Origin of the sequence: Streptomyces sp. SCSIO ZS0520, assembly GCF_025643355.1 — a bacterium.
Taxonomy (GTDB): Bacteria; Actinomycetota; Actinomycetes; order Streptomycetales; family Streptomycetaceae; genus Streptomyces; species Streptomyces physcomitrii.
The window spans coordinates 5,964,419-6,415,108 of sequence record NZ_CP092644.1 but is presented as its reverse complement, the minus strand read 5'-3'; the positions used below and the strand labels follow the sequence as shown (position 1 = coordinate 6,415,108).

Here is a 450,690-nt window from a genome sequence, read left to right as displayed (position 1 = left end):
GCCCCCGGCGGGCCCGCGCCCCGCCGCCCCCGCGCGCACCTCCGCGCGCAGGGGCCCGGTCGCGGCGGCCTCCCCCGCTCAGCCGGTGCGGGTCCGTATCTCCGGGGCGTCCTCGCCGCCCCCTTCCGCACCCGGCGCCCGCGGGGTCTCCTCCCCCTGGGTCCGCGGCCGGGGCAGGGTCGGTTCCGGGACCAGGAGGCGTTCGACGATGCCGAGGAACATCTCCACGTCCCGGCGCAGATCGTCCGCGTCCCGCTGCCCGGCCGCGCCCTTTATGCCCGCCTCGGCGCGCGCCCTGCGCTGCGCCCCGGAGGCGAACAGGGCGCACCACTCGGTGAGTTCGGGGGCGATGTCCGGGAGGACCTCCCAGGCGCTGCGGATGCGTTCACGGCGGCGCGGCGAGCTCTCGGGCCGCCCCCGGGCGGCGAGCACCGCGGCGGCGGTGCGCAGGGCGGCGAGGTGGGCGGTGGCGTACTGCTCGTTCGAGGTGGGCAGGAGCGCGGCTTCGTCGAGGCCCTCGCGGGCCTGGGCGAGCAGGTCGAGCGCGGCCGGTGGCGCCGCGGCCCTGCGCAGCACCGGGTGGACGTCGGATGCCCTGCCGGTCGGCACGTGTGCGCCGGGACGGGCCCGGCGCGCGGCGGCACTGGATGAGGCGGCCATGACGAACCTCCTGTCGTCCGTGAGTGCGCATGTACGGCACTGGTACGGAACCGGACCGCTCGGTCGCGGCTCGTCATCCCGTATGCCCACATCGTGACGTACACCACTGACAATCCGGCGCGACCTGCGGTGATGCCCTCTCCGCCCGGCCCGCGCCCCGGAGTTGGGCCGGTGCGGCTTTACCTCGCGGAGGGGCGTGGCTATTTTTGAACTGACCGGTCAGTACAAAAACTGGCCGGGGCAGCCGACATGCCGCAGAAGGCAGAAGGACAGAAGGGGAGACAGGTGGACGGGCCCCAGGCCGCGATACCGGCCGCGAGCACCGACGGCGCCGCCGTCACGACCGAGGACCTCGGCCTGCGGGGCCCGAGAGGCTGGGCCTTCCGCGGGGTCACCCTGGACGCACCGGCCGGTTCCCTGATCGCCCTCGAAGGGCCCTCCGGCTCGGGCCGGACCTGTCTGCTCCTGGCCCTCACCGGCCGGATGCGCACCACCGAGGGCACCGCCCGGATCGCCGGGCTGCGGCTGCCGAAGCAGCTGGCCGCGCTGCGCCGGATCAGCGCGCTGGGCCACACCCCCGGCGTCGCCGAGCTCGAACCCGCGCTCACCGTCGCCGAGCACCTGCGCGAACGGGCCCTGCTCCAGCGCCGGTTCGGCGGCTCGCTGCGCGGACTGCTGCGCCCCCGGAGCGAGCGCAGGGCCGAGGCGCGGCAGCGTGTCGACGAGGCGCTGGCCGCCGCGGGACTCGACCCCGCGACGCTGCCCAAGGGCCTGCGTACCGCCGTCCGCGACCTGGAGCGCACCGAGGCGCTGCGGCTGTCGATCGCGCTCGCGCTGATCGGCCGCCCGCGGCTGCTCGGCGTCGACGACACCGATCTGAAGCTCTCGGACGCCGAGCGCGCGGAGATCTGGGAGCTGCTCGCCGCCCTCGCCGGCCAGGGGCTCACCGTCCTCGCCGTGTGCAGCGAGGCACCCGCGGGCGCCCTGGTCGTCTCCACCGCCCCGCGGCAGGAGAGCGGCGGATCCACGGCCCCCGAGGGCGGTACGCAGGCGGACGCGCGGCCCGAAGACGAGACCGGCACCATCGGCACCACCGGGAAGGAGAACGGGGATGCGCTCGCCGAGACTGGCCGCGCTTGAGTTCAAGCGGTTCGCCAGGGGGCGGCTGCCGAGGGCCGCGCTGGTCGCGCTCCTGCTGCTGCCCCTGCTCTACGGCGCGCTGTACCTGTGGTCCTTCTGGGATCCGTACAGCCGCCTCGACCGCATCCCGGTGGCCCTGGTCAACGAGGACAAGGGGGCCGTCGACGACGGGAAGAAGGTGGCCGCCGGTGCCGATCTGGTCGACGGCCTGCACGGCAGCGACACCTTCGACTGGCGGGAGGTCAGCGCCGAGGAGGCCGCGTCGGGTGTCGCGAGCGGGAAGTACTACCTGTCGCTGACCATGCCCGCGGACTTCAGCAAGCGGATCGCCTCCAGTTCCGGCGACCGCCCCGAGACCAGTCCGCTGCGCGTGGAGACCAACGACTCCAACAACTACATCGTCGGGCAGATCTCCCGGACGGTCTTCTCCGAGGTCCGCTCGGCGGCCTCCAGCAAGGCCTCGCGCACCTTCTTCGACCGGATCTTCATCGCCTTCTCCGATCTGCACGACCAGACCGCGAAGGCGGCCAAGGGCGCCTCCCAGCTCGAAGGCGGCATCGGCCAGGCCAAGGGCGGCTCCAAGCAGCTCGTCGACGGGCTGAAGGAGGCGAAGACCGGCAGCGGGAAGCTCAACGGCGGGATGACCAAGCTGGACAAGGGGTCCGGGGACCTCGCCTCCGGGGCGACCCAGGTCGCGGACGGCACCCAGCAGCTCGCCGACAAGGTCAACGGGGTGAACACCAAGCTGGCCCCCTTCCTGCGGGACAACAAGAAGGCGATCGCGCACACCGCGCAGCTCGTCGCCGACTCCACCGGCGTCATCCGCGAGCACCTCGACACCTTCGTCGAGGTCGCCCCGGCCGCCGCCGAGGGCACCCGCAAGGCCGCCGACACCCTGGACGAGATCTACACCCGCCGCTGCGAGCGGGCCGCCGTCGCCGATCCGGCCTGCGCGGACCTGAAGAAGGCCAGGGACGCCGCGGAGAAGGCGGCGAAGCTGACCGCGGACGTCGACGAGGTCCTGAAGGACTACGACTACGACGTCGGCAAGCTGGACAAGCAGCTCGCCACCCTGCAGAAGCAGTCCGCGGCCCTCGCCAAGGCCGCCCCGCACCTGGACAAGGACCTGAGGAAGGCCGTCGCCCAGGTCAACAAGCTCAACTCCGGTGCCCACCAGGTCGCGGGCGGCGCCGGGAAGCTGCACACCGGCCTCGGCACCGCGCACCGGGGTGCCAGGAAGCTGGACTCCGGGCTCACCCGGCTGGAGAAGGGCGCGGACAAGCTGCACGGCGGCATGTTCAAGCTGGCCGACGGCTCGCACCGGCTCGCGGGCGGACTGGAGGACGGCGTCGAGCAGATACCCGACTACGGGGACAAGGACCGCGACCAGCGCACCGGCGTCATGTCCGACCCCGTGCAACTCGCCTCCCAGGCCCTGCACAAGGCGCCGAACTACGGCACCGGATTCGCCCCGTACTTCATCCCGCTGGCCCTGTGGGTGGGCGCGATGGTGGCGTACATGCTGATCACCCCGCTGAACCAGCGGGCGCTCGCGGCGGGCGCCTCGGCCTGGCGGATCACCCTGGCCGGCTGGCTGCCGGTGGCGGCGCTCGGCGTCGCGCAGGCCGCGGCGCTGATGGCGGTGCTGCACTGGGCCCCGGGCATGGGCCTGGAGGTGGAGCGGGCCGCGGGCACGGCCGCTTTCCTGGTCCTCGTGGTGGGCTGCTACGCGGCGATCGTGCAGTGGCTCAACGCCCGCTTCGGGGCGGCCGGGAGGATCCTCGTCCTCGCGCTGCTCATGCTCCAGCTGACCTCGGCGGGCGGTACCTATCCGGTGGAGACCAGCCCCGGCTTCTTCAACTGGATCCACCCCTTCCTGCCGATGAGCTACATCGTCGAGGCACTCCGGCGGCTGATCACCGGCGGCGGCCTCGCCCCGGTGTGGACCGGCTCGGTGGTCCTGCTCGCCTTCCTGCTCGGCGCGCTCGCGCTGACCGCGCTCTCGGCCCGGCGCAAGCAGGTGTGGACCTTCGACCGTCTCCACCCGGAGCTGAGCCTGTGACAATCAGTGCCATGGCGAGCAGCAGCAGTGGACGACGCGGGGCGACCCGGCAGAAGGTCTTCGAGGCGGCGGTGGCCCTCATCGCCGAACAGGGCTTCTCCGCGACCACGGTCGACGAGATCGCGGAACGGGCGGGCGTCGCGAAGGGCACCGTCTACTACAACTTCGCGAGCAAGTCGGTCCTCTTCGAGGAGCTGCTGCGCCATGGCGTCGCCCTGCTCACCGCCTCCCTGAGCGGGGCGGCCGAGGAGTCGGCGCGCGCGGGCGGCAGCCAGGTCGACGCCCTCGACGCGATGATCGGGGCCGGACTCGGCTTCATCGAGCGCTATCCGGCGATCACCACGATGTACGTCAGCGAGCTGTGGCGGGCGAACAACGACTGGACCGGCGTCCTGCGGGTGGTCCGCCAGGACGCGGTCGCGGTGGTGGAGAAGGTGCTCGCCGCGGGAGTGGCGAGCGGGGAGTTCAGCGGCGAGATGGATGTGCCGCTGACCGCCTCGGCCATGATCGGGATGGTCCTGGTGGTCGCCCTGGACTGGCGCACCTTCCAGCCGGACCGCAGCCTCGCCGACGTCCACGCCGCCCTCTCGCTGCTCCTCCAGGGCCGGGTCGCCACCCGGCGCTGATGCGGCCCCGCCGCACGGAACCCGCGAAGCACCGGCGAGGCACCGGTGATTCTGGGCGGAGGCGGCTCGGGACGGAGACCCGCCCAGGCCGGAGACGGCCCAGGCCAGAGACCGCTCAAGTCAGAGACCGCTCAGGCCGGAGACCGCTCGGGCCGGACACCGCTGCGTACCGCGAGCGGACGTGCGTACCGCGAGCGGACGTGCGTACCGCGAGCGGACGTGCGTACCGCGAGCGGACGAGCACAGCGCCGGCCCGGTGCTGATGCACCGGGCCGGCGCCCCCGTTGCCTGCCCCCGAATCCCCCGCGCTCCGTGGTCCGCGGAGCCGGTCAGCCGGGCCGGCCCGTTCCGCCGCCCCGTGTCGGCGGTCCGGTGCCGTGCCCCGCTGTGTCCCCCACTCTGGCCCGCCGCCGCGTCCGTTCCTATCCGTTCGGATACTCAACTGCCCTTCTGGGTACGGATACTCAGTCCCCGCACGGGTGCCGCTGCCGGTGCCGCGCTGGTTACCATCGGCCGGTGTCCGTACTCCCGCTTGTCTTCACCAGCGGCTGGGCGAGCGGGATCAACGCCTACGCCGTCGTCCTGCTGCTCGGCCTCTTCGGCGCGACCGGGGTGAGCGACGAGGTCCCCGAGGCGCTGCAGCGGCCCGAGGTCCTGTGCGCCGCCGCCGTGCTCTTCCTCTGCGAGGCCGTCGCCGACAAGATCCCGTACGTCGACTCGGTCTGGGACGTGGCGCACACCGTGATCCGGCCGGTCTCCGGTGCCGTGGTGGGCGCCCTGCTCGCCGGGCAGAGCGGCTCGCTCCCGGATCTGGCGGCCGGGGCGCTCGGCGGCTCCACCGCGCTGGTCAGCCATCTGGTGAAGGCGGGCACGCGGATGGCGGTGAACACCTCCCCGGAGCCCGCCAGCAATATCGTCCTCTCGCTCCTGGAGGACCTCGGGGTGGCGGGCCTGCTCGCCTTCGCCCTCTTCCACCCGGAACTGGCGGCGGCGCTCGCGGCCCTGCTGCTGCTCACCGGAATCGGCCTGGTGTTCCTGCTGTTCTCCCGGATCCGGCGCTTCTGGCGGCGCCGGGCCGAACGGCGCGCGGCCCGGGCCGCGGGGGTCGGCCGGCCCGCGCCCTGGTGAGCGGGCGCGGCGGGTGAGCCCGAGGGGTGACCCGGTGGGTGAGCGCGGTGCGCGGCCCTGCCGCCCGGTCCGGTACGGACCCGGTTCCGGGGCCCCGCTACAGTCCCTGGCATGGCACGGATTGCGGTGATCGGCGCGGGCATGGGCGCCATGGCGGCGGCCGCCCGGCTCGCCGTGGCGGGCCACGGTGTGGTGGTGTACGAGCGGGGCGCCACCCACGGCGGAGCCCTCGGGCACCGCACCCGGGACGGCTTCGCCTTCGACACCGGCCCGGTGCTGCTCACCCTCCCCGCGGTCTACCGCGACCTCTTCGTCAAGACCGGCAGGAAGTCCCTGGAGGACCGTCTCGGCCTGACCCAGGTCGAGCCCGCGGTACGCCATCTCTTCGGCGACGGCACCCGCGTGGACCTGCCCAACGCCTCGCGGGCCGGGGTCGGCCGGGCCCTGGACGCGGCGCTCGGCGCGGGCAGCGGGGAGCGCTGGGCCGCCTTCGTGAACCGGGCCAGGGAGGCCTGGGACCGCAGCCGCAGGCCGCTCCTGGAGGAGCCGCTATGGCCCAACTGGCAGGTGCTCGCCGAGCGGGAGCCCTATCCGGCCGTGCCCCGGCGCAGACTGCTGCGCCGCGAGCTGACCGCCACCACCCTCGCGGAGATCGCCGCGCTCGAACTCGGCGGCGAACCACGGCTGCGGGCCCTCCTGGAGCAGTACGCGCTGGCCGCCGGGCTCGATCCGCGCACGGCACCGGCGAGCGCCGCCGTCCTGCCGTACATGGAGCAGACCTTCGGCCTCTGGTCCGTCGAGGGCGGCATGCGCGCCCTGGCGGACGCCCTGTACGAGCGGTGCCGGGAACGCCGCGTCCGCTTCCGCTTCGGCACCCCGGTGCGCCGGGTCGTCATCCGCGGCGGCCGCGCCGTCGGGGTGGCCGTGGACGCCGGGGCGGAGGATGCCGGGGCGGAGGGCACCGCTGCCGCGCAGGCGGAGGCGGGCGGCGGCCCGGCCACCACCGTGGTCGGGGAAGGCGGCCATGTCGTCGAGGAAGGCAGCCTTGTCGTCGAGGAAGCCGACTATGTGGTCGCGGGGGTCGCCCCGGACGTACTGGACTCGCTCCTCGACGGCGTCCCGGCCCGCGAGGAGACCGGGGTCCCCGCCCAGCGCACCGCCCTGAGCAGGGTGACCCTGCTGCTCGCCCTGCGGGGCGCCCGGCCCCCGGAGGCCGCCTGCCGGACCGTGGTGCACACCCCGGACCGGGAGGGCGAGTTGGCGGCGCTGTTCGGCGCGGAGCCCGGGCTGCCGGAGCGGCCGACGGTGACCGTGCACCGGCTGCCGGACCCCTCGCTCGTGCCGGACCCGGACCATGAGGCGGTCACGGTCACGGCGACCGTCCCGGCGACGACCGGCGGGACGGCGACAGGCGGGGAGGCGACAGGCGGGGCGGCCGACGACGACGCCGTATCCGCCCCCTCCCCCGGCCCCTTCGCCTCCTTCGCGGACCGGATGACCGCCGCCGCCCGGCGCGAGATCCCGGACCTCGACGGGCGCCTGCTGTGGCGCGAGGTGCGCACCCCCCGGGAGGTCGAGGCCGCCACCGGTACGGCCGGGGTGCCGGCCCCGGCCCTCGCGGCGGGCGGCGGCCGATGGCTGCACCCCGCCAACAGCACCGCCGTCGCGGGCCTGTTCACCGTCGGCGGCTGGTCGCACCCCGGCGGCGGGCTGGCGCACGCGGGGATGTCGGGTGCGCTGGTCGCCGGGCTGATCGTGGAGGGCCCGGACTTCCGCGGCTCGCAGTGACGGCGGTCCCCCAACGGGGCGGTGCGCGGCCGGAGTTGCGCCCGTCGCCGCGCCGATCCGCTCAGACCGCGCCGAGGTCCGCGCCGAGCCAGTGCTCCGGCCGCATCCGGATCACCACCTGCTCGCCCAGGGTGCCCTGCGCGAAGCCGAGGTAGCGCTCCAGCGCCGGGCCGGAGAGGTAGCGCGAGGCGATCTCGCGGTGGGTGTCCTCGGTGCCCGGGGTCATCTCGGCCACCGGGCCCTCGACGGAGACGTACCGCACCGTGGGCCGCACGTCCTCGACCAGGAGGCTGAACCGGCCCGCCGCCTTGATCAGTTGGGCCTTGCGGGAGTCGGCGCCGGTGACGACCCAGGGCTGACCGCCGGGCTCGTAGCCGAACCAGACGGGGACGAGCAGGGGGCCGCGGTCCGCGCCCGCGGTGACGCCGAGCGCGGCGACGCGGGGCTCGGCCAGGAACTGTTCACGTTCTTCTCGGGAGAGTGCCATGCCGCCCGACTGTAGGCAGCGGCACTGACAGGACCCCGCGACGCCCCGCGCCACCGGGCCGCGCGACTCGGACGGCCCTCGCCTCAGCGGCGGTACGTCCGCGGAGCACCGTTCGCGCCCCGGCGGCGGTACGTCGGCAGTGAGCCGCGGGCGCCTCGGGGGCGGCCCGGGCGCGCGGTCTCAGTACCGGTACTGCTGGCCTTCGTACCCCTCGTACCCGCCCTCGGAGGGATACGCGGCGGGCTGCTCCGGTGGCAGGGCGCCGCCGTAGGGGTCGGTCTCGTCGGCCTCGCGCTGCTGGGGCACCCACACCCCGCCGGGCGGAGTGTCCCCGGGGCCCGCCCAGCCGCCACCGGCCCCCGGGTACGTCCCCTGCCCGCCGTAGGAGTCGTAGGATCCCGGGTCCTGGGAGTAGGGATCCCGGTATCCGGCGTACCCGCCGTCCTGCGGGTAGGGCTGGTCGTAGCCCGGGGCGGGCTCGCCCCCGTATCCGGGCGCCGAGGCGGCCGCATAGGCCTCCTCGCTGTAGACGCCGTAGTTCCCGGTGTCGTCGGGCATCGGCTGCGGCCGGTAGACGGGCGGCGGCGGATGCGCGTAGGAGGACGCCTCCTGGCCGAAGGCCGAGAACTCGGGCTGCTCCTCGGGAACTTGGGCGGAGTACGGCGGGTAGGGGGCGTAGCCGCCGGACGGCTCCTGGCCGTAGCCGCCGTCCTGCGGGCCGCCCTGCTCGGGGTAGGGCTGGTCCGGGTATCCGTGCTCGGGGTATCCGCGGTCCGGGTATCCCGGGTCCTGGTAGTCACCGTCCTGGTAGTCACCGTCCTGGTAGTCACGGTCCCGGTAGTCACGGTCCCGGTATCCGGAGTCCTGGTATCCGGAGTCCTGGTACGGCCGCTCCGGGTATCCGTGCTCCCGGTACTGCTGCTCCCGGTACTGCTGATCCGGGTACTGCTGGTCCGGGTACTGCTGCTCCTGATACCCGGGGCCTGCCTGGTACGCCCCCGCGGGCTCCGGGTACCCGGCACCGTCGTACCCCGGGTTCCCGTACCCCGCCCCGGCGTAGCCCGGTTCCGCGTACTCCCCGCTGCGGTAACCCGTGTCCTGGTACCCGCTCTGCTGGTAGGCCGGGGCGCCCGGCTCGTCCTCGGCGTAGGCGGGGCGCTCCGGGGGGAGCGGGTAGCCGGAGGCCGCGTAGCCGGGGTCGGTGAAGCCGGGGGTGTAGGCGGTGTCCTGGGCGGGTCCGGCGGGGGCCTGGTCCGGGTAGGGCGGGGCGGGCGGCGTGCGGTTCTCCTCGCGCTCGTCCTGCTCACCGGGGCCGCCCTGGTCCTGACCGGGGTGGTCCGGGTCGCCGGTGCCGTAACCGTAGGGGTCCTCGGCGTGACGCGCGTAGTCCCCGGAGCCGCCCGGACCCGCCGGGGCCTCGGCGGGCTCGACTCCGGAGACCGAGAGCGTGGGGTCGTGGCGGCCCTCGCCGACGGTGCGGCGGCGCTTGCTGGCACCCGGCCGTCCGCCGAGGGCCCAGCCGGTGGAGAAGCCGCGCCGGAAGGAGAGGGTGACGAAGACCTGGCCGGTGGCGAAGCCGAGGGCGCCGAGCACGATGACGAAGATCGAGGGGATCAGCACCCCGAGCACGACACCGAGGAAGCCCGCGAAGGCCAGCATCCGCCAGCGCAGCCGCGCCTTGTACTGGAGCAGCACCTCGCCGAGCAGCCACAGCGCGACGATCGCGAACGCTATGTAGAGGACCGTCCAGCCCATGTACGCCCCTCTCGTACGGCCGCGGCCCTGACGGATACGGCCGGCCTAGGCCGGTGTGTGATGCAGACCAAGATTCTCGTAGATCTCGAGCGTCGCGGTGGAGTTGTTCAGCGTGATGAAGTGCAGCCCGGGCACACCCTCGGCGAGCAGCCTCGCGCAGAACTCCGTCGCGAAGTCGATGCCAATGGAGCGTACAGCCGCCGGGTCGTCCTTGGCGGCGAGGATGCGCTCTTTCAGCTCGGCGGGGATCGAGGCGTTGCTCAGCTGGGGCAGCCGCTCCAGCATGCGCACGCTGGTCACCGGCATGACCTCGGGGATGATCGGGGTGTCGCAGGCCGCCGCGGCGACCTGGTCGCGCAGCCGCAGATAGGACTCCGGCCGGAAGAACATCTGCGTGATCGCGTAGTCCGCGCCCGCCCGGCACTTGTCCACGAAGTGGCGTATGTCGCTCTCCTCGCGGGTGGAGCGCGGGTGCATCTCCGGGAAGGCGGCGACGCCGACGCAGAAGTCCCCGGACTCCTTGATCAGTTCGACCAGTTCGGCGGCGTAGGTCAGCCCCTCGGGGTGCGCGACCCACTCGGCCGTCGGATCGCCCGGCGGGTCGCCGCGCACCGCGAGCATGTTGCGGATCCCGGCGTCGGCGTACTGCCCGATGATGTTGCGCAGCTGGGCCACGGAGTGGTCGACGGCGGTGAGGTGGGCGATGGGCGTCAGGGTGGTGTCGGCGACGATCTGCTCGGTCGCCTTCACCGTGCCGTCCCGGGTGGAGCCGCCCGCGCCGTAGGTCACCGAGACGAAGCTCGGGGCCACCGCCTCGACCCTGCGCAGCGCGTTCCACAGGTTCCGCTCGCCCTTCTCGGTCTTGGGCGCGTGGAATTCGAAGGAGTACGTGGTCGCCTGCGCGGCGAGCATCTCGCGCACCGTCCGCGCGCGATCAGTCCTGGTGGAAGCAGTGCCGAGGGCCATACCCGAAGGTTAGTCAGCGAACGGTGCTCCCCCAACCAGAGGGCCCGGATTCGACCGGTTTCGGCGCATCGCTGTCCACGTACCGGACACGGGGGTCACGGTGCGGTCCCCCCGCCGCGCCCGTTCGCGGGGCGGGCGGGGACGGTCTCCGAGGTGGGCGGCGCCGCCCTCAGACCTCGCGCAGCCGCCGGGCGAACTCCGCCGCCGCGGCGCCCGGGTCCGACGCCTCGGTGAGCGCGCGGACCACGACGACCCGGCGGGCCCCCGCGTCGAGCACCTGGTCCAGCGTGCCGAGGTCGATCCCGCCGATCGCGAACCAGGGGCGGGCGGTGCCCAGGCCCGCCGCGTACCGGACCAGGTCGAGGCCGGGGGCGTGCCGTCCGGGCTTGGTCGGGGTGGGCCAGCAGGGCCCGGTGCAGAAGTAGTCGGCGCCGGGCTGGGAGGCCGCCGCGGCGGCTTCGGGCCCGGCGTGGGTGGAGCGGCCGATGAGGGGCCGCTCGCCGAGGATCGCGCGGGCGGCCGGGACCGGCAGATCGCCCTGGCCGAGATGGAGGACGTCGGCTCCGGCGGCGTGCGCCACATCGGCGCGGTCGTTCACCGCGAGCAGCCTGCCGTGCCGGCGGCAGGCCTCGGCGAAGACGGCGAGGTGGTCCAGCTCCTCGGCGGCCTCCAGGCCCTTCTGCCGCAGCTGCACGATGTCGACGCCGCCCGCGAGGACGGCGTCCAGGAACTCGGGGAGATCGCCCTGCCGGGTGCGGGCGTCCACGCACAGGTACAGGCGGGCCGCCGCGAGCTGTTCGCGCGGCGTGGTCCTCGGCATGGAGCGGTGTCCCCCCGGGCTGCGGTGTCCGGACCCGGAAGCCGGGCCCGGACACCGGTGGTGGTGTCAGGTCAGACGGCGAGCGCCTGTGCCCGGCGCTTCACCTCGGTGCCCCGATTCTCGCTCAGGGCCTGCGCCGGGGTTCCCGGCAGGGTGTCGTCAGGGGTGAAGAGCCACTCCAGCATCTCCTCGTCGGTGAAGCCGTCGTCCCGCAGCAGCGTCAGGGTGCCGGTGAGGCCCTTGACGACCCTGTCGCCGTCGATGAAGGCGGCCGGGACGTGCAGTGCCCGGTTCTCACCACGGCGTACGGCGATCAGCTGGCCCTCCTTGACCAGCTGCCGTACGCGTGTCACCTCGACGCCGAGCTGCTCGGCGATGTCGGGGAGGGTGAGCCAGGCGGGGACGAGAGCATCGATCTTCGCGTCAATCTCAGTCACGAGGACAAGCGTGCCATCCGGGACCGACAGTCGGAAGCCGGGCCGCCCCGCGGCAGGTCGCGGGGGCGGCTTCCCGCAGCTCGGCCGGGGGCTCGGACGGCCGCGCCCCGGCACGTCGCCGCGACCGGTGACCGGGGTCCCGGGCCGTGCGGAGCACCCGCTCCCGGCCACCGCGCGCCGGGGTTCAGAGCAGGGCGGACCTGAGCGGTGCCGCCGGGTCCGCGAGGCGCTCGGGGTCGACGGTGGCGCCCGCCTCGATCATCTTGCGGCCCTGGGCGACATCGCGCGGGCGGCCGACGGCGAGCACCGCCACCAGCCGGTCGGCCTGGAGCCAGCACACCGACCAGGCGGCGCCGTCCGGCTCGCCCCGCCAGACCAGGGTGTCCGCGGCGCCGTGGTCCCCCGCGTACTGCACGAACCGGCCGAACTGCTCGGACCAGAAGTAGGGCACCGGGTCGTAGGCGGCCGGTTCCTCGCCGAGGAGGTTGGCGGCGAGGGTGCGCGGGCCCTGCAGGGCGTTGTCCCAGTGGTGGACCAGCATCCGGCGGCCGTAGCGGCGGGAGGGGAAGGAGGCGCAGTCGCCGACCGCCCAGACGCCGGGCGCGGAGGTGCGCAGGTGCTCGTCGGCGAGGACCGCGCCGTCCTCGCCGAGGGCGATGCCGCTGTCGCGCAGCCAGCGGGTGGCGGGCCGGGCGCCGATCCCGACGACCACGGCGTCCGCGGTGAGCCGGGTACCGTCCTGGAGGCGCACCGCGCCCTCCTCGACGGCGGCGACCCGCGCCGAGGTGCGCAGTTCGGCACCGGCGTCCGCGTACCAGGCGGCCATCGGGGCGGCCACCTCGCGCGGCAGCGCGCCCGCGAGCGGGACCTCGGCCGCCTCGACGACGGTCACCTCGCAGCCCGCCTCCCGGGCGGCGGTGGCGAACTCGGCGCCGATCCAGCCCGCGCCGACGACCACGATCCGGTGCTGCCGCTCCAGTACCGGGCGCAGGCGCTCCGCGTCGTCGAGGGTGCGCAGCAGGTGGACGCCCGCGATGCCGGAGGTGCCGGGCAGGCTGACCGGCTCGGCGCCGGTGGCGAGCACCAGGCGGTCGTAGACGAGCGGGCCCGACTCGGTGTCCAGGGTGCGTACTTCGGGCCGCAGGGCGGTGACCTCGCAGCCGAGCAGCAGCTCGATGCCGAGCGCCTCGAAGTCGACCTCGAAGGCGGAGCCCTCCGCCTTGCCGAGCAGGATCGCCTTGGACAGCGGCGGCCGGTCGTAGGGCTGGTGCGGTTCGGCGCCGAGCAGGGTGACGCGGCCGGGCCAGCCCTGTTCGCGCAGGGCGACGGCGGTCTGCACCCCGGCCATCCCGGCCCCGGCGATGACGACCCGCTCCGGCTGTCCCTGGTCCCGCCCCGGCTGCTCAGGCCGTGTCTGCTCGGTCATCCGCTCACTCTAGACACCCGGCACAGGGCCGGTAAGAGGAACGATCATCGCGTGACCGGCGCCACGCCGCCCTCCCCCGCGAGCTCCTCCACCACGCTGGTCCCGGCGCCCTGCCGCGACTCCCACTCCCAGCTCTCGGTCAGGCGCAGCCGCCCGTCGGGCAGTTCGCTCAGGCGCGAGACGCAGTGCCCGCTCGCCGTTTCCCCGTCCCGGGTGAGCTGCACATAGCGGAAGTCGAGGCGGTCGCCCGCCCGGGTGCCGACGAGCCGCCCGTGCACGATGTCGCCGCCCTCGTACTCGGCCCAGATCCGCCCGTCCTGCTCGTGGTACGTGAAGCGGGTGCCCGTACCCACCTGGCCCGGGGCCTGGTCGGCGAGCGGGGCGAAGCGGACGTGGTCGAGCGAGCGGGTCATCGGCGGCTCCCTTGCGCAGACGGGCCGGAGCCGGTCCGGGCGCGTGTCCGGACCCGGAGGGCTCCGCGTTAGGCTGACCAACGTAGAGCACTCGCGGGAGCCCGTCGCAGCGGGCTGAGAGGGAGGCTGAGCGGCCTCCGACCGTAGGAACCTGATCCGGGTCATGCCGGCGAAGGGAGGAGCTGAGCGATGGTGCGAGCACCGGCGGGCGGTCCCGCGGCGGACGTCCTGGTGATCGGCGGCGGGATCATCGGCCTGGTCACGGCCTGGCGGGCCGCCCAGCGCGGACTGCGGGTCGCGGTGGCCGACCCCGAACCGGGCGGCGGGGCGGCCCAGGTGGCGGCCGGAATGCTGGCGGCGGTCACCGAACTCCACTACGGCGAGCAGACCCTGCTCGGCCTCAACCTCGCCTCCGCGGCCCGCTATCCCGACTTCGCGCGGGAGCTGACCGAGGCCACCGGGCAGGATCTCGGCTACCGCGCCTCGGGCACCCTGGCCGTCGCCCTGGACGCCGACGACCGGGCCCATCTGCGCGAACTGCACGCCCTCCAGGAGCAGTCGGGCCTGTCCTCGCAGTGGCTCAGCGGCCGCGAGTGCCGCCGCCTGGAGCCGATGCTGGCGCCCGGGGTGCGCGGCGGGCTGCGCGTCGACGGGGACCACCAGGTCGACCCGCGCCGCCTGGCCGCCGCCCTGCTGCGGGCCTGCGGGGACGCCGGGGTGGCCTTCCACCGGCAGGGGGCGCGGCGGCTGACCGTCGTCCGCGAGCGGGCCACCGGACTCGTCCTCGACGACGGCACCGCGCTCGCCGCGGACCGGGTGGTGCTCGCCGCGGGCAGCCGCAGCGGCCGCCTGGACGGCGTGCCCGAGGAGGTGCGCCCGCCGGTGCGCCCGGTCAAGGGCCAGGTGCTGCGGCTGACGGTGCCCCGGGCGCGCGCGCCCTTCCTCAGCCGGACGGTGCGCGCCGTGGTCCGCGGCAGCCAGGTCTATCTGGTCCCGCGCGAGAGCGGCGAGCTGGTGGTGGGCGCCACCAGCGAGGAGCAGGGCTGGGACACCACGGTCACCGCGGGCGGGGTGTACGAACTGCTGCGGGACGCCCATGAGTTGGTGCCCGGGCTGACCGAACTGCCGCTCACCGAGACCCGCGCGGGACTGCGCCCCGCCTCCCCGGACAACGCCCCGCTGCTCGGCCCCACCGCACTGCCGGGGCTCCTGCTCGCCACCGGCCACCACCGCAACGGCGTCCTGCTCACCCCGGTCACCGGCGACGTCCTGGCGCATGCCCTTGTCACCGGTGAACTGCCGGAGGAGGCACGCGCGTTCAGCCCCCAGCGATTCCGCACGGCACTCACGGAGCAGCCCGTATGAACGAGCCCGCACACCCCGAGCCGACACACCCGGACCACCCGGACCACCCGGAACCGACCGTACATACCGACCGGACCGGCGACCTCACCCCGGCCGCGCTCCCCGGCGAGCCCGCGCCCGCACGCCCCGCCGGGCCCCCGCGTCTGAGCGTCACCGTCAACGGCGCCCGCCGGGACCTCGACCCGGCCACCAGCCTCGGCGGCCTCGTCGCCGCGCTGACCACGGCGCCCTCGGGGGTGGCCGCCGCGCTCAACGAGACGGTGGTGCCGCGCGGCGAGTGGGCGGCCACCTCGCTGCGCGAGGGCGACCGCGTTGAGGTGCTCACCGCCGTCCAGGGAGGCTGAGCATGAGCGAGAACGTCCTGACCCCCGCCGCCGAACCCGCCGACGCCCCCGGCTGCGAGGACCCGCTGCGGATCGGCTCCCTGAGCCTCGGCTCCCGGCTGATCATGGGCACCGGCGGCGCGCCCTCGCTCGATGTCCTCGAACGCTCGCTGACCGCCTCCGGCACCGAGTTGACCACGGTGGCGATGCGCCGGGTCAGCGCCGAGGCGCACGGCTCGGTGCTCTCCGTGCTCGCCCGGCTCGGCATCCGCGTACTGCCGAACACCGCGGGCTGCTACACGGCGGGCGAGGCCGTGCTGACCGCCCGGCTCGCCCGGGAGGCGCTCGGCACCGACCTGGTCAAGCTGGAGGTCATCGCCGACGAGCGGACCCTGCTCCCGGACCCGGTGGAGACCCTGGACGCCGCCGAGGCGCTGGTCGACGACGGCTTCACCGTCCTCCCCTACACCAACGACGACCCGGTGCTCGCCCGCCGCCTGGAGGAGGCGGGCTGCGCCGCGATCATGCCGCTCGGCTCCCCCATCGGCTCCGGGCTCGGCATCCGCAATCCGCACAACTTCCAGCTGATCGTGGAGCAGGCCCGGGTGCCGGTGATCCTCGACGCGGGCGCCGGTACGGCCTCGGACGCGGCGCAGGCGATGGAGCTGGGCTGCGCCGGGGTGATGCTCGCCTCGGCGGTGACCCGGGCCCGGGAGCCGGTGCTGATGGCGGAGGCGATGCGGCACGCGGTGCGCGCCGGGCGCCTCGCCCACCGGGCCGGGCGGATCCCGCGCCGCCACTTCGCCGAAGCCTCCTCCCCGGCCGAGGGCCTGGCCCGGCTCGACCCGGAGCGCCCGGCCTTCTGAGCGCCGCCGGGCAGGCCCCGGACGGGCCCCGGGGGCTGTCACAGCTCGGCTGCAGTACGGTCCCGGGCTCCCGGTGGCAGCGCCGGGCGTCAGTGGCTCCTCGTACACTCACCTGCGTGGACACGACCCTTCAGGACCCTCTCGTCGGGCAGGTGCTCGACGGCCGCTACCGCGTGGACGCGCGCATCGCGACGGGCGGGATGGCCACGGTGTACCGGGCCGTGGACACCCGGCTCGACCGGGTGCTCGCGCTCAAGGTGATGCATCCCTCGCTCGCCGCCGACGCCGCCTTCGTGGAGCGCTTCATCCGCGAGGCCAAGTCGGTCGCCCGGCTCGCGCACCCCAATGTGGTGGCGGTCTTCGACCAGGGCGCGGACGGCGCCCATGTCTATCTCGCGATGGAGTACGTGGCCGGGTGCACCCTGCGCGACGTCCTCCGGGAGCGCGGCGCGCTGACCCCGCGGGCCGCCCTGGACATCCTGGAGCCGGTGCTCGCGGCCCTCGGCGCGGCGCACCGGGCGGGCTTCGTGCACCGGGACATGAAGCCGGAGAACGTCCTCATCGGGGACGACGGCCGGGTCAAGGTCGCCGACTTCGGCCTGGTGCGCGCGGTCGACACGGTGACCACCTCCACCGACACCGTGCTCGGCACCGTCTCCTACCTCGCCCCCGAGCAGATCGACAGCGGCACGGCCGAACCCCGCGTGGACGTCTACGCCTGCGGGGTGCTGCTCTACGAGATGCTGACCGGCGCCAAACCGCACGGCGGCGACACCCCGGCCCAGGTCCTCTACCGGCACCTCAACGAGGACATGCCGCTGCCCTCGGCCGCCGTGCCGGGGCTCGCGCCCGGGCTCGACCGGCTGGTCACCGGCGCCACCGAGCGCGATCCGGCGGCCCGGCCGCAGGACGCGCGGGAGTTGCTCGCCCAGGTGCGGGAGGTGCGTTCCGCCCTCGGCGCCGCGCAGTTGGACGCCCGGCCGCCGCAGGCGCACGGCGAGCGGCACGACGGCGCCGAGGACCGCACCAGCGTGATCCCCCGGGCCGCCGGAAGCACCGGACCGCGGCCGGACCCGGCCGCCGAGGACCGCCTGAACCGGACCAGCCGGCTGCGCCTGCCGCCGCCTCCACCCGGGGCCCCGGCCCACGCGGCGGCCGATCCCCGCAGGCGCCGGGTGTTCCTGCTGGTGGCGGCCGCCGTGGCGCTCGCGGTGACCCTGGTCGCGGGCTTCTGGTACATCAACTCCGGGCAGTTCACGGAGGTCCCGCCGCTGCTCACCAAGACCCAGGCGCAGGCCGAGGACCGGCTCTCGGACGCCGGGCTCGACGTCGGCGACATCCGGCGGGAGTACAGCGACACCGACAAGCGGGGCACCGTGATGGCGACCCGTCCCGCCCCCGGCGAGCGCATCCGCGGCAACGCCGAGGTGGGCCTGACCATCTCGCTCGGCCCGAAGAACGTGAAGGTCCCCGACCTCACCGGTATGACCCTCGGCGAGGCCAAGGAGCGGCTGAAGCGGGTGAACCTCGCCCCGGGCATGGTCACCCGCGCCTTCGACGAGGACGTGGCCCAGGGCCGGGTCCTCGCCACCGAGCCGGAGCGGGGCGCCACCCGCCGCGCGGGCTCGGCGATCGCGCTGACGGTCAGCCGGGGCGCCCCCGTCGAGGTGCCCGATGTCACCGGGGAGTCCGTGGCGGACGCCAAGGAGGAGCTGGCCGAGGAGGGCCTCAAGGTCGAGATCGCCCCGAACCGCGTCAACTCCGCCTTCGACAAGGGCCATATCGCCGACCAGAACCCGCCCTCCGGCAAGGAGGCGGCCACCGGGGACACCATCACCCTGACCGTCTCCAAGGGCCCGGTGATGGTGCGGGTGCCGGACGTCGAGGGCATGAAGGTCGGCGCCGCCCGGGAGAAGCTCTCCGGCCTCGGCTTCGTGGTCCATGTCGACCGCGGCATCCTCGGCATCTTCAAGGACAAGGTCAGCGACCAGTCGGTGGACCCGGGTGAACAGGCCCCGAAGGGCAGCGAGATCACCATCGAGGTGGACTGAGGGGTCCGGGCCGGAGCGGCCGCGGGGCTGCTCCCGCGCGGGCCGGTCGTACGGGAGGGCGGTCGCGCCGCCCTCCCGGCCCGGAAGGTGCCCGTACGGAGGCCGGTCGTCCACGGAAGCCGGTCGTACGAGGCGCTGCGGTACCGACGGCGGTTACCGCCCGCCGAGCCGCCCGTGCCACCCTGGACGCCGTGACCTCACCTCTTCCCAGCCGCCCGGTCGGCGGACACGTCCCCGTGGCGGGCGGGCTCGCCAAGCGGGGCCTCGGCTACGCGCGCGAGATCGGCGCCGAGACCGTGCAGGTCTTCGTCGCCAACCCGCGGGGGTGGGCGACGCCGCCGGGCGACCCGCGGCAGGACGCCCTCTTCCGGGAGACCTGCGCCGAGCAGCGGATCCCCGCCTATGTCCACGCGCCCTATCTGATCAACTTCGGCTCCGCGACCGCGGAGACGGCGGAGCGCTCCGTCGCCTCCCTGCGGCACTCGCTGCGCCGGGGCCGGGCGATCGGCGCCCGCGGGGTGGTCGTGCACACCGGCTCGGCGACCGGCGGCCGGGACCGGGCCACCGCGCTGCGCCAGGTACGCGAGCGGCTGCTGCCGCTGCTCGACGAGCTGGACCACGAGGACGACCCGTACCTCCTGATCGAGTCGACCGCGGGGCAGGGCGCCTCGCTCTGCTCCCGCGCCGAGGACTTCGGCCCGTACTTCGCGGCGCTGGACGCCCACCCGAAGCTCGGGGTCTGCCTGGACACCTGCCACTTCTTCGCGGCGGGCCACGACCTCACGAGCGCGCAGGGCGTACGGGACTCACTGGACGCGCTGCTCGCCGTGACCGGTGAGGACCGGCTGAAGCTGATCCACGCCAATGACTCCAAGGACGTGGTCGGCGCCCACAAGGACCGGCACGAGAACATCGGGCGCGGCCACATCGGCGAGGACGGCTTCCGCGCCCTGCTCGCCCACCCCGCGACCGCGCGGGTCCCGCTGATCATCGAGACGCCGGGCGGCACCCCGGGCCACGCCGCCGACGTGGAACTCCTGAAGAAGCTCCGCGAGGGCTGAGCGGGCGGGCGCGCTCCCTACAACTCCGGCCCGTCGCCCGGCTCTTCCTGGTAGGAGTAGCGCTGCTCCCGCCAGGGGTCGCCGAGGTTGTGGTAGCCGCGCTCCTCCCAGAAGCCGCGGCGGTCGGCGGTCATGTACTCGATGCCGCGGACCCACTTGGGGCCCTTCCAGGCATAGAGGTGCGGCACGATCAGGCGCAGCGGGAAACCGTGCTCCGCGGTGAGCAGTTCGCCGTCCTTGTGGGTGGCGAAGACGGTCCGCGCGGAGGCGAAGTCCGCGAGCCGCAGATTGGCGCTGTAGCCGTACTCGGCCCAGACCATCACATGGCTCACCTCGGGCGCGGGCGGCGCGAGGTCGTACAGCGTCCGCGCGAGCACCCCGCCCCATTCGGCGCCGAGCATGCTGAACTTCGTGACGCAGTGCAGATCCGCCTCGACGGTCGCGTACGGCAGGGCGGTGAACTCCTCGTGCGTCCAGCGGTACTTCTCGCCGCTCTTCGTCGCGCCGAAGACGCCGAACTCCCAGCGTTCCGGGCGGAACTTGGGGACGGGGCCGTAGTGGGTGACCGGCCAGCCGCGCTGGAGCCGCTGTCCCGGCGGGAGCTCCGGCTGCCCTGCCTGCCGAGATTCGCCCTGCGCCGGATGCCCCATGCCTTCCATCCTGACAGACCTGCCGGGGTCGCCGTGACCAGGTCTGTGGCGATTCGGGCAACTCAGACTAAGCCTGCACTTACTGGACGGCCCTCCCGCGCCGGTGCGAGGATGCCGCCACATCCGCCGAGCCATGGGAGAAGGAGCCTCACCGATGCAGGGCGACCCCGAGGTCATCGAGTTCCTCAACGAGCAGCTGACCGCCGAGCTGACCGCGATCAACCAGTATTTCCTGCACGCCAAGATGCAGGAGAACTTCGGCTGGACGAAGCTCGCCAAGTACACGCGGGCCGAATCCTTCGACGAGATGAAGCACGCGGAGATCCTGACCGACCGCATCCTCTTCCTCGAGGGCCTGCCCAACTACCAGCGGCTCTTCCACGTCCGGGTCGGCCAGACGGTCACCGAGATGTTCCAGGCCGACCGCGAGGTCGAGGTGGAGGCGATCGACCGGCTGCGCCGCGGCATCGAGGTCATGCGCACCAAGGGCGACATCACCTCGGCCAACATCTTCGAGGACATCCTCAAGGACGAGGAACACCACATCGACTACCTCGACACCCAGCTCGAACTGATCGAGAAGCTCGGCGAGGCCCTCTACATCGCCCAGCTGATCGAGCAGCCGGACAGCTGAGGGATCGTTTCGGGGACTGCTCCCGGCGGATCGGAAGCGAAGGCCTCGGGGCGGCCGCGGCGGCTCAGGCGGCCTCGTCCAGGGCCTCGGCGAGCGCGGGCTCGGCGGCCAGGACGGCGGCGGTGTTCCTCCGCTCCCGCATCTCGCCGCGCGGCTGGGCCTCCCGGCCGAGGAGCGCCTGGATGCGGCGTACGCAGGAGCCGCAGTCGGTGCCGGCCTTGCAGGCGGAGGCGATCTGGCGGGGAGTGCAGGCGCCGTCCTGTGCGTGCTGCTTCACCTGCGCTTCGGTCACTCCGAAGCAGTTGCAGACGAACACGCGGCTCACCTCCCCGGGATCCCACGGGAACCCTCGGACCAATGGATACGCCGTCCCGACAGGCCCGGCTTATCGGTGAGGCTAACCTAACCTTACCCACTGGTCCAGCGCAGCGAACAGTCCTCCCGACGCCGATGGGGCGCGGATCACAGATCCGCGCCCCATCCGTCTGCCGTCGGCGGGAACCGGCGAGCGCCGGCCCCGCACCGCCCTCAGTGGTCCCGGTACATCTCCGCGACCAGGAAGGCCAGGTCCAGCGACTGGCGCCGGTTCAGGCGCGGGTCGCAGGCCGTCTCGTACCGCTGGTGGAGGTCGTCGACGAAGATCTCGTCGCCGCCGCCCACGCACTCGGTGACGTCGTCGCCGGTCAGCTCGACATGGATGCCGCCCGGGTGGGTGCCCAGCTCCTTGTGGACCTGGAAGAAGCCCTTGACCTCGTCGAGCACGTCGTCGAAGCGGCGGGTCTTGTGGCCGGAGGCCGCCTCGAAGGTGTTGCCGTGCATCGGGTCGGTCACCCAGGCGACGACCGCGCCGGAGGCGGTGACCTTCTCCACCAGCTCGGGCAGCCGGTCGCGCACCTTGTCGGCGCCCATCCGCACGATGAAGGTCAGCCGCCCGGGCTCGCGGTCCGGGTCGAGGCGCTCGACGTACTGCAGCGCCTCCTCGGTGGTGGTGTTCGGGCCGAGCTTGATGCCGATCGGGTTGCGGACCTTGGAGGCGAACTCGATGTGCGCCCCGTCCAGCTGGCGGGTCCGCTCGCCGATCCAGACCATGTGGCCGGAGACGTCGTAGAGCTGCCCGGTGCGGGAGTCGACGCGGGTGAGGGCGGATTCGTAGTCGAGCAGCAGAGCCTCGTGGGAGGCGTAGAACTCGACCGTCTTGAACTCCTCGGGCTCCGCGCCGCAGGCCCGCATGAAGTTGAGCGCCTGGTCGATCTCCCGGGCCAGCTGCTCGTACCGCTGGCCGGAGGGCGAGGACTTCACGAAGTCCTGGTTCCAGGCGTGCACCTGGCGCAGGTCGGCGTATCCGCCGGTGGTGAAGGCGCGCACCAGGTTCAGCGTGGAGGCCGAGGCGTGGTACATCCGCTTGAGGCGCTCGGGGTCGGGGACCCGCGCCTGTTCGGTGAAGTCGAAGCCGTTGACCGAGTCGCCCCGGTAGGTGGGCAGGGTGACCCCGTCCCGGGTCTCGGTCGACTTGGAGCGCGGCTTCGAGTACTGGCCCGCGATCCGGCCGACCTTCACGACCGGCACCGAGGCGGCGTACGTCAGCACGGCGCCCATCTGCAGCAGCGTCTTCAGCTTGTTGCGGATGTGGTCCGCCGAGACGGCGTTGAAGGCCTCGGCGCAGTCGCCGCCCTGGAGCAGGAACGCCTCGCCCCTGGCGACGGCTCCCAACCGGGCGCGCAGCTGGTCGCACTCGCCCGCGAAGACGAGCGGCGGATACGATTCGAGGTCCGCGACGACATCGCGCAGAGCCTCGGCATCGGGGTACTCGGGCTGCTGCGCCGCGGGCAGGTCACGCCAGGTGTTGCCACCGGTTGCGGTGGTCTTAGCATTCACGGTCACCTCCCCCACATTACGGGGTCGCGGGCCCCGGTCCGGCCGCTGCTCACCTGTTGAGAAACGCGGCGGACATCTCGCCTCCGCCGGCGCCCGCCGCGGCCCGCCGCCGCCCGCGCTCCGCCGCCCCGGGAGCGGAGCGGGCCGTCCCGCGGTGTTCGCGGCGCGGCACGGTCCGGGCCAGGACGGGGTGGGCGCGCGAGATCGGCCCGGAGGCGAGCCGTCCGGCGAGGCTCTCGACCCGGGCGACCGTGGTGAGGCTCACACGGCGTGCCTCGCGGTCCACGTACAGCGAGGCGCGCGCGGACAGGCCCCGGCGGTCGACCACCGGCCCGCCCCGCGCCCGTCGGGTAAGGTGCCGCCCATGTTCGCGCACTCGACCCGCTCCTGGTGGTGGACCGCTCATCCGGCGGCCCGCTGACTGCGCGTACCCAGCGAACGAAGGCCGCCCGAGGGGCGGCCTTCGGTGTTTCCCGGGCCGTTCCCTCTCCCCGTGCGCAGGCCGCGCACCGAACGGAAGAGACGACCGTGGAACCCTCCCGCACCCCCTTCGCCCTGTCCGGGCTCGCCGTGGGCGGCGAGCCCTTCGCGCTGCTGCACCGGCGCACCCCGGGCCGCCCCGCCGACACCGTGGAGGTGCTGCGCGGCCCGGTGCACGAGGCGGAGCGCCTGGCCGAGCTGCCGGTGGGCGCGCTGCCCACGCTGGCCCTGGTCCCCTTCCGCCAGCTCCGCGAACGCGGCTTCGCGGTGCGCGACGACGGCACCCCGCTGGCCGTGCTCACCGCCGAGGAGTACACGCACCTGCCGCTCGACGAGGCGCTGCGGCAGCTGCCCGGGCACCAAGTGCGCCTGGAGGGCGGGGAGTTCGACGTACCGGACGAGGAGTACGCGCGCCTGGTCGAGGAGGTCCTGGAGCGGGAGATCGGCAGCGGCGAGGGCGCCGACTTCGTCATCCGGCGCACCTTCCGGGGACAGATCCCCGGCTTCGGCCCGGCCGACGCGCTCGCCCTCTTCCGGCGGCTCCTGGCGGGCGAGCGCGGCGCGTACTGGACGTATGTGGTGTACACCGGCGCCCGGCACGGCGGGCGGACCCTGGTCGGCGCCAGCCCCGAGGTGCATGTGCGGATGTCCGGCGGCACCGTCACCATGAACCCGATCAGCGGCACCTACCGCTATCCGGCGGACGGCCCGAGCGCCGAGGGCCTGCTCGCCTTCCTCGCGGACGGCAAGGAGCGGGAGGAGCTGTCGATGGTGGTCGACGAGGAGCTGAAGATGATGTGCGCGGTCGGCGACCGCGGCGGCGTGGTGATCGGCCCCCGGCTCAAGGAGATGGCCCATCTCGCGCACACCGAGTACGAGTTGCGCGGGCGCAGCACGCTGGATGTGCGCGAGGTGCTGCGCGAGACGATGTTCGCGGCCACCGTCACCGGCTCCCCCGTGCAGAACGCCTGCCGGGTGATCGAGCGCTACGAACCGCTGGACGCCGACGGCATCGGACGCGGCTACTACGCGGGCGCGCTCGCCCTGCTCGGCCGGGACGCGGGCGGCGCCCAGACCCTGGACTCCCCCATCCTGATCCGCACCGCCGACATCGACGCCGCGGGCCGGGTGCGGGTACCGGTCGGCGCCACCCTGGTACGGGGCTCCGATCCGCTGGGCGAGGTGGCCGAGACCCGGGCCAAGGCGGCCGGGGTGCTCGCCGCCCTCGGGGTGGGCCCGCGCCGGGCGGCCGGGCACCGCGCCCCCGCGCTCGCCGGGGACCCGCGGGTGCGGGCCGCCCTGGACGCCCGCCGGGAGCACCTCGCGCCGTTCTGGCTGCGGATGCAGGAGCCCGGCACCGCGCTCGGCGGCCACGCCCTGGTCGTCGACGCCGAGGACACCTTCACCGCGATGCTCGCCCACCTGCTGCGCTCCTCGGGCCTGGAGGTCACCGTGCGCCGCTACGACGAGCCGGGGCTGCGCGAGGCGGCGCTCGCCCACCCGGGGCCGCTGGTGCTCGGCCCGGGTCCCGGCGACCCCGCCGACCCGCGGGATCCGAGGATGCGCTTCCTGCGGGCGCTGACCGCCGAGGCGCTGGCGGAGCACCGGGGGCACGGGGTGCTCGGGGTCTGCCTCGGCCACGAGCTGATCGCGGCGGAACTCGGCCTGGACCTGGTCCGCAAGGAGGTGCCGCACCAGGGCGCGCAGACCGCGATCGGCCTCTTCGGGCGGCGGCGGACCGTCGGCTTCTACAACAGCTTCACCGCCCGCTGCGACGAGGCCTGCGCGGCGGAGCTGGCCGCGCACGGCGTCGAGGTGAGCCGCGAGCCGGGCAGCGGCGAGGTGCACGCGCTGCGCGGCCCGGGCTTCGCCTCCGTGCAGTTCCATCCCGAGTCGGTGCTCACCCTGGAAGGACCGCTCCTGGTACGGGAGTTGCTCGCCGGTCTCGGCAGTCAGCCGAAGAAGACCCCGGCCTCGGCGTAGCGGGCCGGGTCGACGGTCTTCAGGGTGGCGACCGCCTCCGCGAGGGGGACCCGCACGATGTCGGTGCCGCGCAGGGCGACCATCTTCCCGAAGTCGCCCTCGCGCACCGCGTCCACCGCGTGCAGCCCGAAGCGGGTGGCCAGCCAGCGGTCGAAGGCGCTCGGGGTGCCGCCGCGCTGGACGTGCCCGAGGACCGTGGTGCGGGCCTCGTGCCCGGTGCGCCGCTCGATCTCGTGCGCCAGCCAGTCGCCGACCCCGGAGAGCCGCACATGCCCGAAGGAGTCCCGCGAGGAGTCCTTGAGGACCACCTCGCCGTCCCGGGGCACCGCGCCCTCGGCGGTGACCACGATCGGCGCGTAGGAGGCCTCGAAGCGGGAGGTCACCCAGGCGCAGACCTGGTCGACGTCGAAGGGCTGCTCGGGGACGAGGATGACGTTGGCGCCGCCCGCGAGGCCCGAGTGCAGGGCGATCCAGCCCGCGTGGCGGCCCATCACCTCGACCACCAGGACCCGCATATGGGACTCGGCGGTGGTGTGCAGCCGGTCGATGGCCTCGGTGGCGATCTGCACCGCGGTGTCGAAGCCGAAGGTGTAGTCGGTGGCGGAGAGGTCGTTGTCGATGGTCTTGGGCACGCCGACGCACGGGATGCCGTACTCCTCGTGCAGCCGGGCCGCGACGCCGAGGGTGTCCTCGCCGCCGATCGCGATCAGCGGGCCCACCTCGTTCTTCGCGAGGGTCTCCTTGATCCGCCGGACGCCGTCGGGCTCCTTGAGGGGGTTGGTGCGCGAGGAGCCGAGGATGGTGCCGCCGCGCGGCAGGATGCCCCGCACCGCGGGGATGTCCAGCTTCACGGTGCGTCCGTCGAGGGTGCCCCGCCAGCCGTCGCGGAACCCCGTGAACTCGTAGCCGTGGCTCTGCACGCCCTTGCGGACGACGGCCCGGATGACGGCGTTGAGGCCGGGGCAGTCGCCGCCCCCGGTGAGCACTCCGATGCGTGTGACCGACATGGCCCACGTCCTTTCGCCCTGGTGGTCTCCCTGGTTGCGCCTGCGCGGTACCGGTCCTGACCGGTCCTGCCGCCTCTCTGTTCCTCGGTACGGGTCCTGCGGTTCCCCGGCACGGGTCCTGACCGCCTGCCGGTGCCCGCCAAGCTATGCGGCCTGGCGTCCGGCGGCCCGGACCGCCGCGTCTGTCTTCTTCCCCGTCCTGGGCCCGGTAGCGACACTCCGGGCGGGACCGCTCTCACCCGTTCGGGTCAGCCCCGCGCGCCGCCGCCACCGTCGCCCGTACCCCCGGGACAAGGGCGTGACCGGCGCAAACGCACCGTGACCGGGGTGCCGCGGGCCGAATCCCGATTCGCTGGGAACCCCGAGGGGGCGCGCAATAGGAGTTGTGCGCGCCTCTCCTGCCGGCGCGTGCGGAAGGAGAGAGACGCCATGAATGCACCTCTGGGTGACAGCCCTCAGGATCTGGCCGGCCTGAACGTCGTCGACGCGGACGGCGGCAAGGTCGGATCTGTCCAGCAGGTCTACCGGGACGACGCCACCAATGCCCCGGAGTGGATCACCGTGCGCACCGGCCTGTTCGGGATGAAGGAGACCTTCGTGCCGCTGGCGGGCGCCCGCCGCGCGGACGACGCCCTCCAGGTCCCGTACACCAAGGACCAGATCAAGGACGCGCCGCGGATGGACGCCGACGGGCACCTCGACCCCGCCGAGGAGGAGGAGCTCTATGCCCACTACGGGCTGACCAGGCGCGGCAACGCGGGCATGGGCCGCGGGGAGAGCGCCGCCGCGGCCGGTGGCGCCGCGGGCGCGGCCGGTACGGCGGCCGCGGCGGGCGGTGGCCGGCACGCCCGCCATGAGGAGACCACGACGGAGAAGCCGATGGCCGGTATGGGCACCGGTCAGCGCGACATGGCCATGTCGCGTGGCGCCCAGGACCCCTCCCGCGAGAGCCGCACGCAGAGCGAGCAGGTGCCGGACATCGTCCTCAACGAGGAACGGGTCAACATCGGCACCGAGGAGCACGAGAGCGGCCGCGCGCACCTGCGCAAGACCGTGGTCACCGAGAACGTCAGCCGCACCGTGCCGATCAGCCACGAGGAGGTGCGGATGACGCGCGAGAAGATCAGCGACGAGGACCGCGCCCGGATGGGCCGCGGCGAATCGCAGATCGGTGAGGCGGGCAAGGACTACGAGATCGTGCTGCACGAGGAGCGCGCCGTCGTCAGCAAGGAGACGGTGCCGGTGGAGCGCGTGCACCTGGAGACCCGGCGGGTGACCGAGCAGCAGGAGGTCAACGCCGAGGTCCGCAAGGAGCAGTTGGAGTTCGACGACGGCACCGGCGAGCGCAAGGGCCGTCGCAAGGGCGCACCCGGGCCGGACAGTGGCGCCGGGCCCGGTCGGTGAGCCGGGGGCCCGAGGCCCGTTGACGGAGCGCGACGTCTGCCCGCGGGGATTCCGCGGGCGGACGTCGCGCTCGTCTGCGGGTGCGCGGGCGGGGGCGGGGCGCGGTGCGCGGGCGCGGTAGCGGGCGGCCGGGTAGGCGGTCGCCGGGCCCTCAGTCCGTGACCAAGCCCTACTCAGTCCGCGTCCCGGCCAGACTCAGCCCGCGTCCGAGCCCTGCTCAATCCGTGTCGAGACCCTGCTCGATCGCGTACCGCACGAGTTCCACCCGGTTGTGCAGCTGGAGCTTGCCGAGGGTGTTCTGGACGTGGTTCTGCACGGTGCGGTGCGAGATCACCAGGCGTTCGGCGATCTGCTTGTAGCCGAGGCCCTTGGCGACCAGGCGCAGCACCTCCGTCTCGCGCTCGGTCAGCCGGGGCGCGGCGGGCTCGTCCGGGGCGGCGGGCGCGGGCTCGGCGGCCAGCCTGCGGTACTCGCCGAGGACGAGACCGGCGAGCCCGGGGGTGAAGACGGGATCGCCCACCGCCGTCCTGCGCACCGCGTCCACCAGTTCCTCGGTGGAGGCCGACTTCAGCAGATAGCCGGTGGCGCCGGACTTCACCGCCTCCAGTACGTCCGCGTGCTCCCCGCTGGCGGACAGCACCAGGACCCGCAGCCGGGGGTCCGCGCCGACCACCTCGCGGCAGACCTGGGCCCCGGGCTTGGCGGGCAGGTTGAGGTCGAGGACGAGCACCTCGGGCCGCGCGGCACGGGCCCGGCGGACCGCCTGCTCCCCGTCGCCCGCGGTGGCGACCACCTCGAAACCGGCCTCCCCGAGGTCCCGGGCGACGGCGTCCCGCCACATCGGGTGGTCGTCCACCACCATCACCCGCACCGGCCCCCGGCCGCCCGCCTGCCCCTCGGCGGCCCCGGCCGCCTCCTGCTCGCTCATCTGCGTCCCTTCCCCCGGTCCGCGCGCGGGACCCGTAGTTCCACTTCCGTGCCCTGGCCGGGTACGGAGACCAGTTCGGCGGTGCCGCCGAGGTCCCGCAGCCGCCCCTTGATCGACTGCGCCACACCGAGGCGCCCCTCGCCCTCCGCCTGGGCGAGGCGGCCCTCCGGGATGCCGGGTCCGTCGTCGCGGACGGTGACGAGCACCGCCTCGTCCTCGTCCTCGACCAGGATCCAGGCGCGGGCCTCCTCGCCCGCGTGCCGCCGCACGTTGTCCAGGGCGGCGCCGACGGCGGCGGCGAGTTCCCGGGCGGCGGCCGGGGGCAGCGGCACCGGGGCGCCGGGCTCCGAGAGGGTCACCCGGGCGCCCGCGTGCGGGGCGAGCAGCGGGCGCAGGTCGCACGGCTGCCCGGGGTCCGCGTCCCGGCCGGGCTCGTCCGGCTCCTCGACCAGGCGGACCAGGGCGCCCTCGGCCGCGTCCTCGCTGACCCGGGAGGCGGGCACCAGGCCGCCCGCGACCAGGGAGCGCAGCGCCACCTCCTGCTCACCGGCCAGCCGGCCGAGCTCCGCGGCCTCGCCGCCGAGCGCGTTGCCGCGCCGCTGCACCATCGCGAGGACCTGGAGCACGCCGTCGTGGATGTCCCGGGCGAGGCGCTCCCGCTCCCGGGTGGCGGCCTCGATCTCCAGCGCCCTGGCGAGGGTGCGCTCGGAGGCGCGGGCCACCTCGACCACGTAGCCGATGGCGATCGCCGCCACGAAGACGAGCAGGACGTTGTGCAGGGTGTCCTGTTTGAGGGCGCCGCGCTGGATCACGTTGGCGACGCCGACCAGGGCCGCGGCGCCCGCGGCCCAGCGCCAGCCGCCCTTGAGCGCGAAGGCGAGGACGGCGCCCGCGGTCCAGATCGAGGGCAGGGTGGGCCCGCCCTCGACGATGCGGTCGTGGGCGACGGCGAGCGGGGTCAGCAGGATGCCGGTGAGCGCGACGGCGAGGTCGCAGAGGAGGAAGCGGCCGGTGCAGGCGGCCGCGCCGGAGACCTTGCGCAGGGTGGCGAAGGTCCACAGGGCGAGCACCGCGTAGTAGGCGACGGCGACGCCGGGCCGGATGTACCGGTCGTAGTCGGCGACGAAGAGGCCGACGGCGTACGCCATGGTGAGCGGCCGGTAGAAGGTCAGGGCACGCCACAGCGGCAGCTCGACCGACATCCGCATGACCCTCTCGCGCCGCGCCATCCGCTCTCCCCGCTTCTCCCCCGTGGCCCGCCGGGCTCAGGAACCGCCCTTGCGCGCCTTGGCCTCCTCGGCGAGGCGGCGCTTCGCGGCGGTCGCGTACATGTCCACGTACTCCTGGCCGGAGAGCTTCATGATCTCGTACATCACCTCGTCGGTCACCGCGCGCAGGACGAAGCGGTCCTGCTCCATGCCCTGGTAGCGGCTGAAGTCGAGGGGCCTGCCGATCCGGATGCCCGGACGCATCAGCTTGGGGACGACCTTGCCCGGGGGCTGGATCTTCTCCGTGTCGATCATCGCGACCGGGATCACCGGCACCCCGGCGGCCAGCGCGAGGCGGGCGAGGCCGCCGGTCTTGCCGCGGTAGAGGCGGCCGTCGGGCGAGCGGGTGCCCTCCGGGTAGATCCCGAACAGCTCCCCGCGCTCCAGTACGTCGAGTCCGCTCTGGATCGCCGCCTGGCCCGCGCCGCGCGCCCCGGAGCGGTCCACCGGCAGCTGGCCCGCGCCCTTGAAGAAGGCGGCCGTCATCCGGCCCTTGAGCCCGGGGGTGGTGAAGTACTCGGCCTTCGCGATGAAGGTGACCTTGCGGTCGAGCACCGCGGGCAGGAAGAAGGAGTCGGAGAAGGAGAGGTGGTTGCTGGCGAGGATCGCCGGGCCCGTCTCGGGGATGTGCTCCAGGCCCTCGGCCCAGGGGCGGAAGGCAAGCTTCAGCGGACCTCCGACGGTGAACTTCATCGCGCCGTACATCAACGTCCGCTGCCTCCTGGTGTGTGGTCGCACCGACATTACTGACATTCGCTCCACCGTGTCGCGCGGGGTCCTCCCGGCCCGCCCCGCAGCGGCTCCGGGCCGCCCGCGGCCGCCGGGGGCTCTGCGGATCTGGTCGGGTGTCGGTCCGCTCGCGTACGGTGAAGTACGCCGTGTCCACGGGACCCGCCGCCGGGCGCGAAAGCCGTGCCTCAGCAAGTGCCTTCCGACAGCCGTACGCCCCGACCGCCCGCTCCCGACACTCCCGTACGCCCTGATCCCGCAGTCGACGATCACCTACACGAAGTGGAGAGCCGCCGTGCCGGTGCTTCCTGGAGCCGAGCCCTACCGCCACGACGGCGGCGAGACCGGAGTGCTGGTCTGCCACGGATTCACCGGGACCCCGCAGTCGATGCGCCCCTGGGCCGAGTATCTCGCGGCCCAGGGACTGACCGTCTCGCTGCCGCTGCTGCCCGGGCACGGCACCCGCTGGGAGGACATGGCGGTCACCGGCTGGCAGGACTGGTACGCCGAGGTGGACCGGGAGCTGACGGCCCTCACCGAGCGCTGTGCGCGGGTCTTCGTCTGCGGGCTCTCCATGGGCGGCGCGCTGGCGCTGCGGCTCGCCGCGCTGCACGGCGAGGCGGTCAGCGGCGTCGCGGTGGTCAACCCGCTGAACCGCATCCACGGGCTCGCCGCGCACGGGCTGCCGGTGCTGCGGCATCTGGTGCCCACCACCAAGGGCCTGGTCGGCGACATCGTCAAGCCGGGCGCCACCGAGGTCGGCTACGACCGGGTCCCGCTGCACGCCGCGTACTCCCTGCGCCGTTTCACCCAGCGCCTGGACGGGGAACTCCCGCAGGTGACCCAGCCGTTGCTGCTGATGCACAGCACCGTCGACCACGTGGTGTCACCCGCCGACTCGGCGCGCATCCTCAGCCGGGTCTCCTCCACCGATGTCACCGAGATCCTGCTGGAACACAGCTACCACGTGGCGACGTTGGACCATGACGCGGACCGGATCTTCGAGGAGAGCTACGCCTTCTTCGCCCGGCTCGCTCCCAGTCTCGGCAAGGAAGGGACGGCCACCGGTGGCTGAGCACGAGGCGGACCGCGGCGAGGGACGCGAGCCCGAGGACGGCGCGGAGCAGGCGGCGCCCGCCCCGGACGCGGTGCCCGCCTTCGACGAGGACGCCGTCTGGGCGCAGATCGTCGCGGGCTACGGGGAGGAGCCGCCGGACCCGCCGGGCGCCAAGCCCTTCCGTTCGGTGGAGGACCTGGCCCTGCTCGAACCCCCGGGCGGCGAGGACGAGGACGGCGGCACCCGGACCGCGCCCCGGACCGCCGAGGGCGGCGAGCCGGGCGGCGCCGCGGAGGGCACCGGCGCGGCCGACGCCCCGGAGAAGCCGGACAAGTTCAGCAAGCCGCCGGGCGGCCAGGGCGCGGCGGACCGCCCGCTCGGCAGCTCGGTCGTCTTCCCCCCGGCCGCGGGCCCGCGCGACCACAGCCCCCCGGAGCCCGGCGGGAAGGAACTCGACGACGACGAGGGCCACTTCGTCCCGCCGGAGCCGCCGCCGCTGCCGGACGCCGACCCCACCGCCAAGTTCGCCTGGCTGGGCGCGCTCGGCGGACCGCTGCTGCTCCTGCTCGCGGTGCTGCTCGGCTGGGAGATGACCTGGTGGCTCACGGCCCTGTCCGTCGGCGGCTTCCTCGGCGGCATCGCCACCCTGGTCGTCCGCATGAAGGACGGCGACGAGGACGACGAGGACCCGGGGCGCGGGGCGGTCGTCTGAGCCGGGCGGTCGTCTGAGCTCGGCGGTCATCTGAGCCGGACGGTCGCGTCATCCGGGCGGTCCCGTGAACCGGGCGGTCGATCCGGGCGGTCGCATGGACCGGACGGTCGCGTGAACCGGGCGGTCGTCTGAGCCGGACAGTCGCGTCATCCGGACAGTCGCGTCATCCGGGCGGCCGCGTGAACCGGGCGGCCGATCCGGGCGGCGCGTGATCCGGGTGGTCGTCCGATCCGTGCGGCGCGCGAACCGAGCGGTCCCTCCGCGATCCGGGCGGCGTGTGAACCGAGCGCGGTCCTCCGCCCCGGCCGGTCGCGGGCCTCAGATGCGCGTCCAGCGCCCGCCGCCCGGCCGCTCCGCCGGGATGCGGAGCGCCGCGAGCACCGGCAGGTGGTCCGTCGCGGCGCGCAGATCCGCCTCGCTCACGCCGGGGTGCCCGAGCGGTACCCCGCAGCCGAGCACCTCGACGCCCTCGTTGACGAAGAGCGCGTCGATACGGCGCCGGGGCGCCTCGGCGGAGAAGGTGTGCTCCCCGCCCCAGGGCCGCTCCGCCCGGCAGTCGCGCAGCGCGGAGGCGAGCAGAGCGAAAGTCCGGCCGTCGGGGCGGTCGTTGAGGTCACCGCCCGCGAGCAGGTGCGGGGCGCCGAGGCGGTCCAGCTGGGCGAGCAGCCTGCCGCCCTGGCGGTACCGCTCCTCCTCGTCCAGGGAGAGATGGCAGCTCAGTACGCCGAGGCGGGCGCCGCCGAAGCGCACCACCGCGGTGGCGAAGCCGCGCCGGTGCAGCCCCGGGGTGAGTTCGAGGAGGACGTCCTCGGTGCGTTCGACGGTCGCGCGCAGCGAGCAGAGCAGCGCGGGCCCGGCCGCGGGACCGCCGCCGCCGAGGATCACCAGATCGGTGGCGGCGGCGAGCCGGGCCAGCTTCTTGCGCCAGCGGAAGAAGCGCGGCGACTCCTGGAGCAGGACCAGGTCCGGGGCGCAGGCCCGGATGACCCGGGTGAGCGCCTCGAAGTCGTCGTAGAGCGAACGGACGTTGTAGCTGAGCACCCGGACGACGGCCGAACCGTCCTTCTCGGTACGGGAGTCGGGCAGCGTACTGGTCGGCATGCCGATCAAGATAACGCCGCCGGTGCTCAGCCCTGGCGCGCGAGGTCCGCCGCGCCCACCAGGCCCGCCTTGCCGCCGAGTTGGGCGGCGACGACCTTGGCGTGCGGACGCCACTGGGCGCCGATCAGCCAGCGCCGGAAGGACTTGCGGATCGGGTCGAGCACCAGGTCGCCCTCGTCGGAGACGCCGCCGCCGATGATGAAGGCCGAGGGGTCGAAGAGCGAGGCGAGGTCGGCGAGCCCGGCCCCGGCCCAGCGGGCCAGCTCGCGGAAGGAGTCGACGGCGACCGGATCGCCCTCCCGGGCGGCGGCGCTGACGTGCTTGCCCTCGATGCCCTCGGCGGTGCCGTCGCCGAGCGCGAGCAGGACCTCGGCGTTCTCGGGGGTGGCCAGGGCGCGCTGGCGGGCGTAGCGGACCAGGGCGCGCCCGGAGGCGTACTGCTCCCAGCAGCCCTGGCTGCCGCAGCCGCACAGGAGTCCGTCGGGGACGACCCGGATGTGGCCGAACTCGGCGGCGACCCCGAAGCGCCCGCGGCGGAGCTTGTTGCCGATGATGATGCCGCCGCCGAGGCCGGTGCCGAGGGTGATGCAGATGACGTCCTCGTGGCCCTGGCCGGCGCCGAAGCGGTACTCGCCCCAGGCGGCGGCGTTGGCGTCGTTCTCCACGACCACCGGCAGGCCCACCCGCTGCTCGATCTTGTCCTTGAGCGGCTCGTGCCGCCAGTGGATGTTCGGCGCGAAGAGGACGGTGGCCCGCTTGTCGTCCACGTATCCCGCGGCCCCGATGCCCACGGCCTCGATCTGGTGGCCCTTGCCCGCGCCGGTCACCGCGGCGCTGATCGCCTCGACGATGCCCTCGGCGGTGGGCGGGGTGGGAACCGTGTGCGTCTCGAGGATCTTCCCCGACTCGTCGACCACACCGGCCGCGATCTTCGTGCCGCCGATGTCTACGCCGATGGTGAGTCCCATGTGTCCCTCAGTCAGATTGAGCCGCGTAACCGCGCGCTCCCGATGGCCGTCCGGCGCTTCGGGGGGAGGCGGCAGGCACGGGGAGAGTCCGCTCGCCCGCGCGCGCCCTGAGCCCGGTACGGCGTCGGACCGGTGTCGTCGGGGCAAACGCTACCCCACACCCGGCTCAGTCCAGATCGATGTGCTCGCCCGGTCCGGCACCCTCGGGCCCGGTGCCCTTCTCCCGGGGCGCTTCGCCCGCATCCGGGGGTGCTTCGCCCTCCTCGCCGAGGCCGGTGCTCTTCTCCCGGGTCCAGCGGCCCTCCTGCCCGACGACGGCGGAGCGGTAGGCGGCGAGCAGTTCGGAACCGGCGGCGGCGAGATGGTCGAAGACCTGCGGATTGCGCTCGACCACCGGCCGGGCGGCCGCCTTGGCCTGCTCCACCATCTGCCGCAGGGCCTGTCCCGCGGCCTGCTCGGCCGCGCTCTGGCCGACCGCGCCGAGCAGCGGCCCGCGCAGTTCGGACAGCTTCTCGCCCACCGCGTCGACCAGTTTGAAGAGTTCCTCGGAGGCCGAGCCGGGGGCCTGCCCCGCGCGGGTACGCCGACGGGCCTTCTCGGCGGCGAGGTCCTCGGCGCAGGCGGTGGCCCAGGCGTCGGTGTCGGTCGCCTTCGCCGGTTCCTCCGTGGGCTCGGATGCGGGGCGTTCGGTGGGATCACTCATGACGGGCAGGCTCTTCCCTCGTCCACCCGGACCCTCATGGCGGGCCCCGGGTTCGTACCTTCGACGGTACCTGACCGCGGGGCCCGGATCACCGGCCGGAACGGGCCGCGCACCGGGCGCGCACCGCCCTCGGCACCAGGGGCGCCACCGGTCTCAGCGACCGGGGCGCGACTCCGGGGTGCGTCTCCGGCGGCGCGGCCCACCGCCCGGCCCCCGCCGCATACCCCGGCTGCCTCACTGCTCCTGCGGCCACAGCGACGGGTCGGGCGCGAAGCGCAGTTCGAGGACCGCGTCCCGCAGGGCGGCGCCCGCCACCCGGCAGCGCCGCAGGGCCGAGGGCAGCGGCACGATCCGCCGGAACGGGCCCGCGGTGAGCACGAGTTCGGCGCCCCGGCGCACCAGGTCCAGCTCCTCGCGGGAGGCGCCGGGCAGCGGGATGCGCCAGAGCAGCAGCCCGTCCGCGGCGAGGCGGTCCACCACCGGCCACTGCGGTACGGGGGCGCCCCCGGCGGGCGGTACCTGCCGGAGCGCCGCGAGGTCGTCGGTGCCGTGCGGATCGCGGCCCAGGTGCGGCACCTCGCTCAGCGGCACCTGCGCCGCCCCGGCCCCGGCGGAAGGCGTCCCGGCCCCGGGGACGGCCGAACCCGCCCCGAGCCCGGCGTCGGCGGAGCCCGCCCCGGCCCCCGCGGACCCCTCCCCGGCACGGGCCGCGCGCAGCCCCCCGCCCCGCCACTCGGCGAGGGTCTTGCGCTGCTGTGCCGCCAGTTCCTGCGCCCAGTGCCCCTCGGCGTTCTCGGGCAGTACGCGGTTGGCGGCGAGGCCCGCGAGGTCGAGTCGGTGCAGGGCGAGCCCGGTCAGGGCGGTGCGTACCGCCTCGGCCCCGGCCGGGCCGGGCTCCGCGACCAGCAGGACCCGGCTGTCGGCGCTCTCCACCAGGCCCTGGACGGCGGCGAGTTCGGCGTCCCAGCGGGCGGCGGCCTCGTACAGCGCCTCGGTCGGGACGGGCACCCCCGCGAGCCTGCCGAGCACCGGCCGCAGCGCCCGCGCCGCCTGCCGCTCGGGCGGCAGCAGCCTGGCCAGGTACCGGCGCAGCTGCCCCGGGAGCGCGAGCAGCCCGATCGCCTCGGCCACCGGGGGGAGGTCGACGACCAGCAGCTCGTACGGGAAGGCGGAACCCGTCGCGGATTCGGGTACGGGAGCGGCCCCCTCACCGGGAGTCCCCGCCTCGGCGGGAGCGGCGCCTGCGGAAGCGGTGCCGGTGGAAGCGGTGCCGACCGGAGCCGCGCCCCGCGGCCGGGGGCCGACCGCCGCCGTGTGCAGGGCCCTGAGCAGGGAGAGTTCGCGGGAGCCGGGGAGCGGGAGGAGTTCCTCGGCCTCCAGTCGGCCCGCGCCGAGCAGGTCGAGGGCGCCGGTGAACCGGTCCTGGAGGGTGAGCAGTTCGCGGCGGAAGTCCTCGGCGGGGTCGGCCCGCAGCGCGCTGAGGTTCGCCTCGACCTCGGCCGCCGCGGCGCCGGTGCGGATGCCGAGCGCGGTGCCGAGGCTGTCCACCGGGTCTGCGGAGAGCACCAGGGTGCGGCTCCCCCGCCGGGCCGCGGCGAGGGCGGTGGCCGCGGCGAGGGTGGTCCGCCCGCTGCCGCCGGGTCCGGTGACGAAGAGGGTGCGCATGGGACCAAACGGTACGTCAGGGGCGTGGGGCCCCGATGCCGGGAGCGGCTCGCCCCGGTCGCGGGATGGCTCAACTCCCTTGCCGTACGCGGCGGATGAGCCACCGGCGGGGCCGTGGAGCCAAGCCGGGGGCGGGCCGACCATGTTTCCGGGGCCCGGGTGCCCCGGCCCGGGAGTGGCGTGAAGTGATCGCTGCCGTTCCCCCGCGGACCGTCACCGCCTCGGCGTGGACCGTCACCGCCCGCCGCGGGTGCCGCCGCCGGGCAGCCGTCCGCCGCCGGTCGGCCGCGGACCGCGGCTGCCGCCCCGCGCAGACCTGCGGCTACTTGCCCGCGCCGGACTCCACGCGCTTCTTCAGCCCGGCGAGCGCGCGGTCGGTGATGACCTTCTCGGCCTTGCGCTTGATCATGCCGAGCATGGGGATCTTGACGTCCACGGTCAGCTGGTAGGTGACCTCGGTGCCGGATCCCGCGGGTTCCAGCAGGTAGGAGCCGTCCAGCGAGCGCAGCATCTGCGACTTGACCAGGGTCCAGCTGACCTGGTGCTCACCGGTCCAGGTGTAGGCGAGGGTCTGGTCGTCCTTGATGGCGCCGGCGTCCATGACGAGGCGGACCTGCTCCGCGCGGCCCGCGTCGTCGGTGGCGAGGACCTCGGCCTCCTTGACCTCGCCGGTCCAGTCCGGATAGCGGGCGAAGTCGGCGATCACTCCCATCACGTCGGCAGGTGCCGCCTCGATCGTGATGCTCGAGCTGGTGTGTTCCGCCATCTCCGTGGCTCCTTGGGGTGCTCCGCTGCGGGGTCATTGCATGCAGCCGAAGGCTACCCCCCGCGAGGAGCTCACCATTCCAGGGCCCAGGGCCTGCCGGAACGCGCGAAGTGCCCGACGTTCACGCACTCGGTGGCGCCGATGCGCATCCGCTGGGCGAGCGGCTGGTGGACATGGCCGAAAAGCGCGTACCGCGGGCGGGTGCGGTGGATGGCGTCGAGCAGGGCGCCGCTGCCCCGCTCGAAGCGGCGGGCGACCGTGTCGTAGAGGAGTTCGGGGACGTCCGGCGGGATGTGGGTGCAGAGCACGTCGACCTCGCCGACCGCCTCGATCTTGGCGGCGTACTCCTCGTCGCTGATCTCGTAGGGCGTACGCATCGGGCTGCGCAGTCCGCCGCCGACGAAGCCGAAGACCCGGCCGCCGATCTCGACCCGCTCGCCGTCCAGGACCCGGGTGCCCTCGCCCGCGTACTCGGGCCAGAGGCCGGGGATGTCGACATTGCCGTAGGTGGCGTACGTCGGATCGGGGAAGGCGGCGAAGAGTTCGGTGTACTGCTTGCGGACGGCCTCCTCGATGGCGGCGGCCCGGTCGGCGCCGAGGCGGCCCCAGAGCCCGGCGCCGAATTCGCGGGCCTCCGCGAAGCGGCGGGCGGTGCGCAGTTCGACGATGCGGTCGGCGTTCTCCTCGCCGAAGAGGTCGGGGAAGATGCCGCGCGAGTGGTCGGCGTAGTCGAGGAAGAGCACGAGGTCGCCGAGGCAGACCAGCGCGTCGGCGCCTTCTCCGGCGCGGGCGAGGTCGCGCGCGTTGCCGTGCACGTCGCTGACCACATGGACGCGCGTGCGTGCGGGGCGCGCGCGCTCGGCCGGTGCGCCCTGGGGATCCGCCGTGGTGCCTGCCATGCCGGTCAGCCTAAGCCGCCCGCCCGCCGACTGGGTAGGGGCGCCCGACCTGCGGTTCCTTCCTGCCTCACCACGCCGTGGACTACCCTTCCGATGGCACCGTCATGCCGTGTGATGCACCGAACATCTGGCCTGGGGCTCTACCCGCGGGTCCATACCGGTGGGTAACGTCCGGGCAGTCCAGCAGTGCCCGGTTTCCACCGAGGATTCCGGGTGCGCCCGAGCCCATGGACGGCACCGTCGCATCACACAACGTCGTGGCGCCGGCGCTTGTGAGGAGCAGCAGTCTTGCGCGAGTTCAGCCTTCCGGCCCTGTACGAGGTCCCCTCGGACGGCAATCTGACCGACATCGTCCGCCGCAATGCGACGCGGCACCCGGATGTCGCCGTGATCGCGCGCAAGACCGCGGGGAACTGGCAGGACGTCACGGCCGCCGACTTCCTGCGCGAGGTCAACACCGCGGCCAAGGGCCTGATCGCGGCGGGCGTGCAGCCCGGCGACCGGGTGGGCCTGATGTCCCGCACCCGCTACGAGTGGACCCTCCTGGACTTCGCGATCTGGAGCGCGGGCGCGGTCACCGTGCCGGTGTACGAGACCAGTTCGCCGGAGCAGGTGCAGTGGGTGCTCGGCGACTCCGGAGTGGTGGCCTGCCTGGTCGAGCTGGACGTGCACGCGGCGGCCGTGGAGTCGGTGCGCGAGCGGCTGCCGGAGCTCAAGCACGTCTGGGGGATCGAGAACGGCGCCCTGGAGGAGCTGGCCCGGCTCGGCGCGGACGTGGACGACTCCGTGGTCGAGGAGCGCGGTTCGCTCGCCAAGGCCGACGACCCGGCCACCCTCGTCTACACCTCGGGCACCACCGGGCGCCCCAAGGGCTGTGTGCTCACCCACCGCAACTTCTTCGCGGAGTGCGGCAACATCGTGGAGCGGCTGCGGCCCCTCTTCCGTACCGGCGACTGCTCGGTGCTGCTCTTCCTGCCGCTGGCCCATGTCTTCGGCCGGATGGTGCAGATGGCCCCGATGATGGCGCCGATCAAGCTGGGCTGCGTACCGGACATCAAGAACCTCACCGAGGAACTGGCCTCCTTCCGGCCGACGTTGATCCTCGGGGTGCCGCGGGTCTTCGAGAAGGTCTACAACTCGGCCCGGGCCAAGGCGCAGGCCGAGGGCAAGGGCAGGATCTTCGACCGGGCCGCGGACACCGCGATCGCCTACTCCAGGGCGCTCGACACCCCCTCGGGGCCCGCCCTAGGGCTGCGCCTGAAGCACCGGCTCTTCGACCGGCTCGTCTACAGCAAGCTGCGGGCGGTGCTCGGCGGCCGCGGCGAGTACGCGATCTCCGGCGGCGCCCCGCTGGGCGAGCGGCTCGGGCACTTCTTCCGCGGCATCGGCTTCACCGTCCTGGAGGGCTACGGCCTGACCGAGTCCTGCGCGGCGACCGCCTTCAACCCCTGGGACCGGCAGAAGATCGGCACGGTCGGGCAGCCGCTGCCGGGCTCGGTGGTGCGGATCGCGGACGACGGCGAGGTGCTGCTGCACGGCGAGCACCTCTTCCGGGAGTACTGGAACAACGAGTCCGCGAGCGCCGAGGCGCTGGCCGACGGCTGGTTCCACACCGGGGACGTGGGCACCCTCGACGAGGACGGCTATCTGCGGATCACCGGCCGCAAGAAGGAGATCATCGTCACCGCGGGCGGCAAGAACGTCGCCCCCGCCGTGATCGAGGACCGCATCCGCGCCCACGCCCTGGTCGCCGAGTGCATGGTGGTCGGCGACGGCCGCCCCTTCGTGGGCGCCCTGGTCACCCTCGACGAGGAGTTCCTCGCCCGCTGGGCCGCCGACCACGGCAGGCCCGCGGACGCGAGCCCCGAGTCGCTGCGCGAGGACCCGGAGCTGCTGCTCGCCGTGCAGAGCGCGATCGACGACGGCAACGCCGCGGTCTCCAAGGCCGAGTCGGTACGCAAATTCCGGGTCCTCGGCGTGCAGTTCACCGAGGAGAGCGGCCATCTGACGCCCTCGCTGAAGCTCAAGCGCAATGTGGTGGCCAAGGACTTCGCGGGCGAGATCGACGCGCTGTACGAGCGCTGAGCCGAAGCGGAGGGAGCGCCGGAACGGGCCCGAGTCCGACGACGACTCCGAGTTCCAGGCCCGAGGGGCGGCGCCCGCCTCCGTACGGGAGGAGCAGCGCCCGCCCCCGTAGGGGAAACCGGTCTCAGAGCAGCTGCCGGAGCCGGTCCGCGAGCAGGTCCCAGCGCCACTTCTCCTCGACCCACTCCCGGCCGCGGCGGCCCATCCGCTCCCGCAGCTCGGGATCGGCGAGCAGCATGCCCACCCGCTCGGCGGTCTCCTCGACGCTGCCGCCGCGGACCACCCAGCCGGTCTCCCCGTCGCGTACGGCGTCGGGGGCGCCGCCCGAGTCGCCCGCGACGACGGGCAGTCCGGTCGCGGAGGCCTCCAGGTAGACGATGCCGAGCCCCTCGACGTCGAGTCCGCCGCGGCGGGTGCGGCAGGGCATCGCGAAGACATCGCCCGCGCCGTAGTGGGCGGGCAGTTCGGCCCAGGGCACCGCGCCGGTGAAGTGCACCGAGGCGGCCACCCCCGTCCGCTCGGCGAGCCGCCGCAGCTCCTTCTCGTAGGGGCCGCCGCCGACCACGAGCAGCACGGCCTCGGGGTGTCCGGCCAAGACCCGGGGCATCGCGCGGATCAGGGTGTCCTGCCCCTTGCGGGGGACCAGGCGGGAGACGCAGACCACCACGGGACGCTCGCTGAGCCCGAGCCGGGCCCGTACCTCCGCGCCGCCGGAGCCCGGGTGGAAGGTCTTCTCGTCGACGCCCGGCGGCAGATGCGCCATCCGCGCCGCCGCCTCGGGGCCGACCGCCCCGGCGATCCGGGAGCGGGTGTACTCGCCGAGGTAGGTGAGGGTGTCGGTGCCCGCCCCGACGCGGCGCAGAAGGCCGCGGGAGACGGGGAGTTGGGCCCAGGCGGCCTCGTGCCCGTGGGTGGTGGCGACCAGGCGGCGGGCACCGGCCCTCCGCAGCGCGGGCGCCATCAGGCCGAGCGGTGCCGCCGCGCCGAACCAGACCGAGGTGCAGCCGTGCGCCCGCAGCAGCTCGGCGGCCCGCCGGGTCACCCGGGGGGTCGGCAGCAGCATGGTGGTGCGGTCCCGGATCACCGGGAAGGGCTGCTCGGCGTCGAAGGCGGCGGTGGCCTCGGCGCCCTCCCGGCCGCGCTTCCAGGTGGAGGCGTAGACGACCAGCCGCTCCGGGTCCAGGCGCAGCGCCATGTTGTGCAGGAAGGCTTGGATCCCGCCAGGGCGGGGAGGGAAGTCGTTGGTCACGATCAGCGTCTTGTGCATCGCGGCCGACAGTACCGAAGAGTCCGCCGCGCGGGCACACGGTGGCCGTCGTCCCGCGGTGCCCTGCATGATGGCTGCTCAGAGCCGTGCGAGGGCTGACCTCCCGCCCGGCACGGACCGTACAGCTGCACAGCACGGAACCGGGCGAGGGTGCCCGGCGGACGACGGCCGGTTGGCCGGAACGGAACGGGGATGCACATGCGCGGCGCGCCGCCGAGCGGGATCCGCACCCACACGGCGATGGCCCTCTGCTGGGCGGGGACCCGGACCCTGCTCCTGCTCTGGGTGTTCAAGGTCGTGGTGATGCCGGGCCCCGATGTGACCAGCGACGTCTCGGTGATCTACCAGGGCTGGTACGAGACGCTGGGCGACGGGCACTTCCCCGAGGGCGATGTGGCCTGGCAGTACCCCCCGGCCGCCGCGCTCGCCATCCTCTCCCCCGCGCTGCTGCCCTTCCTCGGCTACGCAGAGGCCTTCTTCGTCCTCGCCCTGCTGACCGACGCCGTGGTCACCGCGCTCCTGGTGCGCGCCGGCCGCGGGCCCGGCCGGAGCCCGCGCGGTGCCTGGGTCTGGGTCGCCGGAGTACCGCTGCTCGGCCCGACCGCGTACGCCCGCTACGACCTGATGGTGACCGCGCTCGCGGTGGCGGCGCTGCTGGCGGGCGCCCGGCGTCCGGCCCCGCTCGGGGTCTTCGCCGCGCTGGGCGCCCTGGTGAAGGTCTGGCCCGCGCTGACGCTGCTCGGCACCGAGCGGGGCCGGGTGACCCGTACCTCCTGGCTGACCGCCGCCGCCACCGGGCTCGGGCTGCTGCCGGCCTTCGCCCTCGCCATGCCCGGCTCCCTGGACTTCCTCGGCGCGCAGCGCGAGAGGGGCACCGAGGTGGAGTCGCTGGGCGCCCTGGTCTTCCATGTGGCCCGGCACTACGGCTGGTCCGGGCGGATCGAACTGCACTACGGGTCCATGGAGTTCCTCGGCCCGCACGTCGGGCTGGTCAGCACGCTGGCGCAGGTGCTCTCGCTGCTCGCCCTCGGCTGGCTGGTGCTGTGGCGGCTGCGGGCGCGGCACTGGTCGGCGACGACCCTCCCGGACGCGGCCTTCGTCGCCGTCCTGCTCTTCACCACCACGAGCCGGGTGATCAGCCCCCAGTACATGATCTGGCTGGTCGGCCTGGCCGCGGTCTGCCTGCTGCACCGGGCGAGCCGGATGGGGGTGCCCGCGCTGCTCGTGCTCGCGGCGACCCTGGTGACGATGCTGGAGTTCCCGATGTGGTTCGTCCACGTGGTGAGCAGCGACGCCCGCGGGCTCACCCTGATGTTCCTGCGCAACGGCCTGCTCGTGCTCGCCTCGGTGCTCGCGGCCCGGGTGCTGTGGCGGCAGACGGTGACCGGGCCCCGGGACGGCGGGCACCGCGGCCTGCCCCGGCAGACGGCACGCGGCACGGAACACACCGCGCCGTCCTGACCCGGGCGTCCACACCAGGGCTAACACCACGGCCGATACCTCGGATGCTTCACAGGCCGTCAGACCTCAACTGAGCACCGCGAGCCTATATTTCTGCGCACTCCCTTGCCTTCTCACGCAGGAACGAGCATCTTGATGCCCATTCATCGGACCTCTCGGCCCTCTGGAGAAGCCATGCGCCGCCGTACCGTGGCCCTGCTCGCCGCGGCCTGTCTCGCCTGGGGAGGTCTCGCCCCGGCCACCACCGCCTCGGCGGGAGCCGCCGACCGGGCCGAGCCCGCCGCCCCCGCGAAGCAGGTCGTCCCCGTCTCCCCCACCGACACCCGCGGGCAACTCCTGGAGAAGGCCGCGGAGCTGACCCCGAGCGCCCGCCAACTCGCCTGGCAGCGCGAGGAGTTGACGGGCTTCGTGCACTTCGGCCCGAACACCTGGTCCGGCCGGGACACCGGCCTCGGCACCGAGGACCCCGACCTGCTCCAGCCGTCGGAGCTCGACACCGACCAGTGGGTCTCGACCTTCAAGAAGGCCGGGTTCAAGAAGATCATCCTCACCGCCAAGCACCACGACGGGATGCTCCTCTTCCCCTCCGCCTACTCCTCCTACGGCGTGGCCGCCAGCAGCTGGCAGTCCGGCAAGGGCGACATCGTGAAGTCCTTCACCGACTCGGCCCGCAAGTACGGCATCAAGGTCGGCCTCTACCTCTCCCCCGCCGACCTGCACGAGAACCAGCCCGGCGGCAGCTTCGGCAACGGCAGCCCGAAGAAGACCAGCCGCATCCCCACCGAGGGCGGGAGCGGCCGGAGCTTCACCTTCCAGGCGGACGACTACAACCGCTACTACATGAACACCCTCTACGAACTGCTCACCGAGTACGGCAAGGTCAGCGAGGTCTGGTTCGACGGCTTCGACCCGACCGGCGGCAAGCAGGACTACAACTTCCCCGACTGGTTCGAGATCGTGCGCACCCTGCAGCCGGGGGCGAGCGTCTTCGGCGGCCCCGATCTGCGCTGGGTCGGCAACGAGGACGGCTACGCCCGCGCCTCCGAGTGGAGCGTGGTGCCCAGCAAGGGCGGCGCCGACCCGGACGGTCAGCGCGAGCCCACCTTCGGCTTCACCGGGGACGACATCGCGGGCGAGGACCGGCTGACCACCGACTCCGACCACCTGGCCTGGTTCCCGGCCGAGTGCGACGCCCGGCTCCAGCCGACCTGGTTCGCGCACCCGGGTCAGCGGCCCAAGTCCCTTGCCGCCCTGGAGGACATGTACTTCGGCTCGGTCGGCCGCAACTGCCAGCTGCTGCTCAATGTCGGCCCCGGCCAGGACGGCAGGTTCGCGCCGAGCGAGGTCCGGCGGCTCACCGAGTTCGGCGACCGCATCCGGGAGATCTTCGACGAGAACCTGGCCGAGGGCGCCCGGGCCGCCGACGCCGAGGGCACCGGCCACACCCGGGGCAACACCCCGGCCCGGGTCCTGGACGCGGACGACTCCACCGCCTGGCAGCCCACCGCGAAGAACGGGGCGCTCACCCTCGACCTGCGCGGACCCCGGCGCTTCGACACCGTGCTGCTCCAGGAGAGCCTCCGGGTCGGCCAGCGGGTCTCCGCCTTCGCCGTGGACACCTGGAACGGCGAGGAGTGGCGGCAGGCGGCCACGGCCACCACCATCGGCTACAAGCGGCTGCTCCGCCTCGACGCCCCGGTCACCGCCGAGAAGGTCCGGCTGCGGCTGCTCGACTCCCGCGCCAAGCCCGCGGCGATCGCCACCCTCGCCCTCTACGACAGCGGCGCCCGCCCTACTCCCCGCCCAGCTCCTGGCGCAGATAGCGCTGCCACTGCCGGGTGAACTCCCCCTCCCGGACCCCGAGTACGGAGTCCAGGGCCGCGGCGACGGCGCCCTCGCGTCCGGCGTGGGCGCCCACCGCCCGGTAGACGTCCCGCAGCTCGGCCAGGCCCCAGCGTTCGGCGATCAAGCGGCAGGCGAGCCAGCCGCCCTCGTAGGCCTCGGCGAGCGCGCCCGCCTCCCGGCCGAAGCCGAAGTCCGCGTCGGCGGGCAGCGCCCGGGGCAGGCGGCCCTCGCGTACCGCGCGGGTGAGTTCGGGGGCGGCCTCCGGGGCGGAGCGGCCGGTGCCGCGGTAGCCCGCCCAGTCGGCGAAGCCCTCGGAGAGCCAGAGCGGGGTCGAGGCGGTGGTCCGGGTGCGGGTCGCCACATGGGTGGTCTCGTGGGTCATCACCACCTGCCTGCCCACCTCGCCGAGCAGCCCGAAGGCCTCCGGATTGACGATCACCCGGTCCGCGGGCGCCCGCCCGGTGCCGCCGACCTCCCCGGTGGTCACCGCCGCGATGCCCCGGTACGCCGAGGGGTCCGCCCCGAGCAGCCCGGCCATGTCCGCCAGCGAACGCGGCACCAGCACCACCACCCGCTGCCGCCAGCCGGAACCCCAGGCCCGGGTCACCCGGGGCACCGCCGCGTCCGCGAGCCGGGCGAACTCCCGCAGCCGCGCCCCGGACTGGCCCACCCCGAGCACCAGCGAGCGCGTACCCCGCACCGCGTCCACCGCGCCCTGCTCCCAGAACTGCCGGGCCGGACCGGCGGAGCGCTCCCCGGTGACGTACCAGCGTCCCCCGTGCCGCCGCAGGTCCAGGGTGCGGGTGGCGGTCAGCGGGGCCCGGTCGTAGCCGCGCAGCCGGTAGCCGAGCTCGGCGCGGGCGCGGGCCCGTCCCGAGCCGGTGCTCTCCAGGCGGGTGAGGCGGTACGTCCAGGAGGTCAGCGGGACCTCGGCGAGGTTGCCGAACTCGGGGTCCTCGCGGGCGGGGCCCTCCTCGGTGCCGCGGTAGGCCCGCTCGTCGCGGTCGAGCAGCGCCCGGGCGCGTACGTCGAGCAGCTGCTGCACCGCCCGCTCCTCGGAGCCGCCCCGCGCCGGGGCCCCGCACCCCGCGAGCAGCGCCAGGCACAGCGCCGCGGCCCCCGCACCGTACCGTCGACCAGCCATTCTCCAGATCGTACGGGGCAGTGGGGGCCGCCTCAGACCCGTGTGACCGAGGAGATGGGCATCATGCCGACCGGGTCGTAGCGGACCGGGGCGCCCGGGTACGGGGCGTGGATGACCCGGCCGCCGCCCGCGTAGAGGCCGATATGGCTGGCGTCGGCGCGGTAGACGACGAGGTCGCCGGGGCGGGCCTCGGACAGCGGGATCCGGCGCCCGGCACCCGCCTGGGCCTGGGAGGTGCGCGGCAGGCCCACCCCGGCGCGGGCGTAGGACCACTGGACCAGGCCCGAACAGTCGAAGCGGGAGGGGCCGTTGGCGCCCCAGACGTAGGGGCTGCCGAGCGCGGTGCGGGCGGTGGCGAGCGCGGCCGCCGCGTGCGGGGAGGCGGCGGCGCCGGTCAGCGGCAGTCCCGGGTCCGGGCGGCCGGAGCGGGAGGCCCGGGCGTCGAGGGCGCGTTCGCCTTCGGGCAGCGCGGCGAGCAGGGTCTTGGCGCGGGCCAGCCGCTGCCGCACGGTGTCCTTGTGCCGGGCCAGGGTGCGGCGGCTGCGCTCCAGTTCGCCGAGGAGGGCGTCCGCCTCGCGCCGCTCCTGGTCGAGGGTGCGCCGGGCGTGGCGCAGTCCGCGCAGCCGCTGCTCGCCGACCACGCCCATCCGGTCGAGCGTGGTGGCCTGGTCGAGATAGCCGTCCGGGTCGGCGCTGAGCAGCAGCATCAGCGCGGGGTCGAGGCCGCCGGAGCGGTACTGGGCCCCGGCGATAGGGGCGAGCGCCTCGCGCAGCGCGTTGACCTGGTCCTGGGTGCGGGCCATCCGGTCCTGGGTGCGCGCGAGCGCGGTACGCAGCGCCTTGGCCTTCTCCCCGGCGCCGTTGTACGCCTGGGTGGCGCGCTCGGCCTCCGTGTAGAGCCGCCGCACCTCGGCCCGGGCCCGGTCCGGGCTGTCCGGCGGTGCGGCGCCCGCGGGCGCGGCGGCCAGCGTGGTGGCGGCCGTCGCGAAGGCGGCGGACAGGACGGTGACGCGGGCGCCCTGCCCGGTGAGGGCGCGGGGGGAGGCGGGGGAACGGCGATGTGAGCCCATGGTGCCGGCTCTCCCTTCCGTGAGGTCCCCGGTGCTGCCGGGTGCTGTGCGAGGAACGCGGCCGAACAGTAGCCGCGGCACAGCGTGACGACCAACGCCCTTACCGGGTACGGAGGGTGAGATTCCGACGCCGCCGCAGGTCACGGGAGGGGCGCCCGCGGCGGGCGGTCCGCGCGATTCGCTCATTCGGGCGCCCGGCGACGGAGCGCGGCACCGGGGCGGGGGCACGGCCACGCCCCGGAAAGCACGAAGTCCGGCCGCGGGGGCCGGACTCGGGCGGTCGCCCGGCGGGTACCTGCCGGGCGGTGGAGCGGAAATTCAGATGCGCACGCCGAACTGGTACGGCATGTTGTTGATCGACTCGTAGCGCACATTGGCGCCGGTGCGCGGGGCGTGCAGCACCTGGCCGTTGCCCGCGTAGAAGCCGACGTGGTGCAGGTCGCTGTAGAAGATGACCAGGTCGCCGACCTGGAGGTCGCTCTGCGAGGAGATCCGGGTGCCCGCGTTGGCCTGCGCCTGCGAGGTGCGCGGGATGGAGACACCGGCCTGGCTGAAGGCCCAGGAGGTGAGGCCCGAGCAGTCGAAGGAGCTGGGGCCGGTGGCGCCGTAGACGTACGGCGAGCCGATCTTGCTCTGCGCGGCGGAGAAGGCCTGGCCCGCGAAGCCGGACGGCGGCTTGCCGGGGTTGCCGATGACGTCGCGGGCGCTGTCGCGGTTGGCGCGCGCCTCCTCGGCGGCGAGGGACGCCTTCTCCTTCGCCGTCAGCGTGTTGAGCAGCTTCTGGGCGTCGCCGAGCTTCTTCTGGACCTCTTTCTTCTTCTTGCCGAGCTGCTCACGCGTCTCGGCGAGATCCTTGAGCTTGTCGGAGGCCTCCTTGCGCTGCTGGGCCAGCGAGCGCTGCTTCTCCTGGATCTTCTTCAGGGAGTCCACCTGCTGACCGCTGAGCTGGTCGAGGGTGGAGGCCTTGTCGAGGTAGCTGTCCGGGTCGGAGGCGAGGAACAGCTGCACGGAGGGGTCGATGCCGCCCGAGCGGTACTGGGCGCTGGCCATCGAACCGAGGCCGTCCCGCAGGTCGTTCAGCTCGTCCTGGCCGCGCGCGACCTTGTCCTGGAGATTGTCGATCTCCTTGTTGAGCTTCTGCTGCTTCTCCTTGGCACCGTTGTACTTCTCGGTGGCCTGCTCGGCCTCCTCGTACAACTTGTCGACCTTCTGCTTGACCTGGTCCTTATTAGACTTCGGCGCGGCCTGCGCGCCGCCCTGGGAGGTCAGCGCCACGGCTGCGGCGGCGGTCGCGGTGAGCACGGTCACACGGGTGCGGCTCGTCTGCTTCGGTCGACGGTGGGACGCCACGGAGGCGAGCTCCTTCTTCCTCGAGCCGCCTACCGGGGACGGTCGGCGGTGCCCCCTCGCCAAATCACCCCTTGTGAGTGATCACCCGAGCGAAGGTTCGGCCCGACCCTAGTGACCTTCCTGTGATCAGTTCAAATCCTCACGGGAAAAAAATCGGTCACAGACAGCATTCTTTGCCCACAACTCACCAGCAGTGAGGCCCGATTGACTTTACGTCGCGCCGAGAAGCCGCCAATCGGGGCATCCGGCCCAGAGGTTGCGCTTGGGACAGATGTTTCCTAGGGGCGTCGGAGGGTACGGGGCGCAGACCCTGAGGAAGGGGTACGAACCGGGCGCGAGGCAGGGCCGTACGAGCGCGGAATCCGGTCCACCGGGGCGGCGGAGGGACGGGAAGTCCGCTCGCGCGACAGGGAGTTGCGGACGGCGTTCGCCACTGGCCTTCGCGGCCGGCGGTCCAGGGCCGCCGCTCAGGCCCGTGAGAGGCGCTTCAGGAGCACCGCGGAGGCGACCGGCCGCGCCCCCGCCTTGGCCACCCCGTCGGCCACCTCGCGGTCGGTGGAGACCACCACCACGGGGCGGCCCGGCGGTTCGGCGCGCACCAGCTGGCGGATCAGCTCGTCGGCCGTGACCCCGGGCTTCGAGAAGAGGACGCGGACCCCGCGCGGCGGTGCGAGCAGGACCGGGGCGGCCAGTTCGGCCCCGTCGAAGACGCAGGTGACCTCGGCGCCGGTCTGGGCGGCGAGCTGCGAGAGGGTGCCGAGCAGGCGCAGCCGCTGCTTGTCGAGGGGCATCTGCGGATAGCCGGTCTTGGTGACGTTGTAGCCGTCGACCACCAGATGGGCCTGCGGCAGCGCCAGCAACTGGTCCAGGATCGCCGGGTCGTTCTCGGACAGGGCACGGGCGGCGATGTCCTTCGGCGTCATCCGGCCGGGCTCGACGGCGTCCACGGTCTCCGCGGGCCGCACCGAGACCGGGGGCAGGGCGAGTTCCCGCCTGAGGCCCTGCGCGGCGTCGAGCACGGTGTCCAGGAGCAGGCGCATCCGCATGTCCTCCATGCTGCGGCCCTCGCGCGCCGCCCGCCGTGCGGCCTCCAGGGCGGCCTCCGCCTCGCCGAGCCGGGACTTGAGCCGCCGGGACTCGCTCTCCGCGGCCGTCAGCTGGGCCTGCCCCTCGGCGCGCTCCGCCTCGAACTCCGCCTCGGCCTTGCGCAGCGCCGCCTCGCCCCGCTTCACATCGCTGAGCGCGGCCCGCAGCTTGCGGTGCAGCGACTCCGACTCCCGCCGGGCGCTGTCGAGTTCGCCGCGCAGCCGCTCGGTCTCGGCCTTGGTCTGGCCGCGGGCGGCGGCCAGCTCCGCGCGCAGCCGCTCCACCTCGGCCCTGGCCTGCTCGTCGGCGCGCTCGGCGTCCGCGCGCTGGGCCTCCTCGCCCGCGGCGGCGACCAGCTTGGCCCAGTCGGCGGGCCGCAGCACATAGGCGGCCGCGGCGACGTCGAGCGGATCGGCGGCGGGCGGCGGGGTCCCGGAGTCCAGGGCGGCGGCCAGCTCCGGTTCGGCGGCGCGCAGCCGCTCGGCGATCCGCTGCCGGAAGACGGTGTCGCTCTCCACGGCGGCGGCCATCGCGTTGCCCGCGAACTTGGCCCGCCGGTTCGGCGTGAAACGCGCGTACTGCCGCAGCTGCGCGGGCAGTTCGGCGGGCGTCAGGGTGCCGAAGCCGTCCGAGACGAGCTGCACCACCCGGCGCCGCACCCCTTCGGGCAGCGGGCGGTCGAGCATCTCAGCGGCGCCGTCGGCCGGCTCCCCGCCTGCGCTCTCCACCATGCGTCACCCCAAAGGTGCGGGGGCGCGGCCCCGTCAGGAGCCGGCGCCCGGCCTGTCCACGAGTTCGATCCGGTCCACCGCGTTGCACCAGCGGCAGCGGACCGAGTCGATGGTCTCACTGACCACCTCGCGCTCCTCCACCGTGGGCTCACCGGCCAGGTCGAGGTGCACGTACTCCACCACCTTCGAGGACCGCGTGACATCGAAGCGCGTGAGGTTGCCGCACATCGTGCAGCGCCAGCGGGTGGTGGCGGTGGCCAGGGGGACCGTCATCGTGCCTGTCGCTTCCTACGAGTCTTTCCGGACGGCGCGGTCTTCTCCATGGTGCCCCTGCCCGGTGGTGCGTGGCCCCCAAGCCTACGGCCTGCGGCTCGACCGGCGCCCTGCCGTCCACGGCGGCGAGGCGCTCTGCGCGCTTCCCGCCCGGTACGTCATGATCTGTCCATGATCGATCGAGGCAGCGGCCGCGGGGACACGGATGACGGGGGCAGGGGCCGGGGGGTGAGCCGCCTCGGCCGGGCCGTGCCGCACAGCGGCGCCCCGGTGACCCACGGGCTCATCGCCCTGTGCTGCCTGGCCTTCCTGTGCAGCCCGATCGCGGGCCTGTACCCCGGCTACGGCACCGGCGAGCGGCTCGCCACCGCGCAGGAGTCCTTCTTCGCCCGCTGGGGCGTGGTCCCCGCGGAGCTCTTCGCCCCCACCGCCCGGGCCCTGGCCACCCCCGTGACCGCCCTCTTCGTGCACGGCAGCTGGCTGCACCTGCTGGGCAACATGCTCTTCCTGTACGTCTTCGGCGCGATGACCGAGGCCCGGCTGGGCAGGCTGCACTTCCTCGGCTTCTACCTCGGCTCGGGCGCGCTCGCCCTCTTCGGCTACGCCCTCGCCCACTCGGGTTCCGGGCAGCCCCTGGTCGGCGCCTCCGGGGCGATCTCCGCCGTACTCGGCGCCTTCCTCTACCTCTTCCCCCGGGCCCGGGTCACCAGCCTCTTCCCCTTCCTCCTCTTCCTGCCGCTGCGCTTCCCGGCCTGGGTGGTGCTGCCCTTCTGGGTCACCCTCCAGTGGCTGGCGCTCGGCCGGGGCGGCCAGGGCCCCGGGGTCGCCTATCTGGCCCATCTGATCGGCTTCTCGGTCGGCTTCGCCTACGCCTGGCTGCGCTGTCACGGCCGCCCCGCACCCGAGGCGGAGGCGGGGGCGAAGGGGCGGCTGCCCGGTACCGCTCCTCTAGAGTGAGAGCCGCCCCCGCCCGGTCACCCCAGGGAGAACTGCCACCGTGATCACCGCGATCGTGCTCATCAAGACCAGCGTGGACCGGATCCCGGAGATCGCCGAGTCGATCGCCGCGCTGGACAGCGTCAGCGAGGTCTTCTCGGTCACCGGCACCTATGACCTGATCGCCATGGTCCGCGTCCGCTCGCACAACGACCTCGCGGACGTCATCCCCGGCCGGATCAGCAAGATCCCCGGCGTCGAGGGCACCGACACCCACGTCGCCTTCCGCACCTACTCCCAGCACGACCTGGAAGCGGCCTTCGCCATCGGCCTGGACTCCTGAGCCCGGCCGCAGCCGTACGGGCCCGGCCGCAGCCGTACGGGCCCGGCCGCGCCCTCAGGCCTCCGCCGTCGCCGCCGCGCCCCGGTCCCCCGCGCCCCGGTCCGGCACGCAACGGCCGTCCTCCGTGCGGTAGTTCCAGCGGGCGCCGTCGCGGACCAGTTCCCGTACCGCGTCCACGAAGCGGTCCACGTGCTCGTCGGGGGTGCCCGCGCCGAAGCTCACCCGGACCGCGTTCAGGGCGCGTTCGCCGGGGGCCGCCTCGGGGGCGCCGCACTCGCCGGGGGCCTCGTCCTCGGCGCCGAGCAGGGTGCGCAGCAGGGGGTGGGCGCAGAAGAGGCCGTCGCGTACGCCGATGCCGTACTCGGCGGAGAGGGCGGCGGCGAAGTGGGAGCTGTTCCAGCCCTCGACGACGAAGGAGAGCACGCCCACCCGGGGCGCCGCCTCACCGAAGAGGGAGAGCACGCGCACCTCGGGGACGTCCGCGAGCCCGGTGCGGACCTTGTCGATCAGGTGGTTCTCGCGGGCCACCAGGGTCGCGAAGCCCGCCTCGGTGAGCGCCTTGCAGGCGGAGGCGATGGCGTAGGCGCCGATGACATTGGGCGAGCCGGCCTCGTGCCGGGCCGCGGTCAGATGCCACTCCACCTCGACGCCGCCGTCGGCGCGGCGGGCGACCTTGCGGGAGGCGCCGCCGCCCGCGAGGTAGGGCTCGGCCGCGCGCAGCCAGTCGGCGCGGCCGGCGAGCACCCCGGAACCGAAGGGGGCGTACAGCTTGTGCCCGGAGAAGGCCACCCAGTCGACGTCCAGGGCGGCCACGTCCACCGGGTGGTGCGGGGCGAGCTGGGCGGCGTCGAGGACGATCCGGGCGTTGGACTCGTGGGCGACGGCGGCCAGTTCGCGTACCGGCCACAGTTCACCGGTGACATTGGAGGCGCCGGTGACGCAGACCAGGGCCGGAGTCCGGTCGGGCCGGGCGGCGAGGGCCTCGCGCAGGGTGGCGACGGCCTGCTCCGGGGAGCGCGGGGCGTCGAGGTAGTGGACGGTGTGCGCGGTCCAGGGCAGCAGCGAGGCGTGGTGCTCGGTCTCGAAGACGTAGACGTGGCAGCCCTCGGGCAGGGCGGCGGCGAGCAGGTTGAGCGAGTCGGTGGTGGAGCGGGTGAAGACCAGCTGGTCGTCCGGGCGGCAGCCGAGGAACTCGGTGACGGTGGCCCGCGCCTGCTCGAAGAGCTCGGTGGACAGCTGGGAGAGGTATCCGGCGCCCCGGTGCACGCTGCCGTAGTACGGGGCGTAGGCGGCCACATCGTCCCAGACGCGCTGGAGGGCGGGGGCGCTGGCGGCGTAGTCGAGGGCGGCGTAGCCGACGTTTCCGCCGGTGACCAGCGGGACGGTGACCTCGCTGCCGAGGACGGGCAGGGGCTCGCCGACGGAGGTGACCGGGGCGGTGGTGTCGGCGGCGTCGAAGGCGGGGCAGGCGGCGGTGACGGTGTCGGCGGACATGGCGAACTCCCTTGTGAGGCAGGCGAGATCACCGCGCGGGCGAAGATCGCGGCGGCGCGGTGCGAAGGCAGAAGGAGGAGGGGCGGGCCGGGCTGCGGCGGGCACGGGGCCTGATTCCTGGATCTGGGAAAAGGGGGTGTGCACCCGGAGGAAGTCCGGACGACCCCTAGATCATTCGCTTGCTCACGAGAAGCTCTCCTCGACGACCAGGACCCCTGGAAGCGAGGGGTCCGCGCTTGCCGCAGACCTTGCTGTCTGCTGCCTGGTCTTCACCCGGGGCACCCCGCCACGGACGGAGGGTTGCCGGACAGCGGGCCGGGGCCTGTTCGCTGTCACTCATGACCTGCCGAAAAGTATGGTCATCGCCCAGAAAGAACGCAAGTCCGTCCGGATCCCGGGCTCCTGAGACCTCGACCACACCGGTACGGGGCGGGCCTAAGCGGGCGCAGGCCCGGGGGCGGCCCTAAGCGGGCGCGCGTACGGAGGCAGGTGGAGGCAGGCGTGCGTACGGAAGCGGGCGCGCCCCGGGGAGAACCCGGACCGCGCCCGCCGCCGTGCCGCTCGCCGCTCAGGCGTTGCTGACCCGCACCCAGCGCTCCAGGACCCGGCGGGCCGCTCCGGAGTCGATGGACTCGGCGGCGCGGTCGAGACCGCCGCGGATCTGCTCGGTCAGCGGCGCCGTGCTCGGTGAGAGCGCCGCGAGGGCCGCCGCCGAGTTGAGCAGGACGGCATCGCGGACCGGGCCGCGTTCGCCGTCCATCAGGCGCCGGGCCACCTCGGCGTTGTAGGAGGCGTCGGCCCCGCGCAGCGCCTCGACCGGCACCAGCTCGATGCCGACCTCGCGCGGGTCGAAGGACTCCTCGGCGACCGCGCCGTCCCGGACCACCCAGACCCGGGAGGTCGCCGTGGTGGTGAGCTCGTCGAGACCGTCGTCGCCGCGGAAGACCAGCGCGGAGGAGCCGCGGGCGGCCAGCACCCCGGCCATGATCGGCGCCATCCGCGCGTCCGCGACGCCGGTGGCCTGCGCCTTCACCCGGGCCGGATTGGTCAGCGGGCCGAGGAAGTTGAAGGTGGTGCGGATGCCGAGCTCCTTGCGGGCCGCGCCCGCGTGCCGCAGGCCGGGGTGGAATCTGACCGCGAAGCAGAAGGTGATCCCGGCCTCCTCGGCGACCTCGGCGACCCGCTCGGGGCTCAGCTCCAGATTGACGCCGAGCTTCTCCAGTACGTCGGAGGCGCCGCTCGCGGAGGAGGAGGCGCGGTTGCCGTGCTTGACGACCTTCGCCCCGGTGCCGGCCACCACGATCGAGGACATGGTGGAGATGTTGACGGTGTTGGAGCCGTCGCCGCCGGTGCCGACGATGTCCACGGTGGGCCCGGGCACCTCGATGGTCCTGGCGTGCTCGTACATGCCGCGGACCATGCCGGAGAGTTCCTCCACGGTCTCGCCCTTGGCCCGCAGCGCGACGGAGAAGCCGGCGATCTGCGCGTCGGTGGCCTCGCCGCGCATGATCCGGTCCATCGCCCAGGCGGTGGCGTCCGCGCTCTGGTCCTGCCCGTAGAGCAGGGAGTTCAGTACCTCGGGCCAGGAGCGGCCCGCCGTGTCGGTGCCTCCAGCGGGGGTCACAGCGCTCATCTGCCGCTCCTGGGTGTGGGTGGGACCGCGAAATCCGGACGGAGAAGGTCCGGGCCCCACCCTATCCAGCCCGGGGTACGCCGAAGGGCCCCGTCCGTGTCCTGGACGGGGCCCTTCGGGCGTGGCGGGAGGGGATCAGTGGTGGCCGTGGCCGCTGGTGATCTCCTCGTACTCCTGCACGGTCGGCTTGGGGATCTGGTTGCCTTCCGCGTAGTAACCGCGGGAGAGCTTGGCCCGCAGCTTCTCGCCCCGGGTGAGCTTCTTCGCGACGCCGTTGTCGTCGGTCGGCGGGGCGATCGCGGCCGGCTCGTACTGCTCGTGCGCCGTGAGCTTGTGCAGCGCCTCCCGGTCGAGGGGCTCGTGCACCTCGATGAACTCACCGTGCGGCAGGCGCTTGATGATGCCGGACTCGCGTCCGTGCAGCACCTTGTCCCGGTCCCGGCGCTGGAGGCCGAGGCAGATCCGCTTGGTGACCAGGAAGGCGATGACCGGGGCCGCGAAGAACCCGATCCGCACGAACCAGGTGATCGCGTTGATCGACAGATGCAGATGGGTGGCGAAGAGGTCGTTGCCGCCGCCCACGAGCAGCACCATGTAGAGCGTGATCCAGGCGACGCCGAGACCGGTACGGGTCGGGGCGTTGCGCGGGCGGTCCAGGATGTGGTGCTCGCGCTTGTCGCCGGTGATCCAGGCCTCGATGAAGGGATAGACCCCGATCGAGACGAGGACCAGCGGGAAGATCAGCAGCGGGATCAGCACGCCCAGGACGAGCGTGTGGCCCCAGAAGTTGACCTCCCAGCCGGGCATCACCCGGATCAGTCCCTCGGAGAAGCCCATGTACCAGTCGGGCTGGGCACCGGTGGACACCTGGTCGGGGCGGTACGGGCCGATCGCCCAGATCGGGTTGATCGTGGCGATCGCGGCGACGACGGAGATGACGCCGAAGACCAGGAAGAAGAAGCCGCCCGCCTTGGCGGTGTACACCGGCAGGAACGGCATACCGACCACGTTCTTGTTGGTCCGTCCGGGACCGGCCCACTGGGTGTGCTTGTGGTAGAAGACCAGGAACAGGTGGGCCGCGAGCAGGCCCAGCATGATGCCCGGCAGCAGCAGGATGTGGACCGAGTAGAACCGGGCCACGAAGTCCCCGCCGGGGAACTCCCCGCCGAAGAGGAAGAACGACAGGTACGTGCCGACGACCGGCACGGCCAGGATCGCGCCCTCCATGAAGCGGACACCGGTACCGGAGAGCAGGTCGTCCGGCAGCGAGTAGCCGGTGAAGCCGGTGAACATGCCCAGGATGAACAGCAGCCAGCCGAACAGCCAGTTGACCTCGCGCGGCTTGCGGAAGGCGCCGGTGAAGAACACCCGCATCATGTGCACGAACATGCCCGCGAGGAAGACCAGGGCCGCCCAGTGGTGGATCTGCCGGATGAGCAGACCGCCGCGGACGTCGAAGCTGATGTGCATCGTCGAGTTGAAGGCCTCGGACATCAGCTGGCCCTGCATCGGGACGTAGCTGCCGGTGTACTCCACCTCGTTCATCGAGGGGTGGAAGAACAGCGTCAGGTACACACCCGTGAGGATGATGATGACGAAGCTGTACAGGACGATCTCGCCCAGCATGAAGGACCAGTGGTCCGGGAAGATCTTGCGCATATTGGCGCGGGCGAGGCTGTAGATGCCCAGCCGTCCGTCCGTCCAGTCGGCGAAGCGCTCGCCTCCGGAGGCCTTGCCGCGGCTCTTGCCGCCGCTCGGCTCCGGCTTCTCGGTCGTATCAATACTCATCCGCGCTCCCAGAATGCAGGACCGACAGGCTCCGCGAAGTCGCCAAGGGCCTCGAGGTACCCCTCATCATTCACGCCGATCCGCAGTTGCGGAAGAGCGTGTCCGGCCGGGCCGAAGATGACGCGGGCTCCGTCGGCAAGGTCGAAGGTGGACTGGTGGCACGGGCAGAGCGCGTGGTGCGTCTGCTGTTCGTACAGGGAGATCGGGCATCCCACGTGGGTGCAGATCTTCGAGTAGGCCACGATCCCCTCGTGTGACCAGTCCAGTTCGCGCTTGTCCTTGATGTTTTCCGGCTGGAGCCGGACGATCATCAGCGCCGCCTTGGCGATCTCCTTCTGGAAATCGTGGTCGTGCTCCTCCAGGCCCTCGGGCTTGGCGAAGGTCAGCGACCCGACGACGACGTCGGAGGGGCGCAGCGGCTCGTTGGTGTTCATGTTGACGAGCAGCTTGCCCTTTTTCCAGGCGGTGTGCCGGAGGCTGGTCCCGGGCAGCGGACCGAGGTCGCGCAGCAGGACGACGCCGCTGAGCGGCACCAGGGTCAGCGCGCCGAGCATGGTGTTCCGGATGAGCTTGCGGCGGCCGAGCCCCGACTCCTTGGCGCCCTGCACCCAGTCCGCCTTGACCTTGGCGGTGACCTCCGGGGAGGCGCCGATGTCGTGGCGGTCGTCCGGGATCTCCACGTCCGACATCAGCGTCCGGGCCCAGTGCACGGCCCCGGCCCCGATGCAGAACAGCGCGATGCCGAGCGTCATGCCCAGCGAGAAGTTCATCGCGCTGATGTGGCCGAGCGGCCAGACGTAGATGCTCTTGTCCTGCGGCACGGACACGTAGGCGGCGATGAAGCCGACCGTGGCGACCATGGAGAGGGCGAAGAGGAAGGCCACCGCGCGCTCGGACCGCTTGGCGGCGGCCTCGTCGATGTCCTGGACACGGTGCTCGTGCGGCGGCAGGCCCGGGTCCGCGAACGGGTTCTCCGGGCGTTTGACCGCTTCCGCACCGTGCTCGCGCTGTTCGCTCGGCAGGTGCTCTTCTGGGGTCTCTTCGTGGGTACTCATGACTTCTTGGCCTTTGCGGTCCGGGCGGCGATCCAGACGGCGACGGCGATCAGGGTGCCGAGCCCGAAGACCCAGCCGAACAGCCCCTCGCTGACCGGCCCGAGGCCGCCCAGTTCCAGACCGCCGGGGTGCTCCGTGTCATCACCGTTGACCGCGTTGACGTACGCGATGATGTCCTTCTTGTTCTTCTCCGGCATCGTCGAGTCCGGGAAGGACGGCATGTTCTGCGGGCCCGTCTGCATGGCCTCGTAGAGGTGCTTGGGCGAGACGCCGTTCAGGTCGGGGGCGTACTTGCCGTGGGTGAGGGCGCCACCCTTGCCGGTGAAGTTGTGGCACTGCGCGCAGTTGGTGCGGAACAGCTCACCGCCCTTGCCGATGTCGGCGCCGGACGGGTCGTACTGCTTCTTCGTCGGCACGGCCGGGCCGGCACCGAGCGAGGACACGTAGGCCGCGAGCTGGTCGATCTCGGCCTGCGAGTAGATGTTCTTCTTCTTGGGCACCTGGGCGCCCGGCTGCTGGGCGGGCATCCGGCCGGTGCCGACCTGGAAGTCGACCGCGGCGGCGCCCACGCCGACCAGGCTCGGCCCGTCGGTGGTCCCCTGTCCGCCGGTGCCGTGGCAGCTTGCGCAGCCCACCGAGTAGAGCTTCTTGCCCTCCTCGATGGTCAGGGACTGCGCGGACTCTTCGGCCTTGGCCTTGTCCGCGGGCGCGAACGCGGCGTACAGCCCCCCGGTGGCCGCCAGCGCGAGAAGTAGGACGACGACCGCCGCCAGCGGATGGCGTCGTCGTGCGGAGAGCTTTTTCACGGATTACCCCGGTGTCAGGATCTTCTGCGTCGATGCTTCTGGAATGGGCCGGTTCGTCGGGAACGACCCGGTTACTTGATCAGGTAGATCGTGGCGAAGAGGCCGATCCAGACCACATCGACGAAGTGCCAGTAGTAGGACACGACAATGGCCGCGGTCGCCTGATCGTGGGTGAACCTCCTGGCCGCGTACGTCCGGCCCAGGACCAGCAGGAAGGCGATGAGTCCGCCCGTCACGTGCAGTCCGTGGAAGCCGGTGGTCAGGTAGAACACCGAGCCGTAGGCGTCGGAGGACAGCGAGATGCCGTCCTTCTTGACCAGCTCGGTGTACTCGAAGATCTGCCCGCCGATGAAGATCGCGCCCATCACGAAGGTGACGACGAACCACATCCGCAGCTTCTTCACATCACCGCGCTCGGCGGCGAAGACGCCGAGCTGGCAGGTGAGCGAGGAGAGCACCAGGATGGTGGTGTTCGTCGCGGAGAACGGCACATTCAGTGCATGCGCCATCTCCTTCCAGTGATCCGGCCCGGTGACCGATCGGGAGGTGAAGTACATCGCGAAGAGGGCCGCGAAGAACATCAGCTCGGAACTCAGCCAGATGATGGTTCCGACGCTGGTGAGGTTCGGCCGGTTGACCGACGGGTGCGCGTGCCCGGTATCTACTGTCGTTGCTGTCGCCACGCCGACATTATGTCGGTCGCTTATCCCGCCCTCACCCCCGGGGGTGCCGTTCGGAGTGTTGGGGCCCCCCGCCGGGCCCCGACCGGTGCTCACGCGGTGCCCGCGACCGCTGTTGACGGGGTGTCGGAAGGGGTAGCATCCGCGCCAGCGGCTCTGACCGTCGCCGGCTCGACGGAGAGCAGGGCGAAGCCGAAATGCGTGGAGGAACACATGCAGCAGACCGCCACGGTGCTGGTCTACAGCGACAACTCGACCACCCGCGAGCAGATCCGCCTGGCGACCGGCCGCAGGCCCGCGGCGGACGTCCCGCAGGTCGAGTTCGTCGAGTGCGCCACCCTCCCCGCCGTCCTGGCCGAGCTGGAGCGCGGCGGCATCGACGTCTGCGTCCTGGACGGCGAGGCGGTGCCCGCCGGAGGCATGGGCGTCTGCCGCCAGATCAAGGACGAGGTGTACGACTGCCCGCCGGTGCTGCTGACCATCGGCCGCCCGCAGGACGCCTGGCTCGCCACCTGGAGCCGGGCCGAGGCCGCGGTGACGCTGCCGGTGGAGCCGGTGGAGTTCGCCGCCGCCCTCGCGGGCCTGCTGCGCGCCCGGCTCTCCGTGGGCACCTGAGCCCCCTCCCCACGACGAGGGCCCGCACCGGTGTGCGGGCCCTCAGGCGTGTCCGGGGGCGCCCGGAGCGAAGGGCCCCGGGCGCCCCCGTGCGGGCCGCTCAGACCTGCGGGCGCAGCCGGGAGGCGGCGACCCGCTCCGGTCCGGCCTGCTCCCCGCTGTCAGCCTTCAGCGCCGTTCCCTGCCGCCACTTGGCCCAGCTGAGGTTCCAGTCGCCGTAGCCGTTGTCGAAGGGCGCCATCATCTCGCCGCCGCTGTTGACCACCTTGACGAGGTCGCCCTCGCGCACGGTGTTGAAGAACCACTCGGCGTTCTCGGTGCTCATGCCGGTGCAGCCGTGGCTGACGTTGGCCGCGCCCTGCGAGCCGACCGACCAGGGGGCGGCGTGCACGTACTCGCCGCTGAGGGTGACCCGGGTCGCCCAGTGCACCGGCAGGTCGTAGGAGTCGGCGCTGCCCGCGGCTATGCCCACGGTGCTGCTGCGCATACGTACGAAGGCTTCCTTGGCGAGCACGACCTTGATCCCGTTGCGGGTGTCGAAGCCGGGCTTGCCGGTGGTGACCGGCAGCTCCTTGACCACCCGGCCGTTGCGGAGGACCTTCATGGTGTGCGTCGCGGCGTCCGTGATCGCCTCCACCCGGTCCCCGGTGGTGAGTTTGAGGCCCTTGGCGGCGCCGCCCCAGACGCCGTCCTGGATCTTCACCCCGGCGAGGGTGGAGTGCACATTGACGGTGGCATGGGCGGGCCAGTAGTTCTGCGGCCGGTAGTGCAGGGTCTTGCTGTCGACCCAGTACCAGGAGCCGCTGACCGCGGGGCTGGAGTCCACCCGCAGCCCGCGTTCGACCTTGGCGCGGGCCTCGCGGCTCTTGACGGGGCGGCTGAGTTCGGCGGTGACCGGCTGCCCGACGCCGTACTGGCCGGACTTGGGGCCGAAGGCGACCTTCAGGCGCCCCCGGCTCTTGTCGGCCTTCGCGGCGCGGAAGCTGAGCACCTTCTGGCCGGGCTTGCCGTCGCCGTTCTCGGTGCGGACGTGGACCGTGTACCGGTCGCCGGGGCTGAGTGCCGCGGAGCTGTGCCAGCGGTGGCCGTCCTCGGACAGCTCCCCCGCGACCTGGCGGCCCGCGGCGTCGGTGGCGGTCACATCGGTGATCCGGCCGCCGTCCTTGGCGCTGATCTCCAGCGGCTTGTCGGGGTCCGCCTTCTCGCCGGTGGGACCGCCGAAGGAGATCTGGTCCCCGGCGTCGTAGGGGTTGCCCGAGAGCGCGGAGTCGTCGGTACCGCCGCAGGCGGTGAGGCCGGCGCCGAGGGCGGCCACCAGCAGGGTGCTGCTCAATACCGTGGGTATGTGCGCTGTGTGCCTCATGGCGGTCACGCTAGGCAGGACCGGGCCGCTCGGCGCGGCCGGTGATCCGTCCGGGTGGTCCTGCTGCGGCAGACGAAGGAGCCCGGACCTCCTCGCGGAGTGTCCGGGCCCGTTCGCGTACCTCGGTGCTACTGCGTCTGGTTCTCGCCGCGGTAGTACTCGAACACCCAGCCCCAGATGCCGACCAGGATGATCGGGGCGGAGAAGTACATGATCCACCAGCCGACGGCCACGCCCATGAAGGCGAGGGCGCCGCCGATGCCGAGCGCCAGCGGCTGCCAGCTGTGCGGGCTGAAGAAGCCCACCTCGCCGGCCTCGTCCGCGACATCGGCCTCGTCGTTGTCCTGCGCCATCGCGTCCACCCGGCGGGCGGTGAAGGCCAGGTAGTACCCGACCATCACGCACAGGCCGAAGGCGAGGAAGAGCGCCGTGGTGCCGGCCGGCTCCTTCGACCACACGCCGTAGACCACGGCCATGATCAGGACGAAGAGGCTGAGCCAGAGGAACATCTTGCCCTGGATCTTCACTTGCCGGCCTCCTTGCCACCGGTGACCGCACCGGCGGCCACTCCGGCGTTCTCCAGCTGGTCCTGCGCGGCGACCTCCGGGTGGTGCAGGTCGAAGGCCGGGGATTCACTGCGGATCCGGGGCAGGGTGAGGAAGTTGTGCCGCGGGGGCGGGCACGAGGTGGCCCACTCCAGGGAGCGGCCGTAGCCCCAGGGGTCGTCGACCTCGATCTTCTTGCCGTACTTGGCGGTCTTCCAGACGTTGTAGAGGAACGGCAGGATCGACAGGCCGAGGACGAAGGAGCTGATCGTCGAGATCGTGTTGAGGGCGGTGAAGCCGTCGGCCGCGAGGTAGTCCGCGTACCGGCGGGGCATGCCCTCCGCGCCGAGCCAGTGCTGCACCAGGAAGGTGCCGTGGAAGCCCACGAACAGCGTCCAGAAGGTGATCTTGCCGAGGCGCTCGTCGAGCATCTTGCCGGTCCACTTGGGCCACCAGAAGTGGAAGCCGGAGAACATGGCGAAGACGACGGTTCCGAAGACCACGTAGTGGAAGTGCGCCACCACGAAGTACGAGTCGGAGACGTGGAAGTCCATCGGGGGCGAGGCCAGGATGACGCCGGTCAGACCACCGAAGGTGAAGGTGATCAGGAAGCCGACGGCCCAGAGCATCGGTGTCTCGAAGGACAGCGAGCCCTTCCACATGGTGCCGATCCAGTTGAAGAACTTCACACCGGTCGGTACCGCGATCAGGAAGGTCATGAAGGAGAAGAACGGCAGCAGCACACCGCCGGTGACGTACATGTGGTGCGCCCACACCGTCACGGACAGGCCCGCGATGGCGATGGTCGCGCCGATCAGGCCGCCGTAGCCGAACATCGGCTTGCGGCTGAAGACCGGGATGACCTCGGAGATGATCCCGAAGAACGGCAAGGCGATGATGTACACCTCTGGATGGCCGAAGAACCAGAAGAGGTGTTGCCAGAGCAAGGCCCCGCCGTTGGCCGCGTCGAAGACATGCGCCCCGAACTTGCGGTCCGCCTCCAGGGCGAAGAGCGCGGCGGCGAGCACCGGGAAGGCGAGCAGTACGAGCACACCGGTCAGCAGCACGTTCCACACGAAGATCGGCATGCGGAACATGGTCATGCCCGGGGCGCGCATGCAGATGATCGTGGTGATGAAGTTGACCGAGCCGAGGATGGTGCCGAAGCCGGAGAGGGCCAGGCCCATGATCCACATGTCGGCGCCCACACCCGGCGAGCGGACCGCGTCGGAGAGCGGCGAGTACGCGAACCAGCCGAAGTCGGCCGCGCCCTGCGGGGTGAGGAAGCCGCCCACCGCGATGAGCGAGCCGAAGAGGTAGAGCCAGTAGGCGAACATGTTCAGCCGCGGGAACGCCACGTCGGGCGCGCCGATCTGCAGCGGCATGATCCAGTTCGCGAACCCGGCGAACAGCGGCGTCGCGAACATCAGCAGCATGATCGTGCCGTGCATCGTGAACGCCTGGTTGAACTGCTCGTTCGACATGATCTGCGTACCCGGGCGGGCGAGTTCGGCGCGCATGAAGAGCGCCATGACGCCGCCGATGCAGAAGAAGGCGAACGAGGTGACCAGGTAGAGCGTACCGATGGTCTTGTGGTCCGTCGTGGTCAGCCACTTGATCACGACGTTGCCGGGCTGTTTGCGCCGGACGGGCAGCTCGTTCTCGTACGAGTCCTCGGCTGCGTCGGCACCCTGGGGTTCGTTGAGGATGCTCACAGGTTGTTCGTCTCCCGGTTCTTCTCATGGCCCGTCTGCTCGATGCCGGCCGGGACGAACCCGCGCTTGCCCGACTCCTGCAGCTCCTTGAGGTGCTGCTGGTAGCGCTCGGGAGAGACGACCTTCACGTTGAAGAGCATGCGGGAGTGGTCGACGCCGCAGAGTTCGGCGCACTTGCCGAGGAAGGTGCCCTCCTTGTTGGGGGTCACCTCGAAGGAGTTGGTGTGGCCCGGGATGACGTCCTGCTTCATCAGGAAGGGCACCACCCAGAAGGAGTGGATGACGTCCCGCGAGGTGAGGACGAAGCGGACCTTCTCGCCCTTGGGGAGCCACAGCGTCGGACCCGGGTTGTTCGTCTGCGGGTTCCGGTCGCCGGGGACGCCGATGTCGTAGACGCCCTCCGCCCCGGCCGGGAAGTCCTCGGCGAAGCGGTCCGGCACGGCGGCGAGTTCGCCTGCCTTGCGGGCGTCGCCGGTGGCCTTGTTGCCGTCCACGTCCTCCACGTAGTTGAAGCCCCAGCTCCACTGGAAGCCGACCACGTTGACCGTGTGGGCGGGCTTGTCGTCCAGTTCGAGGAGCTTGGACTCGTCACGCGCGGTGAAGTAGAAGAGCACCGAGACGATGATGATGGGGACCACGGTGTACATCGCCTCGAGCGGCACGTTGTACCGGGTCTGCGGTGGCACCTCGACCTTGGTGCGGCTGCGCCGGTGGAAGACGACGCTCCACAGGATCAGGCCCCACACCAGGACACCGGTGGCGAGCGCGGCCGCCCAGGAGCCCTGCCACAGGGACAGGATCCGCGGCGCCTCTTCGGTGACCGGGGTGGGCATACCGAGGCGAGGGAAGTCCTCCCAGTTGTACGAGCAACCGGAGGCTGTGGCCAGGATCAGCCCCGCAGTCAGGCCCTGCAGCAGCTTCCGCCGCATCGGGCGCCGCGACATGGGGGTACCGCCCACGCCCTTCAGGCGATGGGGGAGGTCGGAGCCGTTGGGACTCACGTAGCGCCTTCCCGAGAGTCTCGCCCGCGCGTGCTGCGGCCTTCGCTCTGGTCGGTCGCCGTCCCGCCGCGGGCAGGGGTTTGGATGTTTATGCGGACCAAACCCTACTGGACGCAATTTGGGGTCGCGCGGGGAGGGTGCCCAACGCGCCGCCGCACTCCCCGAAGGGGTGGAATGCCCCACTCCAGCCCCCATCTGACGGGCCCTCGGGGCCTCGCGCCCGCCCCGGGAGCCCTCGCGCGCGCCCGCGGCGGACCGCCCGCGACCCCCCGGAGTTAGCGTGTGGACGTGTCCTACTTCGACGCCGCCTCCTCGGCCCCGCTGCACCCCGTCGCCCGCCAGGCCCTGCACGCCTCCCTGGACGAGGGCTGGGCGGACCCGGCCCGCCTGTACCGGGAGGGCCGCCGGGCCCGGCTGCTGCTCGACGCGGCGCGCGAGGCGGCGGCCGAGGCGGTGGGCTGCCGCCCCGACGAGCTGTCCTTCACCACCTCAGGCACCCGGGCCGTGCACACCGGGATCGCGGGGGCGCTCGCCGGGCGCAGGCGTACCGGAAGCCACCTGATCGTGTCGGCGGTCGAACACTCTTCGGTGCTGCACAGCGCCGAGGCGCACGAGCGCGCGGGCCACCCGGTGACCGAGGTCCCGGTCGGGCGCGGCGGCGCGGTCGACCCCGGGGAGTACGCCCGCGCCCTGCGCCCGGACACCGCGCTCGCCTGCCTGCAGTCGGCCAACCACGAGGTGGGCACCGTCCAGCCGGTCGCCGAGGTGGCCGGGGTCTGCCGGCGGGCCGGGGTGCCGCTCCTGGTGGACGCGGCCCAGTCGCTGCCCTGGGGCCCGCTGGTGCCCGAGGTGCCCGACTGGTCGCTCTTCACGGCCAGTTCGCACAAGTGGGGCGGGCCCGCCGGGGTCGGCCTGCTCGCGGTCCGCAAGGGGGTGCGCTTCGCGCCGGTGGGCCCGGTGGACGAGCGGGAGTCGGGCCGCGCCGCGGGCTTCGAGAACATCCCGGCGATCGTGGCGGCGGCGGCCTCGCTGCGGGCCGTGCACGCCGAGGCGGCGGCCGAGGCGACCCGGCTGCGGGAGCTGACCGCGCTGATCCGGGCACGGGTGCCGGAGCTGGTCCCGGATGTGGAGGTGACCGGCGACCCCGAGCTGCGGCTGCCGCACCTGGTCACCTTCTCCTGCCTCTACGCGGACGGCGAGAGCCTGCTGCACGCCCTGGACCGGGCGGGCTTCTCGGTCTCCTCCGGCTCCTCCTGTACGAGTTCGACGCTCACCCCGAGCCATGTGCTCACGGCCATGGGCGTACTGAGCGAAGGCAATGTCCGCGTCTCGCTCCCGGCGGGCACCGCGCGCGAGGAGGTGGAGTCCTTCCTCGGCGTGCTGCCCGGGGCGGTGGCCGAGGTCCGCCGGAAGCTGGACGCCCCCGTCGGCGGGGCCCCCGCGGCGGCGCCCCCCGCCGAGGGCCTGGTGGTCGACTCCCTCGGCAAGCGCTGCCCGCTGCCGGTGATCGAGCTGGCCAAGGCGATCGGCGGGGTCCCGGTGGGCGGCACGGTCACGGTGCTCGCCGACGACGAGGCGGCCCGTCTGGACATCCCCGCCTGGTGCGCGATGCGCGGCCAGGAGTACGTGGGCGAGGAGCCGGCCGGGCGCGGCAGCGCGTACACGGTGCGCCGGATCTCCTGAGGCGCGGTGCCCGTACGCGCCTCCGGCCGCCGTCCCGTCACGTACGGGGCGGCGGCCGGAGGTGTGGGCGGCGGGACTCAGGCCAGATGGGCCTGGACCTCCGCGGCGGCCTCGTGGCCGTAGGCCTTGGTGAAGCGGTCCATGAAGTGGGCGCGGCGCAGCTGGTACTCCTGGGTGCCCAGGGTCTCGATGACCAGGGTGGCCAGCATGCAGCCGATCTGGGCGGCGCGCTCCAGGCCGACGCCCCAGGAGAGGCCGGAGAGGAACCCGGCGCGGAAGGCGTCGCCGACACCGGTGGGGTCGACCTTCGCCTCCTCCTCGGGGACGCCGACCTCCAGGGAGGGCTCGCCGACCCGGTCGATGCGCACGCCCGCCGCGCCGAGGGTGGTGACCCGGTGCCCGACGCGGCCGAGGATCTCCGCCTCGGTCCAGCCGGTCTTGTTCTCGATGAGGCCCTTCTCGTACTCGTTGGAGAAGAGGTAGGCGGCGCCGTCGAGGAGGGTGCGGATCTCCTCGCCGTTCATCCGGGCGATCTGCTGGGAGAAGTCGGCCGCGAAGGGGATGGCGCGGGTGCGGCACTCCTCGGTGTGCCGGAGCATCGCCTCCGGGTCGTCGGCGCCGATCAGGACGAGGTCGAGGCCGCCCACCCGGTCGGCGACGGCCTTCAGCTCGATGAGGCGGGCCTCGCTCATCGCCCCCGTGTAGAAGGAGCCGATCTGGTTGTGGTCGGTGTCCGTGGTGCAGACGAAGCGGGCGGTGTGCAGCACCTCGGAGATCCGTACGGAGGCGGTGTCCACCCCGTGCCGGTCCAGCCACGCGCGGTACTCGTCGAAGTCGGAGCCGGCCGCGCCCACCAGGATCGGGGCGGTGCCGAGCTGGCCCATGCCGAAGGCGATGTTGGCGCCGACGCCGCCCCGGCGCACCTCCAGGTTGTCGACGAGGAAGGAGAGGGAGACCGTGTGCAGCTGATCGGCGACGAGCTGGTCGCTGAATCGGCCGGGGAAGGTCATCAGGTGGTCGGTGGCGATGGAGCCGGTGACTGCAATACGCACGGCTGGAACGCTCCTGGGCGAAGAGGAAGGGTCCCCTTACGCTACCGGTTCCGCCCCGCACCGGCCGACCCGCCGAAACTACCCGATAGTAGGGCTTTCTTCGCCTGTGATCCCGCGCTTACCGTTCGGATATGACGAACCCCGATTCCCGTGAATCCGCCCCGCAGGACCTGGAGTGCGGCTTCGACGTCCTGCGCGGCGACTGCGCCAGCATGGCATCCCGCTGGTCCTCCCCCACCACGGCGTACGCCGAGAACCGCCCCGAGCGGAAGCCGGGCCCCGGGGCGAAGGCGGGCATCCGCGCCATCGTGGTGCCCGAGCGCTCCGCGCACCTGGTCGACGGCATGTCCCAGTACGGCGACTGAGGGACCGGGGCGCGGACATCCGGAGTTTTCTTCGTCCCGTCCGGAAACGGAGGGAACCGCTCGCGGACCTCTCACGTCACACTGCTGTCCGCCACGGAGGAACGTGGTGGTGAACGCAGGCGATAGGAGCGATGCGGTGAACACCGAGGAGAACCGGAACGAAGCGACGAGCGCGCCGAAGCGACGCACGGGGCTGGTTGCCGCTTCGGTGGCAGCGGCCGTCCTCCTGGCCGGCGGCGGCGGGATCTACCTCGCCTCCGCCGCCTCCGACGACGACAGCAAGAGCTCGGCCGGCAAGGAGAGCAGCGACAAGCTGCCGCCGCTGGCCCTGAGCGGCCAGGCGAAGGCGCCGGGCGGCGAGGACCGTGACGGCGGCCCCGGCATCGCGCCGGGCGAGCCGAACCCGAACGGCACCGTCTACCGCGCTTCCGGCGAGCTGCCCGAGGGCCCCGACTCCGCACCCGTCTACCGCACCGAGGGCAAGGTCAGCGCCGAGGACGTGACGCGGCTCGGGAAGGCCCTTGGCCTGGAGGGCACCCCGCATCTGGCGGGCAGCACCTGGCGTATCGGCGGCAGCGACGGCAGCAGCCCGCGGCTGCAGGTCGCGGTCGAGGCACCCGGCAGCTGGACCTTCCACAAGTACGCGCCTCCCGGTGGCGACAACTGCCCCAAGGGCAAGATGTGCGCGAGCAACACCGAGCCCGAGGGCGATGTGGTGCCCAACGAGGAGCTGGCGAAGAAGAAGGCCGCGCCCGTCCTGAAGGCGATCGGGGTGGACGACGCCAAGCTGGAGGCCAGCCAGCTGGTCGGCAACTCCCGTGTGGTGAAGGCGAATCCGGAGATCGGCGGACTGCCCACCGAGGGCTGGACCACCTCCGTGAACATCGCCTTCGACGGCACGGTGACCGCGGGCAACGGCTTCCTGAAGTCCCCCGAGAAGGGCGACTCGTACCCGGTCCTGAGCGCGAAGCGGACCCTGGACGAGCTGAACCGGACCGGCGGCACGCTGCGCTCGGCCCCCGGCTGCGCGGACCCGGTCCCGCTGGGCAAGGACACGAAGGACGCCAAGCCCGCGCCCTCCGGGAGCAAGGACTGCGACAAGCCCGCGAAGCCGGAGCCCGCGACGGTGAAGAGTGCCGTCTTCGGCCTCTCCGCCCAGCAGGAGAAGGGCCGCCAGATCCTCGTACCGTCCTGGCTCTACCAGGTGCGTCCGGCCGGGGCGACCAGTGAGCAGCGGGTGGTGCACCCGGCGGTCGACCCGCGGTTCCTGACGCAGCCGAAGAACGAGGGTCCGGCCCGGCCCGGCCACGACTCCTCGGGTCCGGTCGCGCCGCTGAAGGAGGCCAAGGTGGACAAGTTCTCCACCGACGGCAAGAAGCTGACCCTGCACTTCTACGGCAGCGTCTGCAAGACGTACTCCGCCACGGCGAAGGAGACCGGCGGCAAGGTGACCGTGAAGGTGACCGAGCCTGCCGCCAAGCCCGGCAAGGTGTGCGTGCAGATGGCCAAGAAGACCGACGTGAGCGTGCAGCTCGACAAGCCGCTCGGCGACCGTGAGGTGGTCACGCAGCACGGTTCCCTGGTGAAGGAGAAGTAGGACCTCGGGACGCGCGCGCTCTGTGGGGGAGCGCCAGGGTCCCGGAATCTCCGGCCGCCCTTGTGGGGAGGGCATCCGGAGACACAGAAGGCGGCGGCTCCCGCGAGGGGGCCGCCGCCTTCTGTCATGCCCGGTCGGGGCGGGCCGCTCGGGCCCGCCCCCGGGGCGTCAGCTGAAGGAGTCGCCGCAGGCGCAGGAGCCGGTGGCGTTGGGGTTGTCGATGGTGAAGCCCTGCTTCTCGATGGTGTCGACGAAGTCGACCGAGGCGCCGCCGAGGTAGGGGGCGCTCATCCGGTCGGTGACGACCTTGACGCCGCCGAAGTCCTTCACGACATCGCCGTCCAGGGAGCGCTCGTCGAAGAAGAGCTGGTACCGCAGGCCGGAGCAGCCACCGGGCTGGACAGCGACGCGCAGCGCCAGGTCCTCGCGGCCTTCCTGGTCGAGCAGGGCCTTGACCTTGGCCGCGGCGGCGTCGGTCAGGATGATGCCGTCGGTGACGGTGGTGGTCTCGTCCGATACGGACATCTACATCTCTCCCGGGTTGGTACGGAGACTGCTTGCCGACGGTGACAACCGCCGGGGTCGCGGATTCATTCCGCGCCGAGCGTGTACGCCAGGTTCCCCTGGTCCACCCATGCTCGCACACCGGCCGGGCGGGGTCACGGGACCGCGGTCGGGGGCCCCGGGGAGCGCCCCGGCCGGCCGCGGGTCCGGCGCCCGGGAACAGCCGCCGCGGATTGCGTCACATTGACATGACCGCCATCGTCAAACTGACGTGAAGCGGGTTATGATAGATAACGTCAATTCGACGAAAAGACTCCTTCGTGCAGCCGCACGAGCCGGAAACGGCCTCGCAGGAGAGCCGCTGAGTCCGCGAGAAGATTCCCGCGAGAAGAAAGGGTGCGTGCCGTGACCACCGCCCCAACCCGCCAGGAGCTCGACGTCCAGCCGACACCCCTCGCCCTGCTGCTGCTCGGCCGCGAGGCCGACGCCAGGAGCGAGCGCGGTGTCGACTGCCCGGGCGACCTGCCCGCCCCCTCCGACCCGGATCTCGTGGCCCGCGCCCGCGCCGCCAAGGAGAAGCTCGGCGACAAGGTCTTCGTGCTCGGCCACCACTACCAGCGCGACGAGGTCATCCAGTTCGCCGACGTGACCGGCGACTCCTTCAAGCTGGCCCGGGACGCCGCGGCCAAGCCGGAGGCCGAGTACATCGTCTTCTGCGGTGTCCACTTCATGGCGGAGTCCGCGGACATCCTCACCGGCGACGAGCAGCGGGTGGTCCTGCCCGACCTCGCGGCCGGCTGCTCGATGGCCGACATGGCCACGGCCGAGCAGGTCGCCGAGTGCTGGGACGTGCTCACCGAGGCCGGGATCGCCGAACAGGTCGTCCCCGTCTCGTACATGAACTCCTCCGCCGACATCAAGGCCTTCACCGGCAAGCACGGCGGCACCATCTGCACCTCCTCCAACGCCGAACGCGCCCTGGCCTGGGCCTTCCAGCAGGGCGAGAAGGTCCTCTTCCTGCCCGACCAGCACCTCGGCCGCAACACCGCGGTACGCGACATGGGCATGTCCCTGGACGACTGCGTGGTCTACAACCCGCACAAGCCGGGCGGCGGGCTCACCACCGAGCAGCTGCGCGCCGCGAAGATGATCCTCTGGCGCGGCCACTGCTCGGTGCACGGCCGCTTCTCGCTGGACTCGGTCGAGGACGTCCGCGCCCGCATACCCGGCGTCAACGTCCTGGTGCACCCCGAGTGCAAACACGAGGTCGTGTCCGCCGCCGACCACGTGGGCTCGACCGAGTACATCATCAAGACCCTGGAAGCCGCCCCCGCCGGTTCGAAGTGGGCGATCGGCACCGAACTCAACTTGGTCCGCCGCCTGGCGAACCGTTTCGCACCCGAGGGCAAGGAGGTCGTCTTCCTCGACAAGACGGTCTGCTTCTGCTCCACCATGAACCGCATCGACCTCCCCCACCTGGTGTGGACCCTGGAATCCCTCGCCGAGGGCACCCTCGTCAACCGCATCCAGGTCGACAAGGAGACAGAGAGCTTCGCCAAGCTGGCCCTGGAACGGATGCTGGCACTGCCGTAGCACTCGAAGCACGGGCAGGCGGAGGGGCGTCCGGGTGGATGGGCGCCCCTTCGGCGTACGTACGGATGCTTCACCCGGGGCCGGCGGCCACGGCCGGACAGGGCAGTTCGGGGGCTGCCCGGTTCGGAGAGCAGGTGACCACGGCCACCGAGTGGAAGACCGCGCCCCGCAGATAGTGGCCGAGCGATACGTCGCCGCCCCACCGCAAACGCTCGACGGCGGCCTGCACCAGAAGCACCAGCCGGATCGCCTCCCGGTCCTGGCCGGAGGCGAACCGAGGGGCGAACTCGGTCAGTCGGCGGCCCAGCCACTCCCCCGCCTCTGCGGGGTCCTCCCATGTCCCCCGGATCACCGAGGGCGGCTTCATGAGCCAGTGCGCCGTCTGGATCGGAGGGACCTCGGAGGCCGGGAAGACGGCCACGGCCTCCCGGTACCGCTCATGGATGTCCCTCTCACTGGTCGCCGAAGGCGCTTGGCCAGGAGGCCTTCGGATGCTCTCCCGGTCGAACTCCCTCTTCTCCCCGAGCCATGCGTAACCGTGATGGTGCTGCTGCACGTGCCGCTCCGTTTCGGAAAGCGCGACGGCCCCGCCCGACGCGTAGGGCGGGGCCGTCAGTTGAGGTGGAGCGGTGCGTCAGGCCGAGAGACCGAAGCGGGCCGGGTCGATACCGGCAGCGGCCAGCTCCGCCGTGGTGAAGCGCAGCGACAGCGCATCAGGGCGCTTGCTGTCACCCACGGCCCAGGCGTCCGGACCGATCCTCGCGAGGGTCACACACGATTCACCGTCGGGATGCGTGTTGCCGCCGCAGGCCTTCGAGAACTCGATTCCCTCGACGGGGAGTTCATACAGGTCGACCATTGCCCTGCCCTTCCTTGTCACGGAGGCTTGTGCGGCAATCATCGACAGGAGAGGAACCCGACTCTAGCCGGTTTCCTGTTCACGCAAATAGTCGTCCCGAATGGATTCGACCAGGGCACGCATGGCGTCGCCGGAAACAGCGGATTCCCGGAAGCGCTCGAACTTCGATACGTAGAGGGCGACATCCCTGGGGTCGGTCACCACGATCTCGGCATGAACCGTTTCGACGGCAACCAGGCGATTGTCTTTGACGGAGAACGAGTGGCCAGGGAAATCTGTCTGCGTCGCGGAGAGTGAGACCACGCGGATATCCACCGCCGGAAGGCGCGAAAGAGATATCACGCGGTCCAACTGTCCCGCCATGACCAGCGGTGGGACCACGCGCCACCGGAGCACCGGTTCCGTGATGACGAACCGGAAGCTCTTTTCTTCGGAATACAGGACACTCTGACGGGCCAGCCTTGCCCCGATAGTGCGCTCCAACTGGGCCTCCGACAGATCCTTTCGGGAGAATACCGCACGCACATATTCAGGCGTTTGCAACAGTCCCGGAATCAGCGATGGCTGGAAGAGGCGCAGCAAAGTCGTCTGGGACTCCAATGCCCCTACCTGTTGCTGCTTTCGACTGTAACCAAGCCGCCGAACAAGCCGCCAAGCGGTGACCTCCGTCGCCGCTTCTCGGGCGGCAGACATGTATGCGGCTTTTGCTTCATCCGATATGCCCAGCACCGTGAGGATGCAGTCGACGTCAGTGACACTCGGCGTCACGTTACCGTTCTCGATCTTCGAGAGCTTGGACCGGGACATGGCAGCGCCACGGGCAACTGCTTTACCCTCCATACCGGAAGACTCACGCAGTTCCCGCAGCGCTGCCCCGAGACCAGCCTTGTTCACTCGCCGTACTCTGCCCACCATTCAGCGAACGGCACAGCCTGAGCCAGGGCCTTGTCCCGGTACGCGAGGAATGTCGAAACCTTCTCCTCACTCAGGAGGTCAGCACCGAGGAACTTGCCCTTGCCGTCATAGTTCATGGCGGCGATGACCTGCTCGTCGAAGAGCCAGAAGTCCGGAGCCTCAGGGATCGGGTTGGCCTGCTCCGTGGTGTCGAGGATGAAGAACTCCTCCCCTGCCTTCACGTTCCGCAGGTATCCCCAGCCCAGCTCGAACCGCAGATAGTCATTGAGTGGGCGGCTCAGGATGTGCACGCGATACATACGCTTGCCCGAACGAACCGCGTCTCCGACGGTCGTCACCCAGTCCGCAGTTTTGAAGTCTTCCGGTTGCGGCTTCCCTTCGAGGAACGCCTCAAAGGCACCCTGGCCACCCGACTTGCTGTAGTCGTCCAATGTTTCGAGCCGGAAAGCTTCCCGCTCGAATCCATTGAAGCAATCGTCCAGTGTTTTAGGCGATGTGGTCACGCGCGGCCTTTCGGATGAGCTCTACGGAAATCTCTACCAGAGTTTCGTGCGACGGGATCTCCAGCCCATGGGCAGAAATCCGGCTGCCCTGAACGGCCAGCGTGCCTCGATCTGTGGCGTAGATGGTCGGGCATGAGCCGTCTTGGCATTCGCCTACCAGTCTGGTCAGCTTCACAGCGCCGCCCCTCTCGTGAGTGTCGTGATCAATACTTCCGGATGGGGACCGAGAGTGACAAGAGCATCTCGTTTCCGTTACTGGAAACCGCCCCGCCGTCCGGAAAACACCCCGGCCCGCCCCCGCACTCAGCAGGGACGGGCCGGAGCTCATCCACATGATCAGACGGAGGCTCAGACCTGAGCCGACGCGGCCTCCTTCGGGTCCTCCGGTTCCTTGGGGGCCTCCGCGGTCTCCGCCCCGGCTGCACCCCCCGCCTTCCTCGCCCGCTTTGCCGCGCGCTTCTTCGCCCGGCGTTCCTTGCGGAGTTCGACCATGGTGTAGAGCGTCGGGACGAGGAGGAGGGTCAGGAGGGTGGAGCTGAGGAGGCCGCCGATGACGACGACGGCGAGGGGCTGGGCGATGAAGCCGCCCTCGCCGGTGATGCCGAGGGCCATCGGGAGCAGCGCGAAGATGGTCGCGAGTGCCGTCATGAGGATGGGGCGCAGGCGGTGGCGGCCGCCCTCGACGACGGCGTCGACGGTGCTGTAACCCCTCGCCCGGTACTGGTTGATGAGGTCGATCAGCACGATCGCGTTGGTGACCACGATGCCGATGAGCATCAGCATGCCGATCATCGCCGGGACGCCCATCGGGGTACCGGTGGCGATCAGCAGCCCGATCGCGCCGGTGGACGCGAAGGGGATGGAGACCAGCAGGATCAGCGGCTGCACCAGCGAGCGGAAGGTCGCGACCAGGAGCATGAAGACGATCGCGATGGCCGCGAGCATGGCCAGGCCCAGCTGTCCGAAGGCCTCGTCCTGGTCCTCGGAGACGCCGCCGATGGAGGCGGTGGCGCCCTCGGGGAGCTTCAGTTCGTTGATCTTCGTGTTGAGGTCCTGGCTGACCGCGCCGGTGTTGTCGCCGGTCGGGCGGGCGGTGATGGTGGCCGCGCGCTGGCCGTCGATGCGGGTCATGGAGACCGGGCCGTCGACCAGCTTCACCTCGGCGATGTCGCCGAGCCGGACGCTGCCGAGCGGGAGCTTCTTCAGCTCGGCCATGGTCCGGGCGGGCTTGGCCGAGCGGACCACCACATCGCGTTCGGTCTCGTCCAGGACCGCCTTGCCGTGCGGGACCCCGCGTACCGACTGGGCGACCGCCTGGCCGAGGGCGGCCTCGTGGTAACCGGCGGCCGCGGCCTTGCTGTTGGGCTTGACCGAGATGCGCGGGACGGACTGCGCGAGGTCGCTGGAGACGTCGGTGACGTCGTCGAGGCCGGCGACCGCCTTGCGCACCTGCTCCGCGGACCGGGCGAGCACCCGGGCGTCGGCGGCCTTGACCACGACGCTCAGGTCCTGGGCGCCGAAGCCGTCGCCCGGGGTGAGGGTGGTGGTGCCGATGCCCTTGAGCCTCTTCAGCCCGGCCTCGATGTCGTCCTGGACGTCGTCGTAGTGGGCGTCGTCGGCGAGGGTGACCTGGTAGGAGGCCTGGTTGGTGTCCGTACCGCCGCCGAAGGCCGCGAGGAAGCCGGAGGAGCCGACCGTGACCTGGTAGTCCTCGACGCCGTCGGTCTCCTCGAGGAGCTTCTCCACCTTCCGCGCCTGGGCGTCGGTGGCGGCGAGGCTGGTGCCGGGGTCGAGCTTCTGCTTGACGGTGAGGACCCCCTGCTCGCCCTGGTCGAAGAAGTTGGTCTTGAGCAGTCCGGACATGCCGAAGGTGCCGACCAGGACGAGGACCGCGAGGAGCACGCTGGTCAGGCGGCGCCGGGTGGCGAAGCGCAGCACCGGTACGTAGAGGCGCTGGAGCCTGCTGCGGGCCTCCTTCTCCTCGGCGAGGCGGCGGGCCTCCTCGGCGCTGACGCCCTGGACCGCCTTCGGAGGCCGCAGGAACCAGTACGAGAGGACCGGGACCACCGTCAGCGAGACCAGGAGGGAGGCGAGCAGGGCCGCGGTGACCGTCAGCGAGAAGGAGCCGAAGAGGGCGCCGACCATGCCGCCGACCAGACCGATCGGCAGGAAGACGGCGACGGTGGTGAGGGTGGAGGAGGTGACCGCGCCCGCGACCTCCTTGACCGCGCCGATGATGGCGTCCTCGCGCTTCTCGCCGTAGCCGAGGTGGCGCTTGATGTTCTCCAGGACCACGATCGAGTCGTCGACGACGCGGCCGATGGCGATGGTGAGCGCGCCGAGGGTGAGCATGTTCAGGGAGAGGTCGCGGGTCCACAGGACGAGCAGGGCGAGCACCACGGAGAGCGGGATGGAGACCGCGGTGACCAGGGTGGAGCGGACCGAGGCCAGGAAGACCAGGATCACCAGGACCGCGAAGACCAGGCCGAGCGCGCCCTCGGTGGTCAGTCCCTCGATGGACTCGGCGACGGCCGGGCCCTGGTCGCTGACCACGGTCAGCTCGGCGCCGGCCCCGAGGTCCTGGCGCAGCGCGTCGAGCTTGTCCTGGACGGCGTCCGAGATGGCGACGGCGCTGCCGTCCCGGTCCATGGTGAGCGAGAGGGCGAGGCTGGGCTCGCCGTTGGTGCGGGTCAGCGAATCGGCCCTGGCGGGCTCCTCCTCGACACTCGCGACGTCCCCGAGGCGTACGGGCTTCTTGACGCCCTCGCCGGTGATCATCAGGTCCTGGATCTGCCGCACCGAGGTGTAGCCGCCGCCGACCTGGACGGTGCGGTTGGCGCCGCCCTCGTCGAAGGAGCCGGCGGGCACGGTGGCGCCGCCCGCCTCCAGGGCGGGGCCGATCTGGGCGGCGCCGAGGCCCTTGGCGGCGAGCTTCTTCTCGTCGGGGGTGACGGTGACCTGGAGGTCGCGTACGCCGTCGACGGTGACCTGGGCGACGCCGTCGATGTCCTTCAACTCGGGGACGACGAGGCGTTCGAGCTGGTCGGCGAGGGTCTGCTGGTCCTTGTCCGAGCTGGCGGCGAGGACCACGGTCGGGATGTCGTCGGTGGAGCCGGCGACCACCTCCGGGTCGACCTCGGAGGGCAGCGTCGCGCGGGAGCGGTTGACGGCCTGCTGGACGTCGGCGACGAGCTGCTTCGCGTCGGTGCCGTAGTCGAACTGGGCCATGATCAGGGCGTTGCCCTCGCTGGCCGTCGAGGTGACGCCGGTGATGCCGTCGACCGAGTCGAGGTTGTCCTCGATCGGTTCGACCACCTGCTTTTCGACCACGTCCGGAGAGGCGCCCTCGTAGGGGGCGAGGACCGAGACCATCGGCAGTTCGATGGAGGGCAGCAGCTGCTGCTTGAGTTGCGGGATCGCGATGGCCCCGAAGACGATCGCGATGATCGACATCAGGCCTATGAGGGCGCGTTGGGCGAGGCTGAACCGGGACAGCCAGGACATGGGACGGGTCTCTCTTCTGTGGCGTGCGCGGCAGGAGAGGGCACAGCTGCGTGCCCGTCTATACCTTGCTGCACGGATACGTCCGCATCCCTAGGCTCAGGGGCCCATCTCCGGGCGGCCGGATACTGCGGCCGGAGTAGGCGGGGGTGGAGGTCAGTCCACCCTCGGACGTACCAGCCCGGACTCGTAGGCGATGACGACGAGTCCGGCGCGGTCCCGGGCGCCGAGCTTGGCCATCGCGCGGTTGACGTGCGTCTTCACGGTGAGCGGGCTGACCTGGAGCCGCTCGGCGATCTCGTCGTTGGAGTGGCCGCCCGCGACCTGGACGAGGACCTCGCGCTCGCGGCCGGTCAGGGCGGCGAGGCGTTCGGCGTGCACCCGCTCGCCGCCCGGTGAACTCTCGCTCTGCGCCAGGAACTTGGCGATCAGGCCCTTGGTGGCCGCCGGGGAGAGCAGCGCGTCCCCGGCCGCCGCGACGCGGATCGCGCTCAGCAGCTCCTCCGGTTCGGAGCCCTTGCCGAGGAAGCCCGCGGCGCCGGCCCGCAGCGACTGCACCACGTACTCGTCGACCTCGAAGGTCGTCAGCATCACCACCCGTACTCCGGAGAGCGCCGGGTCGGCGCTGATGGCGCGGGTGGCGGCGAGGCCGTCGGTGCCGGGCATCCGGATGTCCATCAGGACGACGTCGGCCGCGGCGGAGCGGGCGAGGGAGACCGCCTGGGCGCCGTCCGAGGCCTCGCCGACGACCTCCATGTCCGCCTCGGAGTCGACGAGCACCTTGAACGCGCTGCGCAGCAGCGCCTGGTCGTCGGCGAGGACCACCCTGATCGTCACGCGCCGCCTCCCGCGGGTGCCGGTGCCGGTTGCGCCCCGGCCGTGACCGGCAGGATCGCATGGACCCGGAAGCCGCCGCCGTAGCGGGGCCCGGCGGTGCAGCTGCCGCCGAGGGCGGAGACCCGCTCGCGCATGCCGAGCAGCCCGTGCCCGCCGCCCTCGCCGGAGTCGGTCCGCTCCCCGCGGTCCTGGGCCTCGCCGGGCCCGGTGCCGTTGTCCAGGACGGTGACCTCCAGATGGGCGCCGACCTGTATCACGCTGACCTCGGCGGCGGCCCCGGGTCCGGCGTGCTTCTGCACATTGGTCAGGGCCTCCTGGATGATCCGGTACGCGGCCAGGTCCGCCGCGGCGGGCAGCCGGGCGGCCCCGGGCTCCTCGCCGCCGAGGGGCCCGGCCCCGCCGGCCTCGGGCGAGCGGAGCACGGCCACCGGCAGCCCGGCGTGCCGGAAGGTGTCGGCGAGTTCGTCGAGCCGGTCCAGGCCCGGCGCCGGTTCGGTGGGCGCCTCCGGGTCGCCGGACTGGCGCAACAGGCCGACGGTGGCGCGGAGTTCGTTCAGCGCCGAGCGGCTCGCCTCCCGTACGTGGGCCAGCGCCTCCTTGGCCTGGTCCGGGCGGCGGTCCATCACATGGGCGGCCACCCCCGCCTGCACATTGACCAGGGCGATGTGGTGGGCGACCACGTCGTGCAGATCGCGGGCGATGCGCAGCCGCTCCTCGGCGACCCGGCGGCGAGCCTCCTCCTCGCGGGTGCGCTCGGCGCGTTCGGCGCGCTCGCGCATCGCGTCCACGAAGGCGCGGCGGCTGCGCACCGCGTCCCCGGCGGCGGCCGCCATGCCGGTCCAGCCGAAGATGCCGATGTTCTCCTGCGCGTACCAGGGCAGCGGACCGGAGAGCATCGCGGCGGCGGTGAGCACGGTCATGGTGAACAGGCCCACCCGCCAGGTGGTCGGCCGGTCGGTGCTGGCGGCGACCGTGTAGAGGGCGACCACCGCGCACATCGCGACGGGGGCGCGCGGGTCGCCGGTGACCAGTTCGACGGTGGCGACGAGGCCGGTGGCGCCGAGCACCACCATCGGGGCGCGCCGCCGGAAGACCAGGGCGAGACCGCCGATGGAGGTGAGGACCAGGCTGGAGACGTGCGGGACCCGGGTGAACCACTCGGGACCGTGCGGTCCGTGCGGGTCGGTGAAGGAGGCCACCACCACACAGGCGAGGACGGCGGCGGCCAGAGCCGCGTCGAGGGCCAGCGGATGCGCCTGGAGCCAGTGCCGGGCTCGCTGGAAAGTGCTCACCAGCCAACGGTACGGGGCCCGGCGACCGCGCGGAACGGAACCGGGGGGTGAGCTGGGCCGCCCGGGAGCACGCGGCGGCGCGCGCCCCTACCCGGAAATCCGGTGGCCGCCGACCCGGCGCGGCGGGCATGCTCGTCCGGTGCCGGAAGAACCCAAGTACCGTATCCGCGCGGCCCGTTCGGATACGACCGTGACCGTCTACCAGGCCTATCCCCCGGCCCTCGGGCTGCCCGCGGCGCGTGAGGGGCGCTTTCCCGCCGCCTGGAAGCGGGAGAGGATGACATGGATCAAGCCCTCGTTCCTGTGGATGGCCTACCGCTGCGGCTGGGGCACCAAGGAGGGCCAGGAGACGGTGCTCGCCGTGGAGATCACCCGGGAGGGCTTCGAGTGGGCCCTGCGGCACGCCTGCCTCTCCCACTACGAGCCCGCCGTCCACGCCGACCGGGCCGACTGGAAGCGGCGGTTGCGCTCCGCACCGGCGCGCGTGCAGTGGGACCCGGAGCGCGATCTGCACCTGCGCCCGCTGCCGTACCGCTCGCTCCAGCTGGGCCTCGCCGGGGAGGCCGCGCGGCGCTACGCCGACGAGTGGATCACCGGCATCCGGGATGTCACCGCGCTCCAGCGGCGGGTCCACGCGCAGGTACGCGCGGGCGAGCCGGAGCGGGCGAGGGCGCTGCTGCCCGAGGAGCCGCCGTACCCGGTGGGGGACGGCCTGCTCGCGGGGCTGGTCGCGGATGGCTGAGCGGGCGAGCGGACCCGACCGGCTCGCGACCGGGTCACGCGCCGGAGTGCGCGCCCCTCACCGCGGGGCCGCTCAGCCGGGCAGCAGCCCGTCGTCGCTGAGCATCGCCCGGACCTCCTCCAGGGTGGCCTCCGGCGAGGGCAGGATCAGCTCCGAGGGTTCCAGGGAGTCGTCGGGCAGGGGCTCGCCGAGCGCCCGTACCTCGTCCAGGAGCGCCTGGAGGGTGCGCCGGAAGCCCGGGCCGTCGCCCTGCTGCATCTCCGCGGCGAGTTCCTCGTCCAGCGTGTTGAGTTCGGCGAGGTGGCTGTCGGCCAGCCTCACCTGCCCCTCCCCCATGATCCGTACGATCATGTCGCCCTCCTCGGAGCCGAGCGGTGCCTACTGCTTGTCGAAGCGCGGGGTGTCCTGCGGCTGCTGCTGGGGCTGCTCGCTCCGCTCGCCGCCCTCGATGGCCTGCTGCGGGGCGGGGCCGCCCGCGAGCTCGGCCTTCATCCGCTGCAGCTCCAGCTCCACATCCGTACCACCGGAGAGCCGGTCCAGCTCGGCCTGGATGTCGTCCTTGGCCATCCCGGACTGGTCGTCGAGGGCTCCGGAGGCGAGCAGTTCGTCGATGGCGCCGGCGCGGGCCTGGAGCTGCGCGGTCTTGTCCTCGGCGCGCTCGATGGCCATGCCGACGTCGCCCATCTCCTCGGAGATGCCGGAGAAGGCCTCGCCGATCCGGGTCTGGGCCTGGGCCGCGGTGTAGGTGGCCTTGATGGTCTCCTTCTTCGTACGGAAGGCGTCCACCTTGGCCTGGAGGCGCTGGGCCGCGAGGGTGAGCTTCTCCTCCTCGCCCTGGAGGGTCTCGTGCTGCGTCTCCAGGTCGGTCACCTGCTGCTGGAGCGCGGCCCGGCGGGACAGCGCCTCGCGGGCCAGGTCCTCGCGGCCGAGGGCGAGCGCCTTGCGGCCCTGGTCCTCCAGCTTCCCGGACTGCTTCTGCAACTGGCTGAGCTGGAGTTCGAGCCGCTTGCGCGAGGTGGCGACGTCGGCGACGCCGCGGCGCACCTTCTGCAGCAGTTCGAGCTGCTTGTTGTACGAGTAGTCGAGGGTCTCGCGCGGGTCCTCGGCCCGGTCAAGGGCCTTGTTCGCCTTCGCGCGGAAGATCATCCCCATACGCTTCATGACACCGCTCATGGGCTTCGCGCGCCCCCTTCTGACGGACTCCGGCCTACAGCACCCAACAGAACCCACAGTACGGGTCCTGCTTCCATTACCGCACTGTCCAGGGACGGATGGACTCCTCCCCAAGGACGACTGCCCGGCCCGGCGCTCCGGCCCAGGGAGTAGGCGGGCCCCTGCACGGACCGCCCAGGGCGCCCCGGCCCGCGCCCCGCACGCACACGGCTCGCGCCGCTCGCACGCCGTCACCGGCCGGGCACCGGGAGAAGCCTTGCGGTTTGTCCGGCTCGTACGGGCATGCCGTTCTCGTGCACAGGTATCGCTGCCGGATTGTTCCCCACCGGGCGCCGGTCCATGCTCCGGCTACCCGTACCCTTGGGTTTTGTGTTCCGTAGCCGTTCCAAGGAAGAGAAGGCCCCCGCCGCCAAGGCGCCCGTGGCCGACTCCACTCAGCCCCGCGATCCGCAGGCCCCCAAGGGCAGGCCCACGCCCAAGCGCGCCGTGGCCCAGTCCCAGCGCCGCAGCGTGACCACTCCGACGACGCGCAAGGAGGCAGCGAAGCGTCAGCGCGAGGAGCGCCGTACGCAGATGGAGAAGCAGCGCCAGGCGCTCGCCACCGGCGACGAGCGGTACCTGCCCACCCGGGACAAAGGCCCGGTGCGCCGGTTCGCCCGCGACTTCGTCGACTCCCGCTTCTGCGTCGCCGAGTTCTTCCTGCCGATGGCGGTGGTCATCCTCGTCCTGAGCATGATCCGCGTCCCGCAGCTGCAGAACTCGGCGCTGCTGCTGTGGCTCGCCGTCATCGTGCTGATCGTCATCGACTCGGTCGTCCTGGTGTTCCGGCTGCGCAAGCAGCTCGCGGAGCGCTTCCCGGACAAGCCGCGCCGCGGCGCCGTGCCCTACGCCCTGATGCGTACCCTCCAGATGCGCCGGCTGCGGATGCCCAAGCCGCAGGTCAAGCGCGGAGAGCGGCCCTGAGCCAGGAGCCGGATCCGCCGGGCCCCGGTCCGAGAGGCGCCTGGCCGCCCGGCTCCGGCGGACTGCCGCAGGTGGTGCGCAGGGAACTGGTCGCCCGGCAGGTCGAGGAGCAGATTGGCCAGCGCTTCCCGCTCGGGCAGCGGCTGCGGGTCCTCGACGTCGGCATGGGCCAGGGCAGCCAGGCGCTGCGGCTGGCCCGCGCCGGGCACGCGGTCACCGGTGTCGAGACCGACTCCGGGCTGCTCACGGCCGCCCGGGAGGTCCTCGCCCGGGAGCCGGAGGGCATCCGGGACCGGGTCCGGATGCTCCAGGGGGACGGCCGGGACACCGGCGCGCACTTCCTGCCGGGCGCCTTCGACGTGGTGCTCTGCCACGGAGTGCTGATGTACGTCGAGGAGCCCGATCCGCTGCTCGCGGGCCTGGCCCGGGTCCTCGCCCCGGGCGGACTGCTCTCGCTGGTGGTCCGCAACGCCGACGCGCTCGCCCTGCGCCCCGGGCTCACCGGCGACTGGCGGGGCGCGCTCGCCGCCTTCGACTCCGTGCACTGGACCGACCCGCTCGGGGTCACGGCCCGCGCCGACCGGCTCGCCTCCCTGACCGAGAACCTCGCGGGCATCGGGGCGCCGCTGAGCACCTGGTACGGCATCCGCGTCTTCACCGGCCGGGCCTCGGGGGCGGACACCGCACCGCCGGAGGACCTGGGGACCCTGCTCGCCGCCGAGGACCGCGCGGGCCGCACCGACCCCTACCGGCAGGTGGCCGAGCTGCTGCACCTGTGCGGCGTACGGGGCTGAGGGGCGCACCGGAGCACGGGCCCCGCGCGCCGGGGCGCGACCGCCACGGGAGCACGCACGGCCGGGAGCACACACGCGCCAGGAACACGCATGGCCAGGAACCACACGCGGCCGGGGGCGGCCACCGCGCTGCTGCGCGGCGACCGCCCCCGGCCGGTGGTGTCTCGGGGCCCTCGCGGGCCTCGCGGCGCTCAGGACTCGCTCTCGTCCTCCGCCTCCGGGTCGCCCTGGTGCAGGCTCATCGGGCCGTAGACCTTGGCGCCGTCCTCGAAAAGGGTGACCTGGTCCGCGCCCCCCTCGGCCAGCTCCTTGAAGAACTCGCCGATCCACGACTCCGCGTCGCCCTGAGTGGTGAACTCCTCGGGCTCCACGGCCGGCTCGACCTCTGCCCCGTCGGACTTCTCGAACCGCCATGTCCACGCCGCCATGTCGCCTCCCGGGCCTCACACGCTGCTTCAGATCGTCCCGAAGCCTATCCGGGCGAGCACGTGCGGCGCGGACGCGGGAGGATCTTCGTGTGGAAGTGACTCTGCTCGGCACCGGCGGCCCCACCGGACTGCCCCGCCCCGGCTGCCCCTGCGCCGCCTGCGCGAGCGCGCTCGGCCCCTGGGTGCGGGCGGCGACCTCGCTGCTCGTGGACGAGGCGCTGCTGCTCGACCTGACCCCCGGGGCGGCCCTGGCCGCCGCCCGCGCCGGGCATTCGCTCGGCGGGGTGCGCCAGGTGCTGCTCTCGCACCCGCACGACGGCCCCGCGGTCGAGATCCCGGCGGGCCTGCCCCGGCCGGTACGGGTACCGGACGGCCGCGAGCTGACCCTGCTGAGCGGCCACCGGGTGCGCGCCCTCGCCCTCGACTCCCCCGGCACCGGCTACGCCGTCACCGGCCCCGACGGCCTCCGGCTGCTCTATCTGCCGCCGGGCGCCGCCCCCGCGGGCACCCTGGACGGCGGGCCCTACGCCATGGTGTGCGCCGATGTGACCGGGCGCCCGGACGCGCTGGCCCGGCTCCGCGCCGCGGGCACCCTGGGGCCCACCACCGAGGTGATCGCCGTGCACCTGGACCACGAGCTGCCGCCGGGCCAGGAGACCGCCCGGCGCCTCGCGGCGGCGGGCGCCCGCGCCGTGCCGGACGGCACCACCCTGGAGGTCGGCGCCTACGAGGAGGTGCCCGACCTGCCGCGCCGGACCCTGGTCCTCGGCGGGGCGCGCTCCGGCAAGTCGGTGGAGGCCGAGCGGCGGCTGGAGGCCTTCCCGGAGGTGGTGTACGTGGCGACCGGCGGCACCCGCGAGGGGGACACCGAGTGGGCGAGCCGGGTCGGCGCCCACCGCGAACGGCGCCCCGGCTCCTGGCGCACCGAGGAGACCTGCGAACTGCCGCCCCTGCTCGCCGAGACGGGCCCCCCGCTGCTCATCGACTGCCTCTCGCTCTGGCTCACCCACGCCATGGACGAGGCCGACGCCTGGGACGAGGCCGCCTGGGCGGGCGGCGGCGAGCGCCAACTCCAGGAGAAGGTCCGGGAGTTGGTCAAGGCGGTACGGGAGACCCGGCGCACCGTGGTGGCGGTCTCCAACGAGGTCGGCTCGGGCATCGTCCCCGCCACCGCCTCCGGCCGCCGCTACCGCGACGCCCTCGGCCGCCTCAACGCCGCCTTCGCCGCGGAGTGCGAGCACGTACTGCTCGTGGTGGCGGGGCAGGCGGTGGTGCTGCGAGGGTGAGGGTCAACTCCCCTTCAGAGACCGGGAGTTGTCGGCTCCGGTGAGTCCACCGGAGCCGCCGGGTCCGCCGCCGCATCGGGTTCGCGGCGGGCCACGATCCGGTAGCTGTTGGCGAGGCGGGGGCCGCGCAGGGCCAGGGCCAGCAGGTGGTCGAGCAGGCGGGCGGCGGCGAGCAGGGGGAGGCAGAGCGCGCCGAGCAGCGCGGGCACCCGGCGCACCGGCGCACCCGGACCGCGGCCGCCCGGCACCAACCGGGCGACGGCGGCGGTGAGTTCGCAGGGGATGTGAGCGCCCCGCGAGCCGGTGCCGAGCACCGTGAAGCCCAGCCCGGTCAACTCCGTTTCCAGCTCGGCGGAGGTGAGCAGGAGCGGGCGAACTGCCCGCGGATCACGCCCGGTTGCGGCGGCCCCTCTGCGGGCGAGCAGCCGCCCGGACCAGGACGCCGGGTTGGCGCAGTCGAGGACCAGATGCCCGCCGGGGCGCAACACGGTGCGGGCGGCGCGGAGTTCGGCGCCCGCCTCGGCGGAGTGCTGGAGCCGGTGGAACATGCTCAGCGCGTCGTAGTGGCCCGGGATGCGCGGGGCGAGGGCGCGCAGGGTGCCGGGCAGTCCGGCGTCGATCCGGCCCGCGGCGAGCGCCTCCTCGACGCCGGTGGCGCCCAGCGCGTCGAAGGCGGTGTACGGGAGCAGTTCGCGCGCCGTGCGGGGGAAGCGGGCCGCCCCCGACTCGATGTCGAGCCAGGACTCCGGTTCGGCGTACGGCAGCAGGGCGCGGGCCCGGGAGCGCAGCACGCACCCCGGCTCCAGGGCGCCGCTCGCGACCGCTGCGGCGGGCGGCCCCCCGGACCCGCGGGCGGCCCCGGATCCGCTGCCGCCGCCCCCCGCTCCCGCGACGGGACCGGCAGCGGCTGCGGAGCGCCTCGGCTCCGGCTGCCCGAAGGGCGGCGGAAGGCTGCCGAAGCGGTACGTGCACGCCGGGCACTCGGCGGTCCCGGGGTGCCGCCCGAGCAGGTCCGCCACGCGGCGCCGGACGGGAGTGCCGCACCAGGCGCAGCCGGTGTACCACCGGGCGGGCAACACCCCGCCGCGGAAAGGGAGTCGGGGGCGGAAGGGGCCTCGGGTGCGCGGAGCCGCGGGTCCCGGCTCGGGGGCGGGCGGGTTCGGCGGCATGGTTCCTCCGGGGTGCCGGGCGGTGGCCGGGCGCCGGGTGCCCGGCGGGGCCGTACCGGCCGCCGGAGTCCTCCGCGCCCGAGCACCGCGAGAATTCGCCACGAACCGGAACGTATGGGATAGCCGGGAGGCGCGCAATCACGCCATGCGGTGAACTCTTCACTCCAGGTGAACGGCGTCCGGGGCGGACCCGGGACCGTGAGTGAGCCCGCTCACGGCTGCCGGTAACCTTCCGCCAATGAGCACGCTGAATCTCGACGACTTCTCCGATCTGATCGAGCGGCCGGACGGCGGCGTGCGCCGCGACGCCGAGGAACGCCGCGCCCGCCTTGTGGTTCCGCAGGGCTCGCTCGGACGCCTCGACGAGCTGGGCGAATGGCTGGCCCCCGCCCAGGCGGCCGTCCCCGTACGCCCCCTCACCCAGCCCCGGCTGCTGCTGTTCGCGGGCGACCACGGGGTGGCCTCGCTCGGCGTCTCACGGCGGCCCGCGGGCGGCGCCGCACAGCTCGTACGGGCGGTCCTGGACGGCGAGAGCCCGGCGGCGGTGCTCGCCGCGCGGCTGGGCGTCCCGGTACGGATCGTCGACCTGGCGCTGGACTGCGAGCCGGAGTCGCTGCCCGCCGAGGTGGTGAGCCACCGGATCCGGCGCGGCAGCGGGCGGATCGACATCGAGGACGCGCTCACCGCCGAGGAGGCCGAGGCCGCCTTCCGGGCCGGGATGGCGCTGGCCGACGAGGAGGCCGACTCCGGCACCGACCTGGTCGTCCTCGGCGACATCAGCGTGGGCGGCACCACCGCCGCCGCGGTCCTCATCGCCGCCCTGTGCGGTACCGACGCCTCGGTGGTCACCGGGCGCGGCGGCGAGCCGATCGACGACCTGGCCTGGATGCGCAAGTGCGCGGCGGTACGTGACGCGCTGCGCCGGGCCCGCCCCGTCCTCGGCGACCAGCTCGAACTGCTCGCGGCCGTCGGCGGCGCCGACCTCACCGCGATGACCGGCTTCCTGCTGCAGAGCGCGGTACGGCACACCCCGGTACTCCTCGACGGCGTGGTCTCCGCGGCCTGCGCCCTGGTCGCGCAGCGGGTGGCCTTCCGCGCCCCCGACTGGTGGCTGGCCGGCCACGACAGCGGCGAGCCCGGGCAGGCCAAGGCCTTCGACCGGATGGCGGTCGAGCCCCTGGTCAACCACGGCGTCCGGGTCGGCGAGGGCACCGGCGCCCTGCTCGCCCTCCCCCTGGTCCAGGCCGCCGCCGCCCTGCTCGGCGAACTCCCGGAACGCCCCCGGCCGACCCACGCGGAGCCGGAGGCCTGAGAAGCGGCAAGACGGCGGGCGGTCGGGCGTGACTGCGCTCGGTCGACCGCCGCCGCGTCCGGCCCGTCGACCGCCGTCGGGGCCGACCTCTCACGTGCCTAGGTGTATTGACTCGCAGGGTTGTTGACGCGGCTGATCGGTGGTTGGCCGCCGAGTGCGGTGTGGCAGCGGTGGTGGTTGTAGGTGTGGAGGAAGTCTGCCAGGGCTGCTGTGCGTTCGTCGTTGGAGGTGTAGGGCCGTAGGTAGGCCCATTCGTCGGCGAGGGTGCGGTTGAAGCGTTCGACTTTGCCGTTGGTCTGCGGCCGGTAGGCGCGGGTGGGTTTGCCGCTCGCGCCGAGGTCGGCCAGGGCCCGTTTCCAGGCCAGGCCCTTGCGGTAGGCCCAGGCGTTGTCCGTCAGCACGCGTTCGATGCGGGTGATGCCGTGGTCGGCGAAGAATGCGGCGGCCCGGGTCAGGAAGGCCGCGCAGGTCGCGACCTTCTCGTCACCATGGGCTTCGGTGTAGGCGAGTCGGGAGTGATCGTCGACTGCGGAGTGGAGGTAGTCGAAGCCCATGCCGCGGATCGGCCGGCCGGCTTCGCGGCCGTGCACTTTGTGGCCGCCGCCGGGGATCCGGCCCAGTTTCTTGACGTCGACGTGGACGAGCTCGCCGGGACGTTCGCGTTCGTAGCGGCGGATCACCGTGCCGGTGGGCCGGTCCATCCAGGCGAGACGGTTCAGCCGGTGGCGGGTCAGTATCCGGTGGACGGTCGAGGCGGGCAGGCCGAGGACCGGACCGATCCGTGCGGGTCCCAGCTTGCGGGACCTGCGCAGGTCACAGACGCGGCCCTCCATCGCGGCCGGAGTGCGGTGCGGTGTTGTCAAGGGCTTGCTGGAGCGGTCGGCCAGGCCCGGCTCGCCCTCGGCTCGCCACCGCCGGAGCCATTTATGAGCGGTCGCCCGCGAGATGCCCATCTCGGCAGCGACATGAGCGACCGGGCGGCCGGACACGACACGTTCGACGAGCAGCTGCCTGCCGTGAACGGTCAGCCGGGCATTACGGTGGGACACGAAGACCTCCGTGTGGTGCGGTCCTAGACAGCTCCACCACACCGGAGGTCTTCGCCATGATCAAGCCCCGACAGCGTTAACAACGCTCGTGATCAATACACCTAGGGCGCCTTGAGCCTCGCCGCGTCTTCCCTTGCGAGCTGTGAGCCGTGAGCTGGGAGCGCCGCCGCGCCTCCCCCGTATCCAGCGCTCGCGCCTCCCCCGTCGACCCGCTCGCGTGCCCTCCCCCTCCACCGGCGCCCGCGTCTTCCCCCGCCCGCCGGATCCCCCCGCCCCGCCACTGCTCAGCGCGGCCGTCGGGCGATAGCCTCGGCCGATGGCCGAAAGTGCACCGCCGTCCGGTTCCCCGGACGAACCAGAGGGCCCCGGGGCCCGTCCCGCCTCCCCGCGTCCGTGGGATTCCGGTTCGGTACCGCAGGGCGGCCCGGCACCCGGCGAAACGGACCAACGGAACCAGCGGACCAACCCAGGCGAGGATTCCGCTTACCCGTCTTCCGGCCGGGTACCGCAGGACGCGGCCGAGCGGACCGGCACCGGCCGGGACACCCCGGCGGCCCCGGACACCGGCTCTGCCACCGCCAACACTCCTGCCTCCGGGCCGAGTTCGCCGACGCAAGGCTCCGAAGGCATCGCGGACGAGGCACGGCCCGCGCCCGCCGGTGAGGCCGCGCCGCCACCGGGACCCCACGCCGCCGACCCGGGCGGCGCCTCCGCTTCCCCTCCCCCCGAGGACACCCCCGGCGGCTCCGGCAGCTCCGCGGAGGCCGCCGTCAGCGTCGAGGACAGCCTCCGCTTCGCCTTCGGGACGCTGACCGTGCTGCCGGTCGGGGCGGTGCGCTGGGACCGGGCGGCCGCGCGCGGCGGGATGCTCTGGGCGCCGCTGGTCGGGCTCGCCGTGGGGGTGGCCGCCGCCCTGGTGAGCGGACTGCTGCTCCTGCTCGGCACCGGGGCCCTGCTTGCCGCCGTCGCGAGCGTGGCCGTACCGGCGGTGCTCACCCGGGGACTGCACCTCGACGGGCTCGCCGACACCGCCGACGGACTCGGCAGCGCCAAGCCCGCCCCCGCCGCCCTGCGCCTCATGAAGCAGTCGGACATCGGACCCTTCGGGGTGCTCACCCTGGTGCTCGTCCTCCTCGCCCAAGTCGCCGTCCTGGCACGGCTGTACGGGGACTCCTGGGCACAGGGCGCGCTCGCCGCGGCGGTCTCCGGGACGGTGGCGCGGCTGGCCATGACGCTGGCGGCGCGGGAGGGGGTGCCCGCGGCCCGGGCGGAGGGGCTGGGCGCCGTGGTGGCCTCGGTGGCGCCCGCGCGTACCGCGCTCTTCGTCGCCGGGGGCGTCTTCGTGGCCGCGGCCGGGGCCGGGGTGCTCTCCGGCGGGGGCGGTGCGCTGCGCTGCGCGCTGGCCGTGGTGGTGGGCTGCGCCGCCGCCGAACTCCTGCTGCGCCGCTGCCTGGTGCGCTTCGGCGGGGTGACCGGGGACGTCTTCGGCGGCCTCGCCGAGACCGCCGCGACCGCCTCGCTCGTGGTGCTCGCGCTCGGCTCCGCCTGAGTTCCGCGGGCCGGGACGTGATCCGCCGGGCGCCTCCCGGGGCCGGGGCGGTGCCCGGCGGCCCCGGCCACCGGCGAACACCGGCCACTTCACGGAGCGTAGGCTCCTTACCGGCACCCTTCCGGTCAGACCGGATGAGTGCGCGCGAGAACCCGACCGCAGCGACGCGGCGGGGTGCCGCGGGCACTCATCCGTCCTCCGTGCCCGGTCCCCTGTCAGGGCGGCCCGCGCACGGGCCTCGGCTCCCCGGCGGCTCCGGCCCCGGAGCCCCACCGGGGACGTTCTAGGCTTCCGGACGGGTCCGGCCGACCCCACAGCCTCGGCCAGGAACTTCACAAGGGAGATCTCACTACCGTGACTGCTCTGACTCTCAGTACCGCCGCCGCAGCAGGGCTGCGCGCGGACGCCCTCGTGGTCGGCGTCGCCAAGGGTCCCAAGGGCCCCGTGCTCGCGCCCGGCGCCGAGGCCGTCGACAAGGCGTACGACGGCAAGCTCGCCGCCACCCTGGAGACCCTCGGGGCGAGCGGCGCCGAGGGCGAGGTGACCAAGCTGCCCGCCCCCTCCGGCTTCAAGGCCCCGGTGGTCCTGGCGGTCGGGCTCGGCGCGGTGCCCGAGAAGGACGAGGACCACAGCCTGGAGTCGCTGCGCCGCGCCGCCGGGGTGGCCGCCCGGGCGCTCGCCGGGGCGAAGAAGGCCGCCTTCGCGCTGCCGCTGACCGGCGCCGAGGACATCGTCGCGGTGGGCGAGGGCGCCCTGCTCGGCGCGTACTCCTTCGACACGTACAAGGCCAGCGCCAAGGACCCGAAGACCGCGAAGGCCCCGCTCGGCGAGGTCACCCTGCTCGGTGCCAAGCCGCGCGACAAGGCGCACAAGGCGGCCGTCGAGCGCGCGCTGGCCGTCGGCGAGGAGCTGAACCGGGCCCGCGACCTGATCAACACCCCGCCGAACGACCTGAATCCGGAGGCCTTCGCCGCGCTCGCCGCGACGGCCGCCAAGGAGCACGGGCTCAAGATCCAGGTGCTCGACGAGAAGGCGCTGACCAAGGGCGGCTACGGCGGCATCCTCGGCGTCGGCGCGGGCTCCGCCTCCCCGCCCCGCCTGGTGAAGCTGTCCTACACGCACAGCAAGGCCAAGAAGCACCTCGCCTATGTCGGCAAGGGCATCACGTACGACTCGGGCGGCATCTCGCTGAAGCCGGCCGGGCACAACGAGACGATGAAGTGCGACATGAGCGGCGCCGCCGCGGTGTTCGCCGCGGTCGTCGCCGCCGCCCGCCTCGGTCTCGAGGTCAACGTCACCGGCTGGCTCGCCCTGGCCGAGAACATGCCCTCCGGCAGCGCCACCCGCCCCGGCGATGTGCTGCGGATGTACAGCGGCAAGACCGTCGAGGTCCTCAACACCGACGCCGAGGGCCGCCTGGTGCTCGCCGACGCGATCGCCAAGGCCAGCGAGGACAAGCCGGACGCGATCGTCGACGTGGCGACCCTGACCGGCGCCATGATGCTCGCGCTCGGCCTGCGCACCTTCGGGATCATGGCCAACGACGAGGCGCTGCGCACCACCGTGCACGAGCTGGCCGAGGAGGCGGGCGAGCCCTCCTGGCCGATGCCGCTGCCCGGGCACCTGCGCAAGGGCATGGACACCCAGACCGCGGACATCGCGAACATGGGCGAGCGGGCGGGCGGCGGCCTGGTCGCCGGTCTGTTCCTCCAGGAGTTCGTCGGCGAGGGCATCAGCTGGGCGCACCTGGACATCGCGGGCCCGGCCTTCAACGAGTCGGCGCCCTTCGGCTACACCCCCAAGGGCGGCACCGGCACCGCGGTGCGCACCCTGGTGGCGCTCGCCGAGCACACCGCCGCGGGCGACCTGGGCTGAGGCCTCCCGCCCCGGGGCCGGACCACCGCGTCCGGCCCCGGCGGGCGGGCACCCGGCAGTGATCCTGGCGGCCACCCCGGCAGTGATCCGGCACACACCCCGCGCACGACGAGGGGATTAAGCCCTGGACGAAATCCGCTCTGGCACGCACGCCGATGACCCGGCGGGACGCCGTACGTACCGCGTCCCGGGCCGGGCCCGCCGTCCCGGCAGTCGGCGACAAGTGCAAAGATGGGTTCTCGGCAGGACAGGGCCCCACCACAGGGCCGAAGAAGAGCGGCCGAACACCAGCCGAGCGCCCGGCACCACCCCGCGCAGTCGGGGCCCGGGGCTACGGCGCACATGCATGGAGGACGTGACGTGGCGAACGACGCCAGCACCGTTTTCGACCTAGTGATCCTCGGCGGTGGCAGCGGCGGGTACGCCGCGGCCCTGCGTGGCGCCCAGCTCGGGCTCGACGTCGCCCTCATCGAGAAGGGCAAGGTCGGCGGCACCTGCCTGCACAACGGATGCATCCCCACCAAGGCCCTGCTGCACGCCGGTGAGATCGCCGACCAGGCGCGCGAGGCGGACCAGTTCGGTGTCAAGGCCACCTTCGAGGGCATCGACATCAAGGCCGTCCACAAGTACAAGGACGATGTCATCGCGGGCCTGTACAAGGGCCTGCAGGGACTCATCGCCTCCCGCAAGGTCCACTACATCGAGGGCGAGGGACGGCTGTCCTCGCCGACCTCGGTGGACGTGGGCGGCCAGCGCATACAGGGCCGCCACGTGCTGCTCGCCACCGGCTCGGTCCCGAAGTCCCTGCCGGGCCTGGAGATCGACGGCAACCGGATCATCTCCTCGGACCACGCGCTGACCCTGGACCGGGTGCCGCAGTCCGCGATCATCCTCGGCGGCGGCGTCATCGGTGTCGAGTTCGCCTCGGCGTGGAAGTCCTTCGGCACCGAGGTCACCGTCATCGAGGGCCTCAAGCACCTGGTGCCCGCCGAGGACGAGAACAGCTCCAAGCTCCTGGAGCGCGCCTTCCGCAAGCGCGGCATCAAGTTCAACCTGGGCACCTTCTTCGAGAAGGCCGAGTACACCCAGGACGGCGTCCGCGTCACCCTCGCCGACGGCAAGACCTTCGAGGCGGAGGTGCTGCTCGTCGCCATCGGCCGCGGCCCCGTCTCCCAGGGCCTCGGCTACGAGGAGGCCGGTGTCGCCCTGGACCGCGGCTATGTCGTGGTCGACGAGTACATGCGCACCAACGTCCCGACCGTCTCGGCGGTGGGCGACCTGGTCCCCACCCTCCAGCTGGCCCACGTCGGCTTCGCCGAGGGCATCCTGGTCGCCGAGCGCCTCGCGGGCCTCACCCCGGTCCCGATCGACTACGACGGGGTGCCCCGGGTGACGTACTGCCACCCCGAGGTCGCCTCCGTCGGCATCACCGAGGCCAAGGCCAAGGAGGTCTACGGCGCGGACAAGGTCGTCGCGCTCAAGTACAGCCTCGCGGGCAACGGCCGCAGCAAGATCCTGAAGACCGCGGGCGAGATCAAGCTCGTCCAGGTCAAGGACGGCGCCGTGGTCGGCGTCCACATGGTGGGCGACCGCATGGGCGAGCAGGTCGGCGAGGCCCAGCTGATCTACAACTGGGAGGCCCTGCCCACCGAGGTGGCGCAGCTGATCCACGCCCACCCGACGCAGAATGAAGCCCTCGGTGAGGCGCACCTCGCGCTGGCCGGGAAGCCGCTGCACGCGCACGACTGATCCGGCGGCCCGGACGGCCGGCGCCGCCAGGGCCGGTCCGGACCGGACACGACGACCACAGACTTCCGCACTGAAAGAGGAGCAACCGAAACCATGGCGGTTTCCGTAACCCTTCCGGCGCTCGGCGAGAGCGTCACCGAGGGCACAGTCACCCGCTGGCTGAAGGCCGAGGGCGAGCGCGTCGAACAGGACGAGCCGTTGCTGGAGGTCTCGACCGACAAGGTCGACACCGAGATCCCCTCGCCCGCCGCGGGCACCCTGTCCTCCATCAAGGTCGCCGAGGACGAGACCGTCGAGGTCGGCGCCGAACTGGCCCTCATCGACGACGGCTCCGGCGCGCCCGCCGAGGCCCCCGCCCCGGCCGCCGAGCAGGCCCCGGAGCCCGAGCCGGAGCAGCCCGCCCAGCCCGCCGAGGCCGAGCAGCCCGCGCCCGCCGCCGAGGCCCCGGCGCAGTCGTCCTCCGGCGGCGGTTCCGCCGAGGGCACCGACGTGACCCTGCCGGCGCTCGGCGAGTCCGTCACCGAGGGCACCGTGACCCGCTGGCTGAAGCAGGTCGGCGACAGCGTCGAGGCGGACGAGCCGCTGCTCGAGGTGTCCACCGACAAGGTCGACACCGAGATCCCGGCCCCGGTCGCCGGCACCCTCCTCGAGATCACCGTGAACGAGGACGAGACCGCCGAGGTCGGCGCCAAGCTCGCGGTGATCGGTGCCGAGGGCGCCGCCCCGGCCGCCCCGAAGCAGGAGGCCCCGGCCGCTCCCGCCCCCGCGCAGGAGGCCCCGGCCGAGGAGAAGCCCGCCCCGGCTCCGGCTCCGGCCGCCGAGAAGCCCGCCCCGGCTCCCGAGAAGCCGGCTCCCGCCCCGGCCCAGCCCGCGGCTCCCGCTCCCGCCCCGGCCGCGCAGGCTCCGGCGGCTCCGGCCCCGGCGCGCTCCGCCGGTGACGAGGGCGCGTACGTCACCCCGCTGGTGCGCAAGCTCGCCGCCGAGAACGGTGTCGACCTGGGCTCGGTCAAGGGCACCGGCGTCGGTGGCCGCATCCGCAAGCAGGACGTGCTCGCCGCGGCCGAGGCCGCCAAGAGCGCCGCCCCGGCTCCGGCCGCCGCCGCCCCGTCCGCGCCGAAGACCCCGGCCCTGGAGACCTCTCCGCTGCGCGGCCAGACGGTCAAGATGACCCGGATGCGCAAGGTCATCGGCGACAACATGATGAAGGCGCTGCACGAGCAGGCCCAGCTGACCTCGGTCGTCGAGGTCGACATCACCAAGCTGATGAAGCTGCGCGGCCGGGCCAAGGACTCCTTCGCCGCCCGCGAGGGCGTCAAGCTGTCCCCGATGCCCTTCTTCGTGAAGGCCGCGGCCCAGGCGCTGAAGGCCTACCCGGTCGTCAACGCCCGGATCAACGAGTCCGAGGGCACCATCACCTACTTCGACTCCGAGAACATCGGGATCGCGGTGGACTCCGAGAAGGGCCTGATGACCCCGGTCATCAAGCGGGCCGGCGACCTCAACCTCGCCGGTATCGCCAAGGCCACCGCGGAGCTGGCGGGCAAGGTCCGCGGCAACAAGATCACCCCGGACGAGCTGTCCGGCGCGACCTTCACCATCTCCAACACCGGTTCGCGCGGCGCCCTGTTCGACACGATCATCGTGCCGCCGGGCCAGGTCGCGATCCTGGGCATCGGCGCCACCGTGCGCCGCCCGGTCGTGGTGGACCACCCCGACCTCGGCGAGACCATCGCGATCCGCGACATGACCTACGTCGCGCTCTCCTACGACCACCGTCTGGTGGACGGCGCCGACGCCGCCCGCTACCTGACGGCCGTCAAGGCGATCCTGGAAGCAGGAGAGTTCGAGGTCGAGCTGGGGCTGTGAGCCCACGGCAGCGGTGACGGGCGTGTAAGGCTCGTCTCACCTGCGCAAAGCGCCCCCGTCCGGAGTCTTCCGTACGGGGGCGCCGCCGTATTGTCTAGGAGTCACCGCAAGCATTCACCGCTCCCGGCCGCCGCCCGTCCGGGAGCGCCACTCCGAGCCGCAGCCGCGGCAGAAGGAGCAGCCGTCATGACCGCGACTGTCGTCACCTCCCTGCGCGAACAGATCCGCGAGCACATCGTCGACGGCATCGTCAGCGGGCGCTGGAAGCCGGGCGAGCGGATCGTGGAGCGCCGCATCGCGACCGAGCTGGAGGTCAGCCAGACGCCCGTACGCGAGGCGCTGCGGGAGCTGGAGTCGCTGCGGCTGATCGAGTCGGCGCCGAACAAGGGCGTACGGGTGCGCAACCTGACCGCGGCCGACCTGGAGGAGAGCTATCCGGTGCGGGCGGGCCTGGAGCAGATCGCGGCCGAGCTGGCCGCCCCGCGGCTCGCCGAGGACTGCTCCGTACTGGAACCGCATGTGGACGCCCTCTACCGCGCCGACCGGGAGAACGACGGCACCGCGCAGGTCCGGCACACCGTCGCCTTCCACCGGGAACTGGTGCGCGCCGCCCGCAACAGCGTGCTGCTGCACACCTGGGAGGGGCTGGGCATCGAGGTGTTCACGGCCCTGTCGATCCGCTGGCTGGGCACCGTGCAGCAGTCCTACGCCGAGGAGCACGAGGCCCTGGTGGACGCCTTCCGCAGCCGGGATCCGCGGATAGCCGAGCTGGTGAAGGCCCATGTCCTGGGGTGCGCTCCGCGCAGCGCCTGAGGCGCGGGGCGGGCCCCGCTCACTCCCCCGCGGCCCCGCTCATCCGTGCTCCGACCTGCGAGAACACCCGTATTTTCTGGCACTCGGTGCCCCCTTTCGCGACACTCCATGCCGACTTTCGCCCGTGGCGGCAGATTTTGCCCGGGAAACTTTGATCGATCATCGATCGGGTGCTTAGAGTCGGATCCGGCTGTCCCCGACCGGGGCGCCTTCGCCCTGTCCTGCCAAAGACCTGGGCACCCCCCACCCCCTTTCGACCGGAAGGCGGCGTCGTGACCGACACCATCCGCATCCCGCGCAGCGAGCTGGACCAGCTCCCGGACCGCGACCCGGAGGAGACCGCCGAATGGCAGGCCTCCCTGGACGCCGTCACCGAGGCGGCAGGTCCGCACCGCGCCGCGTACCTGATGCGCCGCACGCTGGAGCGTGCCGAGGGCGCCGGTCTCGCGCTGCCGAAGCTCCTGGAGACGGAGTACGTCAACACCATCCCGACCGGCGCCGAGCCCGCGATCGAGGGCGACGAGGCGCTGGAGCGCCGGATCACCGCCTGGAACCGCTGGAACGCGGCGGCCATGGTCACCCGCGGCGCGCAGTACGGCGTCGGCGGCCACATCGCCACCTTCGCCTCGGCGGCCTGGCTCTACGAGACCGGCTTCAACCACTTCTTCCGCGGCAAGGAGGGCGGCTCCGGCGACCAGCTCTACATCCAGGGCCACGCCTCCCCCGGCATCTACGCCCGCGCCTTCCTGGACGGCCGCCTCACCGAGACCCACCTCGACAACTTCCGCCGCGAGGCGGGCGGCGAGGGCCTGCCCTCCTACCCGCACCCGCGGCGGCTGCCCTGGCTGTGGGAGTTCCCCACCGTCTCCATGGGCCTCGGCCCGCTCTCCGCGATCTACCAGGCGCGCTTCAACCGCTACCTGACCAGCCGCGGCATCAAGGACGTCTCCGACTCGCACGTCTGGGCCTTCCTCGGCGACGGCGAGATGGACGAGCCGGAGTCGACCGCGGCCCTCTCGCTCGCCGCCCGCGAAGGCCTGGACAACCTGACCTTCGTCGTCAACTGCAACCTCCAGCGCCTCGACGGCCCGGTGCGCGCCAACTTCAAGATCGTGCAGGAGCTGGAGGCCCAGTTCCGCGGCGCGGGCTGGAATGTCGTCAAATCGCTCTGGGGATCCGCCTGGGACGAGCTGCTGCGCCTGGACACCACCGGCGCCCTGGTCCGCCGCCTGCGCGAGGTGCCGGACGCGCAGGTGCAGACGTACCAGACCCGGGACGCCGCCTATATCCGGCAGGACTTCTTCGGCGCCGAGCCCGCGCTCGCCGAGCTGGCGAAGCTGCTGAGCGACGACAAGATCCTGGAGTGCTTCCACTTCTCCCGCGGCGGCCACGAGCCCCGCAAGGTCTACGCGGCCTACCGCGCGGCGCTCGCCCACAAGGGCGCGCCGACCGTGATCCTCGCCCAGACGGTCAAGGGCCACACCCTCGGCACCGGCTTCGCCTCGAAGAACGCCAACCACCAGATGAAGAAGCTGACGGTGGACGAGTTCAAGACGATGCGCGACGTCCTCGAACTCCCCATCCCGGACAGCGCCTTCGCCGACGGCCGGGTCCCCTACGGCCACCCGGGCACCGAGGCGCCGGAGGTCCGCTACCTCCAGGAGCGCCGCGCCGCGCTCGGCGGCCCGGCCCCGGCCCGCCGCACCCACCCGGTGCCCGCGCTGCCCGCCCCCGCCGAGAAGACCTTCGCCGCCTTCGACAAGGGCTCCGGCAGCCAGTCGGTGGCGACCACGATGGCCCTCGTACGGCTGCTCAAGGACCTGGTCCGCGACAAGGAGTCCGGCCGCCGCTGGGTGCCGATCGTCCCGGACGAGGCCCGCACCTTCGGCATGGAGTCGCTCTTCCCCTCGCTCGGCATCTACTCGCCCAAGGGGCAGACGTACGAGCCGGTCGACCGCGACCAGCTGATGTACTACCGCGAGGCCGCCGAGGGGCAGATCCTCAACGAGGGCATCACCGAGGCCGGTTCGATGGCGGACTTCATCGCCGCCTCGACCTCGTACGCCACGCACGGCGAGCCGATGATCCCCTTCTACATCTTCTACTCGATGTTCGGCTGGCAGCGGACCGCCGACCAGATGTGGCAGCTCGGCGACCAGCTCGGCCGCGGCTTCCTCGTCGGCGCCACCGCGGGCCGCACCACCCTGACCGGCGAGGGCCTCCAGCACGCCGACGGCCACTCCCCGGTGATCGCGGCCACCAACCCGGCGGCGCTCAGCTACGACCCGGCCTTCGCCTACGAGGTCGCCGCGATCGTCAAGGACGGACTGCGCCGGATGTACGGCGAGGCCGCCCCCGGCGAGGACCGAGACGTCTTCTACTACCTCACCGTCTACAACGAGCCGCTGCCCCAGCCGGCCCGCCCCGAGGGCGTGGACGAGGGCATCCTGCGCGGCCTGTACCGCTTCAACACCGCTCAGTCGGCGGGCCTGACCGTCCCGGAGAACGCCCCCCGCATCCAGCTGCTCGGCTCGGGCACCGCGATCCACTGGGCCCTGACGGCGCAGCGGCTGCTCGCCGAGGAGTGGGGCGTGGCCGCGGACGTCTGGTCGGCGACCTCCTGGAGCGAGCTGCGCCGCGACGCCCTGGAGGCCGACGAGGCCCTGCTGCGCGGCGAGGTCCGGGTGCCCTACGTCCGGCAGGCCCTGGAGGGCGCGCCCGGTCCGGTGCTCGCGGTCAGCGACTACATGCGGCAGGTGCCGGACCAGATCGCGCAGTGGGTCGAGCAGGACTACAGCTCGCTCGGCGCGGACGGCTTCGGCCTCTCCGACACCCGGGAGGCGGCCCGCCGCCACTTCGGCGTGGACGCGGAGTCGATCGTCGCGGCGGCGCTGGCGCAGCTGGCCCGCGGCGGCGAGGTCCGCGCGAGCGCGGTGAAGGAAGCCCGCGAGCGGTACGGCCTGTAACCGCACGCCCGCGCCGGAGGGGCCGTCCCGTAGGGGGGCGGCCCCTCCGCCTGCGTGCGGCGGCCCGGCCGGGGCGGGGCCGCGGCTCAGGCGTGCTCGGGGACCTCGTCCTTGAGGGAGGAGCGGATCTGCTGCCGCAGGTCGAGGCTGTCGGCGTGCTGGTGCACGGAGACGGCGTGCTCGGTGGCGGCGCGGACCACTTCCTCCTCCTCACCGGAGATGGTGAGCGTGCATCCCGATTCACTGGGGAAGTCCCGGCAGTCCACTACTTTCCGCATGACACACCTCTTCGGCTCGACTGACCTTCCTCCCTTTTCAGGCTATACCCGCCTAATTCACATAAAGGGTGCCGTCATGTACTCCGGTCCCACCGGGCAGCTCACATGACTAGCGCGGTTCCGAGTGCGCCGCCCCCCGCCAGGGACGATGCTGGACCCGTGATGGACGAGACGGAGTTCTGGGAGATCGTGGACCGCACCCGCGAGGCCGCGGGGGGCGATCCCGAGGAGCACGCCGACCTCCTCGTCGACCGGCTGCTCGGCCTGGACCCGGACGCCGTCCTCGACTTCGCCCGCCACTTCGAGTCCCGCTACCACCGCGCCTACCGCTGGGATCTGTGGGGCGCCGCCTGGGTGCTGCTCGACGGGGTGAGCGACGACGCCTTCGACTTCTTCCGCTGCTGGCTCATCGGCCAGGGCCGGGAGGTCTTCGAGGGCGCCCTGCACGACCCGGACTCCCTCGCCGACCTCCTCGACACCTTCGACGAGGAGACCGACGGCGACGGCGAGGACCTCGGCTACGCCGCCGACGAGGCCTACGAGCAGCTCACCGGCACCGTCGCCCCCGACCTCGGACTCCCGGCCGCCCCCGAGGAGCCGGAGGGCACCGCCCTCGACTTCGAGGACGACGCGGTGCTCGCCGCCCGCTACCCGCGCCTGTGGGAGCGCTTCGGCGGCTGAGGACTCCGGCCCCGTCCCGCGACGGCGAGGCTCAGGCCCCCGGGTCCCCTTCCGCCCCCGTCTCCGTCTCCACGCCTGCGCCCTCGCCCTCTTCCTCATCCGTGTCGTAGGCGTAGAACCGGGTGTGGTCCAGCATGTCCGCCGGGGTCACGTCGCCCCAGGGCCGCATCGGTTCCTCCAGGCTGACGACATCCCGGGTGGGCCGCCGCGGCAGATAGCCGGAGCCGGGGTGCAGGCGCTGCCAGTCGGCCCAGAGCTTGTCGATGAAGCAGTGGTGCAGCCAGAAGACCGGGTCGTTCGGCGAGGCACCGGTCGCCATGTGCCCGTCCACCCACTGGTGGATTCGGTTGTGCAGATCGACCCCGCGCCAGCCCTCCAGCTGGTTGCGGAAGCCGTCCGCGCGGCTGTGCCAGGGGGACTGGTCGTAGGTGGACAGGGCCAGTACGGAGTCCAGCTCGGCCCGGGTCGGCAGCCGTACGCCGCCGGCCCCGAGCGAGCGGCGCAGGAAGTCCCGCGAGTCGACCCGGACGCTGATCCGCCACCGGCCGCCGCCGCGCGCGAAGGGGCCCGTCGTCACCTGGCCGTCGGCGGCCCGCCCGGTGCCGCCGAGGAAGTCCTCGGTCCACGGCGCCGCCTCGGGGTCCTGGTCCACCGTCCAGTCCCAGTAAGGGAGTTCGACCGCGTCGTCGATGCCCCGCAGCTCCTCCTCGAAGTCCAGGAGGAAGCGGCGGTGCCAGGGCAGGAAGGACGGGCCGCGGTGCGCCACGCGCGGCCCGTCGTCGGTGTCGCTCATCACGAACTCCTGGTGCGTGCGCACGAAGCGGTCGTAGCGGCCGCGGCGTTTGAGGGCGAGCACGGCCTCGACGAAGTCCTGCTTCTCGGCATCGGTCAGCGTCGCCTGGTTCTTGCGCATGGTGCGTCTTTCCTGTCCTCGGCGGGGGTCAAGCGAGCGGTATGAGGGCGGCGCCGTCGAGCGCGTCGACGGCGCCGCGGGCGAGGGCGCGGAGGTCGTCGTAGGTCTGGTAGTGGTTGACCACGCTGATCCAGCTCCCGTCGGCGTTCCGCATGAGGTGCAGGTCCCTGCCGTCGACGAGGACCCGCGCGCCGCCGCCGTGCCGGTCGTGGCCGTGGCCGCCGGAGCGGTGGTGCTCGCGGCCGGGCCCGTGGTGGGCCACCGGTTCCGTCCAGCCCTGGATGCGGCGGCCCCGGTACACCTCGTCGAAGCGCATCGGCCCGTCGGGCGCCGCCCGCCCGGCCGGTCCGTTCTCCGGCAGCGCGGCCAGGGCCAGCGGGGTCGCGGCGGCCAGACCGGCGAGGGCGAGGCCCGAACCGATCAGCATCCGGCGCCTGTTGGGGTGGGCGGCGTGCCGCACCGCGTGATGTCCGTCCATGTCCTGGTTCCTCATCCCTTTCGCAGACACATCGTCAGCAATGCCATGATCGAAAGGGGAACCTGAGGCTTTGATGAGGAGACGGCCCCGCGCCCGTGACACCGGTCACCCGCCCCGCCGGTGGCGGCGAGGACCCGTTCCCCGCCCGCCCCGACCGGGAAAGGGGCGGGAACTCGCCGTACGCGACGGCCTGTTGGTCGGCCCCCGCGCGGCCCGGATGCGCAAGGATGCCCTCATGCGCATCGCGGTCGCCGGCTCGTCCGGACTCATCGGCACGGCACTCGTACGTTCCCTGAACAGCGAAGGACACGAGGTGGTCCGGCTGGTCAGGCGGGAACCCAGAGCGGGCAACGAGGTCCGCTGGGACCCCGCGGCCGGGCGGCTCGAAGCGGCCGGACTGGCGGGCTGCGAGGCGGTGGTGAACCTCGCCGGTGCCGGGGTGGGCGACCACCGCTGGACGCCGGAGTACAAGCAGCGGATCCACGACAGCCGGGTGGACAGCACCGCCACCCTGGCCACGGCCCTCGCCGCGCTCTCCCCCGGCGAACGCCCCCGGGTCCTCGTCAACGGCAGCGCCATCGGCTATTACGGGGACACCGGCGCCCGCATCGTCAACGAGGACTCCCCGGCGGGCGAGGGCTTCCTGCCGGAGCTGTGCGTGGAGTGGGAGGGCGCCGCGGCACCGGCCGCGGAGGCGGGCGTACGGACCGTGTTCGCCCGCACCGGCCTGGTGGTCTCGCGCGAGGGCGGCGCCTGGCAGCGGCTGATCCCGCTCTTCCGCGCCGGGCTCGGCGGCCGGATGGGCAACGGCCGCCAGTTCTGGAGTTTCATCGCCCTGCACGACGAGGTCGCGGCCCTGCGCCATCTCATCGACGAGGAAAGCCTGTCGGGCCCGGTGAACCTCACGGCCCCGCACCCGGTGACCAACGCCGAGGCCACCCGGGCGATGAGCCGGGTCCTGCGGCGGCCCGCGCTCCTTCCCGCCCCGGCCCCGGCCCTGCGCCTCGTCCTCGGCGAGATGGCCGGCGATGTCCTGGGCGGCTCCCGCGTCCTGCCCACCCGCCTCAACGACTCCGGCTTCCGCTTCGCCTTCCCGCACATCGAGGAGGCGATCCGGGCCGCTCTGGACTGAGGCTTCCGGGGCCGGATCGCTCGACACCCGCCCTGGAGTGAAACTCTCGGGCCCGGACCGGTCTGCCGTACCGGCAAGAGGGTCCTGATCACCCGCCGGGCCGCTCGACTCGCGGGCCGGTGGCGCCGCGCTCTCCGCGTACCGCGATGCCCGTTCCCGGCAACGCGGACAACGGCCCCCGCCGGAAGGCAGGGGCCTCGCGCTCGTCCGGGAGCGGCTACCGCTCCAGCTCCTCCTGCTTCAGGGCGAGGCCCAGACCGAAGAACGTCGGCGCCCACTCCCCTACGAAGATGCCCCACCGGTCGGCGCGGTCCACTCCGGCGGACTCGCCCTTCATGGACCCCGCCCACGACAGGAACGACAGGCCGACGGAGACCACCGCCGCCGTGTAGGCGTGCTCGCTGCGCAGGCCCAACTCGTACAGTTTCTTGATCATGCGGACTCCTCGGCTGCTGCCGGAGATGTGCAGGACCCTCCCCACACTCCGCCCCGCCCGGCGGCGCGACCAGGCAGTCCCCGCCAAACGAGTGAGGGGCTTCCGGGCGGGGGCACCTGTCGCGCGGGCGGGGTCGTCTACCGCATCAGAGGCGCTGCCGAGCGGGGGCCTCGCGCGGAGCGAGCGAGGTCGAGTTCGTCCCCCCCCCCCCCCCCCCCCCCCCCCCCCCCCCCCCCCCCCCCCCCCCCCTGGCCGGATCCGATGCGCCTCGCCGCGGCCCGAATCCGACCGCCGCCGCCCGCAGTCCGACCGCCACGGCCGACGCCCGTCGCCACCGGCCGGATTTCGGCGGCCCCGGCCCGAAGCCCCGCCACCACAGGGGGGCGCGCAGCAGGATTGACACGCCCCCGCGCACCTCAGTGCGAGCCCCCTGTGCCACCGTGCCCGGTCGGTGCGCGACCCCCGGTGCGGGGCGGCTGTCCTTACCCTCATGGCCGGACCCGGGTATCGGGCTGACCAGTTGGGGGCATGAGGTTCCCACCAGCCGCCCGGCGTCAGGGAGGGGCACGTGCGAGAGCCGTCGGATCGTGCGGATGTCGTCATCGTGGGAGCCGGGATAGCCGGGCTCAGCGCCGCCCACCGGCTGACCTCCGCGGGCTTACGGGTCCGGGTCCTGGAGGCCGCTCCCGAGGTGGGCGGCCGGATGTCCACCGAACTCCTCGACGGCTTCCGGCTCGACCGGCTCGGGCAGCTGCTGTGCGCCTCGTACCCGGAGCTGCACCGCAACCCGGCGCTCGCGGAACTGGTGCTGCGCCCGTTCGCGCCGGGGGTCCTGCTGCACAGCGGCGGCCGCCACCACCGGGCCGGGGACTTCGCGGGGGTGCGCGGCGGCCGGGGCGCGCTGTCCACCGCGCGCGCCCTCGCGCCCCGGGTGCCGCGCCCGCGGCTGCCGGGGTCGGCCTTCTCGCCCGCGGGCGGGCCGCTCGGCCAGGCCCGGCTCGGCGCCGCCCTCGCCCGGCTCGCGGCGACCGGGGTCCCGGAGCTGCTCGCCCGGCCGGAGGCGCCCGCCGCCGAGGCGCTGCGGGCGCGCGGACTGCCGCCGAAGACCATCGAGGGCTTTGTGCGCCCGCTGCTCGCCGCGCTCCTCGGCGACCCGGACCTCGGCACCTCCAGCCGCGCGGCCGACCTCGCCCTGTACGCCTTCGCGCGCGGCCCGCTCTGCCTGCCCGAGGGGGGCGCCGCCGAGCTGCCCCGGCTGCTCGCCGCCGCCCTGCCGCCCGGCACCGTACGGACCTCGGTACGGGTCACCTCGGTCTCGGCGGACCGGGTCGGCACCGCCGAACACGGGCGGCTGCGCTGCCGCGGCGTCCTGGTGGCCACCGGCGCGCGCAGCGCCGCCGCGCTCCTGCCGGGGCTGCGCACGCCCGGCTTCCATCCGCTGACCGTGGTCCACCACACCGCCGAGACGGCCCCGCCGACCGGGCCCGCACTGCTGCTCGACGCGGACCGGCGGGGCCCGGTGGCGCACACCGCGGTGGTCAGCGAGGTCGACCCCAGCCGCGCCCCGGCGGGCCGCCCGCTGATCTCCTCGACCGTGCTCGGCACCCCGCCGGACCGCACCGCGAAGGGCCTCGACGCCGCGGTACGCAGGCATCTCGCCCTGCTGTACGGCACCTCCACCGCCCGCTGGGAACTCCTCGCCGTGCACCACACCCCCGACGCCGTCCCCGCGATGCCGCCGCCGCACGACCTGCGCCGGGCGGTACGGCTGCTCGCGGGGCTCTATGTCTGCGGCGACCACCGCGACACCAGCACCGTGCAGGGCGCGCTGCACTCCGGCCGCCGCGCGGCCCGGGCGATCCTCGGCGACCTCGGCGTCCGGCCGGTCGCCGCCGAGGAGCCGGTGCCCGCGATCGCCTGAACCGGCCGCGGGCACCGGGCAGTTCGGCCGCGCCACGGCGGCAGGCCAGCGCCGCGGCCGCCTCAGCCCGGAGCCGTGGGGCGCTGGCTCAGCCCGGAACCGTGGGGCCGCCTCGGCCCGGTGCCGTGGGGCCGCCTCAGCCCGGTGCCATGGCGCTGGCTCAGCCCCGAGCCCTGGGCGCGCCTCAGCCCGGTGCCGCAGCAGCCCCGACCCGGCGCCTGCCCCGCCTCAGCCCAGCGCCGCCACCCGGTCCCGGTACCCCCGTACCGGCGGCGCGTCGCGGAAGGGCTCCAGCCTGCGTTCGAACTCCCGCACGTACTCCACGGCGCGGACCGAGCGCATGTCGGCGGCCTGGTGGGCGGCCTCCGCGCCGAGGGCGCAGGCCTGGTCCAGCTCGCCGAGGCCGAGCCGGGCGGAGGCGAGGACGACCCGGCAGAAGAGGCGGCTGCGGGCGAAGCCGGGAGCGTGCAGGTCCAGGGAGCGCTCCGCGTGCAGCGCGGAGGTGCGGAACTGCTGCAGGTCCCGGTGGCAGTGCGCGAACTCGTCGGCCAGCTGGCCCTCGTCGAACATCCGCGCCCAGTACGGGACTTCGTCGCCCTGCTTGGCGGAGGACAGCGCGTGCTCGGCGCGCACCAGGCTCGCCGCGCAGGCCCGGCTCTCCCCGAGCACCCCGTGCGCCCGGGCCTCCGCCGCGTGCAGCAGGGCCTGGACCAGCGGCGGCACCGAGGACCCGATGCCCTGCTGCGCGACCCGGGCGAGCTGCACGGCCTCCCGCCCGTGGCCGAGGTAGACCGCCTGCCTGCTCATGGTGACGAGTACGTAGGCGCCGTACGCCCGGTCGCCCGCCGCCTGGGCGAGCCGCAGGGCCTGCACGAAGTACCGCTGGGCGAGGCCGTGGGCGGCGATGTCGTAGGAGGTCCAGCCCGCGAGGCGGGTGAGGTCGGCGACGGCGCCGAAGAGCCGGCGGCCGGTCTGCTCGCCGTAGCTGCCGCGCAGCATCGGCTCCGCCTCGTGCTCCAGGTAGCGCACCAGGGCCTGCCGCGCGTGGCCGCCGCCGTAGGCGTGGTCGAGGGTGCGGAAGAGCTCGCCGACGGAGCGCAGGGCGGCCACGTCACCGCTGGTGACCCGCTGGCCGGGGCCGCGCTCGGGCCCGCCGCGGGGGCGGGGCACCGGAGCCCTGCTGCCCTGCGCGGGGACCCGGGGGGTCTGCTCGCCGCGGGCCACCCGGTCGTCGGGGCGGCCGATCAGCCAGTCCCGGCTCGGCACCACGAGGCCTGCCGGGGAGAAGGCGATCTTGCGCAGCTCGGCATGGCTGCCGGAGTCCTTGCGCCACAGACCGCCGACGATCTCCACGGCCTCCTCGGGGGTGCCCGCGAACTCCAGGCCCGCGTAGACGGGGGAGCCCGCGTCCAGGCCGAGGTCCTGGGCGGTGAGGCGGCGGCCGAGGCGGCGGGTGAACACCTCGGCGATCAGGGCCGGGGTGGTGCCGCGGGGCTGCTGTCCGCGCAGCCAGCGGGTGACCGAGGTCTTGTCGTACCGCAGGTCGAGTCCGTGCTCCAGGCCGAGCTGGGCGACGCGGCGGGCCAGTCCCGCGTTGGAGAATCCGGCCTCGGCGATGAGCGCGGCGAGCCGTCGGTTCTGCGGTCGCTGCGGGGGTTGTTCCGTCATCAGCTGTGCGGTCTCCTGCCTTCCGGGCCGGGGGGTGTCACGGGTAGGGCCTGCCCGGCGGGACCGGGTCGATCCGTAGGAGGCGCGCGGCGCGACCACCGGGCCGGGAGCGGCCGCGGCACGGTCGGCACCGCGGCCTCGCGAACGGCGCGAATGTAACGCTGCGCAATTTCCGCCCCGCCGCTTTCGCCCCTTCTTCATCCGTTCGTGTGAGGATTGCCCCGAGTTCTGACGCGGCGGCCCGGGTCGTACAGTGGCGGGGGCCGCTCCTTCGTACCCGGGGCGGGCGAGGTTTCGAGGAAGAAGGCACGGCGGTGAACGAACTGCGATTCGTCCGGATGGGCTTCGGTGCCGAGTCCGTCGGCTACCCCGAGGCGCTCGCCGAGCAGCGGCGGGTGCACGCCCTGCGGGTGGCCGACGAGATACCGGACACCTGTCTACTGCTGGAGCACCCGGCCGTCTACACGGCGGGCAGGCTCACCAAGGACGACGAGCGGCCCTTCGACGGCACCCCGGTCATCGACGTGGACCGCGGCGGCAAGATCACCTGGCACGGCCCCGGCCAGCTGGTGGGCTATCCGATCACCAGGCTGCCGAACACCCGGGACGTCATCGGCCATGTGCGCCGCCTGGAGGAGGCGCTCATCCGCACCTGCACCGAGCTGGGGCTTCGGACCAGCCGGGTGGAGGGCCGCAGCGGGGTGTGGGTGCTCGGCGAGGCCCGGCCCGCCCCGGCGCCCGGACCCGGCGGCCTCGCCCTGGACCTCGCGCCCGGCCTCGACCGGCCGGTCCGCGCCACCTCCGAGTACAACCCGCGGCTCAACGGCCCGGAGTACGCCCCCTCCAACGCGGGCCAGCGCGGCGAGGACCGCAAGGTCGCCGCCATCGGGATCCGGGTGGCGCGGGGCGTGACCATGCACGGCTTCGCGCTGAACGTGAACCCGGACAACACCTTCTTCGACCGGATCGTGCCCTGCGGCATCCGCGACGCGGGCGTCACCTCGCTGGCGAACGAGCTCGGCCGCGACATCACCCTGGCCGAGGTCCTGCCGCTGGTGGAGAAGCACCTGGCCGAGGTCCTCGACCCGGCCGCGCTGCGGGCCGCCGCCGGAGCGGATCTGGCGGCCACGACCGCCCCCTGATCCCCGGGCGGCGGAATGAACCCGCGCTGGCAGAGGTTGGCCGGGTGAGAAGACCGCATAATCACGGGCGTACCCTTGGGGTGCACCGAGGAATCCAAGCCACATCAGGCCGAGCAAGGCGCCGGGAACCGGCGTGGAAGCCCACGAAGCTACAGGGAGCCGCAGTGTCCGCAGTCTCACCCGACGGACGCAAGATGCTGCGCCTGGAGGTCCGCAACAGCCAGACCCCCATCGAGCGCAAGCCCGAGTGGATCAAGACACGGGCGAAGATGGGCCCCGAGTACACCGCGATGCAGAAACTCGTGAAGAGCGAGGGCCTGCACACGGTCTGCCAGGAGGCGGGCTGCCCCAATATCTACGAGTGCTGGGAAGACCGCGAGGCGACCTTCCTGATCGGCGGCGACCAGTGCACCCGGCGCTGCGACTTCTGCCAGATCGACACCGGCAGGCCCGAGGCCCTGGACCGCGACGAACCGCGCCGGGTGGGCGAGTCCGTGGTCACCATGGACCTGAACTACGCCACCATCACCGGCGTCGCCCGCGACGACCTCGAGGACGGCGGCGCCTGGCTGTACGCGGAGACGGTGCGCCAGATCCACGCCCAGACCGCGGAGCGCGAGAGCGGCCGCACCAAGGTGGAGCTGCTGGCCCCCGACTTCAACGCGGTGCCCGAGCAGCTGGCCGAGGTCTTCTCCTCCCGCCCCGAGGTCTTCGCCCACAACGTCGAGACCGTCCCGCGCATCTTCAAGCGCATCCGCCCCGGCTTCCGCTACGAGCGCTCCCTCGACGTGATCACCAAGGCCCGCGAGTACGGCCTGGTCACCAAGTCGAACCTGATCCTCGGCATGGGCGAGGACCGCGCCGAGATCAGCGAGGCGCTGCGCCAGCTGCACGAGGCGGGCTGCGAGCTGGTCACCATCACCCAGTACCTGCGCCCGAGCGTGCGGCACCACCCCGTCGAGCGCTGGGTGAAGCCCGCGGAGTTCGTCGAGCTGAAGGACGAGGCCGAGCAGATCGGCTTCTCCGGCGTCATGTCCGGCCCGCTGGTCCGCTCCTCGTACCGCGCGGGCCGCCTCTACCAGATGGCCGTGGAGAAGCGGGGCTCGTACGTGGCCTCGCAGGCGGTCTGACCGAGAGCCGATCGCAGGGACGGACCGAAGGACGGTCGCGCGGGAAGCGACCGGCGCCCCGACCCCCGCCCCCAAGACCAACTGCCGTGCCCGGCGCGCCCGTTGAGGCCGCCGGGCACGCGCCTTCCTGGGCCGCGGCTCGTGTGAAACCGAGCACAAGAAGCTACCGCTCAGTAGTGACGCCACCCGACCGGCCGCGCGCATCGCCGCAGATGGGACGACCGCCGCCCGCTCCCCCACCCCTCCACCTGGGCGAACCGCCCGCTTTTCAGGCTTCATTGGCGTTTGACCGCCGGGTCACACACTGGTAACAACAATGAGTGACTCTGCTTCTACGTCGCGTGCACCCTCCGTCACCGCCGCGTCGGCTCATCGCCGTGTCACCCACCGCCACCACCGAGGGGATCCCCGACATGCAGGCCGCGCCCGTCCGCGCTCACGCCATCCCGACCGTCACCGACGCGCTGCGCGCCGTCGAATCGCTCCTGATGAGGGGCGGCCAGCGCACCGCCCGCCGCAACGCCTGGACCTCCGTGCTGGAGGACCGCCGCCGCGCCAAGGACCGCGTCGAGGCCCAGCGCGTCCTGGACGCCGCGGTCTCCGCCCGCACCTCCTGAGAAGCCCCGTACGGGACCCTTCGGGACCGCCCGGCCCGGTGCGGGCCGCCCGAGTGTCGTCGGCCTCTCCGGGGCCACGTAGACTCCGAGGTATGGCGAGGAAGGAACCCGCAGCGGAGGCTGCGACCCCCGGGCGGCTCAAGCAGATCGCCCAGACGTACAAGATGACCCGGAGGGCCGACTCCAAGATCGGCCTGGTCCTCGGGGCCGTGGGAATCGGCACCTTGGGTGTCTTCCTCGCGATCGGATTCCTGATCGGGCATCCCGTCTACCTGGGCATCGCGGGCCTGCTCGTGGCCCTGCTCGCGACGGCCGTGGTCTTCGGCCGCCGTGCCGAGCGCGCCGCCTTCGGGCAGATGGAGGGCCAGCCCGGCGCCGCCGCCGCGGTCCTGGACAACGTCGGCCGCGGCTGGACCACCACCCCCGCGGTGGCGATGAACCGCAACCAGGACGTCGTGCACCGCGCGGTCGGCAAGGCGGGCATCGTACTGGTCGCCGAGGGCAACCCCAACCGCCTCAAGGGCCTGCTGGCCGCCGAGAAGAAGCGGATGGCCCGCATCGTCGCGGATGTGCCGGTGCACGACATCGTGGTCGGCGAGGGCGAGGGCCAGGTCCCTCTCAAGAAGGTCCGCACCACCATGCTCAAGCTCCCGCGCACCCTCACCGGCCCCCAGGTCACCGCGACCAACGACCGCCTGCGCGCCCTCGGCGATTTGATGAGCAACATGCCACTCCCCAAGGGCCCGATGCCCAAGGGCATGCGGATGCCCCGCGGCGGAAAGATGCGCTGAGCGGAACACAGTCGGCAGCACCGCCGGGCACCCCGCCCGCGGCCCGTCAGCCACCCGCACTCGTACGCCCCTCAGGCACCCCTGAGAGAACCCGAAGACCCGAAGACCCGAAGAGCGGCCCGGAACCCCCGGGCCGCTCTCGTCTTTCCCGTTTCCCGCACTGCATCCCGTGCGTATGGTCTCGCTTACGCGGACGTACGTACCCGTAGGCCGTACCCGTAGGCGCGCGCGTCACATTCGCCAGCAGGCTGGCCGGCCGCATCGAGCTCGTCGGACCGCCAGACCGTCAAGAGGCTGGCTGCCGCGTCGCGTACGTCGGTGCATCAGCCGACCGCGGCGACTGCCCGTGCAGTGCGACGGCCGCCGCACTGCGCCAGGCAGGCTCCTCGGACGCTCAGATCCGCACCTGAACCGCCCGCGCCAACCTGTCATGCAGCCCGCGGCTGTCCCGGTCCCAGATCAGGGCCGGGACCGCGAGGCAGAGCAGGACGCTGCGGACGAGTACGCGGCCGAAGCCGAGGCGCTCGCCGTGTTCGGAGATGACGCGGAGGCGGAAGAGCCGCTTGCCGGGGGTGGAGCCGATGGTGCCGACGGTCGCCAGGCTCAGGAGGAGGAAGACGGCCAGCGCCCAGTTGCTCGTGGCCCGCTGATCACCACCCGCCAGCAGACCGTATGCGATCAGCGTGCACAGGCCCCAGTCCACCAGGAGGGCACCGAAGCGGCGCCCGAGCGGCGCCACCGAGCCCGGCCCCTCCTCGGGGAGTCCGAGCTGCTGGCCGCGGTAGCCGAAGTCGACACCCATGTCCTCGGCCGCCGCGCGGGGGCCGGACAGCCACGATCCGATCGCATGCCTCTTGTCCACCCGTCCACGGTACTGCCTCCGGTTTCGGGTGGAACCGGACGGGTGGAGAACTCCGCCCCCGCCTCCACCCGGCGCCCGCGCCGGACCCTCACCCTCCATTCCCCTATGCTGCGATTTGCCGCCTTCGCACCCCTCAGGCTGGTTAACTTGGACGAAACAAATGGGTCATGCTCGAGAAATCCCGCCTCCTTATGGTCGGGTCCCAGCGTGTGCCACCGCACTGGCCGCACCACCGAGCTACAACGCCCGCCCCGGGATTCGGGCGCGGGGTAGGAGGAGCTGGATGTTCCAGAACGCCGACGAGGCCAAGAAGTTCATCGCGGACGAGGACGTCAAGTTCGTCGACGTCCGCTTCTGCGACCTGCCGGGTGTGATGCAGCACTTCACGGTGCCCGCCGAGGCGTTCGACCCGGCCGACGAGCTGGCGTTCGACGGTTCGTCGATCCGCGGCTTCCAGGCCATCCACGAGTCCGACATGGCGCTGCGCGCGGACCTGTCGACCGCCCGGGTCGACCCCTTCCGCCGCGACAAGACGCTCAACATCAACTTCTTCATCCACGACCCGATCACGGGCGAGCAGTACAGCCGCGACCCGCGCAACATCGCCAAGAAGGCCGAGGCCTACCTCGCCTCCACCGGCATCGCCGACACCGCGTACTTCGGCCCCGAAGCCGAGTTCTACGTCTTCGACTCGGTGCGCTTCCAGACCGCGGCGAACGAGAGCTTCTACCACATCGACTCCGAGGCGGGCGCCTGGAACACCGGTGCCCTCGAGGACAACCGCGGCTACAAGGTCCGCTACAAGGGCGGGTACTTCCCGGCTCCCCCGGTCGACCACTTCGCCGACCTGCGCGCCGAGATCTCCCTGGAGCTGGACAGGTCCGGCCTGAAGGTCGAGCGCCAGCACCACGAGGTCGGCACCGCGGGCCAGGCCGAGATCAACTACAAGTTCAACACCCTGCTCGCCGCCGCCGACGACCTGATGCTCTTCAAGTACATCGTGAAGAACGTCGCCTGGCGCAACGGCAAGACCGCCACCTTCATGCCGAAGCCGATCTTCGGCGACAACGGCTCGGGCATGCACGTCCACCAGTCCCTGTGGCAGGGCGGCTCCCCGCTCTTCTACGACGAGCAGGGCTACGCGGGCCTCTCGGACACCGCCCGCTTCTACATCGGCGGCATCCTCAAGCACGCCCCCTCGCTGCTCGCCTTCACCAACCCGACGGTGAACTCGTACCACCGCCTGGTCCCGGGCTTCGAGGCGCCGGTCAACCTGGTCTACTCGCAGCGCAACCGCTCGGCCGCGATGCGTATCCCGATCACCGGCTCGAACCCGAAGGCCAAGCGCGTCGAGTTCCGCGCCCCGGACCCGTCCTCCAACCCGTACCTGGCCTTCTCCGCGCTGCTGCTCGCGGGCCTGGACGGCGTGAAGAACAAGATCGAGCCCGCCGAGCCGATCGACAAGGACCTCTACGAGCTCGCCCCCGAGGAGCACGCGGGCGTCCCCCAGGTCCCGACCTCCCTCCCGGCGGTCCTCGACGCCCTCGAAGCGGACAACGAGTACCTCCAGGCCGGCGGCGTCTTCACCTCCGACCTCATCGAAACCTGGATCGACTACAAGCGCACCAACGAAATCGCCCCGATCCAACTCCGCCCGCACCCGCACGAGTTCGAGCTGTACTTCGACATCTAGAGTGCGGGGCCGGGTGACCCGGGCGGAAGTCCCGGACACCCTGCCGTGGCATGCGAGGGTCGCTGCTCCAGAACCGGAGTGGCGGCCCTCGCCGTTTGTCGGGGCCGTGACGGAGCCTTCTACAGGGGCGGTCAGGGTGGAAGCAGGTCGCACCGGACTCGGGTCTGCCGGACAACCGGCCCAACCCGTACGGGTCTTCGTCCGTGACGGGCGAGGCGCCTGCCATGATCCCCGTCATGGGGACACATATCGCACCGGCCCAAGTGGCGGACTTCCATCAGGTTCTCGCCGATCACTCCCGCTACTGGGGCGAGCGCGACCTTCGCTCGCTGCATCTGCTGGCCCTGGTGCAGGAGTTCGGTGCCACCTGTCTGGTCGCCCGGGGCGAGGACGGGATCCGCGGGTACGTCTTCGGGTTCGTGACGCCGGACGGCACCGGGTACGTGCATCTGATCGCCACGCGGGACGACGCCCGCGGGACCGGTCTGGGGCGTCGTCTGTACAGGGCGTTCGCCGAAGCGGCGGCGGGGCAGGGTGCGCGGAGGTTGAAGGCGATCACCTCGGTCGAGAACGACGGCTCCCTCGCCTTCCATCGCAGCCTCGGCTTCGACGTCAGGATCGTCGACGACTACAACGGTCCCGGTCGCGCCATGGCCGTCTTCCACCGCGAGCTGCCGCTCGACGTCCCGCGCTCCTGACCTGACCGCCCCGCTCTCCGCGCGACAGCTCCGGACCGCCGTCGGCGCCCGGGAATCCCTTGTGCATGCCCAGTTCCGCCCATATCCTGACCGGTTCTCCGCTCGCGGCAGATCCCCGGATCCCCGGGCCGTACGAACGGCAGTCGAGGAGAGGAAACGGAGGTCTCGTCATGCGCTGGCGAAGCCGGCCGTCCGTCCGGAGGGTCCGGGTTGCGGGCGGCGGGTTCCGGGAGGAACGAGATGTCCCGTACGGACAGGACGAAGCCGTTGTGGGTGCGCTACGCCGAGCATGACCCGCGGCCGGTCCACGATCACCGGGAGGGCGACTGTGACCTGCCCCCGGCTCCGGGGCCGCAGGTGACGGACACCCGGTGCCGGTGGGAGCACCCCGGGGTGCTGGTGTTCGGGCACACCTGCTGTTCGGGGTGCGGGGAGCGCTCCTGCACCGCGGAGTGGCAGGGGATGAAGAAGAGCGCCAACCGCAAGGAGCGTTACGCGGGTCGGCGGGAGGCCCGGCGCCAGGCCTCCGGGGAGAGCAGGGACTGACCGGAGTCGATCGCCCGCAGGGCCGCCGCGCTCTCCGCGGCGCGGTCGACCACGTACAGGTGTCCGCCGGGCACCAGGCCGCAGGAGTCCGCGCCGACCTGCTCGGCCAGGGCGGTCAGGGTGCCCGGCGGACAGGCCTCGTCCTCGGTGCCGCCGAGGAGGGCGAGAGAGGCCGGTACGGGGGCCGGGTGCCAGCCGTCGCGGAGTACCGCGAGGTCGCGGCGGAAGTCGGGGAGCAGCATACGGACGGCGAAGTCGTCGGGGACGGGGAGTTCGGGGAGGATGCCCCGTTGCCGTGCGGTGTACAGGAGTTGATGGTCCGTCAGCTCCAGGAGGGTGGCGCTGGCGCCGATGGCGGGAGGCGCGCTCAGCACCACCCGGAGGTCGGGCGGCCAGTCCTCGCCGCGCAGTCGGGCCATCTCGTGCGCCACGGCGGCGCCGAGGCTGTGGCCGAGCAGCAGGCCCGGACCGCGCAAGTCCCCGTCGAGGACCCGGAGATAGTCCTCGGCGAGGGCGGTGAGGGCGAGCGGCTCCGGGTCGCCGGGGCGGGGCGGTCTGCCGTGGCCGCCTGGCGGCGGGGGCGGCTGGACGGCCACCACGCTCCAGTCCTCGCCGAGTTCGCGGGCAAGGCGGGTGAACGACCGGGCCGAGCCTCCGGCGAAGGGGACGCAGATCAGGCGGCGGGGGCCGGAGTCGCGCAGGACGAGGCGTTGCGTGCGGCCCCTCATCGCAGGCGCTCCGACTCGGTCTGGCGGATGAGGTGCCGGGAGGTCTTGCCGGTGGAGGTGGTGGGGAGTTCGGGGACGGTACGGACGGTGCCGGGGCGCTTGAAGGCGGGGAGCCCGGCGCGGGCCGCCGCGAAGACCCGTTCGGGCAGGGCGAGTTCGTCCTCCGGGGAGTCGGCGACCACGTAGGCGGCGATTCGGGTCAGTTCGTGGGCGTCGGGGACGCCGACGACGGCGCAGGCGCGTACGCCGGGGACCTTCAGGAGGATCTCCTCGATCTCGGTGGTGATGATCTTCATGCCGCCGACGTTGAGGACGCTGTCGGTGCGGCCCAGGTGGTGCCAACTCCCGTCGGGGTCACGGCGCATGACGTCCTCGGTGTACACCCAGCCGTCGCGGAAGGTCTCCGCGGTGCGCTCGGGGCGGTTCCAGTAGCGGGTGGCGACGCCGGGGCCGCGTACCCGCAGCCGTCCCGACTCGCCTGGTGGCACGGGCCGTTCGTCCTCGTCGAGGATCTCGGCCCGGAAGCCGGGGACGGGGGCGCCGCTCGCGCCGGGGCGGTAGGCGCCGGGGGCGGTGGCCAGGAAGGAGTGCAGGCACTCGGTGGAGCCGAGGGCGTTCATCAGGGGGAGGCCGAGTTCCTCGGTGAGCCGGGTGCCGAGCGCCTCGCCCAGGTGCTCGCCGGAGGAGACGGCGATCCGTACCGAGGAGAGTTGGAGGCGGTCGGCCGCGTCGGGCAGGGCGAGCAGGGCGGCGTACAGGGTCGGTACGGAGAACAGCAGGCTCGGGCGGAAGCGGGTGAGCAGCCCGGAGACGGTGAAGGGGTCGGTGCGGCCCGGGTGGAGCACGGCGCTGGCGCCCGCGGAGAGGGGGAGCAGTACGGAGTTGCCGAAGCCGTAGCCGAAGGGGAGCTTGGCGGTGGACAGGATCCGGTCGGCGGCGGTGAGGCGCAGATGCCGCGCGAGGCCCTCGGGCAGGGCGAGCAGCGCGCCGTGCAGATGGACCACGCCCTTGGGGCGGCCGGTGCTGCCGGAGGTGTACTGCATCAGGGCCGGGTCCTGTGCCGTACGGGGCGTGATCTCCCGCAACTCCTCGGCTTGCGCGGCGAGTTCGGGGAGGGCGGGGACGGCGGGGGTGCCGCCGGTGCGGCTCCACAGGGCGGCGCCGGGGAAGCGGGAGGCGGCCTCGGCGGCGAGCGCTCCCCGGGCCTCGTCGAGGAGCACGGCGCGGGCGCCGGAGTCCTCGATCACGTAGCACTGCTCGTCGAGGGTGAGGAGCGGGCTCATCGGTACCGGGACGGCGCCGATCCGCATCGCGGCCAGGATGGCGGCGACCGAGGTGACGCAGTCCGGCAGGACCACGACGAGGCGGTCGCCGGGGGCCACTCCCCCGTCGGTCAGGACGCGGGCGGTGCGGCACACCAGCGCGTGCAGGGCGCGGTAGCTGAACTCCTCCTGCTCACTCAGCAGACAGGGGGCGTCGGCGCCGGGCCCGTCCAGGTGGCGGTCGAGGTACCAGCGGACGGCGTTGTGGTCGGCGGCGCTCATGTGCCGGACTCCTGGTGTGCGGGGCGGCCGAGGAGGAGGGCGGTGGCGGTGCCCGCCGGGTCGGCGCCGACGCAGAGGGCGGTTCCGTCCAGGGGCGCGGCGCCGGGGGCGGGTGCGGCGCCGCGGCGCAGGGCCTCGACGGCCAGGGCGGCGGCCAGGGTCCCGTCGCCGCCGCCGGTGCGCCCGGTCACCCGGGCGACCTCGGTCAACGGAACGGTGGGGGCGGTGAGTTGGCGGAGGGCGGCCTCGATGGCCCGGTCGGCCGGGGCGTCGCCGGTGCCGACGAGGACGATCAGGCCGATCTCCGCCGCGGGGCGCCCGGCCTCCCGCAGCGCGGCCTCGACCGCCTCGGTGGCCGCGCGGCCCAGTTCGTCCGGGGTGAGGATGTCCTCGGCGGGGGCGGTGGCCTCGCCGGTGCCGAGGACCTGGGCGAGCGCGCGGGCGCCGGCCGTCGGGGCGGGCTCCAGTACGAGCAGGGCCGCGCCCTCGCCCTCGGGGAGGCCGTCCTCGACCGCGCGGGGTCCGGCGGCGGCGCACAGGGTGTCCGCGCCCGCCGCGAGGACCGTGTCGCAGACGCCGTCCCGCAACTGGCGCACCCCGGTCGCGACCGCGTCCAGTCCGGCGGTCGTCCCGGCGCAGAGGGTGAGGCAGGGGCCCTCCGCGCCCAGGGCGAGGGAGAGTTGGGCCGCCGCCGCGTTGTAGCCGGAGTGCGGTCCCCACACCGGGTTGACCCGGTGGCCCGGGCTGCCCGCGGCGTCGTGGATGGCGAAGTACTCGTTGCGCCCGGCCCGGATGGTGCCGAGGACCACGCCGGTGCGCTCGCCCGCGGTGCGCTCGGCCGCGGGTTCGGTGCCCGCGGTGGCGGCGGCGTGGATCAGCAGGCGGCTGTCCCGGCTCAGGGTCCGGTCGGTGCGGGCGCCGAGGAAGTCGGTCAGCGGCAGCGGCCCGGGCACATGTCCGGCGCGTACCCGGGCCGGGGCCTCGGCGGGGGCGCTGCCGGGCCCGGGCGGCAGGGCGTTGGCCACGGGGGCGGGGGCGGCGGTGGTGAAGCGCTCCCGCCCGTGCCGCAGATCGTCGTAGAGGGCGGCGACGGTGGTGCCGGAGGCGGTCACCACGCCGAGGCCGGTGACCGCGGTGCGGGCGGCGGGCGGCCGGGGATCGGCTGTGTGCACGTCAGTTCCTCAAAGGGTCGGGGTGCCGGTGGGACCTAGGTGTATTGACTCGCAGGGTTGTTGACGCGGCTGATCGGTGGTTGGCCGCCGAGTGCGGTGTGGCAGCGGTGGTGGTTGTAGGTGTGGAGGAAGTCTGCCAGGGCTGCTGTGCGTTCGTCGTTGGAGGTGTAGGGCCATTGGTAGGCCCATTCGTCGGCGAGGGTGCGGTTGAAGCGTTCGACTTTGCCGTTGGTCTGGGGCCGGTAGGCGCGGGTGAGTTTGCCGCTCGCGCCGAGGTCGGCCAGGGCCCGTTTCCAGGCCAGGCCCTTGCGGTAGGCCCAGGCGTTGTCCGTCAGCACGCGTTCGATGCGGGTGATGCCGTGGTCGGCGAAGAATGCGGCGGCCCGGGTCAGGAAGGCCGCGCAGGTCGCGACCTTCTCGTCACCATGGGCTTCGGTGTAGGCGAGTCGGGAGTGATCGTCGACTGCGGAGTGGAGGTAGTCGAAGCCCATGCCGCGGATCGGCCGGCCGGCTTCGCGGCCGTGCACTTTGTGGCCGCCGCCGGGGATCCGGCCCAGTTTCTTGACGTCGACGTGGACGAGCTCGCCGGGACGTTCGCGTTCGTAGCGGCGGATCACCGTGCCGGTGGGCCGGTCCATCCAGGCGAGACGGTTCAGCCGGTGGCGGGTCAGTATCCGGTGGACGGTCGAGGCGGGCAGGCCGAGGACCGGACCGATCCGTGCGGGTCCCAGCTTGCGGGACCTGCGCAGGTCACAGACGCGGCCCTCCATCGCGGCCGGAGTGCGGTGCGGTGTTGTCAAGGGCTTGCTGGAGCGGTCGGCCAGGCCCGGCTCGCCCTCGGCTCGCCACCGCCGGAGCCATTTATGAGCGGTCGCCCGCGAGATGCCCATCTCGGCAGCGACATGAGCGACCGGGCGGCCGGACACGACACGTTCGACGAGCAGCTGCCTGCCGTGAACGGTCAGCCGGGCATTACGGTGGGACACGAAGACCTCCGTGTGGTGCGGTCCTAGACAGCTCCACCACACCGGAGGTCTTCGCCATGATCAAGCCCCGACAGCGTTAACAACGCTCGTGATCAATACACCTAGGGCCTGTCGTCGAACTCCCCTCGTCGCCCGGAGGGCGGCGTCGCGGCGTCTGGTGCGTGCTCGCCGGGGGTACCCCCTGCTCGAAGAGCTCGGGGGAGTGCCGGGTGCAAGGCCTCGTACTGGACGTACGTGGCCTTGCGCCCGGTGCGGCGAGAGTGCGTGCCAGGCGTCGTGGCGCAGAGGGGATTTTGACGACAGGCCCTGGGCGAGCGGGTGCGGAGGTCCGTCCCGCGGCCGAGGGGTGGGCCGAACGCCGTTCGGCAGGTGCACGTCGGGGTCGGCCGGGGGCTGTCCGGCCATGCGCGTCGTCGACGCCCGGAGCCGGAGGGCGGCCGGACGGCGTCCGGCGCGCGGTCTCGCGGTGCCGGGGCGGTTCCTCGCGGGGGGTCGGTGCGGGGCGCCGTCCCGGGTACGGAGTTCGGGCCGAGCACGGCCCCACGTACGAGGTCCGGATCGAGCACCGTCCCGGGTGCGGGATCCGGGCCGAGCACAGCCCCGCGTACGAGATCCGCGCCGAGCACAGCCTCGCGTACGAGACCCACGCCAAGCACCGTCCCACGTACGAGATCCGGGCCGAGCACAGCCCCGCGTACGCGATCCGCGCCAGGCGCAGCCCCACGTACGAGACCCGCGCCGGACACAGCCCCGCGTACGAACCGCACCCCGAAACGCACCACGAACCGCACCCGCCCCCGCGCCCAGTGCGGCGGAAGCGGATGCAGGACGTCGTGTGGCGGATGGGCATGGTGTCGGGTGGGTCCTAGCTGGTGGCGAAGACGACGGTGGAGGTGTTGCCGCCGAAGCCGAAGGCGTTGCTGAGGGCGGTGTGTACCGGCTGTTCGCGGTGGGTGCCGGGGATCAGGTCGAGGTCCGCGCACTTGCCGTCGGGCTCGCGCATGGTCGGGTTGCCGGGGACCACTCCGGTACGGACCGCCTGGACGCAGACCACGGCTTCGAGGGCGCTCGCGCCGCCCTGGGCGTGGCCGAGCATGCCCTTGACGGAGGAGACGCCCGGCCGACCGCCGCGGGTGCCGAAGTACTCGGCCAGGCAGAGCGCTTCGAGGCCGTCGCTGGCCGGGGTGCCGGTGCCGTGGGCGCTGACGTAGTCCACCTGCTGCGGGGTCAACTCGGCCCGGGCCAGGCTCTCTTCCATGCAGCGGCGGATGCCCCGGCCCTCGGGGTGCGGGGCGGTCATGTGGTAGGCTTCGGCCGCGACCGACCAGCCGCGCAGTTCGGCGAGCGGGGTCGCGCCCCGGCGCCGGGCGTGGTCGAGGGATTCCAGGACGAGGACGGCGGCGCCCTCGGAGGGCAGCATGCCGCGGCGGTCCCGGTCGAAGGGGCGGGCCCGGTCGGGGGCGACCGCGCGCAGGGTGGTGAACAACTGGAAGACGGCCTCGGAGAGTTCGTCGACCCCGCCGGCCACCATCACCTCGGCCCGGCCGGAGCGGATCAGGTCGGCGGCCAGGGAGAGCGCGGTGTTCCCGGCCGCGCAGCCGGCGCCGACCACCTGCCGGGGGCCGTGCAGGGCGAATCTGCGGGCCGGCGAGGCGGCGAGCAGCTGCGGTGTGTCCCAGCTGCGGTCCTCGCCCAAGTCCCGTCCCTGGCGCCGGAGTTCCTCCAGGTGCGGGCGGGTGCCCATGACCGTGCCGAGCACGATTCCGGCCCGCCGCGGATCGGCCGCCCCGGCGAGCTCCGTCCCCGCGAGCCCCGCCTCGGCGAGGGCGCGGGCGGTGGCGTGGTGGGCGTAGCGGACCGAGCGCGGCAGGGCGGCGGCGCCGTCGAGCCCGTCCTCCGCCAGGCCCGCCGGGTCGACCTCGGCGGCCTGGTCGGTCGGGTACCCGGCGGTGGAGAAGCGGGTGACCGGTGCGGTGGCCACCACCCCGGAGGTCACCTTGGCCCAGAACTCGGGGACTTCGCAGCCGAGCGGCGAAGCCACCCCCATCCCGGTCACCACGACCCGCGGGGGCCCCTTGCTCTCAGCCGACATGGGTGAGCACCTCGCGGGCCAGCGCCTCGGCGGTGTCGCTCTCGGCGGCCTGGCCGTCGGTCAGGGAGCAGCCGAACCGGGCCTCGATGTGCGCGATGACCTCCAGCTTCTGCAGGGAGTCGCCGCCGAGTTCCTCGTAGAAGTCCGCGGTGGGCGTGACCTGGTCCAGGGGCACCGTGAGGACCTGCGCGACGATCTCGCTGACCCCGTTCAGGACGTCCGGGCGGTTCATGAGAACTCCTTGCTTCGGTGGGAGGGGGCGACCAGGGCGGTCCAGCGCCGCATGCGCTCCGGGGTGAGTCCGTCGGACCAGTGCAGCGTCCTGGAGGCGGCCAGCCAGTGGCAGACGGCGGCGGCGACGGCCCAGACGGTCGGCGCCCCGGGCACGGCCACCAGCAGGACCAGGAGGAGGAAGTAGAAGGTGTACTGGTGCATGACCTCGCGGGCGGCCTCCCGGTCCGCGGTCCGCACCGCGCGCCCGGCGACCGAGACCACGAGGACCGAGACCACCACCGCGGGGAGCAGGGTCAGCGCGGTCATCGGCAGGGCGCCGGTCAGCGCGAAGACGGTGAGCAGGGCGAAGGGCGCGCCGGTCAGTACGTAGACGGCGGTGCCGCGCCACAGGCGCATCAGGCTGAGCCAGAGGCTGGAGTAGCCGAGCCTGCGGTCGCCCTCGACGTCGGTGATGTCCTTGATGCCGGACAGGCCGAGGGTGAAGGCGGCGAGCACGGCCGCGGCCGGGAGCACCGGGGACCACAGGGTGTCCGGGTCGGCCTCGGTGGCCCAGCCGGTGAGCATCGGGTTGACCAGCGGGGTGATCAGCATCAGCGGGGCGAGGACCGGGTGGCGCTTGAGCGCGGGGCCGATGGAGTAGCCGACGGCGAGCGCGACGTCGACGAGCAGCATCACCGGCAGGGCGGCGGTGGGCCCCGTGAGGAAGAGCACCAGGCCCATGAGGAGGAAGCAGGCCCAGCTCAGCCAGGCGACCACGGCCAGCCGCCGCCAGCCGAACTCCTCGCACAGCGCGGTGCGTTCGGGGCGGTTGAGGACATCCGCCTCGCGGTCGGCGAGCCGGTTGACCGACTCCGTACCGAGGCAGCAGGCCAGCCACATCGGCACCCCGAGCAGGGCGGTGGCCGGGGTCAGGCGCTCCACGGCGGCCATGCCGACCGCGTAGCCGACCCAGTAGTACGCGGCGAAGCGGATGCTGCAACTCCGCAGCAGCAGCAGGGCGCTTCTGCGCAGGGGTAGGGGCGCACCTCGTGCGATCTCGCTCATTGCAGCCGAACCGTTCTCGAACTGTGCAGCCGGAGGGCGGGGCGGGTACGCCGAAGTGCTCGGCGTCCTGGCCTCGTTCTCCGCCGTCGGGCAGGCACTCAGTGGGCAGGGACAGGGGCGGGCCGGTGCTCCCGGCGCGGAACCGGTCCGCCCCGGGTAGGGGGCGGCGGCCGGACCGGCCGGCGAGGGCGGCTCGCTCAGGCGGCCGCGGGGAGTCTCAGGGGCGCCGGGCCGGACAGTGGTCCGTGCTCACGCGGCGCGGTACGCAGGCGTGCCCGTGGGCCGGGCCGCGGGCCGGGAGCGCGGTGATCGGCCGCGGCAGGGCGCCGCACCGGCCACCGGGTCCTCCTCCCGGCTGGGAGGCGGCATCCTTGCCCGCCTCGCGCGCCTTCGTGCATGAGTGCCGATCCTCCCCGTACGTGCTCGGCCGACACGTGACAACGGACCGATGGTACAAACCGATCCGACCGGTCGCCCAACGATTGTCCGGTTGTGGACAGGGCGGTCAGGGATACGGCCGAGTAGGGCTCATATGGCCAGTTGGGCCGCGTGCAGCGGGCGGCCGGAGCGGGCCAGCCGGGGGCCGGGGCCGTTCACCGCCGGGCGGCGGCGGGCACGGCGGCGGAGCCGTAGTCCTTGTCGGGCGGATCGTCGCCGCCGGTCAGCGAGGAGGTGGCGCCCGAGACGAGGCCCAGGGCGAGGAAGAGCACGACGAGCACCTTGGCCGCACCGCCGAGCACCAGCGGCCGGGTCCCGGAACGGGCGGTGCCGCCGTCGGGCGCGGCCGGTTCCGCCGCCCCGCCGGGCGCGGGGGCGCGCCCCTCGCCGAAGAGGCCCTTGGGGTAGGCGGGCGTGAGCATCATGACGTACGCGCTGAAGCGCATCGCGTAGCGCAGGACCGCGGCGGTGGACTGGTACAGCGGTTCCGGAAGGCGGCCGAGGACCAGGGTGATGAGCCAGAAGATCCAGCCGAGCGCGTACCAGCCGGACATCAGCAGCCCGTTGACGACGGCCGCGGGGATCATGAGGATCAACCGGAAGAACACCGCGAGCCGGTTGAGCTTGGTCGGGTGGATCTCGATCCGTACGGGATGCTCCGGCCCCCGCCAGGAGAACGGCGGATAGCGGTCGACGAGCAGCATCCCGTAGGCGCGCACCCGGGTCTCGTAGCGGAGGTAGCCGAAGAGGAAGCGCGCGATCGGGCCGGGCAGGTGCCCGAGGAAGAGGGCGCCGAACCAGCCGGCCACGGTCATCACGAAGGCGGCGATCCCGAGCACCGCGAGGACCAGGAACTGCGGGATCAGCAGGAGCCAGCGCAGCAGCACGGTCCAGCGGCGCTGCCTGCCCGGGGCGGGGATGTCCAGCTCGGGCAGGACTTCGGCGCCGCCGGGGGCCGCCTCGGGGGTGTGCCAGGTGGTGTGTGCCATGGTGCCGCTCCGATGCCGGGCGGGGCTCCCGCGCCCCGCTCCCCCACTGGGTCCGCTCCCTTTCCGTCCTCTCCACCGTGCCCCAGGATCCGTGCGGGCGCGCGTCCGCACGGATCGCTCGCGCAGCTGGCGTCGTCGTGCGGGCGGCCGCGCCCGGTGTCAGGGTGGAGAGGTGGCCGACTGGTACACGCGGACCATCCTGGACTCCGGCAAGCAGCCACTGCTGATCCTGCTGGTGGCCTTCATCGTCGCGTTCCTCTTCATCCGGCTCAGTGTGCGCATGATCCGGGCCGAGGTCTCGTGGTGGCCGGGCAACATCGAGGGCGAGGGCTTCCACCTGCACCATGTGGTCTTCGGCATCGTCTTCATGGTGATCGCCGGTTTCGGCCTGGTCTCGCCCGCGGGCACCCATCGGCCCTGGACCGAGATCCTGGCCGGGCTCTTCGGGATCGGCACCGCCCTGGTACTGGACGAGTTCGCGCTCGTCCTGCATCTGAAGGACGTCTACTGGACCGGCGAGGGGCGGCTCTCGGTGGACGCGGTGGTGGTGGGGGCCGCGCTCGGCGGGCTGCTGCTCATCGGCTCGGCGCCCTTCGGCGTGAACGACGACACCGTGGACGGCTCGGCGGTGGTCGGCTGGGACGCGGTGACCACGGTCCTGATCAACGGCACCCTCGCGCTCATCGCGCTCTCCAAGGGCAAGGTCTTCACCGGCATCATCGGCCTGTTCCTGCCGGTGCTCGCCCTGGTCGGGGCGCTGCGCCTGGCCCGCCCGGGCTCCCCGTGGGCCCGCCGCCGCTACCCGCCCGGCAGCCGCAAGGCGGCCCGCGCCGTGAAGCGCGAGACCCGCGAGAACTGGATGCGGGTGCTGCGCGTGCGGACCTACGACCTGATCGCGGGCAAGCCCTCTCCGGACCCACCTCAGGACCCGACGGAGGACGTATCGAGGGACGTATCGAAGGACGTACCGAAGGAGTGATCCGCGGCGGTGCGTCGGTCCTCAGGGGCGGTACGTCGCTCCTCGGGCGGGAGGTCGCAGGCCGCCGCCGACCTGGCCTGCGCGTCCGCACTCGGGCGGGAGAGGGCAGGCCGCCGGCCCGGGGTGCGCGGTGAGCCGAGGGTGCGGCGAGCCGTGCGCAGGCGGCCCCGGTGCTGTGCCGCTTCGACTTCGGCGGGAACGCCTGCGAGGGCGGCAGCGGCGGATCCGGCCTCAGCGCCGAACCACTGCCGCTGCAACCGCCGCTGCGACCGCCAGCCCTGCCCGGGAGAGGCTCAGGCCGCTGTCCTCAGTTCGGCCTGGCCGAACAACAGGGCGTGTCCTGCGGGGAGTTGGGCGAGTATCCGGGTGAGCAGCCCGGGGCCCGCGAGCACGGCCACGGTGCCGAGCACGGCGCCGACGTCCCAGCGCACGGTGGCGGGCGAGGCGCCGGTCCGCGCCGCGAGGTCCGTCACGAAGGCGCCGCCGGTACGCGGCTCGGGGTCCGGGACCTCGGCGGTCAGGACGCGGGCGGCCTCCACGGGCAGCCGGGCCGCGAGGTCGACGCGCTCCTCACCGGTCAACTGCCGTCCCAGACCCGCGAGTACGAGGCGGGTGACCTCCTCGGCGCGCTCCCGGGTGGGGTAGACCCCTTCGTAGCGGACTTTCTCCAGCATCTGCTCGAAGGTCATCGCGGGTATCCGGCGGACCGGTTCGGCCTGACCCTGCATCGCGGTCTCGGGGTGGCGGTACATCGCGCTCGCAGTCACCTTTCGCCCTCTGCCTCTTCTCTTGTCTCTGCTGTTCTTGTGCTTCTGTCGCCAGCTGTTCTTGTGCTTCTTGATCTCTGCTGGTGCTTCTCGGTCGCTGCTGCTCTCTGCGCTGCTCTGGTGTCCGGTGCTCTTGCCACTGCTGCTGTTCTTGCCACGCTGCGGGTGTCCGGTGTCCCCGAACTCGCCTCCGGCCGAAGGGAGTTGGTCTTCCTCTTGGCCGGGGGCCCGCCTCGCGGCCCCGGCGCGCACCGGCGTCCTGCTGCCGTGATTCCGTTTGTCCACTGCGCGCCGGTGTATGCGTCCCTCTTCCGTTTCCGTCTCCGACCGCGGAGGGGACGGAGGCGGCGGCCCGGCGCCGGAGACCCGCGCCGGGCCGCGCCCGGGGTCCCGGGGTCAGCCGGAGATCTCCTTGCGCTCCCCTCCGATGACGACCTTGCGGGGCTTGGCGCGCTCGGCGATCGGGATGCGCAGGGTCAGCACGCCCGAGGCGTAGTCGGCCTCGATGTGTTCCGTGTCCAGGGTGTCGGCGAGCGCGATCTGCCGCGAGAAGACACCGAGGGGCCGCTCGGACAGCTCCATCTGGACGTTCTCCGCCTTGGCAGCCGGGCGCCGCTCGGCCTTCACGGTCAGCATGTTGCGCTCGACGTCGATGTCGATCGCCTCGGGCGTGACCCCGGGCAGATCGAAGGCGACCACGTACTCATCGCCCTCGCGGTAGGCGTCCATCGGCATCGCGGAAGGCCGGGACCAGGTGCCGGGGCCGAGCAGCTGCTGAGTGAGACGGTCCAGCTCGCGGAAGGGATCGGTGCGCATCAACATCGCGAAAACACCTCCGAAAGTTCAGGCAGAACCTGCCAATGCGCTTTCACCTGACACTGTTGTAGCATGTCGTCCAGTGGATGACAAGCCAAGAGTCATCACATGGACGACAACCCCACACGCCGCACCACCCGCACCACCCGCCGACACCCGACAGCACCGGAGAGGAGGCCCGCTGTGGCCCCCGCCGACCCCATCCACCCCGTCGACCCACCCGGCCCCCCGCACCACCCCGGCCGAGGGCACCCGGCCTCCTTCCTCGCCGCCGCGGCAGCTCTTGAGGCCATCGACGCCGCGGTGCGCGGTGCGCAGACGGACCGGCCCGGCGAGACCTCCGCCCCGCTCACCGGTCCCGAACAGGCCCTGGCCTCGCTCCTGCTGCTGCGGGAGGTGCGCGAGGAACTGGCGGGCTGGGAGGCCGGCCTGATCGAGACCGCCCGCTCCTCCGGGGCCAGTTGGGCCGACCTCGCCCATCCCCTGGGCGTCGCCAGCCGCCAGGCCGCCGAGCGCCGCTATCTGCGCCAGCGCCCCGGGCCCGCCGGATCCACCGGCGAGCAGCGGGTGCGGGCCACCCGCGACCGCCGCGCCGCCGACCGCACCGTCAGCGTCTGGGCCCGCGACCACGCGGCCGAACTGCGGCGCCTGGCAGGGCAGATCACCGCGCTCACCGGGCTTCCGGCGGCCTCCCGCACCTCGCTCGGCGCACTGGACGCGGCCCTCGCCCACGACGACCCCGCCGCCCTGATCGCCCCGCTGGCCGCCGCCCGGCCGCATCTCGCCGCCGGGCACCCCGAGTTGGCGGCCCGCGTCGACACCCTGACCCGGCACACCGATCGGCTCCGCAAGGACAGCGAACAGCGGCGCGGTCCGGTACGGACAACCCTGCCGGACATGCCGTAGGATCGCGCCCCCTCCCACCGAAACCGGGTGCCCGGGCACAACAGCCGCAGCCGCCTCGGACCGCCGGTCCGGCAGGGGCGCGCAGACGGCAGCGGGATCGGGCGGCGCGCGGGCTCCAGAGGGCTTCCCCGCAGCTCAGGGCGCTGATAGCGCGAAGCTATACCTGTTCGGCATTGGGCAAGAGCGCCGCCATCCACAACGGTGTACTCATGGCTGACGGGCGGACCCCACCAAGGTTCTCGCCGGGTACTGAGCCGGGGAGCGGAAACGGCCCGCTCCTGGACTCAGGGCACGGCTGCCCGTCATGCGCCGTTCCGAGCGGTGAGAGTGCGCGGCTGGTGACAGCGGCCGAGTTGCTCGAACAGGCGGCGCACGTGCTGCGTGAACGTCGTTGGACTTCCGGTGAACTGCACCTTCTGGCAGTCCAGTTGACGGAATCGCTGCGCGAGGTCCACCGGATCGCGGAGAGCCGGGTGTCCCCATCCCGTGCCCCCTGCGTCCGGCCGCACGAGGCCGGTTGCGGCCCGGGCGGCGAGACCGGCGACGGTCCGCTGCTCGCGGACGCCTGCGGCTGAGTACGGCAACGGCGAGCGGTTGCGTGAACCACCCCTCATGGACCGCCACCCCCCACAAGGCCCGGGCGGGCATTCCAGGTCTCCCCCAACTCCTGGAATGCCCGCCCGGCACCGCTTTCTCCCGGAAACCGCCGCGCCCTGCGACGCGGCGGCCCCGCCTCAGCGGCTGTACCGCATCAGCGCCCGCACCATGTGGCAGGTGGTGGCCGACGGCGGATGGATGCCGATGTGCTCGGCGGTGGTGCGGATCCTCGTGTCCGGCGCCTGGTTCGGCAGGTGCACCCCGGAGTCGAGCAGCGCAATGGCCAGGCGCATCGCCTTCAGGCGCCGGTTGTGGGTGATGTACCAGTCCCGGGGGCGGCCCGGCGGGAGCGGCTTCTTCGCGAGCGGACGGTACGGCAGGTCGATCGGCAGGGGCATCTGGTCGAGAACGGCAGCCGGCACAGGCATCCTCCTGTCGTGGTCGGCAGGGCCCGGGAAACCCCGTACCCTCCCTCGAACACTGCCCCTATTCTACCGCCGCCCACTGACAATCCGGCAGTCCGCGAGGGCACCAAAAGCCCAGTACAGCAAGGGATTCGGCGCCCTGCGGCACCTGGCCGGGAGGCGACGGGCGGAACCCCGGGATATTCGAACAGGGAGGGCGGCGGACGGACGGACGGAGCACCGGGATCCCCCAACTCCCCCCGCGGTCCCGGCGCCTTGCGGCCTTGCCGAGACGCGGTGATCATCGCCGCGTACCGTGACCCCATGGAGATCTGGATCAACCCCGCCTGTTCGAAGTGCCGCAGCGCCGTCAAGCTCCTGGACGAGGAGGGCGCCTCGTACACGGTGCGGCGCTATCTGGAGGACGTGCCGAGCGAGGTGGAGATCCGGGCGGTTCTCGAGCGGCTCGGTCTCGAACCCTGGGACCTGCTGCGCACCCAGGAGGACGAGGCCCGGCAGCTCAACCTCAAGGACCGCACCGCCTGGCCCCGGGACGCCTCCGGCCGGGACCGCTGGATCGCCGCCCTGGCCGCCCACCCCCGGCTTATCCAGCGCCCGATCCTCACCGCCGACGACGGCAGCGCGGTGGTCGCCCGCTCACCGGAGGCCGTACGGGAGGCGCTGGGGCGCAAGTAGGGGCCCGGCCACGGCAGTTGAGCGCCGGGCGTCGGACCGGGGAGTGCTCGGCGGGCGCGGTAACACGGGGTTCATCCCCGGGCAACGGCCGGGAAACCGCCTGTTGACACCCTGCGGGCGTCTGCGCAGCGCCACGAGGGCTGCGGCACAGAAACCCGCGACGGAGGATGGGGCCCCGTGACGTTCAAGGCTGAGTACATCTGGATCGACGGCACCGAGCCCACGGCCAAGCTGCGCTCGAAGACGAAGATCCTCGCCGACGGGGACAGCCGCACCGAGCTGCCGGTCTGGGGCTTCGACGGCTCCAGCACCAACCAGGCCGAGGGGCACGCCTCCGACCGGGTGCTCAAGCCGGTCTTCGTCTGCCCCGACCCGATCCGCGGCGGTGCCGACCTGCTCGTGCTGTGCGAGGTCCTGAACACCGACCTGACCCCGCACTCCTCCAACACCCGGGCCGCCCTCGCCGAGGTGGCCGAGCGCTTCGCGGGGCAGGAGCCGGTGTTCGGCATCGAGCAGGAGTACACCTTCTTCGAGGGCGAGCGGCCGCTCGGCTTCCCGGTCGGCGGCTTCCCGGCGCCGCAGGGCGGCTACTACTGCGGGGTCGGCGCGGACGAGATCCACGGCCGCGCGGTCGTCGAGGCGCACCTGGAGAACTGCCTGACCGCCGGGCTCGGCATCTCCGGCATCAACGCCGAGGTCATGCCCGGCCAGTGGGAGTTCCAGGTGGGCCCGCTGGCCCCGCTGGAGGTCTCCGACCAGCTGTGGGTCGCCCGCTGGCTGCTCTACCGCACCGCCGAGGACTTCAAGGTCTCGGCCACCCTGGACCCGAAGCCGGTCAAGGGCGACTGGAACGGCGCCGGCGCGCACACCAACTTCTCCACCCGGGCGATGCGCGAGGGCTACGAGGCCGTCATCACCGCCTGCGAGTCCCTCGGCGAGGGCTCCAAGCCGCTGGACCACGTCAAGCACTACGGCGCCGGCATCGACGACCGCCTCACCGGCCTGCACGAGACCGCCCCCTGGAACGAGTACAGCTACGGCGTCTCCGACCGCGGCGCCTCGGTCCGCATCCCCTGGCAGGTCGAGCAGGACGGCAAGGGCTACATCGAGGACCGCCGCCCCAACGCCAACGTCGACCCGTACGTGGTCACCCGCCTCCTGGTGGACACCTGCTGCACGGCCCTGGAGAAGGCCGGACAGGTCTGAACCGGCCGCCGCCCAGGGCCACTTGACCGTCCCCCGGCCGCCGTCCGGGCCGGCCCGCCCGTCCCCGAGGGCGTCCGCGCGCACACTGCGCGGGCGCCCTCCGGCGTGCCCGCCGACCGGGCTCCCGGTACGCATCCGGGCCGAGCCCAGCCGCCCTCCGAAGCCCGCGCAATGGGGCCCAGCACCCATACTCTGCCCCGGCACCGCGTGCCAGGGTGGAACACATGCTCGACATCACTGCGGAGACGGAGAACTGGGCCTCGCCCGGGAGGGTTTCCGCGGAGCGCCTCCGCGAGATCGTCCGGTCGCTCGGCGGCGAGGACCGGTTCCTCGTCGTCCGCCGCCGCACGGAGGGTTCCGGCGCCTTCCTCCAGGTCTGGCACCAGCACGGCGCCCCCTTCGAGCTGGAGCACCGCACCGCCGCCGGGGCCCACCTGGGCGCCGATCTGCACGAGGCGGGGCGGGTGGCCGAGACCGTGGTGGGCTGGGCGCGCGCCGAGCCGGACTGGGACGCGGGGCTGGTCTGGGAGCCGATGGCGGTCGGCCCCGGGGTGGACGTCTCCGAGCTGCCGAAGGACGTACGGGCCGAAATCGAGGAGTACGTACGGGAGTTGCTGCGGGTGGGGTACGCCTCGCGGGATCAGCTCGCGGAGGCGGCCGAGCAGTGGCTCAGCGACGAGGACGAGCAGCCGGTCTCGGCGGCGCAGGCCCGGCAGCTGGTGGAGGCGCTCTGGCACGAGCGACACGCGCAGACCCGGCGCTGGCCCGAGGTGACCGATCCGGACCGGGTCAGCCGGGCCTTCGCGGAGCTGGACGCCGGGGGCCTGACCGCCCGGGAGAACTTCGCCTGCTGCCGCGACTGCGGACTCGGCGCCCTCGCGGAGGGGGGCGGCCCGGACCGCGGCTTCGTCTTCTTCGACCAGCAGTCGGCCGAGCACGCGGCGGCCGGGGGCGGACTCACCCTGTACTACGGGGCGTTCCGGCCGGGCTGGGCGCCGCGTGAGATAGGCCACGAGGTGGTGGCGGCGCTGGAGCGCGCGGGGCTGCGGGCGCAGTGGGACGGCGAGCTGGCCGACACCCTGCGCGTACCGGAACTGCACTGGCAGAAGCGGCCTCCGCACTGAGCGGAGCAAGGGGCGGCGCCGGGCGGTCGGCGGGCCCGGTTCCGTATCACCTGGCGAGACCGTATGTGAGAAGTCTGCTGCGAACACGTGTCGTCTGCTTCAATGGGCGCATGGCCAGCTATCAGATCACCGCGACGGGTCGCCACGACCTCGAGCCGTTCTGGCCTTCCCGTCAGCACCATGACTTCGACCGGGTGTGTTGCCGCGCGAGGAACGCGCAGGCCCTCTAAACCCGGTATCCCGGCGAACCCGGTCCCCCGGCCTTCGGCCAGCGCGCACGACACGTCCTTCGACGAATCCGGCGAATCCGACGCATACGTCGATGACCCCGACGAATCCGACGACTTCCGCGCGAAGAGAGCACATCATGGCTGACAGCCGCACTCTGTCCACCGCCGCCCGTCCCTCCACCGCCACGGCCGTGCCGCCCCGGCACCGCTTGCGTGCCGTGGACCGCGACGAGGTGGTGGACGTCTCCGAATTCCTGCCGCCCGGCGCCACCTGGCTGCCCGCGCCGCCGCACACGCTGCCCACCCTGCCGGGCCGCCCGCCGATGGTGGGCTACCTGGTGCTCGTCCCGGCCGACCAGCAGCAGCAGTTGCTGTCCGGGCAGCTCGCCGAGGCGGGTCTCCTGCAGCCCGCGCCGGTGGCCGACAAGGCGCCGCGGCCCGCTCCGGCGGCCGAGCCCGCCCCGGCGCCCGAGCGGGAGCAGAAGCCGGCCTCCCGGGGCAGCGAGGACCTCGTCCTCATCGACCCCGTGCAGCGCACGGCGGCCGTCGAGGGCGCACCGCTCGACCTGACCTACCTGGAGTTCGAGCTCCTCGCCCACCTGGTGGCCCACCCGCACCGGGTGCACACCCGCGACCAGCTGGTCACCACGGTGTGGGGGTACGGGCACGTGGGCGACGGCCGCACCGTCGACGTCCACATCGCCCGGCTGCGCCGCAAGCTCGGCGCCCGCCACCGCCAGATGATCCAGACGGTCCGCCGGGTCGGCTACAAGTACGCGCCCGCCACGCGCCGTTGAGCACGGCGGCGGCCGCCCCGGCGGGGTGGCCGCCGCCCGCGTGGTGCGGATTTCGCCTGGCGGCAGAATCCTTACCGCCCGCGGCCCGAACCGGGGCAGAGTCGGCGGCATGAGACTTCTGATTCTGGGCGGCACACAGTTCGCGGGGCGGGCGCTGGCCGAGGCGGCGCTCGCACGGTCCTGGGAGGTCACGGTCTTCCACCGCGGCCGCCACGAGGCACCGGCGGGCGTCCGCGTCCTGCACGGCGACCGCACCGCGCCCGGCGGCCTCGACGCGCTCGCGGACGGCGCCTGGGACGTGGCCGTGGACACCTGGTCGGCGGCCCCGGCCGCGGTCGACACGGCGGCGCGCGCCCTCGCGGGCCGGGTGGGGCGCTATGTCTACGTGTCGAGCTGCTCGGTCTACGCCTGGCCGCCGCCCGCCGGGTTCACCGAGGACGCCGCGCTGGTGGCGGCCGCCCCGGACGCCGAGTCCACCGACTACTCGGCCGACAAGCGCGGCGGCGAACTGGCCGCCCTCGCCGCCTTCGGCACCGGGGCCTCGCTCCTCGTGCGGGCCGGGCTGATCCTCGGCCCCTACGAGAACATCGGCCGCCTGCCGTACTGGCTGAACCGGATCGCCTCCGGCGGGCGGGTGCTCGCCCCGGGGCCGCGCGGGCTGCCGGTGCAGTACATCGACGTACGGGACCTCGCCGAGTGGATCCTGGACGCCGCGGAGCGGGGGCTCAGCGGCCCGTACAACCTGGTCGGCCCCCAAGGGCACGCCACCATCGGGGAGTTGCTCGACCACTGCCTGCGGGTCACCGGCTCGGCGGCCGAGCTGCGCTGGACCGATCCGGGGACCGTCCTCGCCGCGGGCATCGAGCCGTGGACCCAGCTGCCGGTGTGGGCGCCGCCGGACTCCGAGATCTACGACGCGCTGTTCCGGGTCGATGTCTCGGCGGCGCTCGCGGCGGGGCTGCGGGTGCGGCCGGTGGCCGAGACGGTGGCCGACACCTGGCGGTGGCTGTGCGCGGTGGGCGGCGAGGCGCCGGTGCGGCCGGACCGGCCGCCGGTCGGCCTCGACCCGGACGTCGAGCGCGAGGTGCTGGGGCAGTAGGGCGCGGCGGCCGGGGCCGACCGGCGCCCCCGCCCGGGCCCGCGCGCGGGCGCCCGGCCCCGCGCGGAGCGCCCTGCCCGCCACCACGCGCGGGCGCCCCACCCGGCCCCGCGCGCCCCTCGCCCCCGGCCGGGGGTGGTGCCAGCACCACCCCCGAGGCGGTGGCCACGGCCCGTGCGCACCCGCTCCTGGCCAGCGAGACTGTTCCTGTCCCGGTGACGGGATGCGGCGGGCAGCGGCCCGGCGCGGGCATGGGACGGACCGCCGCGGTGCGGGGCGAGTGGACGGAGCAGCGGGATGAAACTGGCGTACCGGCTGAGGGAGACGGGGGTCGCCGCGCTGCGGGGTCTCGTCCTCTCGGTGGTCTCCCTCGGCGGCTCGATCGTGCTCTTCGTGGCCTGCGTGCTCTCGCTCGCCTTCATCCCGCTGGGGATCGGCGCCTTCACTACGCCCTGGGCGGTACAGGGGCTGCGCCACTTCGCGAACTGGCGGCGGCTGTGGGCCGCCCAGTGGTGCGGGGTGCGCATCCCGGCGGGCCACCGGCCCTTCCCCGAGGATCTGCGGCCGGGTGTGATCGGGCAGCTGGAGCGCTGCCGCCTGGTGCTGCGGGACCCCGCCACCTGGCGTGAACTGCGCTGGCTGCCCTTCGACATGACGGTCGGCTTCCTCACCGCCGTCCTCACGGTGGGCCTCGCCGTCTACCCGCTTGAGGGCTTCGCCCTCGGTGCGGGCCTGTGGCGGGCCTTCACCGACGGCACCCGCACCGGCTACTGGTACGGCTTCGTGCCGATCGACGGGCAGGTCGCGGGGATCGAGGCCGCGCTGCTCGGCCTCGCCCTGCTGACCGCCGCGCTCTTCCTCTCCCCGCGCCTGCTCCTGCTGCACTTCCGGCTGACCGGCGCGGTCCTCGCCCCCGGCAAGGGCGAGTTGAGCGAGCGGGTACGGGTGCTCACCGAGACCCGGCGGGACGCGGTGGACACCTCCGCCGCCGAACTGCGCCGTATCGAGCGGGACTTGCACGACGGGGCACAGGCCAGGCTGGTCGCCGTCGGCATGGACCTCGGCACCATCGCGGCGCTGATGGACCACGACCCGGCGAAGGCCAAGCACCTCCTCCTGCAGGCCCGGCAGTCCTCCGCCGAGGCCCTCACCGAACTGCGCGACCTGGTACGCGGCATCCACCCCCCGGTGCTCGCCGAACGCGGACTCGGCGACGCGGTCCGCGCCCTGGCGCTGCGCCTCCCGGTGCCGAGCGAGGTGCACGTGGAGCTGCCGGGCCGCGCCCCCGAACCGGTCGAGTCCGCCGCCTACTTCGCGCTCAGCGAGGTCCTCACCAACGCGGTCAAGCACGCCGGGGCCGAGCGGATCTGGGTCGACCTCCGCCACGAGGGGGGCTCCCTGCGGATGTCGGTCACCGACAACGGCGGCGGCGGGGCGGTCGTCGGCGCGGGCAGCGGGCTCAGCGGGGTGGAGCGGCGGCTCGGTACATTCGACGGCGTACTCGCCGTCAGCTCCCCTGCGGGCGGTCCGACCATGGTGACGATGGAGATCCCGTGCGCGTTGTCCTAGCCGAAGACCTCTTCCTGCTGCGGGACGGCCTGGTGCGGATGCTGGAGGCCTTCGGCTTCGAGGTGGCGGCGGCCGTCGAGTCCGGACCCGAACTGACGCGGGCGCTCGCCGAGTTGAAGCCGGACGTGGCCGTGGTCGACGTACGGCTGCCGCCCTCGCACACCGACGAGGGCCTGCAGTGCGCCCTCGCCGCCCGCCGCGCCCGGCCCGGGCTGCCGGTGCTCGTCCTGTCCCAGCACGTGGAGCAGCTCTACGCGCGCGAACTGCTCGCGGACGGCAACGGCGGTGTCGGCTACCTGCTCAAGGACCGGGTCTTCGACGCCGAGCAGTTCATCGACGCGGTACGCCGGGTCGCGGACGGCGGCACCGCGATGGACCCGCAGGTCATCTCGCAGCTCCTTTCCCGCAGTTCGGCCCAGCGGCCGCTGGAGGCGCTCACCCCCCGCGAGCGCGAGGTCCTCGAACTCATGGCGGAGGGCCGCTCCAACGCGGCGATCGCGCAGAAGCTGGTGGTCACCGAGCGGGCCATCGCCAAGCACACCTCCAACATCTTCCAGAAGCTGGACCTGCCGGTCTCCGACGACGACAACCGCCGGGTGCTCGCCGTCCTCGCCTTCCTGGACCAGGAGCGCTGACCGGCCCGTCAACTGCCCTCCCCGGCAATGGAGTTGACTTGCTGTCACCTTTCGTGACGGACAGCGACAAGGTGACCCGGGCGGTTTTCGCTCGTTCTGCTGAACGTGCAGTCACAGGATGTCGCCCCCCGCCAGGAAGCAGCCGCGGTCGGCCAGCCGGTCGACGTCGAGCAGGCGCAGGCCGCCCTCGTCGAGCACTATCCGCGGCTGGTGCGGCTGGCCTATCTGGTGCTGCCGCCGGGCCTCGGCCGGGGCCGCCGGGTCCTGCTCGCGCACGGGCTCGCCCAGCGGGCGCTGCCGCGCGGCCGGGGCCGCGAGGGTGCCGCCCGGCAGGACCGGGTGCCGGACCAGCGCGGACCCAAGGGCGCCGACCCCGGCTACGCCTTCGTCCGGCTCCGGGTGCTGCGCACCGCCCTGCGGGCCGCCGCCCCGCGCCGCCGCCTGGCCCCGCCCCGGCAGCTCAGGACCCTGCCCCTGGTGTGGGGGCTGCGGCTCTTCCCGCGCTCCGGCGGGCCCGAGGAGATCGCCCTCGACCAGCAGCTCGCCCAGCTCTCCGGGCCCGCCCGGGCCGCCTTCGCGCTGCGCGGCCTGGAGGAGCTGAGCGAGGCCGAGGCCGCCGGGCTCCTCGCCGCCGCGGGGGCCGAGGAGCCGGGCCGGGCCCTCGCCGAGGCCGCCCGGGTCACCGTGCCGGGCGTCCGGGGCGCCGCCGCCGTGCTCGGCTCCCCCGGCTTCGACCCCTGCTCGCTCCAGGCCCGCCCCACCGACGTACTGCGGCGCAGGCAGCACCTCAAGGCGGTGCTCGCGGGGGCGGCGGCCCTGCTCGCCTGCGGGGCGCTGCTCGGCCTGCCCGGCGAGGGCTGGGGCCCGGACGGGCCCGCCGCGCCCCCGTACGCGAAGAACCCGGCGGCCGAGGCCGCGCTCGACCCGGCGCGGCTGCTGCGAGCCGCCCCCGGGGAGTGGCGTACCTCCTCGCGCGAGGACTTCTCGGTCTGGCCCGCCCGGGGTGGACTCCGCGCGGACCAGGGGCTGTTGCGCCGGGCGCTGGCCGTGTGGGCGCGGCCCGGCGGTTCGGTGCGGGTCTCCGCGACCCCGGGCACGCCCTCGGGGGCGCCGCCCGGACCGCCCCGCCTCCTGTTCGCCGCCGAGGTGGACGGCGCCCGGGTGGTCCTCTTCCACGACGGGCTGCGCATCGTGCGGTACGCGGAACCGGCGGACGGCAGCGGCGGCGCGGCGCTCGACTTCGCGGCCGTGGGCGGGGCCGAGGGCGGGACGGCGCTGGCCGTGGTGGCGGGCAGGTCCGACGGCAACGTCCGCTATCTGACGGCGCCTTGGGCGGACCGGGTCCGGGTGCGCGATCTGCGCACCCCGGAGGCCGCGCCCACCGTCCTGCCCCGCTCGGCCGAGGGCGTCACCGATCCGGTGCCGCAGGGCGCGGCCACCCGCGACTGCGGCTCCTGGAACGCCCTCCAGGTGCGCGACCGGGCGTCCGGTGCGGACCGCCTCCTCACCGACCTCGGCGAGCTGACCCCCGCCCGGCTGACCTACGGCCCGCCCGGCGGCCCCGCGGCGGCCGACGACGACCCCGAGGCGCTCAACTCCTGGGCGGCCGGGGCCTGTTCCCTCACCGAGGCGCGCTCGCACGGGGTGCGGACGGTCAACTCCTGGCGGTACGCGGCCCAGCAGCTGCCCGAGGCCGGGGGCACCGCGCGCTGGCTGTGCGCCCGGGCCGAGACCTGGCGCGGGACCGGCAGCCGGACCTTCGCGCAGTTCTGGGCGCCGGGCCGGGAGTCGGTGGCGGTGACCGCGAAGGCCGAGGACGCGGCGGCCTGCGGTCCGCGCCGGCCGCGGGTGCTCGCCGGGGTGCTCTGGAAGTCCGAGGCGGGCAACTGGTACCTGCTCGCCGCGGGCAGCGCGGACGTCACCTCGGTGCGCGCGGCGGGCGGGGTCACGGGCCGCGGCGCCGGCAACCTCCTCGCGCTGCCCGCCAGCCAAGGGGCGCGCGCGAAGATCACCGGCCGGCTCGCCGACGGCAGCAGCCTCGCTCCCCTCAAGTGAGCCGATTCCGGGGGGAGTTCAGCCACGGAACCTCAGCGCTGGGTCCACCACACCGTGACGTCGGCGGGGATCTCGGCGAGGCCGTCCGCGACGGCGATCTCACTGCCGTCGCTGGTCAGCAGCACCTCGCCCTCGGCGGGGACCCGTACCGGCGCGCCCGTGGTGTTGGCCGTGCAGACGAAGGCCTCCCGCGGTCCGGCGAGGCGGCGGAAGATCAGCACGCCCGCGGGTGACTCCAGCCACTGCACGGAGTCGCCCGCGCCGAGCGCCGGGTGCTCCTTGCGGAGCCTGAGGGCCGTCCGGTACAGCTCCAGGGTCGAGCCGGGCACGCCGTTCTGCGCCTGGACGCTGAACTTCCCCCAGTCCGAGGGCTGCGGCAGCCAGCCCGCCCCGGCCCCGAATCCGTACGAGGGCCCGTCCACCGTCCAGGGCAGCGGGACCCGGCAGCCGTCGCGGAAGCCCTCCTGCCCGTCCGCCCGGAAGAAGGAGGGGTCCTGGCGCGCCTCGTCGGGCAGGTCCACCACATCGGGAAGCCCCAGCTCCTCGCCCTGGTAGACGTACGCCGAGCCGGGCAGCGCCAGCATCAGGAGCGAGGCGGCCCGGGCCCGCCGGAAGCCCAGCTCCACATCGCCGGCGGTCCTCAACTGCACGCCGAGGCCTGGGGGGTTGGCGTAGCGGGTGGAGTGCCGGGTGACGTCGTGGTTGGAGAGCACCCAGGTGGTGGTGGCGCCGACCGGGCGCATCGAGCCGAGCGAGAGGTCGATGATCTCGCGCAGCTCGGCGGCGTCCCAATAGGTCGTCAGATACTGGAAGTTGAAGGCCTGGTGCATCTCGTCGGGCCGCACGTACAGGGCGGTCCGCTCGACGGAGGGCGTCCAGGCCTCGGCGACCAGGACGCGGTCCCCCGAGTACTCCTCCAGGATCCGGCGCCAGCCCCGGTAGATCTCGTGCACGCCCTCCTGGTCGAAGAAGGGCATCGGCTTGTTGCCGAGCATGGAGACCTGGTCCTTGCTGCCCACGTCGGGCAGCCCGTGCGCCTTGACGAGTCCGTGCGCGACATCGACCCGGAAGCCGTCCACGCCGATGTCCAGCCAGAACCGCAGCACGGTGCGGAACTCGTCGGCCACGGCGGGGTGTTCCCAGTTGAAGTCGGGCTGCTCGGCGGCGAAGAGGTGCAGATACCACTGCCCGTCGGGCACCCGGCTCCAGGCGGAGCCGCCGAAGACGGACTCCCAGTCGTTGGGTGGCAGTTCACCGTCGCGGCCGCGTCCGTCGCGGAACCAGTAGCGCTCCCGCATCGGGGATCCGGGCCCCTCCTCCAGGGCGCGGCGGAACCAGTCGTGCTTGTCGGAGGAGTGGTTGGGCACCAGGTCGACGATGACCCGCAGGCCCAGTTCGTGGGAGCGGCGCACCAGGGCGTCGGCGTCCCTCAGGCTGCCGAACATCGGGTCGACGGTGCGGTAGTCGGCGACGTCGTATCCGGCGTCGGCCTGCGGGGAGGCGTAGAAGGGGCTCAGCCACACGGCGTCCACCCCGAGATCGCGCAGATAGCCGAGGCGGGCGCGGATGCCTTCGAGGTCTCCCATGCCGTCGGCGTTGCTGTCGGCGAAGCTGCGCGGATAGATCTGGTAGATCACCGCGTCCCGCCACCAGCCGTGGCGGAGCGTGCTGTTCGTGGCGGACTGCGACCGGTCGGCTGAATGCTTGCTCATGACGTCCTTGAGTACGTAAGGGCGGGCAACAAGGCGATGCGGGCGCCGGGCCGGACTCTTTTCAGCCGCCGCGCCGGGGCGGGGCGGACCGGCTCTCAGGCCCCAGCATGCCGCGCCCGCCACATCGGCACCACCGGACGCCCGCCCGGCGCCCGGCACCCCGGCGGCGGGCGCGGGGCGCGGCCGCACCCGGGCGGCGGGATCCGGCTCGTCCCCAGGGTGCAGCGGATGCCCCGCAAACCCGACCAAGGGATGATCGTCCCCTGCTGGGGTTTCTGGCAGACTTTGTCCCGTGGGTGTGAGGAGTGTGGACACACTGGAAGGCCGCCGCGGCGCCTCTGCTTCACCCCCCGCGGAGCCCTCGGGCCGCGCCGGGAGAGGCCGCGCCGAGCTGCCCGGCCTGCTGCGCCGGGCCCGTGCCCCGCGCGCCCCCCGGCTGTGGTTCGAGGTCCTGCTGATCGGTGTCAGTTACTGGACGTATTCGTTCGTCCGCAACGCGGTACCCGAGCGGCGGGGCCAGGCCTTGGCCAACGCCGACTGGCTGTGGCGCCTGGAGCAGGGCCTCGGCACCGGATTCGAGCACGCCGCGAACCGGGCGGCGGACTCGGTGACCTGGCTGGTCGTGGGCATGAACTACTACTACGCGACCTTGCACTTCGTGGTCACGCTCGGTGTCCTCGTCTGGCTCTACCGGCGCCATCCGGGCCGCTACGCCGCCACCCGCCTGGTCCTGTTCTTCACCACCGCCGTGGCCCTGGTCGGTTACTACGTGTATCCGCTCGCCCCTCCCCGGCTGCTCCCCGGCGAGGGCTTCGTCGACACCGTCCTCGTGCACGACACCTGGGGTTCGATGGCCTCCGGCGATCTGAAGACGGTCTCCAACCAGTACGCGGCGATGCCCTCCATGCACATCGGCTGGTCGCTCTGGTGCGGGCTGACGATCTTCGCGCTGGCCAGGGCGCCGTGGGCGAGGATCCTCGGGCTGCTCTACCCGGTGGCCACCCTGATCGTCATCGTGGCCACCGCCAACCACTTCTGGCTGGACGCCGTCGGCGGCATCCTCTGCCTCGCCTTCGGCTTCGCCGTGGCCCGCCTCTGGTACGGGTCGCTGCCCTACGCCCTGCCGCGGCAGGTGGAGCGGGGCCGGGCGAGAACGCGGGCCACGCCGGTCCCGGGCGCCGCGGGAGCCGTGGCGGCGTCGGCCTCCACCCCGCAGCAGGGCGCCTCCACCCGGCACCCCCGGGGAGCCTCCACCCGGCGGACGAGCGGCGCGGTGGAGCCCGTACGGCGCCATGTGCCCGAGGACTGGACCGGGCGCCCGGCACCGCCCGAGGGGCCGGGCCCGTCGCCCGCGCCGGAGCGCTCGGCCGCGCCGCCGCCGGTCGGCGAGCCGCCTCAGGCCCCGTAGAACCGCTCCTCCACCACCGCGCGGGCCCGGCGGGTGATCCGGCGGTAGTCCTCCAGGAGGTCGCCGACATGCCCGGGGCCGTAGCCGAAGTAGCGGCCGACCGCGGCCAGCTCCCGGCTGTCGGAGGGGAAGGTGTCGCCGGCCCGGCCGCGGACCAGCATCACGGCGTTGCGCACCCGGGCGGCGAGCACCCAGGCCTCGTCGAGGATCTGCGCCTCCTCGGTCGCGAGGAGCCCGGCGGCGTGCGCGGCGGCCAGCGCCTCGCGGGTGCGGGTGGTGCGCAGCCCCGGCTCCTCCCAGGCGTGCTGGAGCTGGAGCAGCTGCACGGTCCACTCGACGTCGGAGAGCCCGCCCCGGCCGAGCTTGGTGTGCAGGGTGGGATCGGAGCCGCGCGGCATCCGCTCGGACTCCATCCGGGCCTTGAGCCGCCGGATCTCGCGTACCGCGTCGTCGCCGAGCCCCTCGACCGGGTAGCGCAGCGGGTCGATCAGCTCGACGAACCCGGCGGCGAGGTCCGGGTCGCCCGCGACCGGCTCGGCGCGCAGCAGCGCCTGCGCCTCCCAGACCAGGGACCAGCGGCGGTAGTAGGCCGCGTAGGAGGCGAGGGTGCGCACCAGGGGCCCGGAGCGGCCCTCCGGGCGCAGGTCGGCGTCGATCAGCAGCGGCGGGTCGGAGCTGGGCAGCTGGAGCAGCCTGCGCATCTCGGCGACGACCTGGTTCGCGGCCTGCGCGGCCTCGTGCTCGTCCACGCCCTCGCGGGGCTCGTGCACGAAGAGCACGTCCGCGTCGGAGCCGTAGCCCAGCTCGTGGCCGCCGAAGCGGCCCATGCCGATGACGGCGAAGCGGGTGGGCAGGGTTTCGCCCCAGCCCTCGCGGACCACCGCGCGCAGGGTCCCGGCGAGGGTGGCGGCGGTGATGTCGCTGACCGCGCCGCCGGTCCGGTCCATCAGGGCGCCGGGGTCGAGCGCGGCGGGGCTCTCCTCGGTGCCGTAGGAGGCGACGATGTCGGCGGCGGTGGTGCGGAAGAGTTCGCGGCGCCGCACGGCCCGGGCGGCGGCGACCGCCTGCTCGCCGTTCGCGGCGCGGGAGACGGCGGCGAGGACCTCCTGTTCGAGGGCGCCGCGCTCGCGGGGGTCGAGGGCCTCGGTGCCGAGCAGGTTGACCGCCTCGGGGGCGCGCATCAGGAGGTCGGGGGCGAGCCGCCCGGCGGAGAGCACCCGGGCGAGGTTCTCGGCCACGGTGCCCTCGTCGCGGAGCAGCCGCAGGTACCAGGGGGTCTGGCCGAGGGCGTCGGAGACCTTGCGGAAGCCGAGCAGGCCCGCGTCCGGGTCGGCGGAGTCGGCGAACCAGCCGAGCAGCACCGGCAGCAGGGTGCGCTGGATGGCGGCCTTGCGGCTGACGCCGGAGGCGAGCGCCTCCAGGTGGCGCAGGGCGGAGGCGGGGTCGGCGTAGCCGAGGGCGACCAGGCGTTCGCGGGCCGCCTCCGCGCTCAACCGGGCCTCGGTGGGCGCGAGTTGGGCGACGGCGTCGAGCAGCGGCTGGTAGAAGAGCTTCTCGTGCAGTCGGCGCACCACGGAGTTGTGGCGGCGCCAGGCGCGGTTCAGCTCGGTGATCGGCTCCCGGCGCAGGCCCAGTGAGCGCCCGATGCGGCGCAGGTCGGCGTCGTCCTCGGGCAGCAGGTGGGTGCGCCGCAACTTGTAGAGCTGGATGCGGTGTTCGAGGGTGCGCAGGAAGCGGTAGGCGTCGTCGAGCTGGGTGGCGTCGACCCGGCCCACGTATCCCCCGGCGGCGAGTGCCTGGAGCGCGTCGAGGGTGGTGCCGCTGCGCAGCGAGCGGTCCGAGCGGCCGTGCACCAACTGCAGGAGCTGGACGGCGAATTCGACGTCCCGCAGCCCGCCGGGGCCGAGCTTGAGTTCGCGGTCGAGTTCGGCGGCGGGGATGTTGTCGACGACCCGGCGGCGCATCTTCTGCACGTCGGGGACGAAGTTCTCGCGCTCCGCGGCCCCCCAGACCAGCGGGGCGAGGGTCTCGACGTACTCCGCGCCGAGCTCCGCGTCCCCGGCGACCGGGCGGGCCTTCAACAGGGCCTGGAACTCCCAGGTCTTGGCCCAGCGCTGGTAGTAGGCGAGGTGGCTGCTGAGGGTGCGGACCAGGGGGCCGTTGCGGCCCTCGGGGCGCAGATTGGCGTCGACCGGCCAGATGCTGCCCTCGACGGTGGTCTCGGAGCAGATCCGCATCAGATGCGAGGCGAGCCGGGTGGCGGCCTGCACGGCCTTGCCCTCGTCGGCGCCCTCCCGGGGCTCGCCGACGAAGATGACGTCCACGTCCGAGACGTAGTTCAGTTCGTGGCCGCCGCACTTGCCCATCGCGACGACCGCGAGCCGGCAGAGCCGGTCGTCCTCGGGGGCGGCCAGCCGCGCCATCGCGAGGGCCGCGCGCAGGGTGGCGGTGGCCAGGTCGGCGAGTTCGGCGGCGGTCTGGTCGACCTGGGTGGTGCCGCAGACGTCGCGGGCGGCGATGGAGAGCAGGCAGCGCCGGTAGGCGACGCGCAGCGCGACCGGGTCGCGGGCCTCGGCGAGCCCGCGCTCGAACTCCTCCACCCCCGGGTGGAGATCCTGCGGCTCGTAGGTGACCAGGGCCTGCCAGTCGCCGGGGTGGCGGGCGAGGTGGTCGGCGAGGGCCTCGGAGGAGCCGAGCACCCCGAGCAGCCGGTCCCGCAGCGGCTTCGCGGCGATCAGGGTGTCCAGCAGCTCCTGGCGAGCGGTGTCCTCGGGCTGCGCCTCGACGAGGCGGACGAGGCCGAGCAGCGCGAGGTCGGGGTCGGCGGCCTGGCCGAGGGCGTCCAGCATCACCGGGTCGGTGCGTACGGCGTCCATGGCCTCGTCGGCGAGGAGGCGCTCGGCCGCCGAGGGGTCGGTGAACCCGTGCCGGAGCAGTCGTGTGAACAGACTGCTCCGTCGCCCCTGCGGCACCGACATCCCACGGCCTCCTGTCCAGGCGGTTCTTCCTTCCGTGAGCTTAGAGCCTTTCGTTCGGACGGGTCCGGGGGCGGGAGCGGCCCGGCACCGATGACTTCCGCCGCCGCGCGCGGTCACCCCTGGAGAGGAAGCATGGCGCCCGGCAGGTCCGCCGCGTCATGGGCGCACGGAAGCGGGAGAGAGGGAGCACCGTATGTCCAGCAAGGAAACCGAGAGCCCCGAGGGCAGCATCGACCCCCGGTACAGCAGTCCCGGTGCCCGCGCGGCCGACTGGTCCGGGGCGAGGGAGCGGGTGGAGCGGGCGGAGCTGTTCTGGCTGTCCACGGTGCGCCCGGACGGGCGCCCGCACGTCACCCCGCTGATCGCCGTCTGGTACGAGGGCGCGCTGCACTTCAGCACCGGTGTGGAGGAGCGCAAGGCGCACAATCTCGCCGCCAACCCCGAGGTGGTGCTGACCACCGGCACCAACACCTGGGCCGAGGGCTACGACGTGGTGGTCGAGGGCACCGCGGTACGGGTGCGCGAGCCCGGGCGGCTGCGCGCGCTGGCCCGGGCCTGGGAGGAGAAGTACGGCCCCGTCTGGCACTTCGAGGTCCACGAGGACGGCGGCTTCCGGGCGCTGCACGGCATGGCCGAGGTCTACGCCGTCGCCCCGCGGACCGCGTTCGGCTTCGGCAAGGGCGAGACCTTCAGCCAGACCCGGTGGCGCTTCCCGGCGGGCTGAGGAGCGGGCGGTCCGCCTCTCCCCCGGCAGCCCCCTCGGGCATCCCCTCGGCGTCCCCTTCGGCGGAGCGGGCGCCACTCGGGCCCCCGATCCGCCGATGCGGGCAGCGGGCCGGACGGCCCCGCTCCGGGCGGGGCGCGCGCCCCATCCGGAGGCCGTCCGTCCACGCAGGTCACGGCGGGCCCCACTCGGGGCCGCGGAAAATCGGCGGGGCCGCGCGAAAACCACACCGTGAAGCCCGCATCGAGTAATAATTAAAAGGCAGACAAAAACCCTGCAATCAGGGAACCGTCACTACGCGTTGTGAACGAGTGTGGCCCTGGTCACGTTTTAAAGCGGACGCAGACCCTCACCTCTCGCAGCATTACACAGGGAATAGTGCGCCATTTCCGTTTTCTGCCCCCGGAGTATGCGGGCACGCACCGTAAGGGGCGGTTGACCGTCCGGAGCGCCGCATTTAGCTTCGGTGCCATACGGAAAACGCAGTGAGAGCGCACGAATAGGCAGGCGGAGAAATTATTCCGTACCGCTGCCGCGGCCCTTTTGGCGGGGCCCGAGTAGCGGGTCCCGCCCCGGCAGAGTCCGGAAATTCGCCTCCTCCCCCCACCTGCGAAAGGGCTCTACCGGCATGCCCGAAACGCATTTCCCCGCAAGCCAGGCCGAATGGGTCCGCACCTGCCTCGACCTGTCCCCCGAGGGGGCTGCCTTCTGGCTGGCCTCCCTGGAGGAGGTCTGCGCGGCGGCGGTGGCCCCGGCCGCGGCGGCGGTGGACGAGGAAGGGGAACCTCCGTTCGCGGCGCTGAAGGCCCTCGCGGAGATCGGCGCCTTCGGGGTGCAGATCCCGCGTGAACAGGGCGGACTCGGCTTCGGGAACGCGCTGGCCGCCCTGGTGGTGGAGCGGACCGCGCGGTCCTGCGCCTCGACCGCGGCGATCCTGATGTTCCACTACCAGGTGGTGCACCGGACCCTCGGGCACGCCCCGGCCGAGGTGCGCGAGCGGCAGCTGCCGCCGATGGCCACCGGGGAACTGCTCGCCGCGAGCGCCTGGACCGAACCGGGAGCGCGGACCAAGACCGATGTACGCACCCGGCTCACCGAGCGGGCCGGCCGGCTCACCGTGACCGGCACCAAGACCTACTGCACCGGCCTCGGCACCGCCGGGGTGATCGACGTCCTCGCCGACGCCCGCACCGAGCAGGGCCAGGGGCCCACCTTCGTACGGGTGCCCGCCGACGCGCCCGGGGTCGGCCGCGACGAGGTCTACCGGATGCTCGGCCTGCGCGGCACCAGCACCGGCACCGTGGTGCTGCGCGAGGCCGAGGTGGAGGAGTCGGCGGTGCTCGGCGGCATCGGCAGCGCCCCGGCGCTGATGCGGGCCAACCACGAGACCCCGCTCAACCCCGGGCTGCTCGCCCTCGGCATCGCCTCGGCCGCGCTCGGCACCGTCACCCGGGCCGCGCTCCCGCCGCAAGCGGAACGCGAACCGGAGGCCAAGCCGCTCTCCCAGGCCAGGACCCTGCAACTCGCCCGGAGCACGCTGGCCCTGGACGCCGCCTACGCCTACGCCGGCCATCTTCTGAGCCGGGCGGCGCGCTTTCCCGAGCAGGCGCATCTGGCGGCCAGCCAGCTGAAGGCCTCGGCGACCGGCACCGCGGAACAGGTCACCCGGGAACTCCTGCATGTCGCGGGTTCCCGCGGATTCCTGGCCGATTTCGCACTGGAACGCCATCTGCGGGACGCGCAGGCCACCGCGCTGATGGGACCGGGAAACGAACTCTGCCTGCAACGCGTCGCCGACGCACTGGCGTGACGAGAGAAAGCGGCAGCGGAAGGAAACGCATGACGACAACCAGCGAGCACCCGGCACCCCCGCACCTCAAGCCGCCGACCATCGGCGCGGGCTTCCTCTACCACTGCTCCCCGGAATTCGCCCGGCTGTACGGAGAGCTCGTCGCCTGCGGCGGACGCATCGACTTCGTCGAATACCTCGCCACCCACTTCGGCTCCGATGTGGAGTACGTCGCCGAGGTCAACGCCGGGCTCGGGAACCCGCCCTCCACGCTGCACTGCTACGAGTACATGATCGGCAGCGTGGACCGCCCCGACGCGGCCACCGTCGCCAAGCTCCAGCGGATGGTCGAGGCCGCCAACTGCCAGTACATCGGCGAGCACGTGGGCATGATGGGCACCACCGAGCAGTACTCGGGGACCTTCCTGCAGCCCTTCGGCACCGACGAGCAGACCGAGACCTTCATCCGCAATCTGCGCGAGGTCAAGGAGCAGGCTGGCTGCGCGCTCACCATCGAGAACCAGTCCCAGGTCTACAACCGGATCGGCCCGCGCTCCATCTGCGAGCAGGTGCGCGACATCGCGGTCGGCGCCGATGTCGGCATCCTGCTCAGCCTGTCGAACTTCATCATCGCCGAGCGCTTCGTCCCCATGGACCGCGAGCGTGAACTCTCCGCGATCCCGCTGGAGTACGTCTGGCAGGTGCACCTGCCGCTGGGCAACGCCGCCCAGCTCAACGACCCGGACCTCGGTCTCGACTGGCGCCGCGCCGAGCAGCGCTGGGCCAACGAGACGCTGGTGCAGCTCTTCAAGGAGCCCTCCTTCAAGCCGGTCTCGGTGGTCTTCGAGATCGAGGACGCCGGCACCCCCTCGCACGCCACCCCGGAGGAGCTGCGGGACGCCCTGGAGTGGGCGCGCGAACTCCTCGGCGAGGACACGAAGGTGGAGGTGCGCTGATGGCGCTGCGCGATGTGCAGGTCTTCCTCGCCGAGTACGTGCGCGACCGCGGGGTGCGCGAGCGCTGCCGCGAGGAGGGCGGGCTCGACGCGGTCCTCGGCCCCCGCGCCCTCACCGCCGAGGAGCGGCGGCTGATCACCACGATCGACCTGGACGACCTCAGCAAGGTCGCCGAGACGGTGCTGCGGGAGCGCTTCGACCGGCTCAGCTCGGTCTTCGCCCTGCTCTTCGAGCACCTCGCCCCGCACACCGACGTCTCCGCCCTCTACCGCCGCTTCGACGACGAGCACCGGCACGGCTGGTGGCAGCGGCGCCGCGAGATCCGGCGCTTCGAGGCCTATGTCTCGGACTTCATCGTCCGCGAGCAACTGCCGCCCTACCTCCTGGACCTGGTCCGCCTCTGCGCCTACATCACCACCGTCGCGGAGTCCCCGAAGGCGGCGGCCCCCGCCCACGCCGACCTGCCCGGGGCCGAGGCGGTGCGCGCCAACTACGCGGTGCGACTGCGCCGTCCGTACGCCGTGCTGAGCATGCGCTACGACGTGCTGCCGCTGCTCGACGAGTCGGACACCGTGCAGCTGGTCACCACGCCCACCCCGCGCCGGGTCCTGGTCCAGCGCAGCTGGCAGGAGCACAAGCGCTGCCAGGTCTTCGACCTCGGTGCGGAGCCGCTGGTCGAGGCGATCGGCGAGGAGCTGCTGACCGTGGGCGAACTCGCGGGCAGGCTCCCCCAGTTCGGCCATGCCGAGCTGTACGAGGAGGTCGCCGCCCTGCACCGGGACGGCATCGTGCACCTCGTCGTCCCCCCAGAACTCGCTGGTGACCTCGCCCTGCGGGGCGCGGTCTGACCAGTGGGAGCGCCTGCCCCGGCCCGGGCCGAGGCGGAGCGCTGCTGTCGAAGAACCGGCGATTCCCGCCGGACCGCCCAAGGAATGAGGAGAACACCATGCAGAAGCGTCGCAGCGCAGGCCCCGGCACCATCGTGGTCAAGTTCACCGGTTCCACCGGGACCGCCGCGGCTCCGGCCGCCGCCGTCACCACCGGCACCGGCCGCCGCACCAGCGGCCCCGGCACCATCGTGGTGAAGTTCACCGGCAACAACGCCTGAACCAAGGCGACTTCGGCCCGGAGCGCCACCGGGTGAGACCCTCCCGGCGGTGCCCTGAACGGCCCGAGGAGGCGGGCGGTCCGCGCCTTCAGCTCGCGGACCGCCCGTCCCGGCGGCACCGTATGCCGCCCCCGCCTGCCACCACCAGGCCATAGAGCAACAGGCCTCGCCTCAGGCGGCGTCGACACCCCCGCCCCCCCCAACTCAGCATGCCCGCAGCCCAGTCAGAGGGAGCCTCAGCCATGCCCGTCCCCGGAGCAGACGGCGGACCCGCACGGTCCAGCGTCCTGGACCTGCTGCGCGAGCGTTCCAGCGTACGGAAGTTCACCTTGGAGCCGGTGGACCCCGAGCTGCTCGACGCGGTGCTCGAAGCGGCGCTGCGGGCGCCGACCTCCTTCAACTTCCAGCCGTACTCCCTGATCGTGCTGACCGAGGAGCGCCGCAGGAAGGAGCTGGCGGACCTCCTGCGCAAGGAGTTCGTCGGCGAGTGCGCCGCCTTCGTGCTGGTCTGCGGCGACCTCTCCGCGCTGCCCCGCAAGGGCGAGACCTACGGGGTGCCGCTCGACGACCGGCTCGCCGACGCCAGCCTCTCCGCCACCATCGACGCCTCGATGGTCGGCATGTGCCTCTCACTGGCCGCGAGTTCGGTGGGCCTCGGCTCCGTCATGGTCGGCGCGGTGCGCAACGCCCCGGCGGCGGTGGCCGAGTTGTGCGCCCTGCCCCCGTCGGTGACCCCGCTCTTCGGGATCTGCCTGGGCCGCCCCGCCGAGGTGCCACCGCCGAGGCCCCGGCTCCGCAGCGACCTGGTGGTGCACCGGGAGCACTACCGCGACGCCGCCCGCGAACGCGCCGCCCTGCCGAGCGCGGCCACCCTGCGCAAGCCCGGCGGCGACCTCTCCGCGGGCGACCTCGCCGAGTGGCGCGGCCAGGTCGTCAAGGGCCTGCGCCTCTCCCGCCGCCGGGACGAGCTGCCCTGACCGGCAGCGAACTCCCGCGTCCGCAGGGGCCGTTGAACCCCGGCACACGGCGGCGCGGCAGCACCAGACCAGCCAGACGGAGACGGAGGTGGACGGACGGATGTGCCGCATCTACGGACACATGGGCGGCGGGGCCTCGCCCGAGGACCTGCGGCTGACCGGCGCCGCGCTGCGCCACGGCGGCCCCGACGGGCACTACCTCGACGAGGGCGGCGGCTGGGCGCTCGGCGCGACCCGGCTCGCCGTGATGGCCCCCGACCAGGGCGCGCAGCCCTACCGCCACGGTCCGGTGCGGGTCGTCTTCAACGGCGAGATCTACAACCACCGTGCGCTGCGGGCCCAGTTGGCCCGGGACGGCTACCGCATCGCCGACCGGTGCGACGGCGCCGTACTCCCCGCGCTCTACCACCGCTACGGGCTCTCCTTCACCGAGCACCTGGACGGCATGTACGCGCTGGCGGTCCTGGACCTGCGCGCGGAGCCGAAGCTGGTGCTCTGCGTCGACGAGAGCGGCGTCAAACCGCTCTACTACCACCGCGACCGGCAGGGCGGCCTCTCCTTCGCCTCCGAACCCGGCGCCCTCGGGATCCTGTGCGGCGCGGGCGCCCGGCTGCGGCCCGAGGCCCTGGACACCTACCTCACCACCAAGACACCGCTCGGCCCGCGCACCGTCTTCACCGACATCACGGCGATGGAGCCCGCCGAGACCCTGGTCGTCACCCCGGGCCGCCCGCCGCGCCCCTACCGCCGCCGCGCGCCCGCCGTCCCCGCGCTGCCCGCGGGGAGCCTGACCGAGGCGGCGCACGGGCTGCGGGCGCTGCTGCGCGCGGAGACCGGCCGGCTCGCGGTGGCCGACGCCCCGGTGGCCGCGGTGCTCAGCGGCGGCCTCGACTCCTCCCTGGTGACCGGACTGCTCGCCCGCGAGATCCCCGGACTGCACTGCTTCCACATCCGCTACCGGGGCTCCTGGCCCGCCGACGAGTCCGGCCACGCCCGCACCGCGGCCCGCGCCTTCGGCGCCCGGCTGCACGAGGTCGTCCTCGACCCCGCCCGGATACCCGAGGAACTCCCGCGCACCGTACGGGCCCTGGGGCAGCCCAACGCCGATCCGATCACCGTGAGCACGCTCGCCCTCTTCCGCGCGGTGCGCGAGGCCGGCTTCACCGTCGCGCTGACCGGGGACGCCGCCGACGAACTCTTCGGCGGCTACGACCGCACCCGCGCCGCCGTCACCGCCGAGGGCGACTGGGCGGGCGGGTACGTGCGCGCCCTCGCCGCGGTGCCGCCCGCGCTGCGCGCCGCGCTCTACCACCCGGAGTACCGGGCACTGCTGCGCGGCACCACCACGGCCGAGCAGGAGCTGCTGCGGCGGCTGCGCGGCCGGGACGGCGACCGCCTCGCCGCGCTCACCGAGATCGAGACCGGCCTGCGGATGCCCGCCTACCACCTGCGCCGGGTGGACCATCTGAGCATGGCCGGCGCCGTCGAGGTGCGGCCGCCGTTCTGCCAGCGCTCGGTCACCGGCGCCGCCCGGCAGCTGCCCGGCCATCTGAAGGTGCACGGCGGCATCGGCAAGCGGGTGCTCCAGGAGGCCGCCCGCGGACTGGTCCCGGAGTCCGTGCGCACCCGCATCAAACAGCCCTTCACGCTCCCCGTCGCGGCGATGCTGACACCCGGCACCCCGCTGTTCGACTATGCCCGCGAGGTGCTGGCCCCCGCCGAACTCCGCTTGTCGGCACCGGAGTTGGACCCCGCCGCGGTCGCCCGGCTGCTCGACCGGCAGGCCGCGGCGCCGGACCCGACCTCGGCGCTCGCCGTCTGGTCGCTCCTCGTCTTCGAGCTCTGGCGGCGCGAGGCGGGCCGGCCGCTGCCCGGCCGGGCACCCGCCCGCCACGGCACGGCGGCCCGCTCCGGCACGGCCGGCGCCGTACGGGCGGAGCGTGCGGCATGACCCGCGGCTGGATCGCCTACACCTCCGGCAGCCCCTGTCCCACCCTGGTCCTGCTGCGCGAGGACGGCTGGCCCGCCCGGCGGAGCGCGCTGAGCGGACTGCTCCTCGGGGTGTACGAGACTTTGTGCGCGCGGGGCGCGGGCCACGTACTGAAGATCGCCCTGGTCTCCCCGTCCACCGCCTCCGCCGTGGGCCTCGACTACCGCTTCGTGCAGGTGGTCCCGGGTGAGCGCAACCGCCTCGAGTTCGGCGGCAGTTGCGGCCACTCCATCCTCAGCGCGGTGCTCAGCGCGAGCCGCGCCGGGACGCAGGCGCCGCTGCGGGCGGGCGACCGGGTCCGGGTGCGGGTCCTCAACAACGAGGACATCGTGGTCTGCGAGGCCCTGGAGGTCGGCCCCGCGGGCGGCCACGCCACCTTCACCGTGCGCTTCCGCCGCACCTCGCCCACCCGGCTCGGCAGCACCCTGCTGCTCGGCGAACCGGTCAGCACCCTGCCGGACGGCGGCCCGCCCTTCTCCCTGGTCTCGCTGGGCAATCCGTATGTCTTCGCGGACGCCCGGGCCTTCGGTGTGCACACGGAGGCGGAGCTGTTCGGCGCCGGGGAGCCGCTGTTCCGCCGCCTGTCGGGGCTGCGCGAGGCGGTCGCCCGGCGCCTCGGCTGGACCTCGCCCTGCTTCCCGAAGATCGCCGCGCTGCTGCCCGGCGCCCAGGGCGCCCTGACCGCCCGGGCGATCTCGGTGCCCTCCTGGCACCCCTCGCTGGCACTGACCGGCGCCACCTGCCTGGCCGCCGCGAGCGCGGTGCCCGGCACGGTACCGGCCCGCCTCGGCGCGCTGCCCGGGGAGCGGTTGACGATCCGCACCCCCGGCGGGGACTCGGTGGTCCGGGTCACCGCGAGCGCCGACCGCCTCCTGGAGGTGAGCGTCTCGCCGAAGACGGTCCGCATGGTCGCGGTGCTCGACCTCCCGGACCTGGCGCCCGCCCCCGAGCCCACCCTCTCGGCACCCTGAACAGCCCTCCCCCGCAGGCGAGTTCACCCCGCCCCAGGGCTCTCCCCCCACAACCCCGAACGGAGTGGACCGTGCACACCTCCCCCGGCCACGGCGGCCCGGCCGCCCCCGCCCCGTACGACCTCCTGGTCCGCGGCGGCACCGTCGTCACCCCGCGCGGCAGCGAGCGCGCGGACATCGCCGTCCGCGCGGGCCGGATCGCCGCGCTGCTGCCGCCGTCCGGGAACGGGAGCGGCGAGGGCCCGGCGGCGCGGGCCGCGCGGGTGCTCGACGCCTCCGGGCTGCACGTGCTGCCGGGGCTGATCGACTCCCATGTGCACTTCCGCACGCCCGGGCTGACCCACAAGGAGGAGTGGAGCACCGGCTCCCGGGCGGCGGTCGCGGGCGGAGTCACCACCGTCATCGACATGCCCAATACGGTGCCGCCGCTGGTCGAACCCGCCGAACTGGCCCGCCGCCGCGCCCTGATCGAGGGCCGCAGCCTGGTGGACTACCGCTTCCACGCGGGCATCGACACCACCCGTATCGAGGCGATGCGGGAGTGGCCGCGGGGCGCCGGGAGTTCCTTCAAGGTCTTCCTCAGCGGCCACCACACCGCGCCCACCGTGGTCCGCGAGGAGGCCGATCTGCGGCGGATCTTCGCCCTCGCCGCCGAGGGCGGCGCCACCCTGCTCTTCCACTCCGAGGACGACACCGTCTTCGCCCTCCTCGACCGCTGGCAGCCCGCCCCCACCCGGTACGCGGACTACGCGCGGCACCGGCCGCGCACCGGGGCGCTGGTCGCCACCGCGAAGCTGGTGCGGCTCGCGGCGGAGTACCGGGTGGCCACCCATGTGGTGCACGTCGCCACCCGCGAGGAGGCCGACCTGCTCGCCGCGGCCGCCGCCGACGGCATCCCGGTCACCTTCGAGGTGACGGGTCATCACCTCACCTTCGTGGACGCGGACATCAGCAGGCTCGGCCCCCGGATCAGGCTCCGCCCCGCGATCCGCGACGACCCCGACCGGCGGCGGCTCTGGGAGGCGGTCCACGAGGGCGAGGCCGCCACCATCGGCAGCGACCACTCGCCGCACACCGTCGAGGAGAAGGCCCGCCCGGTGCCGGACGTGCCGCCGGGGCTGCCCGGCGTCCAGGAGCTGTTCGGCACCGTCTGGCACGGGCTGCGCAGCCGCAGGCCCGAGGAGTCACCGGACACCCTGCTGCCGCTGCTCGCCGCCCGACTCGCCCTGCGCCCGGCCCAGTTGTTCGGCCTGGCCTCCCGCAAGGGCAGCATCGAGGCGGGCAAGGACGCCGACCTCGTCCTGGTGGACGCGGCGGCGCCCTGGACGATGACCCCCGACCGGGTGCACGCCAAGTGCGGCTGGTCCGCGTACGAGGGGGCGCCGCTGCTCGGGGTGGTGCACACCACGGTGCGGCGGGGCCAGGTCGTCTACCAGGAGACGGGCGAACGGGGCGAGTTCGGGGTCCCGGACGGGCAGTGGCTGGCCGCCCCGGAGGTCCCGGCGGGGACGGCCGCGTACGGGGGCACGGCAGCGGCGGCGTACGGACGGGCGGCGGCGGGCAACGGCCACCCGGAGAAGCCGGGGCGCGGACACGCGGAGGAGCCGGGAGACGCGTGCAGCCTGCACTAAAGTCGTCCTTCCGTGCCCGCACACCCGGGGAGGTCGCCGCACGGTGACGCGTCCAGCCGGTTCACCCGTCCTCGCCTCGCGGGATGTCGCCCTGCTCTGGGGGACGACGATCTGCGACTCCGGGGCCACCTGGATCATCCGTATCGTGATCTTCGTCCAGGTCCTGGAACACCACTCGACCTCGGCGCTCGCGGTGGTCGAACTCGTCGGCGTCCTGCCCTCCCTGCTCTTCATGCCGCTGGCCGGGACGATCGCCGACCGCTACAGCGCCCGGGTCCTCTCGCTCACCGCGATGACCGCCCAGACCCTGTGCACCGGCGCCCTCTTCCTCGCCTTCGACCACGGCCCGGCCGCCATCGCCCCGGTCTACGCCCTGCTGACCCTCGCCAACTCCCTCTGGCCGCCCGCCCGGCAGACCTGGCTCTACCTGATGGTGGCCCCGCACCAGCGCACCGCCGCCAACGGCGCGATCGGCTCGGTACAGGGCCTGATGACCGTGGTCGGCGGCGCCGCGGGCGGGGTGCTCACCGCCTGGCAGCCCGGCGGAACCATCCTGGTGGCACTGGGAGTTCAGGCCGTCGCCGTACTCGCCGTCTCCTTCGTACGGACCCCGGGGCGGACATCCGCGCACCGCACCGGCACCGACGGGCACCCGGGCCCAAAGACAGCCCAGGAGACGGCAGCCGCCCAGACGACTCCGGAGCCGGCATCAACTCAGCCCGGTCACAGGCCACATGACGGCCCCTCAACTCAGCGCCCCCACCCACCGGTTGAGGCAGACCAGGCCGCCCGTCCCTCCCTCCGCCGGGAGGTGCGCGAGGGCGTCACGGTCGTGGGCCGCTATCCGCTGGCCCGCTCCCTGATCTGGGTGGGCCTCGCCTGGGGCTTCATCAGCGGCGGCTTCAACGTCCTGGTCGCGGGCCTCGCCCTGAACGTCCTGCACGGCGACAGCTCGGTACTGAGCCTGTTCTACGTGGTGGACGGCACCGCCGTGCTGGTCGGCAGCCTCCTCGCCGCCCGCATCCGCCGCACCCGGCATCTGCGCTACTACGCGCTCGCCTATGTCGGCCAAGGCGTCTTCTGGGCACTGATGTTCACCTCGGGGCACATCTGGCTCGGGGCCGCCCTCTTCGGCGCCATGCGCCTGGTCAGCGGCGTGATCATCGCCCTGGACACCACGATCCTGCTCGACACCGTCCCGGAGGCCTTCCGGGGCCGGGTCACCAGCCTGCACATGACCAGCTACAACGCCGTCTCGCAGCTCTCCCTCGCGGTGATCAGCGGACTGCTCGCCGTGGTCGGCATCGAGCCGGTCGGCATCGCCACCGGCGTCCTGTCCGCCCTCGTCGGCCTCCTGTGGTGGATGACCACCGCCCGCCACAACCGCGCCGCCTACCTGGGCGCGGCCTCCCCGCAGCCGGCGGCGAAGACCTCGCTGCCGCGCTGAGGGCTGTCCCGTAAATGATCTTTGAGTCGCTTCGGAGATGGTCAACAGGGGTGAGACCTTTGCCGACGGCGGCCTCGGCGCCGGACTCCTCCCACGCCTTGCAGTCGTTGCGGTTCCCGGCGAGTTCTTCAGGTTCGTTCGCCAGTAGGCCGCGACCAGCAAGGTCCGGTCCTCCAGCGGAAGGCTCCACGGCCGGCCCTTGCGGGCCGTGTCCGCACCCGAGCGCCGCAGAACCGTCACCAGCTTTCCGCAGGCGCGAGGGCTCAGCCCAGGTCTCGCAGCGAACACGGCCTCTGGTCGCCTACGCCGCCCGGCTCACCCGCTGGGCGACGCCTGGCGCACGGTTGGCCGGTGCCCCGGTCCGCGAGGGACCGCGGGCTGGGGCACCGGCGCCGGTGGGCGGTCGGTCAGCGTTCGAGGAGAGCGATGCGGATGGCTCGTTCGACGTGTGCGGCGGTGTTGGCGTATCCCCCACCGTTGGGGTGAACCAGGGTGACGCGCTTGTTGATGAGGCCACAGTTCAGCGCGGTGCCGGCGAGCTTGGTGGGCCAGTAGTCCTCGGCGTCGCCGCAGATCCCCTCGACCCACTTGACGCCCGCGGGCTGGCAGGCGTCGTGGCCCACGCTGGAGGAGTAGACGTCGACGTAGCGGTCGCCGAAGAACGCGGAGACTCGCTGGATGGTGCTGTTCAGCTGCTTGAGGACGTTGTAACGGAGCCAGTCGATGTCGGCGTGCTTGATCGAGCCCAGCTCGGTGAGGGAGAGGCGGTTGCAGGCACTGGCCTCGTCCGGCAGGACGGCCGGATAGCCGACGGTGATCACCTTGGCGTTGGGTGCGGCCTCGTGCACCTTGGCCAGCATGGCGATGTACTCGTCCTGGACGCGGGCGAGCTTGTCCTGGATGCTCTCCTCGCCGGCGGGCGGGTTGATGTAGTGCTCGCGGCAGGACTCGCCGGTCTTCGGGCCCAGTTCGAGGCACTTGAGGAGCATGCCGCCGAAGGGCAGGCTGTTGCCGCCGACGCCGATGGTGACGACGTCGGTCTGGTCGCTCAGCTTGGCCCGCTGGATCTGCGGGTCGACCGCGGGCCAGCCTCCGGTGGGGGGCTGGACCGGGCTGATCGGCGTCTGCTTGGCCGTGGCGATGTTGTCGATGGTGGCGTTGCCGCAGCTGACGTTGGTCAGGTGGACGGGCTTGCCCGGCGGGAACTCGTCGAGTTCCCGCTCGACAAGACCGGGGTAGGCGCCGGTGGTGCGGTCGCAGCCGTCCCGCGACTCATCACCGAGCGCGGGCTGCGGGTCCTCGACGAAGCCGCCGGCGGTGTACGAGTCGCCCAGCGCGGCCCACTGGTACTGATCAGCCGCACCAGCGGAGCCCGCGGGCACGAGAGCGGCCGCAGACAGGGCAAGCCCGACCGCCAGCGCGCGCGTGCGCAGACGGGAGACAGGGTGTCGCATCGATCCTCCAGAATCGGCAAAAGACGCCCCGGAGCTGCAGTTTGCCCCAAATCGGCAGGCGCCTTGCGCAAGATCATCCAGGCCGCCGGTCTACCGCTTGACCGAATCGGATCTATCGGACTCGATCGAGCTAAGTAATCGGATCTTCGCGCTGCCACCTGCCACCTGCCACCTGCCACCTGCCAGCAGCCGACACAGGCGCCGTATCGGCGAGCCAGCCACGCGGGCGACCAGGCGCCCGACACAGTTTGCAGATCATTTACGGGACAGCTCTTGGCCACCGGGGCCTCGCTGCGCTGCTCCTCCCATTGCTCCCTCTCCTTGTTGCGGAAGAAGTGAGCGGAAGGACTGTCGATCTGCAGTCATACGGCGATAGCAGCCATGACCTACTGCCGGCCTGCCAGCTGTCGTCAGCTTGCTCATCGTCGAGTCGCCTTCCACAGCGACAACCTTCAAAAGCTGCGGCGCTCGGGAGCAGTTGAGCGACAGTTGTTTCTCCTGCTCCCAGGTTCACTACGGCACCATTCGAAGCCCTGGACCCGTTGACGAGATCTCATGGCCCCCTACCGACACTTGCCCCGCAGCTGCCATAGGAGATAACTCACCTATGGGCTATGAGCTCATGGAATACAGGTGACGGATTCCGCTGGTCCCCGGGCGCAGGATGGATGCGCTTTCGCAAGATCTCCTAGCCAAACGAACCTTGGCCGGAATCACCCGAGGCCAAGGAGGGAGACCAAAGGCATGCAGCTCCAGCGCCGCCAGGAATCTCCCGGGAGTCCGCCGTTCACACCACGGACTCCGAGGACACTTTGGTGAGCACCTTGCTGACCGGCTTCTACAGCACCGGCAGCGACTTCCGCAGCTCGAAGGCCGTGACCTCGCTGCGGTACTCCTCCCACTCCTGCTTCTTGTTGCGGAGGAAGAAGTCGAAGACGTGCTCGCCGAGGGTTTCGGCGACGAGTTCGCTGCGTTCCATCAGGGCGATGGCCTCGCCGAGGTTCTGCGGGAGGGGTTCGATGCCCATGGCGCGGCGTTCGGCGTCGGAGAGGGCCCAGACGTCGTCGTCGGCGCCGGGGCCGAGTTCGTAGCCCTCCTCGATGCCCTTGAGGCCCGCGGCGAGCAGGACCGCGTAGGAGAGGTAGGGGTTGGCGCCCGAGTCCAGGGAGCGGACCTCGACGCGGGCCGAGCCGGTCTTGCCGGGCTTGTACATCGGGACGCGGATCAGGGCGGAGCGGTTGTTGTGGCCCCAGCAGATGTACGAGGGGGCCTCGCCGCCCGCGCCCGCGGTGCGCTCGGAGCCGCCCCAGATGCGCTTGTAGGAGTTGACCCACTGGTTGGTGACCGCGGAGGTCTCGGCCGCGTGGCGCAGCAGGCCGGCGATGAAGGAGCGGCCGACCTTGGAGAGCTGGTACTCGGAGCCGGACTCGTAGAAGGCGTTGCGGTCGCCCTCGAAGAGGGAGAGGTGGGTGTGCATGCCGGAGCCGGGGTGCTCGGAGAAGGGCTTGGGCATGAAGGTGGCCTGGACGCCCTGTTCGAGGGCGACCTGCTTCATGACCAGGCGGAAGGTCATGATGTTGTCGGCGGTGGAGAGCGCGTCGGCGTAGCGGAGGTCGATCTCCTGCTGGCCGGGGCCGCCCTCGTGGTGGGAGAACTCCACCGAGATGCCCATCGACTCCAGCATGGTGATCGCCTGGCGGCGGAAGTCCATGCCGATGTTCTGCGGGGTGTGGTCGAAGTAGCCGGAGTTGTCGGCGGGGGTGGGGCGGCTGCCGTCCAGGGGGCGGTCCTTGAGCAGGAAGAACTCGATCTCGGGGTGGGTGTAGAAGGTGAAGCCGAGGTCGGAGGTCCGCGCGAGGGCGCGCTTGAGCACATAGCGCGGGTCGGCGAAGGACGGGGAGCCGTCCGGCATCAGGATGTCGCAGAACATCCGGGCGGTGCCGGGGGCCTCGGCCCGCCAGGGCAGCACCTGGAAGGTGGCCGGGTCGGGCTTGGCGATCATGTCGGACTCGTAGACCCGGGCGAAGCCCTCGATGGCCGAGCCGTCGAAGCCGATGCCCTCGTCGAAGGCCTGCTCCAGCTCGGCCGGGGCCACCGCGACGGACTTGAGGAAGCCCAGCACGTCCGTGAACCACAGGCGTACGAACCGGATGTCGCGCTCCTCCAGGGTGCGGAGCACGAATTCCTGCTGCTTGTCCATTGTCGACTTCCACCCATCCTTGCTGGTCAGGCCGCCGCTCCGGGGCCACGGGGGCGCCTGGAGGGCACTGAAGCATCCCATCACAGAGTTTCGGCCGCGTTGCGGGCCGCCGCCCGTGCGGACCTGGGCCCGCCGGTGCACGTCCACCGCCCATAGTGCCTGCTGATACGCCTCGCGGTGAGGCCGGGCCGCCGTCCGCTGCCGCGGGCGTCGCGGCGGGGGCGCCCTTGCCCCCGCGGGCCGCTCCTCATTGTGGGTCCCGGAGCCTGTTCCCGGCGAATTTCCCGCTCGCCTGGCCGTGGGCCACCCCCTTCGCATTACGATCAGTAGACCCGCCCGTCCCGTTTCCCGAAGGACTCACCATGGGTTCCGCCCGCAACAGCAACAACACGCGCAAGGCACGGATAGAGGAGATGCGCCGCGCCGAGCAGGCGCGTGAGCGCCGCAACCGCGCCCTCACCATCACCGGTGTCGCGGTGATCGTCGCCGCGCTGATCGGCGGCGGATTCCTGCTGGTCGCGAAGTCCGGCGACGACGACTCCGGCAAGGACGACGCGAAGGCGGAGAAGATCCCCTTCACCGTGGGCAAGGACGGCGTGACCTCCTGGGACGCGAAGAAGCTCAAGCGCGACCACGTCGGCGAGAAGGTCAGCTACCCGATGAACCCGCCGGTGGGCGGCAAGCACAACCCGGTCTGGCTGAACTGCAACGGCGACGTCTACGGCAAGGAGGTCCCGAAGGAGAACGCGGTGCACGCCCTGGAGCACGGGGCCGTCTGGGTGACGTACACCAGCAAGGCGCCGAAGGCCGACCTGGCGAAGCTGGAGGCCAAGGTCAAGAAGACCCCGTACTCCCTGATGAGCCCGATCGAGGACCAGAAGGACCCGATCATGCTGAGCGCCTGGGGCAAGCAGCGCACCGTGAAGGGCGCCGACGACCCGAACGTGAACAAGTTCTTCTCCGAGTTCGTGCAGGGCAAGCAGACGCCGGAGCCGGGTGCGGCGTGCACCGGGGGCGTCTCGAAGTGAGGCGTGCGTCATGGATCGCCGCGGGGAGCGCCGCCGTGCTGCTCGCCGCGGCGGGCGGCTTCGGCGTCGCGCTCGCCGGTGACGCCGGGGACGACGGCTCCGGGACTCCGGGCGCCGAGTCGGCGGACGCGGGCTTCGCGCGCGACATGGCGGTCCACCACCAGCAGGCCGTCGAGATGTCGTACCTGGTACGGGAGGGCACCGACAACCGTGAGGTGCGCCGCCTCGCGTACGACATCGCGCAGACCCAGGCCAACCAGCGCGGCATGATGCTGGGCTGGCTCGACCTGTGGCAGCTGCCGAAGGTGTCCGCCGAGCCGCCGATGAGCTGGATGGACATGGGCGGCATGGCCTCCGGCAAGGACGGCGCGCTGATGCCGGGCATGGCCACCAACACGCAGATGGCCGCGCTGGACAAGGCCGAGGGCAAGCAGGCCGAGGTCCTCTATCTGCGGCTGATGACCGAGCACCACAAGGGCGGCGTGCACATGGCCGAGGGCTGCGTGGACCGGTGCGAGGTGGATGTCGAGAAGCGGCTCGCCCAGGGCATGGTCGAGTCGCAGCAGTCGGAGATCCAGCTGATGGCGGAGATGCTGCGGAAGCGGGGGGCGAAGGCCGAGGGCTGAGGGCTCCGGCGGTCCACCGCCGGGCGCCTCGGACCGACCCGCCGCGGGACCCCTCGGACCAGCCGCCGCCGGATCCCTCAAGCCCGCCGCCGGACCCCTCAGGCCAGCCGCGCAAGCTCCTCGCGCCGTACCGCGCCGCTCAGCGGCTCCCCCGCGAGGAAGCGCTCCACCTCGGCCGCCGCGAAGGCGCCGAGCCGCCGGGCCTCGCTGCCCTGGGCGCCCGCGATGTGCGGGGTGACCTGGACGTTGGGCAGCGCGAGCAGGGGGTGGCCGGGCGGCAGCGGCTCCGGCTCGGTGACGTCGAGGTAGGCGTCCAGGCGGCCCTCGGCGCACTCCCTGGTCAGCGCCTCGGTGTCGACCAGGCTGCCGCGGGCCGTGTTGACGAGCACCCCGCCGTCCGGGATCAGGGCGAGCATCGCGGCGTCGAGCAGCCCGCGGGTCTCCGGGAGCTCGGGGGCGTGCACGCTCACCACGGAGCTGCGGCGGCACAGCTCGGGCAGCGTGACGAGTTCGGCGCCGAGCGAGGCCGCGTCCGCCAGGGAGACGTACGGGTCGGCGAGCAGCAGGCGGTACCCGGCGGCGGAGCCGCGCAGCGCGCGCAGCACCCGGCGGCCGATGCGGGAGGCGCCGATGACGCCGATGGTGCGGGCGTCGGTGCCGGTGCGGGCGGCGAAGGCGGGCGGGCCCTCGGTGTAGCGGGCGGCGGTGCGCAGGGCGCCCTTGGCGGCGAAGGTCACCGCGGCGAGGGTGAAGTCGACGACCGGGCCCGCGTTGGCCTCGGCGGCCGAGGAGACCAGGATGCCGCGCTCCCACACGGCGTCGCCGACCAGCGCCTTCACCGAGCCCGCCGCGTGCACCACGGCGGCGAGCCGGGGCGCCGCGGCGAGCACCTCGGCGGTCAGCGGCGGGCAGCCCCAGCTGGTGAGCAGGATCTCGGTCTCGGCGAGCACCCCCGGCACGGGGAGGCTCCCGTCGCCGGAGGGCGGTACGAGGGTCACGCTGCGTGCGAGCCGGCGGCGCAGGTCACCGGGGAGCACCTGCTCGGCCACCTCCGCGTCCATCACCATCGCGGCGCACGGCCGGTACGTCACTTACGCCCCTCTCACCTGGCGTGCACGAGCCCGGACGGGTCGCGCGCGGACGCGGGCCGTGAAATCCGGGCGCCCATGGTAAACGGTTTCCCCGGCGGAGAAACCGTTTACTACGGGGTTCACGGGGTGCGCGGAGGGGTTCGGGGGGCGCCCGGGCCGGGCCGCGCGTACCGTCGGCGCACGCCCGCGCCCACGGCGCTCGGCACGCGGGCGCGAGGGCCCGGCGTGAAGACGGCCACAGCGCCCGCTCGCGACATCGCGTCGCTCTGACGATTACACTGGCCCGCGTGCCTCAACTACGCCTCGCCCTGAATCAGATCGACACCTCGGTCGGCGACCTCGCCCGCAACGCCGAGGCGATCGTCCGCTGGACCCGGCACTGCGCCGAACAGGGAGCGCACCTCGTCGCCTTCCCCGAGATGGCGCTGACCGGGTACCCCGTGGAGGATCTCGCGCTGCGCTCCTCCTTCGTCGAGGCCTCGCGCACCGCCCTGGTGGAGCTCGCCGCGCGCCTCGCCGAGGAGGGCTTCGGGCAGCTGCCGGTCCTGGTCGGCTACCTCGACCGCTCGGAGGCGGCCCAGCCCCGGTACGGGCAGCCCGCGGGCGCCCCGCAGAACGCGGCGGCGGTCCTGCACGGCGGCCGGGTGGTCCTCACCTTCGCCAAGCACCACCTGCCGAACTACGGCGTCTTCGACGAGTTCCGCTACTTCGTGCCCGGCGACACCATGCCCGTACTGCGGGTGCACGGGGTGGACGTGGCGCTCGCGATCTGCGAGGACCTGTGGCAGGACGGCGGCCGGGTGCCCGCGGCCCGCAGCGCCGGGGCCGGGCTGCTGCTGTCGATCAACGCCTCGCCGTACGAGCGCGACAAGGACGACACCCGCCTGGAGCTGGTGCGCAAGCGCGCCCAGGAGGCCGGCTGCACCACCGCCTACCTCGCCATGATCGGCGGGCAGGACGAGCTGGTCTTCGACGGCGACTCGATCGTGGTCGCCGCGGACGGCGAGGTCGTCGCGCGCGCCCCGCAGTTCTCCGAGGGCTGCGTGGTCCTCGACCTCGATCTGCCCGCCGCGAGCCCCGAGCCCCGGACCGGGGTCGTCGACGACGGGCTGCGCATCGACCGGCTGGTGCTGTCCGAGGACCCGCTGCCCGCCTACGAGGCCGAGCTGACCGGCGGCTACGCGGACCGGCTCGACGACGAGGAGGAGGTCTACTCGGCGCTGGTGGTCGGGCTGCGCGCCTACGCCGCGAAGAACGGCTTCCGCTCGGTGCTCATCGGGCTCTCCGGCGGCATCGACTCGGCGCTGACCGCCGCGCTCGCCTGCGACGCCCTCGGCGCCCAGCACGTCTACGGCGTCGCCATGCCCTCGAAGTACTCCTCCGAGCACTCCAAGGGCGACGCGGCCGAGCTGGCCCGGCGCACCGGCCTCAACTTCCGCACGATCCCGATCGAGCCGATGTTCGACGCCTATATGGAGTCGCTCGGCCTGACCGGGCTCGCCGAGGAGAACCTGCAGTCCCGGCTGCGCGGCACGCTGCTGATGGCGCTGTCCAACCAGGAGGGGCACATCGTGCTCGCCCCGGGCAACAAGTCCGAGCTGGCGGTGGGCTATTCGACGCTCTACGGCGACTCGGTGGGCGCGTACGGCCCCATCAAGGACCTCTACAAGACGGGCGTCTTCCGGCTCGCCGAGTGGCGCAACCGGGCCGCCGCCGAGCGCGGCCAGACCCCGCCGATCCCGGAGAACTCGATCACCAAGCCGCCGAGCGCCGAGCTGCGCCCGGACCAGGTGGACACCGACTCGCTGCCCGACTACCCGGTCCTGGACGCGATCCTGGACCGCTATGTCGACCACGACCAGGGCGCCGACGAGATCGTGGCCGCCGGTTTCGACCCGGAGCTCGTGACGAAGACGCTGCGGATGGTGGACGGCGCGGAGTACAAGCGGCGCCAGTACCCGCCGGGCACCAAGATCTCCGCGAAGGGCTTCGGCAAGGACCGCAGGCTGCCGATCACCAACCGGTGGCGGGAGTCGGGCTGACCGCCCGGCCACTGAGCTGGACGGCCACCGGCTGCTGAGGGGCGCGCCCTTCAGCAGCCGGTGGCCGTTTCGGTTCGGCGGGTCCGGTGGGATCCGGGCTGATCGGCCGCTGAGCGCGGGCGGCCGGCTCAGCGTCCCGCCCGCTCCCGCCGCTTCGGGGCGTACGAGGCGACCAGGCGCCCGCCGAGCACCGGGCCGGCCGCGCCCCGGCGGCGGTCGACCGCGTAGGCCGTGGCCGCCACGCCGAGTCCGGCCACCGCGAGGACCGCGCCCACCACGGCGGGCGAGGTGGTGCCGAGGCCCGCGGCGAGGGCGAGGCCGCCGATCCAGGCGCCGCCCGCGTTGGCCAGGTTGAAGGCGGCCTGGTTGGCGGAGGAGGCGAGGGAGGGCGCCGCGTGGGCCTTCTCCATCACCATCAGCTGGAGCGGGGAGGAGGTGGTGAAGGCGACCGCGCCGAGCAGGGTGACGCCGAGGGCCGCGCTCCACTCGCTGCGCATCAGCAGCGGGAAGGCCGCGAGGACCGCGGCGAGGGCGAGCAGCCCGCCGAAGAGGGTGCGGCGCATGGCCCGGTCGGCGAGCCTGCCGCCGAGCAGATTGCCGATGGTGGCGCCGACCCCGAAGAGCGCGAGCAGCAGCGTGACCGTCGAGTCGGCGAAGCCCGCGGAGTCGGTGAGCATCGGCGTGATGTAGCTGTACGCGGCGAACAGCGCGGCGAAACCGGCGACCGTGGTGCCGAGGGCCAGCCAGACCGGCAGCGAGCCGAGGGCGGCGAGTTCGCTGCGCAGCCCCGAGGACTCGCCGTGGGTGTGGTCGTGCGGGATGAGCAGCATCAGCGCGGCGATGGCGGCGACGCCGATCGCGCTGACCGCGAGGAAGGTGGCGCGCCAGCCGAGGTGCTGGCCCATCAGGGTGGCGAGGGGGACGCCGATCACATTGGCCACCGTCAGGCCGAGGAACATCAGCGAGACGGACTGCGCCTTGCGTTCGGCCGGGACGAGTCCGGTCGCCACCACCGCGCCGACGCCGAAGAAGGCACCGTGCGGCAGCCCGCTGAGGAAGCGGGCGGCGAGCAGCCACTCGCTGCCGGGGGCGAGGGCGGACAGCGCGTTGCCCGCGACGAAGAGCGCCATCAGGCCGATGAGCACCTGCCGCCGGGAGAAGCGGGCGGTGACGGCGGCGAGCAGCGGGGCGCCGATGACGACCCCGAGCGCGTACGCGGAGACGAGGTGCCCGGCGGAGGGGATGGAGATGCCCAGGTCGTCCGCGACCTCGGGCAGCAGCCCCATCATCACGAACTCGGTGGTACCGATGCCGAAGGCGCCCACGGCGAGGGCGAGCAGGGCCAAGGGCATGAAGCTGAACCTTTCGGGGTGGGACGTGCGGGGCGGGCGGGCGGCGGCGCTGCCGGGTGGTGGGGGCAGAGCGTGGACGGGTTCAGGAACCGGGTTCCGGTTCCCCTGTCCGACGGGGTGGTGCGGCGGGAGCACAGCCCAGGCGGCACGGCCATGTCATCGTTGACAAGGAGTGAACAACCGCACGCCGTACGGGTATTCCGCTTTTCCGGGAGGGACGGAGATTTTCCGGGGCGTGACATTTCCGGGAGGACCGGAGAGGCCGGTTGGGACCGGAGGGCCCGGGAGGACCGGAAAGACGATCACCCGGCGGCGCTCCGGCGGCCGTACGTCTTCGTCACGGCCGAGGGTCCCATGCTCCCCCGTCACCCGGGCCGGTGGCAAACGTGGGGGCCGGGCCGGGAGCACGTACGCGATGACGCGCTCCCGGCCCGGCCCCGACTCGGCTCGGCCCTGACTCGGTTCAGCCCCGCCCGGCCCGGCCCGGACTCAGTTCAGCCGCTCCGACTCGGTTCAACCCCGTCCCGGTGGGCTCCCCGCCTCCTGCTCTCCCACCCGCAGCAGCCGGTTCGGGGTGCCCTCCCCCGGGTCGCCGATCCGGTCCGGGGTGGCGCCCTCGGTCAGGGCGGCCGCGACCTGGGCCGGGGTGGCGTCCGGGTGGGCGGCGAGGTGGAGGGCGGCGGCGCCGACGACGTGCGGGGTCGCCATGGACGTACCGGAGAGGGTGGCGCTCGCCCCGTCGTCGGTGTTCCAGTCGGAGACGATCTCCTCGCCGGGGGCGAACAGGTCCACCGAGGGGCCGTAGTTGGAGGAGGGGCGGCGCCGGTCCGCCTTGGTGGAGGAGGCCACGGTGAGGGCCTCGGCGACCCGGGCCGGGGAGTTGGCGCCCGCGTCGGTGTTCTCGTTGCCCGCGGCGACGCCGTAGGTGATCCCGGCGGCGATCGAGGCGCGCACCGCGGCGTCCAGGGCCTCGTCGGCGCTCCCGCCGAGGCTCATATTGGCCACCGAGGGGCCCTGGTGGTGGGCGGTGATCCAGTCGATGCCCGCGATGACCTGCTCGGTGCTGCCCGCGCCGTTGTCGTCGAGGACGCGCACCGCGACCAGCTCCGCCTTCTTCGCGACCCCGTGCAGAGCGCCCGCGAGCGTCCCGGCGACATGGGTGCCGTGGCCGTTGCCGTCGTCCGCGCTCATGTCGCCGTCGACGGCGTCGTAGCCGTAGGAGGCCCGGCCCTCGAAGTCGCGGTGGCCGATGCGGATTCCGGTGTCGAGCACATAGGCGGTGACGCCCTCGCCCGCCGTGTCCGGGTAGCTGTACGCGCCGTCCGGTGCCGTCTCGCTCTGGTCGATGCGGTCCAGGCCCCAGGAGGGCGGGTCCTGCTGGGTGGCGGTGGCGTGCACCCGCTGGTTGTGGACGACCTTGTCGACGGCCGGGTCGGCGGCCAGGCGGCGGGCCTCGGACTCGCTGAGGCCGCCCGCGGAGAAGCCGTTGACCGCGGAGTCGAAGCCGCGCCGGAAGGTGCCGCCGTACCGCTCGGCGAGCGTCCTGCCCCGGTCGGCGGCCCGGATCCGTTCGTCCCCCTTGAGCAGGACCAGGTAGCTGTCCCGGAGGGCGCCCGCGGCCGGTGTCCCGTGGACGTGCCCCTCGGCCGGTGGGGAAGCGCTGGCGGGCAGGGCGAGCAGCGAGCCGGTGACGGCGGCCGCGGCGAGGGCCGCGAGCAGGGTGCGGCGCCCGGCCGGGCGCGGGTGAGCGGACATGCGCGGAGTCCTCCGGGGTGGGGGCGGAGGAGCACGGGCGAACCGGTCGACTCGCCCCGCGAGGCGCCCGGTTGGGGCTCCCGCGGCCGGTTCGGGCTCCAGTGCTACGGAACCCTGGACGAAGGGGCGGATCCGCGCAAGAGGGCCCGGTACGCACGCCGGTACGTACGGGGGCGCACCGGCACCGGGCTGTAAAGACCTCCGTGACCGCTCCAACTGCTCCCGCCGGAGCGGCCGCTGGCGCTACTCCTGCTCGCCGAGCTTGATGCCCGCCGCGACCGGGAGGTGGTCGCTGCCGGTGCCCGGCAGGGTCCAGGAGGTGGTGGGCTCCACGCCCTTGACCATGATCTGGTCGATACGGGCCATCGGGAAGGAGGCGGGCCAGCTGAAGCCGAAGCCCGCGCCCGCCGCGCCCTGGGTGGAGCGCATCTGCGAGGTGACGGCGTGCAGGGCGCGGTCGTTCATGGTGCCGTTGAGGTCGCCGAGCAGGACGACGCGGCGCTCGGGCTCGGCGCTGATCGCCTCGCCGAGCGCGTTGGCGCTCTGGTCGCGCCGGCTCGCGGTGAAGCCGCTGTCCACCTTCACGCGTACCGAGGGCAGATGGGCGGCGTAGACGGCGACCGCGCCCTCGGGGGCGGTGACCACGGTCCGCATCGCCCGGGTCCAGCCGAGCTTGATGTCCACCGACCTGGTGCCGGAGAGCGGGTACTTGCTCCACACGCCCACGGTGCCCTCGACGGCGTGGTACTTGTACGTGCCGCCCAGCGCCTTCGCGTACACCGGCCGGGCCGACTCGGTGAGTTCCTCCAGGGCGATGACGTCCGCGCCGGAGGCGGCGACATCGCGGGCGGTGTCCGCCGGGTCGGGGTTCTCGGCGTTGACGTTGTGGGTGACCAGGGTGAGGTCGGCGCCGCCGCCGGTCTTGTCCGTGAGCAGCCCGCCGAAGAGATCGCACCAGACCGCCACCGGCAGGACCAGCGCGATCAGCGCGGTGGCCGAGCGGCGCAGCAGGCCGAGCAGGAGCAGCAGCAGGACGGGGATGCCCAGCCAGGGCAGGAAGGTCTCGGTCAGACTGCCCAGGTTGCCGATGCTGTTGGGGATCTGCGCGTGCACCAGCATGATCAGGGCGAGCACCACGGCGCAGCCGGCGAGGACGAGGCCGCGGCGCCAGATCCCGGGCCTGCTCCAGTCCCCCACCAGGCGGCGGAAGCGGCCGTGGTCCTGCTCGGAACCCGAGCCGGCGTTGTCCGTTTCCGTCATATATGCCTGCGCCATCTGCTCGCCTCACCGCCTGCCGTGCACACCGTCCCCGCCTGCCCGAAACACTAGGCGATATCCGGTGCTGCTCCTGCCGTCCGACAACGGCCTTACGAGGCGGAGGACGAGCGGGCCTCCCGGCCGAGTTCCTGCCCGGCGGCGGGTGCCCGGGGCTGTGACACAAGCGACCGGAGGCTGTGACACAACCGGCACACCGGACGTCCGGGGAGAGCGCCGGCGGGCGCACGGCTCCCGGCATGCCCGGGCGGCACCCCGTGCCCACCGCCCGCACACGGTGCCGTCCGCTGTGCGGAGGATCGGCCCTGACCCGGGAGCGTGACGCGTACCGCTCCCCGAGGGGTCTGGCCCCGACCGGCATCCGGTGCCACCATGGAACCGGTCCGGGGACGCCGTCAGGGCGCCTCGAGATGACATGAAGGAGCCGTTGCGATGACGCAGCTTTCGGCTGCCCCCAAGCCCGGTGAGAAATCCGGCGCCCCCGCGCTGTACGGAGGCAAGGGCACACGACGTATCACGGTCCGCGACATCGGCCTCGCCAAGGAGCGCGGCGAGAAGTGGCCGATGCTCACCGCCTATGACGCGATGACCGCCTCCGTGCTCGACGAGGCCGGTATCCCGGTCCTGCTCGTCGGCGACTCGGCGGGCAACGTCCACCTCGGGTACGAGACCACGGTCCCCGTCACCCTCGACGAGATCGCCGTACTGTCCGCCGCCGTCGTCCGGGGCAGCAAGCGCGCCCTGGTCGTCGCCGACCTGCCCTTCGGCACCTACCAGGAGGGCCCGGTGCAGGCGCTGCGCTCGGCGACCCGCCTGATCAAGGAGGCCGGGGTCGGCGCGGTGAAGCTGGAGGGCGGCAGGCGTTCGCTGCCGCAGATCGAGCTGCTGGTGGAGTCCGGCATCCCGGTCATGGCCCACCTGGGCCTGACCCCGCAGTCGGTGAACACCATGGGCTACCGGGTCCAGGGCCGCGGCGAGGAGGCGGCCCACCGGCTGCTCCAGGACGCCAAGGCCGCCCAGGACGCGGGCGCCTTCGCGGTGGTCCTCGAACTGGTCCCGGCCGAGCTGGCCGCCGAGGTCACCCGGAGCCTGCACATCCCGACCGTCGGCATCGGCGCGGGCGCGGAGTGCGACGCCCAGGTCCTGGTGACCACGGACATGCTGGGCCTGACCGGCGGCCGGATGCCGCGCTTCGTCAAGCAGTACGCCGATCTGCGCGCCTCCGTCGGCGAGGCGGCGAAGGCCTACGCCGAGGACGTGGTCGGCGGCTCCTTCCCGGCCGCGGAGCACTCGGTGCACTGACACCCGCCGCCTGAGGGCCGCCTTCCGCGCGGACCGGGCCCGGAGGCCGAGGGTCTCACCGCCCGCGGCCCCGCGCCCCACCGCGCGGAAGGCGCGCCCCCGTACGCGCACGGGCACGACCTCGTACGCGTACGCACGCGCCCCTCGGTCCACGCGCGCGCGGGCCGAGGACTTCCGCGCCCGCGTGCGCGCACGCTCCGCACCCCCCGCGCACGCACCCTGCGCGGACCGCGGACCTTCGCGTACGCGCCCCTGAACCACTGCGGCACCACGACAGCCCGCCGTCCTTCCCCCGTCGGCGGGCTGTCGCCGTTCCCGGTTCCGGGTGCGGTAAGCGTCCCCGGGCGGGAAGTGGCGCATGTCACAAAATGAGGCCTCCGGCGTCTCCGGCGGGAAGGCCGGCGACTCTCAACTCTCCGCCGTATCGGGCGATTTCCCACCTATTCCGGCACCCGCCGACTCCCAGCGGACACCTCCCCGACCCCTCGCCGACCAGGCACCGATACTCCGGGCGCCCGCTGTAGGCGGCTTGTCGGAGGATTGTCGGTGGCGGCTGGCACCTTGGTGGCCATGACGCGAATCGACAAGAACTCCCGAGCGACGGCGAGCGGCTCCCCGCACGCCGTCTCCGTGCGGGGGCTGGTCAAGCACTACGGCGAGACCAAAGCACTGGACGGCGTCGACCTCGACGTGCGCGAGGGCACCGTCCTCGGCGTGCTCGGGCCGAACGGCGCCGGCAAGACCACTCTCGTACGCTGCCTCTCCACCCTGATCACCCCGGACTCCGGTTCCGCCGTGGTCGCCGGGTACGACGTGCTGCGCCAGCCCCGGCAGCTGCGCCGGGTCATCGGGCTCACCGGGCAGTACGCCTCGGTGGACGAGAAGCTCTCCGGGCGCGAGAACCTCTACCTCATCGGGCGCCTGCTCGACCTCTCCCGTGCCGAGGCGCGGTCGCGGGCCGAGGGCCTCCTGGAGCGGTTCTCGCTCACCGAGGCGGCCAAGCGCCCCGCGAACACCTACTCCGGCGGCATGCGGCGGCGGCTCGACCTCGCCGCCTCGATGATCGGCAGCCCCGAGGTCCTCTACCTGGACGAGCCGACCACCGGACTCGACCCGCGCACCCGCAACGAGGTGTGGGCCGAGGTCAAGCGGATGGTCACCGACGGTGTGACCGTGCTGCTCACCACCCAGTACATGGAGGAGGCCGAGCAGCTGGCGAGCGAGCTGACGGTCATCGACCGCGGCAAGGTCATCGCGGGCGGCCGCATCGACGAGCTCAAGGCGAAGGTCGGCGGACGCACCCTGCGCATCCGCCCCGCCGACCCGGCCGAGCTGACCGCCACCGCCGCGGCCCTGGACGAGGCCGGTCTGACCGGTCCCGGCAACGCCCTCGTGGACGCCGAGACCTCGACCGTCCTGGTGCCGATCCTCTCCGACGAGCAGCTCACCGCGGTCGTCGGCGCGGTCTCGGCCCGCGGTATCCCGCTGGCCGCGATCACCACCGAACTGCCCAGCCTGGACGAGGTGTTCCTCTCCCTCACCGGCCACAAGGCCAGTGCCCCGCAGGACCCCGCTCCCGCCCTCGAGGAGGCCGCCGCATGAGCGCCCAGTCGACCACCGCCGCTCCCCCCGAGGAGCCGGTGCGCACCGCCGGGCCCGGGCCCGACCCGTCCCCGGTGGCCGATCGCGGCGACGCGCGCATCGGGCTCCGGGCGCATCTGCGGCACACCGGCGCGCTGGTGCGGCGGAATCTGCTGTGGATCCGGCAGGACCCGGAGTCCATGATGGACGCCGTCCTGATGCCGATCATCTTCACCGTCCTGTTCGTCTTCGTCTTCGGCGGAGCCATCTCCGGCAAGGGCAACCAGGACGCCTACGTCAACTACGTGGTCCCCGGGCTGATGGCGATGATGGGCATGAACATCGCCATGGGTGTCGGCACCGGCTTCAACCAGGACTTCCAGACCGGGGTCATGGACCGCTTCCGCTCGCTGCCCATCGCGCGCTCCTCGGTCCTGGTGGCCAAGATCGTGGTCGAGATCGGGCGGATGATGGTCGCCACCGCGATCCTGCTCGCGGTCGGCTTCCTGCTCGGCCTCTCGATCTCGAACGTCCCCGGGATGTTCGCGGCCATCGCGCTCGCCATGGTCTTCGGCTCCGCGATCATGTGGATCTTCCTCACCATGGGTGTGGTGATGAAGAGCGCCCAGGCCATCCAGGGAATGGGGTTCCTCGTGCTGATGCCGCTGCAGTTCGGTTCCTCCATCTTCGCCCCGACGAAGGACATGCCCGACTGGCTGCAGACCTTCACCGACTACAACCCGCTGTCCTCGCTGGCCGACGCCGCGCGCGGACTGTTCAACGACGCGGGCCCGGTCGCGCACGACGTCTGGGTCACGCTCATCTGGTCCGTGGTCATCACCGCGGTGATGGCGCCGGTCGCGATCCACAAGTTCCGTACGAAGACCTGATCCGTACGGAGACCTGATTCCGGCCCCGGTGGACGGGTGCCGCACGCGCCGGCCCGCCGCCGGTTCGCCTCGGACCGGTTCGCGTCAGACCAGGGCGACGGCCTCGTCGAGGGAGAGGCCGTCGCCCTCGGCACGGGCGGCGGCGTACCGCGCCTCGCCGAGTGCCGCCCGCCCCTCGCGCTCGACCCGCTCGGCGATCTCGCGCTCCGGGGCCGTGGGCACATGCCCGCTCGGCAGATGGCGCTCGGCCGCCCCGTAGAGGCGGATGCCCTCGTAGGCCCGGCCGCCCTCCTCGTCGCGGACCAGGGCGAGGGCCGCGGTCGTCAGGTGCACGGAGACCATCTGCGGCATGATCGCCAGCGAGAGGGCGTCGCGGGAGTGCGCCAGCGCGCTCCGCACCAGGGCGAGCCCGCGCTCGTGCCTCCCGTCCAGGACCTCCAGCCAGGCCTGGGTGCCGAGCAGGAAGCCCTCGAAGGCGACGAAGCCCAGCACGCTCACCTCCTCGCGCAGCAGCCGCAGTTGCTCGCGCGCCTCCTCCCTGCGGCCGGTGCGGCCGAGCCCGATCGCCAAGAAGAGCCGGGCGACGGTCAGCGCCTCCCCGACGTGGTGGGCGCCCCGGTCCACCACCTCCCGGAGCATCCGCTCGCCGCGGGCGAAGTCGCCCGACTCCAGGTGGATATTGGCCAGCCGGGTCGTCAGCACCGCGACCTGCGTCTGGGCGCCGAGTTCCTCCGCGTGGGCCAGGGCCTGGCCGAAGTCCTCGGCGGCGCGGGCGTGTTCACCCCGGCGCTCATGGGCCTCGCCGCGCGCGGACAGCGCCTCGGCGGCTCCCCACGGGTCGCCGATCCGGCGGAAGTGGGCCAGCGACTCCTCGGCGTCCCGGCGCGCGTCGCCCGCCCAGTCGGACCGGTTGGCCAGCATATTGGCGCGCAGCAGGAGGGCGGCGGCCAGCTCCCAGTCGTAGCCGAGGCGGCGGCAGGCCGCCACCGTCTCGTCGACGACGGCCCGCATCCGCTCCACATCCCCGGTGAGCAGGATCGCGTAGATCCACATGCTGCCCGGGGCGCGGCAGGTCTGCGGCAGCCCGGGCCGGTAGACGCGGGCGACGGCCCGCAGCCGCTCCTGGGTCTCGGGGACGTTCCACCCCTCGATGTCCTGGCCCACGGAGGCCAGATGGACCAGGTGGACGCCGCGCCGGGCCTCGGCGAGGATCTCGGGGCGCATCGGCGGCGGCGCGTCGGTACAGCGCTCGGTGAGCGGTTCGGCCTCCGGCGAGCCGGGGCCGAAGGGGTCCGGGCCGAGGGCCATGACCTCCCCCGACCAGTTGCGGGCGTCCAGCCGCAGGTCCCGGATCTGCCAGTACCAGCTCAGCGAGAGCACCAGGCAGAGCGCCTCCTGCTCCTCGCGGGCGGCCACCGCGTGCCGCAGCGCAGTGCGCAGGTTCTCGTACTCCAGCTGGAGCCGGGCGACCGCTGCGCGCTGCCCGGGCCCGCGCAGCGCGGGATCGGTGGTACGGGCCAGCTCGCGGTAGTACGTGAGGTGGGCGCGCTCCACGGCGGCCCGCTCGCCCGCCTCGTCGAGCCGCTCGGCGGCGTACTCGCCGACGGTCTCCAGGAGCCGGTAGCGCATCGGGCCCTCGGGTCCCGGCGCCGCGACGACCAGTGACTTGTCCACGAGCGAGCCGAGGTTCTCCAGGGCGGCCGGTCCCGAGACCGCCTCGGCGGCGGCCAGTTCGCAGCCGCCCGCGAAGACCGACAGCCGCCGCAGGACGGTGCGTTCGGCCTCGTCGAGCAGTTCCCAGGACCAGTCGACCACCGCGCGCAGGGTCTGCTGGCGCGGCAGCACGGTCCGGCTGCCGCTGGTCAGCAGCCGGAACCGGTCGTCGAGGCGGTCCGCGATCTGGCGCGGGGTGAGCATCCGCAGCCGGGCGGCGGCGAGTTCGATGGCGAGCGGCAGGCCGTCGAGGCGCCGGCAGATCTCGGCGGCCGCCTCCTCCTCGATCCGCAGTCCGGGCCGGGCGCTCGCCCCGCGCTCGGCGAGCAGCCGCAGCGCCACCGGCTCCGGCAGCGGCTCCACCGGCCGCAGCAACTCCCCCGGTACGCCGAGGGGTTCGCGGCTGGTCGCCAGCACGGTGAGCCGCGGGCAGTGCTCCAGGAGGCCCTGGGCGAGGTCGGCGGCGCCGCCGATGACGTGCTCGCAGTTGTCCAGGAGCAGCACCATCCGGCGCGGGGCGCAGAACTCCACCAGGCGCGAGAAGGCCTCGTCCCCGTGCCGCTCGGCGAGGGCCCGCAGCTCCTGGGCGCCCGCACCGGCGAGCACCGTCTCGCGGGCGCCGAGCGCGGTGAGCACGGCGCCCGGTACGGCCGCCGGGTCCTCCACGGGGGCGAGTTCGGCGAGCCAGATCCCGTCGGGCGCCGAGTCCGCCACCGCCTCCGCCGCCTCCTGGGAGAGCCGGGTCTTGCCCGCGCCCCCGGGCCCGAGCAGCGTGACCAGGCGGGCCCGCCCGAGGTCGGCGCGGATGGCCTCGATATCGGCCTCCCGGCCGACGAAGGAGGTGAGGCGGGCACGGAGGTTGCCGGGGCGGGCGGTGGTGGGGGCGGCGGTCGCAGTCGCCTTCGGGTTCCGGGGCGGGGCGGGGGTCGGTTCGGAGAGCAACTCCGCGTGCAGCGCGCGCAGTTCGGGTCCGGGGTCGGTACCGAGCCGGTCGGCGAGTGCGCGGCGGGTGTGCTCGTAGGCGGCGAGCGCCTCGGCGGGGCGTCCGGCCTCGCGCAGGGCCCGCAGCCGCAGCGCCTGGAGCGGTTCGTCCAGGGGGTGGGCCCGGGCCAGCTCGGAGAGTTCGGGCAGGACGGACTCGGCCCGGCCGAGGGCGAGTTCGGCGGTGAGACGGGCCCGCCTGGCGTCGAGTCTCCGGCTCGCCCAGCGCGCCGACTCGGCGGCGGCATCGGGCAGGTCCGTCAGCGCCTCCCCGCCCTGCCACAGGGCCAGCGCCTCCCCGAGGGCCTCGGCGGCGCGCGCGTAGTCCTCCTCGGCCAGGGCGCGCCGCCCCTCGGCGGTCAGCCGGTCGAAGCGGTGCAGATCCACGTCCTCGGGCCCGGCGCTGAGCCGGTACCCCCCGTCGACGGAACGCACCTGCTCGGCGCCGAGCACCCGCCGCAGCCGTCCGACCAGGGCCTGCAGCGCACCCGCCGCGTCCGCGGGCGGCTCTCCCGCCCAGACCTCGTCGACCAGGACCCGCACCGGCACCGTCCGCCCGGCCCGCAGCGCGAGCACCGCGAGCAGGGCGCGCAGCCGCGGGCCGCCGACCGCGAGGGTGCTGCCGTCGGGGCGCAGGGCCTGGGTGGTGCCGAGGATGCGGTAGCGCACGGGGACATTGTCCCTGGTGGACGGGGAGCGGGGGCGCGCGGGCCGCGGCTTCCCCACAACGGCGCGCCCTGGCAGGATCGGCGGCGCCCCGGCGACCCGGCAGCCCGGGTCAACCGGGATCCCGGCCGCTGCCCGATTGGGTGAAGGCACAGCGGGCAGGAACCCGGGTCCGGAGCTGTCCGTTTGCCTGTTCGAGAGCATCGGCCCGCCCGGCGGGACGACCCGCTCACCACCCTTGTCCGTCCTGCCCGTCCCATCCGCCTTCTTGCCGTGCCCGCCCCAGCACAGGGAGTTGCCCCATGACCCTCGCCGGAATCCGTCGCAGCGACCGGAGGATCAGTCCGGTCTTCCTCGGCATCGTCGCCGTGACGGCCGTCGCCGGGTGGGCGGTGTGGGCGGGCTTCGGCGGCAGCACCGGCTTCGCCGTCTTCGTGTTCGTGACGGGCGCCTGGGTCATCTCCCTCTGCCTGCACGAGTACGCGCACGCGCGCACCGCCCTGCACAGCGGGGACATCTCGATCGGCGCGAAGGGCTATCTGACGCTCAACCCGCTGAAGTACACCCACGCCCTGCTCTCGATCGTGCTGCCGCTGCTCTTCGTGATCATGGGCGGCATCGGCCTCCCCGGCGGGGCCGTCTTCATCGAGCGCGGCCGGATCAGGGGCCGCTGGCGGCACAGCCTGATCTCCGCCGCCGGACCGCTCACCAACCTGCTCTTCGCCCTGGTCTGCACGGCGCCCTTCTGGCTGGACGCCCTCGACGGCGTCCCCGACCCCTTCCGGTACGCCCTGGGCTTCCTCGCCCTGCTCCAGGTCACAGCGGCGCTGCTCAACTCCCTGCCGGTGCCGGGACTCGACGGGTACGGGGTCATCGAGCCCTGGCTCTCCCGCGAGATACGGCGGCAGCTGGAGCCCTTCGCGCAGTTCGGCCTGATCGCCGTCTTCGGCCTGCTCTGGGTGCCGGAGATCAACGACGCCTTCTTCGATCTGGTGGACACGATCCTGCGCGCCCTCGGAGTCGAGGAATGGGACTCGTACTGGGGCCGTGAGCTGTACCGCTTCTGGCAGGGCGAGCCGGACATCCCGCAGCTGGCCGGGTAGCCGCCGGTCCGCGGGCGGGGGCGGCGCGGCGGCTCAGGCGGTCGGCGTCCGCCCGGCGTCCGCGCTCGTCGCCTCCGCCGCCGCGGCCTTCGCGCGGCGGATGTAGTACAGCGCCATGTTCGAGGTGAGCCCGGCGAGCAGCACCCATACGACGCCGAGCCAGCTGCCGCGGGCGAAGGAGACCACCGCCGCGGCGACGGCGAGGGCACAGACGACAAGGGCGTACAGCGCGAGGCGGGGCATGGGGGAAGGGCTCCTGTCGGACACGGGCGGGTGCTGCCTGCACCAGTGTCCCTCATCCCCGGTCCCTCGTCCCCGGGCTCCCCGGGGCGCCGCCGGGCACGTACGGCACGGGCGTACGGCACGGACGTACGGCGCGGGCGCACGAACCCCGGTCTCCCGGTGGCCGTACGCCCGCCCCGCCCAGCTGTACCGCAGCACACCCGCACCGCAGCGCGCCTCAGATGCCGGTGACCCTCAGATGTCGGTGACCCGCAGTCCCGCGTGGGCCTTGTAGCGGCGGTTGACCGAGATCAGGTTGGCCACCAGGGACTCGACCTGGTGGGCGTTGCGCAGGCGGCCCGCGAAGACGCCCCGCATGCCGGGGATGCGGGCGGCGAGCGCCTGGACGAGGTCGGTGTCCGCGCGGTTCTCGCCGAGGACCATCACATCGGTGTCGATCTCCTCGATGGACTCGTCCTGGAGCAGTACCGCCGAGAGGTGGTGGAAGGCCGCGGCGACCCGGGAGTCGGGCAGCAGGGCGGCGGCCTGCTCGGCGGCGCTGCCCTCCTCGGGCTTGAGCGCGAAGGCGCCCTTCTTGTCGAAGCCGAGCGGGTTGACGCAGTCGACGACGAGCTTGCCCGCCAGTTCCGCGCGCAGCGATTCGAGGGTCTTGGCGTGGCCGTCCCAGGGCACCGCGACGATCACCACATCGCTGCGGCGCGCGCACTCCGCGTTCTCCGCGCCCTCGATCCCGAGACCGAGTTCCCGGGCGGCGTGCTCGGCGCGCTCGGCCGCCCGGGAGCCGATGATCACCTTCTGACCGGCCCGGGCGAGCCGGTAGGCGAGACCCCGGCCCTGGTCGCCGGTGCCGCCGAGGACGCCGACCACCAGGCCGGACACATCCGGCAGCTCCCAGGGGTCCTTGGCCGGTGCCTTCTTCGTCTCGGACGTCGGGTGCGCGGGCTCAGCAGGAGTAGTCATGGGGCCGATTTTGTCACTGCCGGCCCCTCGGTGGTCACTGCCGGGCCCCTTGCGCTCATCCGGCCGCGTCGAGCAGCGCGGCGAGCGGGATCCGGCGGAAGGCGAGGGTCTCGTACGCGCTGGAGCGGCCCGTCTCGTAGAGCAGTCCGACGGTGTCGGCGTCGAGGAGGACGAGGTCGGAGTAGGCGGCCGGATCCTCGCCGAGGGTGAGGGCGGTGCGCCAGCTCGCGCCGGAGTCGGTGCTGGTCCGCAGGCTCATCCGGGCCCGCCGCTCGGGGTGCGCGGGACCGGCGTACAGGAGCGGGCCCGGCGCCGGGAGCTGGAGCAGGCTGCCCTGGACGACCGGCCCGGCGAGGGCGGGCTGCGGCCGGTAGGGGGCGGTGAGTCCGGTGCCGTCGGCCGAGTAGGCGTCGGCGCGGCTGCCGGGGGCCGCGGAGTCGTTGCGGGTGTTGAAGTAGACGCGCCCGTCGGGGAGTTCGGCGGCGGTGGTCTCGTTGGCGTTGATCCGGTCGGGGCGCCCGGCGAGCCCGTCCGGGTTGTTGTGGACGTAGCCGATCCGCCAGCTCTCGCCCTCGTCGTCGCTGAGCAGGCAGTGCCCGCCGTTGTACGCGCCCTCGGTGCCGTCGTCGCCGCCCACCGGGGCCAGCGAGTGGTTGGCGGGCACCAGCACCCGGCCGCTGCTCAGCTGGAGGGCGTGGCCCGGGGTGGTCGCGTACCACCGCCAGGCGGGATCCTTGGCCTCGGCGGTGATCTCGCGGGCCGCGGACCAGGTGACCCCGTCGTCGTCGCTGTACTGCACCCACACCCGCCGGGCCCGCTCCGCCGGGACCTCACCGCGCCGGATGCCCGCCTCCGAGGCCCCGGCGGCGTTGCGGACGTGGACGAGCAGCAGGCGCCCGGAGGCGAGGACCACCGGGGCCGGGTTCCCGGCGAGGTCCGCGCCGTTCTCGGCGACCACTTCAAGGGGCGCCCAGCTGCGGCCCCCGTCGTGCGAGCGCTTGAGCACCAGGTCGATGTCCCCGTGGTCGGCGCTGGAGCCGACGCGCCCCTCGCAGAAGGCGAGCACGGTGTCCTCCCCGGTCGCCACCACGGCGGGGATGCGGAAGCTCGCGTACCCCTCGGTCCCGGCGCGGAAGGGCACCGACTGCTCGCTGGTCATGGCTGCTCCGTAACTGGTGCGGCGCCCCACCGGACGGCGTCCCGGCCGGGGCGGCACCGCTCGGCGGCGCGCTCCGGCCCGAGGCACCACCGGACATGGGATGTCCCGCGACCCTAGAAACCCGCCTAGGACAAGGTCAAGGACACCCGGGGGCCGAGACGGGGACGAGGCTGCCCGGTCGCGCCGAGTCGCGCCCCGTGCATCCCCTTTCGGGTGAAGCGGGCCGAACAGCCTTCCGCCGCAAGCCGGTTGGGGGCAGGGTCCCAGCCCATGGACGCCGTACGTGTCGCGCTGCTGCGCGAGGTGCTCGCCGGAACCGAATGGCTCGGGGCCACCCGCCGCTTCGCCGGGACCCTGCGCTCCTCGGTGGTCCCGCACGGCGGCGGACTCCTCCTGGTCGGCACCCGGGAGTACGAGCCCTGGCACCTCGCGGCCCATCTGGTCGACGAGGCCGCCTGGTCCGGCACCCCCGAGCTGAGCCCCACCCTGGTCCGGCACCGGGTGCGCGACGGCGCCCCGGCCCATCTGGCGGTCGGCCTGGGCCGCCTGGAGGCCGCCCGGCGCGGCGAGACCCTCCTCGTGGTCGCCCCGGACGCCCCGGGCGCCCCGCTGCTCGAACGCGTCCAGGACGCCCGCCGCTCCGGCGCCACCGTGCTCGCCCTGGACTCCGGCGACCGCGAACTGCACGCCCTGGCCCATGAGGCGCTCGCGGTGCCGCCGACCCCCGAACTCGACCTGGACACCGTGCAGCACCTGGTCAGCGCGGCCACCGGCGAGAACTCCCTCCCGGCCCCGGTACCCCGCGGCCGACGCCACTTCCGCGACCGCCTCTCCCGCCTCGCCGACCAGCTGACGGCGCCGCCGCCGGAGCGGTGGTGAAGCCGTAGGGGGCGGTGGGAAAACCGTTTGCCCGGCCCGGTGGGCCTCGCCGACCATGGCCCCTCGTGACCTCGGAACCCCCGCCGCCCTCCCGGCCGCGCGCCCTGCTGCCCGACCTCGCGCCCTGGCGGACCTCGGCGGACTTCCGCCGCCTGTGGGTGGCCGGACTCATCACCAACTTCGGCAGCTTCCTCACCTTCGTGGCGCTGCCGGTGCAGCTGAAGGAGCTGACCGGTTCGGCGGCCGCGGTGGGCGCGATCGGCGCCGCGGAGCTGATCCCGCTGATCGTCTTCGGGCTCTACGGCGGCGCGATGGCCGACGCCATGGACAAGCGGAAGCTGATCCTGTGGACCGAGACCGGCCAGGGCGTGCTCTGCGCGGTGCTCCTGGTCAACTCGCTGCTCACCGAGCCGCTGGTGTGGCCGCTGTACCTGGTCGCCGCGGCCTCGGCCGCGCTGGTCGCGGTGCAGCGCCCGGCACTCGACTCGCTCACCCCGCGCATCGTCGCCCACGCGCACCTGCCCGCGGCCGCCGCGCTCAACTCGCTGCGCTGGCAGGTCGGCGGGGTCGCCGGGCCCGCGCTCGCCGGGGTGGTCGTCGCCTACGCCGGTCTCGGCTGGGCCTACGCCGCGGACCTGGCCACCTTCGCGGCCTCGGTCGGCCTCGCGCTCGGGCTCGCCGCCTCCCCGGCCGCGCACGAGGCGGCGCGGCCCTCGCTGCGCTCCATCGCCGAGGGCGCCCGCTACGCCTGGAGCCGCAAGGAGCTCCTCGGCACCTACGCCGTCGACCTGGTGGCCATGCTGTTCGCCTTCCCGCTCGCCGTACTGCCCTTCCTCGCCGACGAGTTGGACGCGCGGTGGTCGCTCGGCCTGATGTACGCGGCGCTGCCCGCGGGCTCCCTCCTGGTGAGCCTGACCAGCGGCTGGACCTCCCGGATCCACCGGCACGGGCTGATGGTGGTGCTCGCCGCCGGGTGCTGGGGGCTGAGCGTGGCGGTGGCGGGGCTGATGGACGACGTCTGGCTGGTGCTGCTCTTCCTCACTCTCGGCGGCTGCTGCGACATGGTCAGCGGCATCTTCCGCTCCGCGATGTGGAACCAGACCATCCCGGACGCCCTGCGCGGCCGCCTCGCGGGGATCGAGCTGCTCTCCTACTCGGCGGGCCCGCAGCTGGGCCAGGTCCGCTCCGGCGGGGTGGCCGCGCTGGCCGGGGTGCGCGCCTCGGTCTGGTCCGGCGGTCTCGCCTGCCTGGGCGCGGTGGCCCTGCTCGCCACCTGCCTGCCCCGGCTGATGCGCTACGACGTACGGACCGATCCGCACGCGGTACGGCTCAGGGAGAGCCGGACGGCGGACGGCCCCGGCGAGAAGGCCGGGGCCGCCGGGAGCGCGGGGACCGCGCCGTCCTGAGACTCAGCCGCTCTCGCCCCCGCGGCCGCCGTCCTGCCAGCGGGGGTCGTTGTCCCACTCGGCGTTGCGCTCGGCGGAGATGTCCATGGCGTGCTGGGCGGCCTCGGGGCTCGGGTAGGGGCCCATGCGGTCCTGCGCCGGGCACTCCGGGCCCTCCTCGACCTTGCCGTGCTGGAGGCAGTAGTACCACTCGCCGGGCTTGCCGGTGGTGCGCTTCTTGAACAGGGCCATCGCGGTCCCCTCACTTCACTCGCGTCCTCGGTCCGGGCGGCGGCTCGCCCCCGGACCGCGGGGCCGGCCGGTCCGCCTGCGGGCGCCCGCCCCCGTACAGCGGCCATGGTGCCCCATCCCCGGTAGTTACACTCGTCGACATGTCTGGCCAGTCACTGCTCGTACCAGGGGAGCTCTCCCCCACCCGCTCCGTCCCGGGCTCCATCGCCCGTCCCGAGTACGTGGGCAAGCCCGCGCCCACGCCCTACACCGGGCCCGAGGTCCAGGACGCCGAGACGATCGAGCGGATGCGGATCGCCGGGGGCATCGCCGCCCGGGCGATGGCCGAGGCCGCGAAGCTGATCGCGCCCGGGGTGACCACCGACGAGCTGGACCGGGTCGCGCACACCTATATGTGCGACCACGGCGCCTACCCGTCCACCCTCGGCTACCGCGGCTTCCCGAAGTCCCTGTGCACCTCGGTCAACGAGGTCATCTGCCACGGCATCCCGGACTCCACGGTGCTGCGCGACGGCGACATCGTGAACCTCGACGTCACCGCCTACATCGGCGGGGTGCACGGCGACAACAACGCCACCTACCTGGTCGGCGAGGTCGACGAGGAGAGCAGGCTGCTGGTCGAGCGCACCGAGGAGTCCCTGACCCGGGCCGTCAAGGCGGTCAAGCCGGGCCGCCAGATCAACGTCATCGGCCGGGTCATCGAGTCGTACGCGAAACGGTTCGGCTACGGAGTGGTGCGCGACTTCACCGGGCACGGCATCAACACCTCCTTCCACTCCGGCCTGATCGTGCCGCACTACGACAGCCCGCACGCCACCACGCTGATCCAGCCCGGCATGACCTTCACCATCGAGCCGATGCTGACGCTCGGTACCCACGAGTACGACATGTGGGACGACGGATGGACCGTGGTCACCAAGGACCGCAGGCGGACAGCCCAGTTCGAGCACACGCTGGTGGTCACCGAGAGCGGCGCGGAGATCCTCACGCTGCCGTGACCCGGCACCCGGCGCCCTGAGCACCACTCCTGGCAGCGGCAGAGACACGGGAGCCGCAGCGCCAAAAGACACGGGAGCCCCCGCCCGGCGGACAGCCGGGCCGGGGGCTCCGCCGCGTGCGGGCCGGCCCCGGGGCGGGGTCTACTGGCCGTCCGCCGCGGCCCTGATCGCCGCGATGTCGAGCTTGACCTGCCCGAGCATGGCCGCCATCGCGCGCTGGGCGCGGCCCGGGTCCGGGTCGGCGATCAGCTTTCCCAGCTCCTGCGGGACGACCTGCCAGGAGACCCCGAAGCGGTCCTTGAGCCAGCCGCACTGGCCGGGCTCGCCGCCGCCCGCCATCAGCGCCTCCCAGTAGTAGTCGACCTCCTCCTGGTCCTTGCAGTCGACGGTGAAGGAGACGGCCTCGTCGAAGGTGAACTCCGGGCCGCCGTTGAGGACCATGTAGGGCTGGCCGTCGAGTTCGAAGTCGACGGTGAGCACGGTGCCGGAGCGCCGCGGGCCCGCCTCTCCGTAGTAGCTGACGTCGACGATCTTCGAGTTCGGGAAGACCGAGACCCAGAAGTCGGCGGCCTCCTTGCCTTGGGTGTCGAACCAGAGGGTGGGGGTGATCCTGGGCATGGTCTGCTCCTGCTCTCGCCGGGTGCCGGTTCTCTGCCGTCCCGCCGCGGTCGGTGGGTGGGCGGGGCTCCTGCTCGTTCGGCAGTCTTTGGCCTCTTGTCCAGTAAGGACCGGGGCGCGCGCGGAAAGTCATCGGTACGGGCGCGGGTCCCCGGGGCAGGCGGGTGCGGAAAGGCCGTGCAGGGGCTTTCGGCGGGGCGTTTTCCGGCCGGGGCAATCGGGGTAGCGTGGTTCCCGACAGACCGTCGGCAAAGCTGTTGACTTAGGCAAGCCTAACCTTAGATGATGGGGCTGTTCCCGTCCCCGGGCCCTGGAGGAACTCCGTGAGCACGTCGTTCTCGACGCTCATCCGCACCGCCTCGCACGAGCAGCACACGCAGGCCGAGACCTCGTCCTTCATGAGCCACCTGCTCGGCGGACAACTCGGCGTGGAGGCCTTCCGGCGCTACACCGAGCAGCTCTGGTTCGTCTACGAGGCCCTGGAGTCCGCGGTCCCCCGCCTCGCCGAGGACCCGGTGGCCGGCCCCTTCCTCCGCCCCGAGCTGCTGCGCAAGGCCGAGCTGGAGCGCGACCTGGAGCACCTGCACGGCCCGCGGTGGCGCACCGCCGTCACCGCCCTGCCCGCGACCGCGCGGTACGCGGACCGGGTCGCCGCCTGCGCGGCCGACTGGCCCGGCGGCTATGTCGCCCACCACTACACCCGCTACCTGGGCGACCTCTCCGGCGGCCAGATCATCCGGGACAAGGCCGAGCGCACCTGGGGCTTCGCGCGCAAGGGCGACGGCGTGCGCTTCTACGTCTTCGAGCAGATCGGCAATCCGGCGGCCTTCAAGCGCGAGTACCGCGAACTGCTCGACGCGCTCCCGGCGGACGATCTGGAGAAGCAGCGCATCGTCGACGAGTGCAAGCGCGCCTTCGAGCTGAACACCGCGGTCTTCCGCGAGCTGGGCGAGGAGTTCCCGCTCAGCGCCTGAGCCGGGAGCCTGTCATCGCTCCAGCCGCACCCGGCCGCCGATCTCGACGAGACCGCCCGGCTGCGGGGCGGTGAGCAGCTGGGAGCCGCGGCCCTGGGTGATGTTGAGGGCGCGGCCGAGCTGCGCGGTCAGGAGCAGGGCCGCCGCCCCGGTGGCCTCGTCCTCCTCGATGCCGTCGCCCCGGCCGGGGAAGGCGCGCGCCCGCACCCGGCCCGCGGGCTCGTCCTCCCAGGCCCAGGCGTAGATCCACTCCCCCGCGGGCGGCACCTCGAGGGCCGCCACCTCGGCCGGTGTCCCGTACTGGCGCAGGGTGCGCGGCGGCACCCAGCCCGGCTCGGCCTCGATCCAGCTGAACTCCCCGTCGAGCCGGGCGCCCACGGCGCCCGCCTCGGTGAGGAGTTCGGGTACGTCGAGCAGCCAGGCGGCGCCGACGCAGGGATGCCCGGCGAAGGGCAGCCGGTCACCGGGGGTGTAGATGTCCAGGGCGCCGCGCTCGGGGTCGTCGACGAACACCGTCTCGCTGTAGCCGAGCCGCCCGGCCAGCTGCTGCCGCGCGGCCATCGAGGGGACCTGGCTGCCTTCGCGCACCACACCGAGCCGGTTGCCGTGACCGCCGTCGGGGGCGCAGAAGACGCGCAGCACATCGACCAGGACGGGGCGGCGGCCCGGGGCGAGCCCAAAGGAGTGGCACTGGGCGAGCAGGGAGGTGCCTTCGGGTGCGGTCATCCGGGCATTGAAGCATCGCGTGGACGGGGCCGGTGCCGGGGGTCCCCCGGTACGGCCCCGTCCACTTTTCTGTCAACGGCCTCTGCCGGTACGGCCGTTGACGCCCCGTACCGCCGCCGTGAGGCCCTCGTCCGCGGGGAGGTGGGCAGGAGCCGCGGGCGGCGGTCGAGGGGTCGGGCACGGCTCAGGCCTGGCCGGTGCCCGGGCGGCGGCGGGCCAGGAAGACCGCGCCCGCACCGGCCGCCGCGAGCACACCGGCCCCGGCGACCAGGGCCCCGGCGGGCACCGAGGAGCCGGTGGTGGCGAGCGCACCGCCCCCGCCGACCGAGCCGCCGCCCACCGAACCGCCAGCGGCCGCCGCGCCGCCGCCGGTGCCTGAGCCGCCGGAACCGCCGCTGCCGCCCGGCAGTCGGGCGTCGTCGGAGACCGCGAGGGCGACCGTCACCGGGTCCAGGACGGTGCCCGCGGGGTAGGGCGAGCCGGTGGTCTCGTTCTCGAACTGCTCGGCGCCCGCGGCGGTGAGCTTGGCGGGGATCTTGTCGAGCAGGACCACGTCGCCCTCGGGGCTCCAGTCGGCCTTGCCGAGGTCGAGGGTGGCGAACTGCACGTCCTTGTTCGTGCCCTGAGGGGTCGTCACATCGGCGACCAGGGTGCCCTTGGTGCCCTCGGCCTCGATGGCGAGGCCCCCGAAGCTCATGTCGATGCCGTGGCCCGGGTACAGGAATCGCACGCTGCCCTCGAAGGAGGCGCTCACCTTCTTGGCGTCGGAGTCGAGTTCGGCCTTGGCGTAGGGGAAGTCCCAGCCGTTGCCGTTGTCCTCGGCGCCGCCCGCCGCCTTGATCTCGCCGCCGGTGAGGATGTACGTGCGGAAGGACTGCTTCAGACCCCAGGAGAGGGTGGCGTCGAAGACCTCGCCGGCCGGGGCCGGGGCGCTGGTGGAGGGCGTGGCGGTCGGGGTGCCGGAGGGCTCGGCGGTGGGGGTGCCGCTCGGGGTGGCGGTGGGCTCCCCGGTGGGCCCGGTGGTCGGTTCGCCGGTGGGCGCGGCGGCGGGGGTCACCGTCAGCGTCGCCGGGTCGAGGGCGGTGCCCTCCTGGTAGAAGCCCTGGAAGGCGGCGGCGCCCTCCTTGGTGAGCTTGGCCGGGATGTCCTGGAAGACCATCGCGCCGCCCTCGCCCTGCCCCGGCTGGACCTCGCTCAGGTCGATTCCGGCGAGCGGGACGTCCTGGTCGGTGGCGGGCTTCTCGCCCTCCTTGCCGGTGGTGACATCGGCGGTGATCGATCCCGCGGTGCCGGTGGTGGCGAGCTTCAGGTCGGAGAGGGTGATGTCCAGGGTGCCGTTGTGGCCCCAGAAGTGGACGCCGCCCCGGAAGGCGGTGTCCACGGCGTGGGTGCCGGTGTCGTAGCTGCCGGTGCCGCCGGTGAAGGTGAACGGGCCGTTGTCCGGGGCCTGTTCGGCGCCGTCGGCCACCTCGATGCGGCCCTGGGCTATCGGCGAGAGCAGGTACTTGCGGAAGGACTCCTTGAAGCCCCAGTCCAGCGTCCCGTCCTTGAGCTCGATCGCCTTCGCGGCCGGGGCACCCTCGCCGGGCGCGGCCACCGCGGGCAGGGCGACGGAGCCGGCGGCACCGAGGGTGAGCGCGGCGGCGACCGAGGCGGCGAAGGCGGTACGGCGGCGGATGACTGCCATGATCGTGGTTCTCCTTGGGGTCGGGGTACGTACGGGGGACGGCGCGCGGGCCGCGCCGCCGGGACTACCGGGCGGGGGACGGAGGGCGCCGGGCGCGCGGGGCGCTTCAGTCCTGGGAGGTGCCGGGGGCCTCGGCGGGGTCCGCGCTTCCGCCCTCGGCCGAACTCGCCGCCGCCGTACGGCGTTTGCGTACGAGGAAGAGGGCGAGGGCGGCGAGCAGCAGCGCGGCGGCAGCGGCGAGGCCGACGGGCAGCGCGGGGAAGCCGTCGGAGGAGGACGAGGCCTTCTGGGGGGAGCCGGTGTCCTCGGCCGCGGTCTTCGGGGAGGCGCTGGGCGAGGGAGTGGCCCGGTCGGAGCCGAGGTCGGGCAGGGCCGGGAGCCGGGCACTCTTGTCGAGGGCGACGGCGAGCGAGAGCGGGTCCATGGCGGTGCCCGCGCGGTAGACGCCGCCGAAGGCCTTCGCGCCCTCGGCGGTGAGCCTCGTGGGCACCTCGGTGAGGGTGGCGAGCCCGTCCTTCGCGGCGAGTTCCCCGGCGGCGAAGGTGACGAGCGGCTGGTGCTTTCTCGCCTTGCCGGCGTCCTCGGTGTCCGCGTAGAGGGTGCCCTTGCCGTCCTCGACGCGCACCGCGAGATGACGCAGCGTCAGGTCGAGTCCGTGGCGGCCGGTGAAGCGCAGGGATCCCTCGAAGTCGGCGTCCAGGCGCGGGCCTTGGGCCTTTCCGTCCTCGGCCCGGTAGCTGCCCTTTCCGGAGGGGAAGCGGAAGAGGGCACCGCCGTCCTGGGCACCGCCGGAGAGGGTCCACCTGCCCTGGGTCACCTCGCCGGTGACGTACTCCCGGAAGGTGCGGCGCACCCCCCAGTCCACGGCGGCGTCCGCGATGCGCCCCTCGGTCTTCTTGCCGCCCGCGGTGGGCTTCGGCTCGGCGCTCGGCTTCCGGGAGGCGGCGGGGCCCGCGACGTCGACCGAGAGGCTGACCGGGTCGAGGGCGGTGCCCGCGGTGTAGTACCCGGCGAAGGCCTTGGCGCCCTGGGCGGTCAGCGTGGCGGGGACGCGCCGGAGGGCGACCGGGCTGGTGCCGCCCCGGGTGTCGATGCCGGAGAGGTCGAGCGAGGCGAAGGGGACCTGGCGGGTGGTGGTGACCTTCCCGCTGCCGCGCTCCTTGCTGACCATGTCCACCGAGAGGGTGCCACTGCCGCCCGAAATCCGCACGCTGGGGCGGGAGATGGTCAGGTCCAGCTGGTACGAGCCGTCGCCATCCCGATGCCCGGTGAAGTGCACGCCGCCCGAGAAGGCGGAGTGGAAGGTGCCGCTCCGGGGGTCGTAGCCGCCGGTGGCGGAGTGGAAGCGGAAGTCGCTGCCGCCGACCGTGGCCGCCCCCTGGACCAGGGACCAACTGCCTTGGGCGATGGGCCCGGTGACATAGCTCTGGAAGGAGGCCTTGATGCCCCAGTCCAGCCTGCCGCCGCCGACCGTGCGCTCCTCGGCGCGGGCGGTGGCCATCGGCAGCAGGGCGGCGAGCAGCGCGCTGAAGACCGCGATCACGACCGCTCGCAGCGTGTTTCTCGGCAGCATGAATCCCCCCTCCGGGCCGGACCGGGCCCCCACTGGAAAGTAAGGTTAGCCTAACCTAGGCTGACCGAGAGCGGGTCGGTACCCCGGTCCCCGGATCCGCGGACCGCTCACGCCCAACTCACGTACGGGATGGTGGATTTGCTGCGCATACCGCGACTGGCCGGGGCCTTGGCCGCCGTCCTCGCCCTCACCCTGACCGGCTGCGGCGGCTCCTCCGGGGACGGCGGTGGCGGCGCGCCCGCGGCCTCGTCCGAGGCGAAGGGGCAGCGCGCGGCGGACCGGGTTGAGCCGCTCGCCCGGACCCCGGAGCCGAAGCTGCCGGTCACCGTCGACTCGGCCGACGGCCGCGAGGTGAAGGTGACCGACACCCGCCGGATCGTCCCGCTCTCCGGCAGCCTCAGCGAGATCGTCTTCACCCTCGGCCTCGGCGAGCGGGTCGTCGCCCGCGACATCACCGCCACCTTCGACCAGGCGGAGAAGCTGCCGGTGGTCACCCGCGCGCACGATGTCTCGGCGGAGAGCGTGCTCTCCCTGAAGCCGAGCCTGGTCCTCGCCGACTCCACCTCGGGCCCGGCCGAGGCCCTGGACCAGATCCGCGACGCCGGTGTCCCGCTGGTCGTCCTCGACCCGCCGAAGGGACTCGACGACGTCGGCCCGCGTATCGAGGCGGTCGCGAGGATCCTCGGAGTCCCGGACGCGGGACGGGAGTTGACCACCCGCACCGAACGGCGGCTGGACAAGGTGCGGGCGGGCATCCCCGGCCACGCCGACCACCCCAAGGTCGCCTTCCTCTATCTGCGCGGACAGGCCTCGGTCTATCTGCTCGGCGGCGCCGAGTCCGGCGCGGGCTCCCTGCTGAAGGCGGCGGGCGCGGTGGACGCGGGCACCGCCTCGGGGCTGAGGAAGGACTTCACCGCGCTCACCAGCGAGGCCCTGGTGAAGGCGGCACCGGACGCGATTCTCGTGATGACCAAGGGACTCGAGTCGGTGGGCGGCGTGGACGGTCTGGTCAAGATCCCGGGCGTGGCCGAGACCCCGGCCGGCATGGACCGGCGGATCGTCTCCGTCGACGACGGCGTCCTGCTCAACTACGGTCCGCGCACCGACCGCGTACTCGCCTCCCTGGTCGCGCAGTTGTACCGGGGCAAGGGCGGAGAGTCGTGAGCGTCCAGCCCCGCGACACCCCGCCCGCGCCGCAGGCCGAGAAGGCCCCGGTGACCGGCAACGCCCCGGTGGCCGAGGGCATTTCGGCGGCCGAGGACGGCCCGGTCGCCGAGGACGGCCCGGTGGCGAGCGGCGCCCTGCTCAAAGAGCCCGCGCCGGACGGGACTTGGGCCCCCGTGGAGGATCCCGCGCCCGCCGCCGGAGTCCGCCGCGGCACCGTCCCCCTGCTCACCCTCGGGCTCACCCTGGCGCTGCTGCTCGCGGCCCTCGTCTCCGCGGGGACGGGCGCGTACGAGATCCCCTTCGGTGACGTACTCGGCTCCGTGCAGCACCGGTTGGGGCTCGGCGGGCGGCCGCTCGACCGGGTCGCGGAGAGCGTGCTGTGGAACGTGCGGCTGCCGCGGGTGGTGCTCGGGCTGCTCGTCGGCGCCTCGCTCGGCTGCGCCGGGGCGCTGATGCAGGGCGTGTTCGGCAATCCGCTGGCGGAGCCCGGGGTGATCGGCATCTCCTCGGGGGCGGCGGTGGGCGCGGTCGCCGCGATCACCTTCGGGCTCGACTTCCTCGGCACCTGGACGCTGCCCGCCGCCGCCTTCGTACTCGGCCTCGGAACGGTCCTGCTCGTCTACGGCCTCTCCCGGGAGGGCGGGCGGACCGAGGTGGTCACGCTCATCCTGACCGGCATCGCGGTGACCGCCTTCGCCGGGGCGCTGATCGGCCTGTTCATCTTCTTCGCGGACAACGCGCAGCTCTCCCAGATCACCTTCTGGCAGCTCGGCTCGCTCTCCGCGGCGACCTGGTCCAAGGTCCTCGCGGTACTCCCCTGCGCCGCGACCGGCCTCCTCGTCGCGCCTTTCTGCGCACGGCAGTTGGACCTCCTCGCGCTCGGCGAACGTCCCGCCCGGCACCTGGGGGTGGACGTGGAGCGGCTGCGGCTCACCCTGATCCTGGTGATCGCCCTGCTGACCTCGGCGGCGGTCTCGGTCTCCGGGGTGATCTCCTTCGTGGGGCTGCTCGTCCCGCATCTGCTGCGGATGGCGGCGGGTCCGGGGCACCGCTTCCTGGTGCCGGGCAGCGCCCTGTGCGGGGCCCTGGTCCTGGTGGTCGCCGACCTCGCGGCCCGTACCGTCGCCGAGCCCGCGGAGCTGCCGCTCGGGGTGCTGACGGCGCTGATCGGCAGCCCGTTCTTCTTCTGGCTGCTGCGCAGGACCCGTCGCAGGCAAGGAGGCTGGGCCTGATGAGACGCGCACTCTTCGCGCTGCGGGAGCGGTCGCTGCCCCCGCCGCACGCGCCGGGCGAGGTGCTCGCCGAGGCGCGGGGCCTGTCCGTCGGCCTCGGCGGGCGGCGCGTCCTCACCGCGATGGACCTGCTCGCGCGCGCCGGTGAGGTGCTCGCCCTGGTCGGGCCGAACGGCGCCGGGAAGTCCACGCTGCTCTCCGCGCTCGCCGCGGACCTGACGCCCGACGAGGGAGCGGTACTGCTCTCCGGGCGCCCCGCCGCCGACTGGCCGAGCCGTGAACTCGCCCTGCGCCGCGCGGTGTTGCCGCAGTCGGCCACCCTCTCCTTCCCCTTCCCGGTGACCGAGGTGGTCCGGATGGGCCGCGCGCCCTGGGCCGGCACCCCGCGCGAGGACGAGGACGAGCCGGCGGTACGGGAGGCCATGGCCGCCACCGAGGTGACCGCGCTCGGCGCCCGGAGCTTCCCCTCGCTGAGCGGCGGCGAGCGGGCCCGGGTGGCCCTCGCCCGGGTCCTGGCGCAGCGCACCGGGCTGCTGCTGCTCGACGAGCCGACCGCCGCGCTCGACCTGCGCCACCAGGAGCTGGTGCTGCGGATCGCCCGGGAGCGCGCCGCGGCGGGGGACGCGGTGGTCGTCGTCCTGCACGACCTCAACCTCGCGGCGGCCCACGCGGACCGGGTCGCGGTACTGCACCGCGGACGGCTCGCCGCCGAGGGCTCCCCGAAGGAGGTCCTGCGGGCGCCGCTGCTCTCGGAGGTGTACCGGCAGCCGGTGGAGGTCATCCCCCACCCCGGCACCGGCACCCTGCTCGTCCTGCCGCTGCGCGGGAGCTGAGCACCGGCCCGGCCGCCAACCGCGCCCCGGCGTCCCGATTTTGACCATCCCTTGACCGGCTCATGAGCGAACCAAGGCACAGCGCCGGGAGTTCACCACGAAAGAGAGGTGAATCACTGGCCCGGCCTGTGTCACTGAGGTAAGCCTCAGATAAGTTGTCCCGCCTCAGCCTCCCACTCTCCGGCTGACCTCGACCGAACCCTCCTGGAGTCCGCATGCGTCCCGTCCGCCTCTCCGTCGTCACCGCTGCCGCCACCGCGGCAGCTCTGGCCGCCGTCACGGGCTGCACCGAGAAAAGCGATGCCAAGGGCGGCGAGCACACCGTCGAGGTGGCCGCGAGCGACTCCGCCTGCGAGCTGTCGAAGAAGGAGTTCCCGGCCGGGCACGTCGAACTCGACGTGGAGAACAAGGGCTCCAAGGTGACCGAGGTCTACCTGCTCTTCCCCGACGACCGGATCGTGACCGAGCGCGAGAACATCGGCCCCGGCACCCGGCAGAAGGTCACCGCCGAGGTGAAGGCCGGTTCGTACACCATCGCCTGCAAGCCGGGCATGAAGGGCAAGGGCATCCGGCAGAAGGTCACCGCCACCGGCGAGGGCGCCGCCAAGCGCGACCCGCGCCTGGACAAGGCGGTCGCCGCCTACCGCACCTACGCGCAGGAGCAGGCCGACCAGACCCTGCCGAAGGTGAAGGTCTTCACCGACGCGGTGCGCGCGGGCGACCTGGACGCCGCGAAGAAGGCGTACGCCGCCTCCCGTATCGGCTGGGAGCGCACCGAGCCGGTGGCCGAGTCCTTCGGCGACATCGACCCCAAGGTGGACGTCCGCGAGGACGGCCTGGAGGAGGGCCAGGACCCGGAGAAGGACTGGACCGGCTGGCACCGCCTGGAGCGCGCGCTGTGGCAGGACAAGAAGATCGGCGCCCGGGAGAAGCAGCTCGCCACCCAGCTGGACAAGGACCTCGCCGACTGGCAGCAGCGCGTCGGCAAGGCCGTGATCACGCCCTCCTCGATGGCCAACGGCGCCAAGGAACTCCTCGACGAGGTCGCCACCGGCAAGGTCACCGGCGAGGAGGAGCGCTACTCGCACACCGACCTGGTCGACTTCAAGGCCAACGTCGAGGGCGCGGAGACCTCGTACGTGCTGCTCAAGCCGGTCGCCGCGGAGAACGACCCGGAGCTGGCGAAGGAGCTGGACAAGCAGTTCGCCGCCCTGGACACGCTGCTCGACAAGTACCGCTCGGACAAGGGCGGTGACGAGTTCACCTCCTACGACAAGGTGGGCAAGGCCGACCGCAAGGAGCTCTCGGACGCGGTCAACGCGCTCGCCGAGCCGCTCTCCAAGCTGGCCGCGGCCGTCGTCACCAAGAAGTAGCCGTCCGCACAAGGCAGTAGCGGGCGCCGCCGACCCGGCAGCGGGCGGCGGCGCCCGGGAGGCAGAAGGGCGGCACCGCCCTTCGCAGGGAGCAGGAAGAGAGCACCATGACCGGCAGCAACTCCGCCACGGGACAGGGCCCGGAGGCCGAGGAGACGGGCAACTCCGGTAAGCCGTCCCGGCGTTCGCTGCTGGGCTGGAGCGGGGCGGGCCTCGCGCTCGGTGCCGCGGCGGGCGGCGGCGCGGTGGCCCTGGTCCAGGACGGCGAAGGGGCGGCCCCGGCCGCCGAGTCGGGCGCGGCGGTGGACTTCCACGGACCGCACCAGGCCGGGATCGCCACACCCGTGCAGGACCGGCTGCACTTCGCCGCCTTCGATGTGAAGACCGAGGACCGGGCCGAGTTCGTCCGGCTGCTCAAGGACTGGACGGCCGCCGCGGCCCGGATGACCGCCGGGCACGCGGTGGGCGAGGGCGCCTTCGGCGGGCTCGCCGAGGCCCCGCCCGACGACACCGGCGAGGCGCTCGGCCTCCCGCCCTCCCGGCTGACCCTCACCCTCGGCTTCGGCCCCTCCCTCTTCGCGAAGTTCGGCCTCGCCGACCGGCGCCCGAAGGCCCTGGTGGACCTGCCGAAGTTCCCCGGCGACAACCTGGACCCGGCCCGCGGCGGCGGCGATCTGTGCGTCCAGGCCTGCGCCGACGACCCGCAGGTGGCGGTGCACGCGGTGCGCAACCTCGCCCGGATCGGCTTCGGGAAGGTCGCGGTGCGCTGGTCGCAGCTCGGCTTCGGCAAGACCTCCTCGACCACGCCGAGCGCCCAGACCCCGCGCAATCTGATGGGCTTCAAGGACGGCACCCGCAATATCGCGGGCACCGACACCGCCCGGCTCGCCGAGCACGTCTGGGCCCGGGCGGGCGACGGCACCCCCTGGATGGCCGGGGGCTCGTACCTGGTCGCGCGCCGGATCCGGATGAACATCGAGACCTGGGACCGGACTTCGCTCCAGGAGCAGGAGGACGTCTTCGGGCGGGACAAGGGCGAGGGCGCCGCGGTCGGCAAGGCGCGCGAACACGAGGAGCCCTTCCTCAAGGCGATGAAACCCGACGCGCACGTACGGCTCGCGCACCCCGACTCCAACGGCGGCGCCACCCTGCTGCGGCGCGGCTACTCCTTCACCGACGGCACGGACGGCCTCGGGCGCCTGGAGGCGGGGCTGTTCTTCCTCGCCTACCAGCGCGACGTACGGACCGGGTTCATCCCGGTGCAGCGCCGCCTGGCGCGGGCCGACGCGCTCAACGAGTACATCCAGCACGTCTCCTCCGCGGTGTTCGCGGTGCCGCCCGGGGTGAGGGACCCGGGCGACTGGTGGGGCAGGACGCTGTTCGCCGCGGACCGGCGGGACTGACAACGGATGCCGGAACAAAGGGAGTTCACGGCCCGGCGGGACGACACGAGCGGAGGCCGGCGACAGGGCCGGCGACACAGGGAGCACGCATGTTCGCCAACTATCTGATCGGCCTGCGCGAGGGTCTCGAAGCCAGCCTGGTCGTCTGCATCCTCATCGCCTACCTGGTGAAGACCGAGCGGCGGGACGCGCTGCGGCCGGTCTGGGCCGGGATCGCGGTCGCCGTGCTGCTCGCGCTCGGCTTCGGCTGCGCGCTCACCTTCGGCTCCCAGGAGCTGACCTTCGAGGCGCAGGAGGCGCTCGGCGGTTCGCTCTCCGTCGTGGCGGTGGTCCTGGTGACCTGGATGGTCTTCTGGATGCGGCGCACCGCCCGGCACCTCAAGACCGAGCTGCACGGAAAGCTGGACGCGGCCCTGCAGATGGGCACCGGCGCCCTGGTGCTGACCGCCTTCCTCGCGGTGGGCCGGGAGGGCCTGGAGACCGCGCTCTTCGTCTGGGCCTCGGTGCGCGCCTCGGGCGACGGCACCCATGCGCCGCTGCTCGGCGTGCTGCTCGGGCTGCTCAGCGCGGTGGTCCTCGGCTGGCTGTTCTACCGGGGCGCGCTCCGCATCAACCTGGCCCGCTTCTTCACCTGGACCGGCGCCATGCTGGTGGTGGTCGCCGCGGGCGTGCTCGCCTACGGCTTCCACGACCTCCAGGAGGCCCGCTTCCTCGGCGGCCTGGAGGACAAGGCCTTCGACATCAGCGAGACCCTGCCGCCGGACAGCTGGTACGGCACCCTCCTGAAGGGCGTCTTCAACTTCCAGCCCGACCCGACCGTCCTCCAGGTCACGGTGTGGACGCTGTACCTGATCCCGACGCTCGCCCTGTTCTTCGCCCCGGTAGGGTTCGGGCCCGGGAAGGGGAAGGTGACGGGAGTCGATGAGCAAGGTGCGCAGGGTGGGCCGGGTCGCGGCGGCAGCGGCGACGGTGACGGCGCTGGCCATGACGGCGAGCGCGTGCGTGACGGTGCACGGGGAACGGGAGATCATCCCGTCGGCGACTGAGGGCGAGGCCGCGGCCGCGCTGAAGGAGTTCACCGCCGCCTACAACAAGGCGGACAAGGAATTCGACCCGTCGCTGGACGCGGGATACGTCACGGGACCGCTCGGCGCGATCAACCAGGCGGGGCTGAAGGCGAAGCACAAGAACCACCCCGACGGCAACGAGCGGCACGCCCCGCTGAAGCTGACGGACGCGAAGTTCACCATCCCCAAGCAGGCGGGCTGGCCGAAGTTCTTCCTCGCCGACACCGACTCCAACCGGGACCGCGACGACAAGTCGGCCTACGACAACCGCTGGTTGCTGGTCTTCACCCGTACCGGCGCCGACGCGACCTGGAAGGGCACCTATCTCTCCCTGGTCGGTCTGGACGAGGTGCCTCAGCTGAAGAAGGACTCCGAGGGGCTCGCCGAACCGGTGGAGCCCGTGGATGTCGCCCTGCTCGCCCAGCCGCGCCAACTCAGCGGCGCCTACACGGAGTTCCTCGGCAAGAAGGGCGCCGAGGAGACCTTCGCCCCCGGCTCGCACACCACCCGCTGGCGCGAGAACCGGGCCAAGTCCGCGTCCAGGATGGGCTATTCACGCCAGTACATCGACCAGCCGATGACCGACGGCGCCTTCGCCCCGCTCGGACTGCGGACCGTGGACGGCGGCGCCCTGGTCTTCTTCTCGACCCGCCACTACGAGAAGACCACCGCCGCCAAGGGCCTGGACCTGCGGCTCACCGAGGACCAGAAGGCGATGATGACCGGCGAGGCGAAGCAGTCGGTCACCCTGGAGCGCGTCTCCAACCAGTCGGCCGTGGACCCCGCCAAGGGCGGCAACGGCAAGGTGGACATCCTCGGCCGCATCGAGGGCCTGACCGGCGCCCGCGGCGAGTAGCGGGGCGCCGCCGCGGGCCGGGAGCAGTCGCTCTCAGCGGCGCGAGGGCCAGGGCGCGGCATCCTCCGCGTACGAGTCGCCCACATGCCGGGCGCAGGCGTCGGTGAGCGATTCGAGCAGGGTCAGCGGGTCGGGCAGCGGATGCTCGGGGCCGCGCAGCCACCGCACGTCCCGCTCGCCGGGCAGCCGCGCGGGCGGCAGCAGGACATAGGAGCCCCGGCAGTGCCAGCGCAGTCCGGGGTGCTCGTCCATGGTCTCGGGGTGGCAGTCCAGGGCGCAGGGCCACCACTCGTCCTCGTCCTCGGGGGTGCCGCGGGTGGCGGTGAAGAAGAGCATGCGGTCACCGCCGGACTCGGCGACCGGGCCGACGTCGATCCCCTCGGAGAGCAGGCGCTCCAGGGCTTCGGCGCCCGCGGCGAGGGGCACGTCGAGGACGTCGTGGACCATGCCCGTCGCGGTGATGAAGTTGGCCTCGGGGTCGGCCAGGGCCCAGCGCTCGATCTGCGCCCGGTCGGTGGTCGACTGGGTCTGCCAGGCGAAGGAGACGGGGTGCTGGCCCGGGGTGGGACAGCCGATGCGCTCGCAGGAACATCTAAATCCGGCGGGATGCGCCGCGGGGGCTATCGGCATCCCGGCGGCGGCCACGGCGAGCAGCATCGCCTCGCGCTCCTCACCCGGTACCGCCTCGTCCTCCTTGGGGCGGCGGCCTCGTAGCCACTGGGAGATCCTGCTCTGCCCTCGGCGGCCGAACTCAGCGCCCATGCATCCCCTCGCCTCGTCGTGGAAGCCCACAGATACCTCCCATGGTCGCACCATCCGATGCCTGGGGTGGCCACAGTCCGCTTCCGGTCCGTACGGGAAGAAGTACACCCCGGGGAGTTGGCGCACTATGACAGGAATCGCCCGCTATCGCTGTCATCGGGGTCACATCCGTGCACCGGCCGCCGGTCCGCCGGCCGGGTCCCCACGTCAGGACCCCGGGGTGACGGCGTCCCGACAAGGAGGAGGGCCCGGAGCGGGGCGGGGTTGCCCGGCAGAGCGGCCGGGTTCTTACGATTCCCTGACAGCCCACCGCCCGCCGCGCGCACGGGAGCGGGCGGACCGGATCGCCGGGAGTCGGCAGCCGCCGGGGGTCAGCGGGGCGAGAGGCCGCCGAGGGCGTAGTCGACCAGGGTGTCCGTGTACGCGTGGGACAGCGGCCCCGACCGCTGGAGCCACCGCTGGGCGAGCGGCGAGACGAAGAGCTCCAGGGCGATACGGGGATCCACATCCCTCCGCAACTGCCCTTGCTCCTGCGCCGACTTGAGCCGCTCCACGTACAACTGGAGCTGGGGTTCGAGGAGTTGGGTCACAAAGGTATGGCCGAGCTGCTCGTCCACCACGCCCTGGGCGGCCAAGGCCCGTGCGGGCACCTCGAATCGGGGGTCGAGCATCTCGTCCACCGTGGCACGCAGCACCAGTTTGAGGTCCGCCGCCAGGTCGCCGGTGTCCGGGAAGACCCACTCCTCGCCCAGCTCCTCGGCGGCCCGCTGGGACAGATCGAGGAAGGCCTCCAGGAGCACCTCGCCCTTCGACGTCCACCAGCGGTAGATCGTCTGCTTGCCCACCCCGGCCCGCGAGGCGATCGCCTCGATCGTGGTCCGCGGATAGCCGACCTCTCCCACCAGCGCCAGCGCGGCATCGTAGATGGCGCGGCGCGAGCGCTCGCTGCGCCGGGTCGAGTCGGGCGCCGACCGGCCCGGTGCCTGGTTGCCGGGCGTGGTCCGCGGCGGGGTGGCGGGCCGGTCGGGTACGGGGGCGGAGGAAGTCGGGGACATACCGCGAATCTACCTCCCGGCCGAGCCCGACGAGACGCAGCGTCTCCGTGCGACGGAAGGCACCCTCAACCCGGCGAGACGCACCGTCTTAATTCACTGGACAGGACACCGCCGCCGCGCGCACAGTGGACGCCGTGGAGAACGAGACGATACGTCTCGCCTCCCCTGCCACCCCGCGCTCGCGGTCGTGGCCCGCAGTCCACCAGTGGAGGTGAGACCCCATGGCCCGCAAGGGAAACATGCTGGGCGTCGGAGGCACCCGCAACAAGCTCTCCCGGGGCGCCCTGCGCGGAAACGGCCGCGGCCCCGGCTTCTCCGGCCAGGACCCCCAGACCCAGAAGCGCGAACTGCTGCGGAAACTCCAGGAGCAGCGGGGCGAGGGACAGCAGACCGGCGAAGCGGAGTCGGCCCCGGAGACCGAGACGGAGACGGAAGGCGAGGTGGACGGCCCCGGCCCGGGGGCCGGTGACGGCGAGGCCGGATGAGCCCTCACTCCTCGCCCGGCTGCTCCCCCGGCGGCCAGCCGTCACCCCAGTCGATGTCGCGGGCGGCGCGGTAGAGCGGCCCCTGCCGCTTGGTCACGGTCCTGCGGCGCAGCCCCGGCTCGCGCTCGCACAGGTCGAGCAGGACCTGCCCCTTGCGGATCTGCGGCTTGCGCACCACCCGCGCCCCGACCGGGTCCACCGGGAAGCGGGTGGCCGCGACATAGCTGAACTTCTCGTCCTCGTACGCGAGGGTGCCGCCCTTGACCTGCCGGTGCAGGGAGGTGCGGCTCAGCCGTACCGAGAAGTGGCACCAGTCGGTGCCCGGCACGATCGGGCAGTCGGCGGCGTGCGGACAGGGCGCGGCGAGATGGAACCCGGCGCCGATCAGCTGCGCGCGCGCCTGGAGGATCCGCGCGTACCCCTCCGGCGTCCCCGGCTCGACGACCACCACGGCCTGCCCCGCCCCGGCCGCCGCGCGCACCGCCGACTCCCGGTCGGCGTCGGTGAGTTCGCCCAGTACATAGGAGAGGGTGACCAGCTCGGCGGGCGGGACCTCAAGGCCCGTGCCGATCCGGGCCCGCCGCCAGGTGGTCTCCGCGAGCGGCGCGAAATGCCCGGCGAGTTCGCGGCCGAGGGCGAGCGCGGGCTCCGCCCAGTCGAGGACGGTGACGGGCCGCCGCCCCTCCCAGGTGGCGTTGACCGCCCAGGTGGCGGCGCCGGTGCCGCCGCCGAGGTCGGTGTGCGAGGCGGGCCGCCATTCCGGCGCCGCCGCGGCCAGCGCCGCCAGCGCGGAGCGCACCGCCTCGAAGGTCGCGGGCATCCGGTACGCGGCGTAGGCGGCGACATCCGCCCGGTCCCGCAGCACCGGGGCGCCGGTCGGGGTCCGCCCCCGGTAGCTGGCGATGAGCCGGTCGACTGCCTGCGCCGCCTGCCGGGGCGGCAGCCCGTCGAGCAGACCGGCGAGGGCGGCGCGCAGCGCGTCGGCGGGGGCGCCGTCGGTGGCGGCGAGAGCGGCGTTCACCTGGGAGATCTTAGGGGGCCGCGCGGGGTGGGCGGTCCCCCGGTGGCGCCGGGGCCCGCCCGCGTGCCCGTACCCGCTCCGGAGCGGCGGGGCCGGCCCCGGGCGAAGTCGGCACGACACCGTTCTCCGGTGGTCCGGCGGCCTGTATGTTCCGAGGGCAGGCGCTCGACGGCCCCCGTGCACGGCGGCGCTGCCCGGTGGGCACGGCTTACGGGAGGACAGGACAGGCATGACGCAGGCCGGGGGGCTCTTCGACGGCTTCGAGGGATACCGGACGCCGCGCGAGGAGGATTTCCAGCGGGTCATGAACGAGGGCCTGGTCGTCCTCGACACCAATGTCCTGCTCGACCTCTACCGGATGAACCGCCGGATGCGCGAGGACATGCAGCGGGCGCTCACCGAGCTCGGCGAGCGCCTGTGGATACCGCACCAGGTGGTACGGGAGTTCTGGCGCAACCAGCAGCAGGAGGGCGTCCTCGGCCACCACCAGGCGAAGTCGCGGCAGGCGCGGGCGGACCTCGACAAGGCGGGCGAGAGCGTCCAACACGCCCTGAACCGCTGGTCGAAGGACGTCCATCTGACCGAAGGCTCCCCGGTGCACGCCGAGTTGGAGCAGGCCCGCGAGCGCTTCCGGCAGGCACTCGACGCCCTGAGCGGCCTCATCGACGGCCAGTCCGCCGACGACCAGGTGCCCGGCACCCCGGACACCCACACCGACCCGGTCATCACCCACCTCGAACGCCTCCTCTCCGGCAAGGTCGGCCCGCCCATGGAGCCCGCCGGGTACGCGGAGGCGGTGGCGGAGGCCAAGCGGCGGGCGGGACGCCGCCAGCCGCCGGGCTACAAGGACTACGAGCAGGACGCCAAGGACGAGGAGGGCGCCGCCGGTGACTATCTGCTGTGGCGTCAGCTCCTGACCGAGGCCCAACAGCGCGGTGGCGACGTGCTGTTCGTGACCCGGGACCTCAAGGAGGACTGGTGGCGCCTGCCGACCACGCGCACCGGCCGCCTGCCGCGCGTGGAGTTGGTCGACGAACTGCGCCGGGCGTCGGGCGGCCGGCTCTTCATGCTGGAGCCGAGCGGCTTCCTGGCCCAGGCCACCCAGGCCTTCGCCCTCCAGCACACGGTCGATGAGCGATCGGTCGCCGGGCTGCGGCAGATGGAGACCGACTGGGACGACCAGTCCGTGACGCAGGTACTCCTGGAACTGCTCCGCGCCGACGCCGGGGCGCAGTTCAAGGTGATCCTGCACGCGGGACGCAACGGCGGCCTGGTCGACCGGGACACCGTCTACCGCCTCAGCGGTTACGGACCGGAGCGCAGCCTGCGCGGCTTCACCCGCCCCGTGCACACGGCGACCCGGCGGGTCCAGGAACGGGGCGTGATACCGCAGGCACTCGACGACCTGCTCTCCGCCGTCCACGACTCCGACGACGGGCCCGCCACCGGCTTCCGCGTAGCCGACGCGGCCCATGCGGCGCTGCAGTCCCTTCCCGAGGTCCCCGCTCTCGACGCCGGGGACGGGGACTTCGCGGAGACCGGTCCCACGGGACAGACGTAATAGACGGGATAGACGGGATGGCGGGTGTCCGGCGGCGCGGTTTCCGCACTCAGCGGGAGCAGTCGCTCCGCCCCTCCCCCGGTTCCGCCCGGAAGGCGTCCAGCGCCCCCGCCCGCTCGTGATAGGGCAGCCGGGTCAGCTTGGCCACCAGAGTCCACATCCTGCGCTCGCTCTCCAAGGTGGCGGGCAGGGCGAGCCCGAGTGAGCCGGCGAGGGGTACCCGCCCGACGTTCACCAACGCCCTTACCGTGGCGGCCCATTCATCGGTGGCGGTGACCGCCGAGCGGTACCACACGGGGATCAGGGCGCCGAGCAGCACGGTCGTCAGGAGCAGCGCGGGCACATCGGGGCGGGAGGTGCCGAGGGCGGCGAGGGCGGTGGCCGCCACGGCGAGGTGACCGGTGAGCAGCGCCACGAAGAAGTCGACATTGGCCCGTGCCAGGTCGACCTGGCGGCGCACCTGTTCGGGAGCGGTGGCGGTCAGCTCATTCCACAGGACCTGGGTGTCGAGGCGGAAGCGGTCGTAGCCGTACTCCTCCAGTCTGCGGATGGCGTTGCCGAGACGGGTAGGGGCGAGTTGGGCGTCGTCCGCCGGATAGCGGTTCAGCTTCTCCCTGAGCAGTGCCCGTCGCACCGCCGAGCGGTCGCGATCCCGTCGGGCGGCCCTGGCGAGGGTGGCGTCGGCGCGCAGGGAGGCGAGTTCCGCAGCTTCGTCGGTGGTCAACTCGCCCTCCCGCGCCCGGTGTTCGAGCCGGATCAGGCCGAGGCGGCGTCGCAGGGTGTGCTTGGCCCTGCGGCGGCGGGCACAGGCCCGGGCTGCCAGGCGCTCCGGCCAGAGGAGGTACCCCTCCAGGATCCGGTAAAGGGGGTTCTGGAGGGCGTTGAGGACGAGACCGAGGAGAAGTGAGAGGCACAGCAGCAGCAGCGCCGTGGCCTTGCCGTTTCCCGGCCAGAACCGTTCGATCGGGCCGATGTGGCGCAGACTCGGGGCGACCGCGTAGAAGAAGACGCCGAGATTCAGGGCGGTGGGCAGGATCCAGCCGGTGAGCAGGGTCCAGGCGCCGCCGAGCACTCCCTTGGCGATGTCACCCATGCCTCACCACGCCCCTCGGCGGACGCCCCTCACCACTCGTCGTCCTCGTCGAAAGGGGGCCCGGGCGGGGTGTTCCCCGCGGTCCCGCCGCTCTGCGGTCGTCCGTGTGCGGCCGCCTCGCCGGGGCTCCCCGTCAGGCGACTCCCCACCGCGGACCCGCCTCCGTCCCCCTGGATGACGACGCCGTGCTGCGTACCGGTGTTCACGGTGTTGTGCACGGACCCGGGAGCGGTGTCGTCCTCCTCCGGACGAAGCTCCGTCAGCAGGGCCCGCAACTCCACCGCGGACTGCGGCGACCTGCGAAGGGCGCGCCCCAGGCGCACGTCCCACTCGTTCGCCAAGTCGACCTGCAGCAGCCGCCGTTCCTCCCCATCTGCGACCGCGAGGAGGTCTGCGCGGCTCCTGTCCAGCACCTCGCCGGCCCATTCGACCGGCTGCCCCGCCCGCTCGAAGAAGCGGGTCGTCAGCGCCCGGGCCCGGGCCCAGCCCTCCCCCGCCAGCGTCTCGACGAGAAGGACGGCCCCCGTTGCCGCCAGGGCTCTCAACTCCGCATCCACCGGGCCCCCTTGCCGCCTCATTCGTCCGTTTGCGGGGCTCTCACGGTAGTCGATACGCCACCTGACGCGCCCTCAGCCCGGTGTGCCGAAGCGAGGGTCCTCGTACATGCGGCACCGTGCGCGGGCGCGCGGCCGGACCGGCCTTGGGCCTCCGTGGGCCAGAACCGTCCCCCCTCCCTCCTCGTCCTCCACGGCAGAGGCCCGGAGGAACGGCCAAAGGGAACGGAACGGGAGACCAGTGAACCGGTCGCGCAGCGAGGTGTTCTCGGCGCTCACAGCAGCCCTCCCCCGCTGCTTCCGACGGGGCCGGGTGCTCGCCGTCCTCGCCGTGCTCACCGGCGGGCTGCTTCTGTTCCCCCGGGCCGTGCCCAACCGCGCGGGCCGCCTCGGGAGCCTCCTTGAGGCCTTGCTGCCGTGGCTCGGGCTGGTGGTCGTGGTGGTGTTCGCCCTTGCGCTGCTGCGGCGTTCGGCGCTCGCGCTGGTGGCGCTGATGCTGCCGGTGGCGGCCTGGGCGTACCAGTTCGGCGGGCTGCTGCTGCCCGCGCCGGAGCCCGGTTCCGGGGATCTGGTGGTGGTGCAGCACAACGTCAGCGACACGAACCGCGAACCGGCCGCGACCGCGCGGGAGTTGGCCCGGGCCGAGCCGGATCTGCTCGCGCTTGAGGAGCTGGTGGCCGAGGATCTGCCGGTCTACGAGAGGACGCTCGCCCGGGACTTCCCGTACCGCGCGGTGCGGGGCACGGTCGGTCTGTGGTCGCGGTATCCGCTCGCCGAGGTGCGGCGCCTGGACATCAAACCCCGCGCGGTGCGGGAGGGTTGGAGCCGGGCGCTGCGGGCCGAGGTGCGGGTGCCGGGTGGCGGAGTCGCGGTGTATGTGGCGCATCTTCCCTCGGTGCGGGTCGGGGCGGGCGGTCTCGCCTCCTCCTGGCGGGACGAGAGCGCCGGGCTGCTGGGGAAGGCGATCGGGGCCGAGCGGCAGCGGCGGGTGGTGCTGCTCGGTGACCTCAACGGCACGGTGGACGATCGCGGCCTGGACCCGCTGACCTCACAACTGGGCGTGGCGCGGCGGGGCTTCGCCTTCAGTTTCCCGGCCCGCTTCCCGGTGGCCCGGATCGACCAGGTCATGGCCCGCTCGGCGACCGTGCGCCAGATCCGCACCCTGCCCGCCACCGGCAGCGACCACCTCCCGGTCGCCGCGCGGATCCGTCTCGGCTGACGACCTCCGGGCGGCAACCTGAGGGCTGACATGCCTTCAGACGCCTCCGCAGGCACGGGAGTTACGTCCCTTCAGGCGCCCACGCAGCACGGGAGCTACGTCTCTTCAGGCGCCCCGCGCAGGAGTCACATCCCCTCAGGCGCCTTGGCGAGCAGGGGAGTTACACCACCGCCCGCGCCAACTGCGTACCGGCAGCCGCCCGTGGGCCGTTGTCCGGCGGGGTGCGGCGCGGGTGGACGGTGTTGGCGAGCAGGACGAGGAAGGTGTCGGTGGCGGGGTCGAGGACGAGGGAGGTGCCGGTGAAGCCGGTGTGTCCGGCGGCGCCGCGGCCCGCGAGTTCGCCCATGAACCAGGGCTGGTCGATGCCGAAGCCGAGGCCGGGGGCGGACAGCATCAGCTCGACGTAGTCGGGGCCGAGGATGCGGGCGGTGCCGTAGGAGCCGCCCGCGAGGAGGGTGCGGCAGAAGACGGCGAGGTCGCGGGCGGTGGAGAAGAGGCCCGCGTGGCCCGCGACGCCGCCGAGCGCCCAGGCGTTCTCGTCGTGCACCTGGCCGCGCAGCATGCCCCGGTCGGCCTTGGCCCAGGGGCGCCGCTGGTCCTCGGTGGCCGCCGCCTCGGGGCGGGGGCCGAAGCCGGTGGCGGTCATGCCGAGGGGCCGGGTGATGCCCTGGCGTACGAGCCGGTCCAGGCCCCGTCCCGTCATGCGTTCCAGGAGGTGCTGGAGCAGCAGCATGTTCAGATCGGAGTAGCGGTAGGCGCCGCCGGGCTCGCTCACCGGTTCCTCGCGGCGGAGCGCTTCGAGGCGGGCGGGGGCGTCCGGGCAGTCGTACAGCGGGAGTTCGGGGCGCAGTCCCGAGGTGTGGGTGAGGAGTTGACGTACCGTCAGCTTGTGTCGGGCGGCGGCGCGGAAGTCCGGCAGATAGGCGGAGAGGCGGGCGTCGAGGCCGAGGGTGCCGCGTTCGAGCTGCTGGACGGCGGCGAGCGAGGTGAAGAGCTTGGTCAGCGAGGCCAGGTCGAAGGGGGTCTCGGTGCGCATCGGCACCCAGGCGTCCCGGGGCAGTTCGACGGGGCGGCCCGCGCTCTCGTCCCAGGCGGCGTAGCGCGAGGCCCAGCCGGAGGCGTCCTCGGCGGCGATCACCGGGCCGCGGCCCGCGAGGACGACCGCGCCCGCGCACCAGGGGCGGGGGCCGCGGTGCAGGGCGCGGACGTCGGCGACCAGTTTCTCCACGGCCCGGGGGTCGAGCCCGGCGCGTTCGGGCCCGGCGAGGCGGAGGCGTGCGGTGCTCAGCGGGCCACCTCCTGCCGTGGTGACCGCCAGGGGCGGCACAGCCCGAGGTAGCTGCCGATGGCGGCGAGGACGCAGCCGAGCTGGACCAGGGTCATCGGCAGCGCGGTGTCCTCGCCCGCGACCCCGGCGAGCGGGGAGAGCAGCGAGCCGAAGAGGAAGGCGGAGGTGCCGAGCAGGGCGGAGGCGGAACCGGCGGAGTGCGGGGTGCGCAGCAGGGCGAGGGCGTTGGTGTTGGGGGAGGTGACGCCCATGGCGGAGACCATCACGAACAGGGCCAGGACGAAGGGCACCAGACCGGTGTCCCCGAAGGCGCCGGAGACCAGCAGGATCAGGGCGAGGGTGGCGAGCAGGCTGACGCCGAGGCCGCAGGCGAGCACCTTGTCGAGGCTGACCCGGCCCACCAGGATCTTGCCGTTCACCTGGCCCATGCCGATCAGGCCGACGGCGTTGAGGCCGAAGAGCAGGCTGAAGGTCTGCGCGGAGGCACCGTAGATCTCCTGGATGACGAAGGGCGAGGCGCTGATGTAGGTGAAGACCGCGCCGAAGGCGAATCCTCCGCAGATCATGTACCCGGTGAAGACGCGATCCGCAAGCAGGCCGCGGATGGCGCGCAGCGACTGGCCGACTCCCCCGGAGTGGCGGCGTTCGGGCGGCAGGGTCTCCGGGAGCGCCCGCCAGGCGAGCAGGGTCAGCCCGAGGCCGACCGCGGTGAGCAGGACGAAGACGCCGCGCCAGTCGGTGAGCCGCAGGACCTGGCTGCCGACCAGGGGGGCGACGATCGGCGCCGCCCCGGAGATCAGCATCAGGGTGGAGAAGAACCGGGCCATGTCCATGCCGTCGTAGAGGTCGCGGACCACCGCGCGCGCGATGACCACGCCCGCGGAACCGGCGAGCCCCTGGATCAGCCGGAAGGCGGTGAGCGAACCGGCGGTCGGCGCGAGGGCGCAGGCCGCGGTGGCGAGGACGTAGAGGACGAGGCCGGTCAGGAGCGGGCGGCGGCGGCCCCAGCGGTCGCTGAGCGGGCCGATCACCAGCTGTCCGAGCGCGAGTCCGGCGAGGCAGGCGGTGAGGGTGAGCTGGACGGTGGCGGCGGAGGTGTGCAGGGAGTCGGTGACCTCGGGCAGCGAGGGCAGGTAGAGGTCCATCGACAGCGGCGGTACGGCGCTGAGGCCGCCGAGGACGAAGGTGACGAGGAGGCTGGTGCGGCGGGCGGCCTTCGGGGCGGGGGCCGCGGGTACCGGTCCGGCCGCGGGGCCGGTTTCGGCCAGGGGTGTCCGGGGGCCCGGGACGGCGGCCGGGTCCCCGGTGTCCGGGCCCGGGGTGCCGGTGGCGGCCGCGGGGCCGGGCGGCACCCCCGCTATGTGGCCCTCGGCCGAACGCTCCCCCGTGCCCTGGTCACGTCCCCGCATCTGCCCCTCCCCGGTTCTCGCCAATGGTGCTTATCCTCTCAGTTCGACGACGGTGGTCGAGACCAGTAGCGGCGGAGGCCCCGCCGCGGGAGAGGGCTCCGAATGGAACGCGTGCGCTGGGGCGTACTGGCCACGGGCGGTATCGCCGCCCACTTCACCTCGGGCCTGCTCGACTCCCCCGGGGCGGAGGTGGTCGCGGTGGGCTCCCGCAGCGAGGAGTCGGCGCGGGCCTTCGCGGAGCGCTTCGGCATCGAGCGGGCCTACGGGGACTGGGCCTCGCTCGCCGCCGACGCGGAGGTCGATGTGGTCTACGTCGCCACCCCGCACTCGGCGCACCGGGCCGCGGCCGGGCTGTGCCTCCAGGCCGGGCGGGCGGTGCTGTGCGAGAAGGCCTTCACCCTCAACTCGCGGGAGGCCGAGGAGCTCATCGCGCTGGCGCGCTCGGGCGGCCGCTTCCTCATGGAGGGCATGTGGATGTACTGCAATCCGCTGATCCGGCGGATGCGGGAGCTGATCGCGGACGGGGCGATAGGCGAAGTCCGCACCGTCCAGGCCGACTTCGGGCTTCCCGGGCCCTTCCCCGCCTCGCACCGGCTGCGCGATCCGGCCCAGGGCGGCGGGGCGCTGCTCGACCTCGGGGTCTACCCGGTGTCCTTCGCGCACCTGGTCCTCGGCGAGCCCGAGCAGGTGGCGGCGAGCGCGGTGCTCTCCCCCGAGGGCGTCGACCTGCGGACCGCGATGCTGCTCTCCTGGGCGAGCGGCGCGCAGGCGCTGCTGCACTGCGCGGTCGACTCCGGTACCGGGGTCACCGCCTCGGTCACCGGCTCCGCCGGGCGGATCGATCTGCCCGCGGGCTTCTTCCATCCGGAGCGCTTCGTGCTGCACCGCCCGGGCCGCGAGCCCGAGGAGGTGACCTCACCGGAGGCCTCGGCCCTGCCGCGCGACAGCATGCGGCACGAGGCGGAGGAGGTGATGCGCTGCCTGCGCGCGGGCGAGCTCCAGTCGCCGCTGGTGCCCTGGGAGGGCACGCTCGCGGTGATGCGCACACTGGACGCGGTGCGCGAGCGGACCGGGGTGCGCTACCCGGCGGATCTCAGCCCCGCGCCCGCGAGTTGAGCCGACCGCTCAGGGGCGTCCGGTGGATCGGGCCCCGGCCCGCCGGACACCGCCCGGGTCGTGTCCGCGCGGTCCCGTCGTTCGCCCGCACGGCAGGCGGGACGGTGCGGACACGGCCCAGAACCCGGCCTGCGCCCCGGCCTAGGACCCGGCCGGCCGGCACTCCTGGCGGGCGCGGGGTTCGGCGGGGCGGTGCCGGAAGGTCCTGCGGTAGGCGCCGGGGGTGACGCCGAGGGCGGCGCGCAGCCGCTGGCGCAGGGTGGTGCCGGAGCCGAATCCGGCCTCGGTGGCGACCTGTTCGATGGGCAGGCAGGTGGTCTCCAGGAGCTGCCGGGCGCGGGCGATGCGCTGCTGGAGGATCCACTGCGCGGGGCTCACCCCGGTCTCGTCGCGGAACCGGCGGGTGAAGGTGCGCACGCTCATCCGCCCGTGCTGGGCGAGGTCGGGCAGGGCGAGCGGCTCACCGAGGTGGTCCAGGATCCACTGCCGGGTGGGCCCCGTGGTGGCGCCCGAGGTCTCCGGCACCGGCGCCTCCACGAACTGCGCCTGCCCGCCCTCGCGCCAGGGCGGCACCACGCAGCTGCGGCTGGCCCGGTTGGCGACCGCGCTGCCGTGGTCCTTGCGGACGATGTGCAGGCACAGGTCGAGTCCGGCGGCGCCGCCCGCCGAGGTGAGGATGTCGCCGTCGTCCACGTAGAGCACGTCGGGCAGCAGCTCGACCCGGGGGAAGAGGGCGCCGAAGCGCTGGGTGTACGCCCAGTGGGTGGTGGCCGGGCGGCCGTCGAGGAGCCCGGCGGCGGCGAGCACGAAGGAGCCGGTGCAGATGGTGACGAGCCGGGTGTCCGGGGCCGCCCGGGTCAGCTCGCGCAGCAGGGCGGGCGGCAGCGTGCCGTCGGTGAGCGCGGAGGAGCCGGTCGGGGTGGGGATGACCAGGGTGTCCGCCCAGGCCAGGCGCTCGGTGCCGTGGGTCGGGCGGATGTCGTAACCGGTGCTGGTGGACACCGGGCGGGCGCCGAGCGAGCAGGTGGCCACCTCGTACAGCGGGCGGCCCAGGGGGTCGGTCGCCGCGGGGAAGACGCGCTCGGCGATGCCCAGGTCGAAGGGGGTCACGCCGTCCAGCGCGAGGACGGCTACCCGGTGGGGGCGGACGATCTCTCCTGACATGGCCCAGTCCCTTCGTTTTTTGGCCCGCTTTTTCTGGCATGCGGGCAGGAGAATGCGGCAGTCTTCTCGGCAGAGGAAATGAGCGTGAACCTGCCGGGCGGCAGGAAAAGCACATGAGCCTTCCCGGCAATGACATTCCCGACCATCAGCGACGTCCGCTCCCGCACATCACCGCGGGACCCCCGGACGTACTCGGTGCAATCCGAACCCGGCGCCTCTACTTCACTCTTCGCGGCATGGACGCATACCTCGCTCCGCCCCCTCGGGCGGGGCGACGCACATGAGCGGAGAAAAAAACCTTCCGACCGTTTCCGGCGGTGCGGAAGGTGCTGCGGCTCACCGCACGAGACATTCCGATACCCCCGTGGCACATCCCCGTTTTCGCTTTCCCGTCCGGCGGCTCCCGGACCTTCAGGGAGCTACCCGGACCGGAACACCGACATTCTCCGCGGAGGATCACTTCACCAACGTGGCTCATTTTATGGCCAGTTCGCGTCGGCAGAACAAGGGACGCCAAGAGGAATGAGGACTTCTTCACCCATGTCCAGCTATCTGCGCACCATGAAAGAGAGCGTTTCCGGAGACCCGAATGCTGTTTTCGTCTTCCTCTGCAACTTCGAGGTGGAACGGCGCTGGGCGCAGAGCTACACCGGCCTGCCGGGCCCGCAGGTCTCCGGCAGCGACGAGACCGTGCAGCGCCTGGAGGAACTCGGCGCGCTGCTCGGCGCCGAGGGCGACTACCTGCTGCTGCGGAGCCCGCTCGATCCCGGCTTCCGCGCCTACGCCGAGGGCCTCGGGCTCGCACCGCCGACCGAACTCGTCCCGGAGAACTGCCCGGAGGGGGCGAGCACCAGCGCCGCGGTGCTCGGCTCGCCGGTGCTGCTCGACCGGCTGCGCGCACTCGGGCGGGCCGGGGCCTATCTGATGCCGATGGGCACCTCCGCCGACGAGCAGAAGATCGCCGAGACCACCGGACTGCGCCTGGCCGGGGCCGACGCGGACCGGGCGGAGAAGGTCAACAGCAAGATCTACAGCCGCCGGATCACCGAGCAGCTCGGCCTGCGCACCATCCCCGGCGCCTGCTGCGAGAGCGTCGGCGAGCTGGCCCGCGCCCTGGACACCGGGCTCGCCGCCTCCCCCGCCGTCATCGTCAAGGAGGCCTACGGGGTCTCCGGGCGCGGCCTGATCGTGCTGCGCGGCCGCACCCAGGCGGACCGGCTGCTCCGCATGGTCCGCCGCCGCGCCGAGCGCACCGGCTCGGACCGCCTCGATGTCGTCGTCGAGCACTTCCTGCCGAAGCGGGCCGATCTCAACTACCAGTTCACCGTCGGCCGGGACGGCGGCGTCCACTTCGACTTCGTCAAGGAGGCGCTCACCGAGAACGGCATCCACAAGGGCCATCTGATGCCCGCCCGGCTCGACCGTCAGCAGATCGCGGACCTGGAGAAAACCTCCCTCGCGCTCGGCCGCCGGCTGTTTGAGGACGGATTCTTCGGGGTCGTCGGAGTGGACGCCCTTCTCGGCGAGGACTCACTGGTCTATCCGGTCCTGGAGATCAACGCCCGGCTGAACATGTCGAGTTATCAGGGCCGCGCCACCGAGGCGCTGTCCCGGCCGGGCGGCATGGTCCTCGCAAAGCACTATCCGCTGCGTCTCGAACGCCCGCTGGCCTTCACGGAAATCCACGAAGCACTACAGGGTTTCCACGAAACCGATACCGAAGGCACCGGAATTCTCCTCACCTGCTTCGCCACCGTCAACGCTCAGGCCGCCTCCGCGACCGGTCCCTTCGACGGCCGCCTCTACACCCTGCTGTTCGCACCCGACCGGGAACGGCTCGGAAAACTCGACCACGACGTGACCGAACGGCTCGACGCCCTCACCACGCGGAAAGGAAACCCCCGATGAGCCAGGAAGAATACGTACCCGGAAGCCCGGGCGACGAGGCGGAAAGGAGCTTCCAGGGAATTCCCGTCTCGGCGATCGCCGAGGAGTTCGGCACCCCCGCCTACGTCTACGACTCCGCGGTGCTGCGCGAGGGCTACACGCAGCTGCGCGGGCTGCTCCCGGCGGCCGTCGACATCTTCTACTCGCTCAAGGCCAACCCCAACATCAGCATCTGCGGCGTCCTGAACCGCCTCGGCGCGGGCGCCGAGATCTCCTCCCTCGTCGAGCTGCGCACCGCCCTGCGGGCCGGGGTCTTACCGCGGGACATCATCTTCCTCGGCCCCGGCAAGACCACCGCCGAGCTCGAAGCCTGCCTGGACGCCGGGATCCACGCCGTGGTCTGCGAGTCCCTGGAGGAGCTGCGGCTGCTCGACCGGCTCGCCGCGGACCGCGGGCTCGCCGGGGTGGGCGCGATGCTGCGGGTGAACCCCGAGTTCCACACCAAGGGCTCAGGGCTCGCCATGGGCGGCAAGCCCCGCCAGTTCGGTATCGACACGGCCCTGCTGCGCGCCGCCGCCCCCACCCTGGCCGGACTGCGGGCGGTACGGGTGCGCGGACTGCACGCCTATATGGGCACCCGCTTCCTCAACCACGCGGACGTGGTGCACAACACCGCCGAGATCCTGCGCACCTCCGAGGAGCTCGCCCGGGAGCTGGGCATCACCCTGGACACCCTGGACTTCGGCGGCGGTCTCGGCATCGCCTACTTCGACAACGAGAAGGACCTCGACGTCGAGGCGCTCGCCGCCGGGCTGCGGGAGGTCGTCGAGCCCTTCGCCGCCCGCTTCCCCGACTGCCGGCTGATCATGGAGCTGGGCCGCTTCCTGACCGCGCCCGCCGGTACGTACGTCACCCGCGCCCTGTATGTGAAGGAGTCGATGGGCGAGCAGTTCGTGGTCGCGGACGGCGGCACCAACCACCACATGGCCGCGGTCGGCATCGGCAGCTTCGTCAAGCGCAACTTCCCCATCGCCTCGCTGACCCGCTACCACGCCGCCGCCACCGAGGAGTACACCCTCGCCGGACCGCTCTGCACCCCCAACGACGTCATCGGCAAGCGCGTGGCCCTGCCGCCGGTCCGGGCCGGTGACCTGATCGGCGTGGAGCGCTCCGGCGCCTACGGGCCCAGCGCCTCCCCGGTCAACTTCCTCAGCCACGGCCACCCCGCCGAGGTCCTGGTCCACGAGGGCCGCGCCCAGCTGATCCGGCGCCGCGCCACCGTCGACGACCTCCTGGAACCGCAGCGGCTCATCGACCTGTGAGGACGCCGCAGCCCTGAACTCCCGTACCGGGCAACCGAGTCGGCCCTGCCCGCACCGCACCACCCGTACCGCACCCGCCCGTTCACCGCACCCACACCACAGGAGCACCCGCATCATGCAGCGCAACGAGGCCGTCACCGCCATCGAGTCCGCCCTCACCGAGGTCCTCGAACGCGAGGTCAGCGGCACCGAGGAGAGCGCCCGGCTCTTCGAGGACCTGCACCTGGACTCCACCTCCGTACTCGAACTGCTCATGTCCCTGGAGGACCTGGTCGGCATCGAGGTGGACCCCGACGAGCTGGACGCCGACGACTTCCGCACCGTCGGCACCCTCACCGACTTCCTCCTCACCGCCAAGGGCAGCCCGGCCGGCGAGCCGCTCGCCGCGCGCGGCTGAGCGGGGCCCCGGCATGCCCCACCTCACCGCCACCCGGCACCTCGTCTCCCCGCCGCCCGGGCCGCCGCCCGAGATCCCCTACCTCGTCCGGTACCACCAGGACCTGGTCCGGCCGTTCGGGGCGGAGGTCGACCCCGCACGCTGGTCGGCGGGCCCCCAGGTCGGCTTCCCGCAGCTGGTCGACCACCTGCTCGCGGCAGCGGACGGCGAGAAGCTGGACCCCGACCTGATCGTGCTCGCCTACGCCCTGCCCGATCTGCACCCCTTCGTGACCACCGCCTCCTACCTCAACCACCGCCTCGGCAACCGGGCCCGCAGCTTCGCGGTCTCCGAACAGGGCCTGCTCGCCCCGTTCACCGCGCTGCGGATCGCCGCGGCCCACCAGCGCGGCGGACGCGGCACCCGCGCCCTGATCGCGGTCCTCGAACAGACCTCGCTGCCGGTGTACGACCCGCTGGCGCACGACAGCGGGCTCGTCGACTCCGCGGTCCTGCTGGCCGTGGACGCCGAGGGGGACGGGCACCCGCGGGTACTGCGCAGCGGCACCGAGGGCCAGCACCTCGGCGGGCTCGGCGCGGTCCTCGCGGAGGCACCGGCCGGGGCCCGGCTCCTGGTCACCGGCGCCCGCACCGAGGTGCCCGAGACCCCGGGCGTGGACGTCCACCGGGCCCGCCCCGACACGTACTGCACCGGCGTCTGGCTGGAGCTCAGCCGCCGCCTGCCCGAGTGGCGCGAGCGGTACGACACCCTGGTCCTGCACGACGCCGACCCCCGCTCGGGCGCCCGCGCCACCGCCGTACTCGACCTGACCGGCACCGGAGGACCGGCATGACCCAGGCCCCGCCCCTACGCCGGGTCCGCGAGGCGGGCGCCGCGCCGGGACCGCCGCCCGCCGTCCCGGCGCCGAGCCTCGGCACCGACCTGCTCCGGCTCGACGAGGTCGACGCCCTGCTGCGGCGGCCGTGGCTGACCCGCTTCCTGTACGCCGAGTCCGAACTCGCCCTGGCCGCGGGCCTCGGACCGGCGCGCAGGCGGGAGTTTCTCGCGGGCCGCTTCGCCGCGAAGGAGGCCGTGCTGAAGGTCCTGGACTGCGGGCTCTTCGGTCCGGTGCGGCCACGCCACATCGCGGTGGACCGCGCCGCCTCGGGCCGCCCGCTGCTCCGGCTGACCGGCAGCGCGGAGGCGCGGCGCCGTGAACTCGGCCTGGGGACACTGTCCCTGAGCATCAGTCACAAACAGGACCTGGTCTTCGCCGTCGCCCTCGCCGTCCCCGTTCCCGCCGCCCCCGTCCCCGATCCCGTTCCCGTTCCCGCAGACGGCGGTCGGCCGAAACCACCGGACTCGCGGGACCAGCAGGAGCAGCAGGACCCGCTCGATCAACTCGACCCGCTCGACCACCTCGACCACCTCGATCGGGCCGATGAACTCGATCAGCTCGATCAGTTCGATCAGTTCGATCAGCCGGAAGGGAGCACCCCCCTCGTGACCACCGCCCGCACCCCCGCCCCGCCGACTCCCCCGCCCGCCGCGCCCGCGCCCGCTCCCGCGAGCGAGTCGGACGCCACCGACGAGGCCGGGCCGAGCGTCACCCTGCGGGTGCGCATCGGTGCCGGTGAGGCGCACTACGGTGGTGAACTCGTGGCGGGAGCACGGGTGTTGGAGCTGTTCGGCGATGTGGCGACCTATCTGACCATCCGCACCGACGGCGACGAGGGGCTGCTGACCGGATACAGCAGCGTCGACTTCACCGCCCCCGTGCGCGCCGGGGACTTCCTGGAGGTCACCGGCACCGTGCGGCACCGCGGACGGCTGCGCCGCACCATCGCCTTCGAGGCGCGCAAGGTGGTCGCCGCCCGCTACGAGGAGGGCGCCAGCAGCGCCGTCGTCCTCACCGAACCCCAGGTGGTCTGCCGGGCCACCGGGACGAGCGTCGTCCCGGTGGCGAAGGCCAGGGCCGCCCGACGAGCCGGATGACCCGGCGGCCCGGCCCGCGCCCGCGCGGCGGGGGCCGGGGCGCCCGTGGTCGTCCCCGCCACCGGCCGATCAGGAAGCACTGATGGACAAGCTCGACACCACCGCACCCGACACCCCCACCGAGACCCCCGACCCCGCGACCACCGGCCCCGGCCCCGCACCGCCCGCACCCGCATCCGCCGCCAACAGCCCCCGCCCGCGCGGCACTTCACGCCTGCCCTGGGTGTGGATCGTGCTCGGGGTGTCCTTCCTCGCGCTCACCGGCGCCTCCGGCTTCCGCGCCGTACCCGGCGTCATGATGGACCCCCTGCACGCCGAGTTCGGCTGGAGCCACGCCTCCATCGCCACCGCGGCCTCCGTCAACATGGTGCTCTACGGGGCCGTCTCCCCGTTCGCCGCCTCCTGGATGGAGAAGTACGGCATCCGGCCGGTGGTCAGCACCTCCCTGCTGCTCATCGCGGTCGGCAGCGCCCTGCCCACCGCCATGGGCGCACCCTGGCAACTCACCCTGTACTGGGGCGTGTTGGTGGGCACCGGCAGCGGGGCGGTCGCGCTGGCCTTCGTCGGGACCGTCACCAACCGGTGGTTCGCCAAGCACCGCGGCCTTGTCACCGGGGTGCTGACCGCCGGGAGCACCGCGGGGCAGCTGGTCTTCATGCCGCTGCTGGCCTGGCTGGTGGAGCACACCGGCTGGCGGCTCGCCTCCTTCACGGTGGCCGCGGCCGCCATCGGGGTCATCCCGCTGGTCCTCTTCCTGCTGCGGGAGCACCCCCGGGACGTCGGCCAGCGCCCCTTCGGCGCATCCGAGGAAGAAGCGGAGGCCGATGCGGTCGGCACGGCCGAGGCGAAGGGCCCCGAAGTCGCCCCCGACCAGGCCGACTTCAACCCCCTGGGCGTCACGGGCCCCTTCCAGGTGCTGTGGCGGGCCGGGCGCGGGCGGGCCTTCTGGATGCTCTTCGGCGGCTTCGCGATCTGCGGCGCCACCACCACCGGCCTGGTGCAGACCCACTTCATCCCGGCCGCGGGCGACCACATGATGCCCCAGACCACGGCCGCCGGACTGCTCGCCATGGCGGGCATCTTCGACCTGATCGGCACCGTCGCCTCGGGCTGGCTCACCGACCGCTTCAACCCCCGGGTCCTGCTCTTCGTCTACTACGGGCTGCGCGGCGGCTCGCTGCTCGTCCTGCCCTCGCTCTTCGACCGCAGCGCGACCCCCAGCATGCTCCTCTTCGCGATCTTCTACGGGCTCGACTGGGTGGCCACCGTCCCGCCGACGCTCGCCCTGTGCCAGGAGCGCTACGGCGCCGCCTCCGCGGTCGTCTTCGGCTGGCTGTGGACCGCGCACCAGGTCGGCGCGGGCGCCGCGGCGATCCTCGCGGGCGCGGTCCGCGACGAGCTGGGCGACTACGCCTCGGCCTGGTACGGCGCCGGAGCCCTGTGCCTGCTCGCCGCCGTGATGGCGCTGGCCATCGGGCGCCGGACCCCGACTATCCCCGACCACGGCGGGCCGGGCACCGGCGCGCCGACCGCCAAGGAGACCGTGTGAACCGCATCGCCACCGTGGCAGCCGTCGCATCCTTCCTGCCCGAACGCTCGTACGCCATCGAGGAGTTGGCCGAGCCGCTCGGCCTCAAGCGCGCCCAGGTGCGGCTGCTCCGGAAGGTGCACGGGCTGCGCCGGCTGCGCCTGGATCCGGACGGCGGGCTCCTCGACCTGGTGCTGCCCGCCGCCCGCCGCCTGGTCGCCCAGGTGCCGGACCCCACCGACATCCGCTATCTGCTCTACGTGCACTCCACCCAGGAGGTCACCCCCTCCCACCTGGACGCGGCCTCGCTGATCCGGGACGCGCTCGGCCTGGAGCACGCCGCCTCCTTCGCCCTCACCCAGCAGAACTGCGCCACCGGCCTGGCCGCGATCGACCTGGCCGGACTGCTGCTCGACGACGACGGCGACCCCTACGCCCGCGCCCTCGTCGTCACCGGCGACAAGGCCTTCACCCCCGGCAACCAACTCCTCTACAACAGCGGGGCGTTGATGGGCGAGGCCGCCGCCGCCCTGCTCATCGCCCCGCAGGAGGTGCCCGGCGACCGCGTCCTCTCGTACGCCACCAGGACCATGGGCCAGTACGCCGCCGGGGTCCTGATGTCCGTCGAGCAGTCCCGGGAGTACGGGAGGGACGGGGCCCGCGCGCTCGCCGAGGTGGTGCGGGAGGCGGTGGAGGAGGCCGGGCTCACCCTCGCCGACATCCACCGGGTGATCCCGCACAACGCCCCGATGAACGAGACCGTCGCCCTGCTCGGCATCGACCCGGACATGGTCTATCTGGACCAACTCCCCGAGTACAGCCACTGCTTCGCCTCGGACGTCTTCGTCAACCACACCGAACTGCGCGCCGCCGGCGGCCTGGAGCGCGGCCGCCACTACGTGTACGTCGCCTCCGGACTCGGCGCCACCTACTCGGCGATGGTCTTCCAGCACGGCGCCGAGGCCCTGCGCCCGGCCGCGGTGGCCTGAGCCTGCGGTACCCGGAACCGCCCGAACCCGTAACCGCCCCGCGTGCCCGGCACCCCCGGCCGGGCGCGCGAAACCGGCCGCCCGCCTCCTCGGGTTCTTCGAGGAGGCGGGCGGCAGGACGCGGGGACGGACGGCCGATCACGACCGCCCGGGGGCGGACGCGTCACCGGCGAGGAGCCTCAGAGCGGCGCGAGACGGGTCCTGAGCAGGCAGAACTCATTGCCCTCGGGGTCGGCGAGGACATGCCAGGACTCCTCGCCGGTCTGGCCGACGTCGGCCCGGCGCGCACCGAGCTTCAGGAGGCGTTCCAGCTCGGCGTCCTGATCGCGGTCGGTGGCGTTGACGTCGATGTGCAGCCGGGGCTTCCCGGGCTCCGGCTCGTCCCTGCGGCTGAGGACGATCGTCGGCTGCGGGCCGCCGAAGCCCTCGCGCGGGCCGATCTCCAGGCTGCCGTCCTCCTCGCGGTCGAGCACCACGAAGTCGAGCACCTCGCACCAGAACCGCGCGAGGAGCTCGGGATCGCGGCAACCGAGGATGAGCTCACTGATGCGGCATGCCATGGACGGACCTTCTCTCACCGTGGGGACTGCCGGGGCGCCCGCGCACAGCTCTCCGGGGCTCCCAGCAGCGAGGAAACTCCCGCGACGGTACCCGGCGGGGCGAGCGGTGACGAGTGATTTCCGTCCCTCCCGGAGCCGGTCCACCGGGCAAGGGCGAGGGACCGCGCCACCGGCTGCGCGCCCCGCCCCGCGAGCGGCCGTCAACTCCGCTCGCCCATACGGAACTTGACGCCCACCGCCCCGCCCCGGCTCAGCGGATCTGCTCGGTCGGCCGTACGAGGATCTCGTTCACCGCGGCGTGGCGGGGCCGGGTCACCATGAAGACGACGGCGGCGGCCACGTCCTCCGGCTGGAGGAAGCCGTAGCCGCTCGGGCTGCCCGCGTCGGGGGCGTACTTCCGGCGGGCGGTGGTCAACTCGGTGACCACGATGCCGGGTTCGACCAGCCCGGCCCGCACGTGCTCGGGGGCGAACTCCTGCCGCAGGGCCTCGGTGAAGGCGCCGACGGCGTGCTTGGTCGCCGCGTAGACATTGCTGTACGGGCCGGGCACCCGGCGCCCGCCGACCGAGCTGACGGTCACCAGGTCGGCGACGCCCCGCTCGCCCCCGGCGGCCCGCACCAGGTGGGGCAGCGCGGCGTGGGCGGTGTTGAGCACGCCGTTGACGTTGACCTCGACCATGGTGTGCCAGTCGCTCAACTCGGCTTCCAGGGCGGGGCTCCAGACGCCGGTCCCGGCGTTGTTGACCAGGATGTCGATGCCGCCGCCGTCCTCGGCCGCCGCGTCGACCGCGGCCCGTACCGCCTCGGCGTCGGTGACATCGGCCTCGTAGGCGCGGACCCGGCCGCCCTCGCGGGCGTTGAGGGTCTCGGCGAGGCGGGTCAGCCGGTCGTGGCGGCGGGCGAGCAGGGCGACGTCCGCGCCCTCGGCGGCGAGCGCCTCCGCGGTCGCGGCGCCGATGCCGCTGGAGGCGCCGGTGACCACGGCGAGGGAACCGTTCAGCGGGGAGCCGTTCAGCATGTGCGGTGCCGATCTGTCGTAGGGCCGCGACGGCCGGGCGGCCGCCCCACGGCAAGGGTTCCACGGGCGGCGCGCACCGGGCCGGTCGCCGCGCCGGACGAATATCCGCTCCCGGCCCTGTACCCGGGGCCCCGGCTCACGCACCCTGAATCAGGGGCAACTCCCCTTTCGCAACACGGTGTTGCTCGCCGACGGCCGCCTCACCGGCCACCCCCACACCAGCAGCTCACCCCCAAGGAGCGACATGTCCGTACCCGCACGTACCAGGAAGAGGGCCGTGCTGGCCGCCGTCTCGACGGCGCTGCTCGCGGCGGCCGGTCTCGGCGCGACCGGTGCCGCCGCCGCACCGCCCGCCGGGGCCGCCGGTGAACCGACCGAGGTCAGCACCCTGTCCACCGGCTGGTCGATCCCCTGGGGCGTCTCCTGGCTGCCCGACGCCTCGGCGGCCCTGGTCACCGAACGCGACTCCTTCGGCCTCTTCTCGGTGACGCCCGACGGCACCCGCACCGAGCTGGGCACCGTCCCCGAGTCCGAGACCACCGGCGGCGAGGGCGGCCTGATGGGCGTGGCCGTCGACCCGGAGTGGGAGACCAACCACCGGGTCTACGTCATGCACACCTCCTCCGAGGGCAACCGGATCGCCCGGATGACCTGGGACGGCTCCTCGCTCGGCGGGTACACGGTGCTGCTCGACGGCATCGCCAAGAACCGCTACCACAACGGCGGCCGGCTCGCCTTCGGCCCGGACGGCTACCTCTACGCCACCACCGGCGACGCCCAGGACTCCGCCCTCGCCCAGGACGAGGACTCCCTCAACGGGAAGATCCTGCGGATGACCACGGACGGCGAGCCCGCCCCGGACAACCCCTTCGGCAACCACGTCTACAGCCTCGGCCACCGCAATCCGCAGGGCATCGCCTTCGACGCCCAAGGCAGGCTCTGGGAGGCGGAGTTGGGCGAGAACACCCATGACGAGCTGAACCTGATCAAGCCCGGCGCCAACTACGGCTGGCCGCAGTGCGAGGGCGACTGCGAGGAGCCGGGGACGACTGGCCCGAAGTACACCTGGAGCACCGCGGAGGCCTCCCCGAGCGGGATCGCCGTCGTCGACAACGCTGTCTACATGGCCTCGCTGCGCGGCGAACGGCTCTGGCGGATCCCGCTGGACGAGAACAGCGAGGAGGTCGGCGAGGCGAAGGCCTTCTACGTCGGCACCTACGGGCGGCTGCGCTCGGCCACCAAGGTGCCGGGCGCCGAGGAGCTGTGGCTGTCCACCACCAACGCGGACGGCAACGGCGGTCAGCCGCCCGGCTCGGACACCCTGCTGCGGGTCGCGATCGGCTGAACGGGGCCGAGTCGGTCCGTCCCGGGCCCGCCGCCCTGTCGGCGAGCGGGCCCGGGGCGGCCGCGGGCCTCAGCGGTACGTCAGCAACTCCCGCTCGTGCTCCAGGTGTTCGTGCGCGTTGAAGGAGACGCAGGTCATCCCGCGGCTGCCCGAGACCACCTTGGTGACCGCGGAGTTGGCCATCACCGGGTTCAGGCGTCCCCACAGCGAGTCGTCCCCGGCGAGCAGCCGGGAGACCACGGTGGCCAGCGGCCCGCCGGAGGTGACCACGAGCACGGTGCCCGGCAGCCGCGCGGCCCGGCCGAGCGCCGCCTCGACCCGGCTGCCGAAGGCCCGGAAGGATTCCGCGTACTCGCCCTCGTGGGCGCCCGCGCGCCAGCGGTCGGTGGCCTCCTCGAAGAGCGCCTGGAAGGCCCGCCCGGGGTGCTCGGCGGCGGCGAGGTGACTCGCGAGGACGGACCGGTCCCGGAACTCGGGCCGCAGCACCTCCAGTACCCCGTCACCGTCGAACTCGTCCCAGTCCGCGTCCACTTGGGTGGGCGGCAGCTGCCATCCCGCGCCGTCGAGCAGCCCCGCCACGGTCTGCTCGTGCCGCTTCATGCCGCCGCGCAGCACCGCCGCGGGGGTGATCCCCCGGCGGGCGAGGGCGGCCCCGAGCAGCCGGGACTGCTCGTGCCCGGTCTCGGAGAGCGCGTCGTAGTCGGCCGCGCCGAAGGAGGCCTGCCCGTGCCGTACGAGCAGCAGGACGCTCACCGGCCCGCCCTCTTGATGATCTTCAGGCAGCGGCGTTCCAGCATCCGGGTGGCCAGCCAGAGGTTGCGGAAGGCCGGGTTGGTGGTCTGCTTGCGGTGGTAGCGGTAGTAGATCTGCTGGCAGATGACCGCGAGCCGGAAGAGGCCGAAGACCTCGTAGAAGGCCCACTGCCGGTCGGTGACCTCAAGACCGGAGCGCTCGGTGTAGTAGCGCACCACCTCCGCGCGGGTCAGCATCCCGGGCAGATGCGTGGGCTGCCTGCGGAACTGCTGGAACAGGCGGGAGTCGTCGGCCTGCACCCAGTAGGCCAGCGCCCCGCCGAGGTCCATCAGCGGGTCGCCGAGGGTGGCCATCTCCCAGTCGAGCAGACCGGCCGGGCGGGTGGGGTCCTCCTCGCTGAGCACGACGTTGTCGAGGCGGAAGTCGTTGTGGATCAGGCAGATCCGGCGGTCGGCGGGCTGGTGGGCGTCCAGCCAGGCCATCACCTTCTCGAAGGAGCCGACGTTCCAGGTCTTCGCCTTGCGGTAGCGCCCCGACCAGCCCGCCACCTGGCGGCCCACATAGCCCTCGCCCTTGCCGAGGTCCGCGAGCCCCGCCTCGGCCGGGTCGACGGAGTGCAGGTCGACCAGGAGGTCGATGACATTGGTGCACAACCGCCGGACCTGCTCGGGGCTCAACTCCAGGCCGCGCGGCAGCTCTTTGCGCGGAATGGGCCCGGCGAGCCGCTGCATCACATAGAAGTCCGAGCCGATCACCGACTCGTCCTGGCAGAAGGCCACCATCCGCGGGACGTGCGGGAAGACCCCGGCGAGCTGCGACTGGATGCGGAACTCGCGGCCCATGTCGTGGGCGCTCCTGGCCTTCTGGCCCCGGGGCGGGCGCCGCAGGATCAGGTCCCGCTCCGGATAGCGCAGCAGATAGGTGAGGTTGGAGGCGCCGCCGCTGAACTGCCGTACCTCCGGGGTCCCTTCGAGCCCGGTGGTGTCCTCGGCGTGTGCGCGCAGCCACGCGGCCACCGCCTGGACGTCGAAGGCGTCCTCGCCGCGGACCTCACCGGCACCGGAAACCCTTGCGCGGGCCTCGGTCATACGAGCCTCCTCACCACCGACAGCGGCAGCAGCTTCATGGCCGTGGCGATCGGTACCCAGGGCCAGACGGGGACATACGCCTTGGCCTTGCGCTTCTCGATCGCGGCGACCATGGCCCTGACCCCGCTGGCGGTGTCCACCATGAACCTGGTCTTCTGCTGGACGTGGGCGTTCATCTCGGAGCGGATGTAGCCCGGGTAGACCACCGAGACGTCCACGCCCGGCACCCGCTCCGAGCGCAGCCCCTCGGCCATCGCGGCGACTCCGGCCTTGGTCGCCGCGTAGGTGGTCATCGCCTTGCGCATGCCGCGCAGCGCGGAGACCGAGGAGATCATCACCAGATGGCCGTGCCCCTGGCGGCGGAAGATCTCCATCGCGGCCTCCGACTGGGCGAGCGCGCCGACGAAGTTGGTCATCGCGGTCTGCCGGTTGGCGTCGTGGCGCCCGGTGCCGTACGCCGCGCCCTTGCCGAGCCCGGCGTTGACGATCACCCGCTCCACGGTGCCGAACTCGGCGGCGAACTCACCGAAGACGGTGAACACCGCCTCGCCGTCGGTGACATCGAGCGCCTTGAGCGCCACCGTGCGCTCCGGGTGCCGCGCGGTGATCTCCTCGCGCAGCGCCTCCAGGCGTTCGGTCCGCCGCGCGCAGAGCGCCAAGTCCCAGCCGAGCGCGGCGAACTGACGGGCCATCTCCTCCCCGAGCCCCGAACTCGCCCCGGTGATCAGTACCGTTCGCCTGCTCATCGCTCGCCCTCTGCCGCCGCGGGCGCCGACTCCCTTGCGCGGGCGGCCTGTTCACGGTCCGCCTGCTCACCGCCGCGGCGCAGCTTCTCCCCGAAGGCGAGCATCTGCCGTACGTACAGCGGCGCGAGGAAGCGCTTCGCCCGATAGGCGCGGCGGCCCGCCTTGTCGGTGAGGATCAGCGGGGTGCGCCGGTCGACGGCCTTGACCACGATCGCCGCGATCTCCTCCGCGCCCAGCCGCGACCTCTCGATCAGCTTGCGGGCGACCGACTGCATCATCGGGTCGCTGCCGCGCATCGAGGACGCCAGGTTCGTACGGAAGAAGGAGGGGCAGACCACCGAGACCGCGATCCCGAAGGGCTCCAGCTCGAAGCGGAGCGTCTCGCTGAGCGCGACCACCGCCGACTTCACCGCGTTGTACGAACTCATCGCGGGCGGATGCACCAGCCCCGCCATGGACGCGGTGTTCACGATGTGCCCGGAGCCCTGCTCCTTGAAGAGCGGGGTGAAGGTACGGCAGCCGCGGACCACGCCGAAGAGGTTGATCTCGGTGATCCAGCGCCACTCGTCGAGGTCGAGCAGTTCGATCCGCCCGCCCGCGGCCACCCCCGCGTTGTTGACCAGGAGATCGAGCCCGCCGAACTCGGTCACGACCCGCTCCCGGGCCGCGTCCCAGTCCTCCTGCGAGGTGACGTCGAGCCGCACGTACGAGGCGGAGGGCGGGAGTTGGGCGGGCGGCTCGGCGCCGATGTCGGTGACGAGGACCCGGTCGCCGCGGGCCGCGAAGGCGGCGGCGAGGGCGGCGCCGAGCCCGGAGGCACCGCCGGTGACCAGTACCCGGCGGCTCATCGCTTGGCCCCGTACTTGCCGAGCTCCAGGCGGGCGATCATGCCGCGGTGCACCTCGTCGGGGCCGTCGGCGAGCCGCAGGGCGCGGGCGTTGGTCCAGGCCGCGGCGAGCGGGAAGTCGTCGGAGAGGCCGCCGCCGCCGTGGATCTGCATGGCGAAGTCGATCACCTGCTGGGCCATGTTGGGCGCCGCCACCTTGATCTGGCTGACCTCGCTCAGCGCGTGCAGCGGACCGCCGGTGTCCAGTTTCCAGGCCGCGTGGAGGACCAGGAGGCGGGTGGAGTCGATGGCGATCCGGGCCTCGGCGACGCGTTCGCGGTTGCCGCCGAGGTTGATCAGCGGCTTGCCGAAGCCGATCCGGGAGAGCCCGCGCTCACAGGCGAGTTCGAGGGCCTTCTCGGCGAGGCCGATGAGCCGCATGCAGTGGTGCACCCGGCCCGGGCCGAGCCGCCCCTGCGCGATGGAGAAGGCCTCGCCGGGGCCGGAGATGATGTTCGCCACCGGCACCCGGACGTCGGTGAAGCTGACCTCGCCGTGCCCGTGCGGCTCGTCGTGGATGCCCATGGTCGGCAGCAGCCGCTCGATCTTGACGCCCGGGGTGTCCCGGGGCACCAGGACCATGGTGTGCCGGTGGTGCCGGTCGGCGTCCGGGTCGGTCAGGCCCATCACGATGAAGATCTTGCAGTCCGGGTGGCCGACACCGGTGGACCACCACTTGCGCCCGTTGATGACGACCTCGTCGCCCTCGACCACGGCCCGCAGCTCCATATTGGTCGCGTCCGAGGAGGCCACCCCCGGCTCGGTCATGCAGAAGGCGCTGCGGATCCGGGCGTCGAGCAGCGGGTCGAGCCACTCGTCGCGCTGGTCCTGGTTGCCGTACTTCAGGAGCACTTCCATGTTGCCGGTGTCCGGCGCGTTGCAGTTGAAGATGTGCGGGGCGAGGAAGGAGCGGCCGGTCAGCTCGGCGATCGGCGCGTAGTCGGTGTTGCTGAGCCCGGCGCCGCCGAGGGTGCCGTACTTCTCGGCGTAGGGGCCCTCGTGCCCGGCGGGCAGGAAGAGGTTCCACAGGCCCTGCGCCCGGGCCTTGGCCCGCAGCTCCTCGATCAGCGGCAGCGGCTCCCAGGGGTCGCCCGCGCCCGCCCGGCGCGCGGCCACCTCCCGGTGGTAGCCCTCCTCGACCGGGTCGATCTCCGTCTCGATGAATGTGCGCACGCGCTCGATCAGGTCGGCGGCGCGGGCTGAGGGTGCGAAGTCCATACCGTTGACGGTAGAGGGTTACTAAGCAATGCTCAATAGTATGAGCGAAGGATCACCGCCCGGAGGGTCGTCTTCCGAGGGGGCACCGGGAGCCGCCGGGGCCGCGCCGGAGGGCCCGGCCCGCAAGCCGCGCACCCGGATGACGCCCAAGGAGCGCCGCCGCCAGCTGGTCGGCATCGGGCTGCGCAAGCTCGTCGAGCGGCCGATCCACGAGCTGTCCATCGACGAGGTGGCCCAGGAGGCGGGCATCTCCCGCGGCCTGCTCTTCCACCACTTCCCGAACAAGACCGCCTTCTACGACGAGGTGGTCGCCGCCGCGGGCCGCCGCGTGATGCGCAACACCGCCCCCGACGAGGGCCTCGCCCCCGAGCCCGCCCTGGAGCAGTTCGTCCGCCGCTATCTCGCGCAGATCGCCCGCCGCCGGGACTTCTACCTCGCCCTCGTCTTCGGCCGCGGCGCCGTCGCCCTCGGCGGCGAACGCGTGGAGAGCCTGCGCACCGCCATCGCCCAGCGCACCCTGACCCTCCTCGGCCTGGACGAGTCCGCCCTCCCGGTCGCCCACGCCTGGGCCGCCTACGCCGAGGACCGCGCGCTCCAGTGGTCGGGACGGCCCGCCGGCGAACGCGCACGCACCGAGGACGAGGAAGTGACGCACTGCGTACGGGCGTTGGGGGCACTGCTGGGTCTGGAGCAGACGGACCCGGCGGACTAGCCCGGACCGCTCTCGCCCCGATGGCGGTACAAGTGCGGGTAGAGCCGGGCCAGTTCGGCTCCCAGCGCTTCCATGGTGGGGTCCACCACCTGCCAGGCGTGACCGGAGGGGTGCCCGGCGAACAGCCAGCAGGCGTCGCCCCGGTCGTCGGTCGCGGGGCACCAGGGCAGCCCGGTCAGGGTCGCGACGCTCCCGCTCTCGCCCCAACGGACCCAGATGCCCTCGCTGTTCAGGTCGTCGTCCCAGAGCATCTGCGCGTGGTCCCCGGCATGCCCCTCGCCGAGTTCGCAGAGGACGTGGCCGTCCTGCATCGGGAACCCGGGAACGGCGAACCGGGCGAGGTGCTCGGGAGCCGGCAGCAGGGCCACCGCGGTGCACTGGGCCACGGTGGGCTTCCGGCAGCAGGTCACAGGCGCTCACCTCGGCTGCGCGCGTTGGCGTAGGCGGTCCTGGCCCGTAACTCCTGCCCCCGGGTGGCCCGTTGGACCTGAGTGGGCTCGACCGTCCACTCGATCCCGCCCCCGATCGGCCGCAGCGACCACAGCCCGCACCACTCACCCCGGAACTCACCGATCCGCCCCCGCGCATCCACCAGGAGCGCGCCGAGCGCCGGAAGGCCGGGGGGATTCTGAGGCTTCTGCGGTTCCCGCGGTTCCGGGGGCACGCATTCTCCGGGCACGGCGACTCCTCTCCGTAGCAATTCGACTACCGATGGCGGTCAGCGTGGCTTAGGATCGGACGGTCTTCAACGTGTACGGCTTGCACGGAGAGTTGGTGCGGTGACTGGTGAACCGGAAAGAGCTGGACCCCGAGAAATCACCGAGCGCGCGGTTCGGACAACGACTTCGCATGTTGAGAGATGAACGAGGCTGGACGCAGGACGATCTGGCCGAGCGGATGGGGTACTCCGGAACGCACATTTCCGCCGTGGAAACTGGTCGGCGGCCTCCAACTCCCCACTTCGCGAACAGTGCTGACAGGGCGTTCGGAACCGGAGACACGTTCGAGCGCCAGGGGCGGGCGGCACGGAACAGTGCCTTGCTGGAAGGCTTCCCGGAGTTCGTCGCGCAGGAGGTGCGCGCGGCGGAGATCAGGCTCTTCGAAGTCGGCATCATCCCGGGACTGCTCCAGACACCGGAGTACGCCGAGGCCATCGCCGCAGGCGCCGTACGGCGGGGAGCGATCACGGAACAGCAGGCAGAGGAGCGGCTGACGCTGCTCGCGAAACGGCAGGCGTCCTTGGAGCGGACTCCGGCACCTCGGATCTACGCGGTTCTCGATGAGAGCTGCCTTCGGCGAACCGTGGGCGGGGCCGAAGTGATGGCGGCACAACTGGACAGGCTTGCCGCTTTCGCCGAACTGCCCTCCACCGTCATCCAGGTGGCTCCGTACGAATTGGGTGAACGGCGAGCCTTCGATCTACCGGTGCACCTGCTGACCATGCCGGACCGCTCGATCATGGCCTACGCCGAGTCCGCTCAGCGCGGCCAACTGGAGCGGGAAACCAATTCCGTGGTGCCCCTGATGACGGCCTACCATCAGTTGCAGGCCGAAGCACTCTCTCAGGCGGCCTCCGTAGACATGATCAAGCAGTTACGAAGGGGCACCCCGTGACGACCGAAACCCCCCGTTGGTTCACGTCCTCCTACAGCAGCAACGGCGGCGCCTGCGTCGAGGTCGCCACCAACCTCAGCGCGACCCACGGGCACATCCCCGTACGCGACTCCAAGAACCCGACCGGCCCCGTCCTCGACGTCCCCACCGGCGCCTTCGCCTCCTTCGTGACCGGCGTCAAGGGCGGGGAGTTCGACCTCGTCTGAGCCCGGCCGTGCAGCGATGCCAGAGCCCCGTCGCGCCTGAACTCGTAGGCGTGACGGGGCTCTTGGTGTCTCGGCGGCGGCCGGGAGCTATGCGGGCTTCAGGCCGGGGGCGCCCGCCTCGGTGACGAAGGAGGCCGCGGTGGTGACGGGGGCGCCGGGGGTGGTGACGTGGCTGACGGTGTGGAAGTCGGCGCGGGCGCGGTCGGTGTCGAGGGCGACGGTGACGTAGCCGCGGCGGCCGTTGAAGTGCTTCAGGTGCGGGTTGGCCTTCATGTACGTGTCCCAGGTGTCCGGCTTCTCGGCGCCGTCCTTGCCGCTGGCGATGGAGGTGGTGACGATCTCGGTGCCGAGGTTGCGGGAGTCCGGGTCGGCGAAGTCCTTCTTGATGTCGAAGGCGTAGCTGACGTGGACGTCGCCGGTGAGGACGAGCAGGTTCTCCACCCCGGCGGCCTCGGCGCCCGCGAGGACCCGGTCCCGGGAGGCGGAGTAGCCGTCCCAGGAGTCCATGCTCAGCTTGGCCTGGGAGTTGAGGTCGAGCCTGCGCTCGGAGAAGGTGACCTGCTGCGGGACGACGTTCCACAGCGCCCCGGAGGTGCGGAAGCCGTCGGTGAGCCAGCGCTCCTGGGTGGCGCCGGTGATGGTCCGCTTCGGGTCGGTGGACTCGGGGCCCGGTACGTGCGCGGTGTCCCCGTAGGCCTGGTCGGAGCGGTACTGGCGGGTGTCCAGGATGTCGAACTGCGCCAACTGCCCCCAGTGCAGGCGGCGGTAGAGCCGGCAGTCGATACCGCTGGGGAGCTGGGCGCGGCGCAGCGGCTGGTTCTCCCAGTAGGCGCGGTAGGCGGCGGCGCGGCGGATCAGGAAGGGGTCGACCGGCTGGTCCTTCTCCGGGATCTCGTCCGCGTAGTTGTTCTCGGTCTCGTGGTCGTCCCAGGTGACCACCCACGGGTGCGCGGCGTGCGCGGCCCGCAGGTCGGGGTCGCTCTTGTAGAGGGCGTACCGCAGCCGGTAGTCCTCAAGGGTCTCGGTCTCCTTGTCGAAGAGCGCGGGCAGCTTCCGGTCGGTGTACTTGCGGGCGCCGCCGACCGCGTCCACCGCGTACTCGTAGAGGTAGTCACCGAGGTGGAAGACGACGTCCAGGTCCTCGGCGGCCAGGTGCTTGTACGCGGTGAAGTAGCCGTCGTGGTACGCCTGGCAGGAGACCGCGGCCAGGGTGAGCGCGGCGGTCGAGGAGGCCGCCGGGGCGGTGCGGGTGCGGCCGGTCTCGCTGACCCAACTCCCGGTGCGGAAGCGGTAGTAGTAGACCCGCCCCGCCTGAAGGCCCGTCACCTCGACGTGTACGGAGTGGTGGTACTCGGGATGCGCGGTGACCGAGCCCTTGCGCGCGACCCGGCGGAACTTCTCGTCGTGCGCCAACTCCCACTGCACGGTGAGGCGCCCAGCGGGCAGCCCGCTGTCGGCCTGGAAGGGTTTGGGGGCGAGCCGGGTCCACAGCAGGACGGAGCCGGGCAGCGGGTCTCCGGAGGCGACGCCGAGCGTGAAGGGGTTGTCGGTGATCCTGCGCGCGTCGTACTCGCGTGCGCTCGCGGCACCGGCCAGCGGGATGTTGGTGGCGAAGGCGAGCGCGGCGGCGGCACCGGTGGCGGTGAGGAAGCGGCGGCGCCCGAAGTGCCGGGCGGCTTCGACGAGTTCGGAGGTGTGCGAAGGAGTCTGACGGCGTGCGGAGGTCATCTGGCTCTCCCCTGACGGTGACGGTCAGGGGAATTGCAGTGCCGCAGAACGGCCGAGGACTGTCACGTACACGACTGCCCGATGTCGGTGGGATGAGGTCCGTATGGCCGGGCAAGGGCCGCGCGCATGGACGGTGAACGCGCGGCAAACCCTTGCACCGTGAGCGAGTTGGCGGCCCGTCCCGCGCGCCCCCGGCCGGTGGGCAGGGGCGCGGGGCGGACGGATCAGGCCTGGCCCGTCTCGAAGCGGGTGATCTTGCCGTCGTCGACGAAGAAGGTCCACTTGGTGCGCATCTCGCCGTAGGTGTCGTTGCGGTAGACGGCGGTGAGGCTGCGGCCGTTCTGCGCCTCGCGGTCCACGTCCATGTGCCCGTGGCTGGCGAAGATCTCCCGGTCGCACCATTCGGCGAGGTCGCGGTCGGAGCCGTCGTCGGACATGGTGGCCCCCGGTGCGAGCGCCGCCTCGAAGGCCTCGCGGTCGTGGGCGTTCACCGCGGACACGAAGGCGCGCACGGCGGGGTCGCTGAGCCTGGTCACCTGAATCGGCATGTTCGTCTGCTTTCCCGGCACCGGGCCTGCGCGGCCCGGCGACCGTACGGAGGAGTTCCGGCCGCCGGTCCGCCGCGCGGGGCGCCGGACACAGGGCGGCAGCGGCGTCGCGGCACGCGCACCGCCGCCGGCCCGGGGCACGGGCCCCGGCGCGCTCAGCCAAACACCGGCCGCCCGGGGCCGCCACGCGAGCGGGCAGGCGGGGTACGCAGGCGGGGGCCGGCACCGGCCGCCGCAGATCCGTACGGACGTGCCGAATCATCGGCCTGTCGACACATGCACACGCCCCGGCCCGGCCACTCGATCGGACGCGAGAGCGGTCGCCGGGAGCGGGGCGGTGCGAGGGTGGAGAAGGCGTGCCCCGGGAGCGAGGCGCGTCCCCCGGAGCGAGGAGCCCCCATCGTGAGCTGCTACGACCGCAAGGATCTGGGCCTTCTGCTGCTGCGCCTGGGCGCGGGCGGCGTCCTGGCGGCGCACGGCGCGCAGAAGCTCCTCGGCTGGTTCGGCGGCGGAGGCATCGCCGGGACCAGCGCCTTCATGGAGTCCATCGGCTACCGCCCGGCCAAGGCCAGCGCGATCGCCGCGGGCACCGGGGAGATGAGCAGCGGCGTACTGCTCGCCCTCGGGCTCGCGACCCCCATGGCGGGCGGCATCGCGGTAGGCACCATGGCGGGCGCCTCGGCGGCGCACGCGCCCCAGGGCTTCTGGTCGCAGTCCGGCGGTTACGAGTACCCGGTGGCCCTGGGCCTGATCGGCGCGAGCCTGGCCGCGGCGGGCCCCGGCCGCCTCTCGCTGGACGAGGCGCTCGGCGACCGGCTCAACCGGACGTGGATGGTCCCGGTGGCGCTCGCCACCGCGCTGGCCGGAGCCGCGGCGGTGATCGGCGCACGCGAGCGGCGGCTGCGGGACGAGGAGCAGGACGGGGAGCCGGACGGGGACGAGGCCGAGGACGAGGCGGCCGGGCTGGCCTGAGCGACGGCACCACGTCAGCCCGGCTCCGCAACTCCTGCTCACCCCGCGGGAGTTCTACGCTCTCGCCATGGACCAAGGGCAGCCGCAGCACTCTCCTCCCCCGCCGCACCCCGCACCGGGAGGGCCACCCGCCGGGCCCGCCCCGGCCGCGTCCGGGCACTGGGGGACCGTCGACGCGCTGCACGCCTGGCTGGAGGAGAGCAACCGGCGGCCACCCGCGGAGACCCTGCTGCTGCGGGTCTTGAAGCTCTCCGAGGAGGTCGGCGAGGTCGCCCAGGCCGTGATCGGCGCCACCGGCCAGAACCCGCGCAAGGGGCGCTCGCACTCCTGGGCGGACGTGGAGGCGGAACTCTGCGATGTGATCATCACCGCGATGGTCGCCCTGCGCACCCTGTCCCCCGAGGCCCGGCACCTCTTCGACGCGCACCTGGCGCGGGTCGCGGAACGCTCACTCTCCGCCACCGGGCCCGCGTCCACGACCGCCCCGGCTCCCGCGCCCGCCCCGGCCACAGAAATTGCCCCGGAGGCAAATTAGTTGCCCCTCGGGCGATCCGGTGCTTCGCTCAGGAGTCATGGAACCCGCATTCTCCGCCGCAGGCGACCTGTCCGGCGTGGCCGCGCGGTTGCGTGAGCGGCGGCGTGCGGCCGGGCTCACCCTGGAGGCCGCGTCCGCCCGGGCCGAGCTCTCCCCCGCCCACCTCTCACGCCTGGAGACGGGACAGCGCCAGCCCTCGCTCCCGGTGCTGCTGAACCTCGCCCGCTCCTACGGTACGACCGTCTCCGACCTCCTCGGCGAGACCCCCGCCGAGCACAGCCCCGTACTGCGGGCCGCGGACGCCGAGGCCACCGACACCGGCGGCTGGACCTACCGGCGGGCCGGGAACCCGTCGGGCGCGCTCCAGGCACTGCGGGTGCGCGTCTCCCCGCGGGCGCAGCGCGGGCTGGTGCGGGTGCACCCCGGCGAGGAGTGGCTCTACGTGCTCTCCGGCCAACTCGCGCTGGCCGTGGGCGAACGCACCTACACCCTCGGCCCCGGCGACTCGGCGCACTTCGACTCCCTGGTGCCGCACCGCATCGCCACGGCCACCGAGGAGGCGGTCGAGATGCTCTTCGTCCACACCCTGCTGCGCAGCAACGCGACCGAGGTGTGCCTGGGCGGCACCACCCTCCGCACCCCCTGAAAGGCGGCCCCGCCATGCCCGAAGCCGAGCCCTCCCCCGCGCCCGCCGCTCCCTCCCCCGCGGCCGGCCCCGCGCCCGCCCGCCACCGGGAGGCGAAGTTCCCCCGCGCGCACGCCTTCCGGCTCTTCGTCTACCTCGCCGGAGGCCATCTCTTCGCCGCCTTCCTGTGGCTGCTCTTCGCGCTGGGCGGCAAGTGAGCCCGGGCGTACGGCCCGGTGGCGTACGGCCCAGCTGCGTACGGACGGGAACGTACGGCCCGGAGAGGTGCGGGGCGTACGAGGCGGAGGGGTACGGGAGGGGCGTATTCCCGGAGCGGCGGAAAGTGACCTTGGACTCCTCGGCCGAGAATCGGCTGTCCCCCAAGCGCCTCGGGGCATATTCTCTTCACATGTCCTCCACCTCCTCGGCCTCAGGAAAAACCCGTCCGGCAGACGTCGTGAACGAGGAGATCCGCGCCCTGTGGATGCGGGCGGAGGGCCAGTTGACGGTGGAACAGCGCCAGCAGTACCAGGAGCTGGTGACCGAGTGGGCCGAGGCCGTACGTGAGGAAATCGTAAAGGCGGCCTGAGCCCAGCCCGAGGCGCCCGGAGCAGGTGGCTACCGCCCGCTCTCCGCGCGCCAGGTCAGGACGGATTTCTTGAAGCCCTCCGCCATGTGCAGGGCGTCGAGCTCGTCCAGCGGGAACAGTCCGATCCGGCCCGACTCCTCGGCGGCCAGCGGGACTTGGTCGGCCGAGCGCACGGTGCAGCCGTAGGTCACCACCAGCGACCGCTGCCCGCGGCGCCCCTCGTGGACCCAGACCCCGCCCTGCACCAGTGGGCCCACCTCGACCAGCCAGCCCGTCGCGGCGAGGAGTTCGCTCTCCAGGGCGCGTTCGGGGCTGAGATCCGCGGGCAGCCCGCCGTCCGCGCTGCCGATCTCCAGACGCCGTCCGGGCAGTTCCCACTCACCCCGCTCATTGCCCAGGAGCAGCACCCGGCGCTCGGCGTCGATCAGGACGCCCTTCACGAAGACGGGCCAGACGGGCGGGGTGAAGGTCATGACGGCTCTCCGGGGCGGCTCGGGAAGATGATCGGTTCGCGCCCACCTTCCCCGATGACGGGGCGGAAGCCCAGGGCGCCGGGGTCCGGGTCCCGGCGAGCCCACCCGCTTGCAGGCTCCGCCGGGCACCGGGGACGGTCTCCGAGGCCGCGCTCGGCGCTTCGGGGTGAGGTTCAACGCGCTTACGAGCCGGGCGAGTTCCGCACGGCCGCGCGGACCGCGGCCGAGGCCGCCCCGGTCCGCGCGCCCCACCCCCGCGGGCCCGGGCGGACCGGCCCCGCCCGCCTCTATGCAACCCGCGTAGATGCGCGCATCATGGGGTTGCTCCGCGCGCGCCACCCCCTCCGGCCGTGGCGCGGGCGCCCTCGTACGACCCCCCGCACGGACAGTCGGCCGGAGCCTGTACGCCTAGACATGTCATGCACTTGTCAACTCCATCCCCCAAGGAGGGACAACACGATGGCTTGCGGATCGACCAGCCTCTGGGCCGGTGAGACCAGCTGGTTCTGTTGCGGAAACGCCTGGGGCCCGTGCGGCAGCGCGGGCGGCGGCGCCTGCGGCAACTGCCAGTCGAGCGCCAACCACGGCGCCTGGCCCAATGCCTCACAGGCCTGCTGGAACATCACCCGGCCCGATCTGTGCGGCGAGAACATCCCCAGACGCGGCTGCGGTGCGGTGATGAACGTCAAGCACGCCTGCTCGGGCGCGACGGTGTGCATCACCATCACCGACTGCGGACCGCGCACCAAGGAGTGGTGCGGCGAGCAGGCCTGCTGCAACGGCGCCTGCCGCGTCAACCGGGTGCTCGACCTGACCCCGGCCGCCTTCTCGGCGATCGGCAACCTCAGCTCCGGCAAGCTGCCGGTCTACATCTACGAGTGAGGAGGAGACCGCGATGAGCACACGACAGGACCGGAACAGCGGGCTCGGCCGCCGGCGCTTCCTCACCACCGCGGCGCTCAGCGGCGCCACCATCGTCGGCGCGAGCGCGCTCGGCGGACTCGACGCCGACGCGGCCTTCGCCGCGGAGCCCTCCCTCGACCCGGCGATCGCCAAGTCGAGCTTCGTGGAAGGGCGGATCACCGGCATCACCGGCAGCATCCTGGAGGTGGCCGGCTCCCAGGGCGGTCACTCGCGGGTGCAGATGACCAACGCCACCAGCGTGTGGAAGGGCCGGGCCACCACGGCGGCGGTGATCGAGATCGGCGACGGACTCTACGCGCGCGGCGTCGACATGCCCGACGGGGTGGTCGCCGCCGACGCGGTGTGGGTGAACATCGTCAACCTCGACACCCAGATCCGCGGCATCTCCAAGAACCGCATCCATCTCGCCCACGGGCAGCACGAGTTGGTCGGCAACGTCCTCGCGGACACCAGCGCCTCCTACGCGGGCCGGGGGCTCACCTCCGACCTGTCCCGGCTGCGCATCGGCCAGCACGCCCAGGTGCTCGGCGCCTGGCGCCCGTCCGACGACTCCGTGGACGTCGTCCGCATCTCCGTCGGTCACTGAACCCGGGCCGTTCCGGGGGTCCTCGGGCCCCCGGAACCGCCAAGTCCGCCACAAGGAAGTCCACTTGCGGACAGGTCACTCCTGGAGACAGCGCGGAGGCGTCGGCTGGGGACACGCTCCCTGGAGACAAGTCCGCGACGGAGACGAAGAGATGAGGCACAGATGCTGTCACTGACAACGGGCCTCGCCCCCCTGGTCCTCGCGGGCCTGCTCGGCTGGACCGGCGCGGTGAAGGCCTTCAGCAAGGGCACCGCCCGGACCGCGCCGAAGACGGCCCTGGCCCGGCTGCTGCGCAGCAGCGACCGCGCCACGACCGTGCTGCGCGCCACCGGCGGGGTCGAACTCGCCCTCGCCGGGGGCCTGTTGGCCGTACCCGCGACCCCGGCGCCCGGGGCGGCGACCGCGCTCCTCGGAGCCGGTTTCCTCGGCTACCTCGGCTACGGACGCCTGAAGGCACCGGAATCCTCCTGCGGCTGCTCGGCGGACGAGAACGTTCCCGTCACCTGGCGGTCCTTCGCCCGCGCCGGACTGGTCCTCGCCGGGGGCGTCGCGGCGGCCCTCGCGGACGCCTCCTGGTGGTCGGTGCTCGGGGACCGCCCGGCCGCGGGGCCGGTGTTCCTCGCGGTCTCGGCGCTCGTCCTGTTCGCGCTCTCGGCGGACCTGGACCGCTGGTGGCTGCTGCCGCTGCGGCGCACCCGGCTGCGGGTCTTCGGGCATCCGCTGCTCGGCGGCGCCTCGGGCGAGCAGGTGCCGGTGGCCGCGACGGTCGAACTCCTGGAGAACTCCCTCGCCTGGCAGGCCGCCGCACCGGTCGTCCGGTCCGCCCTGCTCGACCACTGGGAGGAGGAGGGCTGGCGGATCCTTCTCTACTCCGGGGTGTACGGCTCGGGTGGAGACGCCCGCCCGGTGCAGGTGGTCTTCGCCCTGGACGCCACCGCCGGACGCGACACCCCCGGCGACCCGATGGTCCGCGTCAGCTACGTCGACGCGGACAGCGGCCAGGCCCTCGCCGCCGAGGAACTGCAGACGGTGCCCCGCCGCTCGGCCCTGCCGATGGCGGGCTGAGCGGGGGCACGACACAAGGGTTCCCCCGGCTTCCGGGCCGGGGGACGGCTCCCTGGGCCTCCGGGCCGAGGGAGCGAGCGGGGCCGGACCTGCGGCGGCTGGTCCGGCCCCGTGTCATGCCGTCCGCGGCATGGGCGGGGGCAGGGCGGGTGCGTGTGTGGCGCCCCGACCCGCCGCCACCGCGACTGGGCCGTCAGCGCGACTTGCCGTCGGCGGCCTGCCGCTGGAGCGGTCCGCCGCTGGTGCGACGTGCCCATCACCGCGACCGAACCCCACTGCGACCGGCCGTCACCGCGACTGGGCCGTCACCGCGACTTCCCGTCCTCGGAAGACTCCTTGGGGTCGACTCCCGTGTACGCGGTGCTGTCCTTGCCACCGCTCGGGCGCCCGGAGCGGCCGCGCTCGCCATGGCTGTGGCGGCCCTTGCCCGAGGAACGGGCGGCGCGCTCCTCCCCGCCGCGCGAGGGGCTCTCGCCGGTCTTGTCCGAGGGGGCGAGGCTCGCCTTGCGGGCCGCCTCCTTCTCCGAGGGCGGAGTGCGCTGGCTCTCGTCGCTCTCGGGCGCGTACTTTCCGGCGTGGAAGGAGCGGTGCGCGCTCGGATTGCTCTCCTGCTTCTCCGCGTCGATGTCGGGGGACCAGCCGTGCTGCTCGGTCCCTCTGTGCTCGCTCGGCCCCTCGCCGTGCTGAGGGTGGGAGCGCTTCGGCGTCTTCGGCATGGCGCCTCCCGATCTGTGTCGTCTCCCTCCACCCTCCCACTGCCGGTGGGATGCGGCATCCGCTCGGCGTCCGGGGGTGCCGGCCTGTGACCGCCCGGTCACCTGCGCTTTTCCCCCTCCCTCAACGCGCGCTCCCGGACGCGTAGTTGCGGTGGCCCCGCGGGAACTCAATGAACGCAAGCTAGGCCTCGCCCCGCGGCTTCGCGAGCATGCTCAGCACTCGGTCCCGGGACGGGCCGGGTGAGCAGCTCCGCTCCATTCCGCACGCCCGGGGCATACGGCCCCGCCGAGCACAGGGAGAGCCGTGACCCTCCGCAGAACCACCCGGACCAGCACCCCCGCGGCCCGCCGCGCGAACACCCCCAGGACCTTCCGCACCGCCGCGCCCCGCACCCTCTTCGCCGCGGTGGCCGCCCTCGGCTGCCTGACGGCCGGCCTGACCGCACCGGCCGCCGCCGCGAACACGAAGGCGTACGAGAGCGCGGGCACCGCCTCGACGCACCGGCCGGGGCAGACCCGGAGCGAGGGCTGCGGGCAGCAACCGCCCGTACCGCCGGGAGAGTCGACCCGCCAGACCCTCAGCTCCGGCGGCCATGAGCGCTCCTACCTCGTCCACCTGCCCGCCTCCTACGACCCCGGTGAACCGCAGCCGGTGGTGCTGTCCTTCCACGGGCACGGGCGCACCTCCGAGTACCAGGAGTCGCTGACGGACATGTCCGCCCTCGACGCCCTCGTGGTGTACCCGCAGGGCCTGACCGGCACCGACGGCGAGAGCGCCTGGCAGGGCGCCCCCTACTCGGCGGAGGCGGACGACGTGGCGTTCACCGGCGAGCTGCTCGACCTCCTGGAGGCGCAGTTCTGCGTCGACACCACCCGGGAGTACGCGGCGGGCAAGTCCAACGGCGGCGGCTTCGCCGGACTCCTCGGCTGCCGCCTCTCCGCGCGCCTCGCCGCGGTGGCACCGGTCTCCGGCGCCTTCTATCCGCAGGGCGGCCCCTGCGAGCCCGAACGCCCCGTCCCCGTACTGGACTTCCACGGGCAGCAGGACACCACGATCCCCTACACCGGGGACCCCGCGAAGGGACTGCCGCCGCTCCAGGACTGGCTCACCGGCTGGGCCTCCCGCGAGAACTGCGACGCCGCCCCGGAGACCACCGCGCCCTGGCCCCATGTGAGCCGCCAGCGCTGGACGGGCTGCGCGGAGGGCTCCGAGGTGGTCCACTACGCCGTCTCGGACCTCGGCCACGACTGGCCCAGCACCACCCCCAACGAGGACTCCGAGGTCCCGACGACCTTCGACGCGACGCCGCTCATCTGGGAGTTCTTCCAGCAGCATCGGCTGGAGCCGGGGGCGTGAGAGAAGCGGGCGGGCGCACGAAGCCCGGGAGGCGCGCCCGCCCGCTCGCCTCGCCTTTCCGCCGGTGAGCACATCTCACCGAGAAGCACACCCGATCACGCGTGGGCGCCCCGGGACGAACGGCCCCCGTTACGCGTGCCCGCCCCGCGCCCGGGCACGCTGCTCCCGTACGTACGCGGCCTCCGCCTCCGCGACCGCCTCGGCCTCCTCCCGCTTCAGCTCCAGGGAGTCCACGGCCTCGCCGTAGGCCTCGTTCGGCTCGGGCAGCGGCTCCTCGCGCTGCCAGGCGCCGACGCACTCCACGGCGTGGCTGAGGATGCCGCGCAGCACCCAGGCACGGGAGCGGGCGGGGACGCGGCCCCGGTAGGCGTACTCCAGGCCGGACTGCCAGGCGTCCAGCAGGTCCAGGCTCTGGTGGAGGCGGGCGCGCAGGGCCTCGTCGCGGAGGACGCCGACGGCGATGCGCGCGGGGGCGGTGAGGTCCTCCAGCTTCTGGTCCCAGGTCCGCTCGGCGGCGTCGAACTCGGCGAACTCCTCGGTGTCCGGCGCGTATTCGGGGGTCCCGGGCACCCCGCGGACATGCCGCTGGAGCTTGCCGAAGGTGTCGGCCAGCATGGTCATGGCGACGTCCTGCTTGGCGTCCAGACGCGCCTGGCGCTCGGCCGCCAGGGCTCTGTTCTGCGCCTGACGCGTACCGCCGTAGCCGGCCGCCGCACCCACCAGGGCACCGACGAGCCCGGACACAGGAGAGAGCCAGTCCACGGGTCCCCGCCCCTCTTGATCTGCTGACCTTGATCCGCTGGCCTCGATCTGCTGACCTTGATCCGCTGACGGATCTGGTCAGGTCCCGGGCCGGAGCTGAGCGGCAGACGAGTCGGGCTGTACGCCGGGTTCTGTCGCCCGGGTGCCTCGCGGCGCCCGGGGAGACGGCCATCCATCTAGGGCCGGTGTTGCCACCGGCCTCGTGCGGTCTACCCGCGGACTCGGGCGGGCAGCCCTCGTGCATCCGCGCAGAGCCGCGTCCGCGGCCCCTTTTGACCTTGCTCCGGGTGGGGTTTACCTAGCCGCCTGAGTCACCTCAGGCGCTGGTGGTCTCTTACACCACCGTTTCACCCTTACCGGGTCGTACGGGTACGTCCCGGCGGTCTGTTCTCTGTGGCACTGTCCCGCGGGTCACCCCGGGTGGCCGTTAGCCACCACCCTGCCCTGTGGAGCCCGGACGTTCCTCGGGAAGCCCCCGAAGGGAACTCCACGCGGCCGTCCGCCCGGCTCGTCTGCCGTGCCGCCCATGGTACCCGCCTGCCACCCACCTGCTGCCCGCCGCCTGCGCCCGTCCGTCCCGGGCCGGTCCTGGCGCCGGGCAAAGGGTTCCGGGCTCCGGGCTCGGGGCTCGGGCTCCGGGCGCTCAGGGATGCTCCCGTACGACCTCTCCGGCGGGCTTGTCGGTGCGCAGTCCGAGGAAGCGGGGGTGGCGGAGCATGCCGTCGCGGGTCCACTCGGTGAAGCCGATCTCCGCGACGAGCACCGGCTCCGCCCAGTGGGCGCCGCGTTCGCCGACCGGACCGGCGAACGGCGAGGTGGGGCGGGCGAGTTCGTCGAGGAGGGCGCGGATGCGGAGCAGGGCGGTGTGGTCGAAGCCGGTGCCGACCTTGCCCGCGTACCGGAGGCGGCCGTCCTCGTAGTGGCCGAGGAGCAGCGCCCCGAAGCCGGTGCGGGCGCCCCCGGCGGCGGTCCAGCCGCCGATGACGAGCTCCTGGCCGCGCCCGCACTTCAGCTTGAGCCAGTCCGGGGAGCGCCGCCGCAGATAGCGCCCCTCGGCCCGCTTGGCGATCAGGCCCTCCCAGCCACGGGCGCAGGCGGCCTCGAACTCCGCCGGTCCGGCCTGGTTGCGGTGCGGGGTGAAGCGGATGGGCGGATGGAAGTCGACGGCGCGGCGGAGCAGGGACTTGCGGGTGCGCAGCGGCAGCCGGGTCAGATCGATGCCGTCCAGGCGCAGCAGGTCGAAGACGTAGTACGTGACGGCGACGCCGCTGGCCCGGGCCCGGCGCGGGTCGGTGAGCTGCATGCGCCGCTGGAGGCGGGCGAAGTCGGTGCGGCCGTGCGCGAAGGCGACGATCTCGCCGTCGAGGGTGAGGGCCTCGCCGGGCTGGGCGGCGACCGCCTCGGCGATCTCGGGGTAACTCCCCTGCACCGCACGGCCGGTACGGGAGAGCAGCCGGACCCGGTCCCCGTCGCGGGTGGCCAGGGTGCGGACGCCGTCGAGCTTGCGCTCGAAGAGCCAGCCGGAGCCGAAGTCCCGCCGGTCGCTGAGCACCGCCATCATCGGCGAGGCCGCCGACTCGACCGGCGCCGGGGCCACCCCGAGCAGCCTCTGCTGGGCCTCGGGCAGGGCGCGCAGCAGCTCGTTCATGACATTTCGCGGCCGGGGGACGACTCCGCGGAGCCGCTGGACGGCGCATCCCCGCCCCCCGTACGGTCCTCGCCGACCGTCTCCCAGGACTCCGCCGGGCGCTCCGGGGTCGACTCGGCGGCGACCTGGCGCAGGGTGCGGCCGGTGCGGGCGGAGCGGGCCCGCTGCGGGTCGGGGGCGTCGTGGCCGTCGGCGCGGGCGTCCTTCTTCTTCACCAGGAGCCAGGACTCGCGGTCGCCGGAGTCCTGGCCGCCGCGGAAGCGGGTGAGCGCGTAGGCGCCGTGCAGTTTGGAACCGTGCAGCCGGAAGGTGGCGTGCCCGTGGTCCAGGGCCTCGGCGAAGGTCCGGCCCTTGTCGTCGGTGCTGCCCGCCAGCGGTTCGTAGGTGCCCTCGTCCCAGACGATCACGGTCCCGGCGCCGTACTCGCCCCGGGCGATCACCCCCTCGAACTCCCGGTACTCCATCGGGTGGTCCTCGGTGGGCATGGCCAGGCGCTTGTCGTGGATGTCCGCGGAGGGGCCCTTGGGCACGGCCCAGGAGCGCAGGACCCCGTCGACCTCCAGGCGGAAGTCGAAGTGCATGGCCCTGGCGTCGTGGATCTGCACCACGAAGACCGGCCTGCCGCCGGGTCCCGCGCCCTCGCCGGTGTCGGCACCGCGCGGCTCCCGGGTGCGCTGGAAGCGCCGCTTCTCGCGGTACGTGGCCAGCTTGCCGTCCCGCGCCCCGTCGCCGCCGGTGCCGGTTGCTCGGTTCTCGCTCACGTCCGCCGCCTCCCGCCGGGCCCTGCCGCCTCCTGCCTCCACTGTCACGCGCCTCGGCGGCCCCCGCACGGCACGCGGGCCGGACGCGGGGGGTCAGGTGAGCGCCGTCACCGCGTACGCGGTCGCCTCGGCGAGCAGTTCCTCCTGGTAGGCGGCGTCCTCGGCGGGCTTGCTCGACATGAGGGCGAGGAGGAGCGGGGCGGACTTCGGGGGGTAGAGGACGCCGATGTCGTTGAGGGTGCCGTAGTCGCCGGTGCCGGTCTTGTCGGCGACGGTCCAGCCGCGCGGGACGCCGGCCCGGATGCGGCGGGCGCCGGTGGTGCTGCGCTCCAGGAGGTCGCGGAGGAAGGCGCGCTTGGCGGTGGGCAGGGCGCCGCCGAGCAGGATCTTGCGGTAGCTGGTGCCGAAGGCGCGGGGGGAGCTGGTGTCGCGGGGGTCGCCGGGGGTGGCCTCGGTGATCGCGGGCTCGGTCCGGTCCATACGGGTGACCCGGTCGCCGAGGCCGCGCGCGTACGCCGTCAGCTCTTCCGGGCCGCCGAGGTCGCGCAGGAGCAGATTGCCCGCCGTGCCGTCGCTGAACCGTACGGCGGCGTCGCAGAGTTGACGGATCGTCATGCCAGTGTCGAGATGGCGGGCGGTGACCGGGGCGTGCTTCATCAGGTCGTCCTCGGTGTACCGCACGAGGGTGTCCAGATGCGAGAGCGGGTTGCGGTCCAGGACCGCGGCGGCCGCCAGCGCCTTGAAGGCCGAGCAGAAGGCGAACCGCTCGTCCGCGCGGTGCGCGATCGTGGTGCCGGTGCCCGTGTCGAGCGCGTACAGACCGAGCCGGGCGCCGAACTTCCGCTCCAGGGAGGCGAGTTGCTTGTGCTGCCGCTCTTCTCCGGAGCCACCCGAGGAGGGACCCGAAGAACCCGAGGAAGCGCCCGGAGAAGGGGAGGAAGGCGGCGAGGCGGGGGCGCTCCCCTCGGAGCATCCGGCCAGGGGGGCCAGGGGCAGGAGCGCGGCGGCCCCGAGGAAGGCGCGGCGGCCGAGCGCCGGTGGCGAGGACGTCATGGGCTTCCCTCCCGCTGATGGACTGCGGCGACTCCGGCGACTCCGATGATCCAGTGATTCCGATGAGCGCCGGTGAACTGCGAAGGTACCAAGCCCGGTTGAGCCCGAGCGCCCCTGCCGAGGCCGGATCGGCGGTTCCCCCGCTCCCCCGCCCCCGGTCCTTGCGGGAGCGAAGCGGGCCGCCGGGGCGCGGGGCGGGCGTCGTCTCGGCGGTGCCGGGCCGCGTACCCTGGGGGCCGCTCGTCCGCTGTCCTCCCGGGAGATCCGATCGTGCTCGTGCTGCTGCCGCCCTCCGAAGGAAAGGCCTCCTCCGGGCGGGGTGCCCCGCTGAAGCTGGAGTCGCTGTCCCTGCCGGGGCTGACGGCCGCGCGGGAGGCGGTGCTCGCAGAGCTGGTCGAGCTGTGCGCGGCGGACGAGGAGCGGGCCCGCCAGGTGCTCGGCCTCAGCGAGGGACTGCGCGGGGAGGTCGCGAAGAACGTCGAGCTGCGCACCGCCGAGGCGCGCCCGGCCGGGCAGATCTACACGGGTGTCCTCTACGACGCCCTGGACCTGCCGAGCCTGGACGCGGCGGCGAAGCGTCGGGCCGCGCGTTCGCTCCTGGTCTTCTCGGGGCTGTGGGGCGCGGTGCGCACCGGTGACCGGATCCCCTCGTACCGCTGCTCCATGGATGTCAAACTGCCCCGGCTCGGGGCGCTGGGCGCGCACTGGCGGCCCGCGCTGGCCGAGGCCGTCCCGGAGGCGGCGGGTGGCGGGCTCGTGCTCGACCTGCGCTCCTCCTCCTACGCCGCCGCCTGGAAGCCGCAGGGGGAGCTGGCCGCGCGTACCGCGACGGTGCGGGTGCTGCACGCGCAGATCGACCCGGCCACCGGAGCGGAGAAGCGCTCGGTGGTCAGCCACTTCAACAAGGCGACCAAGGGGCGCCTGGTACGCGATCTGCTCGGCGCGGGCGCCGCCCCGAAGAACCCCGCGGCCCTCGTGGCGGCGCTGCGGGACCTGGGCCATGCGGTGGAGGTGCGGGAACCGGCCCGTGCCGGGCAGCCCTGGGCGCTGGACGTCGTGGTGACGCAGCTCCACTGAAGCAACTGAAGCAGGGGACGCGCCTCCCACTTCTCACTCCTTTCCTCCAACTCCCCTTCCTTTAGGGGTGGTTGACACCCCAATCGTCCTCTCGCCGGGGCGGCGCCGAGCCGCCACAATGCCGTACACGCACGGGGCGGGCGGGCCGACCGCCCGTACTCCCGCGCGGTTCCACGCCCGAAAGCGCACGGACAGTGAGAGCAACTACGGCGAGTGGAGAAGGAGTTCTCGTGAGACTTCCGCCAAGAGGGCGCGCGCGGCGCCGCGCCTCATGGATCGGCTTCGGCTGGGCCGCCGTCGCCCTGGCGGTCGCGGGCATCGTCGCGCCCGCCGCCGGGGCCTCGCACCACAACACCGATCCCACCCAGACGCACGTACGGAACATGCACTACGCCTCGCCCGGGGCGGACGCGCCGGGTTCGCTGGACGAGCAGTACTGCGGTGAGGTGACGGGGAGTTCGTATCTGACGCACGCGCAGGCGACCTCCTTCCTGCGGGACACCCTGGTGAACCAGTCGGACGAGAAGATCTGGGACGGCACCGGCGACTACCGCATCGACCTCTGGCTCGCGCCCAACTCCTGCTCCTCGTACCCGCAGCCGGAGCGCAACAGCATCGAGATCGAGTACCACTACGCGGCCGACTGGAGCAGCGTCTGCGGCGGGAGCTACGGCTACTACAACTGCGCGCAGAGCCAGAACCCGCTCTACAACGCCGACTACGGCCACACCGACTACCAGTGGAAGGTCATCCGCCTGGTGGACTCCTCGGGCGGCCAACTCAACGAGAAGGGCCGGGCGTTCATCAACCACGAGACCGGCCACGCCTGGGGCCTGCTCGACCCGCGCTTCGAGGGCGACTGCCACACCCCGAGCATCATGCACGGTGTGCGCACCGGCTACGGCTGCGAGAACTGGCCCAACTGGTGGCCCAGCAGCTACGACTTCGCCTCGGTCGTCGAGTCCATGAACGGCGGCTGAGCCGTCGCGAGGAGCGCAGCGGAGGGGATGACCACCATGACGCGCACCACCGCGGAGGAGGGAACCACCATGAGAGGCAAGCGACTTCGGGCCGTCACCGCGGCCGGGCCCCGCAGACGGGCACTGCTCCATCTGACCGCGATGGCCGGGGTACTCGGCCTCGCCGCCGGGTTCCTCGCCCAGGGCGCCAGCCCGGCACACGCCGAACTCACCCCGGAGAACGGCCTGTTGGTGAGCACCCGGGAGGACTTCCGGCTCTGCGTGGACACCACCGGGGCCCGGGCCGCCGCCGGTTCGGCCCGAGGCGAGCTGGCCGCCTCGGTGGCCCGGGTGCAGCAGCACCCGGACTGGCAGGCGGCGTTCGGCGCTCCCACCGCGGCCAGGGCGGCGGTCGCGGACTCCTGCCCCGAGGCCCGGCTGCCCGGCCGCCTGGACCGGACCTCGGTGGTCGGCCCCGGGGTGACCGAGGAGCCGAGCAAGTACCGGACCTGGGTGCATGTGCTCGACGCGGACACCGCCGACCGGCTGCTCGGCCGGGGCGTCAACTCCCTCAATGTCTCGGCGGAGTTGATGCGGGTGAGCGAGCGGGAACTCGCCACCGTCTCCACGGCCGTCCTGGTGCGCGCCGGCCACCTGGACGACCCCGCCTTCCGCGACGGGGCCCTGACCGAGGGCATCGGCCTGCAACCGCGCGACGGGGCGAAGGACACCTCGGACCGGATCCCCTCGGTCAAGGGCACCTCCAAGGACACCTCGGAGAAGGCGGCCCAGCCCGGCCGGTGAGCGACCCGCGTACGGTACGGCGGCCCGTCACCCTCCGGCGGGCCGCCCCGACCGTGGGCGGGGGCACTCCCTAGCCGCGCAGATGCCCCGTGTCGTTCAGGAGCCGCAGCGAGGCGTTGCCGTCCGCGTAGTAGGCGAGGGCGGAGAGCGAGGCGGCCGAGAGCTCCATCCGGAAGAGGGACTCGGCGGGCGCCCCGAGGGCGAGCCGGACCAGGGTCTTGATCGGGGTGACATGGCTGACCAGGAGGACGGTGCGCCCGGCGTGGGCGGCGAGCAGCCGCTGCCGGGCCGCCTCGACGCGCACGGCGACCGCCTCGAAGCTCTCGCCGCCGCCGGTCGGCTCGGCCCCGGGTGAGCCGAGCCAGGCGGCGAGGTCCTCGGGGTAACGGGCTTGGACCTCGCCGAAGGTCAGGCCCTCCCAGGCGCCGAAGTCCGTTTCCCGCAGGCCCTCTTCGACCGTGACGGGCAGCCCCAGCCGGTCGGCGGCCGCCTGCGCGGTCCCCCGGCAGCGGGCCAGCGGCGAGCTGACGACCGCCTGCACGGTGCCCCGGGCGGCGAGGGCGGCGGCGGCCCGCCGCGCCTGCTCCCGGCCCGCCGCCGAGAGCGCGGGATCGCTGCCGCCGCTGCCGGAGAAGCGCTTCTGCGGGGTCAGCGCGGTCTCGCCGTGGCGCAGCAGGACGAAGGTGGTGGGGGTGCCGAGGTCGGCGGGGGCGCGGGAGCCCGCGGGGGCCGCGGAAGTCGCCGCGGCGGCGGCCGGGGCGGCGCTCAGATCCTCGGCGGGGCTCGCGCTCCCGGCGCGGTCCAGGTCCTGGCCGCCGTCCGGGTCCTTGCCGCCGTCCAGGTTCCTGCTGCCGCTCCGGTCCTTGCCGCCGTCCGGATCCCTGCCGCCGCTCCGGTCCTCGCTGCCGTCCGGGTCCGGGGCGGTGCCCGCGGCGCCCCCGGCCAGGTTCTCGGCGGCGTTGCGGTCGGCGGCCTCGGACGGGGTGGGCCGTGCGTCGAGTGCGGCGGTGGAGTCGGCGGGCGACCACCGCTCGCCGCGCTTGCCCGCGTCCATGGCCTCGTTGGCGAGCCGGTCCGCGTGGGTGTTCCGGGCGCGCGGGATCCACTCGTAGGCGACCTGCCCGGGCGGGAAGACGGCGCGGGCCTCGGCGGCGAGCGGGCGCATGCCGGGGTGCTTGATCTGCCAGCGGCCCGACATCTGCTCCACGACCAGCCGGGAGTCCATCCGCACCCGTACCGAGGCCTCGGGGTCGAGGCGGTGGGCCGCCCGCAGCCCGGCGATCAGGCCGCGGTACTCGGCGACGTTGTTGGTGGCCACGCCGAGGTACTCGGCTGCCTCCGCGAGGGTCTGCCCGGTCGCGGCGTCCAGGACGACCGCGCCGTAGCCCGCCGGGCCCGGGTTGCCCCGGGAGCCGCCGTCCGCCTCCACGATGAACTCGTTCATGTGCGCGTACCCGCCGTCTCCCTCGCCCGCCCGAACCGCCCGGGAAGTCCCCCCGCCCGCCGTCCTACAGTCCGGACTCCGAGGTGCGGACCAGGATCCGGCGGCAGTTCTCGCAGCGCAGCACGGTGTCCGGGGCCGCCGCGCGCACGTCGTTGATCTCGGTGATGTTGAGCTCCAGGCGGCAGCCCTCGCAGCGGCGCTGGAAGAGGCGGGCCGCGCCGATGCCGCCCTGCTGCTCGCGCAGCTTGTCGTAGAGCTTCAGCAGGTCGGCCGGGACCGAACCGGCGAGCCCGGCGCGCTCCTTGGTGACGCCCGCCGTCTCCTCGTCGAGCTCCCGCTGCGCGCTGTCCCGGCGGGCGACGGCGTCCCCGGCCTTGGCCTCCACGGAGGAGACCCGCCCGGTCAGCTCGGCGACGCGCTCCTGCACGCTCTCGCGGCGCTCCATCACCTCCAGGACGATGTCCTCCAGGTCGCCCTGCCGCTTGGCGAGGGAGGCGATCTCGCGCTGGAGGTTCTCCAGGTCCTTCGGGGAGGTGACCGCCCCGCTGTCCAGGCGCTGCTGGTCGCGGGTGGCGCGCTGGCGCACCTGGTCCACGTCCTGCTCCGCCTTGGTCTGCTCGCGGGCGGTGTCGCTCTCCTCGGTCTGTGCGGCGACGAGCAGGTCGCGCAGCTGGGCGAGGTCCTTGGTCAGCGACTCGATCTCGGCGTGCTCGGGCAGCGAGCGGCGCTTGTGGGCGAGCTGCTGGAGTCGTACGTCCAGGGCCTGGAGGTCGAGCAGGCGGATCTGGTCGGCGGGCGCTGCGTTCAGTTGGGGGCTCCTGCGGGGTCGGGGGCCGCCTCGTACGCGGCCCCGTGCGAGGCGGCGTGGGCGGTCCACGGGTCGGTGACCGTCTTCGAGACGTGGACGCGCAGTCCCCATCCGTTGCGGTCGGAGATCTCGTCGAGCTGGGCTGCGGCCAGCTCGCACCAGGGCCACTCGGTGGCCCAGTGCGCGGCGTCGAGCAGCGCGAGCGGTCGGTGGGCGTGGTCCGCCGCGAACTCCGACGCCGGGTGGTGGCGCAGGTCCGCGGTGAGGAAGGCGTCGACCCCGGCGGCGGCGACCGCTCCGAAGAGGCTGTCCCCGGAGCCGCCGCTGACGGCGACGGTACGGACCGGGGCCTCGGGGTCGCCCGCGAGCCGGATGCCCTGCGCGGTGGCGGGCAGCCGCCGGGCGGCGAGCGCGGCGAACTCGCGCGCGCTCAGCGGGTGCGCGAGCTCGCAGACCCTGCCGAGACCGCGGCGGCCCTCGGGGTCGCCGGCGTCGGGCACCAGCGGGCGCAGCACACGCAGATCGAGGGCTCCGGCGAGGGCGTCGGAGACCCCGGGGTCGGCGGTGTCGGCGTTGGTGTGGGCGACGTGCAGGGCGATGCCGTTCTTGATCAGCTGGTGGACGAGGCGGCCCTTGGCGGTGGTCGCCGCCACCGTGGTCGTCCCGCGCAGATACAGCGGGTGGTGGGTGACCAGGAGCTGCGCACCGGTCCTGACCGCCTCCTCGGCGATCTCGCCCACCGGGTCGACGGCGAAGAGCACGCGGTCCACCTCGGCGTCCGGATCACCGCAGACCGTACCGACCGCGTCCCAGCTCTCGGCCCGCTCGGGGGGCCACAGGGCATCGAGGGCGGTGAGGACTTCAGACAGACGGGGCACGCGTCAAAGGCTACCTGCCGAGCGGAGTGCCTTCCCCCGGGCGGGCGGCCTGCCCCGGGGCGCCGGATCAGGAGCGGCCAGTACGGCGCAGAGCGGGGCGAAGGTACTCAGAATCGGCGGCTACGGGATGAGTAGCGGAGCGGATGCCCAGGATGGCGGGCCCGGGAAGAGTGCGGCAGGCAGACAGACAGACAGACGGACAGGCCGATGGACGCATCCGGTGATTCCCGCCGTGCCAGAGGCGCGGGATGCCGGGCTGACGAAATGCCGGGCTGTCGAGTTTCTGAGTTGTCGAGTTGTCGAGTTTTTGAGTTGCAGAGATCTTGAGGAGATTGATCATGGGCACCCAGCAGACCCGTACCGGGCAGAGGCGTATCCGGCAGCGCGCCGCGGGCGGACCGGCGCGGTTCCCGGCCGCCGCCCGTCTCGCCGCCCGGACCGCCGGGCTGGCCGCCGCCACCGCCCTGGCCGGGGCCGGCCTTGCCGCCTGCTCGATCGAGGAGGCGTCCTGCGGGGGCGGCGAGTACCCCGTGCAGGCGGTCGGGAGCACCGGCAGCGCCTGCGCCGAGAAGGGCGAGAAGCCGCCGAAGGGCTATGTCCGCTACCCCGAGGGCAAGGTGCCGGAGAAGGTCGGGGACAAGTGGGATACCTACTGGAACACGCACATCATCGAGAAGGACGGCAGCGTCCGGAAGGCCCGCGAGGGCGAGTAGGCGGCAGCGCTCCGGTACGGGCGGGGCGCGCGAGGGCGAGGGCGAGGGCGAGGGCGAGGGCGAGCGGGAACGGCCGCCGGTCCGGTACGGGAACGGCGAGGGCGAACGGCCGCCGGTCCGCTACGAGTGCGGGACGTGGCGCGCGCCCGGCCGGGGCCGGGCGCCGTCCCGTAGGTGACGACCCCCAGGCGGCCCGGGGTCCGCATCCGATCCGCGCGGGTTGCGTACCTAAGGCGTCTGCGGGTGCCGCTCCAGGGCTGCCTCCGGGCCTTCCCGGATGTCCCGCGCGGTGCGGGCGGCTGGGATGGAGGCCTTCAACAAGCCCTGGAGGCAAGCATCGTGACAGCCCATCAGCAAAGCGCCGGGGAGCGGTACGCCCGGTGGCACCCGCGCGGCAGAGGCCCGCTGTTCGGCCGGGGCGCGGCGGCGGCCCTGGTGCTCGCCCTCGCCGGAACCGGGCTCGCCGTGGGCGCACCGGCGGAGGGAAGCGGCGCCGCGGACACCGCCCAGCGCGCCGGGGCCGTTCCCGCCGGGCCCGCCGGGGCGGCGCACACCATCGACTGGCGGCCCTGCGAAAGCGACGGCGAAGGCGACGGCAAGGGCAAGGGCAGCGGCGCCAGCGAGGCCGGTCGGGGCGACGGCGGCCCGGGCGAGGACGGGAGCGAGCCCGGCGCCGAGTGCGGGACCCTGCGCGTCCCGGTGGACTGGGCGGAACCCGGCGGCGCCTCCTTCGATCTGCACCTGGCCCGGCGTACCGCGGGCTCCCCCGGGCAACGGGCGGGCTCCCTGGTCTTCGGCCCCGGTGGACCCGGCGACTCGGGGGTGGAGCGGATCCGTACCGGGATGAGCCGCTTCAGCGAGACGCTGCGGGACCGCTTCGACGTGGTCAGTTTCGATCCGCGCGGGGTGGGGCGCAGCAATCCGGTGGTCTGCTCCGCGGAACTCCTCGCCCGGCAGCCCTCGCCGCTGATCGGGAGCGAGGCCGCGTTCGCGGAGACGGTGCGCTACAACCGCGTCCTGCGCGAGGACTGCCGCCGCCGCACCGGCCCGCTCTTCGACCATGTGGACACGCTCAGCATGGTCAAGGACCTGGACGCGGTGCGGGCCGCGCTCGGGGAGCGGGCGCTGACCTTCCACGGCAGTTCGTACGGCACCCTGCTCGGCGAGCAGTACGCGGAGCGGTATCCGGGGCGGGTGCGGGCCATGGTCCTGGAGAGCGTCGTGGACCACAGCGTGGGCACCGGGGACTTCCTGCGCAGCCAGGCCGCCACGGTGCAGGACTCCTTCGAGGAGTTCGCGGCCTGGTGCGACCGTACGGAGAGCTGCGCGCTGCACGGCCGGGACGTACCGGAGGTCTGGGGCAGGCTGCTCGCCCGCGCCGAGGCCGGGAAGCTGCCCGACCCCGAGGACCCGGCGCGGGCGCTGTCCGCCTTCGAGGTGAGCGTGCTCGCGATGAAGCGGTTCTACGACCCGCAGTGGGCGGAGCTGGCGAAGACGCTGGCCGCCCTGGACGGGACCGGGGACGTGCGGCAGGCGGGCGGTCCGCCGCGAGCCCAGACGGGCGAGGCACCGCGGGCGCGAGCGGACGAACGGCAGGAGAAGAGGAAAGAGAAGAGCAAGGGGAAGGGGAAGGGGAAGGACACGGCAGGTGCCGAAGTGGCGCCCAACCCCTTCGAGGTGTTCTGCCAGGACTGGGACCTGCCGACCGCCGACTACCCCGCCTACGCCGCCCAGTTGCGCCGGGTGGCGGAGGTCGCGCCGGACATGCGGTACCCGCGTGCGCTGATGTCGGTCTCGGCCTGCCTGGGCGGTCCCTCGCCGGTCGCCAATCCGCAGCACCGGCTGCGGGTGCCGCCGGGTGCGCCGATCCTGCTCACCAACTCCCGCCACGATCCGGCCACCGGCTACGACTGGGCCGCCTCGGTGACCCGGCAGCTCGGCGGGCGCGGGATACTCCTCGGCTACGAGGGCTGGGGCCACGGCACCTACACCAGCAGCCCCTGCGCCCGCCGGGCCGTCGACCGCTATCTGCTCACCCGCGAGACCCCGGCACCGGGGACGCACTGCCCGGCGGTGGAACCCGCGGGGTGAGCGGTTCCGCCGGTGCTCCAACCGGCCGATGAGCGGCGGGGGTTGGCGAGCCGGGCCCGAGCCATCTCCGCAACCCGAGCCCGAGCGGTCTCAGGAACCCGGGCCGGAGCGTCTCAGGAACCCGACCCCGAGCGGCCTCAGAACCCGAGCCCGAGCGATCTCAGGAACCCGGCCCGGAGGCGAACTCCGCGCCCCCGCCGCTCACTTCGGCGTGCCCCGCTCCCCCGCCGGCCGCAGACTCCGTGCCTGCAGGGCGAGTTGCATCTCGAACTGGGCCTGGGCGTCGTGCAGCCGGGGTCCGAAGACCTCGTCGAGCTGGCGGAGCCGGTAGCGGACGGTCTGCGGGTGGACGGCGAGGCGGGCGGCGACCTCGCTGGCGTTGTGGCCGCTCTGCAGCCAGCAGAGCAGGGTCTCGGCGAGCCGTTCGCGCTGCGGCGGGCGCACCTCCTCCAGGGGGGTGAGGTGGCGCGCGGACAGGGCGTCGATCAGGGACTCGTCGCGGAAGAGCAGCAGGGTCGCCAGATGGTCCGTGCAGCGGACGAGTCCGCCGTGCGGCAGGATGCCGCGCCGGGCGAGTTCGAGGGCGTCGACGGCCCAGCGCAGCGAGCGGGCGCCCTCGGCGAGCGGGACGGTGGGCCCGACCGCCGCGGTCATGCCCTGCAGGGCGGCGGCGATGGCCCGCGCGCGCCCGGGGCCCTCGGGGTCGGGGACCACGATGCGGCCGGGGAGTTCGTCGAAGCGGGCGAGGAACTCCCGCGGCACGATGGGCCGTACGGACTCCGGGGTGGAGGCGTGGTCGGTGACCACCACCGCGATCTCGCGCGGCAGTTGCCACTGGGCGGCGTGCGCGAGGTCGCCGATGGCCTCGGCGGCGACCGGCGGATCGGCGACCAGGAGGTCGATGAGGCGGCTGCGGCGCAGCTGGAGTTCGCCCGCGGCGTGCAGCCGGGCCTCGGTGTATCCGGCGGTGGTGGCGGCGGCCATCTCGTCCAGGTGCAGCAGCAGGGCCTCGCCGAAGGCGGCGAGCACGGGCTGCGGCACCGAGTCGGCCTCGACGAGGGCGTTGACCCGCCGCCAGGTGACGCGGGCGCCCAGGCGCAGCGCGGACTGGAAGGAGTCGAGGCTGCGCCCCTCCTCGGCCTCGCCCTTGCCGATGCGCTGGTAGGTGGCCTTCACGGACTCCCAGTCGGTGTCGGACTGGACGATGCGGGCGATGAAGCCCTGCAGCGCGGTCTCCACGCCCCGGTGCACGACATGCATATAGGTGTCGTTCATGGGGCGGGCGTACTCGGGGATCTCGGTCCTGATGGCCCGCACGATCTCCTCGGTGATGCCGGGCAGGTGCGGGCGCAGCAGTTCGTCGAGGCCGGAGGCCAGGACCCGGAAGGGGGTGGCGGCCGGTTGTGGCGCGCGCTGCGTCGGCACGGCGCGCGGGTGCGAACGGATCGGGCACATCGTCGCTCCCTCGGCTGGAGAAGGGGGTGCGGGACGGGTCACCGCGTCGGCCCCAGCCAAGTTACGGACAAGTAACACGCCTTCCTAGTCATCCGCCCACAGGACTGGCGGCGAGGACTGTGCGCCCGGCACAAGACAGCCCGGGGAGGAAAGGCGCGAATGCTCATCTACGGGACGTAGGGCGGGTGTTCGGACCGCCGCTCTTGTACGGAACGGAGGGTCGGGCCCCGGCGAGGACGCGGCGGGCGGGCCGCCGGTGCCGGCCCCGGCGGCGGAAGGCGAACCAGGTGACCACCGCGCCGAGCAGCACGCACAGGGCGGCGATCCGCAGGCCCGCGTGGTAGCCGTCCAGGAAGGCGCGGTCGGGGTGGGTGCCCGCGCCGAGGGCGGCGCGTTCGCGGCGGGCGAGCACCGCGCCGACCAGGACGACGCCGAGGACCCCGGAGATCTCCCGGGCGGCGCTGAGCAGTCCGGAGGCCGTGCCGGTGTCGGACGCGGGGACCTGGGCCACCGCCCGTACGGTCATCGGCGTGGTGAGCGCCGAGCCCGCGCCGATCAGCAGCAGCCCGGGCTGGAGGTCCGCGTAGGAGGCGCCGAGCCCGGCGGTGGAGACGAGCAGGAGCCCGGCCGCGACCGCGGCCAGGCCCAGCGCCATGGAGACATGCGCGCCGAGCGCGGCGGCGGCCCGCTCGGCGAAGGGGGTGGCGAGCAGCAGGGCGAGCGCCAGCGGCAGGAAGGCGAGCCCGGCGCCGGTGGGGGTGAAGCCGAGGACGCGCTGGAGGTAGAGCGCGGTGAAGAAGAAGACGCCGTTGACGCCGATGCCCCACAGGATCTGGGCCGCGGCGCCCCCGCTCAGCGCCCGGTCGCGCAGCAGCCCCGGGGTGACCAGCGGGGCCGCGGCGCGGGATTCGGCGTAGAGGAAGGCGAGGGTGAGGGCGGCGGCCAGGCCGAGGCAGAGCGGGACGGGGGCGGACCGGAAGCTGTGTTCGCCGCCCTCGACGAGTCCGTAGGTGAGCAGCAGCAGGGCGAGCGAGGAGAGCAGGGTGCCCGGCAGGTCGAGGCGGCCGCGCGGCGAGGGGGCCCGGCGCTCGTGCGGCGGCACCGCGGGGACCAGGAGCAGGGCGAGCAGTCCGAAGGGGACGTTGAGCAGGAAGACCCAGGTCCAGTCCCCGTGCTGGGTGAGCAGTCCGCCGACCGCGGGCCCGGAGGCGAGCGCCAGGGCGAGGGCCGAGGTCCACAGCCCGATGGCGGTGGCGCGGCGCCCGGCGGGCAGGTCGGCGGCGACCACCGCGAGCGAGGCGGGGATGACCAGGGCGGCGCCCGCGCCCTGCACCGCGCGGGCGGCGATGAGCTGGGCGCCGCTGCCCGCGAGCGCCGCGGCGGCCGAGGAGAGCGTGAAGACGGCGAGGCCCGCGGCGAGCGCCCTCCGGCGGCCGAGCAGGTCGGCGAGCCGCCCGCCGAGGAGCAGCAGGGCGCCGAAGCTGAGCACATAGCTGGTGGCCACCCACTCCAAGTCCGTGACGGACAGGCCCAGTTCGCGCTGGACGGTGGGCAGGGCCACATTGATGACGGTGTTGTCGAGGGTGGTGAGGAATCCGGCGACGGCGACCATCGCCAGCACCGCGAGCAGCCGGGCACGGCCCATCCGGGGGCCTCCTTCCCTTGCCGGGACGACTGGTCGGACGACTGGTCAGGGGGCGGATTCTCCGGGTGGCGGGGGTGCGCGGGCTGCTGTCCGAAGCGCCGATCGTCCCGGCCGCGGTTGTCAACGGCCTGACAAACGCGGCCCGTTGCTCTGTCAGCACACCGTCTAACCCACCGGCCCGGATACGCCGGAACCTGGTCGTCCCCCGTTCCGGGAGCCGTTGTCCGCGTACCGCGATCCTCAGGCTGGAGCCGGCATGACGTCCGATTCGCCCCCCACGGGCCCGCTGCTCACCGATCACCTGCGGCACTGGGCCGCCGCGCGTGCCCACCAACGCGCCTTCACCCACGTCGACTTCCCGGGCCCGACCGCCCCCGGCACGCACCGCAGCCTGAGCTGGCGCGCCCTGGACGAGCGCGCCCGGGCCGTCGCGGACGGGCTGCTCCGGGTGGCCGCGCCGGGCGAACGCGCCGCCCTCGTCCTGCCGCAGGGCCTCGACTACGTCAGCGCCTTCCTCGGCTGCCTCTACGCCGGGGTGATCGCGGTGCCGCTGTTCACCCCCGAACTGCCGGGTCACGAGGGGCGGTTGGCGAGCGTGCTGCGCGACTGCGAGCCCGCCTGCCTGCTCGTCACCTCGGCGGGCGGGCCGACCGTGGCGGCCTTCGCCGCCGAGCACGGGCTGCCCGAGGTGGCCCAGCTCCCGGTCGACGAGCTGCTCACCCCCGGAACCGGTCGACTCCCCTCGCCCGCACCGGAGGACATCGCCTACCTCCAGTACACCTCGGGCTCCACCCGCACCCCCGCGGGCGTGCTGATCAGCCACGCCAATGTGCTCGCCAACGCCCGCCAGGGCATCGCCGCCCTCAACCCGGCGGCCCTGCCGGTCACCACGGTCGGCTGGCTGCCGCTCTTCCACGACATGGGCCTGCTGCTCAGCGTCGCCGCCCCGGTGACCGGCGGCTTCCCCTCGGTCCTGATGGACCCGGTGGCCTTCCTGGAGGAGCCCGCCCGCTGGCTGCGCCTGCTCGGCGGCTACCCCGGCGCGATCAGCGCGGCACCGAACTTCGCCTACGACTACTGCGTGGCCCGCACCGACGAGGACACCGTCGACGAACTGCGCCTGGAGCGGGTACGCGCCCTGCTGAACGGCAGCGAACCGGTCCGCGGCACCACCCTGGAGCGCTTCGCCGCGCACTTCGCCCCCGCCGGTCTCGCCCCCGAGGCGCTCTGCCCGGCCTACGGTCTCGCCGAGGCCACCGTCTTCGTCACCAGCGACTCCCCGGACCGGGCGCCGGACACCGTGCGCTGCTCGGCGGCGGCGCTCGCCGAGGGCCGCGTCGAGCCGGGCGCCCCGGGCGAGGGCCGCACCGCCCTCCTGGTCTGCGGCCCGCCCGCCGGGCAGGAGATCCGTGTCGCGGACCCGGCGACCGGCGCCGTCCTCGGCCCCGGCGCGGTCGGCGAGATCCAGCTGCGCGGGCCCAATATCGGCCTGGGCTACTGGAAGAAGGACCAGCTCAGCGCCGACTGCTTCGGTGTGCACGCCCCCGGCGAAGGGGCCGCGGAGGGCGGCTGGCTGCGCACCGGGGACCTCGGCGCCCTGTACGAGGGCCGCCTCCTGGTGACCGGACGCCTGAAGGACCTGATCATCGTGGACGGCCGCAACCACTATCCGCAGGACATCGAGGAGACCGTGCAGTCGGCCCTCGCGGTGGTACGCCGCGACCGCCTCACCGCGGTCGGCGTGCCCGCCGCGGACGGCACCGGCGAGGAACTGGTCGTGATCGCCGAGCACCGCAGAGGCCTCGCCCCCGGGCCCGCCGAGGCACGCGAGGCCCTGGCACTGGCCCGCGCCGCGGTCTCCGCCCGGCACGGGGTACGCCTCGCGGACCTGGTGCTCGTGGCACCGGGCGCGGTCCCCCGCACCTCCAGCGGCAAGGTCGCACGCGCCGCCTCCCGCGCACGCCTGACCAGCGGCGGCTTCGCCGCGGTGGAGGCGGGGCGATGAGCGGGGCGGAGGGCGTGTCCGGTGGGGGAGTTGGGGCGGGGCGGCCTGGGGTGGGGCGGCCTGGCGCGGGGGTGCCCGGCGCGGGGGTGCCTGCCGCAGGGTCGCGCGCCGCGGGGCTGCCCGCCGGGTGGGGTGCGGGGGCGCCGGAGGACTCAGAGCGGGCTGCGGGGGACTCGGGCCGGGCTCCGGAGGAATCGGGCCGGGCTGGTGGGCCGCCGGAGGACTCCGGCCGAGCCGGTGAGCCGCCGGAGGACTCGGGCCGGGCTGCGGGCGTGCGCGACGAGTCCAGGCGGAGGTCGGGACCACCGGAGGACTCGGCCCGGAGCGCGGCATCACGGGTCGACTCCGGCTGGACCGCAGGACCACCCGACGACACGGTCCGGGCCGTGGAACCACCGGACAACACGGTCCGGGCGGCCATGCAGCCGCCGGACGACTCCGTCCCGTCCGACCAACTCCCCCACGCCCGCGCCCCGTTGCCCCGGCCAGACGACACCCGCGAGCGCCCCGCCCCCCTCCCGAGCGCGCCCGACCGGGCCGCCCTGCGGGCCGCGCTCACTGATCATCTGCGGCTGCGCCACGGGATCGACCCGGCGGAGGTCGACGACGACCGGCCGCTCGCCGAACTCGGCCTGGCCTCGCGGGACGCGGTCGCCCTGACCGCCCGCCTCGGGGACCTCGTCGGGCACCGGCTGCCCGCCACCCTGCTCTGGGAGACCCCGACCCTCGGTGCCCTCCTCGCTCGCCTCGGTCGGGGGGAGGCCGGGCACGGCGGTCGTACCGATGCGGTCGGGCGCGCCAAGTCCGTTCCTCTGGAGGGCAGTTCACCGGTCGCCGTGATCGGGATCGGCTGCCGGTTGCCGGGCGGGATCCGTTCGCCGCGCGCCTTCTGGGAGTTCCTGGGCGAGGGGGGCGACGCGGTCGGCGAGGTGCCCGCGGGCCGCTGGGAACCCTTCGTACCCCAAGACGCCGAGCTGCCCGCGGAGTTGAGCCGGTACGGGGCCTATCTCGGCGGGATCGAGGAGGTCGCCGCCTTCGACGCGGAGTTCTTCGGCATCGGCGCGCACGAGGCCACCGCCATGGACCCGCAGCAGCGCATCCTCCTGGAGGTGAGCAGGGAGGCCCTGGACCACGCGGCGCTGCCCGCCGACTCGCTCGCGGGCAGCAGGACCGGCGTCTTCGTCGGCATCAGCGGCAACGAGTACGCCCATCTCACCACCGCCGCCCTGGAGTCGGTGGACGCCTGGACCGCGCCCGGCGGCTCGCTGAGCGTCAGCGCGGGCCGTCTCGCCTACACCCTGGACCTGCGCGGGCCCGCCCTCGCCGTGGACACCGCCTGCTCCTCCTCGCTGGTCGCGGTGCACCACGCGGTGCGCAGCCTCGCCTCGGGGGAGAGCGACACCGCGCTCGCCGCGGGCGTCAATCTGCTGCTCTCCCCCGCCGTCACGCTGGGCCTGCAACGAGCGGGCGCGCTCTCCGCGGACGGGCGCTGCAAGGCCTTCGACGCCGCCGCGGACGGCATCGCGCGCGGCGAGGGCTGCGGGGTGCTCGTCCTGAAACGGCTGGCCGACGCCGAGCGCGCGGGCGACCGGGTGCTCGCCGTGATCGAGGCCTCCGCGGTCAACTCCGACGGCCGCTCCAACGGGCTCACCGCGCCCAGCGCCGAGGCCCAGCGCGCCCTTCTCCAGGAGGCGCACCCCGCCCCGGCGCTGGTGGACTACGTCGAGGCGCACGGCACCGGCACCCCGCTCGGGGACCCCGTCGAGGCGGGCGCGCTCGGCGCGGTGCTCGGCTCCGGCGGCGGGCGCGGCGCCGACCAGCCGCTGCTGATCGGCTCGGCCAAGACCAACCTCGGCCATCTGGAGGCCGCCGCCGGGATCACCGGCCTGATCAAGACCGTCCTCGCCCTCCACCACGGCGAGATCCCGCCGCAGCTGCACTTCACCGAGCCGGGCCCGCACGCCGACCTGCCCGCCCTCGGACTGCGCGTGGTGACCGCCGCCGAACCCTGGCCGCGCTACGCGGGCACCGCCACCGCCGGGGTCTCCGCCTTCGGCTTCAGCGGCACCAACGCCCATGTCGTCCTGCGCGAACACCGCCCCGCCGCCCGCGGTCCGCGTCCGCCGAAGGCACCGCGGCAGCCCGCCGTGGTCCTGCTCGACGCGCCCACCGAGGACCGGCTGCGCGCCCGCTCGGCCGAACTCGCCGCCTGGCTGCGCGGATCCGAGGCGCGGGCGGTGCGCCCCGAGGACCTCGCCCGTACCCTCGCGGGCCGTACCGGCAAGGGCCGCCGCCGGGTGGCGGTCGTCGCCCGGGAGCGCGCGGAGATCGCCACCGCCCTCGACCGCCACGCGCGCGGCCGGGCCGACCCGCACCTGATCACCGGTGGCGGTCAGCCCCAAGGACCCGGCGCGGTCTGGGTGTTCTCCGGCTACGGCTCCCAGTGGCCCGGCATGGCACGCCAACTCCTCGATGCCGAACCCGCGTTCGCCACCGCCGTGGCGGAGATCGAGCCGGTGCTCGCCGCCGAGACAGGTCTCTCCCTGCGCGCCTGCCTGACCGGTGACGGTCCGTCAGGTCCGCCCGACCTGACCGCGATCGACGTGGTGATGCCCCTCCTCTTCGGCATCCAGGTGGCCCTGGCCCGGCTCTGGGAGTCGTACGGGCTGCGGCCCGCCGCCGTCCTCGGGCACTCGCTCGGCGAGATCGCCGCGGCGGTGGTGGCCGGAGCCCTCGAACTCCGGGACGGCGCCCGGGTGGTCGGGGTGCGCTCGCGGCTGCTCGCCACGGTGTCCGGTGGCGCGATGGCGGTGGTGGACCGGCCCGGCGAGGCGGTCGAGGCGCTCACCCCCGAACTCCCCGGACTGCGGGTCGCCGTGCACTCCTCCCCCGCGCAGTCGGTGGTGACCGGTCCCGCGCCCGAGGTGCGGGCACTGGTCGAACGGGTCACCCGGGAGGGCGGCTTCGCCCGGCTGATGCCGGTGACGGTGGCCGGTCACTCCGCCGAAGTCGACCCGCTGCTCGGCGAGTTCCGCGCCGCTCTCGGACAACTCGGCCCGAACACACCCGGGTTGCCGCGCTACTCCACGGTCACCGAGGACCCGCGTGCCGAGGCACCGAGCGACGCCGACTACTGGGCCGCGAATCTGCGCCGCCCGGTGCGCTTCGCCCAGGCGGTGCGCGCGGCGGCCGAGGACGGGCATCGCGTCTTCCTCGAAGTCGCCCCGCACGCGACCCAGTTGCACCCGCTGACCGAGACCCTGCGGGCGGCGGGCGCGGCCGACGCCCTGGTCCTCGGCACCCTGCGGCGGGAGGCGGACGAGGCGCTCGCCTTCCGCTCCGCGCTCGCCACCCTGCTCGTGCACGGCGCCCGCCCGCCCGGGCTGCGCGAGACCCTGCACCCGCGCGGCCGCATCTCCGAGGTCCCGGCGCCCCGTTGGCACCACCGCACTTTCTGGCCGGGCCGCACGGCGACCGCCCCGGAGCCCACCCCGCCCGGCACCGGCACCGGCACCGGCACCGGCACCGGCACCGAGGAGTCCGGCACCCTCCCCCGGCTGCGCCGCTGCGTCGCCGCGGTGATGGGCTACGGCCCCGAACGCCTCGACGCCGACCTGCCGTTGACCGACCTCGGCCTCGACTCCCTGACCGCGGTCCGCATCCGTACCGCCGTGGAGCGGGAGTTCGACGTGAGCGTCCCGCCCGCGGTACTGCTCCGCCAGGGCACCCTGCGCGCGGTCGCCGAACTGCTGGGGGCGGAGGCATCCGTACGGGAGGCGGAGGCCCCCGTACGGGAGAGGGAAGCGCCGCCCGTACCGGAGAGGGATGGATCGCCCGTAGGCGAGAGGGGCGAATCCGCCGTGGAGGAGAAGGCCGGAGCCCCGGCCGAGGCACCCGCGCGGGAGGCCGCCGCGGCACCGCCGGAGGCATCCGCCCCGGAGACCGCCGAGGCACCGGCCGGGCCCGCCCCGCGCGAAGCCGCGCCGGGGCGCGAGGCCGCCGCACCGCCCGCCACCGCGTCCCCCGCCCGCCCCGCGCCCCGGCGCATGACCGCGGGCACCACCTCCGGTCCGGTCCGCGGAACCCCCGGCCGTCTGCGGACCTTTCCCGGTACCGGCCCCGGGGTGCCCCTCTTCCTCGCGCACGCGGCCGGGGGTCTCGCCGATGTCTACGGGCCACTCGCCGAACACCTCGACACGGTGCGCCCGGTGTTCGGCTTCGACCGGTGGGAGGACGAGTACGGCCTGTACAGCGGCGTCGGGAGCGACCGCGTGCACGGCGCGTACGCCGCGGACGATGTCTCGGTGCGCGCCGTCGAGTTCGCCGCCCGGATCCGCGAGGTCCGCCCCGAGGGGCCCTGGCTGCTCGGCGGCTGGTCCTACGGCGGGCTGCTCGCCCAGGAGGCCGCCCGGCTGCTCTCCACCCGCGGCACCGTCGGGGCCCTGGTCCTCTTCGACTCGGTGCTCCCGCTCCCGGCGCCCGCCGCCCTCGACCCCCTCGCCCAGGCCCGCGCACGCTTCGCCGCCTTCGCCGCCTATGTCGAGGAGGTGTACGGCGAGCCGCTGCCGCTGCCGTACGAGGAGCTGGCACGGCTCGACGACACCGGGCAGGTCGACCTGGTCCTCAAACTCCTGGAGCAGGCCGTCGAGTTGCCCGCCTCGGTCCTCGCCCACCAGCGGACCTCCTACCTCGACCTGCGCAGCGGGGAGCGGCACCGGCCGGGACCGTACGCGGGCCGCACCCTGCTGTACCGGGCGAGCGAGGCCGCCCCGCACACCGTGCGCGATCCGCGCTACGAACGCGGGGACGAGGCGCTCGGCTGGGACGCGTACTGCTCCGCGCTGACGGTCCGTCCGCTGCCGGGGCACCATCTCGCGCTCCTCGACCCGCCGGTCGTCGACACCCTGGCCCGCCTGCTCGCCCACGATCTGTCCGGCTACTAGGCCGCGAGGGAGCGGGGACGCCCCTCCTCCGCCCCGGCCCCCAGACGCGCCGCCCGGTTTCCTCACCCTCCGCCGGACCGGGCGGCGCTCACCCCCACCGCCCTCCCCCGCCCGAACCCCGCGACCCGTACCCCCGTACCCCCCCCCGTACCCCCGTACCCCCGTACCCCCGTACCCCCGACGAGGTGACCATGCCGTCCTCCCCGCGCCACCGCGCCCGCACAACTCCCCGGCGTACGAAGCTGCTCGCCCTGGCCGCGAGCGTGCTGCTCGCCGGTTCCGGTGCGCTCCTGGTGCCGGAGGCCTCCGGCGCCCCGGCCGCGGACGCCGGGCGGCACCAGGGCGCGGAGGGGGCCCGGATCCTCGCGGAGGAGAAGGCCGGCGCGCGCACCCTCGACCTCACCGTCGACTCGCCCGCCCTCGGCACCACGGCCCGGGTCCGGGTGATCCTGCCCAAGGGCTTCGCCGGCGAGCCGGAGCGCCGCTGGCCCGTCCTCTTCCTGCTCCAGGGCGCCCACGACGACTACACCTCCTGGACGCGCGAGACCGGCGTGGAGTCCTTCCTCGCCGACAAGGACGTCCTGACCGTGCTGCCGTCCTCGGGCCCGACCGGCATCCCCACCGACTGGTGGAACTTCGGCCTGCCCGGCGCCCAGGACTACGAGGCCTTCCAGACCGAGGAGTTGGGGCGGCTGCTGCGCGAGCGCTTCCGGGCGGGTGAGCGGCGCGCGGTGGCCGGGGTGTCCACCGGCGGCTACGGCGCCCTCGCCCTGGCGGCCCGGCATCCCGGCACCTTCGGCGCCGCCGCCTCCTACAGCGGCATCACGGACACCACGGCCTTCGGCATGCCGACCGTGCTGAGCGCCATCGTCGCGCGCGAGGGGAAGCTGCCCGGTGCGCTGTGGGGTCCGCCGCTGCTTGCCCGGGCCAACTGGAACCGCCACAATCCGGCCGCCCTGGTGGACTCCCTCGACGGGACCGGGCTCTACCTCTCGCAGGGCAGCGGGCTGCCGAGCGAGGACTTCGGCAACCTGGAGGCGGCGGTCCTCGAAGGCACCCTCTGGGGCCAGGCGCAGGGCTTCGCGCGGAAGCTGAAGGCCGCCGGGATCCCCGCGCGGGTGCACTTCTACCAGGGCGGACTGCACGCCTGGGAGTTCTGGGAGCGGGAATTCACAGCTTCATGGCCCACACTGGCCGCCGGGCTCGGACTCCCCGGCTGAGGGCGACGCACGCCGGCCCGGCTGTGGGGGCCGGGCGGGCGACGTGGCGGTGCGCCCCCGGGGAGACGGGGCCCACCGCGGTGGCCGGTCCCCGCTCGGGGGCCGGCCACCGGTGCCGTACCGGGTGGTGAGGGGCGGCGCGAACCAGTCGGAGGCGGTGCTGACCAGGGGGCGTGCGCCCTTGCACGCTCGGGCGCGCGGATGGTCGGTAGCGCCCGCGTGTACTGCTTTCCCGCGCGCCCCTGTGCGCGCGAGCACACCCTTCGGGCGCCCTCAGGGAATCTCCCGAAGCACCACTCTTCTGTGTGAACCGGACGGCCTCCGTTGCCGCGAGGGGCCCGGCGAAAACTAGCTTCGTGCGCCGGAGGTGACCCACGATGACGGCCTGTGCCCTCGAAACCGCGACCGGCGGCCCGGACAGTGCGGCCCGGCACCCGCAGTGCTCGATCGCCGCCGACGGCTCCTATGCCGCGCGCCTGGCCACAGATGGAGAATCCTTTTACCCGGAGCGCTGGACCCTGGGCGGACCCGAGCCCTACGCGGTGCCGCTGCCCTCGGCCCGCACCGAGGAGCCCGGCGCCGCGGTCCAGCCCCTGGCCGACGGCCGGGTCCTGATCCACCGGCCGGAGGCGGAGAGCCACGCCTTCGCGCTGCTCTACCCCACCGGACCCGGCACCGGCGAACTCCCGCTCGGCACCGTCGAGTCGGCGGGCCTCACCCTGCTGCCGCCCACCCCGCAGGGCCACGCCGCCTACGCCCTCGCGGTCCGCGCCGAGTCCACCGACCTGTGGCTGGTGGCGGGCGGGACGCGCGGCCCGGAGCTGGTGGCCGAGGTGCCGGGGCGCTGCTCGGGCGGGGTCTGGCTGGACCGCGCGGGGCGGATGCTCGCCCTGGACCGGGAGAGCGGCGGGCGGACCAAGACCGTCACCGTCGACCTCCAGCGCGGCGGCGAGGTCTCGCCCTTCCTCCAGCTCACCGAGGAGAGCAACGACCGGCTGCTGCTCGCCGACCTGGACAGCGGGCTGCTCCTGCTGCGCTCCGACGCGCCCTCGCCGGGCCGCGAACGCCTCGGCTGGGGCGTGCTCGGCAGCACCCTCCCGGTGCGCTTCCCGGCCTGTCTGCGCGTGCCGGAGTGCACGGTGACGCCGATCGCGGTCCAGCCGGGGCAGACCCTGATGCCGGAGACCGCCGCGGTGGCCTTGCGCATCGAGGGCCCGCCCGCGGGCCGGCTGGGCCTCTGGCGCCCCCTCGACCGCACGCTCCACCAACTCGCGCCACCGCAGGGCTGGTTGACCGGCGCCGGGCTCTGGACCGCGGAGGGCGTGCTGCGGCTGCCGTACGTCACGAACGCGGTGCCCTGCGGAGTGGCGCGGGTACCGGCGCCGCCGTGGCCGGCCCGCGCCGAGCTGCCCGGCCCGGGGGTGGGGGCGGGCCGGGCCACGGGGGCGGCGGAGCGGCAGGCGCCGCCGCCCCCGGACGGGGACGGACCGCCCGCGGGCGGCGGGCGGAACGGGAACAAGAGCCCGGCCCGGCCGGTTCCTCTGCGTGAGGCGCCGCTCGGGCCGAAGGAGACGGCTCGTTAGACTCGGCGGCCGCCATGAACGATCTTGTGACGGAGTGACCTTCCGATGACCGACGCTCACGCCGAGCAGCGCACCGAGACGGACGAGAACCAGGCGGCCGAGGGGGCGGGGCGCCACCGCGGCCCGGTCGCCGAACAGGAACAGGAAGCGGCCCCGCACGGCCGCCACCGCAGGCAACCCGGACAGTCGGCCGCGCCGACCCCCCAGGGCGGCGCCTGAACCGGCCCGCACCACCCGGCCGCCCGCACCGGTCAGAGGGCACCGGCCAATCCGCACCGGCCAAGAGGGCCCGGCACCGCACGGTGCCGGGCCTTCGCCGTCCGAGGGGGCACCGGGCCTGCGCCGTTCAGGGGGCATGCGGGGCCGCACGACCGGCCTCGGGAGTCACCCGCATTCCCGAGGCCGGAGCCCCAGGGACGCGTGATGTCGGAGTCTGAGAAACGCATGACGAGGGAGTCCCGGGAACGCGTGACGTCGAGGTCCCGGGAAGACGTGACGAGGGAGTCTCAGAAACGCGTGCCATCGTCGGAGCCTCGGGAAGACGCGACGCCGGAGCCTCCGCGACTCCCGCCGTCAGGAATGCGTGACCACGGTGTCGGTGAGGACCGGCGCGTCCTCCCGTTCCACCGCGGTGACCTCGGCCCGTACGGAGCCCTCCGCCGCCCACATCCGGATCCGCAGGGTCTCCCCGGGGAAGACGACCCCGGCGAAACGGGTGCGGTAGGAGCGGACCCGGGCCACCTCCCCGCCGAGCACGGTGTCGACGACGGCCTTCAGTGTCATCCCGTACGAGCACAGGCCGTGCAGGATGGGGCGTTCGAAACCGGCGAGGCGGGCGAACTCGGGGTCGGCGTGCAGCGGGTTCCAGTCGCCGGAGAGCCGGTAGAGCAGCGCCTGCTCCTCGCGGATGGCCCGCTCCACGGTGTGGTCGGGGGCGCCGGTGGGCGGGTCGAGGCGGGCGGCGGGGCCGCGTTCGCCGCCGAAGCCGCCCTCGCCGCGGACGAAGATCTGCGCCTCGCCGGTCCACAGCGGGCCGTCCGCGTCGGCGGCCTCGGTCCGCAGCACCAGGACGGCGGCCTTGCCCTTGTCCCAGACGGCGCCGACCTGCGAGGTGGTGACCGCCTCGCCCTTGACCGGCAGCGGCCGGTGCAGCTCGATGTGCTGGCCGCCGTGCAGCACATCGGTGAGATCGATGTCGAGGCCGGGTGCGCCGAGCGCGCCCACGAAGCCGAGGCCGCCGCCCGCGACGGTGGCGAAGCTGGGCAGTACGTGCAGCGAGGACTCCAGGGTGTAGCGCAGTTCGGCGGGGTCGGTCGCGGGGACTCCGGCGCCGAGACCGAGGTGGTAGAGCTGCACGTCCTTGTGGTCCCAGCGGATCGTCTCGGAGACCGGCTCCGCGGCGAGCGCCTCGGCGGCATCGATGGGCATACGGTGCTGCTCCTCGGGGCTGGGCGCGGAGGCCCGCGCGACGGTGACCCGGCCGCGCACACCCCGGTGTTCCGGAACGCGCCCCTCCTGGCCTCCCCTTGTATAGCCCAGCGCCCCGCGGTTGGGAAGGGCGGAGCAACGGGCCGTCTGACGCCGCGTCAGTTACCGTGGCGGCCCCGTACGACCGTGACATTTGTCCCGCCCAGGAGCGGACAGCCGACTCTGCCGCCGCCGTCCGGGCACTCCGTACCGTCGGGGTATGACGTACACGGGGCACACGGCGGAGCCGACGGCGGACGGAGCGGCGGGGCGGGCGACGGAGCGGGCGGCGGGGCGCGAGAAGCCGCGGCGCCGGTCCTGGCGCGGGCGGCGGGACGGCGACCGGCCCGGGCCGCCGCCGAGCGGCTTCACCCTGCTGCCCTGGCTGCTGCTCGGCCTGGGATCGCTCTCCCATCTGCTCCAGGGCAAGGCCTCGAACCCGGTGATCGGCGGGCTCGGCCTGCTCGCCTTCAACTCCCTCTACATCGCGGTGGTCTTCCGCGCCTTCGACCGCGCGAAGCGGGACAGCACGGCGACCCGGGTGGCGCTCGCCGCCCTCGGCCTGGTCACCCTGGCGCTCGCCACGGGCTACGGCGGCAGCTGGCTGACCTTCTTCCCGCTGTTCGGGCTCGCCTGCGGATCGGTCCTGCGCGGACGGCCGCTGATCGTGACCGTGCTCGCGCTGACCGTCCTGTCCGCGGTGGTCGGCGCCTGGAAGGGCGGCTGGCAGGGGTTCACCATCTCCTACGGCGCCCTGCTCTCCGCCCTGGTCACCGCCGCGATCCTGGCCCTGTCCGAGACCGTGGTCGAACTGCGCGCCACCCGGCAGGAACTGGCCCGTACCGCGGTGGAGAAGGAGCGGCTGCGCTTCTCCCGCGACCTGCACGACCTGCTCGGCCACACCCTCTCGGTGATCGTGGTCAAGTCGGAGGTCGCCCGCCGCCTGGCCCCGCGCGATTTGGCCGCCGCGCTCGCGCAGATCGACGAGATCGAGTCGGTCGGCCGCCAGGCGCTCACCGAGATCCGCGAGGCGGTCACCGGCTACCGCGAGAGCAGCCTCGGCGCCGAACTCGACCGGGCCCGCGAGGCCCTGCGCTGCGCGGGCATCGAGACGGCGGTCCGCCAGTCGGGCCCGCCGCTCGACCCGCACTCGGCCGCCCTGCTCGGCTGGGTGGTCCGGGAGAGCGCCACCAACGCGGTACGCCACTCCCGGGCCGGGCACTGCGAGTTCACCGTGGAGTCCGAGGGCGAGGAGGTGCGCCTGGTGGTCACCGACGACGGCCGGGGCCCCGGCCCGGGCACTCCGGGCAGCGGTCTCCGGGGCCTGGCCGAACGCCTCGCCGCGGTGGGCGGCTCACTGGAGTCGGGGCCCGCAAAGGGGCAGGGCTTCCGGGTGGTGGCCCGGCTTCCCCTGCCCGCCGCCAGGCCGGTCGACGAGCCTAGCCTTGGCCCATGACCGAGACCGCCGAGGCGCACTCCCCCACCGGGTCCGTACGGGTCCTGCTCGCCGAGGACCAGGGCATGATGCGCGGCGCCCTCGCGCTGCTGCTCGGCCTCGAACCCGACATCGAGGTGGTGGCCCAGGTCGGGCGCGGGGACGAGATCCTGGCGGCGGCCCTGGAGACCGCCCCCGACGTGGCGCTCCTGGACATCGAACTGCCGGGCCGCAGCGGGCTGGACGCCGCCGCCGAGCTGCGTACCCGCTGCCCCGGCTGCCGGGTGCTGATCCTCACGACCTTCGGCAGGCCCGGCTATCTGCGCCGCGCGATGGAGGCGGGGGCCCGCGGCTTCCTGGTCAAGGACGGCCCGGTGGAGGAACTCGCCCGCTCGGTGCGCCGGGTGCTGCGCGGCGAGACCGTCGTGGACCCCGCGCTGGCCGCCGCCGCGCTGAGCGCGGGCCCGAGCCCGCTCACCCGGCGCGAGGCCGACGTGCTGACCGCGGGCGCCGACGGCTCCACCGTCGCCGACATCGCGCAGGCCCTGCACCTCTCGGAGAGCACCGTACGCAACTACCTCTCCGCGGCGATCGGCAAGACCGGCACCCGCAACCGCACGGAGGCGCTGCGCGAGGCCCGCAGCCAGGGCTGGCTCTGAGGCTGCCGGAGGAGAGGCCGGCCGGACCCGCGCCTCACGCCGCGGCCTTCCCCGCGGCCTTCCCCGCGACCGGAGTTGTCCACAACCGGGGGGTTGTCCACAGGCTCCCCCGCGCCACCCGGCGAGGGTGTCCAATGAAGGCGTCCGAGGAGAGAGGGCGTCCCAGAGGTGAGGGGCGTCCGTGCGAGGAGGGGCGTTCCGGGGAGAGGGGCGCCCGCGAGGAGGGGGACGTCTAATGAAACGGTCAAGGATTCCGCCGGAGGGCCCGCCCGGGGAATAGCCGCGCCGAAGAGGCACGTTCACCGTGCAACTATCTCCTTTCCGACCTTGTCTCCGTGTCTCCGTACGGCCCGACCTCCGTACGGCCCGACACCTCCCGCCGGACGGTGCGCGCCGCTGCCGTCGCGCGCCCGGCGGCCCTTGTTCTGATCCGGCACCTGTTCAGCCCCGGCCTGGCGGCCACGGCCTTCCTGGAGCACGCACGCGATGACGCAGACCGATCCGCACGACAGCACCACCGCCCCCGCGGCCGTTCCCCTGTCCGTACTCCCCGACGACCCCGACAAGGGGCCCCGGGGCACCGGCCTGGTGCCCGTGCTCGCCTTCGCGGGAATCGTGGTCGCGGTCATGCAGACGCTGCTCGTGCCGGTGATCAAGGACCTGCCGGTGCTGCTCGGCACCTCGCCGAGCAACGCCACCTGGGTGCTCACCTCCACCCTGCTCTCGGGCGCCGTCTCGACCCCGATCATGGGGCGGCTCGGCGACCTCTACGGCAAGCGCAGGATGCTGCTCCTGAGCCTGGCCGTGATGGTCGTGGGCTCCCTGATATGCGCCTTCACCAGCGATCTGATCCTCATGATCGCGGGCCGCGCGCTGCAGGGCTTCGCGATGGGCGCCATCCCGCTCGGCATCGGCCTGATGCGCGACGAGCTGCCCCGCGAGAAGCTCGGCTCGGCGATGGCCCTGATGTCCTCCTCCATCGGCGTCGGCGGCGGACTCGCCCTCCCGCTGGCCGCCGTGGTGGCGCAGAACACCGACTGGCACACCCTGTTCTTCGTCGCCGCGGGACTCGGCGCGGTGTCGATCGTGCTCACCCTGCTCACCGTGCCGGAGTCCGCCGTGCGGGCCGAGGGCCGCTTCGACGTCCCGGGCTCGCTCGGCCTCTCGGTGGGGCTGATCCTCCTGCTGCTGCCGGTCACCAAGGGCAGCGACTGGGGCTGGGCCTCCGGCCGGGTGCTCGGACTGTTCGGGGCCTCGGTGGCGGTGCTCCTGCTGTGGGCCGTCTACGAGCTGCGCACCACCGCCCCGCTGGTCGACCTGCGCACCACGGCACGCCGCGAGGTGCTGCTCACCAACCTCGCCTCGATCATGGTCGGGGTCGCCTTCTACGCGATCTCGCTGGTCCTGCCGCAGGTGCTCCAGCTGCCCACCTCCACGGGGTACGGCCTCGGCCAGTCGATGGTGGTGGCCGGTCTGTGCGTGGCCCCGCTCGGCCTGACGATGATGCTCACCGCCCCGCTGTACGCGCGGATCTCCGCGAAGCACGGCCCGAAGACCACGCTCATCCTCGGCATGCTGATCATCGGCCTCGGCTACACGGCGGGGCTCGGCATGATGAACGCCGCCTGGCAGACCGTGGTCCTCTCGATCGTGGTGGGCGGCGGCATCGGCCTCGCCTACTCCTCGCTGCCCGCGCTGATCATCGGCGCGGTGGACCCCTCCGAGACCGGCGCCGCCAACGGCCTCAACACCCTGATGCGGTCCATCGGCACCTCGGTCTCCAGCGCCGTCATCGGCATGGTCCTGGCGCATACGGCACAGCAGTCCGGACCCGTGGCGATACCCACGATGGAGGGCTTCCGGCTCTCCTTCCTCATCGCGGCGGGCGCGGTCGCGGCCGGTCTGGTCCTGGCCCTCTTCCTGCCCTCGCAGCGAAAGGCCGCGCTGGACAGGACCGCCGCCGCCCCGGAGCCGTCCGCGGCCCCGGCGGGCGCCCGGCAGCAGGACGGCTTCCACGGCCGGGTGCTCGACGCCGCGGGCCTGCCGCTCGCCCTGGCCCGGGTCACCCTGATCGACGGACGCGGGCGGCGCGCCGGGGCCACGCACAGCGACGCCGAGGGCCGCTTCGCGCTGCCCGCCCCGCACAGCGGCACCTTCGTCCTCGCCGCCCGGTCCCCCGGCCACGGCCCGCAGGCCTGCTCGGCGACCTATGCCGGGCCCGGTGACCTGGTCGAGGTCGAGGTGCGGCTGCCCTCGGCGAGCGAGGCCGAGGAGGCACCGGCCGCGCACTGAGCCGCGCGCCCCGGGCGCCGGGCCCGGGGCGCGGTACGGCAGCATGGGCCGCGCACGCCCGCGCGCACGCGCCGTACCGCAGGAGGAAGCCCATGGCCGCCGAGGCCGCGTCGAAGACCCCCGAGCCGAAGGTGCTCGCCGCCTTCGAAGCCGCGAAGGGCTTCATGCCGCTGGACGAGGGCCTCGCCCTGTACGCGGCCGCCGCCGAGGCCGCCGCGCTCGGGCTGCCGCTGCTCGAAGTGGGCACCTACTGCGGGCGTTCGACGCTGCTGCTCGCCGCCGTCGCCCGTGCGGCCGGGCTCACCGCGGTGACCGTGGACCACCACCGGGGCAGCGAGGAGCAGCAGCCGGGCTGGGAGTACCACGACCCGGAGCTCGTCGACCGCGCCCCGGGCCTGGACAGCCGGATGGACACCCTGCCCGAGTTCCGCCGCACCCTGTACCGGGCGGACCTGGAGGAGCACGTGGTCGCCGTGGTGGGCCGCTCGCCGCAGGTGGCCCGGCTCTGGCAGGGCGCCCTCGGCCTGGTCTTCATCGACGGCGGCCACACCGACGAGCACGCGAACGGCGACTACGAGGGCTGGGCGCCCAAGGTCGCCGAGGGCGGCACCCTCGTCATCCACGACGTCTTCCCGGACCCCGCCGAGGGCGGCCAGGCCCCGTACCGGATCCACCAACGTGCCCTGGAATCGGGCGAGTTCACGGAGATCTCGGTGACCCGTTCACTCCGGGTGCTGCGGCGGACGGCACCGGCGGACGCACGAACCCAGAGCTGACACCGGTCGGCGCTGCCCCGCCCCGGGGCCCGGCTTCCGCCCCCCTTTCCGCTCCCTCCCGGAGGCGGGCCCCGCCCCGAAGGCCGGGACGGAACCCCGAAGGCCGGTACGGAACCGCGGACTCCACCGCACCCGCCACCCTCCGCACGGCCCCCGGGAAGCGGCGGTCCCCGGCGCGAGGCACCCGGCATGCCCTAGGGTCGGGCCCTGTGTCGTATGTGACTCCGGACAGCGATCCCCGCCCGCCGCGCCGCAACCGCCGTGCCCTGACCGTGACGGCGGCGGCCCTGGTGCCCGCCGCGCTCATCGGCTGGCTGGTGTGGCAGGCGACCGCCGACTCCGGTGACGGGAAGCCGCAGGGCGGGCCCGCGCCCTCCGTCTCCGCCTCCTCGCCGAGCGCCGGCCCCAGCTCCTCCCCCGATCCCTCGGCCTCCGCCACCGGTCCCGGTGGCAAGGGCGAGGACGGCGGCAAGGACAAGGACAAGGGCCGCGGCGACGGCGAAGAGGACGACAAGGGCAGACCCGGCAAGGGGAGTTCGGGCCCGCTCAAGGGAAAGACCGTGGTGATCGATCCCGGTCACAACACGGGCAACAGCTCCCATTCGGCGGAAATCAATCGCCAGGTGAATATCGGCGCAGTCAGCAAGGAATGCGACACCACCGGCACCGCCACCAACGGCGGTTATCCGGAGGCGAAATTCACCCTGGACGTCGCCCACCGGCTGCGCACCCTGCTGGAAGAGCAGGGCGCCACCGTCCGGTTGACGCACGACGGCGACCGCCCGTGGGGCCCCTGCGTCGACGAGCGCGCCCGGATCGGCAACACCGCGGGCGCCGACGCCGCGGTGTCGATCCACGCCGACGGCTCCGCGCCCGGCAACCGCGGCTTCCATGTGATCCTCCCGGCCTCGGTGCACGCGGGCGCCGCGGACACCCGCAAGATCACCGCCCCCTCACGGGAGTTGGGCGAGCGCATCGCGGGCAACTTCCTCCGCGTCACCCGCAGCGCCCCCTCCAACTACATCGGCGGCGGCACCGGCCTGGACACCCGCAGCGACCTCGGCGGGCTCAACCTGTCCACGGTGCCGAAGGTGTTCATCGAGTGCGGCAATATGCGTGACGCAAAAGACGCCGCTCTGGTCACAAGCAGTGACTGGCGCCAGAAAGCCGCGCAAGGGATCTCCGAGGGCATCCAGAGCTTTCTGCGCAGGTAGCACGGTCCAGGGTATGGGCCGGGTAAACACGCTCCGCCGACTGACGATATGGTCACCCTTACGATGGGGGGCCATCCCCGCGCTTCACACCGCGATGTCCGGCCAGGAAGCCGACTTCCGACAGCGCCTGATCCGACTGCGGTGCCAGCGACGCCTCCACGGACGAGACCACCTGACGAAGGACCTGAAGTGAACATCCGATCCCTCACTCGAGGCGACGGCGTGGTGATCGGAGCAGCGGTGTTGCTGTTCATCGCCTCGTTCCTCGACACCATCGACGACTTCGGCGACGACACCCCCATGGCCTGGGACAACCTCGGCCTCGTCATGAGCGTGTACGTCGCGGGGATCGCCGGTGCGGCCCTGATCGTCGTCGCGCGGGGCCTGCCCAACCAGCCGAAGGTGCTGGGCATCGACCTCGGCCAGGCCGGTGTCGTACTGACCGTCGCCTCCGCCTGGGGCGCGCTCTGGTCGCTGATCGACCCGGGCACCTTCGTGGACGGCGGACAGAACGTCCCGGACATCGACGCCGGCGCCGGTCTGATCCTCGGCTTCATCGCCTCCCTGGTGCTGGCCGCCGCCGCGGTCGCCACCCTCGTGCTCCCGGCCCTCAAGGCCCCGCTCGCCGGCACCCCCGGCCAGGCCGCTCCCCAGCCCTACGGCGGCCAGCCGCAGGGCGGTTACGGCTACCCCGGTGGCCAGCCGCAGCAGTCCTTCGGCGGCCAGCAGCCCTACGGCGCCCCGCAGCCGGGCCAGCCGCAGCAGCAGGCGGCCCCGGCCCCGGCCGCCCAGGGCGGCGGGGACTTCACCCCGTTCTGGTTCGCGGTGCCGGTGGCCCGCCCGCTCTTCGGTGAGGACGGTGCGCCGACGCCGATCGCCGAACTGGCCCCCGGTACCTGGTACCTGGCCGTCGAGCAGCGCGGTCCGAACCTGATCGCGCAGACCCAGGACGGCCGCCGCGGCGTCCTCCAGGACACCTCCGGCATCCAGCGCGGCTGAGGCCCCGCACGGCAGTCCCCGAAGGCCCCCGCTCCTCGGAACGGGGGCCTTCGCCGTACCCGGAGCACACCCGGCCCACGCCCGGCCCACACCCGGCCCGCACCCGAAGACACCCGGCACGCGCCTGGCGCCCGGCCGCCCGCCCCCTCGATCGACCGCTACCGCCCCGCACCTGGGCTTTGCCGCCGCGGTTCCGAGTACGGACTCCGCCGTCGTACGGATGCGGGCACGCCCTCCGGTCTCCCCTCCGCTTCTCCTCGCTCCACCCTCACTCCTGGCTCCGCTTCTCCTTGCTCCGCCCTCACTCCTGGCTCCGCCCCCTCTCCGCCTGCTCCGCCGTTCCTCCGCGCAGGACGTCCTCCCTGGTCCACCCTGCGGGACGCCGCCCCGAAGGCCTTGACCCCGCCGAGGTACGGCTGCTTCGATCACGCCCATGAAGCCCCGGCGCCAGCTGCTCACCCGCCGACGTCATGTCGACCTCGCACGGACCTCCGGCGCCCTCTGTACAGACGCGCGCTGAACCGCCCGCGCTGAACCCGGCGGTGGCTTCACCCCGGCAGCGACCGCACCCGCGAGCCACGCCCTCCCGGATCCGACTCCGGGCCCGACTCCGGCCCCGGCCCCGGCCTTCCGCACCGTCACGCCGCTCCGCGCGCCGCGCCCCCGATCCGCGTATCCGCTCCACGCCTCCGATCCGCGGATCCGCTCCCCCGTACCTCACCCCTCCCCTCCTCTCTCGCACGGCCGCAGACACCTCAGAGCCGTACGGCCAATTCCCCCTCACCCCAAGCAAGTTGACCCAGGCACTCGCCCTCCCCTGCCCGCCCACCCTCACGGACGGACCCGTCCCCCATGCCGCACACTCCGCGCTCCCCCGCCCCCGGTCCTCTCGCCCGCCGGGGTCCGCTCCCCCGGCGCCGGGCCCTGCTGTCCGCCCTGGTCTGCGTCCTCGCCCTCACCGCCGGCGCCGTACCCGCCGGGGCGGCGCCGAGCGGTGCCGGGCGCCCCACGGTGCCCCCGCACAACCCGTACGCCGGTCCCGACGGCACGGCGACGATGCACGGGGACACCGGGTCCTCGGACACCACCCCGCTGGCCGGGCCGGGTGCCGGGGCCCTGGACTCCTCGCGGACCGGGCTCGGTTCCGCCTGCCCGACCGTGCTCGTCGGCTCCGACGGGTACGCGGTCGCGCTGTGCACGCCGATCCTCGGCCAGGTCCCGACGGTCCACCTGCTCGACCCGGAGGACGGCCGCTCGCTGGCCACCCTGCGGCTCACCAAGGGCTCGCTGCTCGGTGGGGTCTACGCCTACCTCGACCACCGCGACCGGCTGGTCGTCGCGGACGGCAGCCGGGACCTGCTCCGTGTCGGGCACCGCCAAGAAGCCTCGGGAGAATGGGAGTTGGCGGTCGAGCGGCGGCTCTCGCTGGCCTCCGCGCTGCCCGAGGGGGACGCGGTGACCGGGCTGTCGCCGGACTGGCGGGGGCGGGTCTGGTTCGCCACCGGCGGCGGAGTGGTGGGCGTCGCCGACGACCGCACCGGCCGGGTCCGCTCCCGGCAGCTGCCGGACGGGGAGCGGATCGCCAACAGCATCTCCACCGCCCCCGAGGGCACCGCCGTCACCACCACCCACGCCACCTATCTGCTCACCGCCGGGGCCGAGGGCAGGCCCGAGGTCGTCTGGCGGCGGGCGTACGACCGCGGACAGGCGCGCAAGCCCGGCATGCTGAGCCACGGCAGCGGCTCCACCCCCACCTTCCTCGGCCCGGGGAGCGGAACCGACTACCTCGCGATCGTCGACAACGCCGATACCACCGTCCATCTGAAGGTCTACCGGACCGGCACCGGCGAGCAGGTCTGCTCGGTGCCGGTACTGCGCGCCGCGGGCGGCCCCGGCAGCGAGAACTCCCCCATCGGGGCGGGCCGCAGCGTCTTCGTCGCGGGCACCTACGGCTACCCGTATCCGGCGGTCCCGGAGGGCGCCGGTGAGGCCGTCCCCGCCACGGCGGACTTCGCGGGCGGGCTGACGCGGGTGGACGTACGGCCGGACGGGACCGGCTGCGAACAGGTCTGGGACACCACCCTGCGGTCGGCGGCGGTGCCGAAGCTGTCGACGGCCGACCACCGGCTGCACACCGTGCTGCGGGACCCGCTGATCCCCGGCACCAAGGGCACCGGCCTGCTCGACCGCTACCGCTACGCCCAGATCGACCCCGACACCGGCCGTGTCACCCGCTCCCGGCGGATCGGTCGCGGATTCCCGTACGACACCTTGCAGATGGCAGGCACCATCGCCCCGGACGGCAGTTATCTCCAGGGCAGCGTGACCGGGGTGGTGCGGGTCTCGGCGCGGTGACCGCGGGGGCCCGCACCCGGCGGGGCCCTCCCCGGGACACGCCTGAACCTCCGACTGCCCCCGGGCGTAAGGGAGTTGAGCCGACCGGACTGCCCGAGCAGCCCGGACAGCCCGGGCGGGCTCAGCAGCAGTCGGGGGCGAGTCCGCGCGGGAGGCGTTCGCCGGAGAAGACCGCGCAGGTGGCCTCGTCGCCGCCGAGGGCGGCGACCGCGAGGAGGACGGATCCGGCGGTCCAGGTGGTGAGTTCGCGCGGCCAGACCGCGGCGTCCTCGAAGACGTAGCCGGTCCAGTAGAGGCCGCTCTCCGGCTCGCGCAGGTGCTGGATGGACTGGAGGATCTCCAGGGCGCGGTCGGATTCGCCCACCGCCCAGAGGGCCAGGGCCAGTTCGGCGGATTCGCCGCCGGTCACCCAGGGGTTGGGGACCACGCAGCGCACCCCGAGGTCCGGCACCACGAAGCGGTCCCAGCCCGCCGCGATACGGGACTTGGCGGCCTCGCCGGTGACCGCGCCGCCGAGGACCGGGTAGTACCAGTCCATCGAGTAGCGGTCCTTGTCGAGGAAGAGCTCGGGGTGCGAGCGGATCGCGTGGCCGAGCGCGCCGAGCGCCAACTCCCAGTCGGGCTGCGGCTCTTCGCGCTGCTCGGCGAGGGCGAGCGCGCAGCGCAGGGCGTGGTGCATCGAGGAGCAGCCGGTGAGCAGCGCCTCGGTGACGGGCGTGCCGTCCGCCTCCCGCTTCCAGCCGATCTGCCCGCCGGGCTGCTGGAGCCCGAGCACGAACTCCATCGCCCGGGCCACCACCGGCCACATCCGGTCCAGGAAGGTGTCGTCGCCGGTGGCCAGATAGTGGTGCCAGACGCCGACCGCGATGTACGCGGTGAAGTTGGTCTCGCAGCTGCGGTCGCTGACCTCGTCGAAGTTGCCGTCGGTGTAGGCCGCGTACCAGGAGCCGTCCGGGTTCTGGTGCCGGGCCAGCCAGTCGTAGGCGCGCCAGGCGGCCTCGTGCTCGCCGGAGGCGTCCAGCGCCATGGCGGCCTCGGTGTGGTCCCAGGGGTCGAGGTGGTGGCCCCGGAACCAGGGGATGGCGCCGTCCGGGCGCTGGGCGGCGAGGATCCCCCGGACCGTGCGGGCGGCCTCTTCGGCCGTGAGGACGCCGTCGAGTACGAGGTGTTCGGTCCGCTCGGGGCTCGTCACGCCTCGGCCTTCGGCAGGTGGGGCTTGGTGGCGTAGGCGACGAAGCTCTTGCCGACGACCGGGTTGAGCAACTGCTCCGCGAGGCGCGTGGCCAGCGGCTTCTTCATGATGTCCCAGACGAGCAGCTTGTGGTATGCGCGCACCGGCAGCGCCTTGTCGTTGTCCACGCCGAAGGCGCACTTGAGCCACCAGTACGGGGAGTGCAGCGCGTGCGCGTGGTGGGTGCCGTAGGGCTTGAGTCCGGCCTCGCGCATCCGGTCGAGGAGTTCGTCGGCCCGGTAGATGCGGATGTGGCCGCCCTCGACCTCGTGGTAGGCGTCGCTCAGCGCCCAGCAGACCTTCTCGGGGCCGTAGCGGGGCACGGTCACCGCGATCCGGCCGCCGGGGCGCAGCACCCGGACCATCTCGGCGAGGACGCCCTTGTCGTCGGGGATGTGCTCCATGACCTCGGAGATGATGACGACGTCGAAGGAGTCGTCGGGGAAGGGCAGCGCGAGCGCGTCGCCCTCCATCGCGGTGGCGGTGGCGCCCGCCGGGGCCTCGTTGGCCTCCTTCATGGCGGCGAACCAGGTGGCGACCTCGCGGATCTCCTCGGCGTTCCGGTCCAGCGCGACGACCTGCGCCCCGCGCCGGTAGCACTCGAAGGCGTGCCGCCCGGCCCCGCAGCCGAGGTCGAGCACGCGATCGCCCGCGGCGAGCGGGAAACGGGAGAAGTCGACGGTCAGCACGTGGCCCTGCTTTCGCGATCCGGTACGGCAATTCCTTCGGCCGCCGCCGGGCGGGCGGCGGGGCGGCGCGCGGGGGCGGCGCCGGAGCGGGCGAGGGCCTCGCGGTAGCGCTCGGCGGTGCCCCGGGCGGCCTCGGCCCAGGTGAAGTTGGCGAGCACGCGCTCCCGGCCCGCGGCGCCCAGCCTGCGGCGCAGCCCCTCGTCGCCGAGCAGCCGCCCGAGGGCCGCGGCGAGCGCGCCGGACTCGCCGGGCGGCACCGCGAGGCAGGTCTCCCCGTCGGCTCCGGCGACCTCCGGGATGGCGCCGCCGGTGGTGGCGACGAGCGGGGTGCCGGTGGCCATCGCCTCGGCGGCCGGGAGCGAGAAGCCCTCGTACAGCGAGGGTACGCAGGCCACTTGGGCGGAGCGGACCAGGTCGACGAGTTCCTCGTCGGTGATGCCCTTGACGAAGTCGACGGCGCCCTCGAGTCCGTAGCGCTCGATCATCTGGGCGACCGGGCCGTCCTCGGCGCGCTTGCCGACGACGACGAGATGGGCCTCGGGCACCTCGGTGCGCAGCTTGGCGAGGGCCTCGACGAGGTGGACGAGGCCCTTCAGCGGGACGTCCGCGCTGGAGGTGGTGACGATCCGGCCGGGCACCTCGGCCACCGAGGGGTCGGGGCGGAACAGGCCGGTGTCGGCGCCGATGTGCACGACGTGGACGCGGGAGGGCGCGACGCCGAGGTGGTCGACGATCTCCTGCCGGGAGCTGCCGGAGACGGTGAGCACCGACTCCAGCCTGCGGGCCACCCGCTTCTGCATCCGGGTGAAGGCGTACCAGCGGCGCACCGAGGCCCGGCGGCGCCAGTGCGGGGCGGCGTCCAGCTCCAACTGCCGGTCCACGGTGATCGGATGGTGGATGGTGGTGACGAGCGGGGCGCCGAGGTCGCCCAACAGCCCGTATCCGAGGGTCTGGTTGTCGTGCACGACGTCGAACTCCCCCGCGCGGGCGCGCAGATGGCGACCGGCCCGCAGCGAGAAGGTGAGCGGCTCGGGGAAGCCGCCGGTGAGCATGGTGGCGACTTCGAGGGCGTCGATCCAGTCGCGGTACTCGCCGCGCGCGGGTCTGCGGAAGGGGTCCGAGGGCCGGTAGAGGTCCAGGCTCGGCAGCTCGGTCAGGCGCGGATTGGGGGCGCCGCCGGTGCCGTTCCCGTCGAGGACGGGGTAGGGCTGGGCGCCGATGACCTCGACCTGGTGGCCGAGGCGGGCGAGTTCCCGGGACAGGTGCCGTACGTAGACGCCCTGGCCCCCGCAGTACGGGTTGCCCTTGTAGCTGAGCAGGGCGATGCGCAGCGGCCGGTCACCGTCGGGGGCGGAGCCCGCGCGATGGCCGTCCTTCCTGGCCTCAGCGGTCACTCCGGGCCCCCTTCTCACGGCTCTTTCACGCGAGACTACGCGCGGCGCTAACCTAGAACAAGTTTCAGAGTGGAGCATTCCGGAACGCTCGGAGGATCGAATTTACCGGCTGGTAGCCCGTACTGTGCCGGGCGGACCAGGTGATTCGCGCCACGGCCGAGCCCCCTGCCATGCTGTGCCGTCCGGGGGCAGCGCGGCCCCGGCGCGGCGACGCTCCCGCACCCGGCAGCCCGCACGGAACGGACAGATGGCAACGCACGCACGGCCCTCGCATCCGGCCTCCCCGCAGACCGAGCGGCAGGCGGCCCGGCGCCGCCGGATGCTGCGCGCGAGCGCCGAGCTGGCCGCGCGGGGCGGCTTCGACGCCGTGCAGATGCGCGAGGTCGCCGAGGTCGCGCAGGTCGCCCTCGGCACCCTGTACCGCTACTTCCCGTCCAAGGTCCATCTGCTCGTGGCGACCATGCAGGACAAGCTCGGCCAGCTGCACACCACGCTGCGCGAGCGGCCCCCGGACGGGGCGGGCCCCGCCGAACGGGTCGCCGCGACCCTGATGCGCGCCTTCCGCGCCCTCCAGCGCGAACCGCTGCTCGCCGACGCCATGGTGCGCGCGCTGACCTTCGCCGACCGCTCGGTCAGCGCCGAGGTCGACCAGGTCACCCGGCAGACCATGGCGCTCATCCTGGACGCCATGGGCCTCGCGGATCCGAGCCCGGCGCAGCTGTCCGCGGTCCGGGTGATCGCGCACACCTGGCACTCGGCGCTGATCACCTGGGTCTCCGGCCGCGCCTCGATCACCCAGGTCGGCTTCGACATCGAGACGGTGTGCCGCCTCATCGACCTCACCTCGGCCGGGCCGCCCGAGGAGCCGCCGGGCCGAACCGCCCCCGGACCCGACCGGTAAAGTGACCGCGTCGTTCTCATGCCCGCCTCGGGGGAAGCCGGTGGAAACCCGGCGCTGACCCGCAACCGTGAGCCGCCCGTCCCCGAAACGGCGGCGAGCCGGAATGCCCGGGGCGGATATGACCGGCTCGCGTCACCGGGACCCCGGTGACAGGCACCGTCGAGGCATACGGGGCCGCAGCCGCCCGGTGCTCCGCGTGCCGTGCCGCGCGGCTCCGCCACAGGGAGAGGCACCGCCGCTCATGAACGTTCGCCGCACCGCAGCGGTTCTCGCCGCCGTCGCCGTGACCGGGGCGGCCTCCGCACCGGCCGCGCTCGCCGAGACCCCGAAGCCGTCCCCCTCGGTGGCCCTGCCCTCCGGCCTGTACGGGAAGGCGGACCCGCAGTTCGACGGGGTCTGGCGGCAGTCGCTCGCCTTCCTCGCCCAGGACACCGCCTCGGTGCGGCCCGCGGACAAGGCGGTCGACTGGCTCACCGGACAGCAGTGCGCGGACGGCTCCTTCGCCCCCTTCCGCGCCGACGCCGCCGCGGCCTGCGGCAAGAAGACCCCCGTGGACAGCAACAGCACGGCCGCCGCGGTGCAGGCCCTCGCCGCGCTCGGCGGGCACGAGAAGACCACCGGCAAGGCGGTCGGCTGGCTGAAGTCGGTGCAGAACAAGGACGGCGGCTGGGGCTACAACCCGGGCGGCGCCAGCGACACCAACTCCACCTCCCTGGTCATCGGCGCCCTGAAGGCCGCGGGCGAGGACCCGGCCGCGGTGCGCAAGGGCGGCAAGTCGCCCTTCGACGCGCTGGACGCGCTGACCGTGCCCTGCACCGTCAAGGACGGCGGCGGCGCCTTCGCCTTCCAGCCCGGCAAGTCCGCGGGCGGGCAGCAGCCGGGCCCGCTGGAGCCCAACGCGGACGCCTCCGCCGCCGGAGTCCTCGGCAGCCTCGGCAAGGGCCTGGCCGCCACCGGGGGCGGGAAGGACGCGGGCGGCGCCTGCGTCGAGCCCGGCGCGGCCACCCCGAAGGAGAGCGCGGCGGGCGCCGCGGACTACCTGGAGAAGGAGCTGACGGGCGGCACCCATCTGATGTCGGTGATGCCGGGCGCCGAGAAGAAGCCCGACTTCGGCAACACCGCGGACACCGTGGTCGCGCTGGCCGCCGCGGGCCGCCCGGACGCGGCCCGTAAGGCGTACGGCTGGCTGGAGAAGAACGCGGCCGACTGGGCGCGCGGGGGCGGTCCCGCCGCCTACGCGCAGCTGGTGCTCGCCGCGCACGCCGTCGGCGCCGACCCCCGCGCCTTCGGCTCCACCGACCTGGTCGGCGCGCTCGACGCCCAGGGCCCGGCGCCCGAGTCGCAGAAGGACGGCAGCGCCGAGGACGCCGCGCAGGACAAGGAGAAGGACGAGGACGGCACCAGCGTCTGGTGGATCGTCGGCGTCGGGCTCGTCGCCGGTATCGGGGTCGGCTTCCTGTTCAGCAGCCGCAACAAGAAGCAGGGGAAGTGACCGGCCGGGTCCCGGAGTCGGCGGCCCCGGCGGACGGGCGCCGCACCCCGGCACCCCGCCGCGCGCCCGCCCTGGCCGCCCCGCTCGCCGCCGTACTGACCGCCGTACTCGCCGTCCTGCTCGCGGCGGCGCCCGCGGGGGCCGCCGGTTACCGGTACTGGTCCTTCTGGGAGCGCGAGAACAACGCCTGGCGGTACGCGAGTCAGGGCCCCTCGCTGACGCGCCCCGCGGACGGGTCGGTGCAGGGCTTCCGGTTCTCCGTGAGCGAGGACTCGAAGGACGCCGCCAAGCCGCGCGGCGAGGCCGACTTCGGCACGGTCTGCGCGGACACCCCGGCCGAGAAGGGCCGCAAACGCCTCGCCCTGGTCCTCGACTTCGGCACCCCGGCCGACGCCCCCGGGGGCGAGTCGCCGCCGAAGCCGCGCACCGTCTGCGCGCGGGTGCCCGCCGACGCCAGCACCGCCGAGGCGCTCGCCGCGGTGGCCGAACCGCTGCGCTACGACAGCAAGGCCCTGCTCTGCGCGATCGCGGGCTACCCGAAGTCCGGCTGCGGCGAACAGGTCTCGGGCGAGGCCGAGCGCGAGCCCGGCACCCGAGGCGAGGCCGGGGACGGCTCCGGCGGCGAGGACGGCGGCCCCTCCTTCGGCCTGATCGGCGGCGGCGCCCTGGTCGTCCTGGTGGCCGTCGCCGCCGGGGTGCGGGCCAAGCGCCGCCGCGGCTGAGGCCCGCCGCCGTGCCCCGCACCACCGCCATGCCCCGCCGCGGCCCGCTGCGCCCGGCCCCCTTCGCGAGCCGCTCGGGCGCCCTGCACCCCGGGGCCTGGTGGCTGTGGGCGCTCGGCCTCGGCACCGCCGCCTCGCGCACCACCAATCCGCTGCTCCTCGCCCTGCTGATCGCGGTCGCCGGGTACGTGGTGGCCGCGCGCCGGACCTCGGCGCCCTGGGCCCGCTCGTACGGGGCCTTCGTGCGCCTGGGACTGGTGGTCCTCGGTATCCGGCTCCTGTTCGCGGTGGTCCTCGGATCGCCGATCCCGGGATCGCACGTCCTCCTCACGCTGCCGGAGGCGCCGCTGCCCGACTGGGCGCAGGGCGTGCGGATCGGCGGCCGGGTCACCGCCGAGGGCCTGGTCTTCGCCGCCTACGACGGGCTCAAGCTCGCCACCCTGCTGATCTGCGTCGGCGCCGCGAACGCCCTGGCCAGCCCCTTCCGCCTGCTCAAATCGCTGCCGGGCGCGCTCTACGAGGTGGGGGTCGCCGTGGTGGTCGCGATGACCTTCGCCCCGCAGCTGATCGCGGACATCGGCAGGCTGCGGGCGGCCCGGCGGCTGCGCGGGCGCCCCGACAAGGGGCTGCGCGGACTCCTCCAGGTCGGACTGCCGGTCCTGGAGGGCGCCTTGGAGCGCTCGGTGGCGCTCGCCGCCGCCATGGACGCCCGCGGCTTCGGCCGCACCACCCCGGTCTCCGCCGCGCTCCGGCGCACCACCGGCGCCCTGACCCTCGGCGGCCTCATCCTGGTCTGCGCGGGCACCTACGGACTGCTCACCGCGGACGGCTCCGGTTACGCACCGCCCCTGCTGGGCGCGGGAGTCGCCGCCGTGCTCGCCGGGCTGCGCCTCGGCGGCCGCCGCTCGCCGCGCACCCGCTACCGCCCCGACGTCTGGGGCGCCCGGGCCTGGCTGGTCGCGGGCAGCGGGGCCGCCGTCGCCGCCGCGATGATCTGGGCGGGGTCCGCGTACACCGAGGCCCTGCGGCCCGGGGTGGTCCCGCTGGTGGCCCCGGAACTGCCGCTGTGGACGGCCGCGGGCATCCTGCTCGGCCTGCTGCCCGCCCTGGTGGCACCGGTGCCGCCGCCCGCACAGCGCCCGGGCCGCACCCCGGAACCCGAAGCGGAGCCACCCGCCGCCGACGGCGCGGCGCCCCGCCGCGACCGGCTGCGCCCCGCGCCCGCGGCCCCGCACACCCCCGAACAGCCGCCCGGCGCCGAGGAGTTCACATGATCCGCTTCGAGGAGGTCTCCGTCACCTACGACGGCGGTGACCGACCCGCCCTCGCCGGGGCCGACTTCACCGTCCCGGAGGGCGAACTCGTGCTGCTCGTCGGCCCCTCGGGCGCGGGCAAGTCCACCCTGCTCGGCGCGGTCGGCGGACTGGTCCCGCACTTCACCGGCGGCACCCTGCGCGGCCGGGTGACGGTGGCGGGCCGCGACACCCGTACCCACAAGCCCCGCGAACTCGCCGACGCGGTGGGCACCGTGGGCCAGGACCCGCTGGCGCACTTCGTCACCGACACCGTCGAGGACGAACTCGCCTACGGCATGGAGTCCTTGGGCCTCGCCCCCGCGGTGATGCGCCGCCGGGTGGAGGAGACCCTCGACCTGCTGGGCCTCGCCCCGCTGCGGGACCGCCCGCTCGGCACCCTCTCCGGCGGGCAGCAGCAGCGCGTCGCCATCGGCTCGGTGCTCACCCCGCACCCGCGCGCCCTCGTCCTCGACGAACCGACCTCCGCCCTCGACCCGGCCGCCGCCGAGGAGGTGCTCGCCGTGCTCCAGCGCCTCGTGCACGACCTCGGCACGACGGTACTGATGGCGGAGCACCGCCTGGAACGCGTCGTCCAGTACGCCGACCAGGTGCTGCTGCTGCCCGGCCGCGGCGAGGCCCCGGTGCTCGGCGACCCGGCCGGCCTCATGGCGCGCTCCCCCGTCTTCCCCCCGGTGGTCGGCCTCGGCCGCCTCGCGGGCTGGTCCCCGCTGCCGCTCACGGTCCGGGACGCCCGCCGCCGCGCGGCCGAACTGCGCGAACGCCTCGCGCACCGGACCCCACCGGCCGACAACGGGCAGGCGGACAGGGCGAGTTCGAGTGCGGGCAGGGAGGGCCCGAGCGCAGAGGGACCGGGCACGACAGGAGCGGGCGCTGCGGGACCGAGCGGTGCAGGACCGGGCGCCGCGGAATCGGCGGCATCGGGGTCGGGCACAGCCGGACCGGGCGCGGCCGGACCGCACCCCGGCGGCCCAGGCAAGAAGGCGCCCGCCCCGGACCCCGTCGCCGTGGTGCGCGGGCTCGGGGTGCGCCGCGGCCGGGTCGAGGCGCTGCGGGGCGTGGACCTGACCGTACGGCCGGGTGAGACGGTGGCGCTGATGGGCCGCAACGGCGCGGGCAAGTCCACCCTGCTCTCCGCCCTGGTCGGCCTCCTCGCCCCCACCGCGGGCAGCGTGCACGTCCAGAGCCTGGTCCCCCACCGCACGGCACCGCGCCGACTCCTCGGCCACGTAGGCCTCGTACCGCAGGAGCCGCGCGATCTGCTGTACGCGGACACCGTCGCGGCGGAGTGCGCGGCGGCCGACCGGGACGCGGCGGCGGCGCCCGGCAGCTGCCGGGACCTGGTGACGCGGCTGCTGCCCGGGATCGGGGACGGCACCCATCCGCGGGACCTGTCCGAGGGGCAGCGCCTCGTCCTCGCCCTCGCCGTGATCCTCACCGCGCGGCCCCCGCTGCTGCTGCTCGACGAGCCGACCCGCGGCCTCGACTACGCCGCCAAGTCCCGCCTCGCCGGCATCCTGCGCGAACTCGCCGCCGAGGGCCACGCGCTCGTACTCGCCACCCACGACGTGGAGTTGGCCGCCGAGATCGCCCACCGGGTGGTCATCCTGGCCGAGGGCGAGAGCGTCGCCGACGGACCGACCGCCGAGATCGTGGTCTCCTCGCCCTCCTTCGCCCCGCAGGTGACGAAGATCCTCGCCCCGCAGCAGTGGCTCACCGTCGCCCAGGTCGAGGAGGCGCTGACATGAGCGGCCGCAGCACCACCGAGCACCCGCAGGACCCCTCCCGGGCGGCGGTGCGCGCCGTACGGATCGGCCCGCGTTCGGTCCTCGCGCTGGCCCTGGTGAGCGCGGTGGGCGTGGCGGCCTTCGGCTGGCCGCTGCTCGCGAGCCGCGGATCCGGGGTCAACGCCCATGCGCAGGACGCCCCTTGGCTCTTCGCGGGGCTGCTCGTACTCCTTGTCGGGGTGGTCACGGCGGCGCTGTCCGAGTCCGGGCTCGGCCCGAAGGCCGTCGCGATGCTCGGGGTGCTCGCCGCGACCGGGGCGGCCCTGCGCCCGCTCGGCGCCGGTACCGCGGGCCTGGAGCCGATGTTCTTCCTCATGGTGCTCAGCGGCCGGGTCCTCGGACCGGGCTTCGGCTTCGTCCTCGGTTCGGTGACCATGTTCGCCTCGGCGCTGCTCACCGGCGGAGTGGGACCCTGGATGCCCTTCCAGATGCTGTCCATGGGCTGGTTCACCATGGGCGCGGGACTGCTGCCGGGCCCCGCCCGCCTGCGCGGCCGCGGCGAACTCCTGCTGCTCGCCGGGTACGGGGGCCTCGCCGCCCTCGCCTACGGCACGATCATGAACCTCTCCGGCTGGCCCTTCATGGACTCCCTCAGCTCCGGCATCGCCTTCGACCCCGACCTCGCCCTGCACGAGAACCTGGCCCGCTTTTTCGCCTACTGCCTCGCCACCTCCCTCGGCTGGGACCTCGGCCGGGCCGCGCTCACCGTGGTCCTGACCTTCACCCTCGGCGGCACGGTGCTGCGGGCCCTGCGGCGGGCGACGAGGCGGGCGGCGTTCGAGGTGCCGGTGGTCTTCGAGGGGGCGGGCCGGGAGCCGAGGCCGGACGACTGACGCTCCGGCGCCCTTGTCCCGTAGGGGCGCAATCCGCGGCACTCCCCTGCCGAGTGGGCCTGTTCAGCGGGGCAGCACCCAGCCCGGCGTCCAGGTCCCGGCGGCGCCGTGACCGGCCGCGGTGGCGGCGAGATGGGCGCGGAGGGTGGCCAGGGCCGGGTGGGGGTTGTCGCGATGCCAGAGGAGCGAGTGCGGGTAGACCGGGGTCGGATCGGTCACCGGGATGCGGCGCAGTCCGTGGCCCGCGGGCCAGATGAGCCGGGTGTGCTCGCCCATGAAGGTGGCCAGGGCCGGGGTGTCGGCGATGGTGTCGAGGAGCGCGTCGGAGCCGAAGTTGGGGCCGGTCGCCTCGATGGTCAGGCCGAACTCGGCGGTGAGGTCGTCGTAGTAGGCGCCCCACTCGGTGCCCGGGACGATGCCGGGCATCCAGATCCGGTGCCCGGCGAGCTGGTCGAGGGTCACCGACCGGGCGCCCGCCAGCGCGTGGGCGGGGCCGGTGAGGAGTTGGAGCGGCTCGTCGAGCACCCGGACGGAGGCGATGTCCTCGCCGAGCGCGTGGCCGGGGGCGGTGACGGCGCGGAAGGAGGCGTCGATCGCCCCGGAGCGGACGGCGCCGAGGGCCGCCTCGATCTCGAACAGCATCACCACGTCGAGATCGACCTCCGGGTACGCGCGGTGGAATCCGCGCATCAGGCCCGATTGGGCGCCGCGCGAGGCGATCACATCGACGCGCAGCGGACGGCGGCCGGGGCGCACGGAGGCGACCGCGCGCTCGGCGACCCGCAGCAGCTCGCGGGCCTGCGGCAGGAACGCCTGCCCGTCGATGGTGAGTTCGGCGCCGCGCGGGGCGCGGGTGAACAGCCGCACGCCCAGGCCGCGTTCCAGCGCGGCGATGCGCTTGGAGACGGCTTGCTGGCTGACCGCCAGCTCGGCGGCGGCCCGCTGGAACTGACCGGCTTCCGCGACGGCGACGAAGGTGCGTACGGCTTCGAGGTCCACGCCGATCCACCTTAGGCAACAACCACCGGTTGTGCGGAGTCGCCCGTGCGGTTGTTTGACCTGCGGCGGTGCCGCTCGCTTGGCTCTCCCGGTCAACACCGGTTTGTTCGGGGGGAGCGCGGAGCATGGTGGGCAGCAGACCGCTGGGCCGGGGGTTCGGCTGGCTGTGGGCGGCCTACGCGGTGAGCGCCTACGGCTCCGGGCTCGGCTTCGGTGCCCTGCCGCTGATCGCCGTGCTGGCCCTCGACGCCACTCCCGCCGAGGTGTCCGCGCTGTCCGCGGTGGGACCCGCGGTGGGCGCGCTGATCGCGGTGCCGCTCGCCCCGTGGGGGGAGTTCCGGCGCAAGCGCCCGGTCATGATCGCGATGGACCTGACCCGCTGCGCGGTCCTGGCCTCGGTCCCCATCGCCTACGCCCTCGGCTGGCTCGGTCTCGCCCAGCTGTTCGTGGTCTCCGCCGTGGTCGCCGCGGCCAGGATCGCCTTCACCGCGGCCGGGGGCGCCTACCTCAAGTCCCTCGTCCGGCCCGAGGACCTGCTCGTGGCCAACTCCCGCTTCGAGTCCACGAACTGGAGCTCCCTCGCCGTCGGCCCCCCGCTCGGCGGCGCGGCGATCGGCCTCTTCGGCCCGGTCGCCACCGTCCTCGCCGACGCCCTCAGCCACCTGCTCTCCGCCCTGGCCCTCACCGCGATCCGCGGCCGGGAGGAGACACCGCGGCCCACCGGGAAGAGCCCGGTCCGGGCGGCCGGGGTGCTCGACGGCTGGCGGCACATCCTCGGCCATCCCGGCCTGCGGGCGCTCTACCTCAACAACCTGCTCGTCTCCGGCCTGATCATGGCCACCGAACCACTCCTCGCCGTGCTCCTCCTCCGCCAACTCGGCTTCCCACCCTGGCAGTACGGACTCGCCTTCGCCGCCCCCTGCCTCGGCGGACTCCTCGGCTCACGGCTGGCCCGCCGCGTCGTGGCCCGCCACGGCCGCCACCGGGTCTTCCGCACCGTCGGCACCCTGCGCGTGGTCTGGCTGATCGGCCTGGCCTTCGTCCGGCCCGGCGTCCTCGGCCTCGTCACCGTGATCGTCCTGGAGCTGGCGATCATCATCACCATGAGCCTGTACACCCCGGTACTCGCCACCTACCGGCTCGAACACACCCCCACCCACCTCGTCACCCGCACCCTCTCGGCCTGGTCCATCGGCCAGCAGGCCTCCATCGCCACCCTCACCGCCCTCACCGGCCTGCTCGCCGACACCACCAGCCCCCGCACCGCACTCACCACCGCGGGCCTGCTCATCCTGGCCACCCCGCTGCTGCTGCCCCGGCAGGAGGAGACCGGGCGGGGGGTTCCGGATCCGTGGGGGGCCGGGTACTGATCGCTCCGCGGCGGCCAGGTTCTCAGTGCCCCGCGTGATCCGTCCGATCCGCCCGGTCCCGGATCCACTGGGCCAGCTCCCGCACCAACGGCACCGAGGCGCGGCCCAGTTGGACGAGCGGCTCCCCGGTGATCGTCGGCAGGTCACCCCGCAGCGAGGGCAGGGTGAGTCCGGCGAGCCGGAGCGCGTCGGCGAGTTCGCCCGCGGCCCGCTCGCCTTCTTCCAGGGCCTCGTGGTGCGCTGCGTAGTACGTCATCGATGAACTGCCTTTCTCCGGACCTTCTCCGGACTTCTTCCAGAGCCTCTTCGGGTGTTCTCAGGACTCTCCGCAGCACGGGCCGAGCGCGGTGCGGCCTCCCGTGCTGCGGGAACTGTCAGCGCTCGGGCAGGACTTGGGGCACCGAGGCGAATTCGCACCAGACGCTCTTGCCGATCACATGCGGGGTGACGCCCCAGCGGGCACAGAGCGCGCTGACCATCAGCAGCCCGCGACCGCTCTCCGCCATGTCCTCGGCGCACTCGGTTCCCAGGGCGTCCACCTCGTCAAGAGGCAGGCGCGGCAGGCCGGTTGCCCAGTCGCGCACCTCGATGCGCAGGGCCTCGTCCGCCAGCTCGTACGTCACCGCGACCCAGCTCTCCCGCGCCGCGCGCCCGTGCACGACCGCATTGGCCATCAACTCCCCTACGACGGACTCCGCGTCGTCGGCCAGCCCCGCTAACCCCCAGCGCTGGGCGACCTCCCGTGCCGCGGTGCGGGCCACGCGGACGGCGGGACGGAAGCGTCGGTAACGGAGTTGCTCGGTTCGCCCAATGAGCATGGTCGTGCCCCCTGGCATCGGAACGAGAGGCAGCCGGACAGAACCCATGCCCTCACGCATGGCCATCGCCTCATCACAGTAAGTACTGTGCACTACGCGGGCCCCGAAGTGTCAAGTCACCACTTCGGGTACCTCTGAGAGCTAGTTGCCGTTACTGTCCGCCGACGGCACACTTGACCTGCTGAAGTCCCGGGGAAGGCAGTCCTGGCAATGCCGCTCAACCACAACCCGACCATCCGGCAACGCCGACTCGCGCGCAGGCTGCGGGAGTTGCGCATAGCGGCCGGGCTGACGCATGCGGACACGGCCGAGGTGCTCGGCTCCGCCGAGTCGAAGGTCGGTCGCATCGAGAACGCCCAGTCCGGCGTCCGCCTGCCCGACCTCCGCGCCCTGCTCGACGCCTACGGCGTGACGGACGCCCAGGAACGCGCCGAGATCGAGACGCTCTCCCGCGAGGCGAAGAAAAAGGGCTGGTGGTCCCATTACGCCAACGCCGTCGACTCCGCGTACGCCGCCTATGTCGCGGAGGAGTGGGAAGCGAGCGAGCTGTACAACGTCGAGACGAGTCTGGTGCCGGGTCTGCTCCAGATCCCGGAGTATGCCGAAGCAGTGGCGCGGCTACAGAGACCAGATCTCACCGACGAGGAAAGGGCGGCCCAGATCAAGGTACGCGGCGAACGGCGCCAAGTACTGTCGCGGGAAATCCCGTTGCAGCTCTGGACCATCATCACAGAATCTGTTCTGTACCACCGCACTGCTGCACCCTCGGTCATGAAGGAGCAACTCGAATCGCTCCTCGCCGACAGTCGGAAGCCGAACATCCAGCTCCAGGTGCTGCCACGCGAAGACCCCATGAACGCCTGCCTTTTCGGGCCCTTCGTGATCATGACCTTCCCCGCCACCGCGGAGACCGACATCATCTACACCGAGTCGCCGACCAGCACCTTGTACTACGAGGAGCAGAGCGACGTGGACACCTACACCACGCTCTTCCGCAGACTCAACGTCGCGGCGGCCAACGCCAGTAGATCGCGAACCCTCATTCAAGCTGCCCTCAAGGAAGCGATGTAGAGAATGAATCCCTCCCTCTCCTCCGCCTCAGCCAGCGCGTTGACGTGGATCAAGTCCTCCTACTCCGGCGTCAACGGAAATTGCCTGGAGATAGCCCAACTCCCCAGCGAGTCCAGGGCAGTCCGTGACAGCAAGGTCCCGTACGGACCGGTGCTCGGCTTCTCCGCCACTCACTGGGCCAAATTCACCGCCGGGGTGAAGGCCGGGCAGATCGCGTAGCTCCGACGCTTCTCCGCGGACGCCCCGCCGTGCCCGGTCAGGGGCGGCTCGCGGTGCTCGTGGGGGTTGGTTCGCCGCAGGGGTCCTCGTCCTCTTCTCCCGGAGTGGTGGTCGGGGAGGGCGAGTTGGTCGGTGTCGGGCTTGTGGTGTCCGTGGGGCAGTCGGAGGGTTCGCCCGGGTCGGTGGGTGTCGGTTCGCCGGTGGGGGAGCCGGAGTCGGTCGGGTCGGGTGTGGGGCCGCCGGTGTCCGAGGGGTCCGGGCCCGGGCTGGTGCTCGGGTCGGGGCGGTCCGGGTGGCCCGGGACTTGGCTGCCGGAGGAGGTGGGCGAGGGCTGGGGGCCGATGATGATGCCGCCGCTCTCCTTGCCGCCGCCCTCGCCGCCGACCGGGCGGGTCGCCGGGGTCTTGCCTCCCGCGCCCGGGCTGGCCGGGATCACCCCCGTGCCGTCCGGCACCGCGTGGACGCCGCTGCGGTAGAACTCCAGCCAGTACCGCACGAGTTGGAGGTACGCGCGGGAGTGGTTGTAGCTGAGTACCGCCCGGTCCAGGTCGGCCGGTACGGACAGGTCGCGGGGGCCCGCGCACAGGTAGTGGCCCGCGGCCAGCGCCGCGTCGAAGACGTTGTCGGGATCGCGGCGGCCGTCGCCGTTGCCGTCGGCGCCCCAGCGGGCCCAGGTGGTGGGGAGGAACTGCATCGGGCCCACTGCCCGGTCGTACACCGGGTCGCCGTCGTAGGCGCCGCCGTCCGAGTCGCGGATCAGCGCGAAGCCCTTGCCGTCGAGCGCCGGGCCGAGGATCCGGCCGCGGGTGGTGCCGTCCGCGGTCACCGCACCGCCGCGCGCCTGGCCGGACTCCACCTTGCCGATGGCGGCCAGCAGTTGCCAGGGCAACCGGCAGCCGGGGTCGCTGCGGCGCACCGAGGCCTCGGCCCTGCGGTAGGCGGCGAGCACGGTGGCCGGGATGCCGGACTGGGCACGGATCTGCACGGCGTCCGGCACCATCCCGATGCCCTCTTCGGCGCCGAGCGGCGGCAGTTCGGTGTGGTACGAACCGTCGCCCGGCGCCTCGGCCGGACCCGGAGCCCGCGCGGGTGCCGTGCTCTCCCCGGCCGTCCCGTCCCGGTCGGCGGCCTCGCGTACGAGAGCGGGCGCGCCCGAGGCGGTGAGCAGGGCGACGGCGGCGACCGCCACCGCGGTACCGCGTGCTCCGTGCCGCAGCCTGCGCAGCCGCCGGCGCGGTCGTCGGGATCCGCGTGATCCGCCTGTCATGGTCGTCCTCTTCCGTGTGCGTGCGGGAGCCGGGTCCGGATACGTGAGGGTCGATGGGGGCTGCTGGTGCTCGTCGCCGGCGCTTCGCGGTCCAGGGAGGCGGAGATGCCGCCCATGGCCTCCATGGCGTGGTGTGTGAGGAGCCGGGTCGGTTCAGACGAGTGAGCGGTCCAAGAGGCTGCGGGCGTTGGGGAGTTGGGGAGTGGGGAGGTCGGCGCCGGGTGGCGTGGACGCAGGCGGCTCAGGAGCCGAAGGTGTCGATGCCGGAGACCAGCCAGCGGCCGTCCTTGTGGAGGAGGTCGAGCGTGAACACCGCGCCCGCGTAACTCGCCCCGCCCTCAGTGGAGTCGGCGCCCGCTGCGTCCTTGCCGCCCTTCGCGTCCCGCTGCCCGTCCTTTCCGCTCTGCTTCTTCGGCTTGCTCTTCGCGGGCTCGCCCGCCGTGCTGACGCTGGCCTGGTCCGCGTAGACCAGGACCCTGGCCCGGTCGCCCTCGATGCGCTCCACCGCGCTGTCGGTCACGGTCGTGGTGAGCACCAGCTTCTGCTTCGGCGCCTGGGCTCTGACGTCCGCGAGCAGTGCGCGGTGCTGGTCGACCGCCTTGCCGGTCAGCAGAGTTGCCGCCGCCTCGGCCGCCTTGTCCTGGTCCGCGTAGTCGTACGAGAACAGGGCCCCGACCAGCTCGCCGACCGTGCCCTTGACCTCGCTGGTGCGGGCGAGGTCGGTGAGGGCCGTGTTGCGGGTGGCCGGGTCGTCCTCCAGGGCGGCCGAGCGGCTGAAGCCGAGGCCTGCGAAGGCGCCGAGGAGGAGGGTGAGGATGCCGAGGACGGCGAGCAGGAGGCGCGGGGTGCGGGCGGGGGCAGCGGCGGCGGGCGCGGCGGGCTTCCCCGGTTCCGGCCCCGGCTCCTCCGACTCCGACTCCGACTCCGACTCCGAGCCTGACTCCAACTTCGACTTCGGCCGAGGCTCCTCCCCCTGCGGGGCCTCTGCCTCCGGCCCCGGCTCCCCTGTCTCCGACGGCGACTCCCCTGGCTCCGGTGGCGGCTCCCCCTGTGGGCCCGCCGCCCGCGACCGCGAGTCGTCGGCCTGGTCCGGATCCGCCCCCGGCGCCCCCGGCGCGGGCAGGGTGCCGAGGGCGCCCGGGGCGGTGGCCGAGGCCGAGGCCGAGGCAGCCGAGCGGGTGGGCGGGGTCTCGGCGCGGGCGGTGCGGGCGGCGCTGAGGCGGCGCTGCCGGTTGAGGTGGTGGCGGGTTGTCGACATCCTTGCGGTCCTCCCGGGTCGCCGGTTCAGCCGGTCGCGGTGTCGCCGACCGGGGCCTGGCCGAGCGCGCTCAGTTTCCAGTCGCCCGCGGTGCGGGTGAGTTCGCCGACCATGCGGCTGTCCTTGTCGCTCGGTTCGCCCTCCGGGGCGCGGACCGTGACGCGCAGCGCGATGAGGACGCGCGCCTTGCCCGCCCGGTCGTCGAGTTCGGTGACGGCTCCGGACAGCACCCGGGCGGTGGTGACGGTCTTCGCCTGCTCGACCTGCTTCTCGAAGTCCGCGCGCCCGCCGACGAGTTGCTCGTGCAGTTCGCCGGTGGTCGACTGCTCCCACAGGTCGAGCCCGCCGGAGAGCCTGCGGTGGTCGAGGGTGTTGAGGTTCTGCACCGCCTGCTCCCCGGCGGCGAGCACCTCGTCCCGCTCGGCCGCGTAGCCGCCGGAGTCCTCGTGTGCCGCCCCGTACCAGGACCAGCCCGCCCAGGCGGCGAGCGAGCCCGCGAGCAGGGTGAGCAGCACCGCCGCCAGGAGCAGCGGGTGTGCGATCGGCCGTGTCATGCCCCAACTCCCCTGTGTTCGTGGTCTGTTCCGCGCGTACTCAGCGGGCTGCCAGGTCGACGATGCGCCACTGCCCCTCCTGGAGCCGGGCGGTCACCGCGAGCTGGGCGGCCGCGTGGGACGGCTTCTCCTTGCCGCGCCGTGCCGACTGGTCCAGATAGACGAGGAGTTGGGCGCTGCCGCCGTCGAGGTGCGCCACCCCGGCACGTACGACCTCGGTGGTCAGGGTGATCCGCTGCTCGGCGACCCGGGCCCGCAGCTTCCCGAACAGCTCCTCGTACTGTCCGGCCGCCTTGCCGCCGAGGACCTCGCGGGCGGAGCGTTCGGTGGCCGCGGTGCCCTTCGGGGTGTAGGAGAAGATCTTCGCCAGGGCGCTGCTGACCTCGCCGGTCACCTGGGCGGTGGCCCGGCGGTCGGTGAGCGCCTTGTTCCCGGCGGCGCCGGTGCGTTCCTGGTGGGCCGCCACCAGGAGCCCCGCACCGGCGAGCACCAGGACCAGTGCCCCGGCCAGGGCGGCGATCAACCACCGCGGCAGGGGCGGCCGTTCGCCCTCGCTGGCGGCCGGGACCGCGATGCCCGCCACCGGCCCGGTGTCCGACTCGGCGTCCGGCCCGGTGTCCGGCGCGTTCGGCACTTCCGGTGCGGTGTCGTCCGCCGCCGCCTCTCGGGTGCTCTCCTCGATCGCCATGGTTCACTTCCTCCCGGCTGCGCCGACGGGTACCGCGCCCAGCGCCTTGAGCTTCCAGCCCTGGCCGGTGCGGGTGAGGACGGCCTCCAGGCGTTTGCGGTCGCTGCCGGGCTGTTCTCCCTCGGCCCGGGTGACGTCCACGCGCACCGTGGCGAGCAGCTTGGCGGTGCCCGCGCGGGTGTCGAGGGCGGTGACCGCGGCCTCGGTGACCGTGGAGCGGGTGAGGGTGCCCATCTCGGGCCGGGAGCGGGCGAGTTCGGTGCGCAGGGCTCCGGTGGAGGCGGACCGCCAGGCGCGCAGTCCCGCTTCGGCGGACCGCCGGGTGCGGGCGTCGAGGGAGGTGAGCGTGGTGATGCCGGTGCGGCCCCGGTCGAGGACGGTGTCGCGGGTCCGGGAGTAGGCGGCGGAGTCGTCGGTGCGGGCCTCGGCGTAGGACCAGGTGGCGTAGCCGCTGAAGAGCAGGGCGAGGGCGAGGGCGCTCGCGGCGAGGAGTGTGCGCGGGCGGTTCGGGCTCATCGCTCGTCCCCCTGGGAAGGCTTGTCGAGCAGGTCCATGCCGAGGAGTCCGGCCAGGTCGGTGGGGCTGTGCGGGCTGGCCGGGAGGCCGAGGGCGCCGGGCAGCCGGGCGCTGGCCTGGCGGGGGTCGGCGTCCGCGCGGGCCCCGGAGGGCAGCGAGCCGGGCTTCGCCGGGTCGGGTACCGCGCCCCCGCCGGGTGCCTGCGCGGAGCCGCGGACATTGACCCCGCTCGACGCCGAAGTGGTGCAGGCGGCGCCGGAGTTGAGGGGTGGGGCGGTGCCGAGGTCGAGGCCGTTGCGGTAGCGGGTGGCGCCGTAGCCCTCGGTGCAGGGCAGCGGTTGGAAGAAGGTGACCGACATGCCGAAGTCGGCCTTCCCGCCGTCGATGGCGGTGGCCCCGGCGGCGACCACGGCGGGCACCTTGACCAGGAACTCCTCGGTGCCGCGCTGCCGGGTCACGGCGACCTCGGAGGTGGTGAGCAGATTGGCGAGGACCACGCCGAGGCTGGGGTCGAGGTCGCGCAGCACCCCGCTGACCTGGGTGGCGGCCTCGGGTGCGGCCTGGATCAGCTTGCGCAGGTCGGCGTCGGAGCCCTTGAGCGCGGCGTTCAGATCGCGGGCGCCGGTGGCGAAGTCCCGTATGGCGCGGGCCTCTTCGGCCTGGGTGCGCAGCACGGTCCGGCCGTCCTGGAGGAGCCGGGTGGTGGCGGGCAGGTTCTCGTCGGCGGCCTCGACGAAGTCGGCGCTGTTGTCGAGGAGGACCTGGAGGTCGTCGCCGCGGCCCTCGAAGGCCTTGCCGAATTCCTCGACGACGGTCCGCAGGGATTCCAGCGGCACCGACCGGGTCAGCGCGTTCACGCTGCTGAGTACGTCGGTGACCGGGGCCGGGACCTTCGTCGACCGCTGGTCGATCTCGGCCCCGTCGGTGAGGTAGGGGCCGCCCTCGCGGTCGGGCTGGAGGTCGATGTACTGCTCGCCGACGGCGGAGAGGCCGGCCACCACGGCGCGGGTGCCGGAGGGGATCCTCGGGGCGGACTTCCTGATCCGCAGTTCGGCCTCGACGCCTTCGCCGGTGAGCGAGAGGGGTCCGACCCGGCCCACCGAGACGCCCCGGTAGGTGACGTCGGAGTGGGTGAACAGGCCACCGGTGCGCGGGAGTTGGACGGTGACCCTGTAGTAGTCGGCCACCCCGGCGAAGCGGCCGAGGTCGGCGTACCTGATGCCGACGAAGGCGAGCACCAGGCTCCCGACGAGGAGGAAGGCGAGGTTCTTGAGGTGGGTGGAGAGGGTCAGCATCAGCGGGTACCTCCCGGGGAGGCGGCCGGGGTCCCGGAGGCGGTGGGCGCCGAGGCGGAGGGGGCGGTGACCGAGGGCAGCGGGAGCGGGGTGCCCGTGGCCCTCCTTCTCTCCCCGGTGGCCGGGGGCCGGGCTCCGGGGCCGCGTGCGCCCGCCGAGGGGGTGGGCGAGGGGCCGAGGACCGGGGGGATGACGGTGGTGCCGGGGACGGCGGTCATGTCGAGGTAGATGTTGAGGTAGTCGCCCTTGACGCCGCGCAGCACCTCGTCGGTGAAGGGGTAGGTGAGCAGGACCTGGAGGGAGTCGGGGAGGTCCTTGCCGGAGTCGGCGAGCCTGCCGAGGACGGGGGCGAGGGCCTTCAGGTCGGCGACCATGTCGTCCTTGGAGCGGTCGACGGTGTCGGTGGCGACCGTGGAGAGGGTGTCGAGGGAGCGCAGCATCGTCATCAGCGCGCCCCGCTGCTTCTCCAGGGTCTTGAGGCCGGGCGAGAGGTCGGTGAGGACCTTGCCGACGGCCTCCTTGCGGGTGGCGAGGCGGGCGGAGAGCTTGTTGACGCCGTCCAGGGCGCCGGTGATCGCCCCGCGGTTCTCGTCCAGTTCGGTGACGAGGGTGTCGACCCGCCGGAGCAGGGAGCGGATCTCGGGTTCCCGGCCGCCGAGGGCCTTGTTGAGTTCGGTGGTGATGGTCCTCAGCTGGTTGACGCCGCCGCCGTTGAGCAGCAGGGAGAGCGCGCCGAAGACCTCTTCGACCTCGGTGTTGCGGCCGGTGCGGGAGAGCGGGATGACGGCGCCGGGCCGGAGCGCGGCCGGGGTGGGCCGCCCGGCGGTTCCGCTCTTCTTCCCACCGGGGGCGAGGAGTTGGACGTACTTCTCGCCGAGGAGGCTGGACTGCTCGACGCGGGCCCCGGAGCCGGCGGGCAGCCGTACCGTGCCGTTGATCCGCATCCGTACCCGGGCCGTCCAGGAGTTCTCGGCGAGGTCGATACGGGTGACGCGGCCGACGGCGACGTCGTTGACCTTCACCGCGGACTGCGGGACCAGGCTGAGGACGTCGGCGATCTCGGCGGTGATCTCGTAGGGGTGGTCGCCGAGGTCGGCGCCGCCGGGCAGCGGCAGGTCCTCGATGCCGTCGAAGCCGAGGCCGCCGGTGGCGGAGCAGCCGCCGACCGCGAGGGTGAAGCCGAGGGCGAGCGCGAGCAGGGCGGCGACGGGGGCGCTCATCAGGCGCAGCCGCTTCAGGCCGGGCTTCATCGCCCTCCTCCCTTCGGCTGTGCGGCGCCGACGGCCGGGAAGGGCAGCAGGGGGCCGCCCATGCTGAGTTCGTTGAGGTTCGCGCGGCCGTCGAGGGTGCGGTGCTCGGGGTTGTAGGCGTTCAGGAGGTTCCCGGCGGCGAGCGGGGCGGTGTCCAGGGCCTCGGCCAGGGAGCGGCGCTGGTCGACGAGGGCCTGGGTGACCGGGACGAGGCGGTCGACGTTCTTCTTCAGTTCGCCGCGGTGGTCGTCGATGAAGGTCTTCACCTTGCCGAGGGCCTTGCCGAGTTCGCGCAGCGCGCCGGAGAGGTCGTTCCTGTTGTCGCCGAGGAAGCGGGTGACGTCGCCGAGCGACTCCTGTGCCCGGCGCACGCCGCCGTCCTTCTTCTTCAGCAGGGTGGTCAGGCGCTGGAGTTGGGTGAGGGTGGCGAAGAGGTCCTTGCTGCTGCCGTCGAGGGTCTTGGCGGCCTTGCCGAACTGCTCCAGGGAGTCGCCGATGGCCTCGCCGTTGCCGTCGAGGTTGGCGGCCCCGGTGTCCAGGAGCTCGGAGAGCGCGCCGTCCTTGTTGGCGCCCTCGGGGCCGAGGATCCTGCTGAGTTCGGTGACCGACTCGTAGAGCTGGTCGACCTCGACCGGGGTGGCGTTGCGGGCGGCGGCGAGGGTGGCGCCGTCCTTCAGCTGGGGGCCCTTGGTCCAGGCGGGGGTGAGCTGGACGTAGCGGTCGGCGACCACGCTGGGCGCGACGATCACCGCGCGCGCCCCGGCGGGCACCTTCACCCCTGCGTCCACGGCGAGTTCGACGCGCACCTGTCTGCCCTCGGGGTGCACTCCGGTGACCGAGCCGACGCGTACTCCGAGGATGCGCAGGTCGGAGCCTTCGTAGAGGCCGACGGAGCGGGTGAAGTAGGCGGTGAGGTGGCGCTCGCCGCCGCGGTCGAGGACGCCGAGTCCGGCCAGTGAGCCCGCGGCGAGCAGGGCGAGGACGAGGGTGCCGATCACGATCCGGCGGCGGGTGATCCGTTCCGCGGTCACCGGTCTCCCCTTTCCGTGGCGGCCTGCTGCTTCGGCGGCATGCAGCCCTCGGCGGGTCCGGAGCCCTCGGGCAGGTAGTTCCCCGGGACGACTCCGCACAGGTAGCTGTCGAACCAGCGGCCGTTGCCGAGGGTGTTGCCGACGAGCCGGTAGTAGGGGCCGACGGCGGCGAGGGTGCGGTCCAGGCCCTCGCGGTTGTCGACCAGGACCTCGGTGACCCGGCCGAGCGCCTTGAGGGTGGGGCCGAGTTCCTTGCTGTTGTCGTCGACGAGTCCGCCGAGTTCGGTGCCGAGGGCGCGGGTGCCGCGCAGCAGGCCCTTGATGGCGGCGCGCCGGGCCTTGAGTTCGCCGAGCAGGTCGCCGCCGTCGTCGATGAGGGTCTCGAAGCTGCTCTTCTTCTGGTCGAGGGTCTTGGTGAGGCGGTTGCTGCCGCGCAGCAGCTTCGCGAGCGCGGCGTCGCGTGAGGAGAGGGTGCGGGAGAGCGCGGAGAGTCCGCTGACGGCGCGGCGCACCTCGGGCGGCGAGTCCGCGAAGGTCCGCGAGATGGTCTCGAAGCTCTTCGCGAGCTGCCGGGTGTCGATCTCGTCGAGGGTGCCGCTGAGGTCCCCGAAGGCCTCGGTGACGTCGTACGGGGAGGTGGTGCGGCTCAGCGGGATGCGGCGGCCGGGGTCCTGGGGGCCGGTGCCGAGCGGGTCGAGGGCGAGGTACTTGTCGCCGAGCAGGGTCTTGAGGGCGATGGCGGCGGTGGAGGCGTCGCCGACCCAGGTGTCCTTCACCGTGAAGCGCACCCGGACGGTGGCGCCGTCGAGGCCGACCGAGGTGACCCGGCCCGCCTTCACCCCGGCGATGCGGACCTCGTCCCCCTCGGCGAGCCCGGCGGCCTCGCGGAAGGAGGCGGTGTACTCGGTGCCGCCGCCGAGCAGGGGCAGCCTGTCGACGTTGACGGCGGCGGCGCCGATCAGGGCGAGCAGCAGCAGTCCGACGAGGGCGACGCCGACCGGGTCGCGGTGCCGCAGGGGGGTGAACAGGGGGCCGCGCGGGCGGCGGTCCGGATCGCGGTGCCGGGAGGGCCACTTCATGCCCCGCACCTCTCTTCGGTGACGGGGATGCCGGTGGGCGGCTTCGAACCGTCGGAGGTCTCGACGCCGCTCACGCGCGCCTCGCAGAGGTAGAGGTTCAGCCAGGAGCCGTACGAGGCGAGCCTGCTGAGGGTGGTCAGCTTCTCGGGGCTGCGCTGGAGGAAGTCGGTGAGCTGGGTGCTGCCCTCGCCGAGGTTGCGGGAGAGCCGTCCGAGTGCGGTGATGTCCTTCTTCAGCGGGGCGCGGCCCTCGCCGAGCAGTCCCGCGGTGGTGGTGGTCAGTTCGTCCATGGCGCTGACGGCCTCGCCGAGCGGCTTGCGGTCCCCGGCGAATCCGCTGACCAGTTCCTTCAGCGTGTCCACCAGGTCCTCGAAGCCGGATTCCCGGGAGTTGACGGTGTCCAGGACGGTGTCGAGGTTGCGCACCACCTCGCCGATCACCTTGTCCTTGGCGGCGACCGTGGTGGTCAGCGAGCCGACGTGGGTGAGCAGGCTGTCGACGGTGCCGCCCTCGCCTTGGAGCACCTGGACGAGGGAGCCGGCGAGTGCGTTGACGTCCTTCGGGGAGAGGCCTTCGAAGAGCGGTTTGAAGCCGTTGAAGAGGAGGGTGAGGTCGAGGGCGGGGTGGGTGCGGCCGAGCGGGATGGTCCGCCCGGCGGGCAGGGTGCGGCCGACGGGTCCGCTGCCGCGCTCCAGGGAGACGTAGCGCTGGCCGACCATGTTGAGGTACTTCACGGAGGCGGTGACAAAGGCGGGCAGGCGGTGGTCCTCGCGGACGCTGAAGGTGACCTGGGCGAGGCGCCGGTCGACGATCTCGATGTCCTCGACCTGGCCGACCTTGACGCCCGCGATGCGCACGCTGTCGCCCTCGATCAGCCCGGTGGTGTCGGTGAAGCGCGCCTTGTAGGTGACCGAGTCGCCGACCGGGCCGCCGGCGATGCTCAGCGCGAGGACGGCGGTGGTCAGCGAGGTGACGAGGACGAAGACGAGGGATTTGACCAGCGGCCCGGCCAGTGAGGCGCGTCTCATTCCACCGTCACCTCCGTGCCCCGGTAGAGGGGTCCGGCGAGCAGGCTGCTCCAGTCGGGCAGGGGCTGCTCGCCCTTCTTCGCGGTGGGTGCGAGCAATTCGGTGACCAGGGCGTTCTCCTGCGGGGAGTTGGCGGGCCCGAGGTCCTGCCCGGCGGCTTCGGCGAGGGCGGGGGTGCGCACCGGGCTCTTGAGGTAGGGCACCGGGTAGCAGTGCGGGCCGCCGCCGGAGTCGTAGACGGGGGTGTCCGCGCCGGGCCGGTAGGCGCCGCGGGAGGGCACGGTGGTGAGGGAGACGTGCAGGCCCGGCCGGTCGGTGCCCTTGCCGAGGGCCTTGTCCATGGCGGGCACGAACTGGGCGAGGGTGCGCAGGGTGCAGGGGAAGGAGGGGGCGTACTCGGCGAGGAGTGCGAGGGTGGGGCGGCCGGTGGCGGCGAGCCGGATGATGGTGTCCTTGTTCTGCCGCAGGAAGGCGGTGAGGTCCTCGGACATCCGGGTGGTGCCGTCGTAGGTCGCGGCGAGCGCGGCTTCCTGCTCGGCGAGGGTGGAGCTGGTGGTGGTGAGGTCGTCCAGGGCGCGCACGATGTCCGGCGCGGAGTCCGCGTAGACCGCGGAGACCTTCACCAGCTGCCGCAAGTCCTCGTTGAGGGCCGGGAGTTGGGGGTTGAACTTCTTCAGGTGGGCGTCGAGCCGGGTGAGGGTGGTGCCGAGTTCCCCGCCGCGTCCCGAGAGCGCGCGGGAGACCGCGGTGAGGGTCGCGGAGAGCTTGTGCGGCTGCACCGCGGTCAGGGTCGGCAGCAGGTTGTCGAGGACCTCCTGGAGCTCGACGGCGCTGCGGGAGCGGTCCTGTGGGATGACGGCACCGGCGGCGAGGGTGCGGCCCGCGGGCCGGGCCGGGGGCACCAGGGCCACGAAGCGCTCGCCGAAGAGGGTGGTGGGCAGCATCTGCGCGGAGACCCCGGCGGGGACCTGGTCCAGGGCGCCGGGCCGCATGGCGAGGGTGAGCCGGGCGCCGGTGGCGGTGGCGTCGATGCGGCGGACCTCGCCGACGACGACTCCGCGCAGCTTGACCTCGGCGCCGCGGTGCAGCTCGTTGCCGACGCTGCCGGTGAGCAGGGTGATCTCGTCGCTGTCCTCGAAGTCCTTCTGGTAGACGGAGACGGCGAGCCAGATCAGCAGCACCGGCACCAGCAGGAAGACCACTCCGGCGGTCCGCCGCCGGGCGCCCCGGGCGTTCATCCGGCCACCTTCACCGTGGTGGTCGCGCCCCAGAGGGCGAGCGAGAGGAAGAAGTCGGTGACCGAGATCAGCACGATGGCGTTGCGCACCGAGCGCCCGACGGCGACCCCGACCCCGGCGGGTCCGCCGCCCGCGGTGAAGCCGTAGTAGCAGTGCGCGAGGATCACCAGGACGCTGAAGACGAAGACCTTCAGGAAGGAGAGCAGCACGTCGGAGGGCGAGAGGAAGAGCTGGAAGTAGTGGTCGTAGGTGCCGCGGGACTGCCCGTTGAAGAAGACCGTCACCCAGCGCGAGGCCAGATAGGAGCTGAGCAGGCCCATCGCGTAGAGCGGGATGATCGCGACGGTTCCGGCGATGATCCGGGTGGTCACCAGGTACGGCATGCTGCGGATCCCCATGCCTTCGAGGGCGTCGACCTCCTCGTTGATCCGCATCGCCCCGAGCTGCGCGGTGAATCCGGCGCCGACGGTCGCGGAGAGCGCGAGGCCCGCGACGAGGGGCGCGATCTCGCGGGTGTTGAAGTAGGCGGAGACGAAGCCGGTGAAGGCGGCGGTGCCGATCTGGTTGAGCGCGGCGTAGCCCTGGAGTCCGACGACGGTGCCGGTGAACAGCGTCATCGCGATCATCACGCCGATGGTGCCGCCGATGACGCCGAGCCCGCCGGAGCCGAAGGCGACCTCGGCGAGCAGCCGCTGGACCTCCTTGAGGTAGCGGCGCAGGGTGCGCGGCACCCACAGCAGGGCGCGGGCGTAGAAGAGGAACTGTTCGCCGGAGCGGTCCAGCCAGGCGAGCGGGGAGGCCATCGCTCAGCCTCCCTTCGGCGGGACGATCTGGAGGTAGAGGCCGGTCATCACGGTGTTGACGAAGAAGAGCAGCAGGAAGGTGATGACCACGGACTGGTTGACCGCGTCCCCGACGCCCTTGGGCCCGCCGCGCGGGTTGAGCCCCCGGTAGGCGGCGACCACGCCCGCGATGAAGCCGAAGATCAGCGCCTTGAGTTCGCTGATCCACAGGTCGGGCAGCTGGGCGAGGGCGGAGAAGCTGGAGAGGTACGCGCCCGGGGTGCCGTCCTGCATGATCACGTTGAAGAAGTAGCCGCCGAGGGTGCCGACCACCGAGACCAGTCCGTTGAGCAGCACCGCCACCAGCATGGTCGCGAGCACCCGGGGCACCACGAGCCGCTGCACCGGTGAGATGCCCATGACCTCCAGGGCGTCCAGCTCCTCGCGGATCTTGCGGGAGCCGAGGTCGGCGCAGATCGCGGAGCCGCCGGCCCCGGAGATCAGCAGGGCCACGATGAGCGGGCTCGCCTGCTGGATGACGGCCAGGACGCTGGCGCCGCCGGTGAAGGACTGGGCGCCCAACTGCTGGGTGAGGGAGCCGACTTGGAGGGCGATCACGGCGCCGAAGGGGATCGAGACCAGGGCCGCGGGCAGGATGGTGACGCTGGCCACGAACCAGAACTGCTCGATGAACTCCCTGAACTGGAAGGGCCGCCGGAAGGCCGCCCGGCACACCTCGGCCGCCAGGGTGAAGAGTCGGCCGGTCTGCCGGAGCGGGCCGAGCAGCGGGGAGGGGGTGCGCGGCGGGGCGCTCATGTGCCGCTCCGCCGGGTGGGCAGCGGGGGCGGTGGGGTGAGCGCGGCCTGCTCGGTGCCTGCCCAGCCGGGCGCGGTGGCCCCGTAGGCCTTGCGGATCTCCGCGCGGGCGGCGGGCGGGAGCTGGTCCAGCAGGGCGAGGACCCGGCGGCGGCGGCGCTCGGCGGCCTGCCGGGGGCCGAGTCCCGGGGAGGGCTCCAGCTGCGGGGCGAGCGGCGGGAGGGGGGCCGAGGCGAAGCCGTCGGCGGCCTCCCGGGCGAGGGTGGCGGAGTCCTTCTCCTCGGTCATCCCGATGGGGCCCTCGCGGCGGCCGTTGAGGAACTGCGCCACCACCGGTTCCTCGCTGGTGAGCAGGACCTCCCGGGGGCCGAAGGTGACCAGGCGGCGCAGGTAGAGCATGCCCATGTTGTCCGGCACCGTGGAAGCGATGTCGAGGTTGTGGGTGACGATCAGCATGGTCGCGTCGAACTCGGCGTTGAGGTCGATGAGCAGCTGCGAGAGCAGCGCGGTGCGCACCGGGTCGAGGCCGGAGTCGGGTTCGTCGATGAGGATGATCTGCGGGTCCAGGACCAGGGCGCGGGCGAGCCCGGCGCGCTTGCGCATCCCGCCGGAGATCTCGCCCGGCAGCTTGCCCTCGGCGCCCAGCAGCCCGACGACCTCCATCCGCTCCATGACGATGCGGCGGATCTCCGACTCCTTCTTGCGGGTGTGCTCGCGCAGCGGGAAGGCGACGTTGTCGAAGAGGGTCATGGAGCCGAAGAGGGCGCCGTCCTGGAACATCAGGCCGAAGAGTTTCCGGGTCTCGTAGATGTCGCGTTCCGCTCCGCCCGCCATGTCGACACCGTTGATGAGCACCCGTCCCCGGTCCGGTTTGAGCAGCCCGATGAGGGATTTCAGAAAGACGGTCTTTCCGGTGCCGGAGGGTCCGAGCATGACGCTGACTTCTCCGGCCGGGAGGGTGAGTGACACGTCCTGCCAGATTTCCTGTTTCCCGAAGGACTTGGTGAGGCCCTCGACGACCACTTCGATTCCCATCACACCTCCCGGTCCTGTGTGGTACGCGACAGAAGCTGAGCGAAGAACTGAAAGCGAGGAACTGGAAAACGAACGCGAGCTAGGTGAAAGCGCGCCGGAGCCGAGACGGAAAGGCGGCGCGGGGAAGCGGTGCGGGGCGGCAGTTCGCGGGAACCGTATGACCGGCCTACTGCCGAGTACAAGCGGTCGAACGGCAACTTTCCCGTCGTTCAGGCAAGTTGGTGCGGTTCTTGTCATCGGCTGACAAAGCACCCCGGGCGCTGCTGTCGGCCGCTGAGCAGAGTCAGCGCTCGGGGTCCATGGCGGGCAGCGGCGGTACGGCCGGGGGGCACCAGGCCGTCGTGGTGGGCGTGCAGGTCTTCTCCTGGGCGAACTCGACATGGTTGCCGGGTCCGGAGATCGCCGCGGTGAACAGCGGGTCCAGGTCCTCGCCGCCGGTGCCGCAGCCGCTGAACTCCGGGATGGCGATGTCCCCGCGCAGCCGCCCGCCGGTGAGGACGTTCGCGTACTCCGGGGCCTTGCCGCGCAGCACCACCTTGAACGGCTCCTTCGTACGGCAGTCGGGGCCGACGTCCAGCGGGGTGCCGTTGACCTTCACGTCGTGCAGGCGCAGCGACTGCCGGAAGGCGATGACGGCGAAGTCCGTGCGGGTGCCGCCCGCCGGGCGGTAGCTGCCGGTGGAGATGCTGAGCGGGCCGTTCTCGAAGGAGACCTTCGCGGTGACCGGCTGGAAACCGAAGGTCAGGAAGGTGGATTCGGCGTCCGGCAGGTCCAGGGAGGCCAGCGAGTCGATCCGCGAGTAGTTGTCCGGCCGGGTCACCGACTGGGTCTGCAGCGAGACGATCACATTGGTGACCGCGGGCTGCCGCTCCGGGTCGTTGATGACCATCGCCCCGTTCAGCTTCTTCACGCCGGCGTAGCCGAGGGCGTACGCGCAGCCGTGGGCCGGGGCCCGGCCGGGGACCGGCGGCGGCGCGTAGTCCGGCGGGGGCAGCGCCTCGCTGAAGTCGATCTCGCCGGTGGGCAGTTCGGGCGGGCAGGACTCGGCCCCGGCGGCGGGCTCCACGGGGTCCACGTCGATGCCGTCCCCGTCCTCGGGCCGGCCGGTGGGCTCCGTCCCGGGCGCCTCGGAACCGGTGGCCGGATCGGTGGGCCCGCCGGGTCCGGTGACCCGTACGGTCGCGAGGCGGGTGTCCTCGCCGGGGGCCGCCGCGCAGTCCAGGGTGCGAGTGGGCGGCGCCTCGGCGCGGTCCGGTCCGGTGGCGGTCAGGGCGAGGGTGAGCCGCCCGGCGGTGAAGCGCGCCTCGCCCGCGGAGCCCACCGTCACCGAGGGCACCGGGCCGGTGTGCCGGAGGACGAGGGGCTGCCCGGGGCGCACCTCGGCGCCGGCCCCGAGGTCCTGCCAGCGCGCGGTCGCCGTCTCGGAGCCGTGCGCCACCTCGACGCTCAACTCGGCGGTGCCGGTGAGGTGTTCGGGGTCCTCGGGGAAGAGCGCGGCGACCTCCTCCGGGTCCAGGGTGACCCCGACCGAGACCGCTTCCGGCCGGATCGGGCTGCCCGCCTCCGCGGCCGCGGGGAACCGCGCCTCGACGACCGTCTCGGCGCGCAGCTCACCCCCGGCGAACCGGCAGTCGTAGTCCGCCGCGCCCGCCGCGTCCACCTCGTCCTCCGAGGCCGCGCCGGGGCCCGCGAGCAGTCCCGTCAGCAGCACGACCGCCGCCGCCGAGGCCAGCCGCGCCGCCCGCCGCCGCTCCACCGTCACACGCCTCAACTCGCCCTGCCCTCCTGCCGGGAGCGGGGCCCGCGCCCGGGCGGGCCCCGCGTGGTGGCTGCCGTGCCGCGGTCAGTCCAGGGTGATGGTCTGGCCCGGGGTGACCGCGTAGGCGGCCTCGAAGGAGGCCACGTCGCCGTCGTTGATCAGGCCGAGGCAGTTGGCGTTGGAGGCGGTGAGGTCGCCGCCGCCGTCCACCACGAGTTCGCTGGTGGCGTTGTCGAAGTAGCCGGTGACGTCGCCGCTGAAGTCGGCCGAGCAGCCGGTGCCCTCGATGTGGGCGGTGATGCCGGTGATGGTGCCGTCGACGCGGTCCGGGTCGCCGGAGTTCACACCGGAGACGTTGAGCGCCCACGGCGTGCCGGAGGCGGTGACCTCGAAACTGATCCCGGCCAGGCCGCAGTTGTCGAAGGTCAGCGAGTCGATCTGGCCGATGCCGGCGCCGTTCAGGCCCGAGCCGCTCTTGACCGAGCCGGTCGCGTCGGAGCCGTCGCAGGTGAGGGTGGCCGCGGGCACCGTCAGCGTCGGAACGTCGGCGTGGGCCGTGATGGCGCCGCCCGGCGCGACCGTCCAGGTGGCCTGGGCCCCGGCCGAGGCGGAGGTGGCGGTGAGTCCGAGGGCGAAACCGCCGGCGGCGGCCACGACGGCGAATCTGCGCGCAAGCTTGTGCATGAATTCGAGTCCTTCCGGATTTCCTGCCGCACCGGGAATCCGGGGCCGAATACAGCCCCGGATTCCCGGTGCGGCGCACTTCGCGGAATCGGCCGACCAGTCCCATTGATCAACCGAGCGAGCACCTTGCGCCGTTGACGCTACGAGCGGGTAACCGAGGGCGGCAAGTGATGCGCGAAAGAATCAAGAAGGGCGATTGCCCGGGGTCGCCTTCTTGTCTTTCCCTGAGGGCCCGCCGCATTCTTCTTGTCGCCCGGTGAGCAACTGCCGCCCCCGCCGCGGCGGTCGCGGACCCTACCGCCGCCGCCTCGCACAGTCCATGCTCGATACAACTCTCAGCGTCACGACTCTGTCCTTGTCCGTAACCGTCGTCTATGTTCAACAGCCGCACGCCCTACGGATCGCGCCCCACCCCCACCGCCCGTACGCGGGCACGCAGGTCCCCCCACATCGTCTGGATCCGGACGACGGAGCAACCAGGGAGAGACATGCCCAGATCCATCGAACCGGCCGTCGGCGGCGAGGCCCTGCGCCCGCTCCCCACCGAGTTCGCCGTGGTCCTGCAGCCCGAACTCCCCTCGCTGATCAAGGAGATCAGGCTGGAGGTCACCCGCGCCTATCCCGAGTACGCGGCCCTGCTGGACGGCCCCTACGGCGAGTCCATCCGCTTCGGCGTGGAGCAGAGCCTGTCCGTCTTCGTCGAACGGGTGGCCTCGCCGAGCGCCACCTCCTCGCTGCGCGACGAACTCTGCCGCGGCTTCGGCCGGTTCGAGGCCTACGAGGGCCGCAACCTGGAATCCCTCCAGGGCGCCTACCGGCTCGGCGCGCGGCTCGCGCTGCGCCGCGCCCAGAAGCTCGGCCGCCGCTACAGCCTCTCCCCCGCGCTGATCCTGTCCTTCGCGGACGCGATCCTCAGCTACGTCGACGAGCTCGAAGCCCTCTCCCGCGACGGCTATATGGAGGCGCAGGCCCGCAACGGCACCCGCGACGAGACCCGCCGCCGCAGGCTGCTGCACCTGATCCTCGCCGGGCGGCCGGTGCCGCAGGGCGCGCTGACCGAATTAGCCGAGCAGACCGGCTGGCGGCTGCCGCAGCAGGTCACGCTGGTCGCGCTGCGCGGTCCGCTGACCCTCGCCCAGGGCGATCTCGACATCGATGTCCTCTCCGACCTGAGCTATCCCCAGCCCCACCTGCTGATTCCGGGCCCGGTCGACGAGGACCGGCGAAGATCCCTGGGGTCCGCCCTCGGCGCCACCCGCGCCGCCGTCGGCCTGACCGTGGACCTCGCGGACGCCGCCGACTCGCTGCGCTGGGCCCGCCGCACCCTCGAACTCGTCGAGTCCAAGATGATCGCGGACTCCCCCCTGGTCTTCGCCCGGGACGAACTCACCACCCTGTGGCTGCTCTCCGACCCGGCCCTCGTCGCCCATCTCGCCGCCCTCGAACTCGCCCCGCTGGACGGGCTGCCCGCCTCCCGCCGCGACCGCCTGGTGGAGACCCTGCGGGTGTGGCTGACCACCCGGGGCACCGCCGACCAGGTCAGCTCCCTCCTCGGCGTGCATCCGCAGACCGTCCGCTACCGGCTGCGCAACATCGACTCGCACTTCGGGGACCGGCTCGCCGACCCCGGGCACCGCTTCGCCACCGAGGCCGTCCTGCGGGCACTGGAACTGCAGGGCAACCGCTACGCGGACTGAGAGGCATGTGCGGGCGGGGCCTCGGGGTGGTCGCCGCCGTCGGCGGAACCGGCCTTGTCCGCACCGGACTTGCCGGACCCGGACCCGTCCGTGCCGGACTTGCTGCCGGACCCGGCCCCGGACTCCGACTCCGCCCCGCCGAGCCCCTGTTCGTGTTCGTGCTCGCGGGCCGAGGCGCGTGCCGTGGCCCGGGCGTCCTCGGCCGCCGCGAAGGCGGGGATCGTCCGCGGGCGCGGACCGGACAGCAGGTGGACGAGGCCGAAACCGGTGCCGATGACGACCGCGCCGCCGACCGCGTCCAGGATCCAGTGGTTTCCGGTCGCCACGATCGCGGAGATGGTGAACAGCGGGTGCAAAGTGCCCAGCGCCTTCATCCACCACTTCGGCGCGAGCGCGACGATGACGATGCCGCACCACAGCGACCAGCCGAAGTGCAGGGAGGGCATGGCGGCGTACTGGTTGGTGAGCGCGGTGAGCGCGCCGTAGTCGGGCTGACTGAAGTCCTGGACGCCGTGCACCGTGTCGATGAAGCCGAGGTCGGGCATCAGCCGCGGCGGGGCGAGCGGGTAGAGCCAGAAGCCGACCAGCGCGAGCAGGGTGCCGAAGCCGAGCGCGGAGCGGGCCCAGCGGTAGTCCACCGGGCGCCGCGCGTAGAGCACACCGAGGATGCCCAGCGGCACGAAGAAGTGGAAGGTCGTGTAGTAGAAGTCGAAGAAGTCCTGGAGCCAGGAGACCTTCACCACCGCGTGGTTGACCCAGTGCTCGACGTCGATGTGCAGGAACTGCTCCAGCGAGTAGACCTGGTCACCGTGTCTCTCGGCGGTGTCCCGGCCGCCCGCCGCCACGGTCCGGATCTCGGAGTAGGCGGTGTAGCCGACCCGGATCAGGGCGAGTTCGAGCAGCAGATTGGGGCGGGTCAGCACCTTGCGCCACACCGGCAGCAGCGGCACCCGGCGGAACCGGGTGGGCCCCGGCGGCACCGAGTCGGTGGGGATGGGCCGCGCGTAGAAGACGGAGTCCCGCGAGAAGAAGGGCAGCACACAGGCGGCGGCGACCACCGCGAGCAGGACGAGGTTCTCCCGGATCGGGGTGAGGATCACATCGTCGGGGACCAGGACCGAGGCGGGCAGGGTCATCACCAGGACGACGGCGACCGGCCACATCGGCCGCGCCGAGTCCCGCCGCCCCATCCGGCCCGAGACCGCGAGCAGCAGCCACAGGAGCTGGTGCTGCCAGGCGGTCGGCGAGACGGCGACCGCCACACAGCCGGTGAGCGCGACGGCGAGCAGCAGCTGCCCGTCGCGGGCGTAGCGCACCGCCCGGCGCAGACCGGCGACCGCGACGGCCGCGGCGAGCAGCAGGAAGAGCGCGATCTCCACCGGGCCGTCGAGGCCGAGCCTCAGCAGGGCGCCGTGCAGCGACTGGTTGGCGAGCGCGGCCGGATCACCGCCGAGCCCCGCGCCCGCGAGGTGGTGGAACCAGTACGTCGAGGAGTCGCTCGGCAGCGCCGCCCAGGCCAGCAGGGTGCAGGCGAGGAAGGTGGCCGCCGTGGTCAGGGCGGCCCGGCGGCGCTCGGTGCACCACAGCAGCACCGCGAAGAGCAGCAGGGTCGGCTGGAGGGCGACGGCGACACCGACCAGGACACCGCTCGCCCGCTGCCCGCGCACCGCGAAGCAGCCGAGCAGGACGAGCAGCACCGGGATCACGCTCGTCTGCCCGAGGTAGAGGGTGTTGCGGACCGGCAGCGACACCATCAGCAGGCAGATCGCGAACGGCGGGGCGAGCAGCGCCGTCCGCCGGGACACCGGCTGCGGCAGGGCGCGGGCGGCGAGCAGCGCCACCACGACGACCAGGAGCAGGGTCCCGAAGGTCCAGCCCCAGCCGAGCGCGTCCTCGGCCGCCCGGGTCAGCGGTCTCAGCACCACCCCGGCGAAGGGGGTGCCGGTGAACTGGTCGGAAGCGTAGAGGGAGCCGCTGACATGCAGGACGCCCTCGGAGCCGACCCAGGTCTCCAGGTCGATGAGGCGCTCGTCGGGCGGCAGCCTGAGGACCGCGGCCACCTGCCGCACCGCGAGGACGGCCGCCATCAGCCACAGACCGATCCTGACGAGCGCGAAGCGCGTCCTCGCGGTGTCCGCGCCCGCTGCCCCGAAGGCGCCGCTCACCTCTGACTGCCGCACATCTGCCACGCCCAAGTCGCTCCGCCCCGCTCCTCGCTGGTGCCACGCCCGCAGTGACATGGTCCCATCCGGCACCTCACGGTCCCCGTCCAGGGAGACGCGGGCAACCGGGGCTTCACCTGACAGCCGCCTCCGATCCGGCCCGAAGACCCCGAACCCGAAGACCCCGAGGACGATGATGCGCGGCGGATCATTCTCACTCAAGTCGAACAGAGTCCTGCCCTGGACGCCCCAATCGGGATGCTTCCTCGAAAACCGCCGGTCACGCCCCTGTGGACGGACTTTTCCACAGGCTCACACAGCACCCACCGTAGCGAGCTATGTTCGTCACAGTTCCTTAGCACGGCTAACGAGAAAGACCGGTGACCCCCATGAGCGACCAGTTGTGGACCGCAGTCGACGCCTACCTCACCTCGGAACTCGCCCCCGCCGACGAGGCGCTGGCCGCCGCCGAGCAGGACAGCGCCCGGGCGGGACTGCCCCCGATCGCGGTGGCCCCCAACCAGGGCAAGTTCCTGCATCTGCTCGCCCGCGTCCAGGGGGCCCGCCGCGTCCTGGAGATCGGTACCCTCGGCGGGTACAGCGCCATCTGGCTGGCCCGCGCCCTCCCCGAGGACGGCCGGCTGATCAGCCTGGAGTTCTCCCCCGAGCACGCCGAGGTGGCCACCAGGAACCTGGCCCGGGCCGGCCTCGACAAGATCACGCAGGTGCGGGTCGGCGCCGCCCTCGACCTGCTGCCCGTGCTCGCCGCGGAGCAGCCCGAGCCCTTCGACCTCGTCTTCATCGACGCCGACAAGGTCAACAACGCCCCCTACGTGGAGTGGGCCCTGAAGCTCACCAGGCCCGGCAGCCTCATCGTCGTGGACAACGTCGTCCGCGGCGGCCAGGTCGCCGACCCCGACAGCGAGGACCCGTCCATCCTCGGCACCCGCGCCGTGGTGCGGCTCGTCGCGGAGCACCCCCGCCTGGAGGCGACGGCCCTGCAGACGGTGGGCACCAAGGGGTACGACGGCTTCCTGCTCGCCCGCGTGCGGGACTGAGCGGCGGGACGGGGCGGCGAGTGGGCGAGGAGGTGGTGGTGAGGGGGTAGGGCGACCGGGGTGGTTGCGGCCACGGCTACGGGCTGGTCAGGCCTCGTGGTAGAAGCCCAGGTTGACGGTGCGGGCGCTGCTCAGGTCCTGGATGACCAGTTCGCCGGAGCCGCCGCGGGGCAGGGCGGTGCTGCCGCCGTAGTCGAGCTCCCGCTCGGTTCCGCCGGTGATCAGGCGTACCCGGGAGGAGGGTTCGGGGTGCGAGCCGCGCAGCCAGCCGACCGTCCACCCGCCGCCCGGGTCGCAGCCGAACTCCAGGTGGACCCGGGAGACGAACAGCCAGTCCTCGGGCGTCACCAGCCTGCACTGAGCCCGGTCCCGGCCGAGGCGCAGGACGGCACCGGGGTGGCTCGGCGCCTCCACCAGCTGCATACCGGCGGTGGCTCCGGAATCGGCGTCCCCCGACACCGTGGCCATCGTGAGTTCGAGCATGGTCAAGGCCTTTCGCGTCACCGGCCGACGGGCCCGTCCCCCGCCGCCCGTGGGCAGTCGGCACCGTCGCCGCCGCATCGTAAGACGCGCGAGGGCCGCCCGGCGATGCGCGTGACAGAGCACACATGTTCCCGGGGGCTTCCTGGGAGACTGGAGGTATGACGGAACGCAAGCCACCCGGCGTGAGTTTCGAGAGCTGGGTCGACAAACAGATCCGCGAGGCCGAGGAACGCGGCGAGTTCGCGCAACTCGCCGGTGCGGGAAAGCCGCTGCCCTCGGGCACCGACACGACGTACGACGAACTGTGGTGGATCAAGGGAAAGATGGCCCGCGAGGGCTTCGCCCCACTCCCCCCGACGCTCGCCCTGCGCAAGGAGGCGGAGGACGCCCTCGAGGCGGCGTACGCGGCGCCCTCCGAGCGGGCGGCCCGCCGGATCGTCGAGGCGGTCAACGTCAAGATCCTGCGCTGCCTGCGGATGCCGCCGCCCGGCCCGCCGCTGGGGATCAAGCCGTTCGACCTCGACGAGGTGCTGGCGGAATGGAATGTGCGGCGGGGCGGAGGGGGGCGGGCTGGGGAGGGCGGGGTGGCGTAGGAGGGCGAGGGCGAGGGCGAGGGCGAGGGCGAGGGCGAGGGCGAGGGCGAGGGCGAGGGCGAGGGCGAGGGCGAGGGCGACAAGAGGGGGTAGGGGGCGTCGGGGGAGGAGGGGAGGGGGGGGGAGGGGGGGGGGGGGGAGGCCCCCGGGTGGGAACACCGTCAAAGCGGCGACCGGAGCCAGGAGCGGGAAAGGCACACCGCCAAAGCCCCAGGCGAATTTCGTTTGCCCGTCAGGCCCCCGGCGCTCCCACAATGCGGGATGACTTCCTGGACCGTCGCCCCCGAGCCCTTCGACTCCCCGGTGGCAGCCGCGCTCTGGCGCGCGTACTACACCGAGGTCAGCGACCGCTGGTACCTGCTGCACGAGGGCACGCCCACCCCGCCCGGGGAGCTGGCGAAGGGCATCGCCTCGACCACCGGCAGCGAACTCGCCCCGCCGCACGGCCAGTTGCTGGTGTCCCGCTACGGGGGCGAGCCGACCGGATGCGCCGGGGTACGGCTGGTGGACGCGCGGACGGCGGAGCTGAAGCGGGTCTTCGTGGGCCGGGCCTGGCGCGGCAGAGGCGGCGGGAGCGTCCTCCTCGACGCGATCGAGGAGGCGGCCAGGGGCCTGGGCGCCGACCACATGATCCTCGACACCCGCGACGACCTGGTCGACGCACGCACCCTCTACGGCCGCCGCGGCTACCGGGAGACCGCCGCCCACAACAACGAGCTCTACGCCGACCACTGGTTCCGCAAGGACCTGAGGCAGCGGGCGGAGACCGGAACGCCTGCGGGGAAGCGCTGACGTATCCGCGCCGGGCGGAGGATCTCCGATTCCACTTCGCGCTGCCCGGCGGACCGCTGAGGGCCCCGCAGTTCACCGCCCCCGACGAGGACGACGGCCTGCTCAGCCGAGGGGTCACCGCGTACCGCGCCGCGTGGCACCCGTAGCCGCGGGGTGCGAGACGCCCTGCTGCGAGACGCCCCGCTGCGGCGCGCCCTGCTGCGGGCGTTCGCCGTCGCAGCCGCACAACTCCCCGTTGAGTTCGCCGACCAGGGCGGTGAGGTCCCTCGGCCTGCTGTCGTTCCACCAGTCGCCGAGCAGTTCCGCGAGCGAGTCCTCACGGGCCCGCGCCAGCCGCCGGGCGACCTCGCGGCCCCCGGGTGTCAGGACGAGCGGCAGTCCCTCCCGTACCGCGAGGCGCCGTTCCTCCACCTGCCGGGCGCCCTGGGTGATCAGGCGCTGCGGCACCCCGGTCCGGTCGGCGAGCAGACCCGGTTCCGCGGAGCCGTAGCGCTGCAGGCGCAGCAGGAGCCAACTGGCCGCGGGCACGAGGTCGTAGCCCGCGCGTTCGGTGATCTTGACGTAGATCTCGTGGCGTCCTTCCCGGCTGCCGAGTACGGACAGGGCGCGGGCCACCTCGTCGTGGGAGGAGCGTTCGACCGGGTTGCAGACGAGTGTCTCGGTGGCCTCCGGGGCGGTCACCGACTTGCGCAGTGACTCCGGCCGGAAGAAGAGGGCGAGGAGGAAGGCGAGCAGTGCCACGGGCGCGCCGTAGAGGAAGACGTCGGTGATCGACGAGGAGTAGGCCTGGAGCACCGGTTCGCGGAGCTGCTCCGGCAGTCCCCGTACGGCGCGTGGGTCGTCCTGGAAGGACTCGGGGCTTGTGCCGCCGGGCAGTTGGCGGCCGCGCAGTGCGGAGTCGAGTCGGTCGGTGAGCAGGTTCGCGAAGACGGCGCCGAAGATGGCCACGCCGAAGGAGGCGCCGATGGACCGGAAGAAGGTCACGCCGGAGGTGGCGACGCCCAGATCCTCGTACGTCACGGCGTTCTGCGCGATCAGGATGATCACCTGCATGACGAGGCCGAGACCGAAGCCGAAGACGAACAGCGAGGCGCTCACGGCGAAGTCTCCGCTGGACAGTTCGAGGCGGTGCAGCAGGAGCAGGCCGGTGGCGGTGACCGCGCCGCCCGCGAGGGGGAAGAACCGCCAGCTCCCGGTCCTGCTCACGATCTGCCCGGAGCCGACGCTCGCGATGAGGGTGCCGACGACCATGGGCAGCAGGTGCACGCCCGCCATGGTCGGGGAGACTCCGCGGACGACCTGGAGGTAGGTCGGCAGATAGGTCATCGCGCCGAACATCGCGAAGCCGACCACGAATCCGATCACCGCGCACAGCCGGAAGTTGCGGATGCCGAAGAGCTTGAGCGGCAGGACGGGTTCCGCGGCGCGGCGTTCGACGGCGACGAGTACCGCGATGAGGACGACGGCGAGCGCCGCGAGGGCGGTGATCTGCGGCGAGAGCCAGTTCCAGGTGGTGCCGCCGAGGGAGGCGACCAGGATGAGGCAGGACGCGGCGCCCGCGACGACGAGGGTGCCGAGGTAGTCGATGGTGTGCCGGGTGCGGCGGACCGGGACGCGCAGGACGGTGGCGATGACCACGAGGGCCACCGCGCCGAGCGGCAGATTGACGTAGAAGACCCAGCGCCAGCTGAGGTGTTGTGTGAGTACGCCGCCCACCAGCGGCCCGAGCACGCTCATCGTGCCGAAGACGGCGCCGAACAGGCCCTGGTACCGGCCCCGTTCACGCGGCGAGACGAGGTCGCCGACCAGGGCCATCGACAGCACGATCAGCCCGCCGCCGCCCGCGCCCTGCAGGGCGCGGAAGCCGATCAGCTGGCCGAGGTCCTGGGCCACGCCGCACAGCGCGGAGCCGATCAGGAAGACCACGATGGCGAGCTGGAAGAGTCTCTTGCGCCCGTACTGGTCGCCGAGTTTCCCCCACAACGGGGTGACCGCCGTCGAGGCCAGGAGGTAGGAGGTCACCACCCAGGAGAGGTGGTCGATGCCCCCGAGGTCGCCGACGATGGTCGGCAGCGCGGTCGCCACGATGGTCTGGTCGAGCGCGGCGAGCAGCGTACCGAGCAGCAGCGCCCCGATCGAGATCAGGACACCTCCGCGGGCGGACGCGGCATCGGGGCCGGGGCGGGGATCTGCACCCAGCGGCGACGCGGCGGGCCCGGCCTGTGCTTCCTCAGCCATGCTGTGCTTCCTCAGCCTGGGGACTCCCGAGCCGGGAAGCTCCGCGCCCGGCTGAGCACGGACGGCGTCGCTTCCCTCGTCCCCATCCTCAGGGGTGCGGTACGGCTCGGCCTCCTGACCGGATCGAGCCGCCGTCACGGGGAGCGGCTGCGCCGAGCACATAGCGCGACGGCATAATCTCCGATGCCGCCGCGGCACCCACGCACACGCGTGCACCTGCCGCGGCCGACCGGGAGGGGTCCCTTGTGAGCGGACAGAACTGTCCTGACTGCGACTCGGCGCACTCCTCCGAGACCGGCCACAGCTGCGGCCGCCGCCCGCAGAGCACGAAGGAGGGGGCGGCGGAGCGCACTCTGGAGATGCGGGCTGTGGGGGCGGGGACAGGGGGCGCCAGGTCACGGGCGGAGGTACGGGGTGCACAGTCCGGGGCGGAGGTACGGGGCTCGCAGTCCGGGGCCGGGGTGCGGGGCTCGCGGTCCGAGACGGAGATACGGGACGCGGAGCCCAGGGCGGAGATACGCGCCACCCGGCCTATGGGGCGCATACGGACCGATGAGCCCACGGCAGAGATACGCGCGGCCGAGCCCGCGGCACAGGCGCACGGCGCCGAGTCCACGGTGAAGACCACGGCCGCTGAGCCCCCGGTGCAGATGCGGGCCGCTGAGTCCACGGCCGAGCCCCAGGCCGTGGAGTCGACAGTGCAGATGCGAGCCATCGAGGGCGCGGACCACCCCCAGGCCGCCCAGTCCTCGGCACAGACCCAGACCACCCAGTCCCCGAAGCAGACCCAAGCCGCCCAGTCCCCCGCCCAGGCCCAGGCCCAGGCCAGCCCGTCTCCGGCACAGTTCCAGGCCGACGAGCACTCCGCAGAGACGCGCACCGCTGGGGCCACGGCACAGGCGGAACCCGCGAGCCCCACCGCGGAGGCGCGCGCCGCCGAGCGCAGAGAGGCGCGTGCGGCCGAGGCGGCCACGGCCTCGGACTACACCCCGCTGCGAGTACGGCCGTACGTCTCGCTCTCCGAGTCGGACGAGCCCCCGCACGCGGGTGTGGTCTCCCAGCCGCTGCCGCCGTTGGCGACGCCGGGCGGGGCGGCGACCCGGCAGACGGCCGGGCAGGCGGGTGTCCTCGCCGCGGACGGCAGGCGCCGATGGTCCGGCCGCCGCCTCGGTCTCGTCGCCGCGCTCGGCACGACCGCCGGCGTCGTCGTACTCGCGCTCCTCGTCACCGACACACTGACCGGCGGCTCCGAGGACGACGAGGCGATACCCGAGGCCCGGTCGAGTCGAGCACAGACTTACGTTCCCGATCCCACCCCCAGTTCCTCGGCGCCGGCGAGCCCGAGCACCACCCCGTCGAAGAAGCCCAGCCCCACGCGCACCACGGCCCCGCCTCCCCCGCCGCCGCGCCCGAAGCCGACAACGTCCCGCAGCGCGGTGCGCCCCAAGCCGGTCGCCGTCCCTGTCCTGCGCGCGGGCAGCCGGGGCCCCGAGGTGGCGGAACTCCAGCGGAGGCTCCGCCAGGCGTACCTGTACGCGGGACCGTACGACGGCGTCTACGACGCCCGGGTCGAGAACGCGGTCCGCGGCTACCAGTTCACCCGCGGCATCAGCTCCGACCCTTCGGGCGTGTACGGAACGGCCACGCGCAAGAGCCTGGAGGGGAACACGAAGGGGTGAGCCGGCGAGATCGGCGCGGATCGGCGGATCGGCGGATCGGCGGATCGGCGGATCGGCGGATCGGCGGATCGGCGGATCGGCGGATCGGCGGATCGGCGGATCGGCGGATCGGCGGATCGGCGGATCGGCGAGATCAAGGTAGTCGGCTGAGCGGGCACGGGGCTGGGCGGCGCGGCGGCTGAGCCAGCTACTCCACGGGGATCGGCGGCGCGGTCAGGGTTCGACGACTGACCCGGCAGCCAACCACCTGACAGGTAACAGATGACGGATGGCAGATGACGGATTTCACTATCTGTCATCCGTCATCTGTTACCTGTCGCCTGTCACCACCACCGCCAGAGCTAGAGCCAGAGCCACTGCCAACACCCCAGCCCCACGTGCAGCCCCCACCACTCCCCGGCCCCGCCCCACCTCACCTGACCTCACCCCACAAAAACCTCCACCCCATCCCCCACCCCAACCACCCGCACCCCCGTGAGATCCGGAACCACCACATCCGGCCCATGCGCGGCCGCACGCGAACCGATGCCCACGACCCTCATCCCCGCCGCCCGGCCCGCCGCGATCCCCGCGCCCGAGTCCTCGAAGACGACGCAGTCGGCGGGCTCGACGCCCAGTTCGGCGGCCCCCTTGAGGAAGCCCTCGGGATGCGGCTTGCTGGCGCCGACGGACTCCGCCGTGATCCGGACCTCGGGCATGGGCAGCCGGGCCGCGTTCATGCGAACGGTGGCGAGGGGAAGGTTCGCGGATGTGACCAGCGCGTGCGGAAGACCGGCGAGCGAGGCGAGGAAGTCGGCGGCGCCGGGGATGGGCACCACGCCCTCGACGTCCTCGGTCTCGGCGGCGAGCAACTTGGCGTTGTCGGCGATGTTCTCCTCGACGGAACGGTCGGGGAGCAGCAGCGCCATCGAGGCCTGCCCCTGCCGCCCGTGCACGATCCGCATCGCCTCGTCGCCGTCGATCCCGTGCTCGGCCGCCCAGCGCCGCCAGAGGCGCTCGACCACCGCATCCGAGTTGACGAGGGTGCCGTCCATGTCGATCAGGAGGGCGCGGGCGGACAGGACCGTGGTGGCCGGCATCGACTGACTCCAGTGCATCGGATCGCTGCGATCCCGAGCGCCGACGGGCGGGTTACCCCGCACACCGCCGCACGCCCGAAACCTTTGTTCATCAACGATACAAAGCGTCCACCGCAGACCCAACACAGACTCGACCCAACACGGACTCGACCCACGAACAGATCCGGCCCGAGAACAGATCCGGCCCGAGACAGAACAACACCCGAGGCGGAACAAGAACGGACCCGCCCTCAAATCTTGACCTTGAGGAAACCGCCCAAGAACGACCGGACCCGACCCGGGCCCCTCACTCACCCACTCGCAGCCTCGTAGAGACTCCAGACCCCCAACCCGAGCATCAAGAGCGCGGCGACCTTGGTGATCAGCTTCAGCGGAACCCGCTTCATCAGAGCCTTCCCGCCCAGGATCCCCAGCGCCGCCACGGCCCAGAGGGCGAGCACCGCGCCGATGCCCACGGACAGGGGGTCGTCGTACCGTGCGGCGAGGTTCGCGGTCATGATCTGCGTCAGGTCACCGAACTCGGCCACCAGGATGAGCATGAAGCCGGCGCCGGAGACCTTCCAGAAGCTCTGATCGGCGGGTTCGCGTACGTCCTCTTCCTCCTCGGACCCCTGCCGCAGCAGCATCGCCGCGCCGCCGAGGAAGAGCAGGCCGGTCACGAGGTGGACCAGTCGCTGCGGAAAGAGCGTGAGCACGCTGCCCGCCGCGACGGCGAGGACGACGTGCAGGGTGAAGGCGGCGGCGACACCGGCGAAGACGTACGAGGCCCGGTAGCGGGTCCCGAGCACCAACCCCGCCAGTGCTGTCTTGTCGGGCAGTTCGGCGAGGAAGACGACGCCGAAGACGAGCGCCATCACGCTGAAGCTGATCACAGTTCCTCATATCGGTCGGGCGCCACCCCACCGAGAGCTGCTGCATGTCGCGAACCTCGGCAGGGCAGCGCACATGGATGTCCCGTACCCGAGGGCACGGCATGGCACTGCTGCCGAAGGTCTCGCTGGCGGACACGGTCTCCGTGTGCCGCTCCGGGCGCCGGCTCAGACGAGCTGAGCAGTATGTCGACGGTCCGGCGAAGAGCTACTCCCCTTCTGCGCCTCACATCGTACGGGACACCCCCCGCACCCCTTCAAGTGCCGCCGCCCCCGCCGGCACCCACCACCCCACCCCGCACACCGGTACCTACCGCCACCTCCCCCTCGCACGTGACTTCCGCCACACGCCCGGCGCACACCCTCGGCCACGCCCGACCCCCACACCACCCGCACCGCCACACTCCCAGCCGCCTCCGATCACCGCCCCCTATCAGCCATTTGGCCACCTTCTTCCCCAAGTCGTGGCACGAGACGAACAGATGACGGATTGCCGTCCCTCTTGAGACTCCGCGCCGTTGACGCGACCCTGTCACCTGGCGCACACCTCCACGAAACCCCGCGCCGACACCATGACCGGGCCCCACCCGGTCAACGTCCCCCCACAACGAGGGAGTTCACATGTCCGCTTTCTACGCGCGTGGAACCCTGACCAAGCGGCGTCTCGGCGTGCTCGGCGCGCTCACCGCCACCGTCTCCGCGCTCGCGGTGATGACCGGCCCCGCCGCACAGGCCTCGCCCCCCACGCCCGTCGACGCCGCCACGGCCCGCACCTACCTCTCCGAGCTCACCGTGGCCGCCGAGGGCTCGCTGGACGGCTACGACCGCGACCAGTTCCCGCACTGGATCACCCAGGACGGTTCCTGCGACACCCGCGAGACCGTCCTCAAGCGGGACGGCGAGAACGTCGAGACCGACTCGGACTGCTCGGCCAGCTCCGGCAGCTGGTTCTCGGAGTACGACGGCGAGACCTGGACCGCCTCCGGCGACGTGGACATCGACCACGTCGTGCCGCTGGCCGAGGCCTGGCGCTCCGGCGCCAACGGCTGGACCACCCCGGAACGCCAGGGCTTCGCCAACGACCTCAGCCAGCCCCAGCTGATCGCCGTCACCGACAACGTCAACCAGTCCAAGGGCGACAAGGACCCCTCGGAGTGGATGCCGCCGAGCTCCTCGTACAACTGCACCTACGTCCGGATGTGGGTCCAGGTGAAGCACCACTACGACCTGACCATCGACGACGCCGAGAAGAGCGCGCTGGAGTCCACGCTGAGCGGCTGCTGAGCCGCACCGCACAGCCGGAGGCGTCCCCTGCGGACGCGTCCCCTCCGGACATCTCCTCCGCACCCGGCGCCTCTCCACCGGAAGAACAGCGCCGAGAACCCGTGCACTGACGATCGGTGCACCGGGGCAGAGAGGGTGGGCCGGCTCACATGGGCCGACCCACCCCTCCCAGCCGTTCCGTGCCGTACGGTGCGGCGATGGAGGAGAGTGAGCACATGCCAGCGCTGCGCCTGGGACCGGTACTGAGGTATGTCGGCGCCTCCAGCGCGACCGTCTGGGTCGAGGCGAGCCGCGCCTGCACGGCGGAGGTGCGCTGCCCGGGCGGAGCCGGTGGTCACTCCCGCACCTTCTCGGTCGCCGGCCACCACTACGCGCTGATCACCGTGACCGGGCTGCCCTCGGGCACGGACACCGCCTACGAGCTGCTGCTCGACGGCGAGAGCGTCTGGCCGCTGGCCGACCGGCGCTTCCCCGCCAGCGTCATACGCACACCCCTCCCCTCCCTGGACACCGCGGACCCCACCGTCACCGCCGGGCACCCGCACAGCACCCAGGAGACCGAAGCCGAGGCGGACGCACCGCCGACCCCACCCTCGAGCCCGTCCGCGAACACGCGCACGGACAAGTCCGCCGCTCCGCAAGCAGACGGACGTCCGAACGCGACCCCGACCCCGGCAAGGGACAGGACCCCGGCTCCGGAAACCGGCCCGACCGCGCCCGGCGACGGAAAGCTCCGCATCGCCTTCGGCTCCTGCCGCTGGTCCGCTCCGCCCGCGGATGTGCAGAACCGGGTGGGCCCCGACGCCCTGGACACCCTCGCGGCCCGCATAGCCGCCGATCCGCTCGCCGAACGGCCCGATGTCCTGCTCCTCCTCGGCGACCAGGTCTACGCGGACGAGACCTCCGAACCCACCCAGGAGTGGCTCGCCTCCCGGCGCGACCTCGACGAGCCGCCCGGCACCCAGGTCGCGGACTTCGAGGAGTACACCCGCCTCTACTACGAGTCCTGGCTCGACCCGGAGGTCCGCTGGCTGCTGTCCACCGTCCCCAGCCTGATGATCTTCGACGACCACGACGTCATCGACGACTGGAACACCAGCGCCGCCTGGCTCACCGGGACCCGCACCCAGCCCTGGTGGCGGGAGCGGATCCTGAGCGGCTTCATGACGTACTGGATCTACCAGCACCTCGGAAACCTCACCCCGCAGCAGCTGAAGGACGACCCCGTCTACGCGGCGGTGTGCGCCGAACCCGAGGCGACCGAGACGCTCCGCTCCTTCGCCGCCCGCGCGGACGCCCGGGTCGCCCCGGACCGGGAGACCGCCGAGGAGACGCCCGCGGAGGGCCTGCGGTGGAGCTACCGGCGCGACTTCGGCCGGGTGCGGCTGCTGATGGTGGACACCCGTGCCGCCCGCGTCCTGCAGGAGGACCAGCGCGCGATGCTCGGCCCGTCCGAGGAGGCCTGGCTGCGCGAGCAGGCCACCGACGAACCGGGTTCCTACGACCATCTGCTGATCGGCAGTTCGCTGCCCTGGCTGCTGCCCCACCTGGTGCACGACGCCGAGGTCTGGGACGCGGGGCTGTGCCGGGGCGAGCGCGGCGGCCCCTCGGGGCGCTGGGCGCGCTTCGGCGAGAAGCTGCGCCAGGCCGCCGACCTGGAGCACTGGTCGGCCTTCCCCGCCTCCTTCGACGCCTTGGCCGATCTCCTCGCCGAGGCGGGATCGGGGCCGGGCGCCCCCGCGACCGTGTGCGTCCTCTCCGGCGACGTGCACCACGCTTATGTCGCCGAACCTTCCTGGCCGGCGGAGAACCGCCCCTCGGCGCGCGTGCTCCAACTGACCTGCTCCCCGGTGCACAACTCCGTTCCGGCGTACATGAAGGCAGGCTTCCGCTTCGGCTGGAGCGCCCTCGGCCGTGCCTTGGGAAGCCTGCTGCTCCGGCACGCCCGCGCACCGCGCGCCGCCATCAAGTGGCGCCGCACCGGCGGTCCCTGGTTCGGAAACCACCTCATGACCCTGGAGATCCAGGGCCGTTCGGCGCGCCTGCGCCTGGAGCGTGCCCGCCTCCGCGGCACCGACGACCGACGCCTCGAAACGATACGAGAGACCCCACTCAGCTGAGCAGCACCGAGCCGGACCGACCGATCCGGGCTGAGGTGACCGGACCGATCGAGGCCGAGGCGAACTGACCGGTCCAGGCCAAGGCGAACTGACCGCTCCAGGCCGATCCGAACCGAGCGGTCCGGGAGAGTCCGAGCTGAGCAGCCCGGGGCGGTCCGAGGGAACGGACCACACCCCCAACGCCCGACGAGGCAAAACCTCCTCACCACCCGCCCAGCAGCCCGGCGCGCCCTGACTGCCGCGCGAGCCCGGCCGCCCGACGAGGCCGAGAGCACCGCCAGCGCGCCGCCACCCCCGCACTCCGTGCGAGCAGAGCGCCCTGCGCAACCTGCGGCTCCGCCCCCTCTCCTTCCCCTCACTCTCCTTGGCCTTCTCCTCCCTCTCCCCCGCACCCCGAACTCGCGGCCCTCCTGGTTGAACAACAGCGTCGCCCCGTCCGTACCACCACCTAGCAGGTCGGCGAAGCGATCGCGTGGCACCGCCGCGCCCGCGGAGCACACCGCCCCGCAGCCCCAGTGGCCCGTACCTGTACCTCGACACCCACCCCACGCCCTTCCCTCCCCCTTCTCGGTCGAATTCCACTTAAGAGACTGTTGAACTCGCAAGCATATGTTAGGGTCGCCTAACCTTCTCTGAGTTGTGTCCGTACGAGCCGTACTGAGCTGCGCGGACCACTCGGTCACGTCCCCACCGAAGGAGTCCCGACCATGACTGAGACCCTCAACAAGGCCCAGCCGTATGCCATAGGCGCATTCCGGATCGTCGTCGGCCTGCTGTTCGCCTGCCACGGAGCGGCTTCCCTCTTCGGTGTTCTCGGCGGTGCCGTCGGCGGCGGCACCATCGACGCCGGAACCTGGCCGGGCTGGTACGCGGCGGTGATCCAGCTGGTCGGCGGCAGCCTGGTCCTGCTCGGCCTCGGCACCCGGGCGGCGGCGTTCGTGGCCTCGGGCTCCATGGCCTACGCCTACTTCAAGGTCCACCAGCCCGAGGACCTGTGGCCGATGCTGAACGGTGGCGAGTCGGCCGCGATGTTCTGCTGGGCCCTGCTGCTCCTTGTCTTCACCGGCTCCGGCGCCTTCGGTCTCGACCGCCTCCTCGTCCCCTACGGCCGCAACCGCGGTACGGCCGAGTCCCACCCCGAGGGCGAAGAGGCCACCCGGCGGGACACCGTCACCGCCTGAACCCCGGCCAACCCGGCGGTACATGTGCCGCCGCCGGCCCGCAGCACCCGCGCCGGCACCCGCCACGACCACCGAGGCGCGACACTGCCCCGGAACCGCGCCACGGCGCTCGGCCCGCCTTCGCCCCGACACTTCCCCCTCACCCCATCCAGACCCGAGCAGGCGGCGGCCCGCACCCACCCGCAGGCCGCCGCCCCGGCCAACCCCCTTTCCGCGACCCCCACTTGAAGGACCTCAAAGGCCTCGCAGAGGGCGATAGCCCGTTTTCCCTTACGCCGGAACGGACCGCGGTCACCTCACCCCCGCGGCTCGAACGGCACCGTGAAGCAGGCCAGCCGCTCCCCTGCTCCGCCCGGTTCCTGGTGGATGACCACGGAGTTGGCCTCACCCGGCCTGAACCCCCACCGGTGATGTGCCGCGGCGAAGCCCTCCCCGTGCTCATCGGGCGTGAAGTCGAGCCACACCTCGTTGTGCGGGTTCACGTAGTCCGGGTCCTCCGAGGACTGAACCGGATCCTCGCGATGCTGGTAGTGCCCGCCCGCGTCGGCGGGATCGGCGGTACAGGCACCGGTGTGCACATGCGCCCCGTAGGCGTGACCGGGCCGCAGCCCGGCGACCCGCAGTTCGACCGCCGCCCCCTGACGGCCGCTGTCCTGCACGACCTGGATCCGCGCCCCGGGCGGAACCCACCCCGAGTCGTACGTCACCGCCGCCGACCGCCCTGCCGAAGCCGGTGCGAACTCCCCTTCCACCCGCAGCACATGCCCCGAACCGGGGACGGCCACCGAGCCTGCCGTGGCAAGCACAGCCGCGACCGCGGCACCCGCCAGAACTCCAGCCACCCTCGCCACTCCACTCCTCGAACTCGATTCCCCCGTCACCCGCCCCTCGGTCCCGCCTGAGACGTTGGTACGGGAATCCGGCAGCCCCCGGCGCCCGAGGGGCGCAGCCGGGTGAACGTGATGTACCGGACAGCGGGGCTTATTGGCGGACGGCCGACGGCACGCGCGGCGTACGCTGTTGGGCGGTCCGGCCGCCCAAATGCCCTCACCGAGGCAGGGCGGCATTGTCTTGCCGACGGGGGAGTCTCGGTGCTGGAGAGTCTGGGCGCGCTTGTCGGCAGCCCGTGGATCTACGCGGCGGTCGCCGTCTCCGTGCTCCTCGATGTCTTCCTTCCTGTGCTGCCGAGTGGTGTCCTCGTGATCACCGCGGCCACCGCGGCGGCGGGCTCCGGTGTCGCCGCCACCGGAGAGGTGCCGCACGAGGTCCCCGACATCCTGGCGCTGCTCCTCTCCGCCGCGACCGCCTCCGTGCTCGGCGACCTCTTCGCCCATCAACTGGCCGCACGCGGCGGCACCCGCTTGGAGAACGCCCTGGCGCGCTCCCGGCGCCTGGCGAAGGCACACGCCCAACTCGGCGCGGCGGTGGCACGCGGCGGCGGCCCTCTTGTCGTCCTCGCCCGCTTCGCGCCCGCGGGCCGTTCCCTGGTCTCGCTCGGGGCGGGCGCCGCGAACCGCCGGATACGCGAGTTCCTGCCGTGGTCCGCGGTGGCCGGTGTGGCCTGGGCCCTCTACAGCGTCGGCCTCGGCTACTTCGGTGGACAGTGGCTGGGGGCGACCTGGCTGGCCACGGGCGTATCACTGCTCGCGTTGTTCGCCTCCGGGGCCGCGGCGGCATTTGTGATGCGCCGACCGCGTACCGCCGGTCCCTCGGCAGCCCCCACGGGCTTCACCGGCGAGGGCACGGTCCCGTTGCCGGCCTCTTCGGCGCCCCACCCCGCGACCGCACGGAACGACTTCCCCGGCAGGAGCACCGTCCCGATACCGGGCCAGTCACACAGCGCCCCGACTCCGGAACCGGCGCAACGGCCTCGTACGGACGCCTAGCGGCCTGGCGATCGGCCTCAGCAACTCACCATGTCCGGACCCCCCCTTGCTCACTTTCTCCGTGCTCGCTCAACTCGCCGCTTGACGACTTCCCTGCCCCCGCACCTGCAGGTCGGACAGGAGCGCGGCCGTCGCCTCGGCCACCGCGTCGACCGCCCGCTCGAAGACTTCACGGTTGTGCGCGGCGGGTGCGCGGAAACCGGAGACCTTGCGGACGTACTGCAGGGCAGCGGCTCGTATCTCCTCCTCGGTGGCTTCCTCGGGGAGAGCTGGGGGACGGAGCGTCTTGATGCTTCGGCACATGCCCCCAGTGTTGCGCAGCGGCGCTGATCCCGCGGAGGCCTGTGGATAACTCCGTACAGGACCTCCGGAACCGGGCCGGATCCCCTCGCCCGCAGCCCTCCAGAGGATCGGGAGGCCGTCACGATCACGGACGGGCAGCGGTTCGTCACCGCGCGAACCGTCCGCACAGCACCTTCGAGTGAAGAGCCCGGTTCGACTCGCTTCTCGAATTCGAACAGACGTACCATTAGCGCGTGGCTGCGACCTACGACTTCCCGAGCGATCTCCTCGCGGGCCAGGAGGAACTGCACCAGGTGCGGGCAGAACTCCTCAACCTGCTGAAACGACTCCCCTGGTCAGTGGAGCCCCTCGACGGATTCAGCGACACCCAGGGCTGGCGCAGGGTGGAGCGTCCCGCCTCACCGGGCTGGAGCCCTGCCGAGCAGGCCGAGGTGGAACTCTTGCGTAAACGGGAACGCGAACTCGCCGTCTTCGTCACCTGTCACCCGTACTGGACCGGCATCGCGGGCTCCGACTCCGTGGACGCCCGCATGGCGCTCAAACACGCTCAGGACCGGGAGGCCGACGAGGACCCGGGCGCCTGAACACCCGTGGTGGAGCGAGATGCTCCCGAGCCACCGGCCTGAGGGCTCGCGCTTCAGCGCGGCCGCCGGGAACGCCGAGTGCCCCGGCCGGAGTTCGGCCGGGGCACTCGGATCCCGGTGGGCGCGGACGGTTTCGAACCGCCGACATCTGCCTTGTAAGGGCAGCGCTCTACCGCTGAGCTACGCGCCCGGGTGAGCCGACAGCCTACCCTGCCGGGGCCGCCGCCTCACAAACCCGTTGTGGCCGGGGGTTATCCCCACCTCGGACCCTCCGGTCCACCGGCTGCCGCGAGCCGCTCGCCTTGCCTACTTTCGAGGTGCGTGCTCGGCACCGGACGACCGAAGTCCCCGCCGACCGCGAACCGACCGCCTCCACGTGGGAAAAACAGGGAAGTTCAGGGGGACCACCATGCACGCCCAGTCGCACAGAGCACGCTTCCGGCGCACCTCACTCGTGCTCACCGCCACCGGCGTCGCGGCGGCCACAGCGCTGCTCAGCGGTTGCGGGGCGCAGGCGAGCAGCGACAAGACGCCGGAGCGCCGGGCCTTTGCGCTGCAGGGCAAGACCCTGACCATCGACTCGGACGACTCCGCACTGGAACTGGTGCCCGCGGACGTGGACAAGGTGCGGGTGACCCGCTGGTTCGAAGGCTCGGTCGTGCTCGGCGGCGACCCGAAGGTGACCTGGTCGATGAAGGACGACCGGCTCTCGCTGCACATGAAGTGCTCCGGTGTCATCGCCGACTGCGCCGCGAAGCACCGGGTCGAGATCCCCCGGGACGTGGCCGTGAAGGTGAGCAACTCCGACGGCAGCGTGCGTGCCGTGGGCTTCCGCACCTCGCTGAGCGTCAAGACCTCCGACGGCGGCATCTATGTCAGGGACTCGACGGGGGCCCTGGATCTGCGGAGCCACGACGGCTCCGTGCGCGGCGAGGGCATCCGTTCCCGGCAGATCAAGGCGGACACCCATGACGGCTCGGTGGACCTGGGCCTGCGTACGGTGCCCGACCGCGTCGACGCCAAGAGCCACGACGGTTCGGTGACGCTCGGCCTGCCCACCCGCGGTGCGGGAACGGGCGGCGGCAAGATCGCCTACCGGCTGGACACCGGGGCCCACGACGGCAGCGTCGATGTCGCCGTGCCGCGTGACGACCGGAGCGCCCACCGCGTCTCGGCACACAGCTGGGACGGCAAAGTCACGGTGCGCAGCGCGAACTAATCGGCCCGTGTGTTCGTCCTTACCGGGTGGGACAATGTCCCGGACGGGGCGACGACAGCACGGGAGAGGGAAGTGACGGCGAGACCCGCGGAGCCGCACACGCCACACACACCGCACGCCCCGCGCAAGCCTGCGCAAACGGATGCCGGACACCGGCAGGCGGGGGCAGCGGCGGGCGGCAGCGCTCCTCGCGTCGCGGGCGCCGCGCCGCCCAGGCTCGTGCTCCCCACCCTCGTGCTCCCCCGGCCTTACGCCCGCGGGCCCTTCGCCCGCGGCGCACAGACCGCCCGGGAGGTGCTGGGCCTGGTCCTTCTGCCGCTCCTCGCCGCGGTCGTGCTGCCCGCGGCGGTGGCCGGCGGCGGAACCCGCCGCTGGTTCGGCGGGCGTTCGGAGAGCCAGCGGGCCGAGGCACAGGCGGCCAAGGACGCGGCGGCCACGGCCTTCTACGAGCTGGACACCGCGCAGCGGGACCTGCGCATCTCCATCGAGACCATCGTCGCCGTCGACGATTCCCCGGCCGCCCGACGCGCCGTCTCCGACTTCGAGGCCCTCGGCCATCGCATCGACGAGTGCAGCCAGCAGTACATCACCGCCGTCGACAGCTACGACCTCGACCGGGACGATCTCGACTCCTCCACGGCAGCGCAGGCCAGGAACGCCCTGACCCACGCCAGGAGCGAGCTCGACCGCACCCGCCAGGACCTCGACCGCTTCGGGCAGAGCCTCGGCCCGCTGCTCGGCAAGGCAGAGACCCAGCTCGCACGGCTCGCCCCCTCCGTCGAGCGGGCCCGGCAGGCGCTGCTCGCCGCCAGCAACGCCCTGGACACCGCGCGGGGCACCGGCCTCAAGGCGGACGACCTCGCGGCCCGCCTCGCCGCTCTGGGCCCCGAGCTGACCCGCCTCAACGAGGGCGCGGGCCGTCATGGCGTCCCCGAGACACTCAGCCGCGCCGAGCAGGTGGCCCGCGAGTCCGAGGCCGTACGCAGCGAAGCCGAGCGCCTGCCGGAACGTGCCGCCGAGATAGACCGCCGCCTGGTCTCCCTGCGCACCCGCGCCCAGGCCCTGACCACCCGCTCCGGCCAGGTCGAACCGATCCTCAGCGAACTCCGGCGGCGCTTCACCGCGGCCTGCTGGCAGGACCTGCAGCAGGTGCCCCAACAGGCGGTCGACCACGTCCAGCAGGCCGAGCAGAAGCTCAAGCAGGCGCAGTCCGCCCGCGAGGAACAGCGCTGGCCCGACGCCACCTCGCTGCTGTCCACCGCACGAGCCCTGCTGAACACCACCGACGAGGCGGTCTCGGCCGCCGGTGACCGGCTGAACCGGCTGAACGCCGTCGCGAAGGACCCCCAGCAGGAGGTCGACCGCACCCGTTTCGCCATCCGGGACGCCCAGCGCCTCGCCATGGCGGGACGGCAGACCCCGGACCCCCGGCACGCCGGGCCCCTGGACAACGCCGTCGCCCGGCTGGAACGCGCCCTCACCGGTCTGGAGGGGCGCCACCCGGACTACTGGCACTTCCTGACCGAGACCGAGGCGATCCGGCACGACGTGGGGCTCGTCGTGAACGACATCCGCGAAGAGCGCGGCGCGGGAGCCTGAGCCCTCTTTCCGGACGCGGCCAGGCGGCCCGTGGCGGCCCCGCTGGAAATCCTCCCGCTTCGGGCGGATGCTGAAGGCAGAGGCGCCCTCCCGCGCAGCTCGCTGTACGAGGTGTGATCCCGGTATCCCACTTCGCGGTGCCGTCCGGAGCGAACGGCACTGTGGGAGAGGCCTCACCGAGTGCCCCAGGCGCAAGGAGGCTGAGATGGTTACTCCTCACCCGAACCTCAGGGCCAAGCGACGGATCTCCTTCGACGATCACCTCCCCACCGATCACAGCCTGAACCAGTTCTACCGAATCGGTGCCGGTCTCATGGGCCTGGTGCTGCTCGCCTTCGGCATCCTGGGACTGATCGACCGCATCGGATTCTTCGACCGCGGCGGCGACACCGTCGCCGGGCTGAACACCAACGGCGCCCTCAGCGTGCTGTCCATCTGCGTGGGCGCGCTGCTCTTCATCGGCATGGTGATCGGCAAGAACGTCGCCTCCACCGTGAACATGATCGTGGGCCTCGTCTTCATCCTCAGCGGCTTCGTCAATCTCGCGCTGCTGGACACGGACTACAACTTCCTCGCCTTCGGCATCGAGAACGTCCTCTTCAGCTTCGTCGTGGGCGTGGCCCTGATGTTCTTCGGGATGTACGGCAGGGTCGGCAGCAAGCTCCCCCACGACAACCCGTACTGGCGTGCCCGGAACCCGGAGCAGGCCGAACAGGAGGACCGGCTGAGGAGTCTGCGGCGCAGCGGTGCCACCGAGGTCGGCAATCGCCAGGGACCGCCGTCTCTCAGCCGCTAATCTGGTCCGCATGCCTCGCTACGAATACCGCTGCCGGACCTGCGGCGACACCTTCGAACTGTCCCGCCCCATGGCCGAGTCCTCGGCTCCGGCCGATTGCCCCGCGGGCCACGACGACACGGTCAAGCTCCTCTCCACGGTCGCCGTGGGCGGCGCCGTCTCCTCACCGGTCCAGGCGCCGTCTTCCGGCGGTGGCGGGTGCTGCGGCGGCGGTTGCTGCGGCTGAGCGGCTAACCGGCGGCGCCCGCACACCGCAAGAGCCGTGGAAGCGGTCGGTGCTCATCTGCCCTGTCCCCCGTGGTGAGACGGCTGCGGTGGTCGGTCTACGTGCCCAGGTAGCGCAGGACGGCGACGACCCGGCGTGAGTAGCCCGTGCTCCGGGCCAGTTCCAGCTTGTCGAAGATGGCGTTGACGTGTTTCTCCACTCCGCTCTGGGAGATGCTGAGCCGCTGGGCGATCGCCGGGTTGGAGTGCCCCTGCGCCATCTGCGCGAGCACGTCGCGCTCGCGTGAGGTGAGCCGGGCGAGATGGTCGGATTGCTTGCTGTGCCCGACCAGTTGCCGCACGACCTCCTGGTCGAAGGCCGATCGACCGCTCGCCACCCGCTCCAGCGCGTCCAGGAACTCGTCGATCTCGACGACACGGTCCTTCAGCAGATATCCCACTCCCGCCGATTCGACGGTGAACAGTTCCCGCGCGTACCGCTTCTCGATGTACTGCGAGAGCACCAGGACCCCCACGTCGGGCCACCGTCTGCGGATCTCCAGTGCCGCCCGGAGGCCTTCGTCGGTATGCGTGGGCGGCATCCTCACATCGGCGACGACCACATCGGGCTGCTGCTCGGCCACGGCCTCCAGGAGCCGTTCGGCGTTGTCCACCGCCGCCAGCACCTTGTGCCCCTCTTCGGTCAGGAGCCGTTCGAGTCCCGCCCGCAGCAGAGTGGAATCCTCGGCCAGGATCAGTCGCACGGCAGCTCCGTGGCAATCACCGTCGGTCCCCCGAGGGGACTGCGGACCTCAAATCGGCCGTCCAGGGCGGCAGTTCTGCGGGCAAGCCCGGTCAGGCCGCTGCCCCTCGCGTCCGCTCCGCCCGAACCGTCGTCTTCCACTCGTGCTCTCACCATGCCGTCATCTTCTTCGATCACCACCTCGATACGTGTCGCCGAGGCGTGCTTCACCGTGTTCGTCACGGCCTCGGCGACGACGAAGTACACCACCGCCGCCACCGAAGGCTGCGGGTCGACCGCCAGGCGGTAGTCGAGCTTCGCGGGTACGTCCGACCGCTCCACGAGGGTCTCCAGTGCTGCTCCGAGCCCCTCGTCGTCCAGGGTGGCCGGGTAGACGCGCCAGGCCACCTCTCTCAATTCGGCGAGTGCGAGGCGGCTTTCCGTGTACGCCTGCTCCACCAGTGCCCGGGAGTGTGTCGGCTCCCGGCTCCTTCGGGAACGGGCGAGGAGTATCCCCACGGACACGATCCGCTGCTGCACTCCATCGTGTAGGTCCCTTTCGATACGCCTCCGCTCTTCGTGTACTGCTTCCACCACTTCCGCGCGGCTGGTGAACAGTTCGTCGATCCGTCTCCGGAGTTCCTCCTCCGGCCCGGGCCCGAGGAAGTGGCGCGCCAGTCCCCGCTCCAGCGCCCCCACCCCCACGAGTCCGTGCGCCGCCATGAAGAAGAAGACCAGCCCGGCGAGACTGCTGAACAGCAGAGCGCCGGGACGCTCCACGTCCGTGAGGATCCATCCGAAGACGATCCCCGATCCGTAGCCGCCTCCGAGCAGAGCGCACAGCAGCACAACAATTCCCAGCAGCCCGAGGGGCCACCGTGCGGCCAGGTAGAGAAGCGCACGTCCGTCCACGTAGCTGTGCGTGCACCTCATCCCCAAGTACGCCCCCAGCCGGGCGCGTTCACACTCCACCAGGCGGCGCCCTGCCGCCCGGACCGCTCCGGGCACCGTCCGCCGGGTGTGCGGGTGCAGCTGAGCGAGGGCGGCGACGGCCAAGGCGAGCACCACGAAGAGGAGCTCGGCGGCCGACAGCAGGGCGCCGAGCACGAGTCCGAGGACGAGCCTGAGCCCGCTGCGCACCTGTGCAGTCACAGTGGGTAACGTAGCGGGTGCCCGCAGCTTGGCGCACTGCGGAAAACCGCAAGAATCCACTGCGGTGTGCTTCAAGAAAACCTTGCGGTGCACCTCAGTGTGCGGAAACCGGCCCCTGCCTACCGTTTCACGCATGATCGAAAGCAGCGGACCCGACTGGCTCGAGGGCCTCCTCGGCGACTTCGGGGCACCCGGCGCGGGCCTCGCCATCGCCCTGGAGAACCTCTTCCCACCCCTGCCCAGCGAAGTGATCCTCCCGCTCGCGGGGTTCGCGGCGAGCACCGGGCAGATGAATCTGTACGCCGCGCTGGTGTGGACGACCGCGGGATCCGTCGCCGGAGCCCTCGCCCTCTACGGCGCCGGTGCCGCACTCGGGCGCGCACGCATCCACCGTCTCGCAAGCCGCATCCCTCTGATGAAGGTCCACGACGTGGAGCGCGCCGAGGCCTGGTTCGCCCGCCACGGCACCAAGGCGGTGCTCCTGGGGCGCATGATCCCCTTGTTCCGGAGCCTCATCTCGATACCGGCGGGCATCGAGCGCATGCCGCTCCCGCTGTTCCTCGGCCTCACCGCCCTGGGCAGCGCGCTGTGGAACACCGCCTTCATCACCGCCGGTTACACCCTGGGCGAGCGATGGCCCGAGGTCACGGATCTCGTGTCCGTCTATTCCAAAGGGGTGCTGATACTCGCCGCGGCGGCGGTGGCGGCCTTCACCCTGATACGCATACTCAGGCCCGGCCGCGGGCGGCGGCGCGGGCGAACCGGCGGAGAATCTCCTCCCCCGCCGCAGCACCGGTCTCGGGAACCACGGTGAGCTGCGGGGCCGCCCATCCCGCGTCGGCCAGTTCACCGTGTCCGGGCCGCCAGGACCGGTCGGCCGCGAGCAGAAGGTCCGCGTCGAGCAGGGAGTCCCCGGCGGCCAGGGTGAGCTCGGCGCCCGTCCGCCGCGCCAGCTCCCGCATCGCCGCGCTCTTGGTCAGCGGCCGCGGTACGGCGTAGATCTTGCGTCCCTGCAGGGAGACGGTCCACCCGCGGGCCTCCGCCCACTCCCCCAGTTCCTTGACCCAGCCGTCGGGGAGCAGGGCACGCTCCACCACCAGATACGCGAACAGGTCTTCCGCCACCCGTTCCTTGAGCAGCCACGCGGGATCCGCGGCGGACCGCAGGTGATCGCGTACCTCGTCGAGAGGCGCGCACTCCCGGGCGATCTTCCGCGTCACCTGGGCGTGCCACTCCAGGTCGGGGACACCCTCGACCAGGATGTGCCCGCCGTTGGCGCAGATCGCGAACCGCGGGAGCGGACCGGGCAGATGGATACGCCCGTACTGCTCGCGGGTGCGGGTGGTGGTCGGCACGAAGACGGTCGCCTCGGCCAGCTCGGCCAGCAGCCGTGCCGCCGCCTCCGTCAAATAGGAGAGGGGCTTTCCCTCGTAGACCTCGACGCACAGGAGCCGTGGCGCCTCGGCATCGGGAACGCCGAGTTGCAGGGCCGCGGAGGAGTAGATGAGCGTCCGGTCGAGATCACTCGCCACCAGGGTGGCACCGGACCCGGAAGAAGGAGGTCGCAGTGACAAGGGCGCGGAAGGCGTCGGGTGGGCGGCGGACTCGCTCACTTCGCCGCCACCGCCTTGCCGTCCGTCCCCGTCGCGCCACGGGTGAAGCGGGGGTGGATCAGGCCGATGCAGGTGTAGGGAAGCCCGTCCACCTCCTCGACGGGTACGCCGCGTTGCTCGGCGAGAAGCCGCACATGGTCCAGGTCCGCACCGGCGCCGGTGCGGGCGAGGATCTTCCAGGGCACACGGCGCAACAGCACACGGGTCGTCTCACCGACCCCCGGCTTGACGAGGTTCACATCATGGATGCCGTACTCCTCACTGATTCTCTCCACCGCGGCCCACCCTTCCCAGCTCGGGCTGCGGTCGGTGGAGAGGAGTTCTTTCACCCGCTGGTCCACGGCCGGGGCGACATCGCCGAAGCGTGCCGTGACGGCGTCGAGGAAGACGCCCGAGACATCGGCGTCGGCCAGTTCGACATAGAACTTGGCGCCGTGGAAGTCGGCGGGGCCCACCAGGTCCGGGCGCAGCACGGTCCGCGAGACGAGGCCGGAGACGGTGGAGTTCAGGCAGGCGGAGGGGATGAGGTAGTCCTCGCGGGTGCCGTAGGTGCGGACGCAGGAGCCGGGGTCGGCGAGGACGGCGATCTCCGGGTCGAACCCTGCGATGCCTTCGGAGCGCGCGAAGTCCCTGACCGCCTCTGCGAGTTCACGGGTGATCGCGCCCTTGCCGGTCCAGCCGTCGACGAAGACCACGTCCGCCGGGTCGTGATGGGCGGCGAGCCAGCGCAGGGCGTTGGTGTCGATGCCTCGGCCGCGGACGATGGACACGGCGTAGTGGGGCAGTTCGAGGCCGTGCCGGTGCTGGGCGTACCTGCGCATGAGCACGCCGACGGGGGTGCCGGCCCGGGCGAGGGAGACCAGGACGGGGCGCCTCGTGCGCTCGGCGAGCACCGTCTCGGTCACGGTGCCCACGGCCAGGGCGATGCGGTCGGCGGAGGCTTGAAGCGCCGACTGGAACAGCTCCTGGTAGGCGGGGCTCGGCTGATACTCCACGGGGAGGGACTCCGCGTAGTGGGCGCCGCCGTTCTGGATCGCCTCTTCCCGTTCCTCCGTCGGCGCCTCCAGCTGCGTCCGGGAGAGGTCCTGCAGGAGCCAGCCCACCTCCTCGGGAGCGTAGGAGGAGAACTCGGGGCCACGGAGCGGCTCGGGCAGCACGTGGGGCCTTTCCGTGGCGCGGTGCGCGGACGCCGGGACATAGGACGGGACGACCGCGAGCAGCACCTGCCCGGTGTGGGCCGCGAGACGGCTCAGCAGGCCATGGGAGGCGCTGAGTTCGGGGGTGTCGGCGGCGGAGTCGACGACGGCGAGGACGGCGTCGAAACCGGCGCCCGCGACGTTGTAGGCGTACCTGTCACCCGGACCGTCGTCGGGATTGTCGTGGGAAGGGAAAGTGAGGCGGCTGCGGATGGCGTAGCCGGGGTCGTCGATGGCGAGGACGGGCGACCGGGTGGTCGTCGAGAAGCGCACCTCGACTCCGGGGAGTTGTTCCTCCAGGGCGAGGGCGAGCCGCAGGGGCGTGTACATCAGCTCCTCGCAGCCGAGGACGAGCACCTTCGGGGTCCTGGCCGGGGTGGTGCCCGTGGCCCGCCCCTCGGAGCCCAGGCGGGCCCGCAGCTCCTCGGCGATGCCGTCGGCCATCTTGGGCAGGGCGGCCTCGAGAAGGCTCCGGTGGCCCGGCAGGAAGCCATGGCGGCCCCCGTCCGGGAGGCCCTCGGGCCAACCGAGACCGACACGGGTGAACCGTGGCGACGGGCCCTGGCCACCCGGTTCGGTGCCTCCGGTCGGCGACTCCTGCGCGGCCGAGGACGCCGCGGACCGCTCCGGTGCGAGCGTCCCGTCGGGGTGGTTCTCGGCACGGTTCTCGTGGGCCTCGACCAGTGCCTGACCGGCGGTGAGGACATCAGGGGGCAGGCTCACCGTGCCCCGGGCGGCGGCGATCAGGTCGATCCGAGCGCCGATCTCCTCCGCGAAGTCGGCGAGGCGCTGCCGGTCCTGCGGGGCGCGCATGTCGACCAGGGCCACGATGACGTAGCGCTCGCGGGGGTAACGCCCGTGCAGGGTGCGGATGGTGTTGAGGACGGTGTTCCCGGTGGAGAACTCGTCGTCGACCAGGACAAGGGGGCCGCTGCCCGCCAGCAGTTCGGGGTCCTCGGGGAGGAGGAGGTGCGAGGTGGCGTGCGAGTGGGACTCCTCGAATCCACCGGCCTGGTGCACACCCGGCACCGGGCGCCGGGTCGAGTGCAGATAGGGCGCGGAGCTCATGCCGTCGGCGACGCAGTGGCCGAGTCCGGTGGCCGTCTCGGCGTAGCCGAGGACGACGGAGGAGCCCGCCTGTTCGGGGCCGAGGAGTTCGAGGACCCTTCGGCCGAGGTCGTGGCCGGAGCGGTGGACGACGGAAGGGAGTTGGGGGACGTGCTTGCCGAGGACGTTCGACACGAGGAGGTGAGCGCGCTTGGGGTTGCGGCGCAGGGCGAGGCCCAGCATGTCCCGTAGCCGCTCGACGGACCCTGGCGACTCCGGCCCCGGAGACGCAGACCCCAGCGACCCGGACCGCGGCGGCCCGGACTCCGGAGTGGCGGACCCCGGTGACGCGGACCGGGCCGACTCCGGGCGCGGGGGCGCGGAGTCCTCGCTCGGGAGGAGGTCGACGCCCAGTCGCTCGGCCACCCATGATCCGGACCATGCCACGGTGTTCACGCTCCCTTGCGTTCGGCCGGGGCTCCGGCGGCGAGCAGTTCGACGAAGCCGACGTCTTCGTTGGCCACGCCGAAGACGGCGGCGCGTTCCAGGGTGCGCTCGGCCCAGGCGCGGTGCGGCTTCACCTCGTTCATCTTGTTCGTATAGGCGGAGCGCAGGACTCCGCCGTCGAGTTCCGGACGCAGGATGTCCCGGGCGTCGCTGTACTCCTCGTGGCTGACCACGGACAGGGCGTGCACGGGCGGCACATGAGAGGGGTGGATGCAGGTCTTGCCGAGGAGGCCGTTGGCGCGGTCGAGTTCGATCTCGCGCAGCAGGCCGTCCATGTCGTGCTCGATGAGGGCGGTACGCAGTTCCTCCGCCCGGCCGTGGAAGGGGCTGCGGCGCAGTTGGGGCTTGAACATGCGCTGCTGGACCCGGAAGTACTCCCACACCGGTCCGCTGACGGTGAAGCCCGTGCCGTCCGCGCGGGCGAGCTGGTTGACCACATCGGCGATGACCGAGGCGACGATCTGCACGTCGTACGCGGTCATGTCGGGAGTGCGGCGCAGTCCGTAGGTGGAGCAGAAGTCGGTGACGCCGAGGCGGAGGGCGAGGACGCGGTCGCGGTACTTGTCCACGGTGCGGGCGATACCGGCCAGGGCCTCGCGCCGGGTCTCCAGGTGCATGAGCTCGGGTGATTCGAGGACCGGCATGGCGTAGAGGCGGCGGCTGCTGAGGGCCTCGGCGTCACCGAGGGCTTCGAGGAAGGGGACACCCCGTTCCTCGGTGAACTTGGGGAGTACGAATCCGGACAGGAGCCGGACGCGCGGGCCGAGCCTGCGGACCAGGTCGGGTATCTGCTCGGGGGTGCGTACCCGGATGAAGAGCAGGGGCGGGTCGTCCGTCGCTCTCGGCTGGTCGGCGAGAGCGGAGAACTGGCGTATCAGGTTCTCCTCGGCCTCGGTCACATCGGCGTCGCCTATGGAGTCCTCCAGGCACAGCACCATCGAGACCACACCGCGGTCCGCCTGCTTCACCACGTCCTCGGCGAGGTGCGGCCTGGTGGCGGGGCTGTACAGCGTGGCGCCCAGGGCCACGGCGAGCATGCGCGCCGGTGACTCGGACGTGAAGGTGCGCGGCTCCTGGTGGAAGAGACGCTGCCGCACCTCCGGGGCGATGTGCCCGAAATGACGCATGGGACTCCCTGGTGGCGGAGGAGGCAGGACAAGATGTGGCCGGTAATAGTACGTAGGAATGCGTGTCCGGGGTTCCCGCTGAACATGAAGTTCCGGTAACCCGGCCGTGTCGGCGGCGCGCGCGGCGGGCCCGGGCCGCGAAGCCCGGCGACGTCCCCGCCTTGCCCCCGCCTTGTCCTCCCGACTCCTCGCGGCGTCCCCGCGTTGTCCTGCGAGGGGCCGGGAAGGCAGGATGAGCGCATGACGCACGCGATGCTGAAGGGGGCGAACGTCCCGATCGAGGCCACATCGGTGCGTGCCCTGCTCCGATGGGCGCCCGGCCAGGGCGTGCCGGATGTCGATGTCTCGGCGCTGCTCCTCGGTCCGGACGGACGGGTCCGCTCGGACGAGGACTTCGTCTTCTACAACCAGCCCCGCCACCCCTCGGACCGGGTATGGCGGCTGGGCAAGAAGCGCGCGGGCGACCATGTCACCGACAGCGTGCAGGCGGACCTCGCGGGAATGGGCCCCGAGGTGCACCGCATCCTCCTCGTCGCCTCCGCGGACGATGTGCCCTTCGACCAGGTCCGAGCACTGCGCATCCAGGTGCACGACGCGGCCTCGGAGGCCGAGCCGCTGGCGTACTTCGACATCACCCCGGAGACGGGTGCCGAGACGGCGCTGATCTGCGGGGAGATCTACCGGCGCGGAGCGGGCTGGAAGTTCCGCGCGCTGGGCGAGGGGTATTCGAACGGGCTGGTCGGACTGGCGACGGACTTCGGCATCTCCGTCGACGAGTCCGAGCCCTCGGCCCCGGACTCCGCCCAGTCCCCGCCTCCGGCCGCACCCGAGCCGGTGGCAGCCCCGGCGGCTTCCCAGGCCCAGACCCACGCCCACCCGCCGCCGCCCCAGGGTCCGCCGCCGCAACCGGCGTACGGCTACCCGCCGTCGGCGCCCACCCAGCCGGCGCCGCTGGGAGCCGACCCCGCCTACGGCTACCCGCAGCCCGTGGGCGCGGACCCGGCCTTCACGATGCCGCCGCAGGGCCCGCAGTTCATCGGCCGCTGATCCGGCGCCCGGCTTCGGAACGGGGCACCCGCCCACAGGACCCGCCCCACGGCCCCGGAGGCGGGAAACAGCGCGGGAGGCGGGGCACAGCGCGGGAACCTGTCCGCTCACCGGCGGACCACCGGCGCTCCCGGCCGTGCTACTTCGCCGTCTTGTAGCCGCGGCCCCATTGCAGGCCCCAGCCGTACAGGCGGTCGAGTTCGGCCTGGAAGCCGTAGACGAACTTGACCTCGCGGCGCACCGTCAGTTCGCCCTTGACGTTCTCGATCAGGAGGACGGCGCAGGAGCGCGACTGCGCGGCGCGCTCCTCCAGGCTGATCTCGACCCGGGGGCCGTTGCTCGGGTAGAGGGTGACCTTGGCGTGGGTGCGGTCGAAGGCGGGGGTCTGGTCGTAGATGTAGACGAAGACGAGCAGCCGCTTGATCGACTCGCGGTGGTCCAGGTTGATGTAGATCGTCTCGCCGGAGGGCGAGCCGAAGCGGTCGTCGCCGCTCAGCTTCACATAGGGCGGGGTGTTCAGGTCGCCGAAGAAGCCGCCCAGGGGCTGGACCACGCCCTTCTCGCCGTCGACCATTTCGTAGAGGCAGCCGATGTCCAGGTCGACGTTGACCACGCCCTGGGTGTGCGCCTGCACCACCTCGGGCTTGAAGAGCGTGAGCGGGTTGCGTAAGAGGCTGCCGCCGCTGCGCGAGGACTTGCCCATGAAGTCGGAGGTGCGCATCCGCCAGGAGAGGTTGACGCGGAGGTTCCCGCTGTCGGCGCCCTGCTTCGTGAGCGAGACCGCCGGGCTCCGTTTGGTCAACTCGATGGCGTTGCTCGCCGCGCTGCCCGAGTCGAACTCCGTCGACCGACCGCGCCACAGTCCGTCCCAGAAGGCCATTGCGCCCCACCTCTCCTCGCGAGGAAGTCCCCTGCCCGCAGGGTGCCCCCTGTCCGTCTTCCGCATGCTCGCTCCGGCATGCCCGCGGGGCGGCCCCGAGGAACCTGTCCTCGACGGCCGCCCCGCACTGATGCATTCCTCTTCCCGCGCCCTCTCACGCACCCCGGTCCGCGTTCGCCCACCGGCAGTTCGGGAGCACACGGCCCGGACGGGGTCGGACCCGTCAGACGGAGACCTCGGTCTTCTCGTCCGATTCCTCTCCCCCGGCGGCCGCGATCTTCTTGTTGCGGCGCACCGAGGACCAGAAGGAGGCGGCGATCAGGACGACGCCGACCAGGCCGGTGACGACCTCGTTGATCTGGTACCGGATGGTGACGAGGAGGATCAGGGCGAGCGCGCCGATGGCGTAGTGGGCGCCGTGCTCCAGGTAGACGTAGTCGTCCAGGGTGCCCTGGCGGACCAGGTAGACGGTGAGCGACCTGACGTACATGGCACCGATGCCGAGGCCGAGGGCCATCATCACGATGTCGTTGGTGACGGCGAAGGCGCCGATGACTCCGTCGAAGGAGAAGGAGGCGTCGAGGACTTCGAGGTAGAGGAACATGAAGAAGGCGGCCTGGCCGCTGAGTTTGACCGCGGAGACGTTCTTACCGCGCTGCTTGGCCTCTTCCTCGGCCTCGTGCTCGCGCTCCTCGGCCTCTTCGAGGCGGTTCTCGAAGTAGCCGGAGAGCCCGCCGACCACGAGGTAGGTGATCAGACCCGCGACACCGGCGAGCAGGACCGTCTCGGCCTTGTCGGCGTGGCCGCCGCCGTGCTGGTGGGCGTTGGCCGCGAAGGTCAGCGCGGCGATCATGAGAACGATCAGGGCGATGCAGACCGAGAGCATGTCGACCTTGCCGAGCTTGGCGAGCGGCCGCTCCAGCCAGCCGAGCCACTTGATGTCGCGCTCCTCGAAGATGAAGTCGAGGAAGATCATCAGCAGGAACATGCCGCCGAAGGCCGCGATCGACGGGTGGGCGTCGGTCACCAGCTCCTGATAGCGGTCCTTGTCGGTCATGGCGAGATCGACCGCGTCGATCGGGCCGATCTTGGCGCTGATCGCGACGATCACGACGGGGAAGACCAGCCGCATGCCGAAGACGGCGATCAGGATGCCGATGGTGAGGAAGATCTTCTGCCAGAAGGCATTCATCTTCTTCAGGATTCCGGCATTGACCACGGCGTTGTCGAAGGACAGCGAGATCTCGAGGATGGCCAGGATCGCGACGACCCCGAACGCGGTCCATCCCCCGTAGAACACCGCTGCGACCAGACCGAGCGCGGTGACCGCGAACGACCAGCCGAAGGTTTTCAGAAGCACTGGCTACCCAATCGTGTGTGTGGGGGTCCCCCCGGAGGATCCGGGGGAGGGTCTCCCCCCTCGCCGTACCCGGCTTTACGAAACATTGACCCCGAAGTCTAGAGCGATGCCTCGCAGGCCCGACGCGTACCCCTGGCCCACGGCCCTGAACTTCCACTCACCGTTGTACCGGTACAGCTCGCCGAAGATCATCGCCGTCTCGGTGGAGGCGTCCTCGGACAGGTCGTAGCGTGCCAGTTCCTGGCCGTCCGCCTGATTGACGACACGGATGAAGGCGTTGCTGACCTGGCCGAAGGCCTGGCCGCGGTTGTCCGCGTCATGGATGGAGACCGGGAAGATGATCTTGTCGCAGTGGGCCGGCACCTTGGAGAGGTCGACGAGCAGCGACTCGTCGTCGCCGTCGCCCTCACCGGTGAGGTTGTCACCGGTGTGCTCCACGGAGCCGTCCGGACTGGTCAGATTGTTGTAGAAGACGAACCACTCGTCGCCGAGCACCCGTCCCGACTGGCACAGCAGTGCGCTGGCGTCGAGGTCGAAGGGGGCTCCGGTGGTGGAGCGCGCGTCCCAGCCGAGCCCGACCATCACCTGGGTGAGATTCGGTGCGGCCTTGGAGAGGGAGACATTGCCCCCCTTGGCGAGTGTGACGCCCATGTTCGTGGTCCTCCCCGATGGTGGTGATCCCCGTTGATACCCCACCCCGCGGTTCTCACGCCCGGTGCACGCGACGGAGGCGGGGTGGCTGGACGGTGTCCGGCGGCCCGCGCCTCGGGCGGGACCCTCCGGCACCGGCCGATGCCCCGGCGTACGCGTCCGGCGCCGCACGGTGGTGTGCGGCGCCGGACGGCGGTTGGTGCCTCGCCTACGTCCTCAGACGTTCACGCCGAAGTCCTGCGCGATGCCGCGCAGGCCCGAGGCGTAGCCCTGGCCGATGGCGCGGAACTTCCACTCCGCGCCGTGCCGGTAGAGCTCACCGAAGACCATGGCGGTCTCGGTGGAGGCGTCCTCGGAGAGGTCGTACCGCGCGATCTCGACGTCGCCGGCCTGGTTGACCACGCGGATGAACGCGTTGCGCACCTGGCCGAAGGACTGCTGGCGGCTCTCCGCGTCGTAGATGGAGACCGGGAACACGATCTTCTCCACCTCGGCGGGGACCCCGGCCAGGTTGACCTTGATCTGCTCGTCGTCGCCCTCGCCCTCACCGGTGATGTTGTCGCCGGTGTGCTCCACCGAGCCGTCGGGGCTCTTGAGGTTGTTGAAGAACACGAAGTTCTGGTCGCTGGCGACCTTGCCCTCGGCGTTCGTCAGGATGGCGCTGGCATCGAGGTCGAAGTCGGTGCCGGTGGTGGTGCGCACATCCCAGCCCAGACCGATCGTGACCGCGGTCAGGCCCGGTGCCTCCTTGGTCAGCGAGACGTTGCCGCCCTTGCTGAGGCTGACTCCCACGAGTCCTCCCTTGGTATGCAGGGGCCTGGCCCCCGTCGTGCGTTGGCTACTTGTGACAACGAGTGGATCCTAGTGACGGGTTCCCCGCCACGGCCCTCCTTGGGGCACAGGAATCACAGGGTGTCGAGCGCCTTGACGTAGTCGTTCAGGTCGCGGGCGTCGGGCAGGCCGTTCTCGACCGTCCAGCGCACCACGCCCTCCTTGTCGATGATGAAGGTGCCGCGCACGGCGCACCCCTTCTCCTCGTCGAAGACGCCGTAGGCACGCGAGGTCTCGCCGTGCGGCCAGAAGTCGGAGAGCAGCGGGTACTCCAGGCCCTCCTGCTCCGCGAAGACCCGCAGGCTGAACGGGGAGTCGTTGGAGACGGCGAGCAGCTGGACCTCGTCGTTGACGAACTTCGGGAGTTCGTCGCGCAGGGCGCACAGCTCGCCGGTGCACACGCCGGTGAACGCGAACGGGTAGAAGAGCAGCACCACGTTCTTCTCACCGCGGAAGTCCGCGAGCCGCACGGTCTCGCCGTGCTGGTTCTTGAGCGCAAAGTCCGGGGCCTTGGTGCCGACCTCGATCGCCATGGTCACGCCATCCCTTCCACGGGGCTGTCGGAGGCTGTTCAGGTGACCCACCCTACGCAGTGATCTCCCCGGCCCTCGCGGCACGTCCCGGCTGCGGCCCCTCGGCGGCCGGCCGTCGCGGGCCCCGCAGAGCGCGGGCCGCCGGAAAAGGGCGCGGGCCCGCGCCCCGGAGCGTCGTCCGGGGCACGGGCCCGATGGTGAGGTCTCGGCCGCTAGCGCTTCTTGGCGGCCGCCTTGGGTGTGACCAGGCGGCTGCCGGTCCAGTCCTTGCCGACGCTGAGCGTCTTGGTCTGGGACAGGCCCGCGGTCTGCGCGGCCTCGTTGATGTCGCTCGGCTCGACATACCCGTCGCGGCCGGTCTTCGGCGTCAGCAGGACGAGGGGCGCGCCCTCGTCGATGAGCGTCGTGGCATCGACGAGGGCGTCCGTCAGGTCGCCGTCGTCCTCACGGAACCAGACGACCACCGCGTCGGCGACGTCGTCGTAGTCCTCGTCGACGAGTTCCTTGCCACTGGTCTCCTGGATCGCCTCACGGAGCTCGTGGTCGACGTCCTCGTCGTAGCCGATCTCCTGGACCACCTGTCCGGGCTGGATACCCAGCCTTGCGGCCAGGCTCGTCCGCTCCTCCGCGTGGTCCGCGGTCGCGCTCACGGATTGCCTCCTGATCATGTTTCGGAAGTGTCGGGGACCTCGCGCGTACGCGGGGCATTGGCCGTAGTCCACACGTGCGGGACGGATCGCGCAAGTACCCGGCCGTGCAGACCGCCGAAACGGTGACGTTCCGGGCCGTGTCACCGCAACTCATGGCATGACTCCACGGTAACGGGTCCCGGGCACCCCTTCGGAATGAGCCCCTTCGCGGCTTTCCTCACCGGCCTCTCCCGGCCCGCGCGCGACCGCGTCCAACACGCGGGAAGCCCGGGCAAAGAGGACATGTCACACGAAGATCCGCCGCCGGGCCCGGAAAGGTTGCGGTTACCAATGAGTAGAGATGACGTACGCCCCCGCGAGGTCCACGATGGGAGCGGCATACCCGCAGTACCAAGCCCCCTCAGTGCCCCCAGACAGCGAAGGAACAGCGTGGCTTCCGGATCCGATCGCAATCCGATCATCATTGGCGGCCTTCCCAGCCAGGTCCCGGACTTTGATCCCGAAGAGACCCAGGAGTGGCTCGACTCCCTCGACGCGGCCGTCGACGAGCGGGGCCGCGAGCGCGCCCGGTACCTCATGCTCCGGCTGATCGAGCGGGCCCGTGAGCGCCGCGTCGCCGTGCCCGAGATGCGCAGCACGGACTACATCAACACCATCGCCACCAAGGACGAGCCGTTCTTCCCCGGCAACGAGGACATCGAGCGCAAGGTCCTGAACGCCACCCGCTGGAACGCGGCCGTGATGGTCTCGCGCGCCCAGCGCCCCGGCATCGGGGTCGGCGGGCACATCGCGACCTTCGCCTCCTCGGCCTCGCTCTACGACGTCGGCTTCAACCACTTCTTCCGCGGCAAGGACGAGGGCGACGGCGGCGACCAGATCTTCTTCCAGGGCCACGCCTCGCCCGGCATCTACGCCCGGGCCTTCCTGCTCGACCGGCTGAACGAGCAGCAGCTCGACGGCTTCCGGCAGGAGAAGTCGCGCTTCCCCGAGGGGCTTTCGAGCTATCCGCACCCGCGCTCCATGCCGGACTTCTGGGAGTTCCCGACCGTCTCGATGGGCCTCGGCCCGCTCGGCGCGATCTTCCAGGCCCGGATGAACCGCTACATGGAGGCGCGCGGCATCGCCGACACCTCCAAGTCGCACGTCTGGGCCTTCCTCGGCGACGGCGAGATGGACGAGCCCGAGTCGCTGGGCCAGCTCTCCATCGCCGCCCGCGAGGGACTGGACAACCTGACCTTCGTGGTCAACTGCAACCTCCAGCGCCTCGACGGCCCGGTGCGCGGCAACGGCAAGATCATCCAGGAGCTGGAGTCGCAGTTCCGCGGCGCGGGCTGGAACGTCGTCAAGCTGGTCTGGGACCGCACCTGGGACCCGCTGCTCGCCCAGGACCGCGACGGGCTGCTCGTCAACAAGCTCAACACCACGCCCGACGGGCAGTTCCAGACGTACGCGACGGAGACCGGCTCCTACATCCGCGACCACTTCTTCGGCGACGACCAGCGGCTGCGGGCCATGGTCGAGGGCATGTCGGACGACCAGATCCTGCACCTGGGGCGCGGCGGCCACGACCACCGGAAGATCTACGCGGCCTTCTCCGCCGCCAAGGCGCACAAGGGCCAGCCGACGGTGATCCTCGCGCAGACCGTCAAGGGCTGGACCCTCGGCCCCAACTTCGAGGGCCGCAACGCCACCCACCAGATGAAGAAGCTCACGGTGGCCGACCTCAAGGGCTTCCGCGACCGGCTGCACCTGCCCATCCCGGACAAGGAGCTGGAGAGCGGGCTGCCGCCGTACTACCACCCGGGCCGGGACTCGGAAGAGATCCAGTACATGCACGACCGGCGCAAGTCCCTCGGCGGGTACGCGCCGACCCGGGTGGTGCGCGCGAAGCCGCTGCCGCTGCCCGAGGACAAGACGTACGCGACCGTGAAGAAGGGGTCGGGCCAGCAGTCGATCGCCACCACCATGGCCTTCGTACGGCTGCTGAAGGACCTCATGCGGGACAAGGAGATCGGCAAGCGCTTCGTGCTGATCGCGCCGGACGAGTACCGCACCTTCGGCATGGACTCCTTCTTCCCGAGTGCGAAGATCTACAACCCGCTCGGCCAGCAGTACGAGTCCGTGGACCGCGAACTCCTGCTCGCCTACAAGGAGTCGCCGACCGGGCAGATGCTGCACGACGGCATCTCCGAGGCGGGCTGTACCGCCTCGCTGATCGCGGCCGGTTCCGCGTACGCCACGCACGGCGAGCCGCTGATCCCGGTCTACGTCTTCTACTCGATGTTCGGTTTCCAGCGCACCGGTGACCAGTTCTGGCAGATGGCCGACCAGATGGCGCGCGGATTCGTCCTCGGCGCGACCGCCGGGCGCACGACCCTGACCGGTGAGGGGCTCCAGCACGCCGACGGGCACTCCCAGCTGCTCGCCTCCACCAACCCGGCGTGCGTGGCCTACGACCCGGCCTTCGGCTTCGAGATCGCGCACATCGTCAAGGACGGCCTGCGCCGGATGTACGGGCAGCCGGAGCCCGGCGAAGACCCGGACGTCTTCTACTACCTCACCGTCTACAACGAGCCGATCAAGCACCCGGCCGAGCCCGCGGACGTCGACGTCGAGGGCATCCTCAAGGGCATCCACCGGCTGCGGCCCGGCCAGGAGGGCGCGATCCCGGCGCAGATCCTCGCCTCCGGTGTCGCGGTGCCCTGGGCGCTCACGGCGCAGGAGATCCTCGCCCGCGACTGGAACGTGAAGGCCGACGTCTGGTCGGCGACCTCCTGGAACGAGCTGCGGCGCGAGGCCGTCGAGGTGGAGCGGCACAACCTGCTGCACCCGGAGGAGGAGCAGCTCACCCCGTACGTCACCCGCAAACTCGCGGACAGCGAGGGGCCGTTCGTGGCCGTCTCGGACTGGATGCGCTCGGTGCCGGACCAGATCGCGCGCTGGGTGCCGGGCACCTACCAGTCGCTCGGCGCGGACGGCTTCGGCTTCGCGGACACCCGGGGCGCCGCCCGGCGCTTCTTCCACATCGACGCCGAGTCCATCGTGGTGGGGGTGCTCACCGAACTCGCCCGCGAGGGCAAGCTGGACCGCTCGGTGCTCAAGCAGGCCATCGACCGCTACCAGCTGCTCGACGTCGCCGCCGCGGACCCGGGTGCCGCCGGAGGCGACGCCTGAGAGGCGGTATCGGCCAGGAACCGCGGGGCCCGGAGTCTTCCTCCGGGCCCCGCGGCCTTGGGACCGCTAGCGCTCCCAGATCTTGAACGCCCGTACCCGGTACGGCGCCTGGGGCGTGTAGCTGCCCTTGCCGGGATAGGTGTCGAACTCCCCGGTCTCGGCGCACTCCTCGGACTGGTAGGTCGTCACGGGCCGCCCGGTGCGGTTGGCGAAGGACTGGGCGCCGCCCTTGCCGGGCAGCACCACGCAGCTCTCGATCGGGGTGCCGGAGAGCTCGTAGGTGCGCCGGGCACCCTTGAACTCCGCCTTGTCCCACAGGCACAGCTCCCCCGCGGCGCAGGAGCCGAGCGCCGCCTTGGGCGCCGAGCGCGGGGCCGGCGCCGAGTGGGCCGGTGCCAGGGCGAGGCAGGAGAGTGCCGCCGCGGTGAGGGTGATGGTCAGGTTCCTGCGGTTGACGTATCGCGTCATGGTGGTGCCCCCGTGTCGGAGTGGATCAGTTGAGGAGCACCCTGACCTGCGGATCCGGCTCCGGGGAAGGGGCCGCGGCGGCGATCACCCTGATAGGGGAAAAAGCCCCGCCGGGGTCCCGACGGGGCTTTTTCGACGCGGAGTTGACGCTTCCGCGTGGCCGGATGCGAGCCCCTCCGCTGGGGCGGGCCCGCACGCGGCCGACTCAGATGTGACCGCCCGCGGCACCCGCCGCCTCGGCGTTCTGACCGCGCTTGGTGAACAGGGCGACGAACACCGCGACCACCGAGACACCCGCCGCGACCAGGCAGGCAAGGCCCATCCCCGACATGAAGGTGTCGTGCGCGACGGTGGTGATCTTCTCGGCGAGGGAGGCCGGGGCGCCCTGGGGCACCGGCGCCACGCCGACCTGGACGGCCTCCTTGGCCTTGTCGAGCTGCTCCGGCGGCACCGGCGGCAGCTTCGCCTCGGCCATGTTCCCGGCCAGATCGCTGTCCACCTTCGAGGCCATCACGGCGCCCAGAACGGCCGTACCGAGGCTGCCGCCGATCTGCATGGCGGCCTGCTGGAGGCCTCCGGCGACACCCGAGAGCTCCAGCGGGGCGTTGCCGACGATGACCTCGGTCGCGCCGACCATCACCGGGGCCAGGCCGAGGCCGAGCAGGGCGAACCAGACGGACATGGTGAGGCTGCTGGTGCCGGCCTCCAGCTCGGACATGCCGAACATCGCCGTGGCGGTGCAGACCATGCCGCCCGCGAGCGGGATCCGCGGGCCGAGCTTGGTGATCAGGGCGCCCGCGACGGGGGAGCCGACGATCATCATGCCGGTGAGCGGCAGCAGGTGCAGTCCGCTGTCCACCGGGCTCATGCCGTGCACGTTCTGCAGGTAGAAGGTGACGAAGAAGAGGCCGCCGAGGAAGGCGACGGCCATCAGGACCATGAGGATCACACCGGCGGACAGCGCCACCGAGCGGAACAGGCCCATCGGGACGAGGGGTTCGGCGGTCCTGGTCTCCCAGAGCGCGAAGACGACGAAGCTGACCACGGAGACGGCGAGGAAGGTCCAGGTGCCGCCGTCGCCCCAGCCCCACTCGGGCGCCTTGATGAGGGCCCAGACGAGGCAGAACATGGCCGCCGAGAGCAGCAGGATGCCCGGGATGTCGAAGGACCGGGGCGCCTTCTCCGCGCGGTGGTCGAGGATGATCAGCACGCCGAGCACCACCGCGAGGGCGCCGACCGGCAGGTTGATGAAGAAGACCGACTCCCAGCTGACGTGCTGGACGAGCAGGCCGCCGATGATCGGGCCGCCGGCCGTGGAGGCGCCGATGACCATGCCCCAGATGCCGATCGCCATGTTGAGCTTCTCGGCGGGGAAGGTGGCGCGCAGGATGCCGAGGGCGGCGGGCATCAGCAGCGCGCCGAACAGGCCCTGCAGCACCCGGAAGGCGACCACCGCGGCGATGCCGCTGGACAGGCCGATGGCGCCGGAGGCCAGCGCGAAACCGGCGGCGCCGATCAGGAAGGTCTGCCGGTGCCCGAAGCGGTCGCCGATCTTGCCCGCGGTGATCAGGGCGACGGCGAGCGCCAGGAAGTAGGCGTTGGTGATCCACTGGACGTCCGCGAAGGAGGCGCCCAGATCCGCCTGGATGGCAGGGTTGGCGATGGCGACGATGGTGCCGTCCAGGGCGACCATCGTGACACCGAAGGCCACGGTCAGCAGGGTCAGCCAGGGGTGGCCGCGCAGCCGGCCGGCCGCGGCTGCGGGGGGTGCGGCCGGCGTGCTGTCCGCCGGTTCCTTGGGGTCGACGGTGGTCTGACTAGTCATACGGGCGAGGCTAATGTCAGCGGCTGACGCGAAGCAATCCGAATAGCCGGGCGGCCAGTTGTCTACCGCGTCACGTCGCGGGCGCGCACCGGTCCCCGCGTAAGATCCGCCGCTCGCCACCCCGAAGGGAAACGTCACGGAGATGACCACGGAGCTCCCGGACTCGGCGCCCGGCCTGCGCGCGCGCAAGAAGCAGCGCACCCGGGACGAGCTGCTGCACGCCGCCCTCGAACTCTTCACCTCCCAGGGCTACGAGGAGACGACGGTCGACGAGATCTCCGAGGCCGTCCAGGTCTCCCAGCGCACCTTCTTCCGGCACTTCAGCAGCAAGGAGGACGCCGCCTTCCGCGTACAGGACCTCATCGAGTCGCACTTCGTCACCGCGGTGAGCGGACGGCCGCCCGGCGAGGCCCCGCTGGAGGCGATGCGGCGGGCCGTGCTCGACGCCTGGAACACGGTCGGGGAGGCGATCGAGGCGCTGGTCCCGCTGGAACTGCACATGCGCACGTACCAGTTGATCGAGTCCACGCCCTCGCTGCTCGCCACCCATATGCGCCGCTCGGCCGATCTGGAGGAGGTGCTCGCGCGGGTGATCGCCGAGCGTGAGGGGCTCGACGTGGACGAGGACCCGCGGCCGCGCCTCGTGGTGGCGGCGTTCAGCGGGGTGATGCGGATGACCGGCCGCAGATGGGGCGCCGGGAACGAGGCGACCGTGGAGTCGATCCGCGAGATGACCGCGGCCTACCTGGACCGCTTCGAGTCGGCGCTCGCCGCCGACTGGCACCGGGGGTGACACCCGGGCGGGCCGATGTGCCCGCCCGCGCGGCACCCGGCGGGGCCCGAAGTCCCGTCGCGCAGCGTCACAAGTCCCGTGGGACTGGTCCGTTCTGCCCCAAAAGCGGCATGGAAAAGGTGACCTGGGCCACCCGTTTCACGGTGCACGGCGGGGTTCTCCTAGGGTGTCCCGCAGTGACTTCCTCCGACACTTCCACCCAGCTCACCGTCTGGCGCACCCTGCTCGCCCTGGCCGTCGTCTTCGTCATGCTGGCGACGACCGGCTGGACCGCCGTGCGCCACCACCGGCCCGCGCCCTCCCCGGTGCAGGCCGCCTTCGACGCCTGGGAGCAGGGAAGAATCGGCGGCCGTCCGCTGCCCTCCGCGCACGCGGCGCCCGAGCGGCTGCACCGCTTCTTCGCCTCGCTCGACGGCCGCCAGGAGCGGTGGCTGCTGCACCGGTACGCGCTCGCCGTCGGCAATATGAACGGCGCGCCGGTGAAGCTGCGCTACCAGGCCAACCGGGTCGCCCTCACCGACGCCCGCGGGGTGGAGCTGCGGCGCATGCGGGACACCCGGCTCTCCCCCTACGGACGGCACGAGGCGGGCCGCCGGATGCACCGCCTGGAGGCGCTGCTGCGCCCGGAGCGGCACATCCTCGCCTTCGATCCGCTGGGCTCGGGCCGGGTGGCGGAGGTCTACGGCGACCTGGAGAAGGCCGAGCGGGTCTCGGTCGTGGTCCCGGGTGTGGACACCGACCTGCTGACCTTCCAGCGCACCCAGCGCCGGTACAGCGCACCGGCGGGGATGGCCGAGGCCCTGCACCGCGCCGAACGCGCCGCGAGCCCGGGCACCCGTACCGCGGTGATCGCCTGGGCCGACTACACCACGCCCAGCGGGATCGGCATGGACGCGGTGACCGCGGGCAAGGCGGAGGCGGGTGCCGAGCGGCTCAACGCGCTGCTGCACACGCTGCCCGGACGCTCACCGGTGGCGCTGTACTGCCACAGCTACGGCTCGGTGGTCTGCGGGCTCGCCGCCGGTGAACTGCCGGGCCGGGTGCGGGACATCGCGGTCGCGGGCAGCCCGGGCATGCGCGCCTCGCACGCCGGGGACCTGGACACCCGGGCCCGCGTCTGGGCGGTGCGGGACAACGACGACTGGATCCGCGAGGTGCCCTTCCTGGAAGTGGGGGGCCTCGGGCACGGCGCCGACCCGGTCTCCCCCTCCTTCGGCGCGCGGCGCCTGTCCGCCGATCTCGCGAAGGGGCACGCGGGATACTTCCTCCCCGGCACGGACAGTCTGGGAAATTTCGCCGCAATCGGTACCGGCACCTACGAGTCGGTGCGCTGCGCACAGCAGGATCCTGCGTGCCGGAACGGTCTGACGGACGTCCTGGGCACCGAACGCGCGTAGATACGTGCAAGAAGTGCGGTCGTCGAAGAGGCGACGTGAAGGGGCCCCGCGCATACGATGACCCGCATGGGTGACGTACTGGCTGGACTTCATGCCGCCTGGGAGTTCGAACCGGACTCCGTGCTCATCCGCTTCGAACGGGGGATCCGCACGCCGAAGCTCTTCCAGGCGCTCGGCGAACGCCGCATCCCCCTGGAGGCGATAGCGGCGGTGACACTGACTCCCGGGCGACGCGGCTCGGTCGTACTGCACGCCGTGCCCAGACCCGGTGCCGACCCGCTGATGGAGGCGGCCGCCGGGCAGCTCAAGGAGGGCTGCGACCCCTACCGCCTGGTGCTGCCCGCGCAGCAGGAGACACTCGCCGAGTACTACGCCGACGAACTGCGCGCCCGCCTGGTCGAGGACGCCGCCGAGGAGTCGGACCGGCATCTGGTGGCGCCGCCCGAGCCGCCCCGGCAGTTCAAGGCCTACGACGGCAGGGCGGTCTTCGACGGCGGCGCGGTCTCCTTCCGCTGGTTCTGGACCGGCGCCTCCTCGGCCAAGTGGAAGGCCGGGGACCAGAGCTATCCGGTCGACGAGCTCACCGGCGTCGAATGGCGCTCCCCCGAGGTCTTCGAGGGCCATCTGCGGCTGCGGCGCCGCGAGGACGAGTGCCAGTCCGACCAGCCCGCGCAGCCCGACCAGGACCCGGCGGCCGTGGTCTTCGGCCTCGGCTACGGACCGGTGCACGAATCGCTGCCCTTCGCCGCCGCGGTGCTCTCGGCGATACGTTCCTCCAACGGCGCCCTGAAGACCCGCAAGGTCCCCGAGCCCGCCCGCACCGGCGCCCGCAGCGACCCGGCGGACATCGCCGACCGCATCCGCCACCTGGGCGAGCTGCACCAGGCCGGTCTGGTGACCGACCGCGAGTTCAGCTCGAAGAAGGCGGAACTGCTCGCGGAGCTGTGAGCCCGCGGCTGCCGTGATCGCGCGCGAGCCGTGGCCTCATGGATGCCGCGGCCTCACGAGCGCCGTGGCCGCACGAGCGCCGAAAGCCCACGGGCCGGGAGGGCGCCTGAGCGCCGACCCGGCCCGGAGCCAGAGGTGGGGTGAGATGAGCGGGTGCCGCCGTACCGGGCGGCCGGGTCCCGCTCGGGGGAAGCGGCTCAGTCCCGTCCCGCCGAGGTGAAGGACATGTCCGCGTAGCGCTCGCCCGCCACCTCGCCCGCGAGGGGCTCCAGGGCGGCCAGTTCCTCCGCGGTCAGGACGAGGCGGGTGGCCTCGGTGTTCTCCTCCACGCGGCTGCGCTTGCGGGTGCCGGGGATCGGCACCACGGTCAGTCCGTGCACCTGGGCCCGCTGCTGCACCCAGGCCAGCGCGATCTGCCCGGCGCTCGCCGAGCGGGCCTTGGCGATCTCGTGCAGCGGGGCGAGCAGGGCGGCGTTCGCGGCCGCGTTGTCCCCGGTGAAGCGGGGCTGGGTGCGCCGGAAGTCGTCCTGGCTCAGGTCCTTCTCGGCGTTGACGAAGGAGCCGGTGAGGAAGCCGCGGCCGAGCGGCGAGTACGGCACCAGGGCCACGCCGAGCTCGGCGGCGGCCGGGACCACCGCGCGCTCGATGTCCCGGCTGAACAGGGACCACTCGGACTGCACGGCCGCGATGGGGTGCACCTGCTGCGCGGCGCGCAGCTCCCCGGCGGTCACCTCGCTGAGCCCCAGGTGCTTGACCTTGCCCTCGCGGACCAGCTCGGCCATCGCCCCGACCGACTCCTCGATCGGCACGTTCACATCCCGCCGGTGCATGTAGTAGAGGTCGACGGCCTCGACGCCGAGGCGGCCGAGGCTCGCCTCGATGGACTGGCGGATGTAGGCGGGGTCGTTGCGGATGGTGCGCCGGGAGGGGTCCTGGGGGTCGATGGTCAGGGAGTACTTGGTGGCGAGGACGACCTCCTCGCGGTGGGCGGCGAGGAAGGGGGCGAGGAACTTCTCGTTCTCCCCCGCGCCGTAGACGTCGGCGGTGTCGAACAGGGTGACGCCGAGTTCGAGTGCGCGCTCCAGGGTGGCGCGCGCCTCGTCGGCGTCGGTGGGTCCGTAGGCCCAGCTCATGCCCATGCAGCCGAGGCCCTGGATGCCGACCTCGGGTCCGCTGGTCCCGAGCTGTGCGGTGGCGATGCGGGTCATGTGGTGTCAGTGCCTCTCCGACGCGCGGGGCGCGTCAGCGTAGATGCTGATCTTGCGGTCGAGGACGGCGAGCGTGTCCTGGAGCTCGGCGATCCGGGCCAGTACGTCACGGCGGGTCTCCTCCAGGAGCGCGGACCGCTCCGCGTAGGTGCTCTCGCCCTCCCGTACGAGTTCGGCGTAGCGCACCATCCCGGCGACCGGCATGCCCGTCAGGCGGAGCTTGCCGACCAGGTCGAGCCAGTCGAGGTCGCGGTTGCGGTAGCGGCGCTGCCCGGTGTGGGAGCGGTCCACGTGCGGCATGAGCCCGATGCGCTCGTACCAGCGCAGGGTGTGCGCGGTCAGTCCGGTGAGGGCGACGACCTCGCTGATCGTGTAGTGGTCCTGCCCCTCGGGGCGCGGATGGACCGGCGGCCGGGGAGAGCAGAGCTGTTCCGCCCGGGCCTCGGTCGCGGCCGTGGTCTCGGTCACCGTCATGCCTCCACGCTAGAACCTTGGAGTGCGCTCCAAGCAAGCACCGGCCGGCGGGCGCGGCCGGGAAGTCGCGGAACCGGCCGGACGGAAGCCTCTCCGGCCGCCCCGTGGCCGGGTGCGCACCGGGGCCCGGCCCGCCCCGCGCCTGGCTGCCGCGCTGTCGGAGCCGCCCGATAGGCTCGCCGCCATGGAGAGCCTGGCCCTGATCGAGAACTGGCCCGTACCGACCGCCGCCGCCGCGGTCGTCCGCGCGGACGGGAGCGTGGCGGGCAGCCGCGGGCCCGCGGACACCCGGTTCGCGCTGGCCTCGGTGACCAAACCGCTGGCCGCGTACGCCGTCCTGGTCGCCCTGGAGGAGGGCGCGCTGGAACTCGACCAGCCCGCCGGGCCCGAGGGCGCGACCGTACGGCATCTGCTCGCGCACACCAGCGGGCTCGCCTTCGACGAGCACCGGATCCAGGCGGCGCCCGGCGCGCGGCGGATCTACTCCAACGCGGGCTTCGAGGTGCTCGGCGAGCATCTCGCGAAGGCCTCCGGCATCGACTTCGCGGAGTATCTGCGCCAGGCCGTGCTGGAACCGCTCGGCATGAGCGCCACCTCGCTGGACGGCTCGCCCGCCAAGGACGGCGTCTCGACCCTGGCCGACCTGACCCGCTTCGCCGCCGAGCTGCAGGCGCCCCGGCTGCTCGACATACGCACCCTGGCCGAGGCGATGACCGTGCAGTATCCGGGCACCAAGGGCGTGCTCCCCGGATACGGCCACCAGAGCCCGAACGACTGGGGGCTCGGCTTCGAGATCCGGGGCGCCAAGTCCCCGCACTGGACCGGGCGTTCGTCCTCACCGCGGACCTTCGGCCACTTCGGCCAGTCCGGGACCTTCCTGTGGGTGGACCCGGACGCGGGGGCCGCCTGCGTGGTGCTGACGGACCGGGACTTCGGGCCGTGGGCCGTCGAGGCCTGGACGCCGTTCACGGACGCGGTGCTCGCCGGACTCTGAGGCGGCGCCCGCCGGGGAGCGGGTCCGCGCCATGGTGCTCAGCCCGCCGCCGGTGGAGCCCAGCCCGCCTGCATCTCCCACAGCAGCACCTCGGCCGCCCGCCCCGCGGTGAGCTGGCGGTCCTTCGCGCCGGTGATCCGCGCCGCGTCGCCCGGGCCGAGCTGCGCCGGCCGCGCGCCGTCGAGGGTGACGCCGCCGCGCACCACGTGCAGATAGAGGAAGTCGGCGTCCGGGACCGCGGTCCGCTCACCGGCCGCCAGCCTGCGGGTGTGCAGCAGGGCACCGGCGGCGGGCAGGGCGTAGGGCGTGGAGTCGGCTATGCCGCGCACGATCGTGTAGGACGGTTCGCCACCGGGCTCGCGCGGGGCCAGCCACATCTGGACGAAGACCAAGGGGCCCTCGCCGTCGTTGCGTTCGACATGGCGCACTCCGCCGCCCGCGCTGAGGTGCTGCACATCGCCGGGGCGGACCAGGGTCTCGTGGCCGGTGGAGTCGCGGTGGGTCAGCTCGCCCTCGACGACCCAGGTGACGATCTCGGTGTGGCTGTGCGGGTGCTCGTCGAAACCGGCGCCGGGAGCCAGGTGCTCCTCGTTGCAGGCGAGGACCGCGCCGAAGCGCAGGTTGTCCGGGTCGTAGTGGGGCCCGAAGCTGAAGGCGTGCCAGGTGCTGATGCCCCGGCCCGGGTCGCCGCCTGGAAAGCGCTCACCGGCGCGCCGTACGTCCGTCACAGCCTCCACGGTAGGGCCTTCCGCGGCGGGGGCCCTCACCCCGGCGCCGCACCCGCTTGCCCCGATGAGGCAGTCTTGTCCCCGTGCCAGAACCCGAAGAGAGCTCCCCCTCACCCGCCGCCGCGAAGGGCCATCCGCACCCCGCGACCCTCAAGCGTCTGGAGAAGTCCTCCGGCTCACTGGCCGCCCAGGCCATCGCGCGGATGGACGAGACCCTGCCCTGGTACCGGGCGATGCCGCCGGAGAACAGGTCCTGGATCGGGCTCGTCGCACAGGCCGGTATCGCGGCCTTCACCGAGTGGTTCCGGCACCCGGACGCGCCCCAGGCCATCTCCACCGATGTCTTCGGCACCGCGCCCCGCGAGCTGACCCGGGCCATCACCCTGCGCCAGACCGTGGAGATGGTGCGCACCACCATCGAGGTCATGGAGTCCGCGATCGAGCAGGTCGCGGCGCCCGGCGACGAGTCGGTGCTGCGCGAGGCGCTCCTCGTCTACGCCCGCGAGATCGCCTTCGCCACCGCGCAGGTCTACGCCCAGGCCGCGGAGGCCCGCGGCGCCTGGGACGCGCGGCTCGAATCCCTCGTGGTCAACGCGGTGCTCTCCGGCGAGGCCGACGAGGGCGCCATCTCCCGGGCCGCCGCGCTCGGCTGGAACTCCCCCGAGCACGTCTGCGTGGTCCTCGGCACCGCGCCCGACGGGGACAGCGAGCTCACCGTGGAGGCGATCCGGCGCGCGGCCCGGCACGCGAAGCTCCAGGTCCTCACCGGGGTGCTCGGCACCCGCCTTGTCGTGATCGCGGGCGGCAGCAACAACCCGCTCCAGGTGGCGAAGTCACTGATCGGGCCGTACGCGGCGGGCCCGGTGGTGGCCGGTCCCGTGGTGCCCGACCTGCTGGCCGCGACCCGTTCCGCGCAGGCCGCCGCGGCGGGCCTGAAGGCCTGCTCGGCCTGGCAGGACGCGCCCCGCCCGGTGCTCGCGGACGATCTCCTGCCCGAGCGCGCGATCGCCGCCGACCCCGCGGCGCGCGAGCAGCTGGTGGAGGAGATCTACAGACCGCTGGAGGAGGCGGGCTCGGCCCTCCTGGAGACACTGAGCGTCTATCTGGAGCAGGCCAGCAGCCTCGAAGGCGCCGCCCGGATGCTCTTTGTTCACCCCAACACCGTGCGCTACCGGCTCCGACGTGTGACTGACGTCACCGGATGGTCACCTTCCGATGTACGCTCCGCCTTCACCCTGCGGATCGCCCTCATCCTCGGGCGTCTGGCCGACAGGGAGACCCAGACCTAGCCTCTTGTCGGATACCCACAATTACCCCCACGGTTCTTCGTCCCTGTCCCCACGGGCGGGCGGGGCCGTCCTCACGAGAGAGTGTGAGTGTGCTCGTACTCGTCGCTCCCGGCCAGGGTGCCCAGGCCCCCGGCTTCCTGACCCCCTGGCTCGAACTGCCCGGCGCCGCCGACCGCGTCGCCGCGTGGTCGGACGCCATCGGCCTCGACCTCGCCCACTACGGGACCGAGGCCGACGCCGACGCCATCCGTGACACCGCCGTGGCACAGCCGCTGCTGGTGGCCGCCGGACTGCTGTCCGCCGCCGCCCTCGGCGAGGTCGCGCCCGGCGCCGTCGCGGGCCACAGCGTCGGCGAGATCACCGCCGCCGCCTACGCGGGCGTCCTGGACGAGGTCGCCGCGCTGAAGTTCGTACGGGCCCGGGGCCTGGCGATGGCCGAGGCCGCCGCCGTGACCGAGACCGGCATGGCCGCGCTCCTCGGCGGCGACCCCGAGACCGTCCTGCCGCACCTGGAGAAGCTCGGCCTGACCGCCGCGAACGTCAACGGCGCCGGGCAGCTGGTCGCCGCGGGCACCGCGGAGCAGCTCGCCGCGCTGGCCGCGGAGAAGCCCGAGGGCGTGCGCCGGGTGGTCGCGCTGAAGGTCGCGGGCGCCTTCCACACCCGCCACATGGCCCCGGCGGTGGAGGTCCTTCAGGAGAGCGTGCGGGAACTGACCGTGCGCGACCCGGCGTTCACGTATGTCTCCAACCGGGACGGTCAGACGGTCTCCACGGGGGCCGAGATCATGACGCGCCTGGTGGGCCAGATCGCGAACCCGGTCCGCTGGGACCTGTGCCTGGAGAACTTCAAGGAGCAGGGCGTCACCACGTTCATCGAGGTGTGTCCCGGCGGCACCCTCACCGGCATCGCCAAGCGCGCCCTGCCCGGCGTGCGGACCCTGGCGCTGAAGACCCCGAAGGACCTGGACGCCGCGCGTGAGCTGATCGCGCAGTCGGCAGCCTCCGCCGGACCGGCGCAGGCGTGACAAGGAGCCACGAGAGCATGGCGAAGATCCGCGCCGCCAAGGGCGCTCCGTACGCCCGCATCATGGGCGTGGGCGGCTACCGCCCCACCCGCATCGTGCCCAACGAGGTCATCCTGGAGAGGATCGACTCCTCCGACGAGTGGATCCGCTCGCGTTCCGGCATCGCGACCCGGCACTGGGCGAACGACGAGGAGACCGTCTCGGCGATGTCCGTCGAGGCCGCCGGCAAGGCGATCGCCGACGCCGGGATCTCGCCGGAGCAGGTCGGCGCGGTGGTCGTCTCGACCGTCTCGCACTTCGCGCAGACCCCGGCGGTGGCCACCGAGATCGCCGACAAGGTGGGCACCCGCAAGGCCGCCGCCTTCGACATCTCCGCGGGCTGCGCGGGCTTCGGCTACGGACTCACCCTCGCCAAGGGCATGATCGTCGAGGGCTCCGCCGAGTACGTCCTGGTCATCGGCGTGGAGCGGCTCTCCGACCTCACCGACCTGGACGACCGCTCCACCGCCTTCCTGTTCGGCGACGGCGCGGGCGCGGTCGTGGTGGGCCCGGCCACCGAGCCCCACATCGGCCCCAGCGTCTGGGGTTCGGAGGGCGACAAGTCCGACACCATCAAGCAGACCCTCCCGTGGACCGACTACCGCGTCGGCGATGTCGCCCACATCCCCCTGAACGCACGGGGCGAGGTGCAGTTCCCCGCCCTCACCCAGGAAGGCCAGGCGGTCTTCCGCTGGGCCGTGTACGAGATGGCCAAGGTCGCCCAGCAGGCGCTGGACGCGGCCGGGATCAGCGCGGCCGACCTGGACGTCTTCATCCCGCACCAGGCCAACATGCGGATCATCGACTCGATGGTGAAGACCCTGAAACTGCCGGAGCACGTCACGGTCGCCCGGGACGTCGAGCACACCGGCAACACGTCGGCCGCTTCGATTCCGCTTGCGATGGAGCGGCTTCTGGCGACCGGCGAGGCGAAGAGCGGCGACACCGCTCTCGTCATCGGCTTCGGGGCGGGTCTCGTCTACGCTGCCACGGTCGTTACTCTCCCGTAGGCAGCGTACGGATCTTCCGTATGTCCTCCGTTTCAAGTCGCCACACCCTCTGATACACACCGAAGGAGCGCCACAATGGCCGCCACTCAGAAAGAGATCGTCGACGGTCTCGCGGAGATCGTGAACGAGATCGCCGGCATCCCGGTCGAGGACGTCCAGCTGGACAAGTCCTTCACCGACGACCTGGACGTCGACTCGCTGTCCATGGTCGAGGTCGTCGTCGCCGCCGAGGAGCGTTTCGACGTGAAGATCCCCGACGACGACGTCAAGAACCTCAAGACCGTCGGTGACGCGACCGAGTACATCCTCAAGCACCAGAGCTGAGAGTCCGCCGGGCGCCCGGAGCCCGGACGCTCCGCCACCCGGCGGTGGCGCCGCCTGAATCCCTCCTGAACCGCTGGAGAAAGAGAATTCCTGTGAGCTCGACCAATCGCACCGTGGTCATCACCGGTATCGGCGCAACCACACCGCTGGGTGGCGACGCGGCCACCACCTGGGAGGCACTCGTCGCCGGCCGCAGCGGCGTCGGCCTGCTCCAGCAGGAGTGGGCGGCGGAGCTGCCGGTCCGTATCGCGGCCCAGGCGGCCGTCGACCCGGCCGAGATCCTGCCCCGGCCGCAGGCCCGCAAGCTGGACCGCACGGCGCAGTTCGCCCTGATCGCCGCCGCGGAGGCCTGGCAGGACGCCGGGTACTCCGGCCGCGCCGGCGAGGAGGCCGAGGTCGCCCCCGAGCGGCTCGGCGCGGTCATCGCCTCCGGCATCGGCGGTGTGACCACCCTGCTCGACCAGTACGACGTGCTCAAGGAGAAGGGCGTACGCCGCGTCTCCCCGCACACCGTGCCGATGCTGATGCCCAACTCCCCCGCCGCCAACGTCGGTCTGCAGGTCAACGCCCAGGCCGGGGTGCACACCCCGGTCTCGGCCTGCGCCTCGGGCGCCGAGGCGATCGGCTACGCGGTCGAGATGATCCGCACCGGCCGCGCCGACGTGGTGCTCGCCGGGGGCACCGAGGCGAGCATCCACCCGCTGCCCATCGTCGCCTTCGGCAACATGATGGCGATGTCCAAGAGCAACGACGACCCCGAGGGCGCCTCCCGGCCCTACGACGCCGACCGCAACGGCTTCGTCATGGGCGAGGGCGCCGGAGTCGTCGTCCTGGAGTCCGAGGCGCACGCGAAGGCGCGCGGGGCGAAGATCTACGCCGAGGCCGTCGGCCAGGGCGTCTCCGCGGACAGCCACCACATCACCCAGCCGGAACCCTCCGGCAAGGGCATCGCGCACGCCCTGCAGAACCTGGTCGACAACAACGACCTGAAGCCCGCGGAGATCGCGCACGTCAACGCGCACGCGACCTCCACCCCGCTCGGCGATGTCGCGGAGATCAAGGCGCTGCGCCAGGTCTTCGGCGACGACGTCGACCACATGGCGGTCTCCGCCACCAAGTCGATGACGGGTCATCTGCTCGGCGGCGCGGGCGGCGTGGAGACCGTGGCCACGGTCCTCGCGCTGAAGAACCGGCTGGCCCCGCCGACCATCAACATCACCACCCTCGACCCGGAGGCCGACGCGGACGTGGTCCGCGACCGGGCCCGCCCGCTGCCCGAGGGCCCGATCGTCGCGCTCAACGACTCCTTCGGCTTCGGCGGCCACAACGTGGTGCTCGCCTTCCGCACCGTGCAGTAGTCCCGGACGGCAGTACGCCGGTGGCCCGCCCCTCGTCCTGGGGCGGGCCACCGGCGTATCGGCGGAAGGAGCAGCGGGGGCGGCTCAGACGACCTGGTGCAGCCAGCGGACCGGGGCGCCCTCGCCCGCGTACCGGAAGGGCTCCAACTCGTCGTCCCAGTCCTTGCCGAGGAGCCGGGACAGCTCGGACTCCAGCTGGCTCTCGCCGCGCTGGGCCCGGGTGAGCGCGGCGCGCAGCCGGTCCTCGGGGACCAGGATGTCGCCGTGCACACCGATGACGGCGTGGAAGATGCCCAGGGCGGGGGTGGCGCTGTAGCGCTCGCCCTCGGTGCCCTCGGCGGGTTCGGCGGTGACCTCGAAGCGCAGCAGGTCCCAGCCGCGCAGGGCGGAGGCGAGACGGGAGGCGGTGGCGCTCTCCCCGCGCCAGGAGAACTCGGCTCTCCAGGTGCCGGAGGCCGCGGGCTGGCGGATCCAGTCGAGGTTCACCCGCGTACCGAGCACGCTCGCGACCGCCCATTCGACGTGCGGGCACAGCGCGCGCGGAGCCGAGTGCACGTACAGAACTCCACGTGTCGTCACCGGTACCTCCAGTCGGTACGAGTTCGCCTTTCCGTGCGGCCTCGCGACCTTGCCGAGCGATTTCCCCAAATCGGACATAGCTTGCGTGATGTAACTTAGCGGAACCGGTGCCGTGTGGCGTCACCGGTCCGAGTGGCCTCGTCGCCACCGGGGTGACGCCGGGGTGCCTTCCCCGTACGGACGCCGGGGAGCGGCACGGCCACGGGGCGAGGCTATCGTGCGGCGCCACGCGGAGTATGACGTAGCGTCCTTCCTGTTACCCGCGGATACAAAGCCTTCACCCGGCAGGATGCCGGTGCACCGCGCGCACGGCGGAGGCCCGGTGAGCAAGGCCTCACCGGGAGGCGGAACTCCTGGCGCCGCCCACACGTCAAGCAGGGGACGGAAGAGACGGACCGACCGGGATGGTTATGCGAACCAGCCGCAGGCACACCGCAGTTGCCGGTACCGCACTGCTCGCCGCCGTGACGCTCGGCGGCTGCGGTCTCTTCGGCGACGGCTCACCGGAACCGGGCGCTTCTTCCACCCGGTCGGCCCAGGGCCCGAAGGCGGAACCGGCCTGGGACGTCTCGCCGCGTTCGATGGCCGCGGTCGGGGACTCCATCACCCGGGGCTTCGACGCCTGCAGCGTGCTCTCCGACTGCCCGGAGGCCTCCTGGGCGACCGGCAGCGACAAGGAGGTGCGCAGTCTCGCGGTGCGCCTGCTCGGCACCGGCGCGGCCGAGCGCAGCTGGAACTACGCCCGTTCGGGGGCGCGGATGGCCGATCTGCCCGCCCAGCTGGACCGCGCCGCGGCGCACCGCCCCGAGCTCGTCACCGTGATGGCCGGGGCCAACGACGCCTGCCGGGACTCCGCCGCCGCGATGACCCCGGTCGAGGAGTTCCGCGCGCAGTTCTCCGCCGCGCTGCACCGGCTGCGCGAGGACCTGCCGCGCACCCAGGTGTACGTGGCCAGCGTGCCCGACCTGAAACGGCTCTGGTCGCAGGGGCGCACCAACCCGCTGGGCAAGCAGATCTGGAAGCTCGGGATCTGCCCCTCGATGCTGGCGGACGCGGACGACCTCGCGCCGAAGGCCACCGAGCGCCGCGCCACCGTGCTCAACCGGGTCGTCGCGTACAACAAGGCGCTGCGCGAGGTGTGCGCCGAGGACAAGCGCTGCCGCTTCGACCAGAACGCGGTCTTCGACTACCCCTTCGGCACCGGCCAGTTGAGCCCCTGGGACTGGTTCCACCCCGGCAAGAACGGCCAGTCGCGGCTCGCCGAGATCGCCTACCGCAGGATCACCGCGAAGGACCCCGAGGTCCGGGCCGCGCCCTGATCCCGCGCCCCGGCTCCGGGCCTGCGACACGGTCCGCGCCCCGGGTGCCGGGCCTGCGCCGGGCGGCCGGGCGCGGCGCATACCCTCGGTCCATGCGCAGAGAAGACTTCGGCACCCTCGACGACGGTACGGCCGTCCACCGCTGGACCCTCGAATCCGCGGGGGTGCGGGTGCGCGTCCTGACGTACGGCGGCATCGTGCAGTCGGCCGAGGCTCCCGACCGGCGGGGCCGCACCGCCGAAGTGGTGCTCGGACACCCGGATCTGAAGGGCTATCTGACGCACACCGGCCCCTACTTCGGTGCGCTGGTGGGGCGGTACGCGAACCGGATCGCGGGCGGCCGCTTCGTCCTGGACGAGCGCAGCTACTCCCTGGCGCCCAACGACGGCGAGAACAGCCTGCACGGCGGCGCACACGGTTTCGACAAGCGGGTCTGGGAGGCGGAGGAGGTCGACGACGGCCTGCGCCTGTCCCGGGTGAGCGCGCACGGCGAGGAGGGGTTCCCCGGCCGCCTGGAGGTCTCGGCGACCTACTCGCTGGACGAGAACGGCGCCCTGCACCTGGCCTACGAGGCGGTCACCGACGCCCCGACCGTGGTCAACCTGACGAACCACACGTACTGGAACCTCGGCGGTGTCGAGGAGGGCCGGGCCGCCTCGACCGCGGGCCACCGGCTGCGGATCGTCGCGGCGCGGCTGACCCCGGCGGGCCCGGACGGCATCCCCACGGGTGAGTTCGCCCCGGTGGAGGACACCCGTTTCGACTACCGCAGGGCGCGGCCGCTCGGCTCGGGGCTCGACCACAACTTCGTCCTGGACAAGGGGGTCACCCCGCTTCCGGAGGAGTTCGCCGAGCTGGGCGACCCCGGCAGCGGGCGGGTGCTGACGCTGTCCACCACCGAGCCCGGCGTGCAGGTCTACACCGGCGACCACCTGGACGGCGAGCCCTTCGGCCCCGGTCAGGGCGTCGCCCTGGAGACCCAGCACTTCCCCGACTCCCCCAACCGGCCCGGCTTTCCGCCCACCGTGCTGCGGCCCGACGAGGTCTACATGTCCGAGACGGTGTACGCGCTCGGCGTCCTCGACTGAGCCGCGCGCAGCGGGCGTCCACCCGGCACGGACGGCACAGAAAGGGCGGCGACGAGTGATTCCCGACACTTCGGATTCACAGGTTCGGCCACTACGGTTTCGCAGATGCCCCACGCCGGACCTGAACGAGTCGCCGCCACGTCCGCCCCGCAGGACTTCGCGTCCGCCCGCGCCTCACCCGCGGCGCGGGACCGGGCGCGGGCACCGGGCGCCGGACCGGCCGCTCGGCAGGACGGCGGCAAGCCCGCCCCGGCGGCCCGGGACCCCTTCCTCGACAACGCCAAGTACCTGACGATCCTCTGTGTGGGCGTCGGCCACTTCCTGGAGCCGCTCAGCCACGGCAGCCGCTCCACCGAGGCCCTGTACTTCGCGATCTACGCCTTCCACATGCCGGCCTTCATCCTCATCTCCGGCTATCTCTCCCGCAGTTACACCGGCACCCGCAACCAGGTGGTCCGGCTGATCGCCGGGGTGGCCCTGCCGTATCTGATGATCCAGTCCTGCTACACGCTCTTCATGCGCTGGGCCGCCGACGACCCGGACCGTGAATTCGCCTTCAACAAGCCGGGGTTCGCGCTGTGGTTCCTGGTGGCGCTGTTCCTGTGGCGGCTGACGACCCCGCTGTGGAAGAACCTGCGGCATCCGCTGGCCGTCTCCCTGGTGGTGGCCGTCGCCGCGAGCATGACCCCCTCGATGGGCGAGGACTTCTCGCTCATGCGGATGTTCCAGTTCCTGCCGTTCTTCGTGCTCGGACTGCTGCTGCGGCCCGAGCACTTCTCCTTCCTCGGCCACCGCGCGGTACGCGCCGCCGCGCTGCCGATACTGCTCTCCGCGCTGGTCGTCGCCTACTGGGCGGTACCGCGGATGGACCCGGCGTGGTTCGGCCGCACCCGCTCCGTCGACGAGTTCGGGGTGCCGACCTGGGCGGGCGTCGTGATGTTCGTGGCGCTCTTCGGCGCCGGTCTGCTGATGAGCGCCTGCTTCCTGGCCTGGGTGCCGCGCCGCCGGACCTGGTTCACCGCACTGGGCGCGGGCACCCTCTACGCCTATCTGCTCCACATCTTCCTGGTGAAGTCCTCGCGCGAGTTCGACTGGTACGAGCCCGAGTGGCTGCAGCAGCCGCTGAGCCGGCTCCTCGTCGTCCTGCTGGCCTGCGCCGTGATGACCGTGCTGTGCACTCCGATGGTGCGGCGGGCCTTCCGGTATCTGGTGGAGCCGCGGGCGGGGTGGCTGTTCGTGCGGGTGGAGGGCAAGTAGGGCGGTAGGGGGCGGGGCGGGTGGGCCGTCGCGCGACCGCCCTTTGGCCGCCATGGGGCCCTCAGTCCCGTCAGTCCCGGAAGTGCGCTCCGGCCGCCTCGACCGGCTCGGCCGCCTCGGCGACCGCGGGCTCCTCCGCGGACTCCTCTCCCAGGAGCCGCCGGGCGAGCAGGGTGGCCCCCGCGACCGCGCCCGGCATCAGGAACACCGCGACGAAGGGCACCAGGAAGGTGACGGCCAGGGGTGTGCCGAAGCCCCAGACGAGGCGCTTGTGGGAGCGCAGCAGGGCGAGGCGTTCGCGGAGTTCGATGCCGCGCCGCTGGAGGGCGATGGCGGTCAGCTCCTCGGTGAGGAAGAAGCCGGTGACGAAGAAGCCCACCACCGGGACCACGGTCTGGCCCACCACCGGCACGAAGCCGCAGGCGAAGAGGAGCACGCCCCAGAGTCCGGCCCGTACCAGGATGCGCAGGCTGTCACGGGCGGAGATCCACAGTTCGCGCAGCAGCGGCAGGCCGGACTCGGGGGCGAGGCCGTCCGGGGAGGCGCTGCGGTCCACGCGTTCCGAGAGCTTCTCGTAGAAGGGCTGGCCGACGAGGAGGGTGACCGCGGTGAAGGTGAGCACCGAGAGCAGGAGCGCGAGGGCGAAGAGGACCACCGTGAGCAGGCCCCGGAACAGGCCCTGCCAGGGCGAGGACCAGTCGTCGGCGAAGGGTGTCGCCCAGCCGACGAGGTCGGAGCCCCACAGGGCGAGCGAGGTCAGCGCCGCCGCGTAGAGGACCAGGGTGACGAGTCCGGGCAGCAGCCCGAGTCCGTAGCTCCTGCCGTGGGCGGCAACCCACCGCTGCCCTTTGACCAGTTGCTTGAAGCCCGCCCCGAGATCACCCATGACCGGCACTTTACCCGCGGGGCGGTGCCGCTCCCGGGGGTGCCCCCGCGAGGGCCGTGTCCCCGGAAGCGGCGCCTTGCGCGAGCCGCTGCCGCTCTCAGTCGAGGGTGACGAGCGCCTTGCCGGAGTTCTCGCCGCGGAGCATGCCGAGGAAGGCCTCCACGCCGTTCTCCACGCCCTGGTAGACCTGTTCGCGGTAGGTGAGTTCGCCGGAGCGGATCCAGGCGGAGACCTCCTGCACGAACTGCGGCTGGAGCGCCTTGTGGTCGCTGACGAGCAGGCCCTGCAGGCGCAGCCGCTTGCCGATGATCTGGGTGAGGTTGCGGGGCGCGGGAGTCGGCTCGGTGGCGTTGTAGACGGAGATCATTCCGCAGATGACGGCGCGGCCGAAGACGTTGAAGGAGGAGAGCGCGGCCTCCAGGTGCTCACCGCCGACATTGTCGAAGTAGAGGTCGATGCCCTCGGGGGCGGCCTTCTTCAACTGCTCGGCGACCGGACCGTCCTTGTAGTTGAAGGCCGCGTCGAAGCCGTACTCCTCGGTGAGCTGGCGCACCTTCTCGGCCGAGCCCGCGGAGCCGATGACCCGGGCCGCGCCCTTGAGCCGGGCGATCTGGCCGACCTGGCTGCCCACCGCGCCCGCGGCACCGGAGACGAAGACGGTGTCGCCGGGCTTGAAGGAGCCGACCTCCAGGAGACCCGCGTAGGCGGTCAGGCCGACCATGCCGAGCACGCCGAGGTAGGCGGAGAGCGGGGCGAGCGAGGGGTCGACCTTGGTGGCCTGGGCGGCGGGCACCTCGGCGTAGTCGCGCCAGCCGAGGGGGTGCAGCACGGTGTCGCCGACCGCGAAGCCCTCGGCGGCGGAGGCGACGACCTCGCCGACCGCGCCGCCGTCCATCGGCTGGTCCAGGCGGTAGGGCGGTACGTAGGACTTGGCGTCGTTCATCCGGCCGCGCATGTACGGGTCGACGGAGAAGTGCAGGTTGCGCACCAGGACCGAGCCCTCGGCCGGGGCCGACAGCGGGATCTCGCGCAGCGCGAAGTCCTCGGGGACCGGCCAGCCCTCGGGGCGCCGGACCAGGTGCCAGGCACGGGCGGCGGCGGGGAGGGCCGGGGCGGAGGGGGCGTCGGACATACGGGTCACCTTTCGGAATGCTTCACCAGGTGAAACAAACATGCCTCTGGATATTTCATGGTGTCAAGTAACTGGGTAGAGTGGTGTCCATGGGCACAGGCAACACCACCCCGGACCCGCTGACCCTGGAGGTCGTCGACCTCATCGGCAGTGTCGTGGCCCGCTACCACCAGGAGTACGAGCAGGCGGCGGCCCGGCACGCGCTGACCGGCCCGCAGGCGCGGCTGCTCGGCCTGCTCTCCCTGGAGCCGCTGCCCATGCGGCGCATCGCCCAGCGCCTGAAGTGCGAGCCCTCGAACATCACCGGGATGGTGGATCGCCTGGAGGCCCGCGGCCTCGTCGAGCGGCGCCCCGCCCCCGACGACCGCCGGGTCAAGCTCGCGGCGCCGACCGAGGAGGGCCTGCGCACCGCCCGGGGCCTGCGCGAATCCCTGGACTTCGCCCGCGAACCGCTCTCCGCGCTCACCGAGGCGGAACGGCTCGCCCTGCGCGATCTGCTGCAGCGCATGCTCGGCGACGAGGGCGAGAACGCGGGCTGAGGACCAGGACGGAGAAGGGCGCGGAGCACCGGGCGGCGACCCCTGGAACCCGGCCCGCCAGGTGGCTCAAACCGCCGCCGGATGCCTCACAGGCACCACCACAGCCAGGGATTGCAGGTCTCCGAGGGCTCCTCGGTGGGCGTGGGTTCCTCGGTGGCGGGCGGCGGGGTGCTGCCGGGTTCGGTGGTGCCGGTGTCGGGGGGCGTGGTGGCGCCGGGCTCCGAGGGGGTGCCCTCGTCCCCGGTGTCGCCGCCGCCCGGCGTGCCGCTCTCCTCGTCGCCCTTGCCCTTGCCGTCCTTCTCCTTGTCCCCGTCCTTGCCCTTCGCCTTCTTGCTCGACGAGGGCGAGGCGGTGTCGGAGGCGGACTCCCCGGCGGAGGCTCCGGGCGAGGGGCTCTCGCCGGGTGCGGCGTCCTCGCCCCCGGCCGAGGCGGAGCTGCCGTCCTCGCCGGTTCCCCCCTCGGGCACCGAAGCGGCCCTGGGTGCCTGGAAGGGGGCCTCGATACCGAGTTCGGCGAGGCTCAGGGCGCCCGCGGCGAGGACGATTCCGGTGGCCACGAGGAGGACGCGGCGCCGCTTGCGCCGGTGTGTGCGGTTCTTGGCGTTCTTCGCGCGCCGACCGCCGCCCCGGGAGTCGCGCGGGCTCTCGGTCCCGCGGGCGTCGCGCGGACTCCCGCTCTCCGCCTTCCTGGCGCGGGAGTTGCGGGCCCGCCGGTTCTGCGCGCGGCCGCCGTGCGAGACGGGAGCCGCGGCGCCGGCGTCGCCCTCCCCCCGGGTCTCGTCGGCGCGGGCCCGCCCGTACTCGCGGCAGGCCTCGGCGGGAGTGGCGCAACCCGGGCAGACAAGGGCGCCGTTGAGATGCCGACGGCAGGGCTGGCAGTAATCCATGACGGTCGAAGGCTAGGGCGCGGGCATGACACACCGGAAGCGCGCGCTGTGAAAGTTGTGTGCAAGGGGGTTTGCCGTCGGCGTGGTGGCTGCCCAGGAGGCCGGGGCGCACGATACGGACCTCTCGGCCGGGATGGGTCAGGATGGGGACATGCCCACCGACCCGAGCGCCGGTCCGCCTCCCGGGCAGCGGCCGGAGCCCCTCACCCCGCTCGACTTCCAGCTGGTGCTGCTGCGCCGGATGGCCGACCACCAGCCGGAACTCGTGGAAGAGGCCCGCCGCGAGCTGGGGGCCTCGGCCACCCGGATGCGGGAGGCCAACCGCCGCTGGCAGGCGATGCTGCGGTCCCCGGGCGGGGGCCGGGGCGCCGGTCCGCACCGCTCCGTACTCGGCCCGCCCGAGCGCGAACTCACCCGCCGGGTGGGCGAGTTGGAGTGCACCGCGCTGCTCTGGCCGGTGCCGCTCTGGCCCTCCCTGCGCTTCGAGGTGCTGCTCGCGCCCGGCGGCGCCCGCTGGAACGAGTGGCTGATCCGCGCGCCGGGAGCCGGTCCCGCCGCCCCGCGCGGCACGGCGGACCTGCGCCCCTGGACGTACACCGTGGAGGAGGTGGCGGGCGCCTTCGCCCCGGCTCGGCCTCTTGAGGGCACCGCGCCCACCCGCTGGGGCCTGGCCTTCGAGGCCCCCGACGAGCAGGGGCGGCGGCGGGCCTGCGTCGCCGAGTTCACCTGGGGCCTGCTCCAGCGCTTCCGTACCCGCGACGAGGGGACCGAGGCACCCGCGGGCCCCTGAGAACCGGGCGCCGGGCATGCCGCTTGACCTTCCCCTTCGGGCAAGCCGCAGCATCGGGAGCACCGGGCGAAGGGCCCGGTACGAGGAGGACGGCATGCGGCAGGGACCAGGGCGGGACGAGGACGGGCGGCGGCTGCTGACCATCGGCGCCTTCGCCAGGGCAGCCCGGCTCTCGCCGAAGGCGCTGCGGCTCTACGACGAACTGGAGCTGCTGCACCCGGCCGAGGTCGACCCGCACACCGGCTACCGCCGTTACGCGCCGGGCCAGTTGGCGCAGGCGCGGCTGGTCGCCTGGCTGCGCCGGCTCGGGATGCCGCTCGCGCGCATCCGCGAGGTGACCGCGCTCTCCCGGGCCGAGGCCGCCGCCGAGATCCGCGCCTACTGGGCGGGGGTCGAGGCGGAGACGGCCGCCCGCCGGGATCTGGCCGCCTTCCTCGTGGACCAGCTCTCGCGCCCGTCGCCCCGGGCAGCGCCGGACGCACCGGGAAACGGAGAACCACGGATGACCTCTCGGACACTCTCCCTGCGCTTCGCCTCGGCGACCGACGCGGGACTGATACGGCCGGTGAACCAGGACGCGGCGTACGCGAGCGCGCGGGTGCTCGCGGTCGCGGACGGCTTCGGGGCGGGCGGCGCCGAGGCGAGCAGCGCCGCCGTCGAGTCGCTGCGGCAGTTGGACGGGGCCGCCGTCACGCCCGGCGACGTACTGAACCTCCTGGAGGACGTGAGCCTGCGGGCCGACGAGGCGGTGCGCGAGGCCGCCGAGGGCGACGCGTCGGTGGGCACCACGCTGACGGCCCTGCTGTGGACCGGCGCCGAGCTGGGCCTGGTCCACATCGGGGACTCCCGCGCCCTGCTGCTGCGCGAGGGCGAGCTGCTGCGCATCACCCAGGACCACACCCACGTCCAGTCCCTCCTGGACGAGGGCCGCCTCACCGCGCAGGAGGCCGCCTCCCACCCGCAACGTGCCCTGCTGACACGGGCGTTGACCGGCGCCGGAGCGATCGGCGCGGGCACCCCCGGTGACCGGTCGCCGGACCTCCGCCTCCACGAGGCGCGGCCCGGCGACCGCTATCTGCTCTGCTCGGACGGGCTGTACTCGGTGGTCCCGGCCGAGGAGCTGCGCTCGGCGCTCGCCGCGGCGGACACCCCCGGGGAGGCGGTGGCCGCACTGGTGCGGCTGGCCCGCGCGGCGGGCGGCCCGGACAACATCGGCTGCGCGGTGGCCGACGTGCACGCCCGGTGACCCAGGTCTCGCTCCGGCCCCCGGTCCGCGCCCTCGGCACCCCTCAGTCTCCGGGCGGCCGGACCGGACGCAAGGCCCCGGTGGTACAACGGCCGGGTGGATCACGGCACCGCGGCCGCCGACGACCACCCCGGACCGCCGCGGACCGCCCCTGGACACCGATGACTACCTTTGACCGCCGATGACCGCCGATGACCGCCGAAGGCAAGGAGTACGCGTCATGCCCCCTCTGTTCCCGGCCCTCCAGCAGGGCTCGGACCTGCCTGCCGTCCAGTTCGGCGAGCGCTCCCTGAGCTACGGGGAACTCTTCGCCGCCGCCGAGGCGCTCGCGGCGCGACTGGACGGTGCGGTCCGGGTGGTGGTCTGGGCGACCTCCTCGCTGGAGACCGCGGTGGGCGTGGTGGCCGCGCTGAGCGCGGGGGTGCCGGTCGTCCCGCTGAACCCGAAGTCCGGCGCGAGCGAGCTGGGGCACATCGTCTCCGACAGCGCCCCCTCCCTGGTGCTCGCCGCCTCCGGCGACGAACTCCCGCCCGCCCTCGCCGAGTTGCCCCGGATCGACATCGACGTGCGGGCCACTGCACCCGCGGACCGCACCCCCGTCGCCCGGGCGGAGGACGATCCGGCGCTGGTCGTCTACACTTCCGGCACCACCGGCCCGCCCAAGGGCGCGGTGCTCTCCCGCCGCGCGGTCGCCGCCACCCTGGACGCGCTGGCGGACGCCTGGCAGTGGACCGAGGAGGACGTCCTCGTGCACGCCCTGCCGCTCTTCCATGTGCACGGGCTGATCCTCGGCATCCTCGGCCCGCTGCGCCGGGGCGGTGCGGTGCGCCACCTCGGACGCTTCAGCACCGAGGCGGTCGCCAGGGAGCTGACCAAGGGCGGCACCATGCTCTTCGGGGTGCCGACCATGTACCACCGCATCGCCGAGTCCCTGGAGACCGAGCCCGAGCTCGTCGAGGGGCTGCGCCGGGCCCGGCTGCTGGTCTCCGGCTCGGCCGCGCTGCCGGTCCACGACCACGAGCGCATCCACGCGGCCACCGGCTGCCGGGTCATCGAGCGGTACGGGATGACGGAGACCCTGATCACCACCTCGGTACGGGCGGACGGCCGGCCCCGCGCCGGAACCGTGGGGGTGCCGCTGGCCGGGGTCGAACTGCGCCTGGTGGACGAGCAGGACGGACTCGTACCCGAGGACGACCCGGAGGGCGTGGGCGAGATCCAGGTGCGCGGCCCGAACCTCTTCACCGCCTACCTCAACCGCCCCGAGGCGACCGCGGAGGCCTTCGCGCCGGGCGGCTGGTTCCGCACCGGGGACGTGGCGGTGCGGGAGGCGGACGGCTATGTGCGCATCGTGGGCCGCAAGGCCACCGACCTGATCAAGAGCGGCGGCTACAAGATCGGCGCCGGGGAGATCGAGAACGCCCTGCTCGAACACCCGGGGGTGCGCGAGGCCGCGGTCACCGGCGAACCGGACGCGGACCTCGGCGAGCGGGTCCTCGCCTGGATCGTCCCCGCCGACCCCGCCGCGCCGCCCGCCCTGGCGGAGCTGGCCGACCACGTCGCCGCCCGCCTCTCCCCGTACAAGCGGCCCCGCGCGGTGCGCTATCTGGACCGGCTGCCGCGCAACGACATGGGCAAGGTACTCAAGCGCACCCTGGGCAACGACTGAGCGCACGGGGCGAGTTGACGCGCGCCCGGCCCTCTCGCGCCACGAACGGAACCGTACATACGAACAGGCAAGCAGGTGTTCCCTTGAACAGGTGATCATCGCGCAAGAGATTGCGCGGGGTCCCCGTGACGGACGATGCTTACGGTGCGCAAGCGACGGGCTGCAGACCGTGATTGCGACTCCCGGGCTCATGTCCCAAACGGAGTACGGGAGTTGGTCCCACACAGCACGACCATCAAGGAGAACCACGCACCATGAACTTCCTCACTGACGTCCTCGCCGGTCTGATCCACCTCGTGGGCTGGCTCGTCTGAGCCGAGACCCGCGAGGGCCGGCCGACGTCGACCCGACGTCGCAGGCGGCGCCGTCTCCCCCGTCCCAGGGGAGGCGGCGCCGCCGCGTGCGGGGTGGCCTTCTCCTCCGAGCCGGGCCTCGCGTCGGTGGCCGACGGCGCCGCCCTGCTCGTACGCCGGTGCACCTGTACGTCGTCGCCCGTACGGCGACCTGCTCGTACGCCCTCCCGTTCGTACGCCGTCCCGTCCCTGCGTCGTTCCGCGCGGACCGCTCGCCGCGGGAGCCGCGCCGTGACCGCCCGCCCCTCGGCTTCCCGGCTTCCCGGCTTCTCGGCGTCCCGGCTTCTCGGCGTCCCGAGCACCGCGAGCCTCCCCCGCCCCCGGCACCCGGCACCCGACACCCGACCCCTGAGGCGGACCCGACCCGGAAGCACCCCGGCGCCCCCAAGATCACCCGGTCGACCCAAGAAGGCTTCCCCCGCCGCGACTTCACCGCGACGGCCCCCGCCCGGACCAGCTCAGCGCGCGGATATGCCCGTTTCGGCGGACGATTTTCCCAGGACCGCCGACCGGCGCTCCGTCCGGTCGCCCTCGGGAGGATCACCATGACCGCCAGTCTGGAGGCGCTGCGCCGCTGCCATCTCGCCGTCGACCTGGGTGCGGCCAGAACCCGGGTGTACGTCAAGGGCGCGGGCATCGTCGTCGACGAGCCCAGCGCGGCGGCGGTGAACACCCGGACCGGCGCGCTGATCGCCGTCGGGACGTTCGCCGAGCAGATGACGGGCCGCACCCCCCACTACATCCGAGTGGTCCGCCCGATCTCCGGCGGCACGGTGGTGGACATCGAGATGGCCCAGCGCATGCTGCGGCACCTGATCGGCGAGAAGCTCCGCCGCAATCTGCGGCGCAACCTCCGGCTGCGGGCGGCCGTCTGCACCCCGCACGAGGCGGATCCGCTGGCCCAGCGCGCCGCGATCGAGACCATGGTGGGCCTCGGCGCCCGCCGGGTGGAACTGGTGGACACCCTGGTCGCCGCCGCCGTGGGCTGCGGTCTTCCGGTGGAACGCCCCGAAGCCACCATGATCATGGCCTGCGGGGCCGCGACCACCCAGGTGGCCGTCCTCTCCCTCGGTTCCATCGTGCGCGCCGAACGCGTACCGGTCGGCGGCGAGGCCATCGACCACGCGATCGTGCAGCACCTGCGCCAGGCCCATGAACTCGTCACGCCCAGCCAGTCGGTGCGCCCGCTCCAACTCGCGCTCTCCGGCGGCGGCCTCGTCCAGGACGGCCCCGCCTCCACCGAGGTGCACGGCCGGGACGTGGCCACCGGGGTGACCCGCTCGGTCCAGGTCGACAACGCGGCCGTACGCCGCGCCATCCGCACCCCGCTGACCGCCGTGCTCGACGGCATCGGCAGGGTGCTGCGCGACTGCCCGCCCGATCTGGTGGCCGACCTCGCCGACACCGGCATCATGATGGTCGGCGGCAGCGCCCTGCTGCCCGGCTTCGACGACATGGTGCGGACGTACACGGGCATGCCGGTGCACATCGCGGAGCGGCCCGAGATGTGCGCGGTACGCGGCGTCGGCGCCATGCTGGAGGGCGAGATCCGCCCCCTGGTGCTCGACCCCCTCGCCTGACCCGCCCGGAGCGGCGAAGGCCTCTCGCACCATGACCGGCCCCGAGCGGCACGGCGAACCCCCGGACGAAGCGGTTCCGGCGGACGAGGCGGTTCCGGCGGACGAGGCGGTTCCGGCGGACGAGGGAACCCCCGAAGCCGAACTGCCGCGCCTCCCCCCGCTGTTCGAGGCCGTCCTCTCCATCGGCGGCGACATCGAACTGCCCGCCACCCTCCAGGGCGTCGTCGACCAGGCGACCTCCCTGACCGGCGCGCGCTGCGGGGTGCTCGCCGTGCTCGACCTCCTCTACGGCCGCCCGCCGGAGCTGTGGACCGCGGGTGTCGGCGCCGCCGACCGCTCCCGGCTGCGGCGGCGGCCGCACGGCCACGACGGACTCCTCGGCGTGCTCGGCCGGGCCGCCCAGCCGGTCCGCTTCACCGAGCCCGCGCTGCCCGGCGCCGAGGCCTGGCTCGGGATGCCGGTCCGGGTGGACGAGACGGTCTACGCGCTGCTCTACCTCGCCGAGGACCCGGCCGCCCCCTTCACCGAGCACGACTCCCAGATCCTGCGGCTGATCGCGGCACACGCCGGGGTCGCCGTCGGCAACGCCCAGCTGTACGAGACCGCCCGCCAGCGCGAGCACTGGATCGCCGGCACCGCGGCCGTCACCACCGCGCTGCTCACCGGCGAGGGCTCCGCGGACGCGCTGACCATCGTCGCCGAGCAGGCCCGCCGCCTCGCCGACGCCGACGCGGGGGTCATCCTCCAGCCCACCGCCGAGGGCGGCATGGAGGTGGTCACCGCGGCCACCGACCGCGACCCGGGCGGGCTGATCGGCACCACCATCGAGCCGGGCAGCGAGATCCTGGAACAACTCCTGGCCGGGGAGCCGGTGTTCATCGACGGCTCCACGAACGACCCCCAGCTCGGCAGCCGGGCCACCGCCCACCGCTTCGGCCCCAGCATGCTGCTCCCGCTGGAGGCGGACGGGCGGCTCATCGGCACCCTGGCCCTGCCCCGGCGCCTGCGCGGCCGCCCGTACACCCATGTGGAGCGGCTGCTCGCCGCGCAGTTCGCCTCGCAGGCCGCGCTGGCGCTGGTCCTCGGCGAGATGCAGCGCAGCCGCGAACGCCTCGCCGTCTTCGAGGACCGCGACCGGATCGCCCGCGACCTGCACGATCTCGTGGTCCAGCGCCTCTTCGCGACCAGCATGATGCTGGAGTCCACCGAGCGCCGGTCCGACGAGGACGGGGTACGCCATCTCCTGGGGCGGGCCGTCGACGAACTCGGCTCCACCATCCAGGAGGTCCGCACCACCATCTTCACCCTCCAGCAGCCCCCCGCGGACGCCCCCACCACCTTCCGCGGCCGGGTCCTCCTGGAGACCGCGGGCGCCGCCGCGGTCCTCGGCTTCCAGCCCTCGGTGCAGTTCTCCGGCGCCCTCGACCACGTCGTCGGGGACCTGGCCACCGGGCGCCTGCTCGCCACCCTGCGCCGCGCCCTGGCGGCCGCCTCCCGCCGCGGCGGGGTCAGCCGCATCGAGGTCTCGGTGGCCGCGGTCCCGCTCCCGGACGGCCGTCCCGGCGTACGGCTCCGCGTCCACGACGACGGCCGCCCCGACGAGCCCCCTCCTTCGGGCCCTCCGGGCGGCGGCGAGCACACCTCCGGTACGGCGGTGGAACGGGACCCGGACGGCGGCACGACGGTCACGTGGGAGTCACCGCTGTGAGGGGATCAGGGGGTGCCGGGAGCCGGCGCGGGAGCGGGTGCCGGTGCCACTCGTCCGGGGGCACCCAGCACTCGTATCCCGGTCCCCGCGCAGGGCGTTCGCCTGCGGGAACCGCCGGGGCACTACGCGCGTCCTCATGCCTGAAGCGAAGCCGACCACGCGACGCGGGAGATCGTATAAGCGGCTATGCTGCGGCAGACGGCGCGCACAAATGTGCGCGACTCGCCGTAACGGGGCGGTAGCTCAGCCGGTTAGAGCAGCGGACTCATAATCCGTCGGCCGTGGGTTCGAGTCCCACCCGCCCCACTCCAGCCCCCGCCCGTGGCACCTCTCTCCACCTGCACAAGCAGCGCCCCTCCCCCGCGCAATGGCGTCGCGAAGGGGTCGGCAAGATCGTTAGCTGGCTCGCTGCTGGCCCGAGCGCCAACGATCATGGATATGCGTGAACATGCGTGAGCCCCGGCCGGATCGGGTCCGGCCGGGGCTCACGAGTGCCCGCTGCAAGAGGTCACACGGCGGCGGGCACCTCGTACTCGCCGCCGTTGGGCCAACCATCGCGCCCCTGGGGCAGTGCGTGGATGACATACAGGTAGAGGCGCGAGGTGTCGTGGAAGTCGAGGGTGACCCCGTACGGGATCGCTCCGCGCTTCTCGCGGGTGCTGTAGATGTCCGCGGCGGCGATCTCCTGGTTCCCGGCGCCGAGGATGAGGGCGGCCATGTGCTTGTCGACGGCGGCGAGCTTCACTTTCCCGCCGTCCAGGAGGTCGTCAGGCATCGGAGCCGGGGGCGGACTGGGGTCGCCTTCCACGATGGCCTCTTCGCCCTCGTAGTTGTCGCCGGGGGCAGCGGTGGCCATCCAGACGAGGAGGACGCGGGCGCCGGTGCGGTAGGTGACGGCCAGTCCGTAAGGGTGCTTGGTGTGGCCGGACTCCGCGGCGGTCTGGACTTCCTTGACATTCCCATCCTGCTCCAGCAGGGAGCGCAGGAACTTCTCGAACCGCTGGGGGCGCATGATCATTTGTCCTCTCGTGGCGGGCGGCTGGGTCAGTCTATGAGGCGCGGCCTCCCTCGGTGGGGACCGAGGGAGGCCGCTTCCTTGATCACGTCGCGAATAGTCGCGGCGTCCGCGCTGCTCAGGTGGCGGTGCCGCCCGGGCACTGCTCGCGGCTGCCTGGCTTCTGGTGCGGCGCGGTCTGCTCTCCGGCCGGTGCGCCTACGGTCTGTCCGCAGGACGGGCAGTTGCCTTGGCACTCTCCGGGATCGAATCGACGTGCACTCATGATCATCACTCCTTCTGGGTGTGACGGGCTGGTGCTACTCCGGAGCCGGTTCCGGCGCGGGATCGGGCGCGGGAGCCGGTTCCGGCTTGGGCTCCTTGCCCCCTCCGGGGCTGCCGTAGGCGAAGGCTGTGGAGTGGTCCATCGCTCTCCTTCCGGCCCGTGTGGGCCTGTGGGTGGTGGAAGGGGCGGCCACCCCTGGGGGATGGGCGGCCGCCCCGGGCCCGCTCCCGGGCCACCCGGACTGAGGCCCGGGCGGGGTGGTCAAGCCCGGGAGCGGGAATCTTGGGGCAGGTCACCACGGTGTGGTTGGGGGCCGGGGTAGTAGTAACGGCGTTCTCCCCGGCCCGGGGAGCGCGAGTGAACCAGGTTGCGTTCGTGCAGTTCCGTGAGGGCGCTGGCCACGGTCTGTATGCCGACGCCGAACTCGCCCGCAAGACTGGCCTGGGACGGCAGACGCTTGTTCGGGGGGTAGTGCCCGGCCCTGATCTGACGCCCCATCTCGCGCGCCAGACGTTCCTGTAGCGTCCCGCCGCCAGCCCGCCACCTGGCGCTGGGTTCGATCGGGAAGACGCCGACTCTCTTGCGGACTTCGACCAGGCCGCGCCTGCGCAGGATCGCCACCGCCCGCACCGAACTGCCCCGGCCGCAGCCGTAAAGCTCCGCGATCATGTCGTGCGAGTAGACCTCGCCGGGCCGCCACTGGCCGGTCTTGAGACGCTGCTCAAGGCGGCCCGCAACGCGCTGCGCCTTGTGCGGGAAGTGACGATGGTTGTCCAGATCGAGGCAACGGGGGGAGTGCCGGTACCGGGGGCGCTGCGGGCCGCGACGAGTGTGCCTGATGACCACCTCGTACTCCTCGTGCGGCGAGATCCGCTTGGCGCAGTCGTCGCACACGGGGCGGTTGGCGCCCGAGATGGGCGTGAAGGACAGGCGGCGGCTGGGGGCCAGGGCCTCGCTCACGCGCTCTCCTGGTAGCCGAAGCCGACAGATTCGCGGCAGCCCTGGTGGAATCGATGCACGCGCGGCGGCCCGCTCGCGGTCTCCTGATACTCCGTTATGGACGGCTCGCCGGGGGTGATGGTGTCGGGGCAGGCGGCACACCACTGAACGTCGGGCGGCAGGGGAAGGTCGGACGGCGGGGGCTGAAGCATGAAGGGTGCTCTCGGTGGTCAGTGGGTGGACATGGCGTAGTAGAGGACGGCGGCGATCCCGGTGAGCGGGGCGAAGATCATGAACACCCCGCCGAAGCCGTAGGTGCGGCGGAAGTGACGCAGTGCTGCGCGGGCCCCGGTCACGGCTTGTCCAGAGGGTTGGGGCGGCCGCGGAACCAGCCGCCGTGGGCGTTGGGGTCGCCGCGGCGGGAGCGGCCGCGGTCCCCGCGGCGACGCTGAGGAGTGCCGGCCTGCGAGCCGATGCTCTTCAACCAGGCGTCGCGCAGAGTCCGCCCGGCCGGGCACGGCACTCCTCGGCAGAGGGCGCACTGCTCGAAGTGGTCGACGTAGGCGCGCTGTTCGCGCCGGACCGTCATACCGCGCCTTCAGCCGCTTGGGGCGCGAGGTGGGTTCCGCGGGCGACCTTGTAGATCCGGCGCCGAACGCGGCCAGTCGGGCACAACTGCTCAGCCCGCTGGCACGTCGTGCAGTTCAACAGGTGCCCGATGTAACGGCTGTAGGCGACGTCTACGGGCTGTATGGGTGCCGTCATGAGGTGGCCTTCCCGGAGTGGCTGTGGAGGCAGGCCCTGGGGAACCAGTACGAGGCCCCGATGGGGTGCGGCCTGATGCCGAGGTCTACGACGTCCGGCGCGCCCCTCAGCGGACCGCAGCCGTAGACGCACGCGTCGCCCCGCAGCTGCTCCTCGGACAACGTGGCGACGTCCGGCAGCGGGGGCTCGTCCGTCCGATTCCTCTGCTTCGTAGGGCTCACACGAGTAGCGTCATAGGCACACACGGTCAGGGAACAGAGGCTTCGTGTCCGCAGGTGTCCGCACTCCAGCGGACGCAGCGGACTCGGCGGACGCCAGAGGAGGCGGAGATGGCGGAGACGTTCGGCGCCGCGCTGCGCCGTCTCCGCGGCAGCCGCTCAGTACGTGACGTAGCAGCGCTCGCCGTCTGCTCCAAGTCCTACGTTTCCGACCTGGAGCGCGGCACCCGGAACCCGACTATCGACATCGCCACGACTCTCGACCGGGCACTCGGCGCCGAAGGCGAGTTGATCGCCCTTGCTGAACGCCGCGGCAACGATCCATATGCGGACGCGGACACGCTCCAGGCAGGGCTGGAAGAGGTCCTCGCCGCAGGCCCACTCAGCGCTACGTCGCTGGACGATATGGAATGGACCGTGGCTCGCCACGGGCGCGCCACGCGGTACCGCCCCGAGGGCAAGCACTTCCCCGAGCTGCTCGGCGACTTCCAGCACCTGCGCCTACTGCTCGCCCAGCGTCATCAGCCCCAGACCAGGCGGCGCCTCACCACCGCGGCGGCGCGCATGTCCGGCCTGATGGCGCTCACGCTCCTCAAATTGGGGGACGACCGGGCGGCCGGGTGGTGGCGCACGTGCCGTATGGCCGCAGCCGCCGCCGAGGACCGGGCGACGCTCTCATGGGCGTACGCGCAAGAGGCGTACCAGGCCTACTACGGCAGCGACATGGACACCGCTATCGAGTTGGCCGTCCGAGCGCAGACGCTCGCGGGTGGTTTGCCGTGCGTCGGGCCAGCGCTCGCCGCGCCGCTGGAAGCGCGGGCCCACGCGCAGCTCGGCCGGGGCTCCGAGGTAGTGGCCGCGCTCAACCGCAGTGAAGCTGCGCTCGACCGGATCCCGGAGCGCGACCGTGAAGACTCCGCGTTCGGGTACTCGGAAGCACAACTCCGCTTCCACAGCGGCAACGCGCTCGTCCACCTCGGCGATGCGCATGCGGCACGCGACCAACTGACTGCCGCGCAGCCCCTCTTCGCGCAGACGAATCGGGTTGACCTGCCGCTCATCGGCCTCGACCTGGCCATGTGCCACGCCATCGAGGGCGACCCCGCCGCCGCGGCCGCCGTGGGCGCTGCCACCGTCCTCAGCCTGCCGGTCGCCCACCGCTCCCCGCTGATCATCTTTCGTGCGCGCGACGTGGCGGATAAGGTCCCGCAGGCGCGTGAACTGCGCGAGGTGCGGGAGCTGCGCGAGATCCTCGCGGCGCCCCAGAGCAGCGGAGGAGACCTGGATGCAGATCGAGACGGCAACCCCTGAGGACATCCCCATCGTGTCCGAATTCCTCGGCGAGATCGAGGCGTACTACGGCGGCGCCGCGGTCCCCGGTGATCCGACGCAGGTGCGCGCCGCGCTCTTCGGGGACCGTCCCGCTGCAACGGTGCTGCTGGCGCGGGATGGTGGCGAAGTCGTCGGGATGGCCTCGTACACCTACCTGTGGCCTGCGGCCGGTGCTGACATGTCGCTGTACCTGAAAGAGCTGTTCGTGCGCGAGGGCGCGCGGCGCCGTGGTGTGGCCCGGGCGTTCATGGCGGCGCTGCGGGACATCGCCGCGGAGGCGGGGTGTTCGCGGGTCGAGTGGACGGCGGACACGGACAACCCCACCGCCTTGGAGTTCTACGCCGCGTTCGGTGCCGAGCGTCGAGCTGGCAAGGTCTTCTACCGCTGGGAGCAGTGACCGACCGCCCGACACGAAGGAAGCCCCCGCCGCCCGGAGGCGGCGGGGGCTGAGCCTGGAGAGAACTGCTCGTTGACCCGGCACCGGCGAGAAGGCCGAAAAACGGGTTCCTGGAGAACGCCGCGGTGCTTCACAGGCGAGCACCATCGAGGTTTTTCGGCCATATGAGCATGATCAAAGAGGTCTCAAAATGGAACGAACAGCCTCAAAGGATAATCATATGACCGCAGTTTTGCCGACATCCCATAGGTTCGAGATCGACCGTTTGCGCTGGTCAGGCTACTGCCTTCGGTGGTGATGTGAACGGGATCGTTTCCCGAGCGACCCAGTCGGGGCCGCAGCCGGAATGCGCGCTGGCCGCTGATGACAATTGTGCAGGTCAGCTAGCGTCCTGACTCTCGCTCGCCAAGAGTGGGCGCGCTCTGGCATATGCCAGGGGAATATGCGTAGGGCCCGTCAGCTTCCTACGGGCAACGGGCCCGACGCCCGACCTGAAGGAACAGATCAGTGAGCAACTCTATGGCCTTACAACCTGAGCCTCAGTCCGCGAGGGTCGTCATCGCCTTGGCGACCGGCTACGTGGGCGGCTACCTCGCCGCGGCGCAGGACGTCGGGGTCGGGGCATTGGTTGCCGCGGCGGCCGGGGCGGTCGCCTGGCTGATGCGGCGGTAAGAGCGGCGCCCCCGCACCTTCTGGTGCGGGGGTGTTCGTGTTGCCACCGTGGACGGCAGATGGCATTGGCCGTCACGAGCGGCGGCGGTCAGCAGGCAGGCCCGGTGTGCTCGGGGTGGTCTGTCCCGGGTCGGGCTCCGGCGGGGTGCTGTTCCGGCGGCACACGAGCGCGTCCGGGTCGGTGGGCGGTGCCTGGAGCGAGTAGCCGTCCGGGCAGGTCTGCCCGTCACGGCCGTCCGCTCCGTCCGTACCGTCTTTGCCTGCGGGGCCTTGTGGCCCTGCGGGTCCTGCGGGCCCGGGCTCGCCCGCCGGGCCTGCTGGTCCTGCTGCTCCGTCCGTGCCGGCCTCTCCGCTCGGCCCGGTCTCGCCCGCGGTGCCGTCCGCACCGTCTGTGCCCGCGGTCCCGGGCTGGCCCTGCTGCCCGCGGGGACCTCGGGGCCCGGCGGGGCCGGGGATCGGGACGGGTACGGCGGCCCGGTCGGGGAGGTCCTCGACCGCGCGGCCGGGGTCGGGGGCGGCGGGGGTGTCGCCCTTGGCGGTTATCTGGGCGCGCAGTACCCGGACGTCCCCCGCGAGCGTGGTCACCGCGGAGCCGCGGGCGTTGGCCTCGTCGGCGAGCTGGTCGGCTCGGCGGTCGGCGGCGTCGATGCGCAGCCACACCAGGACCACGGCGCCGGAGAGGACCAGGAGCACGGCGGCGACCGCGAGCGTGCGCCAGCGCTGGGCGAGCGCGGCTTGGGTGCGTCTCACGTCGGCTGTCCCCCCAGCTCGGCAATGCGGTCCCGCAGCCGTGTGATCTCGGTGTTGAGCATGTTGATCTCGTTCTGCAAGGCGGCCTTGTCGGCGCGTTCGCGGGCGAGTTCGGCGTAGGCCTCGGCCAACTTCAGCTCCTTCTGGGCGAGTTGGGCCTGTGCCTTGTCGCGTTCCTCTTGGACCTGGTCCACGAGGTTGCCGTAGCCGGTGAGCACGGCGCCGTCCCGGGTGGCCCGGGTGGCGCCGCGCTGGCCGATCAGGGCGCCGGTGGCCGCTGCGAGTCCGACGATGATGGTGCCGAGCGCGCCGAGCTGCGCAGCGTCCACGGGTGCCTCCGGTGGTGCCTGGGGCCGGGTCAGGAACCCGAGCGCGGGGTGTGCAGGGCAGCGCGGTCCGGGGTCGGCGCCTCCGTCAGGCCGGGCCCGACCGGGCCAGCACCGTAGGCCACGATCGCGGTGAGCACCGCGGCGATGGCCGCGAGGCCGCCGACCGAGAGCGCCTCGCTCCAGTCGATGTCCAGGATGCCGAGGCCGTCGCCAGTGATCAGCGCCAACTCGGCCTGCGCGAAGGTGCGGACAGCGCGCTCGCCGGTTGCGCGCCAGAAGGCTGCGGTGCCCATCAGCTGTTCACCTTCTTCTCGATGGCGTCGAGGCGCTTGCCCTGCGCGCGCTGCTCGGCGATCAGTTCGAGGAGCCGCTCGTAGATCTCCTTGAGGTACGAGCCCGCCTTCCAGGTGGGGTTGGTCTTGACGGTGCTCGCGGACGGCGGTGCCGGGATTTCGTCCCGGTCCCACACCGCCGCGCTGATGCCCTTGGCGTCCATGTCGTCGTTCTCCTTCGGGGGCTTGGTGGTGCTGGAGCCCGGCGACCAGCTCGCCGGGTGCTTGAGGCGCTCGGCGACGTCGGCGCGGAAGGAGTTCATGGAGAAGGAGGGGTCGATCTTCCCCTCGATGGACGTCTCCTTGTGCCCGGCGACCGAGTCCGCGGACCAGCCGTGCGCCCGGCACAGGGCCGCCGCCCAGCGCACCGCGGCGTCGTACTGGGCGGTCGGGTACGGGTCGTGGCCGTCGCCGCGGTTCTCGATCTCGATGCCGTACAGGTGCTGGTTGCCGTCCACGGTGCCGCTCGCGCGGCTCGGCGCCGGGTGCGTGGAGGACTCGTTGAGGATCGCGTTGAAGGCATTGCGGGCCGCCTTGCCCGCGTGGTTCGAGCGCCCGGCGCTGATCATCGTGGCGGTGCCGCTCTTGGCCAGGTGGCTGTGGCACAGCGGGCCCGGCAGGTCCGAACGGCCGCGCCACACCGCGTCCAGCGAGGCGGTGCCCGCGGTGTGGTGGATGAGGACGCCGTTGACCGGGCCCCAGGGTCCGACCGCGTTGCGGTTGTGGCTGCGCCACCCGGCGTGCTCGACGACGCTGACGCCCTCGGCGCGCAGTACGGCGAGCAGCCGGTCGGCAGATAGCGGTGTGGCCATGCGGTTCTCCTCGGGCAGCAGGAAGCCCCGGGCCGGGCGGCACGGGGCGGGCAGAGCAGGTCAGTGCGGCTTCGGGGCGCTCCGAGCGTGCGGGTCAGGCAGCGAGGCGCAGCAGGTGTGCGGCTGCGGCGGCCGCGGTGTTCGAGGCGCTGGCAGCGGACCACTGGGCGGTGACGACCAGTTGCTGATCTGCGGTGCTGTCGCGGGTCACCGCGGCGTCGGTCAGTTCGGACTGGGTGGCGCCGGACGTAGCAGCGAGGTGGTGGGCGAGGGCGGCCCCGCCGCTCCAGGTGGCGGAGCTGCCGATGGTGAGCGAGTGCAGGGTGCCGTCGATGCGCCACCCGCGGTTGGTGATGGCCGAGCCGGTGGTGATCGCGGTGAACGCCGCGACGACGGCCCCGCCAACGCCGCCGAGGCGGACGCGGATCGTAAGCGTCGGCGTGCCGGTGGTGCTCGCGGTGCCCTGGGCGGCGAAGCGGTAGAGCACTCCGGCCGCCGCGTCGTTCGCGGGGATCGTCCAGGCCGCTACGACGGTCTCGGCGGTGGTGTTCGCCGCGGTCGAGGTGGACACCACCGAGGGGGCGTCGGCGGTGTTGCCGCTGCGGCGGGCGCCGGTGACGGTGGAGGTGAGGTTGACCCCGGCCAGCGTGGTGTTGCGGGTGCGGATGTTCCGCACGATGGGCCGGGCGGTGTTGGTGGAGATCTGCACGCCGTAGCCGGTGAGGTCGTGCAGGTCGCAGTCGTCCACGACGACGTCCGCGCCGTCCCACAGGTGAATGCCGTTGGCGGCGACGCCGGTGACCTGGCAGCGCGAGATCGTCACATCGGTGGCGGCCGCGGCCGGGGTCGAGCGCGAGTCCACGGTGATCCCGGCGCCCGAAGAGCCGTTGACGGCGCTGTCGGTGATCTGCCCGCGGCGGGTGCCCAGCGTGCTGATGGCGGTGGCGCCGGTGGTGTGCGCGACCACCTCGGAGAGGACGTAGTCCTCGACCCGTTCCAGGCGTACGGCCTGAAGGGTGAGGCCGCGGGCGGCGACGCGGCCGACCGCGGCGTCCTGGACGTATCCGGTGTCCTCTCCGACCAGCTCGACGGCGGCACCGTAGGCGCCGCCGCCGGTCATCGTCACGTCATCGATGACGAGTCCGGCCAGGGGCTGGGAGCCGGTGATGGTGGCCGCGCTGCCGCCCGCGGGGGTGCGGTGGCTGGCCCGGCTGCTGTCGAGGGTGCGCACCAGCACGCCGCCGCCGCAGTCGCGCAGCTGCACGCCGGAGATGACCGCGGCTTCCCAGGTGTACGCGCCGATCGCGAATTGCGAGCAGCCTTCGGCCCGCAGGTCGCGCACGCGGATATCGCGGTGCGGCCGGCCCGGGGAGGCGGAGTGCGAGCCGATCGCGCGCGGCCACGCCGTCGTCCCCGCGGTGCCGGACGGGCCCACCGCGCAGCCCTCGATCAGGACATCGACGCACGGGGTGTCGTCGTAGGGCCCGAACCCGCCGAAATACGCGCTGCCCTTGGCCAGGTCGGGCTGGATGAACTCGGAGAAGTCCCGGCCGCCGGGGTCGATGTAGCCCAGGCCGCGGACGTTGGAGATGACGGCGTGACGCACGGCGTTGATCTCGATGCCGTGGTACCCGGACACGTCCTTGATCGTGGTGTTGCGGATGACGACGTTCTCGGCGTGGCCGATGCTCATGCACATCGCTGAGGCGGTGAAGACGGTGCCGCGGCAGTCCCACAGCCCGCCCTCGATGGTGATGTCCCCGTGGCCGGTGTAGCCGCCGAAGTTCTGGGCGGCATCGCCGTTGAGGAGTATCGTGCCCGCGCCTGCGCGGCGGAAGACGGCGCCGGGGAGGGCGAGGAGGTGGGTGCGGCGGTAGATCCGCAGCGGCAGGGTGGCCAGGTTGTAGGTGCCCGGGGGCACCAGGAGGATGCCGCCGCCCGCCGTGGTGACCGCGGTCAGTGCGGCCTGGAGGGCGGGGGCGTCGTCGGTGGTGCCGTCGCCGGTGGCGCCGAAGCGGCGGGCGTTGTAGAGGGCCGAGCCCGCGAGCCCGTCCACCGGCAGCCCGCCGACCGTCAGTTGCCCGGTGACGTCGAGGTCCTGGAGCACGGCCAGGTCGCCGGTGATGGTGCCGCCCGCCAGGTCGAGCTTCTGCTCCAGGCCGAGTAGCGCGAGCAGTCCCGCCTCGCGGCTGGTCTCGTGCCAGCGCACCACCCGGCCCCCGGGGGCGTTGTACTCGTACTGGATCGCCGGAGTGTCTGCGGCCTTGAAGGTGCGGATGGCGCCGGGGGCGTCGCTGGTGGCGCCGTTGGAGCGCAGCTGTCCGATGGGGGTGGTGCCGTCCTCCTCGTACAGGGCGGTGACCGCGGCGCCGGAGTCCGCGCGGCGCACGGTCAGGGCGTAGTCGGGGACGACGTCGCCGGTGGTGGTGGTCAGCACCGCGGAGGGGGTGCCGCCGAAGGTGTACAGCAAGGTAGGGGCCCTTTCAGACGAGCCAGTAGTAGCCGGAGATGTCGACCCAGTCGGTGCCCTCGGTGCCCTGGTACCACCACAGCAGGTCCCCGGTGGAGCCGTAGGCCGAGGCGGTGTTGGCCCCGAGGACTTCCAGGCGCCCGGAGGCGTCGGTGGTGGCCCCGGCCATGGAGCAGGTGCCCGACCAGGTGGCCAGGCGCGGCGGGATCAGGTCGGAGGGCACCGAGCCGAGGTTGACGGCGTTGGGGTCGTAGATCTTGGTGGCGTCGGTCCGCTCGATCCGGCCCTGCACCTCGACCTTTCGTCCGCCGTCCACGACCATCGCGGCCAGGCGCACGTCCCCGGCCTGGAACCCGGACTTGAGGGTGATCTGCCGGTTCCACACCGGCGGAGGGGCCCAGAGCGTGGCCCACGTGTCCGCGGTGGCCGAGGTCTTGAGCCAGGTGGTGCCGTCGTCGGCGGTGACCAGGGTGTGCGCGGGCGCGGTGGCGAAGCGGGTGGTGCGCTCGGCGAGGTTGGTCACCTGGTGGACCAAACGCGGGTCGAGGGCGGTGGCGAGGTCGGCGAGGTCGCCTGGAGTGGTCGGGGACTGCCCGCCGCCGGGGACGGGAAGTTGGGCGTAGCCGATGGCGGCCACGGGCGCCTCCTCATGTCGAGAACGTGATGGTGATCCGGCCGCCGGTGAAGGCGGCGTACTCGGCGCGGCCGTGCGCGCTGATGGCGAGTCCGCGGGCGGCACCGGAGGCCAGCGCGGTGCGCCAGGCGCTCGGCAGGGTCGCGGTGCCCTGCGCGCCGACCGCGAGGGACAGCAGCCCCTCGGGCCCGGCGCCGAGGTTGAGCTGCCCGGACGGCGGCAGCTGGTAGTCGTGCAGGTAGAGCCGGGCGCGGACCTTGCCGTTGATGCCGGAGCCCCGCTTGCGGGCGAACTGCACCTTCATGGCGGCCACGTTCTTGCCGTCGCAGGCGTCCTTGATGCGGCTGCCGTAGAACCAGCCGCCGCGGCGGTCGCCGCGGCCGGTCCAGTCGCCTTGCGTGGGGGCGTCGGCGTAGTCGTCGGGGCGCCCGCGCCGCCAGGTCCCGGAGGCGGTCGGGGACAGCGAGACGGGCTTGGGTGCGCGAGTGGGCGGGGCGGTCGGCGAGGTGTCGCTGCCGCCGATCTGTGCGTAGAGGGTGCCCACCCCGTTGGCGTCCTTGCGGGTCCACAAGGTGGTGACCTGCTGCCACCCGGCGCCCGTGGGGGTGGCGGTTCCCCAGGTGTAGGCGGAGATCGCCACCAGGTCCTCGGCGGCCTCGGTGGCAAGGCGGGTGATGCGCTCTGCTTCCGCCTCGGCCGGGTCCTCGCCCAGACGCCACAGCACGATGGGGACGGCGCCGCGGCGCACGGCGACGGTGTCCCCGGCCGCGCGGTTGCGGTAGGCGTCCGTGCAGGCCACGTCGTAGAACTGGGCGCCGCCCATCATCAGGTGCACGGTGCCTTCGCCGGTCACGTCCGTGACGGTCGCCGACACGGTCTGCAAGCCGCCCCCGGCGGCGGCTTGGTGGGTGAGGTCCTTGCCGAGCTGCTCACGGATGTTCACGCCTCACACCCCCCGTCGCGTGCTCGTGCGGGTCGTCAGGGTCTGGGTGACGGCGCCGAGGGTGAAGGGGCAGGCGTCGACCAAGTGCCGCTCCCAGCGCCCTTGGTCGACCTCGGCCAGCACGACGTCCCCCGGTTCCAGGGCCGGGTTGCAGGCCACCGTCAGGGACAGGGAGGCCTGCACGCCGAGGCTGTCCGCCAGCCGCGCCCGGGCCACGTCGTCGGCCTGGGCAAGGGAGGTGACCAGCGGGGAGGTGTAGCGGCCGGTGCGCACCCGCACCCCGGCCAGGCCCAGGCGCTGTGGGGCGAGGGGGTCCTCTACGGGGTCAGGACCGGCGTAGGTGAGGGAGTCGGGATCGTCGTCCCAGGCGACTGCCGGCCCGGCGACTGCGCCACCGTCGCCCGCGTCCCCGGTGACCACCCACAGGTTCACCAGGTTCTCGGCGGACTCCTCCTCGGCGGGCTCTGCGGTGACCAGGGTGTGCCCGATGCTCCACCGGACGGGATCGGCCAGGGTGGGCACCTGCGCCATGGTCGGAGTGCCGGTGGCGTCGCAGAAGAACTCGGCGCCGAGCGACGACGCGATGCCGGTGGAGGTGCCCGCGGTGTCCGTACCGCCCGACAGCGCCGCCCACCGGTCTTCATCCACGACGAACGCGGGCAGGCGCGTGCCGCGCTTCACGCCGTCGCGCCAGGCGATCGCTGAGCCCGGCAGGGCCTCGGCAGCCAGGATCGCGGCGCAGGCCTCCGCGCCGTCCGGGCCGATGGTGCGTGCCCGCGGCAGGGCGGCGCCGCGCACCACCTCTTCGCGGCCCAGGAGGTCCAGGGACACGCCCAGGCGGGTGCGGCGCAGCCGGTCGATGACGTACCGGCCCGCGGGGATCCACTCGACCTCGCGGCGCGGGATCCCGATCCCCTGGAACAGCCGCAGTTCGGTGCTGACGGAGTTGATGCCGTCGCGGCCACGGGGGACGTCGAGCAGCTCGATGGCGGCCGAGTAGCGGCACTCCGCGGTACGGTCCGGCGTCACCTGCCCGGAGCCGTAGCGCACGGGGTTCCATGTGCGCCCGCCGTCGTTGGACCACTCTGCGCGCACGGGGCGTCGGGTGGCCTGACCGAGTGCGGCCAGTGCCGCCGCGCTGATGGGCAGCATCAGGTCACCGCGCCGTTCGTCGCCAGCGCCGCGTAGCTCGGATACGAGGCGGTGACGGCGTCGTATGTCGCGAACGCGGCTGCGAGGTCGTCGTAGGTCCAGCCCGGGGCGCACATCGGCTGCCCGGCGGTGGCCGGTCGCTCGATGGGCACCACGTCGAACGTGACTGCGTACCCGCCTGTGGCGCCGAGTTTGCCGGTGGGCTTCTCGGCGACGTCGCCGGGCACGAAGTAGCGGTCGGGGATCCGGTAGCCGGGCCGGACCTGGGCGAGGAGGACCCCGGAGCGGATCAGCTCCCGGAACTGCTCGACCTGCCCGGTCAGGACGTCCACGGTGACGGTCTCCGCAGGGGCCGCCGCGGTGTCGTAGGCGATGGCGCTGTACGGGCTGCCCGAGCGGGCCGCGCTGTCCTGGCGGCCCCCGCTGGTGGTTCCCTGGGCCGGGCCGTAGGCCACCCGGAGGGAGAGCCCCGGCTGCTCGATGCTCTTGATCCACAGGTCCCGGGTGCGGCCGGGCGCCGGTGCGGGGACGGTCAGCCCGAGCGAGGTCGGCGTGCCCCAACTGCCGTCCGCGTACTGCGGGGTGGCGGTGTAGGTGACGCCCACGCCGAGGGGGGCCTCATGGTCGTAGGCCTGCCCCACCCCTTCCAGCGCCCACGCGCTGTCCGCCGAGCGCACCGGCGCCGCCTCCGCTGCGCTCGGGTCCTGGCGCACGATGCGTACCCGGTGCACCTGGTCGGCTGCGGGCAGCGGGACGGCGGCGGTGTAGTCGACCGCGAGGTAGACCCCCGCCCACGGGTCGTCCACCACCGCGGTCAGCCAGCCCTCGGGGCTGGTGACCTGCGAGGGTGGGGTGATCGGTGGCGCCGACAGGTCCACGATCATCGGCATCGGTGCTCTCCTATCTGCTGCCTGCGCGCTTGGAACGCCGGACATCCGACAAGGCGCCGTCCACCCGGTCGTCCACGTAGGCCCGCAGCACCGTGCCGTCCTCGACGACCAGGTACAGCGGGCGGCCGTCCAGCGAACTGTCCCGGTCCCCGGCGGAGCGGGAGGCGGCCGAAGGCAGGGCGGACTGCCCCAGACGCGCCGCGGCCGACTCGACGTCAGCGCCGCTCGCGGTCATACCGGCGACCAGACCGGCCCCCACATCACGGCCCGCCTGCTCGCCCTTGCGGGACGGGCTGTGTGCGTCGATGCCCTTCTTGGAGCGGATCGCCTTCACCGCTCCCGCGCCGATCTTCGCCATGGCCTTCTGGATCGCGGCCTCCTCGGCGAGCAGCCCCGCCAGGAACCCGCGCGAGGCGGACGTGCCCGCGTCGTACATCGCGTCGGCCATGGTGTTGCCGTAGCCGGTCGACAGCTTTGCGCCGGACTTGGCGAGGGCGTTGAGCTGCTTGATCTGCGAGCCGCTCGCGGAGGCGACCATGCCAGCGAGGCCGCTTTCCGGGCCGAGCGCGGCCAGTTGGCCGATCAGGTCCCGGGACAACCCCTTCTTGGACAGGGCGGCGATCTGCTGCTGGAAGCCGCGAGCGGTGTTCTGCCGGGCCCGCATGCCCGCCACCACCTCGCCGATGCTGGCTGCATCGGCGAGGTTGGCCAGGCCGATGTAATCGGCTGCCGTCTTCTTCTGGTCGGCTGCCGCTGCCCTGGCCGTGTCGATCTTCGCGCTCACCGCGTCGCGCTGCTTGGCCATGGCCTGAAGGCGGGTCGAGGCCTTGGTGACGGAGGCGGTGAGCGACTTCCCGCCAACCCCGGCGGCCTTCAGGTCCTTGGTCAACTCCTTGGCCGCGCGGGAGATGTCCGAGGCCGAGCCGGTCAGCGACTTGGTGAAGGCGTTCAGGTCGCCGGGCAGGTCCTTGCGGGCCGCACTCCGGGCGGCCTTGGTGCCCTTGGCGAACCCGCGGGCGCCCAGGCCCTCCCACATTCGCAGCGAGTCGGCGTGGTTGTAGACCTCCTCCCCGCCGCTGAAGCGCACCAGTTCGGGCCCGCGCTCGCCGACCCAGGCCACTTCGCCCGGGCGGGGCTTGCCGCCCTCGGCGTACCCCTTGGCCACGAACCCGTACCGATGCGTGAACAGCGAGTCCTTGTAGCCGCGGGCGCGGGAGCCGACCACTACGCCGTCCCCGCCCCGGCTCTCGACGTTGGTCCCGTTGATGGTTCCGGCGGTGTGTCCCACCCCAGCATTGGTGATGCCGATCATGTACGGGGAGCGCTTGTTGAGCACCCACCCGCCGGGCGCGGTCGCCCCCGAGAACGCGCCGGTGGCCCACCTCCTGTGCGGCTTCTGGCCTCGGATGACGGACTCGATCGCGGAGACGAATCCCGAGCAGTCCCACGACGGATCCCCGTTGCCGCCCCACTGGTAGGCCTTGCCCGCCTGGGTGCGCGCCCAGGACAGCCCGGCCTTGAAGCCCTTGCCGCCGATCCCGGCGGCTTCCAGCTTCTTGTCCGCCTTCCCTGAGTAGTCGAACAGGGCGCTGATCATCTTCTTGGGGATGCGGGTGATCATGTCCCGGTACAGGGAAGCCGAGCCGCTGATCTTGGCGATGAGCGGGCGCACGACGGCGTTGACTCCGGCCTCGGCCGAGGCCTTCATGCCGTCCTTGAGCCAGCCCACCCCCGCCTTCGCCAGGTCCAGGCCCTTGGACGCGGCCTTGCCGACCCAGCCGAAGATGCCGCCCTTGGCGAAGCCCTCACCCTGGAACTGCCGCAGCGAACGCCCCTGCATGGCGGCCTTGTTGACCGCCAGCAGGCGGGCCCGCTCGTAGGGGTCGCGCATCGCCTCGGACACCGCGACGCCCTCGCCGCGGCGCATCGGCACCAGCTGGTCGTCACCCTGCCGGTACGAGGACTGCCCGGGCAGGACACCGCCGCGGGCGAAGCCCTTCATCTCCGACATGGTCGGGGCGCCGAACTTGTCGGCCACCTTGTTCCACACCTTGACGATGCCGCGGTTGTACACGGTGTCGATCACGAAGGCCACGGGCTTCTTCGCGATGCCCTCGACCTTGTCCCAGGCCTTCTTGATGCCGCGGCGGGCAGTCTCGAAGGAGTCGGCCACCCGCCCGGTCGCTGTGCGCAGAGCGGCGAACACCGGCGCGATGCCCACGCGGTAGGCGCTCGACACGGCCGAGCGGATCCCGGACAGAGCGGGCTGCACCGCGTTCTTCCACAGCCAGCGGAAGGCGGCACCGCTCAGCCGCAGCGCCGCTCCGAGGGCGGAGAGCGTACTCATGGCCGCCGCGCCCATGGCCCGAGCCCCGGCGGTGATCCATCCGAACACTGGCCGGGCGGCGGCGTTCCACAGCCAGCGCAGCACGCCGCCGACCGCGCGCACGGTGGTCATCAGGGCGGAGAGCACCGGCCGCACCCCGACCGCCCACATGGTGACGGCGGCCGCGCTGATCCAGCCGAGGACCGGCCGCACGGCGGCGGACCACAGCCAGGTGAACACCGCGCCCAGCGCCCGGACGGCGAGATAGATCGGCCCGAACACCACGATCGTCAGGACCGTGGCGAGGATGCGGGCCCCGGTGGAGACCGCGGCGAAGGTGGGCTGAAGCACGGTGGACCACAGCCAGGAGGCCGCCGCCCCGACCGCGCGCAGGCCGGTCATGAAGCCGCTCACCAGGGGGCGGATCCCGTTCGTCCACAGCCACACGGCGCCGGTCTGGATCGCCGACCAGACGCCCATCACGACGCTGCGGAAGGTCTCGGACTTCTTCCAGGCGACGAACAGGGCCGCGCCCAGAGCGATCAGACCGATGACGATCAGCCCGATCGGGTTAAGGGCCAGCACCGCGTTCCAGGCAGCCTGAACTGCGATGGCGGTGCGCTGCACCGCGGCCCACGCCAGGATGGCACCTCGGTAGAGGCTGAACGCCGCGGTGGTCGCTCCGGTCGCCAGGGCGTTGGCGGACAGCATCAGCGTGAGCCCGCCCACCAGCACGCCGAGCGGGGCCAGCCATGCCCCGTAATTCCGCAGCCAGCCCAGGGTGCTGCCGGTGGCCTCGCCCACGGTGGTGAACGCCGGTCCGAGGCGGTCGGACAGCCAGCTCGCCGCGGAGCGCGCGGGCGGCACGACCTTCTCGTCCAGGACCCGGGCGACGCTGAGCAGCGGCGGGATGACGTACTTGGTGGCGGCCTGGCCCAGTGCCATGAGGGCCCGGCGCTTGAACTGCTCGAACGTGACTCCGGCGTTGTCGCGCAGATCATCGCCCGCGCGCGTGGCCGCGCCGCCGACCTTGCCCAGGTCGGCGACCGCGGCCGCCGGGTCCAGGGCGAACAGGGCGCCCGCGAGGTCCTCGGCCTTGGTGCCGAACAGGCCCACCGCGGCGGCGTTGCGGTCCACGGGGTCCTTCATCGTCCGCAGCCGGTCCAGGACGTCCTGGAGACCGCGTGCCGCGCCCTTGCCGCCGCGGGCGAACTGCGCGGTGGACTTCTCGGCGTTCAGACCCAACAGCTTGAACGCGTCCGCGGAGGCCTTGGAGCCGTCCGTGGTGCGGATCTGGAATTCCTTCAGCGCGTCCGCGACGACGTCGGTGTCCCGGGCACCCGCGCGCATCCCCTGTGAGAACAGGCCGGTGACGGTCTTCACGTCCAGGCCCAGCGAGCGGAAGACGGTGCTGTACTCGTTGAAGGTGTCCATCAGGTCATCGGCCCTCGGGCCCATCACCTGGAAGCCGCGGAACATGGTGTCCAGGGCCTCGTCGGCGTTCTTGGCCAACCCGGTCTTCACTGCCTGCCCGGCAGCGTTGGCGGCCTGGCCGAGGTCGACCTCGAAGAGAGTGGAGAGGTCCTGTGCCTTGGTGGCGATGGCGGTCAGCTGCCGGGTGGTGGCCTTCTCCGGGGCGATGCCCGCGGCCATGACCGCCCGCACCGCGGCGGCGCCGTCCTCGACGGTCTCGGTGACGGCGCCCGCATACAGCTTCCCGGCGGCGGCCCCCGCCGCCTTTGCCTCCTTCGCGGACAGCCCCAACTGCCCTTTCAGCTTGCCGGTGGCGGCCTGCTTGTCGATGGCCTCGGAGATGCCCTTGGCGACCAGCCCGCCGACCACCGCCCCGGCCGCGAGGGCTCCGGCCTTCATCTTCGTGGCCATGCCCTGCATGAGCCCGTCGCCCCCGGCCTCACCTGCCTGGCGGGAGGCCTGGGCGACGGGCTCGCCGATCTGCTCGCGCAGCGCGCGGCCGAAGCCGCTCATGTTCGGCAGGACATCGACCCATACGGCACCGGCCCGAGGCATAGCTCACCCCTTCTCGGCGTACGGCGGCGTGAGCTGGGCAACGAGCCGCTGGTATCCGGCGCGCGCCGAGGCGCGTTCCTTGCGGTCCTTCTTCGCCCGCGCCTTCTTCGCGGCCTGCCGGCCCGGCCGCCACACCGGCTCCGGGTACGGCTGGGGCGGCGCTTTCTCGGCCCGGTTGGTGTTGCGGAAGTCGGTCACCAACTGGCCGATGCGGTCGACCAGTTCGGCCGTGAGGAAGTCGGCGTGCTGCCAGTGGTGGCCCGCGAGCCTGCGCGCCAGGGCCCCGCTGGGCGGGAGGCCCTCGACCAGGACGCGCAACTGGCGCAAGGAGATCTCCCCGCGCCAGAACTCGGCGATCGGATCGCGCGGCGCGTAGTGGTGGCACAGGTCCGCCTCGACGGCCTCGGGGTGGTTCCCGAGGACGTCTAGGACCGTGTAGGGCGCCGCTTGACCTGGCCCTGCATGTCCTGTTGCACGGCCAGGAACAGCAGCGCCACATCGGCGTCCTGGTGGCCCGCCGCAACGAACTTCTCGTACTGCTCGTCGCCGAGGATCGCGTGCGCCTTGTCGCGGTTGGACTCGGCCTCGTCCACCGTCGTGGACCACTCGTCGTCCGCGAACAGAGGGTGCGGGAACGTCAGCACCTCACCGTTGCTCAGCTCGACCTCGATGTCCTCGCCGCCGACCGCGTCCGCGAACTGCTGCCGGACCTCGGCCATGCGGTACCGGCGCCGGTTGGGCTTGCTCATGGTCTCTTCTCGCTTCTGGGGGGCCTGGGGGTGAGCGGGTGAAGGCGCAGCGGCGGCGGGGCTCACCCCAGTAGTCCGCCGCCGCTGCGCCGGTGTGCGGGAGGGCATCAGCCCTCGTCCTCTTCTCCGGCGGCGAAGTCGCGCCAGCCGGGGCCGTCGATCCAGGTGATCGAGTCGGTACCGGCCTCGTCATCGACGTACGCCTGATAGGTCACGCCGCGGGAGATCTCCGAGGTACGCGTCCACTGCTCGTCTTCGCGGCCCGAGCGCAGCGCGCTGGGGAAGTGCCGCACGATGTAGAGCGGGTTCCCGGTCGTCTTGTTGAGGTCCTCGGCGACGAAGAGCAGGCGCCGGTAGCGGGTGGGCGGGGTCTTCGGCCTCGACCAGGTCCAGGCGGCCGAGCCGAGATCGGGCAGAGCACCGGTGCCCGACAGCGGCAGGTTCTCGTAGAGGGCGACCGCCGCCGTGTTGGTCTCCTGCGGCACCCACTGTGCGGTCTGCGTGTCGGTCTCGACGTCCGAGCGGGTCGGCGAAGCGGACTGGCCGGACTCGACATCGGAGGTGGACAGGTCCCCGGAGAACGTCACGCCGTCGGTGGTGGTGTAGCCGACCGGCAGGTACCCGGTCGGCAGGGCCTGGAGGACACCGGCTGTGTCGAACGGTGACGTGACGGCGTCCGCGGTGGTGTCGGCCGCGAAGATGGCGTAGCGCAGAGCCTTGCGGATCAGCGACTGGCGCAGCTCCGCGATGGTGGTGAAGTCGGCCGCAGGCATCGCGACCCCCTTTCATGGCGAGGCCCCCGCACGCGGGCGGGGGCGCGGGTGGGTTGCGCGCGTCAGACCTCGGCCCGGGCGCGGGTGGTGAGCGTGTAGGTGGCGATGGCCCGGCGCACGCCGGGGTTGCCGTAGGGGACCTCGACGGGCCGCTGCACGGTGTCGACGGTGTCGACAACCACGCCGCCCGCCACCGTCGCGGCCAGGGCGTGCACGGCTGCCCGGGCGTGCTCGGCGAGCTGCCACATAGCCGCCCGGTCTGCGGCGAACGCGGCCACATCGACGGTGACGGTGTCGCTGATGTGGTTGTCCGCGCCGCCCGCCACCTGCACGACGACGACCGGCACCAGCATCTCGACCGTGGACGGTACCTCGTCGGTGACCCGGGGTCCGCCGAGGTTCTGGCGCACGCCCTTGATGACGGCCAACTCCATGTCCGGCCACATCAGTTGTCCCGGGTACGGGCCGCGCGGCCCAGCACGCGGCGCCGCGCGGTGCTGGAATCGCCGTACTCGTGCGCCTCGGCATCCGCCCGGTCCGCAACGACCTTCGCGGTGGGCCGCCCGCGGGGCCGGATCTCCTCCGAGACGGTGATGGAGTCGGCGAACTCCTCCCCCACCTCCGCGCGGGCCAGGGCGCGAGCCCGGGGCACGATCTCCTCGGCCTGCGCCCGCAGCGCGGAGCGCACCGGCGCCGAGGCCATGACCTCGGGCAGACAGGCCGGGTCGAACTCGAACCTGATACCGCTCATCCGCTCACCACCTTCAGGAAGGCCTCGGTGTGGTCCAGGACTCCGGCGAACGAGCCGTAGGCCCCGGGCTCGCCGTCGACCTCGTACAGCACGCCCCGAAACCGCACCCGGGACAGCGCGGTCAGGCCCATGGCGGGCGGGCCGGCCAGTCGCCAGCGGGTGACGACCTGGGTGCGGTTGTCGTTGGCCTCGGTGCTGGTGACGGGCTGCATGTTGCAGTGCGGCACCTCTCGCTCGACGTCCTCGTAGACGTCGTGGCCGCGGTCGTCCTCGCCCGTCTTCACGCGGTCGATGACGGTGACGGTGTCCCGGCGCAGCGGGTTGGCGAGCATCACGAGTCGTCCCCCCGGTTCAGGCGGTACGCCTCGACGGCGGCCCGCCACTGCTCGGTGACGCCCACCGCCGCGGTCGCAGCGAAGGACACGGACTCGGTGCCGGTGGTCACCTGCTGAATCGCCGGATCCGTGCGGTAGATGACGCGGGCCTGATCTACGACCACTTCGGCGACGTCCTCGGGAACCGTGACGTACCCGTGGTCGTAGGTCACGGTGACCTCGGCCCACTCCGGCCAGCAGCCGCCGGGGTGCAGCAGCAACCCGGACTGCCGCCGCACCCGCACCCCGTCCACCTCGGTGCCGTCGATCTCGACCGTGCGCACGGCCAGCACCGGAGCCGCGGGCAGCCGCAGGACCGGCCCACCGCTGCCGTCCAGGAACACCGTGTCGTCGGTGACCAGCGAGACGGGGTGGCGGACCTGACCGCGGAAGCGGCGGGTAGCAGCGCGCAGCGCGGCGAGCAGCCGCACGTCGTCCGCGGGCAGGTCCAGCAGCGTGGCCAGGTCGCCGGGATCGGCGAGGTAGGGGTCAGGCCCCGCCACCGCTGCCCGCCGCGCGCTGCCGGGCCTCGGCGAGGAACTCGTCCCGCCTCTCCAGCAGGCCCTTTCGCTTCTCGCCCTGGGCCTCTTCGTCCAGGATCCGCGCGGACTCCTCCTCGTCGGCCTCGGCCAGGTAGGCGATCACCTGCGGCAGCGTGTGATCGCTCGGGTTGAACAGGTCCGGGTCGGCGGGGGGCAGCGGCGGTGCGGGCTGCGCCATCGTCTGCGTGAGCGGGCCCGGTGCGGGCGCGCTGCGGGCGCGGTAGCGGTCCTCGTCCTCCGCGCGCACCCGGATCCCGTCGATGGTGAGCATCTTGTGTGTGGGCATCGGCCCCTCCTCAGGCGCCCGGCTTGACGACGATCAGCCGGTTCGGCTTCCAGATCACCTGCATCGCGCGCAGCTCGGCCCGCACGTAGACGAGGTTCCGCTGCGCGTAGTCCTTGTGCTGGTTGAACGCCAGGATGCTGAGGCCCTCAACGTCGAGGAGGGCGACCTGCCGCCAGTCGCCGAGGATCACGGTCCCCGGGGCGAGCCGCTGGGACAGCGCACGCGCACGGCCCCACGACGTGTTCGGGCCCTGCCCGAAGGGGCCCTGCCCGAAGAACCGGTCGTTGGCGTCCTGCATCAGGTCCCACGCCTCGTCGTCCTCCGGGGACATCAGGCAGGCGGTGACATTGCCGCCGGGCAGCGTGGTGATGCGGGTGATGGCCTGCCGGATCGCCTTGACCTGGGCCATGGCGTCCGTGCCCGGGGTGTACGTCAGCTCCTGGACGCCGGTGGTGTGCAGGATGCCCTTGGGCTGCCCGCTGGTGCCGGTGCCGTTGAGGAGCTTGTCCTCGATGACGCTGTCGAGGCTGTACTCCAGCTCGTTGTCCATGTAGCTGGCCAGCGCCGGGGCGTTGGACAGCAGGGCGTTGGTGACGTCGTAGCCGTCCGCGTAGGTGTACGGCTTGGCGTCCGCCAGCTCGGTGGCGATCGTGGACGTCGGCTTGACGACGCTGTCCCCCGGCAGGATCTCGTCGGGGACGATGGCCGCGTTGCGGGTCACTCCGGTGACCTGGAGGTACTCGAAGGGGCCGTCCGACTCGCCGCGCGAGATCAGGTCCAGGATCGTGAGGTTGTCGCGGTCGACCTGGTCGATCATCGGCATCCGGATCGGAGCGATGTGGCCCAGGGCGACCTGGAGCGGCGCGGAGGTCGCCTTGCGGCTCGCCGCCCACTCCTTGAGAGAGCCGACCCGGACGCGGCCGATGTCGACCGCGGAGCCCTCGCCGAGCCCCGAGGGGTGCTGCTTGCGGAACTCCCCGTACAGCGACGACGTCGTGAACCGCTCGCCGAACGTGGCCGCGTCGGCGTCCTCCTGGCGGTCCTTCACCTTCGCGCCGGAGGCCGGGGGCTTCGTGCCCGGGGCCTTCTTACCGGCCATCGCGGCGGCGGCGGCCTGTGCCTCGTCGGCCGCCTTCACCTTCGCCTCGACCTCGTCCGACTCGGTCTTGATCTCGGTGATCCGCTTCACCTCGTCCTCGGTGAAGTCGCGGCCGTCCTCTTCGGCCGCCTTGGCGACGATGTCCGCCGCCTCCTTCAGCAGCGCCTGGAGCTTCTCGCGCAGCGTCATGGGGTCCTCCTCGTAGTCATCTGTCGTGCGGTGACCCACGCGGTGACCTGGGCGGGCGTGGGGCCGGTCGCCTTCGCGGGCGCCTCGGGGGCGGCGGCGGGCGGCTCGGTCTGCTGCTGGCCGGTCTCCTCTTCGGGGGTGGTCCGGCCCGCGGCGGGTGCGGGGGGCCGGGAAGATTTCTGGGGCTCGGCGGCCGTGAGTACCTCACCGATTGAGGCGTGCGCGGCGCTGAGCCGGTCGTAGTTGGCCTGGGACAGGACCCGGCCCGCCTTCACCCCGTGGGCGAGGTCGGCGGCCTTGGCGGCGATCAGCTCGGTCTGCTGGTTCGCGCCGACCAGGCACGGCCCCACCTCGTAGAGACGGGAGAACCGCTTGATCTCGTAGAACTCGCCGTAGGGGTGGCTGGCCAGGTCGTCGGTGTCGACCCAGCCGCCCTCGCCGACGTCGTAGGCGAAGGAGAACTGCTTGATGCGGCGGCCCTTGAGCAGCTGGTGGACGTGCCGGGCGGTGGGGTTGGTGTCCATGTCCTCGATCTGCGCGAGGACTTCCAGCCCGTCCGGGGTTTCGGTGGCTTCCAGGACGGAGCCGATGTGCGCGAAGGGGTCGCCCCACTTGTGCGACCAGACCACCGGGATCGGGTCGCCGGAGGCCTTCCATTCGGCGAGCACCTGCGCGAACGCGCCGGGGGCGATGACGTCGCCCATGGAATCCTCGTTGCCGAACACGCTGACGAGCGCCCGGAACTGGCCCTCGGCGAGCCCGTCCGGGGGCCCGGCCGCCTTGATCCGGGCCGATGCTTCCTTGGTGCGGGGCACGTCTCAGCCCCCCTCTCGTGTGTAGTCCAGGCGGCAGTTGCAGTTGGCGGTCTCGTCGGCGTCACCGTTCGCGTCGCCCGGCCAGCGCAGCCCGTTGGCGAACACCCCGCCCAGTTCGACGGAGTCGCCGTTCATCCGCACGTGGCTGGCCCTGGGGTTCTTGCCGCCGGTCCGCCACACCTTGTGAGTCAGGCCCGAGGCGCCGGCCGCGTCGTGCGAGCCGAAGCTGCGGGCCTCGGTCGCCGAGGTCACCGCGCGCACCCCCGCCGCCACCACCCACGACGCCAGGCCGGAGCGGAGGTTGTCGCGCCAGTCGCCTTCCTCGCGCACCGCGGCGGTCGCTGCGGTGTAGGCAGCCTGCTCGTACTCGGCCGCGTGCGACTCGGCGGCCTTCGCCAGCCACGCCTCCATCACGGCTGCGTCCCAGCCGTCCGCCTCTGGGTTCCACACCCCCAGCACCGACCAGGCGCCGATCTGGGCGAGACGGAAGCCGTAGCCCTGGATGAGCGCGGCCAGTTGCGCCTGGCGCTCCGGGGACTGTGCGGCCCACAGGTCGTAGAAGTCCGGCGGCCCGTCCGCCTTGGCGCCCGCCCGCTGCACCAGGTCCTCGGCCTGCCGCTCGGCCCAGCCGGTCAGAGCCGCGGCGAACGCCTGCCGCTCGGCCTCGAACGTGCCCAGGTCCTCAGGCCGCCCGGTCTTCACGCCGGGCGGCCGTGCCCTTTTGGGAGCGCCTCCGGCGCGGTGTCCCGCGGCGAGGCGAGCCCGCCGATCGTGACGTTGAGCGGCGTTACCAGCTCGTCTGTGCCCTCGACCTTGGGCAGGTTCTGTACCGCCCGGGCCTCCGAGCGCAGCATGTACGGCGCCCCGACAGCGGTCTGGAGCAGCGCGGCCTGCTCGGTGAAGGAGCCGCGCAGCTTGGCTTCGAGGTTGGCCTCGACGTACAGGTTCGAGCCCGGGGCAAGCAGCGGCACCAGCATGGAGTTCAGAACGTCCTGCCACTGCGTGACGTAGGGCCCGAGGCTGATCGTGAAGAGCATCTGCCGGAAGGCATCGATGTTGGAGAATGTGCCTTCGCGCGCGCCGACCAGCTCGGGGGCGATGTGGTACGCCGAGGCCACCTCGGCATCGGTCAGGCGGCGCCCCTCGATGTCCTGCGTCTCCTGCGGCTTGAACGCGGTGATCGTCTTCAGCGTCATGCCGTCTTCGAGGATCGGCGTGCCGCCCGCCTGTCCCGCCCGGCCGACGAACGCGCTGAATGCCGCAGTGAACCGGGCCTTGGCCGTGCCCGACCAGGCCGGAGCGTCCGCAGGCCGCTCAATCACGGCCGGGACCCGGGCCCCGTTGCGCCACACCTGGCGCCGCCACTCGATGGCCTCGGCCTGCTCGGCGAGGATCTGCCGCAACGTGTCCATCGGGCTGGTGCCGTTGGCGCCGACCGTGGCGTACCCGTGGTCGAACAGGTACGGCGCGGGCAGCGGTACCACCTGCGCGGGCCCGCGCGAGGAGACCAGATAGAGGGCGTCCGGGGCATCGTCGTCATCCGCCACGATGTGGAAGCGGCGGGCCGGTTTGCGGCGCAGCTCGAACCCCGAGGCGGTGTCCGCCGAGGGGAGGACCTGCATGCACCACCGGTCGTAGATCAGCCAGTCCACCAGGGTCGTGTGCCACAGCCGCGAACCGGACCGGCGGGCCGCGGGCTGTGCGAGCAGCTGCGCAAGGGGATGGTCCGTCACCCGGCGCCGGTCGGTGTCCGAGACCCGCTCGTAGACGTGCCACGGGATCGTGCACAGCTGCCGGGCCACGTAGTCCACGACCTTGCGGACCGAGGGCTGTGTCTCCCACACGCGCCCGGCCGCGGCCGTGTCCGCGTAGTTGGCCAGCGGCACCCCGGGGTCGACCACCCGGATCCCGTTCGCGGCCAGGTGCGTGCCGAGCTGGGTGAGGTCGCCGAACTCCTCGGCGGCCTTGGCCAGTACGGGTACGCCGTCCTGGTCGACCACGGTCCCGGTCGTGGTCTTGTGGCGTCGCGGCCACCAGCGCATGCGCCCACCCCCTCGTTCAGATCGCCTCGAACTCGCCGTCCTCGTAGGCCGAGGTGCGCTTGGGTGGGCGGGCGAGGACCTCGGACATCGCGTCGCAGAGTGCGCTGACGCCGTCGATCTTGTCGCCGCCCGAGGACTTGTCCGGCTTCACGTTCCCGGCGGTGTCGAGGGCCACCGCGAGGTTGTCGACCATCCACGCCATGACCGGGTTGCCGTCGTGGCGCAGCATCGGGCGGCCGCCCTCGGCGACCTGCCGCTGTCCCTGGAGCAGTAGCCGCTGCACCGCCTTCAGCGCCGGGGACATGGACTTGAAGCCCTGCCCGACACCGACCAGCGGCGCCCGCTCGCTCTCCAGATCGTTCGTCAGCGGGGTGGCGGACCACCGGTCGAACCCCAGCGAGCGCACGTCGTACGAGTCCAGGTCTCGGCGGATCTGCGCGCCGATCACCGAGTAGTCGGTGACGTTCCCGGGCGTCGTCTTCAGCCAGCCCTCGCGCACCCACACCGAGGCGTTCCCGGCCGTGCGCCGGTCCAGGTCCTTGACGTTCTCCTCCGGCGTCCAGAACCGCGGCAGGAGGTCGAGCGAGCCGTCCGAGTCGTCAGGAAACAGCCACACCAGCGCGTTGAGGTCGGAGACCGCGCCGAGGTCCAGGCCCCCGTACGCCTCCCGGCCGCGCAGCTTCACCTCATCGACCAGGGCCCCGTTCGCCGTCCATGAATCCAGCGTCAGGTACTTGGTGGTCTGCTTGGTGCGCACTCCGCAGTGCAACCGCAGAAAGGACGCCAGCTCGGCCGGGGACTGCTTCGCCTTGTCCGCCGCGGTGCGCAGGTAGGCACGAGTCGGGGAGATGCCGTAGCCGGGGTTCGCTCTCTTCCACGTCGCCTCGGCGAAGGGGTCGTCCTCGCGGGCGGCGGCGAACACCACCCCGTACACGGCGGGCGCCGTGAAGGCACCGCGCGCCAGCTGCTCGATGCGCTCGCGCTTGCGGTGGTAGACGGATTGGCGGTTGCCCGCGTCCGCCGTCGTAATGATGAAGATCAGCGGCTGACGGCGCGAGCCCGTACCGGACTCGATCGTCTCGACCAGTTCCGGGCTCTTGTGCTCGTGCAGTTCGTCCACGATGCCGCCGTGCAGGTTCAGCCCGTGCTGCGCACCCGCCAGCGAGGACACCGGCTTGAAGTAGGAGTCCGTCTTGGGGTGCAGGATCACCGCGGCGAGCGGCTGCATGACCCGCTTGAGCGCCGGGGACTTCTCCACGATCAGCTTCACCGGCTGGAACAGCAGCCCCGCCTGCTCCTTGGTGACCGCGGCGGTGATGACCTGCGCACCGGGCTCGCCGTCCGCCGCCATCAGGTACAGGGCGATCCCGCCCGCAATCGTCGTCTTGCCGTTCTTCCGCGGCACATCGACGTACACCTCACGGACGATCCGCACGTAACCGTCCGCGTCCTCGTCCCACTGCACCCACCCGAAGATCGGAGCCAGGATGTACGCGACCTGCCACGGGTCCGGCCGTAGCGGCTGCCCGGCCAGCGCGCCCTGGGTGTGCCGCAGCTGCTCGAAAGCGCGCAGCACCTTGTCGACGCGGGCGGCGTCGAACATCGCCCCGGGCTCCTCGCGAGGCTCGGGCGTCTTGATCAGCGGCGGGCAGTCCGGCAGCGGGATGCCCCGCTCGGTCAGGTACCAGGCAACCTCGGGCGACAGCTTCAGCCGGTCGAGCAGCTCTTGGTCGAGGTAGGCGGCAGGGACACCGCTACCCGAACGGGTTGTCGGGGTCCGGCTCATGCTCAGACCCCCTCGCCAACTGCTGCTCCGTCGAGGGCGTCAGCCCGAAGTGAGCTGCCCACGCGCGCAGTTCACGGCCGGCCGCCCGCGCGATACCGACCGCGGGGTGAGGCAGCGTCCCCTGCTTCGCCTCGATCGTCAGCCCCTCGCGCTGCACCGTCTCCGTCGCCTCCCGGAACGTCGCCCAGGCCTCGCAGTGCGCCGCCAGGGCGCCGCGGTCCTCGGGCTTCAGCAGGTCGAGGCGGGACAGGCCGGGCACCACGCGGTCCCACTCGGCGCGGGCCTCCTCCGACAGCCAGTCCGGAGCCTCCGGCGGCAACCGCTTGAAGGCGGGGCCGGGGTTGACCTCACGGCCCGCAGAGTCCTTGCCGTTGCCCCGGCCCTTGATCAGCTTCAGGGCAGCGGGCTGCGGTGTACGACCCATGCCGGGTGACCCCCCTTCGCGATTCTGTGCACGCACGCGCCGAGCTGACGGCGCCGGGTCCCCTGGCGATCAGTCCAGCGATGCAGACTCCCCTTCCCCCGGGGGAGGTGGGGCCAGGGCGAAGTCGGACTGTCCGGCCAGCATGCTGGCGGCAGCCTCGGTAAGCAGCGCGGCGAGGGCCCGGCGGACGTCCGGCATCTCCACGACGCCCTCATGGACCGGGACGGTGATCGTTCCGACCTCGCCGCAGACGGCCTGTCCGTCGATGTCGACGGTCAGGGACACGGTGCTGGTGGTCTCTGCGGTCATGGGGTGAGCCTCCAGTTGGTCAGCGAGGTCTGCGGCGTGCCCTGTTGGCTCGTGCCGCTTCGGCCTTGGACTTGGCGAGGTGGCACGGCTCGCAGATCAGGCCAAGGTTGTCGAGGTCCTCGACGGCACCGCCCTCGAACAGCGGCGTGATGTGGTCCAGCTGGTGCTGGTGCTCGCCGTCTGGATCGTCGTCGGGCTCGGGCTGCTCGGCACCGCAGCGGTAGCAGCAGCCGTTGTCGCGCTCGGTGACACGGCGCTTGAGGGTGCGCCACCTGCCTGAGCTGATGCCGTACCGCGCTGCCTTGTCGTCCCTGCCTGCCCATGCAACGGGCTGGTGTTCGTCGCAGCGGCCGCGCTTGGTGGCGAGGGCCCGGCAGGTGGGGTCGGTGCAGCGGGAGGGGGGCCGGGTGGGCACGGGGGTACCTCCCCGGGGGCTGGCTGCTCGGGGTGGGGGTCCGCGCGGGGCAGTGCGCCAGCAGCAACCCCTGGTGATGTGAGGTGGGTTGGCCCCGCGCGGTGTCTGAATGCAACTTTTTATAACTCTATTCGGCATGGCCCCTGGGACTTGACCCATATGCTGATCCACGCCATTCCGATCTCCCGGCGCGTTGAGCGGGTGCAGCCCTAGGTCCCTCGGGTCCTGAAGGTCAGGGCCCGGTGAGGAGAAAGGATGGTGGTGGAGAGATGCGCAAGACGTGGGCCGGATTCTCGGCCTTCGAAAAGTTGTCGGTGCTGATCGGCGCCGGTGGCTTACTCGTCGCGGTCTTCGCCTGTGTGGTGCAGGTCGCTCTGTCGGCCTGATGTCGAGACGGTCACGCCGGGTATCGCGCATGCAGCGAGCCCGGTCAATGCATGGGTGACCGGGCTCGCGGCATGCGGCGGGGGGTGGCCTGTAGGAAGGCCGCTCCCCGCTGTCGTTGCAAAGTGATGTTTGCATGGTCACAGTGCATGCCGAACCCGAAATACGCAACAACGCATTGAGGCTCCTACCGGAGTGGTAGGAGCCTCAATGCTGCGTCTGCTTTTGGGCATGGCTGTACGCGGAGATCGTGACACCGCTCTGACCTGCGCGTCAAGCGGCCTCGCGGGTGGGGCGTTTGGCGTTGAGGGCCTGGACGTCGGCGACGGAGTACCAGGGCTGCCGGGGGCTGCCGCCGGAGCGGGTGAGCTGGCCGCGGTGGACGAGTTGGCGGACCCCGCCGAGGGTGATGCCGAGGAGGCGGGCGGTCTGGTGGGCGGTGAGGTGACCGGGGCGCAGGGTCTGGGGCTCCATGGTTTCAGTGTGCCGGAGGTCTCCGACAGGGGCTGAGGGTCTGTTTCCCGGTTCGGGGCGGGAAACGGGAAACCTGAAACCCGTGCAGGTCAGGTGCCGTGTTGGGGTGATGTCGGGGGCGAAACCGGTTTCGGGCGGGGGTGAAACCAGGGGCCTGCCCGAAACCGGCTCGGGAGGGGCTCCTAGTCGTCGTCTTCGGGGTCGTCGTCGGGGTCGGTGGCGGTCTCGGGGAGGTCGCTGTGGCGCACGCCCTTGGCGCCGCCGCAGCACTCGCGCAGGGTGAGTTGCTGGGTGGGGATGCCGAAGGGCTTCAGCGCGGCGGACAGGGCGGTCGAGGCGGCGGCGGGTTCCATGTCGGCCCAGGGGCCGTAGAGGGCGGGCCGGTAGGCGGCGAGGGCGGCGACCAGGCGGTGCGAGTGCACGGCCGCGGCGCCCTCGGGCCACACGGCGCGCAGGTGGTCGGCGGCGCTCTCCACCGCCATCTCCTCGACGGCGTGTCCGGCGGCCTCGCCGGTGAGGGTTCCGGCGGCGGTGCGCAGGGCGAGCGCGCGGGCGCCGATGGCCTCGGCCTCGGTCTGCTTGATGTGGGCGGCGCGCACGGTGATGCCTTCGCGGCCGCGGGCGAGGATGCCGGTGCCCTGCTCGTCCACGCTGATCTCCGTTGCGCGCAGGCCGCGTTCGTGGGCGCCGGTGCCCAGCACGTTGTTGTTGGCGCGCCAGTCCATGACGGCCAGGCACAGGCGGGTGCCGACCGAGGAGGCCACCGAGGTGGGCAGGCTGGGCGCGTCGGGGTTCTGGGTGAGGAGGATGACGATGATCCCGTAGGCGCGGCCCTTCTTGATGAGCTTGGTGAACAGGGTGGCGGCCTCGTCCTTGTAGTCGGGGTGGGTGAACAGCTCTTGGGCCTCGTCCACGACGATGACGCGCACGCCGAGGTCCTGCTCGGGGTAGCGCTCGGCCAGCTCGCGGGTGACGCGGCGCCCTTCGGGAACCTCCTCGGCCGGGAGTCCCTTGACGAACTTCGCCCGGCGCTTCTGCTCGGTGATCCCGGCGCGCAGGCCTGCGAGGGCGGCCTCCAGGTCCTCGTCGTCGTCGCCGGAGACGTAGCGGTGGCAGACGGGCCGGACGGCGTCGAGGTCGCCGGAGCCCTTCAACTCGTAGATCCACAGGGAGGCGGTGGGGTCCAGGGCCACGCCGAGGACGATCGCCAGGGCGCAGGACGTCTTGCCGGAGCCGGGGATCCCGCCGACCAGGAGGTTGGAGTAGATCAGGGTGATGGTGATGAGGTTGCCGCGGGGGTCGAACCCGAAGGGCAGCGGCCCGTAGACGTCGGCCTGGCCCTTGTTCATCAGCGGCCAGAGCTTGCGGGCGGCCTTGGCGGGGTCGCGCTGGGCGATCCACAGGACCAGGCGCCCGGGGTGCGCGGCACGGTCGGTCTCGGGCCACACCGTGCTGATGGGGCGGCGCATGGCCGCGGCGAGCGCGGCCCGCTTCTCCATGACCTTGACAGCCTCGATGCCGGGTGGCAGGTCGACTTCGGCGCGCCAGCCGGGGCCGTCGCGCTGGATCTCGGCGGCGAACCGCAGGCCGGGGCCCTTGGGGCTGCCGCCGAAGCCGATCGCGGTGAGCGCGTCGAACACCTCGGTCGAGGTGAGCGGCGCGAGGGCGCCGAGGGCGACGTAGCGGGTGATCAGGGGTTTGTCGGCGGGGGCTCCGGCGAGGCCGAGCAGCGCCGCGCCGGTGGCCGCCGTGGCGCCGAGGGTGGTGGGCTGCACCGTGAGTGCGGCGATGATGGCGCCCAGGGCGGTGGGGGCGGCGGCGGTGAGGCTGAGGATGCGGCGCGGGCGCACGCGGCGGGAGTGCTCGCGCGAGAGGATCAGCCAGGCCTCGGGGTCGCCTTCGAGGGCGGCGCGGGCGCGCACCGGGCGGGCTTCGGCGTCGGCGACCCAGCGCGCCCAGCGCCCGGCCAGGCGCGCGGCGCCCCGCGGGGAGCGGGCGACCAGGCGCAGCACGTAGACCGGGGTGCGCACGGTGTGGAAGGCGCCAAGGTGGCCGTAGTAGGCGCCCGTCCAGCGGGCGGCCTCGGTGAACTCGGTGCGGCGGCGCAGCCAGGAGGGGATGACGGGCGGGGCGTCGGCGAGGTAGGCCTGCCGCTCGCCGAGCCAGGTCCCGGCGGCCGGCCCGGGCTCGGGGTCGACGGGGCGGGGCTGCTCGGGCACTTCGGTGATGGTGTAGACGGTGCCGCCGTCGTCGTCGCGCAGGGTCTTCGCGGAGGCGGGCGGGGCGTCGGTGGGGCGGGTGGTGGTGTCGGCCATGCGGTGGTTCCTGCTCTCTCGCAGAGTGCGGGAGCCGGGGACGGCCGGTGGCTGCGGAAGGCGTACAGCCGTCCCCGGACGTCCTAGTTCTTGTTGCTGCGCTTGCGGTCCTCGCGGTCCTTGGCGCGCTTGACGATGCGGTCGATGCGCTTCTTCTGCGCGGTGGTCAGCTCGCCGCCGCGCATGGCCGCGACGGCGCTGATGCCCAGGATGCGGGCCAACTCGCGGCCGTTGACGGGGTCCTTGTCGCTGATCGGCATGCCGCTCACCGGCCCATGCTCAGGTCGCGGAAGACGGACCGGAGGATGAGCAGGCACACGGTCAGGCAGATGACGCACAGGGCGAGGACAGCGGCCAGGATCGTCAGCCCGAACACCACGAAGCCGATGGCGACCACGACCACGGTGAGGGCGAGCAGGCCCAGGCAGCCCCCGGCGAGGTAGGCGCCCCACGGGCGGGCCTGGAGCGGGGCGAGGGGCACCGCCGCGGCGGCCGGGACGGTCTGCGGCTGCTCGGGCAGCGCGTACATGGGGTTGCCCGCCATGTCGTACCCGATCTGCTGCCGGTGGGCAGGTTCGCGCATCATGCGTATCCCCCTTCCATCGGCGTGGCCGGGGCCTGGCTCTGCTGGCGCTTGGCCTCGCGGGACAGGGCGGTGCGCACGTAGGGCTCGGTGACGACCAGGCGCCGGTGGCGGGCCAGGTGTTCGGCGATCTCGCGGGCGGATGCGTCCGGGCCGAGGAGGGATGCCGTCTCGATGACGGCGCCTTCCACGGTGACCGGGGGCAGGGCCGTGACCTGCGGCGCATCTGGCGTATCAGGGCGATGCACCTGGTACTGGGCCGGGCGCCTGCTCAGGGCGAGGGCGACCGCCACGGCGTCCACCGGCAGGCCGTAGGTGCCGAGCAGGTGGGCGAGTTCGCCGGGCGCCGCATCCGGCCGCGCATCCGCGGCAAGGAGGATGGCGTCCTCGGGGTCCATCTCGGCGAAGCGGGCCCGCAGCACTGCCGTGGCCGTGCCCGAGCGGGGGCGCTGCGCGCGTTCCTCGACCGCGGCCGGGTGCCCGCCGCCGTACATGGCAGCCAGGGCCGCATCCGCGCCGCCCTGGATCCGGGCGCGCTGCACGCCGAGCAGCTCGGCGCCGAGGTCGTCGTCACCGGCACCGACCTCGCCCGCCAGTTCCCAGCTCTTGCGCTCCGCCTCGTTGCGCCGCTCCTCGTCGGGGTGCCGGGCGGCCACGGCCTGCTGGTAGGCGAGTTCGCGGACGGTGTCGGCGCCGCGGCGCCGGGCCCGGGCGGCTCGGCGGTCGGCCTCGGCGTCCTCGCCGGTGGTGTAGATGACCACCCGGCGGGCGATCAGCCCGAGCCCTTCGGCGGCGCCGGACATGGCAAGCGGAGTGATCGCGTACACCGCACGCTCGGCGCCGGTGTCCGCCAGGGCCAGGCCGGTACCGCAGGCGGCCAGCGGCGCCAGCCACAGCCCGATGCGGACCGGGGCCGGGGAGGTCTGGCCGAGGAGGGTGAAGCCGAGCACGGCCAGGGCCAGGATCAGCGTCAGCCCCTCGCCCGCGGCCACGACACCGGCGGCGGTCGCCTGGCGGCCGAACTCGGCGACGACGTTGGTGTAGGTGCCCCAGCCGCCGATCCCGCCCACGATCACCATGAGCGCGGCCGAGATGCCGAGGACGATCTGCTGCGTGCCGCTCAGCTCGCGGGCGCTCACCGGCCCTCCTCCGCATCGAGGGCGGCGACCAGGCGGCGCAGGGCGCCGTCGAGGGCGGTGGCGGCGACGACCATCGCGGTGTGGTCGTGGATGTTCGCCGCGGCGCGCTGCTCCAAGGCCATGCGGGCAAGGGTGAGAGCGGTGTCGACGGGCGGCGCCCAGTCGACCGCGTCCGTGGCCGGGTCGAACAGCGGCCGGTAGGGGCCGGACTGTTCGGCGACCGGCGCGGGAACGGCGGGGATACCGAGCCCAGGCACGCGGTGGTCCTGCCGCGCGCGCTGACCGGCGGCGGCCGCGTAGTCCGCGTCAGCCGCGGCGTGCAGCCGGGCCACCGGAGTCGCGGGCGGGGCGAGGCGAGTTGTGTCGGACGACATATCATGCGGCATAGCCGCACCTCCTGCTCAGATCAGGACGGTTGTCGGTAGAGGGTCGGGCGGTGCGATCGCCGCAGGTGCTCCAACACCTGCGAGCTGCTGCCCGGCCCTCGCGCTATTCGGTTGTTGTCTTGCGGTCCTGCTTCCGCAGCGCCTTGTCGACTGCGGTCCAGCTCCGGCCGAGTGCGCGAGCGACCTCGGCCCTGTTGCCGAGTTCCCGCACGCCTTCTTCCAGCGCTTGGGCTCTTCGTGTGGCGGCTTCGGACGCGAGGAGGTTGAGCTGCTCCAACAGCTGTTCCTCCTCGCGGACCCGGTCCATCCAGGACTTCACAGTCACGAGCGCGACCGTATCGAACCCGGGGGTTTGATACAAGCCCTCACGCGGCGCTCGATTGGAGCGCGGCGAGGGACAGCCACGTGCTCTCCGGGTAGGGGGTGCCGCACCACCGGCACTCCACCGTGGCCGTGCCGCGTGGCACTCGGAGCACCGCACCGCACACCGTGCCGTCTTCGTACTCGGCTGGACAGGTACCCAGTCGCATCGTCGGCTCGGGCGGGTCCACGACGCTGAGCACCTGCCGCTCCAGGTCGCGCATCTCGGCGGCGAACTGCCCGGCCGCGGGCCACTGCCCGGCGATCCAGTCGAGGTTGTGGCCGAGCGCCCGGGCGGCGACCTGCACCCTGCGCTCGACCGAGGCCCGCTCGACGGCGGGCGGGCCCCAGCCGCGGTCCGCCTGCATGGCCGCACGCCAGTCCTCCAGGACCCCGACAATGCCGCCAGGGCCCCGCAGAGACAGCGGCGCCTCGGCCACCGGCAACGGCGCCTCGGCCGCCCGGGTGCGACCGAGTTCGGGACGGCGGCCGGAGGGGTGCAGGTACGCGGCGAGGGCGTCGTACAGGCCAGGCAGACGGGCCAGTCGGCGAGCGCTGGCCGCGGTGCAGCCCTCGCAGAGGTAGCCCTCAGAGAGGGGCTGCTCGCACAGCCCGCAGGCGAGCGGCACGAAGTTGGGGGCATCAGCCACGGTCGGCCTCCTCGCAGCTGTGGCCGTAGACGACCTGCCGGGCGTCGGCCTCTCCGAACGGGCCCCGCTCGGCCCACAGGTCGTAGGCCATGCGCGAGGTCCAGCCGCACGGGTCGTGCGTCAGGTGGTGGAGGCTGAACCAGCCGGAGGCGCGGGAGGCGGACCAGTCAGCGGGCAGTCTCATCGGCCCTCACCTTCGGCGCAGTGGCCGGAGTGGCAGATGGCGTCGCCATTGCTGACGAGGTGGACGTGCGCGCCCTCGGCCGCGAGGTCATCGGCGGCCTGCTCCGCGAGGTCGGGCAGGGCGTAGTCGGCGTTGGTCATCGGTGTCCTCCGTGGTGTGTGATGGGTGGACGTCCGGGCCTGATAGCGACAGGCCCGGACGGTCAAGCAGCTGCGGTTTCGGTGAGGGCGCCGAGGACGGTGCTCACGCGCTGGATGTCGAGCAGGTCGGACAGGTCGCCCGCGGTCGCTCTCTTGGGGACCGCGATGCCGCGGTAGCGCGCGAGGCCGCGCTGCTTGCTGCTGGGCGGGCCCTGCCGCCAGCGGGCCTCGCGTGCGACGAAGGCGGCCGGGGCGAGGGCGCGGGCCTGCTGCTCCACCCACTCCATCGACTCGGTGAGCGGGCGGGCCGTGTCCCGGGCCGGGGACTGCACGCCCTCGCTCTGGCTCCACCGGCGTACCCGGTACAGCCGGGAGTCCGGCTGACGTTCCAGGAACAGGAACTCGCCTTGCCGCAGGGACAGGAACCAGGTGCCCGCCTCGGTGCGCAGCCAGCGGAACGCCGACTCCCCGAAGAGCTGAACCTCTTCCCACTCGATCCGGGCAGCGAGCGCGCGGCGCTGCTCGGTGCGCACCGCCTCCTCGGCGGCCTCGCGCAGGCTCTTGCCCTCTTCGGGCTGGGCGAGTTCCCGGCCGGTGAGGTCGACCAGGGAAGCGAGCTTGTGGCGGGTCGAGGCGCCCATGACGTCGAGGAGGAGGGCGTCCCGCTTCCCGGGTGCCGGCCTCAGGCCGCGCCCGGCCATCTGTACGTACAGACCGGGGCTCTTGGTGGGGCGGGCGATGACGATGCAGGAGGTGTGTGGGGCGTCGAATCCTTCGGTGAGGACCATGCAGTTGGTGAGGACCTGGACGTCTCCGGCCTCGAACTGGGCGAGGGCGGCTCGGCGGTCGTCGCGGGGCATGTCGCCCCAGACCGGCGCGGCGGTGATGCCCACGGCCCGAAGCGCCGCGGCGGCCGCCTTGGCGGTGGCCACGGTCGGCGTGAAGACGACGCCCGGCCGGTCGGCCGCGTGGTCGCGGTAGGCCCCGGCGATGGCCTCCAGGGCGCCGGAGTCCTCCAGTGCCTTGCCCAACTGGCCCTCGACCAGGTCCCCGTTGCGGGTGCGGACCGTGTCGAGGTTCAGGGTGTCGACCGTGATGCGCTTGCCGCGGACGTCGCACAGGTACCCGTCCGTGATCATGTCGAGGATGTCGAGGGTGAACACGACCTCTTCCCAGACCTCGGCCAGTCCCCCGTCTGTGCGGGTCATCGTGGCGGTGAACCCGGCGGTGGGCACTCCGTTCCAGGCGCCGAAGTAATCGAGGACCTCCATGTAGGTGCGGGCGGCGGCATGGTGGCACTCGTCCACGATGATCAGGCCGATGTCGCGGATGGCCTCGCGGCGCTTCAGGACGGCCAGAGTCTGGACACTGGCCACGATCACATCGGCGTCCTGGTGCTCGTCGCGCTCGGCCTTGACGATGCCGACGCGCAGCTGCGGGTCGACGGCCCGGAGCTTGGCGGCGGCCTGGGCGAGGAGTTCCTCGCGGTGCGCGATGACGAGGGCGCGGTGTCCGCCGAGCTGGTCGAGCATCCGGTGCACCAGGTGGGAGAAAACCACGGTCTTCCCGGCGCCGGTCGGCAGGACAACGGCCAGGCGGTTGGGGCCGTCAGCCCAGCCTCGGCGCAACGCCTCGATGGCGTCGAGCTGGTAGGGGCGGGGGGTGAAGGACACGGAGCACCTCGATCTCGATCCGGTGGAGAGGGGAGAGGGGCGGTACGCACTGCGTACCGGGTGCGTACCGGCTGCGTACCGGGGCAACAGCGCCTCTGACCTGCTCTTATGTCTGTCTCTCAGAGCAGTGGTACGCAGGTACGCAGGAACAGACAGGGGTCTATGTGTGCGTGCGCACCCGCGCAGGCGCACGCGCACGCCCGCGCAGGCGCACGCCCCCGAGGGGTGCCATTTCCGAGCCGCCGCGTACCGCCGCGCCCATGGGCCTTGATGTGGCTCTGAGCTGCGGCGATGCTGGCGACGGGGTGGTACGCACGGGGTGCGTACCGGCGACGGGGCGGTGCTCATGCCGCCTCGTCCTGCTCGCCGAACCCGATGCCCTCGGGCGTGAAGGCAAGGCATTTGGCGCGGGCGCCGTCGAACCTGCGGGGTACCAGGTGCGCGGGCCGCTGGCTCTTGAGGGTTTCGAGGTACCCGGCGTCCACCCAGCTGCCGACCACAGCGTCCAGCGAGTAACCGGCGTCCGCCAGGATCTTGCGGGCCCGCTCCGGCAGGAGGGCGACTCTCATGACGCCCTGGTCGCTCGACAGGACCCCGAGCCACCCCGAGTACGGGGCCCGCTCGTCCAGGTGTTTGCGGGCGGCGCTGAACAGTTCGTGGGCGTGTCCCGCTACGTACTCGCGCAGGACGTCGAGGGCCATCTCCGGGCGGTTGTCGGTCGGGTTGTGCGCGGTGAACAGTCCCCGCCACACGTCGTGGCCGAGGGGTTCGTAGGGCAGCAGCCCGCGCCCGCAGGCGAGTGACTCGGCCAGCACGAGCGCGGCCACCATCGGGGCCCGGCGGTTGGTCATGTCGCCGCCGCCGCGGAACTCGTCCACCAGCTCGCGGTGCCGCCTGCGCAGAGCCTCTTGCCCGTTGGGCTGGGCGAGGCCGCTGAGGATGTAGCGGATGAACTCCGGCCCGGCGTGCCCGTGGTGGGCGAGTACGCCCTCGCGGGCCGCTGCGGCGGCCTCTCCGCCCTTGTCGCCGAAGGGGGGGCTTGTGGTGCCGAGGATGCGGGCCGCGGCGCCCTGGCTGGTCGTGAACGACAGCGCGGGCCGCTCGCCCGAGGACAGCAGGATGGTTTCCCAGGGCAGCATGTTGCCGAAGGCGCCGCCCGACCGGGCTTTGCCGTGGTTCATCGGGAGTTGGTAGAGGACCTCGTCAATCAGCGAGTCGTCCGTGACGGCCATGGTTTCGTCGAAGACGGTGACGATGCCGCGCACCAGGTTCAGCCGCTTCTCGATTGCGTACAGCGTGGTGCGCCAGTTGTTCATGGCCGACGCGTGCTCGGACGGGTCGGCCCACACCGACAGGGCGCACTGGAGCGCGGTGGTCTTGCCCTTCGTCGAGCGGCTGGAAATGTCGAGGGTGAAGGAGTTGATCCCGAGCGGCTTGAGCAGCGAGGCGGCGAGCGCGGCGGCGATGGCGACGCGCGGCACGGGGAAGGCGGCCAGCCCCGCGACGGTCGTCTGCCAGCCCTCCAGGGTCCCCTTTCGGGTGTGCGCCCGGGCGGGGCCGCGCTGCTCCTCGAAGGCGGTGTCCACCTTGATGCCGTCGTCGGGAGAGGACACGAAGGTGCCGTCGTCCTGCCAGCCCAGCCAGCGGGCGAGTTGCTCGGAGGGGATGCGGTGGACGTTCTCGGCCTCGAACTCGGCGAGCCACTTCTCGACGGCCCGGGCGTCCCCCTCGATGGCCGGGAGCCCGGCGGCGCCCAGGCTCTCGATGAGCTTGCGGCCCCGCTTCGCCGTCTCGCGGCTGACGATGCGCGAGATCTTGCGGGGGTGGCCCAAGGAGCGGTCGATCCACGACAGCTCTACGTACTGGTCGCCTTCGGGGTCCTCGAACGTCGCGGTGACCGCGAGGGGCGCGAAGGTGACTCGGTTCCAGCTCTCGCCGGTCTGGTTGAGGACCTCGACCCCCGCGGTGGTGACGCGGTAGCCGAAGGGGGTGCGCACCGTGGCGGGGAGGCCGAAGGCGGTGTCGTAGCCGAACCCGCCCTTGTCCGCGACTTCGGCCGGCCCGGCATCCGACATCCGGTCTGAGACGGGCGCCGCCTCGGGAGCCGGAGTGCCCGGGCCGCTGCCCTGAGGTGCACCGACTGAGGCCAGGTGGCGGCTCCCGAACCCCTGGGCGCCGAGCGCGCGGGCGGCTGCCCTGTGGTCGCCGCCGTGGTGCAGCAGCGCGTAGGCCGTGAACTTGCTGTAGGGGACTTCCGCCTGGAACTCCGAGCCGGTGGCGAACACGTACAGCCGGTCGGCGTCGTTCTTGCCGGTGGTGGCTTTGACCCCGCCGACCCCGTCCGCCCACCCCCAGTAGGTCTCGCTGCCCCTGGTGTGCAGCGGCCGGAAGACGCCCCGGAGGACTTCGTCCCACGGTGTCCGGGCCTCGTAGTCGTCGCCGGGTCGCAGGCTGCCGTCAGGCCGGGGCGGTGCCGGTCGGGGTGCGGTCTTCGCAACGGTGGGCAGCGGGAGGGCGTCCACCATCCGGCACACGTCCCGGATAGCGTCTACGACCTCGGCGCCGAGCACCGGAATGTTGCCGGGCCCGCCCGCCAGCCGCGCATAGGGCCGACCGGACGCGTGCACCAGGCCGCCGGACGGCTCGACCAGGCCGTAGCCGCCCTCGCCCCGGGTCTCGATCAGTACACGGACCACGCGGGCGTCCGGTCGCTCCCGAACGCGCTGCTGCTCCGCCTCCGTGTACTCCTCCGGCCGCGCGAGCCGCGACGCCAGCTTGGTGTTGCCGGGGACATCGCCGCCCTCGACGCGCACCCGGTAGTGCCGTCCGCCCGAGGGTGATTCGGTGACCCAGCCGCTGAGGATCGCCGCCCAGGGCTCGCCGAGGCCGGAATCCTGCATGATCTCGGTGACGGCGTCGAGGAGGCCCTCACGGATCGCGAGGCCCTCGAACTCCAGCAGCTCGACGTTCCCCGAGACCTGGCCGTAGACGACCGCGATACCGGCAGGGCGGTCCCCACCGAACCACCCGTCGTGCTGCTCAGGTGTGGTCCGCTCGACCTTGTAGCTGAGCCAGGACACGGACGGCCTCTTGGTGCCGTCCGCTTTGATCGGCAGGACGCACAGGCCTGCGTCGTGCAGCTCGCGGGCGGCGGCCCGGAGCGAGGTCGGCTGTGCGTCGGTCACCGGTTGATCTCCTGTGGTGCGGTGCAGCGCTGGGGATGGTCCGCGCGGATGGCGGCGACGAACTCGGAGACGGCGCGAGTGCCGAATACGGGTCCTTCGCGGCCGGAGCAGCGCAGGCACTCGTAGCGGGCGCGGATGTTCTCCAGGTCCACGACCAGGAGGGCCGTGACCTCTCGCCCGTCCGGGCGGCTCACTGGAAGCCCCCGGCCGCGATGAGTGCCGCGATGAACTCGGCGCCGTTGTCCTGATGGGCGGTGCACAGGGCGATGTCGGCGGGGCCCAGGCCATCGGCGCGGTAGACGGTGAGCACAACCACGGCGTCCCGGGGGCAGCCGGAGCATGGCCCGGCGTGCTCCGGGTCGGCGGCGAGGTCGCACACGCACCAGGCACACCGGCCGCTGCGCGCGGGCTCGATGACCATGGAGGGCACCCGTACGAGGGCGGTGAGCGACTGCGCCTGCTCGTGGGCCTGCCAGCCCTTGATGATCTGCTCGAAGGTGAGGGTGCTCACGGAGTCGTCACCTGGCCGAGCTGGGCGCGCACCCGCGTCCATTCCTGGGTGCGGGTCTGGTGGGTGTTGTGGCGGCGGGGCCGGGTGCCGCTGTGGCTGGTGCAGAGGTCGCCGGGCCGGGCGCCGCAGGTGGCGCAGGCGATGGCGATCTGCGGGAGGGCACGCGCGGGCTCAGCGACGTCGGCAAGCCGGGCGAGGTGGGCGCGGAGGTCGGCGAGGGTGTCCGCGGGGTGCTGGCCGGGCGGGACGATGAGGAGCCGCTCGCAGACCAGGGCGCGCCCGCCGAGCAGGCCGGAGTTCGGACCGTCTGCGGTCAGGACGGTCAGGCAGTGGTGGGCGGCGAGCCTGCGGACCTCGTCTTGGCCGATGACCCGGTGCACGCGGTCGAGGACCCCGCGGGGATCGTCGCTGTCTCGGACCAGACCGGCCACGAAGGCGACGAACTCGACTACGGCCGGGGCGCCGCCTTGGCCCCACGCGTCGAGGGCGGCGAGGATCTCGGCGCGGTCAACGGCCTTGGTGTCGGCGGCGGTGCTCATGCCCGGCCTCCGTAGATGGTGGTGAACTGGAGAATCGACGGGGGCGCGAGGTCGACGCCGGTGAGGTCGGCGAGGAGCAGGCGGGCGAGGCTGTCGCGCCCCTCGCGGTCGAAGCCGGGCGCCAGGAAGATCGAGATGCGGCCCTGATCGACGGCGGCGATACCGACGAACCCGGCGGCCATGTCGGCAACCTCGGTGATCTCGGCGCCGAGGTCGGCGAGGAGCTGGGGCAGCGGCTCGGACAGAAGGCGGGCGGCGAGCGCGGGGCGCTCGGCAGGCCTCTCCGCAGATACGGTGGTCATGAGCGGGCTCTCTTCTACTTCGCAGTGTCGGGGGTCTGCTCGGCGTGCGGCGTCGGGGCGGTGGCAGCCCCGGCGCCGTCTGCGTTCTCGGCCAGGCCGAGGAAGGTGAGGAGTTCATGGCGACGGACTCGCAGGGCGCGGCCGCGGCCGAACTCCAGGACCTTGAGGGGGAACTCGCCGTCCTTGATCAGGCGATATCCGAGGTCGGCGGAGATGTTCAGAGCGTCGAAGGCCTGCCGGGCGGTCGGCATCGCGGGGAGGGCAAGGACCTCCTCCGGGGCGAGGGCAGTGCGGCTCATGCGGGCACCGCCCGCGGGGTCGGGATCGCGGCCGCAGCGCGGGCGGCCCGCCCGCCGGGAATGAACAGCACGAGGACGTCCACGCCGATCACCTCGGCGAGGCGCTCGGCCTTGGCGGCGGGCAACGTGCGCTGCGCGCCGGTGCACAACCCGCTGATGGTGCCGTTGCTGAGGTCCGCGCGAAGGGCCAGGCCGCGAACGGTGAGCCGTTCGCCGGTGCCGGTGCGCTTCATGAGTGTGCGGAGTAGGTCCCCGCTGACCAGGGTGTATGCGCGCTCGGGCGCAGGGGAGGACTCGTTCACGTTTTCCTCGCTGAGTGATTCATTCATCGAGTGGAACGCGTTGAGCGTAGCACTGGATGAACGAAACGTTCAGTGAGTGAAACGGAGGTGTTGCGGGGGATTCAGTCAGTGCGCCTGTGCGACCTAGCCACTGCGCTCGACTTGCTGAACAATCCGTTCAGGTAGTGAAATGAACAGGCCCTCTGAGCAGGCGGGTTAGAGCCGATGACGCGTAGAACCCTTGAACGTCCCTTACAGGAGGCGAGTGGCAGGATGACGGCCATGTCCGACACCCCCCGCACCCAGTTCGCCGACCTGATCCGAGAGCGCCGGGCCCAACTGGGCCTGTCCCTAGCGAACTTCGCGGCGCGAGCCGTTGACCCAGAGACCGAGACGCAGATTACGAGCAGCTGGCTGCACCGCCTGGAAAGCGGCAAGCCGATCACCCCGCCCCAGCTCCCGGAGCTGCGAGCCCTGGCCGCGGCAGCCGAGTTGGACTTGGAACTCTTGCAGGATGCCGCAGGCCAGCAGTTCCACGGTGTCGAGCCCGTTTGGTCCGAGTCCGGCCATGCACGCGCCTACGTTCGCCGCATGGAGCGCATGACGGACGAGCAGCGAGAGCAACTGATGCGCTTCCTCGACTCCGTACTCCCACCGGATGACGAGTGACCGTTGGCCATAGGTAGGGCGCAATAATTACAGAAGGTAGTTGACGTCAACAAACAGTAGTGTTGCGGGACATCAGGGTGCGATCATGACTCACCTGCCCCCCTTTCCACTCGGACGGGGGACACTAGGCACACATTCGAACGGTAGTGCGAGGTGACGGCGCATGGAGCGCAGCCCGAAAGCGCGGTGGGTTCTCCGGGACGATCTCCCGGACGGCCACGTCCTCATTCCCGTCATGGGAGAGGACGGGACCACCGTCATGGTCGCCCGCAAGGGACACATGTCCGAGGAGCTGCTCGACGCCCTGAACAGGTCCCTTGAGCACCTCATCGAGACCGGGCTGTGGGTGCCCGGCGTCACCGCGGCCCCGGCCGCCGAAGGAGACCCCAGGGGGTAGGCATGCCGACTCGTCGGGCGGGCGGTATCAGCAAGAGATGCGAGTGCCGCGGGGCAGACGGCAAGTTGCTGGGCAAGGCCTGTCCGCAGCTTGCCAAGAAGGCGCACGGCGCGGTGCAACTGCGTCAAGAGCTACCGCTCGACGCGGATGGCAAGCGCCGGCCGTTCCGCCGCACAGGCTATGCGACCGTGACCGACGCCCAGCAGGACCTGACCAAGCTTCAGAGCATCCTCGACCTGGTCGGTGACGACGAGGATGCAGCGCGCCGGGTCGGGGACCTGCTCCAGAACGTGATGCGTGAACGGCTCTCCATCCCTGAGGCCGCCGAAGTGTCGCGCCGCATCGGCGTCGGCGTACCACTCGACGGTGCGATGACGGTCGGCGAGTGGCTCGATACCTGGGTGGCCTCGAAGAAGACGAAGACGACCACGACGAACGGGTACCGCTCTCACATCCGCGTCCACCTGAAGCCTGGCGTGGGGCACTACCGCCTCGACCGCTTCAACGTCGGCCACGCTCAGGAGTTCTTCGACCGGATCGACGACAACAACGAGGTCGTCCGGGCGGAGAACCAGGCCCGCCGGGAACAGGAGGAGCGGTGCCGGTGGGGGAAGAACTCTCGGCCCCCTGCTGCCGAGTCGGCGCGCTTGGCGGTCGAGCGCGAGCGGCTGGCCCAGTTGCCGCCCTATCGGAACGTGACCGGGCCCGCGACCAAGCAGCGGATACGGGCCACGCTGCGCACCGCCCTGAACGCGGCGATCCGGCGGCAGCTCATCACCTTCAACCCGGCCGCGCACGTCGAGTTGGCGAGCGGGAAGCGGCCGAAGGCGGTGCTGTGGACCGACCAGCATGTAGAGCGCTGGCGGAAGACCGGCGAGAAGCCGTCCGCGGTGATGGTCTGGACTCCGCAGCAGATCGGCGCGTTCCTGGATGAGGCCGAGAAGAGCAGGCTCTACGCCTTCTTCCATCTGATCGCCTTCCGGGGCCTCCGGCGCGGTGAAGGGGTCGGGCAGGACGAGGCGAACGTCGACCTGGACGGGCAGACCATCACGATCTCCAAAGAGATCATCGTTGACGGCTGGGTGCCGTTCGAGGACACCCCGAAGACAGACGGTGCGGCGGCGACAATCGCCCTCGACTCGGTCAACGTCGCAGTCCTGCGTGAGCACCGAGCACGCAAGGCGACCGAGCGAGAGGCCTGGAACGCGCGGGCCGCTCAAGAGCGCGCCGCGGGCAAGGCCACGGCGGACTGGGCGGAGACAGGCAAGGAGTTCGTTGACCTCGACGGGACATGGCTGCATCCCGAGCAGGTCTCGGACGAGTTCCGCCGCATTCAGGCGCGGGCCGATCTTCCTCCGATCAATCTGCGAGACCTGCGGCACTGCGCGGCCACGCTCATTCACGCGGGCGGCGGCGATCTCCACGCCATCAAGGAGGTGCTCCGGCACTCCACGATCAAGCTCGCCTCGGACACGTACACGAGCCTCCTCGCAGAGGTCGATCTGGAGATCGCGGAGAGGGCGGCGGCCATAGTGCCGCGGGCGCGCAAGCCACGCACGGAGGCGTCGCCCTCGCAGCCGTGAGCGCTATGCTGGAAGCTGCACCGCGAGGGCCCCTGACCTGCAAGGTCAGGGGCCTTCCTGCTGGCCCGCTGCTGGCCCCAACGCCACCCAACGAGACCGGATCAGACCAAACGAGACCGAACAAGCGGAGAGCCGCTGTCGACCATGCATGGCGCTTGACCTGGGCATTAGCAGACGAGAGCAGACGAGAAAGTCGAGAGCAGACGAGACCGTACGAAGTGCCCGCAGACTCATAATCCGTCGGCCGTGGGTTCGAGTCCCACCCGCCCCACCGCAAGGTTCCGTCCGAGAACCGTTTCTCCCTACGGAAACGCGGGAGTGGGGTCGCCACTCTGCGAGGGCACTCCCCGTTCAGCCGTTCGCACCAAGATCGAGTGGACCCGCAGTGCACGCAGTGGACGCGGGGCCGAACCGTCCGGGCTCTCCTGGATGAAGGGGCACCTTCCACGAGTCCTCACCGTTGAGAACGATGCAGGCAACAGGCGCCCTGTGCCCTGGCCTACGACCACGGCGCCTCCTCGGTCGCGGTGAAGCAGTACTTCTCCCAGGTGCCCTTGCGGCTCTGGGCGACGCTCGGCACCGCGCACGCTCGCACCTCGAAGGTCTTGCCGACCACGACCATGGGCGTGAACTGGTCGTGGTGGGACCCCACCACCGCGCTCTGCGCGCCGCCGTCGGTGGAGGACACAGTGACCTCGTCGCCCACTTCGGCGCTGGTGATCCGCGCCCACACCGCGCCGCACCGCCGGGAGTAACGGAAATGCAGCGTGGCCGGGTTGTGGTCCTTGCGCTGGTAGGTCACCGCGTCCGCGGTGCAGCCGCCGGTCCGCTGCGGATTCTTGCCCTCGCACCCCTTCCCGGGGCAGGGCTGGGCCGCGGGCGGTGAATCGGGCGGGAAGATCTCCCCCCACAGGCCGGTGGACAGCGCGGTGGTGAAGCTGCCCAGGACCACGGTCAGGATGCTCAGGGTCGCCGTCGCGTGCGAGGCAGGGTGCCAGGCAAAGCGCCAGCCTCGGCCGATCCGGCGCGCGGCACCGCTGCGCAGGCGGCTGAACCAGCTCGGCGGCGTGGGAACCGGGGCGGGATCGGGGCTCATGCCGCCCCGAGGCGCGTCCGTGCCCGCGCACGGGCGGCCCGCGGACCCGCGACCTGGCGGTACTGGGGCGCTGCGGTTCCGCGGGCGCTGCTGGCGCGTGGTGGGGGTGTGGTCATCTCGGCTCACCTCACGTGTGGTGACCGCCGCGGCAGGCGGGGACCCTGTCAGATTCCCGGAGGGCACTGACGGCACGTCAGACGACTACCGGCCATTGTTCAGACCATTCATGGTGATTCCGGGGCGGCGAGTGGGCTGCCGAGGACGGCTGCTCGACCAGGACGCGTCGGCCGCCGGTCCGAGTCCCACTCCCTACGTACTCCCTACGCGCTCCCTACGACCGAGGCCGCCGCCCCGGCGCCACCGGCACCGCACGCTGCCCCGCGGGCATGCCCCGCTGCCCGGGCACCCCGTGCTGCGCCCCCGGCCTCGGTGCCGCGGGTGTGCGCATGCGGCGGCCGAGGGCGATGCCCAGCTGGAAGCGGTTGTCGACGCCGAGGGCGTCCATCAGGGAGCGGAGGATGTTGGTCACGGTACGGGGGCTGACCCCGAGGCGGTGGGCGGCACTGGCGTCCGTGTGGCCGGCGATCAGCAGGGAGATGAGCCTGCGCTGCCGTTCGTCGAGCGGCAGTGTCTTCTCTTCCCTGCCGCACAGCGGCCGTTCGAGCCTGCGGTCCATCCGGGTCCCCTCCCTGAGCGCGTCCCCGGGCACCGCGCCCCTCGGAGTGCCGAGGGGCGCGGTGCCCGGCTGATCCGAGCTTGGGGTGTGATCCGTTCCAGAAGCCAGGAAAGCCGGGCTGTTGGGGACGCTGGAACACGAAAAGGGGTGCTGAGCTGCGCGGACGTGGGCCGCCTGGAACGCGTGACTGGGACGGCCTGAGCCGGGTGGGGAGGGCGGGCCCCTCCCCCACCGGGTCCTATTCGGCCGGGGCCGCCTCGATCAGCCGGAAGGCCTGCGGCGGCGGGAGCTGACGGAACACCGGGGCCTGGAAGCCCGCCGCGCGGCAGAGCGCGGTGAAGTCCTCCTCGGTGCGCTCCCGGCCGCCGAGGTTCACCAGCATGTTCAGATCGCTGAGGTACATCAGGGGCGGGGCGTCCGGCGGGACCACCGCGGGCAGCGTCGGCTCGACGAGCAGCAGTCGGCCCTCGGGCGGCAGCACGGCCCGGCAGTGGCCGAGTATCCGCGTGCACTGCTCGTCGTTCCAGTCGTGCACGACGCTCTTGAGCAGATAGAGGTCGCCGCCCTCGGGCGCGAAGGAGAAGAAGTCGCCCGCCACACAGGAGGCGCGGTCGGCCACGCCCGCGCGCGCGAAGGTCTCGGCGGCCTGGGCGAGCCCCTCCTCGGTGTCGTAGACCACGCCGCGCAGGCCGGGGTTCTCCCGCAGGATCGCGGCGAGCAGCGTGCCGTCACCGCCGCCGACGTCGACCACGGTCCGGAACCGCCCGAAGTCGTAGGCGCCCGGCAGCACGGCCGCCGCCAGCCGCGAGCCCTGGCTCATGGAGGCGTTGAACTGGGCGGAGAGCGCGGGGTGTTGCTTCAGGTGCGAGAAGAAGTCGGTGCCGAACACCGCGTCGAAGGAGGGTTCGCCGCTGCGCACGCTGTCGCCCAGGTGGTCCCAGGCGCGCAGCATCACCGGATCGGCGAACATCCGCACGAAGGCGGCCAGCGAGTCGGGGCGCGAGGTGCCGAGCAGGGCGCCGGTCGCGGTGAGCGCGAAGACGCCCTGCCGCCGCTCCTGGAGCAGTCCGAGCGCCGTGAGGGCGCGCAACAGCCGGTGTACGGACCGCGGTTCGGCCTTGCAGCCCTCGGCGACCGCCTCCGGCGTGCTCTCCCCCTCGCCGATGAGGTCGGCGATCCCCAACTCCACGGCGGTGTACACCGTCCGGGCCGCCATCGCCCCGAACATCACCTGCACGACGCTGCCCGGCTGGGGCACCTCGGCACCCGGCGCCCCGGCCGCTCCCCGCTCCGCTTCTCCCGTTGCCATGCGCGCTCTCCCCTTCGAAAGTCTGCCTGCGAGTCGTCGAGCATCCCGGGCGCAGGCGGCAGGGAGCCGACCCGCACCCGCGGCTCAACATAGGCAAGCCTAACCTCACTTGAGGTCATCAAAGCGGATACGCCGACGAGGGGCCGTACAACAGGCCGAGGGACAGGGAGAGTTGCACAACCGACCGGCGAACGGCTGGAGTTGGGCCGAGTCAGCAGCGGAGACGGCCCCGCGGGACGCGCAACGGGCCCGGTACGGAGATGAGTTCCCCGTACCGGGCCGCCGCTGGGCAGCGCCAGGACAGCGCCCGAAACCGCTCGCCGCCGATCCGCCGATCCTACTCGTCCGCCACTCGCCGACTCGTCAACTCATGGGACCCACAGGGCACATGGATGTCGGCTCACTGACCGCCGTCTTCTACTCGTCGTCCTTCGGCGGCTCGGCGTTGCGCCAGATCGTGAGGTCGAGGGTGAGGTACCTGCTCGGGTCGTTGGCCCCCGACTTGCCCCGGTAGGTGGCCACCGCGACATGGCCCGAGTTGCTCATCACGCAGATCTGCGAGCCGTTGGTGAGCTGGTCGAGGCCGATCTCCTCGGTGTAGCGGGTCTCCCCGCGGCAGGTTTCGAGGGAGCCCTTCTGCGAGTTGTTCAGCAGCACCAGCTTGCCGTTGTCGGTGCCCAGACGGTTCTCCAGGTCCGCGCCGTCGCTGTAGTCGTAGAAGAGGTCTCCGCCGCTGTAGCTCGCGCCGCTGTCCTCGCCGTCGATCGGGTTCGGCGGGGCGTCGGCGAGCATCACGTAGTAGTTGTCGGTGATGTCGATGCCCTGGTACGAGACCGGCTTCGGGTCCGGCCGGTCCTTGCCGCCCGAGGAGCCGCCGTCGGAGGAGCCGCCGCCGGAGCTGCTGGTACCGGGCGACTTGGCGTCGTCCTTCTCGGAGTCGTCGGGCACCAGCGCGCCGATGACCGCGAGGACCACGATGGCGCCCACGATCGAGGCCGCGACGATCAGCCCCGACCTGCGCTTCTTCGGCTGCGGCGGCATGCCCCAGGGCTGCGGCCCGCCGATCACCGGCGGCGGGGTGGGCACGAAGCCGCCGTTGTTGAAGGGCGGCGGGGTGCCGTGGTTCACCGGCGGCGGGGTGTGATAGCCCGGCGCGGGCGTCGGCGGCGGGGTGCGGTACCCCGGCGGCATCATGCCCGGGGCGGACCCCGCGGTCTGGGTCGGCGCGGAGGGCGGGCCGAAACCGGTGGGCGCGTACGGACTGGCGCCGCCCGGCGGCGGGGTGTGCGGGGAGTGCTCGGTCGGGGTCGGCGGGGCGGTGGGCTGCGGCGGCGGGGTCTTGGCCGGCTCGGGCAGCCTCAGCCGCTCGGTGATGGAACCGGCGACCGCCTGCGGCAGCCAGTCCTCGCCCTGCCGGAGCGGGGTGGGCGAGAGCTCGTGGCACAGCTCGATGACCTCGGGCAGCGTGGGCCGGTCCGCCGGGTCGCGGCTGAGGCAGCGGGTCACCAGCGGCCGCAGCTCCGCGGGCAGCCTGCTGAGGTCGGGCTCCTCGTGCACGATCCGGTAGAGCACCGCGTGCGAGGGGCCGTCACCGTAGGCGGGCGCGCCGATCGCCGCGTAGGCCGCGATCTGGCCGAGCGCGAAGATGTCCGTCGCGGGCGTGACCGTACCGGCCGCCGCCTGTTCCGGCGCCATGAAGGACGGGGTGCCGACGGTGACGCCGTTGCCGGTGAGCGCGGTGGCGTCGGCGGCACGGGCGATGCCGAAGTCGATGACGCGGGGCCCGTCGGAGGCGAGCAGGACGTTGGCGGGCTTCAGGTCGCGGTGGACGATGCCCGCGCCGTGGATGACGTGCAGCGCCTCCGCGACGCCGACCGTCAGCAACAGCACGCTGCGCAGCGGCAGTCCGCCGTGCCGGGAGACGGCGTGGGCCAGGGAGGGGCCCGGTACGTAGGCGGTGGCGAGCCAGGGCTGCGCGCCCTCGGTGTCGCAGTCGATGACGGGCGCCGTGTACAGGCCCTGCACCCGCTGCGCGGCGTGCACCTCCTGCTGGAAGCGGCGCCGGAACTCCGGGTCCTCACTGAACTCGGGCCGGATGACCTTCAGCGCGATGGGCCGCCCGCCGGGCGTGTACGTGAGGTACACCTTGCCCATGCCGCCCGCGCCCAGCACGGCCGCGAGACGGTAGCCGCCGACAACGGCCGGGTCGTCTTCCTTCAGCGGCTGGAAGAGATCGGCCGAAGGTGCACTGCTCATGACGAACCATCCCCTGTTGGCGGCAGCGCGGATCCTGCCTGTTCCCCGAAGTCACCCGGGAGCGTACCGAATTCCCGCTCCGCTCCTTTCCGCCCCTTGGCAACAATCCCGCCACAGAACGCCGTTCGGTTTCCCGCCACGCGCCGAGTGCCCGGATTGTCCGCCCGCGCCGCCGAGCGCGCAGGTCACCGCTCCGCGCCGCCGGGCAGCTCGCCCGGTCCGAACACCGACTGGTGCAGACCGGGAACGGTCAGACTGTCGGTGCGGAGCAGCTGGTTGTGCGCGAGGACATCGGTGGAGAAGATCGGGATCGGCAGCGTCAGGCCGGGCGGCAGCGGCGGGGGCATGTCGGGGCCACACGGCCGTACGCTCCGGCAGCGCGGCCCCGCCGAGCCCACCGCTGCCCAGGCCGAGCGAGGGATCGGGCAGAGGGCTCACCGGCGATCGGAGAACGACCGGGACAGGGTCGGCTCTCCCCGCCGGAAGACGCTGTGGCTGCCCGAGGGGGGTGGGAAGCCCGAGCACGAGCGCAGGCCGGCGGAGGCTCTCGCCGCCCGGCCGTGTTCCCGGACCCGGCACACCCCCACAGCTTCGTGGGGAGGGTAGCCGGGCCGGGGGTGGCCCGCGGACGGGTGGCGGGTGCGGGTCAGTAGACGGTGACGCTGGCGCGGGTCAGGCCGAGGCGGTCCTGGACCTGCTTCTTGTCGGGCTTGCCGACCGCGTTCAGCGGCATCTCGGGGAGCAGGTGCAGCTCGCTCGGCGCGTAGAGGGGGCCCTTGCGGGAGGTCACGAACTCGCGGATCACGGCCGGGTCCAGGGTGCGGCCGGGTGCCGGGACGATCGCGGCGTGCACCTCCTCGGCGTCGTCCGGGCGGCGGACGCCGAACACCATGCACTCCTCCACGTCGGGGTGGGTCAGCAGGAAGCCCTCCAGTTCCGCGGGGAAGACCTGGTGGCTCCCGGCGAGCTTGATCACCTCCTTGTAGCGGCCGCAGAGGAAGAGGTAGCCCTCCTCGTCGAGGTAGCCCGCGTCCCCGGTCCGCAGCCAGCCGTCGCTCAGCACCTCGGCGCTGAGCGCGGGCTGCTCCCAGTAGCCGCTCATGAGCTGCCAGGACCGCACCCGGATCTCTCCGACCTCTCCCACGGGCAGCGGTCGGCCCGCGGCGTCGCGGACCACGAGTTCCACCCCGGGTATCGGGCGGCCCGCGGTGATCTGGCCCATCCGGCCGATCCGCCGGTGCTCATGCGGCCCGGCCTCACAGATCAGGCCGACCTCGGTCTGCCCGTACCAGCCGTGGAGCACCGGGCCGAAGACCTCCGCGGCGCGTTCCGCGCGGGCCGGGGACAGCAGGTGCCCGCCGTAGCCGAGCCAGCGCAGGCTTCCGGTGCCGGCCGTGCCGGCGCGGGGGTGGTCGAGCACCTGTCCCAGCATGGGCGAGAGCAGCCAGACGTCGGTGACCCGCTCCCGCTCGATGGTGTCGAGCACGGCGCCAGGGTCGAAGCCGCGGTGCAGGACCACCCGTCCGCCCGCCAGCAGGACGCCGTCCACGGTGGTCCCCGCGGAGTGGGCGATGGAGGCGCAGGCGAGGAAGCAGAGGGCCTCGCCGTCCTCGCCGGGGCGGGGCGGGCGGGAACGCATCAGGGCGGCGCGGTCGGTGACGACTCTCAGGTACTTCTCGAAGGTCACGCAGACGTTCTTGGGGGTTCCGGTGCTCCCGCCGGTCATCCGGATGCACCAGTCGTCCTCGGGCCGGGCGGCGCTCGCGACCGGTGTGCCGGGGCGGCGGGCGGCGCAGGCGGCGAGGTCCTCTTCCGGTCCCCCGGGCCCGCCTGGACCGAGGAAGAGCACGGGCGCCAGGTCCTGCTGGGACAGCAGGCTGCCGGCCAGGTCCCGCAGTGCCGGGTCGATCAGCCACAGGGTGGTGCCGACGCTCCGCCCGATGCGCGCCACGACCTCCGGGGCGAGCTGGGTGTGGATGACCTCGTGCAGGAAGGCGACCCGGGCGCCGAGCAGGTTCGCCGCGTAGCGGGTGACCAGCGCCTCCGGCCGGTTGCCCGACAGGACAGCCAGGGTGCTGCCCCGGCCCACGCCCCGCGCGGCCAGTTCGGCCGCTGTGCGGTACACGTCCTCGTACAGGGTCCCGGCGGTGGTGCGGCACCCGTCCGGATCGGTGAGGACGGTGCGGCCGGGGTCGGCGGCGAGCGCTTCCAGGACTGCCTCGACGTAGTTGCGGAACGGAGGCGGAGAGTCCGGTGCGGCCGGTGTCCCCGCAGGGCTCTGGGTCATGAACCACTCCCTCAGGAGAACGGAAAGTGCGGGTCAGCGCGAGAAAGGCAACGGGACGGCAGGTGCCGTCCCGGAGCGCCTGCTTACTGCCCACGCCGCGCGGGGCGAAACCGGCGGTGCGCTGGGCAGCCCCGGCGCACCCGGCCGGGCGCTCCACCGGGCGGTCAGCTCGCGGGGCCGGCTTGTCGGTACTGCCCGCCGCGCGGCGGAACTTCACGGTGGCCGTGTTGCTCCCGTCCTTCCCGTGGCCGATCTGCAGGAGGGTGATGCCGTATCCCTTGCGGGGACGGTGGGCGGCGATGCCGGTGGAGTCGATGGTGCCGGTCGCCGGCCCGCTCACCTTCTGCCGGCGCAGGTCGGCCCAGGTCTCCGCTCTGTTCCGGGGGTGCCCGCCGGCCGTGGCCGCGCGGTAGAGCACCTCGGTGGCGTCATGGGTGAGCGCGGTCCGGCCGTCGGCCAGATCGAGCGATCTCCACGCCGCTTCGCCCTTGAGACCGAGGTCCTTGCGTACACCGGCGGGGAGTTGGTTCAGCCGGTGGTGGAAGTCGGTGCAGGGGGCGGCGCATTCGAGGGCGGTCAGGATCGGGTAGTAGCCGGTCGACTTGGGAGGAAGCCGGATCGCGCAAGCGCGCGTCCGGGACCGGGCACGGGAACGCCCGGAAGCGAACAGCGGCGGCCACGAATGGGCCGGATACGCACGCCTGTTCCCCCGGGCCTCAGCGGCCGGAAAGGGCCGGCCGGAGGTGCCCTGCGCATGGCGGACTCTCTCCCTGCCGACGGCAGCGCAGATCCTGTCGGCTCCCCGAAGTCACCTGGGAGCGTACCGAATTGCGCCTCCCGCTCCTTCCGCCGGCAGACGGCAGTCCCGCCGCAGGTCCGGGAGGGGCACGAGCCGCACACCGGGCGCCCGCGCTGTCCGAAGGGCCTGCCGGACGGCCGTCCTCACCGCGTTGCGGGCTCCTCGTGGCCGGGCAGCTCGCCCGGTCCGAACACCGACTGGTGCAGACCGGGAATGGTCAGACTGTCCGTGCGGAGCAGCTGGTTGTGCGCAATGACATCGGTGAAGAAGATCGGGATCGGCAGGGTCAGGCCGGGCGGCAGCGGCGGGGGCATGTCGGGGGTGAAGGTGATCGGCAGCAGCCCGAGCAGGTTGCCGCTGAGCAACTGGGTGAGCAGCAGCACCGGTTCACCGGTCGCCGTCGAGGTGCTGCCCTCGCCGTCCTCGGTCCGCAGGGTGCCCAGGCAGTCCGGGAACGGATTGGGGCTGTCGCGCGGCACCCGGCCAATGCCGGGCAGCCCGATGTCGAGCAGCGGCAGCCGCAGCCCGGGCAGCCCGCGGTAGTCCGGGCGCCGCGGCTCCCGGAACCCGTCCTCCCCGGGGCACTTGGCGCCGACCAGCGACTGGTCCTGCTGGAGGTCGTTGATGTCGAGCCGGAAGGCGGTGAAGGCCAGCACCCGGCGCGGGCCCGCCGCGGTCTCCACCTCCCGGATGCCGTGGTACGTCAGCCCGGTGAGGACGAGCAGCGGCGTCCGCACCGCCGCGGGCCACACGGCCGTACGCTCCGGCAGCGCGGCCCCGCCGAGCCCGCCGCCGCCCAGGCCGAGCGAGAGGTCGGGCAGACACCAGGGGGACTTCTGGCCACCGGGACCGATCTTGAGGTTCAGCGGCAGCAAGGACGACAGAGGGGAGGAGGGGGAGAGGAGATTCCCTCCGCCACCGCCCGCGAGGGGCGGCAGCGGGACGGTCAACTGCGAGGGGCGGCGGGCGTCTTGACCGTCCTCGGACTCGCCGTCCTTGCCTCCGCCCTCGGCCTTGTCGCCGTCCTTGCCCTTGTCGCGGTCCCTGTCCTCGCGGTCCTTGCCGTCCCGAGCCTTGCCGTCCCGGTCATTGCTCTTCCGGCCCTTGTCGCTGCCGTCCTCGGCCTTGTCCTCGGCCCCGTGGTGGCCGCCGCCCTCGCCGCCCTTGTGACCCTTGCCGTCCCCGTGGCCCGGGTGATCGCCGCCCCGACCGTGCTTCCCCTTGCTGCCGTCCCCGCCCTCCGGCGGGTGCCCGCCTCCGCCTCCGCCGGGCTTACGGTCGCCCTTGCCCTCGGAGCCGCGAGCACCCCGGGACCGGTCCTGCTCGGGCTGCGACTCCGGCTGCGAAGACCCCCCGTGGTCCTCGGCGGCCGGCGCCCCCTCGCCCTCCGGCGGCCCGGGCTGCGCCTGCGGATACCCGCCCGGCGGCGGACCGCCGGGTGCCCCGCCCTGCTCCTGTCCACCGTCCCTGCTGTTCAGGCCGAGCAGCCCGGTGACCTTGCCGAGCAGGCCCTTCTTGCGCGGCGGCGGCGCGGGTTCGTACGCCGGTTGTGGTGGAGGCGGGCCGGGTTCCGCGGCGGTGGGCGGCGGCGCGGGCTGCGCGGCGGGGCTCGGGGTCCGCGGTTCCGGGAGTACGGAGGGGTGGTTGCCCTCGTGGCGCAGGGAGAGCCCGAGGTGCACGCCGACCTCGTTGCGCGCGGACGCGCGCTCCCCCGCGCCGTGCCGCTTCTCCCGCCCGCCCTTGCCGCCCGGTTCCTTCTTCCCGGCGTCCGGCCCCTGCGGTGCGGCTCCGCCGTCCGCCCCGGGTCCTTCCGCTCCCCGGCGGGCGGTGCGGCCGAGCGAGACACCGAGGCCCTGGCCGTACGGGGCGCCGCCCGTGGCGAGCCGGAGCCCGTCGAGCAGTGAACACACCGACTCGGCCTGGTGCGCGGCGACTTCGGTGAGGCCCAGCGGCTTCTGCGCGCTGCTGCGGGCCGGTTGCGGCGGCGCAGCCGGTACCGGCGCCTGCACCCCGGTGGCGAGCAGGGCCCCCGCCGGGAGCACACCGAGGGCGCCGATGCCGGTCCGGGGGAAGCGGGCCAGCGCACCGAGGCGCGCGCTCCCCTGACGGCCGGCCCGCTGTCCCGTACCGGCGGCCTTGCGCGCAGCGCTCCTACCCACCCGTCTCGCCTCCGCTCACTCGCGTGGCCGGGCCCCGGGAGGACTCCCCGGCCGACCGGACTGCCGTACTGCGCCCCGGACTCGGCCGTCCGGCAGCGGATCCTTCCTCCCCGGCGTTCTCCGCCTCGCGCGGCCGCCACCGCCGCGGGCGCCGCTCGCTCAGCGGGACGGGGCGGCCTCGGCGGACCCGGCCGCGGAGGGTGCCGCGGCGGGCCCGGCGTCCGGGCCGGGGCCCTCGGTCACCGGCGGGAGCTCCAGGGTGGAGTCGGGCTCCTCGGCGGTGCCCGGGGCGCGGGCCGCGGTGGCGCCGCCGGGGCGGGGGCTGTCCGGATCGGCGGGCGGGCGCCTGCTGCCTCCGCCGCCGTCCCCCTCCCCGGGAGCCTCCGGGCCCTCGGCCGGACTCCCGCCGTCCGCCGCGGACTTGCGGGTGTCGATCAGCGTCCAGCCCTTGCGGCGGTTCCAGCGCTGCCGGTCCCGGGTGCGGTGCTCCCCGTCCGGCACCCAGCTGACCGCCATCGCGCCGCCGAGCACGCCGAGGACGAAGCCGATGAGGAAGCCGCCGAGGTTGGAGAGGATCAGCGAGGCCACCGCGAAGATCAGGACGGCGATGCCCGCGAACATGCGGTAGCCGGGGGCCAGCCACAGCGTCAGCCCGAGCACGACCAGGAAGAGCCCCATCAGCAGGCCCGAGATCCCGGCGACGCCCTCGTGGACGAGCAGGCCGAGCGGTGCCATCGGGATGGAGAGCAGCTCCACCCCGGCGAGCAGCGTCCACAGCCCCGCCCAGAAGGGCCGGGTCCGCCGCCACTGCCGGAAGGAGCGCCTGCCCGGCGGTGCCTCGGGCTCCGGCCGCGGTCCCCAGCCCTTTTCGGACCGGCCGCTCTCCGGGGCCGGTGCGCCGCGCGGGTTCCCCTCGCGTTCCGGGCCGCCGCCTCCGCGGTTCAGAAGCACGAGTGGTCGCCCCGCTTCACGGTCAGGTGCAGTCCGGGCAGTTTGAAGGTGGCGGCGCTCACCGACCTCGTCTCCTGGCGCAGCCGCTTGATGTCGATGGTGTCCGACTGGAGCGCGAACCCGCCCTCGGGGCCCGCGACTCCGGGCACCGCGTCGACGGTGGAGGCGTCCCGCCCGATCTCGATGTTCTTGAAGGAGGCGTCGCCCTTGAGGTCGTGCGCGTCCGCGATCAGCCGGTCGGCGTGCACGGGGGTCCGGCCGGTGCCCGCCGTCAGGCTGAGCGTCACCGGGCCGAGCACCGGCACCTGCTGCACCACCGACTGGCACAGGTTGCGCAGATCCGCCGAGCGGACCCCGGTCAGCGCCTCCGGGTAGGTGGCGCGCTTGCCCCGGTCGAGGACCCCGTACTGCTGGAAGCCCTTGCCGGAGAGGCTGTCCGCGGAGATCTGGAAGCTCTGTCCGGAGACGGTGAACGAATTGGCGGAGACGCCGAAGGAGGCGGCGAGGGCCCCGGTGGCCATCGAGGCGACGACGCCGCCGGAGACCACGAGCGTCGGCACCATCACGACCGCGAGCCGCAGCCATCTCGTACGACCCGGGGCGGGGGCCCTGTCCTGACCGCTGATCATCTCTGTCTTCCCTCTTTCCAGGACTGGCCGGTGCCACAGTCGAGGGCTCGGAGACGATCCGGATGCCCACCAGGTCCTGGTCCGACGTCGACCGTGGGCCCTCTGCGTGAACACATTCAGGCAAACGGAACATACGACTGGACAGGGAGGGATCGAGGGAGGAAGGGAGCCGCCGGGGCGGAAATGGACCCGTTCAGTCCAGCACCCGTCCACAGGGGCCGCCGGAGCGCAAGGCGGGGCGGTCGGTTCGGGTGACGGCCCAAACTGAGGTGCGGCGGGTGAGCGGCCCCGGAGCCCGGGGGATCAGCGGGAGCGCGGGCTCAGTAGCAGGAGTGGTCGCCGCGCTTGACCGAGAGCTTCAGGCCGCTGAGCTTGAAGAGGTCGGCGCGCACCCCGATGGCGTCCTGGCGCAGCTTGGTGATGCGGACCCGCTCGGCCTCCTGGCCGAAGGAGCCGTCGGGGGCGCCGCGCATCCGCTTCGAGGTGTTGGCGTCCTTGCCGATGACGATGTCCCGGAACTCGGCGTCGCCGGAGATGTTGTTGGTGCGGATGACCAGACCGTCGACGTGCACCGGCTTGTCGCCGCGGCCCGCGCGGATCAGCGTCGTCACCTTGCCGACGCCGGGCAGGTCCGCCACCGTCGACTGGCACAGGTCCCGGATGTCGGCCTTGTCGATACGGGTCACCGCGCTGGCCTTGTCGCCGCGCGCGGTGCTGTCGACGTCGACGTACTGCCCGAATCCCCTGCCGTTCAGGCTGTCGGCGGAGATCTTCAGCTGCTGCCCGGAGAGAGCGAGCGACTGGGTGGAGACCGCGATGGCCGCCGGGACCACACCGGCCCCGACCCCCGCGATGAGGATGCCGGACAGCAGGGCGATGGGTACGGCGACGAAGGCGAGCCGCTTCCAGCTGGTGTGTCCGGTGGAACGGGCCTCGGGCTGCTTCACCGCGGGTCACCTCTTCTGAGGGCACGGCGCCTCGGACAACGGCGCCTGGGCGGTCCGCGCCAGGGGGAATCCCGGAGCCGGACCCGTGGCTCCATGGGAACCCGGCCCGCGGGGTTCGGCAACCGAAGCCCCGCCCTCCCCCGGCGCGCACGCTCCGCGGCCGGGCGCACACCGGTGGTACGGGTACGCGGCGAGGAGGCATGCCGGCGCCGCAGGCGGGCAGATGACGCGGTGTCAAGGAGAACGCCGCCGGCCGCGGGAAGTCCGTACCGGCAGCACCGAGATCCGGTCCGGCGCAGGACGGCGGACGGAGAGAGGAGAAGGCGGCACCGCAGACGAAAAAGGACCCCGTCTGGGGCCCTCTCCGGCTGCTCCCCCGACTGGACTCGAACCAGTAACCTGCCGGTTAACAGCCGGCTGCTCTGCCAATTGAGCTACGGAGGATTGGCTCCCCCGACTGGACTCGAACCAGTAACCTGCCGGTTAACAGCCGGCTGCTCTGCCAATTGAGCTACGGAGGATCGCCTCTTCGCCTCGAACGTACCTGCCTGCGTGATCGCCGGGCGGCGCGCGTTCGCTGCGACACATACATTAGCGCAAGCAGGGGGGTGCTTTGCCAATCGGTATCCCCCGCGACCGACGACGTCGCAAGGAAGGGTGGCAGCCATGCGCTACCGGCTCACATTCATTGCCGGACTGGCCCTGGGTTATGTACTCGGGACCCGGGCCGGACGCGAGCGCTACGAGAAGCTGAAGAAGTCCGCCCGCCAGGTCGCGCAGAACCCCGCGGTGCGCAATGCCGCGGAGTCCGCCGCGCAGCAGGGCCGCTCGGTCGCGGGCAAGGCCTTCGACTCGGCGTACGACAGGGTCGGCGAGCATGTGCCGGCCTCGGTCCAGGGGCGGGTGCGCTCGCTGCGGGAGCGCACCCAGCACAACGGCCACGACGAGTGGGGCGCCGGCACCACCTGAGCGTCCCCGCGGGCTCCGGCAGGCGCCGCGCACCGGTCCCGTACCGGAGCGCGGCGCCTGCCGCTGTCGTGGCGGAGGCGGGGGTGCGGCACAATCCCCGGCATGGGGATAGTCGCCGGGCTGGACAGTTCGCCCGATTTCACACGCATCGTCGTCTGCGACACCGACACGGGTGCCGTGCTGCGCCAGGGCCACGCCGCGCACCCGCTGGACGAGTCCGCCGGGCCCCGGCCCTCGGACGTCGACCCGCAGAACTGGCTGCTCTCCCTCGGTGAGGCCGCCGCCGGGGGCCTCCTGGAGAAGGTGGAGGCGATCGGCGTCTCGGCGCAGCAGCACGCGCTGGTCCCGCTGGACGCCAAGGGCAATACGGTCCGGCCCGCGCTCACCGGCAACGACCGGCGCGCCCAGGTGGCCGCCGCCGACCTGGTCGACGGGCTCGGCGGGCGCGAGGCCTGGGCCGAGGCGGTCGGCTGTGTGCCGGGCGCCGCCCAGCCGGTGGCCAAGCTGCGCTGGCTGGCCAGGACCGAGCCCGAGGCGGCGGGACGCGTCGCCGGGCTGCTCCAGGCGCACGACTGGCTGGTGTGGCAGCTGCTCGGCCGGCCCGCCCGCCGCACCACCGACCGCGGCGGCGCCTCGGGCACCGGCTACTGGTCGGCGGCCGCCGGCTCCTACCGGCCCGACCTGGTCGAACTGGCCCTCGGCCACCAGGCGGCGCTGCCCGAGGTGCTCGGCCCGAGCCAGGCCGCGGGCACCACCCCCGAGGGGCTGCTGATCTCCGCGGGCACCGGCGAGACGATGGCGGCCGCCTTCGGTCTCGGGGTGCGCCAGGGCGACGCGGTGGTCTCGCTCGGCGCCTCCGGCTCGGTGATGGCGGTGCACGGCGAGCCGCTCGCCGAGACCGGCACCATGATCACCTCGCTCGCCGACGCCACCGGCGGCCATCTGCCCGTGGTGCACACCCTCAACGCGGTCCGGACCCTGCGCGGCACCGCGGAACTCCTCGGCGTCGGCCTGGACGAGCTGTCGGCGCTCGCGCTGAAGTCCACGCCGGGCGCACACGGCCTGGTCCTGCTGCCCTATCTGGAGGGCGAGCGGACCCCCAACCTGCCGCAGGCGGCGGGGACGTTGACCGGTCTGCGCCGGGAGTCGATGAAGCCGGAGCACCTGGCGCGGGCCGCCTTCGAGGGCATGCTGTGCGGCCTCGCGGACGCCCTCGGGGTGTTGCGCGGCCACGGGGTCGAGGTGCGCCGGGTCTTCCTGCTCGGCGGCGCGGCCGATCTGCCCGCCGTGCAGGCCATCGCCCCGGCGGTCTTCGGCACCCCCGTACTCGTACCGCAGCCCGGGGACTACGCGGCGATCGGCGCCGCGCGGCAGGCGGCCTGGGCGCTCGGGGTGCATCAGGGCCGGCTGGATCCGCGGGTGCCCCCGCAGTGGCGGGACGCGGTGGCCCAGGTCTGCGAGCCCGGCGAGGAACTCGGCGTCGGCCAGGCGGTGCGCCAGCAGTACGAGGCGGTGCGCGACCAGGTCCACCCCGGGGCCTTCGGCTGAGCGGCGGCGCGGATGCGGCGGGCAGGTGCGGTGGATCACCCGTGCCCGGCGGCTTCTTGAACCGCTCTTGGCGAAATCCCCAGGAGTAACGCCCGGGGCGTGACGCACGATGTGGGGACGGTGTTCGCACCGTCCCCCCGCCGCCGAGCCGAGAGACCGCACGTGCTCATACGACTGCTGCGGGCCTATCTGGTCCCGTACCGAAAACCGATCGGACTGCTGGTGCTGCTGCAGTTCCTGCAGACCTGCGCCACGCTCTATCTGCCCACCCTGAACGCCGACATCATCGACAACGGTGTCGTCAAGGGCGACTCCGGCTACATCCTCTCCTTCGGGGCGGTGATGCTCGCCGTCACCGTCGTCCAGATGGTCTGCAACATCGGCGCCGTCTACTACGGCGCGCGGACCGCCGCCGCGCTCGGCCGGGACCTGCGGGCCGCCGTCTTCGACCGGGTGCAGTCCTTCTCCGCCCGCGAGGTCGGCCAGTTCGGGGCGCCCTCGCTGATCACCCGGACCACCAACGACGTCCAGCAGATCCAGATGCTGGCGCTGCTCAGCTGCACGCTGATGGTCTCCGCGCCGATCATGTGCGTCGGCGGCATCGTGATGGCGCTCGGCCAGGACGTGCCGCTGTCGGCGGTCCTGCTCGCGGTCGTCCCGGTCCTCGCGGTCAGCGTCGGCCTGATCGTGCGCCGGATGCGGCCGCTGTTCCGCAGCATGCAGAAGCGCCTGGACACCGTGAACCGGGTGCTGCGCGAGCAGATCACCGGCAACCGCGTCATCCGCGCCTTCGTCCGCGACGACTACGAGCGGCGGCGCTTCGGCGAGGTCAACACCGAGCTGACGGATGTCGCGCTCGGCACCGGGCGCCTGCTCGCGCTGATGTTCCCCATCGTGATGACCGTGGTGAACGTGTCCTCGCTCGCGGTGGTCTGGTTCGGCGCGCACCGCATCGACAGCGGCGCCATGGAGATCGGCGCGCTCACCGCCTTCCTCGCCTATCTGATGCAGATCGTGATGTCGGTGATGATGGCCACCTTCATGTTCATGATGGTGCCGCGCGCCGAGGTCTGCGCCGAGCGCGTCCAGGAGGTCCTCTCCACCGAGAGCAGCGTGGTGCCCCCGGCCGATCCGGTGCGCGAACTGGCCACCCGCGGACGCCTGGAGATCCGCGCGGCGGGCTTCCGCTATCCCGGCGCCGAGGAGCCCGTGCTCCGCGAGATCGTGCTCAACGCGCGGCCCGGGGAGACCACCGCGGTGATCGGTTCGACCGGCAGCGGCAAGTCGACACTGCTCGGCCTGGTCCCGCGGCTCTTCGACGTCACCGAGGGGCAGGTCCTGGTCGGCGGCGTGGACGTACGCGAGATCGATCCGAAGCTGCTCGCGCGCACGGTCGGCCTGGTCCCGCAGAAGCCGTATCTGTTCGCCGGGACCGTGGCCACCAATCTGCGCTACGGCAATCCGGACGCCACCGACGAGGAGCTCTGGCACGCCCTGGAGGTCGCCCAGGCGCGGGACTTCGTGGAGAACACGCTGGAGGGCGGGCTCGACGCGGCCCTCTCCCAGGGCGGCACCAATGTCTCCGGCGGCCAGCGCCAGCGGCTCGCGATCGCGCGGACCCTGGTGCAGCGCCCGGAGATCTACCTCTTCGACGACTCCTTCTCCGCCCTCGACTACGCCACCGACGCGGCCCTGCGCCGGGCGATGCGCCAGGAGACCGCGGAGGCGACCGTGGTGATCGTCGCCCAGCGGGTGTCCACCATCCGCGAGGCGGACCGGATCCTGGTCCTGGACGAGGGGCGGGTGGTCGGCAGCGGGCGCCACCACGAGCTGATGGAGTCCAGCGAGACCTACCGGGAGATCGTCCTCTCCCAGCTCACGGAAGCGGAGGCGGCCTGATGGCGGTGGCGGCGAGAATGATGGCCGGACAGAGCCCCGACCAGCAGTCGATGGACTTCAAGGGCTCCAGCAGGCGCCTGCTGCGGCAGTTCCGCGCGGAGCGGGTGACCCTGAGCGTGATGCTGTTCGCGGTGGTGGCCAGCGTCACCCTGTCGGTGATCGGACCGAAGATCCTCGGGCACGCCACCGACCTGATCTTCGCCGGGCTCGTGGGCCGGCGGATGGAGGGCGGCCAGAGCCGCGAGGAGGCGATCGAGCGGATCCGGCGCGGCGGGGACGGCGGCGTCGCCGACATGCTGAGCGGCCTCGACTTCACCCCCGGCCAGGGCATCGACTTCGACCGGATCGGGCTCGTCCTGCTCAGTGCCCTGCTCGTCTTCCTCGGCTCGGGCCTGCTGATGCTGGCGGGCACCCGGCTCGCCAACCGGGCCATCAACCGCACGGTCTTCCGGATGCGCGCCGAGGTGCAGGCCAAGCTCTCCCGGCTGCCGCTCTCCTACTTCGACAAGCGCCAGCGCGGCGAGGTGCTCAGCCGGGCCACCAACGACCTGGACAACCTGGGCCAGACGCTCCAGCAGACCCTGGGCCAGCTCATCAACTCGGCGCTGACCGTCGTCGGCGTCCTGGTGGTGATGTTCTGGATCTCCCCGCTGCTCGCCCTGGTGGCGCTGGTGACGGTGCCGCTGTCGTATCTGGTGGCCACCCGGGTCGGCAAGCGCTCGCAGCCGCACTTCGTGCAGCAGTGGCGCAGCACCGGCTCGCTCAACGCGCACATCGAGGAGATGTACTCCGGGCACAGCCTGGTCAAGGTCTTCGGCCGCCAGGAGGAGTCCGCCCGGCAGTTCGGCGAGCAGAACACGCAGCTCTACGAGGCCTCGTACCGGGCGCAGTTCAACAGCGGGATGATGCAGCCGCTGATGCTCTTCGTCTCCAACCTCAACTACGTACTGGTCGCGGTGGTCGGCGGGCTCAGGGTGGCCTCGGGCGCGCTGTCGATCGGTGAGGTGCAGGCCTTCATCCAGTATTCGCGGCAGTTCTCGCAGCCGCTGACCCAGCTCGCCTCGATGGCGAACCTGGTGCAGTCCGGGGTCGCCTCCGCCGAGCGGATCTACGAACTCCTCGACGCCGAGGAGCAGTTGCCCGACCGGGAACCCGCCGAGCGGCCCGAACGGCTGCGCGGCCGGGTGGAGTTCTCCCATGTCCGCTTCCGCTACGAGCCGGACCGGCCGCTGATCGAGGACCTGTCGCTGACCGTGGAACCGGGCCACACGGTCGCCATCGTCGGCCCCACGGGCGCGGGCAAGACCACCCTGGTCAACCTGCTGATGCGCTTCTACGAGACCACCGGCGGCCGCATCACCCTGGACGGCACCGACATCGCCCGGATGACCCGGGACGAACTGCGCTCCGGCATCGGCATGGTGCTCCAGGACACCTGGCTGTTCGGCGGCACCATCGCGGAGAACATCGCCTACGGGGCGTCCCGCGAGGTCAGCCGCGAGGAGATCGAGGAGGCGGCGCGCGCGGCCCACGCGGACCGTTTCGTACGCACCCTGCCGGAGGGCTACGACACCGTCATCGACGACGAGGGCACCGGCGTCAGCGCGGGCGAGAAGCAACTCCTCACCATCGCCAGGGCGTTCCTGTCCGACCCGGTGATACTCGTCCTGGACGAGGCGACCAGCTCGGTGGACACCCGTACCGAGGTCCTCATCCAGCAGGCGATGGCCCGCCTCGCGCACGGGCGCACCTCGTTCGTCATCGCCCACCGGCTGTCCACCATCCGCGGCGCCGACACCATCCTGGTGATGGCGGACGGCGACATCGTGGAACAGGGCACCCACCAGGAGCTGCTGGCCGCCAAGGGTGCCTACGCGGCCCTGTACGCGGCGCAGTTCGCCCAGGCGGTGGCGGAGGTGGACTGAGCCGGGCGGCCCCGGGGATCCACTCCTCCCGGGGCCGCCGAAGCGTCATGTCGCCCCGGCCGCCGCGGACTTCAGCCGATGCGCGCTCCCGTGCCGCCGACCCGGACCCGCGGGTCGCCCGCGCGCAGCGTCACCGTGAGCTCGCCGGGGCGGCCCAGGTCCTCGCCCTGGTGCAGGGTGAGGACACTCTCCTCGGGGACCAGGCCGAGGTCGCGGAGGTAGGCGCCGAAGGCGGCGGCAGCGGCGCCGGTGGCCGGGTCCTCGACGACGCCGCCGACCGGGAACGGGTCCCGGACGTGGAAGACGGTCTCCGACGCCCGCCACACCAGCTGCACCGTCGTCAGGTCGAGGCGGTGCATCAGGGCTTCCAGGCGGGTGAAGTCGTAGGCGAGATCGGCGAGTCGGGCCCGGGTCGCCGCCGCGAGCACGAGATGGCGGGCCCCGGCGAAGGCGATCCGGGGCGGGAAGTCCGGGTCGAGATCGGCCTTTGGCCAGCCGAGCGCGGCGAGCGCCTCCGCGAGGTCGGCCCCGGCGATCTCCTCCAGGTGCGGCTCGACGCTGGTGAGGGTGGCCCGTACCGCCCCGTCCTCCTCGGTCACCTCCACCGGCACGGTCCCGGCGCGGGTGGCGAAGACCAGTTCCCCGGGGCCGATCCGCTCGGCCAGGGCGACGGCGGTCGCGACGGTGGCGTGCCCGCAGAACGGCACCTCGGCGCGGGGGCTGAAGTAGCGGATGCTGTACGCCCGCCCCTCCTGGCCCCCGAGTCCCGCCGGGGGCGCGGCCAGGAAGGCGGACTCCGAGTACCCGAGGTCGGCGGCGATGGCGAGCATGTCGCCGTCGTCCAGGGCGGTGGCGTCGAGGACCACACCGGCGGGGTTGCCGCCGTCGGGGGCGGTGGAGAAGGCGGTGTAGCGCAGGACCTCGGGCCGCGGGGCGTTCGTCGTCATGCCTGCGCAACGAGGGGCGGGCGGGCGGCTATTCCTCACCGGAGGCCGGCCTTCCGCGGCCCGCGCCCGCTTCACCCGACCGGGGGACCCCCTGCCCGTGCCCGAGCGGCGTCTAAGATCACCCGGTCCCGGGTCGTCGAGTCCGCTCTCCTCGGCCCGCTCTTCTCTGCACGAACTACGACACGGGGGTGCGCGGATGCGCGAGGTACGGCGAACGGCACGGCGCGGGGTACCGGCGGGGACCGTCGCGGTGGCGGCGGCGGTCGGGCTGAGCCTGGTGCTCACCGGCTGCGGGGGCAGCGGGAAGTCCAAGTCCCGTTCGCACAAGGGCTCTTCCTCCCACAAGCACGACGACCACGACTCCGGCGGGAACGCCTCCGGCGGTGCGGGATCCGGCTCCGGCTCCTCCTCCGCGAAGGCCAAGCGGCAGATCACCCTGGAGGTCTTCGGCAGCGGCCGCTCCCAGGTGGCGTACACCCTGGACACCAACCACGCGGAGCAGGCCACCCTGCCCTGGAAGAAGACCGGGACGCTGTCCCTGACCAAGGCCGAGCAGCAGGTCGGCCGGAGCATCGGGATCGTCCCGGGCTCGGTGCAGCGCGAGGACGGCAAGCTGGAGGCGGCGGCCTGCCGGATCACCGTGGACGGCAAGGTGGTCGTCGACAAGAAGGCGGGCGTCGCCAAGCCCTGCCAGTACGAGGTGAAGTAGCCCGACCGCGGCGGCTCCCGTCCCGTCGGGCGGGCGGGCGGCCGCCGTGCCCGCCCTCCCCCGCCGGTCACGGGAACCGCGCGGCCCCCGCCCGCCGTCTCCTGAGCGGACGGCGGGGTACGGGGGGCGTGGGGTGACGGGGCGGCGGCTGAACGACCGGTACGAACTGCGGGAGTTGCTCGGTTCCGGCGGCATGGGCGAGGTCTGGCGCGCCCGCGATCTGCGGCTCGACCGGGAGGTCGCGGTCAAGCTGCTGCACCCGCGGGCCGCCGGGGGGACGCTCGCCGCGCCCGACCGCGAGGAGCTGCTCGGCCGCTTCGCGCGCGAGGCACGGGCCGCCGCCGCGCTGGACAGCCCGTACATCGTCGCCGTCCACGACCACGGCACCGACCGGGACGGCGGCCCCTTCCTGGTGATGTCCCTGGTCACCGGCGCCTCCCTGGAGCAGGTCCTGCGCGAGCGCGGCCGGGTGCCGCTGGAGAGCGCGCTCTCCTGGACCGCCGACGTCTGCCGCGCACTGGCGACCGCCCACGCCGCGGGCATCGTGCACCGGGACATCAAGCCCGCCAACATCATGGTCACCGGGGCGGTTCCCGGCCCGGGGAGCGAAGCGGACGGTACGGGGAGCGAAGCGGACGGTACGGGCCGGGAGGGATCCGGCGGCGGGACGGGCGACGGCGGCCGGGGTGGCGGCGGGACGGGCGGCCGTGGCCCGGGGGGCGGCGGGACGGGCGGCGGCGCGGACCGCCACGGCACCGCCAAGGTCGTCGACTTCGGCATCGCCAAGTTCACCGAGGCCCGCGCCGCGGACCCGCGGCTGACCCACACCGGGCAACTGCCCTTCGGCAGCGTCGCCTATATGGCCCCCGAGCGCTTCCACCGGCGCACCGCGGGCGACGGCCGCACCGATCTGTACGCCCTCGGCTGCGTCCTGTACGAACTCCTCGTCGGGCGGCCGCCGTTCACCGGCGAGGCCGCCGGGATCATGTACAACCACCTGCACGACGAGCCGCTGCGGCCCAGCCGGGCCCGCCGTGAGCTGCCGGGGGCGCTCGACCGCCTCGTCCTCGACCTGATGGCGAAGGAACCGGCGGACCGCCCGGCCGACGCGGCGGAGGTCCTGGAGCGGATCGCCGCGGTACGGGAGGCGGCGGCAGCCGGGACCGCGCGCGAGGAGGCCGCCTCGGGGCGGGCCGCTTCCGGGCGGCCCGCCCGCGAGGGAGCCGTATCGGAGGAGGCCGGTGCGGGGACGGGGACGGGCGCGGGGACGGGCGCCGGGGGCGCCGAGGGTGCCAGCACCGCGGGCACCGGTACGCGCCCCGTGGCCGACCGGAAGCCCGGAACCGCCGGGACCACCGATGCCACCGACGCCACCGACGCCACCGACGCCACCGACGCCACCGACGAGAACGGGAAGCACAGGGAGCCCACCGACGCGCACGCCGACCCCGCCGACAAGACCCCCGCCCGGGCCGCGCGGTGGCCGAAGCCGCCGCGGCCGGTGGGCGATCAGGAGCCGGAGGCGGTACGGATCGGGTCGCCGGGCTGGTGGCGGGGTGGCCGCGGGGCGGCGGTGGCCGGCTGGACCGTGCTGGCGCTGATGGTGGTGCTGCCGGTGGGGGCGGGTCTGGCGCAGGGCGGGCCGCGGACCTGGAAGCCGCCCGTGCACGATCCGGCGCCCACGGCGAGCCGGACCGCCGAGGGGCCCGCTCTCGGTGTCCTCAACGACTGGTCGGCGCCCGGCGATCAGCCCGGGGTGCGGCTGCGGGTGGTGCACGAGGCGCTCCGGGAGGCCGCGCGCCGGTCCGGTCGGCAACTGCCGCTGCGGGTCGTCTCGTTGGACCGGGCCGAGACCGGTTCCTTCAGCCGGCTGCTCGCCGAGCACCCCGGGCTGCTCGCCCTCGTCGGCGACACCGAACGGCTCGGCGAGGCCTCGGACAGCGTGCGGCGGGCGATGGCGGTGGTGGACACCTGCGCCGGGCGCGGCACCCCGGACGGCGCCTTCGCGCTGCCCGCGAGCCGCTTCGAGGTGGGGCGGCAGGGCGGCGAGTACCTGCGGAAGGTGCGCGGCGCCGGGACCGTCCTGGTGGGGGCCGCAGTGACCGACTCCCGTCCGCAGCAGGGGAGTTCGCTGGCCGAGGGCCTGCGCGCGGCGGGGCTCGGCGAGGTCGCGCCGGAGGGTCTGACGCCCGACTCGGGCGCCGCCGCCTTTGGTCGGGCCCTGGAGCGCACCGGCCCGGACGCGGTCGTCCTCCCCGACCGGCGCACCCCGGCCCAGGAGGGCTGGCCGCAAGTAACGCGGGAGCGGGGGCAGTTGCTCGCGGTGCCGTCCGTCCAGGCCACGGCCTGCTCGGAGCCCGCGGAGGTGGCGGCCACCGCGCGGCAGGAGAGGGCGCTGCCGGAGGGCACCCTGCGCTTCCGGAGCTTCCACGACGAGCAGCAGCGACCGGACTGCGCGGCCTCGGCACAACTCTGCCGCCCCTCCGCCGAGTTGAAGCCCCTGCTGCGCTCCCGCGGCGCGGCCGAGCTGTACGACGCGACCCTGCTGATCGCCGCGGGCCTGGAGAAGACCCTCGGCGGGAACGGCGACCTCTGGCGGCAGGATCCGGTACGGGCCCGCGCGGCGCTGCGGCAGCAGCTCGGCACGGTGCAGGGCGAGGGGCTGCTCGGCCGCTACCGCTTCCGGGACCACCGGGCCGCGGGGCGTCCGGTCTGGGCCGATGTCCGCGAGCACGGCAGCTGGCGGCAGTTGGGCACCGTACGGGAGCTGGTGGAGCGGCGGGGCTGACCGCCGCCCACCGGGTGCCCGCGCGCGGCGCTCTCACTCCAGATAGCCCCTGAGCTGGTCCGCGAAGGCGTGTTCGCGCAGGCGGCTGAGGGTCTTGGACTCGATCTGCCGGATGCGTTCGCGGGTCACCCCGAAGAGGCGGCCGATCTCCTCCAGGGTGCGCGGCCTGCCGTCGTCGAGCCCGTACCGCAGCTGGACGACCTTGCGTTCGCGTTCGCCGAGGGTGGAGAGGACGGCGTCGAGGTGCTCGCGCAGCAGCAGGAAGGCCGCCGACTCCACCGGGGACGCGGCGTCGCCGTCCTCGATCAGGTCGCCGAGCGCGACATCGTCCTCCTCGCCGACCGGGGCGTGCAGCGAGACCGGCTCCTGGGCCAGGCGCAGCACCTCGCTGACGCGCTCGGGGGTCAGGTCGAGCTGGGCGCCGACCTGCTCCGGGCTGGGTTCGGTGCCGTGCTCCTGGAGCAGGCGGCGCTGGACGCGGATCACGCGGTTGATGAGCTCGACCACGTGCACCGGCACCCGGATGGTGCGGGCCTGGTCGGCGAGGGCACGCGACATCGCCTGCCGGATCCACCAGGTCGCGTACGTCGAGAACTTGTAGCCACGCGCGTAGTCGAATTTCTCGACGGCGCGGATCAGGCCGAGATTGCCCTCCTGCACGAGGTCGAGCATGGTCAGCCCGCGGCCCACGTACCGCTTCGCGACCGAGACCACCAGGCGCAGATTCGCCTCGATCAGGCGGCGCTTGGCCATCCGGCCCCGGACCACCAGGCGGTCCAGGTCGTGCGCCAGGCTGCTGTCGAGGTCGGCGGTGGTCAGGAGCTTCTCCTCGGCGAAGAGGCCCGCCTCCACCCGGCGGGCGAGCTCCACCTCGTCGGCGGCGGTCAGCAGGGGTATCCGGCCTATCTCGCGCAGGTACTGGCGGAACAGGTCGGAGGAGGGGCCGCCGCCGTCCTGGCGGGAACGCGCCCCCGCGGAGGCGGCCGGCGCCTCCTCGTCCTCCGCACCGGGGCCCACCTCGGCTCCCGGCTCGGCTTCGCTCTCCGGCTCGGGTCCTTCGCCCGGCGGGTTCTCGGGGTGGCGGGCGGCGGGGCTCTGGGCGGGTACCGAGGCGATCGCCCCGGTCTCCGCGTCGACGAGCGCGGCCGGTTCGGACTCGCTCAGGGTCTGGGTCTGCACGACAGCGACCTCCAGGGGGAATCGCGGCAAAGGCGTGCGCCGGGCCACGCCGCCGTCGGAGCGCGCCGCGGCCTCGCCGCCGTGCGTTCCCGACGCGAGGAGCGGATTCGCGGAAGTCACAGGCCCGTTCGGACCGGTCCGGCCGCACTCCGAGGACTCAGGCACCGCCCCCCAGTGTGGGGTACGACACATATCCGCCACGAGACTCGTGCGGTGACTTTTTGAATCCGAACCGTGACACCCTGCTCACTTGTGCGAAGGTTTCGCGCCAGGCGGACGGGGAAGTCCCCGGGCTCGGCTCAGAGGGCCTCGGCGCCGCGCTCCCTGAGCGCCTGCCCGTACTGCTGCATGATCCACAACTCGTTCTGCACCGCGGCCAGTTGGGCCGGGTCGCCGCCGTTGCTGAGCCGGGTCAGGGTGGACTGGATGTCGCGGATGCGGCGGTCGACGGCGCGCAGCCGGACCTGGACCAGCTGTATCCCCGCGTACAGCTCGTCGACGGTCCTGCGGAAGATCTGCTCGACCGCCAGCTCGGTGACCATCGAGCGGATGGTGTCGTCCAGCGCCGCCTCACGCACCCGGGCCAGATAGGCGGGCGCGTCCTCCACCCCGGCCTGGGCGCCGCCCGCCTCCTCGACGGCGATCCGCACGGCCGCGTACGGCGGCGCGGTGAACTCGTCGGCCCCGTAGGCGTCGAAGGCCGGGGAGACCAACTCGGGCCGCTGGAGCGCGAGTTTGAGCAGTTCGCGCTCGGTGCGGTGGGCGGGGCTGCGCAGGTGCAGGGCGGGGCCCGCGGGGGCGGCCGGTGCCGGGTAGGACTGCGCGGCCGAGCGGTCGCGGGGGGCGGTGCCCGGCGGGCGGCCGCCGCGGTCACGGGCCCAACGGGCCAGCTGGGCCACCCGCTTGACCACGAACTGGGTGTCCAGGATGCCGAGCATGCCCGCGAGCTGCACGGCGACCTCGTGCTGGGCCCCGGAGTTCTTGATCCGGGCGACCACCGGCGCCGCCTCGTCCAGGGCGGCGGCGCGGCCCGCCGGGGTGTCCAGGTCGTAGCGCGAGACGATCTGCCGCAGCGCGAACTCGAAGAGCGGGGTGCGGGGTTCGGTCAGCTCCCGTACCGCGTCCTCGCCCTTGACCAGGCGCAGCTCGCAGGGGTCCATGCCGTCCGGGGCGATGGCGATATAGGTCTCGGCGGCGAACTTCTGGTCGTCCTCGAAGGCGCGCAGGGCGGCCTTCTGCCCGGCCGAGTCGCCGTCGAAGGTGAAGATCACGCGGGCCGAGCCGTTGTCCATGAGCAGGCGGCGCAGGATCTTGATGTGCTCACCGCCGAAGGCGGTGCCGCAGGTGGCGATCGCGGTGGGCACGCCCGCGAGGTGGCAGGCCATGACGTCGGTGTAGCCCTCGACCACGACCGCCCTGCTGGCCTTGGCGATCTCCTTCTTGGCGAGGTCGATCCCGTACAGGACCTGCGATTTGCGGTAGATCGGGGTGTCGGGGGTGTTGAGGTACTTGGGGCCGTTGTCGGACTCGTAGAGCTTGCGGGCGCCGAAGCCGACCACATCGCCGCCGATGTCGCGGATCGGCCACATCAGGCGGCCCCGGAAGCGGTCGATGGGCCCCCGGCGGCCGTCCTGGGAGAGCCCGGAGAGCACCAGCTCCTTGTCGCTGAAGCCCTTGCCGCGCAGGAAGCGGGTGAGGTGGTCCCAGCCCTGGGGGCTGTAGCCGACGCCGAAGTGGGCGGCGGCGGCCTGGTCGAAGCCGCGCTCGGCGAGGAAGGCGCGGCCCGTCTCGGCCTCGGGGCTGGTGTCCAGCTGCTCGGTGTAGAAGCGCGCGGCGATCTTGTGCGCCTCGACCAGGCGGATGCGTTCGCCGCGCTGGTTGCCGGGGCTGTAGCCGCCCTCCTCGTAGCGCAGGGTGATCCCGGCGCCCGAGGCGAGGCGTTCGACGGCCTCGGAGAAGGAGAGGTGGTCGACCTTCATCACGAAGGTGATGGTGTCGCCGCCCTCCTGGCAGCCGAAGCAGTGGAAGAGGCCCTTGGCCGGGGACACCTGGAAGGAGGGCGACTTCTCGTCGTGGAAGGGGCACAGGCCCTTGAGGTTGCCGCCGCCCGCGTTGCGCAGCTGGAGGTACTCGGAGACGACGGCGTCGATCGGGACCGCGTCCCGTACCGCCTTCACGTCCTCGTCATTGATCCTTCCGGCCACAGGGGGATTCTACGGCGGCACCCGCGGCGCGATGCACGGCAGGTGCCGCCGCGCACCCTCACGGGAGCAGCGACTCCAGCGGGGTGCCGGGGTCGGCGAGGGCCTGGGCGTCGACCTGATGGCGGGAGCGGATGAGCTGCTGGACGGTGTCGGTGACGTCCCAGACGTTGACGTTCATCCCGGCGAGCACCCGCCCCTCGGCGAGCCAGAAGGCGATGAACTCGCGCTTGCCCGCGTCCCCCCGGATCACCACCTGGTCGTACGAGCCGGGCGGGGCCCAGCCCGAGTACTCCATGCCCAGGTCGTACTGGTCGGAGAAGAAGTAGGGCACCCGGTCGTAGGCGACCTTCTGCCCGAGCATGGCGCGGGCGGCGGCCGGGCCGCCGTTGAGGGCGTTGGCCCAGTGCTCGACCCGCAGCCGGGTGCCGAACAGCGGGTGCAGTACGGCCGCGGCGTCCCCGGCGGCGAAGACGTCCGGGTCGGAGGTGCGCAGCGAGGCGTCGACGGCGATGCCCCCGCCGTGCGCCCGGTCGACCAGGGCGAGACCGGCGGCCTCGGCGAGCGAGGTGCGCGGGGCGGCGCCGATGGCGGCGAGGACGTCGTGCGCCGGGTGCTCCTCGCCGTCGTCGGTGCGGACCGCGAGCACCATGCCGTCCTGGCCGACGATCTCGGTCAGTCCGGCGCCGAAGTGGAAGCGGACGCCGTGCGCGGCGTGCAGGTCGGTGAAGAGCTGGCCCAGTTCGGGGCCGAGCACCGAGTGCAGCGGGGTGGGCTGGGGCTCGACGACGGTGACCTCGGCGCCGTAGTGCCGGGCCGCGGCGGCGACCTCCAGGCCGATCCACCCGGCGCCCGCGATCACCAGGTGGCCGTTGTCCCGGCCGAGGGCGGCGAGCACCTGGCGCAGCCGGTCGGCGTGCGCGAGCCTGCGCAGGTGGTGCACGCCCGCGAGGTCGGTGCCGGGCACGTCGAGGCGGCGGGGTTCGGCGCCGGTGGCGAGCAGCAGCTTGTCGTAGTGGAGCACGGTGCCGTCGCCGAGCCGGGCGGTGCGGGAGGCCCGGTCGATGCCCACCACGGTCTGCCCGAGGTGGAGTTCGATGTCGGAGCGCGCGTACCAGGCGGTCTCCTGGACGAAGACGCTGTCCCGCTCGTCCTTGCCGAGCAGGTAGCCCTTGGACAGCGGCGGGCGTTCGTAGGGGCGTTCGCGTTCGTCGCCGACCAGGATGACGCGGCCCTTGAACCCCTCCGCCCGCAGGGTCTCGGCGGCCTTGGCTCCGGCCAGGCCCCCTCCGACGATGAGAAACGTCTGATCCGCGTCCACCACGTGCTGCCTCCTGATCGCCGAACGGCCACCTTCGAGCCTGAACCACCGGGCCCCGCGCGGGAAGGGGGAGTGCCCCGATCAGGCCACCGGCATTGTCTCCGGAGCCCGCCGCCCGCCTGCCCGACCGTATCGCCCCGATTGCCGCGAACGCCCGGCCGCCGCGGCACCGGAGGCAACCGGAGGCGGCGGAGCCGGGCGCGGTCAGCGGTGGGCGGTGAGCCGGGCGTGCAGGGAGCGGGCCGCGGCGTCGGTGAGCGAGGAGATCTGGTCGACGACCACGCGCTTGCGGGCCCGGTCGCCGGCGGCGGTGTGGAAGAGCGCGCGGAACTGCGGGTCGAGCCCGTCCGGGGCGCGGACGGCCAGCTGCTCGGCCAGCTCGGCGACCACCACCCGCTGGTCGGCGCGCAGCCGCTCCTGGTCGGCCCGCTGCATCACGTAGCGGTCGGCGACGGCCTTGAGCACCGCGCACTCCAGGCGGGTGGCGTGCGGGACGAGGAGCTCCGCGCCGTAGCGCACCAGCGGCTCCTTCGCCCGCTCGCCGGGGCGGGGGCCGAAGCGGGCCCGGGTCGCCACCTCCGCGGCCAGGCAGAAGCGCCCGATGAGCTGGCTGGTGGCGTCCTTGAGCCGGCCCTGCGCGAGGGCGGTGCCGTCGTAGCCGTGCGGCCACCACTCCTGTTCGAGCAGCCGGTCCAGGGCGGCGGTCAGCTCCGCGGGGTCGGTGTCCGCGGGGACGTAGCGGCCGATCGCCACCTGGCAGATGTCCTGCCGCTCCGGTTCGGCGTACAGCAGATTGGGGTCGATGTGCCCGGCGTGCAGCCCGTCCTCGACATCGTGCACGGAGTAGGCCACATCGTCGGCCCAGTCCATGACCTGGGCCTCGAAGCAGGTGCGGTACGGCGGGGCGCCCTGGCGGATCCAGTCGAAGACCGGCCGGTCGTCCTCGTAGACCCCGAACTTGGGCGAGGCGGCGTCCTTCGGGTGCCCGCCGCGCGGCCAGGGGTACTTGGTGGCGGCGTCGAGGGCGGCCCGGGTGAGGTTGAGCCCGACGCTGTACAGCTCGCCCTCGGCGGCCTCGGCACCCTGCGGGACCTCCTCGGCGGGCACGAAGTACTTGGGCTCGATCCGGGTGAGCAGCCGCAGCGACTGGGCGTTGCCCTCGAAGCCGCCGCAGTCCGCGGCGACCTCGTTGAGCGCCTGCTCGCCGTTGTGCCCGAAGGGCGGGTGGCCGAGGTCGTGCGAGAGGCAGGCGGTCTCCACCAGGTCCGGGTCGCAGCCGAGGGCGGCGCCCAGCTCCCGGCCGATCTGGGCGCACTCCAGGGAGTGGGTCAGCCGGGTGCGCGGGCTCGGGTCCCAGGCCGGGCTGAGCGGCTGCCCGCCGCGCGCGGGGGCCTCGGCGGCCGAGCCCGGGGTGACGACCTGGGTCTTTCCCGCCAGCCTGCGCAGCGCGGAGGAGTGCAGCAGCCGGGCCCGGTCGCGCTGGAAGGCGGTACGGCCCGAGCGCTTGTCCGGCTCGGCCGCCCATCGCTCGGTGTCCGCCGCGCTGTAGGCCGAGGCCGGAAGGGTCTGCTCGTTGCCGCTGGTGGTGCCTGTCATGCACTGACAGTACGGGCAGCGGGGGGTGCCCCGGGCGCCGGGAGGGGGCGGGGGCGCCGCGCAGGGGTGGGCACGGGGAGGACGGCCGCGGGTTCGGCCGGGCCGGGGGCTCAGGCGCTGGCGAGCGGGCGGCGCTCGGCGGGGGCGCCCGCGCGGGCCCGGTCGTAGCGGCGCAGCACGAGTTCGGCGAGGGCGGGGTGGTCGCCGATCGGCTCGGCGGCGATCCAGGGCGCGGCCGAGGCGCACTGCGCGGCGAAGCGGCCCGGGGCGGTGAAGTACGAGGCCACGGCGGCGCGGTCGCGGCCCAGGGCGCGCAGTTCGGCGAGGGCCTCGGGCACCGTGGGGGCGGCGGCGCAGGCGTAGGCCGGCAGGACGGGCACACCGAGGCGCCGGGCGAGCAACCGGGCGGCCTGCCGGGTGCCGTGCGCGGACTCCGGGTCGCGGGAGCCCGCGGCGGCGAGCACCACCCCGGCCCTGCGGCGCTCGGCGGCGTTCAGGACGGGCGGCCAGCCCGCCTCGCCGAGCCGGGCGTGCAGGGCCCGCGCGAGCAGCGGGTGCGGGCCGAGCGGCGCCGCGATCCGGGTGTCGAGGTGGACGGCTGCCGCCGCCGCGGCCGGGATGTCCTGCTTGGTGTGGTATCCGCGGCCGAAGAGGAGCGGTACGAGCACGGCGGGACCCGGGTCGAGGTCGGCCAGGGTCTCGCCGAGCAGCGGGGCGTTCAGCTCGATATGGCCGAGGCGGACCTCGGTCCCCGGCCGCCGGGCGCGCAGCCGCGCCGCGAGCAGCCGCACCGCGGCGAGCGCCCGGGGGTCCCGGCTGCCGTGCGCGACCAGGACCAGCGGGGGCCCGGGGCCGCGGCGGCGCAAGGGTGCGGTGAGGTCACGAAAGGGACTTGGCTCCGTCATGAACCGATCCTCACGAGGCCGGGTTGCTGCTCCGTTGCACAAGGATGACGACTGCTTTCCCGCCTGCTCACCGGCGGGGGGAGGGCGTTGTCAGGGGTCTCGCCTACGGTGGGGTCACAGCTTGGACCGGGCCACGGGGGCCGGTCCAGAGCAGGGTGCACGGGGGTGCCATGCGGGGGTTCAGCGGCGGCGGGCGATTCCGCCGGAGGATGCGGTACGGGGAGGGGCCCGGCGGGGGCGGGGCGCGCCCGCGGGAGCGGACGACCGAGGGCGGGCCGGGGGCTGCCGGGGTGCGAAGCCCCTGGTGGCCGCGGGTGCGGGGGCGGCTCAGGCTGCCGCGGACCCGGGCCGGGCAGCGCCGGGCGGTGCGGATCCTCGTCGGGCTGTGCGTGCTCGTCCTGCTGCCGCCGGGCTGGCTCTTCCTCACCACCGGGGACCGGCTCCGTTCAACTGCGGAGGTGCCCCGCACCGAGGTGGCGGTGGTCTTCGGCGCCGGACTGCGCGAGGGACGGCCCTCCCGCTATCTGGCGCACCGTCTCGACACGGCGGCCGAGCTGTACCGGCGGGGCCGGATCAAGGTGGTCCTGGTCACCGGGGACAACAGCCGCGCCTCCTACGACGAGCCGGACGCGATGCGCGCCTACCTCACCCGGCACGGCGTCCCCGACGAGCGGATCGTCAGCGACTATGCGGGCTTCGACACCTGGGACTCCTGCGCCCGCGCCCACCGGGTCTTCGGCGTCGACCGGGCCGTGCTCATCAGCCAGGCCTTCCACATACGCCGGGCCGTCGCCCTCTGCGAGTCGGCGGGGGTGACGGCCTACGGCGTGGGCGTCGAGGACCGGCACGACCTCACCTGGTACTACGGCGCCACCAGGGAGCTGTTCGCCGCGGGCAAGGCGGCCGTGGACGCGGTGTTCCGCCCGGACCCGCACTTCCTCGGGCCCCGGGAGAAGGGAGTGGCCCAGGCGCTGGCGCGGGCGAAGTGAGCCGGGGGTGCCGGGTGCGGTTCCGTCCGGTGGTCGGGCTGGGATGCCGTACGGCGTCGGGCTGGGGTTCCGTCC

At 73.0% G+C, this 450,690-nt stretch carries 413 protein-coding genes, 4 tRNA genes, 1 other RNA gene, 3 pseudogenes and 3 riboswitches; of the genes and pseudogenes, 186 read left to right on the top strand and 235 right to left on the bottom strand.

Annotated features, from left to right (window positions below; all coding sequences use genetic code 11):
• Positions 1-78: 78 nt before the first annotated feature.
• Positions 79-660, bottom strand: coding sequence for an SAV_6107 family HEPN domain-containing protein (locus MID12_RS25910; RefSeq protein ID WP_040254369.1), 582 nt, complete (start codon positions 658-660; stop codon positions 79-81).
• 285 nt (positions 661-945) lie between these two features.
• On the opposite strand from MID12_RS25910, the gene MID12_RS25905 reads away from it, so the two are divergent.
• From MID12_RS25905 to MID12_RS25885, 5 genes are all read left to right on the top strand, one after another.
• The gene (locus tag MID12_RS25905) at positions 946-1,800 is read left to right on the top strand and encodes an ATP-binding cassette domain-containing protein (RefSeq protein WP_052482635.1); all 855 of its coding nucleotides are present in this window, start codon (positions 946-948) and stop codon (positions 1,798-1,800) included.
• The gene (locus tag MID12_RS25900) at positions 1,772-3,862 is read left to right on the top strand and encodes a YhgE/Pip domain-containing protein (protein WP_263171021.1); all 2,091 of its coding nucleotides are present in this window, start codon (positions 1,772-1,774) and stop codon (positions 3,860-3,862) included. The genes MID12_RS25905 and MID12_RS25900 overlap by 29 nt, the downstream gene beginning before the upstream one ends.
• An 11-nt stretch (positions 3,863-3,873) precedes the next feature.
• Entirely contained in the window at positions 3,874-4,488 is a 615-nt protein-coding gene (locus MID12_RS25895; RefSeq protein ID WP_040254365.1) for a TetR/AcrR family transcriptional regulator, read from the top strand.
• Positions 4,489-5,004: 516 nt separating this feature from the next.
• Positions 5,005-5,616, top strand: a complete 612-nt coding sequence (locus MID12_RS25890; protein WP_263171018.1) for a DUF4126 domain-containing protein — start codon at positions 5,005-5,007, stop codon at positions 5,614-5,616.
• Positions 5,617-5,727: 111 nt separating this feature from the next.
• Positions 5,728-7,404 (top strand): phytoene desaturase family protein, encoded by a 1,677-nt coding sequence (locus tag MID12_RS25885; protein WP_263171017.1) that lies wholly within the window; start codon positions 5,728-5,730, stop codon positions 7,402-7,404.
• Positions 7,405-7,465: 61 nt separating this feature from the next.
• Here MID12_RS25885 and MID12_RS25880 read toward each other — a convergent pair whose 3' ends face one another.
• The 7 genes and pseudogenes from MID12_RS25880 to MID12_RS25850 form a co-directional block, all read right to left on the bottom strand.
• A complete protein-coding gene (locus MID12_RS25880) occupies positions 7,466-7,891 on the bottom strand; it encodes a pyridoxamine 5'-phosphate oxidase family protein (RefSeq protein WP_040254361.1) in 426 nt (141 codons plus the stop codon).
• 1,425 nt (positions 7,892-9,316) lie between these two features.
• A pseudogene (locus MID12_RS32510) lies at positions 9,317-9,646 on the bottom strand (hypothetical protein); the annotation flags it as partial.
• Between the two features lie 45 nt (positions 9,647-9,691).
• Positions 9,692-10,612 (bottom strand): methylenetetrahydrofolate reductase [NAD(P)H], encoded by a 921-nt coding sequence (gene metF, locus MID12_RS25870; protein WP_263171010.1) that lies wholly within the window; start codon positions 10,610-10,612, stop codon positions 9,692-9,694.
• A gap of 169 nt (positions 10,613-10,781) precedes the next feature.
• On the bottom strand, positions 10,782-11,432 hold the full coding sequence (thiE, locus tag MID12_RS25865) for a thiamine phosphate synthase (RefSeq protein ID WP_263171009.1): 651 nt from the start codon (positions 11,430-11,432) through the stop codon (positions 10,782-10,784).
• 71 nt (positions 11,433-11,503) lie between these two features.
• Positions 11,504-11,869, bottom strand: a complete 366-nt coding sequence (locus MID12_RS25860) for an Rv2175c family DNA-binding protein (RefSeq protein WP_040254356.1) — start codon at positions 11,867-11,869, stop codon at positions 11,504-11,506.
• Between the two features lie 184 nt (positions 11,870-12,053).
• The gene (locus MID12_RS25855) at positions 12,054-13,295 is read right to left on the bottom strand and encodes an NAD(P)/FAD-dependent oxidoreductase (RefSeq protein WP_040254354.1); all 1,242 of its coding nucleotides are present in this window, start codon (positions 13,293-13,295) and stop codon (positions 12,054-12,056) included.
• A gap of 44 nt (positions 13,296-13,339) precedes the next feature.
• The gene (locus MID12_RS25850; RefSeq protein WP_263171005.1) at positions 13,340-13,708 is read right to left on the bottom strand and encodes a hypothetical protein; all 369 of its coding nucleotides are present in this window, start codon (positions 13,706-13,708) and stop codon (positions 13,340-13,342) included.
• Between the two features lie 83 nt (positions 13,709-13,791).
• Positions 13,792-13,903: riboswitch (TPP riboswitch) on the top strand.
• On the opposite strand from MID12_RS25850, the gene thiO reads away from it, so the two are divergent.
• The 5 genes from thiO (at position 13,898) to MID12_RS25825 (ending at position 19,374) form a co-directional block, all read left to right on the top strand.
• A complete protein-coding gene (gene thiO / locus MID12_RS25845; protein ID WP_263171004.1) occupies positions 13,898-15,073 on the top strand; it encodes a glycine oxidase ThiO in 1,176 nt (391 codons plus the stop codon). Its footprint overlaps the riboswitch before it by 6 nt.
• Positions 15,074-15,216: 143 nt before the next feature.
• Positions 15,217-15,417 (top strand): sulfur carrier protein ThiS, encoded by a 201-nt coding sequence (thiS, locus tag MID12_RS25840; RefSeq protein ID WP_263173464.1) that lies wholly within the window; start codon positions 15,217-15,219, stop codon positions 15,415-15,417.
• Between the two features lie 2 nt (positions 15,418-15,419).
• Complete coding sequence (locus MID12_RS25835) at positions 15,420-16,262, top strand: thiazole synthase (RefSeq protein ID WP_263171003.1); 843 nt, start codon at positions 15,420-15,422, stop codon at positions 16,260-16,262.
• A gap of 116 nt (positions 16,263-16,378) precedes the next feature.
• Complete coding sequence (gene pknB / locus MID12_RS25830) at positions 16,379-18,313, top strand: Stk1 family PASTA domain-containing Ser/Thr kinase (RefSeq protein WP_263171001.1); 1,935 nt, start codon at positions 16,379-16,381, stop codon at positions 18,311-18,313.
• Positions 18,314-18,495: 182 nt separating this feature from the next.
• Complete coding sequence (locus MID12_RS25825; protein ID WP_263173462.1) at positions 18,496-19,374, top strand: deoxyribonuclease IV; 879 nt, start codon at positions 18,496-18,498, stop codon at positions 19,372-19,374.
• Positions 19,375-19,391: 17 nt separating this feature from the next.
• On the opposite strand, the gene MID12_RS25820 is transcribed toward MID12_RS25825, so the two are convergent.
• Positions 19,392-20,024 (bottom strand): sulfite oxidase-like oxidoreductase, encoded by a 633-nt coding sequence (locus MID12_RS25820; RefSeq protein ID WP_040254344.1) that lies wholly within the window; start codon positions 20,022-20,024, stop codon positions 19,392-19,394.
• Positions 20,025-20,178: 154 nt separating this feature from the next.
• Between MID12_RS25820 and bfr the strand changes: the two genes are divergently transcribed.
• A complete protein-coding gene (gene bfr, locus MID12_RS25815; protein WP_040254342.1) occupies positions 20,179-20,658 on the top strand; it encodes a bacterioferritin in 480 nt (159 codons plus the stop codon).
• Positions 20,659-20,722: 64 nt separating this feature from the next.
• Here bfr and MID12_RS25810 read toward each other — a convergent pair whose 3' ends face one another.
• From MID12_RS25810 to MID12_RS25800, 3 genes are all read right to left on the bottom strand, one after another.
• Positions 20,723-20,983 carry a bacterioferritin-associated ferredoxin gene (locus tag MID12_RS25810; protein WP_040254340.1) on the bottom strand — a complete coding sequence of 87 codons (261 nt, stop codon included), beginning with the start codon at positions 20,981-20,983 and terminating at the stop codon, positions 20,723-20,725.
• A 203-nt stretch (positions 20,984-21,186) separates the two neighbouring features.
• Positions 21,187-22,539, bottom strand: coding sequence for a class II 3-deoxy-7-phosphoheptulonate synthase (locus MID12_RS25805; RefSeq protein WP_040254338.1), 1,353 nt, complete (start codon positions 22,537-22,539; stop codon positions 21,187-21,189).
• A 43-nt stretch (positions 22,540-22,582) separates the two neighbouring features.
• Positions 22,583-22,861 (bottom strand): hypothetical protein, encoded by a 279-nt coding sequence (locus tag MID12_RS25800; protein ID WP_263170999.1) that lies wholly within the window; start codon positions 22,859-22,861, stop codon positions 22,583-22,585.
• A 36-nt stretch (positions 22,862-22,897) separates the two neighbouring features.
• Here MID12_RS25800 and MID12_RS32505 point away from each other — a divergent pair, with 36 nt between their 5' ends.
• Positions 22,898-22,954, top strand: coding sequence for a trp operon leader peptide (locus MID12_RS32505; protein ID WP_359709449.1), 57 nt, complete (start codon positions 22,898-22,900; stop codon positions 22,952-22,954).
• A 107-nt stretch (positions 22,955-23,061) separates the two neighbouring features.
• Complete coding sequence (locus MID12_RS25795) at positions 23,062-24,996, top strand: chorismate-binding protein (RefSeq protein ID WP_263170998.1); 1,935 nt, start codon at positions 23,062-23,064, stop codon at positions 24,994-24,996.
• Here MID12_RS25795 and MID12_RS25790 read toward each other — a convergent pair.
• The gene (locus MID12_RS25790) at positions 24,966-26,003 is read right to left on the bottom strand and encodes a 6-phosphofructokinase (RefSeq protein ID WP_040254333.1); all 1,038 of its coding nucleotides are present in this window, start codon (positions 26,001-26,003) and stop codon (positions 24,966-24,968) included. The genes MID12_RS25795 and MID12_RS25790 overlap by 31 nt on opposite strands.
• A gap of 429 nt (positions 26,004-26,432) precedes the next feature.
• Here MID12_RS25790 and MID12_RS25785 point away from each other — a divergent pair, with 429 nt between their 5' ends.
• Complete coding sequence (locus MID12_RS25785; protein ID WP_040254331.1) at positions 26,433-27,407, top strand: PRC and DUF2382 domain-containing protein; 975 nt, start codon at positions 26,433-26,435, stop codon at positions 27,405-27,407.
• A 217-nt stretch (positions 27,408-27,624) separates the two neighbouring features.
• Here the strand turns inward: MID12_RS25785 and MID12_RS25780 are convergent, their stop codons facing one another.
• Genes MID12_RS25780 through MID12_RS25770 form a run of 3 tightly spaced genes read right to left on the bottom strand, consistent with a single transcriptional unit; the run spans position 27,625 to position 30,308 of the window.
• Positions 27,625-28,335 carry a response regulator gene (locus tag MID12_RS25780; RefSeq protein WP_052482631.1) on the bottom strand — a complete coding sequence of 237 codons (711 nt, stop codon included), beginning with the start codon at positions 28,333-28,335 and terminating at the stop codon, positions 27,625-27,627.
• Positions 28,332-29,564 carry a MacS family sensor histidine kinase gene (gene macS, locus MID12_RS25775; RefSeq protein WP_040254329.1) on the bottom strand — a complete coding sequence of 411 codons (1,233 nt, stop codon included), beginning with the start codon at positions 29,562-29,564 and terminating at the stop codon, positions 28,332-28,334. Before macS ends, MID12_RS25780 begins: the two co-directional genes overlap by 4 nt.
• 36 nt (positions 29,565-29,600) lie before the next feature.
• A complete protein-coding gene (locus MID12_RS25770; RefSeq protein WP_052482629.1) occupies positions 29,601-30,308 on the bottom strand; it encodes a lysophospholipid acyltransferase family protein in 708 nt (235 codons plus the stop codon).
• 319 nt (positions 30,309-30,627) lie between these two features.
• Here MID12_RS25770 and MID12_RS25765 point away from each other — a divergent pair, with 319 nt between their 5' ends.
• Together MID12_RS25765 and MID12_RS25760 are read left to right on the top strand one after the other, a co-directional pair.
• Positions 30,628-31,407: an alpha/beta hydrolase gene (locus MID12_RS25765; RefSeq protein ID WP_040254327.1), complete on the top strand. Its 780-nt coding sequence runs from the start codon at positions 30,628-30,630 to the stop codon at positions 31,405-31,407.
• A complete protein-coding gene (locus MID12_RS25760) occupies positions 31,400-32,101 on the top strand; it encodes a hypothetical protein (RefSeq protein WP_040254325.1) in 702 nt (233 codons plus the stop codon). Before MID12_RS25765 ends, MID12_RS25760 begins: the two co-directional genes overlap by 8 nt.
• A gap of 318 nt (positions 32,102-32,419) precedes the next feature.
• On the opposite strand, the gene MID12_RS25755 is transcribed toward MID12_RS25760, so the two are convergent.
• The 6 genes from MID12_RS25755 to MID12_RS25730 form a co-directional block, all read right to left on the bottom strand.
• Positions 32,420-33,202 (bottom strand): endonuclease/exonuclease/phosphatase family protein, encoded by a 783-nt coding sequence (locus MID12_RS25755; protein ID WP_052482628.1) that lies wholly within the window; start codon positions 33,200-33,202, stop codon positions 32,420-32,422.
• A 26-nt stretch (positions 33,203-33,228) separates the two neighbouring features.
• Complete coding sequence (locus MID12_RS25750) at positions 33,229-34,170, bottom strand: ROK family glucokinase (protein WP_040254323.1); 942 nt, start codon at positions 34,168-34,170, stop codon at positions 33,229-33,231.
• 166 nt (positions 34,171-34,336) lie between these two features.
• A complete protein-coding gene (locus MID12_RS25745; protein ID WP_263170993.1) occupies positions 34,337-34,873 on the bottom strand; it encodes a DUF5304 domain-containing protein in 537 nt (178 codons plus the stop codon).
• Between the two features lie 234 nt (positions 34,874-35,107).
• Complete coding sequence (locus tag MID12_RS25740; RefSeq protein WP_263170991.1) at positions 35,108-36,538, bottom strand: ArsA family ATPase; 1,431 nt, start codon at positions 36,536-36,538, stop codon at positions 35,108-35,110.
• Positions 36,539-36,860: 322 nt separating this feature from the next.
• The gene (locus tag MID12_RS25735) at positions 36,861-37,304 is read right to left on the bottom strand and encodes an SRPBCC family protein (protein WP_040254317.1); all 444 of its coding nucleotides are present in this window, start codon (positions 37,302-37,304) and stop codon (positions 36,861-36,863) included.
• A 71-nt stretch (positions 37,305-37,375) separates the two neighbouring features.
• Entirely contained in the window at positions 37,376-38,131 is a 756-nt protein-coding gene (locus MID12_RS25730; protein WP_040258335.1) for a metallophosphoesterase, read from the bottom strand.
• Between the two features lie 360 nt (positions 38,132-38,491).
• Here MID12_RS25730 and MID12_RS25725 point away from each other — a divergent pair, with 360 nt between their 5' ends.
• Positions 38,492-40,288, top strand: coding sequence for an AMP-dependent synthetase/ligase (locus tag MID12_RS25725; RefSeq protein WP_040254315.1), 1,797 nt, complete (start codon positions 38,492-38,494; stop codon positions 40,286-40,288).
• Between the two features lie 124 nt (positions 40,289-40,412).
• On the opposite strand, the gene MID12_RS25720 is transcribed toward MID12_RS25725, so the two are convergent.
• Complete coding sequence (locus MID12_RS25720; protein ID WP_040254313.1) at positions 40,413-41,555, bottom strand: glycosyltransferase family 4 protein; 1,143 nt, start codon at positions 41,553-41,555, stop codon at positions 40,413-40,415.
• Positions 41,556-41,747: 192 nt separating this feature from the next.
• Here MID12_RS25720 and MID12_RS25715 point away from each other — a divergent pair, with 192 nt between their 5' ends.
• Entirely contained in the window at positions 41,748-43,016 is a 1,269-nt protein-coding gene (locus MID12_RS25715) for a glycosyltransferase 87 family protein (RefSeq protein ID WP_411577006.1), read from the top strand.
• A 174-nt stretch (positions 43,017-43,190) separates the two neighbouring features.
• Positions 43,191-44,858: an alpha-L-fucosidase gene (locus MID12_RS25710; protein ID WP_263170990.1), complete on the top strand. Its 1,668-nt coding sequence runs from the start codon at positions 43,191-43,193 to the stop codon at positions 44,856-44,858.
• Here MID12_RS25710 and MID12_RS25705 read toward each other — a convergent pair.
• The 5 genes from MID12_RS25705 to MID12_RS25685 form a co-directional block, all read right to left on the bottom strand.
• The gene (locus MID12_RS25705) at positions 44,809-46,005 is read right to left on the bottom strand and encodes a hypothetical protein (RefSeq protein WP_263170988.1); all 1,197 of its coding nucleotides are present in this window, start codon (positions 46,003-46,005) and stop codon (positions 44,809-44,811) included. The two genes, MID12_RS25710 and MID12_RS25705, sit on opposite strands and share 50 nt — an antisense overlap.
• Before the next feature lie 32 nt (positions 46,006-46,037).
• Positions 46,038-47,075, bottom strand: a complete 1,038-nt coding sequence (locus MID12_RS25700) for an NlpC/P60 family protein (RefSeq protein ID WP_263170987.1) — start codon at positions 47,073-47,075, stop codon at positions 46,038-46,040.
• Positions 47,076-47,393: 318 nt separating this feature from the next.
• The gene (locus MID12_RS25695) at positions 47,394-48,425 is read right to left on the bottom strand and encodes an NlpC/P60 family protein (protein WP_040254307.1); all 1,032 of its coding nucleotides are present in this window, start codon (positions 48,423-48,425) and stop codon (positions 47,394-47,396) included.
• Between the two features lie 467 nt (positions 48,426-48,892).
• Complete coding sequence (locus MID12_RS25690) at positions 48,893-50,242, bottom strand: NYN domain-containing protein (RefSeq protein WP_040254304.1); 1,350 nt, start codon at positions 50,240-50,242, stop codon at positions 48,893-48,895.
• A gap of 33 nt (positions 50,243-50,275) precedes the next feature.
• Positions 50,276-50,515 (bottom strand): hypothetical protein, encoded by a 240-nt coding sequence (locus MID12_RS25685; RefSeq protein WP_040254303.1) that lies wholly within the window; start codon positions 50,513-50,515, stop codon positions 50,276-50,278.
• 171 nt (positions 50,516-50,686) lie between these two features.
• Here MID12_RS25685 and MID12_RS25680 point away from each other — a divergent pair, with 171 nt between their 5' ends.
• Both MID12_RS25680 and MID12_RS25675 read left to right on the top strand, forming a co-directional pair.
• Positions 50,687-51,472 carry a rhomboid family intramembrane serine protease gene (locus MID12_RS25680; protein ID WP_263170983.1) on the top strand — a complete coding sequence of 262 codons (786 nt, stop codon included), beginning with the start codon at positions 50,687-50,689 and terminating at the stop codon, positions 51,470-51,472.
• Positions 51,473-51,512: 40 nt separating this feature from the next.
• Entirely contained in the window at positions 51,513-51,794 is a 282-nt protein-coding gene (locus MID12_RS25675) for an Lrp/AsnC family transcriptional regulator (RefSeq protein ID WP_040254300.1), read from the top strand.
• 54 nt (positions 51,795-51,848) lie between these two features.
• Here the strand turns inward: MID12_RS25675 and MID12_RS25670 are convergent, their stop codons facing one another.
• From MID12_RS25670 to MID12_RS25645, 6 genes are all read right to left on the bottom strand, one after another.
• Positions 51,849-53,288 (bottom strand): aminotransferase class V-fold PLP-dependent enzyme, encoded by a 1,440-nt coding sequence (locus MID12_RS25670; RefSeq protein ID WP_263170981.1) that lies wholly within the window; start codon positions 53,286-53,288, stop codon positions 51,849-51,851.
• Between the two features lie 227 nt (positions 53,289-53,515).
• A riboswitch (SAM riboswitch) is annotated at positions 53,516-53,632 on the bottom strand.
• A gap of 224 nt (positions 53,633-53,856) precedes the next feature.
• Positions 53,857-54,921: an anthranilate phosphoribosyltransferase gene (gene trpD / locus MID12_RS25665; RefSeq protein WP_040254299.1), complete on the bottom strand. Its 1,065-nt coding sequence runs from the start codon at positions 54,919-54,921 to the stop codon at positions 53,857-53,859.
• Positions 54,922-55,056: 135 nt separating this feature from the next.
• On the bottom strand, positions 55,057-56,709 hold the full coding sequence (locus MID12_RS25660) for a cytochrome b (protein ID WP_263170980.1): 1,653 nt from the start codon (positions 56,707-56,709) through the stop codon (positions 55,057-55,059).
• Positions 56,706-57,764 carry a ubiquinol-cytochrome c reductase iron-sulfur subunit gene (locus MID12_RS25655; protein ID WP_040254296.1) on the bottom strand — a complete coding sequence of 353 codons (1,059 nt, stop codon included), beginning with the start codon at positions 57,762-57,764 and terminating at the stop codon, positions 56,706-56,708. The genes MID12_RS25660 and MID12_RS25655 overlap by 4 nt, the downstream gene beginning before the upstream one ends.
• Complete coding sequence (locus MID12_RS25650) at positions 57,761-58,570, bottom strand: c-type cytochrome (RefSeq protein WP_040254293.1); 810 nt, start codon at positions 58,568-58,570, stop codon at positions 57,761-57,763. Before MID12_RS25650 ends, MID12_RS25655 begins: the two co-directional genes overlap by 4 nt.
• Before the next feature lie 71 nt (positions 58,571-58,641).
• Positions 58,642-59,253 carry a heme-copper oxidase subunit III gene (locus MID12_RS25645; protein WP_040254291.1) on the bottom strand — a complete coding sequence of 204 codons (612 nt, stop codon included), beginning with the start codon at positions 59,251-59,253 and terminating at the stop codon, positions 58,642-58,644.
• 210 nt (positions 59,254-59,463) lie between these two features.
• On the opposite strand from MID12_RS25645, the gene MID12_RS25640 reads away from it, so the two are divergent.
• A complete protein-coding gene (locus tag MID12_RS25640) occupies positions 59,464-59,865 on the top strand; it encodes a hypothetical protein (RefSeq protein ID WP_040254289.1) in 402 nt (133 codons plus the stop codon).
• 100 nt (positions 59,866-59,965) lie between these two features.
• Here MID12_RS25640 and MID12_RS25635 read toward each other — a convergent pair whose 3' ends face one another.
• The 4 genes from MID12_RS25635 to coxB form a co-directional block, all read right to left on the bottom strand.
• The gene (locus MID12_RS25635) at positions 59,966-61,228 is read right to left on the bottom strand and encodes an Ig-like domain-containing protein (RefSeq protein ID WP_263170977.1); all 1,263 of its coding nucleotides are present in this window, start codon (positions 61,226-61,228) and stop codon (positions 59,966-59,968) included.
• A 128-nt stretch (positions 61,229-61,356) separates the two neighbouring features.
• A complete protein-coding gene (locus tag MID12_RS25630; RefSeq protein WP_040254285.1) occupies positions 61,357-61,755 on the bottom strand; it encodes a cytochrome c oxidase subunit 4 in 399 nt (132 codons plus the stop codon).
• Positions 61,752-63,488 (bottom strand): cytochrome c oxidase subunit I, encoded by a 1,737-nt coding sequence (gene ctaD, locus MID12_RS25625; RefSeq protein WP_040254282.1) that lies wholly within the window; start codon positions 63,486-63,488, stop codon positions 61,752-61,754. The genes MID12_RS25630 and ctaD overlap by 4 nt, the downstream gene beginning before the upstream one ends.
• Positions 63,485-64,489: a cytochrome c oxidase subunit II gene (coxB, locus tag MID12_RS25620; RefSeq protein ID WP_040254280.1), complete on the bottom strand. Its 1,005-nt coding sequence runs from the start codon at positions 64,487-64,489 to the stop codon at positions 63,485-63,487. The genes ctaD and coxB overlap by 4 nt, the downstream gene beginning before the upstream one ends.
• Positions 64,490-64,777: 288 nt before the next feature.
• Here coxB and MID12_RS25615 point away from each other — a divergent pair, with 288 nt between their 5' ends.
• Positions 64,778-66,172, top strand: coding sequence for a cysteine desulfurase/sulfurtransferase TusA family protein (locus MID12_RS25615; protein ID WP_040258331.1), 1,395 nt, complete (start codon positions 64,778-64,780; stop codon positions 66,170-66,172).
• A gap of 77 nt (positions 66,173-66,249) precedes the next feature.
• Here MID12_RS25615 and MID12_RS25610 read toward each other — a convergent pair whose 3' ends face one another.
• Positions 66,250-67,224 carry a carbohydrate kinase family protein gene (locus MID12_RS25610; protein WP_040254278.1) on the bottom strand — a complete coding sequence of 325 codons (975 nt, stop codon included), beginning with the start codon at positions 67,222-67,224 and terminating at the stop codon, positions 66,250-66,252.
• A 131-nt stretch (positions 67,225-67,355) separates the two neighbouring features.
• On the opposite strand from MID12_RS25610, the gene MID12_RS25605 reads away from it, so the two are divergent.
• Both MID12_RS25605 and MID12_RS25600 read left to right on the top strand, forming a co-directional pair.
• The gene (locus MID12_RS25605) at positions 67,356-67,589 is read left to right on the top strand and encodes a hypothetical protein (protein ID WP_040254276.1); all 234 of its coding nucleotides are present in this window, start codon (positions 67,356-67,358) and stop codon (positions 67,587-67,589) included.
• A 208-nt stretch (positions 67,590-67,797) separates the two neighbouring features.
• Complete coding sequence (locus MID12_RS25600; protein WP_263170974.1) at positions 67,798-69,186, top strand: hypothetical protein; 1,389 nt, start codon at positions 67,798-67,800, stop codon at positions 69,184-69,186.
• Positions 69,187-69,354: 168 nt separating this feature from the next.
• On the opposite strand, the gene erpA is transcribed toward MID12_RS25600, so the two are convergent.
• Positions 69,355-69,711, bottom strand: a complete 357-nt coding sequence (erpA, locus tag MID12_RS25595; RefSeq protein ID WP_263170972.1) for an iron-sulfur cluster insertion protein ErpA — start codon at positions 69,709-69,711, stop codon at positions 69,355-69,357.
• Positions 69,712-70,095: 384 nt separating this feature from the next.
• Between erpA and nadA the strand changes: the two genes are divergently transcribed.
• A complete protein-coding gene (gene nadA, locus MID12_RS25590) occupies positions 70,096-71,283 on the top strand; it encodes a quinolinate synthase NadA (protein WP_040254271.1) in 1,188 nt (395 codons plus the stop codon).
• Between the two features lie 70 nt (positions 71,284-71,353).
• Here nadA and MID12_RS25585 read toward each other — a convergent pair whose 3' ends face one another.
• From MID12_RS25585 to MID12_RS25550, 8 genes are all read right to left on the bottom strand, one after another.
• Entirely contained in the window at positions 71,354-71,839 is a 486-nt protein-coding gene (locus MID12_RS25585) for a hypothetical protein (RefSeq protein ID WP_263170969.1), read from the bottom strand.
• Positions 71,840-71,917: 78 nt separating this feature from the next.
• Positions 71,918-72,142: a DUF397 domain-containing protein gene (locus tag MID12_RS25580; RefSeq protein WP_263170968.1), complete on the bottom strand. Its 225-nt coding sequence runs from the start codon at positions 72,140-72,142 to the stop codon at positions 71,918-71,920.
• A 63-nt stretch (positions 72,143-72,205) separates the two neighbouring features.
• Positions 72,206-73,036 carry a helix-turn-helix domain-containing protein gene (locus tag MID12_RS25575; RefSeq protein WP_263170967.1) on the bottom strand — a complete coding sequence of 277 codons (831 nt, stop codon included), beginning with the start codon at positions 73,034-73,036 and terminating at the stop codon, positions 72,206-72,208.
• On the bottom strand, positions 73,033-73,560 hold the full coding sequence (locus MID12_RS25570) for a DUF6879 family protein (protein ID WP_263170965.1): 528 nt from the start codon (positions 73,558-73,560) through the stop codon (positions 73,033-73,035). Before MID12_RS25570 ends, MID12_RS25575 begins: the two co-directional genes overlap by 4 nt.
• A complete protein-coding gene (locus MID12_RS25565; protein WP_263170962.1) occupies positions 73,544-73,735 on the bottom strand; it encodes a hypothetical protein in 192 nt (63 codons plus the stop codon). Before MID12_RS25565 ends, MID12_RS25570 begins: the two co-directional genes overlap by 17 nt.
• A gap of 173 nt (positions 73,736-73,908) precedes the next feature.
• Positions 73,909-77,064, bottom strand: a complete 3,156-nt coding sequence (locus MID12_RS25560; protein ID WP_263170960.1) for an efflux RND transporter permease subunit — start codon at positions 77,062-77,064, stop codon at positions 73,909-73,911.
• A 153-nt stretch (positions 77,065-77,217) separates the two neighbouring features.
• Positions 77,218-77,898: a response regulator gene (locus MID12_RS25555; RefSeq protein ID WP_040254265.1), complete on the bottom strand. Its 681-nt coding sequence runs from the start codon at positions 77,896-77,898 to the stop codon at positions 77,218-77,220.
• A complete protein-coding gene (locus MID12_RS25550) occupies positions 77,895-79,190 on the bottom strand; it encodes a sensor histidine kinase (protein WP_040254263.1) in 1,296 nt (431 codons plus the stop codon). Before MID12_RS25550 ends, MID12_RS25555 begins: the two co-directional genes overlap by 4 nt.
• A 190-nt stretch (positions 79,191-79,380) precedes the next feature.
• Here MID12_RS25550 and MID12_RS25545 point away from each other — a divergent pair, with 190 nt between their 5' ends.
• On the top strand, positions 79,381-79,932 hold the full coding sequence (locus MID12_RS25545; RefSeq protein ID WP_397914766.1) for a DUF4291 domain-containing protein: 552 nt from the start codon (positions 79,381-79,383) through the stop codon (positions 79,930-79,932).
• A gap of 72 nt (positions 79,933-80,004) precedes the next feature.
• On the opposite strand, the gene pspAA is transcribed toward MID12_RS25545, so the two are convergent.
• Complete coding sequence (gene pspAA, locus MID12_RS25540; protein WP_040254258.1) at positions 80,005-80,283, bottom strand: PspA-associated protein PspAA; 279 nt, start codon at positions 80,281-80,283, stop codon at positions 80,005-80,007.
• A gap of 27 nt (positions 80,284-80,310) precedes the next feature.
• Positions 80,311-81,105 carry a PspA/IM30 family protein gene (locus tag MID12_RS25535; RefSeq protein ID WP_078845237.1) on the bottom strand — a complete coding sequence of 265 codons (795 nt, stop codon included), beginning with the start codon at positions 81,103-81,105 and terminating at the stop codon, positions 80,311-80,313.
• A 339-nt stretch (positions 81,106-81,444) separates the two neighbouring features.
• Here MID12_RS25535 and MID12_RS25530 point away from each other — a divergent pair, with 339 nt between their 5' ends.
• Entirely contained in the window at positions 81,445-82,068 is a 624-nt protein-coding gene (locus MID12_RS25530) for a DUF3043 domain-containing protein (protein WP_078845236.1), read from the top strand.
• Positions 82,069-82,130: 62 nt separating this feature from the next.
• The gene (locus tag MID12_RS25525; RefSeq protein WP_263173458.1) at positions 82,131-82,862 is read left to right on the top strand and encodes a class I SAM-dependent methyltransferase; all 732 of its coding nucleotides are present in this window, start codon (positions 82,131-82,133) and stop codon (positions 82,860-82,862) included.
• Between the two features lie 191 nt (positions 82,863-83,053).
• Here MID12_RS25525 and MID12_RS25520 read toward each other — a convergent pair whose 3' ends face one another.
• Complete coding sequence (locus tag MID12_RS25520) at positions 83,054-83,290, bottom strand: hypothetical protein (protein ID WP_040254254.1); 237 nt, start codon at positions 83,288-83,290, stop codon at positions 83,054-83,056.
• A gap of 89 nt (positions 83,291-83,379) precedes the next feature.
• Here MID12_RS25520 and MID12_RS25515 point away from each other — a divergent pair, with 89 nt between their 5' ends.
• A complete protein-coding gene (locus tag MID12_RS25515; protein ID WP_263170957.1) occupies positions 83,380-84,576 on the top strand; it encodes a bifunctional adenosylcobinamide kinase/adenosylcobinamide-phosphate guanylyltransferase in 1,197 nt (398 codons plus the stop codon).
• A gap of 14 nt (positions 84,577-84,590) precedes the next feature.
• Here MID12_RS25515 and MID12_RS25510 read toward each other — a convergent pair whose 3' ends face one another.
• Complete coding sequence (locus MID12_RS25510) at positions 84,591-85,367, bottom strand: class I SAM-dependent methyltransferase (protein ID WP_263170955.1); 777 nt, start codon at positions 85,365-85,367, stop codon at positions 84,591-84,593.
• 616 nt (positions 85,368-85,983) lie between these two features.
• Here MID12_RS25510 and cobT point away from each other — a divergent pair.
• Positions 85,984-87,057, top strand: coding sequence for a nicotinate-nucleotide--dimethylbenzimidazole phosphoribosyltransferase (gene cobT / locus MID12_RS25505; RefSeq protein WP_040254250.1), 1,074 nt, complete (start codon positions 85,984-85,986; stop codon positions 87,055-87,057).
• A 98-nt stretch (positions 87,058-87,155) separates the two neighbouring features.
• Here the strand turns inward: cobT and MID12_RS25500 are convergent, their stop codons facing one another.
• A complete protein-coding gene (locus MID12_RS25500; RefSeq protein WP_263169220.1) occupies positions 87,156-88,106 on the bottom strand; it encodes an IS481 family transposase in 951 nt (316 codons plus the stop codon).
• A gap of 808 nt (positions 88,107-88,914) precedes the next feature.
• Here MID12_RS25500 and MID12_RS25495 point away from each other — a divergent pair.
• From MID12_RS25495 to aceE (MID12_RS25470), 6 genes are all read left to right on the top strand, one after another.
• On the top strand, positions 88,915-89,655 hold the full coding sequence (locus MID12_RS25495) for an adenosylcobinamide-GDP ribazoletransferase (RefSeq protein ID WP_052483248.1): 741 nt from the start codon (positions 88,915-88,917) through the stop codon (positions 89,653-89,655).
• A 354-nt stretch (positions 89,656-90,009) separates the two neighbouring features.
• Entirely contained in the window at positions 90,010-91,530 is a 1,521-nt protein-coding gene (locus MID12_RS25490) for a leucyl aminopeptidase (protein WP_263170952.1), read from the top strand.
• A 360-nt stretch (positions 91,531-91,890) separates the two neighbouring features.
• The gene (lpdA, locus tag MID12_RS25485; RefSeq protein ID WP_040254247.1) at positions 91,891-93,279 is read left to right on the top strand and encodes a dihydrolipoyl dehydrogenase; all 1,389 of its coding nucleotides are present in this window, start codon (positions 91,891-91,893) and stop codon (positions 93,277-93,279) included.
• Between the two features lie 93 nt (positions 93,280-93,372).
• Positions 93,373-95,145, top strand: a complete 1,773-nt coding sequence (gene sucB / locus MID12_RS25480) for a 2-oxoglutarate dehydrogenase, E2 component, dihydrolipoamide succinyltransferase (RefSeq protein ID WP_263170950.1) — start codon at positions 93,373-93,375, stop codon at positions 95,143-95,145.
• A gap of 186 nt (positions 95,146-95,331) precedes the next feature.
• Positions 95,332-95,958, top strand: coding sequence for a GntR family transcriptional regulator (locus MID12_RS25475; protein WP_040254243.1), 627 nt, complete (start codon positions 95,332-95,334; stop codon positions 95,956-95,958).
• 272 nt (positions 95,959-96,230) lie between these two features.
• Entirely contained in the window at positions 96,231-98,924 is a 2,694-nt protein-coding gene (gene aceE, locus MID12_RS25470) for a pyruvate dehydrogenase (acetyl-transferring), homodimeric type (protein ID WP_040254242.1), read from the top strand.
• Positions 98,925-99,010: 86 nt separating this feature from the next.
• Here aceE (MID12_RS25470) and MID12_RS25465 read toward each other — a convergent pair whose 3' ends face one another.
• Positions 99,011-99,202 (bottom strand): DUF1059 domain-containing protein, encoded by a 192-nt coding sequence (locus tag MID12_RS25465; protein ID WP_040254241.1) that lies wholly within the window; start codon positions 99,200-99,202, stop codon positions 99,011-99,013.
• Between the two features lie 162 nt (positions 99,203-99,364).
• On the opposite strand from MID12_RS25465, the gene MID12_RS25460 reads away from it, so the two are divergent.
• Positions 99,365-99,883 carry a DUF4240 domain-containing protein gene (locus MID12_RS25460; protein WP_040254239.1) on the top strand — a complete coding sequence of 173 codons (519 nt, stop codon included), beginning with the start codon at positions 99,365-99,367 and terminating at the stop codon, positions 99,881-99,883.
• Positions 99,884-99,914: 31 nt separating this feature from the next.
• Here MID12_RS25460 and melC2 read toward each other — a convergent pair whose 3' ends face one another.
• A complete protein-coding gene (gene melC2 / locus MID12_RS25455; protein ID WP_263170947.1) occupies positions 99,915-100,796 on the bottom strand; it encodes a tyrosinase MelC2 in 882 nt (293 codons plus the stop codon).
• Positions 100,797-100,824: 28 nt separating this feature from the next.
• Positions 100,825-101,274, bottom strand: a complete 450-nt coding sequence (locus MID12_RS25450) for a tyrosinase cofactor (RefSeq protein ID WP_263170945.1) — start codon at positions 101,272-101,274, stop codon at positions 100,825-100,827.
• Between the two features lie 235 nt (positions 101,275-101,509).
• On the opposite strand from MID12_RS25450, the gene MID12_RS25445 reads away from it, so the two are divergent.
• A complete protein-coding gene (locus tag MID12_RS25445; RefSeq protein WP_263170944.1) occupies positions 101,510-102,406 on the top strand; it encodes a TIGR01777 family oxidoreductase in 897 nt (298 codons plus the stop codon).
• A 217-nt stretch (positions 102,407-102,623) separates the two neighbouring features.
• On the opposite strand, the gene MID12_RS25440 is transcribed toward MID12_RS25445, so the two are convergent.
• Entirely contained in the window at positions 102,624-102,842 is a 219-nt protein-coding gene (locus MID12_RS25440; protein WP_040254237.1) for a hypothetical protein, read from the bottom strand.
• Positions 102,843-103,410: 568 nt separating this feature from the next.
• On the opposite strand from MID12_RS25440, the gene MID12_RS25435 reads away from it, so the two are divergent.
• Entirely contained in the window at positions 103,411-104,763 is a 1,353-nt protein-coding gene (locus MID12_RS25435) for an NAD(P)/FAD-dependent oxidoreductase (protein WP_263170943.1), read from the top strand.
• Between the two features lie 228 nt (positions 104,764-104,991).
• Here the strand turns inward: MID12_RS25435 and MID12_RS25430 are convergent, their stop codons facing one another.
• Positions 104,992-106,431 (bottom strand): hypothetical protein, encoded by a 1,440-nt coding sequence (locus MID12_RS25430; protein WP_040254233.1) that lies wholly within the window; start codon positions 106,429-106,431, stop codon positions 104,992-104,994.
• 314 nt (positions 106,432-106,745) lie between these two features.
• On the opposite strand from MID12_RS25430, the gene lipB reads away from it, so the two are divergent.
• The 4 genes from lipB (at position 106,746) to MID12_RS25410 (ending at position 110,111) form a co-directional block, all read left to right on the top strand.
• Positions 106,746-107,573 carry a lipoyl(octanoyl) transferase LipB gene (gene lipB, locus MID12_RS25425; RefSeq protein ID WP_040254231.1) on the top strand — a complete coding sequence of 276 codons (828 nt, stop codon included), beginning with the start codon at positions 106,746-106,748 and terminating at the stop codon, positions 107,571-107,573.
• 164 nt (positions 107,574-107,737) lie between these two features.
• Complete coding sequence (gene lipA / locus MID12_RS25420) at positions 107,738-108,703, top strand: lipoyl synthase (protein WP_263170942.1); 966 nt, start codon at positions 107,738-107,740, stop codon at positions 108,701-108,703.
• Positions 108,704-109,116: 413 nt separating this feature from the next.
• Positions 109,117-109,320 (top strand): hypothetical protein, encoded by a 204-nt coding sequence (locus MID12_RS25415; protein ID WP_040254228.1) that lies wholly within the window; start codon positions 109,117-109,119, stop codon positions 109,318-109,320.
• A gap of 92 nt (positions 109,321-109,412) precedes the next feature.
• Positions 109,413-110,111: a DUF4191 domain-containing protein gene (locus tag MID12_RS25410; protein ID WP_040254226.1), complete on the top strand. Its 699-nt coding sequence runs from the start codon at positions 109,413-109,415 to the stop codon at positions 110,109-110,111.
• A 394-nt stretch (positions 110,112-110,505) separates the two neighbouring features.
• On the opposite strand, the gene MID12_RS25405 is transcribed toward MID12_RS25410, so the two are convergent.
• Positions 110,506-110,973, bottom strand: a complete 468-nt coding sequence (locus MID12_RS25405; RefSeq protein WP_040254223.1) for an RDD family protein — start codon at positions 110,971-110,973, stop codon at positions 110,506-110,508.
• A gap of 283 nt (positions 110,974-111,256) precedes the next feature.
• On the opposite strand from MID12_RS25405, the gene glnA reads away from it, so the two are divergent.
• On the top strand, positions 111,257-112,666 hold the full coding sequence (glnA, locus tag MID12_RS25400; RefSeq protein ID WP_040254221.1) for a type I glutamate--ammonia ligase: 1,410 nt from the start codon (positions 111,257-111,259) through the stop codon (positions 112,664-112,666).
• A gap of 224 nt (positions 112,667-112,890) precedes the next feature.
• A complete protein-coding gene (locus MID12_RS25395) occupies positions 112,891-113,364 on the top strand; it encodes an N-acetyltransferase family protein (protein ID WP_411577005.1) in 474 nt (157 codons plus the stop codon).
• A 491-nt stretch (positions 113,365-113,855) separates the two neighbouring features.
• On the opposite strand, the gene MID12_RS25390 is transcribed toward MID12_RS25395, so the two are convergent.
• The 8 genes from MID12_RS25390 to MID12_RS25355 all read right to left on the bottom strand — a co-directional run bounded on the left by MID12_RS25390 (position 113,856) and on the right by MID12_RS25355 (position 123,137).
• Entirely contained in the window at positions 113,856-114,638 is a 783-nt protein-coding gene (locus MID12_RS25390) for a thioesterase II family protein (RefSeq protein WP_052482619.1), read from the bottom strand.
• Positions 114,635-116,182 (bottom strand): acyl-CoA synthetase, encoded by a 1,548-nt coding sequence (locus MID12_RS25385; protein WP_263170935.1) that lies wholly within the window; start codon positions 116,180-116,182, stop codon positions 114,635-114,637. The genes MID12_RS25390 and MID12_RS25385 overlap by 4 nt, the downstream gene beginning before the upstream one ends.
• Positions 116,179-117,354, bottom strand: a complete 1,176-nt coding sequence (locus MID12_RS25380; protein ID WP_263170934.1) for a beta-ketoacyl synthase N-terminal-like domain-containing protein — start codon at positions 117,352-117,354, stop codon at positions 116,179-116,181. The genes MID12_RS25385 and MID12_RS25380 overlap by 4 nt, the downstream gene beginning before the upstream one ends.
• Positions 117,355-117,389: 35 nt before the next feature.
• Entirely contained in the window at positions 117,390-118,340 is a 951-nt protein-coding gene (locus MID12_RS25375; protein ID WP_263170933.1) for an IS481 family transposase, read from the bottom strand.
• An 865-nt stretch (positions 118,341-119,205) separates the two neighbouring features.
• A complete protein-coding gene (locus MID12_RS25370; protein ID WP_263170932.1) occupies positions 119,206-120,432 on the bottom strand; it encodes a beta-ketoacyl-[acyl-carrier-protein] synthase family protein in 1,227 nt (408 codons plus the stop codon).
• Positions 120,422-120,664: an acyl carrier protein gene (locus tag MID12_RS25365; RefSeq protein ID WP_040254215.1), complete on the bottom strand. Its 243-nt coding sequence runs from the start codon at positions 120,662-120,664 to the stop codon at positions 120,422-120,424. The genes MID12_RS25370 and MID12_RS25365 overlap by 11 nt, the downstream gene beginning before the upstream one ends.
• A complete protein-coding gene (locus MID12_RS25360; protein ID WP_040254214.1) occupies positions 120,661-121,710 on the bottom strand; it encodes a UbiA family prenyltransferase in 1,050 nt (349 codons plus the stop codon). Before MID12_RS25360 ends, MID12_RS25365 begins: the two co-directional genes overlap by 4 nt.
• A gap of 593 nt (positions 121,711-122,303) precedes the next feature.
• Positions 122,304-123,137, bottom strand: a complete 834-nt coding sequence (locus MID12_RS25355; protein ID WP_263170930.1) for a DUF4389 domain-containing protein — start codon at positions 123,135-123,137, stop codon at positions 122,304-122,306.
• Positions 123,138-123,309: 172 nt separating this feature from the next.
• Between MID12_RS25355 and MID12_RS25350 the strand changes: the two genes are divergently transcribed.
• Positions 123,310-124,116 carry a hypothetical protein gene (locus MID12_RS25350; RefSeq protein WP_263170928.1) on the top strand — a complete coding sequence of 269 codons (807 nt, stop codon included), beginning with the start codon at positions 123,310-123,312 and terminating at the stop codon, positions 124,114-124,116.
• 293 nt (positions 124,117-124,409) lie between these two features.
• Here the strand turns inward: MID12_RS25350 and MID12_RS25345 are convergent, their stop codons facing one another.
• Together MID12_RS25345 and MID12_RS25340 are read right to left on the bottom strand one after the other, a co-directional pair.
• Positions 124,410-124,844 carry a DUF2267 domain-containing protein gene (locus MID12_RS25345; RefSeq protein WP_040258317.1) on the bottom strand — a complete coding sequence of 145 codons (435 nt, stop codon included), beginning with the start codon at positions 124,842-124,844 and terminating at the stop codon, positions 124,410-124,412.
• 435 nt (positions 124,845-125,279) lie between these two features.
• A complete protein-coding gene (locus tag MID12_RS25340) occupies positions 125,280-125,705 on the bottom strand; it encodes an Hsp20/alpha crystallin family protein (protein WP_040254212.1) in 426 nt (141 codons plus the stop codon).
• Between the two features lie 102 nt (positions 125,706-125,807).
• Here MID12_RS25340 and MID12_RS25335 point away from each other — a divergent pair, with 102 nt between their 5' ends.
• Together MID12_RS25335 and MID12_RS25330 are read left to right on the top strand one after the other, a co-directional pair.
• On the top strand, positions 125,808-126,605 hold the full coding sequence (locus MID12_RS25335; protein ID WP_263170927.1) for a type III effector protein: 798 nt from the start codon (positions 125,808-125,810) through the stop codon (positions 126,603-126,605).
• 338 nt (positions 126,606-126,943) lie between these two features.
• Positions 126,944-127,180 (top strand): hypothetical protein, encoded by a 237-nt coding sequence (locus MID12_RS25330; RefSeq protein WP_145945174.1) that lies wholly within the window; start codon positions 126,944-126,946, stop codon positions 127,178-127,180.
• Positions 127,181-127,339: 159 nt separating this feature from the next.
• Here the strand turns inward: MID12_RS25330 and MID12_RS25325 are convergent, their stop codons facing one another.
• Positions 127,340-127,624 carry a hypothetical protein gene (locus tag MID12_RS25325; RefSeq protein ID WP_376770590.1) on the bottom strand — a complete coding sequence of 95 codons (285 nt, stop codon included), beginning with the start codon at positions 127,622-127,624 and terminating at the stop codon, positions 127,340-127,342.
• 306 nt (positions 127,625-127,930) lie between these two features.
• Between MID12_RS25325 and MID12_RS25320 the strand changes: the two genes are divergently transcribed.
• The 8 genes from MID12_RS25320 to MID12_RS25285 all read left to right on the top strand — a co-directional run bounded on the left by MID12_RS25320 (position 127,931) and on the right by MID12_RS25285 (position 137,017).
• On the top strand, positions 127,931-128,302 hold the full coding sequence (locus MID12_RS25320) for an arsenate reductase family protein (RefSeq protein ID WP_263170925.1): 372 nt from the start codon (positions 127,931-127,933) through the stop codon (positions 128,300-128,302).
• 177 nt (positions 128,303-128,479) lie between these two features.
• Positions 128,480-129,508 carry a glutamine synthetase gene (gene glnII / locus MID12_RS25315; RefSeq protein ID WP_040254208.1) on the top strand — a complete coding sequence of 343 codons (1,029 nt, stop codon included), beginning with the start codon at positions 128,480-128,482 and terminating at the stop codon, positions 129,506-129,508.
• Between the two features lie 224 nt (positions 129,509-129,732).
• Positions 129,733-130,632 (top strand): DUF6891 domain-containing protein, encoded by a 900-nt coding sequence (locus tag MID12_RS25310; RefSeq protein WP_040254204.1) that lies wholly within the window; start codon positions 129,733-129,735, stop codon positions 130,630-130,632.
• 367 nt (positions 130,633-130,999) lie between these two features.
• Positions 131,000-131,659 carry a winged helix-turn-helix domain-containing protein gene (locus tag MID12_RS25305; protein ID WP_263170924.1) on the top strand — a complete coding sequence of 220 codons (660 nt, stop codon included), beginning with the start codon at positions 131,000-131,002 and terminating at the stop codon, positions 131,657-131,659.
• A gap of 109 nt (positions 131,660-131,768) precedes the next feature.
• Positions 131,769-132,758: an NAD-dependent epimerase/dehydratase family protein gene (locus tag MID12_RS25300; protein ID WP_263170923.1), complete on the top strand. Its 990-nt coding sequence runs from the start codon at positions 131,769-131,771 to the stop codon at positions 132,756-132,758.
• A 297-nt stretch (positions 132,759-133,055) separates the two neighbouring features.
• The gene (locus MID12_RS25295; protein ID WP_040254199.1) at positions 133,056-134,327 is read left to right on the top strand and encodes a sensor histidine kinase; all 1,272 of its coding nucleotides are present in this window, start codon (positions 133,056-133,058) and stop codon (positions 134,325-134,327) included.
• Positions 134,312-134,962 (top strand): LuxR C-terminal-related transcriptional regulator, encoded by a 651-nt coding sequence (locus MID12_RS25290; RefSeq protein ID WP_040254197.1) that lies wholly within the window; start codon positions 134,312-134,314, stop codon positions 134,960-134,962. Before MID12_RS25295 ends, MID12_RS25290 begins: the two co-directional genes overlap by 16 nt.
• 105 nt (positions 134,963-135,067) lie before the next feature.
• Positions 135,068-137,017, top strand: coding sequence for a hypothetical protein (locus tag MID12_RS25285; RefSeq protein ID WP_040254195.1), 1,950 nt, complete (start codon positions 135,068-135,070; stop codon positions 137,015-137,017).
• Between the two features lie 32 nt (positions 137,018-137,049).
• On the opposite strand, the gene MID12_RS25280 is transcribed toward MID12_RS25285, so the two are convergent.
• On the bottom strand, positions 137,050-138,729 hold the full coding sequence (locus MID12_RS25280) for a glycoside hydrolase family 13 protein (RefSeq protein WP_040254193.1): 1,680 nt from the start codon (positions 138,727-138,729) through the stop codon (positions 137,050-137,052).
• 292 nt (positions 138,730-139,021) lie between these two features.
• Here MID12_RS25280 and MID12_RS25275 point away from each other — a divergent pair.
• Positions 139,022-139,882 (top strand): annotated as a pseudogene (locus tag MID12_RS25275) (phosphatase PAP2 family protein); the annotation flags it as partial.
• A gap of 242 nt (positions 139,883-140,124) precedes the next feature.
• Here the strand turns inward: MID12_RS25275 and MID12_RS25270 are convergent.
• Positions 140,125-143,115, bottom strand: coding sequence for a bifunctional [glutamine synthetase] adenylyltransferase/[glutamine synthetase]-adenylyl-L-tyrosine phosphorylase (locus MID12_RS25270; RefSeq protein WP_263170922.1), 2,991 nt, complete (start codon positions 143,113-143,115; stop codon positions 140,125-140,127).
• A 193-nt stretch (positions 143,116-143,308) separates the two neighbouring features.
• Between MID12_RS25270 and MID12_RS25265 the strand changes: the two genes are divergently transcribed.
• The 10 genes from MID12_RS25265 to MID12_RS25220 all read left to right on the top strand — a co-directional run bounded on the left by MID12_RS25265 (position 143,309) and on the right by MID12_RS25220 (position 154,708).
• On the top strand, positions 143,309-143,839 hold the full coding sequence (locus tag MID12_RS25265) for a pyridoxamine 5'-phosphate oxidase family protein (RefSeq protein ID WP_263170921.1): 531 nt from the start codon (positions 143,309-143,311) through the stop codon (positions 143,837-143,839).
• A 628-nt stretch (positions 143,840-144,467) separates the two neighbouring features.
• The gene (locus tag MID12_RS25260) at positions 144,468-145,649 is read left to right on the top strand and encodes an acyl-CoA dehydrogenase family protein (RefSeq protein WP_040254188.1); all 1,182 of its coding nucleotides are present in this window, start codon (positions 144,468-144,470) and stop codon (positions 145,647-145,649) included.
• 29 nt (positions 145,650-145,678) lie between these two features.
• Positions 145,679-146,584, top strand: coding sequence for a DUF692 family multinuclear iron-containing protein (locus MID12_RS25255; RefSeq protein WP_040254186.1), 906 nt, complete (start codon positions 145,679-145,681; stop codon positions 146,582-146,584).
• Entirely contained in the window at positions 146,584-147,432 is an 849-nt protein-coding gene (locus MID12_RS25250; RefSeq protein ID WP_040254184.1) for a hypothetical protein, read from the top strand. The genes MID12_RS25255 and MID12_RS25250 overlap by 1 nt, the downstream gene beginning before the upstream one ends.
• Before the next feature lie 98 nt (positions 147,433-147,530).
• Positions 147,531-147,692 (top strand): hypothetical protein, encoded by a 162-nt coding sequence (locus tag MID12_RS25245; protein ID WP_159393030.1) that lies wholly within the window; start codon positions 147,531-147,533, stop codon positions 147,690-147,692.
• A gap of 242 nt (positions 147,693-147,934) precedes the next feature.
• Positions 147,935-148,669, top strand: a complete 735-nt coding sequence (locus MID12_RS25240; RefSeq protein ID WP_263170920.1) for a nitroreductase family protein — start codon at positions 147,935-147,937, stop codon at positions 148,667-148,669.
• A gap of 88 nt (positions 148,670-148,757) precedes the next feature.
• Positions 148,758-150,620, top strand: coding sequence for an asparagine synthase (glutamine-hydrolyzing) (gene asnB / locus MID12_RS25235; protein WP_263170919.1), 1,863 nt, complete (start codon positions 148,758-148,760; stop codon positions 150,618-150,620).
• The gene (locus tag MID12_RS25230; protein WP_063778704.1) at positions 150,617-151,630 is read left to right on the top strand and encodes a PrpF domain-containing protein; all 1,014 of its coding nucleotides are present in this window, start codon (positions 150,617-150,619) and stop codon (positions 151,628-151,630) included. Before asnB ends, MID12_RS25230 begins: the two co-directional genes overlap by 4 nt.
• A 71-nt stretch (positions 151,631-151,701) precedes the next feature.
• Complete coding sequence (locus tag MID12_RS25225) at positions 151,702-153,261, top strand: dihydroorotase (protein ID WP_063778703.1); 1,560 nt, start codon at positions 151,702-151,704, stop codon at positions 153,259-153,261.
• Positions 153,262-153,304: 43 nt separating this feature from the next.
• Complete coding sequence (locus MID12_RS25220; RefSeq protein WP_263170918.1) at positions 153,305-154,708, top strand: MFS transporter; 1,404 nt, start codon at positions 153,305-153,307, stop codon at positions 154,706-154,708.
• 407 nt (positions 154,709-155,115) lie between these two features.
• On the opposite strand, the gene MID12_RS25210 is transcribed toward MID12_RS25220, so the two are convergent.
• A complete protein-coding gene (locus MID12_RS25210) occupies positions 155,116-156,162 on the bottom strand; it encodes an SGNH/GDSL hydrolase family protein (RefSeq protein WP_263170917.1) in 1,047 nt (348 codons plus the stop codon).
• An 838-nt stretch (positions 156,163-157,000) separates the two neighbouring features.
• Entirely contained in the window at positions 157,001-158,362 is a 1,362-nt protein-coding gene (locus tag MID12_RS25205; protein ID WP_040254181.1) for a glutamine synthetase family protein, read from the bottom strand.
• Between the two features lie 362 nt (positions 158,363-158,724).
• Here MID12_RS25205 and MID12_RS25200 point away from each other — a divergent pair, with 362 nt between their 5' ends.
• Positions 158,725-159,390: a DUF3105 domain-containing protein gene (locus MID12_RS25200; RefSeq protein WP_040254179.1), complete on the top strand. Its 666-nt coding sequence runs from the start codon at positions 158,725-158,727 to the stop codon at positions 159,388-159,390.
• Positions 159,387-160,016: a DUF305 domain-containing protein gene (locus tag MID12_RS25195; protein WP_263170916.1), complete on the top strand. Its 630-nt coding sequence runs from the start codon at positions 159,387-159,389 to the stop codon at positions 160,014-160,016. Before MID12_RS25200 ends, MID12_RS25195 begins: the two co-directional genes overlap by 4 nt.
• A 98-nt stretch (positions 160,017-160,114) precedes the next feature.
• Here MID12_RS25195 and MID12_RS25190 read toward each other — a convergent pair whose 3' ends face one another.
• Positions 160,115-161,077 (bottom strand): hydroxyacid dehydrogenase, encoded by a 963-nt coding sequence (locus MID12_RS25190; protein ID WP_052483246.1) that lies wholly within the window; start codon positions 161,075-161,077, stop codon positions 160,115-160,117.
• A 317-nt stretch (positions 161,078-161,394) separates the two neighbouring features.
• Between MID12_RS25190 and MID12_RS25185 the strand changes: the two genes are divergently transcribed.
• On the top strand, positions 161,395-163,149 hold the full coding sequence (locus MID12_RS25185; protein ID WP_040254172.1) for an NAD+ synthase: 1,755 nt from the start codon (positions 161,395-161,397) through the stop codon (positions 163,147-163,149).
• 128 nt (positions 163,150-163,277) lie between these two features.
• Here the strand turns inward: MID12_RS25185 and MID12_RS25180 are convergent, their stop codons facing one another.
• The 3 genes from MID12_RS25180 to MID12_RS25170 all read right to left on the bottom strand — a co-directional run bounded on the left by MID12_RS25180 (position 163,278) and on the right by MID12_RS25170 (position 167,531).
• Positions 163,278-164,501 carry an MFS transporter gene (locus tag MID12_RS25180; RefSeq protein WP_263170915.1) on the bottom strand — a complete coding sequence of 408 codons (1,224 nt, stop codon included), beginning with the start codon at positions 164,499-164,501 and terminating at the stop codon, positions 163,278-163,280.
• Positions 164,502-165,014: 513 nt separating this feature from the next.
• Entirely contained in the window at positions 165,015-166,256 is a 1,242-nt protein-coding gene (locus MID12_RS25175; protein WP_263170914.1) for a S8 family peptidase, read from the bottom strand.
• A gap of 243 nt (positions 166,257-166,499) precedes the next feature.
• Positions 166,500-167,531: an endonuclease/exonuclease/phosphatase family protein gene (locus MID12_RS25170; RefSeq protein WP_263170913.1), complete on the bottom strand. Its 1,032-nt coding sequence runs from the start codon at positions 167,529-167,531 to the stop codon at positions 166,500-166,502.
• Positions 167,532-167,963: 432 nt separating this feature from the next.
• Between MID12_RS25170 and panB the strand changes: the two genes are divergently transcribed.
• The 3 genes from panB to MID12_RS25155 all read left to right on the top strand — a co-directional run bounded on the left by panB (position 167,964) and on the right by MID12_RS25155 (position 171,304).
• On the top strand, positions 167,964-168,833 hold the full coding sequence (panB, locus tag MID12_RS25165; protein ID WP_263170912.1) for a 3-methyl-2-oxobutanoate hydroxymethyltransferase: 870 nt from the start codon (positions 167,964-167,966) through the stop codon (positions 168,831-168,833).
• Positions 168,834-169,403: 570 nt separating this feature from the next.
• Positions 169,404-170,435 (top strand): ATP-binding cassette domain-containing protein, encoded by a 1,032-nt coding sequence (locus MID12_RS25160; protein ID WP_263170910.1) that lies wholly within the window; start codon positions 169,404-169,406, stop codon positions 170,433-170,435.
• Entirely contained in the window at positions 170,432-171,304 is an 873-nt protein-coding gene (locus tag MID12_RS25155; RefSeq protein WP_078845232.1) for an ABC transporter permease, read from the top strand. Before MID12_RS25160 ends, MID12_RS25155 begins: the two co-directional genes overlap by 4 nt.
• A gap of 84 nt (positions 171,305-171,388) precedes the next feature.
• On the opposite strand, the gene MID12_RS25150 is transcribed toward MID12_RS25155, so the two are convergent.
• Positions 171,389-174,667, bottom strand: coding sequence for an ATP-binding protein (locus MID12_RS25150; protein ID WP_263170909.1), 3,279 nt, complete (start codon positions 174,665-174,667; stop codon positions 171,389-171,391).
• 299 nt (positions 174,668-174,966) lie between these two features.
• On the opposite strand from MID12_RS25150, the gene MID12_RS25145 reads away from it, so the two are divergent.
• Entirely contained in the window at positions 174,967-175,767 is an 801-nt protein-coding gene (locus MID12_RS25145) for a site-2 protease family protein (RefSeq protein WP_040254159.1), read from the top strand.
• Between the two features lie 33 nt (positions 175,768-175,800).
• On the opposite strand, the gene MID12_RS25140 is transcribed toward MID12_RS25145, so the two are convergent.
• The 3 genes from MID12_RS25140 to MID12_RS25130 all read right to left on the bottom strand — a co-directional run bounded on the left by MID12_RS25140 (position 175,801) and on the right by MID12_RS25130 (position 178,129).
• Positions 175,801-176,010, bottom strand: coding sequence for a hypothetical protein (locus MID12_RS25140; RefSeq protein WP_263170907.1), 210 nt, complete (start codon positions 176,008-176,010; stop codon positions 175,801-175,803).
• Between the two features lie 234 nt (positions 176,011-176,244).
• A complete protein-coding gene (gene npdG, locus MID12_RS25135) occupies positions 176,245-176,970 on the bottom strand; it encodes an NADPH-dependent F420 reductase (protein ID WP_263170904.1) in 726 nt (241 codons plus the stop codon).
• Positions 176,971-177,025: 55 nt separating this feature from the next.
• Positions 177,026-178,129, bottom strand: a complete 1,104-nt coding sequence (locus MID12_RS25130; protein WP_263170902.1) for a sialidase family protein — start codon at positions 178,127-178,129, stop codon at positions 177,026-177,028.
• A gap of 270 nt (positions 178,130-178,399) precedes the next feature.
• Here MID12_RS25130 and MID12_RS25125 point away from each other — a divergent pair, with 270 nt between their 5' ends.
• Both MID12_RS25125 and MID12_RS25120 read left to right on the top strand, forming a co-directional pair.
• Positions 178,400-179,008: a hypothetical protein gene (locus MID12_RS25125; RefSeq protein ID WP_040254151.1), complete on the top strand. Its 609-nt coding sequence runs from the start codon at positions 178,400-178,402 to the stop codon at positions 179,006-179,008.
• A 65-nt stretch (positions 179,009-179,073) separates the two neighbouring features.
• A complete protein-coding gene (locus tag MID12_RS25120) occupies positions 179,074-180,414 on the top strand; it encodes an MFS transporter (RefSeq protein ID WP_263170900.1) in 1,341 nt (446 codons plus the stop codon).
• 3 nt (positions 180,415-180,417) lie between these two features.
• On the opposite strand, the gene MID12_RS25115 is transcribed toward MID12_RS25120, so the two are convergent.
• Entirely contained in the window at positions 180,418-180,645 is a 228-nt protein-coding gene (locus tag MID12_RS25115) for a hypothetical protein (protein ID WP_168540497.1), read from the bottom strand.
• A gap of 140 nt (positions 180,646-180,785) precedes the next feature.
• On the opposite strand from MID12_RS25115, the gene map reads away from it, so the two are divergent.
• A complete protein-coding gene (gene map / locus MID12_RS25110; protein WP_040254146.1) occupies positions 180,786-181,643 on the top strand; it encodes a type I methionyl aminopeptidase in 858 nt (285 codons plus the stop codon).
• Positions 181,644-181,784: 141 nt separating this feature from the next.
• Here map and MID12_RS25105 read toward each other — a convergent pair whose 3' ends face one another.
• Complete coding sequence (locus MID12_RS25105; RefSeq protein ID WP_040254144.1) at positions 181,785-182,261, bottom strand: VOC family protein; 477 nt, start codon at positions 182,259-182,261, stop codon at positions 181,785-181,787.
• Between the two features lie 323 nt (positions 182,262-182,584).
• Here MID12_RS25105 and MID12_RS25100 point away from each other — a divergent pair, with 323 nt between their 5' ends.
• The gene (locus MID12_RS25100; RefSeq protein WP_040254142.1) at positions 182,585-183,235 is read left to right on the top strand and encodes a heme oxygenase (biliverdin-producing); all 651 of its coding nucleotides are present in this window, start codon (positions 182,585-182,587) and stop codon (positions 183,233-183,235) included.
• A gap of 12 nt (positions 183,236-183,247) precedes the next feature.
• Here the strand turns inward: MID12_RS25100 and MID12_RS25095 are convergent, their stop codons facing one another.
• The 3 genes from MID12_RS25095 to MID12_RS25085 all read right to left on the bottom strand — a co-directional run bounded on the left by MID12_RS25095 (position 183,248) and on the right by MID12_RS25085 (position 187,221).
• A complete protein-coding gene (locus MID12_RS25095) occupies positions 183,248-183,961 on the bottom strand; it encodes a PhzF family phenazine biosynthesis protein (RefSeq protein WP_263170897.1) in 714 nt (237 codons plus the stop codon).
• Between the two features lie 184 nt (positions 183,962-184,145).
• Complete coding sequence (locus tag MID12_RS25090; RefSeq protein WP_263170896.1) at positions 184,146-185,648, bottom strand: HtaA domain-containing protein; 1,503 nt, start codon at positions 185,646-185,648, stop codon at positions 184,146-184,148.
• Between the two features lie 106 nt (positions 185,649-185,754).
• Positions 185,755-187,221 carry an HtaA domain-containing protein gene (locus tag MID12_RS25085; protein ID WP_263170894.1) on the bottom strand — a complete coding sequence of 489 codons (1,467 nt, stop codon included), beginning with the start codon at positions 187,219-187,221 and terminating at the stop codon, positions 185,755-185,757.
• Positions 187,222-187,350: 129 nt separating this feature from the next.
• On the opposite strand from MID12_RS25085, the gene MID12_RS25080 reads away from it, so the two are divergent.
• The 7 genes from MID12_RS25080 (at position 187,351) to MID12_RS25050 (ending at position 195,152) form a co-directional block, all read left to right on the top strand.
• Entirely contained in the window at positions 187,351-188,385 is a 1,035-nt protein-coding gene (locus MID12_RS25080; protein ID WP_263170892.1) for a hemin ABC transporter substrate-binding protein, read from the top strand.
• Between the two features lie 176 nt (positions 188,386-188,561).
• Positions 188,562-189,620 carry a FecCD family ABC transporter permease gene (locus tag MID12_RS25075; protein ID WP_052483244.1) on the top strand — a complete coding sequence of 353 codons (1,059 nt, stop codon included), beginning with the start codon at positions 188,562-188,564 and terminating at the stop codon, positions 189,618-189,620.
• Positions 189,620-190,453, top strand: a complete 834-nt coding sequence (locus MID12_RS25070) for a heme ABC transporter ATP-binding protein (protein ID WP_263170891.1) — start codon at positions 189,620-189,622, stop codon at positions 190,451-190,453. Before MID12_RS25075 ends, MID12_RS25070 begins: the two co-directional genes overlap by 1 nt.
• Positions 190,454-190,668: 215 nt before the next feature.
• Positions 190,669-191,826 carry an iron uptake system protein EfeO gene (gene efeO, locus MID12_RS25065; protein ID WP_263170889.1) on the top strand — a complete coding sequence of 386 codons (1,158 nt, stop codon included), beginning with the start codon at positions 190,669-190,671 and terminating at the stop codon, positions 191,824-191,826.
• A gap of 107 nt (positions 191,827-191,933) precedes the next feature.
• A complete protein-coding gene (gene efeB, locus MID12_RS25060) occupies positions 191,934-193,229 on the top strand; it encodes an iron uptake transporter deferrochelatase/peroxidase subunit (RefSeq protein WP_263170888.1) in 1,296 nt (431 codons plus the stop codon).
• 89 nt (positions 193,230-193,318) lie between these two features.
• Positions 193,319-194,275: an iron uptake transporter permease EfeU gene (gene efeU, locus MID12_RS25055; RefSeq protein ID WP_040254128.1), complete on the top strand. Its 957-nt coding sequence runs from the start codon at positions 193,319-193,321 to the stop codon at positions 194,273-194,275.
• Positions 194,214-195,152, top strand: coding sequence for a hypothetical protein (locus tag MID12_RS25050; protein ID WP_263170885.1), 939 nt, complete (start codon positions 194,214-194,216; stop codon positions 195,150-195,152). Before efeU ends, MID12_RS25050 begins: the two co-directional genes overlap by 62 nt.
• A 33-nt stretch (positions 195,153-195,185) precedes the next feature.
• Here MID12_RS25050 and MID12_RS25045 read toward each other — a convergent pair whose 3' ends face one another.
• Together MID12_RS25045 and MID12_RS25040 are read right to left on the bottom strand one after the other, a co-directional pair.
• Positions 195,186-195,914 carry a bifunctional DNA primase/polymerase gene (locus MID12_RS25045; RefSeq protein ID WP_040254126.1) on the bottom strand — a complete coding sequence of 243 codons (729 nt, stop codon included), beginning with the start codon at positions 195,912-195,914 and terminating at the stop codon, positions 195,186-195,188.
• A gap of 371 nt (positions 195,915-196,285) precedes the next feature.
• Positions 196,286-196,969 carry a TetR/AcrR family transcriptional regulator gene (locus tag MID12_RS25040; protein WP_078845229.1) on the bottom strand — a complete coding sequence of 228 codons (684 nt, stop codon included), beginning with the start codon at positions 196,967-196,969 and terminating at the stop codon, positions 196,286-196,288.
• 221 nt (positions 196,970-197,190) lie between these two features.
• Here MID12_RS25040 and MID12_RS25035 point away from each other — a divergent pair, with 221 nt between their 5' ends.
• Positions 197,191-197,454 carry a DUF6243 family protein gene (locus MID12_RS25035; protein ID WP_040254124.1) on the top strand — a complete coding sequence of 88 codons (264 nt, stop codon included), beginning with the start codon at positions 197,191-197,193 and terminating at the stop codon, positions 197,452-197,454.
• Between the two features lie 4 nt (positions 197,455-197,458).
• Here the strand turns inward: MID12_RS25035 and MID12_RS25030 are convergent, their stop codons facing one another.
• Entirely contained in the window at positions 197,459-198,475 is a 1,017-nt protein-coding gene (locus tag MID12_RS25030; protein ID WP_263170882.1) for a small ribosomal subunit Rsm22 family protein, read from the bottom strand.
• A gap of 229 nt (positions 198,476-198,704) precedes the next feature.
• Here MID12_RS25030 and MID12_RS25025 point away from each other — a divergent pair, with 229 nt between their 5' ends.
• Positions 198,705-200,036 (top strand): PIN-like domain-containing protein, encoded by a 1,332-nt coding sequence (locus tag MID12_RS25025; RefSeq protein WP_263170881.1) that lies wholly within the window; start codon positions 198,705-198,707, stop codon positions 200,034-200,036.
• A gap of 49 nt (positions 200,037-200,085) precedes the next feature.
• Here the strand turns inward: MID12_RS25025 and MID12_RS25020 are convergent, their stop codons facing one another.
• Both MID12_RS25020 and MID12_RS25015 read right to left on the bottom strand, forming a co-directional pair.
• Positions 200,086-201,129 (bottom strand): hypothetical protein, encoded by a 1,044-nt coding sequence (locus MID12_RS25020; RefSeq protein WP_263170880.1) that lies wholly within the window; start codon positions 201,127-201,129, stop codon positions 200,086-200,088.
• A gap of 29 nt (positions 201,130-201,158) precedes the next feature.
• A complete protein-coding gene (locus tag MID12_RS25015; protein ID WP_263170878.1) occupies positions 201,159-201,686 on the bottom strand; it encodes a hypothetical protein in 528 nt (175 codons plus the stop codon).
• A 259-nt stretch (positions 201,687-201,945) separates the two neighbouring features.
• Between MID12_RS25015 and MID12_RS25010 the strand changes: the two genes are divergently transcribed.
• On the top strand, positions 201,946-202,902 hold the full coding sequence (locus MID12_RS25010; protein WP_411577078.1) for an endonuclease/exonuclease/phosphatase family protein: 957 nt from the start codon (positions 201,946-201,948) through the stop codon (positions 202,900-202,902).
• Between the two features lie 160 nt (positions 202,903-203,062).
• Here the strand turns inward: MID12_RS25010 and MID12_RS25005 are convergent, their stop codons facing one another.
• Complete coding sequence (locus tag MID12_RS25005; RefSeq protein WP_237282946.1) at positions 203,063-204,229, bottom strand: serine hydrolase domain-containing protein; 1,167 nt, start codon at positions 204,227-204,229, stop codon at positions 203,063-203,065.
• Positions 204,187-205,599 (bottom strand): multidrug effflux MFS transporter, encoded by a 1,413-nt coding sequence (locus MID12_RS25000; protein WP_263170876.1) that lies wholly within the window; start codon positions 205,597-205,599, stop codon positions 204,187-204,189. The genes MID12_RS25005 and MID12_RS25000 overlap by 43 nt, the downstream gene beginning before the upstream one ends.
• Before the next feature lie 102 nt (positions 205,600-205,701).
• Between MID12_RS25000 and MID12_RS24995 the strand changes: the two genes are divergently transcribed.
• Positions 205,702-206,715: a Gfo/Idh/MocA family protein gene (locus MID12_RS24995; protein ID WP_040254116.1), complete on the top strand. Its 1,014-nt coding sequence runs from the start codon at positions 205,702-205,704 to the stop codon at positions 206,713-206,715.
• A gap of 141 nt (positions 206,716-206,856) precedes the next feature.
• Here the strand turns inward: MID12_RS24995 and MID12_RS24990 are convergent, their stop codons facing one another.
• The gene (locus tag MID12_RS24990) at positions 206,857-207,879 is read right to left on the bottom strand and encodes a GlxA family transcriptional regulator (RefSeq protein WP_040254114.1); all 1,023 of its coding nucleotides are present in this window, start codon (positions 207,877-207,879) and stop codon (positions 206,857-206,859) included.
• A 540-nt stretch (positions 207,880-208,419) separates the two neighbouring features.
• On the opposite strand from MID12_RS24990, the gene MID12_RS24985 reads away from it, so the two are divergent.
• The 7 genes from MID12_RS24985 (at position 208,420) to MID12_RS24955 (ending at position 215,976) form a co-directional block, all read left to right on the top strand.
• Positions 208,420-209,787 (top strand): ATP-grasp domain-containing protein, encoded by a 1,368-nt coding sequence (locus tag MID12_RS24985; protein WP_040254112.1) that lies wholly within the window; start codon positions 208,420-208,422, stop codon positions 209,785-209,787.
• A complete protein-coding gene (locus tag MID12_RS24980) occupies positions 209,784-211,088 on the top strand; it encodes a diaminopimelate decarboxylase (protein ID WP_263170874.1) in 1,305 nt (434 codons plus the stop codon). The genes MID12_RS24985 and MID12_RS24980 overlap by 4 nt, the downstream gene beginning before the upstream one ends.
• Positions 211,089-211,203: 115 nt before the next feature.
• On the top strand, positions 211,204-211,485 hold the full coding sequence (locus MID12_RS24975; protein ID WP_040254110.1) for a phosphopantetheine-binding protein: 282 nt from the start codon (positions 211,204-211,206) through the stop codon (positions 211,483-211,485).
• A 13-nt stretch (positions 211,486-211,498) separates the two neighbouring features.
• Positions 211,499-212,317: a hypothetical protein gene (locus MID12_RS24970; protein ID WP_040254108.1), complete on the top strand. Its 819-nt coding sequence runs from the start codon at positions 211,499-211,501 to the stop codon at positions 212,315-212,317.
• Positions 212,314-213,459, top strand: a complete 1,146-nt coding sequence (locus tag MID12_RS24965) for a 4'-phosphopantetheinyl transferase superfamily protein (protein WP_263170870.1) — start codon at positions 212,314-212,316, stop codon at positions 213,457-213,459. Before MID12_RS24970 ends, MID12_RS24965 begins: the two co-directional genes overlap by 4 nt.
• 82 nt (positions 213,460-213,541) lie before the next feature.
• Positions 213,542-215,008: an MFS transporter gene (locus tag MID12_RS24960; RefSeq protein WP_263170869.1), complete on the top strand. Its 1,467-nt coding sequence runs from the start codon at positions 213,542-213,544 to the stop codon at positions 215,006-215,008.
• Positions 215,005-215,976 (top strand): 3-oxoacyl-[acyl-carrier-protein] synthase III C-terminal domain-containing protein, encoded by a 972-nt coding sequence (locus MID12_RS24955; RefSeq protein ID WP_263170868.1) that lies wholly within the window; start codon positions 215,005-215,007, stop codon positions 215,974-215,976. Before MID12_RS24960 ends, MID12_RS24955 begins: the two co-directional genes overlap by 4 nt.
• Positions 215,977-216,155: 179 nt before the next feature.
• Here the strand turns inward: MID12_RS24955 and MID12_RS24950 are convergent, their stop codons facing one another.
• Both MID12_RS24950 and MID12_RS24945 read right to left on the bottom strand, forming a co-directional pair.
• Positions 216,156-216,536 (bottom strand): VOC family protein, encoded by a 381-nt coding sequence (locus tag MID12_RS24950; RefSeq protein ID WP_040254104.1) that lies wholly within the window; start codon positions 216,534-216,536, stop codon positions 216,156-216,158.
• A 250-nt stretch (positions 216,537-216,786) separates the two neighbouring features.
• Complete coding sequence (locus tag MID12_RS24945; RefSeq protein ID WP_263170866.1) at positions 216,787-217,554, bottom strand: SDR family oxidoreductase; 768 nt, start codon at positions 217,552-217,554, stop codon at positions 216,787-216,789.
• Positions 217,555-217,798: 244 nt separating this feature from the next.
• Here MID12_RS24945 and MID12_RS24940 point away from each other — a divergent pair, with 244 nt between their 5' ends.
• Positions 217,799-218,899 (top strand): PQQ-dependent sugar dehydrogenase, encoded by a 1,101-nt coding sequence (locus tag MID12_RS24940; RefSeq protein WP_263170865.1) that lies wholly within the window; start codon positions 217,799-217,801, stop codon positions 218,897-218,899.
• A gap of 69 nt (positions 218,900-218,968) precedes the next feature.
• Here MID12_RS24940 and MID12_RS24935 read toward each other — a convergent pair whose 3' ends face one another.
• Genes MID12_RS24935 through MID12_RS24915 form a run of 5 tightly spaced genes read right to left on the bottom strand, consistent with a single transcriptional unit; the run spans position 218,969 to position 223,590 of the window.
• Positions 218,969-219,652 carry a histidine phosphatase family protein gene (locus MID12_RS24935; protein WP_040254101.1) on the bottom strand — a complete coding sequence of 228 codons (684 nt, stop codon included), beginning with the start codon at positions 219,650-219,652 and terminating at the stop codon, positions 218,969-218,971.
• Entirely contained in the window at positions 219,649-220,740 is a 1,092-nt protein-coding gene (locus tag MID12_RS24930) for a phosphotransferase family protein (protein ID WP_040254093.1), read from the bottom strand. Before MID12_RS24930 ends, MID12_RS24935 begins: the two co-directional genes overlap by 4 nt.
• The gene (locus MID12_RS24925) at positions 220,737-221,486 is read right to left on the bottom strand and encodes an SDR family oxidoreductase (protein ID WP_263170863.1); all 750 of its coding nucleotides are present in this window, start codon (positions 221,484-221,486) and stop codon (positions 220,737-220,739) included. The genes MID12_RS24930 and MID12_RS24925 overlap by 4 nt, the downstream gene beginning before the upstream one ends.
• Positions 221,483-222,334, bottom strand: a complete 852-nt coding sequence (locus tag MID12_RS24920; protein WP_040254089.1) for an SDR family NAD(P)-dependent oxidoreductase — start codon at positions 222,332-222,334, stop codon at positions 221,483-221,485. Before MID12_RS24920 ends, MID12_RS24925 begins: the two co-directional genes overlap by 4 nt.
• Positions 222,331-223,590, bottom strand: coding sequence for an acyl-CoA dehydrogenase family protein (locus MID12_RS24915; protein ID WP_040254087.1), 1,260 nt, complete (start codon positions 223,588-223,590; stop codon positions 222,331-222,333). Before MID12_RS24915 ends, MID12_RS24920 begins: the two co-directional genes overlap by 4 nt.
• A gap of 40 nt (positions 223,591-223,630) precedes the next feature.
• Between MID12_RS24915 and MID12_RS24910 the strand changes: the two genes are divergently transcribed.
• Entirely contained in the window at positions 223,631-224,302 is a 672-nt protein-coding gene (locus MID12_RS24910) for a TetR/AcrR family transcriptional regulator (protein WP_205616945.1), read from the top strand.
• Here MID12_RS24910 and MID12_RS24905 read toward each other — a convergent pair.
• Both MID12_RS24905 and MID12_RS24900 read right to left on the bottom strand, forming a co-directional pair.
• Positions 224,299-224,712 carry a hypothetical protein gene (locus MID12_RS24905; protein WP_411577004.1) on the bottom strand — a complete coding sequence of 138 codons (414 nt, stop codon included), beginning with the start codon at positions 224,710-224,712 and terminating at the stop codon, positions 224,299-224,301. The genes MID12_RS24910 and MID12_RS24905 overlap by 4 nt on opposite strands.
• The gene (locus MID12_RS24900; protein WP_411577003.1) at positions 224,709-224,981 is read right to left on the bottom strand and encodes a hypothetical protein; all 273 of its coding nucleotides are present in this window, start codon (positions 224,979-224,981) and stop codon (positions 224,709-224,711) included. Before MID12_RS24900 ends, MID12_RS24905 begins: the two co-directional genes overlap by 4 nt.
• A 104-nt stretch (positions 224,982-225,085) precedes the next feature.
• On the opposite strand from MID12_RS24900, the gene MID12_RS24895 reads away from it, so the two are divergent.
• Positions 225,086-225,916: a helix-turn-helix domain-containing protein gene (locus MID12_RS24895; protein ID WP_263173444.1), complete on the top strand. Its 831-nt coding sequence runs from the start codon at positions 225,086-225,088 to the stop codon at positions 225,914-225,916.
• Positions 225,913-226,122, top strand: coding sequence for a DUF397 domain-containing protein (locus tag MID12_RS24890; RefSeq protein WP_263170857.1), 210 nt, complete (start codon positions 225,913-225,915; stop codon positions 226,120-226,122). The genes MID12_RS24895 and MID12_RS24890 overlap by 4 nt, the downstream gene beginning before the upstream one ends.
• Before the next feature lie 87 nt (positions 226,123-226,209).
• Here the strand turns inward: MID12_RS24890 and MID12_RS24885 are convergent, their stop codons facing one another.
• The gene (locus MID12_RS24885; RefSeq protein ID WP_263170856.1) at positions 226,210-227,850 is read right to left on the bottom strand and encodes an alkaline phosphatase D family protein; all 1,641 of its coding nucleotides are present in this window, start codon (positions 227,848-227,850) and stop codon (positions 226,210-226,212) included.
• A 224-nt stretch (positions 227,851-228,074) separates the two neighbouring features.
• Complete coding sequence (locus tag MID12_RS24880) at positions 228,075-228,398, bottom strand: nuclear transport factor 2 family protein (RefSeq protein WP_040254073.1); 324 nt, start codon at positions 228,396-228,398, stop codon at positions 228,075-228,077.
• 402 nt (positions 228,399-228,800) lie between these two features.
• Here MID12_RS24880 and MID12_RS24875 point away from each other — a divergent pair, with 402 nt between their 5' ends.
• The 5 genes from MID12_RS24875 (at position 228,801) to MID12_RS24855 (ending at position 231,119) form a co-directional block, all read left to right on the top strand.
• Positions 228,801-229,370, top strand: a complete 570-nt coding sequence (locus MID12_RS24875; protein ID WP_040254071.1) for a DoxX family protein — start codon at positions 228,801-228,803, stop codon at positions 229,368-229,370.
• Positions 229,371-229,437: 67 nt separating this feature from the next.
• Entirely contained in the window at positions 229,438-229,905 is a 468-nt protein-coding gene (locus MID12_RS24870) for a MazG-like family protein (protein WP_263170853.1), read from the top strand.
• 37 nt (positions 229,906-229,942) lie between these two features.
• A complete protein-coding gene (locus MID12_RS24865; protein WP_040254069.1) occupies positions 229,943-230,551 on the top strand; it encodes a helix-turn-helix domain-containing protein in 609 nt (202 codons plus the stop codon).
• Between the two features lie 14 nt (positions 230,552-230,565).
• The gene (locus tag MID12_RS24860) at positions 230,566-230,748 is read left to right on the top strand and encodes a DUF6126 family protein (protein WP_263170851.1); all 183 of its coding nucleotides are present in this window, start codon (positions 230,566-230,568) and stop codon (positions 230,746-230,748) included.
• 191 nt (positions 230,749-230,939) lie between these two features.
• Positions 230,940-231,119: a hypothetical protein gene (locus MID12_RS24855; protein ID WP_040258293.1), complete on the top strand. Its 180-nt coding sequence runs from the start codon at positions 230,940-230,942 to the stop codon at positions 231,117-231,119.
• Positions 231,120-231,148: 29 nt separating this feature from the next.
• Here the strand turns inward: MID12_RS24855 and MID12_RS24850 are convergent, their stop codons facing one another.
• Entirely contained in the window at positions 231,149-231,592 is a 444-nt protein-coding gene (locus MID12_RS24850; protein WP_040254065.1) for an NUDIX hydrolase, read from the bottom strand.
• A 459-nt stretch (positions 231,593-232,051) separates the two neighbouring features.
• On the opposite strand from MID12_RS24850, the gene MID12_RS24845 reads away from it, so the two are divergent.
• From MID12_RS24845 to MID12_RS24835, 3 genes are all read left to right on the top strand, one after another.
• Positions 232,052-232,474, top strand: a complete 423-nt coding sequence (locus MID12_RS24845) for an RlpA-like double-psi beta-barrel domain-containing protein (protein ID WP_040254064.1) — start codon at positions 232,052-232,054, stop codon at positions 232,472-232,474.
• A gap of 13 nt (positions 232,475-232,487) precedes the next feature.
• Positions 232,488-233,102 carry a hypothetical protein gene (locus MID12_RS24840; protein ID WP_040254063.1) on the top strand — a complete coding sequence of 205 codons (615 nt, stop codon included), beginning with the start codon at positions 232,488-232,490 and terminating at the stop codon, positions 233,100-233,102.
• 162 nt (positions 233,103-233,264) lie between these two features.
• Positions 233,265-234,167, top strand: a complete 903-nt coding sequence (locus MID12_RS24835) for a MauE/DoxX family redox-associated membrane protein (RefSeq protein WP_263170848.1) — start codon at positions 233,265-233,267, stop codon at positions 234,165-234,167.
• 305 nt (positions 234,168-234,472) lie between these two features.
• Here MID12_RS24835 and MID12_RS24830 read toward each other — a convergent pair whose 3' ends face one another.
• Positions 234,473-234,883 (bottom strand): hypothetical protein, encoded by a 411-nt coding sequence (locus MID12_RS24830; RefSeq protein WP_263170847.1) that lies wholly within the window; start codon positions 234,881-234,883, stop codon positions 234,473-234,475.
• Between the two features lie 304 nt (positions 234,884-235,187).
• Between MID12_RS24830 and MID12_RS24825 the strand changes: the two genes are divergently transcribed.
• Entirely contained in the window at positions 235,188-236,240 is a 1,053-nt protein-coding gene (locus MID12_RS24825) for an alpha/beta hydrolase family esterase (protein ID WP_263170846.1), read from the top strand.
• A gap of 129 nt (positions 236,241-236,369) precedes the next feature.
• Here MID12_RS24825 and MID12_RS24820 read toward each other — a convergent pair whose 3' ends face one another.
• The 5 genes from MID12_RS24820 to bla all read right to left on the bottom strand — a co-directional run bounded on the left by MID12_RS24820 (position 236,370) and on the right by bla (position 240,464).
• Positions 236,370-237,002 (bottom strand): hypothetical protein, encoded by a 633-nt coding sequence (locus tag MID12_RS24820; protein WP_263170843.1) that lies wholly within the window; start codon positions 237,000-237,002, stop codon positions 236,370-236,372.
• Positions 237,003-237,106: 104 nt separating this feature from the next.
• An RNA gene (gene rnpB, locus MID12_RS24815) (RNase P RNA component class A) lies at positions 237,107-237,513 on the bottom strand.
• Positions 237,514-237,645: 132 nt separating this feature from the next.
• A complete protein-coding gene (ligD, locus tag MID12_RS24810; protein WP_040254060.1) occupies positions 237,646-238,650 on the bottom strand; it encodes a non-homologous end-joining DNA ligase in 1,005 nt (334 codons plus the stop codon).
• Entirely contained in the window at positions 238,647-239,411 is a 765-nt protein-coding gene (locus MID12_RS24805) for a DNA polymerase ligase N-terminal domain-containing protein (RefSeq protein WP_263170840.1), read from the bottom strand. Before MID12_RS24805 ends, ligD begins: the two co-directional genes overlap by 4 nt.
• Positions 239,412-239,504: 93 nt before the next feature.
• On the bottom strand, positions 239,505-240,464 hold the full coding sequence (gene bla, locus MID12_RS24800; RefSeq protein ID WP_263170838.1) for a class A beta-lactamase: 960 nt from the start codon (positions 240,462-240,464) through the stop codon (positions 239,505-239,507).
• 270 nt (positions 240,465-240,734) lie between these two features.
• Between bla and yaaA the strand changes: the two genes are divergently transcribed.
• From yaaA to MID12_RS24785, 3 genes are all read left to right on the top strand, one after another.
• On the top strand, positions 240,735-241,541 hold the full coding sequence (gene yaaA / locus MID12_RS24795; protein WP_263170836.1) for a peroxide stress protein YaaA: 807 nt from the start codon (positions 240,735-240,737) through the stop codon (positions 241,539-241,541).
• 230 nt (positions 241,542-241,771) lie between these two features.
• Positions 241,772-242,521, top strand: a complete 750-nt coding sequence (locus MID12_RS24790; RefSeq protein WP_040254057.1) for a hypothetical protein — start codon at positions 241,772-241,774, stop codon at positions 242,519-242,521.
• 27 nt (positions 242,522-242,548) lie between these two features.
• Positions 242,549-243,304, top strand: a complete 756-nt coding sequence (locus MID12_RS24785; protein WP_263170834.1) for a hypothetical protein — start codon at positions 242,549-242,551, stop codon at positions 243,302-243,304.
• Positions 243,305-243,374: 70 nt separating this feature from the next.
• Here MID12_RS24785 and MID12_RS24780 read toward each other — a convergent pair whose 3' ends face one another.
• The 3 genes from MID12_RS24780 to MID12_RS24770 form a co-directional block, all read right to left on the bottom strand.
• Positions 243,375-244,748, bottom strand: coding sequence for a bifunctional RNase H/acid phosphatase (locus MID12_RS24780; RefSeq protein ID WP_263170833.1), 1,374 nt, complete (start codon positions 244,746-244,748; stop codon positions 243,375-243,377).
• 64 nt (positions 244,749-244,812) lie between these two features.
• Positions 244,813-245,556, bottom strand: a complete 744-nt coding sequence (locus MID12_RS24775) for a zinc ribbon domain-containing protein (protein ID WP_040258289.1) — start codon at positions 245,554-245,556, stop codon at positions 244,813-244,815.
• Positions 245,553-246,434 (bottom strand): Nif3-like dinuclear metal center hexameric protein, encoded by an 882-nt coding sequence (locus MID12_RS24770; protein ID WP_168540587.1) that lies wholly within the window; start codon positions 246,432-246,434, stop codon positions 245,553-245,555. Before MID12_RS24770 ends, MID12_RS24775 begins: the two co-directional genes overlap by 4 nt.
• 338 nt (positions 246,435-246,772) lie before the next feature.
• Here MID12_RS24770 and MID12_RS24765 point away from each other — a divergent pair, with 338 nt between their 5' ends.
• The gene (locus MID12_RS24765; protein WP_397914817.1) at positions 246,773-247,147 is read left to right on the top strand and encodes an SCO0607 family lipoprotein; all 375 of its coding nucleotides are present in this window, start codon (positions 246,773-246,775) and stop codon (positions 247,145-247,147) included.
• Positions 247,148-247,486: 339 nt separating this feature from the next.
• The gene (locus MID12_RS24760) at positions 247,487-249,238 is read left to right on the top strand and encodes an alpha/beta hydrolase (RefSeq protein ID WP_263170830.1); all 1,752 of its coding nucleotides are present in this window, start codon (positions 247,487-247,489) and stop codon (positions 249,236-249,238) included.
• A gap of 201 nt (positions 249,239-249,439) precedes the next feature.
• Here MID12_RS24760 and MID12_RS24755 read toward each other — a convergent pair whose 3' ends face one another.
• Both MID12_RS24755 and MID12_RS24750 read right to left on the bottom strand, forming a co-directional pair.
• A complete protein-coding gene (locus MID12_RS24755) occupies positions 249,440-250,693 on the bottom strand; it encodes a PucR family transcriptional regulator (RefSeq protein WP_263170828.1) in 1,254 nt (417 codons plus the stop codon).
• 163 nt (positions 250,694-250,856) lie between these two features.
• A complete protein-coding gene (locus MID12_RS24750; RefSeq protein ID WP_263170827.1) occupies positions 250,857-252,338 on the bottom strand; it encodes an MFS transporter in 1,482 nt (493 codons plus the stop codon).
• 256 nt (positions 252,339-252,594) lie between these two features.
• On the opposite strand from MID12_RS24750, the gene MID12_RS24745 reads away from it, so the two are divergent.
• The 5 genes from MID12_RS24745 to MID12_RS24725 all read left to right on the top strand — a co-directional run bounded on the left by MID12_RS24745 (position 252,595) and on the right by MID12_RS24725 (position 262,308).
• Entirely contained in the window at positions 252,595-254,343 is a 1,749-nt protein-coding gene (locus MID12_RS24745) for a fatty acyl-AMP ligase (protein WP_263170826.1), read from the top strand.
• A 386-nt stretch (positions 254,344-254,729) separates the two neighbouring features.
• Positions 254,730-259,286, top strand: a complete 4,557-nt coding sequence (locus MID12_RS24740) for a type I polyketide synthase (RefSeq protein ID WP_263170825.1) — start codon at positions 254,730-254,732, stop codon at positions 259,284-259,286.
• Between the two features lie 191 nt (positions 259,287-259,477).
• Positions 259,478-260,506: an alpha/beta hydrolase gene (locus MID12_RS24735; RefSeq protein WP_263173437.1), complete on the top strand. Its 1,029-nt coding sequence runs from the start codon at positions 259,478-259,480 to the stop codon at positions 260,504-260,506.
• Positions 260,507-260,883: 377 nt separating this feature from the next.
• The gene (locus tag MID12_RS24730; protein WP_263170823.1) at positions 260,884-262,089 is read left to right on the top strand and encodes a hypothetical protein; all 1,206 of its coding nucleotides are present in this window, start codon (positions 260,884-260,886) and stop codon (positions 262,087-262,089) included.
• Positions 262,090-262,134: 45 nt separating this feature from the next.
• Positions 262,135-262,308: a hypothetical protein gene (locus tag MID12_RS24725; RefSeq protein ID WP_263170821.1), complete on the top strand. Its 174-nt coding sequence runs from the start codon at positions 262,135-262,137 to the stop codon at positions 262,306-262,308.
• 354 nt (positions 262,309-262,662) lie between these two features.
• Here the strand turns inward: MID12_RS24725 and MID12_RS24720 are convergent, their stop codons facing one another.
• Positions 262,663-263,517, bottom strand: coding sequence for a MaoC/PaaZ C-terminal domain-containing protein (locus MID12_RS24720; protein WP_263170820.1), 855 nt, complete (start codon positions 263,515-263,517; stop codon positions 262,663-262,665).
• A gap of 259 nt (positions 263,518-263,776) precedes the next feature.
• Here MID12_RS24720 and MID12_RS24715 point away from each other — a divergent pair, with 259 nt between their 5' ends.
• From MID12_RS24715 to MID12_RS24685, 8 genes are all read left to right on the top strand, one after another.
• Complete coding sequence (locus MID12_RS24715) at positions 263,777-265,012, top strand: sensor histidine kinase (protein WP_052482604.1); 1,236 nt, start codon at positions 263,777-263,779, stop codon at positions 265,010-265,012.
• Positions 265,009-265,650 carry a response regulator transcription factor gene (locus MID12_RS24710; protein WP_040254039.1) on the top strand — a complete coding sequence of 214 codons (642 nt, stop codon included), beginning with the start codon at positions 265,009-265,011 and terminating at the stop codon, positions 265,648-265,650. Before MID12_RS24715 ends, MID12_RS24710 begins: the two co-directional genes overlap by 4 nt.
• A 486-nt stretch (positions 265,651-266,136) precedes the next feature.
• Positions 266,137-267,942 (top strand): MFS transporter, encoded by a 1,806-nt coding sequence (locus tag MID12_RS24705; protein ID WP_263170817.1) that lies wholly within the window; start codon positions 266,137-266,139, stop codon positions 267,940-267,942.
• 92 nt (positions 267,943-268,034) lie between these two features.
• A complete protein-coding gene (locus MID12_RS24700) occupies positions 268,035-268,718 on the top strand; it encodes a class I SAM-dependent methyltransferase (protein WP_263170815.1) in 684 nt (227 codons plus the stop codon).
• Positions 268,719-268,927: 209 nt separating this feature from the next.
• Entirely contained in the window at positions 268,928-269,932 is a 1,005-nt protein-coding gene (locus tag MID12_RS24695) for an N-acetylmuramoyl-L-alanine amidase (protein ID WP_263170814.1), read from the top strand.
• 189 nt (positions 269,933-270,121) lie between these two features.
• Complete coding sequence (locus MID12_RS24690; protein ID WP_263170812.1) at positions 270,122-270,931, top strand: DUF5336 domain-containing protein; 810 nt, start codon at positions 270,122-270,124, stop codon at positions 270,929-270,931.
• A gap of 433 nt (positions 270,932-271,364) precedes the next feature.
• Positions 271,365-271,451, top strand: coding sequence for a putative leader peptide (locus tag MID12_RS32320; RefSeq protein WP_317633427.1), 87 nt, complete (start codon positions 271,365-271,367; stop codon positions 271,449-271,451).
• A gap of 332 nt (positions 271,452-271,783) precedes the next feature.
• A complete protein-coding gene (locus MID12_RS24685) occupies positions 271,784-273,286 on the top strand; it encodes a hypothetical protein (RefSeq protein ID WP_263170811.1) in 1,503 nt (500 codons plus the stop codon).
• 121 nt (positions 273,287-273,407) lie between these two features.
• Here the strand turns inward: MID12_RS24685 and MID12_RS24680 are convergent, their stop codons facing one another.
• The 3 genes from MID12_RS24680 to MID12_RS24670 are packed head-to-tail and all read right to left on the bottom strand — an operon-like array spanning position 273,408 to position 276,600.
• A complete protein-coding gene (locus MID12_RS24680; RefSeq protein WP_040254031.1) occupies positions 273,408-274,478 on the bottom strand; it encodes a prenyltransferase/squalene oxidase repeat-containing protein in 1,071 nt (356 codons plus the stop codon).
• Positions 274,475-275,206: a class I SAM-dependent methyltransferase gene (locus MID12_RS24675; RefSeq protein WP_040254029.1), complete on the bottom strand. Its 732-nt coding sequence runs from the start codon at positions 275,204-275,206 to the stop codon at positions 274,475-274,477. Before MID12_RS24675 ends, MID12_RS24680 begins: the two co-directional genes overlap by 4 nt.
• On the bottom strand, positions 275,200-276,600 hold the full coding sequence (locus MID12_RS24670; RefSeq protein ID WP_263170810.1) for a glycosyltransferase family 4 protein: 1,401 nt from the start codon (positions 276,598-276,600) through the stop codon (positions 275,200-275,202). Before MID12_RS24670 ends, MID12_RS24675 begins: the two co-directional genes overlap by 7 nt.
• A gap of 247 nt (positions 276,601-276,847) precedes the next feature.
• Here MID12_RS24670 and MID12_RS24665 point away from each other — a divergent pair, with 247 nt between their 5' ends.
• The 6 genes from MID12_RS24665 (at position 276,848) to MID12_RS24640 (ending at position 283,648) form a co-directional block, all read left to right on the top strand.
• Positions 276,848-277,501, top strand: a complete 654-nt coding sequence (locus tag MID12_RS24665; RefSeq protein ID WP_263170809.1) for a TetR family transcriptional regulator — start codon at positions 276,848-276,850, stop codon at positions 277,499-277,501.
• Positions 277,498-277,631: riboswitch (cobalamin riboswitch) on the top strand. It overlaps the preceding gene by 4 nt.
• 111 nt (positions 277,632-277,742) lie before the next feature.
• Positions 277,743-278,993, top strand: coding sequence for a prenyltransferase/squalene oxidase repeat-containing protein (locus MID12_RS24660; RefSeq protein ID WP_263170807.1), 1,251 nt, complete (start codon positions 277,743-277,745; stop codon positions 278,991-278,993).
• Positions 278,990-279,715 carry an SCO2322 family protein gene (locus MID12_RS24655; protein WP_411577002.1) on the top strand — a complete coding sequence of 242 codons (726 nt, stop codon included), beginning with the start codon at positions 278,990-278,992 and terminating at the stop codon, positions 279,713-279,715. The genes MID12_RS24660 and MID12_RS24655 overlap by 4 nt, the downstream gene beginning before the upstream one ends.
• Positions 279,716-279,744: 29 nt before the next feature.
• Complete coding sequence (locus tag MID12_RS24650; protein ID WP_263173432.1) at positions 279,745-280,989, top strand: energy-coupling factor transporter transmembrane component T; 1,245 nt, start codon at positions 279,745-279,747, stop codon at positions 280,987-280,989.
• Positions 280,986-282,776: an ABC transporter ATP-binding protein gene (locus MID12_RS24645; RefSeq protein WP_263170806.1), complete on the top strand. Its 1,791-nt coding sequence runs from the start codon at positions 280,986-280,988 to the stop codon at positions 282,774-282,776. The genes MID12_RS24650 and MID12_RS24645 overlap by 4 nt, the downstream gene beginning before the upstream one ends.
• Positions 282,773-283,648: an ECF transporter S component gene (locus tag MID12_RS24640; protein ID WP_263170805.1), complete on the top strand. Its 876-nt coding sequence runs from the start codon at positions 282,773-282,775 to the stop codon at positions 283,646-283,648. Before MID12_RS24645 ends, MID12_RS24640 begins: the two co-directional genes overlap by 4 nt.
• Positions 283,649-283,711: 63 nt before the next feature.
• Here the strand turns inward: MID12_RS24640 and MID12_RS24635 are convergent, their stop codons facing one another.
• Complete coding sequence (locus tag MID12_RS24635; protein WP_263170803.1) at positions 283,712-284,647, bottom strand: LysR family transcriptional regulator; 936 nt, start codon at positions 284,645-284,647, stop codon at positions 283,712-283,714.
• 125 nt (positions 284,648-284,772) lie between these two features.
• Between MID12_RS24635 and MID12_RS24630 the strand changes: the two genes are divergently transcribed.
• Positions 284,773-286,017: an MFS transporter gene (locus MID12_RS24630; RefSeq protein ID WP_263170801.1), complete on the top strand. Its 1,245-nt coding sequence runs from the start codon at positions 284,773-284,775 to the stop codon at positions 286,015-286,017.
• Positions 286,018-286,039: 22 nt separating this feature from the next.
• Here MID12_RS24630 and MID12_RS24625 read toward each other — a convergent pair whose 3' ends face one another.
• The gene (locus MID12_RS24625) at positions 286,040-286,273 is read right to left on the bottom strand and encodes a hypothetical protein (RefSeq protein ID WP_040254013.1); all 234 of its coding nucleotides are present in this window, start codon (positions 286,271-286,273) and stop codon (positions 286,040-286,042) included.
• A gap of 118 nt (positions 286,274-286,391) precedes the next feature.
• Positions 286,392-286,835: an ATP-binding protein gene (locus tag MID12_RS24620; RefSeq protein ID WP_040258279.1), complete on the bottom strand. Its 444-nt coding sequence runs from the start codon at positions 286,833-286,835 to the stop codon at positions 286,392-286,394.
• Positions 286,836-287,045: 210 nt separating this feature from the next.
• Between MID12_RS24620 and MID12_RS24615 the strand changes: the two genes are divergently transcribed.
• The gene (locus tag MID12_RS24615) at positions 287,046-287,906 is read left to right on the top strand and encodes a helix-turn-helix domain-containing protein (protein ID WP_263170798.1); all 861 of its coding nucleotides are present in this window, start codon (positions 287,046-287,048) and stop codon (positions 287,904-287,906) included.
• A gap of 3 nt (positions 287,907-287,909) precedes the next feature.
• Positions 287,910-288,125 carry a DUF397 domain-containing protein gene (locus MID12_RS24610; protein WP_263170796.1) on the top strand — a complete coding sequence of 72 codons (216 nt, stop codon included), beginning with the start codon at positions 287,910-287,912 and terminating at the stop codon, positions 288,123-288,125.
• Positions 288,126-288,162: 37 nt separating this feature from the next.
• Here the strand turns inward: MID12_RS24610 and MID12_RS24605 are convergent, their stop codons facing one another.
• The 16 genes from MID12_RS24605 to MID12_RS24530 form a co-directional block, all read right to left on the bottom strand.
• Positions 288,163-289,392, bottom strand: a complete 1,230-nt coding sequence (locus MID12_RS24605) for a lytic transglycosylase domain-containing protein (protein ID WP_263170795.1) — start codon at positions 289,390-289,392, stop codon at positions 288,163-288,165.
• Positions 289,393-289,633: 241 nt separating this feature from the next.
• Positions 289,634-290,650: a hypothetical protein gene (locus tag MID12_RS24600; RefSeq protein ID WP_263170793.1), complete on the bottom strand. Its 1,017-nt coding sequence runs from the start codon at positions 290,648-290,650 to the stop codon at positions 289,634-289,636.
• A 26-nt stretch (positions 290,651-290,676) separates the two neighbouring features.
• On the bottom strand, positions 290,677-291,204 hold the full coding sequence (locus MID12_RS24595; RefSeq protein ID WP_168540644.1) for a hypothetical protein: 528 nt from the start codon (positions 291,202-291,204) through the stop codon (positions 290,677-290,679).
• A gap of 40 nt (positions 291,205-291,244) precedes the next feature.
• The gene (locus tag MID12_RS24590; protein WP_263170789.1) at positions 291,245-291,892 is read right to left on the bottom strand and encodes a hypothetical protein; all 648 of its coding nucleotides are present in this window, start codon (positions 291,890-291,892) and stop codon (positions 291,245-291,247) included.
• A gap of 3 nt (positions 291,893-291,895) precedes the next feature.
• Positions 291,896-292,408: a hypothetical protein gene (locus MID12_RS24585; protein WP_263170788.1), complete on the bottom strand. Its 513-nt coding sequence runs from the start codon at positions 292,406-292,408 to the stop codon at positions 291,896-291,898.
• Positions 292,405-293,703 carry an MlaD family protein gene (locus MID12_RS24580; RefSeq protein WP_263170786.1) on the bottom strand — a complete coding sequence of 433 codons (1,299 nt, stop codon included), beginning with the start codon at positions 293,701-293,703 and terminating at the stop codon, positions 292,405-292,407. Before MID12_RS24580 ends, MID12_RS24585 begins: the two co-directional genes overlap by 4 nt.
• Positions 293,703-294,953 (bottom strand): MCE family protein, encoded by a 1,251-nt coding sequence (locus MID12_RS24575; protein WP_263170784.1) that lies wholly within the window; start codon positions 294,951-294,953, stop codon positions 293,703-293,705. The genes MID12_RS24580 and MID12_RS24575 overlap by 1 nt, the downstream gene beginning before the upstream one ends.
• Positions 294,950-295,969 carry an MCE family protein gene (locus tag MID12_RS24570; protein ID WP_263173431.1) on the bottom strand — a complete coding sequence of 340 codons (1,020 nt, stop codon included), beginning with the start codon at positions 295,967-295,969 and terminating at the stop codon, positions 294,950-294,952. The genes MID12_RS24575 and MID12_RS24570 overlap by 4 nt, the downstream gene beginning before the upstream one ends.
• An 11-nt stretch (positions 295,970-295,980) precedes the next feature.
• Positions 295,981-297,063, bottom strand: coding sequence for an MCE family protein (locus MID12_RS24565; RefSeq protein ID WP_263170782.1), 1,083 nt, complete (start codon positions 297,061-297,063; stop codon positions 295,981-295,983).
• The gene (locus tag MID12_RS24560; protein ID WP_263170780.1) at positions 297,060-298,091 is read right to left on the bottom strand and encodes an MCE family protein; all 1,032 of its coding nucleotides are present in this window, start codon (positions 298,089-298,091) and stop codon (positions 297,060-297,062) included. Before MID12_RS24560 ends, MID12_RS24565 begins: the two co-directional genes overlap by 4 nt.
• Entirely contained in the window at positions 298,088-299,329 is a 1,242-nt protein-coding gene (locus MID12_RS24555) for an MCE family protein (protein WP_263170778.1), read from the bottom strand. Before MID12_RS24555 ends, MID12_RS24560 begins: the two co-directional genes overlap by 4 nt.
• Positions 299,326-300,132 (bottom strand): MlaE family ABC transporter permease, encoded by an 807-nt coding sequence (locus tag MID12_RS24550; protein ID WP_040253993.1) that lies wholly within the window; start codon positions 300,130-300,132, stop codon positions 299,326-299,328. Before MID12_RS24550 ends, MID12_RS24555 begins: the two co-directional genes overlap by 4 nt.
• 3 nt (positions 300,133-300,135) lie before the next feature.
• Positions 300,136-300,927, bottom strand: coding sequence for an MlaE family ABC transporter permease (locus MID12_RS24545; protein WP_040253991.1), 792 nt, complete (start codon positions 300,925-300,927; stop codon positions 300,136-300,138).
• Entirely contained in the window at positions 300,924-301,961 is a 1,038-nt protein-coding gene (locus tag MID12_RS24540) for an ABC transporter ATP-binding protein (protein WP_078845224.1), read from the bottom strand. The genes MID12_RS24545 and MID12_RS24540 overlap by 4 nt, the downstream gene beginning before the upstream one ends.
• A 283-nt stretch (positions 301,962-302,244) precedes the next feature.
• Positions 302,245-303,723 (bottom strand): DUF6801 domain-containing protein, encoded by a 1,479-nt coding sequence (locus MID12_RS24535; RefSeq protein ID WP_317633426.1) that lies wholly within the window; start codon positions 303,721-303,723, stop codon positions 302,245-302,247.
• 81 nt (positions 303,724-303,804) lie between these two features.
• Entirely contained in the window at positions 303,805-304,404 is a 600-nt protein-coding gene (locus MID12_RS24530) for a hypothetical protein (RefSeq protein WP_040253987.1), read from the bottom strand.
• Between the two features lie 488 nt (positions 304,405-304,892).
• Here MID12_RS24530 and MID12_RS24525 point away from each other — a divergent pair, with 488 nt between their 5' ends.
• The gene (locus MID12_RS24525) at positions 304,893-306,101 is read left to right on the top strand and encodes a helix-turn-helix domain-containing protein (RefSeq protein ID WP_263170772.1); all 1,209 of its coding nucleotides are present in this window, start codon (positions 304,893-304,895) and stop codon (positions 306,099-306,101) included.
• Here MID12_RS24525 and MID12_RS24520 read toward each other — a convergent pair.
• Entirely contained in the window at positions 306,089-308,341 is a 2,253-nt protein-coding gene (locus tag MID12_RS24520) for a bifunctional glycosyltransferase 87/phosphatase PAP2 family protein (RefSeq protein ID WP_411577001.1), read from the bottom strand. The two genes, MID12_RS24525 and MID12_RS24520, sit on opposite strands and share 13 nt — an antisense overlap.
• Before the next feature lie 311 nt (positions 308,342-308,652).
• Between MID12_RS24520 and MID12_RS24515 the strand changes: the two genes are divergently transcribed.
• Positions 308,653-309,321, top strand: a complete 669-nt coding sequence (locus MID12_RS24515; RefSeq protein WP_040253983.1) for an O-methyltransferase — start codon at positions 308,653-308,655, stop codon at positions 309,319-309,321.
• A gap of 87 nt (positions 309,322-309,408) precedes the next feature.
• On the opposite strand, the gene MID12_RS24510 is transcribed toward MID12_RS24515, so the two are convergent.
• Positions 309,409-309,804 (bottom strand): hypothetical protein, encoded by a 396-nt coding sequence (locus tag MID12_RS24510; RefSeq protein WP_263170771.1) that lies wholly within the window; start codon positions 309,802-309,804, stop codon positions 309,409-309,411.
• Between the two features lie 158 nt (positions 309,805-309,962).
• Here MID12_RS24510 and MID12_RS24505 point away from each other — a divergent pair, with 158 nt between their 5' ends.
• Together MID12_RS24505 and MID12_RS24500 are read left to right on the top strand one after the other, a co-directional pair.
• Complete coding sequence (locus tag MID12_RS24505; protein ID WP_263170769.1) at positions 309,963-310,397, top strand: DUF1992 domain-containing protein; 435 nt, start codon at positions 309,963-309,965, stop codon at positions 310,395-310,397.
• 261 nt (positions 310,398-310,658) lie between these two features.
• Positions 310,659-311,189, top strand: coding sequence for a GNAT family N-acetyltransferase (locus MID12_RS24500; protein ID WP_263170767.1), 531 nt, complete (start codon positions 310,659-310,661; stop codon positions 311,187-311,189).
• A gap of 114 nt (positions 311,190-311,303) precedes the next feature.
• On the opposite strand, the gene MID12_RS24495 is transcribed toward MID12_RS24500, so the two are convergent.
• A complete protein-coding gene (locus tag MID12_RS24495) occupies positions 311,304-313,427 on the bottom strand; it encodes an MDR family MFS transporter (RefSeq protein WP_263170765.1) in 2,124 nt (707 codons plus the stop codon).
• Between the two features lie 533 nt (positions 313,428-313,960).
• Between MID12_RS24495 and MID12_RS24490 the strand changes: the two genes are divergently transcribed.
• Positions 313,961-315,106 carry a peptidoglycan-binding domain-containing protein gene (locus MID12_RS24490; protein ID WP_263170763.1) on the top strand — a complete coding sequence of 382 codons (1,146 nt, stop codon included), beginning with the start codon at positions 313,961-313,963 and terminating at the stop codon, positions 315,104-315,106.
• A gap of 422 nt (positions 315,107-315,528) precedes the next feature.
• Here MID12_RS24490 and MID12_RS24485 read toward each other — a convergent pair whose 3' ends face one another.
• Together MID12_RS24485 and MID12_RS24480 are read right to left on the bottom strand one after the other, a co-directional pair.
• A complete protein-coding gene (locus MID12_RS24485; protein WP_263170762.1) occupies positions 315,529-316,185 on the bottom strand; it encodes an HAD-IA family hydrolase in 657 nt (218 codons plus the stop codon).
• Positions 316,186-316,475: 290 nt separating this feature from the next.
• Entirely contained in the window at positions 316,476-317,057 is a 582-nt protein-coding gene (locus MID12_RS24480) for a TMEM165/GDT1 family protein (protein WP_040253974.1), read from the bottom strand.
• A gap of 618 nt (positions 317,058-317,675) precedes the next feature.
• Between MID12_RS24480 and MID12_RS24475 the strand changes: the two genes are divergently transcribed.
• From MID12_RS24475 to MID12_RS24465, 3 genes are all read left to right on the top strand, one after another.
• Complete coding sequence (locus MID12_RS24475; protein WP_040253972.1) at positions 317,676-318,338, top strand: HNH endonuclease family protein; 663 nt, start codon at positions 317,676-317,678, stop codon at positions 318,336-318,338.
• Positions 318,339-318,553: 215 nt separating this feature from the next.
• Positions 318,554-320,458 (top strand): alkaline phosphatase D family protein, encoded by a 1,905-nt coding sequence (locus tag MID12_RS24470; protein ID WP_263170761.1) that lies wholly within the window; start codon positions 318,554-318,556, stop codon positions 320,456-320,458.
• A gap of 707 nt (positions 320,459-321,165) precedes the next feature.
• Complete coding sequence (locus MID12_RS24465; RefSeq protein WP_052482595.1) at positions 321,166-321,639, top strand: DoxX family protein; 474 nt, start codon at positions 321,166-321,168, stop codon at positions 321,637-321,639.
• A gap of 296 nt (positions 321,640-321,935) precedes the next feature.
• On the opposite strand, the gene MID12_RS24460 is transcribed toward MID12_RS24465, so the two are convergent.
• On the bottom strand, positions 321,936-322,490 hold the full coding sequence (locus MID12_RS24460) for a superoxide dismutase family protein (protein ID WP_411577000.1): 555 nt from the start codon (positions 322,488-322,490) through the stop codon (positions 321,936-321,938).
• A gap of 240 nt (positions 322,491-322,730) precedes the next feature.
• Here MID12_RS24460 and MID12_RS24455 point away from each other — a divergent pair.
• Positions 322,731-323,336, top strand: a pseudogene (locus MID12_RS24455) (DedA family protein); the annotation flags it as partial.
• 258 nt (positions 323,337-323,594) lie between these two features.
• On the opposite strand, the gene MID12_RS24450 reads toward MID12_RS24455, so the two are convergent.
• A complete protein-coding gene (locus tag MID12_RS24450; protein ID WP_040253968.1) occupies positions 323,595-323,828 on the bottom strand; it encodes a DUF2277 domain-containing protein in 234 nt (77 codons plus the stop codon).
• A gap of 233 nt (positions 323,829-324,061) precedes the next feature.
• On the opposite strand from MID12_RS24450, the gene MID12_RS24445 reads away from it, so the two are divergent.
• Positions 324,062-324,412 carry a hypothetical protein gene (locus MID12_RS24445; protein ID WP_040253966.1) on the top strand — a complete coding sequence of 117 codons (351 nt, stop codon included), beginning with the start codon at positions 324,062-324,064 and terminating at the stop codon, positions 324,410-324,412.
• A 118-nt stretch (positions 324,413-324,530) separates the two neighbouring features.
• Here the strand turns inward: MID12_RS24445 and MID12_RS24440 are convergent.
• Positions 324,531-324,602: transfer RNA gene (locus MID12_RS24440), tRNA-Val, on the bottom strand.
• 219 nt (positions 324,603-324,821) lie between these two features.
• Between MID12_RS24440 and MID12_RS24435 the strand changes: the two genes are divergently transcribed.
• The 4 genes from MID12_RS24435 (at position 324,822) to MID12_RS24420 (ending at position 328,252) form a co-directional block, all read left to right on the top strand.
• Positions 324,822-325,631: a DUF4097 domain-containing protein gene (locus MID12_RS24435; RefSeq protein WP_263170753.1), complete on the top strand. Its 810-nt coding sequence runs from the start codon at positions 324,822-324,824 to the stop codon at positions 325,629-325,631.
• A 294-nt stretch (positions 325,632-325,925) separates the two neighbouring features.
• Positions 325,926-327,230 (top strand): hypothetical protein, encoded by a 1,305-nt coding sequence (locus MID12_RS24430; protein WP_263173425.1) that lies wholly within the window; start codon positions 325,926-325,928, stop codon positions 327,228-327,230.
• A 205-nt stretch (positions 327,231-327,435) separates the two neighbouring features.
• On the top strand, positions 327,436-328,026 hold the full coding sequence (locus MID12_RS24425; protein ID WP_263170751.1) for a DUF4383 domain-containing protein: 591 nt from the start codon (positions 327,436-327,438) through the stop codon (positions 328,024-328,026).
• Between the two features lie 10 nt (positions 328,027-328,036).
• Entirely contained in the window at positions 328,037-328,252 is a 216-nt protein-coding gene (locus MID12_RS24420) for an FmdB family zinc ribbon protein (RefSeq protein WP_040253962.1), read from the top strand.
• A gap of 97 nt (positions 328,253-328,349) precedes the next feature.
• On the opposite strand, the gene MID12_RS24415 is transcribed toward MID12_RS24420, so the two are convergent.
• Both MID12_RS24415 and MID12_RS24410 read right to left on the bottom strand, forming a co-directional pair.
• Positions 328,350-328,994: a response regulator transcription factor gene (locus MID12_RS24415; RefSeq protein ID WP_168540704.1), complete on the bottom strand. Its 645-nt coding sequence runs from the start codon at positions 328,992-328,994 to the stop codon at positions 328,350-328,352.
• Positions 328,985-330,124, bottom strand: a complete 1,140-nt coding sequence (locus tag MID12_RS24410) for a sensor histidine kinase (protein ID WP_263170749.1) — start codon at positions 330,122-330,124, stop codon at positions 328,985-328,987. Before MID12_RS24410 ends, MID12_RS24415 begins: the two co-directional genes overlap by 10 nt.
• A 133-nt stretch (positions 330,125-330,257) precedes the next feature.
• On the opposite strand from MID12_RS24410, the gene MID12_RS24405 reads away from it, so the two are divergent.
• A complete protein-coding gene (locus tag MID12_RS24405; protein WP_263170748.1) occupies positions 330,258-330,938 on the top strand; it encodes a DedA family protein in 681 nt (226 codons plus the stop codon).
• Here the strand turns inward: MID12_RS24405 and MID12_RS24400 are convergent.
• The 3 genes from MID12_RS24400 to MID12_RS24390 form a co-directional block, all read right to left on the bottom strand.
• Complete coding sequence (locus MID12_RS24400; RefSeq protein ID WP_411577077.1) at positions 330,853-331,659, bottom strand: HAD family hydrolase; 807 nt, start codon at positions 331,657-331,659, stop codon at positions 330,853-330,855. The two genes, MID12_RS24405 and MID12_RS24400, sit on opposite strands and share 86 nt — an antisense overlap.
• A gap of 74 nt (positions 331,660-331,733) precedes the next feature.
• Positions 331,734-334,223 (bottom strand): phosphoribosyltransferase, encoded by a 2,490-nt coding sequence (locus MID12_RS24395; protein WP_411576999.1) that lies wholly within the window; start codon positions 334,221-334,223, stop codon positions 331,734-331,736.
• A gap of 209 nt (positions 334,224-334,432) precedes the next feature.
• A complete protein-coding gene (locus MID12_RS24390) occupies positions 334,433-335,614 on the bottom strand; it encodes an HpcH/HpaI aldolase/citrate lyase family protein (RefSeq protein ID WP_263170746.1) in 1,182 nt (393 codons plus the stop codon).
• A gap of 240 nt (positions 335,615-335,854) precedes the next feature.
• Here MID12_RS24390 and MID12_RS24385 point away from each other — a divergent pair, with 240 nt between their 5' ends.
• A complete protein-coding gene (locus MID12_RS24385; protein ID WP_040253955.1) occupies positions 335,855-336,661 on the top strand; it encodes a TerD family protein in 807 nt (268 codons plus the stop codon).
• Positions 336,662-336,800: 139 nt separating this feature from the next.
• Here MID12_RS24385 and MID12_RS24380 read toward each other — a convergent pair whose 3' ends face one another.
• The 6 genes from MID12_RS24380 to MID12_RS24355 all read right to left on the bottom strand — a co-directional run bounded on the left by MID12_RS24380 (position 336,801) and on the right by MID12_RS24355 (position 341,566).
• Positions 336,801-337,541 (bottom strand): Tellurium resistance, encoded by a 741-nt coding sequence (locus MID12_RS24380; RefSeq protein ID WP_040253953.1) that lies wholly within the window; start codon positions 337,539-337,541, stop codon positions 336,801-336,803.
• A 223-nt stretch (positions 337,542-337,764) separates the two neighbouring features.
• On the bottom strand, positions 337,765-338,901 hold the full coding sequence (locus MID12_RS24375) for a DUF475 domain-containing protein (RefSeq protein WP_040253951.1): 1,137 nt from the start codon (positions 338,899-338,901) through the stop codon (positions 337,765-337,767).
• Between the two features lie 75 nt (positions 338,902-338,976).
• Positions 338,977-339,552 (bottom strand): TerD family protein, encoded by a 576-nt coding sequence (locus tag MID12_RS24370; RefSeq protein ID WP_040253949.1) that lies wholly within the window; start codon positions 339,550-339,552, stop codon positions 338,977-338,979.
• A 216-nt stretch (positions 339,553-339,768) separates the two neighbouring features.
• Positions 339,769-340,344, bottom strand: a complete 576-nt coding sequence (locus tag MID12_RS24365) for a TerD family protein (protein WP_040253947.1) — start codon at positions 340,342-340,344, stop codon at positions 339,769-339,771.
• A gap of 113 nt (positions 340,345-340,457) precedes the next feature.
• Positions 340,458-340,916: a peroxiredoxin gene (locus MID12_RS24360; RefSeq protein WP_040258261.1), complete on the bottom strand. Its 459-nt coding sequence runs from the start codon at positions 340,914-340,916 to the stop codon at positions 340,458-340,460.
• 212 nt (positions 340,917-341,128) lie between these two features.
• Complete coding sequence (locus MID12_RS24355) at positions 341,129-341,566, bottom strand: DUF3052 domain-containing protein (RefSeq protein ID WP_040253944.1); 438 nt, start codon at positions 341,564-341,566, stop codon at positions 341,129-341,131.
• Positions 341,567-341,995: 429 nt separating this feature from the next.
• Between MID12_RS24355 and aceE (MID12_RS24350) the strand changes: the two genes are divergently transcribed.
• Entirely contained in the window at positions 341,996-344,740 is a 2,745-nt protein-coding gene (gene aceE, locus MID12_RS24350) for a pyruvate dehydrogenase (acetyl-transferring), homodimeric type (protein WP_040253942.1), read from the top strand.
• A 66-nt stretch (positions 344,741-344,806) separates the two neighbouring features.
• On the opposite strand, the gene MID12_RS24345 is transcribed toward aceE (MID12_RS24350), so the two are convergent.
• Positions 344,807-345,208: a peptidase inhibitor family I36 protein gene (locus MID12_RS24345; RefSeq protein WP_052482591.1), complete on the bottom strand. Its 402-nt coding sequence runs from the start codon at positions 345,206-345,208 to the stop codon at positions 344,807-344,809.
• 205 nt (positions 345,209-345,413) lie between these two features.
• Positions 345,414-347,033, bottom strand: a complete 1,620-nt coding sequence (locus MID12_RS24340) for an MFS transporter (RefSeq protein ID WP_040253941.1) — start codon at positions 347,031-347,033, stop codon at positions 345,414-345,416.
• Between the two features lie 142 nt (positions 347,034-347,175).
• Between MID12_RS24340 and MID12_RS24335 the strand changes: the two genes are divergently transcribed.
• The 3 genes from MID12_RS24335 (at position 347,176) to MID12_RS24325 (ending at position 350,171) form a co-directional block, all read left to right on the top strand.
• Entirely contained in the window at positions 347,176-347,826 is a 651-nt protein-coding gene (locus MID12_RS24335) for a TetR/AcrR family transcriptional regulator (protein WP_263170741.1), read from the top strand.
• Between the two features lie 176 nt (positions 347,827-348,002).
• Positions 348,003-349,223 (top strand): alpha/beta hydrolase family protein, encoded by a 1,221-nt coding sequence (locus tag MID12_RS24330; protein ID WP_263170739.1) that lies wholly within the window; start codon positions 348,003-348,005, stop codon positions 349,221-349,223.
• A 66-nt stretch (positions 349,224-349,289) separates the two neighbouring features.
• Positions 349,290-350,171: a DUF4429 domain-containing protein gene (locus tag MID12_RS24325; RefSeq protein WP_186095469.1), complete on the top strand. Its 882-nt coding sequence runs from the start codon at positions 349,290-349,292 to the stop codon at positions 350,169-350,171.
• 197 nt (positions 350,172-350,368) lie between these two features.
• Here the strand turns inward: MID12_RS24325 and MID12_RS24320 are convergent, their stop codons facing one another.
• Positions 350,369-351,379, bottom strand: coding sequence for an aldo/keto reductase (locus MID12_RS24320; RefSeq protein WP_263170737.1), 1,011 nt, complete (start codon positions 351,377-351,379; stop codon positions 350,369-350,371).
• Between the two features lie 6 nt (positions 351,380-351,385).
• On the bottom strand, positions 351,386-351,853 hold the full coding sequence (locus MID12_RS24315; protein ID WP_040253929.1) for a MerR family transcriptional regulator: 468 nt from the start codon (positions 351,851-351,853) through the stop codon (positions 351,386-351,388).
• Between the two features lie 184 nt (positions 351,854-352,037).
• On the opposite strand from MID12_RS24315, the gene MID12_RS24310 reads away from it, so the two are divergent.
• The gene (locus MID12_RS24310; protein ID WP_263170736.1) at positions 352,038-352,847 is read left to right on the top strand and encodes a serine hydrolase domain-containing protein; all 810 of its coding nucleotides are present in this window, start codon (positions 352,038-352,040) and stop codon (positions 352,845-352,847) included.
• Between the two features lie 38 nt (positions 352,848-352,885).
• Here the strand turns inward: MID12_RS24310 and MID12_RS24305 are convergent, their stop codons facing one another.
• On the bottom strand, positions 352,886-353,575 hold the full coding sequence (locus MID12_RS24305; protein WP_263170734.1) for a pirin family protein: 690 nt from the start codon (positions 353,573-353,575) through the stop codon (positions 352,886-352,888).
• A gap of 83 nt (positions 353,576-353,658) precedes the next feature.
• Here MID12_RS24305 and MID12_RS24300 point away from each other — a divergent pair, with 83 nt between their 5' ends.
• The 5 genes from MID12_RS24300 (at position 353,659) to fabF (ending at position 358,620) form a co-directional block, all read left to right on the top strand.
• Positions 353,659-354,864 (top strand): PucR family transcriptional regulator, encoded by a 1,206-nt coding sequence (locus MID12_RS24300; protein ID WP_040253924.1) that lies wholly within the window; start codon positions 353,659-353,661, stop codon positions 354,862-354,864.
• A gap of 89 nt (positions 354,865-354,953) precedes the next feature.
• Positions 354,954-355,889, top strand: coding sequence for an ACP S-malonyltransferase (locus MID12_RS24295; protein WP_040253922.1), 936 nt, complete (start codon positions 354,954-354,956; stop codon positions 355,887-355,889).
• A 17-nt stretch (positions 355,890-355,906) separates the two neighbouring features.
• On the top strand, positions 355,907-356,938 hold the full coding sequence (locus MID12_RS24290) for a ketoacyl-ACP synthase III (protein WP_040253920.1): 1,032 nt from the start codon (positions 355,907-355,909) through the stop codon (positions 356,936-356,938).
• Between the two features lie 75 nt (positions 356,939-357,013).
• Positions 357,014-357,262 (top strand): acyl carrier protein, encoded by a 249-nt coding sequence (locus MID12_RS24285; protein WP_040253918.1) that lies wholly within the window; start codon positions 357,014-357,016, stop codon positions 357,260-357,262.
• A gap of 92 nt (positions 357,263-357,354) precedes the next feature.
• Positions 357,355-358,620: a beta-ketoacyl-ACP synthase II gene (fabF, locus tag MID12_RS24280; RefSeq protein ID WP_040253916.1), complete on the top strand. Its 1,266-nt coding sequence runs from the start codon at positions 357,355-357,357 to the stop codon at positions 358,618-358,620.
• 84 nt (positions 358,621-358,704) lie between these two features.
• Here fabF and MID12_RS24275 read toward each other — a convergent pair whose 3' ends face one another.
• Positions 358,705-359,199: a DUF3145 domain-containing protein gene (locus tag MID12_RS24275; RefSeq protein ID WP_040253915.1), complete on the bottom strand. Its 495-nt coding sequence runs from the start codon at positions 359,197-359,199 to the stop codon at positions 358,705-358,707.
• Between the two features lie 404 nt (positions 359,200-359,603).
• Between MID12_RS24275 and MID12_RS24270 the strand changes: the two genes are divergently transcribed.
• From MID12_RS24270 to MID12_RS24260, 3 genes are all read left to right on the top strand, one after another.
• Positions 359,604-360,518 (top strand): SGNH/GDSL hydrolase family protein, encoded by a 915-nt coding sequence (locus MID12_RS24270; protein WP_040253913.1) that lies wholly within the window; start codon positions 359,604-359,606, stop codon positions 360,516-360,518.
• A 92-nt stretch (positions 360,519-360,610) separates the two neighbouring features.
• Positions 360,611-361,606, top strand: coding sequence for an aldose epimerase family protein (locus MID12_RS24265; protein ID WP_263170730.1), 996 nt, complete (start codon positions 360,611-360,613; stop codon positions 361,604-361,606).
• Between the two features lie 105 nt (positions 361,607-361,711).
• Complete coding sequence (locus MID12_RS24260) at positions 361,712-362,863, top strand: acyltransferase family protein (RefSeq protein WP_052482590.1); 1,152 nt, start codon at positions 361,712-361,714, stop codon at positions 362,861-362,863.
• A gap of 70 nt (positions 362,864-362,933) precedes the next feature.
• Here the strand turns inward: MID12_RS24260 and MID12_RS24255 are convergent, their stop codons facing one another.
• Positions 362,934-363,749 (bottom strand): EI24 domain-containing protein, encoded by an 816-nt coding sequence (locus MID12_RS24255; protein ID WP_263170728.1) that lies wholly within the window; start codon positions 363,747-363,749, stop codon positions 362,934-362,936.
• A 97-nt stretch (positions 363,750-363,846) separates the two neighbouring features.
• On the bottom strand, positions 363,847-364,881 hold the full coding sequence (locus MID12_RS24250) for an NADP-dependent oxidoreductase (protein ID WP_263170727.1): 1,035 nt from the start codon (positions 364,879-364,881) through the stop codon (positions 363,847-363,849).
• An 89-nt stretch (positions 364,882-364,970) separates the two neighbouring features.
• Between MID12_RS24250 and MID12_RS24245 the strand changes: the two genes are divergently transcribed.
• The gene (locus tag MID12_RS24245) at positions 364,971-365,420 is read left to right on the top strand and encodes a MarR family winged helix-turn-helix transcriptional regulator (protein WP_040253903.1); all 450 of its coding nucleotides are present in this window, start codon (positions 364,971-364,973) and stop codon (positions 365,418-365,420) included.
• Between the two features lie 86 nt (positions 365,421-365,506).
• On the opposite strand, the gene MID12_RS24240 is transcribed toward MID12_RS24245, so the two are convergent.
• Positions 365,507-366,307 carry a hypothetical protein gene (locus MID12_RS24240; protein ID WP_263170723.1) on the bottom strand — a complete coding sequence of 267 codons (801 nt, stop codon included), beginning with the start codon at positions 366,305-366,307 and terminating at the stop codon, positions 365,507-365,509.
• Positions 366,308-366,458: 151 nt separating this feature from the next.
• On the opposite strand from MID12_RS24240, the gene MID12_RS24235 reads away from it, so the two are divergent.
• The 6 genes from MID12_RS24235 (at position 366,459) to MID12_RS24210 (ending at position 373,959) form a co-directional block, all read left to right on the top strand.
• Positions 366,459-367,097 (top strand): hypothetical protein, encoded by a 639-nt coding sequence (locus MID12_RS24235; protein WP_263170721.1) that lies wholly within the window; start codon positions 366,459-366,461, stop codon positions 367,095-367,097.
• 94 nt (positions 367,098-367,191) lie between these two features.
• The gene (locus MID12_RS24230) at positions 367,192-368,343 is read left to right on the top strand and encodes a MerR family transcriptional regulator (protein ID WP_263170720.1); all 1,152 of its coding nucleotides are present in this window, start codon (positions 367,192-367,194) and stop codon (positions 368,341-368,343) included.
• A gap of 220 nt (positions 368,344-368,563) precedes the next feature.
• A complete protein-coding gene (locus MID12_RS24225) occupies positions 368,564-370,012 on the top strand; it encodes an acyl-CoA synthetase (RefSeq protein ID WP_263170718.1) in 1,449 nt (482 codons plus the stop codon).
• Between the two features lie 898 nt (positions 370,013-370,910).
• Positions 370,911-371,945, top strand: a complete 1,035-nt coding sequence (locus tag MID12_RS24220; RefSeq protein WP_263170717.1) for a rod shape-determining protein — start codon at positions 370,911-370,913, stop codon at positions 371,943-371,945.
• A 31-nt stretch (positions 371,946-371,976) separates the two neighbouring features.
• On the top strand, positions 371,977-373,653 hold the full coding sequence (locus MID12_RS24215) for a GAF domain-containing sensor histidine kinase (protein ID WP_263170715.1): 1,677 nt from the start codon (positions 371,977-371,979) through the stop codon (positions 373,651-373,653).
• A gap of 232 nt (positions 373,654-373,885) precedes the next feature.
• Positions 373,886-373,959: transfer RNA gene (locus tag MID12_RS24210), tRNA-Ile, on the top strand.
• 202 nt (positions 373,960-374,161) lie between these two features.
• Here the strand turns inward: MID12_RS24210 and MID12_RS24205 are convergent.
• The 4 genes from MID12_RS24205 to MID12_RS24190 all read right to left on the bottom strand — a co-directional run bounded on the left by MID12_RS24205 (position 374,162) and on the right by MID12_RS24190 (position 376,461).
• On the bottom strand, positions 374,162-374,665 hold the full coding sequence (locus tag MID12_RS24205; RefSeq protein WP_263170713.1) for a hypothetical protein: 504 nt from the start codon (positions 374,663-374,665) through the stop codon (positions 374,162-374,164).
• A 529-nt stretch (positions 374,666-375,194) separates the two neighbouring features.
• Entirely contained in the window at positions 375,195-375,893 is a 699-nt protein-coding gene (locus tag MID12_RS24200) for a GntR family transcriptional regulator (RefSeq protein WP_263170711.1), read from the bottom strand.
• Positions 375,894-376,102: 209 nt separating this feature from the next.
• Positions 376,103-376,228: a hypothetical protein gene (locus MID12_RS24195; RefSeq protein WP_263170710.1), complete on the bottom strand. Its 126-nt coding sequence runs from the start codon at positions 376,226-376,228 to the stop codon at positions 376,103-376,105.
• Positions 376,225-376,461 (bottom strand): hypothetical protein, encoded by a 237-nt coding sequence (locus MID12_RS24190; protein WP_263170709.1) that lies wholly within the window; start codon positions 376,459-376,461, stop codon positions 376,225-376,227. Before MID12_RS24190 ends, MID12_RS24195 begins: the two co-directional genes overlap by 4 nt.
• 505 nt (positions 376,462-376,966) lie before the next feature.
• Here MID12_RS24190 and MID12_RS24185 point away from each other — a divergent pair.
• From MID12_RS24185 to MID12_RS24175, 3 genes are all read left to right on the top strand, one after another.
• Positions 376,967-378,166 carry a helix-turn-helix domain-containing protein gene (locus tag MID12_RS24185; protein WP_263170708.1) on the top strand — a complete coding sequence of 400 codons (1,200 nt, stop codon included), beginning with the start codon at positions 376,967-376,969 and terminating at the stop codon, positions 378,164-378,166.
• Positions 378,141-378,584: a GNAT family N-acetyltransferase gene (locus MID12_RS24180; protein WP_263170707.1), complete on the top strand. Its 444-nt coding sequence runs from the start codon at positions 378,141-378,143 to the stop codon at positions 378,582-378,584. Before MID12_RS24185 ends, MID12_RS24180 begins: the two co-directional genes overlap by 26 nt.
• 507 nt (positions 378,585-379,091) lie before the next feature.
• On the top strand, positions 379,092-379,256 hold the full coding sequence (locus MID12_RS24175) for a hypothetical protein (RefSeq protein ID WP_263170705.1): 165 nt from the start codon (positions 379,092-379,094) through the stop codon (positions 379,254-379,256).
• A 72-nt stretch (positions 379,257-379,328) separates the two neighbouring features.
• On the opposite strand, the gene MID12_RS24170 is transcribed toward MID12_RS24175, so the two are convergent.
• From MID12_RS24170 to MID12_RS23955, 44 genes are all read right to left on the bottom strand, one after another.
• Positions 379,329-380,006, bottom strand: a complete 678-nt coding sequence (locus MID12_RS24170; RefSeq protein WP_263170704.1) for a collagen-like protein — start codon at positions 380,004-380,006, stop codon at positions 379,329-379,331.
• Entirely contained in the window at positions 380,003-380,335 is a 333-nt protein-coding gene (locus tag MID12_RS24165; protein WP_263170703.1) for a hypothetical protein, read from the bottom strand. Before MID12_RS24165 ends, MID12_RS24170 begins: the two co-directional genes overlap by 4 nt.
• A 29-nt stretch (positions 380,336-380,364) precedes the next feature.
• Positions 380,365-380,628, bottom strand: coding sequence for a holin (locus MID12_RS24160; RefSeq protein ID WP_263170701.1), 264 nt, complete (start codon positions 380,626-380,628; stop codon positions 380,365-380,367).
• A complete protein-coding gene (locus MID12_RS24155; protein ID WP_263170699.1) occupies positions 380,628-381,479 on the bottom strand; it encodes an N-acetylmuramoyl-L-alanine amidase in 852 nt (283 codons plus the stop codon). Before MID12_RS24155 ends, MID12_RS24160 begins: the two co-directional genes overlap by 1 nt.
• A 94-nt stretch (positions 381,480-381,573) precedes the next feature.
• On the bottom strand, positions 381,574-383,949 hold the full coding sequence (locus MID12_RS24150) for a right-handed parallel beta-helix repeat-containing protein (protein WP_263170696.1): 2,376 nt from the start codon (positions 383,947-383,949) through the stop codon (positions 381,574-381,576).
• A gap of 13 nt (positions 383,950-383,962) precedes the next feature.
• Positions 383,963-384,586, bottom strand: coding sequence for a hypothetical protein (locus MID12_RS24145; RefSeq protein WP_263170695.1), 624 nt, complete (start codon positions 384,584-384,586; stop codon positions 383,963-383,965).
• Positions 384,587-384,596: 10 nt separating this feature from the next.
• Positions 384,597-385,526 (bottom strand): hypothetical protein, encoded by a 930-nt coding sequence (locus MID12_RS24140; RefSeq protein WP_263170693.1) that lies wholly within the window; start codon positions 385,524-385,526, stop codon positions 384,597-384,599.
• 3 nt (positions 385,527-385,529) lie between these two features.
• Positions 385,530-386,678, bottom strand: a complete 1,149-nt coding sequence (locus tag MID12_RS24135; protein WP_263170692.1) for a phage tail protein — start codon at positions 386,676-386,678, stop codon at positions 385,530-385,532.
• Positions 386,678-387,568 carry a hypothetical protein gene (locus MID12_RS24130; protein WP_263170690.1) on the bottom strand — a complete coding sequence of 297 codons (891 nt, stop codon included), beginning with the start codon at positions 387,566-387,568 and terminating at the stop codon, positions 386,678-386,680. Before MID12_RS24130 ends, MID12_RS24135 begins: the two co-directional genes overlap by 1 nt.
• Positions 387,569-387,578: 10 nt before the next feature.
• Entirely contained in the window at positions 387,579-391,922 is a 4,344-nt protein-coding gene (locus MID12_RS24125) for a phage tail tape measure protein (protein WP_263170689.1), read from the bottom strand.
• 3 nt (positions 391,923-391,925) lie between these two features.
• Positions 391,926-392,249, bottom strand: coding sequence for a hypothetical protein (locus tag MID12_RS24120; RefSeq protein ID WP_263170688.1), 324 nt, complete (start codon positions 392,247-392,249; stop codon positions 391,926-391,928).
• Between the two features lie 98 nt (positions 392,250-392,347).
• Positions 392,348-392,671 (bottom strand): hypothetical protein, encoded by a 324-nt coding sequence (locus MID12_RS24115; protein ID WP_263170687.1) that lies wholly within the window; start codon positions 392,669-392,671, stop codon positions 392,348-392,350.
• 107 nt (positions 392,672-392,778) lie between these two features.
• Entirely contained in the window at positions 392,779-393,444 is a 666-nt protein-coding gene (locus MID12_RS24110) for a phage tail protein (protein WP_263170685.1), read from the bottom strand.
• Positions 393,445-393,506: 62 nt separating this feature from the next.
• On the bottom strand, positions 393,507-393,878 hold the full coding sequence (locus MID12_RS24105) for a hypothetical protein (RefSeq protein WP_263170683.1): 372 nt from the start codon (positions 393,876-393,878) through the stop codon (positions 393,507-393,509).
• 11 nt (positions 393,879-393,889) lie between these two features.
• A complete protein-coding gene (locus tag MID12_RS24100) occupies positions 393,890-394,195 on the bottom strand; it encodes a hypothetical protein (RefSeq protein ID WP_263170681.1) in 306 nt (101 codons plus the stop codon).
• Complete coding sequence (locus MID12_RS24095; RefSeq protein ID WP_263170679.1) at positions 394,192-394,527, bottom strand: hypothetical protein; 336 nt, start codon at positions 394,525-394,527, stop codon at positions 394,192-394,194. The genes MID12_RS24100 and MID12_RS24095 overlap by 4 nt, the downstream gene beginning before the upstream one ends.
• Positions 394,527-395,072, bottom strand: a complete 546-nt coding sequence (locus tag MID12_RS24090; RefSeq protein ID WP_263170678.1) for a mobile element protein — start codon at positions 395,070-395,072, stop codon at positions 394,527-394,529. Before MID12_RS24090 ends, MID12_RS24095 begins: the two co-directional genes overlap by 1 nt.
• A complete protein-coding gene (locus MID12_RS24085; RefSeq protein ID WP_263170677.1) occupies positions 395,059-395,397 on the bottom strand; it encodes a hypothetical protein in 339 nt (112 codons plus the stop codon). Before MID12_RS24085 ends, MID12_RS24090 begins: the two co-directional genes overlap by 14 nt.
• 10 nt (positions 395,398-395,407) lie before the next feature.
• Entirely contained in the window at positions 395,408-396,685 is a 1,278-nt protein-coding gene (locus MID12_RS24080) for a phage major capsid protein (RefSeq protein WP_263170674.1), read from the bottom strand.
• Positions 396,682-397,500, bottom strand: a complete 819-nt coding sequence (locus tag MID12_RS24075) for an HK97 family phage prohead protease (RefSeq protein WP_263170672.1) — start codon at positions 397,498-397,500, stop codon at positions 396,682-396,684. The genes MID12_RS24080 and MID12_RS24075 overlap by 4 nt, the downstream gene beginning before the upstream one ends.
• A gap of 3 nt (positions 397,501-397,503) precedes the next feature.
• Entirely contained in the window at positions 397,504-398,202 is a 699-nt protein-coding gene (locus tag MID12_RS24070) for a hypothetical protein (protein WP_263170670.1), read from the bottom strand.
• A complete protein-coding gene (locus MID12_RS24065; RefSeq protein WP_263170669.1) occupies positions 398,199-399,542 on the bottom strand; it encodes a phage portal protein in 1,344 nt (447 codons plus the stop codon). The genes MID12_RS24070 and MID12_RS24065 overlap by 4 nt, the downstream gene beginning before the upstream one ends.
• A gap of 16 nt (positions 399,543-399,558) precedes the next feature.
• Positions 399,559-401,328 (bottom strand): terminase large subunit, encoded by a 1,770-nt coding sequence (locus MID12_RS24060; RefSeq protein ID WP_263170667.1) that lies wholly within the window; start codon positions 401,326-401,328, stop codon positions 399,559-399,561.
• Positions 401,297-401,752 carry a phage terminase small subunit P27 family gene (locus tag MID12_RS24055; RefSeq protein WP_263170666.1) on the bottom strand — a complete coding sequence of 152 codons (456 nt, stop codon included), beginning with the start codon at positions 401,750-401,752 and terminating at the stop codon, positions 401,297-401,299. Before MID12_RS24055 ends, MID12_RS24060 begins: the two co-directional genes overlap by 32 nt.
• 69 nt (positions 401,753-401,821) lie before the next feature.
• A complete protein-coding gene (locus MID12_RS24050; protein WP_263170665.1) occupies positions 401,822-402,061 on the bottom strand; it encodes a hypothetical protein in 240 nt (79 codons plus the stop codon).
• A 19-nt stretch (positions 402,062-402,080) separates the two neighbouring features.
• Positions 402,081-402,476, bottom strand: a complete 396-nt coding sequence (locus MID12_RS24045) for an HNH endonuclease (protein ID WP_263170664.1) — start codon at positions 402,474-402,476, stop codon at positions 402,081-402,083.
• Positions 402,477-403,133: 657 nt separating this feature from the next.
• Positions 403,134-403,334, bottom strand: a complete 201-nt coding sequence (locus MID12_RS24040; RefSeq protein ID WP_263170662.1) for a hypothetical protein — start codon at positions 403,332-403,334, stop codon at positions 403,134-403,136.
• 182 nt (positions 403,335-403,516) lie between these two features.
• Positions 403,517-405,649 (bottom strand): DNA/RNA helicase domain-containing protein, encoded by a 2,133-nt coding sequence (locus tag MID12_RS24035; RefSeq protein WP_263170660.1) that lies wholly within the window; start codon positions 405,647-405,649, stop codon positions 403,517-403,519.
• A gap of 83 nt (positions 405,650-405,732) precedes the next feature.
• A complete protein-coding gene (locus MID12_RS24030) occupies positions 405,733-405,918 on the bottom strand; it encodes a hypothetical protein (RefSeq protein WP_263170659.1) in 186 nt (61 codons plus the stop codon).
• Complete coding sequence (locus MID12_RS24025) at positions 405,915-406,235, bottom strand: hypothetical protein (RefSeq protein WP_263170657.1); 321 nt, start codon at positions 406,233-406,235, stop codon at positions 405,915-405,917. Before MID12_RS24025 ends, MID12_RS24030 begins: the two co-directional genes overlap by 4 nt.
• Positions 406,232-407,371 (bottom strand): hypothetical protein, encoded by a 1,140-nt coding sequence (locus tag MID12_RS24020; RefSeq protein WP_263170656.1) that lies wholly within the window; start codon positions 407,369-407,371, stop codon positions 406,232-406,234. The genes MID12_RS24025 and MID12_RS24020 overlap by 4 nt, the downstream gene beginning before the upstream one ends.
• Complete coding sequence (locus tag MID12_RS24015; protein ID WP_263170655.1) at positions 407,368-407,745, bottom strand: hypothetical protein; 378 nt, start codon at positions 407,743-407,745, stop codon at positions 407,368-407,370. Before MID12_RS24015 ends, MID12_RS24020 begins: the two co-directional genes overlap by 4 nt.
• A gap of 115 nt (positions 407,746-407,860) precedes the next feature.
• Positions 407,861-408,082, bottom strand: coding sequence for a hypothetical protein (locus tag MID12_RS24010; protein ID WP_263170654.1), 222 nt, complete (start codon positions 408,080-408,082; stop codon positions 407,861-407,863).
• 40 nt (positions 408,083-408,122) lie between these two features.
• Positions 408,123-408,767 carry a hypothetical protein gene (locus tag MID12_RS24005; RefSeq protein ID WP_263170652.1) on the bottom strand — a complete coding sequence of 215 codons (645 nt, stop codon included), beginning with the start codon at positions 408,765-408,767 and terminating at the stop codon, positions 408,123-408,125.
• Positions 408,760-408,951 carry a hypothetical protein gene (locus MID12_RS24000; RefSeq protein WP_263170651.1) on the bottom strand — a complete coding sequence of 64 codons (192 nt, stop codon included), beginning with the start codon at positions 408,949-408,951 and terminating at the stop codon, positions 408,760-408,762. Before MID12_RS24000 ends, MID12_RS24005 begins: the two co-directional genes overlap by 8 nt.
• Positions 408,948-409,091, bottom strand: a complete 144-nt coding sequence (locus MID12_RS23995; RefSeq protein ID WP_263170650.1) for a hypothetical protein — start codon at positions 409,089-409,091, stop codon at positions 408,948-408,950. Before MID12_RS23995 ends, MID12_RS24000 begins: the two co-directional genes overlap by 4 nt.
• 62 nt (positions 409,092-409,153) lie before the next feature.
• On the bottom strand, positions 409,154-410,764 hold the full coding sequence (locus tag MID12_RS23990; RefSeq protein WP_263170648.1) for a DEAD/DEAH box helicase: 1,611 nt from the start codon (positions 410,762-410,764) through the stop codon (positions 409,154-409,156).
• Between the two features lie 344 nt (positions 410,765-411,108).
• On the bottom strand, positions 411,109-413,949 hold the full coding sequence (locus MID12_RS23985) for a DUF927 domain-containing protein (protein WP_263170647.1): 2,841 nt from the start codon (positions 413,947-413,949) through the stop codon (positions 411,109-411,111).
• Positions 413,946-414,143, bottom strand: coding sequence for a hypothetical protein (locus MID12_RS23980; protein WP_263170646.1), 198 nt, complete (start codon positions 414,141-414,143; stop codon positions 413,946-413,948). Before MID12_RS23980 ends, MID12_RS23985 begins: the two co-directional genes overlap by 4 nt.
• Entirely contained in the window at positions 414,140-414,460 is a 321-nt protein-coding gene (locus tag MID12_RS23975; protein WP_263170644.1) for a hypothetical protein, read from the bottom strand. Before MID12_RS23975 ends, MID12_RS23980 begins: the two co-directional genes overlap by 4 nt.
• On the bottom strand, positions 414,457-414,999 hold the full coding sequence (locus tag MID12_RS23970; protein ID WP_263170642.1) for a hypothetical protein: 543 nt from the start codon (positions 414,997-414,999) through the stop codon (positions 414,457-414,459). Before MID12_RS23970 ends, MID12_RS23975 begins: the two co-directional genes overlap by 4 nt.
• Positions 414,996-415,301 (bottom strand): hypothetical protein, encoded by a 306-nt coding sequence (locus tag MID12_RS23965; protein WP_263170640.1) that lies wholly within the window; start codon positions 415,299-415,301, stop codon positions 414,996-414,998. Before MID12_RS23965 ends, MID12_RS23970 begins: the two co-directional genes overlap by 4 nt.
• 14 nt (positions 415,302-415,315) lie before the next feature.
• A complete protein-coding gene (locus MID12_RS23960; RefSeq protein WP_263170638.1) occupies positions 415,316-415,600 on the bottom strand; it encodes a helix-turn-helix domain-containing protein in 285 nt (94 codons plus the stop codon).
• On the bottom strand, positions 415,597-415,833 hold the full coding sequence (locus MID12_RS23955; RefSeq protein ID WP_263170636.1) for a helix-turn-helix domain-containing protein: 237 nt from the start codon (positions 415,831-415,833) through the stop codon (positions 415,597-415,599). The genes MID12_RS23960 and MID12_RS23955 overlap by 4 nt, the downstream gene beginning before the upstream one ends.
• 330 nt (positions 415,834-416,163) lie before the next feature.
• Between MID12_RS23955 and MID12_RS23950 the strand changes: the two genes are divergently transcribed.
• From MID12_RS23950 to xerC, 3 genes are all read left to right on the top strand, one after another.
• Positions 416,164-416,550 (top strand): helix-turn-helix domain-containing protein, encoded by a 387-nt coding sequence (locus MID12_RS23950; RefSeq protein WP_263170635.1) that lies wholly within the window; start codon positions 416,164-416,166, stop codon positions 416,548-416,550.
• Between the two features lie 235 nt (positions 416,551-416,785).
• On the top strand, positions 416,786-416,947 hold the full coding sequence (locus MID12_RS23945) for a hypothetical protein (protein ID WP_263170634.1): 162 nt from the start codon (positions 416,786-416,788) through the stop codon (positions 416,945-416,947).
• Between the two features lie 2 nt (positions 416,948-416,949).
• Positions 416,950-418,530: a tyrosine recombinase XerC gene (xerC, locus tag MID12_RS23940; protein WP_263170633.1), complete on the top strand. Its 1,581-nt coding sequence runs from the start codon at positions 416,950-416,952 to the stop codon at positions 418,528-418,530.
• Positions 418,531-419,029: 499 nt separating this feature from the next.
• On the opposite strand, the gene MID12_RS23935 is transcribed toward xerC, so the two are convergent.
• From MID12_RS23935 to MID12_RS23880, 12 genes are all read right to left on the bottom strand, one after another.
• Positions 419,030-419,626 (bottom strand): YjfA family protein, encoded by a 597-nt coding sequence (locus MID12_RS23935; protein WP_263170631.1) that lies wholly within the window; start codon positions 419,624-419,626, stop codon positions 419,030-419,032.
• A 331-nt stretch (positions 419,627-419,957) separates the two neighbouring features.
• Positions 419,958-420,302 carry a helix-turn-helix domain-containing protein gene (locus MID12_RS23930; RefSeq protein WP_263170629.1) on the bottom strand — a complete coding sequence of 115 codons (345 nt, stop codon included), beginning with the start codon at positions 420,300-420,302 and terminating at the stop codon, positions 419,958-419,960.
• A gap of 238 nt (positions 420,303-420,540) precedes the next feature.
• On the bottom strand, positions 420,541-421,611 hold the full coding sequence (locus MID12_RS23925) for a methyltransferase (protein ID WP_317633406.1): 1,071 nt from the start codon (positions 421,609-421,611) through the stop codon (positions 420,541-420,543).
• A gap of 417 nt (positions 421,612-422,028) precedes the next feature.
• Positions 422,029-423,867, bottom strand: a complete 1,839-nt coding sequence (locus MID12_RS23920; protein ID WP_040253890.1) for a serine/threonine protein kinase — start codon at positions 423,865-423,867, stop codon at positions 422,029-422,031.
• Positions 423,868-424,052: 185 nt separating this feature from the next.
• Complete coding sequence (locus tag MID12_RS23915) at positions 424,053-424,214, bottom strand: hypothetical protein (RefSeq protein ID WP_263170628.1); 162 nt, start codon at positions 424,212-424,214, stop codon at positions 424,053-424,055.
• A 299-nt stretch (positions 424,215-424,513) separates the two neighbouring features.
• Positions 424,514-426,154 carry an AMP-binding protein gene (locus MID12_RS23910; protein WP_263170626.1) on the bottom strand — a complete coding sequence of 547 codons (1,641 nt, stop codon included), beginning with the start codon at positions 426,152-426,154 and terminating at the stop codon, positions 424,514-424,516.
• A gap of 942 nt (positions 426,155-427,096) precedes the next feature.
• Entirely contained in the window at positions 427,097-429,112 is a 2,016-nt protein-coding gene (locus MID12_RS23905; RefSeq protein ID WP_263170624.1) for a hypothetical protein, read from the bottom strand.
• A gap of 159 nt (positions 429,113-429,271) precedes the next feature.
• The gene (locus tag MID12_RS23900; protein ID WP_263170623.1) at positions 429,272-430,063 is read right to left on the bottom strand and encodes a DUF6114 domain-containing protein; all 792 of its coding nucleotides are present in this window, start codon (positions 430,061-430,063) and stop codon (positions 429,272-429,274) included.
• Positions 430,054-430,692 carry a DUF6230 family protein gene (locus MID12_RS23895; RefSeq protein WP_168540781.1) on the bottom strand — a complete coding sequence of 213 codons (639 nt, stop codon included), beginning with the start codon at positions 430,690-430,692 and terminating at the stop codon, positions 430,054-430,056. Before MID12_RS23895 ends, MID12_RS23900 begins: the two co-directional genes overlap by 10 nt.
• Before the next feature lie 320 nt (positions 430,693-431,012).
• Positions 431,013-431,639, bottom strand: coding sequence for a DUF6230 family protein (locus tag MID12_RS23890; RefSeq protein WP_263170622.1), 627 nt, complete (start codon positions 431,637-431,639; stop codon positions 431,013-431,015).
• A gap of 371 nt (positions 431,640-432,010) precedes the next feature.
• Positions 432,011-432,083 (bottom strand) — tRNA-Asn (locus MID12_RS23885).
• Position 432,084: 1 nt separating this feature from the next.
• Positions 432,085-432,160 (bottom strand) — tRNA-Asn (locus MID12_RS23880).
• 145 nt (positions 432,161-432,305) lie between these two features.
• Between MID12_RS23880 and MID12_RS23875 the strand changes: the two genes are divergently transcribed.
• The 4 genes from MID12_RS23875 to MID12_RS23860 all read left to right on the top strand — a co-directional run bounded on the left by MID12_RS23875 (position 432,306) and on the right by MID12_RS23860 (position 437,980).
• Positions 432,306-432,608, top strand: a complete 303-nt coding sequence (locus MID12_RS23875) for a hypothetical protein (protein ID WP_040253872.1) — start codon at positions 432,306-432,308, stop codon at positions 432,606-432,608.
• 102 nt (positions 432,609-432,710) lie between these two features.
• Positions 432,711-434,156 carry an FGGY family carbohydrate kinase gene (locus MID12_RS23870; protein WP_040253870.1) on the top strand — a complete coding sequence of 482 codons (1,446 nt, stop codon included), beginning with the start codon at positions 432,711-432,713 and terminating at the stop codon, positions 434,154-434,156.
• Positions 434,157-434,318: 162 nt separating this feature from the next.
• Positions 434,319-436,055, top strand: a complete 1,737-nt coding sequence (locus MID12_RS23865) for an ABC transporter ATP-binding protein (protein WP_040253868.1) — start codon at positions 434,319-434,321, stop codon at positions 436,053-436,055.
• Positions 436,056-436,072: 17 nt separating this feature from the next.
• Entirely contained in the window at positions 436,073-437,980 is a 1,908-nt protein-coding gene (locus MID12_RS23860; RefSeq protein ID WP_040253866.1) for an ABC transporter ATP-binding protein, read from the top strand.
• A gap of 71 nt (positions 437,981-438,051) precedes the next feature.
• Here MID12_RS23860 and MID12_RS23855 read toward each other — a convergent pair whose 3' ends face one another.
• Positions 438,052-438,927 carry a PhzF family phenazine biosynthesis protein gene (locus tag MID12_RS23855; protein WP_263170620.1) on the bottom strand — a complete coding sequence of 292 codons (876 nt, stop codon included), beginning with the start codon at positions 438,925-438,927 and terminating at the stop codon, positions 438,052-438,054.
• A gap of 196 nt (positions 438,928-439,123) precedes the next feature.
• Between MID12_RS23855 and MID12_RS23850 the strand changes: the two genes are divergently transcribed.
• Both MID12_RS23850 and MID12_RS23845 read left to right on the top strand, forming a co-directional pair.
• Entirely contained in the window at positions 439,124-439,636 is a 513-nt protein-coding gene (locus MID12_RS23850) for an MmpS family protein (RefSeq protein WP_263170619.1), read from the top strand.
• 133 nt (positions 439,637-439,769) lie between these two features.
• Positions 439,770-442,424, top strand: a complete 2,655-nt coding sequence (locus tag MID12_RS23845; protein WP_263170617.1) for a protein kinase domain-containing protein — start codon at positions 439,770-439,772, stop codon at positions 442,422-442,424.
• A 33-nt stretch (positions 442,425-442,457) separates the two neighbouring features.
• Here MID12_RS23845 and MID12_RS23840 read toward each other — a convergent pair whose 3' ends face one another.
• The 5 genes from MID12_RS23840 to MID12_RS23820 all read right to left on the bottom strand — a co-directional run bounded on the left by MID12_RS23840 (position 442,458) and on the right by MID12_RS23820 (position 449,626).
• Positions 442,458-443,768, bottom strand: coding sequence for a sigma-70 family RNA polymerase sigma factor (locus MID12_RS23840; protein WP_263170615.1), 1,311 nt, complete (start codon positions 443,766-443,768; stop codon positions 442,458-442,460).
• Between the two features lie 134 nt (positions 443,769-443,902).
• Entirely contained in the window at positions 443,903-445,807 is a 1,905-nt protein-coding gene (gene dnaG, locus MID12_RS23835) for a DNA primase (RefSeq protein WP_263170613.1), read from the bottom strand.
• A gap of 58 nt (positions 445,808-445,865) precedes the next feature.
• Positions 445,866-447,128, bottom strand: a complete 1,263-nt coding sequence (locus MID12_RS23830; RefSeq protein ID WP_040253853.1) for an NAD(P)/FAD-dependent oxidoreductase — start codon at positions 447,126-447,128, stop codon at positions 445,866-445,868.
• 201 nt (positions 447,129-447,329) lie between these two features.
• Positions 447,330-448,721, bottom strand: coding sequence for a deoxyguanosinetriphosphate triphosphohydrolase (locus tag MID12_RS23825; protein ID WP_040253851.1), 1,392 nt, complete (start codon positions 448,719-448,721; stop codon positions 447,330-447,332).
• Between the two features lie 110 nt (positions 448,722-448,831).
• Positions 448,832-449,626, bottom strand: a complete 795-nt coding sequence (locus MID12_RS23820) for a sirohydrochlorin chelatase (protein WP_263170608.1) — start codon at positions 449,624-449,626, stop codon at positions 448,832-448,834.
• 170 nt (positions 449,627-449,796) lie between these two features.
• Between MID12_RS23820 and MID12_RS23815 the strand changes: the two genes are divergently transcribed.
• Entirely contained in the window at positions 449,797-450,615 is an 819-nt protein-coding gene (locus tag MID12_RS23815; protein WP_411576998.1) for a vancomycin high temperature exclusion protein, read from the top strand.
• The last annotated feature ends 75 nt before the right edge of the window (positions 450,616-450,690 follow it).

Excerpts from the sequence above, each read along its gene's own strand:
- MID12_RS25910 (WP_040254369.1), bottom strand. The coding sequence starts at position 660 with ATGGCCGCCTCATCCAGTGCCGCCGCGCGCCGGGCCCGTCCCGGCGCA.
- MID12_RS25900 (WP_263171021.1), top strand. The coding sequence starts at position 1,772 with ATGCGCTCGCCGAGACTGGCCGCGCTTGAGTTCAAGCGGTTCGCCAGG.
- MID12_RS25895 (WP_040254365.1), top strand. The coding sequence starts at position 3,874 with ATGGCGAGCAGCAGCAGTGGACGACGCGGGGCGACCCGGCAGAAGGTC.
- MID12_RS25885 (WP_263171017.1), top strand. The coding sequence starts at position 5,728 with ATGGCACGGATTGCGGTGATCGGCGCGGGCATGGGCGCCATGGCGGCG.
- MID12_RS25880 (WP_040254361.1), bottom strand. The coding sequence starts at position 7,891 with ATGGCACTCTCCCGAGAAGAACGTGAACAGTTCCTGGCCGAGCCCCGC.
- metF (WP_263171010.1), bottom strand. The coding sequence starts at position 10,612 with ATGGCCCTCGGCACTGCTTCCACCAGGACTGATCGCGCGCGGACGGTG.
- thiE (WP_263171009.1), bottom strand. The coding sequence starts at position 11,432 with ATGCCGAGGACCACGCCGCGCGAACAGCTCGCGGCGGCCCGCCTGTAC.
- MID12_RS25855 (WP_040254354.1), bottom strand. The coding sequence starts at position 13,295 with ATGACCGAGCAGACACGGCCTGAGCAGCCGGGGCGGGACCAGGGACAG.
- MID12_RS25850 (WP_263171005.1), bottom strand. The coding sequence starts at position 13,708 with ATGACCCGCTCGCTCGACCACGTCCGCTTCGCCCCGCTCGCCGACCAG.
- thiO (WP_263171004.1), top strand. The coding sequence starts at position 13,898 with ATGGTGCGAGCACCGGCGGGCGGTCCCGCGGCGGACGTCCTGGTGATC.
- MID12_RS25835 (WP_263171003.1), top strand. The coding sequence starts at position 15,420 with ATGAGCGAGAACGTCCTGACCCCCGCCGCCGAACCCGCCGACGCCCCC.
- MID12_RS25820 (WP_040254344.1), bottom strand. The coding sequence starts at position 20,024 with ATGGGGCATCCGGCGCAGGGCGAATCTCGGCAGGCAGGGCAGCCGGAG.
- bfr (WP_040254342.1), top strand. The coding sequence starts at position 20,179 with ATGCAGGGCGACCCCGAGGTCATCGAGTTCCTCAACGAGCAGCTGACC.
- MID12_RS25790 (WP_040254333.1), bottom strand. The coding sequence starts at position 26,003 with ATGTCGGTCACACGCATCGGAGTGCTCACCGGGGGCGGCGACTGCCCC.
- MID12_RS25785 (WP_040254331.1), top strand. The coding sequence starts at position 26,433 with ATGAATGCACCTCTGGGTGACAGCCCTCAGGATCTGGCCGGCCTGAAC.
- MID12_RS25780 (WP_052482631.1), bottom strand. The coding sequence starts at position 28,335 with ATGAGCGAGCAGGAGGCGGCCGGGGCCGCCGAGGGGCAGGCGGGCGGC.
- macS (WP_040254329.1), bottom strand. The coding sequence starts at position 29,564 with ATGGCGCGGCGCGAGAGGGTCATGCGGATGTCGGTCGAGCTGCCGCTG.
- MID12_RS25770 (WP_052482629.1), bottom strand. The coding sequence starts at position 30,308 with ATGTACGGCGCGATGAAGTTCACCGTCGGAGGTCCGCTGAAGCTTGCC.
- MID12_RS25755 (WP_052482628.1), bottom strand. The coding sequence starts at position 33,202 with ATGCCGACCAGTACGCTGCCCGACTCCCGTACCGAGAAGGACGGTTCG.
- MID12_RS25750 (WP_040254323.1), bottom strand. The coding sequence starts at position 34,170 with ATGGGACTCACCATCGGCGTAGACATCGGCGGCACGAAGATCGCGGCC.
- MID12_RS25745 (WP_263170993.1), bottom strand. The coding sequence starts at position 34,873 with ATGAGTGATCCCACCGAACGCCCCGCATCCGAGCCCACGGAGGAACCG.
- MID12_RS25740 (WP_263170991.1), bottom strand. The coding sequence starts at position 36,538 with ATGCGCACCCTCTTCGTCACCGGACCCGGCGGCAGCGGGCGGACCACC.
- MID12_RS25735 (WP_040254317.1), bottom strand. The coding sequence starts at position 37,304 with ATGGCGGAACACACCAGCTCGAGCATCACGATCGAGGCGGCACCTGCC.
- MID12_RS25720 (WP_040254313.1), bottom strand. The coding sequence starts at position 41,555 with ATGCACAAGACGCTGATCGTGACCAACGACTTCCCTCCCCGCCCTGGC.
- MID12_RS25715 (WP_411577006.1), top strand. The coding sequence starts at position 41,748 with ATGCACATGCGCGGCGCGCCGCCGAGCGGGATCCGCACCCACACGGCG.
- MID12_RS25710 (WP_263170990.1), top strand. The coding sequence starts at position 43,191 with ATGCGCCGCCGTACCGTGGCCCTGCTCGCCGCGGCCTGTCTCGCCTGG.
- MID12_RS25705 (WP_263170988.1), bottom strand. The coding sequence starts at position 46,005 with ATGGCTGGTCGACGGTACGGTGCGGGGGCCGCGGCGCTGTGCCTGGCG.
- MID12_RS25700 (WP_263170987.1), bottom strand. The coding sequence starts at position 47,075 with ATGGGCTCACATCGCCGTTCCCCCGCCTCCCCCCGCGCCCTCACCGGG.
- MID12_RS25690 (WP_040254304.1), bottom strand. The coding sequence starts at position 50,242 with ATGGTGGAGAGCGCAGGCGGGGAGCCGGCCGACGGCGCCGCTGAGATG.
- MID12_RS25685 (WP_040254303.1), bottom strand. The coding sequence starts at position 50,515 with ATGACGGTCCCCCTGGCCACCGCCACCACCCGCTGGCGCTGCACGATG.
- MID12_RS25680 (WP_263170983.1), top strand. The coding sequence starts at position 50,687 with ATGATCGATCGAGGCAGCGGCCGCGGGGACACGGATGACGGGGGCAGG.
- MID12_RS25670 (WP_263170981.1), bottom strand. The coding sequence starts at position 53,288 with ATGTCCGCCGACACCGTCACCGCCGCCTGCCCCGCCTTCGACGCCGCC.
- trpD (WP_040254299.1), bottom strand. The coding sequence starts at position 54,921 with ATGAGCGCTGTGACCCCCGCTGGAGGCACCGACACGGCGGGCCGCTCC.
- MID12_RS25660 (WP_263170980.1), bottom strand. The coding sequence starts at position 56,709 with ATGAGTATTGATACGACCGAGAAGCCGGAGCCGAGCGGCGGCAAGAGC.
- MID12_RS25655 (WP_040254296.1), bottom strand. The coding sequence starts at position 57,764 with ATGAGTACCCACGAAGAGACCCCAGAAGAGCACCTGCCGAGCGAACAG.
- MID12_RS25640 (WP_040254289.1), top strand. The coding sequence starts at position 59,464 with ATGCAGCAGACCGCCACGGTGCTGGTCTACAGCGACAACTCGACCACC.
- MID12_RS25635 (WP_263170977.1), bottom strand. The coding sequence starts at position 61,228 with ATGAGGCACACAGCGCACATACCCACGGTATTGAGCAGCACCCTGCTG.
- MID12_RS25605 (WP_040254276.1), top strand. The coding sequence starts at position 67,356 with ATGACGAACCCCGATTCCCGTGAATCCGCCCCGCAGGACCTGGAGTGC.
- erpA (WP_263170972.1), bottom strand. The coding sequence starts at position 69,711 with ATGTCCGTATCGGACGAGACCACCACCGTCACCGACGGCATCATCCTG.
- MID12_RS25580 (WP_263170968.1), bottom strand. The coding sequence starts at position 72,142 with ATGGTCGACCTGTATGAACTCCCCGTCGAGGGAATCGAGTTCTCGAAG.
- MID12_RS25560 (WP_263170960.1), bottom strand. The coding sequence starts at position 77,064 with ATGTCCTGGCTGTCCCGGTTCAGCCTCGCCCAACGCGCCCTCATAGGC.
- pspAA (WP_040254258.1), bottom strand. The coding sequence starts at position 80,283 with ATGATCGTACGGATCATGGGGGAGGGGCAGGTGAGGCTGGCCGACAGC.
- MID12_RS25535 (WP_078845237.1), bottom strand. The coding sequence starts at position 81,105 with ATGAGCGGTGTCATGAAGCGTATGGGGATGATCTTCCGCGCGAAGGCG.
- MID12_RS25530 (WP_078845236.1), top strand. The coding sequence starts at position 81,445 with ATGCTCCGGCTACCCGTACCCTTGGGTTTTGTGTTCCGTAGCCGTTCC.
- MID12_RS25520 (WP_040254254.1), bottom strand. The coding sequence starts at position 83,290 with ATGGCGGCGTGGACATGGCGGTTCGAGAAGTCCGACGGGGCAGAGGTC.
- cobT (WP_040254250.1), top strand. The coding sequence starts at position 85,984 with ATGAGCACGCTGAATCTCGACGACTTCTCCGATCTGATCGAGCGGCCG.
- sucB (WP_263170950.1), top strand. The coding sequence starts at position 93,373 with ATGGCGGTTTCCGTAACCCTTCCGGCGCTCGGCGAGAGCGTCACCGAG.
- MID12_RS25475 (WP_040254243.1), top strand. The coding sequence starts at position 95,332 with ATGACCGCGACTGTCGTCACCTCCCTGCGCGAACAGATCCGCGAGCAC.
- MID12_RS25465 (WP_040254241.1), bottom strand. The coding sequence starts at position 99,202 with ATGCGGAAAGTAGTGGACTGCCGGGACTTCCCCAGTGAATCGGGATGC.
- MID12_RS25460 (WP_040254239.1), top strand. The coding sequence starts at position 99,365 with ATGGACGAGACGGAGTTCTGGGAGATCGTGGACCGCACCCGCGAGGCC.
- melC2 (WP_263170947.1), bottom strand. The coding sequence starts at position 100,796 with ATGCGCAAGAACCAGGCGACGCTGACCGATGCCGAGAAGCAGGACTTC.
- MID12_RS25450 (WP_263170945.1), bottom strand. The coding sequence starts at position 101,274 with ATGGACGGACATCACGCGGTGCGGCACGCCGCCCACCCCAACAGGCGC.
- MID12_RS25445 (WP_263170944.1), top strand. The coding sequence starts at position 101,510 with ATGCGCATCGCGGTCGCCGGCTCGTCCGGACTCATCGGCACGGCACTC.
- MID12_RS25440 (WP_040254237.1), bottom strand. The coding sequence starts at position 102,842 with ATGATCAAGAAACTGTACGAGTTGGGCCTGCGCAGCGAGCACGCCTAC.
- MID12_RS25430 (WP_040254233.1), bottom strand. The coding sequence starts at position 106,431 with ATGACGGAACAACCCCCGCAGCGACCGCAGAACCGACGGCTCGCCGCG.
- MID12_RS25415 (WP_040254228.1), top strand. The coding sequence starts at position 109,117 with ATGCAGGCCGCGCCCGTCCGCGCTCACGCCATCCCGACCGTCACCGAC.
- MID12_RS25410 (WP_040254226.1), top strand. The coding sequence starts at position 109,413 with ATGGCGAGGAAGGAACCCGCAGCGGAGGCTGCGACCCCCGGGCGGCTC.
- glnA (WP_040254221.1), top strand. The coding sequence starts at position 111,257 with ATGTTCCAGAACGCCGACGAGGCCAAGAAGTTCATCGCGGACGAGGAC.
- MID12_RS25395 (WP_411577005.1), top strand. The coding sequence starts at position 112,891 with ATGATCCCCGTCATGGGGACACATATCGCACCGGCCCAAGTGGCGGAC.
- MID12_RS25390 (WP_052482619.1), bottom strand. The coding sequence starts at position 114,638 with ATGAGGGGCCGCACGCAACGCCTCGTCCTGCGCGACTCCGGCCCCCGC.
- MID12_RS25385 (WP_263170935.1), bottom strand. The coding sequence starts at position 116,182 with ATGAGCGCCGCCGACCACAACGCCGTCCGCTGGTACCTCGACCGCCAC.
- MID12_RS25370 (WP_263170932.1), bottom strand. The coding sequence starts at position 120,432 with ATGTCGGCTGAGAGCAAGGGGCCCCCGCGGGTCGTGGTGACCGGGATG.
- MID12_RS25365 (WP_040254215.1), bottom strand. The coding sequence starts at position 120,664 with ATGAACCGCCCGGACGTCCTGAACGGGGTCAGCGAGATCGTCGCGCAG.
- MID12_RS25360 (WP_040254214.1), bottom strand. The coding sequence starts at position 121,710 with ATGAGCGAGATCGCACGAGGTGCGCCCCTACCCCTGCGCAGAAGCGCC.
- MID12_RS25355 (WP_263170930.1), bottom strand. The coding sequence starts at position 123,137 with ATGGCACACACCACCTGGCACACCCCCGAGGCGGCCCCCGGCGGCGCC.
- MID12_RS25345 (WP_040258317.1), bottom strand. The coding sequence starts at position 124,844 with ATGCAGGGTCAGGCCGAACCGGTCCGCCGGATACCCGCGATGACCTTC.
- MID12_RS25340 (WP_040254212.1), bottom strand. The coding sequence starts at position 125,705 with ATGTTGATGCGCACCGATCCCTTCCGCGAGCTGGACCGTCTCACTCAG.
- MID12_RS25335 (WP_263170927.1), top strand. The coding sequence starts at position 125,808 with ATGGACGACAACCCCACACGCCGCACCACCCGCACCACCCGCCGACAC.
- MID12_RS25320 (WP_263170925.1), top strand. The coding sequence starts at position 127,931 with ATGGAGATCTGGATCAACCCCGCCTGTTCGAAGTGCCGCAGCGCCGTC.
- MID12_RS25310 (WP_040254204.1), top strand. The coding sequence starts at position 129,733 with ATGCTCGACATCACTGCGGAGACGGAGAACTGGGCCTCGCCCGGGAGG.
- MID12_RS25305 (WP_263170924.1), top strand. The coding sequence starts at position 131,000 with ATGGCTGACAGCCGCACTCTGTCCACCGCCGCCCGTCCCTCCACCGCC.
- MID12_RS25300 (WP_263170923.1), top strand. The coding sequence starts at position 131,769 with ATGAGACTTCTGATTCTGGGCGGCACACAGTTCGCGGGGCGGGCGCTG.
- MID12_RS25295 (WP_040254199.1), top strand. The coding sequence starts at position 133,056 with ATGAAACTGGCGTACCGGCTGAGGGAGACGGGGGTCGCCGCGCTGCGG.
- MID12_RS25280 (WP_040254193.1), bottom strand. The coding sequence starts at position 138,729 with ATGAGCAAGCATTCAGCCGACCGGTCGCAGTCCGCCACGAACAGCACG.
- MID12_RS25270 (WP_263170922.1), bottom strand. The coding sequence starts at position 143,115 with ATGTCGGTGCCGCAGGGGCGACGGAGCAGTCTGTTCACACGACTGCTC.
- MID12_RS25265 (WP_263170921.1), top strand. The coding sequence starts at position 143,309 with ATGTCCAGCAAGGAAACCGAGAGCCCCGAGGGCAGCATCGACCCCCGG.
- MID12_RS25260 (WP_040254188.1), top strand. The coding sequence starts at position 144,468 with ATGCCCGAAACGCATTTCCCCGCAAGCCAGGCCGAATGGGTCCGCACC.
- MID12_RS25255 (WP_040254186.1), top strand. The coding sequence starts at position 145,679 with ATGACGACAACCAGCGAGCACCCGGCACCCCCGCACCTCAAGCCGCCG.
- MID12_RS25250 (WP_040254184.1), top strand. The coding sequence starts at position 146,584 with ATGGCGCTGCGCGATGTGCAGGTCTTCCTCGCCGAGTACGTGCGCGAC.
- MID12_RS25245 (WP_159393030.1), top strand. The coding sequence starts at position 147,531 with ATGCAGAAGCGTCGCAGCGCAGGCCCCGGCACCATCGTGGTCAAGTTC.
- MID12_RS25240 (WP_263170920.1), top strand. The coding sequence starts at position 147,935 with ATGCCCGTCCCCGGAGCAGACGGCGGACCCGCACGGTCCAGCGTCCTG.
- MID12_RS25230 (WP_063778704.1), top strand. The coding sequence starts at position 150,617 with ATGACCCGCGGCTGGATCGCCTACACCTCCGGCAGCCCCTGTCCCACC.
- MID12_RS25210 (WP_263170917.1), bottom strand. The coding sequence starts at position 156,162 with ATGCGACACCCTGTCTCCCGTCTGCGCACGCGCGCGCTGGCGGTCGGG.
- MID12_RS25205 (WP_040254181.1), bottom strand. The coding sequence starts at position 158,362 with ATGGACAAGCAGCAGGAATTCGTGCTCCGCACCCTGGAGGAGCGCGAC.
- MID12_RS25200 (WP_040254179.1), top strand. The coding sequence starts at position 158,725 with ATGGGTTCCGCCCGCAACAGCAACAACACGCGCAAGGCACGGATAGAG.
- MID12_RS25190 (WP_052483246.1), bottom strand. The coding sequence starts at position 161,077 with ATGGACGCGGAGGTGGCCGAGCAGGTGCTCCCCGGTGACCTGCGCCGC.
- MID12_RS25180 (WP_263170915.1), bottom strand. The coding sequence starts at position 164,501 with ATGCCCTTGGCCCTGCTCGCCCTCGCCGTGGGCGCCTTCGGCATCGGT.
- MID12_RS25175 (WP_263170914.1), bottom strand. The coding sequence starts at position 166,256 with ATGTCCGCTCACCCGCGCCCGGCCGGGCGCCGCACCCTGCTCGCGGCC.
- MID12_RS25170 (WP_263170913.1), bottom strand. The coding sequence starts at position 167,531 with ATGGCGCAGGCATATATGACGGAAACGGACAACGCCGGCTCGGGTTCC.
- panB (WP_263170912.1), top strand. The coding sequence starts at position 167,964 with ATGACGCAGCTTTCGGCTGCCCCCAAGCCCGGTGAGAAATCCGGCGCC.
- MID12_RS25160 (WP_263170910.1), top strand. The coding sequence starts at position 169,404 with ATGACGCGAATCGACAAGAACTCCCGAGCGACGGCGAGCGGCTCCCCG.
- MID12_RS25155 (WP_078845232.1), top strand. The coding sequence starts at position 170,432 with ATGAGCGCCCAGTCGACCACCGCCGCTCCCCCCGAGGAGCCGGTGCGC.
- MID12_RS25145 (WP_040254159.1), top strand. The coding sequence starts at position 174,967 with ATGACCCTCGCCGGAATCCGTCGCAGCGACCGGAGGATCAGTCCGGTC.
- MID12_RS25140 (WP_263170907.1), bottom strand. The coding sequence starts at position 176,010 with ATGCCCCGCCTCGCGCTGTACGCCCTTGTCGTCTGTGCCCTCGCCGTC.
- npdG (WP_263170904.1), bottom strand. The coding sequence starts at position 176,970 with ATGACTACTCCTGCTGAGCCCGCGCACCCGACGTCCGAGACGAAGAAG.
- MID12_RS25130 (WP_263170902.1), bottom strand. The coding sequence starts at position 178,129 with ATGACCAGCGAGCAGTCGGTGCCCTTCCGCGCCGGGACCGAGGGGTAC.
- MID12_RS25125 (WP_040254151.1), top strand. The coding sequence starts at position 178,400 with ATGGACGCCGTACGTGTCGCGCTGCTGCGCGAGGTGCTCGCCGGAACC.
- MID12_RS25115 (WP_168540497.1), bottom strand. The coding sequence starts at position 180,645 with ATGGCCCTGTTCAAGAAGCGCACCACCGGCAAGCCCGGCGAGTGGTAC.
- map (WP_040254146.1), top strand. The coding sequence starts at position 180,786 with ATGTCTGGCCAGTCACTGCTCGTACCAGGGGAGCTCTCCCCCACCCGC.
- MID12_RS25105 (WP_040254144.1), bottom strand. The coding sequence starts at position 182,261 with ATGCCCAGGATCACCCCCACCCTCTGGTTCGACACCCAAGGCAAGGAG.
- MID12_RS25095 (WP_263170897.1), bottom strand. The coding sequence starts at position 183,961 with ATGACCGCACCCGAAGGCACCTCCCTGCTCGCCCAGTGCCACTCCTTT.
- MID12_RS25090 (WP_263170896.1), bottom strand. The coding sequence starts at position 185,648 with ATGGCAGTCATCCGCCGCCGTACCGCCTTCGCCGCCTCGGTCGCCGCC.
- MID12_RS25085 (WP_263170894.1), bottom strand. The coding sequence starts at position 187,221 with ATGCTGCCGAGAAACACGCTGCGAGCGGTCGTGATCGCGGTCTTCAGC.
- MID12_RS25080 (WP_263170892.1), top strand. The coding sequence starts at position 187,351 with ATGGTGGATTTGCTGCGCATACCGCGACTGGCCGGGGCCTTGGCCGCC.
- MID12_RS25070 (WP_263170891.1), top strand. The coding sequence starts at position 189,620 with ATGAGACGCGCACTCTTCGCGCTGCGGGAGCGGTCGCTGCCCCCGCCG.
- efeO (WP_263170889.1), top strand. The coding sequence starts at position 190,669 with ATGCGTCCCGTCCGCCTCTCCGTCGTCACCGCTGCCGCCACCGCGGCA.
- efeB (WP_263170888.1), top strand. The coding sequence starts at position 191,934 with ATGACCGGCAGCAACTCCGCCACGGGACAGGGCCCGGAGGCCGAGGAG.
- efeU (WP_040254128.1), top strand. The coding sequence starts at position 193,319 with ATGTTCGCCAACTATCTGATCGGCCTGCGCGAGGGTCTCGAAGCCAGC.
- MID12_RS25050 (WP_263170885.1), top strand. The coding sequence starts at position 194,214 with ATGACGGCGAGCGCGTGCGTGACGGTGCACGGGGAACGGGAGATCATC.
- MID12_RS25045 (WP_040254126.1), bottom strand. The coding sequence starts at position 195,914 with ATGGGCGCTGAGTTCGGCCGCCGAGGGCAGAGCAGGATCTCCCAGTGG.
- MID12_RS25040 (WP_078845229.1), bottom strand. The coding sequence starts at position 196,969 with ATGTCCCCGACTTCCTCCGCCCCCGTACCCGACCGGCCCGCCACCCCG.
- MID12_RS25035 (WP_040254124.1), top strand. The coding sequence starts at position 197,191 with ATGGCCCGCAAGGGAAACATGCTGGGCGTCGGAGGCACCCGCAACAAG.
- MID12_RS25025 (WP_263170881.1), top strand. The coding sequence starts at position 198,705 with ATGACGCAGGCCGGGGGGCTCTTCGACGGCTTCGAGGGATACCGGACG.
- MID12_RS25020 (WP_263170880.1), bottom strand. The coding sequence starts at position 201,129 with ATGGGTGACATCGCCAAGGGAGTGCTCGGCGGCGCCTGGACCCTGCTC.
- MID12_RS25000 (WP_263170876.1), bottom strand. The coding sequence starts at position 205,599 with ATGCGGGGACGTGACCAGGGCACGGGGGAGCGTTCGGCCGAGGGCCAC.
- MID12_RS24995 (WP_040254116.1), top strand. The coding sequence starts at position 205,702 with ATGGAACGCGTGCGCTGGGGCGTACTGGCCACGGGCGGTATCGCCGCC.
- MID12_RS24990 (WP_040254114.1), bottom strand. The coding sequence starts at position 207,879 with ATGTCAGGAGAGATCGTCCGCCCCCACCGGGTAGCCGTCCTCGCGCTG.
- MID12_RS24985 (WP_040254112.1), top strand. The coding sequence starts at position 208,420 with ATGTCCAGCTATCTGCGCACCATGAAAGAGAGCGTTTCCGGAGACCCG.
- MID12_RS24980 (WP_263170874.1), top strand. The coding sequence starts at position 209,784 with ATGAGCCAGGAAGAATACGTACCCGGAAGCCCGGGCGACGAGGCGGAA.
- MID12_RS24975 (WP_040254110.1), top strand. The coding sequence starts at position 211,204 with ATGCAGCGCAACGAGGCCGTCACCGCCATCGAGTCCGCCCTCACCGAG.
- MID12_RS24970 (WP_040254108.1), top strand. The coding sequence starts at position 211,499 with ATGCCCCACCTCACCGCCACCCGGCACCTCGTCTCCCCGCCGCCCGGG.
- MID12_RS24965 (WP_263170870.1), top strand. The coding sequence starts at position 212,314 with ATGACCCAGGCCCCGCCCCTACGCCGGGTCCGCGAGGCGGGCGCCGCG.
- MID12_RS24960 (WP_263170869.1), top strand. The coding sequence starts at position 213,542 with ATGGACAAGCTCGACACCACCGCACCCGACACCCCCACCGAGACCCCC.
- MID12_RS24950 (WP_040254104.1), bottom strand. The coding sequence starts at position 216,536 with ATGGCATGCCGCATCAGTGAGCTCATCCTCGGTTGCCGCGATCCCGAG.
- MID12_RS24945 (WP_263170866.1), bottom strand. The coding sequence starts at position 217,554 with ATGCTGAACGGCTCCCCGCTGAACGGTTCCCTCGCCGTGGTCACCGGC.
- MID12_RS24940 (WP_263170865.1), top strand. The coding sequence starts at position 217,799 with ATGTCCGTACCCGCACGTACCAGGAAGAGGGCCGTGCTGGCCGCCGTC.
- MID12_RS24930 (WP_040254093.1), bottom strand. The coding sequence starts at position 220,740 with ATGACCGAGGCCCGCGCAAGGGTTTCCGGTGCCGGTGAGGTCCGCGGC.
- MID12_RS24925 (WP_263170863.1), bottom strand. The coding sequence starts at position 221,486 with ATGAGCAGGCGAACGGTACTGATCACCGGGGCGAGTTCGGGGCTCGGG.
- MID12_RS24920 (WP_040254089.1), bottom strand. The coding sequence starts at position 222,334 with ATGAGCCGCCGGGTACTGGTCACCGGCGGTGCCTCCGGGCTCGGCGCC.
- MID12_RS24915 (WP_040254087.1), bottom strand. The coding sequence starts at position 223,590 with ATGGACTTCGCACCCTCAGCCCGCGCCGCCGACCTGATCGAGCGCGTG.
- MID12_RS24910 (WP_205616945.1), top strand. The coding sequence starts at position 223,631 with ATGAGCGAAGGATCACCGCCCGGAGGGTCGTCTTCCGAGGGGGCACCG.
- MID12_RS24885 (WP_263170856.1), bottom strand. The coding sequence starts at position 227,850 with ATGACCTCCGCACGCCGTCAGACTCCTTCGCACACCTCCGAACTCGTC.
- MID12_RS24880 (WP_040254073.1), bottom strand. The coding sequence starts at position 228,398 with ATGCCGATTCAGGTGACCAGGCTCAGCGACCCCGCCGTGCGCGCCTTC.
- MID12_RS24870 (WP_263170853.1), top strand. The coding sequence starts at position 229,438 with ATGGACCAAGGGCAGCCGCAGCACTCTCCTCCCCCGCCGCACCCCGCA.
- MID12_RS24865 (WP_040254069.1), top strand. The coding sequence starts at position 229,943 with ATGGAACCCGCATTCTCCGCCGCAGGCGACCTGTCCGGCGTGGCCGCG.
- MID12_RS24860 (WP_263170851.1), top strand. The coding sequence starts at position 230,566 with ATGCCCGAAGCCGAGCCCTCCCCCGCGCCCGCCGCTCCCTCCCCCGCG.
- MID12_RS24855 (WP_040258293.1), top strand. The coding sequence starts at position 230,940 with ATGTCCTCCACCTCCTCGGCCTCAGGAAAAACCCGTCCGGCAGACGTC.
- MID12_RS24850 (WP_040254065.1), bottom strand. The coding sequence starts at position 231,592 with ATGACCTTCACCCCGCCCGTCTGGCCCGTCTTCGTGAAGGGCGTCCTG.
- MID12_RS24845 (WP_040254064.1), top strand. The coding sequence starts at position 232,052 with ATGGCTTGCGGATCGACCAGCCTCTGGGCCGGTGAGACCAGCTGGTTC.
- MID12_RS24840 (WP_040254063.1), top strand. The coding sequence starts at position 232,488 with ATGAGCACACGACAGGACCGGAACAGCGGGCTCGGCCGCCGGCGCTTC.
- MID12_RS24835 (WP_263170848.1), top strand. The coding sequence starts at position 233,265 with ATGCTGTCACTGACAACGGGCCTCGCCCCCCTGGTCCTCGCGGGCCTG.
- MID12_RS24830 (WP_263170847.1), bottom strand. The coding sequence starts at position 234,883 with ATGCCGAAGACGCCGAAGCGCTCCCACCCTCAGCACGGCGAGGGGCCG.
- ligD (WP_040254060.1), bottom strand. The coding sequence starts at position 238,650 with ATGAACGAGCTGCTGCGCGCCCTGCCCGAGGCCCAGCAGAGGCTGCTC.
- bla (WP_263170838.1), bottom strand. The coding sequence starts at position 240,464 with ATGACGTCCTCGCCACCGGCGCTCGGCCGCCGCGCCTTCCTCGGGGCC.
- MID12_RS24785 (WP_263170834.1), top strand. The coding sequence starts at position 242,549 with ATGACCACCATGACGCGCACCACCGCGGAGGAGGGAACCACCATGAGA.
- MID12_RS24780 (WP_263170833.1), bottom strand. The coding sequence starts at position 244,748 with ATGAACGAGTTCATCGTGGAGGCGGACGGCGGCTCCCGGGGCAACCCG.
- MID12_RS24765 (WP_397914817.1), top strand. The coding sequence starts at position 246,773 with ATGGGCACCCAGCAGACCCGTACCGGGCAGAGGCGTATCCGGCAGCGC.
- MID12_RS24755 (WP_263170828.1), bottom strand. The coding sequence starts at position 250,693 with ATGTGCCCGATCCGTTCGCACCCGCGCGCCGTGCCGACGCAGCGCGCG.
- MID12_RS24750 (WP_263170827.1), bottom strand. The coding sequence starts at position 252,338 with ATGGGCCGTGCCCGGCTGCTCGCGGTGCTGGCGATGGTCGCCGTCGCC.
- MID12_RS24745 (WP_263170826.1), top strand. The coding sequence starts at position 252,595 with ATGACGTCCGATTCGCCCCCCACGGGCCCGCTGCTCACCGATCACCTG.
- MID12_RS24735 (WP_263173437.1), top strand. The coding sequence starts at position 259,478 with ATGCCGTCCTCCCCGCGCCACCGCGCCCGCACAACTCCCCGGCGTACG.
- MID12_RS24730 (WP_263170823.1), top strand. The coding sequence starts at position 260,884 with ATGACGGCCTGTGCCCTCGAAACCGCGACCGGCGGCCCGGACAGTGCG.
- MID12_RS24725 (WP_263170821.1), top strand. The coding sequence starts at position 262,135 with ATGACCGACGCTCACGCCGAGCAGCGCACCGAGACGGACGAGAACCAG.
- MID12_RS24720 (WP_263170820.1), bottom strand. The coding sequence starts at position 263,517 with ATGCCCATCGATGCCGCCGAGGCGCTCGCCGCGGAGCCGGTCTCCGAG.
- MID12_RS24715 (WP_052482604.1), top strand. The coding sequence starts at position 263,777 with ATGACGTACACGGGGCACACGGCGGAGCCGACGGCGGACGGAGCGGCG.
- MID12_RS24710 (WP_040254039.1), top strand. The coding sequence starts at position 265,009 with ATGACCGAGACCGCCGAGGCGCACTCCCCCACCGGGTCCGTACGGGTC.
- MID12_RS24705 (WP_263170817.1), top strand. The coding sequence starts at position 266,137 with ATGACGCAGACCGATCCGCACGACAGCACCACCGCCCCCGCGGCCGTT.
- MID12_RS24700 (WP_263170815.1), top strand. The coding sequence starts at position 268,035 with ATGGCCGCCGAGGCCGCGTCGAAGACCCCCGAGCCGAAGGTGCTCGCC.
- MID12_RS32320 (WP_317633427.1), top strand. The coding sequence starts at position 271,365 with ATGAAGCCCCGGCGCCAGCTGCTCACCCGCCGACGTCATGTCGACCTC.
- MID12_RS24685 (WP_263170811.1), top strand. The coding sequence starts at position 271,784 with ATGCCGCACACTCCGCGCTCCCCCGCCCCCGGTCCTCTCGCCCGCCGG.
- MID12_RS24665 (WP_263170809.1), top strand. The coding sequence starts at position 276,848 with ATGGCAACGCACGCACGGCCCTCGCATCCGGCCTCCCCGCAGACCGAG.
- MID12_RS24660 (WP_263170807.1), top strand. The coding sequence starts at position 277,743 with ATGAACGTTCGCCGCACCGCAGCGGTTCTCGCCGCCGTCGCCGTGACC.
- MID12_RS24650 (WP_263173432.1), top strand. The coding sequence starts at position 279,745 with ATGCCCCGCCGCGGCCCGCTGCGCCCGGCCCCCTTCGCGAGCCGCTCG.
- MID12_RS24645 (WP_263170806.1), top strand. The coding sequence starts at position 280,986 with ATGATCCGCTTCGAGGAGGTCTCCGTCACCTACGACGGCGGTGACCGA.
- MID12_RS24640 (WP_263170805.1), top strand. The coding sequence starts at position 282,773 with ATGAGCGGCCGCAGCACCACCGAGCACCCGCAGGACCCCTCCCGGGCG.
- MID12_RS24630 (WP_263170801.1), top strand. The coding sequence starts at position 284,773 with ATGGTGGGCAGCAGACCGCTGGGCCGGGGGTTCGGCTGGCTGTGGGCG.
- MID12_RS24625 (WP_040254013.1), bottom strand. The coding sequence starts at position 286,273 with ATGACGTACTACGCAGCGCACCACGAGGCCCTGGAAGAAGGCGAGCGG.
- MID12_RS24620 (WP_040258279.1), bottom strand. The coding sequence starts at position 286,835 with ATGCTCATTGGGCGAACCGAGCAACTCCGTTACCGACGCTTCCGTCCC.
- MID12_RS24615 (WP_263170798.1), top strand. The coding sequence starts at position 287,046 with ATGCCGCTCAACCACAACCCGACCATCCGGCAACGCCGACTCGCGCGC.
- MID12_RS24610 (WP_263170796.1), top strand. The coding sequence starts at position 287,910 with ATGAATCCCTCCCTCTCCTCCGCCTCAGCCAGCGCGTTGACGTGGATC.
- MID12_RS24605 (WP_263170795.1), bottom strand. The coding sequence starts at position 289,392 with ATGACAGGCGGATCACGCGGATCCCGACGACCGCGCCGGCGGCTGCGC.
- MID12_RS24600 (WP_263170793.1), bottom strand. The coding sequence starts at position 290,650 with ATGTCGACAACCCGCCACCACCTCAACCGGCAGCGCCGCCTCAGCGCC.
- MID12_RS24595 (WP_168540644.1), bottom strand. The coding sequence starts at position 291,204 with ATGACACGGCCGATCGCACACCCGCTGCTCCTGGCGGCGGTGCTGCTC.
- MID12_RS24590 (WP_263170789.1), bottom strand. The coding sequence starts at position 291,892 with ATGGCGATCGAGGAGAGCACCCGAGAGGCGGCGGCGGACGACACCGCA.
- MID12_RS24585 (WP_263170788.1), bottom strand. The coding sequence starts at position 292,408 with ATGAGCCCGAACCGCCCGCGCACACTCCTCGCCGCGAGCGCCCTCGCC.
- MID12_RS24580 (WP_263170786.1), bottom strand. The coding sequence starts at position 293,703 with ATGCTGACCCTCTCCACCCACCTCAAGAACCTCGCCTTCCTCCTCGTC.
- MID12_RS24575 (WP_263170784.1), bottom strand. The coding sequence starts at position 294,953 with ATGAAGCCCGGCCTGAAGCGGCTGCGCCTGATGAGCGCCCCCGTCGCC.
- MID12_RS24565 (WP_263170782.1), bottom strand. The coding sequence starts at position 297,063 with ATGAAGTGGCCCTCCCGGCACCGCGATCCGGACCGCCGCCCGCGCGGC.
- MID12_RS24560 (WP_263170780.1), bottom strand. The coding sequence starts at position 298,091 with ATGAGACGCGCCTCACTGGCCGGGCCGCTGGTCAAATCCCTCGTCTTC.
- MID12_RS24555 (WP_263170778.1), bottom strand. The coding sequence starts at position 299,329 with ATGAACGCCCGGGGCGCCCGGCGGCGGACCGCCGGAGTGGTCTTCCTG.
- MID12_RS24550 (WP_040253993.1), bottom strand. The coding sequence starts at position 300,132 with ATGGCCTCCCCGCTCGCCTGGCTGGACCGCTCCGGCGAACAGTTCCTC.
- MID12_RS24545 (WP_040253991.1), bottom strand. The coding sequence starts at position 300,927 with ATGAGCGCCCCGCCGCGCACCCCCTCCCCGCTGCTCGGCCCGCTCCGG.
- MID12_RS24540 (WP_078845224.1), bottom strand. The coding sequence starts at position 301,961 with ATGGGAATCGAAGTGGTCGTCGAGGGCCTCACCAAGTCCTTCGGGAAA.
- MID12_RS24530 (WP_040253987.1), bottom strand. The coding sequence starts at position 304,404 with ATGCACAAGCTTGCGCGCAGATTCGCCGTCGTGGCCGCCGCCGGCGGT.
- MID12_RS24525 (WP_263170772.1), top strand. The coding sequence starts at position 304,893 with ATGCCCAGATCCATCGAACCGGCCGTCGGCGGCGAGGCCCTGCGCCCG.
- MID12_RS24520 (WP_411577001.1), bottom strand. The coding sequence starts at position 308,341 with ATGTCACTGCGGGCGTGGCACCAGCGAGGAGCGGGGCGGAGCGACTTG.
- MID12_RS24515 (WP_040253983.1), top strand. The coding sequence starts at position 308,653 with ATGAGCGACCAGTTGTGGACCGCAGTCGACGCCTACCTCACCTCGGAA.
- MID12_RS24510 (WP_263170771.1), bottom strand. The coding sequence starts at position 309,804 with ATGCTCGAACTCACGATGGCCACGGTGTCGGGGGACGCCGATTCCGGA.
- MID12_RS24505 (WP_263170769.1), top strand. The coding sequence starts at position 309,963 with ATGACGGAACGCAAGCCACCCGGCGTGAGTTTCGAGAGCTGGGTCGAC.
- MID12_RS24500 (WP_263170767.1), top strand. The coding sequence starts at position 310,659 with ATGACTTCCTGGACCGTCGCCCCCGAGCCCTTCGACTCCCCGGTGGCA.
- MID12_RS24495 (WP_263170765.1), bottom strand. The coding sequence starts at position 313,427 with ATGGCTGAGGAAGCACAGGCCGGGCCCGCCGCGTCGCCGCTGGGTGCA.
- MID12_RS24490 (WP_263170763.1), top strand. The coding sequence starts at position 313,961 with ATGGGGCGCATACGGACCGATGAGCCCACGGCAGAGATACGCGCGGCC.
- MID12_RS24485 (WP_263170762.1), bottom strand. The coding sequence starts at position 316,185 with ATGCCGGCCACCACGGTCCTGTCCGCCCGCGCCCTCCTGATCGACATG.
- MID12_RS24475 (WP_040253972.1), top strand. The coding sequence starts at position 317,676 with ATGTCCGCTTTCTACGCGCGTGGAACCCTGACCAAGCGGCGTCTCGGC.
- MID12_RS24470 (WP_263170761.1), top strand. The coding sequence starts at position 318,554 with ATGCCAGCGCTGCGCCTGGGACCGGTACTGAGGTATGTCGGCGCCTCC.
- MID12_RS24465 (WP_052482595.1), top strand. The coding sequence starts at position 321,166 with ATGACTGAGACCCTCAACAAGGCCCAGCCGTATGCCATAGGCGCATTC.
- MID12_RS24450 (WP_040253968.1), bottom strand. The coding sequence starts at position 323,828 with ATGTGCCGAAGCATCAAGACGCTCCGTCCCCCAGCTCTCCCCGAGGAA.
- MID12_RS24435 (WP_263170753.1), top strand. The coding sequence starts at position 324,822 with ATGCACGCCCAGTCGCACAGAGCACGCTTCCGGCGCACCTCACTCGTG.
- MID12_RS24425 (WP_263170751.1), top strand. The coding sequence starts at position 327,436 with ATGGTTACTCCTCACCCGAACCTCAGGGCCAAGCGACGGATCTCCTTC.
- MID12_RS24420 (WP_040253962.1), top strand. The coding sequence starts at position 328,037 with ATGCCTCGCTACGAATACCGCTGCCGGACCTGCGGCGACACCTTCGAA.
- MID12_RS24405 (WP_263170748.1), top strand. The coding sequence starts at position 330,258 with ATGATCGAAAGCAGCGGACCCGACTGGCTCGAGGGCCTCCTCGGCGAC.
- MID12_RS24395 (WP_411576999.1), bottom strand. The coding sequence starts at position 334,223 with ATGCTGGGCCTCGCCCTGCGCCGCAACCCCAAGCGCGCTCACCTCCTC.
- MID12_RS24390 (WP_263170746.1), bottom strand. The coding sequence starts at position 335,614 with ATGCGTCATTTCGGGCACATCGCCCCGGAGGTGCGGCAGCGTCTCTTC.
- MID12_RS24385 (WP_040253955.1), top strand. The coding sequence starts at position 335,855 with ATGACGCACGCGATGCTGAAGGGGGCGAACGTCCCGATCGAGGCCACA.
- MID12_RS24380 (WP_040253953.1), bottom strand. The coding sequence starts at position 337,541 with ATGGCCTTCTGGGACGGACTGTGGCGCGGTCGGTCGACGGAGTTCGAC.
- MID12_RS24370 (WP_040253949.1), bottom strand. The coding sequence starts at position 339,552 with ATGGGCGTCACACTCGCCAAGGGGGGCAATGTCTCCCTCTCCAAGGCC.
- MID12_RS24360 (WP_040258261.1), bottom strand. The coding sequence starts at position 340,916 with ATGGCGATCGAGGTCGGCACCAAGGCCCCGGACTTTGCGCTCAAGAAC.
- MID12_RS24345 (WP_052482591.1), bottom strand. The coding sequence starts at position 345,208 with ATGACGCGATACGTCAACCGCAGGAACCTGACCATCACCCTCACCGCG.
- MID12_RS24340 (WP_040253941.1), bottom strand. The coding sequence starts at position 347,033 with ATGACTAGTCAGACCACCGTCGACCCCAAGGAACCGGCGGACAGCACG.
- MID12_RS24335 (WP_263170741.1), top strand. The coding sequence starts at position 347,176 with ATGACCACGGAGCTCCCGGACTCGGCGCCCGGCCTGCGCGCGCGCAAG.
- MID12_RS24325 (WP_186095469.1), top strand. The coding sequence starts at position 349,290 with ATGGGTGACGTACTGGCTGGACTTCATGCCGCCTGGGAGTTCGAACCG.
- MID12_RS24320 (WP_263170737.1), bottom strand. The coding sequence starts at position 351,379 with ATGACCCGCATCGCCACCGCACAGCTCGGGACCAGCGGACCCGAGGTC.
- MID12_RS24315 (WP_040253929.1), bottom strand. The coding sequence starts at position 351,853 with ATGACGGTGACCGAGACCACGGCCGCGACCGAGGCCCGGGCGGAACAG.
- MID12_RS24310 (WP_263170736.1), top strand. The coding sequence starts at position 352,038 with ATGGAGAGCCTGGCCCTGATCGAGAACTGGCCCGTACCGACCGCCGCC.
- MID12_RS24290 (WP_040253920.1), top strand. The coding sequence starts at position 355,907 with ATGGCGAAGATCCGCGCCGCCAAGGGCGCTCCGTACGCCCGCATCATG.
- MID12_RS24285 (WP_040253918.1), top strand. The coding sequence starts at position 357,014 with ATGGCCGCCACTCAGAAAGAGATCGTCGACGGTCTCGCGGAGATCGTG.
- MID12_RS24270 (WP_040253913.1), top strand. The coding sequence starts at position 359,604 with ATGGTTATGCGAACCAGCCGCAGGCACACCGCAGTTGCCGGTACCGCA.
- MID12_RS24265 (WP_263170730.1), top strand. The coding sequence starts at position 360,611 with ATGCGCAGAGAAGACTTCGGCACCCTCGACGACGGTACGGCCGTCCAC.
- MID12_RS24260 (WP_052482590.1), top strand. The coding sequence starts at position 361,712 with ATGCCCCACGCCGGACCTGAACGAGTCGCCGCCACGTCCGCCCCGCAG.
- MID12_RS24255 (WP_263170728.1), bottom strand. The coding sequence starts at position 363,749 with ATGGGTGATCTCGGGGCGGGCTTCAAGCAACTGGTCAAAGGGCAGCGG.
- MID12_RS24250 (WP_263170727.1), bottom strand. The coding sequence starts at position 364,881 with ATGTCCGACGCCCCCTCCGCCCCGGCCCTCCCCGCCGCCGCCCGTGCC.
- MID12_RS24245 (WP_040253903.1), top strand. The coding sequence starts at position 364,971 with ATGGGCACAGGCAACACCACCCCGGACCCGCTGACCCTGGAGGTCGTC.
- MID12_RS24240 (WP_263170723.1), bottom strand. The coding sequence starts at position 366,307 with ATGGATTACTGCCAGCCCTGCCGTCGGCATCTCAACGGCGCCCTTGTC.
- MID12_RS24235 (WP_263170721.1), top strand. The coding sequence starts at position 366,459 with ATGCCCACCGACCCGAGCGCCGGTCCGCCTCCCGGGCAGCGGCCGGAG.
- MID12_RS24230 (WP_263170720.1), top strand. The coding sequence starts at position 367,192 with ATGCGGCAGGGACCAGGGCGGGACGAGGACGGGCGGCGGCTGCTGACC.
- MID12_RS24225 (WP_263170718.1), top strand. The coding sequence starts at position 368,564 with ATGCCCCCTCTGTTCCCGGCCCTCCAGCAGGGCTCGGACCTGCCTGCC.
- MID12_RS24220 (WP_263170717.1), top strand. The coding sequence starts at position 370,911 with ATGACCGCCAGTCTGGAGGCGCTGCGCCGCTGCCATCTCGCCGTCGAC.
- MID12_RS24215 (WP_263170715.1), top strand. The coding sequence starts at position 371,977 with ATGACCGGCCCCGAGCGGCACGGCGAACCCCCGGACGAAGCGGTTCCG.
- MID12_RS24205 (WP_263170713.1), bottom strand. The coding sequence starts at position 374,665 with ATGCGCCCCCAGCGGTTCGAGAAGTTCCTGCGCTCCCTGCTGGAGCAG.
- MID12_RS24190 (WP_263170709.1), bottom strand. The coding sequence starts at position 376,461 with ATGACGGTCCGGCGCGAACAGCGCGCCTACGTCGACCACTTCGAGCAG.
- MID12_RS24185 (WP_263170708.1), top strand. The coding sequence starts at position 376,967 with ATGGCGGAGACGTTCGGCGCCGCGCTGCGCCGTCTCCGCGGCAGCCGC.
- MID12_RS24180 (WP_263170707.1), top strand. The coding sequence starts at position 378,141 with ATGCAGATCGAGACGGCAACCCCTGAGGACATCCCCATCGTGTCCGAA.
- MID12_RS24160 (WP_263170701.1), bottom strand. The coding sequence starts at position 380,628 with ATGGGCACCGCAGCCTTCTGGCGCGCAACCGGCGAGCGCGCTGTCCGC.
- MID12_RS24155 (WP_263170699.1), bottom strand. The coding sequence starts at position 381,479 with ATGGCCACACCGCTATCTGCCGACCGGCTGCTCGCCGTACTGCGCGCC.
- MID12_RS24135 (WP_263170692.1), bottom strand. The coding sequence starts at position 386,678 with ATGCTGCCCATCAGCGCGGCGGCACTGGCCGCACTCGGTCAGGCCACC.
- MID12_RS24130 (WP_263170690.1), bottom strand. The coding sequence starts at position 387,568 with ATGCCGATGATCGTGGACCTGTCGGCGCCACCGATCACCCCACCCTCG.
- MID12_RS24125 (WP_263170689.1), bottom strand. The coding sequence starts at position 391,922 with ATGCCTCGGGCCGGTGCCGTATGGGTCGATGTCCTGCCGAACATGAGC.
- MID12_RS24115 (WP_263170687.1), bottom strand. The coding sequence starts at position 392,671 with ATGAGCAAGCCCAACCGGCGCCGGTACCGCATGGCCGAGGTCCGGCAG.
- MID12_RS24110 (WP_263170685.1), bottom strand. The coding sequence starts at position 393,444 with ATGCCTGCGGCCGACTTCACCACCATCGCGGAGCTGCGCCAGTCGCTG.
- MID12_RS24105 (WP_263170683.1), bottom strand. The coding sequence starts at position 393,878 with ATGGAGTTGGCCGTCATCAAGGGCGTGCGCCAGAACCTCGGCGGACCC.
- MID12_RS24100 (WP_263170681.1), bottom strand. The coding sequence starts at position 394,195 with ATGAGCGGTATCAGGTTCGAGTTCGACCCGGCCTGTCTGCCCGAGGTC.
- MID12_RS24095 (WP_263170679.1), bottom strand. The coding sequence starts at position 394,527 with ATGCTCGCCAACCCGCTGCGCCGGGACACCGTCACCGTCATCGACCGC.
- MID12_RS24085 (WP_263170677.1), bottom strand. The coding sequence starts at position 395,397 with ATGCCCACACACAAGATGCTCACCATCGACGGGATCCGGGTGCGCGCG.
- MID12_RS24080 (WP_263170674.1), bottom strand. The coding sequence starts at position 396,685 with ATGACGCTGCGCGAGAAGCTCCAGGCGCTGCTGAAGGAGGCGGCGGAC.
- MID12_RS24065 (WP_263170669.1), bottom strand. The coding sequence starts at position 399,542 with ATGCGCTGGTGGCCGCGACGCCACAAGACCACGACCGGGACCGTGGTC.
- MID12_RS24060 (WP_263170667.1), bottom strand. The coding sequence starts at position 401,328 with ATGAGCCGGACCCCGACAACCCGTTCGGGTAGCGGTGTCCCTGCCGCC.
- MID12_RS24055 (WP_263170666.1), bottom strand. The coding sequence starts at position 401,752 with ATGGGTCGTACACCGCAGCCCGCTGCCCTGAAGCTGATCAAGGGCCGG.
- MID12_RS24050 (WP_263170665.1), bottom strand. The coding sequence starts at position 402,061 with ATGACCGCAGAGACCACCAGCACCGTGTCCCTGACCGTCGACATCGAC.
- MID12_RS24040 (WP_263170662.1), bottom strand. The coding sequence starts at position 403,334 with ATGGAGCCCCAGACCCTGCGCCCCGGTCACCTCACCGCCCACCAGACC.
- MID12_RS24035 (WP_263170660.1), bottom strand. The coding sequence starts at position 405,649 with ATGGCCGACACCACCACCCGCCCCACCGACGCCCCGCCCGCCTCCGCG.
- MID12_RS24025 (WP_263170657.1), bottom strand. The coding sequence starts at position 406,235 with ATGATGCGCGAACCTGCCCACCGGCAGCAGATCGGGTACGACATGGCG.
- MID12_RS24015 (WP_263170655.1), bottom strand. The coding sequence starts at position 407,745 with ATGTCGTCCGACACAACTCGCCTCGCCCCGCCCGCGACTCCGGTGGCC.
- MID12_RS24000 (WP_263170651.1), bottom strand. The coding sequence starts at position 408,951 with ATGAGACTGCCCGCTGACTGGTCCGCCTCCCGCGCCTCCGGCTGGTTC.
- MID12_RS23995 (WP_263170650.1), bottom strand. The coding sequence starts at position 409,091 with ATGACCAACGCCGACTACGCCCTGCCCGACCTCGCGGAGCAGGCCGCC.
- MID12_RS23970 (WP_263170642.1), bottom strand. The coding sequence starts at position 414,999 with ATGAGCACCGCCGCCGACACCAAGGCCGTTGACCGCGCCGAGATCCTC.
- MID12_RS23965 (WP_263170640.1), bottom strand. The coding sequence starts at position 415,301 with ATGACCACCGTATCTGCGGAGAGGCCTGCCGAGCGCCCCGCGCTCGCC.
- MID12_RS23960 (WP_263170638.1), bottom strand. The coding sequence starts at position 415,600 with ATGAGCCGCACTGCCCTCGCCCCGGAGGAGGTCCTTGCCCTCCCCGCG.
- MID12_RS23955 (WP_263170636.1), bottom strand. The coding sequence starts at position 415,833 with ATGAAGCGCACCGGCACCGGCGAACGGCTCACCGTTCGCGGCCTGGCC.
- MID12_RS23950 (WP_263170635.1), top strand. The coding sequence starts at position 416,164 with ATGTCCGACACCCCCCGCACCCAGTTCGCCGACCTGATCCGAGAGCGC.
- MID12_RS23945 (WP_263170634.1), top strand. The coding sequence starts at position 416,786 with ATGGGAGAGGACGGGACCACCGTCATGGTCGCCCGCAAGGGACACATG.
- xerC (WP_263170633.1), top strand. The coding sequence starts at position 416,950 with ATGCCGACTCGTCGGGCGGGCGGTATCAGCAAGAGATGCGAGTGCCGC.
- MID12_RS23935 (WP_263170631.1), bottom strand. The coding sequence starts at position 419,626 with ATGAGCCCCGATCCCGCCCCGGTTCCCACGCCGCCGAGCTGGTTCAGC.
- MID12_RS23930 (WP_263170629.1), bottom strand. The coding sequence starts at position 420,302 with ATGGACCGCAGGCTCGAACGGCCGCTGTGCGGCAGGGAAGAGAAGACA.
- MID12_RS23925 (WP_317633406.1), bottom strand. The coding sequence starts at position 421,611 with ATGGCAACGGGAGAAGCGGAGCGGGGAGCGGCCGGGGCGCCGGGTGCC.
- MID12_RS23920 (WP_040253890.1), bottom strand. The coding sequence starts at position 423,867 with ATGAGCAGTGCACCTTCGGCCGATCTCTTCCAGCCGCTGAAGGAAGAC.
- MID12_RS23915 (WP_263170628.1), bottom strand. The coding sequence starts at position 424,214 with ATGCCCCCGCCGCTGCCGCCCGGCCTGACGCTGCCGATCCCGATCTTC.
- MID12_RS23910 (WP_263170626.1), bottom strand. The coding sequence starts at position 426,154 with ATGACCCAGAGCCCTGCGGGGACACCGGCCGCACCGGACTCTCCGCCT.
- MID12_RS23895 (WP_168540781.1), bottom strand. The coding sequence starts at position 430,692 with ATGATCAGCGGTCAGGACAGGGCCCCCGCCCCGGGTCGTACGAGATGG.
- MID12_RS23875 (WP_040253872.1), top strand. The coding sequence starts at position 432,306 with ATGCGCTACCGGCTCACATTCATTGCCGGACTGGCCCTGGGTTATGTA.
- MID12_RS23870 (WP_040253870.1), top strand. The coding sequence starts at position 432,711 with ATGGGGATAGTCGCCGGGCTGGACAGTTCGCCCGATTTCACACGCATC.
- MID12_RS23860 (WP_040253866.1), top strand. The coding sequence starts at position 436,073 with ATGATGGCCGGACAGAGCCCCGACCAGCAGTCGATGGACTTCAAGGGC.
- MID12_RS23855 (WP_263170620.1), bottom strand. The coding sequence starts at position 438,927 with ATGACGACGAACGCCCCGCGGCCCGAGGTCCTGCGCTACACCGCCTTC.
- MID12_RS23850 (WP_263170619.1), top strand. The coding sequence starts at position 439,124 with ATGCGCGAGGTACGGCGAACGGCACGGCGCGGGGTACCGGCGGGGACC.
- MID12_RS23825 (WP_040253851.1), bottom strand. The coding sequence starts at position 448,721 with ATGACAGGCACCACCAGCGGCAACGAGCAGACCCTTCCGGCCTCGGCC.
- MID12_RS23820 (WP_263170608.1), bottom strand. The coding sequence starts at position 449,626 with ATGACGGAGCCAAGTCCCTTTCGTGACCTCACCGCACCCTTGCGCCGC.
- MID12_RS23815 (WP_411576998.1), top strand. The coding sequence starts at position 449,797 with ATGCGGGGGTTCAGCGGCGGCGGGCGATTCCGCCGGAGGATGCGGTAC.